423 protein-coding genes, 5 tRNA genes and 1 riboswitch (2 of these 429 only partly in view) are annotated in these 461,373 nt (G+C 55.7%); of the genes, 165 read left to right on the top strand and 263 right to left on the bottom strand.

Going from position 1 to position 461,373, the window contains the following annotated elements:
• Both mobH and D0C27_RS03185 read right to left on the bottom strand, forming a co-directional pair.
• Positions 1-1,439, bottom strand: the 5' portion of a protein-coding gene (gene mobH, locus D0C27_RS03190) for a MobH family relaxase (protein WP_137430402.1). The gene continues 889 nt to the left of window position 1, outside the view; the window shows 1,439 of its 2,328 coding nt (coding positions 1-1,439); its start codon is at positions 1,437-1,439; its stop codon lies beyond the left edge, outside the window.
• A gap of 159 nt (positions 1,440-1,598) precedes the next feature.
• A complete protein-coding gene (locus tag D0C27_RS03185) occupies positions 1,599-2,138 on the bottom strand; it encodes a hypothetical protein (protein WP_137430401.1) in 540 nt (179 codons plus the stop codon).
• A 530-nt stretch (positions 2,139-2,668) separates the two neighbouring features.
• Here D0C27_RS03185 and D0C27_RS03180 point away from each other — a divergent pair.
• From D0C27_RS03180 to D0C27_RS03075, 22 genes are all read left to right on the top strand, one after another.
• Positions 2,669-3,223: a hypothetical protein gene (locus D0C27_RS03180; RefSeq protein ID WP_045931322.1), complete on the top strand. Its 555-nt coding sequence runs from the start codon at positions 2,669-2,671 to the stop codon at positions 3,221-3,223.
• On the top strand, positions 3,220-4,452 hold the full coding sequence (locus D0C27_RS03175; protein ID WP_137430400.1) for a hypothetical protein: 1,233 nt from the start codon (positions 3,220-3,222) through the stop codon (positions 4,450-4,452). The genes D0C27_RS03180 and D0C27_RS03175 overlap by 4 nt, the downstream gene beginning before the upstream one ends.
• Positions 4,453-4,463: 11 nt before the next feature.
• A complete protein-coding gene (locus D0C27_RS03170; RefSeq protein ID WP_234354295.1) occupies positions 4,464-5,024 on the top strand; it encodes a hypothetical protein in 561 nt (186 codons plus the stop codon).
• An 11-nt stretch (positions 5,025-5,035) separates the two neighbouring features.
• Positions 5,036-5,827, top strand: coding sequence for a transglycosylase SLT domain-containing protein (locus D0C27_RS03165; RefSeq protein WP_021446581.1), 792 nt, complete (start codon positions 5,036-5,038; stop codon positions 5,825-5,827).
• Positions 5,817-6,368, top strand: a complete 552-nt coding sequence (locus D0C27_RS03160; RefSeq protein ID WP_045931319.1) for a PFL_4695 family integrating conjugative element protein — start codon at positions 5,817-5,819, stop codon at positions 6,366-6,368. Before D0C27_RS03165 ends, D0C27_RS03160 begins: the two co-directional genes overlap by 11 nt.
• A complete protein-coding gene (gene traD / locus D0C27_RS03155) occupies positions 6,358-8,622 on the top strand; it encodes a type IV conjugative transfer system coupling protein TraD (RefSeq protein ID WP_021446580.1) in 2,265 nt (754 codons plus the stop codon). The genes D0C27_RS03160 and traD overlap by 11 nt, the downstream gene beginning before the upstream one ends.
• On the top strand, positions 8,619-9,401 hold the full coding sequence (locus D0C27_RS03150; RefSeq protein ID WP_003799956.1) for a TIGR03747 family integrating conjugative element membrane protein: 783 nt from the start codon (positions 8,619-8,621) through the stop codon (positions 9,399-9,401). Before traD ends, D0C27_RS03150 begins: the two co-directional genes overlap by 4 nt.
• Before the next feature lie 40 nt (positions 9,402-9,441).
• Entirely contained in the window at positions 9,442-9,768 is a 327-nt protein-coding gene (locus D0C27_RS03145) for an RAQPRD family integrative conjugative element protein (RefSeq protein ID WP_094196721.1), read from the top strand.
• A 22-nt stretch (positions 9,769-9,790) separates the two neighbouring features.
• A complete protein-coding gene (locus tag D0C27_RS03140; RefSeq protein ID WP_021446579.1) occupies positions 9,791-10,042 on the top strand; it encodes a DUF3262 family protein in 252 nt (83 codons plus the stop codon).
• A 45-nt stretch (positions 10,043-10,087) separates the two neighbouring features.
• Positions 10,088-10,498 carry a DUF2976 domain-containing protein gene (locus tag D0C27_RS03135; protein WP_081045521.1) on the top strand — a complete coding sequence of 137 codons (411 nt, stop codon included), beginning with the start codon at positions 10,088-10,090 and terminating at the stop codon, positions 10,496-10,498.
• 15 nt (positions 10,499-10,513) lie between these two features.
• The gene (locus D0C27_RS03130) at positions 10,514-11,053 is read left to right on the top strand and encodes a TIGR03750 family conjugal transfer protein (RefSeq protein WP_137430399.1); all 540 of its coding nucleotides are present in this window, start codon (positions 10,514-10,516) and stop codon (positions 11,051-11,053) included.
• The gene (locus D0C27_RS03125) at positions 11,050-11,850 is read left to right on the top strand and encodes a PFL_4703 family integrating conjugative element protein (protein WP_080584946.1); all 801 of its coding nucleotides are present in this window, start codon (positions 11,050-11,052) and stop codon (positions 11,848-11,850) included. Before D0C27_RS03130 ends, D0C27_RS03125 begins: the two co-directional genes overlap by 4 nt.
• A gap of 11 nt (positions 11,851-11,861) precedes the next feature.
• The gene (locus tag D0C27_RS03120; RefSeq protein ID WP_137430398.1) at positions 11,862-13,022 is read left to right on the top strand and encodes a TIGR03749 family integrating conjugative element protein; all 1,161 of its coding nucleotides are present in this window, start codon (positions 11,862-11,864) and stop codon (positions 13,020-13,022) included.
• Between the two features lie 15 nt (positions 13,023-13,037).
• Entirely contained in the window at positions 13,038-14,612 is a 1,575-nt protein-coding gene (locus tag D0C27_RS03115) for a TIGR03752 family integrating conjugative element protein (RefSeq protein ID WP_137430397.1), read from the top strand.
• Complete coding sequence (locus tag D0C27_RS03110; protein WP_137430396.1) at positions 14,599-15,108, top strand: TIGR03751 family conjugal transfer lipoprotein; 510 nt, start codon at positions 14,599-14,601, stop codon at positions 15,106-15,108. The genes D0C27_RS03115 and D0C27_RS03110 overlap by 14 nt, the downstream gene beginning before the upstream one ends.
• Entirely contained in the window at positions 15,098-18,019 is a 2,922-nt protein-coding gene (locus tag D0C27_RS03105) for a conjugative transfer ATPase (protein ID WP_137430395.1), read from the top strand. The genes D0C27_RS03110 and D0C27_RS03105 overlap by 11 nt, the downstream gene beginning before the upstream one ends.
• A complete protein-coding gene (locus D0C27_RS03100) occupies positions 18,016-18,495 on the top strand; it encodes a TIGR03757 family integrating conjugative element protein (protein WP_137430394.1) in 480 nt (159 codons plus the stop codon). Before D0C27_RS03105 ends, D0C27_RS03100 begins: the two co-directional genes overlap by 4 nt.
• 9 nt (positions 18,496-18,504) lie before the next feature.
• Complete coding sequence (locus D0C27_RS03095) at positions 18,505-19,851, top strand: TraU family protein (protein WP_240688301.1); 1,347 nt, start codon at positions 18,505-18,507, stop codon at positions 19,849-19,851.
• A 19-nt stretch (positions 19,852-19,870) separates the two neighbouring features.
• The gene (locus tag D0C27_RS03090) at positions 19,871-21,262 is read left to right on the top strand and encodes an integrating conjugative element protein (RefSeq protein WP_137430393.1); all 1,392 of its coding nucleotides are present in this window, start codon (positions 19,871-19,873) and stop codon (positions 21,260-21,262) included.
• Complete coding sequence (locus D0C27_RS03085; RefSeq protein ID WP_137430392.1) at positions 21,259-21,660, top strand: hypothetical protein; 402 nt, start codon at positions 21,259-21,261, stop codon at positions 21,658-21,660. The genes D0C27_RS03090 and D0C27_RS03085 overlap by 4 nt, the downstream gene beginning before the upstream one ends.
• 15 nt (positions 21,661-21,675) lie before the next feature.
• Positions 21,676-23,304, top strand: a complete 1,629-nt coding sequence (locus D0C27_RS03080) for a conjugal transfer protein TraG N-terminal domain-containing protein (RefSeq protein WP_137430391.1) — start codon at positions 21,676-21,678, stop codon at positions 23,302-23,304.
• A gap of 222 nt (positions 23,305-23,526) precedes the next feature.
• On the top strand, positions 23,527-24,444 hold the full coding sequence (locus D0C27_RS03075) for an STM4504/CBY_0614 family protein (protein ID WP_137430390.1): 918 nt from the start codon (positions 23,527-23,529) through the stop codon (positions 24,442-24,444).
• Between the two features lie 119 nt (positions 24,445-24,563).
• On the opposite strand, the gene D0C27_RS03070 is transcribed toward D0C27_RS03075, so the two are convergent.
• From D0C27_RS03070 to D0C27_RS03050, 5 genes are all read right to left on the bottom strand, one after another.
• Positions 24,564-25,331: a class I SAM-dependent methyltransferase gene (locus D0C27_RS03070; RefSeq protein WP_137430389.1), complete on the bottom strand. Its 768-nt coding sequence runs from the start codon at positions 25,329-25,331 to the stop codon at positions 24,564-24,566.
• A complete protein-coding gene (locus D0C27_RS03065) occupies positions 25,328-26,050 on the bottom strand; it encodes a hypothetical protein (RefSeq protein ID WP_137430388.1) in 723 nt (240 codons plus the stop codon). Before D0C27_RS03065 ends, D0C27_RS03070 begins: the two co-directional genes overlap by 4 nt.
• Before the next feature lie 711 nt (positions 26,051-26,761).
• A complete protein-coding gene (locus D0C27_RS03060) occupies positions 26,762-27,088 on the bottom strand; it encodes a type II toxin-antitoxin system PemK/MazF family toxin (protein WP_022983158.1) in 327 nt (108 codons plus the stop codon).
• Entirely contained in the window at positions 27,085-27,303 is a 219-nt protein-coding gene (locus tag D0C27_RS03055; protein WP_137430387.1) for an antitoxin MazE family protein, read from the bottom strand. The genes D0C27_RS03060 and D0C27_RS03055 overlap by 4 nt, the downstream gene beginning before the upstream one ends.
• A gap of 164 nt (positions 27,304-27,467) precedes the next feature.
• Positions 27,468-27,839 (bottom strand): hypothetical protein, encoded by a 372-nt coding sequence (locus tag D0C27_RS03050; RefSeq protein WP_109088531.1) that lies wholly within the window; start codon positions 27,837-27,839, stop codon positions 27,468-27,470.
• Positions 27,840-27,991: 152 nt separating this feature from the next.
• Between D0C27_RS03050 and D0C27_RS03045 the strand changes: the two genes are divergently transcribed.
• From D0C27_RS03045 to D0C27_RS03005, 9 genes are all read left to right on the top strand, one after another.
• Positions 27,992-28,798: a SprT-like domain-containing protein gene (locus tag D0C27_RS03045; protein ID WP_094196742.1), complete on the top strand. Its 807-nt coding sequence runs from the start codon at positions 27,992-27,994 to the stop codon at positions 28,796-28,798.
• A 92-nt stretch (positions 28,799-28,890) separates the two neighbouring features.
• The gene (locus D0C27_RS03040; RefSeq protein WP_222668007.1) at positions 28,891-29,379 is read left to right on the top strand and encodes a PH domain-containing protein; all 489 of its coding nucleotides are present in this window, start codon (positions 28,891-28,893) and stop codon (positions 29,377-29,379) included.
• A 21-nt stretch (positions 29,380-29,400) separates the two neighbouring features.
• Positions 29,401-30,159 carry a DsbC family protein gene (locus tag D0C27_RS03035; protein ID WP_137430386.1) on the top strand — a complete coding sequence of 253 codons (759 nt, stop codon included), beginning with the start codon at positions 29,401-29,403 and terminating at the stop codon, positions 30,157-30,159.
• 12 nt (positions 30,160-30,171) lie between these two features.
• A complete protein-coding gene (locus D0C27_RS03030; RefSeq protein WP_137430385.1) occupies positions 30,172-30,771 on the top strand; it encodes a hypothetical protein in 600 nt (199 codons plus the stop codon).
• A gap of 98 nt (positions 30,772-30,869) precedes the next feature.
• A complete protein-coding gene (locus tag D0C27_RS03025; protein ID WP_240688300.1) occupies positions 30,870-31,673 on the top strand; it encodes a hypothetical protein in 804 nt (267 codons plus the stop codon).
• 83 nt (positions 31,674-31,756) lie between these two features.
• On the top strand, positions 31,757-32,077 hold the full coding sequence (locus tag D0C27_RS03020; RefSeq protein ID WP_137430383.1) for an H-NS family nucleoid-associated regulatory protein: 321 nt from the start codon (positions 31,757-31,759) through the stop codon (positions 32,075-32,077).
• Between the two features lie 431 nt (positions 32,078-32,508).
• Complete coding sequence (locus D0C27_RS03015; protein WP_205717084.1) at positions 32,509-35,163, top strand: PD-(D/E)XK nuclease family protein; 2,655 nt, start codon at positions 32,509-32,511, stop codon at positions 35,161-35,163.
• Entirely contained in the window at positions 35,160-38,387 is a 3,228-nt protein-coding gene (locus D0C27_RS03010) for a UvrD-helicase domain-containing protein (protein ID WP_137430382.1), read from the top strand. The genes D0C27_RS03015 and D0C27_RS03010 overlap by 4 nt, the downstream gene beginning before the upstream one ends.
• A 2-nt stretch (positions 38,388-38,389) precedes the next feature.
• The gene (locus tag D0C27_RS03005) at positions 38,390-39,601 is read left to right on the top strand and encodes a phospholipase D family protein (protein WP_137430381.1); all 1,212 of its coding nucleotides are present in this window, start codon (positions 38,390-38,392) and stop codon (positions 39,599-39,601) included.
• Between the two features lie 616 nt (positions 39,602-40,217).
• On the opposite strand, the gene D0C27_RS03000 is transcribed toward D0C27_RS03005, so the two are convergent.
• From D0C27_RS03000 to D0C27_RS02930, 14 genes are all read right to left on the bottom strand, one after another.
• A complete protein-coding gene (locus D0C27_RS03000) occupies positions 40,218-41,120 on the bottom strand; it encodes a hypothetical protein (RefSeq protein WP_137430380.1) in 903 nt (300 codons plus the stop codon).
• Positions 41,107-42,186: an AAA family ATPase gene (locus tag D0C27_RS02995; RefSeq protein ID WP_137430379.1), complete on the bottom strand. Its 1,080-nt coding sequence runs from the start codon at positions 42,184-42,186 to the stop codon at positions 41,107-41,109. Before D0C27_RS02995 ends, D0C27_RS03000 begins: the two co-directional genes overlap by 14 nt.
• Positions 42,179-43,372 (bottom strand): DUF262 domain-containing protein, encoded by a 1,194-nt coding sequence (locus D0C27_RS02990; RefSeq protein ID WP_137430378.1) that lies wholly within the window; start codon positions 43,370-43,372, stop codon positions 42,179-42,181. The genes D0C27_RS02995 and D0C27_RS02990 overlap by 8 nt, the downstream gene beginning before the upstream one ends.
• A gap of 419 nt (positions 43,373-43,791) precedes the next feature.
• Positions 43,792-44,658: a hypothetical protein gene (locus tag D0C27_RS02985; protein WP_240688299.1), complete on the bottom strand. Its 867-nt coding sequence runs from the start codon at positions 44,656-44,658 to the stop codon at positions 43,792-43,794.
• Positions 44,659-44,817: 159 nt separating this feature from the next.
• Positions 44,818-47,115: a DEAD/DEAH box helicase gene (locus D0C27_RS02980; RefSeq protein WP_137430377.1), complete on the bottom strand. Its 2,298-nt coding sequence runs from the start codon at positions 47,113-47,115 to the stop codon at positions 44,818-44,820.
• Positions 47,116-47,225: 110 nt separating this feature from the next.
• Positions 47,226-47,852, bottom strand: coding sequence for a hypothetical protein (locus D0C27_RS02975; protein ID WP_137430376.1), 627 nt, complete (start codon positions 47,850-47,852; stop codon positions 47,226-47,228).
• A gap of 81 nt (positions 47,853-47,933) precedes the next feature.
• A complete protein-coding gene (locus D0C27_RS02970; RefSeq protein WP_094196754.1) occupies positions 47,934-48,275 on the bottom strand; it encodes a hypothetical protein in 342 nt (113 codons plus the stop codon).
• Positions 48,276-48,384: 109 nt separating this feature from the next.
• Positions 48,385-48,942, bottom strand: coding sequence for a RadC family protein (radC, locus tag D0C27_RS02965; RefSeq protein ID WP_137430375.1), 558 nt, complete (start codon positions 48,940-48,942; stop codon positions 48,385-48,387).
• A gap of 278 nt (positions 48,943-49,220) precedes the next feature.
• Entirely contained in the window at positions 49,221-50,336 is a 1,116-nt protein-coding gene (locus D0C27_RS02960; RefSeq protein WP_240688298.1) for a DUF6094 domain-containing protein, read from the bottom strand.
• A gap of 1 nt (position 50,337) precedes the next feature.
• A complete protein-coding gene (locus D0C27_RS02955) occupies positions 50,338-50,643 on the bottom strand; it encodes a hypothetical protein (RefSeq protein ID WP_137430373.1) in 306 nt (101 codons plus the stop codon).
• Between the two features lie 633 nt (positions 50,644-51,276).
• The gene (locus D0C27_RS02945) at positions 51,277-51,585 is read right to left on the bottom strand and encodes a hypothetical protein (protein WP_137430372.1); all 309 of its coding nucleotides are present in this window, start codon (positions 51,583-51,585) and stop codon (positions 51,277-51,279) included.
• A gap of 78 nt (positions 51,586-51,663) precedes the next feature.
• Positions 51,664-51,939 (bottom strand): hypothetical protein, encoded by a 276-nt coding sequence (locus D0C27_RS02940; RefSeq protein WP_137430371.1) that lies wholly within the window; start codon positions 51,937-51,939, stop codon positions 51,664-51,666.
• A 530-nt stretch (positions 51,940-52,469) separates the two neighbouring features.
• Positions 52,470-53,069 (bottom strand): DUF3275 family protein, encoded by a 600-nt coding sequence (locus tag D0C27_RS02935; RefSeq protein WP_137430370.1) that lies wholly within the window; start codon positions 53,067-53,069, stop codon positions 52,470-52,472.
• Between the two features lie 411 nt (positions 53,070-53,480).
• The gene (locus tag D0C27_RS02930) at positions 53,481-54,179 is read right to left on the bottom strand and encodes a DUF3577 domain-containing protein (protein ID WP_086060031.1); all 699 of its coding nucleotides are present in this window, start codon (positions 54,177-54,179) and stop codon (positions 53,481-53,483) included.
• A gap of 502 nt (positions 54,180-54,681) precedes the next feature.
• Between D0C27_RS02930 and D0C27_RS02925 the strand changes: the two genes are divergently transcribed.
• On the top strand, positions 54,682-55,041 hold the full coding sequence (locus D0C27_RS02925; protein WP_137430369.1) for a hypothetical protein: 360 nt from the start codon (positions 54,682-54,684) through the stop codon (positions 55,039-55,041).
• 260 nt (positions 55,042-55,301) lie between these two features.
• Here D0C27_RS02925 and D0C27_RS02920 read toward each other — a convergent pair whose 3' ends face one another.
• The 4 genes from D0C27_RS02920 to D0C27_RS02905 all read right to left on the bottom strand — a co-directional run bounded on the left by D0C27_RS02920 (position 55,302) and on the right by D0C27_RS02905 (position 61,369).
• Entirely contained in the window at positions 55,302-56,825 is a 1,524-nt protein-coding gene (locus tag D0C27_RS02920) for an SIR2 family protein (RefSeq protein ID WP_137430368.1), read from the bottom strand.
• 349 nt (positions 56,826-57,174) lie between these two features.
• Entirely contained in the window at positions 57,175-57,882 is a 708-nt protein-coding gene (locus D0C27_RS02915; RefSeq protein WP_137430367.1) for a hypothetical protein, read from the bottom strand.
• A gap of 259 nt (positions 57,883-58,141) precedes the next feature.
• Positions 58,142-60,568 (bottom strand): AAA family ATPase, encoded by a 2,427-nt coding sequence (locus D0C27_RS02910; protein ID WP_137430366.1) that lies wholly within the window; start codon positions 60,566-60,568, stop codon positions 58,142-58,144.
• A gap of 327 nt (positions 60,569-60,895) precedes the next feature.
• Entirely contained in the window at positions 60,896-61,369 is a 474-nt protein-coding gene (locus tag D0C27_RS02905; RefSeq protein WP_346763500.1) for a C-terminal helicase domain-containing protein, read from the bottom strand.
• A gap of 258 nt (positions 61,370-61,627) precedes the next feature.
• Here D0C27_RS02905 and D0C27_RS02900 point away from each other — a divergent pair, with 258 nt between their 5' ends.
• A complete protein-coding gene (locus tag D0C27_RS02900) occupies positions 61,628-62,836 on the top strand; it encodes a tyrosine-type recombinase/integrase (RefSeq protein ID WP_137430365.1) in 1,209 nt (402 codons plus the stop codon).
• A 65-nt stretch (positions 62,837-62,901) separates the two neighbouring features.
• Positions 62,902-63,279: a tyrosine-type recombinase/integrase gene (locus D0C27_RS19460; protein ID WP_240688296.1), complete on the top strand. Its 378-nt coding sequence runs from the start codon at positions 62,902-62,904 to the stop codon at positions 63,277-63,279.
• On the opposite strand, the gene mcrC is transcribed toward D0C27_RS19460, so the two are convergent.
• The 6 genes from mcrC to D0C27_RS02865 all read right to left on the bottom strand — a co-directional run bounded on the left by mcrC (position 63,242) and on the right by D0C27_RS02865 (position 81,897).
• The gene (gene mcrC / locus D0C27_RS02890) at positions 63,242-64,408 is read right to left on the bottom strand and encodes a 5-methylcytosine-specific restriction endonuclease system specificity protein McrC (protein WP_137430364.1); all 1,167 of its coding nucleotides are present in this window, start codon (positions 64,406-64,408) and stop codon (positions 63,242-63,244) included. The two genes, D0C27_RS19460 and mcrC, sit on opposite strands and share 38 nt — an antisense overlap.
• A complete protein-coding gene (locus D0C27_RS02885) occupies positions 64,408-66,615 on the bottom strand; it encodes an McrB family protein (RefSeq protein WP_137430363.1) in 2,208 nt (735 codons plus the stop codon). Before D0C27_RS02885 ends, mcrC begins: the two co-directional genes overlap by 1 nt.
• A complete protein-coding gene (locus tag D0C27_RS02880; protein WP_137430362.1) occupies positions 66,612-72,566 on the bottom strand; it encodes a DEAD/DEAH box helicase in 5,955 nt (1,984 codons plus the stop codon). The genes D0C27_RS02885 and D0C27_RS02880 overlap by 4 nt, the downstream gene beginning before the upstream one ends.
• The gene (locus D0C27_RS02875) at positions 72,566-77,653 is read right to left on the bottom strand and encodes an Eco57I restriction-modification methylase domain-containing protein (RefSeq protein ID WP_170978535.1); all 5,088 of its coding nucleotides are present in this window, start codon (positions 77,651-77,653) and stop codon (positions 72,566-72,568) included. The genes D0C27_RS02880 and D0C27_RS02875 overlap by 1 nt, the downstream gene beginning before the upstream one ends.
• Positions 77,650-80,928 carry a DISARM system SNF2-like helicase DrmD gene (gene drmD, locus D0C27_RS02870; protein ID WP_205717083.1) on the bottom strand — a complete coding sequence of 1,093 codons (3,279 nt, stop codon included), beginning with the start codon at positions 80,926-80,928 and terminating at the stop codon, positions 77,650-77,652. Before drmD ends, D0C27_RS02875 begins: the two co-directional genes overlap by 4 nt.
• A 63-nt stretch (positions 80,929-80,991) precedes the next feature.
• Complete coding sequence (locus tag D0C27_RS02865) at positions 80,992-81,897, bottom strand: WYL domain-containing protein (RefSeq protein WP_137430361.1); 906 nt, start codon at positions 81,895-81,897, stop codon at positions 80,992-80,994.
• Positions 81,898-82,193: 296 nt separating this feature from the next.
• Here D0C27_RS02865 and D0C27_RS02860 point away from each other — a divergent pair, with 296 nt between their 5' ends.
• The 6 genes from D0C27_RS02860 to D0C27_RS19240 all read left to right on the top strand — a co-directional run bounded on the left by D0C27_RS02860 (position 82,194) and on the right by D0C27_RS19240 (position 86,408).
• A complete protein-coding gene (locus D0C27_RS02860; protein ID WP_137430360.1) occupies positions 82,194-82,580 on the top strand; it encodes a hypothetical protein in 387 nt (128 codons plus the stop codon).
• A gap of 21 nt (positions 82,581-82,601) precedes the next feature.
• A complete protein-coding gene (locus tag D0C27_RS02855; protein WP_137430359.1) occupies positions 82,602-83,561 on the top strand; it encodes a DUF932 domain-containing protein in 960 nt (319 codons plus the stop codon).
• Between the two features lie 80 nt (positions 83,562-83,641).
• Positions 83,642-84,637, top strand: a complete 996-nt coding sequence (locus D0C27_RS02850; protein ID WP_137430358.1) for a YqaJ viral recombinase family protein — start codon at positions 83,642-83,644, stop codon at positions 84,635-84,637.
• Between the two features lie 93 nt (positions 84,638-84,730).
• Positions 84,731-85,231, top strand: a complete 501-nt coding sequence (gene radC / locus D0C27_RS02845; protein WP_137430357.1) for a RadC family protein — start codon at positions 84,731-84,733, stop codon at positions 85,229-85,231.
• Positions 85,232-85,316: 85 nt separating this feature from the next.
• A complete protein-coding gene (locus D0C27_RS02840) occupies positions 85,317-86,210 on the top strand; it encodes a hydrolase or metal-binding protein (protein ID WP_137430356.1) in 894 nt (297 codons plus the stop codon).
• Positions 86,211-86,261: 51 nt separating this feature from the next.
• A complete protein-coding gene (locus D0C27_RS19240; protein WP_170978534.1) occupies positions 86,262-86,408 on the top strand; it encodes a hypothetical protein in 147 nt (48 codons plus the stop codon).
• Between the two features lie 39 nt (positions 86,409-86,447).
• On the opposite strand, the gene D0C27_RS19595 is transcribed toward D0C27_RS19240, so the two are convergent.
• From D0C27_RS19595 to D0C27_RS02830, 3 genes are all read right to left on the bottom strand, one after another.
• Positions 86,448-86,534 carry a hypothetical protein gene (locus tag D0C27_RS19595; RefSeq protein ID WP_276607172.1) on the bottom strand — a complete coding sequence of 29 codons (87 nt, stop codon included), beginning with the start codon at positions 86,532-86,534 and terminating at the stop codon, positions 86,448-86,450.
• A complete protein-coding gene (locus tag D0C27_RS19455) occupies positions 86,531-86,692 on the bottom strand; it encodes a hypothetical protein (RefSeq protein WP_240688295.1) in 162 nt (53 codons plus the stop codon). Before D0C27_RS19455 ends, D0C27_RS19595 begins: the two co-directional genes overlap by 4 nt.
• 86 nt (positions 86,693-86,778) lie before the next feature.
• The gene (locus D0C27_RS02830; RefSeq protein WP_137430355.1) at positions 86,779-87,357 is read right to left on the bottom strand and encodes an inovirus Gp2 family protein; all 579 of its coding nucleotides are present in this window, start codon (positions 87,355-87,357) and stop codon (positions 86,779-86,781) included.
• A gap of 488 nt (positions 87,358-87,845) precedes the next feature.
• Between D0C27_RS02830 and D0C27_RS02825 the strand changes: the two genes are divergently transcribed.
• Entirely contained in the window at positions 87,846-88,661 is an 816-nt protein-coding gene (locus tag D0C27_RS02825) for a CopG family transcriptional regulator (protein WP_137430354.1), read from the top strand.
• A gap of 96 nt (positions 88,662-88,757) precedes the next feature.
• Here D0C27_RS02825 and D0C27_RS02820 read toward each other — a convergent pair whose 3' ends face one another.
• From D0C27_RS02820 to D0C27_RS19440, 14 genes are all read right to left on the bottom strand, one after another.
• The gene (locus D0C27_RS02820) at positions 88,758-89,084 is read right to left on the bottom strand and encodes a type II toxin-antitoxin system RelE family toxin (protein WP_137430353.1); all 327 of its coding nucleotides are present in this window, start codon (positions 89,082-89,084) and stop codon (positions 88,758-88,760) included.
• Positions 89,071-89,322, bottom strand: coding sequence for a type II toxin-antitoxin system prevent-host-death family antitoxin (locus tag D0C27_RS02815; protein WP_137430352.1), 252 nt, complete (start codon positions 89,320-89,322; stop codon positions 89,071-89,073). The genes D0C27_RS02820 and D0C27_RS02815 overlap by 14 nt, the downstream gene beginning before the upstream one ends.
• 185 nt (positions 89,323-89,507) lie before the next feature.
• Positions 89,508-90,818 (bottom strand): SNF2-related protein, encoded by a 1,311-nt coding sequence (locus D0C27_RS02810; protein WP_240688294.1) that lies wholly within the window; start codon positions 90,816-90,818, stop codon positions 89,508-89,510.
• 211 nt (positions 90,819-91,029) lie between these two features.
• Positions 91,030-91,467 (bottom strand): single-stranded DNA-binding protein, encoded by a 438-nt coding sequence (locus tag D0C27_RS02805; protein ID WP_137430351.1) that lies wholly within the window; start codon positions 91,465-91,467, stop codon positions 91,030-91,032.
• 592 nt (positions 91,468-92,059) lie between these two features.
• Positions 92,060-93,178 carry a PFL_4669 family integrating conjugative element protein gene (locus tag D0C27_RS02795; protein WP_137430349.1) on the bottom strand — a complete coding sequence of 373 codons (1,119 nt, stop codon included), beginning with the start codon at positions 93,176-93,178 and terminating at the stop codon, positions 92,060-92,062.
• A 47-nt stretch (positions 93,179-93,225) separates the two neighbouring features.
• Positions 93,226-93,615 (bottom strand): hypothetical protein, encoded by a 390-nt coding sequence (locus D0C27_RS02790; RefSeq protein ID WP_137430348.1) that lies wholly within the window; start codon positions 93,613-93,615, stop codon positions 93,226-93,228.
• 256 nt (positions 93,616-93,871) lie between these two features.
• Positions 93,872-95,506: a hypothetical protein gene (locus D0C27_RS19450; protein WP_240688293.1), complete on the bottom strand. Its 1,635-nt coding sequence runs from the start codon at positions 95,504-95,506 to the stop codon at positions 93,872-93,874.
• A 7-nt stretch (positions 95,507-95,513) separates the two neighbouring features.
• Positions 95,514-96,110 carry a hypothetical protein gene (locus tag D0C27_RS02780; RefSeq protein WP_137430347.1) on the bottom strand — a complete coding sequence of 199 codons (597 nt, stop codon included), beginning with the start codon at positions 96,108-96,110 and terminating at the stop codon, positions 95,514-95,516.
• 6 nt (positions 96,111-96,116) lie between these two features.
• A complete protein-coding gene (locus D0C27_RS02775) occupies positions 96,117-96,722 on the bottom strand; it encodes an STY4526/YPO1902 family pathogenicity island replication protein (protein ID WP_137430346.1) in 606 nt (201 codons plus the stop codon).
• Positions 96,719-98,458, bottom strand: coding sequence for a ParB family protein (locus D0C27_RS02770; protein WP_137430345.1), 1,740 nt, complete (start codon positions 98,456-98,458; stop codon positions 96,719-96,721). The genes D0C27_RS02775 and D0C27_RS02770 overlap by 4 nt, the downstream gene beginning before the upstream one ends.
• A gap of 8 nt (positions 98,459-98,466) precedes the next feature.
• Positions 98,467-99,411 (bottom strand): ParA family protein, encoded by a 945-nt coding sequence (locus tag D0C27_RS02765; RefSeq protein ID WP_137430344.1) that lies wholly within the window; start codon positions 99,409-99,411, stop codon positions 98,467-98,469.
• 159 nt (positions 99,412-99,570) lie between these two features.
• Positions 99,571-100,332, bottom strand: coding sequence for a glucose 1-dehydrogenase (locus D0C27_RS02760; RefSeq protein ID WP_137430343.1), 762 nt, complete (start codon positions 100,330-100,332; stop codon positions 99,571-99,573).
• A 290-nt stretch (positions 100,333-100,622) separates the two neighbouring features.
• Positions 100,623-100,802, bottom strand: a complete 180-nt coding sequence (locus tag D0C27_RS19445) for a hypothetical protein (protein ID WP_240688292.1) — start codon at positions 100,800-100,802, stop codon at positions 100,623-100,625.
• A gap of 23 nt (positions 100,803-100,825) precedes the next feature.
• Entirely contained in the window at positions 100,826-100,975 is a 150-nt protein-coding gene (locus D0C27_RS19440; RefSeq protein ID WP_170978525.1) for a hypothetical protein, read from the bottom strand.
• 317 nt (positions 100,976-101,292) lie between these two features.
• Here D0C27_RS19440 and D0C27_RS02750 point away from each other — a divergent pair, with 317 nt between their 5' ends.
• Both D0C27_RS02750 and D0C27_RS02745 read left to right on the top strand, forming a co-directional pair.
• Positions 101,293-101,733, top strand: a complete 441-nt coding sequence (locus D0C27_RS02750) for an aegerolysin family protein (RefSeq protein ID WP_137430342.1) — start codon at positions 101,293-101,295, stop codon at positions 101,731-101,733.
• Between the two features lie 11 nt (positions 101,734-101,744).
• On the top strand, positions 101,745-103,856 hold the full coding sequence (locus D0C27_RS02745; RefSeq protein WP_137430341.1) for a hypothetical protein: 2,112 nt from the start codon (positions 101,745-101,747) through the stop codon (positions 103,854-103,856).
• A 154-nt stretch (positions 103,857-104,010) separates the two neighbouring features.
• Here D0C27_RS02745 and D0C27_RS02740 read toward each other — a convergent pair whose 3' ends face one another.
• Positions 104,011-104,472, bottom strand: a complete 462-nt coding sequence (locus D0C27_RS02740) for a GNAT family N-acetyltransferase (RefSeq protein WP_035271679.1) — start codon at positions 104,470-104,472, stop codon at positions 104,011-104,013.
• Positions 104,473-104,545: 73 nt separating this feature from the next.
• On the bottom strand, positions 104,546-105,670 hold the full coding sequence (locus D0C27_RS02735) for a site-specific integrase (protein ID WP_137430340.1): 1,125 nt from the start codon (positions 105,668-105,670) through the stop codon (positions 104,546-104,548).
• 180 nt (positions 105,671-105,850) lie between these two features.
• Here D0C27_RS02735 and D0C27_RS19590 point away from each other — a divergent pair, with 180 nt between their 5' ends.
• Positions 105,851-106,216, top strand: a complete 366-nt coding sequence (locus D0C27_RS19590) for an SH3 domain-containing protein (protein WP_060185091.1) — start codon at positions 105,851-105,853, stop codon at positions 106,214-106,216.
• 156 nt (positions 106,217-106,372) lie between these two features.
• Here the strand turns inward: D0C27_RS19590 and D0C27_RS02725 are convergent, their stop codons facing one another.
• Positions 106,373-106,957, bottom strand: a complete 585-nt coding sequence (locus D0C27_RS02725) for a hypothetical protein (protein ID WP_137430339.1) — start codon at positions 106,955-106,957, stop codon at positions 106,373-106,375.
• Between the two features lie 214 nt (positions 106,958-107,171).
• Here D0C27_RS02725 and D0C27_RS02720 point away from each other — a divergent pair, with 214 nt between their 5' ends.
• Genes D0C27_RS02720 through D0C27_RS02710 form a run of 3 tightly spaced genes read left to right on the top strand, consistent with a single transcriptional unit; the run spans position 107,172 to position 108,926 of the window.
• Entirely contained in the window at positions 107,172-107,741 is a 570-nt protein-coding gene (locus D0C27_RS02720) for a cytochrome b (protein ID WP_060185093.1), read from the top strand.
• Positions 107,738-108,301, top strand: a complete 564-nt coding sequence (locus tag D0C27_RS02715) for a YceI family protein (protein WP_137430338.1) — start codon at positions 107,738-107,740, stop codon at positions 108,299-108,301. Before D0C27_RS02720 ends, D0C27_RS02715 begins: the two co-directional genes overlap by 4 nt.
• 52 nt (positions 108,302-108,353) lie before the next feature.
• Entirely contained in the window at positions 108,354-108,926 is a 573-nt protein-coding gene (locus D0C27_RS02710) for a YceI family protein (RefSeq protein ID WP_137430337.1), read from the top strand.
• 31 nt (positions 108,927-108,957) lie between these two features.
• Here the strand turns inward: D0C27_RS02710 and arsC are convergent, their stop codons facing one another.
• On the bottom strand, positions 108,958-109,302 hold the full coding sequence (gene arsC, locus D0C27_RS02705) for an arsenate reductase (glutaredoxin) (RefSeq protein ID WP_035271689.1): 345 nt from the start codon (positions 109,300-109,302) through the stop codon (positions 108,958-108,960).
• Between the two features lie 122 nt (positions 109,303-109,424).
• Between arsC and D0C27_RS02700 the strand changes: the two genes are divergently transcribed.
• The 3 genes from D0C27_RS02700 to D0C27_RS02690 all read left to right on the top strand — a co-directional run bounded on the left by D0C27_RS02700 (position 109,425) and on the right by D0C27_RS02690 (position 111,934).
• Entirely contained in the window at positions 109,425-110,123 is a 699-nt protein-coding gene (locus D0C27_RS02700) for a glutathione binding-like protein (RefSeq protein ID WP_137430336.1), read from the top strand.
• 12 nt (positions 110,124-110,135) lie between these two features.
• Positions 110,136-110,927: an RsiV family protein gene (locus tag D0C27_RS02695; protein ID WP_060185095.1), complete on the top strand. Its 792-nt coding sequence runs from the start codon at positions 110,136-110,138 to the stop codon at positions 110,925-110,927.
• A 167-nt stretch (positions 110,928-111,094) separates the two neighbouring features.
• On the top strand, positions 111,095-111,934 hold the full coding sequence (locus D0C27_RS02690) for a DUF2789 family protein (protein ID WP_137430335.1): 840 nt from the start codon (positions 111,095-111,097) through the stop codon (positions 111,932-111,934).
• Positions 111,935-112,097: 163 nt separating this feature from the next.
• On the opposite strand, the gene D0C27_RS02685 is transcribed toward D0C27_RS02690, so the two are convergent.
• From D0C27_RS02685 to holB, 3 genes are all read right to left on the bottom strand, one after another.
• Positions 112,098-112,994 (bottom strand): ankyrin repeat domain-containing protein, encoded by an 897-nt coding sequence (locus tag D0C27_RS02685; RefSeq protein ID WP_137430334.1) that lies wholly within the window; start codon positions 112,992-112,994, stop codon positions 112,098-112,100.
• Positions 112,995-113,342: 348 nt separating this feature from the next.
• Complete coding sequence (locus D0C27_RS02680) at positions 113,343-114,113, bottom strand: TatD family hydrolase (protein ID WP_060185097.1); 771 nt, start codon at positions 114,111-114,113, stop codon at positions 113,343-113,345.
• 17 nt (positions 114,114-114,130) lie between these two features.
• Positions 114,131-115,168 (bottom strand): DNA polymerase III subunit delta', encoded by a 1,038-nt coding sequence (holB, locus tag D0C27_RS02675; protein ID WP_080748055.1) that lies wholly within the window; start codon positions 115,166-115,168, stop codon positions 114,131-114,133.
• A gap of 148 nt (positions 115,169-115,316) precedes the next feature.
• Between holB and D0C27_RS02670 the strand changes: the two genes are divergently transcribed.
• Entirely contained in the window at positions 115,317-116,126 is an 810-nt protein-coding gene (locus tag D0C27_RS02670) for a deoxynucleotide monophosphate kinase (protein ID WP_137430333.1), read from the top strand.
• 88 nt (positions 116,127-116,214) lie between these two features.
• Here D0C27_RS02670 and mltG read toward each other — a convergent pair whose 3' ends face one another.
• The gene (mltG, locus tag D0C27_RS02665; RefSeq protein WP_060185099.1) at positions 116,215-117,222 is read right to left on the bottom strand and encodes an endolytic transglycosylase MltG; all 1,008 of its coding nucleotides are present in this window, start codon (positions 117,220-117,222) and stop codon (positions 116,215-116,217) included.
• A gap of 269 nt (positions 117,223-117,491) precedes the next feature.
• Between mltG and D0C27_RS02660 the strand changes: the two genes are divergently transcribed.
• Entirely contained in the window at positions 117,492-118,343 is an 852-nt protein-coding gene (locus D0C27_RS02660) for a YgfZ/GcvT domain-containing protein (protein WP_240688291.1), read from the top strand.
• Here the strand turns inward: D0C27_RS02660 and mmsB are convergent.
• From mmsB to D0C27_RS02635, 5 genes are all read right to left on the bottom strand, one after another.
• A complete protein-coding gene (gene mmsB / locus D0C27_RS02655) occupies positions 118,318-119,214 on the bottom strand; it encodes a 3-hydroxyisobutyrate dehydrogenase (protein WP_137430332.1) in 897 nt (298 codons plus the stop codon). The two genes, D0C27_RS02660 and mmsB, sit on opposite strands and share 26 nt — an antisense overlap.
• 58 nt (positions 119,215-119,272) lie before the next feature.
• Positions 119,273-120,400 carry an enoyl-CoA hydratase/isomerase family protein gene (locus tag D0C27_RS02650; RefSeq protein WP_035271706.1) on the bottom strand — a complete coding sequence of 376 codons (1,128 nt, stop codon included), beginning with the start codon at positions 120,398-120,400 and terminating at the stop codon, positions 119,273-119,275.
• Positions 120,397-121,545, bottom strand: coding sequence for an acyl-CoA dehydrogenase family protein (locus D0C27_RS02645; RefSeq protein WP_021446562.1), 1,149 nt, complete (start codon positions 121,543-121,545; stop codon positions 120,397-120,399). The genes D0C27_RS02650 and D0C27_RS02645 overlap by 4 nt, the downstream gene beginning before the upstream one ends.
• Before the next feature lie 149 nt (positions 121,546-121,694).
• Positions 121,695-122,048 carry an RnfH family protein gene (locus tag D0C27_RS02640; protein ID WP_137430331.1) on the bottom strand — a complete coding sequence of 118 codons (354 nt, stop codon included), beginning with the start codon at positions 122,046-122,048 and terminating at the stop codon, positions 121,695-121,697.
• On the bottom strand, positions 122,041-122,475 hold the full coding sequence (locus D0C27_RS02635) for a type II toxin-antitoxin system RatA family toxin (RefSeq protein WP_009454121.1): 435 nt from the start codon (positions 122,473-122,475) through the stop codon (positions 122,041-122,043). Before D0C27_RS02635 ends, D0C27_RS02640 begins: the two co-directional genes overlap by 8 nt.
• 59 nt (positions 122,476-122,534) lie before the next feature.
• Here D0C27_RS02635 and smpB point away from each other — a divergent pair, with 59 nt between their 5' ends.
• A complete protein-coding gene (gene smpB / locus D0C27_RS02630) occupies positions 122,535-122,999 on the top strand; it encodes an SsrA-binding protein SmpB (RefSeq protein WP_003799781.1) in 465 nt (154 codons plus the stop codon).
• Positions 123,000-123,031: 32 nt separating this feature from the next.
• Here smpB and D0C27_RS02625 read toward each other — a convergent pair whose 3' ends face one another.
• Positions 123,032-124,342 (bottom strand): NAD(P)/FAD-dependent oxidoreductase, encoded by a 1,311-nt coding sequence (locus tag D0C27_RS02625; protein WP_009454122.1) that lies wholly within the window; start codon positions 124,340-124,342, stop codon positions 123,032-123,034.
• Positions 124,343-124,683: 341 nt separating this feature from the next.
• Between D0C27_RS02625 and D0C27_RS02620 the strand changes: the two genes are divergently transcribed.
• Positions 124,684-125,325, top strand: coding sequence for a TetR/AcrR family transcriptional regulator (locus tag D0C27_RS02620; protein ID WP_226349376.1), 642 nt, complete (start codon positions 124,684-124,686; stop codon positions 125,323-125,325).
• 490 nt (positions 125,326-125,815) lie between these two features.
• Here D0C27_RS02620 and ppsA read toward each other — a convergent pair whose 3' ends face one another.
• Entirely contained in the window at positions 125,816-128,182 is a 2,367-nt protein-coding gene (gene ppsA, locus D0C27_RS02615; RefSeq protein WP_021446560.1) for a phosphoenolpyruvate synthase, read from the bottom strand.
• A gap of 169 nt (positions 128,183-128,351) precedes the next feature.
• On the opposite strand from ppsA, the gene ppsR reads away from it, so the two are divergent.
• A complete protein-coding gene (gene ppsR / locus D0C27_RS02610; RefSeq protein ID WP_035271714.1) occupies positions 128,352-129,185 on the top strand; it encodes a posphoenolpyruvate synthetase regulatory kinase/phosphorylase PpsR in 834 nt (277 codons plus the stop codon).
• Positions 129,186-129,373: 188 nt separating this feature from the next.
• Here the strand turns inward: ppsR and D0C27_RS02605 are convergent, their stop codons facing one another.
• From D0C27_RS02605 to rpsB, 17 genes are all read right to left on the bottom strand, one after another.
• A complete protein-coding gene (locus tag D0C27_RS02605) occupies positions 129,374-130,822 on the bottom strand; it encodes an amidase (protein ID WP_137430330.1) in 1,449 nt (482 codons plus the stop codon).
• A gap of 258 nt (positions 130,823-131,080) precedes the next feature.
• Positions 131,081-131,863 carry a TrmH family RNA methyltransferase gene (locus D0C27_RS02600; RefSeq protein WP_137430329.1) on the bottom strand — a complete coding sequence of 261 codons (783 nt, stop codon included), beginning with the start codon at positions 131,861-131,863 and terminating at the stop codon, positions 131,081-131,083.
• 10 nt (positions 131,864-131,873) lie between these two features.
• Positions 131,874-132,479 (bottom strand): ribonuclease HII, encoded by a 606-nt coding sequence (gene rnhB, locus D0C27_RS02595; RefSeq protein ID WP_137430328.1) that lies wholly within the window; start codon positions 132,477-132,479, stop codon positions 131,874-131,876.
• Entirely contained in the window at positions 132,476-133,657 is a 1,182-nt protein-coding gene (gene lpxB, locus D0C27_RS02590; protein WP_226349383.1) for a lipid-A-disaccharide synthase, read from the bottom strand. The genes rnhB and lpxB overlap by 4 nt, the downstream gene beginning before the upstream one ends.
• 77 nt (positions 133,658-133,734) lie before the next feature.
• A complete protein-coding gene (gene lpxA, locus D0C27_RS02585) occupies positions 133,735-134,523 on the bottom strand; it encodes an acyl-ACP--UDP-N-acetylglucosamine O-acyltransferase (protein ID WP_021446558.1) in 789 nt (262 codons plus the stop codon).
• A gap of 3 nt (positions 134,524-134,526) precedes the next feature.
• A complete protein-coding gene (fabZ, locus tag D0C27_RS02580; protein WP_003799758.1) occupies positions 134,527-134,982 on the bottom strand; it encodes a 3-hydroxyacyl-ACP dehydratase FabZ in 456 nt (151 codons plus the stop codon).
• 12 nt (positions 134,983-134,994) lie between these two features.
• Positions 134,995-136,128, bottom strand: a complete 1,134-nt coding sequence (lpxD, locus tag D0C27_RS02575) for a UDP-3-O-(3-hydroxymyristoyl)glucosamine N-acyltransferase (protein WP_137430326.1) — start codon at positions 136,126-136,128, stop codon at positions 134,995-134,997.
• 6 nt (positions 136,129-136,134) lie between these two features.
• Positions 136,135-136,689: an OmpH family outer membrane protein gene (locus D0C27_RS02570; RefSeq protein WP_003799754.1), complete on the bottom strand. Its 555-nt coding sequence runs from the start codon at positions 136,687-136,689 to the stop codon at positions 136,135-136,137.
• 61 nt (positions 136,690-136,750) lie between these two features.
• Positions 136,751-139,093 carry an outer membrane protein assembly factor BamA gene (gene bamA / locus D0C27_RS02565; RefSeq protein WP_137430325.1) on the bottom strand — a complete coding sequence of 781 codons (2,343 nt, stop codon included), beginning with the start codon at positions 139,091-139,093 and terminating at the stop codon, positions 136,751-136,753.
• A 52-nt stretch (positions 139,094-139,145) separates the two neighbouring features.
• The gene (gene rseP / locus D0C27_RS02560; RefSeq protein ID WP_137430324.1) at positions 139,146-140,468 is read right to left on the bottom strand and encodes an RIP metalloprotease RseP; all 1,323 of its coding nucleotides are present in this window, start codon (positions 140,466-140,468) and stop codon (positions 139,146-139,148) included.
• Positions 140,469-140,479: 11 nt separating this feature from the next.
• Complete coding sequence (locus D0C27_RS02555; RefSeq protein ID WP_137430323.1) at positions 140,480-141,682, bottom strand: 1-deoxy-D-xylulose-5-phosphate reductoisomerase; 1,203 nt, start codon at positions 141,680-141,682, stop codon at positions 140,480-140,482.
• A gap of 40 nt (positions 141,683-141,722) precedes the next feature.
• Positions 141,723-142,577, bottom strand: coding sequence for a phosphatidate cytidylyltransferase (locus D0C27_RS02550; RefSeq protein WP_035271728.1), 855 nt, complete (start codon positions 142,575-142,577; stop codon positions 141,723-141,725).
• A gap of 13 nt (positions 142,578-142,590) precedes the next feature.
• A complete protein-coding gene (uppS, locus tag D0C27_RS02545) occupies positions 142,591-143,355 on the bottom strand; it encodes a polyprenyl diphosphate synthase (protein WP_035271876.1) in 765 nt (254 codons plus the stop codon).
• 25 nt (positions 143,356-143,380) lie between these two features.
• A complete protein-coding gene (gene frr, locus D0C27_RS02540) occupies positions 143,381-143,941 on the bottom strand; it encodes a ribosome recycling factor (RefSeq protein WP_009457015.1) in 561 nt (186 codons plus the stop codon).
• Positions 143,942-143,960: 19 nt separating this feature from the next.
• Positions 143,961-144,677, bottom strand: a complete 717-nt coding sequence (gene pyrH / locus D0C27_RS02535) for a UMP kinase (protein WP_003799741.1) — start codon at positions 144,675-144,677, stop codon at positions 143,961-143,963.
• 93 nt (positions 144,678-144,770) lie between these two features.
• Positions 144,771-145,649, bottom strand: coding sequence for a translation elongation factor Ts (gene tsf, locus D0C27_RS02530; RefSeq protein WP_009457016.1), 879 nt, complete (start codon positions 145,647-145,649; stop codon positions 144,771-144,773).
• Positions 145,650-145,760: 111 nt separating this feature from the next.
• Complete coding sequence (gene rpsB / locus D0C27_RS02525) at positions 145,761-146,510, bottom strand: 30S ribosomal protein S2 (RefSeq protein ID WP_115633733.1); 750 nt, start codon at positions 146,508-146,510, stop codon at positions 145,761-145,763.
• Positions 146,511-147,119: 609 nt separating this feature from the next.
• Here rpsB and map point away from each other — a divergent pair.
• From map to D0C27_RS02505, 4 genes are read left to right on the top strand one after another with little or no spacing between them, the layout of a single operon-like run.
• Positions 147,120-147,923: a type I methionyl aminopeptidase gene (map, locus tag D0C27_RS02520; protein ID WP_009457018.1), complete on the top strand. Its 804-nt coding sequence runs from the start codon at positions 147,120-147,122 to the stop codon at positions 147,921-147,923.
• A gap of 3 nt (positions 147,924-147,926) precedes the next feature.
• On the top strand, positions 147,927-150,506 hold the full coding sequence (locus tag D0C27_RS02515; RefSeq protein ID WP_060185113.1) for a [protein-PII] uridylyltransferase: 2,580 nt from the start codon (positions 147,927-147,929) through the stop codon (positions 150,504-150,506).
• Entirely contained in the window at positions 150,506-151,219 is a 714-nt protein-coding gene (locus D0C27_RS02510; RefSeq protein ID WP_035271732.1) for a MarC family protein, read from the top strand. The genes D0C27_RS02515 and D0C27_RS02510 overlap by 1 nt, the downstream gene beginning before the upstream one ends.
• Positions 151,220-151,223: 4 nt before the next feature.
• Positions 151,224-151,724, top strand: a complete 501-nt coding sequence (locus D0C27_RS02505; RefSeq protein ID WP_021446550.1) for a disulfide bond formation protein B — start codon at positions 151,224-151,226, stop codon at positions 151,722-151,724.
• 66 nt (positions 151,725-151,790) lie between these two features.
• Here D0C27_RS02505 and D0C27_RS02500 read toward each other — a convergent pair whose 3' ends face one another.
• From D0C27_RS02500 to aceE, 8 genes are all read right to left on the bottom strand, one after another.
• Positions 151,791-153,008 carry a serine hydrolase domain-containing protein gene (locus D0C27_RS02500; RefSeq protein ID WP_060185114.1) on the bottom strand — a complete coding sequence of 406 codons (1,218 nt, stop codon included), beginning with the start codon at positions 153,006-153,008 and terminating at the stop codon, positions 151,791-151,793.
• A 261-nt stretch (positions 153,009-153,269) separates the two neighbouring features.
• Entirely contained in the window at positions 153,270-154,754 is a 1,485-nt protein-coding gene (purF, locus tag D0C27_RS02495; RefSeq protein WP_009457026.1) for an amidophosphoribosyltransferase, read from the bottom strand.
• Between the two features lie 23 nt (positions 154,755-154,777).
• Positions 154,778-155,266, bottom strand: coding sequence for a CvpA family protein (locus D0C27_RS02490; protein ID WP_009457028.1), 489 nt, complete (start codon positions 155,264-155,266; stop codon positions 154,778-154,780).
• Positions 155,263-156,108: an SPOR domain-containing protein gene (locus D0C27_RS02485; RefSeq protein WP_035271734.1), complete on the bottom strand. Its 846-nt coding sequence runs from the start codon at positions 156,106-156,108 to the stop codon at positions 155,263-155,265. The genes D0C27_RS02490 and D0C27_RS02485 overlap by 4 nt, the downstream gene beginning before the upstream one ends.
• A gap of 38 nt (positions 156,109-156,146) precedes the next feature.
• The gene (folC, locus tag D0C27_RS02480; RefSeq protein WP_088450091.1) at positions 156,147-157,538 is read right to left on the bottom strand and encodes a bifunctional tetrahydrofolate synthase/dihydrofolate synthase; all 1,392 of its coding nucleotides are present in this window, start codon (positions 157,536-157,538) and stop codon (positions 156,147-156,149) included.
• A 92-nt stretch (positions 157,539-157,630) separates the two neighbouring features.
• Positions 157,631-159,409: a dihydrolipoyl dehydrogenase gene (gene lpdA, locus D0C27_RS02475; protein ID WP_137430322.1), complete on the bottom strand. Its 1,779-nt coding sequence runs from the start codon at positions 159,407-159,409 to the stop codon at positions 157,631-157,633.
• Positions 159,410-159,418: 9 nt separating this feature from the next.
• Positions 159,419-161,119, bottom strand: a complete 1,701-nt coding sequence (gene aceF / locus D0C27_RS02470; protein WP_137430321.1) for a dihydrolipoyllysine-residue acetyltransferase — start codon at positions 161,117-161,119, stop codon at positions 159,419-159,421.
• An 11-nt stretch (positions 161,120-161,130) separates the two neighbouring features.
• Complete coding sequence (gene aceE, locus D0C27_RS02465) at positions 161,131-163,839, bottom strand: pyruvate dehydrogenase (acetyl-transferring), homodimeric type (protein ID WP_137430320.1); 2,709 nt, start codon at positions 163,837-163,839, stop codon at positions 161,131-161,133.
• A 267-nt stretch (positions 163,840-164,106) separates the two neighbouring features.
• Between aceE and D0C27_RS02460 the strand changes: the two genes are divergently transcribed.
• Genes D0C27_RS02460 through D0C27_RS02440 form a run of 5 tightly spaced genes read left to right on the top strand, consistent with a single transcriptional unit; the run spans position 164,107 to position 170,063 of the window.
• A complete protein-coding gene (locus D0C27_RS02460; protein ID WP_035271741.1) occupies positions 164,107-165,864 on the top strand; it encodes a PAS domain-containing sensor histidine kinase in 1,758 nt (585 codons plus the stop codon).
• Complete coding sequence (locus D0C27_RS02455; protein ID WP_042480818.1) at positions 165,861-166,484, top strand: response regulator transcription factor; 624 nt, start codon at positions 165,861-165,863, stop codon at positions 166,482-166,484. The genes D0C27_RS02460 and D0C27_RS02455 overlap by 4 nt, the downstream gene beginning before the upstream one ends.
• Positions 166,485-167,348: a bifunctional methylenetetrahydrofolate dehydrogenase/methenyltetrahydrofolate cyclohydrolase FolD gene (gene folD / locus D0C27_RS02450; RefSeq protein ID WP_137430319.1), complete on the top strand. Its 864-nt coding sequence runs from the start codon at positions 166,485-166,487 to the stop codon at positions 167,346-167,348.
• Between the two features lie 15 nt (positions 167,349-167,363).
• Positions 167,364-169,436, top strand: coding sequence for a M3 family metallopeptidase (locus D0C27_RS02445; protein ID WP_137430318.1), 2,073 nt, complete (start codon positions 167,364-167,366; stop codon positions 169,434-169,436).
• A gap of 15 nt (positions 169,437-169,451) precedes the next feature.
• Positions 169,452-170,063, top strand: coding sequence for an SCO family protein (locus tag D0C27_RS02440; protein ID WP_137430317.1), 612 nt, complete (start codon positions 169,452-169,454; stop codon positions 170,061-170,063).
• Between the two features lie 129 nt (positions 170,064-170,192).
• On the opposite strand, the gene fusA is transcribed toward D0C27_RS02440, so the two are convergent.
• Positions 170,193-172,310, bottom strand: coding sequence for an elongation factor G (fusA, locus tag D0C27_RS02435; RefSeq protein WP_137430316.1), 2,118 nt, complete (start codon positions 172,308-172,310; stop codon positions 170,193-170,195).
• Positions 172,311-172,514: 204 nt separating this feature from the next.
• Here fusA and D0C27_RS02430 point away from each other — a divergent pair, with 204 nt between their 5' ends.
• Positions 172,515-172,868, top strand: a complete 354-nt coding sequence (locus tag D0C27_RS02430) for an ArsR/SmtB family transcription factor (protein WP_035271750.1) — start codon at positions 172,515-172,517, stop codon at positions 172,866-172,868.
• A 133-nt stretch (positions 172,869-173,001) separates the two neighbouring features.
• Here D0C27_RS02430 and D0C27_RS02425 read toward each other — a convergent pair whose 3' ends face one another.
• Positions 173,002-174,387 (bottom strand): dihydrolipoyl dehydrogenase, encoded by a 1,386-nt coding sequence (locus tag D0C27_RS02425; RefSeq protein WP_137430315.1) that lies wholly within the window; start codon positions 174,385-174,387, stop codon positions 173,002-173,004.
• A gap of 128 nt (positions 174,388-174,515) precedes the next feature.
• On the opposite strand from D0C27_RS02425, the gene D0C27_RS02420 reads away from it, so the two are divergent.
• Positions 174,516-174,932: a MerR family transcriptional regulator gene (locus tag D0C27_RS02420; RefSeq protein WP_042480834.1), complete on the top strand. Its 417-nt coding sequence runs from the start codon at positions 174,516-174,518 to the stop codon at positions 174,930-174,932.
• A gap of 139 nt (positions 174,933-175,071) precedes the next feature.
• Here D0C27_RS02420 and D0C27_RS02415 read toward each other — a convergent pair whose 3' ends face one another.
• From D0C27_RS02415 to D0C27_RS02305, 23 genes are all read right to left on the bottom strand, one after another.
• Positions 175,072-176,358 (bottom strand): TRAP transporter large permease, encoded by a 1,287-nt coding sequence (locus D0C27_RS02415; RefSeq protein ID WP_137430314.1) that lies wholly within the window; start codon positions 176,356-176,358, stop codon positions 175,072-175,074.
• 18 nt (positions 176,359-176,376) lie between these two features.
• Entirely contained in the window at positions 176,377-176,907 is a 531-nt protein-coding gene (locus D0C27_RS02410; protein ID WP_045929918.1) for a TRAP transporter small permease, read from the bottom strand.
• 54 nt (positions 176,908-176,961) lie between these two features.
• Entirely contained in the window at positions 176,962-177,939 is a 978-nt protein-coding gene (locus D0C27_RS02405; protein ID WP_109088477.1) for a TRAP transporter substrate-binding protein, read from the bottom strand.
• A 39-nt stretch (positions 177,940-177,978) separates the two neighbouring features.
• Positions 177,979-178,512: a type II 3-dehydroquinate dehydratase gene (locus D0C27_RS02400; RefSeq protein WP_042480843.1), complete on the bottom strand. Its 534-nt coding sequence runs from the start codon at positions 178,510-178,512 to the stop codon at positions 177,979-177,981.
• A 26-nt stretch (positions 178,513-178,538) separates the two neighbouring features.
• Positions 178,539-179,294 carry an SDR family NAD(P)-dependent oxidoreductase gene (locus tag D0C27_RS02395; RefSeq protein WP_042480846.1) on the bottom strand — a complete coding sequence of 252 codons (756 nt, stop codon included), beginning with the start codon at positions 179,292-179,294 and terminating at the stop codon, positions 178,539-178,541.
• 38 nt (positions 179,295-179,332) lie between these two features.
• On the bottom strand, positions 179,333-180,079 hold the full coding sequence (locus D0C27_RS02390) for an SDR family NAD(P)-dependent oxidoreductase (RefSeq protein WP_042480850.1): 747 nt from the start codon (positions 180,077-180,079) through the stop codon (positions 179,333-179,335).
• 8 nt (positions 180,080-180,087) lie between these two features.
• Entirely contained in the window at positions 180,088-180,921 is an 834-nt protein-coding gene (locus D0C27_RS02385; RefSeq protein ID WP_137430313.1) for an alpha/beta fold hydrolase, read from the bottom strand.
• Positions 180,918-182,144, bottom strand: a complete 1,227-nt coding sequence (locus tag D0C27_RS02380; protein ID WP_137430312.1) for a CaiB/BaiF CoA transferase family protein — start codon at positions 182,142-182,144, stop codon at positions 180,918-180,920. The genes D0C27_RS02385 and D0C27_RS02380 overlap by 4 nt, the downstream gene beginning before the upstream one ends.
• The gene (locus tag D0C27_RS02375; RefSeq protein WP_080723684.1) at positions 182,141-182,947 is read right to left on the bottom strand and encodes an IclR family transcriptional regulator; all 807 of its coding nucleotides are present in this window, start codon (positions 182,945-182,947) and stop codon (positions 182,141-182,143) included. Before D0C27_RS02375 ends, D0C27_RS02380 begins: the two co-directional genes overlap by 4 nt.
• Complete coding sequence (locus D0C27_RS02370; RefSeq protein ID WP_060185128.1) at positions 182,944-184,089, bottom strand: thiolase family protein; 1,146 nt, start codon at positions 184,087-184,089, stop codon at positions 182,944-182,946. Before D0C27_RS02370 ends, D0C27_RS02375 begins: the two co-directional genes overlap by 4 nt.
• 1 nt (position 184,090) lies before the next feature.
• The gene (locus D0C27_RS02365; protein ID WP_060185129.1) at positions 184,091-184,528 is read right to left on the bottom strand and encodes a Zn-ribbon domain-containing OB-fold protein; all 438 of its coding nucleotides are present in this window, start codon (positions 184,526-184,528) and stop codon (positions 184,091-184,093) included.
• An 18-nt stretch (positions 184,529-184,546) separates the two neighbouring features.
• Entirely contained in the window at positions 184,547-185,377 is an 831-nt protein-coding gene (locus tag D0C27_RS02360) for an alpha/beta fold hydrolase (protein WP_137430311.1), read from the bottom strand.
• Between the two features lie 219 nt (positions 185,378-185,596).
• Entirely contained in the window at positions 185,597-186,166 is a 570-nt protein-coding gene (locus D0C27_RS02355; protein ID WP_137430310.1) for a nitroreductase family protein, read from the bottom strand.
• Between the two features lie 50 nt (positions 186,167-186,216).
• The gene (pdxJ, locus tag D0C27_RS02350) at positions 186,217-186,954 is read right to left on the bottom strand and encodes a pyridoxine 5'-phosphate synthase (protein WP_009457072.1); all 738 of its coding nucleotides are present in this window, start codon (positions 186,952-186,954) and stop codon (positions 186,217-186,219) included.
• A 55-nt stretch (positions 186,955-187,009) separates the two neighbouring features.
• Positions 187,010-188,473: an efflux transporter outer membrane subunit gene (locus D0C27_RS02345; RefSeq protein ID WP_060185131.1), complete on the bottom strand. Its 1,464-nt coding sequence runs from the start codon at positions 188,471-188,473 to the stop codon at positions 187,010-187,012.
• Entirely contained in the window at positions 188,473-191,667 is a 3,195-nt protein-coding gene (locus D0C27_RS02340; RefSeq protein WP_137430309.1) for an efflux RND transporter permease subunit, read from the bottom strand. The genes D0C27_RS02345 and D0C27_RS02340 overlap by 1 nt, the downstream gene beginning before the upstream one ends.
• A gap of 5 nt (positions 191,668-191,672) precedes the next feature.
• Complete coding sequence (locus tag D0C27_RS02335) at positions 191,673-192,911, bottom strand: efflux RND transporter periplasmic adaptor subunit (protein ID WP_060185133.1); 1,239 nt, start codon at positions 192,909-192,911, stop codon at positions 191,673-191,675.
• 307 nt (positions 192,912-193,218) lie between these two features.
• Positions 193,219-194,013, bottom strand: a complete 795-nt coding sequence (locus D0C27_RS02330; RefSeq protein ID WP_009457077.1) for an ABC transporter ATP-binding protein — start codon at positions 194,011-194,013, stop codon at positions 193,219-193,221.
• On the bottom strand, positions 194,013-194,909 hold the full coding sequence (locus D0C27_RS02325; RefSeq protein ID WP_009457079.1) for an ABC transporter permease: 897 nt from the start codon (positions 194,907-194,909) through the stop codon (positions 194,013-194,015). Before D0C27_RS02325 ends, D0C27_RS02330 begins: the two co-directional genes overlap by 1 nt.
• 79 nt (positions 194,910-194,988) lie before the next feature.
• Entirely contained in the window at positions 194,989-195,957 is a 969-nt protein-coding gene (locus D0C27_RS02320; RefSeq protein WP_009457081.1) for an ABC transporter substrate-binding protein, read from the bottom strand.
• 98 nt (positions 195,958-196,055) lie between these two features.
• Positions 196,056-196,817: a spermidine synthase gene (locus tag D0C27_RS02315; protein WP_137430308.1), complete on the bottom strand. Its 762-nt coding sequence runs from the start codon at positions 196,815-196,817 to the stop codon at positions 196,056-196,058.
• 186 nt (positions 196,818-197,003) lie between these two features.
• Positions 197,004-198,176 (bottom strand): beta-ketothiolase BktB, encoded by a 1,173-nt coding sequence (gene bktB / locus D0C27_RS02310; protein ID WP_060185135.1) that lies wholly within the window; start codon positions 198,174-198,176, stop codon positions 197,004-197,006.
• Positions 198,177-198,434: 258 nt separating this feature from the next.
• Positions 198,435-199,616: an acetyl-CoA C-acyltransferase family protein gene (locus D0C27_RS02305; protein WP_060185136.1), complete on the bottom strand. Its 1,182-nt coding sequence runs from the start codon at positions 199,614-199,616 to the stop codon at positions 198,435-198,437.
• A 193-nt stretch (positions 199,617-199,809) separates the two neighbouring features.
• On the opposite strand from D0C27_RS02305, the gene D0C27_RS02300 reads away from it, so the two are divergent.
• Together D0C27_RS02300 and D0C27_RS02295 are read left to right on the top strand one after the other, a co-directional pair.
• On the top strand, positions 199,810-200,271 hold the full coding sequence (locus tag D0C27_RS02300) for a universal stress protein (RefSeq protein WP_009457090.1): 462 nt from the start codon (positions 199,810-199,812) through the stop codon (positions 200,269-200,271).
• A gap of 61 nt (positions 200,272-200,332) precedes the next feature.
• A complete protein-coding gene (locus D0C27_RS02295; RefSeq protein WP_137430307.1) occupies positions 200,333-201,118 on the top strand; it encodes an isocitrate lyase/PEP mutase family protein in 786 nt (261 codons plus the stop codon).
• Between the two features lie 69 nt (positions 201,119-201,187).
• Here the strand turns inward: D0C27_RS02295 and D0C27_RS19225 are convergent, their stop codons facing one another.
• Positions 201,188-201,328: a hypothetical protein gene (locus D0C27_RS19225; protein WP_021446543.1), complete on the bottom strand. Its 141-nt coding sequence runs from the start codon at positions 201,326-201,328 to the stop codon at positions 201,188-201,190.
• A 285-nt stretch (positions 201,329-201,613) separates the two neighbouring features.
• Here D0C27_RS19225 and D0C27_RS02290 point away from each other — a divergent pair, with 285 nt between their 5' ends.
• Positions 201,614-202,507 carry a LysR family transcriptional regulator gene (locus D0C27_RS02290; RefSeq protein ID WP_083053461.1) on the top strand — a complete coding sequence of 298 codons (894 nt, stop codon included), beginning with the start codon at positions 201,614-201,616 and terminating at the stop codon, positions 202,505-202,507.
• Positions 202,508-202,699: 192 nt separating this feature from the next.
• Here D0C27_RS02290 and D0C27_RS02285 read toward each other — a convergent pair whose 3' ends face one another.
• Entirely contained in the window at positions 202,700-204,967 is a 2,268-nt protein-coding gene (locus D0C27_RS02285; protein WP_021446542.1) for an arginine/lysine/ornithine decarboxylase, read from the bottom strand.
• Positions 204,968-205,132: 165 nt separating this feature from the next.
• Between D0C27_RS02285 and D0C27_RS02280 the strand changes: the two genes are divergently transcribed.
• From D0C27_RS02280 to D0C27_RS02255, 6 genes are all read left to right on the top strand, one after another.
• Positions 205,133-205,206 (top strand) — tRNA-Cys (locus D0C27_RS02280).
• A 564-nt stretch (positions 205,207-205,770) separates the two neighbouring features.
• Entirely contained in the window at positions 205,771-206,553 is a 783-nt protein-coding gene (xth, locus tag D0C27_RS02275; protein ID WP_137430306.1) for an exodeoxyribonuclease III, read from the top strand.
• A 15-nt stretch (positions 206,554-206,568) separates the two neighbouring features.
• A complete protein-coding gene (locus D0C27_RS02270) occupies positions 206,569-206,898 on the top strand; it encodes a hypothetical protein (RefSeq protein ID WP_009457104.1) in 330 nt (109 codons plus the stop codon).
• A 37-nt stretch (positions 206,899-206,935) separates the two neighbouring features.
• Positions 206,936-207,580 carry a guanylate kinase gene (gene gmk / locus D0C27_RS02265; protein WP_021446541.1) on the top strand — a complete coding sequence of 215 codons (645 nt, stop codon included), beginning with the start codon at positions 206,936-206,938 and terminating at the stop codon, positions 207,578-207,580.
• 35 nt (positions 207,581-207,615) lie between these two features.
• On the top strand, positions 207,616-207,819 hold the full coding sequence (gene rpoZ / locus D0C27_RS02260; protein WP_003799665.1) for a DNA-directed RNA polymerase subunit omega: 204 nt from the start codon (positions 207,616-207,618) through the stop codon (positions 207,817-207,819).
• A gap of 21 nt (positions 207,820-207,840) precedes the next feature.
• On the top strand, positions 207,841-210,120 hold the full coding sequence (locus D0C27_RS02255; protein WP_009457108.1) for a RelA/SpoT family protein: 2,280 nt from the start codon (positions 207,841-207,843) through the stop codon (positions 210,118-210,120).
• A 90-nt stretch (positions 210,121-210,210) separates the two neighbouring features.
• Here D0C27_RS02255 and D0C27_RS02250 read toward each other — a convergent pair whose 3' ends face one another.
• On the bottom strand, positions 210,211-211,164 hold the full coding sequence (locus D0C27_RS02250; protein WP_170978533.1) for a LysR substrate-binding domain-containing protein: 954 nt from the start codon (positions 211,162-211,164) through the stop codon (positions 210,211-210,213).
• A gap of 4 nt (positions 211,165-211,168) precedes the next feature.
• A complete protein-coding gene (locus D0C27_RS02245) occupies positions 211,169-212,176 on the bottom strand; it encodes a LysR family transcriptional regulator (RefSeq protein ID WP_080748049.1) in 1,008 nt (335 codons plus the stop codon).
• Positions 212,177-212,215: 39 nt separating this feature from the next.
• Between D0C27_RS02245 and D0C27_RS02240 the strand changes: the two genes are divergently transcribed.
• From D0C27_RS02240 to D0C27_RS02230, 3 genes are read left to right on the top strand one after another with little or no spacing between them, the layout of a single operon-like run.
• Positions 212,216-213,112 (top strand): fumarylacetoacetate hydrolase family protein, encoded by an 897-nt coding sequence (locus tag D0C27_RS02240; protein ID WP_035271883.1) that lies wholly within the window; start codon positions 212,216-212,218, stop codon positions 213,110-213,112.
• 29 nt (positions 213,113-213,141) lie between these two features.
• The gene (locus D0C27_RS02235) at positions 213,142-213,489 is read left to right on the top strand and encodes a RidA family protein (RefSeq protein ID WP_035271782.1); all 348 of its coding nucleotides are present in this window, start codon (positions 213,142-213,144) and stop codon (positions 213,487-213,489) included.
• Between the two features lie 32 nt (positions 213,490-213,521).
• The gene (locus D0C27_RS02230; RefSeq protein WP_060185140.1) at positions 213,522-214,502 is read left to right on the top strand and encodes a tripartite tricarboxylate transporter substrate-binding protein; all 981 of its coding nucleotides are present in this window, start codon (positions 213,522-213,524) and stop codon (positions 214,500-214,502) included.
• A 112-nt stretch (positions 214,503-214,614) separates the two neighbouring features.
• On the opposite strand, the gene D0C27_RS02225 is transcribed toward D0C27_RS02230, so the two are convergent.
• The 4 genes from D0C27_RS02225 to D0C27_RS02210 form a co-directional block, all read right to left on the bottom strand.
• Complete coding sequence (locus D0C27_RS02225; RefSeq protein ID WP_060185141.1) at positions 214,615-214,959, bottom strand: AzlD domain-containing protein; 345 nt, start codon at positions 214,957-214,959, stop codon at positions 214,615-214,617.
• A gap of 9 nt (positions 214,960-214,968) precedes the next feature.
• Positions 214,969-215,652 carry an AzlC family ABC transporter permease gene (locus D0C27_RS02220; protein ID WP_009457111.1) on the bottom strand — a complete coding sequence of 228 codons (684 nt, stop codon included), beginning with the start codon at positions 215,650-215,652 and terminating at the stop codon, positions 214,969-214,971.
• Positions 215,653-215,673: 21 nt separating this feature from the next.
• Positions 215,674-216,546: a M23 family metallopeptidase gene (locus D0C27_RS02215; RefSeq protein WP_170978532.1), complete on the bottom strand. Its 873-nt coding sequence runs from the start codon at positions 216,544-216,546 to the stop codon at positions 215,674-215,676.
• 70 nt (positions 216,547-216,616) lie between these two features.
• Entirely contained in the window at positions 216,617-218,575 is a 1,959-nt protein-coding gene (locus D0C27_RS02210) for a SurA N-terminal domain-containing protein (protein WP_137430304.1), read from the bottom strand.
• 170 nt (positions 218,576-218,745) lie between these two features.
• On the opposite strand from D0C27_RS02210, the gene ugpQ reads away from it, so the two are divergent.
• Positions 218,746-219,492, top strand: coding sequence for a glycerophosphodiester phosphodiesterase (gene ugpQ, locus D0C27_RS02205; protein WP_137431505.1), 747 nt, complete (start codon positions 218,746-218,748; stop codon positions 219,490-219,492).
• Between the two features lie 25 nt (positions 219,493-219,517).
• Entirely contained in the window at positions 219,518-220,372 is an 855-nt protein-coding gene (locus D0C27_RS02200; RefSeq protein WP_009457117.1) for a 23S rRNA (adenine(2030)-N(6))-methyltransferase RlmJ, read from the top strand.
• A 15-nt stretch (positions 220,373-220,387) separates the two neighbouring features.
• Here the strand turns inward: D0C27_RS02200 and D0C27_RS02195 are convergent, their stop codons facing one another.
• A complete protein-coding gene (locus tag D0C27_RS02195) occupies positions 220,388-221,122 on the bottom strand; it encodes a pseudouridine synthase (RefSeq protein ID WP_009457119.1) in 735 nt (244 codons plus the stop codon).
• Between the two features lie 36 nt (positions 221,123-221,158).
• On the opposite strand from D0C27_RS02195, the gene D0C27_RS02190 reads away from it, so the two are divergent.
• Both D0C27_RS02190 and D0C27_RS02185 read left to right on the top strand, forming a co-directional pair.
• Positions 221,159-221,734, top strand: coding sequence for a chorismate--pyruvate lyase family protein (locus D0C27_RS02190; protein ID WP_060185146.1), 576 nt, complete (start codon positions 221,159-221,161; stop codon positions 221,732-221,734).
• Positions 221,735-221,784: 50 nt separating this feature from the next.
• Complete coding sequence (locus D0C27_RS02185; RefSeq protein ID WP_035271794.1) at positions 221,785-222,993, top strand: MFS transporter; 1,209 nt, start codon at positions 221,785-221,787, stop codon at positions 222,991-222,993.
• Between the two features lie 88 nt (positions 222,994-223,081).
• On the opposite strand, the gene D0C27_RS02180 is transcribed toward D0C27_RS02185, so the two are convergent.
• From D0C27_RS02180 to D0C27_RS02170, 3 genes are read right to left on the bottom strand one after another with little or no spacing between them, the layout of a single operon-like run.
• Positions 223,082-223,924: an aldo/keto reductase gene (locus tag D0C27_RS02180; RefSeq protein ID WP_137430303.1), complete on the bottom strand. Its 843-nt coding sequence runs from the start codon at positions 223,922-223,924 to the stop codon at positions 223,082-223,084.
• A gap of 50 nt (positions 223,925-223,974) precedes the next feature.
• Entirely contained in the window at positions 223,975-224,313 is a 339-nt protein-coding gene (locus D0C27_RS02175; RefSeq protein WP_003799650.1) for a P-II family nitrogen regulator, read from the bottom strand.
• A 19-nt stretch (positions 224,314-224,332) separates the two neighbouring features.
• A complete protein-coding gene (locus tag D0C27_RS02170; protein WP_060185150.1) occupies positions 224,333-225,643 on the bottom strand; it encodes a mechanosensitive ion channel family protein in 1,311 nt (436 codons plus the stop codon).
• Between the two features lie 145 nt (positions 225,644-225,788).
• Between D0C27_RS02170 and argH the strand changes: the two genes are divergently transcribed.
• The 5 genes from argH to D0C27_RS02150 all read left to right on the top strand — a co-directional run bounded on the left by argH (position 225,789) and on the right by D0C27_RS02150 (position 230,539).
• Positions 225,789-227,210, top strand: coding sequence for an argininosuccinate lyase (gene argH, locus D0C27_RS02165; protein WP_137430302.1), 1,422 nt, complete (start codon positions 225,789-225,791; stop codon positions 227,208-227,210).
• A 517-nt stretch (positions 227,211-227,727) separates the two neighbouring features.
• Complete coding sequence (locus D0C27_RS19585; RefSeq protein ID WP_276607169.1) at positions 227,728-227,862, top strand: hypothetical protein; 135 nt, start codon at positions 227,728-227,730, stop codon at positions 227,860-227,862.
• 115 nt (positions 227,863-227,977) lie between these two features.
• Complete coding sequence (locus D0C27_RS02160) at positions 227,978-228,976, top strand: MerR family transcriptional regulator (RefSeq protein WP_035271801.1); 999 nt, start codon at positions 227,978-227,980, stop codon at positions 228,974-228,976.
• Positions 228,977-229,038: 62 nt separating this feature from the next.
• Positions 229,039-229,899: a class I SAM-dependent methyltransferase gene (locus tag D0C27_RS02155; protein WP_035271803.1), complete on the top strand. Its 861-nt coding sequence runs from the start codon at positions 229,039-229,041 to the stop codon at positions 229,897-229,899.
• Between the two features lie 133 nt (positions 229,900-230,032).
• A complete protein-coding gene (locus D0C27_RS02150) occupies positions 230,033-230,539 on the top strand; it encodes a GNAT family N-acetyltransferase (protein WP_060185152.1) in 507 nt (168 codons plus the stop codon).
• A gap of 546 nt (positions 230,540-231,085) precedes the next feature.
• Here D0C27_RS02150 and D0C27_RS02145 read toward each other — a convergent pair.
• Positions 231,086-233,536: a penicillin G acylase gene (locus D0C27_RS02145; protein WP_137430301.1), complete on the bottom strand. Its 2,451-nt coding sequence runs from the start codon at positions 233,534-233,536 to the stop codon at positions 231,086-231,088.
• A 154-nt stretch (positions 233,537-233,690) separates the two neighbouring features.
• Positions 233,691-235,103, bottom strand: coding sequence for an NAD(P)/FAD-dependent oxidoreductase (locus D0C27_RS02140; RefSeq protein ID WP_240688290.1), 1,413 nt, complete (start codon positions 235,101-235,103; stop codon positions 233,691-233,693).
• A gap of 218 nt (positions 235,104-235,321) precedes the next feature.
• On the opposite strand from D0C27_RS02140, the gene D0C27_RS02135 reads away from it, so the two are divergent.
• Entirely contained in the window at positions 235,322-235,990 is a 669-nt protein-coding gene (locus tag D0C27_RS02135) for a TetR/AcrR family transcriptional regulator (RefSeq protein WP_137430300.1), read from the top strand.
• A 321-nt stretch (positions 235,991-236,311) separates the two neighbouring features.
• Here D0C27_RS02135 and rlmD read toward each other — a convergent pair whose 3' ends face one another.
• The 4 genes from rlmD to surE all read right to left on the bottom strand — a co-directional run bounded on the left by rlmD (position 236,312) and on the right by surE (position 240,328).
• Positions 236,312-237,622 (bottom strand): 23S rRNA (uracil(1939)-C(5))-methyltransferase RlmD, encoded by a 1,311-nt coding sequence (gene rlmD / locus D0C27_RS02130; RefSeq protein ID WP_240688289.1) that lies wholly within the window; start codon positions 237,620-237,622, stop codon positions 236,312-236,314.
• 296 nt (positions 237,623-237,918) lie between these two features.
• Positions 237,919-238,743, bottom strand: coding sequence for a peptidoglycan DD-metalloendopeptidase family protein (locus D0C27_RS02125; RefSeq protein ID WP_009462088.1), 825 nt, complete (start codon positions 238,741-238,743; stop codon positions 237,919-237,921).
• A 23-nt stretch (positions 238,744-238,766) separates the two neighbouring features.
• Positions 238,767-239,591 (bottom strand): protein-L-isoaspartate(D-aspartate) O-methyltransferase, encoded by an 825-nt coding sequence (locus tag D0C27_RS02120; protein WP_137430298.1) that lies wholly within the window; start codon positions 239,589-239,591, stop codon positions 238,767-238,769.
• Entirely contained in the window at positions 239,588-240,328 is a 741-nt protein-coding gene (gene surE, locus D0C27_RS02115; RefSeq protein ID WP_137430297.1) for a 5'/3'-nucleotidase SurE, read from the bottom strand. Before surE ends, D0C27_RS02120 begins: the two co-directional genes overlap by 4 nt.
• A gap of 115 nt (positions 240,329-240,443) precedes the next feature.
• Between surE and plsY the strand changes: the two genes are divergently transcribed.
• Entirely contained in the window at positions 240,444-241,085 is a 642-nt protein-coding gene (gene plsY / locus D0C27_RS02110) for a glycerol-3-phosphate 1-O-acyltransferase PlsY (RefSeq protein WP_026483344.1), read from the top strand.
• A gap of 3 nt (positions 241,086-241,088) precedes the next feature.
• Here the strand turns inward: plsY and tsaD are convergent, their stop codons facing one another.
• Positions 241,089-242,147 (bottom strand): tRNA (adenosine(37)-N6)-threonylcarbamoyltransferase complex transferase subunit TsaD, encoded by a 1,059-nt coding sequence (tsaD, locus tag D0C27_RS02105; protein ID WP_009462097.1) that lies wholly within the window; start codon positions 242,145-242,147, stop codon positions 241,089-241,091.
• Positions 242,148-242,335: 188 nt separating this feature from the next.
• Between tsaD and D0C27_RS02100 the strand changes: the two genes are divergently transcribed.
• Together D0C27_RS02100 and trxA are read left to right on the top strand one after the other, a co-directional pair.
• Positions 242,336-243,628, top strand: a complete 1,293-nt coding sequence (locus tag D0C27_RS02100; protein ID WP_021446536.1) for an NCS2 family permease — start codon at positions 242,336-242,338, stop codon at positions 243,626-243,628.
• Between the two features lie 120 nt (positions 243,629-243,748).
• Complete coding sequence (trxA, locus tag D0C27_RS02095; RefSeq protein WP_009462103.1) at positions 243,749-244,129, top strand: thioredoxin; 381 nt, start codon at positions 243,749-243,751, stop codon at positions 244,127-244,129.
• Positions 244,130-244,191: 62 nt separating this feature from the next.
• Here trxA and D0C27_RS02090 read toward each other — a convergent pair whose 3' ends face one another.
• From D0C27_RS02090 to tadA, 6 genes are all read right to left on the bottom strand, one after another.
• Positions 244,192-244,455 (bottom strand): DUF2024 family protein, encoded by a 264-nt coding sequence (locus D0C27_RS02090; protein WP_137430296.1) that lies wholly within the window; start codon positions 244,453-244,455, stop codon positions 244,192-244,194.
• A gap of 24 nt (positions 244,456-244,479) precedes the next feature.
• Entirely contained in the window at positions 244,480-245,010 is a 531-nt protein-coding gene (locus D0C27_RS02085; protein WP_137430295.1) for a peroxiredoxin family protein, read from the bottom strand.
• A 208-nt stretch (positions 245,011-245,218) separates the two neighbouring features.
• A complete protein-coding gene (locus D0C27_RS02080; protein ID WP_009462108.1) occupies positions 245,219-245,815 on the bottom strand; it encodes an IMPACT family protein in 597 nt (198 codons plus the stop codon).
• Positions 245,816-245,823: 8 nt separating this feature from the next.
• Positions 245,824-247,422: an ABC-F family ATPase gene (locus tag D0C27_RS02075; protein WP_035271819.1), complete on the bottom strand. Its 1,599-nt coding sequence runs from the start codon at positions 247,420-247,422 to the stop codon at positions 245,824-245,826.
• A 63-nt stretch (positions 247,423-247,485) separates the two neighbouring features.
• On the bottom strand, positions 247,486-248,448 hold the full coding sequence (locus tag D0C27_RS02070) for an LD-carboxypeptidase (protein ID WP_021446533.1): 963 nt from the start codon (positions 248,446-248,448) through the stop codon (positions 247,486-247,488).
• A 39-nt stretch (positions 248,449-248,487) separates the two neighbouring features.
• On the bottom strand, positions 248,488-249,036 hold the full coding sequence (tadA, locus tag D0C27_RS02065) for a tRNA adenosine(34) deaminase TadA (RefSeq protein WP_051316269.1): 549 nt from the start codon (positions 249,034-249,036) through the stop codon (positions 248,488-248,490).
• A gap of 61 nt (positions 249,037-249,097) precedes the next feature.
• On the opposite strand from tadA, the gene D0C27_RS02060 reads away from it, so the two are divergent.
• Together D0C27_RS02060 and D0C27_RS02055 are read left to right on the top strand one after the other, a co-directional pair.
• Positions 249,098-250,042, top strand: a complete 945-nt coding sequence (locus D0C27_RS02060; RefSeq protein ID WP_009462116.1) for an ABC transporter ATP-binding protein — start codon at positions 249,098-249,100, stop codon at positions 250,040-250,042.
• Positions 250,039-250,800, top strand: coding sequence for an ABC transporter permease (locus D0C27_RS02055; RefSeq protein ID WP_009462119.1), 762 nt, complete (start codon positions 250,039-250,041; stop codon positions 250,798-250,800). Before D0C27_RS02060 ends, D0C27_RS02055 begins: the two co-directional genes overlap by 4 nt.
• A gap of 91 nt (positions 250,801-250,891) precedes the next feature.
• Here the strand turns inward: D0C27_RS02055 and D0C27_RS02050 are convergent, their stop codons facing one another.
• The 3 genes from D0C27_RS02050 to D0C27_RS02040 all read right to left on the bottom strand — a co-directional run bounded on the left by D0C27_RS02050 (position 250,892) and on the right by D0C27_RS02040 (position 253,671).
• Positions 250,892-251,410, bottom strand: coding sequence for a GNAT family N-acetyltransferase (locus D0C27_RS02050; RefSeq protein WP_431188470.1), 519 nt, complete (start codon positions 251,408-251,410; stop codon positions 250,892-250,894).
• A 48-nt stretch (positions 251,411-251,458) separates the two neighbouring features.
• Complete coding sequence (locus tag D0C27_RS02045; RefSeq protein WP_026483353.1) at positions 251,459-251,944, bottom strand: YajQ family cyclic di-GMP-binding protein; 486 nt, start codon at positions 251,942-251,944, stop codon at positions 251,459-251,461.
• A gap of 74 nt (positions 251,945-252,018) precedes the next feature.
• The gene (locus tag D0C27_RS02040) at positions 252,019-253,671 is read right to left on the bottom strand and encodes an acyl-CoA synthetase (protein ID WP_009462125.1); all 1,653 of its coding nucleotides are present in this window, start codon (positions 253,669-253,671) and stop codon (positions 252,019-252,021) included.
• A gap of 199 nt (positions 253,672-253,870) precedes the next feature.
• On the opposite strand from D0C27_RS02040, the gene crcB reads away from it, so the two are divergent.
• Complete coding sequence (gene crcB / locus D0C27_RS02035; protein WP_137430294.1) at positions 253,871-254,257, top strand: fluoride efflux transporter CrcB; 387 nt, start codon at positions 253,871-253,873, stop codon at positions 254,255-254,257.
• The gene (locus tag D0C27_RS02030) at positions 254,254-255,006 is read left to right on the top strand and encodes a glutamine amidotransferase (protein WP_060185162.1); all 753 of its coding nucleotides are present in this window, start codon (positions 254,254-254,256) and stop codon (positions 255,004-255,006) included. The genes crcB and D0C27_RS02030 overlap by 4 nt, the downstream gene beginning before the upstream one ends.
• On the opposite strand, the gene D0C27_RS02025 is transcribed toward D0C27_RS02030, so the two are convergent.
• A complete protein-coding gene (locus tag D0C27_RS02025) occupies positions 254,955-255,782 on the bottom strand; it encodes an AraC family transcriptional regulator (RefSeq protein WP_115633768.1) in 828 nt (275 codons plus the stop codon). The genes D0C27_RS02030 and D0C27_RS02025 overlap by 52 nt on opposite strands.
• Positions 255,783-255,867: 85 nt before the next feature.
• Here D0C27_RS02025 and D0C27_RS02020 point away from each other — a divergent pair, with 85 nt between their 5' ends.
• Entirely contained in the window at positions 255,868-256,872 is a 1,005-nt protein-coding gene (locus tag D0C27_RS02020; RefSeq protein ID WP_060185163.1) for a bile acid:sodium symporter family protein, read from the top strand.
• Positions 256,873-256,963: 91 nt separating this feature from the next.
• On the opposite strand, the gene D0C27_RS02015 is transcribed toward D0C27_RS02020, so the two are convergent.
• From D0C27_RS02015 to D0C27_RS01960, 12 genes are all read right to left on the bottom strand, one after another.
• Complete coding sequence (locus tag D0C27_RS02015) at positions 256,964-257,446, bottom strand: hypothetical protein (protein ID WP_022983149.1); 483 nt, start codon at positions 257,444-257,446, stop codon at positions 256,964-256,966.
• Between the two features lie 227 nt (positions 257,447-257,673).
• On the bottom strand, positions 257,674-258,489 hold the full coding sequence (locus tag D0C27_RS02010; RefSeq protein ID WP_137430293.1) for a TlpA disulfide reductase family protein: 816 nt from the start codon (positions 258,487-258,489) through the stop codon (positions 257,674-257,676).
• A 97-nt stretch (positions 258,490-258,586) separates the two neighbouring features.
• Complete coding sequence (locus D0C27_RS02005) at positions 258,587-259,249, bottom strand: phosphoribosylanthranilate isomerase (protein ID WP_035272792.1); 663 nt, start codon at positions 259,247-259,249, stop codon at positions 258,587-258,589.
• A 59-nt stretch (positions 259,250-259,308) separates the two neighbouring features.
• On the bottom strand, positions 259,309-260,982 hold the full coding sequence (locus D0C27_RS02000) for a TRAP transporter large permease (protein ID WP_035272794.1): 1,674 nt from the start codon (positions 260,980-260,982) through the stop codon (positions 259,309-259,311).
• Between the two features lie 2 nt (positions 260,983-260,984).
• Entirely contained in the window at positions 260,985-261,602 is a 618-nt protein-coding gene (locus D0C27_RS01995; protein ID WP_035272797.1) for a TRAP transporter small permease subunit, read from the bottom strand.
• Positions 261,603-261,787: 185 nt separating this feature from the next.
• Positions 261,788-262,603 carry a tRNA pseudouridine(38-40) synthase TruA gene (gene truA, locus D0C27_RS01990; RefSeq protein ID WP_137430292.1) on the bottom strand — a complete coding sequence of 272 codons (816 nt, stop codon included), beginning with the start codon at positions 262,601-262,603 and terminating at the stop codon, positions 261,788-261,790.
• 12 nt (positions 262,604-262,615) lie between these two features.
• Positions 262,616-264,022 carry a type IV pilus assembly protein FimV gene (locus D0C27_RS01985; RefSeq protein ID WP_137430291.1) on the bottom strand — a complete coding sequence of 469 codons (1,407 nt, stop codon included), beginning with the start codon at positions 264,020-264,022 and terminating at the stop codon, positions 262,616-262,618.
• Positions 264,023-264,024: 2 nt separating this feature from the next.
• Positions 264,025-265,149, bottom strand: a complete 1,125-nt coding sequence (gene asd, locus D0C27_RS01980; RefSeq protein WP_026483365.1) for an aspartate-semialdehyde dehydrogenase — start codon at positions 265,147-265,149, stop codon at positions 264,025-264,027.
• A gap of 45 nt (positions 265,150-265,194) precedes the next feature.
• Positions 265,195-266,271 (bottom strand): 3-isopropylmalate dehydrogenase, encoded by a 1,077-nt coding sequence (gene leuB / locus D0C27_RS01975; protein ID WP_009462147.1) that lies wholly within the window; start codon positions 266,269-266,271, stop codon positions 265,195-265,197.
• A 120-nt stretch (positions 266,272-266,391) separates the two neighbouring features.
• A complete protein-coding gene (gene leuD / locus D0C27_RS01970; protein WP_009462149.1) occupies positions 266,392-267,036 on the bottom strand; it encodes a 3-isopropylmalate dehydratase small subunit in 645 nt (214 codons plus the stop codon).
• 13 nt (positions 267,037-267,049) lie between these two features.
• A complete protein-coding gene (gene leuC / locus D0C27_RS01965; RefSeq protein ID WP_009462151.1) occupies positions 267,050-268,453 on the bottom strand; it encodes a 3-isopropylmalate dehydratase large subunit in 1,404 nt (467 codons plus the stop codon).
• A gap of 234 nt (positions 268,454-268,687) precedes the next feature.
• Positions 268,688-270,115, bottom strand: coding sequence for a PLP-dependent aminotransferase family protein (locus D0C27_RS01960; protein WP_137430290.1), 1,428 nt, complete (start codon positions 270,113-270,115; stop codon positions 268,688-268,690).
• Between the two features lie 178 nt (positions 270,116-270,293).
• Between D0C27_RS01960 and D0C27_RS01955 the strand changes: the two genes are divergently transcribed.
• Positions 270,294-270,725: a carboxymuconolactone decarboxylase family protein gene (locus tag D0C27_RS01955; RefSeq protein ID WP_035272810.1), complete on the top strand. Its 432-nt coding sequence runs from the start codon at positions 270,294-270,296 to the stop codon at positions 270,723-270,725.
• Between the two features lie 76 nt (positions 270,726-270,801).
• Here the strand turns inward: D0C27_RS01955 and D0C27_RS01950 are convergent, their stop codons facing one another.
• On the bottom strand, positions 270,802-271,446 hold the full coding sequence (locus D0C27_RS01950) for a glutathione S-transferase family protein (RefSeq protein WP_137430289.1): 645 nt from the start codon (positions 271,444-271,446) through the stop codon (positions 270,802-270,804).
• A 103-nt stretch (positions 271,447-271,549) separates the two neighbouring features.
• Between D0C27_RS01950 and D0C27_RS01945 the strand changes: the two genes are divergently transcribed.
• Positions 271,550-272,662 (top strand): transketolase-like TK C-terminal-containing protein, encoded by a 1,113-nt coding sequence (locus tag D0C27_RS01945; protein ID WP_137430288.1) that lies wholly within the window; start codon positions 271,550-271,552, stop codon positions 272,660-272,662.
• A gap of 89 nt (positions 272,663-272,751) precedes the next feature.
• Positions 272,752-273,399: an SGNH/GDSL hydrolase family protein gene (locus D0C27_RS01940; RefSeq protein ID WP_137430287.1), complete on the top strand. Its 648-nt coding sequence runs from the start codon at positions 272,752-272,754 to the stop codon at positions 273,397-273,399.
• 117 nt (positions 273,400-273,516) lie between these two features.
• Here the strand turns inward: D0C27_RS01940 and D0C27_RS01935 are convergent, their stop codons facing one another.
• From D0C27_RS01935 to D0C27_RS01920, 4 genes are all read right to left on the bottom strand, one after another.
• Complete coding sequence (locus D0C27_RS01935; RefSeq protein ID WP_083053437.1) at positions 273,517-274,344, bottom strand: M48 family metallopeptidase; 828 nt, start codon at positions 274,342-274,344, stop codon at positions 273,517-273,519.
• 66 nt (positions 274,345-274,410) lie between these two features.
• On the bottom strand, positions 274,411-275,472 hold the full coding sequence (aroC, locus tag D0C27_RS01930; RefSeq protein WP_035272817.1) for a chorismate synthase: 1,062 nt from the start codon (positions 275,470-275,472) through the stop codon (positions 274,411-274,413).
• 98 nt (positions 275,473-275,570) lie between these two features.
• Positions 275,571-277,037 carry a protein adenylyltransferase SelO gene (locus D0C27_RS01925; RefSeq protein ID WP_137430286.1) on the bottom strand — a complete coding sequence of 489 codons (1,467 nt, stop codon included), beginning with the start codon at positions 277,035-277,037 and terminating at the stop codon, positions 275,571-275,573.
• A 10-nt stretch (positions 277,038-277,047) separates the two neighbouring features.
• Positions 277,048-277,458: a DUF2069 domain-containing protein gene (locus D0C27_RS01920; RefSeq protein WP_009462169.1), complete on the bottom strand. Its 411-nt coding sequence runs from the start codon at positions 277,456-277,458 to the stop codon at positions 277,048-277,050.
• Positions 277,459-277,538: 80 nt separating this feature from the next.
• On the opposite strand from D0C27_RS01920, the gene D0C27_RS01915 reads away from it, so the two are divergent.
• Both D0C27_RS01915 and D0C27_RS01910 read left to right on the top strand, forming a co-directional pair.
• Complete coding sequence (locus D0C27_RS01915; protein WP_240688288.1) at positions 277,539-278,894, top strand: YihY family inner membrane protein; 1,356 nt, start codon at positions 277,539-277,541, stop codon at positions 278,892-278,894.
• Positions 278,878-279,339 carry a CBS domain-containing protein gene (locus D0C27_RS01910; protein ID WP_009462173.1) on the top strand — a complete coding sequence of 154 codons (462 nt, stop codon included), beginning with the start codon at positions 278,878-278,880 and terminating at the stop codon, positions 279,337-279,339. Before D0C27_RS01915 ends, D0C27_RS01910 begins: the two co-directional genes overlap by 17 nt.
• Positions 279,340-279,359: 20 nt before the next feature.
• On the opposite strand, the gene dusA is transcribed toward D0C27_RS01910, so the two are convergent.
• Positions 279,360-280,352 (bottom strand): tRNA dihydrouridine(20/20a) synthase DusA, encoded by a 993-nt coding sequence (gene dusA, locus D0C27_RS01905; RefSeq protein ID WP_240688287.1) that lies wholly within the window; start codon positions 280,350-280,352, stop codon positions 279,360-279,362.
• Positions 280,345-280,533, bottom strand: coding sequence for a hypothetical protein (locus tag D0C27_RS01900; RefSeq protein WP_137430284.1), 189 nt, complete (start codon positions 280,531-280,533; stop codon positions 280,345-280,347). Before D0C27_RS01900 ends, dusA begins: the two co-directional genes overlap by 8 nt.
• 22 nt (positions 280,534-280,555) lie before the next feature.
• Between D0C27_RS01900 and D0C27_RS01895 the strand changes: the two genes are divergently transcribed.
• Positions 280,556-281,527: a homoserine kinase gene (locus tag D0C27_RS01895; RefSeq protein WP_021446523.1), complete on the top strand. Its 972-nt coding sequence runs from the start codon at positions 280,556-280,558 to the stop codon at positions 281,525-281,527.
• A gap of 14 nt (positions 281,528-281,541) precedes the next feature.
• On the top strand, positions 281,542-282,318 hold the full coding sequence (locus D0C27_RS01890) for a BPSS1780 family membrane protein (RefSeq protein WP_026483380.1): 777 nt from the start codon (positions 281,542-281,544) through the stop codon (positions 282,316-282,318).
• On the opposite strand, the gene D0C27_RS01885 is transcribed toward D0C27_RS01890, so the two are convergent.
• The 29 genes from D0C27_RS01885 to metE form a co-directional block, all read right to left on the bottom strand.
• Positions 282,315-282,713 (bottom strand): hypothetical protein, encoded by a 399-nt coding sequence (locus tag D0C27_RS01885; protein WP_035272824.1) that lies wholly within the window; start codon positions 282,711-282,713, stop codon positions 282,315-282,317. The two genes, D0C27_RS01890 and D0C27_RS01885, sit on opposite strands and share 4 nt — an antisense overlap.
• 4 nt (positions 282,714-282,717) lie before the next feature.
• Positions 282,718-283,578 carry a type II secretion system F family protein gene (locus tag D0C27_RS01880; RefSeq protein ID WP_240688286.1) on the bottom strand — a complete coding sequence of 287 codons (861 nt, stop codon included), beginning with the start codon at positions 283,576-283,578 and terminating at the stop codon, positions 282,718-282,720.
• Positions 283,579-283,580: 2 nt separating this feature from the next.
• Complete coding sequence (locus tag D0C27_RS01875; RefSeq protein WP_009462183.1) at positions 283,581-284,426, bottom strand: type II secretion system F family protein; 846 nt, start codon at positions 284,424-284,426, stop codon at positions 283,581-283,583.
• Positions 284,423-286,072 carry an ATPase, T2SS/T4P/T4SS family gene (locus D0C27_RS01870; protein ID WP_137430282.1) on the bottom strand — a complete coding sequence of 550 codons (1,650 nt, stop codon included), beginning with the start codon at positions 286,070-286,072 and terminating at the stop codon, positions 284,423-284,425. The genes D0C27_RS01875 and D0C27_RS01870 overlap by 4 nt, the downstream gene beginning before the upstream one ends.
• On the bottom strand, positions 286,062-287,360 hold the full coding sequence (locus D0C27_RS01865) for a type II and III secretion system protein family protein (protein ID WP_137431497.1): 1,299 nt from the start codon (positions 287,358-287,360) through the stop codon (positions 286,062-286,064). Before D0C27_RS01865 ends, D0C27_RS01870 begins: the two co-directional genes overlap by 11 nt.
• A gap of 68 nt (positions 287,361-287,428) precedes the next feature.
• Complete coding sequence (cpaB, locus tag D0C27_RS01860) at positions 287,429-288,310, bottom strand: Flp pilus assembly protein CpaB (protein ID WP_137430281.1); 882 nt, start codon at positions 288,308-288,310, stop codon at positions 287,429-287,431.
• Positions 288,307-288,927, bottom strand: a complete 621-nt coding sequence (locus D0C27_RS01855) for a hypothetical protein (protein ID WP_137430280.1) — start codon at positions 288,925-288,927, stop codon at positions 288,307-288,309. Before D0C27_RS01855 ends, cpaB begins: the two co-directional genes overlap by 4 nt.
• Positions 288,924-289,526 carry a pilus assembly protein TadE gene (locus D0C27_RS01850; RefSeq protein ID WP_137430279.1) on the bottom strand — a complete coding sequence of 201 codons (603 nt, stop codon included), beginning with the start codon at positions 289,524-289,526 and terminating at the stop codon, positions 288,924-288,926. The genes D0C27_RS01855 and D0C27_RS01850 overlap by 4 nt, the downstream gene beginning before the upstream one ends.
• Positions 289,523-290,785, bottom strand: coding sequence for a hypothetical protein (locus D0C27_RS01845; protein ID WP_137430278.1), 1,263 nt, complete (start codon positions 290,783-290,785; stop codon positions 289,523-289,525). The genes D0C27_RS01850 and D0C27_RS01845 overlap by 4 nt, the downstream gene beginning before the upstream one ends.
• Positions 290,782-291,039 (bottom strand): hypothetical protein, encoded by a 258-nt coding sequence (locus tag D0C27_RS01840; protein ID WP_009462197.1) that lies wholly within the window; start codon positions 291,037-291,039, stop codon positions 290,782-290,784. The genes D0C27_RS01845 and D0C27_RS01840 overlap by 4 nt, the downstream gene beginning before the upstream one ends.
• Positions 291,040-291,143: 104 nt before the next feature.
• Entirely contained in the window at positions 291,144-293,594 is a 2,451-nt protein-coding gene (locus tag D0C27_RS01835) for a TonB-dependent siderophore receptor (protein ID WP_137430277.1), read from the bottom strand.
• A gap of 170 nt (positions 293,595-293,764) precedes the next feature.
• Positions 293,765-294,754 (bottom strand): FecR family protein, encoded by a 990-nt coding sequence (locus D0C27_RS01830; RefSeq protein WP_137430276.1) that lies wholly within the window; start codon positions 294,752-294,754, stop codon positions 293,765-293,767.
• A gap of 81 nt (positions 294,755-294,835) precedes the next feature.
• Entirely contained in the window at positions 294,836-295,339 is a 504-nt protein-coding gene (locus D0C27_RS01825; protein WP_035272834.1) for a sigma-70 family RNA polymerase sigma factor, read from the bottom strand.
• A 240-nt stretch (positions 295,340-295,579) separates the two neighbouring features.
• Positions 295,580-296,734: a YncE family protein gene (locus D0C27_RS01820; protein WP_137430275.1), complete on the bottom strand. Its 1,155-nt coding sequence runs from the start codon at positions 296,732-296,734 to the stop codon at positions 295,580-295,582.
• A 40-nt stretch (positions 296,735-296,774) separates the two neighbouring features.
• A complete protein-coding gene (locus D0C27_RS01815; RefSeq protein ID WP_240688283.1) occupies positions 296,775-299,147 on the bottom strand; it encodes a TonB-dependent receptor in 2,373 nt (790 codons plus the stop codon).
• Between the two features lie 289 nt (positions 299,148-299,436).
• A complete protein-coding gene (locus D0C27_RS01810; protein ID WP_088450200.1) occupies positions 299,437-300,405 on the bottom strand; it encodes a FecR domain-containing protein in 969 nt (322 codons plus the stop codon).
• A gap of 7 nt (positions 300,406-300,412) precedes the next feature.
• The gene (locus tag D0C27_RS01805; protein WP_137430273.1) at positions 300,413-300,916 is read right to left on the bottom strand and encodes a sigma-70 family RNA polymerase sigma factor; all 504 of its coding nucleotides are present in this window, start codon (positions 300,914-300,916) and stop codon (positions 300,413-300,415) included.
• A gap of 234 nt (positions 300,917-301,150) precedes the next feature.
• Positions 301,151-301,846: a fumarylacetoacetate hydrolase family protein gene (locus tag D0C27_RS01800; protein ID WP_009462199.1), complete on the bottom strand. Its 696-nt coding sequence runs from the start codon at positions 301,844-301,846 to the stop codon at positions 301,151-301,153.
• A complete protein-coding gene (gene ppa / locus D0C27_RS01795; protein ID WP_009462201.1) occupies positions 301,843-302,379 on the bottom strand; it encodes an inorganic diphosphatase in 537 nt (178 codons plus the stop codon). The genes D0C27_RS01800 and ppa overlap by 4 nt, the downstream gene beginning before the upstream one ends.
• 28 nt (positions 302,380-302,407) lie before the next feature.
• A complete protein-coding gene (locus D0C27_RS01790) occupies positions 302,408-303,913 on the bottom strand; it encodes a heme biosynthesis HemY N-terminal domain-containing protein (RefSeq protein WP_137430272.1) in 1,506 nt (501 codons plus the stop codon).
• A 3-nt stretch (positions 303,914-303,916) separates the two neighbouring features.
• The gene (locus D0C27_RS01785) at positions 303,917-305,275 is read right to left on the bottom strand and encodes a uroporphyrinogen-III C-methyltransferase (protein WP_137430271.1); all 1,359 of its coding nucleotides are present in this window, start codon (positions 305,273-305,275) and stop codon (positions 303,917-303,919) included.
• A 24-nt stretch (positions 305,276-305,299) separates the two neighbouring features.
• Positions 305,300-306,100: a uroporphyrinogen-III synthase gene (locus D0C27_RS01780; protein ID WP_137430270.1), complete on the bottom strand. Its 801-nt coding sequence runs from the start codon at positions 306,098-306,100 to the stop codon at positions 305,300-305,302.
• 6 nt (positions 306,101-306,106) lie between these two features.
• Complete coding sequence (gene hemC / locus D0C27_RS01775) at positions 306,107-307,069, bottom strand: hydroxymethylbilane synthase (RefSeq protein WP_137430269.1); 963 nt, start codon at positions 307,067-307,069, stop codon at positions 306,107-306,109.
• Entirely contained in the window at positions 307,066-307,191 is a 126-nt protein-coding gene (locus tag D0C27_RS19580) for a hypothetical protein (RefSeq protein ID WP_003799533.1), read from the bottom strand. Before D0C27_RS19580 ends, hemC begins: the two co-directional genes overlap by 4 nt.
• A gap of 4 nt (positions 307,192-307,195) precedes the next feature.
• Complete coding sequence (locus D0C27_RS01770) at positions 307,196-307,900, bottom strand: TerC family protein (protein ID WP_035272842.1); 705 nt, start codon at positions 307,898-307,900, stop codon at positions 307,196-307,198.
• A gap of 301 nt (positions 307,901-308,201) precedes the next feature.
• Entirely contained in the window at positions 308,202-309,083 is an 882-nt protein-coding gene (gene sucD / locus D0C27_RS01765; protein ID WP_009461784.1) for a succinate--CoA ligase subunit alpha, read from the bottom strand.
• A 21-nt stretch (positions 309,084-309,104) separates the two neighbouring features.
• Positions 309,105-310,265 carry an ADP-forming succinate--CoA ligase subunit beta gene (gene sucC, locus D0C27_RS01760; RefSeq protein WP_009461782.1) on the bottom strand — a complete coding sequence of 387 codons (1,161 nt, stop codon included), beginning with the start codon at positions 310,263-310,265 and terminating at the stop codon, positions 309,105-309,107.
• 84 nt (positions 310,266-310,349) lie between these two features.
• Positions 310,350-310,928, bottom strand: a complete 579-nt coding sequence (locus D0C27_RS01755) for a DUF2889 domain-containing protein (protein ID WP_035272843.1) — start codon at positions 310,926-310,928, stop codon at positions 310,350-310,352.
• Positions 310,929-311,200: 272 nt separating this feature from the next.
• Positions 311,201-313,495, bottom strand: a complete 2,295-nt coding sequence (gene metE / locus D0C27_RS01750) for a 5-methyltetrahydropteroyltriglutamate--homocysteine S-methyltransferase (RefSeq protein ID WP_137430268.1) — start codon at positions 313,493-313,495, stop codon at positions 311,201-311,203.
• Positions 313,496-313,612: 117 nt separating this feature from the next.
• Between metE and D0C27_RS01745 the strand changes: the two genes are divergently transcribed.
• Positions 313,613-314,533 carry a LysR family transcriptional regulator gene (locus D0C27_RS01745; protein WP_026483398.1) on the top strand — a complete coding sequence of 307 codons (921 nt, stop codon included), beginning with the start codon at positions 313,613-313,615 and terminating at the stop codon, positions 314,531-314,533.
• A gap of 167 nt (positions 314,534-314,700) precedes the next feature.
• On the opposite strand, the gene recX is transcribed toward D0C27_RS01745, so the two are convergent.
• Together recX and recA are read right to left on the bottom strand one after the other, a co-directional pair.
• Positions 314,701-315,282: a recombination regulator RecX gene (gene recX, locus D0C27_RS01740; RefSeq protein ID WP_258866202.1), complete on the bottom strand. Its 582-nt coding sequence runs from the start codon at positions 315,280-315,282 to the stop codon at positions 314,701-314,703.
• A 50-nt stretch (positions 315,283-315,332) separates the two neighbouring features.
• Positions 315,333-316,415 carry a recombinase RecA gene (recA, locus tag D0C27_RS01735; RefSeq protein ID WP_137430267.1) on the bottom strand — a complete coding sequence of 361 codons (1,083 nt, stop codon included), beginning with the start codon at positions 316,413-316,415 and terminating at the stop codon, positions 315,333-315,335.
• Positions 316,416-316,621: 206 nt separating this feature from the next.
• Between recA and D0C27_RS01730 the strand changes: the two genes are divergently transcribed.
• The 4 genes from D0C27_RS01730 (at position 316,622) to D0C27_RS01715 (ending at position 321,521) form a co-directional block, all read left to right on the top strand.
• Positions 316,622-317,311 carry a response regulator transcription factor gene (locus tag D0C27_RS01730; RefSeq protein ID WP_003799515.1) on the top strand — a complete coding sequence of 230 codons (690 nt, stop codon included), beginning with the start codon at positions 316,622-316,624 and terminating at the stop codon, positions 317,309-317,311.
• A 10-nt stretch (positions 317,312-317,321) separates the two neighbouring features.
• Positions 317,322-318,779 carry a sensor histidine kinase gene (locus tag D0C27_RS01725; protein ID WP_137430266.1) on the top strand — a complete coding sequence of 486 codons (1,458 nt, stop codon included), beginning with the start codon at positions 317,322-317,324 and terminating at the stop codon, positions 318,777-318,779.
• A 4-nt stretch (positions 318,780-318,783) separates the two neighbouring features.
• A complete protein-coding gene (locus D0C27_RS01720) occupies positions 318,784-320,457 on the top strand; it encodes an MFS transporter (RefSeq protein WP_035272847.1) in 1,674 nt (557 codons plus the stop codon).
• A gap of 167 nt (positions 320,458-320,624) precedes the next feature.
• Entirely contained in the window at positions 320,625-321,521 is an 897-nt protein-coding gene (locus tag D0C27_RS01715) for a recombination-associated protein RdgC (RefSeq protein WP_009461768.1), read from the top strand.
• 36 nt (positions 321,522-321,557) lie between these two features.
• Here D0C27_RS01715 and D0C27_RS01710 read toward each other — a convergent pair whose 3' ends face one another.
• Positions 321,558-322,610, bottom strand: a complete 1,053-nt coding sequence (locus D0C27_RS01710) for a helix-turn-helix domain-containing protein (protein WP_080748095.1) — start codon at positions 322,608-322,610, stop codon at positions 321,558-321,560.
• 114 nt (positions 322,611-322,724) lie between these two features.
• Here D0C27_RS01710 and D0C27_RS01705 point away from each other — a divergent pair, with 114 nt between their 5' ends.
• The 5 genes from D0C27_RS01705 (at position 322,725) to D0C27_RS01685 (ending at position 328,705) form a co-directional block, all read left to right on the top strand.
• Entirely contained in the window at positions 322,725-324,332 is a 1,608-nt protein-coding gene (locus D0C27_RS01705; RefSeq protein ID WP_026483404.1) for a long-chain-fatty-acid--CoA ligase, read from the top strand.
• A 44-nt stretch (positions 324,333-324,376) separates the two neighbouring features.
• Positions 324,377-325,171 (top strand): crotonase/enoyl-CoA hydratase family protein, encoded by a 795-nt coding sequence (locus D0C27_RS01700; protein ID WP_009461766.1) that lies wholly within the window; start codon positions 324,377-324,379, stop codon positions 325,169-325,171.
• Between the two features lie 51 nt (positions 325,172-325,222).
• On the top strand, positions 325,223-325,540 hold the full coding sequence (locus D0C27_RS01695; protein WP_026483405.1) for a DUF485 domain-containing protein: 318 nt from the start codon (positions 325,223-325,225) through the stop codon (positions 325,538-325,540).
• On the top strand, positions 325,537-327,105 hold the full coding sequence (gene actP, locus D0C27_RS01690; RefSeq protein WP_137430265.1) for a cation/acetate symporter ActP: 1,569 nt from the start codon (positions 325,537-325,539) through the stop codon (positions 327,103-327,105). The genes D0C27_RS01695 and actP overlap by 4 nt, the downstream gene beginning before the upstream one ends.
• A gap of 79 nt (positions 327,106-327,184) precedes the next feature.
• The gene (locus D0C27_RS01685) at positions 327,185-328,705 is read left to right on the top strand and encodes a CoA-acylating methylmalonate-semialdehyde dehydrogenase (protein ID WP_060185191.1); all 1,521 of its coding nucleotides are present in this window, start codon (positions 327,185-327,187) and stop codon (positions 328,703-328,705) included.
• A 182-nt stretch (positions 328,706-328,887) separates the two neighbouring features.
• Here the strand turns inward: D0C27_RS01685 and D0C27_RS01680 are convergent, their stop codons facing one another.
• From D0C27_RS01680 to D0C27_RS01660, 5 genes are all read right to left on the bottom strand, one after another.
• A complete protein-coding gene (locus D0C27_RS01680; RefSeq protein ID WP_026483408.1) occupies positions 328,888-330,183 on the bottom strand; it encodes an aspartate carbamoyltransferase in 1,296 nt (431 codons plus the stop codon).
• 161 nt (positions 330,184-330,344) lie between these two features.
• Entirely contained in the window at positions 330,345-330,800 is a 456-nt protein-coding gene (locus D0C27_RS01675) for a hypothetical protein (RefSeq protein ID WP_196784025.1), read from the bottom strand.
• A gap of 113 nt (positions 330,801-330,913) precedes the next feature.
• On the bottom strand, positions 330,914-331,501 hold the full coding sequence (locus D0C27_RS01670; RefSeq protein ID WP_009461761.1) for a hypothetical protein: 588 nt from the start codon (positions 331,499-331,501) through the stop codon (positions 330,914-330,916).
• 74 nt (positions 331,502-331,575) lie between these two features.
• Positions 331,576-333,738, bottom strand: a complete 2,163-nt coding sequence (gene pbpC / locus D0C27_RS01665) for a penicillin-binding protein 1C (protein ID WP_137430264.1) — start codon at positions 333,736-333,738, stop codon at positions 331,576-331,578.
• Positions 333,722-339,631: an alpha-2-macroglobulin family protein gene (locus D0C27_RS01660; RefSeq protein WP_137430263.1), complete on the bottom strand. Its 5,910-nt coding sequence runs from the start codon at positions 339,629-339,631 to the stop codon at positions 333,722-333,724. Before D0C27_RS01660 ends, pbpC begins: the two co-directional genes overlap by 17 nt.
• Positions 339,632-339,974: 343 nt before the next feature.
• Here D0C27_RS01660 and D0C27_RS01655 point away from each other — a divergent pair, with 343 nt between their 5' ends.
• Complete coding sequence (locus D0C27_RS01655; RefSeq protein ID WP_009461759.1) at positions 339,975-340,511, top strand: hypothetical protein; 537 nt, start codon at positions 339,975-339,977, stop codon at positions 340,509-340,511.
• 14 nt (positions 340,512-340,525) lie between these two features.
• On the opposite strand, the gene D0C27_RS01650 is transcribed toward D0C27_RS01655, so the two are convergent.
• Together D0C27_RS01650 and hemN are read right to left on the bottom strand one after the other, a co-directional pair.
• Positions 340,526-341,674 (bottom strand): NAD(P)H-dependent flavin oxidoreductase, encoded by a 1,149-nt coding sequence (locus tag D0C27_RS01650; protein WP_021446508.1) that lies wholly within the window; start codon positions 341,672-341,674, stop codon positions 340,526-340,528.
• Positions 341,675-341,796: 122 nt separating this feature from the next.
• Positions 341,797-343,218, bottom strand: a complete 1,422-nt coding sequence (gene hemN, locus D0C27_RS01645; protein WP_021446507.1) for an oxygen-independent coproporphyrinogen III oxidase — start codon at positions 343,216-343,218, stop codon at positions 341,797-341,799.
• A 196-nt stretch (positions 343,219-343,414) separates the two neighbouring features.
• Here hemN and D0C27_RS01640 point away from each other — a divergent pair, with 196 nt between their 5' ends.
• The 7 genes from D0C27_RS01640 to D0C27_RS01610 all read left to right on the top strand — a co-directional run bounded on the left by D0C27_RS01640 (position 343,415) and on the right by D0C27_RS01610 (position 350,065).
• Entirely contained in the window at positions 343,415-346,342 is a 2,928-nt protein-coding gene (locus D0C27_RS01640) for a monovalent cation/H+ antiporter subunit A (protein ID WP_035272857.1), read from the top strand.
• Positions 346,342-346,683, top strand: a complete 342-nt coding sequence (locus D0C27_RS01635) for a Na+/H+ antiporter subunit C (RefSeq protein ID WP_035272858.1) — start codon at positions 346,342-346,344, stop codon at positions 346,681-346,683. The genes D0C27_RS01640 and D0C27_RS01635 overlap by 1 nt, the downstream gene beginning before the upstream one ends.
• Before the next feature lie 44 nt (positions 346,684-346,727).
• Positions 346,728-348,308: a monovalent cation/H+ antiporter subunit D gene (locus D0C27_RS01630; protein WP_235332520.1), complete on the top strand. Its 1,581-nt coding sequence runs from the start codon at positions 346,728-346,730 to the stop codon at positions 348,306-348,308.
• Between the two features lie 5 nt (positions 348,309-348,313).
• The gene (locus D0C27_RS01625) at positions 348,314-348,799 is read left to right on the top strand and encodes a Na+/H+ antiporter subunit E (protein ID WP_052159474.1); all 486 of its coding nucleotides are present in this window, start codon (positions 348,314-348,316) and stop codon (positions 348,797-348,799) included.
• Entirely contained in the window at positions 348,796-349,077 is a 282-nt protein-coding gene (locus D0C27_RS01620; RefSeq protein WP_009461751.1) for a K+/H+ antiporter subunit F, read from the top strand. Before D0C27_RS01625 ends, D0C27_RS01620 begins: the two co-directional genes overlap by 4 nt.
• Complete coding sequence (mnhG, locus tag D0C27_RS01615) at positions 349,074-349,490, top strand: monovalent cation/H(+) antiporter subunit G (protein WP_137430262.1); 417 nt, start codon at positions 349,074-349,076, stop codon at positions 349,488-349,490. Before D0C27_RS01620 ends, mnhG begins: the two co-directional genes overlap by 4 nt.
• A 197-nt stretch (positions 349,491-349,687) precedes the next feature.
• Entirely contained in the window at positions 349,688-350,065 is a 378-nt protein-coding gene (locus D0C27_RS01610; RefSeq protein ID WP_035272861.1) for a hypothetical protein, read from the top strand.
• A gap of 117 nt (positions 350,066-350,182) precedes the next feature.
• Here D0C27_RS01610 and D0C27_RS01605 read toward each other — a convergent pair whose 3' ends face one another.
• The 16 genes from D0C27_RS01605 to D0C27_RS01530 all read right to left on the bottom strand — a co-directional run bounded on the left by D0C27_RS01605 (position 350,183) and on the right by D0C27_RS01530 (position 363,900).
• Complete coding sequence (locus tag D0C27_RS01605) at positions 350,183-352,018, bottom strand: potassium transporter Kup (protein ID WP_035272888.1); 1,836 nt, start codon at positions 352,016-352,018, stop codon at positions 350,183-350,185.
• A gap of 54 nt (positions 352,019-352,072) precedes the next feature.
• A complete protein-coding gene (locus tag D0C27_RS01600; RefSeq protein WP_035272863.1) occupies positions 352,073-353,212 on the bottom strand; it encodes a sensor histidine kinase in 1,140 nt (379 codons plus the stop codon).
• A 39-nt stretch (positions 353,213-353,251) separates the two neighbouring features.
• Positions 353,252-353,932 carry a response regulator gene (locus D0C27_RS01595; protein WP_009461744.1) on the bottom strand — a complete coding sequence of 227 codons (681 nt, stop codon included), beginning with the start codon at positions 353,930-353,932 and terminating at the stop codon, positions 353,252-353,254.
• A gap of 87 nt (positions 353,933-354,019) precedes the next feature.
• The gene (locus D0C27_RS01590) at positions 354,020-354,520 is read right to left on the bottom strand and encodes an ExbD/TolR family protein (RefSeq protein ID WP_137430261.1); all 501 of its coding nucleotides are present in this window, start codon (positions 354,518-354,520) and stop codon (positions 354,020-354,022) included.
• A 2-nt stretch (positions 354,521-354,522) separates the two neighbouring features.
• A complete protein-coding gene (locus D0C27_RS01585; RefSeq protein WP_009461741.1) occupies positions 354,523-355,380 on the bottom strand; it encodes a MotA/TolQ/ExbB proton channel family protein in 858 nt (285 codons plus the stop codon).
• A gap of 9 nt (positions 355,381-355,389) precedes the next feature.
• Positions 355,390-356,193, bottom strand: coding sequence for an energy transducer TonB (locus D0C27_RS01580; protein ID WP_031231965.1), 804 nt, complete (start codon positions 356,191-356,193; stop codon positions 355,390-355,392).
• Between the two features lie 221 nt (positions 356,194-356,414).
• Complete coding sequence (locus tag D0C27_RS01575) at positions 356,415-357,512, bottom strand: sulfate/molybdate ABC transporter ATP-binding protein (RefSeq protein WP_009461727.1); 1,098 nt, start codon at positions 357,510-357,512, stop codon at positions 356,415-356,417.
• A gap of 18 nt (positions 357,513-357,530) precedes the next feature.
• On the bottom strand, positions 357,531-358,418 hold the full coding sequence (gene cysW / locus D0C27_RS01570; RefSeq protein ID WP_009461726.1) for a sulfate ABC transporter permease subunit CysW: 888 nt from the start codon (positions 358,416-358,418) through the stop codon (positions 357,531-357,533).
• The gene (gene cysT / locus D0C27_RS01565; RefSeq protein ID WP_137430260.1) at positions 358,415-359,329 is read right to left on the bottom strand and encodes a sulfate ABC transporter permease subunit CysT; all 915 of its coding nucleotides are present in this window, start codon (positions 359,327-359,329) and stop codon (positions 358,415-358,417) included. Before cysT ends, cysW begins: the two co-directional genes overlap by 4 nt.
• Before the next feature lie 25 nt (positions 359,330-359,354).
• Positions 359,355-360,374: a sulfate ABC transporter substrate-binding protein gene (locus D0C27_RS01560; protein ID WP_137430259.1), complete on the bottom strand. Its 1,020-nt coding sequence runs from the start codon at positions 360,372-360,374 to the stop codon at positions 359,355-359,357.
• 151 nt (positions 360,375-360,525) lie between these two features.
• Positions 360,526-361,113, bottom strand: coding sequence for a class I SAM-dependent methyltransferase (locus tag D0C27_RS01555; protein ID WP_137430258.1), 588 nt, complete (start codon positions 361,111-361,113; stop codon positions 360,526-360,528).
• A gap of 31 nt (positions 361,114-361,144) precedes the next feature.
• Entirely contained in the window at positions 361,145-361,417 is a 273-nt protein-coding gene (locus D0C27_RS01550) for a hypothetical protein (RefSeq protein WP_083053408.1), read from the bottom strand.
• A gap of 214 nt (positions 361,418-361,631) precedes the next feature.
• A complete protein-coding gene (locus D0C27_RS01545; RefSeq protein ID WP_205717082.1) occupies positions 361,632-362,543 on the bottom strand; it encodes an MBL fold metallo-hydrolase in 912 nt (303 codons plus the stop codon).
• Positions 362,544-362,854: 311 nt separating this feature from the next.
• Positions 362,855-363,064, bottom strand: coding sequence for a cold-shock protein (locus tag D0C27_RS01540; protein ID WP_009461560.1), 210 nt, complete (start codon positions 363,062-363,064; stop codon positions 362,855-362,857).
• Positions 363,065-363,460: 396 nt separating this feature from the next.
• Positions 363,461-363,536 (bottom strand) — tRNA-Val (locus D0C27_RS01535).
• A gap of 91 nt (positions 363,537-363,627) precedes the next feature.
• Complete coding sequence (locus tag D0C27_RS01530) at positions 363,628-363,900, bottom strand: HU family DNA-binding protein (protein ID WP_003799450.1); 273 nt, start codon at positions 363,898-363,900, stop codon at positions 363,628-363,630.
• A gap of 574 nt (positions 363,901-364,474) precedes the next feature.
• Here D0C27_RS01530 and cobA point away from each other — a divergent pair.
• The 7 genes from cobA to nirJ are packed head-to-tail and all read left to right on the top strand — an operon-like array spanning position 364,475 to position 369,877.
• On the top strand, positions 364,475-365,257 hold the full coding sequence (gene cobA / locus D0C27_RS01525; protein ID WP_137430256.1) for a uroporphyrinogen-III C-methyltransferase: 783 nt from the start codon (positions 364,475-364,477) through the stop codon (positions 365,255-365,257).
• A gap of 50 nt (positions 365,258-365,307) precedes the next feature.
• Entirely contained in the window at positions 365,308-365,631 is a 324-nt protein-coding gene (locus D0C27_RS01520; RefSeq protein WP_238441784.1) for a c-type cytochrome, read from the top strand.
• Positions 365,628-366,788 carry a cytochrome D1 domain-containing protein gene (locus D0C27_RS01515; RefSeq protein ID WP_137430254.1) on the top strand — a complete coding sequence of 387 codons (1,161 nt, stop codon included), beginning with the start codon at positions 365,628-365,630 and terminating at the stop codon, positions 366,786-366,788. Before D0C27_RS01520 ends, D0C27_RS01515 begins: the two co-directional genes overlap by 4 nt.
• Positions 366,778-367,764, top strand: a complete 987-nt coding sequence (locus tag D0C27_RS01510) for a siroheme decarboxylase subunit beta (RefSeq protein ID WP_137430253.1) — start codon at positions 366,778-366,780, stop codon at positions 367,762-367,764. Before D0C27_RS01515 ends, D0C27_RS01510 begins: the two co-directional genes overlap by 11 nt.
• Complete coding sequence (locus D0C27_RS01505) at positions 367,757-368,242, top strand: Lrp/AsnC family transcriptional regulator (RefSeq protein ID WP_137430252.1); 486 nt, start codon at positions 367,757-367,759, stop codon at positions 368,240-368,242. The genes D0C27_RS01510 and D0C27_RS01505 overlap by 8 nt, the downstream gene beginning before the upstream one ends.
• Position 368,243: 1 nt before the next feature.
• Positions 368,244-368,741, top strand: coding sequence for a siroheme decarboxylase subunit beta (locus D0C27_RS01500; RefSeq protein ID WP_137430251.1), 498 nt, complete (start codon positions 368,244-368,246; stop codon positions 368,739-368,741).
• A gap of 2 nt (positions 368,742-368,743) precedes the next feature.
• On the top strand, positions 368,744-369,877 hold the full coding sequence (nirJ, locus tag D0C27_RS01495) for a heme d1 biosynthesis radical SAM protein NirJ (RefSeq protein ID WP_137430250.1): 1,134 nt from the start codon (positions 368,744-368,746) through the stop codon (positions 369,875-369,877).
• A 297-nt stretch (positions 369,878-370,174) separates the two neighbouring features.
• On the opposite strand, the gene D0C27_RS01490 is transcribed toward nirJ, so the two are convergent.
• From D0C27_RS01490 to D0C27_RS01480, 3 genes are read right to left on the bottom strand one after another with little or no spacing between them, the layout of a single operon-like run.
• Positions 370,175-371,155, bottom strand: a complete 981-nt coding sequence (locus tag D0C27_RS01490) for a precorrin-2 dehydrogenase/sirohydrochlorin ferrochelatase family protein (protein WP_137430249.1) — start codon at positions 371,153-371,155, stop codon at positions 370,175-370,177.
• 48 nt (positions 371,156-371,203) lie between these two features.
• Complete coding sequence (locus tag D0C27_RS01485) at positions 371,204-371,548, bottom strand: c-type cytochrome (protein WP_026483439.1); 345 nt, start codon at positions 371,546-371,548, stop codon at positions 371,204-371,206.
• 13 nt (positions 371,549-371,561) lie between these two features.
• Positions 371,562-373,121: a nitrite reductase gene (locus D0C27_RS01480; RefSeq protein ID WP_235332508.1), complete on the bottom strand. Its 1,560-nt coding sequence runs from the start codon at positions 373,119-373,121 to the stop codon at positions 371,562-371,564.
• A gap of 319 nt (positions 373,122-373,440) precedes the next feature.
• Between D0C27_RS01480 and D0C27_RS01475 the strand changes: the two genes are divergently transcribed.
• A complete protein-coding gene (locus D0C27_RS01475) occupies positions 373,441-374,913 on the top strand; it encodes a PLP-dependent aminotransferase family protein (RefSeq protein WP_115633816.1) in 1,473 nt (490 codons plus the stop codon).
• 13 nt (positions 374,914-374,926) lie between these two features.
• On the opposite strand, the gene D0C27_RS01470 is transcribed toward D0C27_RS01475, so the two are convergent.
• The 3 genes from D0C27_RS01470 to rnr all read right to left on the bottom strand — a co-directional run bounded on the left by D0C27_RS01470 (position 374,927) and on the right by rnr (position 379,614).
• A complete protein-coding gene (locus D0C27_RS01470; protein ID WP_115633817.1) occupies positions 374,927-376,162 on the bottom strand; it encodes a cystathionine gamma-synthase family protein in 1,236 nt (411 codons plus the stop codon).
• A gap of 158 nt (positions 376,163-376,320) precedes the next feature.
• Positions 376,321-377,067 (bottom strand): 23S rRNA (guanosine(2251)-2'-O)-methyltransferase RlmB, encoded by a 747-nt coding sequence (rlmB, locus tag D0C27_RS01465; RefSeq protein ID WP_035272375.1) that lies wholly within the window; start codon positions 377,065-377,067, stop codon positions 376,321-376,323.
• Between the two features lie 69 nt (positions 377,068-377,136).
• Positions 377,137-379,614: a ribonuclease R gene (gene rnr / locus D0C27_RS01460; RefSeq protein WP_009458934.1), complete on the bottom strand. Its 2,478-nt coding sequence runs from the start codon at positions 379,612-379,614 to the stop codon at positions 377,137-377,139.
• Positions 379,615-379,722: 108 nt separating this feature from the next.
• Between rnr and D0C27_RS01455 the strand changes: the two genes are divergently transcribed.
• A tRNA-Leu gene (locus D0C27_RS01455) sits at positions 379,723-379,807 on the top strand.
• 497 nt (positions 379,808-380,304) lie between these two features.
• Here the strand turns inward: D0C27_RS01455 and D0C27_RS01450 are convergent.
• The 3 genes from D0C27_RS01450 to D0C27_RS01440 form a co-directional block, all read right to left on the bottom strand.
• A complete protein-coding gene (locus D0C27_RS01450; RefSeq protein WP_031231948.1) occupies positions 380,305-380,559 on the bottom strand; it encodes a heavy-metal-associated domain-containing protein in 255 nt (84 codons plus the stop codon).
• 241 nt (positions 380,560-380,800) lie between these two features.
• Positions 380,801-382,078: an MFS transporter gene (locus D0C27_RS01445; RefSeq protein ID WP_137430248.1), complete on the bottom strand. Its 1,278-nt coding sequence runs from the start codon at positions 382,076-382,078 to the stop codon at positions 380,801-380,803.
• A 71-nt stretch (positions 382,079-382,149) separates the two neighbouring features.
• Positions 382,150-383,532 (bottom strand): M20 family metallopeptidase, encoded by a 1,383-nt coding sequence (locus D0C27_RS01440; RefSeq protein WP_137430247.1) that lies wholly within the window; start codon positions 383,530-383,532, stop codon positions 382,150-382,152.
• 141 nt (positions 383,533-383,673) lie between these two features.
• Between D0C27_RS01440 and D0C27_RS01435 the strand changes: the two genes are divergently transcribed.
• Positions 383,674-384,552, top strand: a complete 879-nt coding sequence (locus tag D0C27_RS01435; RefSeq protein WP_137430246.1) for a LysR family transcriptional regulator — start codon at positions 383,674-383,676, stop codon at positions 384,550-384,552.
• A 2-nt stretch (positions 384,553-384,554) separates the two neighbouring features.
• Here the strand turns inward: D0C27_RS01435 and D0C27_RS01430 are convergent, their stop codons facing one another.
• A complete protein-coding gene (locus D0C27_RS01430; RefSeq protein ID WP_060185216.1) occupies positions 384,555-385,595 on the bottom strand; it encodes a LacI family DNA-binding transcriptional regulator in 1,041 nt (346 codons plus the stop codon).
• Positions 385,596-385,782: 187 nt separating this feature from the next.
• On the opposite strand from D0C27_RS01430, the gene D0C27_RS01425 reads away from it, so the two are divergent.
• From D0C27_RS01425 to D0C27_RS01395, 7 genes are all read left to right on the top strand, one after another.
• Complete coding sequence (locus D0C27_RS01425; RefSeq protein ID WP_035272365.1) at positions 385,783-386,466, top strand: amino acid ABC transporter permease; 684 nt, start codon at positions 385,783-385,785, stop codon at positions 386,464-386,466.
• A 3-nt stretch (positions 386,467-386,469) separates the two neighbouring features.
• Positions 386,470-387,138 carry an amino acid ABC transporter permease gene (locus tag D0C27_RS01420; RefSeq protein ID WP_137430245.1) on the top strand — a complete coding sequence of 223 codons (669 nt, stop codon included), beginning with the start codon at positions 386,470-386,472 and terminating at the stop codon, positions 387,136-387,138.
• Between the two features lie 23 nt (positions 387,139-387,161).
• Positions 387,162-387,890: an amino acid ABC transporter ATP-binding protein gene (locus tag D0C27_RS01415; RefSeq protein WP_035272361.1), complete on the top strand. Its 729-nt coding sequence runs from the start codon at positions 387,162-387,164 to the stop codon at positions 387,888-387,890.
• A 46-nt stretch (positions 387,891-387,936) separates the two neighbouring features.
• A complete protein-coding gene (locus D0C27_RS01410; protein WP_137430244.1) occupies positions 387,937-388,737 on the top strand; it encodes a transporter substrate-binding domain-containing protein in 801 nt (266 codons plus the stop codon).
• A gap of 124 nt (positions 388,738-388,861) precedes the next feature.
• Positions 388,862-389,401: a VOC family protein gene (locus D0C27_RS01405; RefSeq protein ID WP_060185219.1), complete on the top strand. Its 540-nt coding sequence runs from the start codon at positions 388,862-388,864 to the stop codon at positions 389,399-389,401.
• Between the two features lie 12 nt (positions 389,402-389,413).
• Positions 389,414-390,688, top strand: a complete 1,275-nt coding sequence (locus D0C27_RS01400) for a ribulose-bisphosphate carboxylase large subunit family protein (RefSeq protein WP_137430243.1) — start codon at positions 389,414-389,416, stop codon at positions 390,686-390,688.
• 13 nt (positions 390,689-390,701) lie between these two features.
• A complete protein-coding gene (locus D0C27_RS01395; RefSeq protein WP_170978531.1) occupies positions 390,702-392,033 on the top strand; it encodes a four-carbon acid sugar kinase family protein in 1,332 nt (443 codons plus the stop codon).
• A gap of 144 nt (positions 392,034-392,177) precedes the next feature.
• On the opposite strand, the gene D0C27_RS01390 is transcribed toward D0C27_RS01395, so the two are convergent.
• A tRNA-Leu gene (locus D0C27_RS01390) sits at positions 392,178-392,262 on the bottom strand.
• Between the two features lie 153 nt (positions 392,263-392,415).
• Positions 392,416-392,509: riboswitch (SAM-I-IV-variant riboswitch) on the top strand.
• A gap of 117 nt (positions 392,510-392,626) precedes the next feature.
• Between D0C27_RS01390 and D0C27_RS01385 the strand changes: the two genes are divergently transcribed.
• Complete coding sequence (locus D0C27_RS01385; RefSeq protein ID WP_035272353.1) at positions 392,627-392,971, top strand: hypothetical protein; 345 nt, start codon at positions 392,627-392,629, stop codon at positions 392,969-392,971.
• Here D0C27_RS01385 and D0C27_RS01380 read toward each other — a convergent pair.
• Complete coding sequence (locus D0C27_RS01380) at positions 392,968-393,768, bottom strand: siderophore-interacting protein (RefSeq protein ID WP_035272351.1); 801 nt, start codon at positions 393,766-393,768, stop codon at positions 392,968-392,970. The genes D0C27_RS01385 and D0C27_RS01380 overlap by 4 nt on opposite strands.
• A gap of 2 nt (positions 393,769-393,770) precedes the next feature.
• Positions 393,771-394,343 carry a PadR family transcriptional regulator gene (locus D0C27_RS01375; protein ID WP_022983141.1) on the bottom strand — a complete coding sequence of 191 codons (573 nt, stop codon included), beginning with the start codon at positions 394,341-394,343 and terminating at the stop codon, positions 393,771-393,773.
• Between the two features lie 162 nt (positions 394,344-394,505).
• Here D0C27_RS01375 and D0C27_RS01370 point away from each other — a divergent pair.
• Positions 394,506-394,590 (top strand) — tRNA-Leu (locus tag D0C27_RS01370).
• 330 nt (positions 394,591-394,920) lie between these two features.
• Here D0C27_RS01370 and D0C27_RS01365 read toward each other — a convergent pair.
• A complete protein-coding gene (locus D0C27_RS01365) occupies positions 394,921-395,994 on the bottom strand; it encodes an NAD(P)/FAD-dependent oxidoreductase (RefSeq protein WP_137430241.1) in 1,074 nt (357 codons plus the stop codon).
• A 211-nt stretch (positions 395,995-396,205) separates the two neighbouring features.
• Positions 396,206-396,886, bottom strand: coding sequence for a prepilin peptidase (locus tag D0C27_RS01360; protein ID WP_404840832.1), 681 nt, complete (start codon positions 396,884-396,886; stop codon positions 396,206-396,208).
• Between the two features lie 224 nt (positions 396,887-397,110).
• Between D0C27_RS01360 and D0C27_RS01355 the strand changes: the two genes are divergently transcribed.
• The gene (locus tag D0C27_RS01355) at positions 397,111-399,144 is read left to right on the top strand and encodes a DUF4139 domain-containing protein (protein WP_137430240.1); all 2,034 of its coding nucleotides are present in this window, start codon (positions 397,111-397,113) and stop codon (positions 399,142-399,144) included.
• Between the two features lie 8 nt (positions 399,145-399,152).
• Here the strand turns inward: D0C27_RS01355 and D0C27_RS01350 are convergent, their stop codons facing one another.
• Positions 399,153-400,028, bottom strand: coding sequence for a LysR substrate-binding domain-containing protein (locus D0C27_RS01350; protein ID WP_083053390.1), 876 nt, complete (start codon positions 400,026-400,028; stop codon positions 399,153-399,155).
• Between the two features lie 140 nt (positions 400,029-400,168).
• On the opposite strand from D0C27_RS01350, the gene D0C27_RS01345 reads away from it, so the two are divergent.
• The 6 genes from D0C27_RS01345 to D0C27_RS01320 all read left to right on the top strand — a co-directional run bounded on the left by D0C27_RS01345 (position 400,169) and on the right by D0C27_RS01320 (position 406,972).
• Positions 400,169-401,245 carry a putative 2-aminoethylphosphonate ABC transporter ATP-binding protein gene (locus tag D0C27_RS01345; RefSeq protein ID WP_137430239.1) on the top strand — a complete coding sequence of 359 codons (1,077 nt, stop codon included), beginning with the start codon at positions 400,169-400,171 and terminating at the stop codon, positions 401,243-401,245.
• Positions 401,232-403,040 carry a putative 2-aminoethylphosphonate ABC transporter permease subunit gene (locus tag D0C27_RS01340; protein ID WP_137430238.1) on the top strand — a complete coding sequence of 603 codons (1,809 nt, stop codon included), beginning with the start codon at positions 401,232-401,234 and terminating at the stop codon, positions 403,038-403,040. Before D0C27_RS01345 ends, D0C27_RS01340 begins: the two co-directional genes overlap by 14 nt.
• A gap of 46 nt (positions 403,041-403,086) precedes the next feature.
• A complete protein-coding gene (gene phnX, locus D0C27_RS01335; protein ID WP_137431496.1) occupies positions 403,087-403,917 on the top strand; it encodes a phosphonoacetaldehyde hydrolase in 831 nt (276 codons plus the stop codon).
• Between the two features lie 37 nt (positions 403,918-403,954).
• The gene (locus D0C27_RS01330; protein WP_035272329.1) at positions 403,955-404,974 is read left to right on the top strand and encodes a putative 2-aminoethylphosphonate ABC transporter substrate-binding protein; all 1,020 of its coding nucleotides are present in this window, start codon (positions 403,955-403,957) and stop codon (positions 404,972-404,974) included.
• On the top strand, positions 404,974-406,104 hold the full coding sequence (locus D0C27_RS01325; RefSeq protein ID WP_137430237.1) for a TIGR03364 family FAD-dependent oxidoreductase: 1,131 nt from the start codon (positions 404,974-404,976) through the stop codon (positions 406,102-406,104). The genes D0C27_RS01330 and D0C27_RS01325 overlap by 1 nt, the downstream gene beginning before the upstream one ends.
• Positions 406,105-406,429: 325 nt before the next feature.
• Positions 406,430-406,972 carry a GNAT family N-acetyltransferase gene (locus D0C27_RS01320; protein WP_137430236.1) on the top strand — a complete coding sequence of 181 codons (543 nt, stop codon included), beginning with the start codon at positions 406,430-406,432 and terminating at the stop codon, positions 406,970-406,972.
• 150 nt (positions 406,973-407,122) lie between these two features.
• Here the strand turns inward: D0C27_RS01320 and D0C27_RS01315 are convergent, their stop codons facing one another.
• Positions 407,123-407,365 (bottom strand): hypothetical protein, encoded by a 243-nt coding sequence (locus D0C27_RS01315; RefSeq protein ID WP_223254053.1) that lies wholly within the window; start codon positions 407,363-407,365, stop codon positions 407,123-407,125.
• Positions 407,366-407,511: 146 nt separating this feature from the next.
• On the opposite strand from D0C27_RS01315, the gene D0C27_RS01310 reads away from it, so the two are divergent.
• The 4 genes from D0C27_RS01310 (at position 407,512) to D0C27_RS01295 (ending at position 410,020) form a co-directional block, all read left to right on the top strand.
• Positions 407,512-408,174 carry a dienelactone hydrolase family protein gene (locus tag D0C27_RS01310; RefSeq protein ID WP_035272321.1) on the top strand — a complete coding sequence of 221 codons (663 nt, stop codon included), beginning with the start codon at positions 407,512-407,514 and terminating at the stop codon, positions 408,172-408,174.
• Positions 408,175-408,180: 6 nt separating this feature from the next.
• Positions 408,181-408,405, top strand: coding sequence for a DUF3820 family protein (locus tag D0C27_RS01305; RefSeq protein ID WP_137430235.1), 225 nt, complete (start codon positions 408,181-408,183; stop codon positions 408,403-408,405).
• A gap of 99 nt (positions 408,406-408,504) precedes the next feature.
• Entirely contained in the window at positions 408,505-409,212 is a 708-nt protein-coding gene (locus D0C27_RS01300; protein ID WP_009458889.1) for a glutathione binding-like protein, read from the top strand.
• 412 nt (positions 409,213-409,624) lie between these two features.
• Positions 409,625-410,020 (top strand): OsmC family protein, encoded by a 396-nt coding sequence (locus tag D0C27_RS01295; protein WP_346763494.1) that lies wholly within the window; start codon positions 409,625-409,627, stop codon positions 410,018-410,020.
• Positions 410,021-410,026: 6 nt separating this feature from the next.
• Here D0C27_RS01295 and D0C27_RS01290 read toward each other — a convergent pair whose 3' ends face one another.
• Entirely contained in the window at positions 410,027-410,893 is an 867-nt protein-coding gene (locus D0C27_RS01290; RefSeq protein ID WP_137430234.1) for a pirin family protein, read from the bottom strand.
• 79 nt (positions 410,894-410,972) lie between these two features.
• Here D0C27_RS01290 and alkB point away from each other — a divergent pair, with 79 nt between their 5' ends.
• A complete protein-coding gene (alkB, locus tag D0C27_RS01285; RefSeq protein WP_137430233.1) occupies positions 410,973-411,620 on the top strand; it encodes a DNA oxidative demethylase AlkB in 648 nt (215 codons plus the stop codon).
• Positions 411,621-411,631: 11 nt separating this feature from the next.
• Here alkB and D0C27_RS01280 read toward each other — a convergent pair whose 3' ends face one another.
• Positions 411,632-412,420 (bottom strand): deaminated glutathione amidase, encoded by a 789-nt coding sequence (locus D0C27_RS01280; protein WP_026483468.1) that lies wholly within the window; start codon positions 412,418-412,420, stop codon positions 411,632-411,634.
• Between the two features lie 1,189 nt (positions 412,421-413,609).
• Between D0C27_RS01280 and D0C27_RS01275 the strand changes: the two genes are divergently transcribed.
• Positions 413,610-414,782, top strand: coding sequence for an MFS transporter (locus tag D0C27_RS01275; RefSeq protein ID WP_009458878.1), 1,173 nt, complete (start codon positions 413,610-413,612; stop codon positions 414,780-414,782).
• Positions 414,783-414,994: 212 nt separating this feature from the next.
• Here D0C27_RS01275 and D0C27_RS01270 read toward each other — a convergent pair whose 3' ends face one another.
• Entirely contained in the window at positions 414,995-416,191 is a 1,197-nt protein-coding gene (locus tag D0C27_RS01270) for an MFS transporter (RefSeq protein ID WP_052159432.1), read from the bottom strand.
• A gap of 96 nt (positions 416,192-416,287) precedes the next feature.
• On the opposite strand from D0C27_RS01270, the gene D0C27_RS01265 reads away from it, so the two are divergent.
• The 3 genes from D0C27_RS01265 (at position 416,288) to D0C27_RS01255 (ending at position 418,592) form a co-directional block, all read left to right on the top strand.
• On the top strand, positions 416,288-417,052 hold the full coding sequence (locus D0C27_RS01265) for an AraC family transcriptional regulator (protein ID WP_009458871.1): 765 nt from the start codon (positions 416,288-416,290) through the stop codon (positions 417,050-417,052).
• A 28-nt stretch (positions 417,053-417,080) separates the two neighbouring features.
• Positions 417,081-418,283: a benzoate/H(+) symporter BenE family transporter gene (locus D0C27_RS01260; RefSeq protein WP_052159431.1), complete on the top strand. Its 1,203-nt coding sequence runs from the start codon at positions 417,081-417,083 to the stop codon at positions 418,281-418,283.
• Positions 418,284-418,403: 120 nt separating this feature from the next.
• Positions 418,404-418,592: a DUF3008 family protein gene (locus D0C27_RS01255; protein ID WP_009458869.1), complete on the top strand. Its 189-nt coding sequence runs from the start codon at positions 418,404-418,406 to the stop codon at positions 418,590-418,592.
• On the opposite strand, the gene D0C27_RS01250 is transcribed toward D0C27_RS01255, so the two are convergent.
• Together D0C27_RS01250 and D0C27_RS01245 are read right to left on the bottom strand one after the other, a co-directional pair.
• Entirely contained in the window at positions 418,593-419,351 is a 759-nt protein-coding gene (locus tag D0C27_RS01250; RefSeq protein WP_060185234.1) for a LamB/YcsF family protein, read from the bottom strand.
• The gene (locus tag D0C27_RS01245; protein ID WP_021446486.1) at positions 419,348-420,289 is read right to left on the bottom strand and encodes a LysR family transcriptional regulator; all 942 of its coding nucleotides are present in this window, start codon (positions 420,287-420,289) and stop codon (positions 419,348-419,350) included. Before D0C27_RS01245 ends, D0C27_RS01250 begins: the two co-directional genes overlap by 4 nt.
• Before the next feature lie 143 nt (positions 420,290-420,432).
• On the opposite strand from D0C27_RS01245, the gene xdhA reads away from it, so the two are divergent.
• From xdhA to D0C27_RS01210, 7 genes are all read left to right on the top strand, one after another.
• A complete protein-coding gene (gene xdhA / locus D0C27_RS01240; RefSeq protein ID WP_137430232.1) occupies positions 420,433-421,926 on the top strand; it encodes a xanthine dehydrogenase small subunit in 1,494 nt (497 codons plus the stop codon).
• Entirely contained in the window at positions 421,926-424,253 is a 2,328-nt protein-coding gene (gene xdhB / locus D0C27_RS01235) for a xanthine dehydrogenase molybdopterin binding subunit (protein ID WP_083053374.1), read from the top strand. The genes xdhA and xdhB overlap by 1 nt, the downstream gene beginning before the upstream one ends.
• Positions 424,250-425,218 (top strand): xanthine dehydrogenase accessory protein XdhC, encoded by a 969-nt coding sequence (xdhC, locus tag D0C27_RS01230; protein ID WP_052159430.1) that lies wholly within the window; start codon positions 424,250-424,252, stop codon positions 425,216-425,218. Before xdhB ends, xdhC begins: the two co-directional genes overlap by 4 nt.
• Before the next feature lie 24 nt (positions 425,219-425,242).
• Positions 425,243-426,568: a guanine deaminase gene (gene guaD / locus D0C27_RS01225; RefSeq protein WP_035272290.1), complete on the top strand. Its 1,326-nt coding sequence runs from the start codon at positions 425,243-425,245 to the stop codon at positions 426,566-426,568.
• A 192-nt stretch (positions 426,569-426,760) separates the two neighbouring features.
• Complete coding sequence (locus tag D0C27_RS01220) at positions 426,761-428,062, top strand: methyltransferase family protein (protein WP_137430231.1); 1,302 nt, start codon at positions 426,761-426,763, stop codon at positions 428,060-428,062.
• 59 nt (positions 428,063-428,121) lie between these two features.
• The gene (locus tag D0C27_RS01215) at positions 428,122-428,796 is read left to right on the top strand and encodes a response regulator transcription factor (protein ID WP_026483479.1); all 675 of its coding nucleotides are present in this window, start codon (positions 428,122-428,124) and stop codon (positions 428,794-428,796) included.
• 3 nt (positions 428,797-428,799) lie between these two features.
• Positions 428,800-430,104: a sensor histidine kinase gene (locus D0C27_RS01210; protein WP_137430230.1), complete on the top strand. Its 1,305-nt coding sequence runs from the start codon at positions 428,800-428,802 to the stop codon at positions 430,102-430,104.
• 214 nt (positions 430,105-430,318) lie between these two features.
• Here D0C27_RS01210 and rpoD read toward each other — a convergent pair whose 3' ends face one another.
• From rpoD to ndk, 19 genes are all read right to left on the bottom strand, one after another.
• The gene (rpoD, locus tag D0C27_RS01205) at positions 430,319-432,541 is read right to left on the bottom strand and encodes an RNA polymerase sigma factor RpoD (protein WP_021446482.1); all 2,223 of its coding nucleotides are present in this window, start codon (positions 432,539-432,541) and stop codon (positions 430,319-430,321) included.
• Positions 432,542-432,800: 259 nt separating this feature from the next.
• Positions 432,801-434,807 (bottom strand): DNA primase, encoded by a 2,007-nt coding sequence (gene dnaG / locus D0C27_RS01200; protein WP_035272287.1) that lies wholly within the window; start codon positions 434,805-434,807, stop codon positions 432,801-432,803.
• A complete protein-coding gene (gene rpsU, locus D0C27_RS01195) occupies positions 434,804-435,016 on the bottom strand; it encodes a 30S ribosomal protein S21 (protein WP_003799344.1) in 213 nt (70 codons plus the stop codon). Before rpsU ends, dnaG begins: the two co-directional genes overlap by 4 nt.
• A 122-nt stretch (positions 435,017-435,138) precedes the next feature.
• Entirely contained in the window at positions 435,139-435,684 is a 546-nt protein-coding gene (locus D0C27_RS01190) for a phosphoribosyltransferase (RefSeq protein ID WP_021446480.1), read from the bottom strand.
• A 154-nt stretch (positions 435,685-435,838) separates the two neighbouring features.
• Positions 435,839-437,134 carry an adenylosuccinate synthase gene (locus tag D0C27_RS01185; protein ID WP_009455867.1) on the bottom strand — a complete coding sequence of 432 codons (1,296 nt, stop codon included), beginning with the start codon at positions 437,132-437,134 and terminating at the stop codon, positions 435,839-435,841.
• Between the two features lie 74 nt (positions 437,135-437,208).
• The gene (locus tag D0C27_RS01180; RefSeq protein WP_009455869.1) at positions 437,209-438,366 is read right to left on the bottom strand and encodes an ATP phosphoribosyltransferase regulatory subunit; all 1,158 of its coding nucleotides are present in this window, start codon (positions 438,364-438,366) and stop codon (positions 437,209-437,211) included.
• A gap of 170 nt (positions 438,367-438,536) precedes the next feature.
• The gene (gene hflC, locus D0C27_RS01175; protein WP_021446479.1) at positions 438,537-439,424 is read right to left on the bottom strand and encodes a protease modulator HflC; all 888 of its coding nucleotides are present in this window, start codon (positions 439,422-439,424) and stop codon (positions 438,537-438,539) included.
• Positions 439,425-439,433: 9 nt separating this feature from the next.
• The gene (hflK, locus tag D0C27_RS01170) at positions 439,434-440,750 is read right to left on the bottom strand and encodes an FtsH protease activity modulator HflK (protein WP_026483484.1); all 1,317 of its coding nucleotides are present in this window, start codon (positions 440,748-440,750) and stop codon (positions 439,434-439,436) included.
• Entirely contained in the window at positions 440,734-441,822 is a 1,089-nt protein-coding gene (gene hflX / locus D0C27_RS01165) for a GTPase HflX (RefSeq protein ID WP_009455872.1), read from the bottom strand. The genes hflK and hflX overlap by 17 nt, the downstream gene beginning before the upstream one ends.
• Before the next feature lie 78 nt (positions 441,823-441,900).
• The gene (gene hfq, locus D0C27_RS01160) at positions 441,901-442,137 is read right to left on the bottom strand and encodes an RNA chaperone Hfq (RefSeq protein ID WP_003799329.1); all 237 of its coding nucleotides are present in this window, start codon (positions 442,135-442,137) and stop codon (positions 441,901-441,903) included.
• 116 nt (positions 442,138-442,253) lie between these two features.
• Positions 442,254-443,336 carry a histidinol-phosphate transaminase gene (gene hisC, locus D0C27_RS01155; RefSeq protein ID WP_009455874.1) on the bottom strand — a complete coding sequence of 361 codons (1,083 nt, stop codon included), beginning with the start codon at positions 443,334-443,336 and terminating at the stop codon, positions 442,254-442,256.
• Positions 443,336-444,694: a ribosome biogenesis GTPase Der gene (gene der, locus D0C27_RS01150; RefSeq protein WP_009455876.1), complete on the bottom strand. Its 1,359-nt coding sequence runs from the start codon at positions 444,692-444,694 to the stop codon at positions 443,336-443,338. Before der ends, hisC begins: the two co-directional genes overlap by 1 nt.
• Entirely contained in the window at positions 444,691-445,869 is a 1,179-nt protein-coding gene (gene bamB, locus D0C27_RS01145) for an outer membrane protein assembly factor BamB (protein WP_035272276.1), read from the bottom strand. Before bamB ends, der begins: the two co-directional genes overlap by 4 nt.
• A 3-nt stretch (positions 445,870-445,872) precedes the next feature.
• Positions 445,873-446,508 carry a YfgM family protein gene (locus tag D0C27_RS01140; RefSeq protein ID WP_009455880.1) on the bottom strand — a complete coding sequence of 212 codons (636 nt, stop codon included), beginning with the start codon at positions 446,506-446,508 and terminating at the stop codon, positions 445,873-445,875.
• 2 nt (positions 446,509-446,510) lie between these two features.
• Positions 446,511-447,794, bottom strand: coding sequence for a histidine--tRNA ligase (gene hisS, locus D0C27_RS01135; RefSeq protein ID WP_060185243.1), 1,284 nt, complete (start codon positions 447,792-447,794; stop codon positions 446,511-446,513).
• Between the two features lie 42 nt (positions 447,795-447,836).
• Positions 447,837-449,123 carry a flavodoxin-dependent (E)-4-hydroxy-3-methylbut-2-enyl-diphosphate synthase gene (gene ispG / locus D0C27_RS01130; protein ID WP_137430229.1) on the bottom strand — a complete coding sequence of 429 codons (1,287 nt, stop codon included), beginning with the start codon at positions 449,121-449,123 and terminating at the stop codon, positions 447,837-447,839.
• On the bottom strand, positions 449,120-449,614 hold the full coding sequence (locus D0C27_RS01125) for a helix-turn-helix domain-containing protein (protein ID WP_035272268.1): 495 nt from the start codon (positions 449,612-449,614) through the stop codon (positions 449,120-449,122). Before D0C27_RS01125 ends, ispG begins: the two co-directional genes overlap by 4 nt.
• A complete protein-coding gene (gene rlmN / locus D0C27_RS01120) occupies positions 449,611-450,759 on the bottom strand; it encodes a 23S rRNA (adenine(2503)-C(2))-methyltransferase RlmN (RefSeq protein WP_009455884.1) in 1,149 nt (382 codons plus the stop codon). Before rlmN ends, D0C27_RS01125 begins: the two co-directional genes overlap by 4 nt.
• Before the next feature lie 148 nt (positions 450,760-450,907).
• Positions 450,908-451,333, bottom strand: coding sequence for a nucleoside-diphosphate kinase (gene ndk / locus D0C27_RS01115; RefSeq protein ID WP_009455885.1), 426 nt, complete (start codon positions 451,331-451,333; stop codon positions 450,908-450,910).
• A gap of 253 nt (positions 451,334-451,586) precedes the next feature.
• On the opposite strand from ndk, the gene D0C27_RS01110 reads away from it, so the two are divergent.
• Positions 451,587-454,439 carry a valine--tRNA ligase gene (locus D0C27_RS01110; RefSeq protein WP_137430228.1) on the top strand — a complete coding sequence of 951 codons (2,853 nt, stop codon included), beginning with the start codon at positions 451,587-451,589 and terminating at the stop codon, positions 454,437-454,439.
• 226 nt (positions 454,440-454,665) lie between these two features.
• Here the strand turns inward: D0C27_RS01110 and D0C27_RS01105 are convergent, their stop codons facing one another.
• Positions 454,666-455,538 (bottom strand): LysR family transcriptional regulator, encoded by an 873-nt coding sequence (locus tag D0C27_RS01105; RefSeq protein ID WP_137430227.1) that lies wholly within the window; start codon positions 455,536-455,538, stop codon positions 454,666-454,668.
• Between the two features lie 76 nt (positions 455,539-455,614).
• Between D0C27_RS01105 and D0C27_RS01100 the strand changes: the two genes are divergently transcribed.
• Positions 455,615-456,583 (top strand): DMT family transporter, encoded by a 969-nt coding sequence (locus D0C27_RS01100; protein ID WP_240688282.1) that lies wholly within the window; start codon positions 455,615-455,617, stop codon positions 456,581-456,583.
• A 72-nt stretch (positions 456,584-456,655) separates the two neighbouring features.
• Here D0C27_RS01100 and trmD read toward each other — a convergent pair whose 3' ends face one another.
• The 5 genes from trmD to alaS form a co-directional block, all read right to left on the bottom strand.
• Positions 456,656-457,414, bottom strand: a complete 759-nt coding sequence (gene trmD, locus D0C27_RS01095) for a tRNA (guanosine(37)-N1)-methyltransferase TrmD (RefSeq protein WP_060185247.1) — start codon at positions 457,412-457,414, stop codon at positions 456,656-456,658.
• 88 nt (positions 457,415-457,502) lie between these two features.
• Positions 457,503-458,102, bottom strand: a complete 600-nt coding sequence (rimM, locus tag D0C27_RS01090; protein ID WP_035272255.1) for a ribosome maturation factor RimM — start codon at positions 458,100-458,102, stop codon at positions 457,503-457,505.
• A 33-nt stretch (positions 458,103-458,135) separates the two neighbouring features.
• Positions 458,136-458,396, bottom strand: coding sequence for a 30S ribosomal protein S16 (gene rpsP, locus D0C27_RS01085; protein WP_009455906.1), 261 nt, complete (start codon positions 458,394-458,396; stop codon positions 458,136-458,138).
• Positions 458,397-458,532: 136 nt separating this feature from the next.
• Entirely contained in the window at positions 458,533-458,787 is a 255-nt protein-coding gene (locus D0C27_RS01080) for a sulfurtransferase TusA family protein (protein ID WP_009455909.1), read from the bottom strand.
• A protein-coding gene (gene alaS, locus D0C27_RS01075; protein WP_137430226.1) for an alanine--tRNA ligase crosses the window boundary here: on the bottom strand, positions 458,787-461,373 show its 3' portion. It continues 41 nt past the right edge of the window; the window shows 2,587 of its 2,628 coding nt (coding positions 42-2,628); its start codon lies off the right edge, out of view; its stop codon occupies positions 458,787-458,789. Before alaS ends, D0C27_RS01080 begins: the two co-directional genes overlap by 1 nt.

Here is a 461,373-nt window from a genome sequence, read left to right as displayed (position 1 = left end):
CCGCTTTGCGTTGCGGCATTTTTCGGTGTTTGCCGCTTGGCTGCGCCAGTTGACGCATTTTTGGGCTTTCTAAACTCCATTGCTGGTACAAGATTACGCTTGGGTGCTGCAGTTTGGGAACGAGCTGAAGCAGTTTTGGCCGTTGTGGCCACCTTTTGCGTCAATGCTCCTTCATCGATGTGCTCTGGATCAGCTGTGGCATGAGTGACTGTTGTGTCAGGGCTATGTTCAGTGCCATCAACACCTGGGACAGTTTCCGTTTCAAACTCATCATCGCCACGTTTGGCCCGAACATGGATCTCTCCGGACATCGCCGGTGGGTATAAGTTTGGATCATCATAGAGCTTTGACAGTGGAAAGCGCAGCACACTTAGTCTGTGTCGATATTGATGGGCTTCTGCGCCCTCTTCTGTCGCTGGCGTTTGGCCGTTGATTTCAACGTGCCAAATCGCTTGGCCAGAATGAGGACTGACTTGCAAGATTCCATATTCCTGCCATGTGTCAAACAGCCTATCGTTCTTGGCCTCACCAGGTACAGACTCGTCAGGTTCATGCTTTTTAATCCAGGCCCGCGTGGCATCGGCCAAACGCTTAGCCACAAACCACACCGAGCCGTCATACACCCATCCGGCAGCTCCAGTGCGATTTAGCGGCAATTCCGTTCCAGACTGCAACATGCTTTTGAGCGCTTGCATGAGTAAATCCACCAGCGGTACTGCATTGGCTGTCGCAAAACGAGCCTTACTGCCCTTCATCAATGCGTTGCTGGTGGAGGCCTGGTCAGCGCGTTTGATAATGTCAGCCAATAATCCATCCTTGTGGCCAGACAAATAATGAGTCAGCGCATCAAAGGCGTGAGGCGTTTGAGACAAAAAAGTTAATGCAGATTTTGGGGCAATCTGATGAAGCAAGGTCAGTGCCAGGCGATTATGGGCCTGGTAGTCCCGGCTGGCTTTTGGCTCAAACTCGACCCGATACTCCAGATCCAGACGCCCCTGCCCCACTTCGAACAAGGAGCCAGCCAGAGGTTTCCATCGCAACGGTTCATCCATCGCCCCGCCTCGCCATAAGATCCGTAGGTCCGTCATCGGTTTGGCAATATCATGAAGCAGTGCCGCGTAGAAGACCACATAGGTCCACTGATCACGCTCGGCGTCAATCTGCTCAACGGGAGCATTCGTCGGTAAAAAATGCGCGTTTCGCCAGGTCATGGCTGCCAATACCATCTCCAGCGTATGGGCCAACAAACCACCAGCGTGGGCGTGATGGTGTGCTTCTGAGGCAGGCATGAGCTGGACGTATTCTGCATATCGTCGGATAGCTGGGATGAAATCTCGTCTAAAAACAGGATCTGCTACGCGAGACTGCAGGAACATTTGATGAACCGCTTTTTGAGCTTTCAGTAGACGGATCAAGTCATCAGACTCAAGAACACGCAACCACCCTTCCTCCCGCCCTGCTACACGTTGGGCAACTGGAACTGGTGGGGGGCTTGGAGGTGGCGGAACCGGTGCGGGCTTAGTCGTACTGGAGGCGCGTCGCGGAATAAAAGTGGAGAACTTCGAGATCCAAGGCGGGGTTCGGCGGTGAGTCATGCTCTAACGTTCAAGCAAATGGGCTCGCAACGTCTCCAGAGTCGGACGAGGATGTCGCAATGTGAGCAAAATATGCAGTGACTCAGTGGGATGTTGAGGGTCGCCCTGCTGCAGGAAATGGAACCAGCTCATCTGCAGTGGATTCCATTGAATTGAATCAGGATCAGGCAGCATGTTTTTGCCCCAGTGAGCCCGATAATGGACAAATGGCTGCTGCAAAATATCGTCAACAATGCTCTCTTTGCGCCCTGCGAGATCTACGGCCTGGCTGCTTTCTTGCGCCAGGTTCTGACAATGATTCTTCAAAATCTCTCTCACACACAGATGAGGATCATCTTCATCCTCGGCATAAATTTCTAATCCGTCATAGCGCGATAGCCAGGCTGAAAAATGGGGGACCCATTCAGCCAATCCGAGCTCAGTCAGGTGTTCGACAATGCGGTAAATCGCATGAGCACGGTCGTGCGCATCACGCCCAAAATGGGGGAACCCAGGATCGGGGTATGGATGCTCGTCTAGGTACGTGTGGGCGAGGATAGTCATAGCGGCCACTCTACAAAGCGGTTTGCTATCTCTCAACGCGATACCGGGTGCGACGTAACCTAGGGTTCTCGCTTGCGCGCAACGTTAAGTTCTGATAAGTCACAGCCCGCTATGCTGGCCGAGGCCATTTGCAGCGCTTCACCCAGCCCCTGGGTGAAGCGCTGCGTAACCCGTAAGCCCCCTTTTCCCCTACCTGTAAAGCCTTTCCCGACGGCCACCGGATTTTTAGGTGGACGGCGGCCCTTTGGATAAGGCCCTTGACCCGTAGCAACCTTTTCCCAGTAGCGGATTGACGCCCCGGCAGTCCGTCAACACATTCTTGTTCTAGTTGTATTGTGCAATGCAAAACATTTTAACTTGAATACCCTTTCTTCACTTACTCAAAAACGCATATAGCAGGCCGCGCGGATAACGCACATAACTGTTTTCGTCAAGCTGAAACCCCGTGTTACGTGACCTTGGGTTAACGAGCGACACCTTGGGGTGCCTTTGCAACACTGAACGCCATTCTCAATCGGATGGAGTACTTCATGAGCTGGACAGCTAGACTCGCTGTTGCCGCGCCACTGGCTGTTTTGGCGTTGCAGGCCCAAGCCCAGGTCGGGGATACCTACGACAACGGCACACAGGTGCGAATAGGACAATACAGCACACAAGCCAGCACACCAGGGCATAGCGTTTCTGATCCCCTGTCTGTGTTTGTGGCACTGACTTACCCACGTCAAGACGTAGCCACCATTGATGGTGCGATTGAGTACACCCTCAAACGGACTGGCTGGCAGCTTGATCGCTCCAAGCTGTCGCTAGAAGCCGCGCAGTTTCTTCGCTTACCCCTTCCAGAGTCCCAGCGGTCGCTGGGCACGTATCGAGTGCGTGATGTCCTAAATGCACTCGTAGGTGAGACCTGGCGCTGGGACGAGGACCCCATCCGTCGCAGACTGTGGATCAGTCTAGCGGCACAGCCGACTCTGTCAGGCGTCGAACTGACACAGAATTGGCTCCACGCCCAAACCTACCCCGTCACAGTTGACCCTAAAAAGCCGTGGTTGCCCCTGACCGAGCGCATCAGCGGGGTGCAGCCATGAACCAACAAGATCAACAATGGCAACAGCAGCAAGACGATCTTCGCCGCCGGGAGCAAGCCGAGCAGCTAGAGCGTGAACGGCTCGAGCGCTTGGAACATGAACGAATGGAGCAAGACCAGCAGCTTGAGCGTGAACGCCAAGAAAAGCTGGATCAACACGACTATGACTCCCGTCGTGAGTTGGAGGACGCTACCCCAAACAAGCCAGGTGTCTTGCGAACAGTCATGCAAATTTTGTTCTCTCGCAAAGAACCAACGGCAAGCGTTGAAAAACAGAACGTGGAGCCCGTGTTTTCGTCTGTAGTGGATCCCCTGACCGAGACGCAAAACAATGAAGCAGTCACCGATTTCTTTGCTGAACAAGAAAATCAACCGCAAGCAGCCAGCGTTACGCCATCCCCATTGGCATCCGCAGCGCTTACCGATGCTCCAACGCTCAAGAAAAAGACAGGCTATCCGTGGAAGCTAATCCTGGCGTTGGTGCTTTTTGCTGTCCTTTTCTTGAGCTGGAAATACCTGTTTAACCAACCTGTGGTTGAGCAAACAGCCGCCTTGTCGGCAGCCGAACCTTCACTGGCTGAAATCGAAGACCAGGTCGCCCCTGTTGAGGATGAGGAAAAGGGTTCTGAGCCCTCCCCTGCTCCCACCACCAGTGAACTAGGCAATGTAGAAAAAGCTTCTGACATGCCCATGGGAACAGATCCGATAGACACGGCAGAGTCAACGGAATTCCAAGAACTTTCCATTGATCTCGGAGAGTCGTTCCCATCGAACCTTGAAACATCGCAAGCCTCGTACGCCGTTCAAGAAACACCAACATTTGAGGTGCAAATCTCGTCCCTGCAACGTGATGTCAACGAAATCAGGCAGTTACTCAATGAGCTCTTACAACAAAACGAACAGTTGATTGCTCTGTCCACACCTGCACCTACACCTGAACCAGAACCAGAGGCGGTGCCAGTTGTTGAACCTGCCCCCGTGAAAAAGCCGGTCACTCGTCGAGCCAAGGCCGCACCGAAGCCAAGCGTTCGTCTGGTCTCAGTCGATATGTGGGATGGCAAACCCTCCGTTGTCGTCGCCAGTACACGCGCAAGCGACAACCAAACCTTAGTGATGCGACCAGGTGACACCGTCAACGGCGTCACGCTGCAAAGCGCAAGCGCATCCGAGCGCAGCGCCTCTTTTCTCGTAAACGGAAAAACCACCAAATTAACTGTGGAGGGCCAGTGATGCCGCGCCTTATGAAAATCAAAGCAGCAGCCATCAGCCTGCCCCTGTTTTTCCCTGCGATGGCGCATTCGCAAACCCAGGCCACCGCTCAGCAGCGTACCGAAGAAGTCGCCAATGCTACGCAGTCACAAGGACGTAATCCGATTGCGCTGGATGCCGTAGATCGCCTGCGCGCCAATATTTGGGGCTTAACCGACGAAGAAATGTTGCGCGCCAAAACCTTGCTGGAAGGCCCTCGCAAAGCATTCTCGGTGGAAAACCTCTCGCCTATCGAAGCGCTGGGCATTCACGCGACCTCGGAAGCAGAGCGCCGTAAGTATGCCGAAATGTTCGCCCGCGCCTTTCATGCCGACGTGGAGCGCTCATTGGCATGGAATCGTGCTTTCACCGAAGCGATGGCACGCCTTTACCCAAATGAGCCAGTTGTCAATTTCAGTCAAATCCCACCCGTTCCCGCCACGGTAGGTGCGGCTGACACATTGAACGTGCCGCGCACGGCCATCATCGAGACCCCCGCTCCGGGCTACACACCTCTGACTCAAAGTGTGCCGGCACAGGGCTCTGCGAAGTGATGGGTACCCCCATGCACCGCCGACAGTTTCTTGGCGCCCTCACGGCACTGACGGCCAGTGGCGTCATGACGCGCTCGTGGGCAATGGCTGCACCTGCGCAATCGGAGCTGGCGCAGCCTGAAGGCCTGGACCCGCAATGGTGGCCATATTGGTCAGATACGGCTGTGCGCATTGAGCCCAAGATCACACCCCAGGAGCAGACGACTATCCCCCACGGCTATGTTCGTCAGATGCCTCGCACACGCACCCGTCCTGGTGCGCCGATCGTGACGGCATCCTTGTTGCCACCCCGCGCTTATGACTGGGCGGGACAGCGCTGGAACATAGATCCGTGGCTGCTTTACGGCGTGGCACTGCAAGAGTCGCAAATGAAATTTGGTCGGCAGACGCTGCCCTACCCTTGGACTCTGTGCGTCAGAGGTGCTGCTAAGCGCTATGGCTCCTATGAGGCCACCCTCAAGGCCTTGCGCAAGTATGTGGATGTCAGAGGTATCCGCAATGTGGATTGCGGTGCGATGCAGGTGAACTGGGGCTACCACAACGACAAGCTCCAAAGCTTTGAACGTGCTCTGGATCCCTACCCCAATCTCGATGTAGGTGCACAAATTCTGCGTGAACACTTTGACCGCAACAGTTCCTGGCGTTTGGCGGTCGCTCTCTATCACACGGGCTCCAGAAATACGCAAGAACGAATCAGCCGCGGCAATCGCTATAGCCGTGGCGTTTTCAACAAATTAGCCAACCTGGGCTTAGATGCGTCGGAACTGGCCACTTCAACCGGTTGGAGGCGATATGCACCGTAATCTCGCCCTCGCCTTCTTTGCAGCGACCACACTGATCTCCAGCTCGGTCAACGCTCAGACTGCACCGGTCGTCCTGGACGATTCGGTTCCGGCTGTTTCCTATTATTCGGCCTTAATTTCAGGTGCAGACCAACCTGGTGTTGGTGCCGGCATCCAGTTTCCGCTGACGTCGAACTTGCTACAACCTGGCGTGCTTAAGCCATCGGCTGTTCCAGTATTTAACCCAAAATGGATGACCCAAACATTAGCCATTGTGGGTGACGACAAAGGCTCAGAAGAATGGCTCAAGCTCCATTTGGAACGCCTGCTTTCTCTGCAGGCCACTGTCATTGTGGTATCCGCAGCCAGTGAAAAACGCTTTAAAGACATCCAGCGACAAGCCAACGCATTGCCAATCGTCCCTGATCCCGGCCACTGGTTACAGAGCCGTCTTGCCGCAGCGCATGTGACTGTCTATCCCGTGCTGATTGGCTTGGACGGTCAAGCGCGACAGATCATCTTCTCAGAAGGTTTTGAACGAGGTGAAGCGCATGAAAAATAACGCCGTCTTGGAAGCGTTACTGCGTCCACCTGTCGAAATTTGGAGTGCGGCAACGGCCTGGTCCGTCACGGCCACGGCTGCCCTGGCGCCTTGGGCGCTGATGATGCCCCCTTCTTTGGGCTACGTTGCAGCAGCAGGATCGGGCTACTTTGGCGGGGTCCGCTTTAAGCAGGCGATGCGGATCAAGCGTTATCACCATCACCTGAAATACTACAAAGTCACGAAAATTGCTCCCGCCAAAATTCCCGTGGCACCGGGCGAGTTTTACCTGGGCGAAGGGTTCGAGTGGTCGCAAGCGCACACACAACGTAAACGTGAAGCCTTGCAACCGCAGGCCAAGCGTTTTGTGCGTCCATCGGGCAAAGAGCTGGCTCTACGCAGCCTGGGTTCAAAAGCCATCGAACAAGCGCAAGGCAAAGGCCCCGTCAAACCCATTGTGCGAGCCATTGCAGGAATTGCGGGCATTGATCATTGGCTCAACCCATTGCAGCCTCATCCAGACTTAGGTGGCTCACCCATCGTGCATGGCGTGGGCAGCATGGACGAAGCCCCCGTCAAGATTCGCCAATCTTCTCGCAATGGACACATGCTGGTCATGGGCACCACGCGCGTGGGCAAGACCAGGCTGCTGGAGTTATTTGCCACCCAGGACATTCATGCTGGGCACGTCACTATCGTGATCGATCCCAAGGGGGATGCCGATCTGATGCTGCGTATGTATGCCGAATGCGCTCGTGCAGGCCGCCTGGACCAGTTCTACATGTTCCATCTTGGCTACCCCGAGATCTCAGCCAGGTACAACGGCATCGGCAACTTCTCCCGTATCACCGAAGTCGCCACTCGTGCCACCAACGCCTTGCCCAGCAGCGGAAACTCCGCCGCTTTTAAAGAGTTCTCCTGGCGTTTTACCAATATTGTGGCTCAGGCCCAAGTTGCGCTGGGTCGTGTCCCGACCTATGAAGCCTTGCTCAAAGATGTGACCGGCATTGATGGTCTGTTCATGGACTATGCCCGCATGGTGTTTGGCCAACAAGCCCGCCAAGGCCGTCTGATCGACTGGGAAGTAAGACTGGCCAGCCTTGAGCTCGCGCTGCAGGATCGCAAAACCGCGCCGCCGGTGCCAAGAGCCTTGGCCGATCGACAGCCCGAATTTGTAGCAATGTTTTTGCTCATCAAAGAGGCCAAGATCAACGATACGGTCCTCGCAGGACTGGCAGCCGCCTTTAGCTATGAGCGTAGTTTCTACGAAAAGATCATCGCGTCCTTGGGGCCATTCCTGGAGAAGTTGACCACCGGCGCAGTAGGCAAACTGATCTCACCTGACTATTACGACCAAACCGATAAGCGTCCCATCTTCGACTGGATGAGCGTCATCCGGCAGGGAGGCGTGGTCTACGTAGGCTTAGATGCCCTCTCTGATTCCGTGGTCAGCTCTGCGGTCGGTAATTCCATGCTGGCCGACTTGGTCAGCGTGGGCGGCAAACTCTACAAGACCGGACTGGACCCTCATGCCCCAGACGGAAAAATCGTGTTGCCGACCATTTGTGCGCACTTTGACGAGGTCAATGAGATTGCAGGCCCTGAATTTGTGCCCATGGTGAACAAGCTGGGGGGCTCGGGCTTTCGGATCACCGCGTACACACAGTCAGCATTTGATATTGAGGCAAAAGTCGGAGATAAGGCCAAAGCGGGCCAGATCCTGGACAACTTTAACCACCTGGTCATGCTGCGCGTGCGTAGTGTCACTACGGCCAAGCTGCTGACGGACCAGGTTCCCGAAGTCGAGGTGGTCCATCTCACGCCAATGTCAGGCGTCACAGACACCGCCGCCCAAGGCACCGGCGTCGATTTCATCAGTCGCAACGATGATATCTGGACCAAAACCAAGGTCCCTATGATTGAGCCAGCCGATGTGCTGGAACTACCGCAAGGCCAAGCCTTTGCGCTACTTGAAGGCAATCGACGCTTCAAGATCCGAATTCCGTTGGCTGATGCAAGAAACGACGAATTTGTACCGCAGTCTTTGCAAAACGTCGCCGCGCAAATGAAGGCCCGCTACCGGACTTCCGAGCAATGGGCCAGTGAAACCGACTGGTTCACTGAAAACTGGCTCAATAGCCAGCCAATCGCCGATGGCACGGGCATGATCGCCACTGATCTGGCGGTGCAGGATCCTGACCCCGATGACGACACTCAAAGCAACAGCGCGATAAACACTGACACGATGGGCCTGATCACAAGGGGGCACGGATGAGTACCAACTCGACCAGCCGCCCTGTTAAGCCCACCACTCGCGGCCCCATTTTGATGACATTTGAGATGGTCATGGGTTTGCTTATGGTCTCTGTCTCAGCGTGTGTGCTGGGATTGTTCATAGAACTGGCCGGCATTCATACGATTTGGAAAGACCAAGGCACGGGCCATGCTCGCTCTATCGTGGAGCAGGACCTGAGCTATATCGAGGCTGCCCCGAAGAGCCTGATTATTCCCAATACAGTGGCCTTCTCAAACAAGATGCTCGGCTACATCTCATGGCCTTACGAGAAGTTCGGAATCTTGCAGTGGTATGCCAATAGCCATGACCCCGCCATGCAGCGTCAACAGGCCCTTCGTCGTGCACAAGAAATAAAGGCAAACGGCAACAGCCTCTCCTCCAGGCTGAAAACGATTGGCGCTGATGCCAGCCAATTTATCAGCACGGTACTCGTGCTTTCCATGTATGTCGCCATGGATGTAGCGCTTCGACTTTCGATTGCCCTTTATGCGCTGCCAGCCTTCGTTCTTGCGTGCCTAGTGGGTGCGGTCGATGGCCTGGTACGGCGTGACTTGCGCCGGTGGAGCGGCGGCCGTGAGTCCTCCTTTGTATATCACCACGCTAAGCGATACACCGCCTGGGCGCTGACTGGCGGATTCGGACTGTATTTGACTTGGCCCTTCGGTGGCTTCAACCCCGCTTACATGGTTCTGATTTTCACCGCGCTGGTTGCTGCAACGCTCAGCACCACAGTGGCTTCCCTCAAAAAATATATGTAGCGCCTCTCGCTCACATCACGACATTGGAGAAACGACAGAAATGAAACCACAGCAATCTGGCCCCTCAGAACGTAAGACTCATCGCGCCTGGGTAGCCGCGCTCATGCTCGTCGCGTGCGCCACCGTTCAGGCTGGGGATGCCGATAGTGAGCGCGAAAGTCTGGCACGGATTGAAAACGAGCTGGCCGTCGTGCAGCAGATGGTGGCCGCGGCCTCTCGTGATGCCCCTCCATCTCAACGGGTCAATTTTCGATATGAGTGGTTGATCAATGACCTGGACGTGATGCGTCGGGGAATTCAACAACACCTTAATGCCCCTATGCAGCCGCGTCCGGTCGAGCCACTGCGAGGCGACTACCGCCAATGACGCAGCATCAGGAGATCTCCTTATGGGCATGAACAATGCGCAGATGGGTTCGAGCATGAGAGAGGCGTTTGCAGCGGGCTCGGGTGTTGACCCAAACGCCATGAAGATCGTGCTGACGGTCATAACGGTAGCAGCTGTGGCTCTGTTCTTTGCGTGGTTGGTAATGGCCGCTCTAGAGAACTACCGGGAGAACCAACTCAAGCAAGAAGAGGTGGTCTGGGCCTGCGTCAAATTAGTTGTGCTGTTGTCCTTAATCCTGTGGGTGTTGGTTTGACGCTCACAGGACTTCTTAACACATCAAACCATACGGAGTTTAGCTATGACCACACTGAACGCTCTGTTGGCGGCACCCCGAGCGGGGTGGCAAAAAGCCAAGCGTCACTTCGCGCAAGCCGCTTTGATCCCTGCTGTAGCGTTACTTTCGTCACCTGCCAGGGCGGCTTTGCCCACAATGCCCACACCGGGTTCTGGCATTGACGGGGCTCAAGTTGCCGATGGCGATTGGCTTGGAGCGATGGGCGCTTACTGGAAACAGGGCATCACTATTCTGGCCATGATCTTTGTCGGCTACTTTTTCCTGAAAGTCGTCATGGGTGCGATCACGAAGTGGAACCAATACACCCGCGGTCAAGCTGATATCAGTGACCTGAAAGAGTACGTGATTACTGGTGGCGTGTTGGCCATTGCACTCGTTGCTATGGCAACGTATGCCATCGCCACGCTCGGGTAAAGGGGAAAAGTCGATATGGCTCGCAAGCCCTCTGCCCCACACCTTGAACAGCTAGATGAGCAAGTTACCCAGGGCATCGCTACGCCGATAACCGATCGCGTGAATGTTCAACCAGCCATTCTGAACGGTATGACGGTCGATGAAGCACAAATCATCGGTCTGATCTCCGTCGCGGTGTGTCTGCTGCTGGGCTTGGTACTGCTGGCCATAACCGGCTTCTGGCAAACACTTTTGGCCATCATGCTATTTGGACCATTAGTCATTTTGTGGTTTGCCTCTAAATACCTGGCGGGACTTAAGCGCAACCGTCCTGACGGCTATTACAACCAGGCTATGCACCACTGGATGGCCTCTCGTGGGTGGGTGAAAGCCAATTTCATCCGCCACAACGGTTATTGGAGCTTGGGCCGGACCTTGCCCTTTAGCCTGTCCACTTCATTCAACCCTAAACCGTCCCGTCAGAACCTTGTTTCTACGAGCGAAACGGCCATCCCCTCTTCTTGCGCTGCTCAAGGTGTGACACCGATAGCGGATAAAGCGAGCAACAACGTATGAGTTCAAAATATTTAAACGCCCTGGCCACTGTTCAGGCGACAAATAAAAGACTGGGCGCACTTGTTTTAGTTGTCGCCGCTCTTGGGGCTGTGGGTATGTACTTTGCTGCCCGCACACCGCATCGAATCGACGTCAATTTGCACCCCAACATTCAAGGCGGGGATGTCGTCACCGTGACCGACGGCCAGTCGCCGGTCCCTGACGTCAATGTGTATGGCTTTGCCTACTACATCTGGCAGCAGGTCAACCGCTGGCAAGCCGACGGGTACAAGGACTACGGCAAGCAAATCTACTACTACCAGGCCTACATCACCCCGTCTTGTCGCGCTCAGCTAGAGAACGACATGAACACACGGGATAGAGCCGGTGAGTTGCGCTCACGCACACGCATCATGACCGAGATTCCAGGGTTTGGGTTTTCACCCAGACGAGTCATTTCGCAAGGCACCAACACCTGGACAGTACTGCTCGACATGCAATTGCAAGAGACATTTCGTGGTCAACAAATCAAAGACATCTACATCCGGTATCCGATGCGTGTCGTGCGATATGACGTTGACCCCGAGAAAAACCCCTGGAAGCTGGCCATTGACTGCTACGGCAACAACCGCCCTGCCCGCCTGAATCCTGACGAAGTCGCCGCAGTCCAGAAGAACAACCAAAGTCCCGAGCTGCCAACTGAGTCAGAAATCGTGCCCGCCACATTGCCCGGCACGATCACCGACCCGGCAACCAACGTGACCGACCCCGCTCCGACACCTATCCAGGTGCGACCCGTCCAACCTCAAAGCGAGTGAGATTGTCATCCATGAAAGCCATTCTTAGCATTCGCAAAACAGCTCTGGCCTGCGCTCTTTTGGGGCTGGCCCAGTACGCACAGGCACAAGTGCGAGACTTGGGGCCAAACTTGGAGAGCGTACCAGCAGATCTTATTGCTCCAGCCCCTGACAGCGTCAACTCAAGTGTCAATGTGGGTTCTGCAACAAACGCAGCAGTGAATAACGCGCCCGATCTGGGAGAGATTCCCAATCTTGGCTCCTCACCCTCTAACGCTGAGTATCAAAACCCTAGCGTCAATGTGATGGGTGACCAAGCTATGGTGGTGAGCACTGTGGATGCGGCCATTCAACAGGCCAAGGATAATCAGGACGAAAGCGGCACGACCATCCGCAAACCACCACAAAACAAACCGCATGGCGTCGAGCGAGCCGTGTTTAATCGAGCTCCGGTACGTGCGCCACTGCCTGTGGGCATCGAACGCATGATTACCTTGCCTGCGCCTGCCGCCCTGCATGTGCCATCGGATATGTCCAAGATTGCCCGAATCGAAGTCATTGATCGCACGATGTACATCACGGCCCTCCAGCAGTTCACACCCGTGCGAATCATTGCTGAGCTCATTGACTCTGGGCAGCAAATTCCCTTCGATCTGGTTGCCGACAGCACAACAGCCAGTGCCCGTAGCGAACTTCAGGTTTTTGTCGTTGCTTCATCATCGCCTGGTACAGAGGGGATCGGAGGTGATGGTCCCGCCTCCCAAGCGGCAGCGCAAGCGACCAGCATAGCGAATGCACACACATTGAGCCAGCAAATGGCGGAATCGGCACCGACAGATATGGTCCAGCTCACCCGCTACGCCGCACGCCAGCTTTATGCCCCAAAGCGGCTTGCCACGCCATTCTCTGGTGTACAGCAGGTCGAAGTCACAGCTGAGCCAATTGCCAACCTAATACGCGGCGTCAATGTTGTATCCACCCCCGTCGGTCAATGGCGTTCTGGCCAGCTCTATGTGACAGCCGTTCTCATCAAGAACCGGTCACATAACCCCTTGGAGATTCCACTTGAGCAAGTGCGCGGCCAATGGATTGCAGCCACCGCGCAGCACGGTCGAATTGGCCCAGCCGGTTCCGAGACGGACACCACCGCCATTTATCTGGTGTGCCAGCGCCGATTTGAAGCCTGCCGGTAATAAAGGAACAACAGCATGAGCAGCACGTCCAGCAACAAACTGATCCCCATCCTCGGTGGTGTCGCAGTCTTAATAGTCAGCGTGGTGATATACAGGCAATTTACGGGTTCAGGAGAATCTACCAACTCGGTATTGACCTCCATTCCTACACCTGAAAGTGCCACACTGCCTACCGCGCAAGGAGCGGACAACGACAACGCCGCCGAAACCCTACGCACCGTCACCGCCAGCAATGAACAGTTGCGGCGTGATGTGGCACGCGTGATCGAGATGAACAATCAACTCATCGCCGAGAATAAGCGCGTGGGCGGTGCTAATGCCACGGTCTCGCGTCGCATCGAACAAGAGCAACGCGACACGCTCAATCTTGACGGACCCCGTACGGACTCGATCGACCCAACCGGCGACGAGACGGGCGCCAAAAACGCAGTCAACCTCACCTTGAAGCGTGGCTCCGAAGCAGTCGATACGTTTTCACGCGCCTTTCAACTGTCACCGGCCCGCTCTGAGACCGAAGCAGCCAATCGAGCTGCTCAGACGCGAACGACTCCCCTGGTCCCACAACAATCATTTTCCCTGGGAACAGAATCGCTCACTCCGACTGTTACCTCATCAGGGCCATACCGTGTTTTACCTCCTATGGGGTATAGCGCGGTAACGCAGTCCGAGCAGGGCCGCAATGGCAATGACGGACCAGCCATTACGCGCTATGTCCGCACCAGTGGCAATCAGGCCTATGCCAATAGCTCCATGGGCCCTGTGTCCAGGACCACCGCCACACAAACACGGTCAGCACCACAAGCCGCCAAGCCTGAACCGATTCCGTACTTTACTGTTCCCGAGAACTCGACACTGGTCGGCGCAGTATCGATGACCAGTCTCATCGGACGTGTGCCCATTGATGGCCGTGTCACTGACCCGATGCAGTTTAAAGCGATTGTCGGCCGCGACAACCTGGCAGCCAATGGCTTTGAATTACCAGCAGACATTGAGGGGATGATCGTCACCGGTGTGGCAATCGGCGATATGGCGCTGTCGTGCTCAGAAGGAAAAGTGCGCTCGGTCACCTTTGTCTTTAATGACGGCACGGTTCGCACCATTTCTGAGCGCTCCAAAGGCGGGGGGAATGCCAACGTCAATGGCGGCGGTAGCACCCAGGACCTGGGCTACATCTCTGACGTACACGGCAATCCCTGCATTCCCGGCAAATTCGTCACCAATGCCCCGGCCTATCTGGCCGACCTGGCCATGCTCAAGGGGCTGGATGTCGCCGCACAAGCTTACTCCGATGCCCAGCGCACCGTCTCCAACAATCTGGGCACGGGCAATACCACCTCTCAAATCACCGGCTCACGCAGTGGCTACGCCATGGGGCAAGCGGCCTCTGGCGCAACCAATGAGATCGTCGCATGGATGACCTCCCGTTTGAAGAATAGCTTCGACGCCGTTGTAACCCCGGCTGGCAAGCAAATAGTTATTCACCTGGATAAAGAACTGCAAATTGACAAGATGCCCAACGCCCGCAAGCTGGTGTACCGCCAGCAAGGGACGCAGCAGCTTTCTCGTGGAGCACATTATGGTCTGGAATAAAACTGCCCAACGCCTGGCGCTGACTCTAATCACCACCGCCATGTTCAGCGGTTGCACCGTCATGATGGATCGCGAATCCCCACTTAATGAGGTCACTAAGGATTCGCCAACGGTGCTGGACGTCTACCGGGGTACTGATTATCGAAACGAAGCGACTCGTCAGTCGCGCATTACCCCCCAGGAGCGGACGCGTGAGCGCACTCAGGCTAGACCGATTAATCCAGGTGATGAGTTAACCCAGCGATATTGGTCAGCTGTTGATTCCATGAACCAGCGATTCGCTCGGCTGCCCAACCCTGACCTGGTAATGGTGGTGTTTCCTCACTTGGCCAAGGGCCAGTATCCGGTTCCTGGCTACGTGACCGTCTTCCCGATGTATGACCAGACACAGTATGCGCTACCTGGTGAAGTCACCCAAGATCTGCTGCAGTGGCGAGGTGACTACTTTGAGGCTAAATCCAGCGCCAAGAAAAAGGGAGGCGCAGATGATCGCTAATGTGGCCAGCTTGCTCGGATTCACGCGTCAACGTGCAGCGCAACCAGGCAGTAAGCGCGCTCCTCAAGTCACCGCAAAGGCATCGTCTCCTGGCCAGACCGTTGCAGATCGTCGACGCATGGCCCTACGGCCACCGTCGTTTACCGACATGCTGCCCTATATCAGCTATGCCCCTGATGAGCGCATTTTCGTGTTGCGTGATGGCAATACGCTCGGTGCACTGTTTGAGCTCTCTCCGATTGCGACCGAGGCCATGCCTATCGAAATTCTGAATGAACACGCCCAGAAGATTCAGGAGGCCTTGCAAGCCATGCCATCGGTCAACGGCGCACCGTGGATCGCACAGTTTTTTGTCAATGATGACCGTAACCTGGATCATCTTAATGACACCTTTACCGACTATATCCTGGAGCAACACAAGGACGATGGCCTGGGCCAGGAGATCCTGAACTCGCCGTTTACCCAGGCGGTATTGGATGAGGTGCGCTCTCACCTGTCGAATGTCTCGCAACCCAATGGCCTGTTCACCGATACGCTTGTCACCGGTCAAGTCTGGCGCGGGCAAATCCGCCGTGTTCGTTGTTGCCTGTATCGTCGATTTGGCGGCGCAGCCGATGATCCACAAACGCCGGTGCAGCAAATCGAGTCGGTGGCCAACACCATCATGGCCACGTTTTCCGAGGCCGGTGTGGCCGTTCGCCGCTGTACCGGCAAAGACCTGTATGAGTGGCTACTGCCGTTTTTTAACCGTGATCTGCCTTGGGCGCCAGGCACGCAAATGATGCGTGAATTACCCTATCCCGGCGACACCCCGTTGACCGATGACGAGGATACGCCCATTTTTGGATGGGACTTGTCAGAGCTATTGAGCATCAATGAGCCCCGTTCGAACCTGGAACAGGGATTGTTTGAGTTTGATGGCGTACCCGTCAAGGCGTTGACCCTGCAAAATATGCGCAAGCAGCCTGAGATTGGTCATTTCACGGCGGAGCTGGCCAACGGTAAAGAGCGATTTGCACGGTTTGACCGTCTGCCTCCTGGCTCGATGCTCTCGGTCTCCATCACGATTGCGCCGCAACACATCGTCGAGTCACAAATTGAGCGCATCCGGGATGCCTCACGCGCTAAGACGGCGCAGGCCATCGAAACCTACCGGGAATGCACCAACGTTTTGAATGAAATAGTTCGGGGCAACCACCTGTTTCCAATGATGGTGACCCTGTACGCGACTGCCACCAGCACAGATGAACTCGATAGCAACATCAACACGATTAATGCGCTGTTGATCCCATCGGGCCTGAAGTTCATCAGTAATCAGCATGACCTGGTCCCGCTGGACACATTCATGCGGGCGCTGCCCTTTAACTATGACCCCGCCTTCGATAATCAGGTACTTCGTCGATCCCGCCTGACCTTCGCCTCCCATATTGCGCGTCTGTTGCCATTGTATGGCCGTGCCCGTGGCACACCTCACCCCGGCATGTGGTTCTGGAATCGCGGCGGGGAACCCTTGTTTGTGGATCCGCTCAACAAACGCGATCGTAAAAAGAACGCGCATATGCTGGTGCTGGGACCGACCGGAGCCGGTAAATCGGCCACCTTGAACTACATCGCCATGATGACGATGGCCATTCATCGGCCACGGCTGGTGATTGTCGATGCCGGGAACTCCTTCGGTCTTTTGGTGGATTTTTTTAAAGACCGAGGGCTATCGACCTACAAAGTTGAACTGAACAGTAGTGCAAAAGTGTCCTTGCCACCGTTCGTTCATGCGTACCAACTACTAGATGATAGTGAAGTGATGGAGAGTTTTGTGGCGGCCGAGCAGCAGGCACGAAGCAACGCAGGCCTGCCCGATGACGAACTGCTCAATGCCCTGCTTGGCCAAGATGATGAGCCGTCGACTGCCGACGTGTCTTTTCATGAAACGTTCCAGGCCAGGGAAGAGGACGAAGAGCAGGACGACGAGCTGGATAAAAGAGACTTGCTGGGCGAGATGCTGATTGCCGCGATCCTGATGATCACAGGCGGTGAAGCGGACGAAGTCGCACAGATGAGTCGAGCCGACCGGTACTTGGTATCACGCGCCATCATCATGGCCGCGATCAGTTGCAAAGAACGGGGAGCCAAGCACCCGTTGACACAAGATGTGGCCCTGCAGCTGATGCACATGAATAAGGACCAGACCATGTCACCGGCGCGGCGGTCCCGCGCCGAAGAAATGGGTCAGTCCATGATGACCTTCACCCAGGCGCTGCGAGGCAAATTATTCAATCGTGAGGGACAGGACTGGCCAGATGCAGACGTCACTCTGGTCGAGATGGGTACGCTCACTCAAGACGGCTATGAAGATGCCTTGGCAGTTGCGTACACAAGCCTCATCGACTCAGTACAGTCCCGTGCCGAGCTGAACCAACACTCTGGTCGCCCGATGGTGTTCCTTACGGACGAGGGCCACTTGATCACAACCAATGAGCTGCTTGGCCCCAAGATAGCCAAGGGCACCAAAATGTGGCGCAAATTCAATACCTGGTTCTGGCTTGCCACACAAAACCTGAAAGACTTCCCCGACTCCATGGAGCGCGTGCTCTCGATGTGTGAGTACTGGATGCTACTGACCATGGACAAAGCAGAGATTGAAGAAGTGGTGCGATTTCGGTCGCTCACCAACGAGCAGCGAGCCATGATGGAATCCGCCCAAAAAGAGCCGCCGAAATACACGGAAGGGGTTCTGATTTCCGCGACCGGCCAGATGCTCTTTCGCAACGTCCCTCCAGCTCTCCCGATTGCATTGGCCATGACTGAGGGCCATGAGAAAGCACACCGACGTCGCCTGATGGAAAAGCATGGAATCAACGAAATGGGGGCTGCTCAAATGGTGGCACAAGAGCTTGCGCGGTGTCGCGCATGATCAAGATACGCTCACTTAGCAAAGGAGTTTCTCGTCTCACGGCTTGCATCGCGGTTTCGACGGCACTGCTTGCCGTCGTCACACCAGCGACTGCGCAACAGCCTAACCAAGATCTGTACGCAGGCGTCATGACCGTAGAGGTGTTTGCCAACACTGCCATGCCGGTAACACCAAGCACTTCACCACACTATGCCTTGTCCATCTACCGCTTGGATGCAATGAATAATCTCGAAGCTCAGATGAATGAAGGTATGCCACAAGACGAAGCAGAAGCACGTCTATGGGTTGCCAACAATGAAGCCCGCTTACGACAAATGATCCAACCCATGGTCGCGAGTGCCGTTAACGGCCTGGCACGCGCGCAGCGTTATCAGATTGACCGATTACCAGCGGTGGTCATCAACCAACGCTATGTAGTCTTTGGCTATATCGACGTTGACCAGGCGCTTATGGCCTGGCGTGACAGCCAAAATTAAGGGGCACTCATGTCAATCACTACTATGCGCTTTCGGCACATGCTTGCGATTAGTTTGCTGGTGCTGGCAACCGCGCTGCGGCCTGTTCCAGCAACAGCTGCCACAACCACGGCGGGCGTCGTCACCAATACGGTTGCAGCACTCCCCAGTTGCACGTCCTATCAGGTCAAAGGCATTTGCGTCTGGCTGGTTTGCATCCCGCTCATTGGCTGCTTCATCCGGACGTCGGCTCGGATTGCACATTACGTGCCCGATGTCGTGATCAGCACCTACAACGATCCTCTGGCTCACCCTTGGGCTGAGGTGGGTAAGCCATTGGCGACAGCTATATCCTCAGTGGGATCAGCCGTAGTCGGCGCCCCGATCGACGCATCAGCAGGAACACAGCGCGAGGGCACAGAGGTGACTACATATAAAAGTGCGGACGCCATTGGCAACCCCGCAGGCTTGATTGCCAGCATCGCCAGCGGCTACATCCCCAGCTTTGGCAGTTCATTCCAGTTTCCGGGCTATAGCGAATTGTTGGCCTTCACTCGCACAGAACTGCCTCGTATCGCGCAGTCTTGGCGGCAAGTCCCCCAACAGCTAGGCAACGAATTCATCGAAGCAGCCCGTGCCATGGCCAATGCACCAGCAGACATTATTTCCTCCGTCTCTGCATTTCCGGCAAAACTTGGCGAGCTGAGCTCATCAATTGGAAATTTAGGCAATGTCTTTGGTGGAAGCGTCAGCACCCAAGCCATTGGCTTGTCCGGCGTCGATACGGTGGGTGCAGATCTTGGGCCAATCAGAGACATGGTGCAGATCGCTCAGCGCCTGGGTGCCTCCGGTGGGCTATCTGAAATGTTCTGCCCCGGCTCAGCGTCGGTGTTCAATCTGCATTTTCAGTCAGACATGGACGCGATGAGCTGGCGAGGGTTTTGGCCGCTGGAGATGCTCTACCCCCAATCATGGGTGCCTGGTACAGGGGAAGTAAGCACCTCGCCCCTTTCCACTACCTGGGGGCCTATATACCCACGTAACGGCGAGCTTGTGCAGTCACACCCAGTAAAGGCCTCCGCCGTGCTGGCCACGCGTGTCGGAAGCATCATCTCGCAATCTGCACAGCCCCACATTTACAAGCGTCTGCAACCCGGTAGTGGCTACAAGTACTTCCCCACCTCCAAGCCCACTACCTGGCAGATGATCTATCCGAGCGCTCAGCGGTCCTGCATGACCTTTGGTGCAGATGACTCAATGAGCCTGGCCAGCTTTGGCGATTACAAAACCGATGGTGCCGATGGCTATATGTGGAATATGTGGAACCACTATGACTGCTGCCGCATCCGTGGTGAGTTTTTATACAGCATCCCTTAAGCGAAGGACGAGAATATCTATGCAACAACCACAATGCCCGTTCACACTGCGCTTGAAACCAGCCGCCATGATGCTGGCTCTTGCGTTGACCTCCATGAGCGTGATACCCGACGCCTACGCGCAACCCGTACGCGGCTCTTCGCTGTATTACCGAATGGGAGGCGGCTCGCCCGGCGGCTCTGCAAATTATCGCGGCCAGGTCGCTCACAACTTAGGCTTTGGAGGAAATGCTCGACTGAACTATTCATGTGGCAAGTTTGATATAGGCCTATCTTGGGCCAACATCATGAACAACCTCAACAACCTGGGCCAGACGGTGACTGGGGCGATTCAATCTGGTATCGCTGCCCTCCCCTTGTACGTCTTGCAACGCGCACAGCCAGGCCTGTATCAGATTCTTCAAAACTATTCGCAAAAGGTGGATCTCCTGCTCGGGGCCAGCCTTAAATCCTGCGAAGAGATGGAGGCCATGGTCAAAGCGGGGCAGAACCCCTATGAGGATTGGATCAAGATGGCCAAAGGTGAAGGCTGGAAGATCAAGGCCTCCGCGCAAGGTGATATTTACCAGGCAAAAATCGACATTGAGAAGAATGAAGAGGCCAATAAAGCCGGGGTGCCATGGGTCTTTGGCCAAAATGCCGGGGGTGTAGGAGGCCGACCTATTGAGCCGGTGCGAGATCTCTCTGTGGCAGGCTATAACGCTACCCTCAACAAACCAATCACCGCATCAGAGACCACGGACTACAGTAACTCACCTGCCGAGAAAAACTCTCGCCTGGTTCGTGCGTTTAAATCACCGGCAGAACTTGCCCAATGGACAACCGAAGTCCTGGGGGATCAGAAGGTCTATACCTGCGGGCAACATCACTGCCCTGCCCCAACCACGGTCGTGACCTCCAGCGGCCTGGGGCCCAAATATGAAGCCGAAGTCGATTTCGTCCAGCCTAAGCTTGAGGCAATGGCCAACCCATCGAACTCAGCCACTTATGCCGACCTCGCAGAAATCTCAGCTCCTGGCTTTGCCGTGTCTCCTCAGTTGCTTGACTCCTTACGAGCAATGCCGCCTGACACCCGCAGCATCGCTGTGAACCGCATTGCTCAGGAAATGGCGATGCACCGGGTGATCAATAAAGCACTGGTGGCGCGTAGCGTGTTGATGACAGGTCTGACCTTACCGGAGGTTACGGCCGCAGGAGATGCCATCCAAAACACCCAGGCTTCGGTCGATCGCTTAAGTGGCTACATTGACGATTTGATGTATGAGGCTCGGATCCGCAAGGATCTGACGTCCCAGACGGCATTGTCGATCATCAACACCCAGTCCGCCATTGACACACAATCACTGAACGTACCGGGTGGCAACCCTGTTGATCCTGCCCCAGCAGTGGGTGGACGGGTACCTGGACTATGACACAAGTCTCTCTCACCAAAAAACGCAGCTGGCTGTGGCGAGCACTGATATGGCTCGCCATCGGTTTGACCGGATTTCTGCTGCTCATTGGGCTGCTCGGCGCACTAGCACAGTCATTTATCGGCCAGGAACATAAACTCCTGACCCTGCTTGAGGGAACGACGTCAGTGCGAGATATCGGTGCTATCGCTCAATGTATCGCAGCACTACTCATCATCGGGCGCTGGCCAGCCGTCGTTCGCTGGCTTCAAGCCAGACATATTGTTCAAGAATTCGAATATGACGCCGTGCTGGCCAGCCGCCGCAAGGTGGCCGCATTTATCGCACTGTACTTAATCTTGATCCCGATTGGCCTCGACCGTATCTGGCGCTTGGCAATAGCGCTCATTACGGCTTAGGTGGGGGAATAAGCCATGCAACTAGACAGTTACCTCGAACTCTTTACCACTTTCTACGGGTGGGCTTTTGCCAATATTTTTGGCGAGATAGTCACCGGTACGGGTTTGGTCGTCATCCCTTTTCTGGTGATAATTCTCAATGCCTGGCGCGAAGCTGGCCAGCGGGGAATGCAAGACATCGGTGTAATGGGTGTCATCAAAAGCGTACAAACACAGCTCATCGTCATGCTATTTGTGATGTCGGTCTGCTTTTTCACATCGCCCATCACAAGCCTAACGTATGCGCGCTTGTCGTACATGCCCCCTCCTTCAATTGACAACCCTAACCCTGTAGAGGCTACGCCTGGAGCCAGCGGTAGCACCTACGATACAGCACTGCGCGACGCTATTGATGGAAGTATGAGCCAGGCCAGTGGGCTGAGTAACGTGCCCCTATGGTGGTATTCCATCATGTCCATCAGCTCTGGGATAAACAATGCCTTTCGTAATGGCATGAATAACTCCGGCTCTGATATGCGGGTTCTGGAGGATATGGCCAAAAATGCCACAATCGAAGACCCCGCCTTGCTCGGTGATGTGCAACGCTTCTATAGCGAATGCTTTATCCCGGCACGGAGTCAGTATCTGCGCAGCGATCGCAGCAGAATCAGTGCATCAGGTGCCTCGATCTTGGCAGAATCTAATACCGACTATGGGCCAACTGATGTGGATTGGATGGGCAGCCAGTTTTTCAGAACTGAGCCTGGGTATTACGCCTCCATGCGCAGCCGTGCTCCGGTCACTGGTTTTGCGATCGATTACTCCCGCGATACGGAGTACTACGACCCATCGAGCGACGTGGACCCACAAGTCACCGGCGCAGTAAACCCAGAGTTTGGTCGCCCAACCTGCAAGCAATGGTGGGAGGATCAACTGCGAGAAAAGCTGATCGATGGCAGCCCTGGTGTTCGAGCGTTCGCATCCAGAGCGGCGAACGTCCTCACCTTTACGTCGTTCGATAAGCAAAAGGATGAAGTGGCTCGGCTAGCATCAACCGCAGCCAATCCCGTCTTTGTTGATTTTGACCAAATGATGGGGAACCCTTATGACGCTGCTACAGTCGCAGGTCGAACGATAACGGGCGCTGGGAGCACGCTCGGTGTTGGTGGGGCAGCTTTCATGGCCAGCATGGCATGGATGCCATTGGTGACCTCGTTACCCATGATCCAGGCATTGGTCCTCATGGGGATCTACGCCTTTCTTCCCTTGGCCACCCTAGTCAGCGGCTTCAGTCTTCGGGTGTTGTTCTTAGGTGCTATGGCCATTCTTACCATCAAGATGTGGGCGTCGATGTGGTACATCGCCACCTGGATCGATGGTCATCTCATCAACGCCATGTACCCTGGCGCTCTGGGCAATATATTTGTTCAAGAAGCCATGATGATCGGCAAAGGAGCGATTCCAGCAGGCTATAAACGAATGGTTCTGAACACGATTTTATTGTCGTTGTATGTCGGGCTACCTGTCATTTGGTCTTCAATGATGGCCTGGGCTGGTTTGAGAGTGGTAGGCGGCATAGATGAGCTAATGAACAGGAATGGGGGTTCTGCGGCAGCCTCCGGTAGACCTCCCTTATTGGGAAAATTATTTGGTGGAAAAAATTAACTATCCTTTGTACTAGCCCGGATTTTATCTGACAAATAGTGGTTTATCTATTCCCAATCTTTTTCCGGTTCCACCACCAACAAAGATCTTAAAGTCTTTAGGTGTTCTCAAAACCTATCTTGCGATTTTGCACTATCATTGTTACGCTTTTCATCGTGTTAAATAGGCGATAGCTGTTTGAGCGTTGTCTAAATTTAGTTAGGTGTAGATCCACTGAAAAATATGGGAATCATCGATCTTTTCTCCAAACGTCAGCGTAGGCTTCGAGGTGAGTTTCCTGATGTGTATAGCTATGATGATCTGCCGAACGCACTTCGGGTTCAGATCGTTCACATCATTCGCGATGCGCTTGGCCTGGACAGCGTCAGCAGCAACCACGCATCAAAAACATATGAGTTTATTAACAATACGCTATGCCGTGAGTATGGACTGTTCGAGTTAACTAAATACTCTCGTTCATTCGATGAGTCTGTTTTCAGTTTCTTCTTGGCTGAACAGTCTGTTGAAAGGGCCCTTGATGTAATAGAGCTTTCATTCAAAATTATTGACACTTATGTCAGAGATCAATATCCCAGCAACAGTAGGACGAAAATCGGGCCAAACGATGCCATTGAAGAGTTAAACGACAGATTTAAAGAGCATGGAATAGGGTTTCAGTTCGAGTCGTCTGAATTAATACGCATCGATTCGGACTACCTCCACTCTGAAGCTGTTAAGCCAACTCTGGCGATCCTCCGTGATGGTAAGTTCAAGGGAGCAAACGAAGAATTCCTAAAGGCCCATGAGCATTACCGTCATGGACGATACAAGGAATGTCTTGTCGACGCACTGAAATCATTTGAAAGCACACTAAAGGCAATTTGTTCAAAACGTAGATGGAATATAAAGTCTACAGATACAGCCAAAGCACTAATCAATACATGTTTGACTGAAGGGCTTCTTCCGTCATTTTTGGAGTCCCAAATGGGTGCCGTTCGGTCGTTACTAGAAAGTGGTGTGCCGACAATACGAAATAAGTTGGGAGGGCATGGCCAAGGCACAGATAGTATCGTCGTACCAGAATATTTTGCTCGTTATGCACTCAACCTTACTGCTAGCAGCATTCTTTTAGTAGCAGAAGCCGATGCAGCGAAGAAATAGAAACTGATTTCATCATTCTGCAGAACACGTAAAAAGGTCTTGGGTTTCTGTCGATCAGCCATTAGTTAGACACGGTCGTTGATGGAGTGACTACTTATTCGACCATCAGTAAATATGAGTCATCCTTTAACCCATTTAAAAGCCAAGAAACGAGGAAACTCCCATTTTTTAGGGTAATGAGATTGAATATTTTGATCAGGAACTGGTTCTGATAAAGCAAGTAACTGGAAGCCATACTTTGAAAAGGTCGATATATATTTCTCTATAGGCCGATGGATGTGTGTGGTTTTGAACTCTGAGTCAGATAAGGATATCTTGAAGGGAGCCTCAATCATAAGTTCTTTTTCGTATGAAAACCAAGGTTCTTTCTCATACCCCCAGTATCGAGGCCAAAAACATGGATGAGGGATGGTTGCAATAAACTCATCTCCTTTATGCGCAATTCTAGATAACACCTGGGAAAACTTATCAATCTGTGGGTTTGCCGATAGCATCATGGCTGCTAAGAAAATAACCTTCTTATGGGTAGCACGACGCAACTGATCTCCACAGTCTTCAAAGGCTGAATTAATAAAATGGATATTTGAGAAATCGGACAGGATAGACTTTGCAATTTCCAAGCTTTGAGTTGATGGCTCGATACATATAACCTTTTTGAAATGCATGGCGAGACGTTCTGTTAGCTCACCCGTACCTGATCCTATATCCACGAGCGTTGCGTCAAGATTCTGGCCAACAAGCGATTCAACTAAGGGCACCATTACATGCGTAAATGTGATATCTAAGCCAGTAGATATCTGATTATGCCTCTCAGACGCCAAACAGTCCCACTCATCAATGAGCTCCTGCGATGAGATACTCTCAACATGAGAGAACTTCGATATCATGGTTGGGCCCCTTCATTTTTCGAGGAAACATTCTTCGCAATTTGCACGAGCTCATAGGCCAAATGGAAAGCGGGATGGGAGCCAGAATTAAACTCCTCAACCACATGCTGATCTGCCTTAGCCCTACCAATAGCAACTTTGCTCCCATCTCTACCATAATAAGCAATAGTAAAGCGTGTACCTGGCTCACTGAGTAATTCTGTACCGTACGTATAGATTTGCGCTCCTTCTTTTTTCAGCTCCTTAGTGAAGGTAGTATGAGTTGGCAAACAGATAATCAGCTCATCATTTTTTGCCTTCTCTAGTAGAAGTTCTTTGGATTCATCGTCTTTAGCCCAGCTCATATCGCGAGTCCAGATAGCCACTCGGCCACCATAAGCTATCCAGTAAAGCATGTAATTACAAATTGATTCGGAGTCGGATTGCTTAAAAACTCTCTTTCCTTCCGCAGTATAAATTTCAAAAAAGATAAGCAGCCCATAAAGAACGACTAAGACGGTACCTACTATAGATATGACTGAGGCGGTGGCAGGGGTTATCTTCTCTAGATCTATGAGCGGGTAAAGTGTCGCTAGTAATGCAACCATACTCAAAAAAATGAGAACTAGTTTTACAGTAAGCGCCATTACATCGCGAGAGCGTTTTGGGCGGGGCCATTCTGATTTACTCATCAATTTCTCTGTTATTTGGTCTTTTATCTGCAGCAAAAGAGCTTTCATAGTCAACCAAGCTAGGCCTTATTCATTTTTATTGCATAACGCGTGGATATTACGATGAACATAGACTTGTTAGGCTAAAGCTTGTGTTGATCGGCGTTGTAGGCATAGGTACAAAGAAGGCTTGTGGGGAAAACGCACACTCACGCTCGAGCCACTCAGCACGCAGCCCAGGAGGAAAGTAGTATTCAGCACTTGTTTCCGTATCTCCTGAGGTCATGTCTAGTGTGTAGGAGTATGGGGAAAATTATAAAACCGCCCATCACATAAGAGATTCTCGAGGGGCATAATTGGCTATATTTGGGTATGAACCGTGCACTTATTTATATCAAAAAACTGCAATGGCACCACCCCAACGGACAGTTCTAACAGATGCTATGAGATCAGGTCTCGATTTATACAGCTAAAGCCGAGCTGACATAAATCAACCGTGATTTTAAGGGCTTGAACTATTCTTTAAATTCATCACTGATCTAAATCACTTCTCTGCTGATCCCAATAAAAACGCCAATTTGGATGCATCTGATCAAACGGATCGGGGATCTCTGTCTCTGCATTATGATCATCTCGTCTAGTACTTGAATTTATTAATAATAGAAAAAAATCAAACACGAGCATTAACCCGATCCACATCACCCTTGCAAGAAAAACACTCCCATGACGTGCTAACTTCAGAGCATGTTTCATCTGCCCTAATCCTCCCTAGACTCGGTATTACTTAGCGATCCCCAAGAAAACAGCAAGGCACCGTTCAATTTCTACCAGTGTATCAGCACTAACAGAACCAAACGCCTGGCCAATCTTATCCCGTTTAACGGTCAATGCCTTATCGATCATGATTTGTGATGGTTTTTGTAGACCATTTTCTGGGTCTGGCTGAATGCTAATGCGCAATAAGGGCGCATTCACAATTGTGCTGGTCACTGGAAGTACAGTGACCGAGGAATGGGCAGCAAATAAATCCGCCTGGATCACTAACGCAGGCCGAGGCTTTCCAAAATCCCCTTGCATTGCAACAGTAACTAGATCCCCACGCCTCATTCTGTCCAACCATCCAGGTCAGCCAGAGCCTCATCCATAAAATGTTCTGTATCCACGTCAGCCTTATCTGCCTTGGCTACCCGCAGCGCCTGACGACGGCATTCCGCCGCAAAATCAGGCTGACGGGTATCAGGCACCCAAAGCTGCACTGGGCGCAATCCTGCTTGCCGGAGCGAGTCCCGGTGCTTCTGAACTCTTGCATTTACATTTGCCATCTTGATCTCCATAACTATGCACTTATAGTACGGCCATCACCCGTTACATGCAACATCCAGTTCAGCAATTGTTGGATAATGCCAAGACAAGGCTCCTTGAGTTCGTGATCGATAGCCCAGCGTCACCCGCTCAGGCCGAAACAGCCATCAATTGCATCACCCCATCAACGGAGCTTGCTTCGTGCCTGGTGGTTCCGCTCTTGCATCACCTGCATTACTTCCTCATGGGTGTACAACCTGGCATTGGGATCACTGACTTCACCCAGAGCTTCTTCAACCTCGCGGGCCATCCGCTCGTATTCCTCCGGCCATAGCACCTGCTCCATGCACAGCGACGCCTGCCCCAGCAAGTGCAGCAGGCCGAACAACCGCATGTCGTTGGTCGCGACGATATGCTCCCGAATCCGCTCCTGTATTGCTACGCTGGCTTGGTGTGCCGCAGGCGTGGCCGTCCCTTCGTAGTCGGTCGGGAATTCCGTTTCCTCAGCAATCCGTGCCCAAATGCTGGCCAGGGCCTCAATGTTGGATGTACTCATTTCAATCCATATAGGCTTTAAAAAACTGCAGTTTCAAGAGCACGAGATCTCACGCAGTGACTAGTTTAACTATCTTCAGCCTCAAATTCGGCCAATGCTTTGACGACAAATGTAGTGTATTGTGCAATACAAATTCATACATTAAGACCACCATGAACAAGAAAACGGTACCGACCCATCAAACATATACCGAGCTGCAACAAGCCTACGATCATTTCAATCGCGCCCTATACGACGGTAGGTTGCCTAACTGCCTGATTACCTTGCAACGCGAGAAACGCTCAATGGGCTATTTCTCAAGCCAGCGATTTGTAGATGCTCAAGGCACCTATACAGACGAAATAGCGATGAACCCGGCCTACTTTGCTGTCGTGCCCTTGATCGAAACTATGCAAACTTTGGTACATGAAATGTGCCATCTCTGGCAATTCCATTTCGGCAAGCCTGGGCGTGGCAGGTATCACAATGAAGAGTGGGCCTCGAAGATGGAAGCGATTGGACTGATGCCCTCTTCGACTGGCCAACCTGGTGGCGCTCGCACTGGCCAACTCATGGCTGATTATGCGATTGAGGATGGCAAATTTGTGAAAGCATGCGCCGATCTGCTCACCCAGTCATTTTGTCTGACCTGGTACGATCGCTTCTCACATGCCGACGCACCTCGTAGCGCCGCTGAGCGCTTGGACATCTCAGTAGGAGGTGGAGCTCCTCCATACATCGCACTTCCAGCACTCACTCAAGCTTTGGCATCCAGTGCCACCTCCACAAGCAACGCCGCCCAGGGCGACGAGAGTATGCCAGTAAAACCCACCGGCAATTCAAACCGATGGAAGTACGTCTGCCCATGCGGCACAAGCGTCTGGGGTAAACCAAAGTTGAAGATTATCTGCGGATCCTGTGAAAGCCCATTCACATCGCCGGACGCAGCTCGACTAAGCACCAACAGCGAATCGGCCTAGAATTGATTTAAAGGCTTGTCAAGTCGAAACCCTTGGTTATGTGCCCAAGGGTTTGAACAGACACACACTTCATGCGGCCCTACAGTGGCCACATGGACCCATTCGACACTCCTACTCCACTATCACAGGCAGCTGCCAGCCACATTGCGCCTCCTGCATCCACGCGAGAGACAGAACTTATCTGGGTAGGCACAGAAGGCCAGCTCATCAATGCGGGCTGGTTCATTGTCGCTATCCTGTTCTGCTGGACAGTCATTCCTGTCCTGTGGGCGATCTACCGATACCTTAAGGTTGCCAATCATCGCTATGAACTGACGAACCAACGCCTACTGGAGTACAGCGGGATCCTCGTCAAACGTGTCGAAACCCTGGAGTTATACCGGGTAAAAGACATCGCCGTTTCCGGCACCCTCTTTCAAGCCCTGTTTGGCCGTGGCCGTGTCGTTTTGCAAACCACTGACGCCTCGACGCCGACCGTGCACATCAGCGCGATCGCTAGCCCTCAGCACGTCTCCCAACTTATTCGTGACGCGGTCGAACAATGCCGTGTCGCCCGAGGCGTTCGCGCCTTTGATTACTGACAACCAGGATTCTTCCGAACCATGCTTACCTCAACCTATTCCCCTTCTTCTTTGCTGATTCGCCTGGCAGTCAGTTCAAGCCTTAGCCTGGGACTGGCCACAGCGTCCTGGGCTCAAGGCGTACCGTCTGACGTGCAAGCAGCTATTGAGGAACACACTCAAGGCTCTGTCCCCATCGATAGCATCTCAACCACGCCTATTGCCGGCATCTACCAGGTCACCAGTGGCAACGAGATTTTCTACAGCGACTCGACCGGGCGGTACGCATTTGTCGGCGGCGCCCTCATGGACATGAAAGACCGCCGTGACGTGACCGCACCAGCCCTTGAAAAGCTCAACACGATCCCATGGGAATCACTACCGCTGAGTCAAGCCATTGTGCAAGTCCATGGCAACGGACAACGCAAGATGGCCGTCTTTGAGGATCCTCTTTGTCCCATCTGCCGCGTGTTCACAAAATTCGTCGATCAGCTTGAAAACGTAACGGTCTATCGATTTGTCTTTCCCGTTATTGACCCGCAATCAGCCCCCATCGCCCGCAAAGCCTGGTGCTCTCCAGATCGAAACGCTGCCTGGAACATGGTCATGAACGGACGGAATATCGATGGCCGTGAGGACTGCGACATTTCTGGTCTGGTGGGGATTTTAAAGTTTGGAGAAGCAAACAATATCGCTAACACACCTACAGTTATATTGGGCAACGGAAAGCGGTTAGTTGGCGCAACACCTCCAGAGCAATTTATTGCAGAATTAGATGCTTCAGAGTTATCAAAAAACTAAGGGAAGATAAAGATGAAGTTTAATAAATTAGCCAGCATCGCATTTTCATTCTCGCTAGTAATTTCTAACCTAGTACAGGCACAAGGCACTAACAGCCAAAGCAATCTACCGCCTGGGCTTAAGTGGGAGCCGATGACGGTGGTCGGTTTTAATACAGGATCTATGGAGCTTCCTCACGCTTCTCGTGCGGAAATGAGCCTTGCTAGAAATATTTGGGAAAAGGAAATTGAATCAACTGGATCTGGCTTAACGTCCGGATCGAAAATGGCGTCTTTCATCTTAATAAAACCGTATTCAGTAAACGGCAGCCAATTCGTTTTTTCTATCTTTAGCTCCGGTTTTTCCAATGGCTGCATTCCTCCCGCCAACGGTCGTGGAATTGAAGATATGTATTCCGTCTGCCCGATGCGCGTGACTCAAATGAATAGCAGCAAGTCCGTATCGAAGGATTTTCCTGAATACTGCCATCTCTATCCTGAGCCAGCTGATAAACCGGGAGAAATCAATCAATCTCAAATTGCTTTCGACCGAAACACGATGACTGCTTATTTTCGCATTATCCAACATGGCAAGCACGTGAAATCGTGCGATAGAACCCTACGAATCCAATAAAAGGCAAAACAGTGATACGCAAGCGATCGATCTCAGGGTGGCTTTTATATACAGCCTCAGCGGTAGCGTTCGCAGCAGCACTTGTTACGGCAGCACAAGTGGCGGATGCTGTCCGCAACTCACCCAACGCCAGCCCATGGCTCAAGGCAAATGCGGATGCCGTAGGCCGGTTGGCCATGTTTGAATCGAGTGGGCAGCTTGACATCTATAACGGGTCTTGTTGTACAGGCATCCTGCAGATGAACAAAACCAATATCCGTGAATATGCAAAAACAACCCCCGATGATTTTGCAACTTGGGACTTGCAACGCCAAGTCGATGCTTGGACAAAACTGACCACTGATGCCATGCAAGCACGGGCTCCCAAGACTCTTGCGGGACTGGGAACGTTCGATGGCCGAGAAGTCGATGGTGATATGGTACTGGCATGCGTCCAGCTCGGAATCGGGAATTGCCAGAAAATGATCAACTCAGGCAGTTGTAACGGCTTTGCGGATATCAATGGGACGACCATCTGCAAAATGGCTGACCGTATACGAAATGGCCCGCCTACGGGTAATAACGGCGATCCAGTAGACGACATCATTCGACCAAACCCTGATCAAGGTGGCACCTACCGACCACCCGTTGATCCGTGTATCCGTGAAGGTGAAGGCTGCCTGCCTTTAACCGAAAGCCTGGAGCAAGGATTTGCATCTGGATCTGGCGTCAGCATGGGTAACTTGCGACTCATCATTTTTGCGACATCCACTGCGTTTGTTATCCTTATCTTGATGTCGTTTATTACGGCGCTTTTTCGTAACTACTCAACGGGCTCAATCGAGAAGGTCGAACTTGTAAGTGGCGTACAGAGAACCATCATGATCGGAATGTCATTCATTGTTGTGATGTCGTTGTTCTAACTCGGTTGGCCAGGCCGTTGATGCCTGGCCAATGAAGGGCCACCTCTCCGTTTAGCCGGTTGAGAGACAATCAAGAGGAACGCATGAGAAAAAAACTTAACTCCATCACCGAAATCAGAAAAGAAATTACTCGTTTGAAACGTGATGCCGATAAATTAAAACAAAAAACAAGATCTAAGGTAATTAGCGATATTCTTCGTTCAATGAAAGAGCACGACCTAACACCTGAAGATATTGCCCAGGCGTTTCATCACAAACCTTCACGATCCAAAGCGGTATCAAAAGTCAGATATCAGCATCCAGATGGGCATGCCTGGAGTGGTAGAGGGCGCATACCCACGTGGATCAAGCAGATCGAATCGGAAGGTCATTCACGTGAAGATTTTGCGATCAACCATGACTGAACTATTTTAAAATAGAGACAAATTTTTTTAGTGATCAATATAAGACGGTTATTATTTAATGCTGCTCATTCTTTTAGTTATTGAATGTCGCTAAGATCCTGCTTCTAACTGAGTAGTGCTCAGTATTTCTAGCACAGCACACCAAAATAAGATCCAAAAACCCCCCATCAATGTAAAAAAAATAAGTTTAGCTACAGACATAGGCAAATTCCTGGTTACTCCATTATTCAAATTATCATCAGGCGATCCATAGAGGGCTAATAAATCAGAGTTATTACCGATTAGCATTGGCACTACGTTGGCTCAATCGTGAAAAACCGAAATAGCCAACAGGCAACGAGAAACAGATTACTATATGCCAATCTGCGTGAATAGTTACTATCGATTACACTCGTAGACATTAAGCAGGTGGGCAAGAAGCAATAGAACACTTGCATTCGATGGTTTTCAGGGAAATCAACCTCAGTATGCATATCACTTTTGGCCTGTTCCTGGACGCACGCCAGGGTCCATCACCAACAAACTTCTTCAACGCACCGGTCGTCGGCCGCCTCGGATTTTTGTCCCTACTTGAAACCTACCTTGGCCTAAGCGCACCGGAAGCGTCTAAGGCCAAACGTGTTGCGGTCTACTCCGGATTGCTTCGCAAACATGACAACGACTCACGTTTCTACAGTGAGTCTTTAAAAGCCGACAGCATCGGTACGGCTGCGCGCCTGCTAGCCTGGCGAGACGAATGGCGACTCGGTGGCTGGGATGGCAACGCAAAGCCAATGCACCCTGTACGACTCCAGGAACTTGCCGCTATCGAAAAGGCTGCGCTCGAAGTACTGCCGCACGGAGAAGCAGAACGCTTGCACCTTGTGGTACAAGCGTTACGCAAGTCCAGCTCTGGCCCCATCAAGTCAGTCACGCTAGTTGACATGCCAGAGGACTTCCCACTCCTCTGGCAAAACGTGCTTGACTGCCTACCTAATGTGAAACTCCGCCTTCCTGAACCTCAGGGCGAAGGCCAACTCCGTGAATTGCAAGACAGGGCCCTAACCGCGCTGGCTGGTGGCGCTGCAAGTAGTTTGGCCGCGCCAACTGATGGTAGCGTCTTGTTTGTGCACTCCCTCACAGCCACGACTGCCGAGAACTGGTTGAGGGCACAACACTCGTACGTACCAGGTGACCGGCTGATCCTAGCCGAAAACACTGGCGACTCCCTGGATGTATCTCTTGTCGCAGCAGGCGGGGTCAACTGTGGTTTCGAACGACCCAGTCCGCTTCGACCAGCGCTTCAGGCTTTACCGCTTGCCGTAGAAATGTGCTGGGATCCGCTCGACATTAATAGATTGCTAGATTTTTTGACCCATCCTGTCGGCCCATTCAGCCGTCGAGCAAGAAGCACACTCGCTCGCGCGCTCGCCAAGCAGCCTGGAATTGGCGGCGAAGCCTGGACTGCTGCCAAGATTAAACTAGCCGAGGGTGAGGACGCCAAAGAAATCGCAGAAAACATCAAATTCTGGCTGGAATCCGAACGTTGGACTCGCTCTAACGGAGTGCCCACGGATGAGCTCATCGCTCGGATCGAGCGGCTTAAGGAAGCGATGCGACGTCGCCTCACTGGAGATTCCGCCGTTGACGCGAACTTTTCGGCGGCATATCGCCAATGTACCGCCGTCTATGACGCACTGACCGAGCTAGCTCGACAAGGACTGGCGAGCGTGCTGCCACGGCAAATTGAACAGCTAATCTCCCACGCTACTCCTGCAGATGCAACCAACCCCGCTGCGATGCCACATGTGGGCTGCATGCGTTCAGCAAGGGTGGCAGCCGCATGCGTCGAAGCAGCCGACGAAGTTATCTGGTGGATACCATCTACGCCTGCCCTTCCCCCCCCACTTCCTTGGTCCCCCTCGGAATTGGAAGCCCTTACCCAACAGGGTGTCCAACTGCGAGACCCGGCACGTGAGTTAGTTTCCTTGACACAACAATGGCTAAGACCACTACTTGCCGCGAAGAAGAGATTCATCCTAGTCTGCCCACCCCCTAATGCAGAAGTGCATCCGGTTCGCCAGCTTCTGAAGAAGCTTGCACCTAACATCGAGTCTGGCGCAATCGATCTGGATACCGCACTTGGCTCCTCACTTCTCGGAACAATGGCCGAAGTGCTTCTGCCTCAGCCTCTTCCCGCAACACCGAGTAAAATCTGTCTACCTACCCCTGTACAGCTTGAAAACGTCGAACAGTCGTTTACTACGCTAAACGAACTCTTCAATAACCCCGCCCTATTTGCACTGAAACGTGTGGCCAATCTAGAACCCAGCTACGCCCTAGCAGTGGAGGAAGACAATCGCCTGCTGGGTATCCTTGCGCACCGAGTTTTCGAGAAACTCTTCGCCCACAATGACGCCTTGTCTTGGTCAAACAACGCTGCAACAGCCTGGTTTCGTACTGAAGCAGACAGGCTCCTGCTGACCGAAGGGGCTGTATTACTGATGCAAGGTGCAGGTGTAAGCCAACAGCACTTCCGCAAGATCTGCGAGGGAGCCATCTGCAGTCTCCTCGATCACCTGAAATCCGCTGGGGCAATACAGGTGCAAACCGAAGTTGAGTGCATCGGAACCTTAGGTGCAATCCCACTGATTGGCAAGATTGACCTTCTTATCACGTTTGGCGACAAACGAACTGCCGCCCTGGATATGAAGTGGCGAAGCGACAACTACTATGCCGGCTTGCTTCGCTCTGGCGACCACCTGCAACTGGCACTTTACTCAAGCCTCATCGAGCAAATGAAAGGTGTCGCACCCGCCGCGCTTGGCTACTTCATCCTGGAAAGCGGCGCATTGTATGTCACTGCCGCCGACATATTCCCAAAGGCTCAGGTTAGAAACCCTCCAGACGACGTGACTACCGCCACACTATTAGACCGCGCACGCATCACTTGGAATTGGCGCAAGCAACAACTGGACGCAGGGCGCATCGACGTCGTTCCGGAAAACCCATCCGACGAGTTCCAAGGCCCAGGTGGAACTCTTCAGGTTAATGGCCCAAGCAAATGGGACCGTGACCACCTCGTTTTGTTAGGAGGTTGGGAATGATACGTAACATCGAGTTCATCAGTGCAGGCGCTGGTAGCGGCAAGACTTACAAGCTGACTGAAACGCTCGCCCAAGCCCTCGAGTCCGGCACGGCTCGACCCCATGCCATCCTAGCCACAACCTTCACAGTGAAGGCCGCTACAGAGCTTCGCGAACGAGCCCGCTCCTGGCTTCTCGAGAAAGGGCAAATTGACCTAGCCACAGCCATTGGTCAGGCCCGTTTAGGTACCGTCAACAGCGTCTGTGGCCAGATGCTCAAACGCTTTTGCTTCGAGCTGGGTCTGTCCCCCGATCAGACTGTCCTGAACCAAGGCCAATCCAAGCGGCTGCTCAAAGCCACCCTGGCAGAGTCAATGGACACAGCCGAGCAAGCAGAGTTGGTTCGTCTCACCGAGCGATTTGGCATCGAGCAAGCAGACTGGTCGAAAACTTTAGAGGGTATCGTCAAGGCCGCACTTGACAACGATATAGCGCCAGAGGCACTTAGCACAATGGGTGCTCAGAATGCAGACTCTATGCTCGCAAACTGGCCAGTTCCAAGTACAGATCTAGGTCTAACTGAGGCATTGACAGCCGCGCTGAATGAAGCGCACCAGAAGGTGGTAACTTATGTCGAAGAGCAACAGGCTGCCGGTACTAAGGTTGCAGACAACCTTCGTAAAGGACTCGAAGGGCTGCAGAAGCTAAACCGCGTTTTCCGTGAGGACCGTTGGAATTGGCCTGACTGGATTGGCGCGGCTGGGATTGACGCTGGCGCCAAGGTCAGAGACATACTGGAACCTGTAAAAGCTGCTGCCCAGGCCCACGAAACTCACCCGACCTTTCATACCGAGGTCCGTCGTTATCTAGACCTGTTGTTTAAACTCGCAGCCGACGTTCTAGATGCTTATGAGCAGTCCAAAAAGGCCCTGGGTGCCGTTGACTTTAGCGACCAGGAGATCCTGCTGCTGCGTGCACTAAGAGCAAACGCTACCGTCCGCGAAGTCTTGGCAGCAGAGTTGGACCTCATCATGGTCGATGAGTTCCAGGACACAAGCCCCCTTCAACTGGCGCTCTTCGTAGAGTTGGCTAAACTCGCCAAGCGGTCGGTCTGGGTCGGTGACCCCAAACAGGCAATCTACGGATTCCGCGGAACGGACGCAAGCCTGATCACAGGTGTCCTCGGTGCAATCAAGGACTGGGGCGGGGCCGTAGGAAAGGCCTTAGACACGTCTAGGCGCTCCATCGAGAGCCTCGTCTCGCTAACTAACAGCGTATTTCAGTCGGCATTCGAACCTGATCTAACCCCTGCACAGGTTCATTTGCAGCCGTTCCGAAAGGACATCCCAAACCAGGCAGCGCTGATCAACTGGAACTTTGAGAGTAGCCGGAACGACACCGACTATCTGGGCCTTGGACAGGCCATTCGTGAATTACTGGAATCCGGAATCAAGGTAGAAGATAAAGAAACCAAGAAGCTCCGTCCGATCCAGCCCGGCGATATTGGAGTGCTGTGTCGCTACAACGAGCAAGTCGAGTCTGCCGTCACGTCGCTCACGCAATGGGGGATTCCATCCGCCAGCCCGCGTTCTGGCCTGCTGGAGACCGCAGAAGCCATTTACGTACTGGCTTGCCTCAGGCGCATGAACGACCCGACCGACACAATCGCGACAGCACTGATTCTCACCCTCTCCGAGGGCACTCCGGTCGAGACATGGCTCCAAGACCGATTGCAGTACCTCACCACGAATGGAGCAAGGTCCCACGAATGGAGGATAAAAGGCGACAGTGCTAATCCACTTTTAGCCCGATTGGAAGAACTGCGCCCAACGCTCAATTCATTGACACCACAGGAGGCACTGCGGCTTGCCGCTGCGGAGTCCCAAGTCGCCCGTCTGGTCGGCCAATGGTCTTCCTCCCCCCACGAAGCCCGCAATCGACTGGCCAATGTTGAAGCACTAGTAGAGCTCGGCAAAACATTCGAAGACGAGTCTGTTGCCGCAAAGCGTCCAGCTACCGTCAGCAGTATGCTGCGTTGGCTGGACGAACTCTCTAGTGAGGAGGACGACAATCGTGCTACGTCGTCAGACAACTCCGTCTCGATCCTCACTTATCACGGAGCCAAGGGCCTGGAATGGCCGGTCGCCATACTGACAAGCCTTGATGCGACGGCACGCAGTTCACTTTGGGGCGTCCGTGCTAGGACTGTTGGTGACTTTGATCCTCAGCAGCCACTTGCCAACCGCTTCGTCCACTGCTGGCTGAAAACTTGGGGTAAACGGTCCCAGCCCCAGGCTGCCCTCAACGCCGAGGCTAGTGTCACTGGTCAAGCCATGCAAGCTGAAGCTCTAGCGGAGAACAAACGCCTGTTGTATGTCGGCCTGACCCGCGCTCGCGATATAAATGTCGCGGTCTCGTTCATTCGTCCTCGCGGACCGGGGCGAGCTTGGGTTAACGAGATTCAAGACGCAGGCGCACTATTATTCGGCGACTCAGAAATCTTGGCGCTGCCAGATGGACAACAAATCTCCAGACAGTCACAGTCTTGGAACAAGAATGACTGTACAGTGGAGCCGCCTGCCAAGATATCTTCGGATTGCTACTGGTTCAGACCTAAACCACGCGTGCAGGCTGAGCCGTTGTGGCATCAACCGAGCTCTTCCTCAGGCGGTCTGTTCAAGGCCACCGAAACCGACACCATAGGCGTCAGACTGAGCTTAGCTGGCAAGCCCGATATGGCATCGTTGGGCACGGCACTTCATCTATGCATTGCACGCGCCGCAGTCCTTGGTGACGTTCCAAGCCCAGACATAGAGCGCATTCTGAGGGCATGGGCGGTAGCTGACTCTGTGGACAAGAATGCCGTTTGCGCCCAGGTCGAAGCGTTCCTGGCTTGGATAGCCCAGCGCTGGCCAAACTGTCCCGTTTATGTCGAGGTGCCCATAGAAGCAGATGGTCCAAACGGCACTCGCATCCGCGGCCGCATCGATCTGCTGATAGAAGAATCAAACGGCTGGATTCTACTGGACCACAAGTCGAACCCCGGCGGTGCCGACAGAGACGAAGATTTAGTAGCCGAGCATGGCCCACAAATCGAGTCCTATGCTTACGCTCTTCTCAATGCGACCGGGAAACCCGTGAAACAGCGATGGCTATACCTACCGGTCGCTGCACGAGCAGTTCGTCTATCCTGTTCTCCAAACAGTGCGCCACGCTCACCTCAACAGAAACACGAGGAAAAGTAGGAATGAATGTGAAATTCCTATCCGCCTCGCAGACACAGGCAACTCTCATAGCACTGGTCGAGAGTTGCGAAGCGATGCAATGGGCAGTAGCCTGGGGCACCGAGAACGCAGTCTTCGACGCAGCAATGACAAACGGCTCGAAGTTTGAGCACCTCGTCATCGGTACTCACATGTTCCAGACACAGCCCGAAGTTCTTGATCGAGCCGCAACGCTAAGGGCCGCGGCCTTTGTTCCACCCACTGGCGATCTGTTCCATCCAAAGGTCTACCTCTTTCGCAACGGCCGACGCATCCGCTGCGTAGTCGGTAGTCCAAATCTTACGAACGCCGCGATGAGCCACAACATAGAAGCAAGTGTCCTGCTGGATGGCTCTTCAGACGAGGAGGCGCTGGCAGAACTCAGTCACTTCATCGCAGAGGCTTGGAGGGGAGCGCAAGCTATCTCACACGAATTTCTCTATCAATACCGCCACCAGTACGCAGCCAAAGCGGCAGCACGAGAAGAGCTCACCAAGTTCGCTGCTGTTAAGCCACCGACTAAGCCAGATACTAAGCGAGCGCCACATGACATGAGCTGGGCAGATTACCTCGTGCAGGTCCGAAACTCATCACACCCATCTGCGCACTTGCTCGAGGAACGTTTTAGAGTATTAACAAAAGCACGCACCCTTTTCGCAACCGGCATACCTTACGCAGAGTGGAGCGAGGATGACCGCAAACTGGTCGCCGGAACTCTCGGGCCCAAGAAGTCCAAGCAGCCAGGCGTGAACTACGGGCTTTTCGGGAGAATGGGGGCAAGTGGAACGTTCGCAAATCGAGTCATCGAAGCACCAACAGGTCTCTCCGACGCCCTCGATTTCATCCCTTTGATAGGCGCCGTCACACAGGACGACTACGACCGCTACTGCGAAGCGTTCATAGCAGCCTTCGATCAGGAGGGGAGAATCGGCGGCCTACCGAGCGCGACTAGGCTCTTAGCGATGAAGAGACCTGATTCATTCGTGTGCATCGATTCCGCCAATAAAAAGGACCTATGCGAGAACTTCGGTGTCAGCCCAAGCACAACGACAATGGAGAACTACTGGCAGCGTATCATCGAGCCTATGCATGGAGATGCGTGGTGGCGGCATCCACAACCACGCAATGCGGCTGACGCCGAAATCTGGCTGGGGCGCGCAGCGCTACTGGACGCCATCTACTACACGCCCCGCTGAACATCTTGTTTTCGGTCGAATCAGCCAGCTTCCACCGCTGCAAAAACTAAAAAATTTCACGGTGCCTAAGGATATTCTTCGCTATGAGAAAATTCTAGGGTTTGTACAAGATATTGCCTAAAACCTGTCAATTCGCTGCTTGCAAACAACCTCCTAAATTCAACTGCTGGGATCCTAGTTCTAGTCTCAGATCGATTGAAATAAAAGTAGAGGCTTGTTTGAGGTTGATAGCTAATGGTGATGAATAGCAGCTATCGACCCGTTGGCGACGTTCACATTGTCTGTAGTGAAAAGCCAGGTAACAGGACAATGCAATCACCTGACTCAGCCTAGGGGTGCAGTAGATCGGCTTTACTGGCGTTCGACAAGGTCGCTCCCCACGTCAGCAGTACACAGGCTGTGAACGATGGCAAAACTGTGCAACTGGATGACTGGTTCCGACATCCGCTAACTCACAAGTTTAAAAGTGCAGCTGACTTATCTTCTAGCCCTGTGGTAGACAGGGGAAATCAATCCGGTTTGGTTTGTATCGAGCACAGCTCTCAGAGAGAGGCTATGTCTCTCAACGAGGCTGCTCTGAAAATAATATTTACAAGCCGAGTGCATATCGGATCTGTCAAATATTTAGATGGGCCGCCAAAACCCCAATAACAACCCTTGCACCAGTTTTTTCCTTTACCTTTTCAGGCCTTCCTTTTCGCGCATAAAAGTGAATCCTGCCACAAGTAGCAGTTATTTTTGCATGCCATTCACATCGTAATTTTCCACCATTGATTTCTATGTCACGCTCTGCCATGGCATCAGAATTTCTTCTAGTCTTCGGGCTCTCCGGCGAGATCGTCACTCCCATTGAACTTGCATTTGCGATAATAATATGATCCTCGTCCGAGTCAAAATGGTCCGACGCAAAATCATTGAGATATGAAAAATGGTCAATTATCAATCGTGCATGTTCCGTGTAGGAAACACCAAGATTTTTTAAATTATTAGATGAAACGTGAAAATAAAGGTTTGGGAACATTCCCTGGCAGAAAAAGGGAAAATACTTTTGCTCAATTCTTGATTCAATAAAATGCTTGCGTAACGCTAGGGGTAAGTCTTCGGGTACCGAAACCAGATGCATTTTGACGTCGTCCCACCAGCACGACGGATCAGGTCGTGTGCTCGCGAGTAGCGCCCCGTAACCGTCGGCTTTTAAAATAGAAACCCCGATACCTTTATCTTTATCCCCAACGCCCCTCTCCGGCAGCGAACTCCATTTCGATACAAGAATTTGTAAACGAACAACCAAATCGCGGAACTCTGTGTTTTCCTCAGAGAACAATTCTTCATTTACATTTTTTCCATCAGATTCAAGAGAGTAGAATTCCTCATCTTTGATTCCAAATATTTCGGTTATTTCAAGATTAGCCGATTCTGCTGCGGAAATTATGCACTCTAGTTCGCTTACGTTCTGACGTATATTAAAAATCAATCTGGAAAACGCAAGCTCATCGAGAATTAGCTTAGCCTTTTTCATTTTTTTGGGCCAGCTTACGAAGATTGATGGACATTTGGTCAAAAAAGCCGTTCGGCCATTTCGACAGTTTCCCATCTGGCAGCACCTCTATTTCTTCTATTTCCGTGACCTCATCAACGTTTTTTGCAAAATATTTTATTGCTATATCGCTATGCTCAACGAAGTCAGTGTGTTTCACTGCGATACGAATACCATCTATGAAATGATCGCTATGTGTCTCAACAATTACTTGAAGGCCGCAAGCAGATGCAAGGGCTGCCAACTGACCGAGACAAGTTTGGCCGCGCGGATGCAGATGGGCCTCGGGGTTCTCGATTAAAAGTAAACCACCTTGCTGTTGCAAAGAGGTGAACCAAGATCTAACGCGCCAGTCAGAGTCGTCTTCTCCCATCGTCCCTGACATTGTCAGAAGACAGAGTACTATTGGCATGACGTAGCTAATGCCGAATCCGGAATTTGTCGGTCTAGCGTCGTCCACTTGCAACTGAGACGCGTCATACTTTTTTAAAACATCAAAATCGAGCTTGATGCCAGGAGAAATTTCACTCATCCACCTCGTTAGCTGATGCTTGAGGGTGTTGGCTACGACGTCGGTATAGCGCAAAGGCTCGGCTACGATCATTCGTTCAAGGATTGACGCGTAATGGGCCGTGTATTCGCCGTGAACGCCCACGCTCATCGCGGCAATATCCTCCCTCATTGCTGGCAATTGGACGCGTGGCCCGTAACGATCCGCGCAAACAAACTGTGCGAGAGGTAGCATCTCAGAATGAACAATCTCATGCTTCGATTCAAATAAATTTAGAACAGTTTTATTTCCTTTAATCTCAAGCGAGATTGACATTACCTCATCAATTGCAGACGATCGGGATTTCAATTCACTATAGCCTCCATACCCATCAATATACGGATTACTAACATCCCGAGCGGCTAAACACATTCGAATCGCCTGTATCAGACTACTTTTCCCAGAATTATTCAATCCTGCTAGAACAGTTAATCGACCAAGATTGACCTTACACGATCTAAAGGATTTAAACGCGTTTATTTGAATGGAATCAATCATTACTCGGCCTAAACTCGTTCAACAATTCAATAACTTTGGTATATCTATTTTTCACACCGACAAGGTTCCCACCATGCCTTCCAATTGAATCGATAAAATCGTCATCATAATCAAGTAAATCATGATATTTAACCTGGAATTCTTTTTTTCGAAAAATAATATTTTCAAAAAACTCATCGGATATCCTTGAGAAGCAATACATCCAAATTTCAAAAAGAGATTTATTCACAGGTGTACGACGCTGATCACCTCGCGATCGTCGAAAAGCATGATCACCGAATAGCTTTTTATTTCGCGACAATGCCAACTGAAACTTAGAATCAACTAGCGCCCGATCATATGACTTTGCTTGGTCAATTTTAATATCTCCGTTTATAAAACGCATAGTATCCGAGATAAATGAATCCATATCGCCTTTAAAAGACCGCCAGCCCCTTAAATTAAAAGACAAATAACGTATAATTAACTCGCGCCCAGCCATTCGATTATCCTTCACCGTCTCACCTATAACTGATTTATATCCATTTGAATTAACGAGATATTTAAGCAAATCAGTTGCCTCACCTTGATAAAGCGCGTGACGGATTTCCTGAGCAGATAGGCGCATTCCGCCCGTGTTAATTCTTTTGAAAATATTCCTTTTGACCTTCTCGGGCGTCCCAGGATTTATTATGGTGAACGACAATTCGGACTCCATAATATTATTAATAATTCTTGGTACGTTCATTTTTTTTTCAATATCAAAAAATTTTTTGCCATCGAAAAGCTCCCCCCAAAACTCGAGCCCCTTCAACGCAAAGCCTTTTCCGTCGGCATCCTGCCCAAGAATAAAATCGCGAATCGTAGTTAGCCGCTGCAGACCATCCACGACCTCCCAGACGCCGTCCTTGCCCTCCGAAACATAGAACATTGGCAACGGAATTCGCAGCATCATAGACTCAATCAACAAACTCTTCCGCTGATCGTCCCAGACATAATTACGCTGAAAGTTCGGTGCGAGCTTGATAGTCGAGTTCCTGATACGACGCAGCACGGTATCCAATGCAACGATCTTAGACGAAATGGATATGGATGCTGGGTCGAAAGGCTCGTGCGTTGATAAATGTTCCGCCTCGTCCCTCTCGACACCGGCATTTACCCCTTCGTCAGCAAGTTCTTCTGAAGCAGCGTATGTTTGAGTCGTCACTTTACTATATCCATAGGCTCGCCTCCCCTAGTGGAGACGAGATGCCAAGCATCATTATGTGGGGGATTTTATCTGAACACCCTTGTATCGCAACTATCACTCGATAGAAACCCTAAGCAGGCGTGCGGTATCAGCATCTCATCACCTAACTCAGGCTCTCATCGTTCAAACGACCGCTTGCGAATTAGCCCCCCTCTCAAATGCCGTGGCTGCGCAGCCAACAAAGGTTTTTTCAGGCCGAAAAGGGTCATTTCCACTGCGATATCAGGTCAAGATCAAATCTAACAGGTGTCGTCAACTTAGGTCAGGTTTTCTACACATTAAGCGGGTATCCGTACCAGCGGAATGCCATCGGCTTTATTACCCCATGAATCGGCTACGTTCCTAGGCTGGGCCCGCAATGTTGGAAAGCTCTCCAGTCAACCGCCGTATATTGCCTTGGCCCAACTAGCACCAATAATCACTATCAGAACAAGCCCAACAAAGACTGATTTTGAATGCCTGAAATACAACTGTCCCAATGCCCAGCGGAGGGGTCGAGCTTCAGCCCGTTTCCGCTCAGCAATGAGGTTAGCGCATGCGCGATCACGAACATTCAGATCAGATAAAATGCGTTCATTTAAATCTAAGATCGAGCCCAAATAATCGTGCATATTGTGTTCAACAATATTTTTCTTCCATGTCTCAACCGTTTTCAGGTCCTTAACCAGCATAGGGCGAGACTGACCTGAACGGCGTTGTTCATCGTCGTAATCAAAGACTATTCCAAATTGCTCATAGAACCGATTACGCCGTTCCTTGTTGTCAGACTGTGCTTGGCCAGCATACAACCTAATACTAGCGACCGTGGCCTCTGGCCACTGCTGCGCCCACTGAACTATCTCATTCATCAGATATGTGCCTATCCGCTGCCCCGCAAGCCCAGGCAAATCAAGAAACACCGCTCCCTCCGACCACGCAATTGATGATGTAAGCGAAACAGTATTGATAGACTGTGTGAAACCGCCCAGGAAGTACCCCTGCCCACGACTTCCATAGGTGTATTTTCCTGCTACACGCTTAAATGAAAGACAAATACCAGCAGCCTCAAGTGGGCCGTCCGAATAGTGCTTATAGGACTCGTGGCGTTCAACAAGAACAAACCCTAAAGCTTCATCCGTTAAGCCGTCCTTATCTTTGATGTCCAACACAAGGATCTGAGGCTTAACGATCTCACCGTTACGCTTCCATTCTCCAAATGATGGCAGCACTGTTTCCATTGGCACAGGTTCTTGCTTAATCGACACCCTTTCCCTCCAAATATCCACACGTTAATCGGGTACCAGCACTCAAACTGCTCTCAGAAAAAGAGGTTTCTAAACTCTTTGACCTTTACAATATTCACACCGCCTTGCAGAAGAATAGCCCCTCAAAAAGAGGGGCTATTCTTCATGATGGTAGGTAGACTACGAATTAGCTAACAACTGCTTTGCCAACTGGACCTCGATGCTGTCACCGGCATCATTGAGAACATCCAAGCCGCAGTCAGGCATATCACCAGATGTTGACTGTGTAACAGCGATCTTCTTGGCCATCAGCCTTAAACACTCCACCTGGCTGGAACCTGAGTAGCCCAAGAACACGACCTTGACTGGATGCTTCTGGCCAATCCGCCATGACCGCCTGGCCGCCTGCATTAACGTGTAGACGTTAAAGCCAGACTGCATGAACACAATCGTAGGAAACTCCAGCAGATCCAGGCCAGTCTTAACCAGCTCTGGATTGGTGACAAGGACGTCAATACCCCGCTCCACCTGGTCAGCAACCCAATCTTCGCGTCGAGCTGCGTCAACAGAAGCACGCAACACAGCAACTTTGAAGCCGTTCATCTCAAGGTGGCTTTTGAGCCGAGCGGTGGTATCACGTGTACCCGAGTAAATCGAGTACACCAGCACCTTTCTTCCTTGGGCCTTCTCCTGTTTGCACAGATCCAAGAGCTGTTGCTCTTTGGGGGTAAGTTCAGCCTCCTGAAAAACAGGCCCTTGCGAAAACAAGACTGCCTTACTTCGAGGGTGCCGGACGGTTTCTGGGCGAAAGCAGCACTCTGGCCAAGCCAGTAGCGTATTCATCACAACCCCAAGCAAGCTATTGTCCTTTTGGGCCAACGCCTTCTTGAGCTCGTACACCAGGTGCTTTGCCATGCGCTGATAGGCCTCATCCTGCGCCTGGCTCATTGGTACGTTAATGAAGTGCTCGTCATAGTCAGGCAAGACGTTCTGGCCAATGTCGCGCAACTTCAGGAAAACGGTGATCGGCACTACATACCGCATAATGCCAACCGGACCAAAGCCAGGAGCTTTACTGGTCCGTACCGTCATCTGCTTACCTTTAGCGGTGCGATGCGATGGGCCAGTGCTTTCCTTGTACACGTCTTTGAGCACGCCATGCTCACGCATGAACGCCATAGCTGCGCTTCCCATTGACCCATTACGAGCAGGTTTGAAGCCATCTTGAATCATCTGTGTCGGATTTATTCTCCACAAAAGATGAAACAAGTCATCGGCATAGCCCCCCATCAGTGTCCCTGTGAGCAGCAGTGTTTTTTGGCATTGGCTGGCCAGCACGCCCATGGCCTGGCCTTGGGCTGAGCCCTCATTTTTGTATTCATGGCCTTCATCTACAACCAAAAGACCGAAATACCCACGAGGCAAGTAGCGTTTGATGAACTCAGTGGCTTGATAGCCCCCCTCCCCTATACTGAACTCAAAGGACGCGAGGGATCGCTCCATACGCATGGCCTGCCGATCGGAGAAAACAAGCTCGCCAGACTCATCCATGAGGTTGAGAAACTCATAGACGTTATCGTCGAGCATTCCCCCAAGCAGATCCTCCCCAAAGATCGAGAGCAACTTGCGAGCGGTTTTATCTCCGATCGTCGGCATTTGCTTCAAGGCACCCAATACTAGATCGTGCATGGAGTCGATACGCTTACCTGCACGAATCAACGTCCACAAGGTGCTATCGCAGTGGCCGCATTTACAACGTCTGTCTGCAAGCATGAGTGAGGCCGCCTCAGCCGAGAGCGGCATCATTTCACCATCCGCATTCTCACGTTCGATGGGTTCCATGCAATCAGGGCAGCAAGCAAACCTAAACCGTTGACCATCTTGCAATACCTGGCGAGTCAAAAATGCCGGTTTCCAGTGAAACCCCATGCGCATACGCACACGCCCAAGCACAAAGAACTCTGGCTTGCTTGTTTTCAAACCGAGGGCATTTCGTAGCGCCAACAGTTTGCGTAGCGTATCTGGCCCATTCAGAATCCAAACCTTAGCACCAGGGACGGTGGCCAGGATCTCACGTCGCCACTTATAGACCAGGTGAGGCGGCGAAACGATCAGGGTACGTGGATGCGTACTCTGCATTAAAGCCGCAACACATATGGCCATCATGGTTTTGCCCGTGCCCATATCCGCATTGAGTACCGCTGCCGGTTCATTGTGATCTAACAATAGCTTCACAACGGCGTGTACAGCATGGGCCTGGGCTTCAAATGGCTGACGGGTCAGATTGTCCAGAACGTGTTGCCGCGCACGCCAAACGGGAGTTTGAGTGTCCAGGTCCGGATCGTAAATAGGCGGGCTCTGGCGTCGGACCTGCTCTAACAAGCCCTCACCAAACTGATCAATAAAAGTGGCCAGAGGCATATGCCGATCATCGGCATCTTGCTCTGGGGTATCTAGCTGAGGATGTATAGCGCCCATACTGGCTCTCCACAAAAGGAATACGGGGAGCCAGCGAGGCTGCTCCCCGCATGGGTTGGAAAAAAATTAGGAAAGGCTGGATCCGGAAATCAGCCAATCAGCTTAGAAAATTACAACTGCAAACGTAGGCGCCCTTCCCTGACCCCATCAGAGATGAAATCAAGAAAATGCTCACTTAGGCTCACCCGAACTGCCTTGACAGGGCCAAGCGTGGGATACAAATCGCTGCCCATTATCTGCACAGCTTGCTTATCACGGCACCAAGCCAAAACCTCTGCACGCCAATGGTCCAGAAGGGTCACCGGCGACAAGCTTTTGATCAGTTGCCAGGCACGATCATCAAGATCATGCTCCTGAGCCTCGTTAATGCTGGCCAGGTCGCTCTCTGCTGAGTAGTGAAGAGCCCAACCGATTCGATTGGCACGGTCTGGCTCCTGTAGATTCTTGTCAAATACCCACAGTTGCCCCAGAGGACCAAACAGGTTTTGCTTAGGCAACCTGCCGGTGTGTTTGCCTAAGCGATCCACACCGCCAACCTCCACTAAGTGGCGTTGGCCATCATCGCCGCGCAAGTGAAAGCGTTGTATACCGCCTTCCTTATTGCCCAACTGCATCGCAGCCATGAATTGCATCAGCGATCCATCGCGTCCATACAGCGAAACGAACAAAAAGCGACCGTCCGACTCTCGGATGCAGGCATCTGCCCAGACTTCAGAAAACTCCTCTACTTGGTACATCACCGAGCTCCATAGTTATGCGACTGGCCCCTTCCTCGCAAAAAGGAGGAAGAGGCCAGGCCGCGCCGTTTAGAGAGATGGTCAAGCCGAGCGCACGGCAAATGAGCCGTCAGCTTGATGGGTGATGTCTCGATTCCCCACGTTGTTCCAGGAGTCGCGTTCGACCTCAGTGAACATATTTGCTGGCACAGTGATTTTGAGCCGGTGCAACACCGCTTTAAAATGCTCCAGGCTCAAACCAAATGGGTTGGACTCATAAAGATTGCTATACAGATACTGATCATCGAACCCGGTCACATCCGGATCCACAAAATCCACCTGCTTTTCGATGACCAAAAAATAATGCCCCAAAGCCCTATCCCAACCTAACAGCACGGTAACGGGATGATCTTTATAGGTGGTTTCAAAGTAATGACGACTCATGACAAACTCCAGAAAATGAGTCGCAACGCCCCATAAGGGCCGCAGCGACCCCATGGGTACAGGTTAAAAACGCCCAAAAGCGGGCTAAACAAACAAGAAATGACTCAAGTTACAGGTCGCCATGCTCAGCGAACGAATAGCTAGTGGTGTTGGCTGAAGGCCCGACGATCAAATGGTCCAGAACCCTTACATCGATCAGCTCCAATGCTTTTTTAAGCCGCTCAGTGACTTGGCGGTCTACCTGGCTAGGCTCTAACTTTCCGCTTGGATGGTTGTGAGCCAAAATGACTGCGCCAGCATTGCTCCTGAGCACCTCTTTAACGACCTCACGAGGATAGACAGCCGTTTGATTCAGGGTGCCTTGGAACAATTCCCGATACTGGATCAGGCGAAGCTGGCTGTCTAAAAAGAAGACAGCAAAAACCTCGTGTTCTAGGCCAGCCAAACGAGCGACGGCATAGCGTTCCGCAATGCTCGGCGTTGACATGGGAGTTCCCGAAGGCACTAAAGACACAATCGCCTCACGTGCGGCCTCCAATATCTGGCCTGGAGTCGCCAACACGTAGTGCCCATGCGCATCAGCAACATGCAGTTGCGCGGGTTCAGGCGCAGCCTGAGCGTATACAGGCGGCGCAATAGGTAAAATCGACGTATCAAAAGAAGACATGGGTATCTCCAAAAAGTGGAGACAGCCGGCCCCTTGAGGACGGATGTCCCCAAGGGATACGACGGGCTGCTGACATGCCATGCATGACTGCAGCAGATAAGAAAAACTACCCAGACAGTCAAAGACCACCTTGATGCGTTTACAGGGTTGAACGCACCTATAGAAACCTCTTTAGGCTTGATAAGAAGGTTTCCCCAAATGGCCTGGGCCAGGCCCCTTGAGGAACCCTTCTAACGAAGGGTGAATAGCGCCAACTATTGGCACCGAGGATTAAAGCATCAGCTGATCTTTACTATCTGACCAAGCCGATGATCGGCAGTAAATTCAATGGCATTGATCATAGGTACAAACTTATCCAGCATCGTGATGGTCTCTGAAACATTCCCCTTCTCATCCACCTCCAGGTTCTGGATGCGTTCTTTCTTCTTAAAGGTATCCCCCTTAATCAGAAAAATTCGCCCCTCTTTAGATTCAATGCAGCCAGTCACCTGTCCAGCTGCCAGCGCAAGCGCCAGGTGCCATTGAGTCATAGTACGAAGCGGCCTTCTGTGACTGGTCCGCACCTGAGAGAAATGAACATCAAAGCCTTGCCACAACAGGCTCGCTTTCCATGTATTGAGCTCGTCTTTCAATTGAGCGGCATCGATTCGCACCGCATGAAAGTCAAGTTCCGCATCAGCTGCTGGCACTTGGTAGGGCTCGTCATCCCAGACCTCTGGCAATACTTGATCTACGAACTCTCCGGCCTGAGCCTGCGCAAGCCAATCAAGAACGCTTTTACGTGGATGTGTGCTTCGGATTTTGGTCCCGAAGATCACACATTGTTTGAATTGCTGCTCGGGGGCCATAAAAAACCGCAAATTGTCGAAATTACGGGCCAAAAATGTCCGAATCTCAGCATCTAAGGCGTAATACGGAATGATGTAGATAAGCACCCCACCCTCAACCAGGAATGATGCCGTTTTCTTTAAGAACGTACGCTCCAGACGCTCGGCTTTGTCAGAGTCGGCGTTGGCCATGTTCGCCGCATCACTGATTCCAAACCCGTATGGAGGATTCAGAAACAGTAGGCCAATACTGCGAGCCTTAACCACGACATCATGAAGGTCCGCATGAATAACCCTATCCAAGAGGGTTTTCGCGTGCCAGGCACGTTCTTTATCAAACTCAACACCCAGAGCCTCAATGCTTACTGAAGCCTCACCAGCCCGCTCCTGTAGGCCAAGACGAATGTCAGCCAGCGCCGCACCTTCCCCGCAACATGGGTCAAGCAATCGCATAGGTCTTGATGCTGGCATGAGAAAGTGTTGAATCCGCTGCAAAGTCTCATCATCGGTCGGGTAGTACCCGGCTTTGACGAAGTTGCGAGCCAAGCGGGTGAACAAAAGCGCCATTTCACACCCCCTGACCATCAACGAGCGAGATCTCACGGCCAAACACCAGGCCTGCTGTTTCAGGCGAAGGCTCGCCATTCTGAGAAATCCACCAACTGGGTGGTTGAAGGGGGTAAACAAGCAGCCCAAGGTACGGACCTTGTGAGGCAAAGCAAACGATTCTGCATTCACCAATATTGTTGAACCTGACCATCACTGTTTCGCCCATGGCTGGAACAGGTTCTGGTCCGGTCCAGATCAGTCGATCATCGGTACGGTTTCTGTCAGTTGTGTAGAGCGGTAAGGTGAAATAACGGACAACGATCATATGGGTCTCCGAAAAATACACGACGAGAGACCCAGACGGATCGTCCCGCCGGGAAAGTGATAGAGATAATGCAAACCCATTCAGATGGGTTTGCATGGGTTAGAGGATCAGTACTCCGATGGCAATGTCAGCGTGGTGCAGGATCGATCCGATTCTGTAACGATCCAGATTTTGAGATGGTCATTGACGCGATACGACGACATCAGTCGCCCTCCACACGCTAGGGACCGCTGGTTAAATCGCCAATCTTCGTGGCACAGATCCCCCCAATCACCAACAGCGTGACGAGCCAGGTACTCACAAGCGTTGATCGTGCCTTCTTGATCCAGCTTGGTAACACCTGGCGTAGCCACAACCACACCGAGCTCAAAGCGCGGCAGCACATCGGCAAGAGGCGAGAGATCGAAGGAATCTCTGCACACTGGTTGAGTCTGTTCAGTCATAGTCGGCCTCACTAAAAAATGCGCAGGCCATACCCATGCGGGTCTGTGCCCGCAGGGGTGAAAATGGAAAAACAAAAGAAAAGCGAATGTCACCAAGCCTATGAAAGACCTGGTATACATTCGCTAATTTGGAGGAGCGCACTCCTCATCGCGCACACCGAGGTGTGCTGAAATGGTCGCGTGCTAAACGCTAGGGCATGAACATTTTCATGCCGCTTAAGATCAGACCGGCAAAACCAGCCAGCATCAAGCCAAGACGGATGGTCATATCCCGCTTGGTCACCTCGATGTCTTTTCTGGTCACCTCAATGTCGTGCTTCAGTTCAGTGCGAAGCGCGGCAATGTCGTGTTCAACCTTGGCTGTCCACTTCTCCAGCACTTGATCAAGTGTGAGTGCCATAGCACCCTCCATTGCGATGGCCACCTTTTCGGCAACCTCTTGCTTCATACCGGCATCAACCAGGCCCTGCCGCAGCAGGAACAAGTCAGATGAACTCATTGACATATAGTACCCCTTAAAAAATCAAGAGGGCTATCAACCCGCGAGGGTCAAAGCCCCCAAGGGTCAGTTAAAGAATCAAGCGGCTACCGCTGAAGCGCCGAATCGCAGCCAATGAAGTGCTTGCAGACGCTGCTTGAGATCACCTGGCAAGCGTTGGGCCAAATCTTGTCGAACAGAGCAACCTTGGACCAGACGTACGAACGAGCACACCTGTGCGGGTGCCAACTCATGTCGAACAGCCAGAAACTGCTCAAATCCCTCTTCATTGGCCTGGGAAAGCCAGTCATTAAAGAGGGAATGCAAACTCTTGCGCTGAGCCGTAGTGATAGGGAAAAAATGCAGTTGAGCCATGATCGTCTTCCAAAAAATGGGGACGACCAAGCCCCAGGGGACACGGTGTCCCCACGGGGTTAGTAAGAAGCGCAGGTTAAGTCTGCGTGAATGAATAAAGCGAGTTACCCAGGCAGCACTGACTGCCTTGGCGCGTTTACAGGGTTGAACGCACCTAATTGAAACCATCGTTGGTTTGCTTAGATGATTTCCCTTGCAGGCCTGGCCTGATTGTCCTGGCTCGCAAGGGAACCCATCTAGGTTCCGGGCTTACATAACAAATTAAAATTCATACCCCCTCACTCCCCTTGGTGGATCCAAGGTGTGCGTCACCGAAATGGAGGTCCTGGTGACAAATGAAACGGCGCGCAAGGTACGTAGCTGATTTTGCTATCACCAGCTCCGGCTTAGCGCAAAAGCTGCGGGCGCATGGGGACGCCGCCTCCCAGATTCAACGATGCACCAATGCACTGTGCGGTCTGGCTCATGGTCTCGATCGAACCAAGAACATAAGTCAAACCGCCACCTTTGGGCGGTTTAGAAATGAGGGTTTACTGGGCAAACCAGATTTGTTGCTTCGCATCGAAACGGTAGCCATGACGTTGGCCAAGTTCAGCTGCTTGCCGTCGTAGCAGCGCACGTTCTACAGTCGCATCAAGTTTGATGGGATCGCGATTGGCAATGGTATGGAGCATTTCTGCGTCAAGCAACCCATCGTGCTCTCCCTGCGTAGAATCCAGAGACCCTGACTGAGGCTTCCCACCCTTATTAAAGTGGCTGAAGTCTTTTGCGGTAGATGGCGGGGGTACTGACTTTTTAGAGGCTGCAACCCGTACAGGCCGTTGCTCGTCAATGGGGTCAGGCTCAGCTTGCTCATGAGCAGTCGATAATTCGGCCTGGCTCTCCACTTGTAAATCGTGCAAACGCGCACGAATCTCTGTCACACCTTTGCCAAACGCGATGTATTGCGACAGATAGATTTCACTAATCCACACAGTTGCCTGGTACTCACCTTCCTCAAACTGATCCAGGAGCGGGTCTTTGACCTTGAACTCACCAAAAGCAGTTGAAAGGTCTGCAACGCAGAACGCACCATTTCGACTTTGTCGAATCCGCTTTACGCGCAGCTGCGCTCCATCTATACGGATCATCGTGATCTCCTTCAGAAAGACAGGGAGACCACATCCAGCCGGAAGAGATCTCCCGGTGGGGTGTGAAATGAAAGTACCCGTTCAGCTTACGCCGGACGGGTACAGGGGGGCTTAAATGGTGGCTATCCAACTTGCGATCAGATAGTACTTTGGAGCACGTGAGGTTCCTGTTTGAACGTGCAATTCAACGGACGTACTCGTGTGAAATGTACCCCAACTCTATACAGAGCGTTCACGTTTCAGGGGTTGACGTGTCATGCCCGAAGGCGACCAGGTTATTCAAGTGACACCTGAAAACACTCGCAAAACCGAATTAGTTTAGTCGCTAATTTTCCCAGCATCAAGGAAAAGAAAACCCTCGCACAGCCCCTAGTGGGAACAGTAACGAGGGTTTGGATGAAGCATTAAAAGTTAAGCAACGCTCTGATGGGCATAGCTTGCAGCGTATTGAAGCGCACTACTTGCTCCATATCCTGCTTGATATGCCGCAGCGCCTTGGTTAACGGGCACCGGAGTGCTGTTGAACTTTGGCGTTGCTGTACCGTGAGCGTTTTCCTGTGGTGCTTTATTTTCAGACTGGCCTTGCTCAGGCACATCCTGAGAAGATTCATCATCGGTCGAGGAGTTCTGCAAAGGAGCATCCTCCTGAAAAGGAATGTTATCCATGCTGGACTCTTCTTGCAATTCACGTCGGAAAATATTAACGCCATCGACAGTGACACTGTTGATCAACAACAGACGTCCCTTGATAAGTGCGGCAGGCTCTTGCTCGCCAGTTGTACGTCCCTTCTCATCTCGAAGGTTGCGCATGTAAACGTGTGTGTAGATATCACCCACACGAAACGATACGAAAACCTTGCGTTTCGCCTCAACATCACCCATGAGCTTCTCCACCATTTCGATGGCTTCGCTCCCAGATACCCGAAGGTCAAAGTAGGTGTAGTCGGGCTCATCCTTATTTCCACGCACGGCGGAAATCGAGCAAGCAAGAAAGGGTTGTGCCTTGCGGCCAGAACCTTTGGTTTCAACCCAGCGCACACGGTTCAGATAACCGAGACCGTTAACGTGAAGATTGAAGTGGTTGGAAGTTTGAGTGGAAGCGGTAGTCATGATGGTGAACTCCAGAAAAATGGACTGGAGGAACACGCACCCACCCAAAAGCCGAATGGCCTGGACAGGGAAAGCGGGTTCCCTGTCCGGGTAGCAAAGAAGAAAATGTACTCTGGTACTGCCTTAGAGGATCAGTACGTGCGTCTTTCAAGAGTTGAGACGCCGCTGTGGGGTGCCTTATGGCGGTTCACGAGGCAAAGTTATCAATGCGTAGTGATAAAGTCAATAGCACGACTGATATACGCTAACTCAGGCTTGATTTAGAGGCGCCTACTGATTCGGACTCAACGGCCCAAGAGCGTCCGCTACCGGCCCAAAACAGCATATATTCGCCGGATGGGTTTCGCGTTTTAGCCATTAATTTAGCTTTGAACTCTTCAGACTAGCGCAAGCGATATGAAAGTACATTTACCCCAAATACTGTTTACTTTTAAGGTGTTAAGGGGAATAATAAAATATTACATACAGCCTCAAAATCAAGTGGTTACCGACTGAAAGAATTATGACAATTCGATCTGAGAAAGAGCTTGGAGAAGCACTAAAAAATGATCAAGACACTATTGAAATAGAAGGCGACCTGCAAAAGAAAGTTCTGAGAATCAAAGCAATGGGTTCGGTAGCCTGGCTCATCGCCATCGGTGCCATCGCTATTGCGGTAGCTGTCACTTTAGGGACTGATGGAGTTGGCGCGCCAGTCAGTGGGGTGGTTGGTGCAGGTGCCGTCACTGTGCTTGGGCTCCCTACCGCTTTGTCGGCAGTCAGTATCGCGGTAGCTGCTGGTGGTAGCGGCGCCCTAAACTCCTTGCGTAAGTACAAAATTGTTTCCAATTCTGGGGGAAAACTGGTTTTGTCTCGCAACTAAATTTGCACCCAAGCTGGCACGTCTTGGGCTGTTGGATTAACTTGGTCGTTAGTGGCCGTTTGCTCTGGCTCAACAGCAGTTGGACTGGGGGTTTTCTTCCAATCCAAGCGGTCGTTAAACTCTTTGAAACATAGAGGCGATTCAGGTACGCTCCGATTAGAAGACAACATTGTTCGCTTTTAACAAAACCGATAATTTATTAAAATTTCATACGCTAATTTTTTAAATAGATCTTCCTTTTTATGCAGTATAAACAATCATCATTTTGTAAGTTTCTCCAAGATCTCAGGAATCTCGTCATAGCCTTCGTACCAGATAACTGTGACGCCGAGTTCTCTCATTAAGGCTTCATTAAGTGCGTGGTGCGTTTCTAAAAATTTTTCTGCGCCAGCTATATTTCGTATTGCGGATTTTTGGCCTGACTCTGTTGTGTCATAACAAAATTCATCGATAGAGAGTCGCTTCATAAATGCAAAATGCTTGTTCTGCTCAAGACTACGCGCCGATATATCCATAAGTCGCCTGAGGTTTGGATCGGTCATCGACAAGCCAATCATTAGGCAATTGTTTTCTCTTAAGCAATTAAGCTGTACAAGATTTGACCAGTGATAAGCATTTGTATATATATGGTGATACCCTTCTTCTGAAAAAACAAGAGTAGAATTCGCTAGCGCACCGTATTTTGATCGATCCTCGGGAAGAAACCCATACACATGATACACAGGCAGTTCGTCCGGGTCGTAAACCTCCGTTTCGGTGTAAACGCTACGATACGCAATACCAGTCTTGGAAAGCTGTTTTTCTAATAAATCATCAAAGTTATAGTTAACAACGGAACGAACCCGGGCACCAGTTCGCTGAGGCATACAGGTTGCTGCAATTGCGCGAAGTAGTCGAGAGTCTATGTCGAAATCTTTGTTTCGCAGTTCATATAGGCTTTTAGTTATCGCATTTACGAAAGTGTTCGCTTCAGCAGAGTTTCCGACTAAACCTTTTCTTAGATATCTTGCTCCCATTAGTGCAGAAGACTCTGAAACTTTATTTAAGCGACCAACCAACTCACTTATATCAGAACTATCAATTGCTTTGACATTGTCGAACTCGCGAGACAGATATGCTACGAAGAGCGAGTTTAAAAGGTTGTCCCAGTTAGGCATCCCCGCACTGCTGGAAACACCAGCACCAAGAAATAGGGTAAATTGCCCTCGATCATAGCTCTCCTTCAGTTTCGCTACAATTTCCTCTCGCTCAGCGCTCCAATTTGACGGTGCTTTAGTTACCGCAGCCTCGATGCGAAGTGAAAATAGATTATTGACGATTTCAGATGTTTTTGCTCTGTGCTGGCTTACGATTCTATTAACATCCTCAGGGCCCCAATACGTTATTTTTAAATAATCATTAGCACCAGACCCCATGGAAATTGGCATTGTAGATCTGAATTTTTTAGATAAAGGTTTTGCGCTTATAAATATTAAATTTTTTGGTCTAGATTTAGAGTAATTTACTTTTTCATGGGTAAAAAAATAAGACAATAGGGCGTCTTTAATATTTTTCATGCCCCTTTCTAAGTTGAATTTAATTTCGAAAATTACTGGCCCTTCAAATTCATCCATTCCATCGGGGGCTACAGCATCGCCAATATAATTCTCCCCATCCAAAATTGTTAGGGATTTATTTTGAAGCTGCAGGTGATGTTTAAGTAAATTCAGAATGAAAACTTCAAAAGAATGATAACTGCTCATCCCCCCTTCTTCTATCTTTGCAACGATATCGTCAATTATCATTTTAGGTTATCCCGAGTTAGACAGCAAAACGATATCACAGTAAGCAGCAGCAGACATCACAGACTGCGATTCATATACACTAACAGGGAATTTTAATCGACTAAGTGACGAATCCTGCCGGCGCTTGTGGGCGGTTAATTACCTGAAGCAGCTCACCGTCATAGGCAGGATTTAGCGGATTGCAGCTCTCCGCGAAGGGCTGCTACAGGTCGTGCTCGACCAATGGGTTTTGGCTGTAATCGGCCAGAAGCAGTCGGTGGTGACTGGTGAAAGCGGTCTCTCAAATTAGAAGTGAGCGGCCTGCGGGCTTTTCGCGCAGGTCCACCCGACTGACAGGTTATGCATCAATTTAGCCAAGACCTAATGCCTTCAACTTTTCTAGATAAGGCAACATCAATGCTTCGTCTGGAACGGACACCCAATCTGGAGGAGTAATAGCCGCAGGAGCGAACACATAGAGGTTTAGGCAACCCTTCGCGCCACCAGCACGATAGCGATCGACTTCTGCGCAAATAACTGCATGGTAACCGAGCTCCTTCGCTGGTGTTATGACCTCGTTGATCCATAGGCGCGTAAAGTTCTGCACCTCCTGGTGCGCATGCGCTCTTTCTTTTATGGAAGTGGAACCATCATTCGCTATTTTTTGGAGATGGCCAAGGCGACTTCCTAGCTCCTGATTTTTTGTATGCAGGCGAAGAATTTCTCCCGTAGAACATGCGTCAATCCAGGTGCCAAAGCTCTGCACGAGGGCATGGTGTCTCGCAATATCTTTCTTAATGAGACGCGTCCAGTGCTCTTTAGTAACATCAGATTTCTGACGAAGATCGAGCACCTTTGCCGAGTCTACGAGCTTAGCTCTGCATAGGCCTCCGCAAATTTCGCCAGCGCCTCGAGCCAGTTTCACGTCCTTCGTTAATGAAATGAATGGATGCAGATGCAGTTCGGGCTTGTACTTGGGAGTTGTGGGCGGCGTAGCCCACTCCAAGAAATACTCTTCAGTTCCGTGATACCAATAATCGCTCTCTCCAGACATTTTCTTCCTCTTAGCTTCGCCCATAGCGGTCATCCGATTCATAAGATAATTTAGATCGCAAGGCCTGCGGGATAAACAGGACCGTGCGGGATATTCTGAAGACTGAATTCTCCTAGAGCCGGCGTAAATCATAGGCCCCCAAGGGAAGACCTGTTCAAAAAATCTAGGCATATAACGCCGCAAAACCCCGGTAACTAAGTCAGCTTTAGACCCGTTACGGCCATGCGGCATGGAATGATTTATTTGGCGCTCGCTCAGGCAATCAGATATTGGGAGCGATCCTTTAGCCTACTCGCTCAGGCTCGCCAATGCTCTTCAACAGAGCGTTGTATTGCACCTTGTCGGCAGTGTAAATCTTATCCAAGACATAGTTAGCTACCTTGGCGATCTCGGGAATCTCCACGGGCTTAAAACCTCTATCTGGGACTGCCTCCAGGTGGGAAAACTCGTTATTAAGCCGATTAACCAGTGCAACTGCTGCATCTTCCTCTTCCCCAAAGAATTTCTTAATCCGTTCAAAGGCGTCGTTTTTATCATCATGATAGGGGTACTTGAAGAACAGAAAGGCTTCGAGAAATTTCCGCAGGTTGTTGCCAAAGCCGAAAAATGGTTCATGGCTATCTGCTGCGGCAGCTTGATCTTTGCATTTGTAGATTTGATGAAAGAGGTAGTGAAACTCAGTTATGTAGTCTTTGAGATAAGACGGCATGAGTAAGATGTTGCTTGAAGCGCCGTTGCGCTCGATCATGAAATGCTCGTGGTCATCGACACTTTTCGTCCTGCCGTCACCAGCAGGGATTTTCTTCTTCGGAATGGACAGGCGCTTGAGGTACTTCAGGAAGTCCAGATTATGAGTGGAGATAAAAAGCTGCTTGTAGCGGTAGGCGTTTGAGCCGTCAGCATTCTTGATCGGCTTGGCAATCAAACTCTCAATTAAACTGAACATGAAGAAGATATGGTTCCCGTCTAGGCTAGAAATTGGATCATCAATGTAGATGATCAGTTCTTTGCCTTTGCTCTCAGGTTCTTCTAGCTTGGCAATGAAATAGCAGAAGGCAATCAGGCTGCACTCGCCTTCGCTGAGGTTGTACGCGGCTTTGCCGTTTCGCGTGATTTCAAACTTGACAGTGGCGTTGTCTGCGCCGTCGCGGGCCTCAAGCTTGATACCATCATGGCCGAAGAAGTTGTTGAGCAGAGAGTTGACTCGCTCGGCCCCCTTCCGCTCATCCTTTTGCTTGGCTCGGAAATTTTGGACTTCTGCTTCCGCGTCACGGATCTCTTTTTCCGCGTCCGTATAGGCCATGCCTGCCGTGTCGGCGCTGGTCTTGAGGGTAGCTATGCGGGCAATCTCCTTGCTATAGGTGATCGCATCAATAAACGCGAACACGTCGGTCAAGCGAAGCGCATCTCTGGCAGCAGTCTTGTCTTTTTCCAGGGTCCTTGTCTTGCCGTTGCTCGTGACGATCAGCGCATTAATGTCCTGAACATGCTTCTCGATCTCTTTGGCGTCGTGCGAAGGGGGCTTCAGAAGCACGAGCTGGAACAGATTGTTTTTTCGAGCCTCAAGCGACTTCTTCAGGAATTCCAAATCTTTTTTGTAGACATCAAGCGCTTCCGACAGTGCCTTGCTGCTCGCTTCAAACGTAGTACGCTCATCCGCATAAAACTGAGCACCTGTGAAGGTAATGAGCCCAGCAATGGATTTTATCTCGTCCATAACCGACGCTATAGCAGCATCCAAGGCAGTTTCTAAGTCGCCCGACTCTTTGCTGAAGTGCTCGTCCAGCACTTGCCAAATGTCGTGCGGCAAGTCTTGTTGGCAGAAAGCACAGGTATCCCGTTTGTCCCGGTGGTATCCGATACCTTGTTTGACCCATAGCTGCAAAGCGCTGTCCTTGAGCAGTTCTTCAATCGCTTTGGTAGGCGTTATCATCTTGGACAGAAGAGGTTCAGCAGTGGCCCTCAGCGACTCCAGCTTGAGGGTGATGGCCAGAGTGCCTTGAATGTCAGGTAAGGCTTCCTGCTTGAGCAAGATGAGTTTGCTTGCTTGCTCCTCAGGGGTCAGTGCGATGAAGCCGGGCTTACTGGTGGAAGCAATGTCGCGTTTGATGTGGTCGATGGTGTAGACGGGCACGCGGTACAGGGGGTTCTTCTTGATTTTCTCAGCAGCATGTGAGCGCAGCTTCTGTTCCAAGCCCTTCAAAGCCGTGCTGTGGGCCGTCTTGGTGCGATCGCGCTCTCTCTTCTTGGCCTCCAGATCAAAGCGCAGTCCAGCCTTGCCCTCCACACTACCAAGCTTGGCCTCGAGAGCAGCAATGGCGTCGTCAATCTCTTTGTTCTGCTCACCGACGATGGCGAAGGTCTTAATAACGCCTCCGATCTCCTGACTGACCAGGAAGCTCAGGTTGTCGGTCACGAAGTCGCGGTTGTAGACCCGCACGTCATAGTTGTGGGTCAGCAGTTCCGCATCGGTGACGGCACCTTGCTCACCAGTCACGATGAAGGATGAGTCAATATAGTTCAAGGGTAGTTTGCGCGTTTCCAGAGCACGAAAAACACGAGAGAGAGTCGTCTTGCCAGAGTAGTTGCGTCCGTAGAGGATGTTCAGACGCTGGAAGAACTTGACGTTTTTGCCGCTGTCCCGAACGGTCTGTTTCCACTCCAGACCTTGGAAGCTACCAAAGCTTGCTATGTCTATCTGATTAATCACCGGCCCAGTCCTCCTATAGCGCCCCTCAGGCTGTTCGACACTGAATGTTGCTGCAGTCTACAAGGCTCCCTTTGCCTAAGGCAATGCCTTACCGGCCAAGGAGCATTTCCCTTCGATAATCGAGTGACTGGTTAGATAGTGGGTCGACGCCTGGACGTTCACCGTAGCCACACTTAAACGTCGATTTGTGGCCGATTGCAGCCAAATCCTAGTAGCCGGAACCGCCCCAAATTGGAAGTACGATGTGAAAAGCCCGATAGCTGCTTTGCAGGAGTTGCTTTCAGATCCGTCGGCTATCACCCGACTTGAACCATTTGCCCTCCTTGATTATCGGAGCGATTCAATAAGCATGATCACTGCGGCATCACTCGTTTGCAGCGTCGTTACAGCTTCTACAACATCAATTTCTGTCTCACGCTTGCCCTCCAGAATCTTCCACACAGCCTCATCAATCGTGTCGGGTATAAGCGGGACGATAACCATCACATCCCGCTGCTGGCCCATTCGATACGCCCTATCCTCGGCTTGGCGCATAAGCGCCGGGGTCCAGGGCATAGAAGCAAAGGCCACGTAGTTAGCAGCAGTCAGAGTAATCCCAACACCCGCTGCCATCGTGGTGCCGATGAACACCCTGACCTCGGGGTCATCCTGGAACATATCGATTGCCTTCTGCCGCTTGGTCGCAGAGTCAGCCCCAACCAGACGCACGGCCTTAATGCCGGCCGCCGTGAAGGCGTCATGCATGGCGTTGACTGTGCTCATGTACTCGCAAAAGATGATGATCTTATCTTCAGCCTGCAGACCTTCAACCGTTTCAATCAGGAATGGTGTTTTGAGCGTTTCCAGGCACAGGCGCAGAACATTGAGTGATGGAAACCCGGGTCAACCAATCTCAATTTTTATTATAAAAATCAATTAGATAACGTATTTCCTAGTCAACCAAGGTCTACCTGCACTCACCAGAATCAAGCACCAAGTGGTGAGTACAATGGTGAGTACAATGCTCAATAAGCAGAAATTCTCTGCGGCCAGTGGTGAGTACATTTAGAGGAAGACGTTATGGCAGTACTTACAAGCAAGTCAGTTAGTGCAAAGCTCAAAGGACCACCCGGACATTTTGCTGATGGCAACGGCCTATACCTTGTAGTACCAGCCCGGGGACGCTCCTATTGGGCGCTGCGCTTCACGACCAACGCTAAGCGCAAGCAAATGACGCTGGGTAACGTGGATGACCTGTCTCTTGCTGATGCACGGCTAGCCGCTGCTTTACAGATGAAGCAGCTTCGTGAGGGTCTGGACCCTCTTGTTGAAAAGAAAAGAGCCAGCTATAGCGACATCAAATGTGTTGATGACCTGTTCAACGACTGGCACGAAGGCAACGTCAAGCGTCTGAAGCACCACCACATCCCCTTTCGGGTCTACACCAAAGAAATTTCACCTGTCATTGGGCAAATGAAGCCAGATACTGTCACGGGCCGCGACATCAGGCAGGTCTTGAGAAACATAGCGGAAAGCAATAGACCGAGCACCGCCAACGATGCGTTGATGTACTGCAAGCAACTGTTTAACCATGCCGTCAAGCTGGATTTGATTGCCAGCAACCCGGCCAGCGCCTTCGCCGTAGACGATGCGGGCGGCATAGAAAAAAGCAGAGACAGAGCGCTCACCACCGAAGAGCTGGCCTTCATCTTCAAGATATTCCGGGAAGAATCAGATAGCTTCACCCGGGACAACTACTTGGCCTGTGCGCTCTTGGTCTTGCTCGGAGTCAGAAAAGCCGAGCTAACTGAAGCAAGGTGGAGCGAGTTCGATCTGGAGGAAAAGGTTTGGTATCTGCCTCAGGAGCGCAGCAAATCCCGTGTAGCCATTGACATCCCCCTGCCAGACCTGGCTATCCAATGGCTGAACGAACTCAAGGTGCGCGCTTTTGGTTCCGCTTATGTCTTCCCTAACAGACGAGCAAGCAAAATGCCCCACATGGGCTCGGACACTTTAAATCGGGCGATATCCAAACTGTTTGGGAGAGAGCCAGGAAGAGCAGTACAGCCTGAGAACAAGATGGGTGATCTTGAACACTTCACCGTCCATGACCTGCGACGCACGTGCCGCAGCCTGTTGGCCTCATTAGGGGTGCCTGGCCATGTGGCCGAGCGATGCCTTAACCACACACTGAAGGGCGTGGAGGGTATCTACAACCGTCACGACTACTTCAATGAACGAAGGGAGGTGTTGGAACTACTGGCCAGAAAACTGGCGCCGTTGATGTGAGGCTTATGTACGCCAAGAAGTGCATGTCCCCTGCCGCCCCGTCGGGTATAAAAGCAATAATATTAATGAGACGCATTTATAATTGGTCGGGTGATAAAGAACTGATTTTTACGAGCGACAATAATTCCCAAACAGCCATGAGTGAGAACACCATCAACAAGGCGCTTCGGACCATGGTCTATGACACCAAGTCTGAGGTGTGCGGCTATGGTTTTCGAACCGTGGCATGTAGCGCTCTGATCGAATCGGGCTTGTGGTCGAGAGACGCAGTTGAACGGCAAATGAGCCACCAGGAACGGAACTCCGTCCGGGCTGCGTATATTCATAAGGCCGAGCACTTGGAGGAAAGGCGGCTGATGATGCAGTGGTGGGCGGATTTTCTGGATGCGAACAGGGAAAAGGCGGTTAGCCCGTACGAGTTTTCTCGAAGGGAAAATCCATGATCTGCATCGCGCGGTCTGGCGCGCAGAGTCGCAGCAGCTGCGCTCGAATGAGCGCAGGAGTTGCCGTCAAATCCACAGTGGCGAACCGAATGGCGTGCCCCTGGATCAGCACTGTCTCGTCCACCATCTGGCCGATCGCAGGATGCAACATTAATCCGCTCGCGCGATCTGCAAGCGCATCGCCGCACCCAACCTGGGAGCGCAGATAGGCATAGATCTGGTACACGTATCCGCTGCGCAGGGTTTCCTCACGGTACCAACCGCTCGTCACGATCGAGGTGAACTTGGTATCGATGACAATCCGCCGCCCGGTCGACGGGTTTTCGAGCACGATATCCGTTCGCATCGTCGGCAGAATCTTGTCGATTCCCGCCGTCTTCTGCTCGATCTGCCAGGACAGTGTCCCGCCGCAACGCACACGCCAGCCCTGCGGGCTCAATACGACTTCGTAGAAGCCGCCGACAGCTCGCTCGAATAAACGGCGCACCCAAGTTGCCTCGCGGTCTGGCAGAGAAAGCACATTCGCACCAGACGCCTCCGTAGGCAGCGCCAGATCGAACGCCAGCTTTGCGGCCGCAACCATGAAGCGGTCGTCCGCATCGTTACGGCCAAAACGATCGGTGCTCATTTGGGCACGGGTCGGAGCGTCGCCTGATACACCCATTGCCTTCATGCCACCCGCAAGTGCGCGGCACCGATGAGCAACGTCCTTCCTCTGAACGATTCTGGAGATGGATTCCAAAGCTGCTCGGACGAAACGATTGCGTGGGGTGTCGATGGTGAGTTCGTCAAACCGGCACGCCACCAGGCCTCTATCCATCAACTGATGGCGTTCGGTGGTCAAGACGTCGATCCGGCCACGCACGCGATTGATGACTGCGTCACGAGGTCGATATCCAAGACTCAAGCGGCGACGCTGCCGCACCTCAACCGCGTGGGCAAGGATCTCCGCAACTAGATCCGGTAGATCGTCCGGGCTGTCTTCCAAGCCGATCTTGCCGATGCCGCGAGTGCGGAACAGGTCAGAGGCGTAGAGCATCAGCAGCCAGAGGTTGCGCACCGGAATGCGTCCGATGAACCCCTCAGCGCTCATGGATGCACTTTCCACCTGTTCTGCGACGGCGGTCATCACCAGCCCTGCGTCAGCCGTGCAATCGCCTTTTGTGCTTCGTCGGGCGCATCGAACCAGTACTCATCCAGCAACGGGCCGACCTCCGTCTCCACGACCTGCTGGAACCACTTCTTCGTGTCTCCCGCCTCCAGTCGATGTGCAGGTGTCACATAGCTGTGACCAATTCGGAATTGCTTGCCAAGGCGCGCATCCGCCGCGATCTGGTCGTTCAGCTCGGTGATACGGCGCTCGATGTCCGCGACTAAGCCCGGATCGACAGCACACTCCTTGACCACCCACTCCCGCCAAACCTGGCCCAGTCTTGGCTCCAGCCCAACGAAAGCAAAGCGGCGACGCAATGCCAGATCGACCAGTGCAAGCGATCGGTCGGCGATATTCATGGTGCCGACCACATAGAGATTCTCGGGAATATGGACGGGACGTCGTTTGCCGTCCGCATCCGGATAACAGAGTTCCAGCGCTTCGTTGGGCGTCCGCTTGCCGGCCTCAAGCAGCGTCAGCAACTCGCCGAAGATCTGCGCTGGGTTTCCACGGTTGATCTCCTCGATCACCACGACAAACTTCGACGAAGGGTCCTTTGATGCGGCCTTAATGGCTTCCATGAAGACGCCGTCCGCCAGCGACAACTTGCCTTCGCCAGTGGGGCGCCATCCTCGAACAAAGTCCTCGTAGGACAGGTTGGGGTGGAACTGCACTGCGCGGACCTTGCTGTCGTCCTTCTGGCCCATGAGCGCGAACGCGAGCCGTTTGGCTAGCCAGGTCTTGCCCGTGCCCGGAGGCCCCTGAAGGATGAGGTTCTTTTTTGTGCGCAGACGATCGAGCAAGCGGTCAATCTCGGCCCGCTCCAGGAAACAGCCGTCCTTGAGGATGTCCTCCACCGAGTAGGGAACGATTGGCGCTGCCACCTGAAAGGCTTCGCGAACTTCACCTTCAGTTTCCTGTTCTGCTCCGGCATTGGTACCGATATCGCCAGCCGGCACAGGCTCGTCAACCGTGTCTTTGTACATCCAGGACGCAAGCGACAAGTCAGGGAAACTGTGGACCGGATAGCCGTCTTCGCCGAAGCGCGAACGCAAATCGTCCAGCAGCTTCAAATAGGCCTGACCATCACATGGGCCTTGCTGACCACTGATGGCGACATTCAGGCCGAGCCGCTTGTTGATGTAGTGGCGCGACTGGCTATCCAGGGTCAGGAATTCCCACGGATGCGCCCAGTAGAGACCTGTCGAAAGGTTCCATGCGACACCCCATACTTGGGTTGCCTCGTCATAAGCCCGGATGAAGGCATCGCGAGTGTCCAACTGGTCGCCATCGACCATCTTGCTCGCGGCAACGAATACCTTCCATAGCGCGTCGATGTCGCCCGCACCACGCTTGTCGGCATAGGCAAAAAACCAGGAACGTTGGTTGTTAAGAACGGGAATGCCTTCGAATGAAGGCGGGACCGGCACCGTCACACCCAGCAACTTGGCAAGTTCACCCGCGATGATCTTGCGGTTGGCATCGGTCATGGATCGGTTAAAGGTGCCCATCGTGGTGAATGGGCAAATGTCCCTCAGCGAACCACTGGTTCCATCGGGAAACTTATCCTGGAGATAGGTCAGCCCCGGCACCCGGGACGCGATCTCGTGGATGCCCTCGATGAGCGAAGTTCGATCGTCTGCGTGGGCCAGCAGCTTTTCGGCCACTGCCTCGTAGAAGTCCGTCCACTCGAAGCGCTGCTTTTCTGGCAACGTCGTGCCGTAACGCTCCCGCCAAAAGGGCTGGTTGCGAAAGCGATCCACATCCTGCGGCTGGCCGTCAAACGCAAATGCAATCAGCGCATCATTCATCCATTCGCCGGGAAGCACACGCCAGACGGTCCCTCGGTGAGTGTAGAAGTACCATTCTCGTACCGGCTCGACCTTGGCCCAGTCCACCTTCACCCTCTTCCCGTCGTTCAGATTTTCAGTGATGGTGCCGACCGCCTTGATGCCCATAACCGAAACCGCTCGACCTCGGCTATCGAAAGGCAGACCGTGTTTTCGCGTATAAGACGACTTGATGGCGATCCGCTCTCCCGGGCGCATGGAACGCACTACATCGAGGAGTTTGTCGTCATAGCCATTCTCCCAAATTCCATCTGCAAGAAATCGCGGCATCTGGTCATCAGTACCGCCGTAACTGGCCCCGACGAACCAGGTTGCACGGTGCTCCACACTCATCCCACCACCTTTACAAACTCAGCAATCACTCGAACAGACCCTTCATCTTTAGGCTCCAGGAACAGTGGCTGATAAACAGAATTCAAGGGTTTCAGCGTAATGCGGTCGTGCTGCCATTCTCCGTCAGCGTGGGCAACTTTTTCACTGCTATACACCTTCAACGTGTACTCGCCCCCAGTGTCGGCATCGGTTACCCCTGCGTGCCAAACCAATAACTTCCGCCCCTGCCGGCTGCCGGCGGGGACTGGCCGGAACAGGCAGTAGCTACCATCAGGTACCAGTGGCTCCATGGAACGCCCCACGACCTGAGCCAGGAACATCCCCGGCTCCAGCTTGTGGTTATCAATGCTCACCCACTCCTCAGCATAGTCAGCCAGTGCCACCAGGCTGTCCTGCTCATGACTCCAGGCGCCTGCGGCAGCCTGCAGCCCTACCAGAGGTACGCAATTCGCGTAGGGCTCGAAGGCAGAATCAGAGGGGCTGACCGTTCTGAAGGGCAGCACATTGCTTTTTACCGCATTAGGCACAGTAGCTCCCCTCCCGGCCTGATCAAACCATGCATCATCGTCAGCCAGCTCCTTGGCTTTCGCCCTGCCAACCACAGCTCGGGCAATCCGCCGCATATGCTCGCGCATCACCGTCTTGTCATACAGTTCCTGATACTGGATCTCGATGACTTCATACTCGGTATTCAGCAGCTCCTGACGGATCTGGCGGTCCTTGGCGGCTGTCTGGGCGTTGCCATGCAAGTGCTCACTCATACCATCCAGATAAATGCAGACACCTTCGTACTGGTCGTTGGGTTCATGGAAATACACATCCGGGCGGGTAGTAATACCCCCAGAAAGCGCTATCGGGCGCTCTGTTTCGAATGTCGGCATACCGGCGGCTTTGAGCAGCGCCACCAATTGCTGTTCAGGGGGATTACCCGGTTGCTGGGTCAGGGTTTCATCCGGCAAAACTGGCGCCAGCTCGTGGCTGAAACTCAGGGTATCGCCCCAGTCATTGAATGTTTCCAGTGCCGTATGGCGGTTCAGCTTGTCGTGATAGAAGGAGTTACGGAAATGCTGCAGACAATCCACACAGGATGCCTCGCAGGCCGATGGGCACTCTTCGGCCAGTCGGCGGGCTGCGGCCACCACATCTGGCCAGTGAGCCAGCAACTGCTCCAGTAGGCCAGAACCTCCCGGCATAGGGTCATACAGCAAGGCATCGACCGTTTCACTACCCGGCTTGCCAATCACCTGTACCTGCAGGTCGGAAATTTCCATATCCAGCACATCGGCCGCACCCTGTCGCAGCGACTCCATGACGCTGTAGGCTGTTTCCTGGGAGGCACAGTCCTGCAGCACCAGTGCATCAGCCACCACCTCAGCGTAAAAAGCAATGTTCTGAATCGGCCGCCCGCATCGTTCGACATGGTGCTCGTTAAACTTGTCGAGTTCCTGCTGACTGCTCATGGCCGAGCGGCTGGCGCCGCAGACCAGACATAAGGGATAGCCCAACAAGGTGCCAGAGCGTACCTGGGAGGCAGCGCCGACATTGACCAGACGCATGTGCATACCGTGTTTGAGTTGCAGCTGGGATTTACCCCACTCGTAAAGACTGCCGCCGGAATGCCGCCCCTGATCCTGGGCAAACACCGCCACCGACATCTGAAAGCGGTAGTCCTCATCATCGGAAATGTAGGAATGGTGCGGCGCGTCCACATCGCAGATGACGACGCCGGGAATCTGCGCTATCGACATCGAGCTGGCTTCGCTGCCCGACTTGGATGTCGGGCCTGTCTCCTGAACAGATTCACTGGCAACATCCACGGCAAAGGTCAACGGTTCTTCAGGAATCAGATGAAAATGCCGCGGCACAAACTTGTGAGCGTTGGCATAGATCAAGTTGCCGGGTACATACTCGCGCACAGCGAGCGCCGTATTGCGCCGCAGCTCCCAATCGCTGATGTCACTGCTGTGGCGGGGTGCCACATGGGTCAGGGTGACCGCGCCGGTATCTAGGCCGTAACCCGGCAGGAAGCCTTCAGCCGCCAGCACGCCGTAGGTGTTGGTATCGTCGATGCCTTCAGCCTGATTGCGGTTGCGGCGCGCCTCACCCTTGAGTTTTTTCACCAGACGCTCGCAACGGGCACGCAGCGCCTCTTCGTCCGCATCCAGCGCACCTTTGCCTGCGGCGACCTTACGCAGCCGCTCCAGCTGCGCGAGCGCCCACTGCAAGCGCTGGAACAGGCGATCGATCACTCCTTGCAACTGATCGGCAAAGCCGCCAATGACCGATTCTAGCTGTTCACGGCTGACCACTTCGCTATCGCCTACAGGCCAACCCTGCTGGAAGGCCTTCAATACCGCACTTAACAGGCTGGATTGGTGCGCAGCAATTTGTTGAGCCAGTGGCGTAACCGACAAAGGTGCCTCACGCACCATGCCTTCGGCAGTAAACAGATAAGGCCGGATCTGGCCTGGCAAACAAGTACCCAGCGCCTGCTCCAGATTCCTTGCCTGCGTGTCTGGCAAGCTGTTGGAGCGCAGCATCTGCAGCAGGGTGGTCAACACCGTGGCATTAACGTGTTTGGCGACCATCACCGGGTTGCGCAGGTTGAAGCTGGGTGGCTCCACCAACCCTTCGAGCATTTTCAATGGCTCGTTGAAGTAGGCGCGGTCATGGCTGGTGGTGCGGGCATAGGTCAGATCCAGCGCCATGCGGAACTGGCGCCCAGCCCGGCCGGCACGCTGCCAGTAGTTGGCCGGCAATGGCGGTACGTTGCGCATCAGCACCGCATCCAGCGCACCGATATTCACGCCCATTTCCAGCGTAGGTGTACACACCAGCGTATTGATGCGCTCACTTTCACCCTTGAAGGCATTCTCGATGCGCTCACGTTCAGGGCCGGGAATCTGTGCCGAATGCTCGCGGGCGCGCAGCATGGAAAATTCTTGATCCAGCAAGAGCAAGTCGTAGTTGTCCGGGTTTTCCTCCTCGAACACCAGCTTGCCGTTACAACGCCAGGCCATACAGGTCATCCCCGGGTTGACCCGGGCATGCAGCCGACGGCAGGTCTGGCAGCGGTACATGCCGGTGGAGGGCACCAACATCAGGTTGTCCACGTGCACCTGGGTGGAGCCGTGACAGCCCGGCAGGTTCTTGCCACGGGCACCCTTAAGCTGGACCTGGGTGAGCAGCTCAAGCTCATCGCTACACAGGCGCCATACGTCGTGCAAAAACGCCTGGATTTGGTCATGCGGCACGCCCCAAGCGCCAGCCGCCTGCTTGGCTGAGCTGTCGTAGTTGCTGAACCATTGCTTGATGCGGCCCTTGTCGTGCTGGCCATCCCGTTCGAATACCAGCGCCTCAGGCACACCGCGCATGATAGGCAGATAACCGCGCAACACCTCTTTCTCGCCATCCAGCCAGAACTTGGAAAACATACGGGTAATGGGATCGAACAGCATACGCCGGGAGCGGGCGGCATCCAGCAGCGAGGCAATGCCTTCACGCAGGTCCTGCGCCGTGCACCCCAGGCTTGCTGCCCACTTCTGAATCACCGGATGAGTCTCATCCAGCCCTCGGTAATGAATTTTCAGTCGGCCCAGAGGTTCCAAACCGGTGCTTTGTCGTGCACCCAATGTCAGCTCGCGTAGCACCTGGGCACGCAGGAACCATTTGCGTTCCTCGGCGTGCGCCAGACTGGTTTCCGACTTGCTCTCCACCCGCCAGACTTCAGGAATCAAGGCGCGCGACAACTCGTCGTCGGCATCCAGGTACTGATCCAGCCACAGCACCAGATCACTGACCGACACCGCACCGGCACTCAGTTTCTTGTAGATCAACTCCCGCAGACGATAGCGGCGCGAACGGTCCTGCATCCACCCGGCCTGAAAGGCCGCATCCTGTCGATTGTCTGCAAATACCAGCAGACGCTTGCGCTCGGCCCGGTGAATCATGCTTTGCGCTAGTACATGCACGTCGGCCACACCGGTGGCACGCACCGGACGCGCCGGCTCACGGTAACTGCCGGTCACCCGGCGGCCGTGGGCGCCACAGGACACACAGCGGGTCAGGCGACCAATGTGGTCTTCTTTTTGTTGCACAAAATGCAGCGCCTTCAGCACCTTGTTACGGCCGCAGCCGACGCACTCCGGCAACTGCCGGTCGTGGGTGGTGCCGCAGTAGCGGCAGACAAACAGCACTTCGGTGCGCGAAGGCTCCTCCTCCCCATCCGAACCCACCTGGTGGTCCAACGAAACCGCACGCACCCCACCCAGGGTAATGTCGGTTGCCCGCCAAGCGCGGTTCTTGCCTTCAGCGGAGCCGCCACCCGGTTCGCTGCCGGTGAAGTTGAAGTCTTCCAATCCGTGCTCGAAATAATGCTGGCCGCAGGTGGTGCAGCTGGATAGCGGGAAAGGCTTCAACTCTGTGTCACGGCCTGCATCGTCGCTGATGGCATCTTCGGCAGACAGCCACAACTTGGCAGGCTGACCTTGGCCTTCCTCGAAGGTCACCACCGCACCGCTAACCCCGCGCACAAAGCCGTGCACCACCGGGCGCAGCAAAGGGCGGTCGCCATTGCGTGCCGCAGCGCCCAGCGCCAGCCAGATCAAAATTTCCTCTTCGGTAATCGGGCGACCCAGAGCTGCGTTCAAATCTTCCAACAGACTGGCGACGGCCCGCGGCCGGCGCAGGGCCTCGGCAATCTGGTAGACCACCTCGTTGTGGCTGAGCCATTGGTTCAGCGCTTCACGCCAGTTATCGCCAGCCATGCGCATGCCGCTGGTGGTCTGGAACCAGATGCGAAAGGCTTGCAGGTCAGCAGCATCAACCTCGGCTTTGTCCAGGGTGCCAAGCATTTCCAGCACGGTTTTCAGCTGCATGGCCTGATCGCCATTGAACGGCGCACTCACGCTGCGCGGCTCGCCCCAGATGTCCTCTTCGTAGGCCTCTCCAATCAGCTCGACATTTTGGCCATCAATGCCAAAAAATCGGCTGGCAAACTCGCGACCAGCCTCGATGCCGCGACGCGGATCGGCAATGGTGGCCGAGGTGGCGATGCAGGTGGTGCTGTTTTCATCCTTGCCGCAATAGGCGCGCAGTCGGCGGATCAGGCAGGCGGTTTCGGCACCACCGGCGCCGGTAAAGGTGTGCGCCTCGTCGAATACCATAAACTCCAGACGGGCGTTATCGAACAGTTCCAGGTCCTGCTGGCGGGTCAGCAGCAGTTCCAGCTGTTTGACGTTGGTCAGCAGAATACGCGGCTGCTGGCCGTTGGTGCGCATAGCTTCACGGCTCACCCGCTCCTCAGCGGGATGCAAAGCGACATCAATCTTCTGCTGCTGCATCTGCTGCAACTTACTGCGGTAATCCGCCACCGTGCTGCCAGGAGCCAGGCGCACACCGTTAATGTCGGCCTCAGTGCGAGGTGTTTTGCCCACATACATACCGAAGGTGACACCCGTACCGACCAGCAGCTCGCGCATCCGCTGCAGCTGGTCTTCGGCCAGGGCGTTCATCGGGTAAACGATCACAGCCGTTACCCCTGCTTCGGCGCCCTCATCACGCAACTGCAGGCAACGACTGATGATCGGCAACAAGAAGGACTCGGTCTTGCCCGAACCGGTACCGGTCGCCACCAGCGTGGTCCGACCAGCTTTGATGGAGCGGAAGGCCTTTTCCTGGTGCAGATAAGCGCCGGGATAAGGTGACAGTTGGCGAATATGCGGATGCAGCACGCCTTCCTTGACCAGTTGCTCCAGGCTGGCGCCTTTCATAAAGGTGCGCGACAGCGAGATAAACGGCCCCTTCAGCAGCGGCGTATTGCGAGTGTGCTCCAGGTTGAGCAGCTCACGCATCTGCCGATACAGCCCCTCATCGGCAAAGGCATAGGTGCTGAGCTGGTAGCGCAGAAAATCGCTGACGACCTCTTCGGTGTAGGTAATGGGGTTCAGCATCAGAACAGTGCTCCCTGCGGTGATTCGTTTTTATTGGTGGCGCGCGCATCGGGAGCGCCATCTGCGGGTTCGGGCTCGGGCAGCGGCACGATACGCCGGATCAACTCGGCATGGGCGGCGCATTCCTGCCAGGAACGCTCCACATCCTCATTGAGTTGCCAATCGTAGAAGCGTGGGCCAAGGCGTGAGGCCACCGGCTGATATTCTTGGGCACGCTGGTCATGGCCCAGACCATAGTCGGCCAGGCGCAGCTGCTCGGGAATCATCCAGCCTTCGCCGTCATTCTGGGCGAGGAAGGCTTCGAGGCCCTTTTGCTGCAGATCGTGGAAGGCGACCAGCGACAGGACGGTATGGCGCAATTCCGGGTCTTTGTCCTTGTCGATACGCCAGAAGCCTTTGGGGTCAAGCAACCTGCTCAAGCTCGTGTCACTGAGTGACTGAAGGCTCAAATCGGAACCAGCAAGTATTACCAAGTAGTCATCCCATGAAAGACCAGCGCCAAAAGCTGTCAGCGCATCAATGAGCGATCTCAGCCTAATCTGTTCGTGAGTCGTAAGTGCCCAACATTTGTGCAACGAAGCATTATTTCTTGCAACATTTCTTGCAACGTTCACCCAATAGTCAGCATCGAAAAGATGGCTAACGAGATTAAGAGATGCAGCTAGCCTTCCTACCTCGGAGGCGATTAGGCCCTTTTCTATTACTGGCGTTTCCTCCAGCGCACCCCAAATCAGTGACTGGCCACCTTGCCTTAGCCTCAATGAATAGTCATATACAAAAGAGTTCAAAACACCAACAAGCGACATTACTTCGGCGGGTGATGTACCAATCTTTGTCAGAGTCGGAGTTTTGTGATTACATGGGAAAGCTCCCACAGCGGATGCAATCATTGTTCGCTTGTTGGTTGCTGAAGTCACATCCATAAACGAAACCTTAAAGCGATTTACACCTCCCCTGCTTCCCTCGTAGTAGTCAGTAAGAGCCATTAGATACTGCGGTTCAATGGTTTTCTCGGCAGCAGGAATATCGCGCCAAACGGCCGATCTAGCCTTACCGCTCACCCAACCCTTCTCACTGAAATCAAACTGCCCAATCATCCGCCCTTCATAGAGCGGCAACGCCACATCCTCAATCTCATCCACCCGCAGCGCCTGCTGCCCATCCCGCGACAGCACCAGCCCTGGCTCGCGCTCCAGAATATGCTGCGGGCCGGCGTAATCACGCCAGGGGCCTTTTAGCCAGTGGCCGTATTCGTCGGGGCGGTAGCCCTTTTCCTCCCATTTGGGCCGCGGCGGGAACAGCTTGGAGTCGTTCGTCATATCGAACTCGCGGGCGTACTTGATGCCCCAGCCGTTTTCACTCTGGTCGCCCAGTAGCACGCCGTTGGCGTAGATCTTCTGCAGCACGCGCAGATCCTGCTCGCTGCGGATTTCCAGAATGGCCTTGGAGTAAGGCGAGAACTCCTCCACCCGCGCCCGGGGATAGGCCAGCACATGGCGCTCGGCCTGTTCCCAGTCGTCTACGTTGCGGTGCATAAAGGCGGCGCGGATGGCCTGGGTTTGCCCGCCCTTCTGCACAATCAGCGGGCAGAATTTAAAAGAACGGTGAATATCAAAAATACCTTCACGGTTCTCGAAGCCAAACAGCCATTGCCAGTCGCACTGGGCCAGAAACAGCTCACGCAGGTCGGTGGTGCCCTTGTCGGTGTAGATGCCACTGGGCACGATCATGCCCAGCCGCCCCTGAGTGCGTAGCAAGGCGTGGCTGAGTTCCAGAAACAGCTTGTAAGTATTGAGGTCGGCCGAACCCTGATACAGGAAGGGGTGCACCGTATCGGCAAAGCCCTTGTTCTTTTTACGCTGCTGCTGCCATTTTTTGTGTGCGGCTGCGGAGGCTTCGAAACTGTTGCGGCCACTGCCCAGATTCAGGTCATGTTTCTTCTTACCGTTTTTGTCTTCGCTAACGCGATCACCAAAGGGCTTGCCCACGTACTTCGCCCAGTTGGACATGCCTTTAAGACCGGCGTTGTAGGCAATCCAGTCGTGCTCAAGTTGTGGCCAGTCGCGGAAATACTCCAGTTGTTTAGCCAAGGCATCCTGCTTGCCATAGGCGCGATAAAGAGGATCGTGGTTGGAGAAGAACTCTTTGGAGTTGGGCTTCTGGATTTCCCATGGCGGGTTGCCCAACAGCGCATCAAAACCGTCCTGGCTGGCGGTGAACACATCCGGAAATTCCAGCTCCCAGTGGAAGAAGCGCTGGCGGCGCGCCACCTCGGCGACAATGGCCAGTGCCTGCTCTGTGGGGTTGGCAAACTCGCGTGGCAAGGGCGCCAGCTCGATCTGCTCACCCGGCCAGAACCATAGTGCACACCACAGATCCATACGTGCTTTCAGAGCATGGTAATGCGGGTTGTTGAGTACTTCGCGCTGGTACATCTCGGCGCGTTTTTCACTTTCGTGCACCGGCAGGCGATGCAGCTTGCGGAACACCTTGAGCAGCTCGTCGTGCACATTGGCCGCGTCCAGCCCGCCTTCCAGTGTCAGCTGACCGCTGAGCAGCGCCTGTAATTGTTCAGGCACGGCTTTGGCTCGCGCCTTGATCGCATCGGTAAAGACATCGCCCTTGCGCTTGCTTTTGGCGTCCTCGTACCAGTGGTTGATTAGGTTGTCCGGCTTGTTCTTCTGGTAATCCTTGTCACCGCCCTCGCGCTGCCAGGCCATGGCCGGGTAATCACGGTAGGTATCAAACCAGGTACCGACCAGGGCGTTACCGACCTTGAGCTTGTGGTCGAGGAAGCCAAAGGGCAGGTCGCGATCCATGGTTTCGACCCACAGCGCCATACGCCCCAGTTCCACCGCCAGCGGATCAAGGTCCACACCGTACAGGCATCGCTCCACAATGTGACGCTTGAGCTGGGCGCGCAGGGCCTCTTCAAAACCATCATCCTTGGGGTTGAGCTTGGTCATCTCGTCGCTGAGCAGTTCAGCCAGCTTGCCGTCGGCCATGCGCGGCACACCGCCGTCTTCGCTGCGCTCGATCAGTTTGTGATGGAACAGCGACTGGGTGAGCGCTTCGGTGAGGTAGCGCAGGGCGCCAGCGAGGAAGGAGCCAGAGCCCATGGCCGGATCGCACACTTTCAGGGCCAGTATCTGTTCCGGGGTTTTCGGAGCCCACTCCACCACGCTGTCCAGGCCGGTGCGCGGGTCGGTCTCGGTTTGCACGGCGTCATAGGCCAGCGGCTGCAGGGTACGGCGCACGGTGGGTGCGGCCAGTTGCGGACGGGTATAGAAGGTGCCCGCGCCCTTGCGGGTGCCACCCCAGCGCACCAGAAAAAACTGGCCGGGCGCCACAATGCGGGCGCAGAGCTGCTTGGCGGCCTTTTCCAGCGCCTGCTGGGCTTCGTCGGCAGCGGTATTGGCTTTGCGGCCACGGGGCTTTTTCACCAGCCCGGCAATCTGCGCGGCATGCTGTAGCCAGGTGTTGGCGCGCAGCAGATGATCTTCGCTGAGGGTCAGCTCTTCGTTGTCGTCACTGGTGTTGGTGTCTTCCTCTGAGTCGTCTTCGATGGCGTCTGCCTCGTCATCGTTGTCGTCGAGGTCTGCGGATTCTACCGATTCATCCGCGTCCTCATCCGCTCCCTCGTCACTGTCGTCACCGGCTTTGTCCTTTTTCTTTAACGCCTCAAACAGTTGCTTGATCGCCTTGTCGTCCATGGCTTCCAGCTGCGACAGGGTCAGTGCCGGCTGGTTGCCGACCGCCAGGAAAATAACCGGGTCATTGTCGGCTGCTTGCTTGAGTTCAAAATCAAGCAGGCCTTCATAGAGAATGCCGATGTATTCGGAGGACAGGGTGGAGAAATCCACCGGCGCATCCACCCAGCGGCTGCTGCGGCCCTGCCGCACTTTCATCTTGGTACGGGTCAGCAGGCGCAGCAGCTTGTGTACCTGCAGGTCGCTGACCAGGTTCTGACTGCTTTCCAGTAGCGCTAGCGCGCGGGAAATGCCGTCGTCACTGGCAGGGTTGCCCGGCTCAAACAGCGCGCCGCCGTATTGCGGGACGCTAAGGCGTTCATGGGCCGAGCCTTCGTGGATCAGATTGAACAAGCCAATCAGGCGCGGCCAAGCACTACGGCCCTGACTCAAGCGCTCGTTGCCGCGGCCACCGGCACGCCGATCCAGCTGATGGCGCAGCCCTTCCAGGCTGTAGGCCTGCTGATAGATGGGATTGTCGACCGGCATCAGCCCACGGGCTTCGGCGAACAGGGTAATAATGCAGCGCATGATGATGCGCGAGCCAGCCACGTACAGATCCTTGTAGTCGTGAGCCTGCCCTTGCTGCTGGGCCTGCTCGATAGCGACGTGGGAGGCGGTAATCAGCTCCTCGACGCCCTGACGAACACGCTCGCCCAGCACATTGGACAGTTCCGCCTGGCCCTTGCGTGAGGCGCTGATGGCCTGCGCCAGCAGGCTCTGCCCATGCTCTGCCAGCAAGGTGCTGCGGTTGAGCAGGGTGCGCCAGATCAGGGTTTGCGCTGCTGGCTGGCCCTCACTGAACCACAGTTCGATATCCCATTCACACCAGGCCTCGTAATCGGCACCGGCGTGTACCAATCGCCACTGCCGGCCATTGGTAACCAGCGCCAATGCCTGCCCGGTACGACGCAGCCATTCCACCACCCGGCCAAGCAACTGCTTTGAGCGCCCGACACCCAGGCGGCTGACAAATTGCCGCGAACCGCTATCGTCGGGGGTAAACAGAGCCAGGGTTTCCCCGTTTGGCCCTAGCCACAGGCGGCGGGGTTTGATCTGAACACCAGTGAAGCTGCGTACCGCCCAGCGGCTGTCGACAGCCTGGGCTTTTTGCCACTCTTCGGCGGGTAGACCCGAAAGGTCCTGCAGGATGTAATCCAGCAGGTTGCCCAGGCTCTCGCTGCTGCCATCAAAGGCCGTGAGGGCGCGACGGAGCTTTTCAGCCTGGTAATCGGACATGGCCGCGGCCGGATCTGGAAAGAACTCATCCAGTTTGGCCGGAGATATCAACAGGCCGCCATGCCGCAGCTGTGCCCATCCTTCTGCATGCAGACTCATGCACCCACCTCCGGAAAGCGAATTTCAATGGTGACCGGGAATACCTGGGCTTCGCCACGCAGGGCAAAGCGGCGTGGCAGCACCTGTTCAAGAATGCGGGTTTTCTCTTGACTCAGGCGCTCCTGCAGGTCGCCAAACTGGTTCTGCCGACGTTTGAGTTCATCCTCCAGATCGCGCAGGCGCTTTTCCGCCAGGGCGTTGGCGTCGTCGAGCAGGCTGAACTGAATGTGGGTCTTGCGCTGCTCCTCGATTTCCCGCTTCAGCTTGTCGATGCTCTGCACCTTCTGCAGGGCTGCCACTTCACGAATGCGTTGCTCAAAGGCCTCTTTTTCATGGCTCTTGGCCTGGTCATAGGCAGATTTCAGCTGGGTGCGCAGGGTCTGAGTCAACTCGCGGCGATAGCCGGCCAGCAAGTTTCTGATGTCGTCTTCGACGTCATCCCAAAGATCACGGGCAGCGGCCATATCACCTGCGCTTTGGCTGCCAAGTGGGCCACAGTGAGGTCCGTTGTAGGGTAACGGCTGACCCAGTGAGCGGTTTTGCACCGGCAGTGCCAAAGTTCGCGTCCAGTGGTGAAAGGTTTCACGCAGATCGTTGACGGCCATTTCCTCAACCGTGAACAGCACCAGCGCCTGGGCGCCGGCGGGGACCTCTCCCCGACTCACCAACCAGCGGCTGGGCGGCTGGAAGTCAGTCTGGCCACCGGGGAAGCGCAGACGCGCAAAGGCATTGAGCGACTGGCGCAGCAACGGATGCCCCAGATGCAGCAATACCGTGTCGGGAGAGGGGCGAAATACCGGCCGGCCATTAACGTTGTGAATGAAAAAACGGTTATCGAACACCAGCCAAGGCATGGCGCCGCTGACACCCTTTTGTGAGGGCAGCCGCAGACTGTCATCGACCACGGCCTGCCAGCGGCTGGGTAGCGGCGTGCGAAGCCGCATCCGACCCAACGCATCCGGCCCCTCCAGTACCTCGCGGGTCGCACCCAGTCCCATGGCGATAGCCAGGGTTGCCTTGAGGGTGTCGGGGCTTAAATCCAGATCGTCCATCAGTTGTTGCAGACGCTGCTTTTCCTCTTCGCCACGCTCTTCGGTGTGCACCTGGGCATCTTCCGTGGCGCTGCGTCGGTTATTGATCTGCAGGTCCAGATCACCCAGCACATCCTGGTCTTCATTCATCTCCATCATGCGGCGCTGGAAGGCGGCATCAAAGAGTTCACCGACCGATCCCAGATCCTCGCGGATATCGTTGACCTTGCCCAGTACGCGGGCAACAAACTGCAGGTCGCTGTCGTCTTCGCTGGTGAAGTGGAAAATGGTGACGTCGCGTGACTGGCCGTGACGGTCGATACGACCATTACGCTGTTCAAGACGCGACGGGTTCCAGGGTATCTCGTAGTGCATCAGCAGGCGGGCAGTGTGCTGTAGGTTGAGACCTTCGGAGGCTGCATCGGTGGCCACCAGAATACGCACCGGGGAATCCGGGTCGTTAAAGGCGCGCTTGACGGCCTCGCGCTCATCCTCATGCATGCCACCGTAGAGCTGACAAATGCTGCCGGGCTCGGCGCTGTATTCGGCATTCAGGCGACTGACCAGGTAATCGAGGGTGGTTTTGTACTCGGTGAAGATGATCAGGCGCTCATCACCTTTCCACTGCTCGGCATTACGCAGTTCCTTGCCAATCAGTTCACGCAAACGCTCGAAGCGTGCATCCGATTTCGGCTTGGCTTTGATAACAGGCTGCTTGTCCAGCCCCAGTGACGTGAGTGCGGCATCAATCGCCTCAATTTCTGGCTGCAGTAGCTCGACATAGGGATGCATCCAGGCGCCGACCACCTGAGCGGCATGCCGGCTGCGGCTCTCGCGCTCCTGGTCATCGTCGATGTCTTCCTCACTGGCGCGGCGGGCTGCTGCGACTTCGGCGGCCTGCAGTGCCTCCTTCGTGGCCAAGCCCTCCTTGAAGCGCAGCCAGCTGTCGGCAAAGGCTACCGGGCACGACAGCAACCGTTTGCGCAGAATCTCAATGGCAAAATTGAGCACCATGCGCGCTTCCGGCGCTGTACGGATGATGCCTTTCAGCTGCGTACAGAACTTACGCACGGCAACCGCCAGCTCCTGCTCCGGCCTAAACATATACAGCGGCAGCGGTTCAAGGTAACGCTTGGCAAATCGCGGCGCGCGGCCTGCCTGACGGTCCTGATCGTTGATCTCACTTTTTAGTCGGCGGATCAGCACATCGCCGATCATCTTACGTTCTTTGTCGGTGAAGTCCGGGGTTTGGGTGAATCGTACCGGGTCCAGTTGTTCCAACAGCCCGGAGAAGCACCGGGTATGCCCGTTATGCGGGGTCGCTGTGAGGAACAGTCGGTGCTCGAAATACGGCGTCAGCAGCCGCAGCATCTTGGCCAGGTCGCTGTCTTCACCAAAGTTGGACGGCATCAGGTTGTGCGCTTCATCGACAATCAGCAAATCCCAGGGCAGCTGTGCCCCGCCCCGCTGCTTGATCGATTCACAGTTGGCAATGAATTGTTCCAGCACATCCGGCTGACGCAGATAGTGGTAGGACGTGATGATCCGCGGCAGTGCCCGCCAGGGGTTGGCGTCCAGCCCCATTTCCTTTTGCAGCTTGTGGGTGGCAGCCTTGTCGACAATGTCAAAGCCGACAGAGAACTTCTCTTCCATCTCCTGCTGCCACTGGGTGCGCAGCGATGCCGGGGTAATGATCAGCACGCGCCGAATGCGACGCTTGCGAATCAGCTCGGCAAGGATCAACCCGGCTTCAATGGTTTTACCCAAACCCACGTCATCAGCCAGTAACAGCGACACACGCGGCATACGCATGGCCCTAGCCAGCGGCACTAACTGGAAATCATCAACACTCACGGCACCGTAGACGGGAGCAGTCGGTACCGGGTCGGAGCGCTCAGCCGGATTGCTGGCTGACAAGAAGGGAGTGAGCGCACTCCAGCGAGCGGCGCGCTGCAGGGCCAGAAACTCGTCCTGCTGCATGGGCGCTTCGCGATCTAGTCTGGGCAGTGCATTGGGTTCCAGCACCACCGGAGAACGTTCACGCTCCCACAACAGCGACTCTTCGGCATCACCATCGGCATCACTGAACTCGATAGTGACCAAATGCAGAAGGGCTGAGCTTTTGCTGTCACTGAAAGGTTCGACGGCGGAGATAACGCCACGGCGGTTGCGAACGGTGGCGAGCATGCCGACACGGGGAAGACTGTCCTTATCCAAGCCTGGATTAGTTTTTTCTTTCTTCATGTTCATTCCTGCGCCAGACAAGGTACACCATTAGCATCGGCGCGTTTTGGGTCGTATGCCACGTTATTGCCCTCCCTCGTTTTGGTCGGGCGACCGGTAGCCCGGCGCCTGCACGGCACTGCGCACACCGTAGATGGCCAGGTGTTCCTTCAGCCACAGGCGGTACTCGTGCCCGCGCAAGCTATGGTCAGGCGAGCAGTCCACACTCCATTTGCGCAGGAAGTACCCGGCAGTGGCAGCGCGCAGCTTTATCCGCAGCACACCACCTTGCATGCCGTAATCCATCTCGGTGATCTCCGGCCGGGGCTGATCAGGGTGAGGCACCAGCTCCAGCTCGACGATTCGGGTCCACTGAATGTCCTGATCGCTCATCTCATGGGGCGCCACAGGCTGGCCCTTGAGCACGACAGGGTTCTTGATCCGGGTGATGACGAAATCCCGGAACTCCTGCGACTTCCGGTCAAAGGCACGGACGTGCCAACGCAGCCCGTTGTCGATCAGCGCGAACGGAACGAGCTGCCGCTCGGTGCGACCACTGGAGATGGAGTGGTAAACGATGCCGACCGAACACTCTTGGTGAATAGCCCGGGTCAAGCTTGCCAAAACATCCAGATCTGGTTGAGTGAGCCGTGACTGGCTTTCGCTCGCCACCCACGCCTTGAGTCTCGTCGGCTCGCCATCACCGAATCCCTTCGTAAGACACGACAGCACACGTTCGGGCGGAGAGTTAAATATCGGTCGGAATTCCGAACCCAACACATAGGACTTACCTCTGGGGTCGTAATCAAGGTTGCCAGGCGCCAAGTCCCGGTACAGCGCCAGATCTCGGGAGGCAGCAGCAGACTGAATCCCAAATCGCAGAACCACGTCCTGACGACGTATTTCCCCCATAAAGCGCACGCGCAACTCCACAAACGCGAGTCGGTCACGTTGTGGCTGGGTGAGGTCTGCAAGCTTTTCTAAAGACATTGTGACTAAATGGGTCCAGGTATTACTACGTAAATATCGACGACAGTATATTGGCCATATCAGCAGACGTCTATCGTATTTTTTTGATACTCACATGATCCTATTTTTATAACCACCGGTTTTTGGCCGCGATGGTTGTGGCGTCCCCTGGGTAAAGCCTGACTCAGCGAGCACACTACCGCTCGAGAGATGGCCTGACTGGGATCGCAGATTTTTTCACTCACATATCACCTTGATGAACGCAGACAGCGATTGCTGTCTGCTTATGCCCTCTTCCTCTTCGTCAAGGAGTTCCAATGTCTGAATCCTTCGCTACCCCGCCTCCGGGTGAACAGCAGGCTCCGCATCCCACTCGAGGCATCATCTTCTGCCCGCGCTGCGCCTCTCCCCAAACCCAGACTAAGAATCGCGCCAAGAAGCTCAGTGGCGCCTTCGGTACGTGCTTCGGTATCGCCAGTTCGTTCTCTGGCGCTGCCAAGGGTGCCGCCGCCGGTGCTGCCCTCGGCTTGAAGGCAACTGCTCCGACTTCCCCCCTGAACAGCGTCACCGCGGCCGTGCTCGGCGCTCTGGCCGGTGGAGCCATGGGCTGCGCCACCGGCGCGGCACTTGGCCAAGTCATCGATGAAACTGTGCTGAATAACCACCTGTGCCTGCGCTGCGGTCATTCCTTTCCCACGCCATAACCATTCTTCTGGAGGCCCCTAATGGCTCATCTCGTCGAGCAAATGGCCTATGTCGGCCAAACACCCTGGCATGGCTTGGGCAATCAACTCTCTGCCAACCAACCCATTGAAGTCTGGCAAAAACAAGCGGGCATGGACTGGGAGATCAAAGAAGGGCCCGTGCAGTTCACCGATGTGGTGGACGAGACGCAAAGCCGCCTCATCACCTTCCCACAGAGCAAGGTTCTGTACCGCTCCGACACCCATGCCCCTTTGTCTGTTGTCAGTCAGCGCTATCAGGTCGTGCAGCCTCGTCAGATTCTCGAGTTCTATCGCGATCTGACGGAAGTCTCCGGCTTTCAGCTGGAAACGGCCGGTGTCCTGAAGGGCGGCAAGAAGGTCTGGGCATTGGCACGTACAGGCCATTCGGCCACGATTCAGGCGACCGATGTTACTAACGCGTATGTGCTGCTTGCCACGGCGTGTGACGGCACCTTGGCAACCACCGCTCAGTTCACCGCCGTGCGGGTCGTCTGCAACAACACTTTGGCGGTCGCTATCGATGACAGTCGTAGCGCCGTGAAGGTGCCTCACAGCACCACCTTCGATGCAGAGGCCGTCAAGCGTCAATTAGGCATCTCGGTATCCAGTTGGGACACGTTCATGTACCGCATGAAGATGCTCAGTGAGCGCCCGGTCAAGAACTCCGAAGCGGAAGCGTTCTTCCGGCACCTGTTTACCGATCCACGTCAAGATGCCGCTGCACAGCCTAATGAACGCGCCATGTCCAAAGCCCTGGAGATCTATAACGGTCGGGGTCGGGGTGCAGAGCTGGGCTCTTCCAAAGGAACAGCGCTCGGTCTGCTCAATTCCGTGACGGAGTTCGTTGACCATGAGCGACGCGCGCGCAATACCGACTACCAACTGGATTCTGCGTGGTTCGGCCAAGGCGCAGCCTTGAAACAAAAAGCGCTGGATCGCACGCTTGCGATGCTGGCATGAAACATACCCTTTTCACGATCACGGCATAAGGCCCGGCGCTCTCCAGCTGCCGGGCCTTATGCTTTTTATGGAGTTCACTCATGAATACCGCTGTTCAAATTCAGCCGCAGCTTCGTCCTGCTCTACGTCTGGTCAAAACCAATACGCTCTCCCGCGATGAATGGCTGGAAGTGCGCAAACATGGCATCGGCAGTTCGGACGCTGCCGCCGCCGTCGGCCTGGACCCCTACAAGAGCCAGCTACAGCTCTGGATGGAGAAAACAGGTCGGGATGCTGATCTACCCCAACCCGATCCCGACGATACGACGTCTCCCGTCTATTGGGGTACGTTGCTGGAACCCATCGTCGCCGCGTCCTACACCAAGCAGACCGGTCGCCGGGTACGTAAGGTTAATGCGGTGCTACAGCATCCCGAGCGGCCTTGGATGCTTGCCAATATTGACCGTGAAGTGATCGCTGCGGGCGATGTGCAGATTCTGGAGTGCAAGACAGCCGGGGAATTCGGCGCACGTCTCTGGAAGGATGGCGTTCCCGAGTACGTTCAACTGCAGGTGCAGCATCAGTTAGCCGTGACGGGCAAACACGCAGCAGATGTCGCCGTATTGATTTGCGGACAACAGCTACAAGTCCACCGAATTCAGCGTGATGACGATCTGATCGCTAAGCTCATGATGCTTCAAGAGCGGTTTTGGCATTACGTAACCAGCGACACGCCGCCCCCTGTCGATGGTTCAGATTCAGCGGCCACTGCGTTGCAATGCCTCTATCCTCGCGATAACGGGGACCGCCTGGATTTCAGCCAGGACAGTCAAATGTCTGCACTCTTCACTGACCTCCAGGATGCGCGTTTCCAGTTGGATAAATACAAGAAGCTGGAGGAACGGTACAAACAGAAGATCCAGCAGGCCATGGGTAATGCCAGTCACGCCACGTTTGAAACTGGCTCAGTCAGCTGGAAGCGCAGTAAGGACAGTACTGCCTTGGACACCAAGCGCCTTCTGGCCGATTCGCCGGAACTCTTGGCGCAATACAGCTTCACCCGCGCTGGAAGTCGTCGTTTTCTGATCCACGCATGACGCATTGGCGCAGAAGCAAACTATCTACACCCCATCCCATTATCTTCATCTGTCCGTCCTTCGAGGCGGCCTTTTCGTTGTGAAGGACACAGCATGCGGTATCACAAACTGAAAGCAAGCTCAGAGCCGGGCAGCTACCTCATGGAGTCTGCCCTTGTCACGGAAGACGACATACTGACGATGGCCAAACAGCTCTCTCGCAAACGGTTAAGCAAAGGCCGGTCGTTGACGGCACCACACGTCGTCAAAGACCACGTTCGCGAGCTCATGCACGACTATCAGCATGAAGTCTTCGCGGTACTTCTGCTCGATTCCAGGTTCAGGATCATCGGGTTTCATGAGTTGTTCCGGGGCACTATCAGTACGGCCAGCGTTTACCCGCGGGAAGTCGTCAAACTGGCTTTGCAGCACAACGCAGCCGCGCTCATCATGGCTCATAACCATCCGTCAGGCGATCCCACTCCAAGCATTGCTGACGTCGCCCTCACCAAGACGCTGAGAGACGCCTTGGCACTGGTCGATGTAAAGGTGCTCGATCACATCGTTGTAGCGACTGAAGGGTGCGTGTCACTGGCTGAGCAAGGTGCCATATAAACGCCCGCCATCTTTTTCGCATCCTCGTTATCCATTTGCACATGCCCGTTGCTTGATCAGCGGGCATTCGTTTTTGGAGATCACCATGATCAAAGGACTATCCATCACGCCACCCGTACTGGGTCGGATTTCTATCGGTCGCGTCGTGGAACGCAACGGCAAACGCCTTCCCGAAAAGGACGACCAGTTCACCATCACCAGCCAGGTACAAACCAAAGACGGCTGGATTCTGCACCCCTTGGACGAAACCTTGCGAAAGAACAGCCCCAACGGAAAGCTACGCTCGATTCCCGTGACCCTGCTTTTCAGTGACCCGGATCTGAACCTGCGAGCAGAGTATTCACTGTTTGACCGCAGTAATGGACGCCCGATGTGTGTCGGGAACGGAGAAACATGCCGACGAGTTACCACGACTGGCATCCAAACCCTGCCATGCCCCGGCACCGATGGCTGCGACATGGCCAAAGGCGGTGCCTGCAAGCCTTACGGACGTCTCAATGTGAAGTTAGGTGACGACGATGAACTGGGCACCTTCATCTTTCGCACCACTGGCTACAACAGCATCCGTACCTTGGCGGCACGTCTGCATTACTTCAAAGCTATTTCTGGCGATCTCCTGGCCTGCCTGCCACTGGAATTACGTCTACGGGGAAAGAGTACCGCGCAGTCGCGTGGCACGCCAATCTACTACGTTGATCTGACCGTACGAGAAGGAATGACGCTGGACGAAGCGCTCACCCACGCGCAACAGACCTATGCGCAACGCCAAGCCCTTGCTTACGACCAGCAGGCCTTGGATGCCGTTGCTCGCGCTGGATTTGGCAATGGCGCGTTCGAGGATGATCCAGATGAGGCGCTGGATGTGATGGAGGAGTTCTATTCAGGCCGACCGGTAGAAGACTCCAAGCCCATACAAAAGCCGTCGTTGAACGCAAAGCTGGAAAGGATTGCTGCGGAAGCGGAAGCAGAGCCTGCGTGACGAGGAGGTATCAGGCGCCCCATTACTGCAGCAACAATAAGGAGCGAAACAATGATCAAGAATCTACTTGCCACCGTCGGCTTCGCGGTGATCGTGCATTACGGCTACCAACATTACCTGCATTTCCAACGGCTCAAGTCCGAGAACGAACACTTACGTCAGCGCTGGAAAGATTGCGTGGGCTCAAAACCCCCATAAAGACGACTGCCATCCCTTTGCGGGAAGGAAACGTATCGTTCACGCAGCTCTAGAAGCATGGATACGCTCCTGTATCCATGCTTCCAACTCACTCTTCAACCACCGGGAGCTGCGTCCGAACTTCACCGGCTTGGGGAACTTCCCCTCTTGAATGAGCTTGTAGAACCATTGTCGGTCAGGCCTGTGTACTTCGTCATGAAGGACATATCCACGAACTGATCGTCGATCAAAGGGAATGTGCTGCCGTTTTGAGAAGCGGCCGAAAAGACAATTTTCTCAGTCATGTTGTTCTCCTGTCGTGAAGGCAGAAGCCGATGTCGATCAAGGCGACCGACATCTCTTCCACAACATGACCTGCTGCGATAAAAAACTACAAACTGCTCCCGATTGACCGTTCGCCATCCCCATAACGCTTTGTGTGATTTTTCGCTAAATAACCTGCGCTCCTCACAACGTCTTGAATTTGGGAGCTAATATCAGCGCTATTTCTGTCAAGATAAAATTTTCGTCCGAACTGAACCAGTGAATAAAAATCTGGATGTTTCAAACGCGTAGCACTGAGCCAGGCCTGTCTAATCATGGCGGATAAATTTCCTTCTTCAGCCAGATAATCTCCTAACGAGTGATATACGTCTTTATTGAAAAACAACAAAACGTGATAGTGTTTTTTCCCATTCACATCGCCATACTCCCGAACCCAAACGTAATTCAGGAAACATGACAGCCTCCTACGCCATGCCTTCTCTTTTCGTTTCAGATCCGCATTGATCTTGGCTTTCAGCGATGCGAAAAATCGTGTGATAACACGTGAGTCTGTCGATAGCGTTTCCAATTCAGGAAACCGCAGATCACAGCGAACAACTAGAAGCCTCGGATGAGCCTCTAAGGCTTTAAGAATCGTATTAAAGTTGATTGCTTGGTATTCAGGGTTATAGCGCTGCGATTTCATTCTCATTACCTATGGCGTTTTTGTCATAGGTAATGGTTGTTCTATATTTTTTTATATCAATCACTCGTCATCGCTTTACAGGCATTCTGGATGCCTGTTCTCCCAAGTCACATCCAGCTCTATTACTAAACCAACAATATCTCGATGAGACAGAGGTCCGAAAGTCCATTGCTTGGCCACCACGCGGCTGACGGACTGGCATCCTATACGCTAAATAAAGCTCTGATGTTATCGAGCAGCAGTTGCTCTGCTGATCTGGGATGACTACGCTGAGAGCTCGACCAGCTACAGTAGGCCGACCTTGTGTGCACATACATTGCGGACTACGATGACCTTCTCACCCGTTATTCGTACGTAAGAGTGACAATTTTGTCTATGTAGTACCAATATAGTTCCCAGTATAGTTGCAATGCAGAACGGCCATAGCGCGTGGCTAGTTGCGGTCTAGTTTATAATTGATATAACTATCGATATCCGTGAAATTAGATATGGCCGTCACGATCAACGATGAGCTGCAAGGTTTGTTTTTCCCCTGGGTCCTAGGGCGTCGCGAAACCATTTGGCTATGGATGTATCTTCAATCGGTAGGGGCCCACTTTCACCCTGCCAGTTTTGATACACGCGATACGCGCACTCAAATAGCTGATTACATAAAGAGAAATGACCTTGTTGCCATAGTAAATAATCAGCGATACCACTCTCTCCTTCCAGAGCATGTATTCGACTGGATCGATAAACGTGGACGGCAACCGGGCTGGCTACTACAAACGGCGCAGAACAAATATGGAGGCACCTTGGTATGTCCTGACGCCCTAACACCAAGGGAATGCCTAGTCTCCTGGTTTGATTTTTCAAATGCCGAGAAGAGCAGAAAATTAGATGTCTTGGAACGGCTGAAAGAAGCCTGGGTCGAGCAGCAACTTCAAGACAAAGCCCTCTCTTGGTACGCAAGCGCGGGGAAAGAAAAGCAGAAATGTGAGATCGCTTGGATGTGGTACCAGGAACATCACAGGTCAGTAGCCGTTCAAGCCATAAAGTTCTCGCGGTTTGTAGAAATTCTGGAATTTCTAGATGGCACACCTTTCAGCCAAGAGGAAAAGCTTCATCACCTTGAGCAAATCAAGAAGAGATTCAAGGCCAAGCAAACCTACGCCAACCGCCGAGGCAAGCGACAAACTAACCTCTCTCTCTCTGATGCCGCCAGGATACAGCTCGACCAACTCGCCGAAAGAGAACGCATGAGCAAGACAGAAATTATCGAGCTCCTCATTCAACGCGCCCATGAGATAGGATCCTTGAACTAAATGAAGGCGATGCAAAAGCGGAACCTGTTCTCAGAAATCACGGAAGGCTTCGACTCCCTGGCGAACGTATGAGCAGGTAAGCAGGCCGTGCCTCTGCTAGCCCGAAAGCAAGCGATCAACTGATGCCCGGTAGACCTCCATGTCTTCGCGCTTGGACACCGCCAACACGAGGACGACCAGAACGTCATCCTCAACCAGATAAACCAACCGGTACCCCTGTTTGAGCAGCTTGATCTTGTAGCAATCGCGCAAGTCACCGCGCAGTTCAGCGCCTGGCGGACGTGGCTGTTCCAGGCGTTTCAACAGCAACTTTTTAAGGACTGCCTTGACACTGCCGTCCAGCGCGTTCCACTCGGCCAGTGCCTCGGGCAAGAACTTGAGACGGTAACGCGCCGGTGCCGGGGAGGCATCAGAGACTGTCAATGTCCACCTCGACCGCTGCGCCCTTGTTCGCCAGGCGCTGACGGGCCAGTTCCGCCAAGTCACGATCGGACAGCTCCTCGACCAGCGCTTCGAAGAGCTTGGGGGTGATCATGTAGAACGCCGGGCGGTTGTGGTTGAGTACCGCCACGGGCTTCTCACCCGCCGTGCGCAGGACCTGAGCGGGGTTCTTTTTGAACTCGGACATGCTGACCGAATAATCTGCGTAAATGGTGTCCATAGGTACCTCCCGTTAAATCAGCTACAAATATAGAGCTAAAAATAGCACCATGCAAGTGAGCCTATCTGTGCTAAAAACAGGCCTGACAGCTAAAGCCCCAACCCAAATGGTGAGTACACTGGTGGGTACAATTGAAAAATAGGCTGAAAAATACATTTAGCTGATTGATTTTTATTGTTTTTTATTTACCAATCAATGTTCAGGCGCAGCTTAGTGATTTTGGGCATGGCCATCAGGCTCATATCATCGTAGATCTCCTTATAGGCCGCCAGGCCTTCACTAGGCGAGATGTAACGGACTGAATGGGTCTTGGCGCCCAGGTCGAGTACATCCTTACGCCTGCGTAGCATCCACCCGCCCAAGGCGCGGGCTAAGGCCGCTCGACGATCACGGGAGCCGGTGAACTCTTTGCGGAACTCTTTCAGTTCCATACGGCCAAGCGGGTGGCCGGTAAGTCGCAAGAGCGTGTGCAGCTCAATTTCACGATTCAGAAGAGGTGTACCGGTTACCACATAGCGTTTCGGAATACGCGTGGCCATCACAAAAGCATTGCGCGTACGCCCGGATTTATGCTCCTTAAGATAATGCGCTTCATCAATAGCCATGGCCCCAAACTCAAGCTCGACCTCGCGCACCAGGCCACCCAATCGTTCGTAATTCGCAATGACCCACTGACAACCGTACAAGGTTGAGATCCGATCATCCCCGGCAAAGCCGACTACAGCATCGGGATACACTGCGTGGATCTCGCGTTCCCAGTTGATACGCAAAGAGGCGGGACAGACTATAAGCACTCTACCCTGCCCCGCAGCTAGACGAGCACCTACAACAGTCTGCCGTGTCTTACCCAAGCCCATATCGTCGCCCAAGCACGCTCCTGTCTGACCTGCTAGGTGACGGACGCCATCGACTTGATACTCCCGTAAACCTGCGCCCACAGCGATCGCAGCCAGCACTGCTTCATCGATGTCGACCGCGTTGCTTTGCTCCAGGTCGGCAGACAAAAAACCCGCTCCATCCACATCTTGGGCGGGGCCGCTTTCCCCTTGCTCAGGAGTCGCAGCAGGTACCTGGATGGGCGATTCATCCGCGCTTGATGAAACCAGTTCTTCGAGTACGACGGGCTGCTCATGCACGAACGTATACTCAGGCGCCACGCCTGCCAGGTCACGGAGCACGTGCTGGATGTGCGCCACTTCACCGCGTACTTGCCACGCCGCAGCGGGCTTATGAAATCTCCCCTGTAGCGCACGCATGGCACGCACGCACAGCCCATCGTAAGAAAAGCTGACGGCATGTTGGCCATGGTTGAGCTCGCCTCTGGCCAGCTCAAAAATTTGGACGTCGAGCAGTTGGGTAAAGTAATCAGGCTCGGGGGCCCTTATAGCCGCCTTTAATAGCACAGCAGCCCCGTCAAAATCAACATGCTCACGCAGATAGTGCGCCTGCAACCAAGCTAAGGCATGGTCAGCACTGCCCTGCTCCAATACCCACATCCGCCGTCCAGGACACCACCATGCCCCAGCTTTAGACAACCGGGCGGCCATTCCTGAAATATTGAACAGTTGTAGCCCAAGCCTGCGCCCATCAAAAACAGCTTGAATAAGTAACTCAGGGGCCTTAAGCGAGATTGGGACAATATTCAACGGCAGCACCTTACTTTCATAACACCTCCATATCTATGAACATTGCCCCCTATCTTGTTAATTACGCTGGAACATCCTCATCCGACGGCACATCTTGATCACGAGCTGCCGCAGGCCGGTTTGCTTGCTTGTAGGTGATCGATTCAATGCGTGTGAGCTGCAGGGCCACATCCTCAGCGACGATCTTGATCACCTGTACCTCGGCATTCGTGGTCTCATCTTTGGCAAAGAAATCCCGCTCCTCACCAATGACCAGCACGCGAGCTCCCTTGCGCAAAAACTGTGCGCACGCCTCGGCCTTGCTGCCGTAGATCTCAACCTCGCGCCAGAAGCCCCCAATCTGCCCAACTTCGCCGGTGGCCTGGTCCACCCCGTAACGCCCAAAGTACACACGCATACTGCACACACTAAACTCTTCGCCCGAATTGTTCTTACGAGGAATACGTTTCAAGGTGGGTGAGTCGCCCGGGTTGCCCTTACCAATAAACAAGTTCTGCATATCAACTCCTTTCGGTGAAAAACAAACGACTTGACCATATGGTCGGATTGCCCTGCATTAACTGGATCACGCCCCACTTCGACTCGGAATTGGCCTAGCAAAAGTGGGAACTTTGCGTTGCTGACTCAGTAACTTCAGCTCACGTACGAGTCCGCGCAATTTGAGATGTTGCGAATTGAATTCTTGTGCCTGAGCATTGGCCTGTTCGTACCACTGCCGCAGCACGGTCGGTAGGACCGCATATCTTGAGTGCGCCTCTTCCCATGACAGATGCTTTCTTGTGCCAATCTCTCGCCAACGCAGCGCCATATAGCCGTCCGCTTTACGACGGTGCTCGGCCAGATACATGGAATAGCCAGCCACTTTCTTTGTGGCAGCACAGAGAGCGACCATGTCTGCTTCAACCTGGTCAACTTGCATAAGATGGTGGCGCAACGACTGGGCGGTGCCCCTACCCGTAAAGGGCTTTGTGTCAATCACGCTCTGACACGTTTCGTTCTCCAAGGTCTTCCTTGCCCACTCAACCACATTGACACGTAGACTTCGAGTTCGCTTTGTCATCCTTTCGCCCTTTTCTCACAAATCCCTTTCTTCACACCAAACCCGAATTGGCATCCTGAAACTCGTCGGCTTCGCGCTGTGCTTCAGCTTCAGCCAGTTGCACACCTACTGACTGCAACAGGCTCCTTTCCTTCTCAGTTAATGTGTACCGGCGTCGAGAGTGACGTGGTTGCAGCTTGGCGGTGAACACATCGGCAGGCACCATGCCGAATACTTCGCGCACGAATTCCACCCGCCGCTTGCCCTCTTCTGAAGCATGCTCCGTAATGAAGTCCAGTCGGGACAGTGCATTGATGTCTGGCTGCATGAGCCAACGTGAAAACCTGGCGACCTCATTGAATACGCGACGGATAAAGCGAGTCATTTCTGTGATCGAGCGGCGCATTTGCTGATCGCTTAAGAGCGTCTTGCGACCCAGTGTTTTCTGCAAACGGATGAAGTAGTCATAATCAACAATCAAGCGGCTGATGCTGTATCCGTAGGGGGATCGGAATCCCAGCTGCAAAGACTGCGGTTGAGCAGACTTCAACACGGAATAACTCAACCCACGTTGCTGCTGGCTTGACAGCAAAGTCTCGGCAGCCTTGATCTCCTCTTGCAGCCGCTCATTCACTTCTTCCATGGATTGCTCATGACGCAGCAAAGACCAATCGGCATAGGGATTGTCATTGCCCGTCAATAGCCATAAGCTGCGCAACGAACTGGCAACACGGCGACCACCTACGATAGGGGCCACATCTGAGCCAGGCTCACGCACACGCCCCATAAACAGCCTAAATGCCTCCTTGGTATGCAGGGTCATCAGATCGTCTTCTGAATCGACCAGAGAGCCCAGGTCATCCATAGCGAAGAACTCAGCTGGTTTGACGTCAGGATCAGAACCCTTGCGCGTATGGAATTTGGCCTGCATACGAGCCAATTGATCTCTACGATCTTCCAATTCGATATACCGCTCATAAAGCGGATCATCTTCACTCATCGGGCCCGCCATATACGAGGCCAGCAAGGCTTCTTCGCCGGTAATCGAATACCCATCGGTGAAGGGGGAGTTCTCCTCCGTAGAGAACTCAATAAGAGACTTGGGTGCGGGAATGGTAGCGGGCTTGTCGCTGGACTTGAGTCGTGGCTGCTTATCAGTCGAAGTAGGCATAGGTAATCACTGAGAAGAGAAAAATGAATGGGTGGTGACGGACATCATCAGATCGTTGACCCCTTGAAATCTGCCAGCGGTGTTGCGTTGACAGCATCCAGAAACGGGAACGTATTGGCACGGAACCCAGGCAACATGCCGCTCAAAGGGTCTTGATTGAGAAATTCCAACAAGGCGTCACTGTTGACTGTGACCAAGGTGCGGTAATTGGGCTGAGGCATCACGTTAATAAGCCCCATGGATTCCAACCGCTCGAAGGCACGTTGAACTTGACGGCGGTTAATCTGACCTCGCAATGAGTCCAAAGCCATCTTGGTAGCGGACGTCCGGACTCGACGCTCATCTCCGTGGTCTTGTAGCAGTACATGAAGAACCAGGGCATCGCTGTATTTCTGTAGCCTATGCAGAAGATGAATAAACAATTGTTCGTTAGTCATTAATACGGTCTCCTAAGTCTGTTCTCTTGAGTAGCCCCAATCGGGCTACTTCCCAACCGTTGGGCGGTGGCCCCAAACGGGCTACTCCCCACCCGGTGGGAGGTGACCCGAAACGGGCTACCTCCCAACCGTTGGGCATTGAGACAAAACGTCTTACCTCCCACCCGGTGGGGATTGAGACAGAATGTCTTACCTCCCACCTGTTGGGGATTAAGACAAAATGTCCTACCGAATGGGGTACGGATGAGTCTGGCGGTCATGGCAGCTTCCTCATGGCCTGCACCTGCTGGCGCAACTGAGCAAAGGCCTCCTCTTTCGTCATTGGAGGCAGAGTTGTCGTCAGGTTTGTATTGAGAGCCTTGATGTGCTCTTGGACGGCATCTTGAGCATGTCGATTGTGTTCACGCTGGCTTGCAATGCTTTGCGCATATGCCAGTTGCACACGACCGGATTCCAAGCCGACACGCAGCGAATGCAAGTAGCCAGGAGGATTTGCGATGTGCTTGCCTGGATTGCGCAACTGGCCTTCCAACTCATCAAGCAAACTCTGACGATGCTCTGGCTTGGCAATGGATAGCACCTTGCGCACAGCCTCATGCCATTGCTTGCCAAGCACGCTGGGTAAAGTGACATCAACCTCGTCGTTTTGAAAATTCAAATCATCACGACGACAATCCGCTATCTCGGCCAGTGCCTTGGACTTATCCCCTGCAGACGCCGTGGTGACGGCGGGTCTTGTAGTTGTTTGAAGAGATATTGTTGTATTGTTGTTTCGCGGTTTGGGCAGCTTAGTTTCGCGGTTTGGGCAAGTTAGTTTTGCGGTTTGGGAATCAAGTTTCGCGTTTTGGGCAACTGGGCAAGTTGTGAGGTCGCTTGTTTTTGTGAGTTGTCCACAAGCTGCCTTGGGACTCACTGGGGTCTGAGCAAAGAGACGTCCAGGATTCATACTGGCAGGGTCACGCAGCGCGTGCTGGACGGTTGCGTTCGCCCGTGCTGCGCCAGCACTATCCAAATCAAACAGCGGCCGTTGTGACTGTGTGCCAACTCCAAATAATTTGCTTGATCGTGATGGCGCAGGCTTATGCCCATTCACAGGGACAGGTTTGGATACCGATGTCAGTTTCGGTGCATCAGCAATGGGGGGCTGATCGGTAGACTCAGACTTGAGCGGGTACTGCTCCTGACCGTGCAACAAAGGGCATAAGGCCAACAAGTTAATGCGTATGCGATTGCCGGCTTCCCGGAGTAAACCCATCTGTTTCAGGCGATCACGGGCATTGCGTTGTGTTTTGCTGGTCAAGCAGAGGGCGCTACGAATCGCCTGTTGAGACAGCGTAAATTCACCCTCGATGCTTCGGCTGTAAGTGAGAACATGACGTTGCTGAATCAGCAGATACGATAGGTACAAGCCAGAGGCCACATTGCCTGCAATATCCGCCAAGGGCCGGTAGAAGCTCACGTAGCGCTTCAGCAATGGTGCGAGCTGCGCCCAGCTTGCTTTCTGATCAACAACCGATATCCCCAGGCAAGAAGCGAGACGATCAAGGTTGATACGGTAATGGAGCTTGGCCGGTCCACCAGCCAGCTTTTCCTGAATCAGCGAATGTTGAACAAGTAAGAGACGAGCGCTCTCCTGCTCTCGGGTACTTAATCCCGTTGCTTGCGTACACTGTTTTGCCGTCAGAAAGAACCAGCCATCACGATTTTTATAGTGAACGGCAGTATGCCGAGCCCAATAGAGCGCGTGCCCCAAAAACAAAGCAGCTTTGAAATTGCCCAGCGTTTGAGCCAGGTTTGGGTAGTACTGCACAAACCCTTGGCTGGTGAGCAACTGCATAGCCTCATCAATTAGAGACGCCGTCGTTGTATCGGTGTTTAATGCGGCACCCATAGCCATCTCATCCGTAGCGCTTGGAAAGAACGGGTTGTGACGACGATGAGCCTTGTTGTTGATGAACCTCTTCGAGCGAGTTAGCTAATGAAGCGGATGCTTGGAGAATGGCATCCGCGACAACATTCAGATGCAAGCGGTATTCCGGTACACGGCCTGGCCCCGACTGTTCACTTAACATGCCCAATGCGATCAAATCTCGTCGGCATGTCCGCTGCTGAGAGGCAGTAATCCCGGTGACCTGATGACATTGAGTCGCTGATAGGCGAAAAACATAATCATCATCCTGAAACTCCTCGGGTTTGGCTTGAGCAACACGCTCCAGCACAGACGAAAGCCATAATCCCGTGATGACATTGCCTGTGATATCGACATATAGGCGATGGAAGCTGATTGGCGTTTGCCCCATCAAATTCAACAGCGCCGCTTGCGCTAAAAAGTCTTCCTTTGGCGCGTCTTTATTGTTCTGGGAGCCATCGGCATGAGAGGACGGCAAGGTCCACCCACCCTGTGTCTGGCCATCACAAGCACGCTCTGACGGAGGCAGAGTCGACGGATGCGGCGCAGTTGTAGAAGTAATTGGCATAGTCATAATTTCATCCATGTGGCTTTATCCTTGCAGTGGTGGTGTCGTCGGCTTTATTTCCAAACCAAGCTCATCATCTTCAGCAAACTCGACAATGGTTTGTTGGAGGACACTGATTCGCAGCTCAGGAAACTGTTGGTGTAAGGCGTAGATTCGGTCTCGGCAGGGTTGCTCAGACATCGATTGCTGAATATCGAACCACGCTCGATGGATGGCATCACGTACAACGACTGGAGGCAGGGCTGTACGACCGCCAGGCTCCCCTCCCGGTCTGAGCTGTGCGCGCAAGTCCCGATACTCCTCGTGGGACAGCTTGAAATACGTACACACCATCCGACGCGAAGCGCCATGAATCACAAAATATTCGCGTAACTTGGCGTGCTCACGCCGCATATCGAGCAGATGTAGCCCCTTGCTGATGAGCTGTTCAGACAGTGAGAACCACATTTCCTGCGGTGAGTTGGCCAGATTCGTGATGTCCCGAGTGGTTCGGTAACGCAAATCATCGAGAAACTCGGGTGAGTAGCCCGCACGCAGTAGAGAGTCCATGTGCCCGCCATCGATTTGCTCAATAATGTGGGCCAGCAACATGCGCCGTAGAACAGGACATTGAATGGGAATTTTGTTCATGAAATCTCCTCCGTCACATCCGGCATGAACAAGGGCACAAACCCGTCCAGTTGACGCTCTGGGTAACGGATCCGAACCCGTTCCATTTCTGAGAGCAGACGTGTGACCAACGGCCCCAATTGCTCATGTCGCAGTACCAGGCTCACGGTTTGGAGCGAGACATGGTCAAATGCCTCGCCCAGTAACTCCTGCGCTCCTTCCTGAAACTGCTCCTCGCCCTGCTCCCAAAGCTGTTTCCACGCAATGGTGAAGCCATCGGCTTCGTATGGGATGAGCTGCGTAAATCGACGATCAAGCTGACCGGTAAGACTGACTAGGATTTTCCACAGGGCTCTGCGGTAAATGACCAATTCTGGTTCCAGCTCAATCCCATCAACATACCCAATACCTTGTGAAGGAAAGTCCAGGTAAAAGCCAAAGATGTGGTAGGGCTGATCGCTTTTAAAAAGCACATCCGACATGTCGATCAGGCTCTGAAACTCGCCTAACACCGTAAATATCGGCTGTGGATCGAACCCCTCACCCTCCCCCTCTCCGCTCAAGACCACGTTCTGGGAGACCGATGGGGAAGCTGGCAAAAAGGCACCGCCAGAACTGTCGGGCTTACTCTTAGGCGTAGGCACACTGGCCAACATTCGACCGAGTGGAGGCTGAGTAGGTGGTTGAATTGCTAACGGCTTGGAGGCCACTGGCGCCGTAGGAGTGGCTTCGATCAGCCTCAGGGTCTCAACCTCCAGGCGCGGGTTCGCCTCTAGAGCCTGGGCCATGGCCAGCAGTTTCTCAGGGGCTACACCCAAGGTGTCAGCGATGGCTGCGTTGACCTCATCAAGCAACTGCGAGACGTCTAAAACCTGCTGAGCACTTTGATCTGCCGTGACAGATTGTTGGCTCATCACAGCGGCGTACTTGTGCAGGATTGTCTGTAGCGCTGTTTCAGCGACTGCTTGCTGGCTAAACTTGTCAGCTAGTTTTAGCCACTGCGAGATCTGCGGTTTCAATAGCAGGTTCACATCGCGTGTTTGTAGCCAGCGCCCGATCGGGGTCAGATACTCAACCGCAAAAAGGAAGTTTTGCAGCATGCTCATGCCGAAATTCAGGCCGCTGGCCTGGCGCAACTCCCTGTTCAGTTCCGTGGTTGAAAGCGATTTGCCCGATTCTTTCTCGAAATGCTCCTTAAACGACAGCACGCCCTGAGCTTTCTCCCAGAACGAAATCTCGCCACGCTGCTCGTTTTCAGCCAGGTGCGCCGCAATGGTCGGCGCGTCCCCTTTCCAGACCTTGACGATGACCGTCAGCCGCGCAAAGCGTTGGTCACCCTCTTCGTACAGCTCTTTCGCAATACGCAGCCGTGTATTCCCGCCACCGTAGACCATATAACGCAGCTGACCAGGACGCCTGGTAACGCTGATATGGTTCAGGATGCCGTTGGCCCGAATCGACGCCTTGATCTCGTCATAGAGTGGGTTTATTTCGGTACGCGGGTCAAATTCGTACCGATCAATATCAGTGACTGCCAAATTTGAAATACTGCCATCGACCACATCCATGGGCGTCATCGCACCCATGGCGTTCAGCGGTGGCGGCGTGCCCATCAGGGAACGTTTGGCGATGTCTTCGTAATTCGATTTTTTTGAGGACACGGGACTGGTATCTCTTAGTGTTGAGCTCAACTCAGCGTTCATGCGCAACTGCGCGGCACGCTGACTGGCGGTCAGCAATTCCGGAGTTTTAGACATGGCGCGCTCTACGAGTTAGTCGTGAGCGGGCTGTCTGGCTCGTCTGACGCGGAGATAGGGACATGCAATGCCGCTAGCGCGGGAGCTAACTCATTGCGGTGATTGGGAGTGAATTTATTGCTCAGATTGGGGATCAATTCCCACAGCAAACTGTGCATGTGATCGCCCGCTCTGACCGGATCAATCCAGTGAGCAGGGACTTGGGCGGTAGCGGCTTTTTTGTAGGCGACCGCTTGGGGAATCTGGGTGGCCAGCACGGTCACACGCCCGCTCATTTCAATGAACTGATTGCGGATTAGGCTGGACATGGTGCGACTGTCGACCGTGTTCTCGCTACGGTTAATCACGCACTGGATTGCGGGCACTTTGTAGCCCAGGTTGGAGGCAGATTCGTGGCGGGCGACCAGTTTGATCGTACCGTCAACAAACTCACGGGCCGACAGAACATCAGGGGCTACAGGAGCGAGAAGCACATCCGCAGCATTGACGGCGGCGTCTTGTAAGTGGCCCACTGCCCCTTGGGTATCGATGATGCAGACATCGTACTGAGCACGGATATCCGGGTTACTCAGGGCCATCCGAATACGCACCAGGCGATCAAGCTGATTGGACAACCAGATTTGAAGGGGGCTGTCATCTCGCTGAGTGTCAGAGCACACAATATGCAAGAAGCCGCCCTGCACGTTCAAACTTGAACGGTCACCCTCGAATTCGGCTGGAGGAAATTCGACGTGACTAATGCAGTCCGTGGTGAGTGCTCCCGACATCACCATTTGCGTTAAGCCGTAAGGGGCTTGATGAGTCAGTTTGTAATAGCGAGTCAGGGATGGCTGAATATCCGCATCAATTAAAAGAACGCGATATCCGAAATCAGCAAGCAATCCACCTAAATTAGCAGTTAATGTAGTTTTGCCAACACCACCTTTAGTGGCGACAGTTGTGAACGTAAGCATTTTAAAAACCTCGTTGAAAAAGCAACGAGTTTTCTGCTTAAATTACTGTATAAAAAATACTAATAAACAGGTGGACTTAACATAAAGCGACATTATGCGATTTTTATAATTATCCAGAACATCGTATTTCAAGGCCCAAAACCTCGTCACCCTCAATGGCTACTTGCCACCGCTCGCATCCAGGAATGTTCCCGTGATAAAGGACGCCTCAGAGCTGGCTAGCCATAAAATTGCACGCGCCACTTCCTCTGCTTGGCCACCACGGCCCATCGGGATGCTGTCCTTTAATCGGTCTACACGGTCTGGCTCGCCGCCACTGGCATGCATCTCGGTATAAATATGCCCAGGCCGAACACAATTAACACGAATCCCTTCTCGGGCAACCTCTTTAGCAAAACCTGTTGTGAAAGTCTCCACAGCTCCTTTCGAAGCGGCGTAATCCACATATTCGTTTGGACTGCCAAGCTTGGCCGCTATAGAGGAAACATTGATGACAGAACCGCCTTTCCCACCATGGCGATAAGCCATGCGTTTGGCCGCCTGTTGCGCACAAAGCATGGGACCAATCGTGTTGACCGCAAAAGTGTGTTGTATACGCTCGAAGCTGAGATCTTCCAGACGAGACTGCTGAAACAACACGCCTGCGTTATTTACCAAAACATCAATCCGCCCAAACCTTTGGTCAACCTGCTCAAAGAGTTGAGTAATCTGCTCCGGGTCCGCGCAATCCGCCTTGAAAGCAACAGCTTGACGACCTGTCGCCTCTACTTCAGCGACCACTGACAAGGCATCAGATTCACTGGCGACATAGCTAAGAACAACGTTATAGCCCTGCTTCGCCGCCAGACGCGCCGTCGCAGCACCTATCCCTCGACTCCCGCCGGTAATCAATATGACTGGATAATTTGACGCTACACCCATCTGCCTATCTCCAACATACAGTTTGAGAAAACATCATAAGGCTAAAAACCAAGCTCAGGGCTAGCTGTCCATTTTTCCAGACAGCATAAAGGACGAGGTAATCCCGACCTTTATGCTGCAAGATGCCAGGGGCAAAGCCGGTCTAGTCTTCATGAAAGTATTCGAGTTTGTGATTCCAAGCGCCGGATTCAGTACAGGGTTGCCTATCGGCAAATGCCCTTTGAGTTTGAAGGACGGCAAATTGACCAAAGAAATAGCCAGCTTGGCATTGATACGAGCCGTATCCGAGCTTAGCTGCACAAGGTGGCACTTGCGCGCACACGGCATTGTTCGATAGTCCACTGAATTATCAAACGGGCCAATCCCCTACTACGAGCTGCGCTAGCCATATGCACAGACTCAATCTCTCCACTCCACTCCTCCGGGTGCGACAAATCTGGCATATACGTGATCTGCAAAGCATCTGCCACCGCACCATCAAGCTCAACAACCGTCAGATACTGATTGTGGTTACCTCTATCGCCGCAAAGGCTTCCAGAGAGGACTGGGCCAAAAGCAGGCCGATGTTCACCAGCTTCTCGCCCAGATTATCGTCGGCCAGCATGGCTACGATGGCTTGCTCAGCTGCTTGGTCCGATCGCACCAATGCGTGACGTGCTCTTCACTACGTTGTCCCATTCCACCAGGTCGAACCTGCATTGGGCCAACGCCATGACTGAAGGGGCAGAAAACAGTTTTCGTACTAATCAAGAAAAATTCAGACACTTCATTCATATAAAAACATCGTAATTACGATATTAATTTAAGTTAGGTTGCGAATAATAAAGGAGATAGAAAAGCAGCTATTTTTTTATTTAAATTAAATTGTATTAAAACAATTCAACTGCTATTCTCTGCTTGCACATAAGTGCAAAACAATGTAGTTAGGCGCAACTTAATTAACAAGCTGAGGACTTAACCATGACTGCTAAAGATATTGCAACTGAAGAAAGCAAGGTTCGGGCTTATGCACAATGGATAGAAATTACCATCTTCGTTGTTAACTCAAACTTCAAAGTAGAAGGCGCTTATCTGAAGTGGGGAAAGTTTCATGTCCCTGGAAATAAGGATAAGGAAATAAGTCCTAGCCAAATCAATGGCACCATTATTAAAGACGAAGACTCATACACCATTGCCTCTTGCGGACGTGAAAATGCTTCATCTGGAACGGAAGGAGGCTTTTCTTTATACGATGGTGATAAATTAGTTTTCGAATATTACTGGGATTGCCCCTGGAGTGGGTCCAACAGCGATGAACTCACCGTAAAGGATAAAGAAAACTACACAGTGAGTAAAAAAGGTGGCGGTAGCCCAAGTGGCGCAACAGGCAATATCTTCATTACTGTCGTAAAAAAATCCTAAGGAAGAAAATCATGGGCATAGAAGCTAAATCCATCAACCCATTACTGGGAATCACAGTTGGATCTACTGTTCTTGGGAATGATTTCAAACCTTCAGTTCTGATAAATCCAATTACCAGAATGATTACCCAAAAAGAAATTGAAATGGGTATGAGTGGTAAAAGCCAATATGTCTATACTGACTCCTTGAACGAGGGAACCATTGGCTTTTCAGGAGCCTATGGCCCCTCGGGGATCGCCAAGTTTACGTCAGCAGTTGCTGTATCCGTCAGCAATGCGACTGCTTCGGAGTACAAGTCCATTAAAGTTTCCTACAACATTTCCATGATCTCGGGAATAGAATACATAGACTTTGACAACCTGACGGTAGAAGACGTATTAAATTCCTTAAGCGCAGGACCTAAAAATCTTTCGTTAAAGGTTTTAGAGAAATTTATTGCTGCCCGTGACTGCACTGGATCGTCTACAGAAAAAGACGAGCTCATGAAAGAATGGGTCAAATCTCTGCAGAACTTCATTTCATCCTACGGGGATGGCCTGGTCGTTGGAGCCATCTGGGGTGGAATGGGCTCTGTTTCTACGGAGATGACGAGCAAAAAATCAGAAGACAGCTGGAAGTATGGAGAAACGGCTGAATTCAGCTATTCAGGGATAGGAAGTTCCGTATCCATAGCGCAAACCTATAATGGATCTCAAAAAGATCAAAGCTCTGAAGTTGAGGTATCGTGCAAGGCTCTCGCCAGTGGAGGTTGCGTTGAAAGCCAGGTAAATTCCTGGTTTGATGTTGTTGCCAACAAATCCTTTGCCGAGATCTCAGGAATTAGCCTGCTCGATAAAGCGCCAATGCAAAGTTCGGTAAGCCCTCCTCCAAAAATCCCTGATTTTCTCAAACCGGAAAAAAATGAAGAAGTCACGGAAAAGCTGGATACCATTAAGAAACTGGGCGATTCTGAAGAATTCTCGCTCGCGTCCGGATATGAAGAAGCCAAAAAAACGAACCCGAATTTAACGTTTGAAGAATTCAAATCAACTGTTCGGGACAAGAACAATATTGATGGCTTAAACGACCTGGCCTCCAAAGTACAGGAAAACTCATTGGACGTGTTAGCAGAAGGAAGCGTCTCCAGAAGGAAGAAGAACATCTCGCTTCAAGGGGTCAGAGCAAGCAGTTTGGATTCAAGCTCAGACTACGCCGTTCTAGGCGCCTGGATAGCAAACTGGTCAGATATTTTCCCATGGATGTCGATGGGATACATGAACGAAATCAACGATGCTGAAGTGGCCGAGTACATCCTGAAAATTCGTTGCATGATGCAAGATTTGTCCACCTTGAACACTATTTACAATACCTTTAACGCTTGCAATATCAAGCTGGATTTCTGCCATCTTAATTCAGCGTCTCAAGTAGCCGATTCGTTCAAAATTGCACAGGGTGTATTGAGCGACAACGTAGAGAGTGACGATGCGGTGGAAATCGCATTCAACTCCTTAAGCGATGAAGCCAAGAAGATTTATACTGCCTGGAACGAAATTGGTTTCTTGCGTAATGCGGAGCTTGGTCTGGGCCTGCTCATTGGGGACCAGTCAGTAAGCAGTGAAATTATCGACGTTAAGCCGATACCGTATCCCGAGGTGACCTACAAGGCTGCTTATTGCAGCTATGGGAGCAACAATCCGACTGCGTTTAGCTCGTTCATAAAAATGCTCCCATTCATTGATACGAATGGTGATATTTATGCCTTCGGGCCGTCCCTGATGCTATTGCGAAAAGCCTTGCCTGAAAAAATGATTTTCACTAAAGGCGGCGAAATGGCAATGAAGCTAACGGCTGATAAAGACAAAGGGATTCTGACTAACGACAGTGTCAGGTTGATACCTATTCCATACTCTGCCGCCAAGGGAGTTCAATGGCGGGGTCAAGGCCAGGGCCGGAGTCTTGCGTCAAGCCAATCTCTACAAGATCAATTTGCCGCCTTGGAAAAAGAATTGGGCAATCTCAACATTTGCACCTTAAGCAGCGATTCCTGGTCTAAGGATTGGACTTATACCGTTCCCTACACTCTGAGAAAAATAAGCACTACCTATATCGGAACCGTTGAGAAAATCAACAGTATATTTGGATAACTTGGCCTGAAACTCAGGCAATTCCCTTAACAGTCTCCCCCATGAAAGGCTCTTCAGGCATCAATCATGTCTGGGGAGCTTTTCCATTAATGCGGTGCTTATAGTTCTTGTTCTATGACCGCTCTTGGCCCAGATCCATCCTGAAGCAAGAATCCTACAGCGTCATCTTGAAACCCTTGTGGCTGGCCGTGAAACCCAGTTGCTCATAAAACCGATGTGCATCGATACGAGCCATATCCGAGGTAAGCTGCACAAGGTGACAATTGCGTGCACGGCATTGTTCGATGGCCCACTGAATCATCAAGCGCCCCAAACCCGTACCACGGGCAGCGCTGGCAATACGTACAGACTCAATCTCCCCACGCCACGCGCCCTGGTGCGACAGGCCTGGCATATACGTGATCTGCAAAGTGCCCACAACCGTGCCATCCAGCTCTACAACGGCCAGATACTGATTGGGGTCCGCTTCTATCGCCTCAAAAGCGTCCAGATAGGACTGAGCCAAAGGCAGGCTGGTGTTTTCCCGTTTCTGGCCCAAAATATCGTCGGCCAACATGGCTACGATGGCCTCCAGATCCGCTGCCACAGCACGACGAAAAACAGGTGTCGACGTCACTTCAAACTCCTCAATAAAGCGAAATGGATCTGAAATTATGCCTCCCGGAGCTGACGAAACCGTGACTAGCCCTTCATTCCGATTGCGTATTCTCGGTAATTGCGGGATGGGCCGGAGTCTTTTGCGCTTCCAGCCATGCTAGCCAGGACGCCTGCAGGCGCCAGGCACTGGCTGCGCCGGGGGCATAACCCATAATTTCTTCGATCTCAGGCAAGGAAAAACCTCGTTCGATCAAACCCGCCCCAAAGGTATTGCGCAGACGCTGAGGCGTCATCACCAGATCCATCTGCTTGATGCCCCATTTGCTGACAATGCGAGCCAGCGTGGCCGGATTCATTTGTGCCTGGGGTCGGGCAGCGCTGACTTGACGAGAGCCGGGGAAAACGCGGCTGTCCTTGGCCCAAGCTGAAGCGTCCTCTGCACCACTGAAAATCAGCCAGCTACGCAATATGGCTTCGCACCAGATGGGGGCTACGACCTCGCGCTTGGCCGCTCCAGTCAATTTCAGCAGGATAGTTCCATCGCGCCATTGCGTGGTGTGCTCCTCATCTGCTTCGTCCGACTTCACCGGGTCGGCCCTGCGTTGGGCCACTCCGATAGCTGAAGGGTGCAACTGCCCCAACTCCACCGGCCGCAAGCCTGTGCCCAGCATCACAGCCACAATCGTCATATCTCGATATTCACGCCAACGGGCGGCAATGGTCATATCACTGGCCAACTCCAGGACACGCCGTCGATTTTGCAATGCCTTGATGGTGGCAGAGCATTGATCTACAGAAAGAAATTGGGTGGCCTGATTGTCAGGGGCCTGGCGCCAGCTTTCCTTGAAGGGGTCGTTGATGGCGGGGGCCAGTGCAGGATTTTCGGAGCGTCCATCCTGGCGGCATAGTTCTTCATAAGCACGGGCGATTACTTGTTGATAGCGTTCACGCTGCGGGCGGCGCACTTCGTCCAGATTGCTCAAAAAGTTCCGTATATCCACAGGCTTGATCTGGGTGTACTGCTTTTTATGATCCTGAAGTGCCTGCAAGAAGCGCCGCCACAAGGTGCGATACACCCGCTGCGTGCTGGGTGCCATGGGTGGGCGTTGATGCTGCAACCAGGTATCAAACAAGGCCTCCGCCGAAATGTCGGCGGCCTGCGAGCCTAAAATAGGCAGATCAAACTGCCCTTCTTCTCTTGTAGACCGTTTTTTCATTTCGCACCCATCTTTTCCGTTAATTGCATTTTATCGGGGAATCAGTCTGTATGGCAAGGGCTGACGCAGCGCTAAGGGGAAGCGAATAAAGGAGAAACTGGAAGGTTCTTGGAAAGCATGTTCGTCTCATGCTAATGCGTACAATGCTACAGCCTGACAACCTTTGCGAGCTACGCCACGATGAAGTACCTGGTCACCACCCCACATCGCTCTGAGTATCCAAATCCCTTAGTCCTGAAAAAAGGCGACTTTCTTGTAGTTGGGGAACGGTATCAAGGCCCGGAAGACTGGGATAACTGGATTTACTGCTCTACTCAGGAACACCCTGGAGGATGGGTGCCCGAACAAATTATCGAGCGCCTGCCCGATGCTGGGACCGGTCGCGCCCTGCAAGACTACAGCGCGCTGGAAATGAATGTGGATGAAGGCGATCGGGTTCAAGGAGAGAAAATCCTGAATGGCTGGTGCTGGTGCCAGCGCCCCCAGGATGGCGCCCTGGGCTGGGTGCCTGTCAGCCACCTCTCTCCCCTGCTTGCTGAAACCTGATTGCTGGCAGCGAGACTGGCAGCAACAGCAGCACCAGGGCAACGCTTGGCATCAATACAAGTGACAACGGCCGCATTGTTACGGCTACTTGCCAAGCACAGTTCGCTGCTTGCGTCCCAAGCTCTCAATCATGCAAAGCTGCACTATTGAACCGGGCTATCTGTACAGATTCTGATGAACCCAGCCCTTATTGGTCAGAATCATTCGTGCCTGCCCCTCGACTTCCTGGGCCGTCAACGCGCGCAGATCCTCGTAGGTATCCTGAACCGCGCTATCTTTGATCCAGCCCGCCGCATCGGCCAGATGATAGACATAACTCACCTGACTGACGGTAAACCCGCCTGCGCTGGCCGGTTCGGTAAAGTAGTCGATACGGTCCAGAACCAGGCGGCCCGTACAAAATGCATCATGCTCGCCCTGCGACTGTTCGGAGCTGGAACGACGCAAATAGGTGTCTGCATTGGCATCCAGCTCGTAGCGCGGTGCCTCTTCCTTTCCTACCTGACGCAACAAACCTACCTTGGCCAAGGCAGCCAGACGAGCTCGATCTTCCACAATCAAGGGGGAATCGTGCTCGGCCTGATAGGGATACACACGTCCAGGCACTCCTACACACAAGCCGTCTCGCGTATCCAGATAGCTCTGGATTGCCGTGCTGAAATTTTCCTCATTGGCCTTTTTCGAGTCCTGGCATCCTGCCAACAAACCGGCTACCACGACGACCAACGCTGTTTTCCACATAGAGACTTCCTTGCTTGCGAGCTGAAAAAAGGAGTTTAGCCCGCCCCCACCCCACCCTGAAAGCCTTGTCACACGCTGCAAGAAAATAGTCATCTTGCAAGAGATGCACGACCAATACCCCCAATATTGCATTACTGCATTGCAAAATCTGGTCTTTTACGATGCTTACAAACAGGTTAAAGTTTCTTGGCTTCGTAAATGAAAGGCATTATCAATGAGCATCACCCCTGTTCCAGTGAATCGCCAACGCTACACCCGAGTCGCACGCATCTTGCATTGGCTGATGGCACTGGCCCTGACCGCCTTGGTGACCGTGGGCTACACCATGAAAACCTTGCCCCTGTCCCCTTTGAAACTGCAAGTCTATTCCTGGCACAAATGGGCCGGTATTTCCCTGCTGGTACTGGTGATCCTGCGCCTGCTCTGGCGTTTGTTCAACCGCCCCCCTGCTCTACCCCCTGGCATGTCTGCTTTCAGCCGGGCTCTGGCCCACTGTGGTCATGCCGCTTTATACCTGCTGATGATTGGTATTCCCCTGACAGGCTGGCTGATGAGTTCTGCCAAAGGCTTTCAGACGGTGTGGTTTGGCGTGATCCCCCTGCCCGATCTGGTTTCCAAAGATAAACCTTTGGGCGAGCTACTGGTCCAAGTCCACATCTTTTTGAATTACGCCCTGATTGCCATGGTCAGCCTGCATGTTCTGGCGGCCTTGAAGCATCAGTTCATAGACCGTGACGGCTTGCTTGGCCGCATCACCTTTACTTTAGGCAAAGCCAAATCATGAAAAAATCTGTCTTCGTGTCCCTGCTGATCGGCTCTCTGGGCCTGGGCACCAGTCTGGCCGTCAACGCCAAGAACTACCAGGCTCTGGACACCCAAAATAGCGAAATCGGCTTTCAGTATTCCCAGATGGGTGTGAAGCTGGATGGTCAGTTCCGTAAATTTGAAGGCGAACTGAACTTCAACCCCGACGCCCTGGATCAGTCCAAGGTGGTCTTGAAGGTCGCCCTGGATAGCGTTGATACCGGCTCAGAAGAAGCCGATGATGAATTGCAAGACGTGCGCTGGTTCGATATTGACGCGCATCCCCAGGCCGTTTTCAGCTCCAGGAGTTTCCGCGCTGTCAGCGACCAGCAATATGAAGTGCAAGGCACGCTGCAGATCAAAGGCCGTGAGCAACCCGTCACTGTCATGGCGACCATGGCTCCCGAAGGCGACAAAGCCACTTTTAGCGGTGCCTTTGAAATCAAGCGTGGCGATTTTTCTATCGGTGAAGGCTCCTGGTCCAGCTACGACATCGTGGCCAACGAGATCACCGTCAACTTCAAGATTGATGCCAAGTAAGCAGACGCATCAGCGCCCCTCTCTCTCCCTGCATAACAAGGATTACACCCTCATGATCAAGCCAGTGATTGCCCTGTCCGCCAGTTTTCTATTTGCTTTTGCCGCTCAGGCAGCGCCGGCGACCTATCAGGTTGAACCCAGCCACACCTTCGTGCACTTCAGCTACAAGCACCTGGGCCTGAGCACGCAAAGCCAGCGCTTTGACAAGGCACAAGGCACCGTTACCCTGGACCAGGAAGCCAAGACCGGCAGCATCGACATGAAAGTCGACACCCGTTCGGTCAGCACCGGCTTTCCCCTGTTCAACGAACACATCCAGGGCAAGGATCACTTCGACACCGAGCAGTTCCCCGAAGCAACTTTTGTGTCCAAGGACATTCAGTTCGACGGTGACAAGCCTGTGTCCGCCAAGGGCGATCTGACCATCAAGGGCATTACCAAGCCCGTTACCATGACCATTGAGTCCTTCCTGACCATGCCCAAGCACCCCATGATGAACAAACCCGCCCTGGGCGCGGACGGCAAGATCGAGATCAAGCGTAGCGAGTTTGGCATGGCCGCCAACGTGCCTTACGTCGGTGATGAAGTCACTATCCGCATTGCGCTGGAAGCCATTGCCCAGTAATAGCGCTTTGAGCGCTACTCAGGAAGTCTGATTACAGAATTTCCTGAACCACTTCCAGGGGACGCGCCAGACGCGTCCCTTTTTCTGTCACCACGATAGGACGGTTCAACAAAACAGGATTAGCTTCAATCGCTGCCAGCAAGTCCTCGTCGCTCAGATCGGGATTGCCCAGGTTCAGCTCGCTGTAAACAGCCTCTTTGCTGCGCATGGCCTCGCGTACCGTCAAGCCCGTTGCCGCAATCAGAGTTTTGAGTTCGCTGCGCGACAAGGGTGTTTTCAGGTACTCGATGATCTCGGGTTCCAGACCTTTTTCACGCATCATGGCCAGGGCATTACGCGAAGTGCTGCAGCGCGGATTATGATAGATTTTGCTCATGACAGTCTTTGACTTCCTATAAACCGTATTCAGGCGAACAATAGTAGCCCAGCGCCGCCGGATACGTCATCTGGGTAGCTTGCTGCAGACAGGCCAGCGTCTTCACTTAGCCAGGAGAACACATGATCGACCTGTATTACTGGACCACTCCCAACGGACATAAAGTCACGATGTTTCTGGAAGAGTCCGGTCTGCCTTACACCGTCCACCCCATCAATATTGGCCAAGGCGATCAATTCAAACCTGAATTCCTGCGTATCGCCCCCAATAATCGCATTCCCGCCATTGTGGACCAGGCTCCGCAAGACGGTGGCGAACCTATCTCCCTGTTCGAGTCCGGCGCCATTCTGCAATATCTGGCAGAAAAAACCGGCCAGTTCCTGTCGACCGATTTGCGAGTGCGTACCGAAACCTTACAGTGGCTGTACTGGCAAATGGGTGGCCTGGGCCCCATGGCAGGCCAGAACCACCATTTCAATGTCTATGCCCCCGTCAAAATCGAGTACGCCATCGACCGCTATGTGCGTGAGACTGGCCGTCTCTACGGCGTGCTGAACAAACATCTGGAGCAGCGCGACTTTATTGCTGGGGACTACTCCATTGCCGATATGGCCAGCTACCCCTGGATTGTCTCCCACCAGCGCCAAAGCCAGAACCTGGACGACTTCCCGCATCTGAAGCGTTGGTTTGAGCGTATTAGTGCGCGTCCCGCAACTGAGCGTGCCTATGCCTTGGTCGAACAGATCAACCCCGGCTCGCCCGTCCATGACGACAAGGCCCGTCAAATCCTCTTTGGCCAAGATTCCAAAACCATCCGATAGGACTACGATCCCATGACCTTACAGCGCCCCTATCAGCTGCTGCTTATTGGCCTGACAGCCATGGCTCTGTCTGCGTGTTCCAGCACGCCCAGCAATATCTCCCTGATTCCAACGCAAACCCAGGATCAGACTGAAAAAGATGGCGTTTTTACCCAGCCCTTGGACTACAAGCACGTCAAGCCAGGCTGTACCGGTGAATGCCCGCGCCTGGAAGTGAAATCTCTGATTTTCCCCGGCAATGCCGAGCTGACCAAGCTGGTCGATGAAAGCCTGGCTCATATGACGGTTATCTCTGACCGCCATCCTGGCTATCGCGGTTTGAAGGAATTCGAGAACTACTACTGGGCTACCGCCAATAATCGTGACGAAGTGCATTTATCCGCCCGTACGCGCTACCGGAACCGGGACCTGACGGTCGTAGAGCTAAGCTCGGGTATCTACATGACAGGTGCGGCTCACGGCATTACAGCAACCCAGTTCATCAACTGGGACAATCGCCTGAAGACCGCTTTGCCTCTGGACCGCATTATTGCCCCCGGCAAGATCAAGCCTTTCCAGGAACTGGTACGCCAGGCGCACAACAACTGGGTTTCCAGCCTGAGTGAGGCACGTGAAGACCGAGCTGGTTGGGACAGAATGTGGCCCTTCCAGCCCGCCCAGAACATTGCTCTGACCGATCAGGGCTTGCTGGTGAAGTACAACCCGTACGAGGTCGCCCCGTATTCCTTCGGTCAGCCAGAGCTACTGCTGCCCTACTCGGAACTGCGTGGCATTCTGCGTCCTGACTACTTGCCCGCCAATTAAGCGTTTGGGTCACCGTAAATAGACAGGCAGCCTATATCAGGCTGCCTGTTAATAAAAACAGTATTTTTTTGTACGCTACTCAAAGCCCGGAACCTTTAGCCATACATGCTGGAGCCGCGCCCGCCCTTAGCGTCCGATCATCCCCTCTTCCAAGCTCCCCTACCACCATGTCTGATAACTTGTTCCGCTTTCACGACCTGTTTGCTCAACTGGGTCTGCCCAACACCCCCGAGGCGATTGCCAGCTTTCTGGAAAAACACCGCCCTTTGCCTAATGACGTGCTGCTGGCTGACGCTCCCTTCTGGAACGAGTCTCAAGCCGAGTTCATTCGGGAAAAACGACTCCAGGATTCCCCGGAATGGATCCAGATCATTGACCAGTTAAGCGAGGCCCTGCGTCAAACGACTGGCGTGGTGAATCTGTCCGGCCCTTGCCGCGTTCTGGCTTTATCAGGCAGCCTGCGCCAAAGCTCCTTCAACACCGCTTTGGCACACGCCGCTCAAGCCCTGGCCCCCCAAGGCATGGCGATTGAAGTCGCCACCCTACACGGCATCCCCCTGTATGACGGCGATCTCGAAAGCAAGGACGGCATTCCAGAAGCCGTACTGGCCTTGAAAGAAAAGATCCTGAACGCCGATGCTCTCTTGCTGGTTACCCCGGAATACAACAATGGCGTACCCGGCGTATTCAAGAACGGAATCGACTGGCTGTCTCGCACAGACATGAAAGCCATCTTCTCGGGCCGTATCACCGGGCTGATTGGCGCTTCCATGGGGGGCTTTGGCACGATCTCCTCCCAGGCAGCCTGGTTACCTACGCTGAAAATGCTGGGCGTGTCCCTGTACAGCGGCGGCTCGTTGCTGGTGTCTCGTGCGCAGAATTCCTTTGATGCGGAAGGCAAACTGCAAGATGAGAATATCCAGAAAATGCTCAGCAACTACCTGCAAGGTTTCCAGACCTTTGTGCATGCCTCCCATATGGCCAAGGCGCAAGGAAAGACCCATTAAGCGGCAATAGATAAAAAGGGTTTTGGTTTCCTGCCTATAGAGATACTGAGTCACCACAGCTGCGAACGCAGTGCAGGACGTCAGTATCACTACAACCATTCCCGATTATTGCCGTAACAAAAAAGGAGCCCTCAAGGCTCCTTTTTACATCCTGCCCCCAGACTTAAGGCTGTACAGGCTTGTCGAAACGATCCAGGTCAAAATAGCGACTGGTACTGCTGGACGAAGCAGGTTTCGAACTGGAGCTGTCTGCTGCAGGAGCTGGCTCGGGCTCTACCGTCACCGTGTGCACCCGATTCAGATCAGGCTGCTCTACCCGCTCTGGCACACCATAAGTCTGTACCGCTCCACCGGAGTAAGTCCCCGCTGCGGCTGGTGCAGCGGCCGCTTTACGAGCGACAGCTTGATCCAGATAACTGGCCAATTGTTCATGATTGGCTGAACGCGCCCAGTCTGCCGGACTCAAACCTTGGGCATTTTGCATACTCGGATCCGCTCCGGCAGCCAATAGCACATCCACCACCGCCCGTTTGCCCGACAAAGCCGCCATCATCAAGGGGCTGGTTCCGTCTGGTGCAGGTGCATTCACAATCGCTTTCTGAGACAGCAGATAGCGCACCGTCTCTTCATGTCCTTTGGAAGCGGCATAGTGCAAAGGTGACCAGCCCACCCGATTCACCTGCCCCCCTCGTGCTTGCAGATCACGCAAACGAGCGGTCTCCCCCATCAGGGCCAGATACATCATGGGAGTTTCGCGGGCCTCGTTCTCGATGTTCACATTGGTTTGACGGTTAGCCAGCAAAGTGTCCACCACTTTCCAGGACTTGTTGCGGATCGCCAGCATCAAGGAAGGATTGCCCTTGGAATCGACTGCGTTGGGGTTCGCCCCCTTGATGAACTCCTGCTCGATGATGTTGGGTCGGTCATTTTCCAGCGCCAAATACCAATTTCGGCTTTCAAGCTCCGGTTCCTGCGCCGACACAGGGACTGGCAGCAGAAAGGCCAAAGGAAGCACCACAGAAAGGATGGTTTTATTGGGTATTTTTCTTTTAAAATTCATGCTGTTAAATCCTTTTCATAAAGTGCTTTATCAGGTTATGAAAGTACAGATAGATGCCGCTTCAGGCGTTGCTTCTCTCTATCCAGGCGAGAAGCATTTAACTACAAACAGGTTTAAGAATGATCAATAAGCCATTGATTACTAACAAAAATTTAGATTTTTTAGTGAATCCGAACTAAACCCGAAAGGCAGAGAAAATAAAAAAATTTTAATTTTTACTATAAAAATCAATCAGTTAAACTATTTTCTTAAAGTTTTAAATCAACTTTAAGCCACCTCCGCTCAAGATCCTGTACCTTGGCTCAAGCAGTCACAAAAGCCTCATCAAAATCTCTAAACCAGATTAACTTAAATCTGTACCTTACTGAATAATTTGAAAAAATTCTCCGCACTAGCCTCTTCAACTTCCTTTACCGAGATCCCACGAAGCTCCGCAATCTTCTCAGCCACATGAATGACCAGAGAAGGATTATTGGTTTTGCCTCGATACGGCACAGGAGCCAAAAACGGCGAGTCCGTTTCGATCAACAAACGATCCAGCGGCACGCGTTGCGCCACATCCTGCAGCTGGGTAGCGTTCTTGAAGGTCACAATCCCGGAGAAGGAAATGTAGAAATTCAGATCCAAGGCCGCTTGTGCCACTTCCCAGGTTTCAGTGAAACAGTGCATCACGCCCCCGGCAATCTGCGCCTGCTCTTCACGCATGATGGCAATGGTGTCTTCACTGGCCGAGCGAGTATGGATGATCAAGGGCAGGCCCGATTCGCGACTGGCACGGATGTGGGTGCGGAAACGCTCACGCTGCCAATCCAGGGGCTCTTGCAAGCGGTAATAGTCCAGACCCGTTTCGCCAATAGCCACCACTTTGGGATCTTGAGCATGTTTGATCAGCTCCTGGACGGTAGGCTCGGTGACTTTCTCATAATCCGGATGCACGCCAACCGAGGCAAACAAATGGCCGTGGGGACGCACCAGCTCCATCAAACCGGGCCAGTCGTCCATATCCACGCTGACCACCAGCGCACAGCCCACCTGGTTCTGGCGCATCTTGTCCAGGATGTCGTCCAGATTTTCAGCAAGTTCAGGGAAATTAAGATGGCAATGCGAATCAACAAACATGATTAGACGGTACTTTTTTAAACACGACGACATGCCTGGTGCAAACGGTCCAGGGCATGATGAATAAACAATTTAGCATTGAGCGGATGATTCCCCAGCCGCTTTTGCTGCACCAGCCACTTCAGAGCTTCCGTCACCGCTGTGGTGTTGGATTGGGCTGCCAAGGCATCAATGCGCTTTTGCAGGGAAGGATAGTAACGCGCCGGTTGGGCAAAACCACCCAGCTGAATATCGACAAACAAGCGTTGCCAATGGTCAATCCACTCTTGAGCAGGCAGTTTTTCCAGCGTATCGGCCAAGGACAAATCCGCCTCACGGCCTGCTTTCAATACCCCATCCATCCAGACGCTTAACCAATCGGGGCACGGCGCATTCATATCCTGGCTGGCGCTTAACGCTTTTAGTGGGGCACCACCCCAGGCAGCCAACCAGTCCGAGGCTTGATCCACCCCTTGTTGCTCCAGCCATTGCACCGATTGCTGAGCATCCGGTGCGGGCAAAGGCAAACGGCGGCAACGCGATACCAGTGTAGGCAACAGCCGATCTGGCGCATCGGCTACCAGCAGAAAAACCGTGCGGTCCGCAGGTTCTTCCAGCACCTTCAGCAAGGCATTGGCCGATACCAGATTCAGAGCCTGAGCCGGATAAAGTACCGCCACTCGCCACCCGCCTCTATGAGTGGCCGTATTGAACCAGTGCTGCAACTGCCGTAATTGCTCCACCCGGATTTCCCGGGAAGGATTTTTGCGGGCAGCCGACTCTTTGGCCAAGTCCCCTTCCTGGGTGTCTGGCCCCTGCTCTTCCAGCGCAACCGCATCCGGGCGCAGCAGGCGCAAGTCCGGGTGATTTCCCCCCCGCACCCACTGACAGGCCTGACAGTGGCCACAAGCCAGACCCTGCACCGGCTGGTCGCACAGTAAACTGGCGGCGGCCGCACGGGCGAATTGCGTCTTGCCGATGCCCGGCAGACCGTGGATCAGCCAGGCATGGGCAAAACGCTCCTGATTGCCCAGCCAATTTTGGGCGGTCGCGATTTGCCAAGGTAGAAAAGTCAAACTATCAGACACCGTATTGCCTCAAGGTTGCACATCAAAAGGCCTGATTCACGCAGGAAAGACCTGGCAATCGCCCCCGCTTGAACAGCTCAGCGCACATTGTAATATGAACCGGTAAAATGCCTGCTCCACTACCAAGGATGATGAAGTGAGCTTATTGATCGGGCTGGCCGCCAAAGCGCGTTCAGGCAAAGATACCGTCGCCAATCTACTACTGGCACAAAACCCTTTATTGGCCGCTTATGCCTTGGCCGACCCCGTGAAAATGGGCTGTGAAGTGCTGTTTGGTCTAAGTCCAGCCCAAGCCTGGACAGACGATAGCCTGAAAGAAGTGCCTATTGCCCTGTGGCAGCGCTCCCCCAGACAGTGTTTCCAGCTACTGGGAACGGACTGGATGCGCCAGCGCGATCCCGATCATTGGCTACGCCGCGCCCAACATGTGCTGGAGTTTGGACCGGGCTCCCCCCTTGCCAGGAGCATTCAGGGCTACTCGGTCTGGGCGCTGGCTCTGGTCGCGATTTACGGCATGGTGCCTGAGCACCTGGATGATGAGCGGGCGGATCATGTGGATGCCTTTTGGGGTTTGAGTCCGCGTCAGGCGGCCGAACATCTACGCAATCAGGTTCTGGCCGAATACCCGGATTACGAGCAGCGTCGACAAACCTTGCCCCTGTTCCTGCCCAGCCACCAGCTTCCTGATATGAGTCAGGCCCGTTGTCTGCTGATTAAAGACATTCGTTACGAAAACGAGGCCAATTTCATCCGTGAACATGGTGGAGAGATCTGGCATATCGAACGCCCTGGCAATCCAGTGATCAGCCAGCACTCTTCCGAATGGGGTGTAGAACGCGCCGCCCAGGACTATCTGATTCGCAATGACGCAGGCCTGGAAGAACTGGCCAGCAAGGTCCATGATTTGTGGACGGGCTTCACGCAACGTCACGGCTTGAAGCTTTGACTCCCTGGCCTTGGATAGCGCTCAGCCATACAAGTGTCACCAAACCGCCCCCAAAAACCATTCAGGCCCCTGATAGGGCCTGAATGGTTTAGCGTTTCAGAATATATTTGGCGACGGCCCGGTTATGGGCAGCCAGATTCGTCGAGAACTCGCTGGTTCCATCGCCACGCGATACAAAATAATAGAAATTATGCTTTTCGGGATGCAAAGTCGCCATCAAGGAAGCCTTGCCAGGACTGGCTATCGGCGTGGGAGGCAATCCATTGCGCGTGTACGTGTTCCAAGGGGTATCCGTCGTCAAATCGCGCTTGCGAATACGGCCGTCATAGGCTGAACCCATGCCATAAATAACCGTTGGGTCTGTCTGCAATGGCATGCCTACGCGCAAACGGTTCATGAACACCCCGGCTACACGCGCTCGATCCTGACTGTGGCCCGTCTCACGCTCCACGATGGAAGCCATGATCAAGGCTTCATACGGGGTCTTCAAGGGCAAATCTGCATCCCGGTCCGCCCATAGCTGCTCCAGCAGTTCCTGCTGAGCCTGAAACCCGCGCCGCAGGATATCCACATCTGCCGTACCCGGTACAAAAACGTAGGTATCGGGATAGAACAGACCTTCAGGATGTACAGCGTCCAAGCCAAAACGCTGCAGCAAGTCTGCATCACTGATATCACTCAAGGTTTGGCGAACCTGGGGATTGCTCGCCAACGTCTCGCGAATGCGTTGATAGGTCCAGCCTTCAGGAATGGTCAGGCGGGTTTGCAGCATATTGCCGCTGGACATGCGCTCCATCACCATCCATGGCGTATCACCACGCACGGCCTCGTAGGCCCCCGCTTGCAAGGAGGTATCCAGGCCAGAGAGACGCGCCATCCAGACAAAAGCATCTTCCTGAATATCGATCCCGGCCTGCTGCATGCTGCGTGCAATCGCACGGGGGCCTGAGCCTGCAGGCACCACATAGTCGATGCGTTCAGCACTCATCGTCACGGGCTGCTTCTTGGCCCAATACCAGGCGCCACCCGCTATCACACAGGCGACGACCACCAGAAGGCCCAACAGGGCAGAGAAGATCTTGACAGTTTTTTTCATGCGAGCGCTATTGTAATCAGAATAAGGCGGCATATTCCTGAATATGTGTCACAGTCAAACACAGAAACCGGGACAGGCCCGCGCTACCGGATTGCGCTATCCAGCTCATGCCCTGATCCCAGCGGGGATATGCCCCTGAAACCGGCCTCACACACGGTATCATTGATGTTTAAATTTATTTTTTTCGCTCAGCCATGACCGGAATGCCAGCCCCCTCCTCTTTCGCCCTGCCTGATTTGTGCGTCCTCCAGTTTCAGGGAGCCGATGCCGTGTCCTTTCTCCATGCTCAAGTCAGCAATGATTTGGAGCATCTGGCAGCCGACCGCGCCTGCATCGCGGCCTATTGCACCGCCAAAGGTCGCAGTTTGGCGACCATGGTCTTGTGGCGCGAACAGGACGAGACCGTCTATGCCCTGGTGCGCCGTGACCTGAGCGAGGCCCTGATCAAGCGCCTGCGCATGTTCGTGCTGCGCAGCAAAGTGACGATCAGTCTGGCCGAGTTGCAGGTTTACGGTGTGGCAGATCAATCCGCTGCCCAAGCGGTCTGGAATTTGCAGCGCGATGGTGACGACACCTTAATCCAAGCCCCCGGCGAGCTGGACGGCTTGAATCGCTCCTGGCGGATTTCTCCCCAACAGGATACGAACGCTCAGGCTTCTGAGGGCCGTTGGGAAACGGCGGATATTTTGGCGGGCTTGCCCTGGATCAGCGCCGACACGCAGGATCTGTTCATTCCCCAGACTCTGAACCTGGACCTGATCGACGGCATCAACTTCAAGAAAGGCTGCTATCCCGGCCAGGAAGTGGTGGCACGCAGCCACTATCGAGGCACGATCAAGCGCCGCATGATGGCCGCCCGCAGCGCCATTCTGGACACGGCACCACAGGTGCAAGAAGCCGCCGATGTGTTCCTGGTCTCTCAAGGTGCAGAGCCGGTTGCGGCTGCGCGCATTATCAACCGCGCCTGGCAAGCCGAGCAGCAGCGCCTGTATGTCTTGATGGAAGTGGTACTGGCGGACCTGGAACAAGGCCAGTTTCAACTGGAGCAAGGACAGGCGCTGGAATTGCAGCCCCTGCCCTACGCTCTGCCAGAACTTAGCTCTTCTGACGGTACAAATTAAGAATGCTGGAGAAATCCAGCCCGGCATTCTGACCCTGTGCGGCATGCAAGGCGAACAGGTTACGTGCCAGTTCGCCTAACGGTGTCGCACTGTTTTGGCTCACGGCCGCATCGGCCGCCAAACCCAGATCTTTCAGCATCAAACCTGTTGCAAACCCACCCTGATAATCACGCGAAGCCGGTACATCCGGCATCACGCCAGGCCAGGGGTTGTACAGTTCGGTCGCCCAGTTACGGCCGGAGCTGCGCGCCATGATGGACGATAGCACTGCCGGGTCCAGACCGTGAGCAACGCCCAGAGCCAGGGCCTCGGCGGTACCCGCCATCAAAATCCCCAAGAGCATATTGTTGCAAATCTTGGCAACCTGGCCCGCACCGGCTTTACCAGCATGAAAAATGTTCTTGCCCATGGCTTCCAGGTAAGGACGCGCCTTTTCCAGCGCTGGATCCTCGCCCCCGACCATAAAGGTCAAGGTGCCGGCCATTGCGCCACCAGTACCACCGGAAACAGGCGCATCCAGCATCAACAGACCCAGCTTGGCCGCCTTGGCCGCCAGATCCTGGCTGGTTTGAGCATCAATCGTGCTGCAATCGACCAGCACTGTGCCAGGGGCCACGGCCTGCAACAAGCCGTTCTCGCCCTCGTAAACCTGACGAACGTGGCGGCCAGCAGGCAGCATGGTAAAGACCGTCTGCGCGTCTTTGACGATCTGCACCGCCGACTCGCCCACTTGCGCCCCCGCTGCCTGCAGCTCCTTCATGGCTTCTGCATTCAGGTCAAAGACCTTCAGGCTATGGCCGGCTTTGAGCAGATTTAGCGCCATGGGTTTGCCCATATGGCCCAGCCCGATAAATGCAATCGTGTTACTCATTTTGTCTCCTCGTCATTATGAAAACGGCGCCGTCAGGCGCCGCAGCGGTCTGCCTGGATCACAGGTCAGCCAAGGGATGAGTCGTTTCTGCGGGCCAGGCGGGAACAAAAAAGCGTTCCACCCAGCGGGCATCAGCCTGTTCCAGCGAGGCCGGATTCCAGCGTGGCTGTTTGTCTTTATCAATCAGCAGTGCGCGTATGCCTTCCTGGAAGTCACCCTGTACGCCACATTGCAGCGACACAATGTATTCCAGGCGGAAGACATCAGCCAAAGACAGGTGGTGGACACGCTCCAGCAGTTCAAAGGACAAACGAGCCGAACCTGGAGCACCTTTGGCGAAGGTCTGTGCGGCACGGGACAGCCAGGGGTCGGCACTGTCCTGCCACTGCTGCAAAGCCTGTGTAATGCGTTCAAACTCGCGACTGGCGCAGACATCACGCAGCATGGCGTAGTTTTGCTCCAACGGGCCGGTATCGGGGCGAGCGCCCTCTGCCAGACCACGCAGGACCTGATGCACGCTGCTATCACGAGCGTCACGTTCATCAGACCAGTTCGTGGCTTGCAAGGCCTTGAGCAAGGCATCGAAATGCACCCGTGGCAAGTAGGCATCGGCCAAGCCCAGGAACAAGCAATCCGAGGCGTTGATTTGCGCGCCGCTCAGTGCCAGGAAATGGCCGATACCCGCAGGCAGATGTGACAGCATCCAGGTGCCACCTACATCGGGGAACAGGCCAATGGAGATCTCGGGCATGGCAAAACGCGTGGTATCGGTCACCACACGATGGCTGGCGCCGTTGAACAAGCCCACGCCCCCACCCATTACAATCCCGTCACCCCAGCACAGGATAGGTTTTGGGAAGGTGTGGATCAGATAATCCAGGCGGTATTCCACATCGAAGAATTCGCGGGCGTACTCGTTATCCCAGGCCGAACCACCCTGGTTCTTTTGCATGGAGGCATACAGCGAATGCAGATCGCCCCCGGCACACAGGGCCTTTTCGCCGGCACCATGCAACACGATCATGGCAATACTGGAATCCTGCGCCCATTCCTGAAACTGCTTGAACAGCAGCTGGCACATCTCCAAATTAAGCCCATTCAGGGCTTGCGGGCGGTTCAGCGTAGCAACACCAATCGCCTTTCCGTTCTGGCCGGGCAGGCGATCAAACAAAACAGAATCCGTCATCGAATATCAGCTCCAAGATCTATGATTTGTCGTGCAATGATGACACGCATGATCTCGTTTGTGCCTTCCAGAATCTGGTGCACCCGAGTATCGCGCACCAGTCGCTCAACAGGATAATCCTTCAGGTAACCATAACCGCCAAAGAGCTGTTGTGCATCCACGCAGGCCTGAAAACCCAGATCCGTGGCCATACGCTTTGCCATGGCGCAGTAGGTGCTGGCCTGACTGCTACCGGCGTCCAGGTGCGAAGCGGCCAGGCGCACCATTTGGCGGGCGGCAACCACGCTGGTCAGAATGTCGGACAACTTGAATTGCAGAGCCTGGAACTGGTCCAGATGCTTGCCGAACTGGCGGCGCTCCTGCATATATTGACGGGCAGCATCATAAGCACCCTGGGCGGCTCCTACCGAGCAGCAGGCAATATTGATGCGCCCACCGTCCAGGCCCTTCATGGCCAGTTTGAAGCCCTCGCCCTCCTGGCCCAGCATGGCCGAGGCAGGAACGCGTACGCGCTCAAAGGTAATGCCCCGTGTGGACTGGCTATTCCAGCCCATCTTCAACTCTTTACGGCCGTAAGTGATACCGGCGGCATCGGCAGGTACGGCAAAAGCGGAAATCCCCTTTGCGCCATCCCCTCCGGTACGAGCCATAACCACCAACAAGTCCGTGTCTCCGGCACCGGAGATAAAGGCTTTGCTGCCGCTGATCAGGTAGTCGTCACCATCACGCTCGGCACGTGTCCGCAGCGAGGCGGCATCCGAGCCTGCGCCCGGTTCGGTCAAACAGTAAGAGCCTAGTTTCTGGCCGCTGCTCAGCAGCTCGCCCCATTGGGATTTGACTTCGTCCGTACCCCAGGTGCCGACCATCCAGGTAACCATATTGTGGATAGTCAAAAATGCGGTGGTCGAGGGATCAACTGCCGCCATTTCTTCGAACACCAGGCTGGACTCCAGACGCCCCAGGCCCAGGCCGCCGATGGATTCCGGGGCATACAAGCCGCAAAAACCCAACTCGCCGGCTTTACGGAACGCCTCGATCGGGAAAATCTGTTCCTCATCCCAACGTGCCGCATGCGGTGCCAGTTCCCCTTGTGCAAACTCGCGAGCCGCTTGCGCAAAAGCGTTCTGATCGTCTGTCAGTATCATGTCTGTCTCCTTATTTTTACCCACCATAATGCGAGCCGCCCCCTTTAGTTGTCGTGCTGATGACAATCAGCCGTTTCATAGGGGGCAGTGCCAGGCAGGAGGCGACAGTCTAGCTGAAAGTAGCGGCCTGATGATCAGGCGCAGAAGAACTAGGCGCGGGCGGGTTTGCGGCGGGGTCTGGCGGCAGCGCGGGCGGCCAGCTTGTGCGCATAACGGCGACGGCGGGAATCCATGGGGTCAAAGACCAGCTCGCGATAGACTTCTACCCGGTCCTGATCCTGCAAGAGTTGGTCCAGCTGGCAGCGTTGGCCGTAGACACCGACGTGCAGCCCGTCCAGTCCCTGTTCATCGTCCAGCGGCGGCAAGCCGCATTCACGCAGGCCTTCGGCAATGCCAGCTTTTAACAGGGCATCACGTACACAACTGCCCGCAGGCAAACGCAGGGCGGCTTTCCAGACCTGCGCCTGGGTAGCGACAATCACGCTGACGGATAATTCAGTCACCGTAGACCTCTTGGGCACGGCGGGTGAAGGAATCGATAAAGCTGTTGGCAACGCGGTTAAAGATGGGACCGACCACCATTTCCAGCGCGCGGCTGGAGAACTCGTACTCCATGGTGAACACGATCTTGCAACCGTCTTCGCCCAAAGGAGTAAACTGCCAATCCCCCGTCAAGGCCGAGAAGGGCCCTTTGACCAGGCGCAAGACAATACGATTGGGATAATCGTGTTCGTTACGTGTGGTGAAGGTTTGACGAATACCCGCAATGCTGATGGTAACCGAGGCTTCCATCCCCTTTTCGTCACGCTGGTTGACACTGGCGCCACCACACCACGGCATGAATTCAGGGTATTTTTCCACCTCTGCAACCAGGTCAAACATCTGTTCGCAGCTATAAGGAAGGAGGACGGAGCGTTTTACTGTATGCATCAGGTCTGGTTAATAGATAGAATGTTCTGATTTTACAATCTATGGTTGGCAATTAATTCATGAGTATTGTTGATAATCGCAAGGCTACCCACGAATATTTTATCGAAGAGCGCTTTGAGGCCGGTCTGGTCTTGGAGGGCTGGGAGGTCAAGGCGATCCGAGCTGGGCATGTTCAGCTCAAAGAAAGCTATGTCATCGTACGCGAGGGCGAGCTGTTTATTTTAGGGATGCACGTCAGCGCTTTGCCGACAGCGTCCACTCATATCCGGCCCGATGCCACTCGTACACGTAAACTGCTGCTCAAAGCCGAAGAAATCAGCAAGCTGATCGGCAAGGTTGAACAACGTGGTTACGCCCTGGTTCCCCTGAACCTCCACTACAAGAAAGGTCGTATCAAGCTGGACTTCGGTCTGGGACGCGGTAAAAAACTGCACGATAAACGTGATGTTTCCCGCGACAAAGACTGGAAGCGCGAACAAGAACGCTTGATGAAACACGACACCCGCCGTAAGACGAATGAATAAAACGGGCTAAAAAGCCCGTTTTGTTCCAAATCTCAATGTAATTTAACACGAGGGGCGGCCCGTTTGCTGAGCAAGCGGCCCAAAGCCAAGGTTGCCGTTCGCGCAACCCCTAAAATCGCCATGTGGTGCATCAGGTGCAGACTCATGTACATGATGCGAGCCAGCAAACCTTCCACAAACCAGCTCTTGCCGGACAAGACCCCCATCAGGCTCCCTACCCCACGGCTGTGGCCCACGGAAACCAGCGAGCCGTAATCCTTATAGACAAAGGGTGCTTCATCCACAGGCTTGCCCTGGATGCGAGCGGCCAGACGTTTGCGCAAGTAACTGGCTTGCTGGTGCGCGACCTGGGCACGTGCAGGCAAGAACTGACCTTCCTTGTCCCAGGGCACTTGTGCGCAGTCGCCCAAGGCCCAGATATAGGGATCGGGTGTGGACAGACAGGAATCCAGCACCAGCTGATTGATGCGGTTGACGGGCAAACCCAACTGGCCCAAAAAGGCAGGGGCTTCAATCCCCGCCGCCCAAACGCACAAATCGTTGGGATATTGACCACCGTTCGCATCCTCGATGTGGTCCGCCGCCAGACGGCTGACCCGCACCGAGGTCCGTACCGCTACGCCACGCTGCTCCAGCAGACTTTGAGCGGTGGCGGACAGCTTGGGCGGCAGAGCAGACAGAATGCGATCGGCGCCTTCCAGCAAGGTAATGCGCACTTCGCGGTCCGAACTGCTGCCCGGAATGCTGTAAATGCTTAAATCAGCACGGGCTTCCAGCAACTCGGCAGCCAGTTCCACCCCCGTTGCCCCGCCCCCGACAATATTGATGTACAGCGGTGCCCCCGGTTCACGCTGCGCGCGGCGTGTCACACTGATCAGTTCATTGAGCAATTTCAAACGAAAACGCTCTGCCTGATGGGTCGAGTCCAAGGCCAGCGCGTGTTCATGGGTGCCAGGCGTATTGAAAAAATTGGATTTGCTACCCACGGCCATCACCAGGGTGCCATAGGACAGGCTGCGTTCCGGAAAGACTTCTTCATGATCGGGCCCCAGGACAGGAGCCAGCGTAATGCTGCGCTGCTCGCGGTCTATACCGGTCATTTCACCTTGAATAAAGGTGAAACCACAGTCTCGTGCCAGCATGAAATATGACAGCCCTTCGCGGTGAATATCCAAGGTGCCGGCGGCCACCTCGTGCAAGGACGGTTTCCAGATATGGTCACTGTCTTTGTCGACCAGAAAGATATGCTGACGCCCGAACTGACGTCCTAACTTGGCAGCCAGCTCCAGGCCACCTGCCCCGCCCCCCACGATCACCACTTGATACGACTGCGTAGTAGACATCCAGAACTCCTTGGGACTTGTCTTGAGCAAAGAGAGTATCAGAACCGCCGCCTTATACTTTAAATCAAAACAGATAAGGACTATAGCGATCTGTAGACGCCGCCAGGCGCGACCAGAAGCGCCGGCCTGTGCTACCACCCGAAGTTGTGGCTCTTTTGCGCTTTAATAGGCCTTAGATCAAAGACCGACGCAAACAAATAGGTCCAGCAGCAGTGCATGTCGTAAAATCAAGGGGTTTGGTCTTGCTTCCCCTTAACGATCGAAATAGAGCAGCAGCACAGCAGCTATTGATACGGTATGATGCTGACTTTGTCCTATTCACTTATTTTTTGCCTGCCATTATGCACGACGATGTTCCCCGAAAATCCCAACGCGCGACTCGAAAAGGGCGCGAACGCCGCGACAAAATCCTGGAAGTGGCTTCCGAGGTTTTTCGCGAGAATGGTTTTGAGGCCACATCCATGTCCCAAATCGCTGCATTGGCAGGCGGCTCCAAGGGCACACTCTACAACTACTTCCCCTCCAAAGAAGACCTCTTGCTGGCTGTCCTGCTGACAGGCGCCCAGGAATTTACCGAACAGGTCTTGACCAAGCTGGACTGCGAAGGCGATATTCGCGAAGAACTGAAGCGCTTCTTGCTGCCCATGCTGCGCAATCTTTACTCCAAGCAAACCGCCCAGTTGTTACGTATCGTCGTCTCTGTAGGTGGCCACAGCGATATCGGCAAGCGTTTCATGGAGATGCTGGATGACCAGATCTGGGACGGCGTCAAGTGCTTTTTTGCCCGCCACATCGAACGCGGGACCTTGCGCAAGCTGGACCCGGCATTGATGGTGGAACACTTCCGCTGCCTGAGCGAAGGCGAAATTATTCTCCTGCTAATGGGTGCTATGGAACCCTGGAGCGAAGAACACATTCAAAGCGAAACCGAACATATTCTGGATATGTTCTTGCACGTTTATCAAAACGACACCGCAAACTAAGGCTGTATCAATCGGCGGCAACCACTGATTGCCATCTCCCTACGGTTCCCGGCTTTTATGCTCTACAGCTGACAGCGAACCTTTCAAGACAATCTGAATCCATGCCGCCCGATCCAGGGCGGTGACGGCGATTCCCTTTTCCCCATCACTACCTTTCACCAGCGCCCTGCCCCTGATCGGTGCCGGTCGTCAGGATTGAACCTGTGCTTCTCCCTGTCCTACACCACGAGCACTCGGCGATACCTGTACAAGCTCGCACACCGACTCCAGCCTGCCAATACGGCAACATAGACGCACTATCAGGCTAAAAGAACCACAAAACGAAATCGCCTGAGCACGGGCAAGAGCAAGAACAGAAGCGCAGGCAAAAGATGCGCCCGAAAACGACAACACCCCGACATGGAAGCTCCATGTCGGGGTGTTGAGTCTTGACTGGCTTGACCAGCGTACTGCCAGAGACGTTTCCCTGGCAGTGGCTTAGGTCTTGGTCTTAGGCCTTGGCCAGACGCTGCCAGGTGTCCACAACCGTGTCAGGGTTCAGCGACAGCGAAATAATGCCTTCTTCGCTCAGCCACTTGGCCAGATCGGGGTGGTCGCTAGGGCCTTGGCCACAAATACCGACGTATTTGTTTTGTGCCAGACATGCCTTGATGGCACGGCTCAACATGAACTTCACGGCTTCGTCGCGCTCGTCGAAGTCAGCAGCCAACAGTTCCATACCGGAGTCACGATCCAGACCCAAGGTCAACTGAGTCATGTCGTTGGAACCGATGGAGAAGCCGTCAAAGTACTGCAGGAACTTCTCGGCCAAAATAGCGTTGGAAGGCACTTCGCACATCATGATCAGGCGCAGGCCGTTTTCGCCACGAGCCAGACCGTGGGAAGCCAGCAGCTCAACCACACGCTCTGCCTGACCCAGGGTACGCACGAATGGCACCATGATTTCGACGTTGGTCAGACCCATTTCGTCGCGCACTTTCTTCAGGGCTTCGCATTCCATCTTGAAGCATTCTGCGAAGTCTTCGGACAGGTAGCGAGCCACACCGCGGAAGCCCAGCATTGGGTTCTCTTCCTCGGGCTCGTAACGCGAACCACCCACCAGTTTGCGGTATTCGTTGGACTTGAAGTCCGACAAACGCACAATGACGGGCTTGGGGTAGAAGGAAGCGGCCAGAGTCGCAATACCTTCAGCCAGTTTTTCCACGAAGAAAGCACGTGGGCTGGCGTAGCCACGAGCCGCCGATTCCACCGCCTTTTTCAGGTCGCTATCCACATTGGGGTAGTCCAGAACGGCTTTGGGGTGAATCGCGATGTTGTTGTTGATGATGAATTCCAGACGGGCCAGACCCACACCATCGTTCGGGATTTGCGAGAAGTCGAAAGCCAGTTGCGGGTTACCCACGTTCATCATGACTTTCAGGCCGATCTCGGGCATTTGGCCCCAGCTGACTTCTTCGATCTCGGTTTCCAGCAGACCGTCGTAAATACGGCCTTCGTCGCCTTCAGCACACGATACCGTCACTTCCTGGCCTTCTTTCAGCACGTCTGTGGCGTTGTTGCAACCGACCACGGCAGGGATGCCCAGTTCGCGAGCAATAATCGCCGCGTGGCAGGTACGGCCGCCACGGTTAGTGACAATAGCCGAAGCCAGCTTCATGATGGGTTCCCAGTTAGGGTCCGTCATGTCGGTCACCAGCACGTCACCGGGTTTGACCAGATCCATCTCGGAGGCATCCGCCACAATACGGACTTTGCCCGAACCGATCTTCTGGCCAATGGCGCGGCCTGTAACCAACACGTCGCCGGTGGCTTTCAGGCGGTAACGCTCTTGTACGTCGTTGCTGCCTTGCTGGGACTTAACCGTCTCTGGACGAGCTTGCAGGATGTAGATCTTGCCGTCGATACCATCACGACCCCACTCAATGTCCATAGGACGCTGGTAGTGTTTTTCAATGATGGTGGCGTAGCGGGCCAGCTCGATCACTTCTTCGTCGCTCAGGGAGTAACGGTTGCGCTCGGACACCGGCACGTCCACGGTACGCACAGCGTGATCGGTGGTACGACCTTCGTCAAATTCCATCTTGATCAGCTTGGAGCCGATACGGCGGCTGATGATGGGGTAGTGACCAGAAGCCAGCGTTGGCTTGTAAACGTAGAACTCGTCCGGATTGACCGAACCTTGCACCACGGTTTCGCCCAGGCCGTAGGAGGAGGTCAGGAAAACCACGTCCTTGAAGCCCGATTCGGTGTCCAAGGTGAACATCACGCCGGCGCTGCCCTTGTCGGAGCGCACCATACGCTGGATACCAGCGGACAGAGCCACTTCAGCGTGGGCGTAGCCCTTGTGCACGCGGTAGGAAATAGCGCGGTCGTTGTACAGGGAAGCAAACACGTGGTGAATCTTGCTCAGCACCTCGTCAATGCCCACCACGTTCAGGTAGGTTTCTTGCTGACCGGCAAAGGAAGCGTCAGGCAAGTCTTCAGCGGTTGCGGAAGAACGCACGGCAAAGGAACCTTTGCCATCGGCGTCCAGCTCAGCAAACGCGTCACGTACGGCTTGTTCAAACTCGGCTGGGAACGGAGTGTCGATGATCCACTGACGGATTTCGGCACCGGCAGCAGCCAGTTCACGCACGTCGTCGGCATCCAGCGCGTCCAGACGCTGCTGAATGCGCTTGTCCAGATCCTTGTTTTTCAGGAAAACGCGGAATGCTTCGGCTGTTGTGGCAAAACCACCTGGCACGCGCACACCGGCATCAGCCAGCTGGCTGATCATTTCACCCAGCGAAGCGTTTTTACCGCCCACTGTGTCGACGTCCGTCATGCGGAGCTTGTCGAAACCAATTACGTAAGACATAAGTCACCTTGAATAGAAAAAAAAGCGTGTTTGCTTAAGGCAGTGATCCCAGCAGCGCTGTCTGTGTGATCTGTCCTAAGCAAACCTGCCTTTCCATCCCCCGATTCGAGCGGTAAATGGTAATCTTGCAAATTGTACCGTTTCCCGAGCATTGTGCACGACTTATTCCATGTCTTCTTCTCCTATTGAGCGTACCGTCTTTGTCGTTTCCGACAGCACGGGCATTACCGCCGAAACTTTCAGCAACTCCGTCCTGTCGCAATTCGCTCAATTCGAATTTCAGGCCATCCGGATCCCCTTCATCGATACCATCGAGAAAGCCCAGTCTGTCGCTGATCGCATCAACCAATGCGCGCAGGAACAGGGCCAGCAGCCTCTGGTCTTCAGCACCCTGGTTGACCCCAAGATGGCGCACATCATTGGCGCAGCCAATTGCACCTTCCTGGACTTGTTTGGTGCCTTTGTACGACACATTGAACGCGCCCTGGGGGTGAAATCCAGCCGTTCCGTGGGCCGTTCGCACTCCGGTGGCATGTCCAAGCGCTACAACAGCCGCATCGAGGCCATCAACTTCAGTCTGGCGCACGACGATGGTCAGTACGTGAATGGTCTGGAACAAGCCGACGTGATTCTGGTGGGTGTGTCCCGCTGCGGAAAAACGCCTACCAGCTTGTACTTGGCAATGCAGTATGCCGTCAAGGCCGCCAACTACCCCATCATTCCCGAAGACTTCCAGCGCGGTACCCTGCCCGCCACGCTGGCTCCTTACCGGAAAAAGATTTTTGGCCTGTCCATTCATCCAGACCGTCTGTCCGAAGTGCGTAATGAACGCCGTCCGGGTAGCAAATACGCCACCATCGAACAGTGCCGCATGGAAGTGGCCGAAGCCGAGCGTCTGATGCGTATGGAAGGGATTCCTTGGCTGTCCACCACCACCAAATCCATCGAGGAAATCTCCACCAAGATTCTGGATGATGTCGGTTTGGACCGCCGCTCCTACTAAGGATTGAACCCCTACCCCTTCGGGCGTATTCGGACAGCCTCAACATCAAGGCCTGAACCCGGTGTGATACCTGGCGCAGGCCTTTTTGTTTGCTGCGGGTACGGTATCAGGTCTGCTACGCATCCGCTTGCGCCTCTACGGGTGTCGGTTTGCCTATACCGGCTTGCATCCACTATTGTTGCCCCCTCTTAGTCCAGCTTGCCCACCCAAACCTGCGGGTGCTGATCGGCCCAAGGCAAGGCTTGCTCCAATTGCCCAGCCAGCCCGAACAATAGGCATTCCTGGCCATAGCCGGCTGTAAACATCATCCCTATGGGTAAAGAGGTGGCCACATCCTGCCCAGCAGGCACGGACATGGAGGGCGAACCGCTGATATTGGCCAAAGCAGCAAAAGGCGCTTGCCGGAAGACGTGGGCAATCCAGCCCAGGCCATCCACCTGATCCTGTACCTTGTTGTACTCGCCCACCTTCATGGGCAGCGTAGGCACGGTGGGTGTCATCAGCACATCGTACTTCTGGAAATACACCCCTAAATTCCGTGAGACTGTATTGCGCACGGCAATCGCCCCCAGAATATCAATCCCGCTAATCTTCTTGCCGTAGACGTAGGCCGCCAGCGTGGCCTGTTCCAGATACTCCTCGTTCACCGGGCGTCCTGTCGCCGCTGCAATGCTGTCTATCCATGCAGCCGTATTCACGTTCCAGAACTGAGCATTGGCGTGCACAAAAGCCTCCCAACTGACGCCGGAATCAAACACCAGGGGCTCCACCTGATGGCCCAAGGACTCCAACACCGAGGCCATATCAATCGCCTTGGCCGCTATGGCAGAGTGGGTTTTATCGCCGCTGGGCGGGTCCATCATCAAGCCGATACGCAAGGAACCCGGATTCTTCTTGACGGCCGATAAAAAGCTCTGCGGGGGCGCCGCGGTGTAATAGGGCTCGCCGATACCGGGACGACTAATCGCATCCAGCAAGGCCGCACTGTCTCGCACACTGCGGCTGACACCCAGGTGGGCCAGCAAACCACTCCACACTTCATCTTGCTGAGGACCGCTGGAGACGCGCCCCCGAGTGGGCTTCAAACCAAACAGGCCGTTCACTGCTGCAGGAACACGAATAGAACCGCCGCCGTCGGTTGCATGCGCCACCGGCACCATCCCTGCCGCCACTGCAGCGGCCGACCCGCCTGTAGAGCCGCCAGCATTAAAAGCCGGGTTCCAAGGGTTCAGCGTAGGGCCTACGCAGCGCGCCTCCGTCGTGGTACTGATAGCGAACTCCGAGGTGGTCGTGCGCCCCAGCGTAACCAGTCCCGCCTCCTTGTAGAGGCTCATCAAGGTGCTGTCTGCATCCATCACCATATCTTGCGCCAGCTTGCTGCCCAACTCGTAGCGCTTGCCCTTCATGGTGATCGCCAAATCTTTAATCAAAAACGGGACGCCGTAGAGTACGGAGTCCCGGTCGGCATGGGGATCAACTTCCCCGTCCCAGCTCTCTACAACCGCATTAATTTTACTGTTCAGGGTGTCGACAGCTTTTTTGCCAACTTGGCTTAATTCTTGAACACTGATTTGTTTCTTGGCGACCAGCTCAGCCAGAGCCAGGGCATCATAGGTCGCGTATTCGCTAAGTTTCATTGTTGACCTCATCTGAAAAAGATTAGGAATCCAGCCGGATACAACGATGCAGCGATAAAGGGAGGGAAAGACGACTCTGCACGAGCCGCTAACAGACAAGCGCCTACTGCGCCAGGCACTCCGTGTTAGCGTACCGATAAGCAGGCGCCTTACTAGATGATTTACTTGATTTTACAAATAGAGACAAGTGCTAGATCAAGACAAAATTAGCGCATACAGGCTAACTCTGCGTGATGCTGTGCAATAAAGCCACTGGAACTAGCGGCTATGCTGACGACGTTGCTCGTACAGGCAAAGTGCGGTGGCAATGGCCACGTTCAAGGACTCAACACCGGGCGCCTGGGGAATGAACAAGCGTTGATTCGCCTTGGCCAGCAAGGCCGGGCAGACACCTTGGCCCTCATTACCAAAAACCCAAATCCCTTGGTCTGGCAGGCTGGACTCGTACAGATCCTGGGTATTCGGGCCCAGAGAGGTCACCAGCACCGGCAAGGCCGCTTGTTCAAGCAGTGCTACGCCATCGACCTGCTCATGGATTTGAATGGAGAAATGAGCGCCCTGCGCACTACGCAGCACTTTCTGCGACCACACGCTGGCGCAGCCCGGTGTCAGATACACCGCTTCCAGGCCCACCGCCACGGCGGTGCGCAGCACCGTGCCTACATTGCCCGGATCTTGAACCTGATCCAGCAAGATGGCGCGTTTCGTGGGAGCCGTCCAGGTCTGTCCACGAGGCACGCGGACAATAAAGCCTATGCCCTGCCCCTGGCCGACCTGGGAGACTGCATTCATCAAAGTGGCATTGAAGGTGACGCTGCTATGGCCTGGCAAGAAACGCGCCAGCTCCAGCAACTCGTCGGAGTGGCGGTCCATCTCGAAAACAGCCAGTTCCGGCAAACCACGGCGTTCCAGCCACATTTGGCACAGATGAATGCCTTCCAACCAAATCAGTTGATCGCCCCCGTCCAGCTCGCGTTTATCGTGAGCCAAGCGCTGTACTCGTTTGAACAGCGCATTATCTTTGGATTCAATCAGCCTCATTGTCTTGAACTTACCTAACTAAAGATGCGCGTACCGGCGCGAAACTTCGACGATGCTCGGGACAAGGCCCGTGCTGGGACAAACGATCCAAATGCAAGGCCGTCCCGTAGCCTTTATGCTGGTCGAAACCGTATTCGGGATAGTCTCGGTGCAATTCCAGGCAGACCGCATCCCGCGCTGTTTTGGCCAAAATCGATGCGGCCGCAATGGCGGCATGGCTGGCGTCACCCTTGATGATGGCTTCTGCGGGGCAACACAGGCCGCCTGGAATGCGATTGCCATCCACCAAGGCTTGTTCGGGTTTGACGCTCAGGCCATTACAGGCTCGTTGCATCGCCAACATGGCCGCGTGCAAGATATTGATGTCATCAATTTCTGCCACGCTCGCACTGGCAATTTCCCAGGCTAAGGCTCTTTCCTTGATCAACACAGCCAGGGCTTCACGTCGCTTGGCGGTCAGCTTCTTGGAGTCGTTCAGGCCTTCAATGGGATTGTTCGGGTCCAGAATAACGGCAGCGGCAAAAACGGGACCGGCCAAGGGACCACGCCCTGCTTCATCCAGCCCCGCCACCAAACCTGCCGAGACCTCACTGACTAATAAATCCAGCTGCTTCATGCACGCGCCATATTCAAAATGACCTCGGCCGCCAAGGCGGGGGTATCCCGACGCAAGGTTAAATGCATCTCGGTAAAGACCTGCTCGATATGAGCCACATACTCCTGATCGCTCAAGGCTTTCCAGCACTCCTGCGCCAGCTTCTGAGGTTCGGCATCTTCTTGCAGCAGCTCGGGCACGACAAAATCGCGAGCCAGCACATTAGGCAAGCCCACCCAAGGCACATACGGCCTGTCCTGGCCGGACTTCCAACGTATGATGCGCTCCATCATGGGGCTGAGCACATACGAAATAACCATAGGACGCTTGTACAAGGCCGTTTCCAGGCTGGCGGTACCGCTGGCCACCAGCACCGCGTCACTGGCCTCCATCACCGTCCAGGCGGGTGGACGGACCACTCCTTCCGAATCCGGCTGACGAATACCCGATGTATTGGCATCAATAATGTGCAAGTTACGGATAGGATGCTGAACCAGAGCCTCTTCAAATTCCTGACGGCGCTTGGGATTGACCATGGGCACCAGAATCATCAGATCCGGGTCCTGGTCCTGCAAAATCTGTACGGCCTGCAAGAAGCGCGGCGACAGCATCTTGACCTCGGAGGAGCGGCTGCCAGGCAACACGCCCAGAATACGACCCGTCTCGGGCAAACCCAGGCGACGACGAGCGTCGGCCTTGTCCGGCTGCAAAGGGATATTCGCTGCCAAGGGATGGCCCACATAGGTCACCGGAATGCCTTCCTTTTCATAGATCTCCGTCTCGAAAGGAAACAGCACCAGCATATGGGAAACCGCTTCGCGGATTTTGTGGATACGCTCGTAACGCCAGGCCCAGATCGAGGGCCCCACAAAGTGCACCGTAGGCACACCAGCCTGACGCAAACGATGCTCCAGGCGCAGATTGAAGTCCGGGGCGTCAATGCCCACAAACACATCGGGACGTTGCCGCAACCATTGATTGCGCATACCCAAATAGGTGGAGACCAGACCCGGAATACGTTTGAGCGCCTCGACGTAACCAAATACCGTCAGGGCGTCCATGGGATAGTATTGGTGGAATTGCTGGGCGGCCATCTCGGGGCCACCTATGCCCTCTACCTGCACGCCAGGATTGCCCTGGCGCAGCCCTTGAATGATGCGAGCCGCCAGCAAATCGCCAGACGGCTCCCCGGCCACCATTCCTATACGCAGATCCCGCTTGGCCCCTGTTTGCCCCGACCCGTCTGAACGTGCCGCTAATGGGCTGGAGGCGCTGCTCATGGTCGGCAAATACCCCGGCTGGAGTCATTCAAGAAGTCGATCATGACCTGAACCGCGGCACGGCAGTCAGGCTGCGTTTCCTGCAAGGCTTGCATTTGCTCTACCGCCTGCTCCACCGTCAGCTTGCGACGATACAGCAGCTTGTAACTTTCCTTCACCGCCGAAATCGCTTCAGCCGAAAAGTTGCGACGGCCCAAGCCTTCACTATTGACACCGACAGGACGGAAAGGATCGCCTGCACCGATGACATAAGGAGGAATATCCTGACGCACCGAACTGGTACCACCAATCATGCTGTGCGCACCGATACGACCGAACTGGTGCACGGCAGTCAAACCGCCCAGAATGGCCCAATCGCCAATATGTACGTGGCCGCCCAACTGGACGCTATTGGCAATAATGGTGTGATTGCCAATCTGGCAATCGTGAGCAATGTGGGTGTAAGCCATGATCCAGTTGTCATTGCCAACACGGGTCACGCCCACATCCTGCACCGTGCCGGTGTTGATGGTGACGTATTCACGAACCATATTGCCATCGCCGATTTCCAGGCGAGTCGGTTCTCCAGCGTACTTCTTGTCCTGCGGCATGCCCCCGATGGAGCAGAAACGGTAGAAATGGTTGTTGCGACCAATCGTGGTCACGCCATCTATCACGCAGTGAGGGCCCACTTTGGTGCCCGCCCCTATCGTGACATTGGGCCCGATAATGCTGTAAGGCCCGACCTCGACATCATCTGCAAGCTGAGCGCCTGCTTCGATGATGGCCGTTTCATGAATACGCATAAACTATTCTTCCAATTGACGGATAGCACACATAATTTTGGCTTCGGCAACCACTTGGCCATCGACCAGGGCGCGGCCTGTGTACTTGCACAAAGCGCGGCTGATGCGGTCAGCCGTCACTTCCAGACGCAACTGATCGCCTGGCATCACGGGCTTGCGGAAACGCGCGCCATCCACACCGACCAGGTAATAGGCCAGTTTGTTGTCCACTTTGGCGTACGGATCCTCGGGATCGGTAAAAGAGAACAGTGCGGCTGCCTGAGCCATGGCTTCAATGATCAAGACCCCAGGCATCACCGGCATATGCGGAAAGTGACCTGTAAAAAAGGGTTCATTCATCGACACGTTTTTAATGGCGACGATGCTCTTGCCGGGCACCAGTTCCAAGACGCGATCGACCAGCAGCATCGGGTAACGATGAGGGAGGCGATCCATAATTTGTCGAATGTCGAGTTCCATGTCCTGTCCTGCTTATTTTTGTTTATTGATATGTTCAGATGATTCATTTGCCCCATCCGCCTGCTGACGTTCCAAAGAACGCAGGCGACGGCGCAAACCGCTCAATTGTCCCAATACGGCAGCATTTTTCTGCCAGTCCTGGTGTCCTGCAAAGGGATAAACCCCGGTATAACGTCCGGGCTGGCTGATGTTGGAGGTAACAGCCGTACCGCCAGAGACGTGTACGTCGTCCCCCAGAACCAGGTGTCCCGAGAGCATCGCTGCCCCAGCAATCGTACAACGTGCCCCAATCTGGGTAGAGCCGGCCACCCCCACACACGCCGCCATGGCGGTATGTTCACCGACCCGCACGTTATGACCGATCATGATCTGGTTATCCAGCTTGACGCCGTTGGCCAGCACCGTGTCGTCCAATGCGCCACGGTCCACCGTCGTATTGGCACCGATTTCAACATCGTCACCAATACGTACATGACCGATCTGCGCGATCTTGGCCCACGCCCCCTTCCCTTTCACGGGATCCGGTGCGAAGCCAAAACCATCCGCGCCCAGCACCACACCCGAATGCAGAATGGCGCGTGCACCAATATGCACCTGATGGTAAAGAGTGACACGTGCGTGCAGCAAGCAGTCCTGACCCAAGGTGGAGCCTGCGCCAATTACGCAATGCGCGCCCAAACGGGTGCCCCGTCCGATCTTGACACCGGCCTCGATCACACAGAATGGCCCGACCGACACACCTTCGCCCAACTCAGCGCTGGCATCAATCACCGCACTGGGATGAATACCCTGGGGCAAATCCGCCATGCGTACCTGATCAAAACGTTGCGCCAGCAGCGCGTACATCAGATAAGGTTGCGAGCACAAAACCGGGATAAAAGACGGTGCAAAGCCCAGACCTTCATAGACTTGTGGTGTCAGAATCACCACCGCAGCAGAGGTCTGCTCCAGCAGATCCTGCATCTTGGGATTGGACAGAAAGCTGATTTCCTCCGGGCCCGCAGAAAGCAAAGAGCCTAGGCCCCGAATCCGGGGCATAGGCTCTTTAATGCCTTCTGGCAGCTTGCAATCCAGTCCGGTCTTGTTGATGGCGTCTATGAGTTCAGACAGCTGTACAGCCTGATCAACGTTCAGCAATACCGGCATAGTGCATCAACCGCCCAGTGCTTTCAGAACTTCCTCGGTGATGTCCACACGTGGGCTAACCGTAACGGCGTCCTGAATGATCAGGTCGTAGCCTTGGGAGTCAGCAATACGCTTGATGGCGGCATCAGCCTGCTCAACAATGGCCGAGAACTCTTCGTTGCGGCGACGGTTGAAGTCTTCCTGGAATTCGCGACGCTTGCGCTGCAAATCGGAATCCAGATCAGCCAGCTGACGCTGACGCTTCACACGGTCGGACTCGGACAGCACAGGAGCGTCCTTGTCGAACTTCTGAGCTTGCGAACGCAGGTTGTTGGCCATGCGCTCCAGTTCTTCGTCGCGACGCTTGAATTCTGCTTCGATTTTGGTCTGGGCAGCTTTGGCGGGCTTGGAATCACGCAAGATACGCTCTGTGCTGACAAAACCGATTTTGGTCTGTGCCTGAACAACAGGTGCAGCGGTCATGGCGCCGACACCCAGCGCGGCAGCCAGAACGAGCGCTTTATTGCCACGCGACAAGCTGCGGGCGATGTTTGTAAGTTTTAATGCGATGTTTGACTTCATGAAAAATCTACCTTGCTAATTAGGCTGCAGAATAGTGCAATTGTGCCACTAAACACGAACATCAGAAAGCGGTACCAATCTGGAACTGGAAGGCTTGTTTGTCGTCACCTTCCTTGGCGCGCAAGGCGCGACCGTAGGACAACTGCAGAGGACCGAGTGGGGATTCCCACGACAAGCCCAGACCAGCAGCGTACTTCCAACCGCATGGGTCTTCCGACGGACGATCAGGGCGACCCATTGCACAACCACCGCTAGTGTTGTCGACCTTACCGGCATCGGCAAAGACGAACCAACGTAACGTGCGGTCACGTGACGCGCCCGGGAAAGGCAGGTACAACTGGGCGTTGGCGATCATTCGACGCGAACCACCCAGGTAGTCACCCGTCAAGGTATCGCGACCACCCAAGGATGCGCCTTCATAGCCACGTACCGAACCGATACCACCGGCGTATACGTTCTTGATGACCGGGAAGGTCTTGCCACCAATGCTGCGACCATAGTCAATGGCACCATTCAAAGCCAGCGTGTAAGCACGGCCCAAGGGAATGTAATGCTGGTGGCTGGCGCGCAGCATGTAGTAGCGCAGGTCCATCGTACCCATATCCGCCGACAGGCTGGTCAAGCTGCCCTTGTTGGGAGCAATTGCGCTGTCACGGGTATCCTTAGACCAACCCAGGTTGAAAATAAAGGTGTTTGTGTTTTCACCGTACTCATTCACGTAATCCTGGTAGGCACGCGGCGTGTACTGGGGGCTGAGGCGAGAGAGCTTGTTGTGCTCGAAGTTCAGGCCCATGAACACACGGTCGTACTCGGAGATTGGCACACCGAAGTTCAAGCCGGCACCGATGGCGGTGTTCTGGTAATCACCCCAACCATCATTGGACTGGTAAGGCGTGGTACGACGGTAGTAAATCGAGGTGGTTTTGCTGATGCCGTCGCCAGTCCAGAAAGGATTGGTGTGGCTGATCACCGCCGCACGGTTCACCTTACTGGTATTGACCTGCAAGGACAGACTATTACCACTACCGAAGATGTTGTCCTGGCTGATACCTGCCGACAACATCAACTTGTCAGTGGAGCCGTAACCAATACCCAGGTTAACCAAGCCGGTGGGCTTTTCTTTCACGTCCACGTTTACGTCGACCTGGTCAGGCGAACCGGGCACAGGTTTGGTGTTCACGTCCACTTCATTGAAGTAGCCCAGACGGTCAATACGGTCGCGCGAGAACTTGATGGCGTCCGAGTCATACCAGGCCGCTTCTTGCTGACGCATTTCACGGCGTACCACTTCATCACGAGTACGGACGTTTCCGCCTACCTCGATACGACGCACATACACGCGACGACCGGGATCGACGTAGAAGGTCAAGTCAGCTGTGTGATTTTCGCGATCCAGAACCGGATTCGGATTGGCATTGGCAAACGCATAACCCAGGCCGCCCAAGTACTCGGTAATCGATTTCACAGTGGCGCTGGTTTTGTCCGAGGAGAAGACCTCGCCTTCTTTCTGCTGGACCAGAGGCTGGATCTTGTCCTCCAGACCCAGCAGATCACCCGCCAGCTTGACACTGCTCAGCTTGTAAGGCTGGCCTTCGTGGATGGTCAAGGTGATGAAAATATCTTTGCGGTCCGGGGAAATCGAAACCTGAGGTGCCTCGGCGGAGTACTCCAGAAAGCCGCGGTTCAGGTAGTAGGAGCGGATGCGCTCCATATCGCCTTCCAGCTTCTCGCGGGAGTATTTATCGGTACCGGTGTACCAGGTCATCATGCCCGAGGTCGTCAGTTCCATCTGATCGAGCAAGTCACCTTGCGAGACGGCTTCCGTACCGACGATGCGGATTTCCTTGATCTTGGCCAGACCGCCTTCAAAAATGTCAAAGCTGACACCGACGCGGTTACGTGGCAAAGGCGTGATGATAGGTGTGATTTCCACACCGTACTTGCCCTTGGACAAGTATTGTTGTTTCAGCTCGAATTCGGCCCGTTCCAGCATGGAACGGTCAAAAACCCGGCCTTCTCCAAAGCCTACCTGAGCCAGGGAGTTGGTAATATTCTTCGCATCGAACTCGCGCATGCCATTAAAGGACACCGACGCGATGGTTGGACGCTCTTTGACATTGACGATCAGCACATTGGTGCTGGTGTCAATTTGCACGTCGCTGAAAAAGCCCGTGGCGTACAAACGCTGAATCGCGTCTGCGGCCTGCTCTTCCGAGAAGGACTCACCGACCTTGACAGGCAGGGACGAGAACACGGCGCCGGGGTCGACCCGCTGGATGCCGTTGACTTGAATATCGCGCACGACAAACGGTGCAAATGCATTCGCCAAGGCGGGAGCAAGCAGACTTGCCACCAATACGGGCAGAACACGCAACGCAAAAGTAGGTTTCCGGCTAAACGACATCCTGGACAATCCTTGGTCGGTCAAATGGTTGGAAATTGTATGCCACCCGCCCTCAACTGAAAAGGCGGGTGATGTCATTAAAAAAAGCAATACTCATCAGCAGGGCCAACAAGGCCAGGCCCAGGCGCTGACCGACAAGCATCATACGCTCCGAAGCGGGCTTGCCGCGCACAGCTTCGATGGCATAGTACAGTAGATGCCCCCCGTCCAACATAGGTACGGGTAACAAATTCAGTAAACCGATGCTAATACTGATCAGGGCCAGGAAATTCAGGTAGGCGATCAAGCCAATACGTGCTGTCTGGCCCGCATAATCCGCAATAGTAACCGGCCCGCTGACATTACGTACAGAGACTTCCCCCGTAATCATGCGCCCGATCATCTTCAAAGAGAACCAGAAGGTCTGCCCAGTACGGGTAAATCCGCGTTCCACGCTCTCGATCGGCCCATAACGCACCAGTGTCATGGGCATATCCATAGCCACTTTTGCACCGATACGCCCCTGCGCATTGGCATCACCTTCAGGAGTGAGGAGCAGGCGTTGAATTTCGCCGCCCCGCAGCACGTCAAGCTCCAGTGTCTTGCCTGCGGATTGTTGCACCTTTTGAACGAAAGCCGTGATCCCGGGCTCGATCAAATCATCCAACCGGACAATAAGGTCATCCTCCCGCAGGCCTGCCTGTTCGGCTGCCGTATCTTTAAACACCTCTTGGACGATGGATCGCGCCGGACGCAGTACCAATCCTGCCTGGGCCATCAAGTCCTGCCCGTCTGGCAAAATCTCGCCCGCCGGTAATCTCAAGTAACGATTTTGTTCCTGTCCAAGCGTGTCCTTGACACCCACTTCCAGCTCGCCGCCCGAGGACAAGGCGTCCATAAAGGCCCAACGCGCCTGCAACCAGGAGTCCACCGGCTTGCCATCGACAGAGATCAGGCGATCTCCAGCCTCGAAACCAGCTTGTGCGGCGGGTGTCCCTTCTGGAACGGGGCCAATTTGCGCAATAGGTTCTTGAGTACCCAGCAAACCCACAAAGGCATAGATCACCACGGCCAGAATCAGGTTGGCCATCGGGCCGGCCAGCACAATCGCGGCGCGTTGTCGCAGGGGTTTGTGGTTGAAAGATTCGTCGATCTGGGCCTGCGTGGCATGAGCAGGCGGATCATTTTGCATGGCGACGTAGCCGCCCAAGGGCAAGGCCGAGACGGCCCATTCGGTACCATTCTTGTCAAAACGGCGGTACAGCACCTTGCCAAAACCAATCGAAAACCGCTCTACCCGCACCCCGCAACGACGGGCCACCCAGTAGTGGCCCAGCTCGTGAAAGGTCACCAGCACGCCCAACGCTACCAAGAAAGCCAGCACGGTAAAGAGCATGTTAATTCCTGTTAAATACGCGCAGAGCTTCGGCAGTAATCCAGCGCCAGCGAACGGGTTTCGCTATCGAGCTCCAAAACCCCGTCCAGAGCATCCAAGGCCTGGCTGGCACGGCCATTGAGCTTGTCCAGACAATGCTCGATCACAGCCGGAATCTGAGTATAGCCAATCTGCCGTTCCAGGAAGCGGTCTACGGCGATTTCATTGGCGGCGTTCAAGGTCACGCAGGCGGCCTGACTGCTGCGCAAGGCATCATAGGCCAGCCGCAGACAGGGGAAACGCAGAAAATCGGGCTGCTCAAAATCCAGACGTCCCATTGTGGCCAGATCCAGCAAGCCTACGCCGCTATACAAACGCTCCGGAAAGCCCAGACCGTAGGCAATCGCCGTACGCATGTCAGGCTGACCCAATTGCGCCATGACGGAACCGTCTATGTACTCGACCATGGAGTGAATCACGCTTTGCGGATGCACCACCACATCAATCTGGTCAACAGGCACTGAAAACAGCCAATGCGCCTCGATGACTTCCAGACCTTTATTCAGCATGGTGGCCGAGTCCACCGAAATTTTGCGGCCCATGCTCCAGTTAGGATGCGCGCAGGCCTGCTCGGGTGTCACTCCATCCAGCTCGGACAGGCTGCGCGAGCGGAAAGGTCCGCCAGAAGCGGTTACCAAAAGACGGCGCAGAGCCGCAACTGGCTGACCAGGTTCTGGAGGTAGCTCACCCGCCAGACATTGGTAGATGGCGCTGTGTTCAGAGTCGATAGGCATCAACTGCGCCCCACCCTCTTGCACGGCTTGCATGAAGATACGACCCGCGGCAACCAGGGCTTCTTTATTGGCCAGCAGCACACGCTTGCCAGCACGCGCGGCGGCCAGGGCCGAGGGCAAACCTGCGGCGCCGATAATCGCGGCCATGACGGTAGTGACTTGCGGATCGGCAGCCGTGTCGGCCAGCGCCTGAGCACCTACCCGAATCTCCGGCAAGGCACCGCCCTGCCACGCGGCCAGAAAGCGGCTACGCGCGGCTTCATCCGGCACGAGGACAACACGGGCTGCGCTGTCACGAGCTTGCTCGGCCAACAGCTCCATACGAGTGTGGCCGCTCACGGCATAAACCGCCATCCGATCGGGATGACGAGCAATCACATCCAGTGTGCTGATACCAATAGAGCCAGTGGCTCCTAACACACAAACATGCTGGAAACTCATGAGTTCTTCCTTGACGCAAACACTTTGAATCCACGCAGGACTAAAAGAGCCACGCCCCACTTAGCAGCAAGGCCACGGGAGCAACCGGCAGCAAGGCGTCGATACGGTCGTACACCCCACCATGACCGGGCAATAATTGACTGGAATCTTTAACAGCGGCACGACGCTTGAGCAGGGACTCGAACAAGTCACCCACGATAGACAGAGCCGCCAGAGCAACACCCAAAGCAGCCGTGGCCACCCAGCCCCAGCGCTGCAGCACGTCGGCGCCGAAACTGCCGGCCCAATTTGCGCTGATCAACATCCATGCAGCAGCGGCAACCATACCACCGAGCGCTCCAGCCCAGGTCTTGCCCGGACTGACACGCGGGGCCAGTTTGGCTTTACCGAAGGCACGTCCAGCGAAGTAAGCAGCGATGTCTGCCACCCAGATCAGGACCAGCAAGGAGAGCACGTAAACAATGCCCTGTGTATGCAGAAACAGATACAGGCTGGCCCAGGCGACCAAAGGAGCGAGCACACCCATCACGCTAAGCAAGACGCCTTGTGCACGCTGTGTGGCCTGACCTTGCAGTACCAGCCCGGTAGCGCCTACGACCCACAAGGCCGCCATCAGGGGCACCAGACCACGGTAGACCAAATCAGCCGCCTGCCCTTGCGGGCCGGTGTGATACCAGTGCACGCTTAGCCACAGCATCAAGGCACCGTTGAGCAAGGCCAGGGGCCAGGCCCAACGCTGCTGCTCCTGGGACAGGCTCAGGCGCTCCCATTCCCAGCAAGCCAGCGTACTCATCAGGACAAAAATAGCCAGCAATGGCCAGCGCACGGGGGCAAGCATGGCCGCGCCCAGAATGACCAGCAGGATCAGGGCGGTGATGACTCGTTGTTTCAACATAGATAAGGCTCCGTCAAGGCGCGGGGCTACCCTGCACCTGGGCACTGGTGCGCCCAAAGCGCCGCTCGCGCCCACGATACCACTCGAAGGCCTGCTCCAGCTGCGCCCGGTCAAAATCCGGCCAGTACGCGTCTGTAAAGTACAGTTCGGTATAGGCCATCTGCCAGATCAGAAAATTGGAAATGCGGCGCTCTCCGCCCGTGCGGATGAACAGATCCGGTTCGGGGGCGTAAGACATCGCCAAATAGGGACTGAACATGGCCTCATCCAGTTGTTCGGGATGATCGACCAAATGGGGATTGGCAGCCAAGGCCTTTCGGGTTGCCTGCAAAATATCCCAACGACCACCGTAATTGGCGGCAATCGTCAAATGCAAGGTGTCGTTATCACGCGTTTGTTCTTCTGCGTCGGCAATCAGCCCGCGCAATTCTTCGCTAAATGCGGATAGCTCACCAATAATATGAAGTCGGACGCCGTTTTTTTTCAGTGTTGCCACTTCTTTTTGCAGCATCTTGACGAACAGGCCCATCAACAGAGACACCTCTTCAGGAGGGCGCCGCCAGTTCTCGGAGCTGAACGCAAACAGGGTCAAATAACGCACGCCGAGCTCACCACAAGCCTCGACAATACGCCGGACGGTTTGCACACCACGCAAGTGCCCTGCCGTGCGTGGCAAAAGACGACGGGTTGCCCATCGTCCATTGCCGTCCATGACAATCGCCAGGTGGCCAGGAACCTGACCGTGTTCCGGAATAGTTTGGGTAGAACTGAAAGAAATCACCTAGCCACCTGTGCAAAAGCCGTTAGACCGTCATGATCTCGGCTTCTTTCTGGGCGATCAGCTTGTCGACTTCAGCCACATACTTGTCGGTCAGCTTCTGGATTTCGTCCTGGGCGCGACGCTCGTCGTCCTCGGAGATTTCCTTGTCCTTGACCTGCTTTTTGAGCGTGTCATTGGCGTCACGACGCAGGTTGCGAATGGCGACCTTGGCATCTTCACCTTCGCCACGCACCACTTTGGCCAGATCGCGACGGCGCTCTTCGGTCAGCGCAGGCATGGGCACACGAATGCTCTCGCCCATCGAGATGGGGTTCAGACCCAGCTCGTTATCACGAATGGCTTTTTCAATCGGGCCAGCCATATGCTTTTCCCACACTTGCACGTTCAGCGTGCGAGCATCCACCACCGTGATGTTGCCCACCTGGCTGACCGGCACCATGGAGCCGTAGTACTCAACCTGAATGTGATCGAGCAAGCCTGCAGTAGCACGGCCAGTGCGAATTTTGGCCAGGCCTGTCTTGAGAGACTCGAGGGACTTACCCATCCGGCTGTCGGTCGATGCTTTAATCTCGGAAAGACTCATGGACTAAATTCCTATAACTTTAAACGTGAACCAGGGTGCCTTCATCTTCACCAGAGACCGCGCGCGTCAAGGCGCCGGGCTTGTTGATGGAGAACACTTTGATCGGCAGTTTCTGATCGCGACACAAGGCAAAGGCGGTCGCGTCCATCACTTCCAGACGGCGTACGATAGCCTCATCAAAGCTGATACGCGAGTAACGTGTCGCACCTGGATCTTTATTGGGATCGGCACTGTAGATGCCGTCGACTTTGGTCGCTTTCAGTACGATTTCCGCACCCACTTCGGCGCCGCGCAAGGCTGCTGCCGTATCGGTAGTAAAGAACGGGTTGCCCGTACCGGCTGCAAAAATAACAACTTTGTTTTCTTCCAGGTAACGCAGTGCCTTGGGACGAATGTAAGGCTCTACGACCTGCTCAATATTCAGGGCAGATTGCACACGGGCATCCAGGCCACGGTGCTTCAAGGCATCTTGCAAGGCCAGCGCATTCATGACGGTAGCCATCATGCCCATGTAGTCGGCTGTCGCACGATCCATGCCCTGGGCACCTGGAGCGATGCCGCGAAAGATATTGCCCCCGCCAATCACGATAGCCAGCTGTACCCCCAACTGGGCAACCTGGGCGATCTCCTCCGTCATGCGAATGATTGTGCTGCGATTAATACCGAACGAGTCCTCGCCCATCAGCGCTTCGCCGGAGAGCTTCAACAGAACACGTTTGTAATGAGGGGTAGTCATGGGTGGGATTCCAAGTGACGAAGACAGAAGAGAGTGTAAAGCAGCAGGGCAGGCACCGCCACTACGGTGCCTGCCCTGAAAAAACAAGCTAGATTAGGCTTGGCCGGCAGCAGCAGCTACCTCAGCGGCGAAATCTTCAACACGCTTCTCAATGCCTTCACCCACAACGTACAGGGTAAAGCCAGCGATCGATGCTTTTTTCTCGTCCAGCATTTGCTGCACGCTTTGCTTGTCGTTCTTGACGAAAGGCTGGCTCAGCAGAGTCACTTCTTTCAGGAACTTGGCAACAGCGCCGTCAACCATTTTGGTGACGATGTCAGCAGGTTTACCGGATTCAGCGGCTTTCTGAGCAGCCACGGAGCGCTCGGCTTCGATCTCGGCAGCGTCAACACCCGAAGCGTCCATTGCTTTAGGACGCGTTGCGGCGATGTGCATGGCCAGATCTTTACCCACTTCTTCGTCGCCACCGGCGAAATCAACCAATACGCCGATCTTGCCACCGTGAACGTAGCTGGCCAGTTGGCCGGCTGTTTCGTAGCGCTGGAAGCGACGGATCGAGATATTTTCACCAATTTTGCCAACCAGAGCAGCGCGCACGGTCTCGACATTGCTGTCGGCCAGTGGCAATTCAGCCAAAGCGGCCAGATCTGCCGGGTTGTTCTTGGCGACCAGTTGGGCGACGTCGTTGATAAAGCCGATGAAGTCATCGTTCTTGGCAACAAAGTCGGTTTCGCAGTTAACTTCAACTACGGAGCCGGTCTTGGCATCGTCAGCGATGTAAACAGAAACCAGGCCTTCAGCGGTAACGCGGGTAGCTGCTTTGCTAGCCTTGCTGCCCAGCTTCACGCGCAAGATTTCTTCAGCACGTGCCATATCGCCGTCGGCTTCGGTCAGTGCTTTTTTGCATTCCATCATGGGCGCGTCGGTTTTCTCGCGCAATTCTTTAACCATCGATGCGGTGATTTGAGCCACGGTTTTCTCCAATTCTGTAGAACATGCCCCGGCAAGCCGGGGCGATACGAAAGGTCACTGTAGCTGTCTGCCATGACAACTGATGGTGTCTGGCAGACAGCGGTGAGCCTGTTACTCCTGGGCGTCAGCCTGAACTTCGACGAACTCTTCGTCAGCGGCGATTTCTTCAACCAGACCGTTCAGGTTCTGTTCGCGGCCAGCCAGCACGGCGTCAGCCATGCCACGGGCGTACAGAGCGATAGCCTTGGCCGAGTCATCGTTACCAGGGATCACGTAATCCAGACCTTCTGGCGAGTGGTTGGTATCAACCACGGCCACCACGGGGATACCCAGAGTGCGGGCTTCAGCCACGGCAATCTTGTGGTAGCCAACGTCGATCACGAACAGGGCGTCAGGCAGGTTGTTCATGTCCTTGATACCGCCGATGGCCTTGTTCAGCTTTTCCAGTTCGCGTTCGAACATCAAGGCTTCTTTCTTGCTCATGGTTTCCAGACGGCCTTCAGCCATCTGAGCTTCCATTTCCTTCAGACGCTTGATGGAAGTCTTGACCGTTTTGAAGTTGGTCATCATGCCACCCAACCAGCGGCTGTCGACGTAAGGCATGCCGCAACGTTCGGCCTCAGCAGCCACCAGTTCGCGAGCAGCGCGCTTGGTGCCTACAAACAGCACGTTGCCACCACGGGCAGCCAGTTGACGCACGAATTTGGTTGCTTCTTCGTACTGAACAACCGTTTTTTCCAGGTTGATGATGTGGATGTTGTTACGCTGGCCGAAGATGAACGGAGCCATCTTGGGGTTCCAGTAACGGGTTTGGTGGCCAAAGTGCACACCAGCTTCCAGCATTTCACGCATTAAAGACATAAAGTTCTCCAAGGGTTTGGTCTTGTAACTGCCCGGTATCCGGTAAGGGCCGCAGCCTGTGCTGCATTCCAGACACCCCGAGACGGACAGTCACGCGATTTACAACTTAAAACATAAAAACGTTGCCCAACATGAGCGAACGCCTGCACTGCAACGGACTCACGCCTGCAGGCAGACAAGATATCTGCCATCCGGGCCCGAGCCTGAAACTTTTCTGGCTACCGCCTGCATACAGGGTAATGTTCGCAGGTGTATCCTAGAGGATTGCTTGGTCAGCATCACTTGAACAAGAACCGGGCTGCTGCCCTGTTGCTTTCGCAACGCTTGTCATCGTGCTGACCCTGTATGTGTTGTGAATTCTGCTTGTTTTGGCTGGCTGGCCATGGCCCGAGGCTGCTTCCAATCTTGGGACACGATTTCCTGATACCTGGCTTGGCTCGTCCAGCCTGAAAATTCAGGCGGCCCAAGAAAAGCCGGTCAAACCAGGAAAGCCCAGATTTGGCGCGGTGTTTCGCGACACGTGATCGCCCCAAACGGGACGGCACGTAACTGCAAAATTCACAAAAGCCTATAATTCTACTATTTTTCAATAGACCTGTTCAAGTTGCTATGAGTATTCTCGTCACAGACCCCACTGATCTCGAAAAAATGCGCGCTGCTTGCCAGACCGCGGCATCCATCCTTGATTACCTGACTCCCTTTGTCAAAGCAGGTGTCACGACCGGCGAACTGGATCGCCTGTGCATGGAGCGCATCAATGAACTGGGGGTCAAATCTGCCACCGTAGGCTACGCGCCTCCTGGCTACCCACCCTTTCCAGGCTCTATTTGTACCTCCGTCAACCACGTTATCTGTCACGGCATCCCCGGCGACAAAGTGTTGAAAAATGGCGACATTCTGAATATGGACGTCACCATTATTCAAGACGGCTGGTTTGGCGACACCAGCCGTATGTACTACGTGGGCGAGCCCAGCATCCTGGCCCGCCGCCTGACTGAAACCACCTACGAATGCATGTGGCTGGGTATTGATCAAGTCAAACCCGGCGCCACCCTGGGTGATGTCGGCCACGCCATTCAGCAACACGCTGAAAAACAAGGTTTTTCCGTTGTGCGCGAATACTGCGGCCATGGCGTGGGCCAGAAGTTTCACCAGGATCCGCAAGTGCTGCACTACGGCAAACCCGGCACCGGCGTAAAACTGGAACCCGGCATGATTTTCACCATCGAGCCCATGATCAACGCCGGTCGTCGCGAACTGCGCACGCTGGCTGACCAATGGACCGTGGTGACCCGCGACCACAGCCTGTCGGCCCAATGGGAGCACGCGGTGCTGGTAACCGATACCGGCTACGAAGTGCTGACCGTCTCGCCCGGCATGCCTGCCCCTCCAGCCATCATCAACAAGGCCTGAACCATGTCTTTCCTGGCCCAGCTTCGCGACAGAATTGCTTGCCGCCGGGCTAGGGCCTACGAGCGCTTCAGGCAAGACCTGCATTGCGATCGCCTGCTCAAAAGCCTGTGCCAGATTTGCGACCAAGGTCTGCGTGAACTTCTGGTCCGTTACCCCCTGCCCCGCCAAGCCAGCCTGGCGGCCTTGGGGGGGTATGGTCGCGGGGAGCTGTATCCGCATTCGGATGTGGACTTGCTGATCCTGTTGCAGCGCGAGCCCAATGCAGAGGATATAGACCGGATTCAGGCACTGGTCGCCGCCTTGTGGGATATAGGTCTGGCTCCCAGCCATAATGTGGCCACGCCCGCCCAATGCCTGGAACAAGCCAGCCAGGACATCACCACCGAAACCGCCTTGCTGGAAAGCCGCTGGCTGGCGGGTTCCCGATTGCTGCTACGCCATGCCCAACAGCAACTGCAAAGCCAGTTGGACCCGCAGGCTTTCTTCCTGGCCAAACAGGCCGAACAGCAGCAGCGTCATGCGCATCTGCAAGACACCCCCTACTCCCTGGAACCCAATTGCAAAGAGTCTCCTGGCGCCTTGCGCGACCTGCAGGTGCTGCTCTGGATGGCACGGGCAGCCGGTTTGGGACGCAGCTGGGTGGATGTCGCGCAATCCGAACTACTGACGCAATCCGAGCTGAAAGCTCTGCAACGCGTGGAAGAAGCTTTCAAGCGTCTGCGTATTGAGCTTCATCTACTGACCGGCCGCGCCGAAGACAGACTGCTGTTTGACCTGCAACCACGTCTGGCTGACATTTACGGTTTTCAACCCACGGCCACCCGACGCGCCAGCGAACTGCTGATGCAGCGTTACTACTGGGCCGCCAAGATTGTCAGCCAGCTCAATCTGATCCTGATGCGCAGCATCGAGGAACACCTGTTCCCGCAAACCGATCAGGAACCGTTGATTCTGGACAGCCACTTCCAGATTCATCATGGACAGCTGGAACTACGCCAACCTGATGGCTTCGAGCAAGACCCCTCTTTGATTTTTGTGGCCATGCTGCATCTGCAGCAACAGCCCAATCTGCGTGGCCTGAAAGCCGATACCTTGCGAGCCCTCTGGCATGCCCGCCGCCTGATCGATGCCAAGTTCCGAGCCGAGCCCCGGAATCGACGTCTGTTTCTGGAAATCCTGCAGCAGAACAAAGGCATCGTGCATACCTTGCGGCTGATGAATCTGCTGAATCTGCTGCCGCGCTATCTGCCAGTCTTTCGACGCGTCGTCGGACAAATGCAGCACGACCTGTTCCACGCTTACACCGTGGACGAGCACACGCTAAAGGTCATACGCAACCTACGCCGCTTCACCATGGCCGAGCACAGCGAAGAGCTGTCCATGGCCAATCAGCTGATGAGCGGTTTTGATCGCCACTGGCTGCTGTATATCGCCGCCCTCTTTCACGACATTGCCAAAGGACGTGGCGGCAATCACTCCGAGCTGGGTGCGCAGGACGCCTTGGCATTCTGTCAGGATCACGGCTTGATGCCGGTGGACGCAGAGCTGGTGGTGTTTTTGGTGCGCGAGCACCTGACCATGTCGCAAGTGGCTCAGAAACGCGATTTGAGCGACCCGAATGTCATTTTCCAGTTCCTGCAAACCGTAGGTACGGAACGCCGCCTGACTGCCCTGTACCTGCTGACTGTCGCCGACATTCGGGCCACCAGCCCAACGGTATGGAACTCCTGGAAAGGCAAGCTGCTGGAAGACCTGTACAAGCTGTCACTGGCAGCTTTAGGACGGCAGGCCAAGGATGGCGTGTCCGTACTGGATCAACGCAAGCGTGACGCCGCTGGCGAAATTCGTCTGGCTGGTCTACTGGATGAAGCCCGCGAGGACTTCTGGCAATGGCTGGACAAGCCCTATTTCCTGCGCCACGACGCCAGTGAAATCGCCTGGCATACCATCCAGCTCTACCACCAGTCCCACAGCCTGACACCCATCGTACGCATACGCCCTGCCGGCCAAACCGACGCCCTGCAGGTGCTGGTCTACACCCAGGACGCCAGCGGCCTGTTCTTACGTATCTGCCGCTACTTTGACAGCCAGGCCGTCAGCATTCAGGACGCTCGCATTTACACGACTCGCCACGGCTGGGCGCTGGACAGTTTCATCGTCATGCTGCCCGCCTATGACCACGCCCTACGGCGCGACCCTTTGCTGATCGAAACCGAGTTATGCCAGGCACTCCAGCAAGACCTGCCCCCTAGCGAGCCCCCGCACGACCACTACCGCGACATCCGCTCCCGCCGGGCTCGAGTCTTTCCCATTCAGCCCACCGTGGATCTGCGTCAGGAAGAGCAAGGGCAGGACTGGATTTTGACACTAAGTGCTACAGACCGGCGCGGTTTGTTGTACAGTCTCGCCCAAGTATTCGAGCACCACGACGTGCGACTGCGCTCGGCCAAAGTCATGACCCTGGGCGATCGCGTGGAAGACGTCTTCATCCTGAGCGGTGCCGCACTGGAACAGAACCGTAATCAATTGCGCCTGGAGCGCGATGTACGTTTAGCCCTCTCTCAACAAGTCACCCCGTCTTAATGGAACTCTCCTCCGTATTTGCTGATGTCAGCCGCAGCTTCCTGTTTGCGTTGGCAACACTCTTGCCCATGCTGAACCCGCCTGCGGCCGCTCCCATCTTTCTGACCCTCACCGAAGGCGCCAGCGTGCCTGATCGCGCTCGCCTGGCCAAGAAAGTTGCCATCAATATTTTCATCATGCTGGCCATTGCCATGGTCGCGGGCAATATCGTGCTGAATTTCTTTGGCATTTCCCTGCCCATCATCCGAATTGGCGGAGGCCTGCTGGTGATTGCCACAGCCTGGCGCCTGATCAACGCCTCGGACTTTGATGCGGCGCACGCCCAGAACATGGCCGAGTCCTACTCCTGGGAACAGATTCGCTCCAAAGCCTTCTACCCCCTGACCTTCCCCATGCTCTGCGGCCCCGGCTCCTTGTCTGCAGCACTGACGGTAGGGGCGACCTTGCATGACAACTCGGTCACCGGCACCATGAGCAAGCTGGCTGGCGCGCTGCCAGCTATTGCTGCGGCCAGTTTTATCGTGTTTCTGGCCTTACGTTTTGCATCGCAATTCCTGTACAAACTGGGTAAAAATGGCACGGCTGTCGTGATGCGCCTGTCCGCTTTTATTCTCTTATGCCTGGGCGTGCAGATTACCTGGGCCGGTTTCCATGAACTTTTCCTGGGTTTGCTGCACGAAGCATCTACCTTTCATTCTTTAAGTTCCTCTTGATACCATGGCCGCATCCTCCCGCCAGTCCGCTGCACCCTACTATCTGATCGCCCTGCTCGCCTTTTCCGGCGTAGGCATTGCACTGCTTTCCCAGCATGTATTCAGCATCCCGCCTTGCGCCTGGTGCGTCCTGCAACGCCTGATTTTCATTGTGTTGGGCGTGTTCAGCCTGGTTGCTGGTGTGTTGCGCCAACTGGGGCATCAGCGCAGCTCTACCGTCGCCAGCTTGCTGGGTCTGGCTACCTCTGTAGGTGGCATTCTGGCTGCCTGGTACCAGGTATCGGTCGCGCAGCACCTGTTCAGCTGCGACCAGACCTTCGCCGATCGCTTCATTACCCAGTCCGGCCTGGAAAGCGGCTTGCCTTGGCTATTTGGTATTTATGCCTCCTGCATGGATGCACGCCAACCTTTGCTGGGGATTGAATACGCTTACTGGAGCTTGGCGCTATTTGTGATCCTGGGCCTGGGTTTGTTGCTGACGCTGTTCAAGCGACGAGGGGCCTAAACGCCTGGGCAGCCACTACAGCCATAAAGCCCTGCCTTCCAGCAGGGCTTTTTTGTTCCACCCTGCTCAATCAGGCATCAAACCCAAATCGGTATAAACAGCGTCACGAACCTGATCCGGAAATGCACCAAACAGGCCCTCTGGAGCGGTATTGGTCATGCTGACAATGATGAGGTCCTGCTGTCGATCAAACATCCACTTCTGCCCGAATGCACCGACCCACTGCAAGCTCCCAGCAGACATCGGCATGGTCCGCTCAGGCAGCTGTCGTGAAATGGCGGCCCCGTAGGTATAGCCCCAATTTGGCCACATGCATTTGGCAGAATATGGCACATGATCGGTAAACAGCGCTTCGCAATACGGCTTGGAAAGCAAACTCCCATTTCGCAAAGCCAGAAGTATGCGCATCAAATCTGCCCCGGACCCAAGCATGGATGCCCCCGCATAGATCGGCCTGGAGCGCTGTGACAGGCTCTGCTCATCAAACCGCAGCACGCCGATACCTAGATCCAACGCACCATCCACCCGCGTCAAGCAAGCCTCATGATTTCGATATGGCACGGCCATCTGAAAATCATCGCGCTTGTAAAAGGAACAATGTCTCAAGCCCAAGGGACGACTAATGCTGTCCTCCAGTAACTCCGACAAGCCCCGTCCCGAAGCAATTTGCAAAGCCTGCCCCACTACATCCACTCCCAAGGAGTAACGCCAGCCTGTACCCGGTGCAAAACGTAGTGGTACGGAACAAATACGTCGAAAATTCTCTTGCCAGCTCAGTTCTGGATCATCCAGTCCATCACTGACCTGAGCCTGAGCGTAGGCACTCTCCTCACCATCAATAAAACGATAACTAAGCCCCGATGTGTGAGTCAGCAATTGATGAATGGAAATAGGCGGGCAAATAGAATTAAAACTGGGGCCGAAATGGGGAAGATAGCGCGTGATTCTATCTTTCAAAGAAAGCAGTCCCCGCTCAATCAAACGCAAGGCCAGCCAGGAACTGATTGTCTTGCTCAAGGACCCCAAACTGAAGACCGTATCTTCATGCATGGCTTGGGCCCGCTCCTTATTCGCCCAGCCACCACTAAAACGAAATATCAGTTCACCTTGGTAAGCGACCAGCACCACGGCACCCATCACCCGGTTTTGCTCCAGGGCCTGCTCCAGCAAATGATGCAAGGCAGGAAAGTCGATACCAGATTGAATACTGACAGGAATCTGCTCTGTGGGATCAGGATCAGTTAATACCTGATCAGACTCCATATCTTTGCTTGGGTTTTTCATCTTTGATTCCAGATAGAATGCGCACTAAGGCGCATGATTTATCAAAAGAAACAAAGAAAAATATAAGCTGATTATTAAATAATATGAAATTAATCCGTAGATTATAAAATCATCAAAAATTAAAAAATAATAGGTTTAATTTATATAAGAGACTAATAATTAAAGCCTGAAAATAAAATATCCAAAACCACCCAACAATCATAAATTCAAAAAAACCCGCTATAAAAGCGGGTTTTTCCAATCGAGCACAAGATCAAGCTATCAGTCCGTTACGTCAGGCACTTCACGACCATTTTTGCGGCCTTCTGCCAACAGATTCAGATAAGCCTCGTCCACATCACCTGTCACGTACTCGCCGCTAAAGCAGGAGGACTCAAAGCCGGCAAAGCGTGGGTTCAAGTCACGCAGGGATTGTTCCAGATCGTGCAGGTCTTGATAAACCAGACCGTCCACACCAATTTCCTTGGCTACCTGATCTACATCACGACCTGTTGCGATCAGCTCGGAAACCGTAGGCATGTCGATGCCGTACACGTTCGGAAAGCGGACCGGTGGTGCTGCCGAAGCAAAGAACACCTTGTTCGCACCCGCGGCACGGGCCATATCCACAATCTGGCGGCTCGTTGTACCACGCACGATAGAGTCATCCACCAGCAGCACGTTCTTGCCACGGAACTCCATGGGAATAGCACTCAGTTTCTGACGCACCGACTTCTTGCGCACTTCCTGACCGGGCATGATAAAGGTGCGGCCCACGTAGCGGTTCTTGATGAAACCTTCGCGGTAGTTCAGGTTCAAATGTGCTGCCAACTGCATGGCCGATGGACGGGCCGAGTCGGGGATAGGCATGACCACATCGATATCGGCCAGACGCAGGTTCTTGGCGACGTTCTCGGCCAAGTACTCACCCATTAGCAAACGGGCGTCGTAAACCGACACACCATCAACGGTGGAATCGGGGCGGGCGAAGTACACGTACTCAAAGACACAGGGATTCAGGCGCGGGTTCTCGGCGCACTGGCGGCTGCTGAGATTACCGTCCAGATCCACAATGATGGCCTCGCCGGGCTCAACGTCGCGGACCAGCTCGAAGCCGCAACCGGTCAAGGCAACGGACTCGGAAGCAATCATCCATTCTTCACCCTTGGGCGTCACATTACGACCCAGGCACAAAGGACGAATCCCGTTCGGATCACGGAAAGCTACCAGACCGAAATTGGCGATTTGCGAGACTACCGCATAAGCCCCACGCGCACGGCGGTGCACAGCAGCGACGGCTTCAAACACTTCGTCCTGAGTCAACTCAGGACCCGTGGCAGCGCGTTGCAGCTCGTGGGCATACACATTCAGCAGAACCTCGGAATCCGAGTTGGTGTTGATGTGGCGACGATCAATGGTGAACAGTTCTTCACGCAGCTCACGCCAATTGGTCAGATTGCCGTTGTGCACAAAGCTCAGACCAAAGGGGGCGTTGACGTAAAACGGCTGCGCCTCCTCCACGCTCTGGCTGGAGCCTGCCGTGGGGTAACGCACGTGGCCAATACCGCTATTGCCCGGCAAGGAGCGCATGTTGCGGGTACGGAATACGTCCCGCACCAGGCCAAATGCCTTGTGCATGCTGAAGAACTGGTCGTGCCAGGTCGCCAGCCCCGCAGCATCCTGCCCGCGGTGCTGCAGCAAGAGCAAACTGTCATAGATCAACTGATTTACAGGGCTGCGCGCAACAACCCCTACAACTCCACACATGATTGGTTCCCGTTAGTGTGTTCTCAATAAGGCAGCCATTCTGCCAGAGACGGCGGCAGCATGGCCTTAATCGACTGCACCGCGCGGATCGCAGGCTCGGCCAGCTTGGCCTGCTCCCACCACGGTTCCTTAGGTAAATCGGTATGCCCGGCCAGGATGACCAGAATCAGCACGAGCAGCACCCCGCGAGCCAGCCCGAACAGGCCGCCCAAGCCATGATCGGCGGGCGTCAAACCCGTTTGCTCGATCAAGCTGGCCAACAGCATGTTCAACAGGCCCACCAGTAGCAAGACCATAAAAAAAACGGCTCCGTAGGCCAAAGCCGTACGTAATAAGCCGTTTTCTACCCAGACTTGTATCCAGCCTGATGTGCGTGGCCCCCACCAGATTGCGGCCATGAAGGCCAACAAATAGGCGCTGAGCGAAAGAACTTCCTTGATCAATCCGCGTATCAGGCCCAGAAGGCCTGACACACCCACAATTCCAAGGACGATATAGTCGAAGCTGCTCACTTAGCCGAGATAAAACTGTTCTCGTAACCGAGCGAGCGCAAGCGGGCCTGGGCTGCCTGAGCCGCTTCACGGGTGGGGAATGGCCCCACGCGCAAACGATAGGTTGGCTTGCCACCACTTTGTGCCGTCTCTACATAGGCATTGGTCACACCGGCCGATACCAGCTGATCACGACGCGACTGGGCATCGTTCTGGTTGGAATAGGCGACAATCTGCAAAATGAAGTTGCCTTGTTGCGTAGCCGGTTTAGCGGCAGCAGCAGGGGCTGGTTTACTCGGGACACGGCCTTCCAGCAGGGCCAGCGCGTAGGAGCCGTCATCGGTACGGCCATTTTGTGCAGGCGCTGGGCTTGGCTTGGGTTTTTCGACTGGCTTGGGCTTCTCAACCGGCTTGGGCGTCTCTGGACGTGTGGTCACAGGCGGCGGCGCAGCGGGAGTGCTAGGTGTCGTGACAGGAGCAGGATCGGTTTCCAGACCGGGATTGACCACGGCCAGACCACCGTCGGTACTGGTGGAAGGATCAGTGACCAGCGGCTCGTCAGGTTGTTCGATGACAGGAGCAGGCGTGCCTTCTTGCACCACCAGCTCGCCGGGACGAGTCTGCACTGTGCCCTGCCCCGTTGTCTGACCGATGGGACCCAGGGCCAAAGACTGCTCGGGCTCAGGTGGGGTCTTGTCGGCGGTCAGCATGGGCACCAGCACGACGACGGCCAGAACCAGAGCCAGCGCACCGATCAGACGGCGGCGAGCCCGTCCACGCAGTTCCGATAATTGTGAATCGCTGGAAGCACTGCCGCGGCGACCCGACGATGAGGAAGTATCGTTACGTGAAAATAAACCCATGAGCCCTAGACCTATGAAATAAGCAGTCTTACTGATATTCAGGAAGATGAACGGTCGTTTGCGGCTTCAAGTATTGGTCCTACTGTCGCAAACGAGCCAAACACGACAATTCTATCATTGTCACTGGCCTCTTTTAACGCCGCCTCGTAAGCGAGCTGAGGACTGTTGTAACTGGATACGACCGCTGACGCTTTACTGACCGAAGCGCGGGCAACCGGCCGAACACCTGGGCGATGCGAGCCAGATTCGGCCTCGGGTGCCAACACATCATCAGGCGTCTGACCACTGGCCAGAACCGCGCGTACATGATTGGCCAATTCTTCACCCGACATGCTGCGTGGACCTTCCAGACTGGCACACATCCAGTGGTCGATACGGGTAGCCATGCGGGCGATCACGCCGTCCACATCCTTGTCCTTGTACATACCCACGACGGCAATCGTCTTGGGGTAAGGCGGCATATTGTCCAGGTTCTGCGCCAAGGCAGCCGCCGCATGGGGGTTGTGAGCCACGTCAAAAATCACACAAGGCTGGCCAGGTTGAATCTGGAAGCGGCCCGGCATGTGAGCGCGCAATAAACCGGCACGTACGGCCTGCGCAGGCACAGCCAAACGTGGGTGCAGCGACTCCAGCGCAGCTAATGCCGCAGAAGCATTCAGCAGCTGATTCGCTCCACGCAAGGCCGGGTAAGCCAGGGCAGCGCGGCGCTGATTGCGGCCACCGTAAGCCCATTGCTGACGGTCGCCGGAATAGTTGAAATCTTTGCCAAACAGCCACAATTGGGCACCAATTTCCTGGGCGTAATCCAGCATGGTCTGTGGCGGCACGGGATCGGCACAGATCGCAGGACGATCGGCACGGAAAATATGGGCTTTCTCCCAGGCCACCTGTTCACGGGTATTGCCCAGGTACTCAGCATGGTCGATATCAATGCTGGTAATGATGGAACAGTCCGCATCAATGATGTTGACGGCATCGAGGCGACCACCCAGGCCCACTTCCAGCACCGCGACATCAACACGCTGCTCCTGGAACAGCAACAAGGCAGCCAGCGTGGAAAATTCAAAATAAGTCAGCGTTAGATCGCCACGAGCTTCGTTGATACGGGCAAATTGCGCCGTGATCTGTGCATCTTCGGCCATCTCGCCATTCAAGCGAATGCGTTCGTTATAGCGCACCAGATGCGGAGAGGCGTACACGCCTACCTTGTACGCGGCGGCCAGCAAAATCGCTTCCAGCATGGCGCAGGTCGAGCCTTTGCCGTTGGTGCCCCCCACCGTAATGACGACAGAATCCAGTTTGATGTTCAGACGTTGGGCAACCTCGCGAATCCGGCCCAGGCCCAGATCAATGGCCGAAGGATGCAAAGTTTCCAGATAGGACAGCCAGTCACTCAGCGAGGAGTCGGCTTTCAGAACAGGATGAGTCATGGACAACACCAATTACAAAATAAAAACGGCAGGCGCTGATGATAGCACCTGCCGTGATCCAATACGCCTTAACTATCAGGCGAATACTGGTATTACTTGCGACGCGTTGGAGGCAAGTCCGTGCACGTCCCTTCTGCGACGGCAGCAGCCTTGCTGACCGACTCGCACAAGGTGGGGTGCGGGTGGATGGATTTAGCCAGATCGACCGGGTCCACACCCATTTCGATAGCCAGAACCAGCTCACCAATCAGCTCGCCCGCATTGGTACCGACGATACCGCCACCCACGATACGGTGGGTTTCAGCATCGAACAGAACCTTGGTAAAGCCTTCGTCGCGGTTGTTCGCAATCGCGCGACCGGACGCAGCCCAGGGGAACACGCCCTTCTCGACCTTGATGCCGTCTTTCTTGGCCTGATCTTCTGTCAGACCCACCCAGGCGATTTCCGGATCGGTGTAAGCCACCGAAGGAATCACGCGAGCGTCAAAGAAGGATTTTTCACCGGCGATGACTTCAGCAGCCACGTGCGCTTCGTGCTCGGCCTTATGTGCCAGCATGGGCTGACCCACGATGTCGCCAATCGCATAGATGTGCGGCACGTTGGTGCGCTGTTGCTTGTCAACCGGGATGAAGCCACGATCTGTCACCTGCACACCGGCCTTCTCGGCACCGATCTTCTTGCCATTGGGCGAACGGCCCACGGCTTGCAGAACCAGGTCGTAACGCTGCGGCTCGGCCGGAGCATTCTTGCCTTCGAAAGTCACCCAGATGCCATCTTCGCGCGCTTCGGCGGCCACAGTGCTGGTTTCCAGCATCATGTGATCAAAGCGGTGCTTGTTCATCTTCTCCCACACCTTGACCACGTCGCGGTCTGCTCCTGGCATCAAGCCAGTTTGCATTTCCACCACGTCCAGGCGTGCACCCAGAGCCGAGTACACCGTACCCATTTCCAGACCGATGATGCCACCACCCACGATCAGCATGCGCTTGGGCACAGACTTCAGTTCCAGCGCGCCGGTGGAGTCCACCACGCGTGGATCGTCAGGCAGGAATGGCAGTTTTACCGACTGGCTACCGGCCGCAATAATGGCCGAGCCGAACTTGATCACTTTCTTGGTGCCGTCGTTGGCGGTCACTTCGATGTGGTTGGGGTCCAGGAACTGGCCGTTACCAACCACAACCTGCACCTTGCGGCCCTTGGCCATACCGGCCAGGCCACCGGTCAGCTTGCCGATCACCTTGTTCTTGTAATCGCGCAGCGCGTCGATATCGATTTGCGCTTCACCGAACTTGATGCCGTGTGTTGCCAGGGACTTGGCTTCCTCGTAGACCGCTACGGTGTGCAGCAAGGCCTTGGAAGGAATACAACCCACGTTCAAACACACGCCACCCAAGGTGCTGTAGCGCTCGACCAGAGCCACTTTCAGGCCCAGGTCAGCCGCACGGAAGGCCGCGTTGTAACCGCCTGGGCCCGCGCCCAGAACGACCACATCCACGGAATCATCCGCGCCGCCCTGATGGCTGGCCGCCTGCGGAGCAGGTGCCGCAGCCGGAGCGGCAGCGGCCGGAGCCGCCGCTGCTTTAGGCGCTTCTTCTTGTTTAGCGGGTGCTGCAGCGGGAGCGGCTTGGCTCTCCGACGCTTCAATCTTGGCAATGGCCGAACCCTGGGAGACTTTGTCACCCACTTTGACCAGCAACTCCTTGATCACGCCTGCCTGAGCGGCAGGGATTTCCATGGAGGCCTTGTCGGACTCCACGGTGATCAGGCTTTGCTCGACCTCGACCGTATCGCCGACTTGCACCAGCACTTCGATGACATCTACTTCACCGGAGTCGCCGATATCCGGGACCGTCATATCAATCAGACTCATGACAACTCCTTACAGTGCGATGCGACGGAAGTCGGCCAGCATCGTTGCCAGGAAGGCATTGAAACGGGCGGCGGCGGCACCATCGATAACGCGGTGGTCGTAGGACAGGGACAGAGGCAGCATCAGACGTGGCTCGAATTCCTTGCCATTCCAGACTGGCTGCATGGAGGAACGCGACAGACCCAGAATGGCCACTTCTGGCGCATTGATAATGGGTGTGAAGTCCGTACCGCCAATACCGCCCAGCGAGGAAATGGTGAAGCAACCGCCTTGCATCTGAGCAGCGCTCAGCTTGCCATCACGGGCAGCCGCAGCCAGTTCGCCCGTTTCGCGAGCGATGTCCAGAATGCCTTTCTTGTCGGCATCACGGATAACCGGCACAACCAGACCGTTAGGCGTATCCGCTGCAAAACCAATATGGTAGTACTGCTTGAGCACCAGATTGTCGCCGTCCAGCGAAGCGTTGAACTCGGGGAATTTCTTCAGGGCAGCCACGGCAGCCTTGATGACGAAAGCCAGCATGGTGACGCGAGCGCCGGACTTCTTGTATTCCTCGTTCAGCTCTTTACGCAGGGCTTCCAAAGAGGTGATGTCAGCCACATCGTTATTCGTGACATGAGGAATCATGACCCAGTTGCGATGCAGGTTGGCACCGGAAATCTTCTTGATGCGCGACAGGGCCTGAGTTTCGACTGGGCCAAACTTGGCAAAATCGACCTTGGGCCAGGCCAACACATCCAGACCACCGACTTGAGCAGCGGTACCGGCAGCAATAACCGGAGCAGCGCCGCCCGCCATGACCTGCTTCACAAAGCCACGCACGTCGTCAGCCGTAATACGACCTTTATCGCCCGAGCCATGAACCTTGGTCAGATCCACACCCAGCTCGCGAGCAAACTTGCGTACGCTAGGCGAGGCATGCGGCAGATTGCGCAAGGAGCCTTCGGTTTCCGCAAAAGCGGCAGTGGGCGAAACACGCTCTGGAGCCGGCGCACCAGCACCGACCACCACCGAGGAGCTGGCAGCAGGAGCGGCCGCTGCTGCAGGAGCAGGTTCGGCTTTAGGGGCGGAAGCGGCCTCGGCCTTGGCGGGTGCAGGGGCTGCAGCAGCTCCTTGCACTGTCAGTTCCAGAATGTCGCTACCCTGGCTGACCTTGTCACCCAGTTTCACTTTGATGGCCGTCACCACACCGGCGTGGGAGGACGGCACTTCCATGGAAGCCTTGTCCGACTCCACGGTGATCAGGCTTTGATCCACTTCAATGGTGTCACCCACTTGCACCATGATTTCGATAACGTCCACATCGCGGGCGTCGCCAATATCAGGCACTTGGACGGTAACTTGCTGTTCACCACCGGCCGGGGCTGCCGCGGCGGCGGCAGGAGCCGCTGCGGGCGCAGCTTCAGCTTTAGGAGCGGGAGCAGCTTCGGCCTTGGCAGGCTCAGCGGCAGGCGCGGCCTGCGCGCCTTCGGCGGCTTCCAGTTCCAGAACCAGACTGCCTTCCTTAACCTTGTCGCCCAGCTTGACCTTGATCGACTTGACCACGCCAGCATCGGACGAGGGGATTTCCATGGAGGCCTTGTCGGACTCCACAGTAATCAGACTTTGCTCGACCTCAATGGTCTCGCCTTCCTTGACCAGGATTTCGATCACTTCGACAGCGTCGTCAGCACCGATATCCGGGATTTTGACTTGAATGATATTGCTCATGGTTCAGTCCCTTATGCGTGCTGCGGGTTGGCCTTGGAAGGATTGATGCCGTATTTGGCAATCGCCTCGGACGCTTTGCTGAACGGAATCTTGCCGTCTTCAGCCAGCGCGCGCAGAGCAGCCAGCACCACGAAGTGACGATCAACCTCAAAGTGCTCGCGCAGCTTGAAGCGGTAGTCGGAGCGGCCAAAACCATCGGTGCCCAACACTTTGAAGGTGCGATCCTTAGGCACGAACGGACGAATCTGGTCGCCAAAGGCCTTGACGTAGTCGGTGGAGACCACGATAGGACCGTCCGTTTTAGCCAGTTGAGTCGTCACGTAAGGCACGGGCAGATCCTTGCCTTCAGGATTCAGCAGCGCAGCGCGTTCGCAATCCAGACCATCACGACGCAGTTCGGTAAAGCTGGTCACGCTCCAAACGTCGGAGCCAATGCCCCAGTCTTTTTCCAGCAGTTCTTGTGCTGCGATCACTTCGCGCAAAATCGTGCCCGAACCCATCAGCTGAACGCGCAGCTTGCTGTCCTTGGCCACGGACTTGAACTTGTACATACCGCGCAGGATGCCTTCTTCGTCGCCTTCGACCAGACCGGGCTGAGCGTAGTTCTCGTTCATCAGGGTGACGTAGTAGTACACGTCTTCCTGGTCCTGAACCATGCGCTTCAAACCATGCTGCATGATGACAGCCACTTCGTGAGCGAAGGTGGGGTCGTAGGATACGCAGTTAGGAATCAGCGAGGACTGAATATGGCTGTGGCCATCTTCGTGCTGCAAACCTTCACCGTTCAAGGTGGTGCGACCGGCAGTGCCGCCCAGCACGAAACCGCGTGCCTTCATGTCACCCGCTGCCCAGGCCAGATCGCCAAAGCGCTGGAAGCCGAACATGGAGTAGTAAATGAAGAACGGAATCATGATGCGGTTGCTGTTGGAGTACGACGTGGCCGCCGCAATCCAGGAGCTGAAAGCACCCTGTTCGTTAATACCTTCCTGCAACAACTGACCATTGGCCGTTTCGCGGTAGTACATGACCTGGTCTTTATCGACCGGGGTGTACTTCTGGCCTTCCGGTGCGTAAATACCGATCTGACGGAACAGACCTTCCATACCAAAGGTACGGGATTCGTCTGCCAGGATAGGTACGGCACGAGGGCCCACTTGCTTGTCGCGCAGCAAGGTGTTGAAAAAGCGCACAAACGCTTGCGTCGTGGAAATCTCACGGCCTTCGGCAGTAGCTTCCAGCATGGGCTTGAATGCGTCCAGGGTCGGCACGGTCAGCTGTTCATCGGCCTTGGTGCGACGCTTGGGCAAGTAGCCGCCCAATGCCTGACGGCGGGCGTGCAGGTATTGCATTTCTGGAGAGTCATCAGCTGGCTTGAAGTAAGGCAGCTCTTCCAGTTTGTCATCAGGAACCGGGATGTTGAAACGGTCGCGGAATTCGCGCACGGCGTCCAGATCCAGGCTCTTTTGTTGGTGCGATGGGTTCTTGGCCTGGCCCACGTGGCCCATGCCGTAGCCCTTGATGGTCTTGGCCAGAATAACGGTAGGCTGACCTTCGTGCTTGGTGGCAGCGTCAAACGCAGCGTACACCTTGTGAGGATCGTGACCGCCACGGTTCAGACGCCAGATGTCCTCGTCGCTCATGCGGCTGACCATTTCCAGCAGCTTGGGGTGCTTGCCAAAGAAGTGCTCGCGAACGTAGGCACCGTCGTTGGCCTTGTAGGCCTGGTATTCGCCGTCCACGGTTTCTTCCATGACCTTGCGCAGGATGCCTTCCTTGTCACGGGCCAACAATGGATCCCAGTAACCGCCCCAGATCAGTTTCAGCACGTTCCAGCCTGCACCACGGAAGGTACCTTCCAGTTCCTGGATGATTTTGCCGTTACCGCGCACAGGACCGTCCAGACGCTGCAAGTTACAGTTCACGATGAAAATCAGGTTGTCCAGTTTTTCACGTGCAGCCAGACCGATGGCGCCCAGGGATTCGGGTTCGTCCATCTCGCCGTCGCCCAGGAATACCCAGACTTTACGGCCGCTGGTATCAGCAATGCCACGGGCATGCAGGTACTTCAGGAAACGAGCCTGGTAGATCGCCATCAATGGGCCCAGACCCATGGATACGGTGGGGAACTGCCAGAATTCGGGCATCAACTTGGGATGCGGGTAGGATGGCAGGCCTTTGCCATCAACTTCCTGACGGAAGTTATTCAGTTGATCTTCGGAGATACGGCCTTCCATAAAGGCGCGGGCGTAAATACCGGGCGAGGAGTGACCTTGGAAAAACACCATGTCGCCGCCGTGATCTTCGGTTTCAGCGTGCCAGAAGTGGTTCTGACCGCAGCCAATCATGGTGGCCAGCGAAGCAAAGGAGGCAATGTGACCGCCCAGACCACCGCCATCAGGAGGGGTTTCGCGGTTGGCGCGCACCACCATGGCCATGGCGTTCCAGCGAATGTAGGAACGGATACGCTCTTCGAGCATCAGATTGCCAGGGTGGGCAGGTTCCAGACCGGGAGGAATCGTGTTCTCGTAAGCCGTGTTGGGCGAGAACGGGATGTGAGCACCGGAGCGACGGGCCAGATCGATCAGCTTTTCGATCAGATCATGAGCACGGGCCGGGCCTTCACGGTCCACCACCGCTTCCAGGGCGTCAAGCCACTCTTTTGTTTCTAGGGCTTGGTCTTGACTGACCTGAGCCGAACTATTGTCTTGGGTTGAGGACATATAGTGTCTCCATATATGTGGTAGTAGTCCGGTCTTGCTCGACGCTGAGCCGCCCATCTAATAAGAAGTAAAGCGATCCTGACCGAAGCGGGTTTTGCGGACTGTGAGCGTTCAAGGCGGGGTACGCCTGCACCAAACCATTCTAGGAAAGAACACAGAAACGCTCAAGCAAAATTTCATTTTATGGTATGTGTTTTCATAATACGAAATATCACTAAAAAAAATAGCCCTACATTACAATCCAGCCATACTTCTTTTCTTGCTGTTATGGCTACTCATCCCAAAAAGTCTCTGATCCCTTCAACCTTCTATGATCAGGCCAAGCAGAATCGGCGTGGATTCTATTGGCTGACACCGGTTGTCGTGCTGTTTCTCTACCTGTGTGTCATGGGGGTATTCCTGTGGCTGCAGCGTTTGCAAAACGATAGCGTCATGTTTGTGACCATCGACCAGGAAACGCGCCAGCAACGCCTGATGATGGTAATTCTGGCCCTGTCCCTGGTGATTGTGGTCAGTTTGCTGGCCCTGTGGCGCTATACCCGCTTCCGCACCCATGCCGAGGCAGCACAAACCGCCGAGACGGGTTTCCGGCGTGCCATGGAAAACTCCATGTCCACGGGGATGCGCGTGTTTGACATGCAGGGCCGCATCGCTTATGTGAATCCGGCTTTTTGCAGAATGATTGGCTGGAATGAGGCCGATCTGGTCGGTCGCACCGCCCCTTTCCCTTACTGGTTACCCGGTCGTCATCAACAGCACCAGGAAACCCTGGATCTTTTGCTGTCCGGCCGCACGCCCAGCAGTGGTCTGGAAGTGGAGGCTCAGCGCCGCGATGGCTCACGCTTTACAGCCCGTATGTATGTCTCGCCCCTGCGTGCCCCCAATGGAGAGCAGATCGGCTGGATGACTTCCATGACGGACATTACCGAACCCAAGCGTATTCGCGAAGCCCTGACCGCCGCGCATGAACGCTTCATGACGGTGCTGGAAGGTCTGGATGATGCCATTTCCGTGGTGGCCGATACATCGGACGGTCTAGAACTGCTGTTTGCCAACCGCACCTATCGTCGCTTCTTTGGCGCCCAATCCAATGGTCACGCTGAATTGCTGGGTGGCCGCCTGGGTCGCTTTACGGATGAAACCGTAGAGATTTACTCCGAATCGGCGGCCCGCTGGTTTGAAGTCCATCACCGCATGCTGGCCTGGACGGATGGCCGTCGTGTGCGTCTGCAAGTGGCGCGCGATATTACCGACCGCCGCAAGCACGAAGAAGCCTCGCGCATTCAGCAGGAAAAGGTGCAGTTGACCAGCCGCCTGACCACCATGGGCGAAATGGCTTCCTCGCTGGCGCACGAATTGAACCAGCCGCTGACGGCCATCAATAACTACAGCATGGGCGCAGTTGCCATGCTGAAATCTGGTCGCTACCAGCCTGAAACCCTGCTGGCCGCGCTGGAAAAAGCGGCCCAGCAAGCCGAGCGCGCGGGCAAGATCATCAGCCGCATTCGTGAATTTGTGAAGCGTAGCGAACCGCGCCGCGTCCGCGTCAAGGTCATGCGTATTGTGGAAAATGCCGTCGGCTTTGCCGAAATCGACGCCCGCAAGCGCCAGATCGAAATTGAATTGAGCATTCCTGATCCGGTTCCTGACGTCATTGCCGACCCCATTCTCATAGAACAGGTATTATTGAATCTGCTCAAAAATGGGATCGAAGCCATGGAACACAGCGAGCATCATGTGCTTCAATTGGTGATTACCCAACAAGAATCGCTTTTGGAGATGGCCGTCATCGATCGCGGTCATGGCTTGAAAGACCCCGAGCGCCTCTTTGAACCGTTTTACAGTACCAAGTCCGAAGGCCTTGGGATGGGCCTGAATATCTGTCGCACAATTATTGAATCGCATCACGGCCGCCTGTGGGCTGTCGGCAATCCAGAGGGTGGAACGATTTTCCGTTTCAGTCTACCTTGTGCGGCACCGGATGTAACGGACACCCTTGATAACAAACTGGAGATACCCGAATGACCAGCCCGCAAATGCCATGCACCATTTACGTAGTCGATGACGACGAAGCCGTACGGGACTCCTTGCGCTGGCTCCTGGAAGCCAACGGCTATCGGGTCCGCTGCTTTGCATCGGGCGAAGAGTTTCTGGGCGCCTACGACCCGGCCCAGGTGGCTGTCCTGATTGTGGACGTGCGCATGCCCGGCATGAGCGGCCTGGAGCTGCAAGAAGCCCTGATCGCTCGCAAGTCGAACATCCCGATTGTGTTCATTACCGGCCACGGTGACGTGCCCATGGCTGTGAGCACCATGAAGAAAGGCGCTATCGACTTTCTGGAAAAACCCTTTAACGAAGCCGATCTGCGCACCATTGTCAGCCGCATGATCGAACAGGCTACGGCTCGTGCCTCGCAAGCGCAGGCGCAAAAAGATCAACAAGAAGTCCTGGGCCGCCTGACAGCGCGCGAACAGCAAGTGCTGGAACGCATTGTTGCCGGTCGCCTGAACAAGCAGATTGCTGGGGACTTGAACATCAGCATTAAAACTGTCGAAGCGCATCGCGCCAATATCATGGAAAAACTGGAAGTCACTACGGTTGCCGACCTCATGAAAATCGCCCTCACCAAGTCCGAGGATGCGTAAATGAGTGCTCGCATTATTGATGGAAAAAAGCTGTCCACCGCCATCAAGGCGGACGTTGCAGAACGCGTTGCCAAGCTGAAACAAACCCACGGCATTCAAGCCGGTTTGACCGTGGTGCTGGTCGGTGAAGATCCGGCCTCCCAGGTTTATGTACGCAACAAGGGCCTGGCATGCGAAGCCGCCGGCCTGAAGTCCGAAATCATCCGCCTGCCGGCTGACACCACCGAAACCAAGCTGCTGGCCCTGATCACCCGCTTGAATCAGGACAACTCGGTGCACGGCATTCTGGTTCAGTTGCCCCTGCCCGCCCATCTGGACGAGCACAAGGTGATTGAAACCATTGCACCGCACAAGGACGTGGATGGTTTCCACGTCAGCAATGCCGGCATGCTCATGACGGGCAAGCCGCTATTTGCACCTTGCACGCCCTACGGCGTCATGAAAATGCTGGAATCCGAAAGCGTGGCACTGCGCGGTGCAGAAGCCGTAGTCGTGGGCGCCAGCAATATCGTGGGCAAACCCATGGCCATGCTCTTGCTGGCTGCGGGCGCTACCGTCACCCTCTGTAACTCCAAAACGCGCGATCTGGCCGCCCAGACACGCCGTGCCGATGTGCTGGTCGCTGCCGTAGGCCGCCCTGGCATCATTACCGGCGATATGGTCAAGCCCGGTGCCGTCGTGATCGACGTGGGTATCAACCGCGGTGCAGACGGCAAGCTGTGCGGCGACGTGGACTTTGCCAGTGCCAGCGAAGTGGCCTCGGCCATTACGCCCGTACCCGGCGGTGTCGGCCCCATGACCATTGCCATGCTGCTGGTCAACACCTTGGAAGCGGCCGAACGTTCGGCCAACATCAGTCTTTAATTTAATCAACGGTTTATGACGACAAATCCCTTACTGGTTCCTATCGACAGCCTTATTGACTATCCCGCCATCCAGCCCGAGCACATCGAGCAGGCGGTGGACCAACTGCTGGCCTTGGCCCGCCAAGCCGTAGACACAGTCTCCAACGACGATAGCGAACCCAGTTGGGACAACATCGTCGAGCCCATCACCGACGCCACCGAAACCTTGTATCGCGCCTGGTCGGTGGCCGGTCACCTGAACTCGGTCATCAATACGCCCGAACTGCGCACGGTGTACAACCAGTGCCTGCCGCGCATGAGCGAGTTCTCGACCTGGGTGGGCTTGAACCGTCCTTTGTTCCTGCGTTATCAGGCGCTAGCCGACAGCCCGGCCTTTGCCACCCTGACGCCCCAGCGCCAACGCATCATTACCATGGCCCTGCGCGATTTCCGCCTGAGCGGCGTGCAACTGGAGGGTCAGGCACGTGAAGACTACGCCCGTATTTCCGAAGAGCTGGCGCAAACCTCGCAGCAATTCTCCGAGCATGTACTGGATGCCATTGATCAGTGGCATTACCTGGTCACTGACCAGGCCGAGCTGGACGGTATCCCGGACGATGTGCTGGCCGCTGCCCAACGCGCTGCTCAGGAAAACGATCAGCAAGGCTGGCGTCTGACGCTGAAAATGCCTTGCTACCTGCCCGTCATGCAATACGCACGCAACCAGACCTTGCGTGAGTTGATGTACCGGGCCTACACCACCATTGCCTCCGATCAGGGCGATGCCCAGTTTGATAATTCCCAAGCGATTGAAACGCTGCTGGATCTGCGTGCCCAGGAAGCCAGCCTGCTCGGTTTTGCCAGCTACGCCCATATGCGTCTGGAAACCCGCATGGCCGACACCCCGGAACAGGTGATGAGCTTCTTGCGCGATCTGGCTGCCAAGGCTCGCCCTTACGCCCGCCAGGACCTGGACGAGCTGCAAGCCTTCGCCAAAAAGGAGCTGGGCCTGGACACCCTGCAAGCCTGGGATGTGCCGTTCAGCGCTGAACGCCTGCGTGAACAGCGCTACGCCTACTCGGAAGACGAGGTCAAACAGTACTTCACGGAACCCGCCGTTCTGAACGGCCTGTTCAAAGTCATTCAGCGCTTGTTTGACGTGACACTGCGCGCCGCCGACGTGCCTGCCTGGCATCCTGCCGTACGCCCCTTTGAAGTCATGGCTTCCGACGGCAAAGTTCTGGGTTATCTGTACATGGACCTGCACGCCCGCCAAGGCAAGCAAGGCGGTGCCTGGGTCGATAGCGAACGCAGCCGTCGCCGTCTCGGTGAAGAACTGTGCCTGCCTATTGCCTACCTGGTATGCAACTTTGCCGAACCCCAGCCTGGTCGCCCCGCCCTGCTCACGCATGACGATGTGATCACCCTGTTCCACGAGTCCGGCCACGCCCTGCACACTCTGCTCTCGCGTGTGGATGATCCAGCCGCCTCGGCCTTCTCCGCCGTGGAATGGGACGCCATCGAATTGCCTTCGCAATTCATGGAAAATTTCTGCTGGGAATGGCCTGTCGTGCAAATGCTGACTGCCCACGTGGAAACCGGCGAGCACCTGCCCCGTGCGCTCTACAACAAGCTGAACCTGGCCCGCAACTTCCAGAGCGGCATGCAAATGGTGCGCCAGCTGGAGTTTTCCCTGTTCGACATGCTGATCCACTCGCGTGACAGCGGCCTGAGCATTGATGCCGTCATGGAGATTCTGGATCAGGTTCGCCAGGAAGTCGCCGTGCTGTTCCCGCCTGAGTGGCACCGTTTCCCGCATCAGTTCTCGCACTTGTTTGCGGGTGGCTACGGCGCAGGTTACTACAGCTACAAATGGGCTGAAGTCCTGTCCGCCGACGCTTACTCGGCCTTTGAGGAAAAAGCCTATACCCACTCGGATGGGGCACGTGATACCCTCGACAGCAATACGGGTCATCGCTTCTGGCGCGAGATTCTGTCCGTAGGGGGCGAACGCCCGGCTGCCGACTCCTTCCGTGCATTCCGTGGCCGCGATCCTTCCATTACCGCCCTGCTCCGTCACAGCGGGCTCACTCCAGAGCCTGCTTAAACTCAGAGGACGTCCATGACACCCAGCCCAGTAAAGTCCATTCTTGTCTTATTTAAACAGTTTGGCCTGACACTGGCGCTGGGCTTGTTCCTGCTGGGCAACGCTGCCGCTGCCAATCTGCATCCCGTACGTGGCTTCCTGCCCGATCTGCGCTTTTCCCTTCAAGCCGCTGGCCCCAAAACCGTCACCCAGGATGACTTCAAAGATAAAGTCGTCATGATGTTTTTTGGCTATGCCAGTTGTCCGGATATTTGCCCTACCACCTTGGCCCAGCTGGGCCTGGTCATGGAAGAGCTGGGGAACGATGCCGAGCAGGTGCGCATCCTCTTTGTCAGTGTGGACCCCCACCGCGATACGCCCGACTCCCTGGCCCGTTATGTGGCCGCTTTTGATGGCAAGCACACCACCGGCCTGACAGGCTCTGAAAAGCAGATCGCGAATCTGGCCCGTCGTTACCGAGTGGCCTTCCAGATTGAAAAACCCGATCCCAAAGCACCCGAAAACTACGAGGTCTCGCACAGCCGTGGCGTGTATATCTTCGATCAGCAAGGCAGAGCGCGATATCTGGCACCGGACACCGAGTCAGTGCAGGTTCTGGCGGATGGGGTACGCAGTCTGCTGAACTAAGCGGGCTTGGGCCTGAATCAAACCTCAGATCAGACTGGCCAACAGCGCCCTCAGCACAACAACAAGCAAAGCATCGGGGCGGGTGTTCCCGTGCCTGGTTAGACACAAGAATACCCGCCCCCTTTAGTATCAGCCTCCGTGTCGTGCGCTCTGACGTTCAGCCACCAGATCCTGCACCATGGACTTGGGCACCTCCGCGTAGCGTTTGAACTCCATGGAGTACGTCGCACGGCCCTGGGACATGGAACGCAGCGTAGTGGCATAGCCAAACATCTCGGACAAAGGCACTTCCGCCTTGATCAGCTTGCCCGCCCCCACCATGTCATCCATACCCTGCACCATGCCCCGACGGCTGGACAGATCGCCCATCACATTGCCGGCATAGTCTTCAGGCGTTTCCACTTCCACCGCCATCATGGGCTCCAGGATCACGGGTGATGCCTGCTTGGCCGCTTCCTTGAAACCAAAGATCGCCGCCATCTTGAAGGCTTGCTCGGACGAGTCCACGTCATGATAGGAACCGAAGGTCAAGGTGACTTTCACATCCACCACGGGATAGCCCGCCAGCACACCACTGTTCAGGGCCTCCAGCACACCTTTTTCCACTGCCGGAATGTACTCACGCGGAACCACCCCGCCCTTGATGGCGTCGACAAACTCCAAGCCCTTGCCCGCCTCTTGCGGCTCCAGGGTGAAGACCACATGGCCGTACTGTCCTTTACCACCGGACTGACGCACAAACTTGCCTTCGACATCGCGCACGGTCTTGCTGATGGTTTCGCGGTAGGCCACTTGTGGTTTGCCCACATTCGCTTCCACGCCAAACTCGCGCTTCATGCGATCCACAATGATCTCCAGATGCAGCTCGCCCATACCGCCAATAATCGTCTGGCCCGACTCCTCGTCCGTGCTGACACGGAAGGACGGATCTTCAGAAGCCAGGCGCGAGAGCGCAATCCCCATCTTTTCCTGATCGGATTTGGTCTTGGGCTCCACAGCCTGACGAATCACCGGCTCGGGAAACTCCATGCGCTCCAGGGTGATAATGGCCGAAGGATCACACAAGGTTTCCCCTGTGCTGACCTCTTTCAGACCAACGCAAGCGGCAATATCACCCGCATGCAGCTCATCGACCTCATGCCTGTCATTGGCATGCATCTGCACAATCCGGCCAATACGCTCTTTCTTGCCACGGCCGGGAATATAGACGCTATCGCCCTTGGCCAGCACACCGGAATACACACGCACAAAGGTTAACTGGCCGACATACGGGTCCGTCATCAGCTTGAAGGCCAATGCCGAGAACTTCTCATTGTCGTCAGATTGGCGAGTCACGATTTCGCCAGCCTCGTCCACGCCTTGCACTGCAGGCACATCTACGGGAGAAGGTAGCAGCTCCACCACCGCATCCAGCATGCGTTGCACACCCTTGTTCTTGAAGGCCGAGCCACACAGCATGGGCTGAATCTCTCCGGCAATAGTACGCAAGCGCAGGCCCAACGTAATCTGGTCCACGCTCAGATCACCCGTTTCCAGGTACTGATTCATCAGCTCTTCATTGGCTTCGGCCGCCGCTTCCAGCATGCGCTCGCGCCATTGCTTGGCCGTAGCGAGCAAATCCGCAGGGATGTCCTCAAAACTGAACTTCATGCCCTGAGAGGCCTCGTCCCACACAATCGCTTTCATCAAACGTAGGTCAATCACGCCCTTGAAGCCATCTTCAGCCCCCATAGGAATCACCACAGGCACGGGATTGGCCTTGAGGCGGTCCACCATCATCTGACGTACGCGAAAGAAATCCGCCCCGACGCGGTCCATCTTGTTGACGAAGGCCAGGCGCGGAACCTTGTACTTGTTGGCCTGACGCCAAACCGTTTCAGATTGTGGCTGTACCCCACCGACCGCGTCATACACCATGACCGCGCCGTCCAGCACGCGCATGGAGCGTTCAACCTCGATGGTGAAATCCACGTGGCCGGGGGTGTCGATGATATTGATGCGGTGCTCGGGCAGCGAGCCATCCATGCCTCGCCAAAAGCAGGTGGTGGCCGCCGAGGTAATGGTGATGCCACGCTCCTGCTCCTGGCTCATCCAGTCCATAGTGGCCGCCCCGTCATGCACTTCCCCCAGCTTGTGACTGACGCCGGTGTAAAAAAGAATGCGCTCGGTCGTGGTGGTTTTGCCAGCGTCAATATGCGCCGAGATACCAATGTTCCGATAGCGAGTGATGGGTGTATGGCGAGCCATGATGATTGTCCTTGGAGTCGTCCTGCCTTGCGGTGCAAGGCACCTGGGCTCCTGTTGTTTCAGTGGTTGATAACAATCAGATAGTACGCCTACAATCGTACTATTAACAAGATTTTTTCCACGCGCCGTGCATCCACACCACAGCGCGAAAACGGTACGTGGACACGGGTACAATCACCGCGACGAATAATGACAGGACCCGATATGCTTCCCAATCATCCCGAGCGCGCACAGATTCGCTTGGAAAATGTACTGACTGCCCTGGGCAATCCCTTGCGTCTGGCCGTTGTGCGTGCTTTGGCCTCTGAAGGCGAACGCGCCTGTGGCTCGCTACTGCAAGGCCAAACCAAATCCACCATGACGCATCACTGGCGTGTCTTGCGCGATAGCGGCGTAATCTGGCAACGCCCCTCTGGACGAGAGAACCTGCTGTCGCTGCGCAAGGACGATCTGGAGGACCGCTTTCCCGGCCTGCTGCATTCCTTGCTGGGCGCATTGGAAAATGACCCGGTAACCGAGGCGACCACCGCGCAGCATCTACAAAACGCCGCCAAATAATAAAAGCACCCTGAAAATCAAACTGCCCGCCAAAGGTCGGATCAATGTCCAACTTTTGGCGGGCAACTCACATACAGGGTCAAGACTCTCGGGGCCAGAGCCCGAAAACGGGATCAAACCCGTGCAGGCTGACTTATTTGCCTCGCAAAGCAGATTGCGCACCGCGCAAGGCCGTACGCAAGCCCTCTTCCAATACGGGATGGTAGAACGGCATGGCCAGCATCTGATCCAGCGTCAGTCCCATCTGCAAGGACCAGGCCAGCAAGTGAGCAATATGTTCAGCTTGAGGCCCCACCATCTCGGCCCCCAGAAACTTGCCCGCCTTGTCCGCATAAACGTGCAACAAGCCACGGTTGACCAGCATCACGCGAGCACGGCCCTGATTGCCGAAGTTCACACTCCCTGTCACCGCGCCTTCTGGCAGGGATTTAAAGGGCGTGCCAACCACGGCCACCTGTGGATCCGTGAACATCACCGCCATGCGCGCACGACGCGCCATGGGCTCGTCCTGGCCATTGCTGACGGCCTGCAAAGCGGCCAGACGACCATCATCCGCTGCCTCGTGCAAGATCGGCGCACGCTGGTTCACATCACCGGCCAGATAAATGGAAGTGCCTTTCAACTGCAGGCTGGCAGGGTCATACACTACTCGTCCTTTGCTATCCCACTGTGCAGGAGTATTGTCCAGCCCCAAATTATCCAACTGTGGTCTGCGGCCTGCGGCGCCGAGAACGTAGTCGTAATCCTCGACCAGTTCCTTGCCATCCACCTGCAAGCGCACGCGCGCCTTGCCATTGACGACTTCGCTGCCCAATACGGTTACGTCAGCGCGAATGTTCAGTTCCTGATTGAAAATCGCCCGTCCGGCTTCTCGCACTTCGGGATCCGAAAGCCCAGCCAGGCTCTGGCTGCGGTTGATAATGGACACCTTCACGCCCACACGCGCCAGCGCCTGACCCAACTCCAGGCCAATCACGCCCGTACCGACAACCAGCACGCTGTCCGGTAAATCCGTCCAGTCGAAAACATCCTCGTTATTAATCAGCAAGGCACCCAGCGGCTCCAGCTCCTTGGGGCGCACGGGCGTGGAGCCGGTGGCGATAATCACGTGCCCTGCGGTGATACGGGTATGGTCATCCACTTCCAGCACATGCTCGGACACAAAACGGGCATGGCCACGCACTTTGTCTTCGGCATCAAAGCCTTCCACATCGTCCACCACAAACTGCACAAAGCGATCCCGCTCGCGACGTACGCGGTCCATGACCTCTTTGCCTTCAATGCGGATATTGCCATCCACGTGAACACCAAAAGGAGCGGTATGACGGGCATGATGGGCAGCATCGGCAGCTGCGATCAGCAATTTGGATGGCATGCAGCCAACACGCGCACACATGGTGCCATAAGGGCCTGATTCAATCATCAACGTTCGTTTGCCGGCTCGTTTGGCCGTACGATACGCTGTCATGCCTGCTGTCCCTGCTCCAATTACGGCAATATCACACTGAATTTCTTTCATAACCGCTCCTTGAGTCCATACCAAGGCAATCAGGGGCCAGATGACCTGCCCGACCGCCCGCTCTACAATGTGCAGAATTGACTCTTTCAATCATAACGCAGTCCCCTTGTACTGCCCGAGGAAAGCCCATGCTGATTAGTGAAGCGGCCCGCATCACCGGCCTGACACCCAAGATGATTCGGCACTATGAAGATCTGGGACTCTTGAATAGTGACCGTGCCCCCAATGGCTACCGCGTCTACCAGGATCAGGACCTGGATACCTTGCACTTTATTGTTCGTGCCAAGGACCTGGGTTTCAATCTGGCGGACATTCAACAGTTGACCAGCCTGTGGCGCGACCAGCAGCGCCCCAGCAGCGAGGTCAAGCAGTTGGCTCAGGCACATATCAAAGCGCTGGAAAGCCGCGCTGCCCTCTTACTGGACATGGCGGCCAAGCTGCGTGTGCTGGCTGAACAATGCCAGGGGGACCAGCATCCTGATTGCCCCATCCTGGATGGTTTGGAAGGCGGCCATTGCTCCGGGTCGGTAAAGACCACAGCCTGAGCGCGGGCTCATCCAGACACATGCCCCGCTCGTCGGCATACTTCCCCGAATCTCTTACAACAAAGCGATTAAAAAAATGCCTCTCAAACCTTCCACAAGGCTTGAGAGGCAGCGGCATCGTGCCAAATCTCCCAATAGACTAGGAACCAGCCACCAAATTAGGCAGCCACACCGACACTTGCGGGAACAGGGTCAAGATAATGAGTACCAGCAAGGCCGTGACCAGGAAGGGAGCAATCCCCACCACACCCCGCTCCAACGAGATGCGGGCCAGCAAGGACGAAATATTCAGGCACAAACCGGCTGGTGGTGTAATCAGACCAATACACAGGTTCACGACGGCAACCACGGTAAAGTGAGTCGGATCAATCCCCAGCTTCATCGCAATGGGATAGAGCACAGGAATCAACATCACCAGGGCGGCGTTGGTTTCCAGGAACATACCCACGATCAGCAACAGCACATTGACGAACAGCAGGAACACAAGCGGGTTGCTGATGTTTTCCAAAACGAAAGCTGAAATGGCTTCGGGAATACTGACGTACGCCAACAGCCAGCTAAAGACACGCGCTGCGGCAACGATGATCATGATTACAGCAGTGGTATGGGCGGCGCCAACCAGGCTATCTACAAAAATTTTCCAGGTAATCTGACGGTAAACCAGCGTCCCGACGATCAAGGCATAAATAACCGCCATGATGGCCGCTTCGGTAATATTGAAAATACCGCTGCGAATGCCACCCAGAATAAAGACTGGCAGCAACAAGGCGAAGGCCGAGTTCTTAAAGGTAATCCAGATTTCCCGACCTGAGGCTTTGCCTTGCGTTGGGAAATTATTACGCTTGCTGATCCACCAGCTCATCACCAGCATGGACAGCATATACAGAATGCCTGGCACCACGCCGGCCAAGAACAAGGTCGTGATGGACTGGCCTGTCAGTACGGCCACCACAATAAACGGGATGGAAGGCGGAATGATGGGAGCCACCACGTTCGCGGCTGCAATGACGCCGCCTGCAAAACCGGGGGGATAGCCAGAGCGAATCATGGCGGGAATCATGATACGACCCAAGGCACTAGTGTCTGCCACAGCCGAACCGGAGATACCGGCAAACATGCCCGAGGCCAGCACGCCACTCATGGCCAGGCCTCCTTTGAAGCGGCCCAACAAGGCGTTGGCAAAATCCAGCAAGCGACTGGTCAGGCCACCGGAAGTCATCAGGCTACCGGCCAGGACAAAGAACGGGATGGCCAGCAAGGAAAAACTGTCCAGCCCGCTGAACAATTGCTGGGGAACCGCCATCAAGCTGATATCACCCAGTGCTACCAAAGCAGCCAGAACGCCCGCCGTGATGGCAAAGCCGATCGGCATGCCAATCAGCATGAGAATGAGCGTCAGAAGGGTAATTAAGGTTACGGTGATCATAAAAAGTGTTTTCCGTACTTAGGGATGCTCGTCGATGCTGCCGGATGTCCAATCAGGCTGACTGCCCAAGCGGATTAACAGCAAAATCACCACGCACAAGCCCATTCCCAGCCACAGGGACGCATAGACCCAGGACATGGGGATATCCATCGCTGCCGAGAGCTGAACCGCGTTGATTTGCGCAAACTCCCAACCGTAATAGGTGATGCTGAGCAAGGTCGCCAGCATCAGCAGGTCGCGAATAATCAAGACGCGTCGTTTGAGCTTGCTTGAGATGTGGTCCAGAAAGATCGTGACTGTCACGTGACCACTGCGGCGCAATACCGCTGCACTGCCCAGCAAGGAAATCCAGACCATCAAGAAGCGAGCAACTTCCTCACTCCAGGAGGACATATCTTTCAGGACGTAGCGAGAGAAGATCTGCCATGCAATAACCGCACACATCACAAACATCATGCTGCCGATAATCCAATCCAGCGCCTTTTCAATAACAGACGCGCTTTTATCGGCCCAATTTTCTGTTTTGGTCGGTACGTTGTTAGTTGTCATAACTTTTACCTGTGGGGTCGGGACATGAGGGTGACGCATGTCCCGATCTTTTCATTATTGAACGGCGCGGATTTTATCCAGCCAAACCTGCAGCTCGGGGAACTCTGCATCCATGGCTTTAATCTTGGTCGCAAAGGCTTCGCGGTCGACCGCGTTAAATACCATGCCTTTTCCGATCAGGAACTGCTTCATGTTTTCTTCTTCCACGATCATGCGATCCGTGGCTTCCTTCATGACACGCTCGCCCTCTTCCTGCAGAATCTGGCGTGTTTCTTCAGGCAGTTTCTTGAAGTAGGCGTCCGAGTAGATCAAGGTCATGGCGCCAATGGTGTGCTGAGTTTCAGCCACGTTCTTTTGCACCTCGAACAGATTGACGTTCTTGATCACTTCCAGGGGGTTTTCCTGGCCATCAATCATGCCGTGCTGCAGGGAAGTGAACAGCTCAGCCATGCCCATAGGCACCGGGCTGGCACCCAGCGTGGTCCAGGTGCTGCGATACATGCGCAGTGGCGGGACACGCATTTTCAGGCCATGCAAATCGTCCGGGTTTTGAATCACCCGGTTCGAAGTCAGATAACGAGCGCCACGATAGGCCGCCCCCACCAGCTTGAACCCGCTTTCCTTGGCGATCTGGTCATACAGTTCCTGGCCGACAGGACCGGTATAAACCGCACGGTAGTGATCCATATCGCGAATCAGGTAGGGGTAGGCTTCGACACCGGCCGATTTCGCGTAGCGGTCCAGTGCTCCCACACTTTGCAGCACAATGTGGTTGGTACCCATGCGCAAACCTTCGATGGACTGGGGCCAGTCACCGGTCAAGCCATTGGCGTCGATATTGATCTTGATTTTCCCGCCCGAACGCTCTTCAACAGCAGCCTTGAAGCGCTCTGCGGTTTGCCCCCAGTGATCCTGGGCAGCATAGATATGCGCAAACTTCAGCGTAACGGGTTTGATTTCTGCCTGAGCGGCAACGCTGCTGAACAAGCCAACAGCGGCAAAAACGGTAGCGAGTAGAGAAAACTTTTTCATGTCTTCCTCCGTATTAATCGTTATATGAAAAGAGGTGGACTACTGACCGGAAGGACGGCCCAGGAAGCTTTGATCATCCAGAGCCAGGGTCATGGCGGTCAAGGCAGCCAGATAGCTGTAATGACGCATGCCCATGCAAATGCCAGTAGCGGTATGAGTGAAGCTGGACTGAATGCTGCCACCGCCCAAACCACGGGCCGCGCCTGCACTTGCAGCAATATTCGAAAAGTGAACTTCCATCACAGGCAGCTCAGTGTCTTCCAGGGCATGACGCACGCCTTCCCCAATTGTGGTCAGGCCAGCGGGATTGATCAGGTAGCCATCTACCCGATGAGCGGACTCGTGGATGTATTCCAAAATATCGCCCATGTGGTTGGACGAAAAATTTTCGACCTCTACACCCAACTGCTCACCAAAGTTGCGCACACACGCCTTGAGCTCGTCCAGGGACTGAATGTTTCCATAGACTTTTTTGCTGCGCTTACCCAGGCTCGACATGTTCGGGCCATCAATCACAGCGATAAGGTGTTTGCGGTTGGAAGAACGGGTGATGGTGAAGTTATGTGCACTCATGCTTGGAAGCCTCTTGCCAAGTGGGATTAGTTAAAACGCAGACCAGCATCCACATTCAGTGTCTGACCCGTGATGTATTTGCTTTCATCGGAAGCCAGGAACATGGTGGCGCCGATCATGTCGCTGACATCCCCTTTGCGTTTCAGGGTTTGGGCAGCGATGATGGCGTCCCATTGCTCTGGACGAATGGTGTCGCGTGGCACTTCGGTCACAATGCCGTGCGGGCTGATGGCATTGACGTTGATGCAGTATTCACCCAGCTCGGTGGCCAGGGCGCGGGTCAAGGCGACAACCGCCCCTTTGGAGGCCACGTAGTGCGCGTAATTCGCGCGGCCCGTAACCACAACACTGGAAGAAATATTGATGATCTTGCCGCTTTGTTGCTGCTTCATGAAGGGCGATACCGCCTTGATGCAGTTAAAGACACCACGGGCATTCACGCCCATCACAAAGTCCCACTCGTCGGCGTCGATTTCTTCAAATGGCTTCATTTTCAGAGTCGAGAAAACGGCCGCATTGTTAATCAGCACGTCTACTGTGCCGAAGGCTTTGACTGCCTGTGCAACCATCTCGGCCGTACTCTTGTCGTCCGACACATCGACCTTGACGGCCAGTGCCTGACCATTTTCTGCCTGAATTTCTGCGGCAACAGCCTGTGCTTTTTCGATGTTCAAATCAGCAACCACCACTGCAGCACCGGCCTTGGCAAATTCTTGCGCGTAGGCACGACCAATCCCTTGGCCCGCTCCGGTGATAATCACTGTTTTATTTTCAAATCTCACGATAGTTCCTTCTTTGATTGGTATGGGTATGAATGTGTTCAGGCAGGCATACGCAAGGTAGCCATACCACCATCAATATTGATGATGGTGCCGGTGTAGGACAGCGCACCCGGATGGGCAACGTGGGCAACCAGGCGAGCAACCTCCTCGGGCTGTACCATTTGCCCGGTGGGTTGGCGACGGTGAAACTCATTGCGCTTGGCCACCGGATCACTAGTGCGATTGGCCAGCTCGGTCATGAAGGGGGTGTCTACGGTCGCGGGGGCGATACCCACTACGCGAATCTGCTCGGCAATCAAATCGGCGGACATGGCCAGTGTCATGGACTGGATCGCCCCTTTGCTGGCTGAATACAGCGCACGCTCGGGTAAACCATTGATCGCGGTGCAGGAAGACATATTGACGATCACGGCATTTTTCGACTGACGCAAATACGGCAAACACGCACGCGTACTACGCATATAGCCCAGCACGTTGATGTTAAAAATGCGTAGCCAGTCTTCGTCACTGCCATCTTCTATCGTGCCCACAAAGCTCACACCGGCGTTGTTGACCAAGACATCAATACGACCCTGTTCCTGGGCAAACCCGGCCAGCGCCCGATTCAAGGATGCCTGATCGGTCACATCGGCAATCAAAGCCGTGGCCCCTTCCGGAATGCCCTCCGGCTGACGGTCAATACCGCCAACAATGGCGCCCAGTTCCAGCAGGTGCTGGCATACAGCCTGGCCTATGCCTGCTGCGGCACCTGTGACAACAACAATTCGGCCTGTAAAGTCTGACATAAGCGTTCCTAGCGAAAATGTGTGGTGCCAGACGCCTTGAAATGCGCCAATAGCAAGTCCATCAAGGTATCGGGCGGGGTCAGCGGCAACATGTGCCCTCCCCCATCAATAATGTGCAGGGCTGTCTGTGTCTTGCCCGCCTTGTGCAAGGCATCCAGGATGATCTGCATGGCACTGGCGGGCGTAGACAGATCCTGACTGCCCGTCAGCAGCAAAGTGGCCGGCAAGTGCGCCGCCAGCTCACCGTACCCGGAAAACTGGGCAAGACTTTGCCAACTGCTCAGCAATGTCTGCACCGGAACCAGGCTGAGCTGTTGCTCTGCGTATTGCATGGCCTGGGCTAGCTCAGGGCTGGTCTCCAGGCCACCAAACCAGCGCTGCATGGTGGTCTCTACAATGGTTTGACGACTTTCATGCTGCATGGCCTGGGCACGTTCACCAAATACCGCCAAGCCCATCGGCGGGCTGGCGACAATGCTCAGGCTTTGCACCTTTTTAGAGGGACGATCGGCCAGCCTGGCCGCTGCCAACGCCGCAATCACCCCACCAATCGAATGCCCCAGCAAATGAACCTTGTCAAAACGGCAGGACTCCACCACCTTGACGGCATCATCCACCAAGGTGTCCAGGTCGAACTGCGACAATGCAGCGGCCGAGCCATGGCCTCGCAGGTCGTAACTCAGACACGGATAATCGGCAGCCAAGTGGCTGAACAGTGCGTCAAAGGAACGCGCATCGACCCCGATGGAGTGCAAGGCAATGACACATTCATCGCCGCTCGTGCCCTTCTGCGCAACGAGCAAGGACCCGGGGTAAGGAAGCCTGGCCAATGGGGTCGTCATGCTTGGCTGCACGTACTGTTCAACAACACGCCTTTACTTTGTAAAGACGACACGACTTCAGCAGACAGGCTTAACCACTCACCCAACACGCGCGCATCATCCTCGCCCTTCCTGGGAGGGAAACGAGATGGAGTGGCTTCGGCGCCCACAAATTTGATGGGGTTTCCAACGACCTCAATACTGTGATCTTCATTTTGAAGGGCCAGAATCATGCTGCGTTCTGAATCGCGTGCATGTGCCAATGCCTCTGGCACGGACTGGATCAGCGCAACCGGGACACTGTGCTCTTCCAATAATGGAATCCAATAAGCAGCCGCCTGTGTCGCGAAAGCGCTTTCAAGCTGCTCCCACAAGGCATGTTTGTTTTTCAGGCGACTGGCACCAGTCTGGAAGCGTTCATCATCAAGGAGCGACTCCAGGCCCAGTACACGACACAAGCCTTGCCACATTCTCTCGGTATTGGCCGTCACCACAAACTCGCGGCCATCACCACCCCGGAAAGAGCGGTAGGTAGGAATAGAGTCATGCTTGGCCCCCTGGGGAGCGGGCGTCACTCCCGCAATCAAGGCATAGGCACTTTGATAAGACAGCATGGCCAACTGGCAATCCAGCATCGCCACATCCACAATCCGGCCTTTACCGGTACGTTCCCTGTCGGCCAGGGCGGCATTGATGGCGATAGTCGCGTACAAGCCAGCGACCGTATCACCGGCTGGAATGCCCAAACGTACGGCTGGTCTGCCTTCTTCGCCGGTCAGGCTCATGACGCCTGACAAGGCTTGCACAATCATGTCGTAAGCAGGTTTGTCACGGTCCGGGCCGGTTTGCCCAAAACCACTAATGGACGCCCAGACCAGACCGGGGTGTTCTTCACACAAGGCTTGTGGGTCCAGGCCCAGACGGGCCGCCACGCCCGGGCGGTAATTTTCCACAACCACATCCGCTTTCAGGATCAGTTGTCGAACCAGGTCCAGCCCTTCAGCGGTTTTCAGATTCACCGCCAAACTGCTTTTATTGCGATTAATACTCAGATAGTAAGCACTATCCTCACCCACAAAATGGGGGGGAATACTGCGACTGGAGTCACCTTCCGGTGCCTCGATCTTGACCACTTCAGCCCCCAGGTCCCCCAGCACTTGTGTGCAGAAGGGGCCGGACAAAAAGGTAGTGAGGTCGATGACCTTATAGCCTGCCAGGGGCTGAGCGGTAGCGGTATGACTCATAATTTGGTTTTTCTATGTCGGTATCCGAACATCTCGGACAGTTTTTCGGCATGATGAATAACGGCAGCGGTAATGGCACTCAAACCTGCACTGGGCACACGGGTGGTGGGCATGGTCAAACAAATACAGCCCACAATGCCGTGGTTATCAAAAACAGGGGCAGCAACCCCGCGTGCATCAGGCAACTTCTCGCTCATGCTGTGGGCATAGCCGTTCTGGCGCACTTCGCTCAGCTCTGCCAGGAGCGACTCCAAAGCAGGCAAAGGTGCATCTTGCGCCGGAGAGGTCTCGGCCTTGGCATACACACGCTCTATCGTGTCCTGATCCAGATACGCCAAAATAGCCTTGCCGGAAGCCCCCCAGACCAGGGACATGGGCTTGTGCAAATCAATCTGATATTGCAGCTTGTGCTCGCCTCGTGCGATGGCGGCAAAACTCATGGCAGACTCGCTGACGGCATACGTGCCAAACAGGACCGTCTCGTTGAACTCGGAAGCAATCTCGTCCAGCGATTTTTGTGCCAATGCAGGCTTGGATTCAGCGCTCATCACTTGCGCCGCTACTCGATAAAATTCAGGCCCGATGCTGTACAAACCACTTCCACCACTGACCACCGCAACAAAATCATCTTTACGCAGCAGATTCAGCAAGCGGTGAGCTGTTGAAGGGGCCAGGCCCATTTGCTCGGACACTTGCTTGACGGTTACCGGGCCGTTGGACTCTGCCAAGACAGCCAATAGCTGAAGCGCACGGCTTACGGTTCCGGTTGAACTAGTAGAGGTGGACGTGTTTTGTGTGGTCATATCTGGGCTTCAAAAATATGGATTGCACAAGCACCATGATCAAGGCCCGCAATACCGCCACCCGTGACGTGAGTCATGGCGTAGCGAGCATCAGGAACCTGACGTTCTCCGGCTTGGTGTGTCAGTTGCCAGTACATTTCCACGGCTTGGGCCACACCGCTTGCTCCCACTGGGTGACCCTTGGCCAGCAAACCGCCACTGGGGTTCACCACCACATCACCGCCGTAGGTACTACGGCCATCCAGCAGAAACTGAGCAGACTGCCCGACCTCACACAAACCTAGTGCTTCGTAATAAATAAGTTCGGCGATTGTAAACGCGTCATGCAGCTCAACCGCATCCAGATCCTTGGCTGTAATCCCCGCCATCTTGTAGGCGTCGCGGGCGGATTCCGCCGAAATCTCGGGACGAGTCATGTCGCGAAAACCGCTGGTCGCCTGACCGGAATGCAGCACCGACGCAGCGACCCGCATGGCAGGTTTCTGCAAACGTTTCAGGGCGCGCTCGGACACCATGATCAAGGCCGCCGCGCCGTCACCCGTAGGGCAACATTGCAGCAAGGTCAGCGGGTCACAAATAGGACGAGATGCCAGCACCTGTTCCACCGTCAGCGGATCACGATACTGTGCATAGGGATTATGTTGACTGTGTGTGCGAGCCTTGATGGAGACTTGCGCCAGAACTTCTGGCCCCAGATTGCGTTCATGCAGGTAACGACGAGCACGCATGCCATACACTGCAGGCATCACCAAGCCCTGCTGGACCTCGGGATCCTCCTGCACCAAAGGCAAGGTGCCTCCGCCAAACTGCGTCAGCTTGTCCACACCGATCACCAGCACGATATCGTGTCGACCAGCCTGGATATCTTTCCAGGCCAAGTGAATGGCCGTGGCCCCACCCGAGCAGGCGTTATCGCAATTGACGACAGGCACTGTACCAATACCGATTTCCTTGACCAGACGCTGTCCCGTCAACATGCCACCAAAGGCGTGGCCGCAAACAACAGCATCAATATCCTGAGCCTGTACACCGGCACTGGCCATCGCGTTAAGGATTGCGGGCAAGGCCAAACCGGTATAGCTGGATTCTTTATGACGAGCCATGGGAATCATGGCCGCGCCGACTACATATGCTTCACTCACCTTACTTCTCCGCCGACATAGGAGTTACAAACCAGTCATTGCCATCGGTGGCAGTACTGACAGGCATATCGCAATACAAGGCGCTCAGGTCTTCACAACGTACGTGTGCCAAAACACGAACTCCGTTAGGAAAATCTACATATCCCAAGGTGTAAGGCGTGGGACGCGACGCGGAAACATAAATGGTGGAAAAACTGTAGAGCTTTCCAAATGGGCCAAAAAACATGTCTTGCATGTCTCGAGCACCCGTTTCCATACACACTTCACGGACAGGAAAAGCCTTGCTGCCGCTGGAACGGCTCTGGCTGCCACGCAACAAGACCGCTCCATCTTCAATAACAAACTGGCTAGCCTGGTCTGACGCAATATCTCGTATCGGCTGTGCATTTGCACCGAAAGCCATCGCCGTCGGCAGCTCAGTAGATTCAGTAACTGGCATGAATTAATCCTTGCAGCATTAATTAACTTGATTCCAAAAATTCTCAATTTGCAGTGCGAAGGCTTCGGGCACTTCAACCGGCGCCGTGTGACCGGACTGCTCAAATACCGTATGTGTGCTGTGTGGAAGCAAGCTGTGCATATGCTCCATATCAGCGGGCTTTTTAGCTCTGTCCAAAGCACCGCTGATCAACAAATGAGGGGTGCTATTGCCTGCCAAAAGAGACTGATAGTCAGGACGGGCAAACACGCCATTGACTGAGTTGGCAATGCTGGGAGGCAAATGTGTGAAGTAGTCGCGCCACTGCTCCTGCTGAGCCTGAGCAGCAAGGTCTGTGCTTGCCAGAAAGGCGTCTCCAAACATGGTTTGCAGCAAGGCCGAGACATAGGGTGCACCGCCATCCCGACGCAGTTGCGCTTCCAGTTGGTCAAAGCGCTCTTTCTGCTGTTCTGCCATCGAGGTGCAGCAAGACAGGACAGCAGAACGGACCAACTGAGGTGCGCGCTGCATCAGCTCCTGAGCCACGTAACCTCCCATCGAGCTACCCACTACATGCAAGGAAGAAATCCGCAGTGCTTGGGCCAGGAACGCGTAGTCCTGTGCCAACTGATGCATGGTGGCGGGCTTCTGGCCTGCGGTGCTCAAGCCCTGATTACGATGATCCGGGCAAATAATGTGCCATTCGTTTTGCAACGCCTGAATCACGGGCAGGAACATGCCTCCATTGAAAAACAGGGAGTGCAGCATGAGCACGGATGGACGAGATGCGCTGGGCTGCCCAATTTCTGCGTAATGCAGTTCGGCCCCATCGGGAAGCATCAAGTGCTGTGTGCTGACTTGTTTCATCATTTTCCTGTTTATATTCCGTTTAACGGAATGTCATTCTAATGTATGGAATAATGATAAAAGCGTGGTTAGCTTCATGCCTATCAGTACAAACCCTAGGGCACAAAAAAAGCCCGAATCCAGAAAGGATTCAGGCTATTTAAAACGTTCCAAAGCAATCACCACTCCGGGTGATGCCATGGAAACAGCGCTATTTTAGAACCGGTTCATCATCAGCTGGACTCAAGCAGCTTGCCACTCCGTCACAAACTTTTGTGGCTCGGGACGCTGGGCAGGACCCAGATTGTGAATAGGCGTACCCACCGACACAAAGCCCAGGAACTGGTAATCCAGGGAATCAAAACCCAAGGCTTCAGGAACTTCTTCACCATAGGTGCCCAGGCCGGTGCTCCAGAAAGCGCCAAAGCCCAGTTGATGAGCCGCATGCAGCATATTGCTGACAGCTGCGCCCGTTGCCAGAACACGTTCCAGTTCAGGGATTTTCTCTTCGCCATGATCGATGTGACTGGCCACGGCGATCAGCATGGGCACTTTGGCCAGCCAGGTGCGGACGCTGGCAGCTTTCTGCTCGGTCAATGGATTACCGGCGCGCTCATTGGCGGCAATGGCCAGTTCGCCCAGAGCCTGCACGTTTTCACCGCGGATCAGGCAAAAGCGCCAAGGCTGCAAACGACCATGGTCAGGAGCGACCATGGCAGCGCGCAAAATCAGGTCCAGCTCCTGCTCGTTCGGGCCGGGGCCTTGCACCAGCTTGATGGAGCGGCGGGACAATAGGGAATCAATGGTACTCATAGTGCTTCCAGAATCAGTTAAGAGTGCCCTGCCCAGATGGCAGGGCTCAGTCAGGCTTGAGCAGGAGCGCCCGCTTGCACCAGCAGGGCTTTCATGTCGCGCACGGCTTTTTCCCAACCGTCAAAGACAGCCTGGGCAACAATGGCGTGACCAATATTAAGCTCCGTCAGCCCCGGCAAGGCGGCAATCGCTTGTACGTTGCCGTAGTGCAGGCCATGACCCGCATTCACACGCAGACCTTGCGACACACCTTGAGCAATACCGGCACGGATACGTTCCAGTTCGCTGGCGGCCTGCTCGGGCGTTTGAGCATCCGCATAGGTGCCAGTGTGCAGTTCGATCACGGTGGCACCCACGTCGCTGGCGGCTCGGATTTGCGCCGGGTCGGCATCAATGAACAGCGAGACGCGAATACCGGCAGCCTGCAATTGCTGCACAGCAGCCTTGACCTGGTCCAGATGACCGACCACATCCAGACCACCTTCGGTCGTCAGTTCAGCACGGTGTTCGGGAACCAAGCAGACATCGTCCGGTTTGATACGGCAGGCAATGTCCAGCATTTCGGTGGTGATGGCGCATTCCAGATTCATCCGGGTACGCAGTACGGGGCGCAGGGCCTCGACGTCGGCATCCTGAATATGACGCCGGTCTTCACGCAGATGTAAGGTGATCAGGTCCGCTCCGGCTTCTTCTGCTCGCAAAGCGGCCTGAATTGGATCAGGGTATGTGGTCAGACGCTGCTGGCGCAGCGTCGCCACATGATCGATATTGACGCCCAGTTCTAACATTCCCCAAGGACCTCCGTAGTTTCAGGGATGAATGACCAGACGTATTATCGCCTGTTTACTCCGGTGCTGTCCCAGTGGCCTGGGTCTTTGTTTCAGGCTTGACGGTTTCAGCTGTCCAGCCGCCACCCAAAGCCTTGTACAACTCGACCCGGTTCATCAGGGATGCCAAGCCAGTCTGAATATAGGCTTGACGCGTACCGTACAGGCTGACTTCCGCCGTTTGCACCTGCAGGAAGCTGTCTATACCCACTTCGTAACGCAGCTTGGCCAGACGCAAGCTTTCGCTGGCAGCCTGATCAACCTCTTGCAAGGCGTCGATCTGCTGACCGTAGGTGGCTTCGCCCGCCAAAGCATCAGCCACTTCGCGGAAGGCTTCCTGAATGGTTTTTTCATACTGGCTGATCGCAATGTCACGACGAGCCTCGGCCAGATCCAAATTGGCCCAGGTACTGCCCGAGAGCAGCGGCATGGTAATTTGCGGCTGGAACTGCCAGTAACGGTTACCCGAACTGAACAGACCACCCAGCTCGGGGCTCATGAAGCCCAGCAGACCGGTCAGGCTCAGACGCGGGAAAAAAGCAGCGCGTGCTGCACCGATGCTGTAGTTGGAACCACGCAAGACGTGCTCGGCGGCCAGGATGTCAGGACGACGCTCCAGCAACTCGGCCGACAACCCTACAGGCAAGCTAGGCATCAGCTGAGCACGGGTAAAGGGCAAGCCTGCTGGTAAGTCAGCCGGTATTTCACCGCCCAACAAGACCTGCAAGGCATTGAGTGCACGCTGACGATCACGCTCGACAGCCTGCATATCGGAACGCACGGTGTTGTATTGCACCTTGGCCTGGTTCAGGTCCAGCGCCGACACCGTACCGGCATCGTAAGAAGACTGCACCAGGCGCAATGTCTCTTGACGGCTGCGCAAGGTATTGCTCATCAAAGCATGCAGTTCTTCGGCAGTACGTACCTTGAAGTAGGCTTCGGCGGTGCCCGCCACCAGGGCGATATGGGCGGTACGCTGAGCCTGCTCGGTGGCAAAGTACTGTTCTTGAGCAGCACGGGCCAGATCACGCACTCGACCAAAGAAGTCCAGCTCGAAAGCAGTGATACCGACACCGGCCTGGAACGTACGGGTTACGGGGGCCGAATTTGGGCCACCAGGACGCAGTTCAGCCGGTGTGTGGGTGGCCTGCTCGGCCGCCTGCACACCAATGCTGGGCAACTGGTCACTGCGTGCCACGCCGTATTGCGCGCGAGCTTCCTCGATGCGCTGGGTGGCAATACGCAGATCGCGGTTATTCTCCAGAGCCTGCTCGATCAGGGCATGCAGACGCGGATCCGTAAAGAATTCACGCCAGCCCAGATCAGCAGCCTGTGCCGCATCCGCCTGGCCCTGCTGGGCCAGAGGGAATTGTGCGGGCACGGGAGAATCAGGACGCTCGTACTTCGGTGCCAAGGAGCAAGCCGACAAGGCAAACGCCACGGCCAGCACCAAGGGGCTACGTAAAAACATGCTAGACATCAGTGCTGTCCTCCTTGCGAACCGGCCGGCTGTGCAGCTTGTTTGGCCTGTTCTTCCTCGTGCAATTTAGCGGCTTCGCCAAACAGACGGGGTTTAGTTTTAAAGAGCTTGAGGATCACGACAAAGAAGGTCGGCACCATCAAGACAGCCAAAGGCGTTGCGGCCAACATACCACCCAGCACACCCAGACCCACGGCGTTCTGGCTGGCAGCACCCGCACCAGTGGAGGTAGCCAGAGGCACCACACCCAGCACAAAGGCGAAAGAGGTCATCAAGATAGGACGGAAACGCAAGCGAGCGGCTTCCAGAGTGGCGTCGATCAAGGTAGCACCACGTGCGTAGGCATCCTTGGCAAACTCCACAATCAGAATCGCGTTCTTCGCTGACAGACCGATCACCGTCACGATACCCACCTGGAAGTACACGTCGTTAGGCATACCCAGACCGGAGACCAGCAAGACCGAACCCAGCATACCCAGCGGTACGGCCAGCATCACGGACAGCGGGATCGCCCAGCTTTCGTACAAGGCAGCCAGCAGCATGAACACCACCAGAACGGCCAAGCCCATCAAGATACCCGACTGACCGGCAGCCTGACGCTCCTGGTAGGACAGACCGGTCCAGTCCACGCCAAAACCGCTAGGCAATTGCTTCATCAGGTTTTCCATCTCGATCATGGCTTCACCCGAGGTGTAGCCTGGAGCGGGACCACCACTGATACGAACGGACTCGTAGCTGTTGTAGCGCACGATCTGTACCGGACCTTGTTCCGTTGTCTGGTTCACAAAGGCGGACAGCGGAACCATCTTGCCTTCACTGTTGCGAGCATTCAGCTTGAGCACATCATCAATGGTCATGCGGTATGGCGCATCAGCTTGTACCCAGACACTTTGCACACGGCCCTGGTTGGTAAATTTACCCACGAAGGACGAGCCCAGAGCGCCGCCAATCAAGGCAGAGGCTTCGCTGAAGTTCACACCCAAGGCCGCCGCCTTGTCACGGTCAATTTCCAGACGAATCTGTTTGCCAGGTCCCAAGCCAGTGATACGCACGCTCTGTGGATCAAACACAGGGCTTTGCTTGGCCAGGTTCAGCAGTTGATCAGCAGCGGCCATCAGGGCATCGTGGCCCATGCCACCGCGATCCTCCAGACGCATATCAATACCCGAGGAGTTACCCAGAGCAGAAATAGCGGGCGGCACAATCGCGATCACCATGGAATCGGGCAAACCGAACAGCAACTGACCCATGGCCTTGCCGGAAATGGCTTGAGCCGAGTTTTCCTTGCCTTTACGTTCGTTGAAGTCCTTCAAGGGCACAAAGGCAATAGCCGAGTTCAAACCACTACCGTTAAAGCTGAAGCCCTGCACGGCAATGATGTTTTCGACCTGAGGCTGCTCTTTGAAGTAGTCCTCGACCTTGGAAATCGTTTCAATCGTACGGTTGGCTGTCGAACCGGCAGGCAGCTCGATGTTGGCAATCACGTAGCCCTGATCTTCCTCAGGCAAGAACGCGGTTGGCATGCGCATGTACAGAAAGCCCAGAACCAGCACCATGATCAGATAGATGAACATCATCCGACCGCCACGACGCAAGGTCTTGCCAATAAAGCTTTCGTAACCATTGGTGGTACGCGTAAAGACACGGTTGAACCAGCCAAAGAAGCCACGCTTGGTTTCGTGATGGCCCTTGGGGATAGGTTTCAACAAAGTCGCGCACAAGGCAGGTGTAAAGGTCAGTGCCAAAAAGCCGGAGAAGGCAATCGACACGGCCATGGCCACCGAGAACTGACGGTAAATCACCCCCACCGAACCGGCCATGAATGCCAGGGGCAAGAACACGGCCGACAGCACCAGCGTAATACCCACAATAGCGCCACTAATTTGCGGCATGGCTTTCTTGGTCGCTTCCTTAGGCGAGAGCCCGTCTTCCACCATGATACGTTCGACGTTCTCCACCACCACGATCGCGTCGTCCACCAAAATACCAATGGCCAGCACCATCGCGAACATGGTCAGCACGTTCACTGACATACCCAGCACCTGCATCACCGCGAACGCCCCCAAGATAGCCACCGGCACCACCAGTGCGGGGATCAGGGTGTAGCGCACGTTTTGCAGGAACACGTACATCACGATGAACACCAGCACCATGGCTTCCAGCAAGGTGTAAACCACCTGGGTGATGGACTTGTCCACGTAGGGCGAGGTGTCATAAGGAATGTCGTAGCGGATGTTTTCCGGGAAGAACTCGGCCAACTTCTCCATTTCGACTTTAATTGCCGCGGCAGTATCCAGCGCGTTCGCCTCAGGCAACAAGGAGATAGCAAAAGCCGCTGTCGGCTTGCTGTTCAGACGGGCACCAAACTGGTAGTTGTCCGCCCCCACTTCCACACGAGCGACGTCTTTAATACGCACGGTCGAGCCATCAGGCTGCGAGCGCAGAATGATGTTTTCAAACTCTTCCACGGTTGCCAACTGACCGTTCACCGTAATGGGTGCGGCCACACGCTGACTGTCCTGATTGGGTGGGCCACCCAGAATACCGGCAGACACCAGCATGTTTTGCTGACGAATGGCGTTGGTCACGTCCGCTGGGCTCATCTGGTAACCGACCAGCTTGGCAGGGTCCAGCCACACACGCATGGCGCGACCGGCTGCAAACAGCTGGAAGCGAGCCACACCAGGAACACGAGAAATCGTGTTCTTGATATTGCGTTCGATGTAGTCAGCCAGAGCTGTCTGATCCAGACTGCCGTCCGTGGAGGACAAGGTCACCACTTGCAGAAAGCCGGTACTGGACTGCTCCACGTGCAGGCCCTGCTCCATCACCGCTGTCGGCAAGGACGCGGTAATGTTGCTGACCCGGTTCTGGACGTCCACCTGAGCCATGTCAGGATTGGTACCAGGACGGAACGTGGCGGTGATTTCGGTCGAGCCGTAGGAGTCACTGACGGACTCGTAGTACAGCAGGCCTTTGGCACCGTTCAACTGATCTTCGATCACACTGGCTACCGTACTGGCAACGTCTTCCGCCGTTGCACCTGGGTAGGTCGCCCTGATGGTGACCGAAGGGGGTGCCACATCGGGATACTGCGCTACAGGCATATTGGGCAAAGCCAATAAGCCAAATAGCGTGATCGCCAAGGCAACGACCCATGCAAAAATGGGCCTTTCAATAAAAAACTGAGGCATGTCGCTTACTCGCTAGACTTGGCTTCGTTTGGCTCAGCAGCGGCGGCCGGTTCCTGTGCGGGGGCCGCATCAGGAGCAGGTGCAGCGGCTGACTTGTTGCCCTTCCAAGGCATCGTCTGGACAGGGGCACCGGGACGAATCTTCTGGAAGCCTTCGACAATGATCTGGTCGCCGGCTTGCAGGCCTTTGTCCACTACATACTGACCATCGCTTTCGGGTCCCAACACGACAGGTACGGACTGGGCTTTCTCTTCACGAACCACGTAAATATTAGAAGCGCCATCCGAGGTGTACTGAACAGCCTGCGCGGGCACCAGCAAGGCATCCGGAATCACACCTTGTTCCAGACGAACGCGTACGTACATACCGGGCAAGAGAATTTCATCAGGGTTCGGGAACACGGCACGCAAGGTTACTTGCGAAGTGGAAGGATCCACGCTGACACCGCTAAACAGCAAAACGCCATCTTGATCGTAAAGGGAGCCATCTTCCAGCACGGCCTTGGCTTTGGCCTGGCCTTCACCAGCCGACTTCAACGTACCAGCAGCCATGGCACGACGCAGTTGCGTCAGCTCAGCGGTGGAACGCGTCACATCAATATAGACACGGTCCAGTTGCTGCACGGTGGCCATATGGGTGGCGTTGGCGGCAGAAACCAGAGCACCTTCGGTAACCAGGGACTTGCCGATACGGCCCGACACGGGCGACACAATCTTGGTGTAGCCCAGATCAATATTGGCGCTGTCCAGGGTCGCCTGTGCAGCGGCAATGGCGGCATCGGCCTGCATGGCGCGGGCCTTGGCGTTGTCGTAATCCTGGCGGGAAACCGCATTTTCCTTGATCAGACGCTCGTAACGCTGCGCCAATTGCTTGGCACTTTGTGCGTCAGCCTGGGCGTTTTTCAGCTGGGCTGCAGCTTGATTACGAACTGCACGGTACGGAGCCGGGTCAATGGTAAACAAGAGCTGGTCTTGTTTGACATCAGCGCCCTGCTCAAAGTTGATCTCTTCCACAATCCCGGAAACACGGGCGCGGATTTGTGCATCTTTAATTGCTTCGACTCGTCCAGGCAGCTCGGAGAACAACTCGGTAGAAGTCGGTTGGACGGTAATCACACTGACCGGGACCTTCATCCCGCCGGCCGGAGCTTGAGGCTCTTTGTTGCCGCAAGCGGCGAGCAGAACCAAGGAAGAGAAGGCAGCAATACGAAAAGTCTGCCGACCCAACAAGCTTTGAAATGACATGAAGAACTCCTGAGCTAAGCGTTGCATGGGAGTTTAACGCTTAAACTGACTGGATTGTATGGTTTGGACAAGCAGCAAGTATATGTCGAAAAAGCGCAAATCAAACAGGAAAATTTGCGATGAGACTCATTTCGATCCTGCCATTATTTGGCGACTACGATTAGCCAGCTACCCCCTTGCACCCGCTCCGCTGTCTGCCTATGCCAAAAGAACACGTATTATCATATACCTAGGGTTTTTTGAATATAAAAAAACCGCGTTTAACCCCTAGAGTTCACGCGGTTTTCCAAATCCGGGATAGTGCTTTCTAACCTAGCAATAAACTATCGTCGGCTAAAGTCTCACCCCGAACCCGCTCGAACATCTCCAGCAGATCTCGCACATCCAGGCCTTGACGCTGTTCACCACTGACATCCAGCACCACCTTGCCCTGGTGCAACATGACCGTGCGATCACCCACATCCAGAGCCTGACGCATACTGTGCGTGACCATCATGGTGGTCAGGCCACCTTCACGCACAATACGATTGGTCAGTTGCAAAACAAAGTCAGCCGTACGCGGGTCCAGCGCAGCCGTATGCTCGTCCAGCAGCAAGATCTTGGAAGGACGCAAGGCCGCCATCAACAGGCTGACGGCCTGACGTTGGCCACCGGACAACAAACCGATGCGGTCTGTCAGACGGTTTTCCAGACCCAGACCCAAGGTTTCCAGACGCTCTGCAAATTCAGCACGCATGGAGTGACGCACGGCACGGCTCAGCCCACGGCGACTGCCACGGCAGGTGGCCAGCGCCATATTTTCTTCAATGGTCAGATCTTCACAGGTCCCGGCCATCGGATCCTGAAACACACGTGCTACCCAATTGGCTCGCTCCCAGACCGGGCGGCGAGTCACGTCTACCTTGTCGATCATGATTTGGCCATCATCAACAGACTGGTCGCCCGAGATCGCATTCAGAAAAGTAGACTTGCCCGCACCGTTGGAACCGATCACGGTCACGAACTGCCCTTCGGGAATGGTCAGGGACAAACCGCGCAAGGCACGGGTTTCAATGGGCGTACCTGGATTAAATGTCAGGGACAGATCTTTTGCTTCTAACATTACTGGGCCCCCTTCTGTTTACGAGCACGCTTTTTCTTGAGCAATGGAATCACCAGTGCCACGGTAACCAGCAAAGCGGTGACCAGGTTCAAGTCCTGCGCTTTCAGGCCGATCACATCGGCATTCAGAGCCAAAGCAATAAAGAAGCGGTACAGAATCGCACCCAGCACCACGGCCAAGGTGGCGTAGAACAGTTTGCGTGCGGGCAAGATGCTTTCACCCACAATCACGGCAGCCAGACCAATCACGATGGTCCCGATGCCCATGGAGATATCCGCCCCACCCTGCGATTGTGCAAACAAGGCACCGGCCAAGGCGACCAGGGCATTGGAAATAGCCATGCCCAGCAAAAGCATATTGCCAGTTGCCACGCCTTGAGCACGGGCCATACGGGCATTGGCGCCGGTAGCGCGCATGGCCAGGCCAGTTTGCGTACCGAAGAACCAATCCAGCGCCAGTTTGGCAATGATTACCAACCCAATCAGCATCAAGGGACGAGCAATATAGTCAGCGATGGATTCGGGCTGCAGAATCGTGAAGACCGTCGGCTCCATGATCAGGGGCACATTGGGACGGCCCATGATGCGCAGGTTAATGGAATACAAGGCGATCATCATCAGGATACTGGCCAGCAGATCCATGATTTTCAGGCGTACGTTCAACCAGCCAGTAATCGTGCCGGCAATGGCACCAGCAAAAGTGGCCACTACCGTCGCCAGGAAAGGATCATTGCCCTGGCTGATCAGGATGGCGGCAACAGCCCCACCCAAAGGAAAACTACCATCGACCGTCAGGTCAGGAAATCGCAGGATGCGAAAAGAAATCAGAACACCCAGAGCAACCAGTCCGAAAATCAGACCAATCTCCAGGGCCCCCCACATTGAATAAATAGACATATTGTTGGACGTCTAGGATACAAAAGAAACAGGCGGGCAGCTTGTGGCAACCCACCTGCAAGAAGCAGTCAAATCAGGCTTATTCGACGATTTTTGTTGCGGACTTCACGAAGTCCTCGTTAAGCGAAACGCCTTGGCGCTTGGCAGCGCCCGGATTGACATACAGTTCCAGATTGCTGCTGGTTTCAGAAGCCATATCACCGGGTTTTTCACCCTTCAGAATACGGATGACCTGTTGACCGGTCTGCAGACCCAGGTTGTAGTAGTTCACGCCCAAAGCCGCGATAGCACCACGGGCCACACTGTCGGTGTCCGAAGCGATCAAAGGCACTTTGGCGTCCACGCCTACTTTTACCAGGGACTCGTAGGCCGACACCACGTTATTGTCGGTATTGGTGTAGATCACATCGACCTTGCCCACCAGGCTACGAGCAGCCGCCCCCACGTCCACGGTACGAGGCGCGGTGGCTTCCACCAGCGTCATGCCGTGCTTGGGCAGCAATTCTTTCATTTCTTTAACGACCACGGCGGAGTTGGCTTCGCCAGGGTTGTAAACCATACCCACGCGCTTGGCATCAGGCACGACTTTCTTGATCAGATCAACCTGGGCTTCCAGTGCCAGCGCATCGGACACGCCTGTCACGTTGGTGCCCGACGGTGCCATGCTGGGCACCAGGTGTGCCACCACAGGATCGGTCACGGCCGAATACACCACAGGGATAGTCTTGGTTGCCGACACCACGGCCTGCGCCGAAGGAGTGGAAATGGCCACAATCACGTCAGCCTTGTCACCGACGAATTTACGAGCGATCTGAGCGGCAATCGCCGGATTGCCCTGGGCGGTCTGAAACTGCCATTTGAAGCCGGAGGCTTCGTTATAACCAGCATCGGTCAGCGCTTTGTGTACTCCATCCTTAATGGCGTCCAGAGCCGGATGTTCCACAATCGACGATACCGATACAGATTGCGCATGAACTGCAGCGCCCGACATCAATCCTACACAAGCCAAAGCGGCCGCCACCTGATGCACCGATCTGATCAGTTTCATCCAATACTCCTTAGATGCAAAAAAACGAAAATTTTAGGTGTTTAGTCTAACGCGAACGACAGGACTTTGACCCTTCAGGTAATCCCTGCCCCGCTCCCCTACTGGTCCTGCATCTGGCGACGGAACGAGAGCAGTTCCCTGGCCCAACGTGTAGCCGGCAAACCATAATCGGCCTGCACTTTTTCGGCCCGACTCAGCAGCTCTCCGGCCGTCATCTCCAGCGTGCTGCCTTTGAAGGCCAGAACCACCTGATTGCCCTCGTCCATTTCAGGCAAGAGCAATACTTTGCCATTAAAGGCTTCACGAATGTTGTCAATATTATGTTTGAAGCTGGGATGGGCACCAAAAAGATTCACCGTCATGATGCCTTCATCATCCAGAACCGCGCGGCAATCCTGATAGAACTCCAGACTGTCACGTACTGGGCCTTCGGCATGCGCGTCGTACAAGTCCACCATCAAGGCGCGATACTGACTGTGCTGATCGCTATCCTGTACCCAGACACCGGCGTCAGCCTGATCAATCAGAGACCGTGGGCTGCGCGGCAGCCGGAAGAAAGCATTGCACATGCCAATCACCGACGGATTCCACTCCACCGTCTGTACCTGACTGCTGGTCTGCTTCAGGCAGAAACGCAGCAGGGAACCCGCCCCCAGCCCCAGAATAGCCAGCTTGTGCTCGGGTTTGGGGTCTTCCATAAATAGCAGCCAGGCCATCATTTGTTGTGTGTAGGCCAAGACCAATTCAGCGGGCTTGCGAATACGCATTGCACCTTGAATCCACTCCGTTCCAAAGTGCAGATAACGGATCCCTTCGCTTTCCGACAACGTAGGACTATCGTCCCCCTGCTCACCAGCCATGAAACTCTTCCTTGCAAAGCAGTCAGGCGGCCCGGCTCACACGGGAGCAACGTGGCACCCCACATAATCCTGAACCTGGATATGGCCTGACGACAGAGAAAACAGCGCCGGAAGGCGGCATTGCGCCACTTCCGGCGTTTTTTAGCAAGGCGCCATCATAACAGCGATCACTTGATGGGGAACGGCTCACTGACGTTCGATAATCATGGCTACTCCCTCGCTACCGCCATGACACATGGTGACCAGAGCATACCGCCCCTGGATGCGCTGCAACTCATGCAAGGCCTTGACTACCAGTGCCGCTCCTGTCGCCCCCAAAGGATGCCCCATGCTAATGCTGCCGCCATTTGGATTGACTCGCTCCGGATCAAAATCCAATTCTTTGGCAACGGCGCACACCTGTGCTGCAAAGGCCTCATTGGACTCGATCACATCAATATCGGCTACCGTCAGTCCCGCCCGCTTGAGCGCCAAGCGAGTCGATGGCACCGGCCCCATTCCCGCAAATTGAGGATCCACGCCCGCATGCGCCCATGAGCGCAGCTTGCCCAAAGGCTTCAAGCCTTGACGGCGTGCCTGCCCCTCTTCCATCATCAGCACCACCGCCGCCGCATCCGCCAGGCCCAAGATATTACCGGCCGTCACCGTCCCCCCGTCGCTCTGGAAAATAGGCTTCAAGGCGGCAAGCTGCTCCAGACTGCCATCATGCCGAACATGCTCATCCTGCTCGAAGATGCTCCCATCGTGGGCCGCCAGCGGGACGATCTGCTCCTTAAAGTACCCATTTTCAATGGCACGAGCCGCTCTACGGTGCGACTCCAGGGCCAACTGATCTTGCTCACAGCGGGACACACCGTATTTTCTGGCGACATTCTCCCCCGTCACCCCCACATGCTCCCGAGTCAAAGGACTGATGAAAATCTCCGACAAGACATCTACCAAGGCCACACTACCCATGCGACTCCCCCAGCGCTGGCTTGGCGCCAGATAAGGCATTCGACTGGTACTTTCAACACCGCCGGCCAAGGCCACCCGAGCCTCACCCAATACAATCGCTTGCGCTGCCGAAATAATGGCCTGCAAACCGGATGCACATAAGCGGTTCACATTCATGGCAACCGCCTCATGAGCCACTCCTGCTTTCATGGAGGCTGCACGCGCCACATAGACATCCTGGGGCTCGGTCAGCACCACCTGCCCCATCACTACCTGCTCCACCTCCGAGGCAGATACTCCACTTCTGCCCAACACTTCCTGCATGACCGCCGCCCCCATCTCAATGGGGGGCACATTCCGTAACGAGCCACCAAAATTACCAAAAGCGGTTCGACAAGCCTGAACCAGAACGACTTCTTGCATATGAATCTCCTTTTATTCCGTTTTATTCCGATGAGAAAAAACAAGGGCTTCATGCTCAGTCACCCAAGCCATGCATTACTTTTAAAACAATTCAATGCAATTGGCTGGATACGAAGGTCCACTACAAAAACAAATAATCAAGTCGGCGTTTTTATAAGATTTACTTGTATATGCCGAAAAAAAGCCGGAAAGTGACTCGTAGCACTTCCGGCTTTCCTGCTCTCTAAACGAAGCTTAAAGAGAAATAATCAGCAAGGTTCAAGGGCGCTCGAAAATCGCCGCAATCCCCTGCCCACCACCAATACACATGGTGACCAGCGCGTAACGACCTTGGACACGCTGCAGTTCATGCAAGGCCTTGACTGTAATAGCGGCGCCGGTCGCGCCAATAGGGTGGCCCAGGCTGATACCACTACCATTGGGGTTCACACGTGCCGGATCCAGACCCAGTTCACGCACGACTGCGCACGCTTGGGCGGCAAAAGCTTCGTTGGACTCGATCACATCCAGATCCGACACGCTCAAACCGGCGCGCTCCAGTGCCAGACGGCTGGCTGGCACAGGCCCAATACCCATAATGCTGGGATCCACCCCGGCATGCCCCCAGGACACCAGCTTGGCCAAAGGCTTCAGCCCACGCTGGCGAGCTTCTTCCGCGCACATCAGCAAGACAGCGGCTGCACCGTCATTCAGGCCCGAGGCATTACCTGCCGTAACACTGCCGCCTTCAGGCATGAACACAGGTTTCAGGCCGGTAAAGTTTTCCATCGTGGCGTCCAGACGTACGTGCTCGTCCTGATCAAACACGATCTCGCCCTTACGGCTTTTCTGGATAATGGGCACGATCTGCTCTTTAAAATAGCCCTGCTCGATCGCGCGACGGGCACGCTGGTGCGATTCCAATGCCAGCTCGTCCTGATCGGCTCGAGTCACGCCGTATTGGCGGGCCACATTTTCGGCCGTAATGCCCATATGAACGCGATCAAAAGGATCCGTCAGTGCGCCAGTCATCATATCCATCATGACCGAGTCCCCCATGCGAGCGCCCCAGCGATGAGCACTGGACATATAGGGCGCACGGCTCATGCTTTCTGCTCCGCCTGCCAAAGCCACCTTGGCATCACCGACCAGAATGCCCTGCGCGGCCGACACAATGGCTTGCAGACCAGAACCGCACAAACGGTTGACGTTCATGGCCGGTGTTCCGTGGCCCACGCCCGCCTGCACCGAAGCCACACGCGACAAGTACATATCGCGCGGCTCGGTTTGAATAACCTGCCCCATCACTACATGCTGAACGTCTGCCGCCGATACGCCACTTCTGTCCAGTACCGCGCGCAATACCGTGGCTCCCATTTCGATTGGCGACACATTCTTCAGTCCCCCACCAAAATCACCAATCGCGGTACGGCATGCCTGGACTACAACCACTTCTTTCATATGAATCTCCCTCAATCCCATTGGGATATGATGACCAGCATAAAAAAGCCAAGCTGACAAAAACGTCCACTCGAATATACACGGCTGTCATGGAAAACCATAAAGCAGACACAAAGACCGTAATTCGCAGTATGGTTTGATACCTTACCCACAAGACACGTTCTTGATAACCCTTTTTATAGGATTCCCCCTCATGTACGAGCGTATCCTGGTATGTACCGACGGCTCAGAACTGTCCGCCCACGCTGTCACCCATGCCCTGAATCTGGCCAAGACCAGCGGCGCCAAATTGCTGGCCCTGCGCGTCATTCCGCGCTATCGCCAAAGCTACCTGGAGGGCGGCCCCATTATCGACCAGAAGCTCGATAGCCGTATCGAAGCCTCCTGGGTAGAGCACGCCCAATCCGAGCTGGCCGCCGTCAAGCAGGCCGGTAAAGACATTGGTGTCTCGGTCAAGGGCCTGGTGGTGAAGTCCGAACTGGTGGCCGATGCCATTATTTCTACCGCTGAAAAGCAGAAAGCTGACCTGATCGTCATGTCCTCGCATGGCCGCAAGGGCTACAAGCGCCTGCTCTTGGGCAGCGAAACCCAGCACGTTCTGACCTACTCTGAAATCCCCGTTCTGGTGATCCGCAAGAAAGCCAAGAAAAAATAAAACGCGGCCAGGCATCAAAACGCAAACTCCGGTTTGCGTTTTTTATTCTCAGGAGTCCCGCATGAACGTCAGCACACAGGAAAAACGACGCCGTTTTCGAGCCTTGCATGAAAGTGGCTTACTGATTTTGCCCAACCCCTGGGACATAGGCGGAGCCAAGCGTCTGGAACGACTGGGCGCACAGGCGATTGCCAGCAGCAGCGCTGCGTTTGCCTGGTCAAAGGGATTGGAAGATTTTGAGGTGGGCCGGGATGCCCTGTTGGCGCATTTGCGAGAACTGGCGGCCAGCACGAATCTGCCACTGAACGCCGACTTTGAAAATGGCTTTGCCGATGAGCCGGAACAGGTCGCCGAAAACGTCCGCCTGGCCATTGAAACCGGCATTGCAGGATTATCCATTGAAGATCGCCATGGCGACGAACTGTATGAGCTTAAGTTGGCTGTGGCCCGCATACGGGCTGCCAAGCAAGCGATTCTCAACAGTGGCGAGGACGTTCTGTTAATAGGACGCAGCGAAGGCCTGCTGATTGACGCGCTGGATCTGGGACAAACCATAACCCGGCTAAAAGCCTTTGCCCAGGCTGGCGCCGATGTGGTCTACGCCCCCGGATTACGCGATCTGGACGATATTGCCCAGGTTGTCCAGGCACTGGCACCTACGCCCGTCAATGTGCTGCTGATTCATCCGGGGCTGAACGTGCCCGATTTGGCCGCCATCGGTGTACGCCGTGTCAGCACAGGGTCACAACTGGCTCTGGCCACCTGGAACCGCTTTGAAGAGGCCAGCCTGCAACTGCTGGAGCAAGGGCATCTGCCGGCCACCCAAGCCCATCGCCGCTGGTCCTGATACAAGACAGGCAGGCATAAAAAAAGCGCAAGCTGCAAGGCTTGCGCTTTTTAACCCTTCAGTCAGAACTTAGCTGTCCTGAGCCTGGTCGCTGGACGCGTCCACTTTGGCTTCCTGATCGGTTTCTACGACTGCTTTCTTGGGAGCCACCCAATTCAGGGGCTCAACCTCAAAGGCCTGTTTACGACGTACTGGTTTCGATTTGCTCACGAATAACTCCTGCTCAATATCGACAGGGGGCGCTGCCCTTAGCGCCCCGATTTCTTTATTATATCAATGATTAGACCACAAATCAATTTTGGCCATAATATGGGCGCATTATGGATGCAAATTAGGCGACGTTAGAACAAAATAAAGGCAATTCAAAACAAGACTTTTCATAGACAATTCAAGCCAAAATAACTGCCCTGAATATCTTACGGCTCGCCTAGACCCCAGGCACCCTTGAAAACTCATTTTTCACCCATTTGAGTACAACAATAAAGAGACAATGGCATGCACGATTCCCGCCCCACCGATCATCTGGATCGCTCCTTGCGCTGTTTTTTACGCATTGCACAATTAGGCTCGGTCAGCAAAGCGGCTGATGATTTGGGACAAAGCCAATCCAGCCTGAGCAAACAATTAAGCTCGCTGGAACAAAGCCTGGGCCAAACCCTGTTTACCCGTACCGGGCGCGGAGTCAGCCTGAATGATGCGGGCGAGCTGCTGCGCCAAGCAATCGAACCGGCCTATAGCCGTATTGACAGCGCTATCCATGCCGTGCGTCAGGAGCACGGCGTCAATTCAGGTACTGTGCGGCTGGCCACCGTCCATACCCTGAGCTACTACTTCATGTCCGATGTCGCTGCCGCGTTCATGAGTGCCCACCCTGGCGTGAATTTGTCCTTATTGGGACGCAGCTCGCCCGAGGTAGTGGCTTTGGTGGAAAGCGGCAAAGCCGATGTGGGTTTTGTATACGACTCGGCGGTGGACTGTGGCGGCTTGATCTCGCACACCCTGTTTGACGACCAAATGTGCCGCATCTCTGGCAAGCTGGAGCCTTTTCCCAGTGCAGATTTAAGCCACCAGGCCTTGCGACTGATCGGTTTTCCGCCCCATTACGCCCTGCGCCGCATGATTCACAGCAGTGGCCTGCACCCCGAATTTGTGGCGGAGGTCGAAACCATAGATGCCATGTTGCGACTGGTGGCGTCAGGATTGGGGGACTGTATCTTGCCGAGCCGCATTCCTGACAATCTGCTGCACGAGCACAATCTGCATAAATACCCGATTGAGCAACCTGCCCTGCAACGCCGGGTTGTGGCGATTTTGCGGGCAGACCGTGATCCCCAAGCACTGACTTCACGGCTGCTGGAATGTGCCTTGCGCACAGCGCAAAGTCTGTAACAAGCCTCTGCAACACGAACCTGTCGCAAGGATTCGTGGCAGATAGACAGCCCATAAAAAAAACGGGCCTGATGACAGACACTTCAAGTCTGGAAGTCTTCCAGAACCCTGAACATCCCTCATCAGGCCCGCTTGCTTCACTGCTCTACCCAAAGGCCGATGCCCTGCCCCAGCCCTGGATAGCAAACTGCTTTACTGTGCCACGCAGTCCACGTAGTAACGCTTCTGGCCGGAGGCATCCACCTCTTCCACAAAACCGTGGATATCCGTACCAAAGCCCGGACACTGGCGATGCAGTTCACGCGAGAACTTCAGGAAATCCACAATCGTCTTGTTAAAGGCTTCGCCAGGAATCAGGAGCGGGATACCGGGGGGATAAGGAGTGATCAAGTTGGTAGTCACGCGACCTTCCAGCTGATCAATCTCGACCCGTTCCGTACGACGCTGCGCAATGCAGGCAAAAGCATCAGCCGGACGCATGACAGGCACCACATCCGACAGGTACATATCGGTCATCAAACGGGCAATGTCGTGCTTGGCGTACAACTGGTGCACATGCTGGCACAAATCGCGCAAGCCCATTTCCTCGTAACAAGGATACTGGCGCGCAAACTGCGGCAGAACACGCCAGACAGGCAAGTTGCGGTCGTAATCGTCCTTGAACTGCTGCAGCGCAGTCACCAGGGAGTTCCAGCGGCCTTTGGTAATGCCGATGGTGAACATGATGAAGAAGCTGTACAGGCCAATCTTCTCCACAATCACGCCACGTTGCGCCAGAAACTTGGTCACGATAGAAGCCGGAATGCCGGTTTCACCAAATGTGCCTGTCAGATCCAGGCCGGGGGTAACAATCGTGGCCTTGATCGGATCCAGCATATTGAAGCCATCAGCCAGCGGGCCGAAACCGTGCCACTCGCTATGCTCCGCATCGTCCGTAATGATCCAGTCCTCAGGCTTGCCCACACCGTCTTCTGCCAGTGTTGGCGGGCCCCAGACCTTGAACCACCAATCGTCTTCGTCAAACTGCGATTCGACCTTGCGCATGGCACGGCGGAAATCCAGAGCTTCAATAATGCTTTCCTCAACCAGCACACGACCACCGGGTGGCTCCATCATGGCAGCGGCCACGTCGCAAGACGCAATAATCGCGTACTGCGGGCTGGTGCTGGTGTGCATCAGATAGGCTTCATTGAACAAATGACGATCCAGGCTACGAGTGACCGAGTCCTGTGCCAGCACGTGGCTGGCCTGGCTCAAACCGGCTAGCAGCTTGTGCGTGGACTGGGTGGAGAACACCATGGTTTCTTGCGGACGCGGACGGTTCTTGCCCATGGCGTGAAACTGACCATAGAAGGGATGGAAAGCCGCGTGCGGAATCCAGGCTTCATCAAAATGCAGCACTTCCACGTAACCATCCACGGCATTCTTGATCACCTGGGTGTCGTAAATAATGCCGTCGTAGGTGGACTGGGTCAGCGTCAGCACACGGGGTTTGACCGTATCGGCATCCAGATGCGAGAGCAAGGGGTGCTTGCGGATCTTCTCGCGAATGGTCTCGATATCAAATTCGCTGCGCGCAATCGGGCCAATAATCCCGAAGTGGTTACGCGTAGGACGCAGAAACACGGGGATAGCCCCCGTCATCACAATGCTGTGCAGGATGGATTTGTGGCAGTTGCGGTCCACGACCACCACATCACCCGGAGCCACGGCATGGTGCCAGACAATCTTGTTGCTGGTACTGGTGCCGTTGGTCACGAAAAAGCAGTGATCAGCGTTGAAAATACGCGCGGCATTGCGTTCGCTGGCGCCAATGGCCCCGTTGTGATCCAGCAGTTGGCCCAGTTCTTCAACGGCATTGCAGACGTCGGCACGCAGCATGTTCTCGCCAAAAAACTGGTGAAAAATCTGCCCGACCGGGCTTTTCAGAAAGGCTACGCCGCCGGAATGACCGGGGCAATGCCATGAATACGAGCCATCCTCGGCGTAATCGAGCAAGGCTTTCAGAAATGGAGGCTTGACGCCTTCCACATAACTGCGCGCTTCACGCACGATATGACGCGCCACGAACTCGGGCGTATCCTCGAACATGTGAATGACGCCTTGCAGCTCGCGCAAGATATCGTTTGGCATATGACGAGCCGTTTTGGTCTCGCCATACACATAGATAGGCACATCGGTATTGCGACGACGCACAGCCCGAATAAAGGCACGTAGATTGACCAGCGCCGGGGCGCTGTCTCCATCTTGCGTGAACTCCTCATCATCGATGGACAAAATAAACGCGCTGGCACGACTTTGCTGCTGGGCAAATTGACTCAAATCGCCATAACTGGTGGTTCCCAACACCTCGAAGCCTTCGGCCTCGATCGCATCTGCTAATACACGAATGCTCAGACCAGACGCATTTTCAGAACGAAAATCCTCATCGATGATCACAATGGGGAATTGATATTGCATGCCATGTCCTTAATACAGGGGAGTGCCGCAGGGGCGGCAAAAAAAGGGAGGGACGTCAGTCGCTTTTGCGCAGCAGATCGTACCGTGTTTCACGTCCCGTCATGTGACACTTGCTTTTCCCTACGTCCTTGGGCATAATTCTACATGTCCCAGGACAAAACAAAAGGCGTGGTGACAGATTGGCTATGTGACGGACTGCAAATCCGTTCAGGTTGGTTCGATTCCAGCACACGCCTCCATCTTGCTTGCATTCAAGACAGACAAAACTGGCCTTCTTTCCGGTTTTGATCACACAGAAAAAGTCGCTATTATGGCGATTTTTTTATTCCCTTTTCCTGCATATCAAATCCTTGTACTACGCGCTGCGGCCAAGCCCTTCCATCGGTTTTGGCCCACCGTTCCAACTTGGCCTGCAATTTAACACAAGCAGGCGCGTGATCTGCGCAAAAAACCCTCTTTTTCGTGCCCTAAAAACATCAATCTGCCCCAAGCGCGCTTTGGGTCTTGCCGCCTGACTTTATGGCTGTTACATGCAGATAGTTTGAGGACAAATTTATTGTCTGAAAATGTCTGTTTTTCACTACGACCTAGAACAAAGCCCAGGCTCATCGGCCATTTCCATCCTGTCGGTGGCGCTGGCTTTAAAACCAGTCCCTGGCTAGCGCTGATATGATGGCGGCATTCGCGCACGCTAAGCGCCATCCTGCCCGTTTCCAACACGCTGATGGCCGCCTCTGCACTACCTTTATCGACAAAGCCCTGTACAAGCGGCTTTCTCTGATTTACCGAGATTGTCTGACACCATGAAACTCACCACCTGGAACGTGAACTCCCTGAACGTCCGTCTTCCCCAAGTTCTGGACTGGCTCAAGGCCAACCCCGTAGACGTGCTGTGTCTGCAAGAGCTCAAACTGCCCGACGAGCGTTTTCCCTTGGAGGCTTTTCAGGAAATGGGTTATCACGCTCACTGGGCGGGTCAGAAAACCTATAACGGCGTGGCCCTGATTTCGCGTGAGCCTGGCACGGATGTGCAACGCAATCTACCCAACTACGAAGACCCACAACAGCGTTTGCTGGCCGCCACGTACCCCTCGCCTGACGGCCCGGTGCGTGTGATCTGTGCCTACTGCCCCAACGGGCAATCGCTGGAAAGCGAAAAGTACACCTACAAGCTGGAATGGTTTGCCGCCTTGCACGACTGGCTGGAAAAAGAATTGCAGCAGTATCCCCGTCTAGCCATTCTGGGCGACTATAATATTGCCCCAGCCGACCAGGACGTTTACGACCCGGTCAAATGGGGAGTCGATGTTCTGGTATCCCCGCCCGAGCGCGCCGCGTTCGAGCGTTTGCTGTCACTGGGCCTGCACGATGCCTACCGTCTGTTTGAGCAAAGCGGTAGTCCCTTTACCTGGTGGGACTATCGTCGTTTTGCCTTCCGCCGCGATGCCGGGCTGCGTATTGACCACGCCCTGCTGTCCGACGCGCTCAAGGCCCGTTGCGCAGCCTGCGATATTGACCGCGAACCGCGCGCCAATGAACAGCCCTCGGATCACGCACCCGTTACCGCTACCTTGTCTTTTAGCTGACACACTCATTTCATTATGCAAATTCAAAGCCAAATCATCGAGCAGACTGACTCGGCCTATGTGCTTGAGATCACCTTGGAAGAGGAGCACAAGGTCTGGGCTTATCTGGCCATCAGCGAGCCTGATCTGGATGCGGTCGCCCATATTGTCCCGCCCGAGCAATTCGAAGCCGGTGGCGATGTGCACGTGATGGCCATTGCCCAGCCCGAAGATGCCCCGCAGGAAGTGGAAGACGTTTTGTTCTCCATGAACCCCAATGACACGGTGGTCTTTCTGTGCGCGGACCAGGCCAGCATCCTGGCCGTTTTGAATGAGTTTGGGCAAACCGACCCAAGCAGCAATTAATTCTTTTATAAAAATCTACTTCTAGAGTCTGCTCTCCATGTCCACGAGCTATCCTGGCACCGTCTTTATGGTTGTCGCCCCCAGCGGGGCGGGTAAATCCAGTCTGGTCAACGCCCTTCTGGCCAACGATTCCAACATCATGCTGTCCATCTCGGCCACCACACGCGCCCCCCGCCCCGGCGAGAGCGACGGCCAGCACTACTTCTTTGTGGACAAAGCGCGTTTTGAAAACATGGTCGCAGAAAACGCCATGCTGGAATGGGCCAAGGTGCATGACAACTACTACGGCACGCCCCGCGAACCCATTCAGAAAGCCCTGAATGCAGGCCGCGATGTGTTGCTGGAGATTGACTGGCAAGGCGCCCGCCTGGCGCGTGAACATTTCCCCGAAGCCGTCGGCATTTTCATTCTGCCGCCCTCCTTGCCCACCTTGCAGGCCCGTTTGCGCAAACGTGGACAAGATAGCGAAGAGATCATCGCCCGCCGCCTCGAGGCTGCCGAGCACGAAATCGCCCATGTTCATGACTGTCAATATGCTATTATCAATGAGGATTTTGATACGGCATTACAGCAGCTATTGAGTATTGTGCAGGCCAGTCGTTTGCGCACTGCCACTCAGTCAGTACGGCATCGCCAACTCTTTCAACAATTAGGCGCAGATGCCCTGCTGAATCAGGGCTGATCTCCTTCTTATTACTTTTTGATAACAGGTCTACTATGGCTCGCATCACTATCGAGGACTGCCTGGAGCAAGTCCCCAATCGCTTTAAGCTCACCTTAGCAGCCGCCTACCGTGCGCGCGAACTGGCTCAAGGCCACGAACCACGCCTGGAAAGCAAGAACAAGCCTACGGTTACCGCCCTGCGAGAAATCGCCTCCGGCGCGACCGGTCTGGAAATGCTGCGCAAAGTTCCTACCTGATAGGCACAGGCGGAGCACGGTATGGCATTTTCTGGTTTACGGGGCGCATCGTCTGGGCTGTTGGCCGTCCTTAAAAAAGGTTCACGGCTAGGTCGTCGCAAGCCTAAAGACAAGAACACCCCGGCACTGGCACAAGCTGCCCAGGAAAGTGCCAGTCCTCCTATTGCCTCACTGGCTCCGCTACACAAGATCATCTCGCAGTACCTGGACCCGAAAGATGTGGAACGGGTACGGGAGGCCTATCGTTTCTCCGATCAGGCCCATCTGGGGCAGTTTCGCGCCAGTGGCGAGCCCTATATCTCGCACCCCATTGCCGTCACGGAAATCTGTGCGGGCTGGAAGCTGGATACCGATGCCTTGATGTCGGCCCTGCTGCATGACGTGATCGAAGATCAGGACGTCACCAAGCAGGAACTGGCTGAGAAGTTCGGGACCGATGTGGCCGAGATTGTGGACGGCCTGTCCAAGCTGGAACGCCTGGAGTTTGCTACCAAGACACAGCAACAGGCCGACAGCTTCCGCAAGATGCTGCTGGCCATGTCGCGTGACGTGCGCGTGATTCTGATCAAGCTGGCCGACCGCTTGCACAATATGCGCACCCTGGATGCGGTCAAGCCGGAAAAACGCCGCCGCGTCGCCCAGGAAACGCTGGATATTTACGCTCCGATCGCGCATCGCCTGGGCCTGAACGCCCTGTTCCGCGAGCTGCAGGATCGCTGCTTCAAGGCGATCTACCCCAATCGCTACAAGGTGCTGCACAAGGCCTTGCTGGCAGCGCGTGGCAATCGCCGTGAAGTGCTGGGCAAGATCACCGAAGCCGTCAAGATCGCCCTGCCTGCTGCCGGAATTGATGCCGAAATTTCCGGCCGTGAAAAGTCGCTCTACAGTATTTTCTGCAAGATGGTCGAGCAGAAAAAGTCCTTTTCGGACGTGCTGGATATTTATGGCTTTCGCGTCATTGTGCATACCCTGCCCGAGTGCTATTTGTCCTTGGGTACGCTGCACCAGCTGTATCGCCCCGTACCGGGCAAATTCAAGGACTACATTGCCATCCCCAAAGTGAATGGCTACCAGTCCCTGCACACTACCTTGATTGGCCCCTACGGCACCCCTGTCGAGTTCCAGTTCCGCACCCGCGAAATGGACCACGTGGCAGAAGAAGGCGTGGCCTCTCATTGGCTGTACAAAGAAGACGACGTCACCCTGAACGATCTGCAAAAGCGCACACACCGCTGGCTGCAATCCTTGCTGGATATCCAAAGCCAGACAGGCGACTCCACAGAATTCCTGGAACACGTCAAAGTTGACCTGTTCCCCGATGCCGTTTACGTCCATACGCCCAAAGGCAAGATTATTTCCCTGCCTCGTGGTGCGACTCCGGTGGACTTTGCCTACAGCATCCACACCGATATCGGCAATCACGCTGTTGCTTCCAAAATCAATGGCGAGTTTGCCCCGCTGCGCACCGAGCTGAAAAGTGGTGACTCGGTAGAGATCATTACCTCCCCCGCCGCTCGCCCAAGCGCTCAGTGGCTGAACTACGTCCGTTCGGGCCGCGCCCGTTCGGAAATCCGCCATTACCTGCGCACGGTTAAATACGAAGAATCCGTGGCTTTTGGCCGCCGTCTGCTGGATCAAGCCTTTGACCAGCTAAGCCTGCCACATGCCACCGACGACGATCCCAACTGGGACAAACTGGCCAAGGGTTCGGGCGCCGCATCCCGTGAAGAAATTCTGGCCGATATTGGCTTGGGCAAACGTTTGGCCGCCGTCGTGGCGCGCCGCTTTGCTCCGGAAAACCCCTTGCTGGAAACCACTGCGGCCGAGTTTGACGAAATTAACGCCAACACTTCTGCACCGATTCTGATTCACGGTAACGAAGGTCAGGCTGTACAGCTGGCACCGTGCTGTGGCCCCCTGCCTGGTGACGCCATTATTGGCGGCATCCGTCTGGGTCACGGTTTGGTTGTTCATATGGCTGAGTGTGCGGTGGCACAACGCGCCCAGGCCAAAGAGCCTGAGCGTTGGGTTCCTGTCATGTGGGACAGCAATACCGCCCGCCACCTGTCCACCCGTCTGGATGTCACTGCGATCAACGAGCGTGGTGTTCTTGGCCGTCTGGCTGCTGAAATTACCGATGCCGACTCCAATATCCTGCATATTTCCATGCCGGACGAATCGGCTGCGACCTCGGTACTGCACCTGACCGTTCAGGTTGATAGCCGTACTCACCTGGCGCGCGTGATTCGCGCCATCCGTCACGTACCGCAGGTTCAGAAGATTGTGCGTGTGAAGGGCTAAACCCGCTTGCAAACCAGCTTTCAGCCGTACAAAAAACGCCTGCTCAATAGCAGGCGTTTTTTATGGTTCAAATACGATCAAAGTCGACTACTAGGTCAAGGTCTCGCGCACATGTTGTTCCAAGGCCCGAATAAAAATATCCACTGGCTCATGCGCATAGTCGTCCTGCGGCAAGAATAGAGAGACAGACGGCAATGCAATTCCATCGAAAGGCAAAGGGACTACTCGCACGACGCCCTGTTCGCTGAATTGTCGGGCTGAAATAGAACCCAGCAAAACCAATGCCTGGTTCTCGCGTAGCACCGCCAGGTTCGCCAAGGTCAAGGTCGACTCCAGCAGACAGCGAGGCTCCTGAAAGCCCTGACGGGCCAACCAGAAAGCCAAAGTACGACGCAAAGGAGCACCTTGAGGGGGCAGGACCCATTCATAGCTCAGGGCATCTTCCCAATCCACCGTTGATTTGGAAAAAATAGGGTGCTGCGGCTCGGCCACCATCACAATAGATTCGTTATACAAATGCAGAGTGTCAAAGTCTTCCAGGTCCTGGCTATCCAGCACCCGACCCAAGACACAATCCAGGCGCCCATCCCGCAAACGCTCCAATAAACTGGCGCTGCTACCCTCCTCGATACGCAAAACCACATCCTGAGCAGCCGCCCGCATGGCGGCCAAGGCTCCCGGAATCACCGCCCCGCAGGCTGGCGACACCCCCACACGAACCCGTCCCTTTGCACCTTGCTGGGCGACCTGAACCTCTTCGCCCAAACCATCAACTAGCCCCAGAAAGCGCTGAGCACGCTGCACCAAGGCCGCACCGGCTGCAGTGGGTAGTACCCCACGATTACTGCGTTCATACAAAGTGGCACCGACCAAGGACTCGGCCTCCAACAAAAGTTTACTGGCCGCCGGCTGGCTCATGCCCATCATTTCTGCCGCGTGCTTCAGGCTGCCATGTTCCCCCAATGCTGCCAGCAACTCCAGATGTCGCAAACGAATACGACGCGACAAGGGAGGAAGTTGGGGGGAAATACTTCTATCCGCCATATCTTTACTCTCCGTAAGCAGCTTCTCTGCTCCCCAGAAACTGAGCAAATTGAACCAAGGTTTGATGCAGCGCCGGGTCACCCCGAACATGGGGGCCCGGCACCAAGAATGCAGGGGCATCAATGCCTGAGTCACCCGCTAGTTCAATCGGCCTCACCACTCCAGCCTGCTGCATAAAAGACGCCTGAGCCGCTGGCAAGCAGGCCACGGCATCTGATTGGGCCACTACTGTACTCAGACCGTGCCCGGCGGGGATCTTCCAAATGCGCGCAGGCGCTTCCATGCCGACCTTGGCCGTCCAGTCCTGGAACGCCCGGTGCCAAGAAACCGCTAACGTTGGCAAAATCCAATCCAAAGCCTGTACATCCTTGGGACTCAAAGACTTACCCGCCTTCAACAAGGGATGATGCGTTCTTAAAACAGGCACCACGCGACTGCTGATCCGTAACTGTCCAGTCCATTCATCATTCATAGGCTCGTCCAACAAAACAGCATCGAGGTCCGCCTGAAGCAAAAGCGGCAACACCTGTTCAAACTCCAGATCCAGCAAACGCAGCTTCAAGGATTGGGACTGACGCCAGCGCACAAAAGCATTGCCAAGCGCCATGCCGTGTAAATCCGATATATAGCCAATCTTGAGAACAGGGGCTTGTTTCTCGTGATGCCCAGCACCCCGATCAAGTACATCCAGCAAATGCCCCACACGTCGTAAAACCAATTTGCCTAGTGCTGTTGGCTCGATGCCTTGCCGACTGCGTGTAAACAAAGTCGCAGCCATCTGCGCCTCGATCTCGGCCAAGGCCTTACTGACTGCAGATTGGGTCAAGGACAAATCGCGCGCAGCACTATGGATACTGGAATTCCGCCCTAAGGCGGCCAAAACCAAGAGCTGACGCGGTTCAAGCCGCTTCATCAGGCAGGGAAAAACACAAAGAAAAATTCGTTTCTGGTATTCATCATAGTTATAACAAGACGTGAATTTTTCATTAACTGGGAATGGATGGCCGAGCATACCATGAACTTCATGTTCAACAGTTACCCGGATTTATCTATGTTTTCCCTTAAAACCCTGCTGATCGACCAAGCCCCTGTGGCCTGTTTATCGATAGACGGAAAGGACTACTCCATTACCGCCTTGTGCCAGCGTGTGAACTCCCCTGCCTTGCCTGACAGCGTGCTTGATCTGCTGACACAGTGGGAGACGAATCTGCCCAAACTAAAGAAATTGGCTGAGCAAGCGACAGCTCATACGGACCTGATTCTGAGCGAAGCAAACGCCACCCTGCCGCCCGTGCTGTATCCCGGCAAGATTCTATGTGCCGGTGCCAACTACTATGACCATCTGCAAGAAATGGGTGTGCCCGCAGAGAAAAAAGACCAGCGCCTGTTCTTCTTTTTCAAGCCCGCACGCCAGGCTGCCATTGGCGACGGCCAGTGCGCCGCCATCCCCAAGAACTGCCAAAAATACGATTGGGAAATTGAACTGGCCATGGTGATCGGCAAAACCGCCAAGGACCTGACACTGGAAAATGCGATGGAGCACGTGGCGGGCTACACCATTGCCATTGACCTCTCGGCCCGGGACTTTGCCCGCGCCCCCGAGCAGTTCTACAAATTTGACTGGGTCGCCGCCAAAGCCAATGACGCCAGTTGCCCCATCGGCCCTGCCCTGATACCCGCCTGCTTTGTCAGCGACCCGCAAGATCTGGATCTGAAGCTGGAACTGAACGGCCAGATCAAACAGGAGGCCAACACCTCCGGCATGATTTTTGACCTGCGCGAGCAACTGGTGCGCCTGACAGAAATCATGACGCTGGAACCTGGCGACATCGTCCTGACAGGAACCCCAGCGGGTGTCGGTGCAGCACGAGGCGAGTTCCTGGCCCCCGGCGACCAACTGCACGCTCACATCAGCGGTCTGGGCACCCTGAACACCACGATTGCCTAATCCTTTCTTTTAATCATCAGGAGATCAACATGAGCATTGAACGCTTTCACCAAAACAAGAACATGAGCAAGTACGTCATTCACGACAAAATTGTATATATGTCGGGGCAAGTCGCCATGGACCCATCCGGCTCGTTTGAAGAACAGCTGCACCAGATTCTGAGTCAGATTGACGAGCAATTTCAGGAAATCGGCATAGACCGCAGTCACATTCTGCGTGCCATGATCTGGATCGACGACTACAAGAAATGGCCCTTATTGAACGAGATCTGGAATGCCTGGATTCCCGCTGACAAAAAACCAGCCCGTTCCTGCGTTGAATCCAAACTCGCCTTTCCACAATACCAAGTCGAAGTTGAAATAACCGCCGCACTCTGATTTCAAGGCAGAGCGCGACATCGGGAGACATTATGAAAAAAATCAAAATAAATGTGGGCGCAGCAATCATTACTTCCTTTCTCTGCGCTGGGGGCGTGGGGACGGCTCAGGCTGACTCGGCGGCAAGCGCCAGGATTCTGGTTGGCTTTCCAGCCGGGGGAAATGTGGATCTGGTCGCAAGACTGATTGCCCCTGATCTGTCCAAAGCATTGGGACGACCGGTGATCGTGGACAACCGACCGGGAGCCTCCGGGCGACTGGCAATCAATTTGGCCACCACCTCGGCACCTGATGGCTCAACCTTTATTTTGACTCCCGGAGTGGCGCTCACCCTCTATCCGCATACCTTCACCGAGCTACGCTACGAGCCCTTCAAGGATCTGGCTCCTGTCAGCAATGCGGTGAACTGGAACCTGGGGCTGGCTGTGCCCAGCAGTTCGGGCATCAAGAACTTTGCGGACTATGTGCAAAGCATCAAAGCCGACCCGAATCAAACCTTTTTTGCCAGTTCCTCTACCGGCAGCGGTCAGCATCTGGCTGGACTGTACTTGGGACAGACTCTGGGCGTAGCACTGGAACATGTAGGCTACAAAGGAGCCAGCGAAGCCATCGTGGCTCTGGTTGGCGCACAAGTCCCGGCAGCGGTACTGAATATTGGAGAGCTGATCCAGCAATCCGAAGCAGGCAAGATCAAGGTACTGGCGCTATTTGACAGCAAGCGGGACCCCTTGTTGCCGGACACCCCTTCCATTGCCGAGCTGGGTTATCCGCAATTGGAAATCAATGGCTGGCTGGCCTTCTATGCGCCTGCAGGCACCCAGCCTGAGCTTGTACAAGCAGCACAAGCGTCCATTGCCACGACCTTGAACAATGCCGCGGTAAAAGAAAAGTTGCGTTTGGCGGGCATGCAAAGTGCCAGCAGCACCCCCGAGGAGCTGGACGCCAAAGGCAAGAAAGAGTTCGAGCATTGGCAGACAGTCATCCAAAGCCTGCCAAACTTCAGCAAGTTTTAAACAGGAATCAAACCGCCCTCGAAAAGGCCCAGGCAGGCAGCGGCAAGCTCAGCAATCCACTTCCGACCTGCCTTCAGCCTGCAACCTGCTTCAAGGGCAAAATAAGGCCTAGCTAAACGCCAACGTAAGCCACGCACAGGCCGTAGGCCAGCACGCCAGTCAGTGTTGAACCCGCAATGCCACCTGGCCAGCGCCGGCCCAGCAGCACCCCTGCCAGACCTGCCAGCAAAGGCGGCAAGTCCAGGGACATATGTTCAGGGCGCAGCAAGGAGATCAGGGACACAACCAGCAAGGACACCACACCTGCCGGGCCAATGGCTCCAAACAGGCGTGGCCAGATCGAAACGCGGCTGGGGTCCGCCTTGCCTTGTCGTCCACCCAGACGCAAGGGCAAGTAACGAATCAAAAATGTGCCCAGGCCCGCCAGCACAATCATGAGCAGAAAACTCCAATCCATCTCCACTCCTTAAGCGCGGCGCAGGGCCATCAAACCACCGGCCAGCATGCCGACAATAATCGCCAGATATGATGGCAAGAAAGCCATGGCCAGAACAGCCCCTACAGCGGCAGCCACCAACACCGGCAAAGGTGCAGATCGGCGGATTTCCAGCAACAGGGCAAAGAACAAGGCGGGCAAGACAAAACCCAGCGTCTTTTCCAGCACGGGAGATTGACCCAGCAAATCGCTGGCGAAGAAGGCCCCCACGGCGGTGCCCAGCACCCAGGACAGGTAAGAGCCCAGTTGCAAGCCGCAGTACCAGGACTCCTGCTCCTGGGCCGGTTGGCGGGCTACTCCGGCTGCAGAAGCGGCAAAGACCTCATCGGTCAGGCCAGGAGCCATGAACAGACTGGAGACAGTTCTTGGGCCGGTAAAAAAGCCCATCAAGGTTGGGCCATAGAACACATGGCGCAGGTTCATGAGCAGCACAATACCCAAAATGCTGGGATAGGCGGCACCTGCCACCAGCAGACTGATCAAAATGAACTGACTGGCCCCCGCGTACACGATCAGGGACACCATCACTGCCAGCCAGGGTGACAAGCCCGCGTGCACAGCGGTCAAACCAAAAGAAATCGCGACGGGGACATAGCCCAGGGCGATAGAGGCGCTGTCTCGCAAGCCCCGTCGATATGCCGAACCGATGATCATGAAAAACCTTGCAGGCCTTGCCTAGGCCTGGAATGCACCAATAAAGATGGCGGGGTCCACCCGTGCGTTATTCAGACTGACATTCCAGTGCAAATGAGGGCCAGTCGCACGGCCCGTTGCGCCGGAACGCGCCACCACATCGCCCCTGCTGACACGATCACCCACGCGCACATCAAAAGCCGACAAGTGACAGAACATGGTGATCAGGCCCTGACCATGATCCACAAATACGGTTTTACCGTTAAAGAAGTAATCCGCCACGATGGTGACAATCCCGTCAGCAGGCACTTTGACCGCCGTGCCGGTAGGTGCGGCGAAATCCAGACCCGAATGCGGGTTACGCTCTTCACCATTGAAAAAACGGCGTAGACCAAACGGACTGGTCAGGCGACCCGGTACCGGCTTTTCAAAGACCACATTGCTGGGGCCTTCTGTGCGGAAGCTGGCATATGCCTGCATCTGCTCCTCGTATTCGCGCTCAAAACGGGCTTGCTGTTGCGGGTCCGGATTCACATGCGACTTGTTTTTCAGGGTGATGCGCTGCTCGCGGTAACGCTTGCTGCCAACCTGAAACGCCACGCCCGACTGTCCTTGCATGGATATGCTGTGCTGGCCTGGTTGGGTTTTCAAGTCCAGTCCGACTATCGCTTTCCAACGCTGATCAGCATCCTGAATCACCAGCACACGGTTGCCATTGAAGTGCACCACCGGCGCTGAGCCACCCGCTCCCAGGTCCAGCACTGCCACCCCGCCTGGCACAGGGCGATGCAAGGTGCGCTCGATAAAGGTGCCCTGCCCAGGCGCAGCATAGGCCAAGTACGGTGCCGTCAGGCCCCAAACAGTTGCGGCGCCTAAAAGGCGCCGCCGTACCAGGGAAATATCAGTGTGATTCATCAGAATGCTCTTTGAAAAACACCCCTGGAGCCAGCAGGCTCCAGGGTTACAGGCTCTGATTCAAGCCGTTTTATTCATTTTCACCTGTGGAGGTCAACTCTTTTTCTGCTTCTGGCAGAATCTGAACCTTCTCTTCCACACGCATGGCTTGCAGAACGGCTTGAGTCTCCGTGCGGGCCATGGCTTGGGTCAACTGTGCTGTCAGCATGTCCAGCCCAGGGTTGCCGGACTTGCCGGGCTCATGGCTCAGAATCTGCACCACGGTGTAGCCCTGGGGCTGGCGATCACCCACATAGGCAGGCAGCTTGTCCACAGGGTTGGCCAGAACCTTGTTCAGCAAGGCTTCGTCCATCTCGGGGAATTCCGCACGGCTCACGGCAAACTGGGCCGAGAAGTTCTCAGGTTCGGTACCCGCTTGCAACTGCTTCAGGTAGTCCTCACCGGCCTGAACCGCCAAGGCAGCCGCTTTTTCACGGCGCAGGTTTTCCTCAGCAATAGTGCGTACTTTATCCAGTGCAGGCACATGAGCCTGGGTAACGTCGGTTACGCGCAGGGCAATCAAGGTGTCAGGCGATACTTCTACAACGCCTGCATTCTTGCGCGAAGCCAGAGTTTCGGCATTGAACAAGGCTTGGCGAACACGGCTGTCATCCAGCACGGCTGCATCAGGGCTCTTGGCGGCAGCCAGATCACCTTCAACTTGCGAAGCAGGAATCAAACCTTGGCGGCTGATGCCTTCAGCCTGCTTCAGAGTCAGGCCCAAGGCATTGGCGGCGGCTTCCAGATTGTCTTCGTTGTCGTAAACCAGATTAGTCAGCTTGCTGGCCATATCAGCAAAGCGCTCGGAAGCCAGTTGCTTGCGCACTTCGTCCTGCACCTTGCTGCGAGCTTGCTCGAAGGACTCGCCTTGTTCGGGCTGAACTTCGTTACTCTTGAAAATGTGGAAACCGTTGGGGCCTTCAATCACGCCCGACACATCACCTTTTTTCAAGGCAAATACAGCGCTTTCCAGCACGGACGGCCAGGAGCCTTTGCTGATCCAGCCCAGTTCGCCACCTTCACGGGCGCTACCCTCGTCCTGGGAGTTGGCACGGGCCAGGTCGGCAAAGCCTTCTTTATTGGCCTGGGCTTTTTCAGCCAGTTCGCGAGCCTTGGTCTGGGCCGCTTCACGTTCGGTATCGGAGGCACCGGCAGGCAATGTCACCAGAATGTGACTGATGTTCACACGGCCAGCTTGAACGTAACGAGCCTTGTTTTGCTCGTAGTATTGCTTGAGCTGATCGTCGGTAGGTGTCGCCAGATCTTTGGAGGCCGCTGCTTCATTCAGCAGCAGGTATTCCACTTTGACTTGCTGGGGCAGTTCCAGCGATTGCTTGTTGGCGTCATACCAGGCTTGCAGATCGGCATCGCTGATCTGAACCTTGGATTCGAAATCACGGGTCAGGAAGCTGCGTGTGCGTACACCACGCTCTTCGGTCAGGGCGATTTCCAGCTTGTTCATCACGCTGGGCAGCATGGAGGAGCTGGCAGCCACGGGACCGAGCACGCGTTGCAGGGCCATCTGACCGCGCTGGCTTTGCTCGAAATCACGGGTATTGATACCTGCCGAAGCCAGAACCTGGCTGTAAAGGGCGGGGGAGAAAGAACCGTTTTCCTGAAATTCCGGCATAGTGGCGATGTAGTCGCGCAGCGCAATGTCGGAGACGTTGAAGCGAGCGGCAGTAGCCACTTCAATTTGTACACGCTGATCAATCAAGGATTCCAGCAATGCACGACGGCTTTCCAGGCTGTCAGCCTGGGCCAGATCAAAACCGGAAGGATTGTTGCGCTGCATATCGTCCAGCTGCATGCGGCGCGCACGATCAAATTCCTGGGACGTAATGGCGCTATCGCCAACTTTGACAATATCGCTATCGCCCGAAACGTAGCTGGAGTAGCCGCTGACGCCGATCAGTACAAAAGACGGCAGAATCAGCACTAACAGGACCAGCTGCATAACGCGTTGGTTCTTACGGATAATCTCGAACATTAATCATCACCTACTTTCGCTTGCAGCAGGGCGCTGCGGGTGGCGCATCAGGCCGGTGAGCCGGCTCGGCCTGAAAATATACCGTATATGAAAACCGTACAGTGTACAGCCCCGGTTAAAATAGTACATTGGCTTTTTATCACGCCTCTTGCGAGTCCGCCATGTCTTCAATGAATCATCACTGGCCCTACCCCGCTTTGATCGCCCACCGTGGCGCCGGCAAGATTGCCCCGGAGAACACCCTGGCCGCCATTCGGGTCGGTGCCCAGAACGGTTTTCGCATGATGGAGTACGACGTCAAACTAAGCCGTGATGCGGTTCCCGTGCTGCTGCACGATGACGAGCTGGACCGTACTTCCAATGGTCAGGGTATTGCTTCCAGGCTAACCTTGGCCGAGCTCTCTGCCCTGGACTTCGGTGCCTGGCATTCCTCGGCCTACGCCGGGGAGCCCATGCCCACATTAAGTTCGATAGCCGCCTTCACCCTGGCCAATCAGGTTCACAGCAATATTGAAATCAAGCCGACTACCGGGGACGAAGCCGAAACGGGCCGACTGGTCGCCCTGGCCGCCCAAGCCTTGTGGGCGCAGGCCAGCTTGCCGCCGCTGCTGTCGTCCTTTTCTGCAGAGGCTCTGGAAGCAGCCCAACAAGCCGCCCCCACCCTGCCCCGTGCCCTGCTGATTGAAGAAGAGGTTCCGGCCGACTGGCCCGAACGTCTGGAGCGTCTGGGCTGCATGGGTCTGAATTTGAATGACCGCTTTGTCACTCAGGCTTTGGTTCAGGCAATTCGACAAAAAGGCTATACCGTGGCTGTCTGGACCGTGAACGATGCCGAGCGGGTGCGCGAACTGCTGGATTGGGGGTGCAATGGCATTTTCACTGATAAAGTCACCACCATTCGCCCCGACACTCTTTAATTAAACCGCAACACCAGGATTTCTCTTGTTCAGTTACCGTCACGCCTTTCATGCTGGCAATCATGCAGACGTGCTCAAGCACGCCACCTTGCTGCATATCTTTAATTACTACGCTCAAAAAGACAGCGCTTTCAGCATCATCGATACCCACTGTGGTGCCGGTATCTATGATCTGGAGCACGACTGGGCGCAAACCAAGGGCGAGTTCTACGACGGCCTGGACCGGGTCTTGCAGCAGGACGACTACCCGGAGCTGGTGGAACACTATATTGATGCCATTGCCGACCTGAACCCGGACGGTACCGCGCGCTACTATCCCGGTTCGCCCTGGCTGGCGCTGGAGCGCTTGCGCACGCAGGACAGCTTCCACGGCTTTGAACTGCACCCATCTGAATTCGAAGTCTTGAGCGACAACGTGGCGCAACTATTTCCCCAGGGAAACCGTCGGGTGCGCCTGTATCCGGAAAATGGGTTTGAACAGTTGGGACGCCTGCTACCGCCGCCCTCGCGACGTGCCATCGTGGTAATGGACCCCTCGTACGAGGCCAAATCCGACTACCAGCAGGTCTTGAACAGTGTCAAAAACGCGCTCAAGCGTTTTGCTCAAGCCTGTATTGTCGTGTGGTATCCCATTGTGCAGCGGCCCGAAGTACAGGCCTTGCAACGCAAGCTGGAGCAACTGGATACGCCCTGGCTGCATGTCAGCCTGTCGGTTCGTGCTCCGGCCAAAAATGGTTTGGGTTTGCATGGCAGTGGCCTGTTCATCAGCAATCCTCCCTGGACGCTGCTCAAAGCTCTGGAACAAAGCATGCCGTGGTTAACAAAAACGCTGGCCCAGGATGACAAGGCCAGCTTTCAACTTCGTCACTCGGGGCTGTAAGCCGCCCCTTTGCCTTTAGGCCAGGCTCTCGGATTCTTTCATGTAGCGCCACTGGCCCATAGGCAGGTCGCCCAGCACCAGATCGCCAATACGCACGCGCTTCAAACCCACCACTTTCAGACCGACCAGTTCACACATGCGGCGAATCTGGCGTTTCTTGCCTTCGCGCAAAATGAAACGCAGCTGGTCATCGTTCTGCCAGGACACCTGGGCGGGCAGCAAGGGCTTGCCATCCAGGCTCAAACCAAAGTTCAGCAGTTCCAGACCACGCTCGCTCAACTTGCCGGTTACACGCACCAGATATTCCTTGTCGATGACCGAGTCTTCACCAATAATCTGCCGCGCAATACGACCATCCTGAGTCAGAATCAGCAATCCGGTGGAGTCGATATCCAGACGACCAGCCGGCGCCAGACCGCGCAAATGCGCCGGATCAAAGCGCTGGCTACCGCGACCACCCTTGTACTGCGTGGAAGCGCCGATCAGGGAAACCGCATTGCGATAACCAGCTTCGGCTTGCCCCGACACATAGCCCACGGGCTTGTGCAGCAAGATAGTGGCACGTTGGGTCTGACGCTGACGCGCTTGTTTTTCCAGTGTGATTTTCTGATTGGGGTAGGCTTTGCTCCCCAGTTCAGAGACGATTTGACCGTCCACACGAACCCAGCCGCGCTCGATGAAAGCATCCGCCTCACGGCGTGAACACATGCCGCGCTGGGCCATTAATTTTGAGATACGTTCTTTTTCCATGAGCGCTATTTTATGGCTTTGGCGATAATACAGGACATGAAATTTCCCTCCAGCACAAAAAAACCCTGGCATGAGCACGTTCACCCCTCTGCCACCCCCGCTCAAAAGTACTGGCTACACCGTCCCGGCGCCCTGACTGGCGGTCTGCGCCGCTTGGGCAAGGTCGATCTGGAAGTGGTCAGCGAATACGCTTGCCGCTTGAACCCGCAAGAAGCCGCTTTGATTCAAAAGCCGCCAGGCACGCTGGCCTGGATACGCGAGGTATCCATGGCAGTGGACGGAATCCGCTGCGTGATTGCCCGCAGTTTCACCCCCCTGCCCGCCTCACACAGCGTCTGGCAAGGCATACGGCGGCTGCGCAGCCGTCCGCTGGCCGACATGCTTTATAACGATGCCCAGATACAACGTTCCGCCTTTTTAAGCTGCCGTTTGAATCGTGGCATGAGCTTTTTTCGCACGATTGAGCGCGCCCTGAATCCCTGTGGCGAGCCGGTTCCGCAGGCTCAGCAGATTCTGTCGCGCTGCTCCGTCTTCTGGCGGCACGGTCAACCCCTCCTGGTGGCCGAATCCTTTATGCCAGCCTTCTGGGCACGCGGTGCTACACTGGTTTAGCTCAAATTCAGCATTAACTAATAAAACAAAGTTATATACAGAACCTGACCATGTCCACGCAAGCCGATCCAAGCCGACGCAACGCCTTTATTCTTTCCGGGATGCAAGCATTAGGCGGGGCAAACCCGGCCTTGGTGGTCGCACTCAGCAGTCTGGTGGGCCAAAAAATGGCCAGCAGCCCGGATCTGGCAACCTTGCCGGTAGGCATTTTCAACCTGGGTCTGGCTGTGGGCATTTTGCCAGCGGCCTACCTGATGCGCCGCTTGGGACGCCAGGGTGGCTATATCATCGGTGCCTTGCTGGGCATAGGGGCGGGCCTGCTGGCCGCCGCCGGGATCTACAGCCTGTCCTTTGTCATGTTCTGTGTGGGCACTCTGCTAGCCGGGCTGTATGCCTCTTACGTGCAAAGCTATCGTTTTGCCGCGGCCGATGACGCCAGTGATGCCTTCCGTCCCAAAGCCATTTCCTGGGTCATGGCCGGAGGGCTGCTGGGCGCGATTATCGCCACGCAGACGATTATCCATACACAGGATATCTGGCCGGAGCACCCTTTTGCTGCCGCCTTCCTAGCACAAGCTGCCCTGGCAGCCCTGGTCCTGCCCTTCGCCTTTGGCCTGCGCCTGGCACCGGGCACACGGAATCAGCAAGAGAAAATCCCCTACACCGGACGCCCGTTACGCGAGATTGCCTCCAATAGCTACTTCATCATTGCGCTCCTGGCCGGAGTCGCTTCCTATGTGCTGATGAACTTTCTGATGACGGCTTCGCCCTTGGCCATGGTCATGCACGGCCATAGCCTGAAAGAGTCCACCTTGGGGATTCAGTGGCATATTCTGGCCATGTTCGGCCCCAGCTTCTTTACCGGCAATCTGATCAAGCGCTTTGGCAAGATCCCCGTCACCTTTGCGGGCGTGCTCTTGCTGGGACTGGCCAGCATTGTGGCGCTGCTGGGCATGACGGTGCCGCATTTCTGGGTGAGCCTGATTTTGCTGGGTCTGGGCTGGAACTTCGGGTTTATTGGTGCCACCAATATGGTGGTGGACTGCTACCGCCCGGAAGAGCGGGGCCGTGTGCAGGCTTTGAATGACTTCATCATCTTTACCTGTGTGGCCTTGTCTTCCTTCACCTCGGGCCGCGTGCTGGCCGTGTATGGCTGGTATGGGGTCAATACCTGGACGCTGCCGATCTCGGCCGTAGTCATGCTGGCTTTGGCCTGGTTGTACTTCAAGAATAAGCGTCAGCCCTACTTCGCCAGTTAAACAAAGCGACAGCCGCAAAGCAACGGCTCATGAAAACGGCCCCCAAGCCTGGATGAAATCCAAGGCTTGGGGGCCGTTCCTCTTGCGTTCAAATCATCGGTAAATAAGCAGGCTTGGGGCCGCGTGGAAACTGAGCGTCCAATGCCTGAATATGCTCGGGCTGCAGCACCAGATCCCCGGCAGCGGCATTTTGCTGGGCATGAATCGCGCGCGAGGCCTTGGGAATCACAAACACATTGGGGTCACGCAGCAAAAAAGCCAAAGCCACTTGCCGCGCAGTAGCCTGATAATGGCTGGCAATCTCGGCCAACAAGGCCCCGCCTTCTGAATTCGGCTCGGGAAAATCATCGTGACCGAAGGGGCTGTAAGCCACCACGCTGACTTGACGCTCCTGACACCAGGGCATGACCGCGTGTTCAATCGCGCGCTCGTTCAGGTGATACAAGACCTGATTGCAGGCAATTTCACCCGGCCCCACGATGTCGTACAGCTCTTCCAGATCCGGCACATCAAAATTGCTGACGCCCCATTGCTTGATCTTGCCTTGCTGAACTAACCTGTCAAAGGCTGCGCAGGTTTCTTCCAAAGGAACCTGACCGGGCCAGTGCAATAAATACAGATCCAGGTAGTCCGTACCCAGACGCTTCAGGCTGGCCTCGCAAGCGCGGATTACACCCTGACGGCTCGCATTGAAGGGCAAGACCTTGGACACCAGAAACGCCTCGTGCCGACGACCTTGCAGGGCCTGACCGATCAAGGTTTCTGCTTGCCCGTCACCATACATCTCGGCGGTGTCGATATGGTTCATGCCAGCGTCCAGCCCGGCCTGAAACGCGGCCACGCTCTGCGCCCAATCGGCCTGCTCCACATACCAACTGCCTTGGCCCACCCGCGAAACACGTGGTGCCGACCCTAGTTTTTCATATCGCATCAGCTTGTCCTTCCATAACTACTGTCCAAACCAGCCCAACTGCGCCCCCCTTACAAGGCGTCGCGACCGCTCTCCGAAGTACGGATACGGATAGCCTGCTCGACCGGCGTCACAAAAATCTTGCCGTCGCCAATCTTGCCCGTATGGGCGGCTTTGATAATGGCTTCGATAATCGCGTCACAGCGATCAGCTGCCACCACGATGTCCACACGAATCTTGGGCAGAAAATCCACCACATATTCGGCACCGCGGTACAGCTCGGTATGCCCCTTTTGGCGACCAAAGCCTTTCACTTCAGTCACGGTCAAGCCGTTAACATCCAGCTCTGCCAGGGCTTCGCGAACTTCATCCAGCTTGAAGGGTTTGATGATGGCCGTAATTTGTTTCATGGTTACTCGCACGTCAAATTTAAAGAGGATCTTTGGCAGCGCCCGGCAAGGACGGACGATGACTTTCTGCTGCCAGACTCAAGCCCAGGCTTAAGTCGCGACCGGTAGGCGACTGGAACAGACGCAAGCCAAGCTCAGGCAGCACAGCCAGAATGTGGTCAAAAATATCGCCCTGGATGCGCTCGTGGTCCACCCAGGCGGTTTTATTGGTAAAGCAATACACCTCGATAGGAATACCGTCCGCCGTGGGCTCCATCATGCGCACCATCTGAATCATGTCCTGATGGATTTCAGGATGGCGCTTGATATACGCCATGCAATAGGCACGGAAGGTACCCAGATTGGTCAGGCGGCGGTAATTGACCGCATCCAGACCGGCACGGCTCAGCTCCTGGTTGGAGCGCTCCAGATCTTCTTTTTTCTCGTTCAGGTAATCGCGCAACAAGGCAAAGCGCGACAGGCTATCGACTTCAGTTGGAGTCAAAAACCGAACGCTGGAGGCATCAACGCTCAACGTGCGCTTGATACGGCGGCCGCCTGACTCAAACATCTGACGCCAGTTGCGATAGCTCTCGGAGAACAGCTTGTAAGTGGGAATGGTGGTGACCGTCTTGTCCCAGTTCTGGACCTTGACCGTGTGCAGCGCCATGTCAATAACAAAACCATCCGCCCCGGCCTGCTTCATTTCGATCCAGTCGCCGATGCGCAACATGTCATTGGTGCTCATCTGCGTGCTGGCCACCAGCGACAGCAAGGTGTCTTTAAAGACCAACAAAAGCACCGCCGACAAGGCGCCCAGACCGGAAAGCAGCAGAACAGGCGATTGATCCAGAATGATGGAGATCATGACAATAATGCCAATCGCCCACACCGCTATCTTGGCCACTTCCACATAGCCCTTGATGGACTTGGTGCGCCCTTTGCTGGAATTGGCGTAGACCTCTTGCCAGGCCCCCAACAGGCTGACAATCGCCATGATGAGAAAGACCAGAAAGCCCAGCAAGGCCACCCGCTCTATGATTTCCAGCAAGGTCTTGGCCAGGGGCAGCAAGGTCAGATTGGAACTGACCACCAGCAAGGGCACGGCATAGCCCACATTGCGCACAAAGCGCTTCTTGACCAGGGCACGCGCCCAATCGTCCTTGCCCGCCACTTTCAGCAAGCGCCGCACCAGACGTGAGAGTACGGAACTGGTCAACCAGCTGACAATCCAGACCAGCACCGTCAGCATGGCCAAACCGGCCAAAATCTGTACCCAGCGATCCTGCGGTAAATACGCTTCGATCCATTGCCATCCCAACAAATCGGCAAAGGTGCGTTCTTGCTCCATGTATTCTTCCTTGTCCAGCCAGCCCCAAAAAGGACCCGCATGGTTTCCTAGAGTCTGAAAACTATCTAATATACTGCACAGCGTCTGTTTCCTGCGGGACTGGATGACCTGCGTCAGCCCGTCCGATCCACTATAATTGCCCTCTATGTCATCAAACACCCCCTCCTCTTCCCAAGACCAGTTCGCCAATAAGGCCATGGCCTGGTCGGCTCGCTTTTCCGAGCCCGTCTCTGACCTCGTCAAACGCTACACAGCGTCGGTGGACTTTGACAAGCGCATGGCCCGCTTTGATATTCAGGGCTCCTTGGCCCACGCCAGCATGCTGGCTGCCGTCGGTGTGATCACCGAGCAGGACAAGGCCGACATTGAACGTGGCATGAGCCAGATTCTGGACGAAATCGCCCAAGGCCAGTTCCAGTGGTTGCTAGATCTGGAAGACGTGCACCTGAACATTGAAAAACGTCTGGTCGAGCTGATTGGCGATGCGGGCAAGCGCCTGCACACTGGCCGCTCGCGCAATGACCAGGTCGCCACCGATATCCGCCTGTGGCTGCGCAACGAAATCGACATTGCCCTGGACCTGCTGGCCCAGATGCAGCGCAAGCTGGCTGAATTGGCACTGGCTCAGGCAGACACTATTTTGCCCGGTTTCACCCACCTGCAAGTGGCACAGCCCGTTACTTTTGGCCACCATTTGCTGGCCTATGCTGAAATGTTCCAGCGCGATGCCGAGCGTCTGCAAGACTGCCGCAAGCGCGTTAACCGCCTGCCATTGGGCGCGGCCGCTCTGGCCGGCACCAGCTACCCGATCGACCGTGAAATGGTTGCCAAGCTGCTGAACTTTGACGATGTGTGCCGCAACTCGCTGGACGCCGTGTCGGACCGCGATTTCGCCATCGAATTCTGCGCCGCTGCCGCCCTGATCATGACGCACATTTCCCGCTTCTCCGAGGAGCTGGTGCTGTGGATGAGCCCACGCGTGGGCTTTATTGATCTGGCTGACCGTTTTTGCACCGGCAGCTCCATCATGCCGCAAAAGAAAAACCCCGACGTCCCCGAGCTGGCCCGTGGCAAGACCGGTCGCGTCAATGGCCACCTGATTGCCCTGCTGACTTTGATGAAAGGCCAACCGCTGGCCTACAACAAGGACAACCAGGAAGACAAGGAAGGTCTGTTCGATTCGGCTGATACCATTCGCGACACCCTGACCATTTTTGTAGACCTGATCTCCGGCATCAAGGTCAAGCCAGAAGCCATGCGAGCTGCTGCGCTGCAAGGTTTTGCGACTGCTACTGATCTGGCCGACTACCTGGTCAAGAAAGGCCTGCCTTTCCGTGATGCCCACGAAACCGTGGCCTTGGCCGTGCGTGAGTGTGAACAGTTGGGTTGCGATCTGGCTGATCTGAACCTGGAACAGCTGCAGAAATTCGACAGCCGTATCGAGTCGGATATTTTTGGCGTGCTGACGCTGGAAGGCTCGGTCGCTTCGCGCAAACACATCGGTGGCACCGCCCCCGAACGTGTCCGTATCGAAGCACAGCGTATTCTGGATCGTATTCCAGGCTAATAAGCAGCGACTGCTGAAAGCAGAAAAAGCCGCTCCTGTTCTAGGAGCGGCTTTTTTTTAGGCATTGACTCAGATTTGATCTGACGTGTTTTGTCAGTTGCGTTAGGGTTAGGACTGGAACTGCTGCTTTCGGCCATGACCCGACATTCGCTCCACGGGCACAATGGAGCCAACAGCGGTCCTTCGTCAATCTGAATAGGCTTCACTAATGGTTCATCTCGAACGGTCTGTGGCAACGTTGCGCATCATGGGTGACGAACTAGTGCCTGAGGAAATTTCGAGGCTACTCAGTGCAATGCCGACGTCAGCTCATGTGAAAGGGCCGCAGATTCCTTAGAGCCCATCGGGCCGCATTGGCACGAAGAACTCTGGCATGTGGCGTCTAAGGGCGAAGGAGACCGAGCCAGAAGACTTGGATGGTCAGGTCTCGGAGTTGCTTGGTCAAGTCACGTCGGACCTAGCGGTTTAGGGTGACATCGTGACTCGGTTTCGTGTTGACCTGTTCTGCGGATGGTTCATGGACAATAATAGCAAGGGCATGGAGCTTTCACCCGAGAGCATGCTTACACCAGCGCAGCGCGGCATCAAGTTGTCGTTTGGCACCTACGGGCCGGAAGCTTCGGATGGCCTTGAGCGTGTGTCGCAGACTTAGGTTAACCCGCCATGCCGGCAATTGAAAGAACGCTAAGCCCGCTTTAGGGCGGTTACCCCCTACAGGCTCGACCTTTACCAGACAATCGTGGTAAATCTGACAAACCGTGTAAACCGTGGACGCCATTCATCTCACCATAGGAGCAGTCGCCAAGCGTGCGGGTATCACTGTACGTACTCTGCATCATTACGACCATATCGGATTGGTATGCCCCAGTGCTCGAAGCGAGTCGGGGTATCGCCTCTACAGTGCCAACGACATCGAGCGATTGCATGCCGTTCAGTCCCTCAAACAACTAGGACTCAGCCTCGAAGCGATTGCGGCAACATTGACTGGAGGTGAAGTCACACCTCAAGTGTTACTGCGTCGCCAGGTAGAAGATGCTACGCGCAAGCTGGTGGAAATCCAGGAGCTCAAAGAAAAGCTGCTGTTTCTGGAGCACGCTGTCTCTCGCCAAAACGCATCGGCCGGTGATTTGCTCGACGGCATTCGCCTCCTTGAGACTCATCAGTTGTACCTTCCCTCAGAGGACGTACGGCGGCTGCTTGCGCGCTGGCGTCGCGCCAAGGCCCGATGGCAGCCAGTTGCCGGAAAATTGCTTGCATGCCGAAGCGGCGATGTTCCGGTCGATGCAGCGCAAACACAGTTGCTCGCACAACGGTGGATGAACATCGCAATGTCTGTTTTCGGAGGACGGCTGGGCGCCATCCTTGATTGGGCGCGAATGCATCGGGAAGCGCCTGAGACGGCGCGGCACGCTGGACTTGAGCCAGAGCTCATGCAATACCTTGAACAAGCCATCGAGTTGCGCCTGGAAGCATTGCGCCGTCATCTCTCGCCAGACGAACTTAACAGACTGGATGGCTCTACAGGGCCTGAGTGGGAGACATTTGCGGCTCAAGGAGAGAGGCTGCTCGCCAATAGAGTCTCTCCAAAGACAAAGGCTGCGCGCGAGTTGGTGGCGCGATATCGCGAACTCTCGCTTAGAACCGTAGCGCAGGATATGTCGCTTGCGGTCAAGCTGAAGCAGGCCTATACCTCGGAGCCCATATTGGCGCTCGGTCACTTTGTTGGTCCACAGCTGAGGGCATACCTCGAAGCTGCTGCTTCTTGACCCTGACGTTACGTCAGGCCTGAAAGTGCTCCTTTCGTTGAACTAACAACAGGAGTATTCCAATGAAATTCACTGGCTGTCCAAGCCCCTCGGCCATGCGTGTCGCCACTTCACGAGCAGCGCACCAGATTCTCGAAGGCGACCTGGTATTCAAGGACCCCTTCGCCATAGCGTCTTTGGGAAGCGCCAATGCTGCATCACTGATGCGCGAACCAATGGTGCAAAACGATGTCCCGTCACGCTCCATGCGGGCGGGCATCGTAGCCCGCTCACGATTCGCGGAAGACCATTTACTGAAAGCCATTGCCAACGGGACTGTGCAATACGGCGTAGTCGGGGCAGGTCTGGATACATGGGCACTGCGCAGTGCGTCCACGCTTCCTGCCGTCACCACGTTTGAACTGGACCAGCCTTCAATGCAGAAATGGAAGACAGACCTTTATACAGACAACGGATGGGCTCAGCCCGCAAGCCTGCGCTATGTAGCCACCGATTTGCGGGAGATGACCAGTGTTGATGGTCTTCTCGCAGGTGGAGCAGACCTTGCCAAGCCTGTCAGCCTGTCTGTGCTGGGGGTGCTCGTCTACCTTTGCAACGATGTGGTTGAGCGCGAGATTGCTGCGTTACAGCAACTTGCTCCAGGCTCCACCGTTACGCTGGACTACCGCCTGGATGAGGCCCAACTGCATCCTGTGGAGCGAGTCATGATGCAGTTCACGGCCAGCATGATGGCTGCGGGAGGCGAGCCGTGGCAATCATCTTGCACGCCGGAGCGCATGCGTGAACTGCTGTCATTTGCGGGCTTTGAAGTCGATGAAGACTTGGGGCCGGCAGAACTCAACGCCCGCTATTTCGCGGGCCGCAGAGATGGCTTGCAGATTGCAGGCGGCGGCTTCCGTTATCTGAGTGCGGTCAAGCGATAGACTGACCAAGAGCATCTGTACAGTTTGCGTGCAGATGCTACCCCACAATCGTTGTGGAGGACTGCACCTCACTAAAGTGCCTGGTTCACTGGCGCGGGTGCAGCCTTCCAATTGACCGGTCATTTCCGCCCACATGTTCATTCGTGTTGCCACCCTTGAGGACGCGGCATATTTGCCGCGAATCGAAAAGTCCGCCAGCGAGCTCTATCGAGCTATCCCCCATTTGGATTGGCTGGCAGCTGGCCAGGTCATCGCGCGGGCTGAACATGAGCGGCTCATTCTCAAGAGAAGCGTTTGGGTCGCTGAGACATCGCAGGACAACCTGGTCGGATTTTTGAATGCCGAAGTTTTGAATCATGAGCTTCACATTTGGGAGCTTTCTGTTCATGGCGATTGGCAACGACAAGGTGTTGGCACGGGACTGCTTCGCAGCGCTTACCAATATGCGGTGGAGACCGGCTTGGCTGCGCTGACGCTGACGACTTTTAAAGATGTTCCGTGGTGTGCGCCGGCGTATGCAAAATTCGGGTTCAAACCCGTGATGAACCCCGTCCTGCATCTTCGAGATGCGCTGAATGCCGGAGGCGGCTTAGTTCACCATGAGTGCCCACAGTGGTACAGACTTAAAGCATTAACGTGACAGCGGCTGTGGAGGTTCCTGCAACTCCCACACCGGTGCCGCTGTTTGGCGAACTGGGGGAGCGGCTGCTGTTGTCGGTGATGGTGCTGGGCTTTGCAGCGCTCGGCCTGTACATGCGCCGCTAGTGATGGCGTGACGATTGCAATGCAGCGAAAGCTGCGCCTATAGCTGGCGGTAATTGATGGCCGCTGGCTTTTTAGAGCACTAGGGAGTCATGTCCTTGGTGCTTTTTTGTGGGCGCCGGGTACGGGCTGAATGACCGCTTTGGTGCAAGACGAACTTCCGGTTTGGGTCGTTTTCTGCCCGATAGATCTGCCAGCTTCTGTTAGATCAACCAGAGTCAATAGATTTATACCGCTTCGACCTACTTCCAATCCTGCCTGCCCGGACTGGCAACTTAGACTTCGTACTCAGCTTCGCTGCTGATACTGGCAAGCTACCTTTGCGAATTCCCTCTGAGGGGTGCATCTCCAGGCCTGCTAACCCCCCCCAGCAGCGATCGAAGAAACGGCACCGCCCCAAAAAGTGCAGGTGCCGCACTCAACGTTAAGGCTGCGGCTGAATCAAAAGCATCGTGCTGCTTTGCGCATTACGACGAATGTCCGTATGCGTCACATCCATCGTCTTGCACTCGAAGTTCTCGTACAACTTCAGCTGATCCTCATAATGCGGGCTGCGGACACCATTACGGTCGGTGAAACCGCTTTGGCCGGGCGGCATGGCATCGCAGAACTCCACGCCCTTGGCATCAAACACCACACGGTTGTTTTCCGTGCCTCGGTTTTGATAGCCGGTAAAAGCAAAGGTATTGCCCGACGTCGTTTGCGGCGTTCCCGTGAAGTTCTTGTCACTGAAGCGGTGCACCGAGGTCGGCATGGTCCAGCGCTCCATCTGGGCACCCTGCTCTTGGCTCAAGCGGGCCTGCGCATTTTGCAAAGCTGTGTACATGATTTCCTGAGACGAACGCTCACCAAAGACATTCACACGCTTGGGATCAGGATGGGCTTCCAGGGCCAAGGCACGCAACAGTACCTTGGTGCCCATGCTCAAGTTGATCGAACCAGGGTTGGGACCTTGCTGCGTGGCAAAACCCGTCTGGCTATACATGGCGCGATGCGATTCAGGCACCACCGGCATCAGGACTTGCTTGTACATTTCTTCCAGCCAGGTTTTGAATAGCACCCGAGCCGGTCCGGCATTTTCTCCAGCTTTATCGCGTTCCATACCATCCCAGGCCAGCAAGGCCGTCAACGCCGCCTGACCAGCGTCATTGGCAGGTAGACTTTGCGCCAGCTTTTCCAGATGCGGACGGAAGTAGCGCCAGTTCACATCGCTGTAGGACGCCTTCTTGTTGAACGCCCAGATCTCCTGCACGCTGAACACATCTTTCTGCTGATACTGGCTGGTCAACTCGTTCATTCGGTCGCCATAGGTCCAGTAGTAAGTATCCGTATTGGTCTTATTCGGCGCAGGCTTGTTGTTCCAATTGACCAGATAGCCCTGGGGCGGATTGTAGGCTTTGGGAATCGCGTCGAAACTCTTGATGCCCTGCCACTCCATGCTGCCATCCCCTTTGGCTGGCACGCGGATATCCTGATCGACAGGACGGTGGGGCAAGAAAGCAGGAGAGACATAGCCGATATTGCCGTGCTTGTCGGCGTAGTACCAGTTGATCGAAATCGCCATCTTGCTGGCCTGATCCAGAAACTCCGTCCAGTTGCGCGCCTTGGCTACATTTAGCCAAGCCAGCAAGGACTGCACCTCATAACCATCCCAGCTGCGCTTCTTGCTGTAAGCCGTGCCCTGTTCGTAATCAAACTGCATCACGGGGCCGTGTACGGTGCGCCATATCGTCATTTCACGATCAGCCTGACCGCGTACCTGGATACGCTCCTTGCGCTGCTCCATCGTGCGCCAGGCATTGTTGAACCAGTACTGATCGGCACGCGCCGGGTTGAGTTTCTCCTGATACATATCCACCACGTCCTGGGGACCAGCAGTCGCCCCCCAGGCAATCTCGCTATTGGTGCCGAACAGCACAATGGGATACGCAAAGGGAGTATTGCCCACCACATCAAAACCTGCACCATGTAGGCCGATACCGTAGGTGTAGGCCGGGTTGTACCAGCCAAACTGCGGGCCATTGATCAAGACCGTAGACCCATCCTGAACGCGCTCGGGACGAGTGCTCCACAGATTGCTGGCCTTGGGCGCGAAGTCGGGACCACGGCCACCCCAGCGCTGGTCCTGACGCTCCAGCTCGGCAGCCAGCACTTGTGAAGAAACATGAGCCAGATTCTGCGTCCCTGCTTGCGCCTGTGGCTTGCGCTCGGCAGCGGGTGCCGGAACGGTGGTGGGGGCTGTTGTGTCATTGATCCACAGCAGTTCATCAAACAAGGCACGGCCACGTTCCGGGCCGTGCTGTTTTTCCAGAGACTGGCGCATGGCCAGCGCGGTGACTTCCAGATTCGTGTCGGAGAAGCGATTGGCCATGGAGCCCACCCAGATCATGACCACATCAAAGTCGGTCAGCGGCTCGGGCTGGAAATCAAAGTCTATGTATTCTTTAGGCAGCAGTTCAGGACGACGGCGCACCTGCTCCAGATAAGCGTTATAGCCATCGGCGTAGCCACGGAAAATATCGCGCTCATCTTTGGACAAGGCTGCAATCTGCCGCTGAATAGAGGCAGGGGTGAAGTTCTGTCGCACCTGCATGTCGTACTTGACGTAGACATCCTGCTCGCCAGGACCCAGAACGGCGGCTGTTGTGCCTACAAAGGAGCGGCGCGCCATATCCATCTGGAACAGACGGTCTTGGGCGACCGCATAACCATAGCCGTAATACAAGCCATAGTGGCTGTCGGCAAAGACGTGCGGCACACCATAGCTGTCACGCATCACCTCTACCGACTGCACCTGCGCATGGGCCGGTGCCCCCGCCAAACCCAAAATCAAACCAGTGGCCGCAACCCCTGTACGAACAAGCCCTTTCTGCATATCTGTCCCTTGTTTTTATGATACTGAAAATTCTTATGAACCTAAAATATTGAAGCCAATACAAATAGGAAATCACAATGTAAAACAATCAGGATCGAAAACAAGTAAGGGCTTGCCCTAGTCAGCGCTGCTAAGCAGGGGCTTGAAAACGTATTTAGAAAGACACCAGACGACCGGGATTCACCGCACTCATCATGCCAATGGCGGCCTTGACCACTGGGATCGCCAGGCCGGACAACTGATGGCCCAGAGGAATGCTGCGATGGGTGATATCCGTCAGCATGGCAAAGTCCTCGTTGCGACCCATGACGTCGTCACTAATGGCTTTACCAATACGCACGGTTTGCGCCACGCCGTGACCACTCCAGCCATGCACCATGTACACAGGTACCGCATCCTCGGTCTTGCGCGAGTCAGTTGCCCCGTTCAGAGTAAAGTCACTGATCCCGCTCCAGGAAAAGTCCAGCTGTACCTGTTCCAGCTGCGGGAAAACGGTCTGAATACGATCCAGCAGGTAGTCATTGATACGTTCGGGGGACCAACTGGTGCCGGTGCCCTGCCCGCCAAACAACAGGCGGTTTTGACGCACGGCGCGGTAATAGTCGATCTGGAATTGCGTGTCATACACCGCACGGTCTGTAGGCAGCAACTCGCTGACTGGACACTCCAAAGGTTCAGTCACACCTACGTAGGTATAGAACGGAACAGTGGTATTGGATTGCGTCGGCAAAAACTGCGAAGTCGTGTCATGCACGGCCAGCACCAAGGCCTGACGGGCCAGAATCGTGCCACCGGGGGTGATAGCCAAAGCGCCCTTTTCCGTCTGCTCGATTTCTTCGACCGGGCTGCCTTCATAAACTCGACCGCAATGCTGAACCAAGCCATACACCAGACCACGCAGTAGTGCCAAGGGATGCAACTGACCGCCCAGAGTATCCACCACAGCACCGTGATACAAGGGCGAGCGGATTTCCTGCTCCAGCTCGTAGCTACCCACAACTTCCACGCTGGTATCGCCTAGATAGCGTCGGGCATCCGCCCCCTCTACCAATGCGCCCATATGGCCTGCGTGAATGGCAGCCGTTAAATGGCCACGACGACGATCAAAATCCAGCTCGTAATCCTGAGCAATCTGATCGAGCAGATCCATGGCTTCATGCGACGCGAAGCGCCATAAACGACGGGCCTCATCCAAAGGCAGATGCGCAATCATGTCTGCGGCTTCCCAACGGGCCAGACCGGGAGTCAGCTGACCACCGTTTCGACCTGAAGCGGCAGAGCCAATACTGTCTTTTTCTACCAGCACCACGTCCAGGCCGGAGCGGGCCAGGTGCAAGGCGGTAGAGGCCCCCAGCAAGCCACCACCCACTACCAGCACATCACATTGCGTGTCGGCTTGCAGAGGATCAAAGCGGGTCCAGGGGGCTAGCGATGCTTCGTAATACGTCGCGGGCGCGACGGCTTCGTTCAGATGGCCTTGTCGCCAGTTCCACAATCGGGGATTACTGACCAGCAAGCTCTCTGCGCTGGAAACATCGTTTAAAAGAGTCGGTTTAGAAATAAGCATAAATGTCCTGTGTCTGTTACGGCCTTTTGGCCGCCTGGATCACAGAGCGGAATGCTCCGGTGACGCCCCGTCAACGCGGCGTTCCGTTCTGTCTCGTTATCAACACCCCGTTATAAAAACGGGGTGGAACGATCTTCTTCTACGCTGTAGAATTAATTTATTCTACTCTGTAGAGTTAAACTTGGCAAATCTGCCCTTTCCCTATCAAAGGAACTCTATTGGCCCAAGCACCCGCCTCGCGCACACGCAAACTGAATAAGGACGAGCTGGTCATCGCCGCCGTCACCTTAATGGAGGAAGCCGGAGACAGCGGCTTTTCTTTACGCAAGCTGGGAGAGCGAGTCGGTTGCGATCCAATGGCCGTGCTCTATCACTTCAAGTCCAAGGACGGCTTGCTGCGTGCGATGGCAGATTATTTGACAGGCCGCATTCAGGCCGTGGATACAGGTCTGTCGTGGACAGAGCGTTTGTATGAATTGGCCCGACAGTACCGTGAGCTGGCCTTGGGCCACCCACAGACTTTTCAGCAAATGCAGCGTTTTCTGAATACCGGCAAAGCCGACTATCTGGTTCTTGAGCAGGTATACAGGGCCTTGCGCGATGGCGGTTTGAGCGATGCCGAAATCCCCGCCGCCTGTGTGGGCTGGTATGCCGCTTTATATGGATTGATTCAGGGCGAGTTAGGTGGACTTATCCGCCCGGTGACTGAGGAAGAGCTAAACGAACTGGAACAATGGCCCGCCGAGGATGTGCCTATGCTGCGCCAGATTCTGCCGCGCTTTGTGCATCTGCAATCCGAGCAGGTATTCAAGATGATGATGGAGCTGATACACGATGGCTTGATTGCCCATGCTGGTAAAGCGGCGACACCTGCCACCAAGCAGTAAAACCAGCAACGGACCGAATCAAACACACAAAACCGATCAGCCAGCCTAGCCTTCAAACGTGGTGATAAAAAGCATATAGCTGCCGGCCACCTTGGCAAGGACACGGGCTGGCTCATGCCCACATCTCGAGAAAAGCACCTGAACGCGACTGATCTTTCCGCCAGCCTTCAAAACGCGATACCACCCAACTGGTCGGGATTGAAGGCAACAGCACCTTGGGCGAACGAGCTGACAAAGCCCCCAAGAAAAAACAAAATGCCCCGCAAACTGGAGCTCTGTCCAATTTGTGGGGCGTTTTAGTTCAAGCCTGCTTATGTGTACTTAGCGTGTAAAGACGGCAATTGATTCCACGTGTGCCGTATGCGGGAACATATTCACCACCCCGGCCGATTCCAGCGTATAACCACCGTGGTGAACCAATACACCGGCGTCCCGAGCTAGAGTACCTGGGCTACAGGACACATAAACCAGACGCTCGGGGCGTTCGTGCTTTTCCAGCTGCGCCAAAGCAGTGGCGACCGCAAAGGCACCATCACGCGGTGGGTCAATCAACATGCGATCAAAATGACCCAGGTCACGCAGCCATTGCACGTCCACCTCAAACAGATTTAGCGTTGTGAATGTTGCCTTGTCCTGCAGGTCGTGGGCCAAGGCTGCTTCACCGGCACGTTCAGTCAAGGTGCTGCTGCCTTCAATGCCAACCACCTCGGCGGCACGGCGTGCCAGCGGCAGGCTGAAGTTACCCAGACCACAGAACAAGTCCGCCACACGATGCTCGGGCTTGACGTCCAGCAGGGTCAAGGCACGCGAGATCAGGCTGCGGTTAATGTCGTGGTTCACCTGCGTAAAGTCCGTAGGGCGATACGGCATACGCAAATCAAATTCGGGCAGTGCGTAGGCCAGCTTGTCCGCATCTTCGCGCAGCAAAGGATGGGCCGTTTCCGGGCCCTTGGGCTGCAGCCACCAGCTGATGTCGTGCTCCTGACCGAAGCTCTGCAAACGCTGGATATCTTCGCTAGTCAGCGGCTCCATGTGACGCAGGGTCAAGGTGGTAATCTTGTCGCCCATGGCCAGCTCGATCTGAGGCAAACGATCCGGGCGAGACAAACCAGCCAAACAGGAACGCAAGGGTTCCAGCAAGGCAGAAACCTTGGCAGGCAGTACCCGACATTCCGTCATGTCCACCACATAGCGGCCATTCTTTTCACGAAAGCCAACCAGCACCCCACCCTTTTTAGGCACGTAGCGCATGGAGAAACGGGCGCGATAACGGTAGCCCCAGTAAGGGCCGTGCAAGGGCGCCAGCACACGGCCCGGCTGCACCTTGCCGATATGGCCCAGGGAATCTTCCAGAACGCGCTGCTTGACCGCAACCTGGGCCGAGGGCTCCAGATGCTGCATGGCACAGCCACCACAGACACCAAAGTTGGGACAGGGAGGTTCAGCACGCTGCGACGAGGCTTTCAACAAGGCCGTCATGCGGGCTTTATCGTAGGAGTCCTTGGAGCGCACCGTCTCGGCCAGTACTTCCTCGCCGGGCAAGGCACCTTCCACAAACACCACTTTGCCCTCTTTGTGGGCGACGCCGCGTCCTTCCAGATCCAGCGATTCAATTAACAATACGTCAGACATTCGATAAAAACCTAAATAAGCGTCCTGCCAAGCAGAATGGCGCAGTTGCATTGCTGCAAACGATGGCGAATCGCTGATTTTACAATGAGCATTCGGCACAACGGGTAAAAACAAGCAGAACGCGGCACTAGCGGTTCCGCAACGCTACTAAATTCTAAATGCCCCGCCGGCCGACAGGCATAGCCTTCAAGTTGGAAGAGCAATCTGCACTCAAAAAGTCATTCAATTGAGCACCCTCGAACAGGGCGCACAAAAAAAGCGGCCAGAAGCCGCTTTTTTCAGTCCAGATACCGAGCTTATCGCGTAGGCAGGTACGAGATCGGGTTGACCGGCGTACCGGAGCGACGAATCTCGAAGTGCAGTCGTGGCGAGGTGGTGTCAGACTGACCCAGATCGGCAATACGCTGCCCCTTCTTCACCTGCTGACCCGTTTTAACGTGCAAGACACTGTTATGAGCGTAAGCAGTGATAAAGCCATTGCTGTGACCGACCAGCACCATGGAGCCTAAACCGCGCACACCGTTACCGGCGTACATGATCTTGCCATCCGCTGCGGCAACCACGGGGTCGCCCACCTTGCCTTCGATATCAATACCCTTGGTCGAGGCATTGAAACCCTGGATGATCTTGCCACTGGCAGGCCAGCCCCAGGCGATCAGAGCCGCGTCGCTGGCGCGAGGCGCAGACACGGGCGTTTCAGTCTTGACCGGGGTGGCCGGGCTGACTGGCGAGGTCTGTGTGCTACCGCTACCGGCTGGGCGAGTCGTCACTGCCGCCATCGAGGTATTGCCGTCCAGACGCAAGGTTTGACCCACGCGCAACATGGAAGGATCCGTAATCTGGTTCAACTGGATCAGCGAATTCACGTCCATGCCGTGCGCTTGTGCAATCTTGTAGAGCGTATCGCCGGGGCGTACCACATAGGTACCCGAGGCACTGCTGACGCTGCCTGCCGCCGAAGAGGAACTCAGGTCAGTGACTGGAGCGCGCTCATTACGGCTTGCACAACCAGCCAGCAGGGTACTGGTGACCACAGCCGCCACCAGGCACTGACGGGGCGTCAAGAACCACTGTGTACCGGTGGAAGCAGCGGTTAACGGTAACCTGACTGCATGCTGCATATAAATCTCCTGAGAATATCTGACTAAATCTGGGTTCCGGCTCGCATCGGCACGAAGCGAACCGCATCAAGTTCTTCACGACGCCAAGTAGCCTGTCCGGTGCGTTCCACCAAAACCAGGCGCTGTTGTGTCGTACCTTCAGGGGCGATCAGTCTCCCCCCCAATGTTAATTGTTCCAATAAGGTTCTGGGAATGACCGGACCGGCTGCCGCCACAACAATAGCATCATATGGTGCCGCGGCAGGGTAACCTTGCATTCCGTCACCAAACATTATTCGAGCCCGTTGCGACAGCCCTAATTGGCGCATGTGATCGCGGGCCATATCACACAAGCCTTTGATACGTTCTACCGCATACACTTCTTTGACCAATTGTGCCAAAACAGCAGCCTGATAACCACATCCGGCCCCCACTTCCAGCACCTTAGTCGGTATTTTCTGGTCACACACCAGGCTGATCATATGGGCCACAACCCAAGGCTGGGAGATGGTCTGCGCAAAGCCGATAGGCAAGGCATCATCTTCATAGGCCCGACTGGCCAAACCCTGATCAACAAACTGATGGCGCGGTACTGCCTGCATGGCCGCCAGCACTCGTTCGTCGGTAATTCCTTGACGGCGCAAGCGCTCGATCATCATGCCACGCGAGCGTTCCGAGTTCAAACCCAGATTGACACTTGTTGACACTTGCGGTGACAAAATGGCCGACGGTGTCGGTTGTAACTGGCCCCGTTGCACAATACGGGTATTGCTGTTGCTGGCAGACAGGCCACTGCCCAGGCTGGACTTGCCGAACCGGTTCCGAGTGCCGTCTGCAAAAGGATAGCGCTTGCCTAGTTTACTTGTCATTGCATCCAGTCCCGCAATCCGGCCAGTTGCTCGTGGTGAGTCAGGTCCGCGCGCAAGGGGGTAATGGATACTGCACCTTGTTCGACGGCCCCGAAATCTGTGCCCTTCTCGCTATCGGACACACCACCAACACGGCCAATCCAGTACACGGGCTCGCCATAAGGCGTCTGGCTTTTTACAACCGGCTCCGCGGGATGACGCTTGCCCAGGCGGGTGACTTGCGTGCCCTTCAAGGCTTCGTAGGGCAAACACGGAATATTCACGTTCAGCAAGGTATTGGCCGCCAACGGCTTCTTCTGACAGCGCTGTACCAGATCTCGTGCCACGCGCGCTGCGCTGTCCAGGTTCTTCCAGCCGCGTTCAATCAGGGAAAACGCAATTGCGGGAATACCAAACAAATGGCCTTCCATCGCGGCCGCTACCGTGCCCGAATACAAAGTGTCGTCGCCCATATTGGCGCCATTATTAATACCGGACACAATCAGATCGGGACGAAAATCCAGCAGGCCTGTCAGGGCCACGTGCACACAATCGGACGGTGTACCATTAACAAAATAAAAACCATTGCTGGCCTGGCGCAGCGACAGGGGACGATTCAAGGTTAGGGAATTGCTGGCACCGCTGCAATTGGTCTCGGGTGCAATGACAGTCAGCTCACCCAGTCCTTGCAAGGCTTCATACAAAGCCTCGATACCGGCTGCTGTATAGCCATCATCGTTGGAGACCAGAATACGCATGCTTTACTTTTCCGTTAAAAATCTAACAGGGGCAGCAAATTGTACCCGCTGCCTTTGGTATTTTGCTGCAAGGCCGGTAGAATCCGCGCAACAATAATTGTGGAGCTCAATCCTCATGAACGCCGTTTCTTTTGCTGTGGCCGCCCCGCTTGTCGCCCTCTTGTCCTATTTGCTGGGATCCTTGCCGTTTGCCGTAATCGTCAGCAAGATCATGGGCTTGCAAGACCCTCGCACCTTTGGTTCGAAAAATCCGGGAGCCACTAATGTACTACGTAGCGGCAATAAAAAAGCAGCTGTCCTGACCTTGTTGGGCGATGCCTTCAAAGGCTGGCTGGCTGTCTTTCTGACCCAACAGGCCATCAGCAACTGGGGCTGGGCACCGACTTTACTGGGTGTCAGCGCCTTTTTTGCCTTTTTGGGTCACTTGTACCCGGTCTTTCTGGGCTTTAAAGGCGGTAAAGGCGTGGCAACCGCACTGGGTGTCATCCTGGCCCTGCTGCCCTGGCTGGCTCTGGCTACCGCGGCCACCTGGCTGATTATCGCTTATGTCAGCCGTTACTCCTCGCTGGCAGCCATCATCAGTGCCGTGTTTGCCCCCTTGTTTTACCTGCTCGGTGCCAAGGTGGTCTGGCCCATGAATGCCTCTATTGCCACGGCCCTGGTCCTGATCAGTGCCTTCTTGCTCTGGCGTCACCAGGAAAACATTCGTCGTCTGATGACGGGCAAAGAAAGCAAGATCGGTTCCAAGAAAAAATAAGCACTAACGCTCTTGCTGGGAGACAGGCTGGTTCACACAAGCCAGATCCCAGCGAGGCCGGATGGCAAAGCCATGCTGGCTATCATCCAAAGTCACCAAACCATGCTTGACCCGCATGGCCGCCGCAAAAGCAATCATGGCACCGTTATCGGTACAGAATTCCAGCGGCGGAAAGAACACCTCGCCCTTCAAACGCGCCACGGCTTTCTGTAAATAAGCCCGCAAGTGGCGGTTGGCGCCCACACCACCGGCAACCACCAGACGTTTCAAGCCCGTTTGCTTCAAGGCCTTGATCGCCTTGGCGGCCAGCACGTCCACAATGGCGGCCTCGGTCGCAGCAGCCAGATCAGCGCGTTGCTGTTCGGTAATCCCGCCCTCTTCCGCTTCCAGCTTGCGCAAGCGCGTCAGCACGGCAGTTTTTAAACCACTAAAGCTGAAATCCAGATCCTTGCTGTGCATCATGGGACGCGGCAGCTCGTACACGCTGGGGTCACCCTGTTCAGCCAGACGCGACAAGGCCGGGCCGCCGGGATAACCCAGGCCCATCAGCTTGGCGCTTTTATCAAAGGCTTCGCCTGCTGCATCGTCCAGCGTTTCACCCAGCAATTCATACTGACCCACACCATCTACACGCATCAGCTGAGTGTGGCCACCCGAGACCAGCAAGGCCACAAAGGGAAAGTCGGGACGCGGCTCGGCCAATAAGGGCGAGAGCAAATGACCTTCCAGGTGATGGATAGCAATCGTCGGTTTTTTCAGCGACCAGGCAATCGACTGCGCCACACTAGCTCCCACCAGCAAGGCACCGGCCAGACCGGGGCCGGCGGTATAGGCAATGGCATCGACCTGATCGAGCTGCATATGGCAAGAAGCCAACACCTGCCGTGTCAAAGGCAGGACGCGACGGATATGATCGCGAGAGGCCAGTTCAGGCACCACCCCACCATATTCACGGTGCATGGCGATCTGGCTGTGCAAGGCATGGGCCAGCAGGCCCTGTTCCGTGCTGACCAGCGCCACGCCAGTTTCATCGCAGGAACTTTCAAATCCAAGAATATTCATGGCGCTTATTTTAGCCTGCTGTATTGGGGAAAATAGGAATTTATCCCCTCAAGACAATCAGCGGATAGTGTCTGGGTTGTGCCGATACATCGCGACAAAGGGGGGCGACGCAGTGGCACACTCGTGGTTAAAATCCCGCATCGATAATTTCACGCTCCGATCGCCTAATAATCACAAGGAGGCTGCCCATGTTTGAACGTCTCTTCAAACTCACTGAGCATGGCACCAACGTCCGTACCGAGGTCCTGGCAGGTATCACTACCTTCCTGACCATGTCCTACATTATTTTTGTGAATCCAGACATCCTGTCGTCCACAGGGATGGATCGCAATGCCATTTTTGTAGCCACCTGCCTGGCTGCTGCTCTGGGCACGTTCATCATGGCCTTTGTGGCCAACTGGCCTATCGGCATGGCACCGGGCATGGGCCTGAACGCCTTTTTTGCCTTCACCGTGGTCGCCACCCTGGGCTATACCTGGCAACAGGCGCTGGGCGCGGTCTTTATTTCCGGCGTGATCTTCCTGATTCTAACGGTGACTGGCATCCGGTCCTGGCTGATTCGGGGCATTCCCAAATCCCTGCAAAGCGCCATTGCCGCCGGTATCGGCATGTTCCTGGGCCTGATCGCCCTGATGAACTCGGGTATTGTGGTGGCCCACCCTGCCACCAAGATTGGTCTGGGCGACCTGACCCAGCCCGCAGCCCTGTACGCAATTCTGGGCTTCTTTATTATTGCCGCCCTGGACGCACTGAAGGTGCGCGGTGCAATCCTGATCGGCATTCTGGCCGTGACCATTCTGTCCATGCTGACCGGTCACAGCGAATTTGGTGGTGTCGTCTCCACCCCACCCTCGCTGATGCCCACCTTCATGCAGCTGGACATCATGGGTGCCCTGCACACCGGCTTTGTGCACGTGATTCTGGTGCTGGTGCTGGTTGAAGTGTTTGATGCCACCGGCACCATGATCGGGGTTGCCAAGCGTGCCCGCCTGATTGAAGAAGGCAAGCCCAATCGCCTGGGCCGCGCCCTGCTGGCTGACAGTACCGCCATTGTGGCCGGTTCCATGCTGGGTACCAGCAGCACCACCGCCTACGTGGAAAGCGCCTCGGGTGTGCAAGCCGGTGGCCGTACCGGTCTGACAGCGCTGACCATTGGTGTCCTGTTCCTGCTGGCCCTGTTTTTCTCGCCACTGGCCGCGACCGTTCCCGGTTACGCCACCGCCCCCGCCTTGCTGTACGTGGCGTGCTTGATGATGCGCGAAATCACTGAAGTGAAATGGGACGACATGACCGAGGCCGTGCCTGCGGCCCTGGCTGCCTTCACCATGCCCTTCACCTACTCGATTGCCAACGGTCTGGCCTTTGGTTTTATCAGCTACGTGATCCTGAAGCTGACAACCGGCCGCTGGCGCAGTATCCACCTGGCCACACTGATTGTCGCCATCTTGTTTGTGATCAAGTACGCAATCGCTACGGAATGAAAAACCCTTTAGCAAACTCGTTTGGCGCTTTAGGGCTGCCTGGAAAACGAGTACACTGATTGCATGTTTAACGAAGCGGCTGAACACCATCAGCCGCTTTTTTATTGCGGAGGCTCCCCCATGAGCATCGTCGAACTGAACGAAGAAACATTCCAGGCAGCAGTAGAAGACGGCAAACCCCTGATCATCGACTTCTGGGCTCCTTGGTGCGGTCCATGTCGCCAATTCGCCCCTGTCTTTGACGCAGCAGCGGCCAAGCACCCCGGCGTGACGTTTGGCAAGGTGAACACGGAAGAAGAGCAGGAACTGGCCGCTGGCCTGCGTATTCGCTCCATCCCTACCCTGATGGTTTTCCGTGAAAACGTCTTGCTGTTCTCGCAAGCCGGTGCCCTTTCCGCTGCCCAGCTGGACGATCTGATCGAACAGGTCCAGGCTGTGGACATGGAAAAAGTCCATGCTGAAATTGCTGCCCAGCAAAACCAGCAGCCTGACCAGGCCTGATTTGCCCGGCCCCAGAAAAAACGCCAGACAAATCGTCTGGCGTTTTTTTGCATAAATGCGATTTAGTCGCAGTTTTCCAGCTCGATAATCGCGAAGCCACTGCGTTTGATTTCATTTTCGACCGGCGCAGAAGCCATTTCCGTATGGCAAAAGCGGCACTCGCGCGAGGTGAAGTTTTCCACATTCACCCCTTTGGCCGCCAAATAACGCTGACCATAACTCAAGACCTTGTCCATATCCTTGGCATCGTCGCTGACCAAGATATCAAAGTGCATACGAAGCCCGTCAGGACGCACAACGTAGGTATCAAACACCGCAATCTTCATGACAAACCCTTTTCAGCAAAAAACCTAGTAGGTACAGGTCGGCCCGCAAGAGGAAGAATCCTGCTTGTCCGCCACCCCCTCTTTCTTGTCTGCTTGCGCCGGGCGGCGAGCAATCAGCTGGCCGACAAACGCACCCAGACGCAGATCGTCCAGATGGCCCAATTCCTTCATGGCCAGATTGCCATCACGGTCAAAAATAATGGTAGATGGTGTCCCGCCCAGGCCCCACTCCTTCATGGTGCGTGGCAAGGGGCCGCTGTCTGAAGGCTGATCAATGGCGATGGGGAAATTCAAGCGGTACTCATGGGCAAACGCCTGCAAAGCTGCAGGGCCCATCACGTCGTGATGCTCGAACACGCTATGCAGGCCTATGATGCGCAATTCATCGCGCGAGAACAGCGTATCCAGTTTCTTGGCTTGCGGCAGGCTGTTGATGACACAACCAGGGCAAAGCATCTGAAAGGCCGTGACCACCACCACGCGGCCACGCAAGGACGCCAAGCTTAATGGAGCGGTCGTATTGAGCCACTGGCTGGCATGGATCTCGTAGGACATGGCTTACACTCACAATGCTGACTAAACCCGATCATACCCGCAGGCTGGATACAGACTTAGAAGGAATCAGAGGTATTTAGTATGGCCACTGCCTGGACGGTGCAGAGGGATAATCGTCTGGAAAAGATACCTTTTCGTCCAGAAAACTCCATCAAGGAAGATGGCGACCAGAGGTCCATTGCAGACCTTGGGCAGAACCGAGGGTGACTTAGGCTTGGTCCAGGGGTTCACATTCCCCCTGGCCACGCGTCATATTGATAAAGGACTGTTGAAAATCAGCTTTATGCTCGAGCGGCAGATTCAACAGCCACTGCACACCTTCAGCATCGAATTGCTCGTCCTGAACCTGAACGCCAAAGCTGTCGAAACGGGATTGAACCAAAGCCAGATCGGCAAAGGAGCAACGGCAGCGCAAAGCTGCCATGGGAATCAGCTCCTGCTTGTCAGCAAGACGCAAACATTGAGCGGCCACGCCGCCATAGGCGCGCACCAGGCCACCCGTACCCAGCTTGACGCCCCCAAACCAACGTATCACCAGTACCGCAACACGGTCGCAATCCTGGCCTTCTATGGCTTGCAAAATGGGACGCCCGGCCGTGCCGCCGGGTTCGCCATCATCGTTAAAGCGGTATTCCGACCCGATCTTGTAGGCCCAGCAATTATGCGTGGCATCGGGCACACCCTTGGCCTGGAAAAAAGCCAAAGCCTGGCTGGCACTGTCTACAGGCGCAGCCAGTGCCAGAAAGCGGCTTTTTTTGATGTCCTGCTCGAAGCTGGTGGGCTCACGCAGGGTAAAGACCGCCACCCCTAGCCTCAGTCCTGCTCGCGGCTGGCCAGATAGTCTTCGTAGCCACCGCGGTAATCCACCAGACGGCCTTCTGGCATCACTTCGATAATGCGGGTTGCCACGCCGGAGACGAACTCGCGGTCATGGGACACGAAGATCAGAGTGCCTTCAAACTTTTCCATGGCCATCTGCAAGGACTCGATCGATTCCATATCCAGGTGGTTGGTCGGTTCGTCCAGGAGCATGACGTTGTGACGACCCAGCATCAGACGCGAGAAAGTCATGCGGTTTTTCTCGCCACCCGACAGCACTTTCACGGGCTTGATGATGTCATCGGCCGAGAACAACATGCGGCCCAGCACCGAGCGCAAAGACTGATCGTCGTCGCCGGCCTGACGGAACTGGCTGATCCAGTCAAACACATTGTCTTCGGTATCGAACTCGTCCGAGACGTCCTGAGCCATATAGCCGATATCAGCGTTCTCGGACCAGACCACCGAGCCGCTGTCAGGAGTCAGATCACCGGCCAGCAAACGCAGCAAAGTCGTCTTACCCACACCGTTCGCACCCACAATCGCGATTTTCTCGCCCGCTTCAATCATGGCCGAGAAGTTCTTGATGATGGGATGATCGTAGGACTTGCTCAAGCCCTCGACCGTCACGGCCAGGCGGTGCAGAACTTTTTTCTGTTCAAAACGAATAAACGGGTTCTGACGCGAAGAAGGCTTCACTTCGATGGTCTCTGCCTTCAGGCGACCAATCTGTTTCAGTCGCGAGGTAGCCTGGCGGGACTTGGACTTGTTGGCGGCAAAACGGCGCACAAAGTCCTGCAGCTCGCCAATACGCTCTTTGGCCTTGGAGTTGGCCGCCAGCACACGTTCGCGCGACTGCACCGACGCCAGCATGTAATCGTCGTAGTTGCCGGGGTAGACACGCAGCTCGCCGTAATCCAGGTCAGCCATGTGAGTGCAGACCTGATTCAGGAAGTGACGATCGTGACTGATGATGATCATGGTGCTCTGGTAGCTGTTGAGCACATCTTCCAGCCAACGGATGGTGTTGATATCCAGGTTGTTGGTCGGCTCGTCCAGCAGCAGCACATCCGGGTTGGAGAACAGGGCCTGTGCCAGCAGCACACGCAGTTTCCAGCCCGGAGCCACTTCGCTCATGGGCAACTGATGCTGTTCGACCGGAATTTCCAGACCCATCAGCAATTCACCGGCACGGCTCTCGGCGGTATAACCGTCGTACTCGGCAAAACGGGCCTCCAGTTCGGCGGCCTTCATATAGTCTTCTTCGGTGGCCTCTGGATTGTCGTAGATGGCATCACGCTCTTGCATGGTGCTCCACATTTCTGTGTGGCCCATCAGCACCACGTCCAGCACACGTTTGTCTTCGTAGGCAAACTGGTCCTGACGCAGCTTGCCCAGGCGCACGCCCGGATCCAGCGATACATTACCCCCGCTTGGCTCCAGGTCGCCGCCAATGATTTTCATGAAGGTAGACTTGCCCGACCCGTTGGCACCAATCAGGCCATAGCGGTTGCCTCCGCCCAGTTTGACACTGACGTTTTCAAATAAAGGCTTGGCACCAAACTGGATCGTTAAATTAGCGGTGGAGATCACGTAAACGTACTTTGAAAAAGGTTGAGTTCAACCCAGTAGTGTATCAAGCAGGCGCGAAATCCGTTAGTGTTCGTGCTCATCCAGAACCAGATAAGCCATGCCGTCCTCGGTAGCCAGGCCCACTTCCTTGCCAATAGGCAGGCTGACCTTGACGTCCACATGTCCATAAGGCAGGCCCGTTACGACCGGGACTTTGACGGTTTCACGCAACCAGCGCACCACCGAATCCATATCAAAGCCATTATCCGAAGCGCCTGTCTTGTAAGCCGTAAAACGGCCCAATACCACCGCCATCTGACGATTGAGCACGCCGGCATGCCAGAGCTGCGTCAACATGCGCTCGACTCGGTACGGTGCTTCACCCACGTCTTCCAGGAACAGGATACCGCCGTTGATATTGGGGAAGTACGGCGTGCCCAGCAAGGAGCAAACCAGGGCCAGATTGCCGCCCCACAGAACACCGTGACCATCGACGGCATCCGAACCCTCGGACTCAAAGCTGAACAGCTCCAGCTCGCCACGCATCAATTCGCCAAACAGTTCGGTCGTCAATTCATCGGTTTCATCGCCACCAAAGTCCGCAATGGCGGTGGGGCCGGTGTAGCTGATGGCGCCAGTTTGCGCCAGCAAGGCCAGATTGAAGGCCGTGAAATCCGACATGCCGACAAAACGCTTGCCACTGTCGGCTACCGCGCGCCAGTCGATCTGGCCCAGAATGCGGCTTAAACCGTAGCCACCGCGTGTCGCCATCACAATGGGCTGAGGCTGTTGCAAGGAACGCTGTACCGCGGCCAGACGCTGAGCGTCCGTACCGGCAAAGCGTTCATCCACCGCCAGGGCGTCCGGGTCTATGTCCACGGCAAAGCCCAGCTGGTTCAGGCGCTGGCTTGCCAGCTCCAGGCGCTTGGGTTCAAGGATCTGGCCAGAGGGCGAAAACAGGTAAATGCCCGAACTGTCCTGCTGCCCACAATGGCACTGGCCATGTTCGTGGTGATGGTGATGATGGTCGTGCTCGGGGCTGCTCATGATTAACCTTGAAAATAAAGTGCTGACATTTTAGCGAGACTACTGGGCGCCATCCAGCGGCGATTGGACTGTTTGAGCCTGCTTTTGCAACTTCTTCTGTTCGCGTCGTTCGCGGAAAAAATCCCGCAAGGCCTGGGCCGCCTCTTCGGACATCAAACCACCCGAGACTCGGGTGTGGTGATTCAGAGTGGAATGCAAATGCAAGGACTCCACACTGCCACACACTCCGGTCTTCGGATCGGCTGCGGCCCACACCACCCGCGACAGACGCGCATGCAACAAGGCCCCCAAGCACATCATGCAAGGCTCCAGCGTCACGAACAGGCTGGCTCCGGGCAAACGGTAATTGCCAACTTTACGCGTCGCGGCGCGCAAGGCCACGATCTCGGCATGCTGGGTGGGATCGTGATCACAAACCGTGCGATTGGAGCCCACAGACAGCAACCTGCCGTCCGCATCCAATAGTACGGCACCTACGGGCACCTCGCCGATGCTGGCCGCCAGTTGAGCCTGCTCCAAGGCTAAAGCCATAGCCTGAGCATCACTCAAAACGTCACTCTCTGTTGGCGGTGGTAAGCTAGTTGGCATCGTCAAATCCATTGCGTTATTCAAACCCTGTCGGCACAGCAAAAGGGTCATTTTACTGTCTATGCAGAACACTCCTGATTCTCACGCTATTTTGCGTGTTCGAGGCCTGAGCAAACAATACGCAAACGGGCATCAAGCCCTGCACGCTTTGGACCTGGATATTTGGCGGGGCGAGATTTTTGCCCTGCTCGGCTCCAACGGCGCAGGCAAAACCACCTTGATCAGTATTATCTGCGGGCTGGTCAATCGCAGCAGCGGCACCGTTCTGGTAGATGGCGCAGACAATGTCGCCGACTACAAGCGCGCCCGCCAGAAAATTGGCCTGGTGCCGCAAGAGCTAAGCGCCGATTCCTTCGAGACAGTCTGGAATACCGTCAGCTTCAGCCGTGGCCTGTTTGGCAAAGCCCCCAATCCGGCCCTGATCGAACAGATTCTGAAGGACTTGTCGCTATGGGACAAGAAAGACAGCCCCTTGATTACGCTCTCGGGCGGCATGAAACGCCGCGTCCTGATCGCCAAGGCGCTTTCCCATGAACCGGAAATCCTGTTTCTGGATGAACCTACCGCCGGTGTGGACGTGGCCTTGCGCCAAGGCATGTGGGCCTTGGTGAAACGGCTGCGCAGCCAGGGGGTCACCATTATTCTGACCACCCACTACATCGAAGAAGCCCAGGAGATGGCCGACCGCATCGGCTTCATCAATAAAGGTTCACTGCAGCTGGTGGAAACCAAAGACAATCTGATGCGCCGTCTGGGCGGTAAAACCCTGAGCCTGAATCTGGCCGAGCCGATCAGCGCCCTGCCCGCTGCGCTGGAAACGCTGGGACTGCAAAGCACTGCCGACGGCATGAGCCTGCTCTACCCCTTGACCAACCGCGAACAAGGTCATGACTTGAGCAATTTGCTGGCGGCAGTTGGGCAAGCGGGGCTGACCATTACCGACATCCATACCCGCGAGCGCAGTCTGGAAGATATTTACGTTGAGTTTGTAGGGGCACAGTCATGAACTGGTACGCCATCCTGGCCATTTATCGCTACGAAATGTCACGCACCCGACGCACCCTGCTGCAAAGCATCGTAGCCCCCGTGATTTCCACCGCCTTGTATTTTGTGGTGTTTGGCGCTGCCATTGGCCATCGCATCAATGAAATCGGCGGCGTGCCCTATGGCGCGTTTATCGTGCCTGGGCTGACCATGTTGTCGGTGTTGACCCATAGCGTCTCCAACGCCGCCTTCGGAATTTACTTTCCGCGCTTTACGCGCAATATCTACGAGATTCTGTCTGCCCCCATTTCACACTTCGAGGTGACCTTGGCTTTTGTGGGCGCAGCAGCCACCAAGTCACTGTTTCTGGCGGCTATCATCCTGATCACGGCGCGGCTATTTGTGCCTTACGAAATTGCCCACCCTATCTGGATGCTGTGCTTTCTGGCCTTAACCGCCCTGACCTTCAGTCTATTGGGTTTCATTATCGGTATCTGGGCCGACAACTTTGAAAAGCTGCAATTCGTGCCCATGCTGATTCTGACGCCACTGACCTTTTTGGGCGGCACCTTCTATTCCATCGACATGCTGCCCGAGTTCTGGCAAAAACTGACCTTGCTGAACCCGGTGCTGTACCTGATCAGCGGCTTTCGCTGGAGTTTCTTTGATCTGGCCGATGTGAATGTGTGGCTGAGCCTGGGCATGACACTGCTGTTTTTAAGTGTGTTTCTTGCCGTGGCGGGCTGGATTTTCAAAACGGGCTATCGATTGCGCCCGTAAATAAAAAAGGCCGGGAATATTTCCCGGCCTTTTTTTAAGAACTCGAACAGGGCACGCAGCCGCTAGATACTGAACGTCTCCTCAGAACAGTTCAATCGGGATGCACAGCGCAATCCATAAAACTGGCTTGCTCTCCATACTGACGCAGCTTTGCTTCCAGCACGGGTGCAGGCACCCCTTCAATCGGCTTGTAGCCCAGACGCTGCCAATAGCCCACGGCCGGTCCCAAAGACACCAGACTGCAACGACGCAAGCCACGCTGCCAGGCATAGCGGCGACCGGCTTGCAACAAAGCTCCGGCCACCCCACGGCCTTGCGCGCGACGCATCACGGCGCAGTCGTGAATAAACCATTGGTCTGCGGGCGAAGGCAGGCTATTCAACGCATCGCCCAGGGACGGCGGCAAAAGGCCCGACCAAGGGTAGGACACCAAATAACCCTGCAGTTGATTGTCGGTATCACGTGCCACCCAGCAGCTATCCGGAGCCAGATCCAGACGGTTCTGATAGAAGCTGCGGTCTTCCAGAATATCCGCGTCGTACACATCCGCCTGGACTTCCAGCACCTGGCTCAGATCGTGCACACGCATTAATTCAATTCGTACATTCATAGCTGATACACGGCGGCATCACGTCACCACCGTGCCGTTTCACTCGGTTTAGTCGCGGAAATTATCGTACTGCAAAGGCAATTCCACATCGGTCTGTTTCAACAGAGCGATGGCAGCCTGCAAGTCGTCCCGTTTCTTGCCGGTTACACGCAGTTTTTCACCTTGAATCTGCGTCTCCACTTTCAGCTTGGCGTTCTTGATGGCAGCGATCAGTTTCTTGGACGTAGGCTGGTCCAGACCCTGACGCACTTTCACTTTCTGACGCGCGCCGGCCACGTTTTCCAGAACCTTCTCGGTGTCCAGGCAGCGCACATCAATACCGCGGGCAGCAATACGGCCACGCAGAATCTGCATCATTTGCTCGAGCTGAAACACGCTGGGAGCCGATTGCAAAATCGTGTTCTCGTCTTCGAGTTCAAATTTGGCATCCGTACCTTTGAAGTCAAAACGGGTAGCCAGTTCGCGGCTGGCTTGTTCCACTGCATTACGCAGTTCGTGGGTGTTGACCTCGGATACAACGTCAAAAGATGGCATTCCTAACCGTCCTGTTCCTTAAGTGCAGACAGGCCGCATGAAGCGACCTGTGTGCTTTTTAGAAAACGCTGGTCTTAGTCCGAAGCGGCTTGCTTGGCCTGCTGACGCAGCGCGAATTTCTGTATTTTACCTGTTGCCGTTTTGGGCAACTCCATAAAACTGAAATGTCGCGGTATTTTAAAGCCAGCCAAGTACTGACGGCAATGCGCGCGCAGTTCTTCCACCGTCACTTCCGCACCGGGGCGCAGCTCCACATAAACGTGAGGCGCTTCACCCCAACGCTCGTCCGGCTGGGCTACAACGGCCGCCGCCTGCACGGCTGGATGGCGATACATGACGTCTTCAATCTCAATGGAAGAAATGTTCTCGCCCCCGGAAATGATGATGTCCTTGCTGCGATCCTTGATACGTACGTAGCCGTCCGGCTCGCACACGGCCAGGTCGCCGGTATGGAACCAGCCACCGCCCAGGGATTCCTGGGTGGCCTGCGCGTTCTTCAAATACCCCTTCATGGTGATATTGCCGCGGAACATGATCTCGCCCATAGTCTCGCCATCGGCAGGAACGGGCTCCATGGTTTGCGGATTCAAAACCTGTACGCCCCCTTGCAGGTGATAACGCACACCTTGACGGGCATTGCGCTGCGCACGTTCCTGGATATCCAGCTCACTCCAGGGTGCATGCTGCGCACAGACCGAGGCGGGGCCATAAGTTTCGGTCAGGCCGTAAACGTGGGTCAGCGCAAAGCCCATGCGCTCCATCCCTTCAATCATGGTGGCCGGAGGTGCAGCGCCTGCCACCATGGCCGACACGCCCTTGGGCAGGCGGGACTTCAGCGCTTCGTCGGAGTTGACCAGCAGGGAGTGCACAATCGGCGCACCACAATAGTGGGTGACGCCGTAATCGACCATATTGTCGACCATAGCCTGGGCTTCCACCTTGCGCAAACAGACGTTCACACCAGCACGGGCTGCAATCACCCAGGGGAAAGTCCAACCATTACAATGGAACATGGGCAGGGTCCACAGATAGACCGCGTGCTTGGGCATGTCCCATTCCAAGACATTGGACAAGGCCCCCAGATACGCGCCACGGTGGTGGTAGACCACGCCTTTGGGCTTGCCGGTGGTACCGCTGGTGTAGTTCAGGGCAATCGCATCCCACTCGTTGGCGGGCAATTGCCAGTCGTAATCCGGGTCGCCTCCGTCCACGAACTCTTCGTAAGTTTGCGAGCCGATACGTTCTGCGCCAGTGTCAAAATAATTGTCCACGACGTCGATGACCAGAATGGGCTCTTTGCTTTCGCGCAGGCTCAAGGCTTCTTTCATGACGGCGGCAAATTCGCTGTCCACCAGCACCGCACGCGCTTCGCCGTGATCCAGCATATAAGCGATAGTGCTGGCATCCAGACGGGTATTCAAGGTATTCAGTACGGCACCACACATGGGCACACCAAAGTGTGCCTGAACCATGGGCGGAGTATTGGGCAACATCACGGCCACGGTATCGCCTTTGCCAACCCCAGCCTTGGACAGCGCACTGCCCAGCTGACGAGTACGGGCATACAGCTGCGACCAGCTCATCTTGATGCCGTTTTGGGCGGGCCCGTAAACCAGAGCCGGGTAGTCAGGGTAGACAAAAGCACTGCGCTCGATGAAATCCAGCGGCGACAAAACACGATAATTGGCGTCTGTCTGGGGCAAATCCTGATCGTAAATACTCACCACAAAGTCTCCAAAAAAGGGCGGGCTAACCGAAATTCACGGCGGTCCGTCTGATAATTGCGCTCTTACATTAGCTGGCTACGCGCCTTTGGGCAAGGTCGCCTTTTCAGTCATAGAGGCGCATAATGACACGCTATCCTAGGTATATATCGCGACCGGCTGACTGCTCGCTGACAGTTTGCCCCCTACCTGAAGGCCCTTCATGCCCGTAGCCATGCTGTATATTGCCGCCGGTGGTGCCCTGGGCGCATTGGCGCGTTGGTTCTTGAGTCAGGCTTTGAATGCCCTGTTCCCCACCCTGCCCCCCGGTACTTTGCTGGCTAACTTGATTGGCGGCTATTTGATGGGTATCGCAATGGCCTATTTCAGCGGCTTGGGCCTGGGTCACGAAGGCTGGCGCATGTTCGTCATGACGGGCTTTCTGGGTGGCCTGACCACTTTTTCCACCTTTTCCGCCGAGATCATGACCTTGATGATGCAGCAGCGTTATCTGTGGGCCATGGGCGGCATTGCCCTCCACGTTGCCGGTTCCCTGCTCATGCTGGGTCTGGGCATGGCCACGTGGAGCCTGTTTCGGGGGCAAGCATGATAGACGTCCATTTTCTTCAGGCCGGCTCCCCTCCTCCTGATGTCGAGCAACGTTTTGGCAACCAGAATGCCTGGTTCAAACGCGCTTTGCAGCCCCTGGATGTCAATGTCCACACCTGGCGAGTCCATCAGGATGATGCCCTGCCTGCGCCGGACTGCCCCGACCCGGTGGTGATCAGCGGTTCCTGGAGCATGGTCACCGACAAGCTGGACTGGAGCGAAAACCTGGCCGCCTGGATTCGGGAACGCTATCAGACACACATGCCCTTGCTGGGGATTTGCTATGGCCATCAATTAATGGCCCACGCCTTGGGCGGGCGCGTGGATTACCACCCCAAGGGGGCCGAGGTCGGCTACCTGCCCATTCACTTGTCCGAGCAGGCCCACGAGCATGAACTGCTGGCCAATCTGCCCATGCAATTTCCTGCCCTGCTGACGCACCAACAAAGCGTATTGAGCTTGCCCGAGCATGTGGAAATACTGGGCAGCTCTGCGCATGATCCGCATCAAATACTGCGTTATGGCCCCGCGCAGTGGTCGATTCAGTTTCACCCTGAATTTTTTGCCGGCCTGCTACGTTACTGCGTGCTGCGCAAGGCCGAATCCTGGCGAGCCCAAGGCATAGATCCCCAAACACTGGCAGACCCTATTCAGGACACGCCCGACGCCCATCGTCTGCTGTGCAATTTTGTACAGGCTTACTCGTCCAGCGGCCCTAATGGCCGACGGAAAAACTCGCCGGGCGTTTGACCCATCAAATCCCGAAAAGCTGCCACAAAGGCCGACATGCTTTCATAGCCACAAGCTAACGCGACATCAGTGACACGCTCGTGCCGCTCCAGCAAAGGCAAGGCACTCATGACGCGCAGTCGCTGACGCCAGACCCGGAACGTCAGCCCGGTCTGCTGACGAAACAGACGGCTCAGGGTTTTTTCTGACAAACCCTGTTGCTCTGCCAAGTCCTGCAAACTCCAATCGCCCGAAGGCTGGGCCTGCAATTGTTCGCAGACCTGCAAAAGACGCGGGTCCGAAGGCCAAGGCAGAATCAGGCCACTTTCAGGCGCCGCCAGCAAACGATCCAGCAGGACCTGCACCAGACGCCCCTGCGCCCCCTCGCGCTCGTACAGCACAGGCAAAAGGCTGAACTCGCGTATCAGTTCACGCAGCAAGCGGTCTACCACAACCACTCGACACACCGTAGGGGCCTCTGGCAAGGCGCTGACATCAATATAAAGACTACGAATCTGCGCATCAGGCGAGCTACGCACCCCATGTTCCACACCCGCAGGCACCCACACCGCCTGCTGAGGCGGCGCCATGAAGCGCCCGCTGGCAGTACGCACTTCGATCACCCCCGTCAGCGCATAGGAAAACTGCACCCAGGGATGCCGATGTGGGCGGGCAATGGCCTGATTGGGCAAGGTACGCTCCTGACCATATAAAGGCCTGGGTAGATAGCGCAACTGCTGCAAACTCTCCGGAATTCGCTCCGCAGGCATCAGAATGTCCGTTTGTCGATAATCCATATCCGTTTAGCGATAAACCCCCAAAAAGGTCTACGGTAAAGTGAGGCCTTTCATAACGCAAGCCTTTCAAGCCTCTAACAAACCCATGTTCTCTCAACTGCGACTGCTTTTTGACAACTTCACCCTGATCCTGATCGGCGTAGTGGCACTGGCAAGTTTCTTTCCCGCCTACGGCCAAGGTGCGGTGTTCTTTGACGTGATCACTGGTCTGGCGATTGCCCTGCTGTTTTTCATGCACGGGGCCAAGCTATCCCGCGAAGCCATCATTGCTGGGGCCACCCACTGGCGTTTGCACCTGCTGGTCTTTGGCTGCACCTTTGTCATGTTCCCCCTGCTGGGCCTGCTGTCCAAGCCCATCTTGCTGCCATTGCTGGGCATGCCCTTGTTTGTGGGCATTCTGTACATGTGTGCCCTGCCCGGCACCGTGCAATCGGCCATTGCCTTTACCTCGATTGCTCGTGGTAACGTGCCTGCCGCGATTTGCAGCGCCTCGGCCTCCAGCCTGATCGGTATTGTGCTCACCCCCGTCTTGTTGAAACTGCTGCTTGATGCAGACGGTGGTTCGGCCACTTCGACCCTGGACGCCATCAAGAAGATCAGTCTGCAATTGTTGTTGCCTTTTGTGGTCGGCCACTTGATGCGCCCCCTGATTGGCAAATGGATGGATCGCAACCGTAAATGGCTGCGCAGCGTGGACCAGTCCTCCATCTTGCTGGTGGTCTACACCGCTTTCAGCGCCTCGGTGATTGGTGGCCTGTGGCAAGCCGTACCGCCCAAGTCCCTGGCTATCCTGGCCGTAGTCTGCCTGGTCTTGCTGGCCATCATCCTGTTCCTGACCACCTGGCTGGCCCGCAAGCTGGGCTTCAATAAAGAAGACGAAATCACGATTGTCTTCGGTGGCTCCAAGAAAAGTCTGGCCACTGGCGTACCTATGGCCCAAGTGCTGTTTACTGGCGCCGCCATTGGCCCGGCCCTGCTGCCCATCATGATCTTCCACCAGATCCAGTTGATGGCTTGTGCATTCATTGCGAATAAGTATGCGCAACGACCTGAGACTCCTGAGGAAGCGATCAGCTTGCAAAAGGCCTGATAGCACTCCATCGTCAGCAGCCCCCGACGCGTGGGGCTTGCTTTGGAGACAGCGGCACAAAAAGAAACCGGCTTGATGCCGGTTTCTTTATTTATAGATTCGAGATGTAGACAAAGATATCGGTGCCGTCGTACTTGAACGAGCCATCGGGATTTTTTTGAGTGAGCACCTTGCGCAAATCGACCGGATGTAGCCAGCCTGCTCCCAGCAAACCGCCATTGATCGCCCGAATTTCGGTCCCTCCAACCGCGACGGCAGCATGGAAGAACTCCATGCCCTTGACTCGACAAAAGCCAATGGCCTTGCCGCCAGGCAAGGAATTCCGACCATCCCACATTCTGCCTTCAGCAAACTTGAATACCGGCAGCCAGTTCTGCGCCGAAATGGAAGTCAGCTGATCAAAACTGATTTTCGCATTATATAAATAACGCATATAGGCAGCGGCGTCATAACACACCCCTTTCATATAAGCCGTAATATCATCTGGCCCATGGATCAGGTGATTATCTGCATAGATAATTCTATCGGACGCTGAAAGCTTCGCCGTCTTCGTTCCTTTCTCTGTCAAATTCATGGCTAAACCCTTGTAAACAGATAAAAAACAAGGGCCTATAGTAGCAGTCGAATTCTGTTAAAAACCTGAAACCAAGCTTGATTATCGATTGAATTAACTAATTGAAAACAAGGCGACAGCCTAATTAGCATCTTTATATTATTTGAATAAAAACTTGTTTATTAAAATAAATAAAACCAGTTAAAAAACACAAAATAAAAACCGGAATCAATCTCAGCAAAATATTTCTATTTCAGCTTATTGATCTTGTCGTTCAAGGTTGCAGCAGACAACTCCCCGGCTCGGACATCAACCAAACGTCCCTGCTCGTCCAAAAACAAGGTTGTAGGCAAGCCACGACTGCGCACGGCCTGGCCCAGCTGCATTTGCGGGTCGCGCCACATATTATCCAGCTCCAGATTCTCGTCCATCAGGTACTTCTGGATCTCGGACAGTTCCTCGCCCTGGTTCGCAAACACGATATTCACGTCGGACCGGGTGGATTGCACTTGCTTGAAGGCAGGCATTTCGCGGCGGCACGGAGGACACCAGCTGGCCCACAAGTTAACGACCGTGACCTTGCCTTTATACAAATCCAGATTTTCCGGAGCACTGACATCAAGCTGCATAGGGATCAAGTCTATCTCGGGCAATGGCATGGCGGTTTCCACTCCCCCTCGTCCTGTCGCGACCATGATTAGCGAAAATGCCGCCACACCAACGGCCAACCCTCCCGATACAGCAGGCAAAACGGCCTTGTCACGCAGCACGCGCCACAGCACATAGAACCAGCCTGCCGTCACGGCTGCCGGGATCATCAGACCGCCGTCGCGCAAATCCAGCCAGCTCAAGGGTTCGCTTTGATAAAACGGCCATTGCTGGATCAGAAAACCCAAACGACCGACCAGCACACCCAGAATCATCGCGCGCCACAGCACCGATTCAGCTCGGGTCTGCTTGCGTCTATCCAGCCAGGCGGCCAGAAACAGCCCCAGCAATGCCGCGACCATAAAAGCAAATAGAGACGTGGCAAAGGTAAAGGGACCGAGCTGTATGCTTTGCATAAACATAAATCCTGACAAGACCAAATAAAAATCGACCCGCCATAAGCGGGTCGGGGCAATAAGTACAGACAGCGTCGCTGCTAAAAGATTCCCTCAATCAGGAGGCGCTACTCAAAATCTGCATGAATTGGCCCATTTTCGTTTTGCATTTGATGCCGGGTTCCAGCTCGACTCCACTGCTGACATCAATCGCATAGGGACGATGCAAGGCGACTCGTTCGGCCACATTGTCGATACGCATGCCTCCGGCAAGAACCAGCGGCGGCAGTCCGTCCTGGCCGTCCAGACGCGCCTGCAGCCCCTGAATCAGCTCCGGATCAAAAGCCGTACCGGTGCCGCCATAGGCATCGTGATAACCATCCATCAGCCAGGCTCGGGCATCCTGATACTTCAAGCACTGTTCCAGCAGGCCATCCACCGTATCCAGACCAGGCGCACCGACTCGGAAAGCCTTGATATACGGATGCGCGTAGCGACGGCATTCTTCCGGGCTTTCTTCACCGTGAAATTGCAGCAAGTCCGGTTGCACCTGTTCCAGAATTTCCCGAACAAAGCTCTCGGACGCATTCACAAACAGGCTGACTGCCTGCACAAACGCCGGCACACGGGCGCGCAGGGCAACAGCCTGCTCCGTACTCAGCATACGGGCACTTTTCGGGTAAAAGACAAACCCCACCGCATCCGCGCCCAACTGCACGGCAGCATCAATATCCTGCGCTCGGGTAAAGCCACAAATCTTGACTCGGGTACGGCTGAACATCACACATCCTTGAATAAAAAACGGGGGCCAGATGCCCCCGTGTGAATCATGAAATAAGCTTATTGGAAACTGCTGGCCGCGTCATCCATTCCAAATCCGTAGCTGTCAGAACCGTAAGTCGATTCCGTACCAAACTGGATTTGCGAATCCTCCAGCAGAACTTCGCCGTGCTTATAGTGCGTAACCAGTCCGGGGAAGACCAGTACCGTTGCCACCATCAACAACTGAATGATAATAAACGGTACCGAGCCCCAGTAAATATCCGTTGTGGCCACACGCTTGATGCGCTCGCCCGTGACCTTGTCGGTGTAGTCCTCTTTCGGGGCGACGGAACGCAGGAAGAACAGCGCAAAACCAAAGGGCGGGTGCATGAAGGAGGTCTGCATATTGACCGCCAGCAAGACACCGAACCAGATCAGGTCAATGCCCATCTTGTCGGCAATCGGCCCGAGCAGCGGCACAATAATAAAGGCCAGCTCAAAAAAGTCCAGGAAGAAAGCCAGCAGGAAGGTCAGGATACTGACGATAATCAGGAAGCCCCACTCACCGCCAGGCATGTCGATCAAGAGGTGTTCCACCCACAAATCGCCATTGATGCCACGGAAGCTCAGGCTAAAGACCGTCGAACCCACCAGAATGAAGACCACGAAGCAAGACAGGCGGGTCGTCGATTCCATGGCCTGACGCAGCAGCTTCCAGGACAGACGGCCACGAGATACCGCCATGATGATGGCACCGACCGCCCCCATCGCCCCACCCTCTGTGGGCGTTGCCACCCCAATAAAGATCGTACCCAGCACCAGAAAGATCAGGAACAGCGGGGGCACCATCACAAAGACCACGCGCTCGGCGATCTTGGACAGCATTTTCAGCTTGAGCAGCTTGTTGATCAGCGCGATCACCCAAGCCGTAATACCCCACAACAGCAGCACCACAACCACGTGCTCGTCCATCGGGATATTAGGGTGCGTGGCAAAGTAGTGCTGCGAACCGAAGTACGCCACCGCGGTTGCGACCAGCGTCAGCACAATCAGGGAGGTCAGGCCGCGGCTACCGTTATCTTCAACATAGATACGCGCTTCGGGCGGCAAGGCCGGGGCCGATTTGGGCTTGATGTAGGACATCACCACGATGTAGAGGATGTAGACCGCCGTCAGCAGCAAACCGGGGAGCATGGCGCCACGGTACATATCACCAATAGAGCGGCCCAGTTGGTCAGCCAGAATGATCAGTACGATGGAGGGCGGAATGATCTGCGACAAGGTCCCGGAGGCGGCAATCACCCCCGTTGCCAGCCTGCGGTCATATCCGTAACGCAGCATGATGGGCAAGGAGATCAGGCCCATGGAAATCACGGAAGCCGACACCACACCTGTTGTGGCGGCCAGCATGGCACCAACTAGCACGACAGCAATTGCCAAGCCACCCCGCAGAGGGCCGAACAACTGACCAATGGTCTCCAGCAAGTCCTCCGCCATCCCTGATCGCTCAAGAATAAGCCCCATCAGGGTAAAGAACGGAACGGCCAGCAAGGTATCGTTTTCAACAATGCCAAAGACCCGTTGCGGCAAGGCCTGGAACAAGGCCGGCTGCATCATGCCCAGCTCGATGGCGACCAGACCGTACAGGACACCAATCGCAGACAGCGTGAAGGTAACCGGGAAGCCCAACAGCAAAAACACGATCAAGTTGATGAACATGATCGGGGCCAGATTATCAGTCAAGAATTCCATTGTTACTGGCCCTTGGAAACAGAGATTGTTGCTTCATTTGCCTGGGCAATCTCGCGGATTTCCTGGGCAAGTTCTTCTTCGGCACTCAGCCCCCCATTTCTTAACAAGGGGTTGGGACAAGCACCACGCAAAAAGCCTATGCATTTGATCAGATGCGATACACCGGCCAGGGCTAACAAAAAGAAGCCAACGGGAATCAATAGCTTGACCGGCCAACGTATCATCCCCCCGGTATTGGAGGAGAGTTCGTTCAGCACATAGGATTGCTGGAAAAAGGGAATCGAGAGCCAGAAAATAAGCAGTGTGGCGGGCAAAAGGAAAAAGATCACGCCGATAACATCGATCCAGACCTGAACCCGGGGCGGGAATCGTTCCGCCAGAGCATCCACCCGTACATGCTCGTTGACAAAGAAGGTGTAACCGGCTGCCAGCAAGAAAATTGCACCAAACAAATACCACTGCAATTCAAGCCAGTAGTTCGAACTGACGCCGAACACTTTACGCACGATGGCGTTAATCGCACTGACCAACACCACGATCAGGGTCAGCCAAGTCACGGACTTACCAACGACCGTATTCAGACGGTCGATCAAACTAGACAATCGTAAGAAGAATTTCATGGCCTTGCTCAGGATATGGTCGCCTTCAGGATTCGCTTGTGGCTAATGCTCGAAGGTGGTCGGCCTTATACAGATAAGAATGTAAGAGAAGAAAATGGCTTCACATTTTATACGATTGAAGCATGTGAAGCCGGTTCGAATACCGGGGATAAACCCTTTAGAAACGGACTAAATCATGATTTTTTTCAGGCCGTTTCACCAAAACGCAATCCACTTAACTCATAGAGCAAATCGTAGGGATTGCTGGCGGGAATATCGAACTGCTTGGGGTAATCCACCCCGGCCAGATACAGGCCACTGGCATCGAAAGTCGGGGCTGACAAGCGGCGATCGCGCTGTGCCAATAAATGCAGCACCCAATCAGGCGGCTGACGGCCTTGGCCGATATAAATCAGCATGCCCATCAGATTGCGGATCATGTGATGTAAAAAGGCATTGGCGCTGAAACGGAACAGGAAAAAGTCGCCCTGCTGTTCAATCCGGATCTGCGACATGGTGCGCACCGGACTGGCCGCCTGGCATTGCGAGGAACGAAATGCGCTGAAATCATGTTCGCCCACCAGGTGCTGGGCGGCCTCTTGCATCAGAGCCAGGTCCAAAGGACGAAACACCCAGGCCACTCGACCATGCAACAAGGGGGAACGCACCCGGTGCTGGCGCAGCAGATAAACGTAATGACGGCCTTGGGCCGAGAAGCGGGCATGAAAATCATCCGGCACTTCGCGTGCCCATTGCACGGATACAGAGTCCGGCAGCAAGGCATTCAAACCGCGTACCCACGACTCCAGGCTGCGCTCGGCAGCCGTGTCCAGATGAACCACTTGATTGAGGGCATGAACGCCAGTGTCGGTGCGACCGGCGCAGATCGTAGAAACAGGCTGGGCCGTAAAACGGCCCAGTGCCTGCTCCAGAACATCTTGAACGGTGTTGCCACCTGCCTGACTTTGCCAACCCAGCCAGGATGTCCCTTCATAGCAGACACCCAGTGCGATACGTCTCATGGTGGCTTTGCCTTACTGACGTACAGGAGGTTCGTCCGAAGGCGGCTGATCCAGATCCAGATTGATCTTTTCCAGCTTTTCCCGAACCATCGCTTCACTGACAGGCGCAGGGGAATCATCGCCATGGCGATTTTCAGTATTGGCACGACGCAAAACCCAGGTCACCAGGACCACAATCAACGCCAGTACCACGGCCATCACGGCCAACATATGTTCTTGAATCCAGGACACGGTCTTTTTTGCCTTGTTAACTGCACCGGCCATCTTGCCCTGTTCGGGCTCGGACGGCACGGAAATCGCTCCTGCCACGGCGGCAGAAGAAGCGGCGCCTGAGGCGCCAGAAGAAGTATTAGCAGTAGCAGCATCGCTGCCGGAGTCACCCAGACCCAGCTCCTGCGCTGAATCCAGGATCAGATCTTTAGCGGCCTCGCCTTGGGACTGCAAGGCACGGCCCAGGGTGGAGACATTCTCTTCCAGCTGCGAGACACGATCACCAGTCTCGCGCAGCTCGTGCTGCAATTGCTGTTTAGCGTCACGGGCATCCGCCCCTGCCGACAACAGCAAACGATCCTGGCCTTGCGCCTGAGCACCTGGCTCGCCGGAGCCTGTTTGTGCCACACCTTGAGACGCATCCGCCTGATCCTGCCCTGCTTGCGCGGCGGAGCGCAAGGCCTGAGCCTGGTCAACATAGAAGCGGCGGGCTTGGGCATCGTCAATGGACAACATGGCCGCCGCATCAGGAATCTGTAGCGTTTGGCCCGCCTTCAGGCGATGCATATTCTGGTCGATGAAGGCATTCGGGTTCTGCTTTTGAACCGCCATCATCCACTGATAAGAGCTGACACCATCCACCGCATGGCGGCGCGCCAGGGCATGCAAGGTATCACCCGATTTCACGCGTACCGCACTTTGGGTCTGCACACTGGATGCAGAGCTCGAAGCAGAAGCCTGCACTGATACCGGTGCCCGATACGCTGCCTGTGGCTGAGCCACTGCCTTCACGGCCACCGGGGCCGGAGCCAGTACACTGACCTGATGCAGGAACTGCCCGCTATCACTTTGAATCTGCAAGAGCACATCGGCCACCGAGCCCGAGAACATCTGCTCGGAGGACAACCGAATGCGTCGTACTTGCCCCTGCCCATCCCGCTCGATCACGGCCTTCAAGGAGTCCAGATCAACCGGAGGGGTCAAGCCCGCCTGTTGCCAGGCGGACAAGGGGGCAGGTGTCACCTTCAAGGACAGGCTTTCTTCAGGGCTGATCTGTCGAATGCCCACATCCAGCTTGAAAACCTGATTAGGAGCCGACACAAAACGACTATGACCGATTTCCAAGGCGGAAACCGGCGCAGCCGCCAGCATCCCGGCCAATAGCAGGGCCGAACCCAGCGTACGTACAGGATGCAGGCGGCCAGCCATGATTAGAGCTCGCCCAAAGCGATGCGCAACATGCGGCGCAGCGGTTCAGCCGCACCCCACAGCAACTGGTCGCCAACCGTGAAGGCGCTCAGGTACTCGGGGCCCATGTTCAGCTTGCGCAGACGGCCCACAGGGATATCCAGCGTGCCGGTGACGGCAACCGGAGTCAGCGCTTCGACCGTGGCTTGACGCTCGTTAGGCACAACCTTGGCCCACTTGGAACCTTCAGCCAGGATGTCGGTGATCTCGTCCAGCGGAACATCGCGGGTCAGCTTGATGGTCAGTGCCTGGCTGTGGCAGCGCATGGCACCGATACGCACGCACAGACCGTCGATAGGAATGTGCTTGTCCTGTGCACCACGGCCCAGGATTTTGTTGGTTTCCACACCGCCTTTCCACTCTTCACGCGTCATGCCGTTACCCAGATCGGAGTCGATCCAGGGGATCAAGCTACCGCCCAGGGGTACGCCAAAGTTTTTCTGAGGCAGATTGGGGTCGCGTTGTGTCTGCAAGACACCGCGGTCAATATCCAGAATGGCCGATGCGGGATCGTCCAGCAGGCTGGAGACGGACTGGTTGATCAGACCGAACTGAGTCAGCAGTTCGCGCATATGCTGTGCGCCACCGCCGGAAGCAGCCTGGTAAGTCATGCTGGTCATCCACTCAACCAGATTCTGGTTGAACAGACCGCCCAGACCCATCAGCATGCAGCTAACCGTACAGTTGCCACCGATGAACTGCTTGCCACCTTTGGCCAGTGCAGCATCGATAACAGGACGGTTGATCGGGTCCAGCACGATCACGGAGTTTTCATCCATGCGCAGCGTGCTGGCCGCGTCAATCCACAAACCATTCCAGCCAGCAGCACGCAGCTTGGGGTAGATCTGGCTTGTGTAATCTCCACCCTGGGCGGTCACAATAATTGGCAACTTTTTCAAGGCATCAATATCGTGGGCGTCCTGCAATGGGCCAGCACCGTCAGCCCACGAAGGAGCTGCGCCGCCAGCATTGCTAGTCGAGAAAAACACCGGCTGAAAAAGGGAAAAATCGCCTTCGTCGCGCATGCGCTGCATGAGCACGGAGCCCACCATCCCACGCCAGCCGACCAAACCTACCGCTTGAGTCATGGTAATACCACCTGGATATATAAAAAAATAAAACGATAAAAGATACTATCGCAAAGCCTTGAGCACTGCATCCCCCATAGCACTGGTGCTCAGCAATTGGCAACCGTCTTCGTAGATGTCACCGGTGCGCAGACCTTGTTCGAGCACGCTGGCAACCGCCGCTTCGATACGCTTGGCCTGGTCTTCTGCATTGAGCGAGTAGCGCAGCAACATGGCAGCGGACAAAATGGTGGCCAAAGGATTGGCCTTGTCCTGACCGGCGATATCGGGTGCCGAGCCGTGGCTGGGTTCGTACAAACCTTGCTGGGATGCGTTCAGAGATGCCGAAGGCAACATGCCAATGGAGCCTGTCAACATGGCCGCTTCATCCGATAGGATATCGCCAAACAGGTTACCTGTGACGATCACGTCGAATTCTTTTGGTGCGCGCACCAATTGCATGGCGGCGTTGTCCACATACATGTGGCTCAATTCCACGTCCGGATATTCGCGGGCCACATCAATCATGATGTCACGCCAGAACTGGGATGTTTCCAGCACATTGGACTTGTCCACGCTGCACAAGCGCTTTTGACGTTTTTGTGCGGCCTGGAAACCCACGTGAGCGATACGGCGCACTTCGCTTTCAGCATAGTGCATGGTGTCAAAGCCCTGACGCTCACCCGCGAAGTTGCCCTCTTCCACCGTACGCACGCCACGAGGCTGACCGAAGTAAATATCACCTGTCAATTCGCGCACGATCAGGATATCCAGACCGGACACAACTTCTGGTTTCAAGGTAGAAGCGTTAGCCAGTTGCGGGTACAGGATGGCGGGACGCAGGTTGGCGAACAGGCCCATGGCACGACGCAAACCCAAAATGGCTTGCTCGGGACGCAGGTGACGCTCCAGCGAGTCGTATTTCCAGTCACCCACGGCGCCGAACAGCACAGCGTCGGAGTTTTGAGCCAGGCTCAGCGTTTCAGGTGGCAGGGGGTGGCCGTGCAAATCGTAAGCGGCGCCGCCCACGGGAGCCACGGTCATTTCCAGATCCATGCCCAGAGCACCCAGTACGCGCTGCGCCTGTTCGGTAATCTCGGGACCGATGCCATCACCGGGCAATACTGCAATTTTATGAGTCATGATGAGTAGGACGTAAAAATTAGGGAATAAGTGTGAAGAACTCCGGCCTGATGGCCGGAGCATCTTGGCTGCCCCAGAAAGGCAGCAACAGCGAAGCTTCTACAAAACCTGCACCCAGGCTCAAGGCTGGCCGACCAGCCAGGGGTGGCGGGCCAGACGCTCGGCTTCGTACTGACGGATCATGTCCGCTTTCTGCAAGGTCAGGCCAATTTCATCCAGACCATTCAAGAGGCTGTGCTTGCGCGACGCATCGATAGTGAACGGCAATTCACGGCCTTCAGGCGTGATCACGCGCTGTTCGGCCAGATCAATACGCAGCTTGTAGCCGGGGAAAGCTTTGACTTCATCGAACAGGCGGGCAATATCCAGCTCGTTCAGGACGATGGGCAGCAAGCCGTTCTTGAAGCTGTTGTTGAAGAAAATATCGGCAAAAGACGGCGCGATAATGGCGCGAAAACCATATTGCATCAAGGCCCAGGGAGCGTGCTCACGGCTGGAGCCACAACCAAAGTTCTTGCGCGCCAGCAGCACGGAAGCGCCCTGGTAGCGGTCCTGGTTCAGCACAAAGTCCGGGTTCAGCGGGCGGCGGGAATTGTCCATGCCGGGCTCGCCGTGATCCAGATAACGCAACTCATCAAACAAGTTGGGGCCAAAGCCGGTGCGCTTGATGGATTTGAGGAACTGCTTGGGGATGATCAAGTCCGTATCCACGTTCTCCCGATCCAAGGGAGCGACCAGACCTTCATGAGTAGTAAATGCTTGCATGGTGTGGATTTCCTCAGTTGAACGAACGCACGTCGACAAAATGGCCGGCAATGGCGGCAGCCGCTGCCATGGCTGGGCTGACCAGGTGGGTACGACCACCCTGCCCCTGACGTCCTTCAAAGTTACGGTTGGAGGTCGAAGCGCAACGCTCGCCCGGTTCCAGACGGTCAGCGTTCATGGCCAGACACATGGAGCAACCAGGCTCACGCCATTCAAAACCGGCGTTCAGGAAAATCTTGTCCAGACCTTCTTGCTCGGCCTGACGTTTCACCAGACCGGAGCCGGGAACAATCATGGCCTGCTTGACGTTGGAAGCGACTTTGCGACCCTTGGCCACGCTGGCAGCCGCACGCAAGTCCTCGATACGGGCATTGGTACAGGAGCCAATGAACACGCGGTCGATACGGATGTCGGTCAACGGCATATTGGGCGTCAGGCCCATGTACTCCAATGCACGCTCCATGCCATTGCGGGTGACTTCGTCTTTTTCTTTCTCTGGATCGGGTACGCGGCTGTCAATAGGCAACACCATTTCAGGCGAGGTGCCCCAAGTCAACTGAGGGGTGATCTGACTGGCATCGATGCGAATCACGCGATCAAACTCGGCACCTTCGTCAGTGTGCAAGGTGTTCCAGTAAGCCACAGCCTGATCCCACAACACGCCTTTGGGCGAGTAAGGACGGCCACGCAGATACTGAATGGTTTGCTCGTCCACAGCCACCATGCCTGAACGTGCACCGGCTTCAATCGCCATATTGCACACGGTCATGCGGCCTTCCATAGACAAGGCGCGAATTGCCGAGCCGCCGAACTCAATGGCGTAGCCGGTACCACCAGCAGTACCGATCTGACCGATCACGTACAGGATCAGGTCCTTGGCAGTACAGCCAAAAGGCAGCTTGCCGTCCACCTGGATCAGCATGCTCTTGCTTTTCTTCATCAGCAAGGTCTGAGTGGCCAGCGTGTGCTCGACCTCCGAGGTACCAATACCAAAGGCCAAAGCGCCCACGGCACCGTGCGTGCTGGTGTGGGAGTCACCACAAACCACGGTCATGCCAGGCAAGGTCGCGCCCTGCTCAGGGCCGACAATGTGCACAATGCCCTGACGCACGTCGTTCATGCGGAATTCGGTAATGCCGAATTCTTCGCAGTTGGCGTCCAGGGTATCGACCTGCAGGCGCGAGATCGGGTCTTCAATGCCGTTCTGGCGGGAGGTGGTGGGGACGTTGTGGTCCGCCACAGCCAGGTTGGCACTGATGCGCCAAGGCTTGCGGCCGGCCAGAGTCAAGCCTTCAAAGGCCTGGGGGCTGGTCACTTCATGCAGCAAGTGGCGATCAATGTAGATCAAACAGGTGCCATCCGTGTCCTGATGCACGACGTGTTCGTCGAACAACTTATCGTATAAGGTTTTTGCCATTGCGCTCTCGCGATTCAGTTGAAATTACAGTCCGCACAAAGCGGGCTGCACATTAATTTTTTCTTATTATGACAGGCGCAGTAACTGGGACAAGACCAGTTTCCATACTAGTATTGGGACTACCACCCTAAATAGAAACATGCCCCTGAAAAAGGTCTCCCGGAGCCTTGTCAAAGAAGGCTCCGGGAGACCAACGTCGTCAGCCATGGCGATTGCTGCAGGCCGGACTCTTGTTCAAGAAGGTTCAGCAATGGCCAAGCTCAAACGTTCTACCCATTCATCGGCCATGCCCTGATCGCTGATATTGGCAAAGCCCATCAACAGCCCCTTATGCACAGCAGGCGATATTTGCCAATCGCTCAAGGCCTGAACGGCCAGGCCATGTTCCTGGGCAGCCTTGGCCAAAGGCCGGTCATCTTCTGCCCTCCTCAAATTGGCAAGCACATGAATCCCCCCTGCCTGGCTTTGCACCTGCAAGCGCTCCCCCAGTATCTGTTGCAGAGCCTGCACCAAATAAGCCCGACGTTGTGCATACAAAGCCCGCATCTTGCGCAAGTGCCGCGCAAAGTAGCCCTGCTCCATGAAGTCCGCCACGGTAGCCTGCGTCAGGATGGAACCCGGCCCGCCTGAATAGTGAGCCGCCTGCTGGAAACGCTCCACCTGGGACAGGGGTGCGACCAAGTACGCCAGCCGCAAACCGGGATTCAGAACCTTGCTGAAGGTGCCGGTATAGATCACCCTGTCGTCCCTATCCAGACTTTTCAGGGCAGGCAAAGGACGTCCGTGATAGCGAAACTCGCTGTCGTAATCGTCCTCCACAATCCAGGCCTGCTGCTGTCTGGCCCACTCCAGCAATTGCAAACGCCTGGGTAGGGACATGGCCATGCCCATAGGGCTTTGATGAGTGGGGGTCACGATGGCAAAGCGTGCCTGTGGGCAATGCTGCTGTCCGGCTATAAGGTTCAGGCCGTCTTCATCCAGCGGCACCGCATGCACTTGCATGCCGGCCTGCTTCAAGAACTGGCGGGCAAAAATATAGCCAGGATTTTCGTACCAGCCCGCGTCACCCGGATTCAGAACGCTACGACACACGAGCTCCAGCGCCCCCCAATACCCGGCCGTCACAAAGATCTGCTCCGGCAGACAAGCTATGCCGCGCGATACGCCCAAATAAGCCGCAATAGCCCGCCGCAACGGCGCATAGCCCACCGGATCGGGGTAACGCATTGCCACGCCCCCCAAAGAGCGCTGATTCTGGTTGGCCAGTCGTGCCCAGGTCTTGCGCGGAAAGGCATCCAAAGCCGGCAGGCCCAGTTGAAATGGCAAAGGGGGTGAGTCTTCTGCTGGTACATATGGCGAGGCACGCAGGGATGAGGCAGGGACACTGGCATATCTTTTCGCAGCCAGACTGGCCAACTGCGGTGACACCACCGTTCCTGCCGGCCCTCGTGCCTGAAAGTAGCCTTCACCCAGCAGGATTTGATAGGCCTGCTCCACCGTACCCTTGGCCACATTCAGCTCACTGGCCAGACTGCGTATGGATGGCACCCGGTCGCCGGGGCGCAATTGGCCTGCAGCAATCGCATCCCGAAAGCGCTCGTACAACTGCTGATAAACAGGAATGCCTGGTTCCCGGCTGGGTTTCCAGTGGCGTAGATCCATACCCATGTCCTAGTCAATTATTGTTTTCTTGTCACTGATGACCAGGACACTACTCATGGATAATCAACAAGTAAAGCGGATAGCTCGGCTTGATACTCAGACTGACGCAAACAGTTAATCCCGCCCCATACAGCTCCGGCCTGCTCCGCCCCCTGTCTTACTTTCGATTGGATACGCCATGAGTGCACTTCGCCTTCCCTACGACACCCTGTCTCCCAAAGCCTATCAAGGCCTCCTGCAAACGAAGCTGGCTTTGGACAAAAGCAGCCTGGGCAAAGAATTGATTGAGCTGGTTAATTTGCGCATTTCGCAAATCAACGGCTGCTCCTTTTGCCTGGAGATGCACGCTGCCTCCTTGCGCAGCTCGGGCGTGCTCAATGCCAAGATAGACAGTCTGGCAGGCTGGCGTGTCAGCGCGCACTTTGACGAACGCGAACGTGCGGCTCTGGAATGGGCAGAATCCGTGGTGGATGTTGCTCACACTCATGCACCCGACGAGCACTTCGAGCCTTTGAAAGCCCATTTCAGCGATACGGAAATTTCGGATCTGAGTTTTGCGATTGCCTTGATGAGCGCATTCAATCGCTTGGCCATCAGCATGCGCAAGTAACCACAAGAGATGATCCTGCAGCACAAGCAGTAGAAGTCCCACGCAACAAGCCAGGCGTCAGGCGGAATCAGACCGTTCAGCGGCAAGACGGAGCGGTCGGTTTATTGGCCAGCAACCCCGCCTGCACCGCAGGCCTTGCAGCAATCACCTCCAGCCACCGTTGCACATGCGTATACGGGGTGATATCCAGGCTCAGCTCGCCCCAGGTTCTTAGCCAGGTAAATGCGGCAATATCGGCAATGCTGTAATTTTCCGAAGCGATAAAAGCGGATTCACTCAGTCTGCTGTCCACAACCTGGTAAAGCCGAAGCGACTGTGTTTGGTATCGCTGTATCGCTTCGGCATTTCCTGTTTTCGAGCCATGCAAAAACCACCACAGTTGCCCCAGCATCGGACTAATGCTGCCAATCTGGAAATGCAACCATTGCTGCACAGCGACGTTTTCAGCTTCCGTCGCGGGCAATAGGCATCCCGTCCTGGATGACAAATAAGAAAGAATCGCGCCAGACTCGAAAACAGTCAGGCCGCTTTTCCGATCAACGATGGCGGGAATCTTGCCGTTTGGATTGATCTTGAGGAAATCCGTTTGATGCTGATCTCCCCTATCAAGATTAAGGTCAAACTGCTCATAAACCAGTCCAGCCTCCTTGAGAAAAATGCTGACCTTCTGCCCATTGGGTGTGTCCGCCGTATAGAACACGAGATCGCTGGCTTGTGTCATGACTATCCTTGCTGGTGAATATAGTTGCAATTACAATAGTTGTAAATGCAATCGTAAATCATGACACCCAGTCATGCAAGAAACCCATCAGCAGAGGTAAACCATGAATTTGGAGCGTCTTCGTCCGCCCACCGCTACGCCGCAAACCCGGATGGCGGCGGCGGCGTGCCTTGAAAAACTGGCAACGCAAGACATGGAGCGAGCCTGTCTTACTGCCTCTCCTTACCGTGCGCTTCAAGTCATCGCCCAGGACTTGGCACAAGACGATAAAACCCATAGCAAAATGTGGATCGTGCGGGCTTCTCCAGGTCAGGCATCCGGGCCAGCCTCAGATAAGACTGACATGGACGCAGGCAATATCAGCGCATGGCCGCTCTGGTTTCGAGATGGGCCTGAACACTTCGAGATCCCATTGCTCTATCTGCTGCGTTCCGAATCCGTCGCCGGACTGCGCGCTGCGATATACGAAGCCGCCGAGCGCGGCATTGTGTGCAACGCCGCTGAGATCACCACCTCGCGGTGGCCCAAAAGCGTACAGCCCGCCGTTCCGCTTTGGCTGGCCAACAGCTTGAACGGCATCCCCTACGACCCTGCTTCTGGGCAGGAAACGCTCGCTATTTTGCGTTCCGCCCTGCAAGCCATGTACGTAGACGACGAGCCCGGTTTTCTCTATATGACACTGCACGATGACACTGGAAAGGTGCCAGCCTCACGGCAAGCCGATGTACAGGAAGCGTACAAAGGCATGTACCAACTTCTTGCTGCGCCCGACTCGGCGATCCGTTTACTGGGAGCCGGTCAGGCATTGGGAAACGTGGTCGAGGCGGCCAGACTCCTGCGCGAGGACTGGAATATCAGCAGCGAGGTCTGGAGTTGCCCCAGCTATACCCGTCTGACACGAGAAGCTCAGGAGGTGGAGCGCTGGAACATGCTCCATCCGCTCTCCAAGAAAAAAACAGCGCATCTTCAGAACTGCCTTGGATCGACGCCATCGCCCGTGTTAGCCGTCACCGGATATGGGCAATACATTGCCGAGCAGATCGGCGGCTTTGTTTCTGCCCGCTTTGTCGCCCTGGGGGCCGACTCTCTCCCAGAAGCAAGTAGATTTCCCAGCGCGCCATGGATTGTGGCCGCCGCGCTCAAGGCGCTTGGTGATGAAGGCCTCTTGCCCATGCGACAGGCAACAGAGGCATTGAAGCGATATGCACTGGTCTGACACCTGGCAAAGCAATCAAGCGGCCTGGTCATCAATAAACTCGATCCTGCTACGGTATAAAGTATCTGGAAAAACGCTATGGAGCAGTCATGAAACACATTCTTGTCTACTCTGATTCCTTGTCATGGGGAATTATTCCTGCAAGCAGAAAGCGCCTGCTTTTCGAGCAACGCTGGCCAGGTGTCATGGAGATTGTGCTGTGCGCCGCAGGCCAGAAAGTCCGGGTTATTGAAGACTGCTTGAATGGACGACGAACCGTATGGGACGACCCTTTCAAGCCTGGACGCAATGGATTAACAGGCTTGGCACAGCGGATTGAAATCCATTCCCCTCTTGATCTGGTCATCCTGATGCTGGGGACGAATGACTTTCAGTCCATGCACGAACACAATGCATGGCATTCATCACAAGGCATCCTGGCGCTGGTATCCACCATCCGCTGCGCAGCGATTGAGCCGGGCATGCCCATACCCCCGATACTGGTCGTGGCGCCACCTGCCATTCAAACCCCGAAAGGACCTATCGCACCGAAGTTCCAGGGCGGCGAACACAAATGTGTCGGGTTGGCGCTCGCCTATCGTCAGGTGTGCGAGGAAGTGAACTGCCATTTCTTTGATGCTGGCAGTGTCATTAGCTCCAGCAAGGTCGATGGCGTTCACCTTGATCCTGAACAGCATTTGATTCTTGGGAAAGCGGTGGCCGAAATATCGAGTTCACTGATTACCAGGCGGGCATGAATAAGGCTCGGCTTGAGCACAACTTAGCAAAACCAAGTGCCAGAACCATGGCACAAAAACGTCCTCAATATTAAGGACGTTCTTCGTTTCGAATGTAGTACCTCTAACGCCGGTCTTTCACGGTTTGGCCGCCTGCTGATACAAAGGCATGACCCGTTCCGAGATCGCCTGCAAATCCGCAATACGGGTTGAGGAAGCCGGGTGAGTAGACAGGAACTCCGGCTGACTTCTGCCCTGCTCCAGGGCCCCCATCTTCTGCCACAAGGTAACCGCAGCACGCGGGTCGTAGCCTGCACGCGCAGCCAGCTCAACACCAATCAGATCGGCCTCGGATTCGTGAGTGCGGCTGTTAGGCAGTTCAAACATGACTTCGCTGAGCGTACCGCCCAAATCGTTCACAGCCTGCACACCAGTCAGGGCGGAGAGCACCGTCAAACCGAAAGAAGTCGCCATTTTCTGGGATACCTGCTCACGCGAATGCTCGCGCAAGGCGTGAGCAATCTCATGCCCAATGACAGCAGCCAGTTCCGCGTCCGTTGGCTGAATCCGTTTGATCAAGCCGCTGTAAACCGCCATCTTGCCGCCCGGCATGCACCAGGCATTAACTTCGTCCTCATTGATGACGTGGACTTCCCAATTCCAGGAGCGGGCGTCCGCACGGAAAACACCGACTTGATCGATCAGGCGTTGGGCAATGGACTTGACCCGACGAGTCTGGGCCGCATCGGTATCCAGCGCCTTTTGCTGCCGAGCCTGGGACAAGACCTGAGCATAATTCTGGGCCGCCGCCTGATTGAGCTCGGCCTCGGACACCAGATTGGAGATGAATTGTTTGCGCTCGACACCTACCGTCCCGCTTTCCGTCGTCTGCACCGTGGCACAGCCCGTCATGGCCAGTATCAAACCCGCCGCCAAAAGGCGTTTTCCTTTCGCAATACCTTTCATGCTCAGCTCCAAAAAACAAACCTGACAAGAAAATGAAGTGCTAGGGTCCTGCGCAAACCCTCAGTTTCAGACGCCGCACTGCGAACGATGACGCAGACAATGATCCATCAACACAATGGCCAGCAAGGCTTCGGCAATCGGCGTGGCACGAATACCCACACAAGGATCGTGACGGCCCAGTGTCTGCACCTCAACCGCTTCACCGGCTCGATTCACGGAAGGACGCATGGTACGGATGCTGGCAGTAGGCTTGATCGCCAGGGAAACCGTCACGGCCTGCCCGGAGGAAATACCACCCAATACGCCACCGGCCTGGTTGGTCTTGAAACCATCGGGGTACAGCGCATCACCGTGCTCCGAGCCTTTTTGCGTAATGCAATCAAAGCCAGCGCCAATGGACACGCCTTTTACCGCGTTCAATCCCATCATGGCATGGGCGATATCAGCATCCAGACGGTCATATATAGGTTCACCCCAACCTGCAGGCACGCCTTCGGCCACGACTTCAATGCGGGCACCAATGGATTCGCCTTCTTTACGCAGCTCGTCCATATAGGCTTCCAGCTGCGGCACCACGTCCAGGTCTGGCGCGTAAAAGGGATTCTGCTCGACCACATCCCAGCTTTTGAAAGGAATAGAGATAGGACCCAGTTGGCTCATATAGCCGCGAATCTTCACGCCGAAGTGCTCGGCCAGCCATTTCTTGGCAATTGCACCGGCCGCCACGGTAGGCGCAGTCAGGCGAGCTGAAGAGCGACCACCACCACGCGGGTCGCGGTTCTCGAACTTCTTCCAGTAGGTGTAATCCGCATGACCGGGACGGAAGGTATCCAGCAGATTGCCGTAATCCTTGCTGCGCGCATCGGAGTTGCGAATCAGCAGGCTAATGGGGGTGCCAGTTGTACGACCTTCGTAAATACCGGACAGAATTTCCACCTGATCCGGCTCACGGCGCTGAGTCACGTGGCGCGAGGTGCCAGGACGGCGGCGATCCAGTTCAAACTGAATATCCTGTTCAGACAGCTCCAGGCCCGGAGGGCAGCCGTCGATCACTGCGCCAATCGCTGGACCATGAGATTCGCCGTAATTCGTGACGCGGAAGCTTTTACCTAGAGTATTGCCGGACATAGAGAAAGTGAACGCAAAGAAATGAGGAAAAATAAAAGACAGGCACGATTATGGCATTGTTCCCGAATCCGGACATGCCCTGCACCGCGCCCGGTCTTTCAGGAAGAGCAACTGACGGCCAGCTCCGCACTGCCTTCTGGCGGCGGCATGGCATAGGCCTCAAAACCGGCCCGCTCGGTGTATGGGTCGCGCAGCAGCTTCAGCAAGGTGTCAATTTCGCTGGCGTCATCCTTGGCAGCAGCCTGGATGGCCTGCTCGGCCAAATGGTTACGCAGCACATACAAAGGATTGACGCGATTCATGGACTCGCGCTGCTCTGGCGTGTCGGAACCGTCCAGCTTCAGACGCTGGCTATAGGCTTGCCACCATGCCTGGGCCTGATCTTCGGAACCCTCAAACAGGCTCAGGAAAGCCTCGGGTGCCTTGCTGGCCTGTGCCAGAGCACGGAAGGACAAGGTGAAATCCGCCCCGCTGTTGTGCAGCAAGCGCCACCAATCATCGACCAGTTGCGCATCATCTGCTTGCCAGGTACGCAGGCCGAACTTGGCCTGCAAGTTGGCGTGATAGCGCTTCAGAAAACTGGCTTCAAAGGTTTGTAAACGCTCTTTCACCGCATCCACATCTGGATCCAGCACCATCAAGGCACTGGCCAGGCGATACAAGTTCCAATGCACAATCGCTGGCTGTGCATTCCAAGCATAACGGCCTTGATTATCGCTGTGATTGCAGACGTGATTCACACGGAATCGGTCCATGAAGCCGTACGGACCGTAGTCAATGGTCAGGCCCAGAATGGACATATTGTCAGTATTCATGACGCCGTGGCAAAAGCCGACAGTCTGCCAGTCGGCCACCATTTCTGCGCTGCGATGCGTCACTTCCTGCAAGAAGCGGCAGACGCGCTCCTGCTCCGAATCGCCTTCGACCAGCAGTTCCGGATAGAACTCGCGCAGCACATAGTCCAACAATTCACGCACACGGCTTGCGTCGTTGGCCCAATGTTCAAACGAGCCAAAACGCACAAAACTGGGGGCAACACGTGTCACAATCGCGCCCGTTTCCACGGTTTCCCGGTACACAGGCGTATCCGAAGTGACCAGGGCCAAGGCCCGGCTGGTGGCAATGCCCAAACCGGCCATGGCCTCACTGGCCAGATATTCGCGCACACTGGATCTCAGCACGGCACGGCCATCGCCCATACGGGAATACGGGGTTTTGCCGGCGCCCTTCAACTGCAATTCCTGCGGGCCCGTGGGGGTATCGATTTGCCCCAGCAAATGCGCACGGCCATCGCCCAACTGTCCTGCCCAGACACCGAACTGGTGACCACTGTATACAGCCGAGACCGTCAGGCCACCCGGCAAGGGGGCTTGGCCGCTGACTACATCCAGAAATTCCTGTTCCCCCAGACGGGAGACATCCAGGCCCAATTGCGCCGCCAATTCCTTATTGACGTGCAGCAGGCGGGAATTGGCCAGGGGTTGCGGAGGAACCGCCGTATGGAAAGCCGAGGGCAAATCCGCAAAATGGTGACTGATGGCCAGGCCATCGAACAAGCTGGACATACAGACCCCCTTAGGCCGATTTGGCGGCTTTGGCAGCCTCGGCTTTTTCGGCCTTGCTGCGCTGCTTGGCTGCTTTCTTGGCAGGCCAGAGATAAAAAATGGCGCAGAAATAATAAATCAGGGACAGAACAATCTCTGCAATCGCCCAGGGCATGACTTCAGCCACCGGGTCCGACCAGGCACGCATGACCCCTTCCGCGAAGTACAGCAGAATCATCATGGACGTCCATTGCAGGGTATATAAATTGCCCTTGAGCACGCTGCGCAGCGGCAGCACCAAAGGAATCACTTTCAGCACCAGCCAGGAGCCGCCGGGTTTCAGGGGCGCAAAATGAAGCTCCCAGGCCAGGCACAAAGCAATCAAGGCGACCAAAGCCAGGGCCGCCACTCGATGAAGTATGGGGTTTAAAGGTTCATGCATGCTGTTATTATCACCTGAACCCTGTCGAAAAGCAGCGTCCGCCGCATCAAACCGCTATGAAAAACGACGAGAACTTCCCTATGCCCTCTGAGCAAGCTGAACAAACAGACTTGAACCCAGATAACACCGATCCTGTATCCCGGCAGGAGCCCTCGCCCGCCCCCACTGCCAAACATCACTTTTTAAGTGTGGCGCGCTTTGCCATCAAGCGGGTGGCCGAAAAAGATCTGATGAAGGTAGCCTCCAGCCTGACCTACACCACGATCCTGGCCATTGTCCCCATGCTGACGGTGGTGCTGGCGCTGTTCACGGCCTTTCCACTGTTTCAGGAATTTGAAAGTGCCCTGGAAGGGTTTTTGACCCGTAACCTGATGCCCGAAGTGGTGTCAGAAAACATCATGTTGTATCTGAACCAGTTTGCCTCCAAAGCGTCAGGCCTGACGGCGGTAGGCAGCTTGTTCCTGATTGTCACGTCCATCATGCTGATCATGACCATTGACGAGACCTTCAACAATATTTTCCAGGTACACGTGCAACGCCCACTGGGACAACGCCTGCTGGTGTACTGGGCCATTATTTCGCTGGGCCCGATTCTGACCGGTGCCAGCCTGTGGGCTACGACCATTCTGGCCAGGGAGTCCTTGGGTTATATCGGCGACTTGTCCGGCATAGTGACCTTTGCCCTGTCTTACGTCCCCTTCCTGTTTACGGCCCTGGGGCTGACAGCGCTGTTCATGTACGTGCCCAACCGCCGCGTATGGTGGCGCGACGCCCTGATTGGCGGGGTAGTCACCGCCGCCTTGCTGGAGCTGATGAAAGCCGGTTTCGCCTTTTACCTGACCCGCTTTCCCACCTACACGATTATCTACGGCGCCTTTGCCATCCTGCCGATCTTCCTGCTGTGGATCTACATTTCCTGGCTGATCGTCCTGTTGGGCGCTTCCATGGTGGCCATTTTGCCCGATTGGCGTGGCCGCAACTGGGTCAAGACCAATGTGCCCGGCATCGCCTTTACCGATGCCGTGAACCTGCTCTACCAGCTGTGGCTGAACCGTCAGAGCCAGCAGGGACTTAGCGTACGTGAACTCAGCCACAAGCTGGAACGCGACCCGGACGAGCTCTACGGCATTTTATGCAAGCTCAAGTCCATGGGACTGATTGCTGATACCCAGCAAGACAATGACGAACAGTGGGTACTGAGTTGCGATCTGCGTCAGGTCAGCCTGAAACAACTTACCAAGGCATTTCTGCTGGACCGCGCCCATACCCACGAGGGTCCGCTAGAATATGTATTCAATTATCTTTCTCAGTTTTTCGATCAGCGACTATCCAATCTGGAAGAACTGTTTGAGTCGCCACAAGGCATTCTGACAGGACAACCAGCCATACTAAACGCCGATCCCGGTCAGGAGACCCAGTATGCTAAAAGTCAGTGAAATCCTGCGTGTCAAGGGAGACACGCTTTATACAGGCACCCCCGAAATGACCGTTGAAAAAGCGGTACAGAGCATGAGCGAGCTGGATATTGGTTCGCTGGTGATCATGGAGCATGGTCAGTTGGTGGGTATGTTGACCTTTCGCGAGATCATTCGCCACTGGCACGCTCAGGGCGACAAGGCCCAGGGCTTTACGGTGCGCAGCATCATGGATGACGCCCCTGTCAGCGTCACCCCCAACACCAGCGCCGACGAGGTACAGCGCCTGATGCTGAACAACCACGCACGCTATATGCCCGTGATGGACGGTCCCGTGCTGATGGGAGTTATTTCCTTCTTTGATATGGCCCGCGCCATTGTTCACGCCCAGCAGTTCGAGAACAATATGCTCAAAGCCTACATCCGCGACTGGCCTACCGATTCCGAGCAAGCCAGCGCATCCTGATCCCCTGGATCTGGCCGCCTTTACTGACGGCGTTGCAATTCTTCCCAGGCCTGCGCAAGCAGGCCTGGATCGTTCTTGGCCAACCAATGGTGATCTGACAAGGTACGACGCCACTGACGTGCGCCCTTCTTGCCGTGCGGCCAGCCCAACATGCTCTTGATCACAATGCGTAACGGCACACCCGCCTGAACATGGTGCCGGGCATAAGCAATCATCTGCTCCACCACAGCGTCCTCGTCCATCAAGGGATGCTCGGGCCAGAGGCGACGATGAATCTCGCTTAATACCGCTGGCGTATGCCAGGCTGCCCGGCCCAGCATCACGCCATCGAACTGTTCTTCCAGCGCTAGCGCCTGATCCGGCTCCTGAATGCCACCGTTCAAGATGAACAGTGCTTCAGGAAAGTCCTTTTTCAACTGCATGGCCATGTCATAGCGCAAAGGCGGAATCTCCCGATTGTCCTTGGGCGACAAGCCTTTCAAGACCGCATTGCGGGCATGAACCGTAAAGACTCGACACCCGGACTCGAACAAAATCCCCACAAAGTCCCGCACAAAGTCGTAGGACTCGTTGTAATCCAGCCCCAGCCTGTGCTTGACCGTCACGGGCACAGAGACCGCGTCCTGCATGGCTTTGACGCAGTCTGCCACCAATTGCGGCTCGTTCATCAAACAGGCACCGAAAGCGCCTTTTTGAACCCGCTCCGAGGGGCAGCCACAGTTCAGATTAATTTCGTCGTAGCCCCACTTTTCACCTGCCAGAGCGCTGGTCACCAAGGCGTCCCGGTCGCTGCCCCCCAGTTGCAAGGCAACTGGATGCTCCGCCTGATCAAAATCCAGATGACGTGCCTGATCGCCGTGCGTCAGTGCACCCGTGGTGATCATTTCAGTAAACAGCAAAGCGCGCGGCGCCAGCAGACGATGAAAAAAGCGGCTGTGGCGGTCAGTCACATCAATCATGGGCGCCACACTCAAACGCCACATCTGGCTGTCCGGCATCACAAAATTAGTCATAAACAGGGAGCAAATAGCCTGATTTCAGGCTTGGTGAAAAAGGGAAAACACCCATTTTAATGGTTTCAGCCGACCACAGGATGAAGATAAAGCGCGGTAAATCGCCGCAAGGCTCCAAAAAGCGGGCGCACTGGTCTAAAATCGGCCGTTTGACATACTTGCGCGCCTGATAGTGCGCCAACAACCGGACCCTCACTGAAAGCATGGCTGTTTTTACTTCTGTCAGCGAACTTGACGCCCGCGAACTGCTGGAACAATACACAATTGGCGAATTTGTTTCCTTACGTGGCATTACCGCCGGCATTGAAAACACCAATTACTTTCTGAGCACCACCCAGGGCGAGTACGTTCTGACCTTGTTTGAAGTCCTGACGCTGGAACAACTGCCTTTCTATATCGAGCTGATGCACCACCTGGCCGCCAAAGGTGTCCCAGTGCCCGAGCCCATGACCCGCCGCGATGGCAAACGCATCTGTGTCATGCACGGCAAGCCGTGCTCGATTGTGACGCGCCTGCGTGGTGGTTACGAGCCCGAGCCCACGGTTGAACATTGTCGCCAGATCGCCCGTACACAAGCTCAGGCCCACCTGGCTGCGCAGGACTTCCCTCTGGAACAACCCAATCTGCGCGGCCTGAGCTGGTGGCAAGCCACCGTTCCCCAGGTTCTGCCCTTTCTGGACGAGAGCCAGTCCGAGCTTATCCAGACCGTCTTGCAAGAGCAAAGCCGTTTTGCCGACAGCGACACCTATCGCGCCTTGCCACAAGGCCCGGCTCACTGCGACCTGTTCCGCGACAACGTGCTGTTTGCCGGCACCTCGGAAGCGCCCCAGATGGGCGGCATTATCGACTTTTACTTTGCCGGTTGCGACACCTGGCTGTTTGATGTGGCCGTTGCCGTAAACGACTGGTGTATCGACCGCCTGAGCGGTGCCCTGAACCTGGAAAAAGCCCAGGCTTGGCTGGAGTCCTACGCCCAGGTGCGCCCCTTTACCGAAGCCGAGCACAGCGCCTGGCCTATACTGATTCAGGCCGCCGCGCTGCGCTTCTGGATCTCGCGCCTGTACGACTTTTATCTGCCCCGCCCCGCTCAAACCCTCAAGCCGCATGACCCGCGGCACTTTGAGCGTGTGCTGCGCCAGCGTCGCGACCATGCTGTACCGGCGCTCCCTCGATAAACACGGATACTGATATGCAAGCTGCCAAGCTCCCCTTTCTTTACGGGTGGTACTGGATTCAGGAAGGATTGCGCTTGTTCAAGCTGCAACCGGCTGCTCTGTTCTTCTGGAGCTTGATCACCTCCATCCTGATCAATCTGAGCAATATTTTCCCCATCATCGGCCAGATGGTACTGATCGTACTGGTCCCGACCATGACCTTTATCATTCAGAATGCCTGTCGCCGCATTCATGAGGGCGAGGTCATTCGCCTGGGCATGTGGACCGAGCCCTTGAAGCCCGCCCCGGTACGCAACCGCCTGATCAAACTGGGCATCATTTACTTGTTGGCCTGCCTGGTCGTCGGCTTTGTGGCGACTTTCCCTTTTGTGAATGAGCTGTCCCAGTTGATGGACAACAGCAATGCCACTCCACAGGAAGTCATGGCGGCCTTTCGCAAGCCCATCATTTTGTTCTTCGTGCTGTACCTGGGCCTGTCCGCCCTGTTCTGGCACGCTCCCGCCCTGGTAGGCTGGCATGCCATCCCGGTCAAGCAAGCCCTGTTCTTTTCCATGGTGGCTTGCTGGCGCAACAAGGCCGCCTTCCTGCTGTACGGCCTATGCTGGGCGGCTGCCTTCTTCGCCATCCAGACTCTGGGCGAATTGCTGCTGGGAGCGGGTTTAAGTCCAGGCACGGCCACCATGGTGCTGACACCTATCAATCTGGCGATGGCTGCCATCCTGTACGCCAGCTTCTACCCGGCTTACCGCAGCGTGTTTGGTGATCCGATGCGCGACGCCGCACAAGGCTAAGCCCGGTCCAGCCATACCCCGCCCCCTGTTTGACGTATTTCCTGCAGGGCGGCGGCCCAGGGCGAAAACTGCTCCGGCCCCGACAGAGAAGTGACCGGCGCCTCCAGTACCGATCTGGCTTTTCTGTGCCAACGTATCGCTCCCGCAGGTACAGCCGGACAAAACCTCAAGGGCTGATCACCCTCATCCAGAAAGCAGATATCCAGAGCCTGCCGCATTCCCCATAGGTGCACCGCCCTACAAGGCCGCAGCCACACCGCAACTGCGAAACTCTTGTTCTGTGGCAATGCCTTCCAGCCACGCCAACGGGCCCAGAAAGTATTGGCGTCGAACAGATACAAGGGCTGCTGTGGCACCTGTTGCAGCGGCTGTTTGATCAGTACTGAGATAGACATCGCCCTAGCCTCCCCCTGCCAGCCAAGGGCCTAGCAGGCTCATCGCAATCACCAGAAACGTGCAAGGGAAAATGCACACGACCAAAGGGGCCAGCAAATAAACAGGCAGCTTGAGGGCTCTTTGCTCGGCTTCCAAGTGCAAATGACTACGCAATTTTTCTGCTTGAGCGCGTAGCAACAAAGCCAAGGACAAACCCGTGTCCTGTGCCAGTTCCAAAGACAAAGCCAATTCCTCCAGCTCTGCCTGCCTGAAACTCAAAGCGACATTGCGCATGGCTTGCGGCAAACGTCGTCCCGCCCGAACCTCGCCCTGTACCTTGTTCAAGCTGATCAGCAGACTGCCTTGCGGTAGGGCCTGCGTTGCACGCGCCCAGGCTTGCTGCAAGCCCAGTCCGGACTCGACAGCCAGCACCAGCAGATCCAGAAAAAATGGCAAGTCCCGGCGGCAACGGAAATGATGCTGACGCTGCAGTTTTCTTCCTCGTGAGATAGCTTGCAGTACGCTCAGGAAGAAGCCAGTCACAGCCAGCCCTGCAAGCTCCATCAATGAGGCTCCCTGAGTCAACAAGAAAGCACTGACAAGACTTGTGAGCAATCCAGTCAAGGCCACACGTTTGCTTAAAAACCCCCGTACTTCCTTGGCATACGAACCCCACAAACGCTCAGGCCACTCATGCATAAAAGGCAAGGACAGGCAGAGATTCAGAGCTCTGGAAAACGGGGCTTCCCAAGCCTGCCAGGCCGCCTGCCCCAAACTGCTGCCGCCTTGCAGCAAAAGCAGATAACGACCGCGCCAAGCCCACAGGAATGCCATCAGGAACAAGGCTGCACTCAAGGCAGAGAGCATCCAGATCAGTGTGATCATGATCACCCCTCCCCTCGCAGGATCACTTGCATCCACCACAGCCCCATCAGCAGCATGGCCACTAGCGCCCCCGCCACCCAAACACCCAATGTGTTGAACCAGGCCTGCTCAAATGCCGTGGCATCCAGAAGGTACAAAGCTCCCGCCACAAAACCCGGCAAGCAGAACATGATGCGCGCCTGCAAACGCGCCTGCGCGGTCAAGGCAACAATCTTGTCCTCGATGGTCAGTCGCGCCCGAATGGTTTGCGCCAGTATCTTCAAGCGTTCCCCTAGCCCCGCCCCCGTGCTCTGGCCCATCTGCAAGGCACTGAACAACATGGCCAGTTCTGACACCGGCACTCGATCCAGAAGGTCTTGATACGAGTCCTTGGCACTCACCCCCAAGCGCTGCTGACGCAATAGCAAACGCAGCTCTTGCCCCAAGGGCGCAGGCAAAGATTGAGACAGCTGCTGCAAAGCCGCTTGCAAGGCCAAACCTGCTTGCAGGCTCAAGGCCAAAGACAGAACAAAGTCAGGCAACTGTCGTCGTAAGCTTGCCAAGCGCCGCTGTCCCATCCAGCGCAGAACCAGTAAAGGCGTGACTGCAGCCAGCAGAGCTACCATCGCTGCCAGCCAGAACGACTGCATCAGCCACCAAGCCGTCAAAAAGATCAGGGGCAATAAAGCCCAGGCCCCAAAAGCCAAATATTGACTGCGCACAAATACAAAATGCGATTGCAAACTCTGCTCGGACTGCCTGAGCAGTTGCTGCCTATAACGCTTGGCAAGACGCTGCCCTGAACGTAGCAATACATAGGCCAACGCAGTGGTACCCAAGACAATCAGCAAAATACTGAGAAATCTCATGCTTGCCTCTCTGCAGGCGAAACATGCTCGGAACGCAAGCCACTGGCAGCAAAGCCAAACTCCGGGCGATAACTGTACAAGGTTTGCAGTTGAATACGCTGCGCCTCGATGCCGGTCACCTCCACAATCTCGTGCACCAAACGCTTGCCATCAGGTAAGCGGCTCAATTGCACAATAATGTGCAAGGCCCGCGCGATATGCTCTCGCACAACCAGCAAAGGCAAATCCAGACCTGCCATCAACACCATCCCTTCCAGGCGGGACAAAGCATCGCGAGGCGTATTCGCATGCAAGGTCCCCATCGAGCCTTCGTGGCCGGTGTTCATGGCCGACAACATATCGAAAGCTTCTGCGCCCCGGCACTCCCCCACCACAATCCGGTCTGGCCTCATTCGCAAGGCTTGTCGTAACAGGCTCCGTATATCGACCTGCCCCTGACCTTCTGCATTCGCGGGTCGGGACTCCAAAGCCACCCAATTACTGTGCTGCAACTGCAGCTCGGCCGCGTCTTCCAGGGTCACGATTCGTTCACCTGAATCAATGCAGGTGCTAAGCACGTTCAGCAAAGTCGTTTTGCCTGTCCCGGTTCCACCCGAAACCAGAATATTGCAGCGTCGCTGCACCGCCTGTTGCAGGAATGCGGCCATCTCCGGCGACAAACTGCCCGTCTGCAACAGATCCTCCAGCCCGAGGCGTCGTTTGGGAAACTTGCGTATGGTCACGCAGGTTCCCTTGACCGCAATGGGCGACAGTACCGCATGAAAACGCGAGCCATCGGCCAAGCGCCCATCCACTGCGGGCGAGCTGATATCCAGCCGTCTACCCAAGGGAGCCAGGATGCGATCAATAATCGCACGCAAGGCCGACTCGCTGCTGAACACCAGAGGATGGGCCTGGAGCCGCCCCGCCTGCTCAACAAACACCCGGTCATAATGATTGACCATAATTTCCGAGACCGAGGCATCAGCCAGTAAAGGCTCCAGAGGGCCCAAACCCACCGCTTCGGCACAAACACTGGCTTGCAGTCTGGCTTGCTCATGCTTGGGGACAGCACATTGGGCCTGGATCAAACGACCCAAGCAATCAAAGGCTTCCTGCTCCAACTGTTTGTCTGTGACGCGGGAGAGGTCTCGACGCTCCAATTCCAACGCACTCAACAAGGCTTGATGCAGGCGTTGCTGTTCCTGTCTGAACAGATCACTATCGGATACCGGAAGATCAGCTTGCCCAGGAGGGAAAAAACCTTGCTCACCTTGTGGTGTCTGACGCGGTTCTTCCATCGTAAAGGACTGCGGTATTGAGGTTTCCGGTGGGTTTCCCAAGTCCGAAACGGCCATATCAACTCTGGGCTGAACCTTCTGCCCAAAACCGGCAATCCGCAACTTGAACCCTCCCAGCACCAGCACATCGCCCAAGCGCAAAGGCCCATCGTCATAAACCCGTTTGCCGTTAAGCTGTACGCCCGTCAAAGAGCCGTGATCCTGGATGTACACCGCCCCCGCCCGCTTCAGAAAACTGGCATGCTGGCGCGCGATACGCCAGGACGGCAGAACCACATCACAGGCCGGGTCACGCCCTATCAAGGCCGGCAAACTGACCGTGCAGGGGCGCGTCGTCCCCAGCTCCGACTCAAGCTCAAGGTTCAACACGAAATACCTCACTATCAGGTTCTACCCATTGCGACCAGGTGCCTCGCCCTGCTCCCTTGGGGATGGCACGCACAGGTGTATTCAAGCGCGGAGCATCAGGAAAGCTTTGATCCAACCACTGGGCAGCATTCGCCTGCCGAGCCAGCAAATCAGGATGCTGTGCCGCCACCAAAGTCGGCGTCACAAATACCGCCAGTTCCGTTTCCTGTCGGGCAAAGCGTTCGGAACGAAACAAGGCGCCCAGCACTGGCAAACTGGCCAATCCCGGTAGACGATCCACATGCCGGGACTCTTCACGCGAGATAAACCCTGCCAGCACCAGCGTTTGTCCTGAACGGACATTGAACTCGGTCGAAGCTCGTCGGGTTTTCAAAGACGGCCCGGCGGGTTGGGACAGGCTGGCATCAACGGAGCTAACCTCCACCTCGATCTGCGAACGCACCAGCCCGCCACGCTCGACTCGCGGCACAATGCGCAGCGACACACCGTAAGGCTTGAAGCTGGTCTTGCTGTTTCCCTTGTCGTCCGTGGTGGTGTAAGGCAGCTCGCCCCCGGCCAGAAACTCGGCTTGAGAACCACTGCGTGCCAATAGCTGCGGTTGCGCCAGTACAACCGCATGTCCTTCCTGTGCCATGGCCTGAACGCGAGCAGACATCAAGGCGCCAACACCAAAGAACGCTGCCCCCTGCTTGGCAGGAAACGCCAAAGGCAAAACAGCTTCACCTGGCCTGTCCAAAAACTGATGAGTAGACGCATCCCAGGCACCGCCCATACTCAAACCACCCTGAGAGCTCCCATCCCAACGCACTCCCAGCTCTCGCAGACTGTTGCGCGGCACCTCCACTACCTGCACATCCAGCAAGACCATCGGTTCCCAACCGTCCTGCTGCGTGAAATCCAGCAATTGAGGATGCTCCTGACTTAATGCCTGAATGCGTTGCTTGTCCTGATCACTTAAACCTTCTCCTTCCAACACCAGCTTGCCACCCAGTTCGCTGATGCGTAACTCGGGAATGCGTTCCAGCAAACTTCGTAGCTCCGCCAAGGTTTGCCTATGATTTTCTGGCGACACCTCAATTTGGTAGGACTGGCTTTGCCCGGAATGGGACCAGACTTGTACCACCGTGCTGCCCGTCTTGCGTGCAAACAGAATCAACTCGCCCGATTCCGTGGTGACAGCGTGAACAATATCACCGTCGCCGACCGCCACCCGCTCCACCTGCGTGTCAGGCAGAACCATCAACTCACCGACTTGTAGCCCCAAGCCCTGGGCCTGGCTTTGCAAAGTTGCACTACACAGGGCAACAGACAGCAAACTCACAGCGGCCCGCCTACACCAATAGCGATTTTTGCTCATGGCTGCTGCCCCACAGAAAGGCCGTCCGGCATATCCAGCCAACCCAGACGCTCCACTTCTGTCTGGCCAAGTTGCCCTGCCGGTCTGTTGCCGTACAAAACTTGTACAGGCTGTTTGGGCCTTGCACCCGGCCCCAGACCCAGAATGTCAGCCAGCTCACCCCGCACGGCAGCCTGATGGGGTGTATGGTCATCCGGATTGCGCAGCAAAGCACTGATGCGACCATGTTGCCTGGCTGCCAGCAACTTCAAGGCATCGTCCGGGCCTACATCCAGGGTCAAGGTGTTGTAGACGTCCTGATCCAATCTGGCCGTGGTCGAGCCTTCACCCGATCTTTGTCCGGTCGCCAGAACCAGAACAGACTGCAGCAAGGGGGCCGTTACCCGCCGCTGCCGATCATCAAAACTGACATAGATATCGATCAGATCTCCTGGCCGGATCAACCCCGACACCGAACTGATCGCATCCACCGGCACAGTCAGGGCACGCCTGCCAGAGAGCAATTGCTGTGAAAATGGACTGCTGACCTCCTGCACATGCGCCTTGCTGATCAAATCCCCTGCCCGCAAAGGCTGGCTGAGCACTTGCCCCAGCAGACTCTCAAACTGCGCCACATCCCAACTGTCACTAGGCACCAGTTCGGCAGGAAAGGCGCGGGCGGCCAAATGCTCCGCCTGCAACACCGTCCCCGCTGTCAGACTGGAGGCGGCTACCACCCTATCCAATTGCACACGATGCGCCGCTTGCCGCAGAGCCTCTTCCTGCCGGTCCAAGTAACGGCTGCTGGTCCCGGCTGCCATCAAACCAGCCACCAAGGCCAGCAGGCCAAACCCTGCGCTGGGATGACGGCATAGCCACAAGAATTTCGCCCGAATCATGAGGCCTCCTTTCCACAGGCACGGCAGATCAAGAGCAAGTAGCGCTGCTGCTCATGCTCCAGCTCCATGACATCCAGCTCGGCCGGGCCTTTGCGCCAATAACGCTCGCCCGCCTCGCCTCCCCAGTCCTTGCGACGCAAATCGGCTTGCCACCCAGGCTCGGCCTTCAACAGCCAACTTTGCACTTGCCCTGGCTGTTCGTGTTGCCACAGGACGGCACCAGCAACGGGTGGCGCTGACCAAACCGATGAGGGGGAAACAGGCTGACTGTGTTCGGAAACACTTAACAAACCCGACAAGGTCGAGGCCTGTAAATCCTCCAACCACAAAACGCAATTCCTGCCATCTTTGGCACGCAGAAATACCCATTGCCCTTCCAATCTGATTGCGCCGTAATGAGCTCCACAGAATGGCTCCAAACGAGAAGCCAAGGTCTGCGCATCCAGGTCTGTGCTCAGTCCCCAGCTATACACAGGTCCAACATCGGTCTGTGCCATTTGCCCTTGATCCCACTGAACTTGGGAATCCTGCAAAGGTAGGAGCAAGGGCTGCGTTCTAGCCGGCACAGGGCTGAACATCAAGAAAAACAGCAAGAGCAAGGCAAGCAGCTGTCTCATGGCCGCTCCTTGGATCCATGATCCGGCACGTAATCCTGCCACCGGCTCAGCCAATCCAAATCGGCTCGTGTCCGCCCCCAGGCCGCGTCCATAGGCCCTGCCTGCCGTATCGTTTCTCTGGCAGCGGGCCGGCTTGAGGCCATGGCCTCACCCCAAGCAGTCGTACTGTTTTCCAAACGCTGACGTGTTTGTTGTGTACTGTTAGCCTGCCCCGCAGCCGCCCACAGCCGGGATTGGCGCTGCAACTGTGTTTTGATGGACAGAGTTGCCAGCCAACGCGGCCACGGAATGGAAACACGCGACTGTGCCGTCCAGAATCCACTGCGCAAGCTCAAAAGCTCCCATTGCAAGGGCTGGGTTGTCGCTATCGGCGACTCCGAAAAACGGGTCGGTACTGCTTCTTGAACGGGGCTGCTCGCTGCTGGAACTGGCTTGCCATGGGCATCGTGCGTGAACAGGCTCAAGTGTGTACTCTGCTGCATTTGCTGCAAGCGATACTGCTGCTGCATCAGCCAACGTCCCGCCATCACCATCAGGCCCAACACCATACCCAGCAAACAGGCCTCGACCAGTGCGATCCCTTTTTGTCGCGTGTTCATAATTGGCGGCCTCCTGCATCCATCAGCCGTGCCTGCCAAAAGGGCAAAAACAGGCTGGGCTTGGCATCCACACCGGAATCTGCCCTATCCGGTGGCAGGGAGAAAAATGATTGCGCCGCCGCCCGTGTATGAACGGTTTGTCCCAAATGGCCTTGGGCCTGTAATGTCAGCACCAGATCGGGGCCTGCGCTCTTTTCAGAATCAGCCAAGGCATACCCGTCTACCCATGACCTTTGACTCCAGGGTCTGGCATCTCGCCGCGCCCAGGATTGCGCCACTGTATTGCCTTGAGCCGATAGCAAAGAGCTATTGCCCTGCTCCAGCGCCCACTTCCAGAAGCTCTGCCCTGAAAAGTCGTCTGGCGCATCAATTCCGGACGCATGAGTTGGCGTTTGCAAGGCCCACGCCATGGCATATTCACGGAAATAACAGCCTATCCAACGGTTGGAGCGAACCATATGCATGGACTGCGTATCGTTGGAATGCCAGCGGCCCGAACGGTCAAACTCGGTACGACCAGCACGACGCAAACGATGCTGCCACAAAGGGCAACGCCGATCGACACCGGGATAAGAGCGAGCCTCGTAATCCCGTGGGGCCAGAAACCCGTATAAAGACACCAGATGCGCCAAGCCCGACTGCCACTGGGCTTGTCCGGACTGTAGCAACAGAAACTGCGGCCAGTCGTCCTGCTCAAACTGCCAGCGGATGGCTTGAGCCGGCCAATCCGACAAACTGCCATCCAAGGTCGCCTGAATAATGGTTTGTCGCCGTTGCGGTAACCCCTCTACCAATTGCTCTTGGGCCTGCGCCAGCACGTCATGAATCAAACGCTGATGGGCCTGGAAAGCCTGCTCCAAAGCCTGCTGATTGTCTCCAGCCGATCGCGCCTGGGTATACGCCAGTCCATGTGCAGGACCAAACATCATGGCGACCAAGTGCACAGGCGGATTCGCCCTACGCGCTTGCCCGGACTGGGTTTGCGCTGCCCTGTCCCATGTTGCCAAGGTCAATAAATGACCCAAAGCCAGTTGATGCCCCAACTGCGCCCGATTGATATAAGCCAGCAAGTTCAAGGTACGTGCCTGCTCGGTGGCCGCACCATAGGCAGCCGCATCCAGCGCCAGGGACAAACGCCCTTGCTGCTCGGCAATCTGGTTCACATGAAAGTAGCCGCCCCAGGCGACAGACAGAAGTGCCAGCGCGATCAGGCCCCAGGCCAATGCCGCCCCCTCTTGTGGTCGGTTGGGCGGCCTCATTGCGCATTGCCCGTAAAGGATTTCAGGCTCTTGGCACTGCCTTGAGCGGCCGCAGCAGAAGCGGCAGATTGCGCTTGCTGAGTCTGCTCGGAGCCATCCTCCCCCGCCAGTTCCTTGGCCATGGCCGCGGTCTGATTGCGAATCACCTGACCAAAGGACTGGTACACCGCAATGGCCGCCACCGCGACCAAAGCCACAATAATTAAATACTCGACCATGCCCTGGCCGCGCTGCCGCCTGATGAACTGTCTCATTGGAATCTCCCAAAAGTCAGTTCACAGTCTGCCCCTTGGCAGCGGGCCAGAATATTCGCAAAAGCCGAGCTGGATGGGCTTGTCCGGCTGCCGGCTCTGTTGCCTTAAATTCGATATTGCACGGTCAGATAAACAGTGCGTGGGGTGCCATAGTAATTATGGTCATAACTGATCGACTGGAAATAATGGCGGTCAAACAAGTTATTGATATTGACGGCAGCACTGAGCTGATCGCTAAACTGATAGGCGACGCGGGCATCCGCAACGGCATAGCCACCTTGCTTGCGTCCGTAGTAGCCGAAGCTGGACGAAGCACTTTGCAGATTCAATCCCGCGCCCATGCTCCATTTATGCCATTGCCCTGGCAAACGGTAATTGGCCCAGACTCGTGCCATATGACGTGGCACACCCGTATTGGCGGAAATATCGTAACCCACAGACGGGACATCATTGCCCCGGTTACGCGTCTGGGTGTAGGTATACGAGGCAGCCACCTGCAAGCCACGCAAGATTTCACCGTTGATTTCCGCCTCAAAACCCTGACTACGAACCTGCGCAGAGGGCCGGTAGCACGTACCGCCGCAATTCAAGTTGGCCACGCTCTCAGGCACCGTACCATCCTCGAAAGCCACGCCCTTTTGATCAGTGCGGAAAACCGCCAACAAGGTATTGACGCGTCCATCCATCAACTCGCCTTTCAAGCCCAACTCGTAATTACGACCTGTGACAGGACTCAGAAAAGCACCGGAGCGGTCGCGCTGGCTTTGTGGCCGAAAAATATCGGCGTAACTGGCATAGACGGACCATTGATTATCCAGATCCACCACCAACCCCATAAAGGGGGTGAACTTGCTGTTTTCCTTGGCATTGGTTTCGGATTTCCCCCAAACACCGTCAGACAGGTAGGTCTGCTCATACCAGGAGAGACGGCCACCTACTAACACGGAAAAGGGCTCGGCGAGCTGATAGCGTGCCGTGGCATACACGCCTTTCTTGTCCGAACGATAGCCGTCATCCATACGATTGGCAGCAATAATATCTTCACTGGCCAATTCGGGAGCGGTGACACGCTGCTGGTACGACGCATTCAGGTTCTCTACATTTCGCATCCAGCCCCACAAGTCATGGCTGCGCAAACGAGAAAAATTAGCGCCCAGGATGACATCCAGCTGCCGGTCAAACAAACGAGTACGTCCGTTCAAATAGGCATCGCCACCCCATTGGCGCGACACCATATCAAAGGCGTAGGCGTCTCCCCGAAAGGTATTAGGAGGGCCCAAACGCCCTGTCCGGAGCAGATACTTCACATCGTTGGACTCACGCACACGCACTAAGCTGGCCTTGAATTTCCAGTCCTCGTTAAAGCGATGCGCAAAATCTGCAAACCAGGTGTCCTGAGTCTTGGACGTATGGTTCCAGGGTGCGCTCAAGTTCGTATGCCGCGGGTAGTCTGGCATAGAGCCATCACCATAATTGGGCAAAGCCGACCAATCGATGACACCATAGGGTTTCTCGCGGCTATAACCCAAACCTACTGTGGTGGCCGGCCCCAGATCAAAGTCGAGAGCCCCGTAAAACGTGCGATCCACCGAGCCCACATAATCGCGGAAGGAGTCTTGCTTGTCATAATTCAACACCACCCGTCCGCGGACAGTGGCCGAGTCGTTCAGTGCGCCGGACAAATCCGCCTGAGCACCGTAGCGGTCCCACGATCCAGTTGTGCCAGTAAATACAAACTGTCGCTCGTTGGTGGGACGTTTACGCACCATATTCACCGACCCTGAAGGATCCCCCGCGCCTTCAAATAGACCTTGCGGACCACGCATGATTTCAACGCGATCATAAATCGAAGTATCTGAATTAAAGGCAGAGCCACGCGCATACAACTGGCGCTCCAAAGGCACACCGTCAAACTGATAGCTCTGGATAAAGAAGCCACGCGAATAGAACTGACCACCGGGATCATTGGCCACCATAGTGACACCCGGCGCCTTGTTCAAGGCATCCCGAATATCGGTCACACCCTGATCATCCAGCTGCTGACGGGTGATGACCGAGACGGCCTGGGGAATCTCCCGCAAGGACTGCTCACCCTTGCTGATACTGACTCTGGGGGTGACATAGGATCCACTCCCTTCCGTCGCCAGGCTCGTATTGGCCATAACCGTGATCGGAGCCAATTGCGTAGTGTCATCACGGCTTGCTAGGGTTAAAGAAACCGTTCGCCCTTTCCAGCTGGCTTGCACGCCCGTCCCCCTCAACAAGCTTTGCATAGCCTGCTGCGGCGTCATGCGCCCCCTGACTGGCGCTGCCTGAAAGCCACTGACGGTATCGGGCAAATAATAGATTTGAATGTCTGCCTGCTGCCCCAACTCAAGTAAAGCCCGGTTCAGGGATTGAGCCGGAATAGAGATTGACAGCGCAGGCGCGTCCTGCGCAATCGCCTGCCCCAAGGGACTGAACGACAAGGCCAGTGCCAATACGCTGAGCCCTACACCCTGCACCGGGCGCAAGGCAAAAAGAGGCCATCGTTTATTTGTGTTCTGTGGATACACCGTAGTACTCGTTATAAGGAAAGCGACGCACAAAGCGACAAGCCCTTTGGCCAAAGGCAATCAGGGACGCAAAACTGTCCCTTCCCTCATAAGAGTCAATCAGGAGCAAACTCCGTAACGATTCTCGTTCCTAAATTGAAAGCAATTGTATCTTTCAAGGAATATGTGGTCTAACGAGCCGCAATACCCAACCGGCCATCGGGTCCTTGGACAATCACCACGGGTGCCAATGAGGGCAGGACGCCCAGAAAAGCCTGGGGATCATTCACATCGAAAACACCGGTCACTCGCAGCCCGCGCAAGGATGGGCTATGCAGCACAATGCCTGGCTCCTTGTAGCGATTGAGCTCGGCTACGATGTGCTCCAGTGGCTCAGCATCGAAAATGGCTCGACCCTGACGCCAGGCCAAAGCCTGCACCATATTTCGTGACTGCACGGAGGCCTGTTGACCGCCGCCCAGACGCACACCCTGCTCCCCTACGAGGTTGTAATTGGTGCTGTTCCACCAGGGTCCGCTCTCTACACGTACCGAACCGGAATCAACCGCCACATCAACCGTGTCCGTCTCGCGTCGCACATTAAAACGAGTGCCCGTCACCCGTATCACGGCCTGGCCGGCATCGACATTAAAAGGCCGATCTGGCTCGGAGCGCACCTGGAAAAAAGCCTCCCCTTTTTCCAACACGACGCGGCGCTCGGACTGATAAAAGGACACGTGCACCACGCTATCGGTATTCAGACTGATCAGCGATCCGTCCGGCAAGGTCTGCTCAAGCCGTTCGCCCTTGCGGCTGACATAGCGCTGGGTATATTGCTCACTTTCCAGCCAACGCTGCGGCCCCAGAACAGCGACACCCGCTATCGCCGCACAGGCACTTCCCAACCCTGCGATAAACGCTCTACGTCCCCATTGCGGTGCCCGAGGGCGAGTGTTTTGTGCCAAGCGTGCCTTGAAAGCGGCATCCGGTGTTGCCTGCGCAATCAACCACATGGCTTCCATGTCCTGATAAGCCTGCGCATGACGCGGGTCCTGTTCACGCCATTGCTTGAGCAGCGTCTGATCCCCCTCCTGCATCAGGCCACCTCGCACGCGCGCAAACCAGAACGCGGCAGCGTCGTGTGGATCATCAGGAATGGGAAGTGAATGGGATAAGCTCATAGTCGCTACGATAGCTCGCCGGTTAATCCCTGTACCAATACGGGTGAAGACAGAAAAGTGCTCATGGCGTGCATCGTTATATTAAGAGGAAAACTGCTGCAACTTAAGCTGCAAATGACGCATGCTGCGGGTCAGGTACTTTTCTACCGAACTGACAGACAAACCCAGATGACTGGCGATTTCAGGCACGGTCCAGCCTTCCAGCCTGTGGCAGGAAAAAACCTGCTGACAGACGGGTGGCAGCTCATCCAGGGCCGCCAGCAAGGCTTCCGACAACTGCCCGCAATAGGCTGCCTCCTCGGCGCCCGACACCACGGGATGATCCTGTTCGCTCAGATCCTGCAAGGGAATCGTTAAAGCAGGCTGCTCCCGCTTTTGTCGCTGTATCAGACTGTTGGCCGCACTGCGATGCAAATAGGCTCTGGGATTGCTGATTCGGGCTACGTCTTGTTCCAGCATTCCGGCAATAGCATCGTGGGCCACATCTTCCCCATCACAGCTGTTTGATGAACGTCGCGTCCACGTCTTAACCAGCTCGTGGTAATGCACGAGCCAAGTTTTACGTGAGGACGAAAAACGCGACATAGAACGGCATGGGGTAAATAGATCAAGGGGACATAATAATAACAACGATTCTCATTATTGTTATTGTGTTTTGATCCGAACAGGAAAAAGCCTTGAAACAAAAGGATCATCTCCTGAGATCTTTGTCTCCTTTATCAGGCAAACGAACAAAAAAAACCGCCAACTGATCTGCCCCCAAAGCTTGGATGGTTGTCCAATATTTGGGGTGCAGTTCAAATGGCGGGCGTTCTTGAAACAAGCTTAACGAGGCGCTAACCGGGCCACGCCTTCCCTTGCTGTTCTGTTCTCTTCCTTGATGGACACGTAGACATTTCCCGAAGCTGCATCCAAGGCCAAACTATTAGGGTGCGGCGCCAAAGGCACCGTCGCCAAAAGCGTGTAGTCCTCTGCATCCAGCACGCTGATCGTGCCGCTATCCCGGTTGGAAACATAAACACGGTCCCGGCCTTCATCCAGCATCGGTGCAATGGGAGCCTTGCCCGTCGGTACGCTGGCCAACAGGGCACCGTTTCTGGCATCAATCGCCACCATCCTATGTCCGGTTCCGCGCTTTTCATACTCCGTCAGCCCGGCTTTCTCCTTGCGCAAGGTATCCATACGCTCCGAGCCCAGATCACTTGCCAGCAGACGATGGCGTTTGTGGTCATAAGCCAGGTTCAGCAATTGATCCGCCTTGACCTCCCATTGAGTTTTGATGGTCAAGGTCTTTGTATCAATGCCAAATACCTGTCCCTGCAAGTTGGACACATAGAGCCTGTTGCCCTCTTTATCCAGAGCAATGCCCGCTGCGCCTGCTCCCAGGCCAGAGACAACCCGATCCAGTTTCAGATTGGCCGTATCGACGACATACAGCACACTGCCTTGGGCACTCAGACCCGGAGCATAGAGGCGTTGCCGCTTCTGATCCACGACCAGCTCGCGCAGCAGATGCGGATAGATCGCTTTATCACCGTCATAACGAATGGGCTTGGCTAATTGCACGACGCCAAGAACGCGATTTTGTGTTGTATCAACAACCGTCACCGAGGCCGTCAGCGCATTGCCCACATACAGACGGTTGGCGGCATCATCCAGTGCAACTCCGAACCCACCCCGCTCCAGCGGAATTTCTACGGTCACCGACAAATCAGCTGGATTCAGACGCAAGATTCTGGAAGGTTCACTGACAGGATCCGCGCCCCCGGCTGATGCCACAAAAACCGCCTGCTGACGCGCCGAATAAGCGAGTTCATACAAGCGCGGCGCAATCATTTTGCGCGTCACCTGTATCGTTTCCTGCGCTATTTGCTCCTGGGTCGCGGGACTTACCGCTGCCCGCTTGTCCGCACCCAATTGTGCGCAAGCAGTTGTCACGCTGACGCAGGCCAGCAATCCATATCGCTGCCATTTATTCATAGTCCACCTCGTGCTTGGTAATAAGTGAAATTCGTCTGGATTAGAAATCCATGCTGGCGGACAACATGAATGTTCGAGGAGCGCCCTGCCAGAGCTTGCCGCTACCGCCAGCCGACCAATAGGCTTTGTTGGCGATATTCAGTACATCGGCACGCAAAGTCAGTGCATGACCGCTGATGGAAGTTTGATAACGCAAGCCGGCATCAAAGATAGTTCTACCCGCCGCACGCATCGAGTTATCGCTGCTGTAATACTGTCCCTGGATCGCCTGCATATTTCCTGTCGCCGTCAGACCTGTCACACCAGGCACATCCCACTCCACGCCCAACTTGCCTTGCCACTTGGGTCTGGCCATGACGAACCGCCCTTGATTGACACCACCGGCTGTCTTGCTCAACTCGGCATCCAGATAGGCAATGCCCCCCATCAGACGCAAGCCCTCTACAGGCTCTCCAAAGAAATTCAGTTCCAGGCCACGATTACGCTGCTCACCATCGAAGGAGAAGATATTGCTTGTGGGGTCGATATAGCTGTTGGGCAGGCGGATTTGATAGGCACTCAATGTCGCGGCAAAATCACCCAGATCCAGCTTCACACCCACTTCATGTTGTCTGGTTTTATGCGGTGCGAAAATTTCACCGGCGTTATTGGTGCCCACTGGAGCAATCGCCCCCTCGCGCAAGCCTTCGATGTAGTTGCCGTAGACGGAAACCTCATCGCTGAGCTTGACCAACAAGGCCGCCGATGGAGAGGTGGCCGACTCCTTGTAGCGCGCCGTACTGACACCACTGACAGGGTGGAAGGACTCGCTCAGGACGTTCTGATGCCGGATTCCCAGTGTCAACATGATGCTATCGTCCGCAAAGGACAGGGTGTCAGCGATGCCTACGCTGCTCAGGCGAGACAAGGCGGTTTTGGGCACGTCCGATTTGCCGATGACTGTTGCGGGAGCTGGCCCCCAAGTAGGAGCATAGATATTCGTGTACCAGTCCGTGGGCAATAGTCCGACAACCGTTTTGGAACGCACTTCTTGCTCATAGTATGAAACGCTCAGGGCCAGTTCATGCCGCACGCTGCCCGTGCTCAGGCGGGCCATGATGCCCACATCACCTGCCTTGCGATCCAGCACTTGGCGCTGCTGTCCAAAATTGTTTCGATAGCGGCCCTGCGGATCGGTGACCGCAAACACCACCCCGAGCAAGCCGTCATAATCCGTGCTGCCTTGGCCGTAGTTACCGTAAACCGTCACATCCTTGCTCAGATCAGCTTCGCCACGCAGCACAAACGCGGTGTCCTCGGCACGGGAGTATGTCCAGTCTGGTGCCAAAGCCTGCCCTGGTTTAGGTACATCGGGCGTATCCAATCCGCGACCCACCGTAATGCCACGCGTGACACCTTTCACATTGTCTTTACTAACGTAAAAGTCAGCCGCCAGCCGTACGGTATCCGTACGCCAATCCAGCCCCAATGCCGCCAGAGTTGCCCGTTTCGACTGCTTATCGGTAGCCGTACTTCCATCCTGATACAAGCCGTTGAAACGAATACCAAACTGCTGCTTGTCACCAAAGCGGCGCCCTACATCGACATGGCTACCATATTGGCCATCGGAGACGAACATGCCGGTTAAACGCGCCAACGGCGTTTCAGTCGCACGTTTGGGGACCAGGTTCACACTCCCGCCCACTGAACCGCCGGGCGGCATGCCATTGAGCATGGCAGACGGGCCTTTCAGTACCTCAACCCGTTCCACTAACTCCAAAGGGACACGGTTATAAGGCAGTAAACCGTACAAGCCACCAAAGGCAATATCGCCCGAACCCACGTCAAAACCGCGAATCACAAAAGCTTCGCGCACAGTGCCACGCATGCCCAGGTCGTACACCGCAGCGTCAGTAGAGCCAATTACCCGCGCCAAATCCTGCGCCTGCCGTACCGCTTCTTCCGTATAGCTGATGGTGCTGAACGGCGTCTCCATGAAATCCTTGTAGCCCAACAACCCTACCCGACTGCCCGTGGCCACCTTGCCGCCTGCATACACCGGCGTCAAATCCCCACGATACAAACCGGTGACAATCACAGGACTGAGCTGCGTGACGCCACCCGCCTGGATATCGACAGAGGACGACATGGCCGTTTCAGGCAAGGAACGCAGCACATAGCGGCCGCCGCTTGTAGCGACCGCTTCATAAGTCGTGTCGGCAAGCAAACGAGCGAAGCCGTCCTGAACACTGTACTGCCCTTGCAGGGGGCGGCTTTGCAAGCCCGCCAATTGTTGCGGCTCAAACACCAGCTGTACACCAGAAAGCGCGGCAAACTCGGCCAAAGCGTCACTGAGCTTGCCCGCCGGCAGAGCGTAAGTTCGTTTGGCGCTGGTATCCATTACGTCAGCAGCCAGGGCGGGAGAGCTGGCCATCAAGGAGGTTGCCGTCAACGCGCAAAGCGTGGAACTGAGAAACAGAGCGAGAACATCTGCTCTAAGCCGGAACACAGTGCGATGGGGGTGTGAAGTCTGCGCGTCAGCCGTTTTGCGGGCCAGTCTGGACAGACATGCGTGAGAAGCCATGCTAGGAACCTTTCGTCAATGGAGGTGAAAACCTGCGACGTCATGCGTCATAAGAGGTACACCGGACGAGACGAAAAAAGTGCTCACTTTATGGAAGATTTTTTTCAAACCTTGAGCAAACGCACGGAGTTGCGCCTCTTTAAAGCTGCGGAACCAGCTCCACCCAATATGATGAGTAAGTCACGATGCGCAATGGCAAAGACTCCGCCAGGCTGGCCAAGGCGGCATCAGTATCCTTCAAGGACAAGGCCCCCGATACGCGCAACTGCGACAAGGTCGGATCACAACGCAGCACACCCGAGCGATACCGCCCCAGCTCGGCCAGCACATCCTCAAGCCGCATGTCTTTGGCCAACAGGATGCCCTGCTCCCAAAACACATCCGCGTTTTGTAATGGGCGAGGCGTGCTGACACCCCTGATATCAAAGTCCGCCTGCTCACCCGCTTGTACGCGACGAGACGACCCCGCCAAAGGCCGAACCTCGACGGCATGCTCCAGCACCGCCACGCGGAACGTATCACCATCCAGCTGGCGCACACTGAAACGTGTCCCCAAGGCACGCACCAGTCCGGCGGAGGTATCGACCAGAAAAGGTCTGGGAACGGCAAAAGAGTCCGGCTGGGTCGTAATCAGAATCTCGCCAGCCAGCAAATGGAGTCGGCGCTCGGTCTGGCTTTGTGCAATATTCACGGCGCTGCGCGTATTGAGCACCAGCTGGGAACCATCAGGCAGAACCAGAGGTTTACGCTCCCCCGTTCCTGTGGCCACATCAGCGGTCAAGCGACGCCAGGGAGCCTGACTGACGGCCAGCATCCCCAAGGGCGCAGCAAACAGCAACGTCCCCAGCATGCGCAAGGTGTGACGACGTTTGTGGCGACGATCCAGCTTCTCCACCACCTCTTTGCCTATCTCCGCTGGCAACTGATCGAAAACATGAAATACAGCCTGTGTTCGCGTCCAGGCATCTTCATGAGCCGGGCTTTTTCTGCGCCATTGTTCGAAAGCCTGACGCTCGCTGTCTGAAGGCGTGTCGTACTGGAAGGTCATGGCCCAGTTGGCCGCCTCTTTCAGCAGATCGTGCTGGATGGTGCCCGTGGATGAAGACATGCTAGCCCTATGCAACCGCCGCGCAGGCAACCAGCGCTTTCTGGATGTAGCGACGCACCGTAATCAAGGGCATCTTCATATGCTCGGCAATCTGAGCCAGCGTCATGCCATGCAGTTGCGCCAGCAAAAACACCTCCCGAGTGCGCGGTGTCAAGCTGGCCAGCATGGCGTCTATCCGCATCAAGGCCTCGATGATGATCAGTCTGGTTTCCGGGGATGGCATATGCACAGCGGGAAGATGGACAATGGCTTCCAGATAAGCCTCTTCCACCGACTTTCTGCGCCAGTGATCGACCAGCAAGCCTTTCGCGACATGCGTCAGCAAGGCACGCGGTTCACTGCCAAGACCTGGGGAAAATGTGCGTGCTGTCAGAATGCGCTCAAAGGTGTCCTGCGCAATATCAGCGGCATCATTGCTATTGCCCAGCTTACGGCGCAGCCAGCCCTGCAGCCAGCCATGATGAAGGCAATAGAGCGTTTCAACCGTCATCACGGATAGCTTGTCAGACATGGGTGTATTCATTGAAAGCCTGGAGTCAGGCAGGGAGACAAATAAGAATAAGTCTCAATTATCAATAAATTACTTCTGACAGGCAAGATATACCGTCATCTACACACGCCTGACCGTCAGACGGCAGACATGCAAATGACGACGCGCCCCCGCCTTGCATCAGAAGACCCAATGAATAAACCCGTCTGGAGACTGCTCTCCAGACGGGTTCATGACCAGCTATTCAGACCTGGATCAGACCAGACGCACCTCTATGCTACCCAGACCATCGATCGCCCCGTGCATCACATCGCCACGTTCCACCGAGCCGACACCGGCTGGGGTTCCCGTGAAAATGATGTCACCTGGGAACAACTCGAACAGGCCCGACAGGTAAGCGATGGATTCAGCCACATTCCAGATCAGCTGATTCAAATCGCCAGTCTGGCGACGCTCGCCGTTGACGTCCAGGGTGATAGCACCTTGGGACAGCTCGCCAATACGGCTGCGTGGGACCAGAGGGCCGGTCGGCGCGGAGTGGTCAAAGGCTTTGCCCACTTCCCAGGGACGACCAGCTTTTTTAGCTTGCGTCTGCAAATCCCGGCGGGTCATGTCCAGACCCACCGCGTATCCCCACACACATTCAGCAGCCTGCTCCACAGTCAGATCACGCCCGCCCTTGGACAAAGCCACGACGAGTTCGATCTCGTGATGCAGATCCTGGGTGCGAGAGGGATAAGGCATGTCGCAGACCTGGCCGGGCAGCACGTTCAAGATGGAGTCCGCCGGTTTGCAGAAGAAAAAAGGATCTTCGCGACCGGTAAAGCCCATTTCCTGTGCATGCTCGACGTAATTGCGGCCGACGCAGTAAATGCGGCGTACAGGAAAAACCTGCTCACTGCCCTGTACGTTCAGGGCCGCAACGGCGGGTGCGGGAATGACGGTACTCATTTTGCCTGGCCGTCAGCAAAGCGCTTGGCACCGTCTACCAGCTCTTTCTTGGCAGCTTCGATACCGTCCCAGCCCTTGACCTTGACCCATTTACCTTTTTCGATGTCTTTGTAGTGCTCGAAAAAGTGCTTGATGCGCTCCAGCTCTTCAGGTTGCAGATCTTCAGGCGACTTCACGTTGCGGTACAGGGGGTACAGCTTGTCGGTAGGCACGGCCAGCAGTTTGGCATCACCACCGCCTTCGTCGTCCATATGCAGCACGCCGATAGGACGGCAAGGAATCACGGCACCGATCTGGATTGGGAAAGGAGCAATCACCAGCACGTCAACCGGGTCGCCATCGTCCGAAATGGTTTGTGGAACGTAGCCGTAGTTGCAAGGGTAGTGCATGGCGGTCAGCATGAAACGGTCCACAAAAACCACGCCGTTCTCGTCAACTTCGTATTTGACGGGGTCCGAGTTCATGGGGATTTCGATGACTACGTTGATCTCGTCGGGCAGTTTTTTGCCAGCAGGTACTTGGGCGAGGCTCATTCGTGCAAACCTTTAAAAATAAAAGAAATTAATCGTTGGAGCGTCGAGGACGATCCGAAGTTTGAGAGAGATCGACCCCAGGGATGGGAGCCGTATCAAAGTAATCATCCAGATCCGAAGAGGAGCTCAAGCTGTCTTGCGAAGGCGTGGCAGCAGGAGGCACTGGCTCGGCCACCACAGGCAATGGACGGCCCTGATCCGGCAGGTCCTCGGCCACGACGCTGGCGGCATAGGTGTAATGCGGCAGATCGTCGTCATCCTGCGATGGCAGGCTGTCTGCATCGGTATGGCTAGGGTCATGACGAGTATCGGCTGCTGGCAAAGCCGTGCTGACCGCCAGAATCGGTAAGGTGCCGGCCATGGAGGCGGCCTTGCGCCAGTAAGAGACGGCTTCGTCGTGGCGACCCAGGCTGTCGTACAGATTACCCAACAAAGCATGATTACGCAGATCGCCCTGGATTTTCAGGCTACGCAACAGGTAATGCTCGCCCTGCCCCCACAATTGGCTGGTCAGGCACAGATGGCCCAAGGTGGACAGCAAGACCGGATTGTTGGGCTGACTGCGCAGCCACTCTTCGGCCTTGGCCAAGCGGCGGCCCACATATTCAGGTGGGCACTGGGCGTAGGCTTCCAGCAAGCGGCTGTCGAAACTGGCTGCAATCGCAGGCTCCAGGATACGACCGGCTTCTTCATAATTGCCTTCATGTTCTTGAATCAGGGCAGCTTCCAGCGCGACGCCGGGCAGGATCTTTTCTTCGGACTTCAGATCCGACCATAAGGCCTTGAACTGTTCAGCACCACCCACACGCAAACGAGCAGCAGCGGCAAATTCGATGTGGTTCAGTGCCTCTTGACGTTCGATGCCGCTGCGGCGCACCAGCAAACGGGTCAACTCGTAAACACGTTCGGCATTACCTTGCTGGCGATAGGCGCGCAACAACAAACGAGTGGCGTGCAAGTGGCGCGAACTGGCATCCTGCAAATCCTGCAGCAGCTCGATGGCTTCTTCGGTACGATTCTGATCCAGGTACAGCTCGGCCGAAGCCACGGCACTAGCCTCTTTCAAACGGGCATCATCGCCAGCGGCAGCACGAGCGGCGGCCAAGGCTTCGTCACGGTGAGCAATCTGACCTTGGTAATGCGCAGCACGCGCTGCTGCCAAGCCTGCCACGACTTTGCTGGACTGCGAGCGGGTTTTGCTCATCAGCTTCATCAAGTCTTTTTCAGCTTGCTCGTAACGACCTTCCAGAATGCTGATCCAGCCAGTTTCCAGCAAAGCCTGGTCACGGCGTTGAGCGCGACGACCACGCCACAGGCGGAAACGCTCCGGACCATCGCTGAACCAGGCCAACAGACGCAGCAGTACGTACAGCACGATGAACAGCCCCAGCGTGCACAGGACCACGTAAGTCAGCGAAGCACGTGCCAGATAATGCGGCGTGACCAAATAGACATTACCGGCGTGTTCACGCAAGACCAGAGCCAGCGCGACCGCAGCGATAAATAAGATGAGAGTCCAAAACCAAGTACGCATACCTTACCCCTGCGCCTGAGCCGGCTGTTCCGTCTCGGATTGAGCGGGAGTCGCAGACTCAGTCTGTTCGGCAGCAGGAGCAGCGGGCTCCTCCTGGCTGGCAGGTTCTGTGGATTGAGGAGGGTCGGACAAAATAGGGTCCGTATCGCCCTGCTCGGTCGTGGTGTCGTCGGCATTGTCCTGACTACGGCCGGCCTGAGCCTGACGCAGGCTCTCAATGGCCGCCAAGGTGTTATTCACGGTAGGCAAACGAGCACCGATGCGGGTGTCCTGCAATTGGCGGGTCAGACGCAAGGCCTGCTGAACCTGACCGGATTGCGTATCAAAGCGTTTTTCCAGCGCCGTCGCGACTGCGTTCAGCTCGGTCTGCCAGACGGCGGACTGGTTCATCATCATGGCCAGTTGGGCGGCCATAATGCGCAGACGCAGGTTCTCTCGCAGACGGGCAGCCTGATCCGGCGACATCAGCAAGGCGGCGGCATCGTCGACACGACGGATGGAGACAAACTGCCCCAGATCGTGGCTGACCGAGCGCCAGGCGCTGCTACCCCACTGTTCCACCGTATTCCAGCTGCGCTCCCACCAAGGGGCATCAGCGGCCAGTTCCGTAGGTTCCTGAACGTCGGACTGCAAGTCCAGCGCTTCAGTATTCGCACCACCGGCAACGTCATCCGGCACCAGCAAAGGCGCTTCCGAGACGTAGCGCGACAAGATATCCAGTTGACGCGACAAGGAGGCCACATCCACCGTGGCAGCGGCGCGCAGGCGTTCCAGATCGCCATTCAGTGTTTGTTGCAAGGAAGCCAGACCGACGCGATTGGCACGAGCCAATTGCGCCTGAGCAGCTTCCAGAGAAACGATGGCATTGGCCACATTGCCACCCAGCATCAGCTGTTGCTGCGCAATCGTGGCCAGGTGATCAATATCATTCAGCAAAACCAGTTCCGACCCGCTGTCTGTCATGGTCTGGAAGGCTTGGCTCAGATCATGAAACTGTTCGGTGGAATCGTTAAAGGATTTTTCCAACTGGGCAAGCTTGTCGGATTGACGCTGCGCCAAGGCCAGGGCCTGCTGCGCGGTTTGGCGCGCCTGCTCTGTCGTGTTGATATTGGTCGCCAGCTGGGCTTGCAGCTCGGCCTTATGCTTTTCCAGCAATGAATTCTGGTACCAAAGACCGGCAGCGGCCAGCACCACCACAACAGCCGTCAAAGCATAAGCCGGACCCGCGCCACTTTTACGCTTTTGCGGCGCAGTGGTGCTGTCTTTGGGTTCGGAATACGGACGAGGAGCCGCTGTATTGGCTGGGCTGGAAATGGGAGTCTCCGGTTCGCTTGCGGATGCGTTCTCTGTTTTATCGTTCATGGCAAGATTGTAATCCGTGTGAGGCTAATCGCGCGAGAGCACCGCCATCAAGGCAGCGACAATGTCATCATCGTCTGGCGTACACCTTTTTACCATTGGTGGCGCTGCGATTCCAGCCTGCAACAATAAGGACTGTAAATGTTCTTCAATACGCGGATGTATGACCACATAGGCACATTGCGCCCAAACATCCAGTAAACCCAGGCTTTGTACATTGGCGAAAACCGCATCGGCGCTTTGAGAGCTGCTAAGCAACACGGCCAGACGGCCCGCCTGCAAACTGTCACGAATTTGGCGGCCTTGCTCTGTACTCCACTGGGCGGGGCTACGCTGGTAAATGGCCAGGCGCTGGACCTGAATACCGTGATTTTCCAGTTGCTGGCCCAACCACTCACGACCAGTATGGCCGCGCACAATCAGAACCCGTTCAAATTGCGCCAGTCGGGGCTCCAGCACCGCCCACAGAGCCTCTGAGTCCTGCAAGGAATCCGTATTTTCAGGGTGAAGTACGGCCTCTGGAGAAACGCCCGGCTGGGCGCGCAAACAGGCAGCGGTCGCAAAACCAACTGCAGCCAGCAATACCTTGTCAGGCCAGCGTTGACCGCGCGCTTGCAAAGCCGCAAAGTAAAAATTGACCGCACTGCTGCTTACAAAGAGCACCAGGTCAAAATCCTTGGGATCTTGCCATTGTTCTTCGGACAGGTTTTGCGCTTCCAGGCTCAAAGCGGGCATAAGCAAGGAAGAAAAACCCTGCGCGGCCAAGGCAGCCGACAGGGTTTCGTTCCGTCCCGCGGGGCGGGTCAGTAATACACAGGGCAGGTTCATGCCGCTTTACTCGCCTTCTGCGGGCTGTTCCGTAAGCAAGCGATCCAGAATGGCTTGAGCACCTTGCTGCTTCAGATCTTCCGCCAGCGACAGGCCCAAGGCTTCCGCATCTTTGGACGCACCCGTGATCTGAGCGCGGTACACCGTGGACCCATCAGGTTCGGCAACCAGGCCGCTAAGGCTCAGCTCCTCGCCATTCAGGGTGGCATAAGCCGCCAATGGCACCTGACAGGAACCACCCAAGGCACGCGATACGGCGCGCTCGGCCAAGGCACATACGTGGCTGGTGGAATGCGCCAAAGGCGCCAACCATTGAGCCACATCGGTACGAGTTTTCAGGATCTCGATACCCAAGGCCCCCTGCCCGGCGGCAGGCAAGCTGTCTTCGGTCGAGATGTAATCGCGAATACGCTCGGCCAATTCCAGACGACGCAAACCAGCCGAAGCCAGAATAATGGCGTCGTAATCACCACGATCCAGCTTGGACAAACGGGTCTGGACATTGCCACGCAGGGGACGGATGTCCAGGTGCGGGTAGCGCTCTCGAATCTGAGACTCGCGGCGCAAACTGGAAGTGCCTACGATGGCACCAGCAGGTAAAGCCGCAAGATTGGGATAAGTATTGGAAACAAAAGCATCGCGTGGGTCGTCCCGCTCCATGATGATGGGCAGGTCAAAGGACTCGGGCAACACCACCGGCACGTCTTTCAGGGAGTGCACCGCCAGATGGGCGCGGCCATCCAGCAAGGCGGTTTCCAGCTCTTTGACAAACAGGCCCTTGCCACCCACTTTGGACAGCGTACGATCCAGAATCTGGTCACCACGGGTTGTCATTTCCAGCAAGGATACCTTGCACTGCGGGTACAGCTGCTGCAAAAGGTCGCGAACATGCTTGGCTTGCCACAAGGCCAGTTGACTGGCACGAGTGGCAATAACCAATTCCTGAGGAGTAGAAGCCACAGCGGTCATGCAGCAAAATAGCGCACGATGGCGGCAGCAACAATACCGATAATGGCCAGGATCCCTAAGCCTTGCAGCAGGGACAAACCGCTTTCCTGACCTTTGGCGTCGGAGGATTTAAAAATTGCCATAGAACTAAGCTTCCTTGGTAGAACCTTTACGGTGCGCCAGCCATTTGCCCAGCGCCACCACTAATAAGGCACAAACAATCTCGACCCCGAGTTTAACAGGCTGGGGCTGCACGCCAAATTGATTTTCCACAATCTTGTCCGTGACCAGCATGCCGCCTGCAATCCAGCCCAGCAAGGCACCGCCCAGGGTGACGACAATAGGGAAACGGTCGATCAGTTTCAAAACCAGGGTGCTGCCCCAGACAATAATGGGGACACTTAGCAATAAACCAAAGATCACGTAGCCCAGTTGATGATCCAGGTGCGCGTTTTGTGCTGCACCGGCAATGGCAATCACGTTATCCAGGCTCATCACGAAATCCGCGATGATAATGGTTTTGACGGCAGCCCAGATGGTTCCGCCCCCTTGAATATTGCCGTGTGCGTCGTCGTCCGGCATCAGCAGCTTGATACCGATCCACATGAGCAAAAGACCACCCACCACTTTCAAAAATGGCAGATCCAATAAGGTCAGAGCAAAGAAAATCAGGACTACACGCAGGATAATTGCGCCTGCGGTCCCCCACAAAATGCCTTGCATGCGCTGCTGCTTGGGCAAGTTGCGACAGGCAAGTGCGATCACGACGGCATTGTCGCCACCGAGCAAAATATCAATCAGTACAATTTGAAACAGTGAACCCCAATGCAGGGTTTGGAGGAATTCAATCATTTCGTTCCCGTATAGCTAAACGTGAGTTCTCTTCCCAGCCGCGGGACAAACGTTCTTTTTCTGTCGCCAGGCTGTCCCAAGACAACAATGCCCCTTAAAGCAGCAAACTAATCCTAGCCTGCGCAACATCGGGGCTTCTTTTTCTTACTTGATTCGTTTGAGCATGATCAGGCTGGCCAGATTCGGGAAGGAATGCGCCGGGTTGTGGTGTTTTTCTTGACGAAACCGGCTGGCCAATTTTGCCCGGCTGCACAGGGCAGCCAGACAAAGAGCCCGCCAAAGCGGGCCCCGGTACTACTATTTACAGCACTTCTTTGAGCAGCTTGCCCATTTCGGACGGGTTGCGAGTGGTACGAATACCGCAAGCTTCCATCACTTCCAGCTTGGCGTCGGCCGTGTCGGCACCACCGGAGATCAGGGCACCGGCGTGACCCATGCGTTTTCCGGGAGGCGCTGTCACACCAGCGATAAAGCCAACAACAGGCTTGGTCATATTGTCTTTAGCCCACAAAGCCGCGTTGACTTCGTCTGGACCGCCGATCTCGCCAATCATGATAACGGCATCGGTATCAGGATCGTCGTTGAACATCTTGAGCACGTCGATGTGCTTCAGACCGTTGATTGGGTCGCCACCGATACCGACAGCCGAGGATTGACCCAGACCCAGTTCGGTTACTTGAGCAACGGCTTCGTATGTCAGCGTGCCGGAGCGGCTGACCACACCGATGCGGCCCTTGCGGTGAATGTGGCCGGGCATGATACCGATCTTCAGCTCGTCAGGAGTGATCAGACCGGGGCAGTTCGGGCCCAACAACAGGGTTTTGCGGTTTTCTGCGCGCATGCGGTTGCGAACTTCCAGCATGTCGCGAACAGGGATGCCTTCGGTAATGCAGATAACCAGGTCCAGGTCAGCTTCAACAGCTTCCCAGATGGCAGCCGCAGCACCTGCGGGGGGGACGTAGATAACCGACACAGTTGCGCCAGTTTCAGCCTTGGCGTCGGACACGGAGGCGTAAATAGGTACACCTTCGAAATCCTCACCAGCACGCTTGGGGTTCACGCCAGCCACAAAGGCTTCCATGCCGTTACCGTATTCACGGCACATGCGGGTGTGGAACTGGCCGGTCTTGCCGGTGATCCCTTGCGTGATGACTTTGGTGTCTTTATTGATCAGAATCGACATTTGCTAATCCTCAACCTTTTCTTACTTGGCGGCAGCGACAACAGCAGTCGCCGCTTCGGCCATGGTGTCAGCACTGATGATGGGCAGACCGGAATCGGCCAGCATTTTCTTGCCCAGCTCTTCGTTGGTACCCTTCATGCGTACCACCAGAGGCACGTTCAGGTTGACGGCCTTGCACGCAGCGATCACGCCTTCAGCGATCACGTCGCAGCGCATGATGCCGCCGAAGATGTTAACCAGAATGGCTTTGACGCCCTTGTTGGCCAACATGATCTTGAAGGCTTCAGTAACTTTTTCGGCCGTAGCGCCACCGCCCACGTCCAGGAAGTTGGCAGGCTCGCCGCCAAACAGCTTGATGGTGTCCATGGTCGCCATGGCCAGACCGGCACCGTTCACCAGGCAGCCAATGTTGCCGTCCAGCTGGATGTAGGCCAGGTCGTACTTGCTGGCTTCAACTTCAGCAGGATCTTCTTCAGCCAGGTCACGGAAAGCCACGATATCGGGGTGACGGAACAAAGCGTTGCCGTCGAAGTTGAACTTGGCGTCCAGAGCGATGATGTCGCCCGAGCCGGTCAGGATCAGAGGGTTGATCTCGGCCAGTTCAGCGTCGGTTTCGGTGTAGCACTTGTACAGCTTCTGGAATTCAGCAACGGCTTTTTCGATCGAAGCGTCAGGAACGCCGATACCGCGAGCCAGCTTGGTGGCTTGCTCGTTGGTCAGGCCAACAGCAGGGTCCACGAATTCTTTCAGAATGGCGTCGGGGTCGCGCTCGGCCACTTCTTCAATTTCCATGCCGCCTTCGCTGGAAGCCATCACGGCCACGCGCTGGGTAGCACGGTCGGTAACGATACCGACGTAGTATTCCTTCTTGATGTCCGCGCCTTCCTCGATCAGCAGGCGACCCACTTTCTGGCCTTCAGGGCCAGTTTGGTGAGTGATCAGCTGCATGCCCAGGATTTCCGAGGCCAGTTGACGCACTTCGTCCATCGAGCGAGCCAGCTTGACGCCACCGCCCTTGCCACGGCCACCGGCGTGAATCTGGGCTTTGACAACCCACACAGAGCCACCCAGCTCCTGCGCAGCTGCAACCGCTTCATCGACGGAGAAGGCAGGAATTCCGCGTGGCACGGCAACGCCAAACTGCTTAAGCAGTGCTTTGCCCTGATATTCGTGAATTTTCATGTGATACCTGTCAGTCTAAAAACACAATAAAAAAAGAAGGCAGGAACTCCAGGCCTGAGCCCGAGACCTGACTAAAACAAAAAACTAATCCACCCCGTCTGTGACTTTAGGTCGATACCAGACGGGATAAAACTCCTCAACCACGGGACCGCTCAAACGCAAGGCATGACAGCCATCCAGATGGAAAGGCTGCTTGTCGGTGCGATAAATCTCTGATTCCCCGCTGCTGCGACGTCGCCCGGCCATGGTTTGTACGGCGGCGGTTGGCAACACTTGTGCCAGCTCGCTCATGTGCGTACAGCCAGCCGAACGCCCAAAGCGCTCTTTGACACCCTGACGAAACTGCTTGAGCAAATTCAGGCCCACCAACTTCTGGTAGGCGTCCGCAATGGACGAACAGTTGTCCTGGTAAGGGGCTGCATCGTAGACCGCCACGGCATCCACAATGGCAAAGCTGCTATCGATAGTGATACGCAGATGCATCAGGTGGACAGGATCACCTGCCTTATGGGTTTGGCCGTTGCGTATGGGAAAGTCGTAGGACTTCACATCCAGCAGCGAGGCCTCCAGGTCCCAGAGGCCATCTTCCCGTGCAAACGACTCTACCGTGATGGTACGCGTATGCAATGGTTCACGGGCGACGGACGGCGGGGGCAAAGGCATTGATATGAACGGGGCGGCAAGATTGAAACTGATCAAGTATAACGCACCTCGTATGTTCCGTATCAGCCACTTACATAATCTGTAAGCGCATCCCAAGCGGGCCAAACACAGGATCTACGCGGCGTCGATCCTACGGTATACCAAATTTGCATGAAAAAAACGACCACCTGACGGGCGGTCGTTTTCATCCAGCCTGGGAAATCAGGCAGCAGGACGAAAAGCGCCCTGCCCTGTCAATCTATTCAAGCGGCTTATTTTAAGCCTGCACCAAATCAGGCTGCCGCCCGCAATGCTTTGGCCGCATCCACCATAGCCAGCAAGGCAGCCTCAGTTTCAGACCAAGCCCGCGTCTTCAAACCGCAGTCGGGATTCACCCACAAACGGTCGGCGGGCAAGCGCTTGGCCGCCTCCCCCATCAAGCGCACCATCCAATCCTTATCAGGCACATTGGGCGAGTGAATGTCATAAACGCCAGGGCCAATATGATTGGGATACTCAAAATTCTCGAAAGCATCCAGCAAGAGCATATTGGAGCGCGAGGTTTCAATCGTGATCACATCCGCGTCCATATCGGCAATGGACTGCATGATGTCGTTGAACTCCGAGTAGCACATATGCGTGTGAATCTGGGTTTCATCGGACACCGCGCTGGTGGACAGGCGAAAGCAATCCACCGCCCAATCCAGGTAAGCCTGCCAATCACCCTGACGGAGCGGCAAGCCTTCACGAAAAGCGGGTTCATCCAGCTGGATGACACGAATGCCGGCCTGTTCCAGATCAGAAACTTCATCCCGCAAGGCCAAAGCCAGCTGGCGGCAAGTATCGGCACGGGGCTGGTCGTCACGAACAAAAGACCACTGCAACATCGTCACTGGCCCCGTCAACATGCCTTTGACGGGCCGATCAGTCAGTGATTGGGCGTAGGAGGACCAGGCCACACTCATTGGCGTGATGCGCAACACATCCCCAAAGATAATAGGCGGCTTTACGCAACGCGACCCGTAGCTTTGTACCCAACCGTTTTGCGTAAAGGCGAAACCACCCAGCAGTTCACCAAAGTATTCCACCATATCGTTGCGCTCGGCCTCACCATGCACCAGCACGTCCAGACCGATCCGCTCCTGAAAACGAATAACTTGCTCGATTTCTGCCTGCATCGCTTTTTCATAAGCCGCATCACTCAGGGCTCCCCCACGCCAGTCGCGGCGAGCAGTACGAATTTCCGTGGTCTGAGGAAACGAACCGATCGTGGTGGTGGGATAGGCGGGTAACTTCAGCTTGTTGCGCTGGGCCTGGATACGCTGCGCGAAGGGCGTACGTTGACGCTTGAGCTGGTCAATCTTGGCCATCTGGGCTTGTACGGCAGGATTATGCGTGCGCTTGGACTCACGGCGCGTTTGCAAAGCAGCTTGCTGAGCTTGAACCGCTTGCTGACCCGCTTCGTCCAAAGTGCCATCCAGCAATCCTTGCAACAGTTTCAGCTCATCCAGTTTTTGCACCGCAAAGGACAGCCAGCTCTTTAATTCAGCGTCCAGGCCGGTTTCACTTTGCACATCCACAGGGACATGCAGCAGCGAGCAGGATGGCGCAATCCACAGGCGCTCGCCCAAAGCCGCTTTCAAGGGCTTCAAGGCTTGAACCGTTTTTTGCAGATCGATGCGCCAAATATCCCGACCCGAAATCACACCGGCAGACAGCACCTGGTCTTGCCCCAATACCGCTTGTACGGCCTGCAAAGCAGCCGGAGCACGCACCGCATCCACATGCACACCCGCCACGGGCAAATCCTTCAATACCGCGACGTTCTCATGCAGATCATCAAAATAAGTCGCCAGCAGCAGCTTCAAGCCGGATTGATTCAGACCTTGATAGACGCGACGGAAGGCGTCTTGCCACGCTTGAGGCAAATCCAGAACCAGAACAGGCTCGTCAATCTGTACCCATTCCACACCCTGAGCTTTGAAACGGGCCAGCACTTGTTCATACACAGGCAGCAAAGTATCCAGCAAGGCCAGCTTGCCCGCATCTGCCAAGCCCTCATAGGCATCGCCCTTGCCCAGCCACAACCAGGTCAAGGGTCCGGGAATCACGGGCTTGACCTTGTGCCCCAGAGCCTTGGCCTCTTCAATCTGCTCAAACAAGAATTCACGGGCAATCCGGAAGCTTTGACCTGGTGTGAATTCGGGCACGATGTAGTGGTAGTTTGTATCGAACCACTTGGTCATTTCACAAGCAGCGGCAGGGGTACCGCTGGGCGCACGGCCACGCGCCATGCGAAACAAGGTATCCAATGACACGGGTGCATTTTCGGCCTGGCCGAAACGGGCAGGAACCGCTCCCAGCAAGGTGCTCCACTCCAGAATCTGGTCATACCAGGCAAAATCGCCCACAGGTACCGTATCCAGCCCAGCCTTGCCTTGCAAACCCCAATGCTGGGCGCGCAAGGCTTTGCCTGTTTCCAAAAGCTCTTGCTGGCTTACCTGACCGGCCCAATAGGCTTCCAAAGAGCGCTTCAATTCGCGCTGCGTGCCCATGCGAGGAAAACCCAGATTATGAATAATAGTCATAGTAAGCCCATAAATTAGAAATAAAAGGCCCGTATCAGGCGCTTGAAATCTATTGTGCCTGTATACTTATTTGAAAAAAAATCAAATACACCATGCTAATCATGAGTTTTCCTCAACATGCTTGAAATCCGCCATCTCGAAACCCTGAGCGCCATCCGCGACAGCGGCAGCTTGCAAGAAGCCGCCGAGCGCCTGCATGTTACGCAGTCCGCCCTCTCGCACCAGCTCCGCGACCTGGAAGTGCGGCTTCAAGTGCAATTGCTGAACCGCCGCACCCGCCCTGCCCGCCTGACCACCGCCGCTCTGCGTATCCTGACGCTGGCCGATGACATCCTTCCGCGTGTACGCGCCACCGAGCGCGATTTGCAAAGACTGGCCGCCGGACGCACGGGACGCCTGCATGTGGCCATTGATTGCCACTCCTGCTTTCAATGGCTGATGCCAGCACTGGACGCATTCAGGCAGCAATGGCCTGACGTCACGCTGGACTTGAGCGCGGCTTTTTCCTTTGCGCCCTTGCCCGCCTTGATGCGTGGGGATCTGGATGTGGTGATCACCTCGGACCCGCAGGACAATCCGGCTGTCCATTACGAACCCCTGTTTCGCTACGAGCTGGTGCTGGCTGTCTCCAACCAGCACCCCTTGTCGCAGTACCGCTATGTGGAACCTTTTCAATTGACCGATCAGGTTCTGATTACCTACCCGGTAGAACGCAATCGTCTGGATATTTTTACGCAGTTCCTGACGCCAGCCGATGTGGAGCCCGCTGCGATTCGGCAGGCCGAGCTAACGCCCATGATCGTGCAACTGGTTGCCAGCCAGCGTGGTGTGACGGCGTTGCCAAACTGGGCCTTGACGGAGTTCTTGAACCCGGCCTCGATTCGCACTTGCCGTTTGGGAGAGCACGGTATCTGGCGCACGCTATACGCCACGGTACGTAGTGAAGATTTACAAGCGGACTATGTGCAGGCCTTTTTGGCACAGGCACGAGAGACCTGCTTCAAAAGCCTGCAAGGAATCGTGGCGGCGCAGTCTTGAGCCATTTAGCAATGGCATGGCAAAACTCTGTTGCAAGCACTATATAGATAGAGGAAAAGTACAGGCGGGCGGGCTCATGCCACCTTGAACGAGAGAGACCACGTTTTTTGATAGCGGCAGCAGACAAGCAAGAAACACAGCAAAACGAAGCATTGCAGATAGCTTATTCAAGCCGGATCGTCTTCCCAATCACCCAGAATCTGCTGCAAGATACGGCCCGAGAAGCCTCGGCTGGCCATGAAGCGATATTGTTTGGCGTAACTGCGGGGATCATCGGGCGGCGCACTGAATTTCTTGCTCCACACGTGCTTGGCCCGTTCCAGTTCGGTCGCCATCAATTCTTCTTTGATGATTTCGGTCTGTTCCACATCCACGCCATGCTGGCGCAGTTCTTGCAGAATGACTCGGGTGCCCACACGCGAGGCACGGCGATTGACGACACTATGTGCGAAGCGCTCGTTGGACAGCCATTTCTGTTCGACCAGGGCGTCGAGCAAAGCTTCCACTTCTTCAGCGGTTTCTGCATGGGGTGCCAGACGGCGGCCCAACTCCAGGCGCGAGTATTCGCGTCGGGATAAAAAATTCAACGCTCTGGCTTTAAGAGACAGCCCCGGCCGTTTGGACGGAGCTTTCTTTTCCGCAGCCGGAGCATCATCACCCGAGCTTTCTTCTACGTTTCTGCCCGCCCGAGTGGGCCGGGCAGAAAGCGCAGCAACGCGCTCCCTTTGAGCTTGTTTACGTTCCCGGATTTCCTCCGGGTCTGTCTCAAAGGGTTCGTCATCGAACTCTGGGGGAAAAATCAGACTTCTCCCTCGGCCGGATCAACCACAGAAGCAGCGGCTGGACGGCTGACAGCAGCGCTCATCAGGGCAACGCCCAGCTTTTCACGCACTTTGTTTTCGATTTCGCGGGCCAACTCGGGGCGCTCTTTCAGGAATTCGCGCACATTGTCCTTACCCTGACCAATGCGGTTGCCGTCGTAGCTATACCAGGCACCTGCCTTGTCGACCACGCCAGTTTGTACGCCCAGATCGATAATCTCGCCTTCGCGGGAAATACCGCTGCCATACATAATGTCGAATTCGGTTTGCTTGAAAGGAGGCGCAACCTTGTTCTTGACCACTTTAACGCGGGTCTCGTTACCCACCATTTCGTCGCCACGCTTGATGGAACCGATACGGCGAATATCCAGACGCACGGAGGAGTAAAACTTCAGCGCGTTACCACCCGTGGTGGTTTCAGGGTTGCCGAACATGACGCCAATCTTCATACGGATCTGGTTAATGAAGATGACCATGCAGTTAGCGCGTTTGATGGTGGCCGTCAATTTACGCAGGGCCTGGCTCATCAGACGGGCCTGCAGACCAGGCAAGGAATCGCCCATATCGCCTTCGATTTCAGCCTTGGGAGTCAAGGCGGCCACCGAGTCGATAACGATCAGGTCTACCGAACCCGAACGCACCAGGGCTTCGGTAATTTCCAGAGCCTGCTCGCCGGTATCAGGCTGGGAGATCAACAGATCGCCCAGGTTCACGCCCAGTTTTTGAGCATATTGCACGTCCAGCGCGTGTTCGGCGTCAATAAAGGCACATGTGCCTTTGAGCTTTTGCATCTCTGCAATCACTTGCAGGGTCAGCGTGGTTTTACCCGAAGATTCCGGGCCGTAAATTTCAATAACGCGACCACGTGGCAGACCACCGACGCCCAAAGCAATGTCCAGACCCAAGGAACCCGTGGAGACCACCTGGATGTCATGCTCGACGTTGTCGTCGCCATAACGCATGATCGAACCCTTGCCGAACTGCTTTTCGATTTGCGACAGAGCGGCGGCCAGCGCTTTGGAACGTTCCGAGGCCACTGCTTTGCTGTTTTTATCGTCCATGAAAAATCCTTGACTGTGGAATGGCGCCCCAACGGACGGGCACGGCAATTAAAAATCAAACCTAATTATTGCATCAAATTATACTGTATATATACACAGATATTCAAATAAATTAACTAGCCGCCATCGTTATCCCCTACTGACCAGCCTTACAGCCTTGTGCAACAATGCCGAACAGCCATTCAATCATCTGTTTGTGTAGGGTCATGCGCATACTCATAGCTGAAGACGACAGTATTCTCGCGGATGGACTTTCTCGCTCCTTACGCTACGAAGGCTATGCGGTTGACGTCGTGCACGATGGCGATAGCGCCGACTCGGCCTTGCAGCTGCAAAGCTTTGACCTTCTGATCCTGGATCTGGACCTGCCCAAAAAGCCCGGCCTGTCGGTGCTGCAGTCTATCCGACAGCGTCAGGACACGCTCCCCGTACTGATTCTGACAGCCAGCGACACCGTAGAACAGCGCGTGCGCGGTCTGGACCTGGGCGCGGACGACTATATGTCCAAACCCTTTGCCCTGACCGAGCTGGAAGCCCGTGTACGCGCCCTGACGCGTCGCAGTACCGGCACCAGCAGCGCCTTGCTGCATCACAAGCGCTTGAGCTTCGACCTGAAAGGTCGCATGGCTTATATAGACAATCAGCCCCTGGAGCTGTCGGCGCGTGAAACCAGCTTGCTGGAGATTTTCCTGTCGCGCAGCGGTCGCATGATCAGCAAGAACCAGTTTGTGGATCTGCTCTGTGAGTGGGGTGAGGAAGTCACCCCTAACGCCATCGAGGTCTATATCCACCGCCTGCGCAAAAAACTGGAGCCTAGCGGCGTACGCATCCTGACCGTGCGTGGTCTGGGATACTGTCTGGAACCGGAAAAACTGCGAGAAGACGCTCCAGCCTAAAGGATCGTCCATGCAGCACGCTACGCCCCCATCCCACAACACGGCTGCGCCTGCCAAAAGCAAGCGTGTCGCACCGCGCCCGCTCATCCACAAGATCATGATCTGGATTTTCGGGCCTTTGTTTCTGCTGTGGACGGTAGGCATTGTCATTACCTACTTCATCGCCCAGCACATTGCGAACTCCCCCTACGACCGCACCTTGCGCGATCACCTGGACTTGTTGCGGGTGGAAATCAGCCATCAGGATCTGAGCCAGCCCATCCATTTATCGCACGGGGCACAGACAATTTTGCGTCAGGAAAGCCCGACCCCTACGCTATGGCAAATCCGCGATGCCAATGGCGAGCCACTGGCTGGCAACGCGAATTTGCCGGTTCCCGACAGTTGGGGATATGACACCGACCTACTGCGCTACCGGGACGTTATTCTGGATGATCAAAGCCTGCGGCTGGCCTATGTCTGGGGGGGCAAGGACAAAAACGACACGCCCTTTCTGGCGGTTGCTGCCGAAACCAATGAACATAGAGCGGTGCTACACAGAGAAATTCTGATCGGGATGCTGACACCGCAATTCATTCTGGTACCGTTGGCGGCCATGCTGGCGGGCCTGGGGCTGACACATGGCCTGGAGCCGCTGAACCTGCTGCAAGCGCGCTTGCGCGCTCGTGCGCCCGGTGATTTATCGCCGGTAGATCAAGAGCAGGCGCCTGCCGAAATTGTGCCGCTGATTGATGCCATGAATGGACTCCTGGCCCAGCAGGCACAATTTTCAGCCACTCAAAGGCAGTTTGTGGCCAATGCGGCCCACCAGTTGAAAACGCCGCTGGCGGGGATACGCACCCAAGCCGAACTGGCCCTGCGCGAGCGCGACCCCAGGCAGACCGAAGCCAGCTTGCAACAACTGGTACGCGGCACCGACCGGGCCACGCGCCTGGTCACCCAAATGTTGGCCTTGGCCCGTGCCGAAAGCAGCGATGCCCTGTACGCCCCTACCAAGCAAACCCTGGACCTGAATACCCTGACTGAATTGCATGTAGGCCAGCGTGTGCCCGATGCCTTGAAGCTGGGGCTGGATCTGGGGCTGGAAAACACGGCAAAAGCCATCCTCTTGCAAGCGGATCCGGTCCTGCTCGATGAGCTGATCAACAATTTGCTGGATAACGCCCTGATTTACACCCCTGCTGGCGGCTGGATCACCATGCGTACCGGCCAGACGCAAGGCCAGGGCTGGTTGGAAATCGAGGACAACGGCCCCGGCATTCCCACGGAACATAAAGCACGAATTTTTGATCGTTTTTATCGCATCATGGGCAACCAGGCAGACGGTAGTGGCCTGGGGCTGGCCATTGTGCGGGAGATTGCCGACATTCACGGCGCCTCCATCGACTTCATGCCACTGACTGGGGGCCAGGAAAGCGGCCTGCGCTTGCGCGTCAGTTTCCCACTGTCTTTGCCTTGGAGAGCCTGAGTACATGCCCCAGACAATCACCAGTGCAACCTTCCCGAAAGCCAAGAACAAGCTGGACACCCAAGGCCGCAAAGTTATTTTTGCCTCCGCCCTGGGCACCATGTTCGAGTGGTACGACTTCTACCTGTACGGCTCCATGGCCGCCATTCTGGCGCAACACTTCTTTTCCGCTGTTAACCCGACAGCCGGCTTTATCTTTGCCTTGTTGGCCTTTGCCGCCGGTTTTGCCGTACGCCCCTTTGGAGCCTTGCTCTTTGGTCGTATTGGCGACCGCGTGGGCCGCAAGTACACCTTTCTGATCACCATCCTGCTGATGGGACTGTCCACCTTTTTGGTCGGCGTACTACCCAGTTATGAAGCCATCGGGATTGCCGCCCCCATCATGCTGATCGTCCTGCGTCTGCTGCAAGGCCTGGCCATGGGTGGCGAATACGGCGGTGCCGCCACCTATGTGGCTGAGTACGCACCCCAGCACCGTCGCGGTTTTTACACCAGCTGGATTCAGACCACGGCATCTGTGGGTTTGCTGCTGTCCCTGCTGGTCATCATGGGCATACGCAGTCTGGTCGGGGAAGAAGCATTTGTGGTTTGGGGCTGGCGCATTCCCTTTCTGATTTCCGTGCTGCTGCTGGCGATTTCCGTCTGGATACGGATGAACCTGAAAGAGTCACCTGCCTTCCAGCACATCAAGGAAGAAGGCACGCTGTCGACCTCGCCCATTACCGAATCCTTCGGGCGCTGGGCGAATCTGCGCATCGCCTTGCTGGCGCTGTTCGGCCTGACGGCCGGCCAAGGCGTGGTCTGGTACACGGGACAGTTTTACGCCTTGTTCTTCATTACCCAAATGCTGGGTTTGCATGCCACCTTGGCGCAAACCTTGATGGTAATTTCACTGCTACTGGCCACCCCGCTATTTATCTTTTTTGGCTGGCTGTCGGATCAAATCGGGCGCAAGCCCATCATCCTGACGGGCTGTTTGCTGGCCGCCCTGACCTACTACCCGGTCTTCCAGGGCCTGGCCTATTTTGCCAACCCTGCTTTGGTCCAGGCGCAGCGCAACGCGCCCGTCACTGTCATTACCGACCCGGCCAGTTGTTCCTTCCAGTTCAATCCGGTGGGCAGCCACACCTTCACCAGCTCTTGCGATATCGTGAAATCCTACATGGCCAGCCACGCGGTCAGCTACAACAACGTCAAGGGTTCGCCCGGTCAGGTGGCCCAGGTACGCATTGGCGATCATGTGATCGATGGTTTTGAAGGCGGACATCTGAGCCGCGCCGATTTTGCCCGTCACTCGCAAGAGCTGCGCAATGAGCTGACTCAGACCATGCGCCAGTACGGCTACCCGGACGGCGCAGACCCGGAGCAGATCAATAAAGTGATGCTGGTGGTCCTGCTGACCTATCTGGTGGGGCTGGTAACCGCGGTCTACGGCCCCATTGCGGCCATGCTGGTGGAGATGTTCCCGATCCGCATCCGCTACACCTCCATGAGCCTGCCCTATCACATTGGCAATGGCTGGTTCGGGGGCTTTTTGCCCACCCTGTCCTTTGCCATGATTGCCGTCACTGGCAATATTTACGATGGTTTGTGGTACCCGATTCTGATCTGTCTGGTGACGGTTGCGATTGGTGCGCCCTTTGTGCGCGAAACCCGCCATAACGACATCAATCGTTAGCCAGTCCAGGCAAAAAACGCGTTGCACCGGCCATTTCCCGCGCTCTGTCAAGCAAATGCAAGGGTCCGTAAATGGCGGGGCGACACAGGAAGATCTGCGCGTACAATCGAACATTGCCTCGGGCTTTACGCCCGCCCTTTTTCTTCTGTTTATTTATCTTCGTATCCATGTGGTTTAAGAATCTACGCATCTATCGCCTCTCCCCCGACTGGGTATGTTCCGCCGAAGAGCTGGAAGAAGCTCTTTCCAAACACAGCTTCACCCCTGGTTCCAGCCAGGAACCGCTAAGCCTGGGCTGGGTCAGCCCACGCGAGAACAGTGCTCTGGTGCACGAAGTTAACGGTCAGTACCTGATCGCTCTGCGCGCCGAAAAGAAGCTGCTGCCCACCACAGTGATCAACCAAGTCGCTCGTGAAAAGGCTCGTGATATCGAAGAGCAGCAAGGCTACAAACCTGGCCGCAAGCAAATGAAGGAAATCAAGGAACAAGTCATTGTGGACTTGATGCCTCGTGCCTTCGCCGTCTCGCGCGACACCCGCGTCTGGCTGGATACCCGCAACCACTGGCTGGCTATTGATGCCGCGGCTACCGCCAAGAGCGACGAAGTTCTGGGCCTGCTGGCCAAGAGCGTGGAACCTTTCCCCGTGCAGCCTCTGTATACCGAGCAATCACCCGGTGCCGCCATGACCTCCTGGCTGGTGGACGAAGAGCAACTGGCCAACTTTACTGTGGACCAGGACACGGAACTGCGCTCCACCGGCGATAGCGGTGCTGCCGTACGCTACGTGAAGCAAAGCGCCGACATTGACGAAGTGCGCAAGCACGTTGAAGCCGGCAAGCAATGCACCCGTTTGGCCATGACCTGGGCAGATCGCATCAGCTTTGTGCTGACCGATGCGCTGGACGTCAAACGCGTGGCCCCGCTGGACATCCTGACTGAAAAACAAGATGTGACGGCCGTCAACGATGACGAAATCTTTGACGCTGACATGACCTTGATGACCTCCGAGCTGGCCAAGATGATCAGCGATCTGGTCGAAGTCCTGGGCGGCGAACGCAAGTAAGCCCGGACCACACAGCCTGCTTGGCTGAACCGCCCTTCAGGCCAGTTCCTGCTGGGCGGCGCGATACACACCGGGCGTCATGCCCGTCCAATGGCGGAAAGCCCGGTGAAATGTCGCTGGCGAACTGAACTTCAAGGCGTAAGCAATTTCAGCCAGCGACATATCTTTGCGCAGCAATTTGAAAATCGCCAAATCTCGGCGCAGCTCATCCTTGATCCCCTGAAACGACAGGCCTTCTTCTTGCAGCCTGCGTATCAGCGTGCGCGCCGACATATGCAATTTGCCGGACACATCCTGCAAGGTGTAGCCCAGATCGGTATGCAAGATTTCCCGTACTTTCAGGCGCAAGGCATGCTCGTGATAGGAAGTAAAAATCCAGTCACGCGGCGCACGCTCCAGAAAGGCTCTGGCCTCAACCTGAGTGCGTTGTGGCCGTACCTGCCCCAACTCCACGCCGAACAAGATATGCGAGCACGGCGCATCAAAACTGACTGAAGCGGGAAACAGCACCGAATAGTCCGCCGCAAAAGCCGGTCTGGGAAATGCAAAGGCCACTTGCTGCACCGGCACCTCGCGCCCCATCAGCCAGGACACAATTCCGTGCGTCAGCTTCAGCATCAGTGCATGGCCGAAACGATGCACATAGGCGGTGGGATAGCGCGGCACCAGCTCAATGCCCAACTCTTTATCCGTGCGTATCAGATTCAGGCTGAAATCATCCAGCAGCAGATTCCAGAACTGGGTGAAACGGTACAAGGCCACATTGATGGATGGCGCATCCCGCACGGTGCGCACAATGTATTTCAAGGCCCCGGCCCGTATCGGCCGAGTCCAGAACCCCATCATCTCATCGCCCGTTTTCCTGGCGCTTTCCTGATACAGGCGCACCAGTTGATCCCGCGTCAAACGAGCGCCGGGCCGATCAATAAAGTCTTTCACGATGCCCGACTGCTTCAGGCAGTGATCCAGCACCTCTTCGGAGTAGCTGGTGCGCAGGCTGTGAAACCAGTCCTGAACCAGATCCAGCGCCACGGTGGCGGTATGGGCTGCATCAACGGGCACCGGGAGCGTGCCGGGCAAAGCATTCATTTCCTATGACCTCTCAAAGATTGTCACTTTTTGCATATTCGACGTCAGTATTCGCTATTGGGTAAGGTGCTAAACCATCCTATGCTGACACACATAATACAAGGAGACATCACCATGTTAGGCACTGGAAATATGATGCATATGCCCTTGCTCATCAGTTCAATTCTCACCCACGCCGTAGAGAATAACCCTGAGCAGGAGATTGTTACCGCTTTGGATAATGGCGAGCTTCATCGCTACAGCTATCTTGAATTTGCCCACCGGGTTCAGGATCTGGCCTTGGGACTGCGCCGCGAAGGCCTGCAGCCCGGCGAGCGCGTGGCAACTTTGGCATGGAACACCTACCGCCATCTGGAAATTTACTACGCCACCTCGGGCATCGGTCTGATCTGTCACACCGTGAACCCGCGTCTGACGCGCGAGCAAATTGCCTTCATCATCAATGATGCTCAAGACACGGTGATGTTCTACGACGAACATTTTGAAGAAATGGTCAGCTATCTGCGCGGCCAGTGCCCCACCGTCAAGCAGTGGGTACGCATGGGCAGCCAGGCCCAGGGCCCCTTGGCCGATGAATACGAAAGCTGGCTGGGCAATGACAGCACGGGCTTTGAGTGGCCTGTGTTTGATGAAAATACCGCCAGCGGCCTGTGCTACACCTCCGGCACCACGGGCGATCCCAAAGGTGCCCTGTACACCCATCGCTCCACCCTCTTGCATGCCTACGCTTCGGCCCACCCGAACGCACTGTGCATTGCCAGCGCTGACGCCGTCATGCCTTTGGTCCCCATGTTTCACGTTAATGCCTGGGGCCTGCCTTACTCCGGCCTGATGTCCGGAGCCAAAATTGTTCTGCCCGGTGCAAATTTGCAGGGAGAGCGCATTTACTCCCTATGCGAACGCGCTGGCGTCACCTTGTCCGCCGGTGTACCCACCATCTGGAAAACCGTGCTGGACTATGCCAAAGCCAATGGCAAGCAGTTCACCACCCTGAGCCGCATCCTGATCGGCGGTTCCGCTTGCCCACCCAATATGATTGCCGCCTGGGCGGGCTACGGCATTACCGTGCGCCACGCCTGGGGCATGACTGAAACCTCGCCGCTGGGCACGGTGTGCCAATTGCTGCCCAAACACAGCGATCTGCCCGAAGCCCAGAAGCAGCACGTGCTGGCCTCGCAAGGCCGTGCCCTGTTCGGCGCACGCCTGAAAACTGTTGACGACGAAGGCAACACCTTGCCACGCGACGGCAAGAGCAGCGGCCACCTGCTGATCCAGGGCAACTGGATCATGGACCGCTATTACGGCAAACCCGATCTGGCCAGTGAAAACGGCTGGTTCCGCACAGGCGACGTGGGCTCCATCGACGCCGATGGCTACGTCTACATTACTGACCGCAGCAAGGATGTGATCAAGTCCGGTGGCGAATGGATCTCCTCGATCGAGATCGAGAACATCGCCATGGAAGAGCCTTTGGTTGAGCTGGCTGCCTGCATCGCCCAGGCCGACGACAAATGGGGCGAACGCCCCGTGCTGTTCGTGGTGCCACGCGAAGGCGCTGAGCTGGATGAGGCCCACATGCTGGAGCGCTATCAGGATCGCGTCACCCGCTGGTCCGTACCCGACAAAGTAATTTTCATCGACCAGATGCCGATGACGGCAACTGGAAAGATTCAAAAAATGGCACTGCGCAAAATGCTGGCGGATCAAACCGACCCCAGCTGATTTGCACCACTGCCCTCGCATTTACGTAACACAAGGAGTTTTTTATGGCCGCCCCTTTCCTGCTCACCACCGAGTTGGACAACATCGGAATTGTCACGCTGAACAAGGCGCACAAGCGCAACGCCCTGGATGAAGATGCCATTGCTGAAATTGATGCGTACTTCTCCAATATTCCCGAGCACATCCGGGTCATTCTGATGAAGGCAGAAGGCGACCATTTCTGCGCGGGCCTGGATCTGAAAGAACACCATGACAAGGAACGCGGCGCCGTGGATTTTCTGCGCGTCTGCCAAAGCTGGCACCGTGCTTTTGACAAGATCGAACACGGCGGCATCCCCGTCATTGCCTGCCTGCAAGGCGCGGTCGTGGGTGGGGGCCTGGAACTGGCCAGCGCAGCGCACATTCGCGTGGCCGACAGCAGCACCTTCTTTGCCCTGCCTGAAGGCACACGCGGCATCTTCACCGGCGGTGGCGCAACCGTTCGCACCGCAAAAATCATTTCTCCCAACCGCATGATCGAACTGATGCTGACAGGCCGCGTGCTCGATGCCGTGGAAGGAGAGCGACTGGGGCTGGCGCACTACGTGTGCAACAACGAAGCCAACCCCAAAACAGCCTATGAGCTGAGCCTGGAACTGGCCCAGCGCATTGCAGGCAATGCCATCTTGTCGAACTACGCCATTGTCAGCTCGATCAGCCGCATTGCCGATATGTCTGCCACCGATGGCCTCTTTGCCGAGGGCTTGATGGCAGCAGTAGTTCAAACCGGGCGGGACGTGCAGGAACGCTTGGGGGAGTTTGTTAATAAGAAAGCTCATAAAGTGAAGCCGACCAAATAATATCGGCCAGGCGGACATGGGCAGTAATCACAACAATACGGAGACAAAACCATGCTGTCGCATCAAGAGTTAAGCCGGCAACTAGCCGGACTACAGGAATATGAGCAACTCAAGTCGCAGCGTCGGCGTCTGGCATTTGCCTGCGCCGGCATCTGCCTGGGGCTGACCGGCCTGTTTATCGTGACGGCCATTTTTTGGCCCGGCGTTCTAACCCATGATCTGGGCAGTGGAGGAGCTGTCAACAGTGGCATGGTGTACGGGGTAGGACTGATTTTTGTGTCCTGGTTATTAACAGGCGTGTATATCCACGTCGCCAACACGCGCTTTGATCCGCTTTGCGAACGTGTACTGGCAAAGGTGCGCCCATGAATACACAAGCGATTCTGATTTTTGCCGCCTTTGTGGTCGTGACCCTGGGCATTACTTACTGGGCCTCGTCACGCACTCGTTCCAGCTCGGACTTTTACACCGCCGGGGGTGGCATTACCGGCACGCAAAATGGGCTGGCCATTGTGGGTGACTACATGTCCGCCGCCACCTTGCTGGGTATTTCGTCCCTGGCCTTTACCAACGGCTTTGACTCGCTGTTGTATGCGGTCTGCGCCTTCATGGGCTGGCCGGTCATCATGTTTCTGATTGCCGAGCGCTTGCGCAATCTGGGTCGCTACACCCTGAGCGACATCGTCTCATACCGCCTGGATGAACGCAGCACTCGCATCTTTACCGCGATCAGCTCGCTGACCGTGGTGCTGTTCTACCTGATCGTGCAAATGGTCGGCGCAGGACAACTGGTGCAACTGCTGTTTGGCATCGACTACACCTATGCCGTGGTGGCCGTGGGCTTGCTCATGATGGTGTACGTCGTGGTGGGTGGCATGGTGGCAACCACCTGGGTACAAATCATCAAGGCTATCTTGATGATGGGTAATGGCTTCTTGATGGCTGGCCTGGCCCTGTACTACTTCAACTTCGACTTTTCCGCCCTGGTCAGTGCGGCGGTCGAACATCACCAGGCTGGCGCGGCTATGAAGGGTCCCTGGAAGCTGATGGCTGATCCATTCTCGGGCCTGTCTCTGGCAGTGTCACTGGTGTTTGGTATTGCCGGTCTGCCTCACATCATGATGCGTTTCTTCACGGTGCCTGATGCACGCGCTGCCCGTAAATCGGTCTTCGTGGCAACGGGTTTGATGGGCGTCTTCTTTGTGGTGATCTGCTTTCTGGGTCTGGCTGCCATGGCCATCCTGCCCAACTACCCCGAGTTCTATGTGGACGGCAAGGTAGGCGGCATGGTGCTGGGCGGCTCGAACATGCCCATCATGCACCTGGCAACGGCTTTGGGTGGCAACCTGCTGTTTGGTTTGCTGGCCGCCGTATCCTTTGCCACGATTCTGGCCGTGGTCAGTGGTTTGACCCTGGCCGGTGCCTCGGCAGTTGCACATGATCTGTACGCCAAAGTCATCCGCCGCGACGATGTCACACCCTCGCAAGCCATGCGCGTCAACCGTCTGGCTTCGATCGGCATTGGCATTGTCGCCATTTTCCTGGGCCTGCTGTTCCGTGACCAGAACGTGGCGTTCCTGGTTGCCCTGGCCTTCAGTATTGCCGCCTCGGCCAACTTCCCGGTCTTGCTGATGTCCATGTACTGGCGCGGCATGACCACTCGTGGTGCCATTTATGGCGGTTTGAGCGGCCTGCTTGTGGCCCTGGGCCTGGTGATTCTGTCGCCAGCCGTCTGGGTCCGCATTCTGGGCTTTTCCGAAGCCGTATTCCCTTACGACTTCCCCACCCTGATTTCCATGCCTTTGGCATTCTTCATGATTTACTTTGTATCGAAACTGGACAGCAGCCGCCGCGCCAGCGAAGACCGGGATGGCTTTGACGCCCAACAGGTCCGCGCTGAAACTGCAGTCGGTATTGCTGCTGTCTCTCACTAGATACTTGGTACTCTGGCGGTAGCCCAGCCCGACCGGGTTACCGCCCCTTGTTTTAATTCATCCCAGCAGGAGCATCACCATGACAGAGTTAAACACCCCCGAAATTGCTCACTACATCGGAGGTGGCCAGCAGGCTGGCGCCGGTACACGTACTCAACCGGTGTACAACCCGGCCACCGGCCAGGTCAGCGCCAAAGTCAAACTGGGTAGCCAGCAAGATATTGACGCCGCTGTGGCCAGCGCCCAGGCCGCTTTCCCCGCCTGGGCCGACACCCCACCGCTACGCCGCGCCCGTGTGCTGTTCAACTTTTTGTCCTTGCTCAACGAGAACAAGGAAAAGCTGGCAGCCATGATTACGGCCGAGCATGGCAAGGTTCTGTCCGATGCAATGGGCGAAGTCACCCGCGGTATTGAAATTGTGGAATTTGCTTGCGGCATTCCTCAACTGCTCAAAGGCGATTTCACCGAACAGGTCAGCACCAATATCGACAACTGGACCATGCGCCAGCCCTTGGGTGTGGTGGCCGGTATCACCCCGTTCAACTTCCCTGTCATGGTGCCCATGTGGATGTTCCCTGTCGCCATCGCGGCGGGTAACACCTTTGTGCTCAAGCCCAGCCCTATCGACCCCAGCCCCAGCCTGTTCATTGCCGAACTGCTGAAAAAAGCCGGGCTGCCCGATGGCGTGTTCAACGTGGTGCAAGGTGATAAAGACGCGGTTGAGGCGCTGGTCAATCACCAGGACGTGCAAGCCGTCTCCTTCGTGGGCTCCACCCCGATTGCCAACCGTATTTATGAAATGGGCGCCATCGGCGGCAAACGCGTGCAAGCCCTGGGCGGTGCCAAGAACCATCTGGTCGTCATGCCGGATGCCGACATCGACCTGACCGTGGACGCCCTGATCGGTGCCGCCTACGGCTCGGCTGGCGAGCGTTGCATGGCCATCTCGGTAGCCGTGCTGGTGGGTGACTCTGCCGAGCGTATCCTGCCCAAGCTGGAAGAACGTACTCGCAGCCTGAAGATTCTGAATGGCACCAATGCCGCCGCCGAAATGGGCCCCATCGTGACACAGCAAGCGCGCGAGCGCATCAGCAGCTGCATCGACAAAGGTGTACAGGAAGGCGCCAAACTGTTGGTCGACGGTCGCGAATTTGACGGCGCCAAAGCCGGTGAAGGTTGCGAGAACGGCTTCTGGATGGGCGGCACCCTGTTCGATCACGTCACCCCTGACATGAGTGTGTATCAGGAAGAAATTTTTGGCCCTGTGCTGTGCTGCGTACGCGTACCGGATCTGGCCAGTGCCATTGAACTGATCAACAAGCACCAGTTCGGCAACGGCGTAGCGTGCTTTACCAGCGACGGTAACGTGGCCCGTGAATTTGGCCGCCGCATCCACGTGGGTATGGTTGGCATCAACGTGCCAATTCCAGTGCCAATGGCCTGGCACGGTTTTGGTGGCTGGAAGAAGAGCCTGTTTGGCGATATGCACGCTTACGGTGAAGAAGGTGTCCGCTTTTACACCCGCCAGAAATCCATCATGCAGCGCTGGCCTGAAAGCATCTCCAAGGGTGCGGAATTCGCCATGCCTACGTCCAAGTAAAAGTAGATTTGCCGGGCTGAATCGTCACTTTCAAAAAACGGCTCAGCTTGGCATATCGGTATAAGTCTGCTCACCCAGCAGGCTTATAAAACACGTTTCAAGAACAAAAAAACCGGGGCTCTAATTCAGAGCCCCGGTTTTTTTTAATGCTTGCGTGTACTTAGCGCTGACACCTGCTCAACTTAGTACATGCCGTGGAAAACCGCATCATCAGGACCGATGTGCGAAGGAGGATTCCAGGTCACATCGCGCATGGAATGCTGCACCAGCGTTTCCACACCCAGCAGCACAGCAAAAATCGCCATACGCACGGGAATACCATTGTCAGCCTGGCGGAAGATAGCCAGACGCGGATCGTGGTTCAGATCCACGCTCAAATCATGGGCACCTTCGCGGCTATCGCGTGGCAGTGGGTGCATCACGATTACATCGGGGCCGCAGCAACGGTCAATAATGGCTTTATTGACCTGGAAGTCGGCCGTGAAGCTGCCGTCCTGCCCTTCTTCGAAGCGCTCTTTCTGCACACGCGTAGCGTAAATAACATCCACACCAGGCAAGCCCTTTTCCAGGGACGTCGTCTGCTCGATGACGTGCTTACCTTGCTTGGCCACCTGCTCCACAATGTGCTCGGGCATTTCCAGGCCGGGGGGCGAGATCAGGGTGAACTTCAGGCCACGGTACATACCCAGCAACTTGATCAGGGAGTGCACAGTACGGCCATACTTCAAGTCACCCACCAGAGCGATATGTGCACCATCCAGCAATTTGCCCAGACGGGAAAATTCAGTGCTGATAGTGTACAAATCCAGCAGCGCCTGGCTGGGGTGTTCACCCGCACCGTCACCACCGTTCACCACAGGAATGTTGGTGGCACGCGCAAATTCCGCGACTGAACCTTGCTCAGGGTGACGAATCACCATGGCATCCACATAGCCGCTCATGACGCGGCTGGTGTCGTAAATGGATTCGCCTTTGGCCATGGAGGAAAAGGTAAAGCCAGTGGTATCGCACACCGAACCACCCAGGCGGCAGAAGGCCGAGCCGAAGCTGACGCGAGTACGGGTGGAGGCTTCGAAAAACAGGTTACCCAGCACTGCCCCTTCCAGCACGCGCGACACTTTTTGACGGCGAGCGATGGGCTGCATGATGTCGGCCAGACTGCACAGTTCTTCCACGGTTTCGCGGGTGAACTGGTCTACGGACAAGAGCTGATGCTTGCCGCCGGTAGCGATACGGTCACGCAAAGGACCGGACTGTGCGCTTTGCGCATACTTGCTCAGCAAGGCTTCGTTTTCCACGATTTCCGTGACAAAACGCTGCACCACTTCGGGCATGGCCCGCGACTCCAAAGAGCCTTCAGGCAGCAGCCAGGTATCCAGTGCACGACGCTTCACCCCAATACGTGCCGCAAAAACGTCACGAGTCAGGTTCAGGCGACGCATTGCATCACGCAAAAAAACTTGTTGGGAGACGGCCATATCAGCTCTCGCTTATGAAATATACGCAATGCGCACATTTTAAGACTGCGACTGATAAAAAAGCGAGCAAGAATTGAGACTATTGCAGAAAATACAACGACACTCTACGCAGCAGGCTGGAATCGCTGCTGTCTGAGCGTAGCGTTCAAGTAGAAGGCAAGCTAAGGATGCTGCCGATAAGGCGTGGTGTAGGGCTGGGCTTCGTCATTATTGGGAACGACAAAACCGTCATAATCTTGCTGGCCGGAGGTAAGCCAATCGCTATGCTGGTAGGCAAAATCGGCCAGGCCCAAGGTACCCCATACGCCAATTACAAAAAGAGCCAGACTCAAGGCCAGAAAGAAGGCCGAACAGAAACCGGGTATCCAGGCCCAGCGTCGCCCTACTTTAGAGCTGTGCCACGCCAAGGTCCAGTGACTCCAGCACAAGGCCAGAAACGCCGAAACCAGCCCCATCAGAAAAACGAACAAGGGCAGGCGCAAAAAAGCGGGGACGAAAACGGATCCAATTGCTCCGGTGCCCATCAACATGACGAACAGCAGCGCGGCCCCATGCAGGCCGACCAGAACCCGAAAAGAAAGAATATAAAAAGCGAGACTGCCTGGCGGGGTCACCATACCGACTTTCCTGTTAGTAACAAGAGCGGCGGGTTCGCACCCACCGCGTTTTTCAAAAAGCCGGGCATGGGTGAACCCAGGACCAGGACAGCATTCAGACGAACAAGCAGTGCTTACTTCTTACCGTTGGTCTGGGTAGCCTGTGGACCGGCAATCGCGCGGGCAGCAGCCAAAGCGTTAGCTTCCGTACCAACCATGAAAATCAGACGGCCATCTTTAACGGGCGAACCGTAAGCAGGGGCAGCCAGCATGGTGTCACCCACGACCAAAGCCAGACGCTTTTTGGGGAACTGAGTGGTAACTTGCAGCAGACGCTGAGCAGCCTCTGGAGTCAGATCCAAAGCCAGCAAACCTTCTTTGCTGTCGTTGGTGCCGGCTTGCACGCCAACCAGATCCTCACGCACCACCACGGCACGCGGATTCACAAACAAGACACCATTAGGTTGCACGTCGACACGTGCCCAACCCGCTTGTTCCTGAGTATCAGCCAGGAAGATCTGTACAGGCGCAGCTTGCTGCTCGGCACCAGCTTGAGCCTGAGGCTGCTGAGCACCCGTCGCAGGCGTGGAGGGAGTGGTTTGCGTTGCGGCGCTGGAGGTGCCAGCTTTGTCGCTCGGCTTTTCTTGAACGGTTTGACAAGCGGCCAATGCGACCAGGCCAACAGGAGCCAAAATTCGAGCGAGTGTGCGTAAAGTCATCATAGTGAAGTTCCCCCCTCTCTTTACGAAGAATCAATAAGGATAGCAGTGTATCAGTCATGTAAAAGCGCAAGCGGTTAATCTTTGTTAAAGCTTGTCATTTGCGCACCCCTAATTTGTACGCTGACTTGATCCATTAGGCGACCTTGTTCGGTTTTCAATTCAATGCGCAGCGTTCCGGGTACCAATGGAATTCGCAGCTGCGCCCCCTTCCCTGCTTCTACTCCCTGCACCCACCATACCAAGGGCTCGGTAATCTGCCCTTGGGCCGACAAACGCAATTGTTGGTTTTGCGGTGGAATATCCGGGTCCAACGCAAAAATGGTGCCATTGACCGGCTCGCGGATACGGGCCGGGCCGGCATAGGCCAGATTCACATCACTTAATTCCACACGATCGGTCTGCGTGCCCTCAACAAAAAACTCTTCCCGGCCAGGCTCCATGGCGGGTACAAACTCAATCTGACGCACCTGCACCTGTGCAGGCATGGCCGTTTGACGACCGGGGCGACGCTGGTTCAAGAGCGAAATCACCTCGTGCCAGATCGGGGCTGCCCCGCTGACACCTGATACATCTTGCATACTTTGACCAGCACTATTTCCCACCCAAACGCCAACGGTATAGTGCTCTGTCCAACCCAGGGCCCAGTTGTCACGCATGTCTTTACTGGTCCCGGTTTTAACCGCACTCCAAAATGGTGTACTCAAAGCACTGTCCAATCCAAAGGTCAGCACCCGAGCCTGACGGTCCGACAACATATCACCCACAATCCAGCTGGCCCCCTCATCCATCACAGAATGAAAGGGAGCGGCTTGCTGATCCATACGTGTTTGCACGGCTTGCGTCTGGCCCAAATTGGCCAGTGCACGGTAAGCATTGGTCAGTTCCAGCAAGGTGACATCGGCGCTGCCCAAAGCCAGGCTATACCCATAGAAATCGCCATCCTGGCGCAGATTCAGGCCCAGTGCACGCAGGCGATCCACCAAGTTGGCAGGCCCCAGCATGGTCAGCACACGCACAGCAGGAATGTTCAGGGAAGAAGCCAGAGCATTGCGCGCACTGACCCAGCCCACAAACTGCTTGTCGTAGTTTTGCGGGATATACAGACCATTGCCGGTGGACAGATTCAGCGGCGAATCCTCCAGCAAGGATGCGGCGGTCAACAGACGCTTTTCAATCGCCATCTCATACAAAAAAGGCTTGAGCGTGGAACCGGCTTGCCGCAAGGAACGGGCATGGTCTACCTCGGCCGCCTCGGACAGATCGCCACTGGACCCCACATAGGCCAGGACCTGTCCGCTATGGTTATCCAGCACCACCACCGCAGAATCCTGAACACGTGCGGTGCGCAGATCCAGCAAGTGGCGCCGCATACTGGCTTGCACTTGAGTTTGCAGGCGCGTATCCAAGGTCGTACGAATACTGTCACCGGCCTTGATTTCAGGATTCTGATCCAGAACCCAACGGGCAAAATGAGGGGCCAGTTGGGCTTGCCCCAAAGGGGCCTGTCCGGCCCGGCGCAAAGCCACCGGCACCAGATTACTTAATTCTCGACATAGTTCGGCGCGTCCCATCTCTTGCAGGGTCGTACACGCCCGGCGCTCGACCATCAAGGCCGAGGCATTGGGGCCGCGCAGCAAAACTGCGGCAATGGCAGATTCGCGTGCATCCAGCGCAGCGGCCTGCTTTTGAAACAAGGTACGCGCCATCGCGTCCACCCCAACCAGCTCACCCCGAAAAGCCACCTGATTCAGATACGCTTCCAGAATTTCCGGCTTGGTCCAGGTGTCTTCCAGCGACTGGGCGGCCACCACCTGATCCAGCTTTTGCCAGACCGAGCGCCCACCTCGACCACCGATCAGATCCTGATCCATCAGGCCGGCCAGCTGCATAGTAATCGTAGAAGCACCGCGACTGCGTCCGGCAAACAGGCCATCCCACGCGGCGGAGCCCACTGATAACCAGTCCACCCCACCGTGAGATTCAAAACGGCGGTCTTCAGACACCAAGACCGCCATTTGCAAGGCCGGAGAAATTTGCTCCAGCGCGACCCAATCGCCGCGCCGTTGACGAAAGTCCAGACGGACTCGCTGGACAAGCTGGCCCTGACGATCCAGGACCTGCACATCGGACGATCGGTAAGCTTGCCGAACTTCCTTATAGCTGGGCATGGCCTGCCCGGGACTGGCCCACAGGGCCAGTCCCAACACCAGCAGTCCTGCTTTAATTTGCTGGTGCATCCACAACTTCCAGAACTTGCTCGTTAGGCCAGACAGCAAACACGTCGGGCTCGTACAGGGCTTCAGCACGGCTGGCTGGCAGCACGAACTGACCCACTGTATTCAGACGCACCGTGTAGCTGACTTCGGTCGTGCCTTCTTCAAAGCGCTCGTAGTAAGCACGGTAGCCATCAAAGCGGCGTTCGACAAAGCTGGGCCAATGACCGGACTGCTCTTCACCGGCCGTTGCCATGGCAGAGTCGCGACCCAGGCCGCTGCCCAGGATAGTGGCACCGGCAGGAATCGGGTCCGACACCACCACCCAGCTTGCCTGACCTTGAGCCTTGACCTTGATCTTCACGCGCATGATGTCGCCACGACTCCATACACCGGGTTTGGCCTGCTCCACAGCTTCGATATGACGCTCCATGCTCAAACCAGCAGCGATAGGCTTGGTCACGGGCACCGCTGCCAGGGAGCGAACTTCGATCCAGGCCTTGCCCTCACCCATTTGCTCAACGCTCAGGTTATCGGCCTGATCGCCGCGCCACGGCACATCAATTTTGAAAGAGCGCACACCCTGACCGTCAGGTTTGAGCATGTCCCAATCCACCACCTGGGCACTTTCCGAGCCCAGAATCACCATGGACTGACCGCTAGGGTTCTGTTCGTGATGACGGCTGAACTGTTCAATAGCCAAACTACCCAAGAGGTTTTCAGTGGTCATGCGCCATGCACCACGTTGCTGCTCCGCCAACAGACCTTGGGCCAGACGAGGCATGTCCTCGGTCCAGTCCGACATTTCATTGGCCAGCAGCATCAGGCGAGCCTGGTTGGTCACGCGGCTGGTCATGGCCCATGGGCTGCCGTTAAGCGCGTCCTCACCAAAGACCAGACGGGTACCACGGCTGACCAGACGTGCCTGAATCAGATTCATGGCTTCTTTACGTGTCTGCTCGGCTTTCTTGATGCCCTGCAAACGCTGAGTCAGATCCACCCAGGCCAGCAGGATTTCAGTAGGCCAGCTTTGCAGGTTCAGTTCCACCGAATCCAGCATGTTGACGCGAGCACGACCGTACTTGGCCAGCACGGCCGTCGCACGAATCACTTCGAGATCCCGCTCCTGGCGAGAGACCGTTTGCATGCTCGGGATACGACCATTCACCACGTTTTCCAGCGCTTGCAGCATCTCGTTGCGGAAGCCGTCCGGGATGGGATAGTTCAAGCCCATGGATTCCGCAATGTAGCTGATATCCAGGATGTAGCTGGTCAACACGCGGCTACCCCACCCATAGCTACTGGGGAAGTAACGCAACAAACCATTCTCGTCCATATAAGACGGCATGCGCTGCATCAGGCCAGCCCACGCCTCTTCGGAACGCAGGCCCATGTAACGTGAGGCTTGCTGTTCAAAGCAGCTGTAAGGATAGCGTTCAAACCAGGCACGCACCCCTTCCATACCGCCACCCAAGGAAGAACGGAACAACATTTGCAGACCACCTTGAACCACGCCTTGTTCGTTCTTCAAGGCACCGGCCGGTGCCTGCACCGACATGTTCAATGGCTCATCCATTCCTACAGCAACCAGTGTTCCCTGCTGAACCGTAACGGGGGTCGCGGTAAAGACTTCCTGCTTGATTGCAAGGCTGTCTTTGGCAGCCTTGCCCGTGGCACCGGACTGCTGAACTTCCTGTGCGTCCACCGTCCACTCCATCTGGTGCGAATCAGCCGAACCGCTGGACAGCGGAACCGACATGGGCCAGGAAACCACTTTAGCCGAGCCCGAAGCCAGCTCAACGGTTTGCTCTGGCAAGGCCGCCGAGGGCAAGCCTTTACCACGGTACTGCGCCTGCACCTTCACGGTCATGGCACGTGGGCTGCTGTTACGCAGCGTCACTTGGGCCTGGTAATCATCACCCTCACGAGCAATGGCTGGCAAACCGGAAATGATTTGCAGGTCTTGCGTTGTGACGATCTGAGCCGAACCACTACCAAAGCGGTCGCCCGCCAGATCGGCGACGGCCACAATCCGGTATTGGGTCAGGGAGTCTTTCAGCGGCACGGTCACCGTTGCGCGACCTTGTGCGTCCAGCTCCACATTGCCTTTCCACAGCAGCAAAGTATCCAGCAATTCACGAGTGGGGCTCTTGCCACCGCCACCACCCGCTGCGACAGCCTTGCGACCATAGTGACGACGACCCACGATTTCAGATTGCGCCGTGGCGGTCTGCACGTTGTAGCCGCGCAAGGCACGCATGGCGTTGAGCAGGTTCCAGCTATTGTTCGGGCTCAGTTCCAGCAAGGCCTGATCCACAGCCGCCAAGGCCACGGACGCACCGGCTGCCGGTGTGCCATCGGACTTGAGGACCTGAATATCAACCTTGGCCTGCTCACGAATCGCGTACTGGCTGCGATCCGTCGTTACCTTCACATCCAGCGCATCTTGCTGGCTGCTGACTTCAATGCTGGCCAGACCAAAACGATAGCTAGGCTTGGACAAGTCCACGGTAGTTGTCGGGGCAACAAATTCACCACCGCCTTCCGAGTAGGCTTTGTACCAAGTCAGAGGCTGACTCCAGCCCCAGCTAAAGAAAGAGTACCAAGGCACTTCACGCAGACGGCCACGCAGAACCAGCACGGACACGTAAACGTTCGGCCCCCATTCGGGCTTGATCTCCACGCTGACGTTAGGGCTGTCGCCTTCCAGCTGAACCACTTGAGCCTGCAAGACACCTTCACGCTCCACCGACACCAGGGCCGTGGCCTCGCGGAACGGCATGCGCACCTGGAACTCGGCTGTCTCGCCAGGAGCCCAAACTTTCTTCGCAGGAATCACGTCGATACGGTCATCGTTCTGACCACCGAACCACAGGTAACCGGAGCCACTGACCCAGACGGTGCTGGCAGCAACGGACTCGCGGCCTTCGCCATCACGTGCAATGGCACGCAGCTCGACCTGACCGCCCTTCTCCAGTTTCACATCACACTGCACCAGACCCTGATCGTCGCTGCGACCTTCGCAGATCGTGCCCAGGTCTTCGCGCTGCTCCTGATTGTCGTAGCTGTAGAAGCCACCCACCATACGCTTGCGGATCGAGAAACGCTGCACATTGGCCGCCTCAATACGCACAGGCACGTTTTTCAGTGGCTTGCCGTCCGGGCTCACCGCGATAGCCGAGAGCTTGGTGGACGAACCGGCTGCCAACCAGCTACCTGCACGCAGACCCACCACTACATCGGCCGGCCATACGGACACGGTTTGGGTCAAGGTTTGAATTTCACCGTTCGGATCGGCAAAAGTGGCTTCTACCAGAAATTCGGAAGGACGATCCACCGCAGGCAACTCATCCAGCGTGGCACGCAAACCACCCTGTGCATCCAGCTGAAAGCGCTTCTTGTTCAGGAAAACACGGGAGTCCGAGACATCAGACTGTTCAACCTTCTCGGGAGGGACAAAGCTGAAATCGTCATAGGCGCTGAAGGACGTTCCTGCCGAGCGGACAACCGCCGACAACTGAACCGGCAAGTAATCAGCCGGGCCACCAGACAGATACTGCAACTGCAGGTCGGCCTGCAGTTCTTTGGGTTTGACCAGATAAGGACGATCCTGACCGTCACCCAGCTTGATACTGCCGCCCAACACAGGCAACTTGAACTGCTCTACGCGGAACTCGCCGAAGTTGAAGTACTGATCCTCGCCTTCGGTTCGCAAGCGATACACACCCAGCTCGGCGTCCTTGGGGATTTTCCAGTCGGTCAGAGCAAATACGCTGCCTGCCGCTGTCTTTTGCCACTTCAAGGGCAGCTCAATTCGCTTGCCGCTGCCATCGTGCTCGACAATCATGGTGTCGGGATAGCGAGCTGGAGCCTTGAAACCGTCACGTACGCGTTCGCGTACATAGTGTTTCATATGGGCCACTTCACCCGCACGGAACAGATTGCGATCCATCACAGTGTGAGCAATGGCCTCATCGCGACCGCCCCAGTTGTAAGGCACATTGAAGCGCCAAGGCTCGATACCCGAATTCCACTCGCTCAAGGCAAAGCTGAAATCATCTTTACCACGAGCCATGGGGTTGTTCTTGTCGATTCGCGCCGTCACGAACAAACCGGACAAGCTGGTTTCCTGGCAGTAATCCGGGCTGGACACCGCCTGCGGGTGATGGAACATCCCATTCTCGTCTGTTTCACCTTGCAGCAGCTCTTCACCACGGCAGTTCATCACGCGAATTTTCGCGCCGGGCACGACTTTGGCATCATCCAGTGTCGTGACCCAGACCAGCAAATCGTCACCACCTTTCTTGATATGCACACCCAGGTTGGTCACCAGCACAGAGCTACGCACGTACATGGTACCGGCCGCCTCCAGCAAGGAAGCTCCCAGACGTGGAGAAGCGACTTCCAGAACATGGAAACCAGGCTCTTTCAGCGGCACGCCAATCAATTCAAAAGGACGCTCGCCTTTTTGATCCATGCCGGGCAAGTCCAGCTTCTTCAGATCCTTGCCTTGCAACAGGGGCTGGGCACGCAGATCCAGGTAGCCGTTCTCATTCAAAGGAGCGGTGACATGGAAGTCACTGCCCATCATGGTCTTCAGATAGTCGGGGGTGACCGACCAGGAATAGTTCAGCTGACGCAGACGGGAGAACCAGGTCAGAACTTCCTTGTCGTCCTTCACGGCAAGAGCCCCCACCTGACCGGCGGACACCAGCATTTGCTGAGTTGTCAGATTGGCTTCGACATTACGCAGGCTCAAGCCAATGGCTGGCGGATCGGAATCGTCCGATCCGTCACGATCCGCATGGCCGAAACGCTCCACAATCCCGAAAGGCTCCACCGCAAACTTCACCAGCGGCGGATAGGTCGTGGTGCTCATGCCGTTGCTCAGCACTTGCGGGTTCTTCAGGCGGCGACCTGCGTCGTCCGTCAGGCTGTCCGGAATCTTGACTGTCAGCTTGGCGTTTTCAGGGAAAGGACCCTCGAAACGCACGTACTGGCCAGGCCCACGATCCTGCCATGCCTCGTCACTATCAGACTTGGGTTCCCAAACCTGCTTGCCGGCTTCCAAACGAATCTGGCTCAAGTACTCGTAAGCGACGGGCGCAGAGAACTGAACACCGAAGCTGCCAACCGGCGTGCAAGGCGCTTCTGCGCGCTCACGCATGCAAGTGAGCGAGGCGGTAAACTCGGGGCGCACGTTGTAATCGTAGGTATAGCGGTCCGTATTAGGGACGCCCTTGCGATTTTCAATCTGCGTCATGATGCCCGGCTCCAGCACCACCGACACGCTGGCATCCGCTGGCAGGGGACGCGCACACTGGACGGCCTGGTATCGGTCGTCTACCTCGTCCACATAGAACTCGGCGCGAACCATGGCGTCGCGCTCGGCACCCTCAATGGCTTTCAAGCCAATACGCTCGCCAATACCCTCTACCCGGCAATAGCCGTTCTTGACTAAAGAGGCGCTATTAACCGGCGCATTGAAGCTGAATAGAAAGACCTGGTCTTCATCAATAATGTTGTAATACGGGCGGTTGCTTTCCAGAATGGCGCCGCCTGAATTAAAACGATATTGAGCCGGTCCGCTAATCGCTTCATTATTGATGCTGCGAAAACTTTTGGACACGACGGCCGTACAACTCAAGCCTGGTCCTGGACGCTCGTCGAATTCATAAATCCAGCGGCGCGAATCAAGCCAACGGCCCTGACCGACTACCAAAGGATCATCACACTGCACCTGAACGGGTGCAGGCAATTGCGAATCCCCAAAATGAACTGCGGGTGTGGCAAAGGTGACTTTGACATCCCGCAAATCCGATGTCGCCCCTTGGGGCGAGAAACTGCTTATCGTAATGGCTTGGGCGCTACTGACACCCAGCAAGAACATCAAACCCAGCAAAGACTGGCGATGCATCGTTCTTCCCCTATGGAATGTGCTATTTTCGGCGCCAGTTTAATAGAAATCAGACCCTCTGAGCGTGTCTGAATAGCCCCGAAAGCGCATAAAGAATGCCACCAAGTGCAACAGAAAAAGACACCGGGCTTCAATTGTTCACGACACCCGTTTGTAGAAGCATTCATGGCATTTGAAAGAAAAAATTTCAAATGCGACCAATACCCTGCTTTTTTCCCCAAACTGGCGGCATCCACTACGATAAGAAACATAATTGCCCAGGCAGTCACTGGAAAAGCACGGTACTCGCCCCATATGCGTTAAGGCTTGCACGATCAATCCGCTTAGATTTCAGGACAGACACATGAGCACGATGACACTGCAGGAACTGGATAAAACCCGCGAGGAATGTCGCAAACTAATCAGTCGGCGCGCTCTGCTGTCAGCAGCGGCAGCCGTGGTGCCCATCCCTGGTGTGGATGTGGGTACGGATGTGGCGATTCTGATGAAAGTCATCCCCATCATCAATGCGCGCTTCGGCTTGACAGCCAACGATGTGGACGCCCTGAGCCCGGAGCTGAAAAAGCTGGTGGTCGTGGGGGGAACCAGTATGGGCCTGGGCATGGTGGGACGCGTGCTGACTACAGATCGCGTGGTCAATATTCTGGTGCGTCTGGGAGCAAAGAAACTGGCCGGGAAATACGGCGCCAAATATGTGCCTTTGATAGGCAGCGCCATTTCCGCTTCCATCAGCTTTGTAGTGCTGCGCAAAGTCGGCAACCAGCATATTGAAGAATGCTATGAAATTGCCCGTCGCCTGGCACTGGAGACACAAAGGAAGGAAGCCGTCCACACCATTGATGGCGGTGAGGAAGGCTTGATACGCGAAATCAAGGGCTAAGCCCTTGATCCCGTTTAGGCCGCAGGAACCACGCCCGGCGTTTTGCTGCGGCCATTCAACATATAGTCCATCAGCTCGCGCACCGATTTCATGGCTTTGCCAAAAGGCAAGGCTTCGGAACTACGGAAGAACAGACCGCGCTGTACATCACCTTTCAGGGCATAGGCCAGCTGACGGTCAATGCAAAACTGACCATGGCGTTGCACGCCATCGCGCAAGCCGCAATGCGCCAGGCAGTCAAAACCTTCCGTGCAAGCACGCTCGCGTGCCACCGATTGCAGCTTTTGCTCTTTATGCAGGTAAGCATCCAGCCAGGGCGTACGCACGGCACGGGCAGGCAGTCCGGCCACGCTCATAAAGGTCACGATGTCCTTGGGCTCGGCATCCAGCAACACGCGCTTGAAGTTCTCATGCGCATCACCTTCTTCAGTGACGGCAAAGGCAGTGCCCATTTGCACACCATCTGCACCCCAATCCATTAATTGACGCAGTTGTTCAGGACGGTGAATCCCGCCTGCAGCGATCAAGGGAATACGCTCGGCCTCCAGGCCCAACTCGCGAAACAAGGCACGGCAGCCTTCCAGAACGCGTTGGAAAGCATATTCAGGTTTGTTCAAGGATTGGTCGTCGGCGGCCCCCAGGTGGCCTGCGGCAAAACGGGGATTTTCCAGAACGACTGCATCCGGCAAACGCTTGCGGCGCAGCCATTTCTTCACCAGTAAAGTGACGCCGCGCACATCCGACAAGATTGGAATCAAGGCAACTTTCGGATGATCCTGAACCAGCTCAGGCAAATCCAGCGGCAGGCCAGCGCCCACCACCACGGCATCTGCCCCGCTTTCGCAAGATTGACGCACATACTCGGGATACTGCGAGACAGCCTTCATGATATTGACGGCGATGCCACCGTTGCCACCAGAACGCTCTCGGGCACGATTGATTTCGCGGTCCAGGGCCTGCAAATTGGCTGCATCGACCACGCCTTTTTCGACATCACCCTGGGTGCTGTCCATCAGGTCTTCGTGATGACGCCGTAAATCCACGCTGGAGATCGTCCCCAGCCCGCCCAATGCGGCCACAGTACCGGCCAGCCGGGACGCCGAAATACCGACTCCCATGCCGCCTTGAACAATAGGCAAAAGCAGTTTTCCCTTCAGGGACATGAGACGTAAATCCGTCTTTAGCACGATGTTGATACCTTAGGTTGATGCAAGAACCTGCCGGCCACGTCGGGACCAGAAACAGGGCAATAGAATCGTGGCCGTCTGCAAGGACGGCCACTGTGTTAAATCAGACGGGAATAGCGCGCACCGCTTTCCTGGCTCAAGTACTTGTCGAACACCATGCTGTAGGCGCGCACAAACAAACGACCTTTGGGCAGAACCTGGATGGATTGGGCATCGACTGTCAGCAAGCCAGCGTCGGCATAGCTGTTGAGCTCTTGCAGCTCGGCAGAGAAGTAGCTGGCAAAATCAATGCCGTAACGCGCTTCCAGACGCAAGATAGGCACTGGCATGCTGCACATCAAATGCATGATGACTTCCGCCCGCAGGCGATCATCCTGCTGCATCACAATACCCCGCTCGATAGGCAAACGCCCCCGGTCTATATCGGCGTAGTAATTGCGCAGGCTGCGGGCATTTTGCACATGCATGGTGCCCACCTGACCAATGGACGACACGCCAAAAGAGACCAGATCACAGGCTGCGCGGGTGGTATAGCCCTGGAAGTTGCGGTGCAGACTGCCGTCCAGACGGGCCAGATTCAGCTCGTCAGTCGGCAAGGCAAAGTGGTCCAGACCGATATAGACATAACCTGCATCCAGCAGACGCTGCGAAGACATCAAGAACAGTTGCAGACGCTGATCGGCATCGGGCAACTCTTCTTCATTGATTAAACGCTGAGCCTTGAAGCGTGTTGGCAAGTGCGCGTAGTTATACAGAGCGATGCGATCTGGTCGCAGTTGCACCAAGGAGTCAATGGTGATGGCAAAGCTTTCCAGGGTCTGCAAAGGCAGACCGTAGATCAGGTCCGTGTTGATGGACTGGAAACCGGCAGCCCGGCTTTCTTCAATGGCGCGTTTGACCATTTCGAAGGGCTGAATACGGTTGATCGCTTTTTGCACATTGGGGTCAAAATCCTGCACCCCGAAGCTGGTACGGTTAAAACCCAGAGCCGCCAAGTTCTGGAGCGTGCCTTCCGCCAAGGTACGCGGGTCGATCTCGATGCCCAGTTCGGCATCGTCCGTGAACGCGAACTGCTCCTTGAGCTTGGCCATCAAGCGGGCCAACTGTTCATTGTCCAGGAAAGTGGGCGAGCCGCCGCCCAAATGCAGTTGTTCGGTGCGCCGGTCTTCACCCATATATTGGGTGACCATATCAATTTCGCGCAGCAGGTAATCCAGGTACTGCTCGCTCTTGCTACGATCCTGAGTGATGATCTTGTTGCAGGCACAGAAGTAGCAAAGCGACTGACAAAACGGAATATGCAGGTAAACCGACAGAGGCGGATTACTGCTGCTCAAGGCGCGCCGCGATAATTCGTGAATATAAGGCTGAGCAGGAAAGTCCTGAAAAAAACGATCTGCAGTGGGATAGGAGGTATAGCGAGGCCCGGAACGATCAAAACGCCGGATCAGGGCTTCAGAGATTTCGATATCCGGCGCGGTGGGGGCGCTGGCATCCGATGCTTCCAGTGTTTGCGGCATAAAGGGTCCTCCTGCACGAGACCTGTTTCTTCTAGTCAAGCATTCATTGTGAGAGAAAACCTCAAGCATGCGCTTGACCTGCATCAAGGCCGCAATAACTAAAAAAACGCTTTTTTTATCGCTGTTGGGCTGAATTTAGCTTCATATATCGTATTATTAAGCGCTAGCCGCCTAAATTACCGCCTGTTGGAGTCAGATGTATTTGCTCGTGATCCTAGCTCTACCGTTTATCGGTAGCTTGCTATCTTCCCTGATGCCCGCGAACTCTCGCAAACTCCAGGCATCTCTTGCAGGCGCTGTCGCCGTTACGTGCGCCTTACTCACTCTCTACGCCTATCCGGACATTGCTCGCGGAGAGGTGCTGGAGTCGTCACGCTCCTGGATACCCGCCCATGGCTTGACCTTCAAGCTGCGCATGGACGGCTATGCCTGGCTTTTCAGTATCATCATTACCGCCATGGGGGCCTTGATCGCCCTTTATGCGCACTATTACCTGTCCGCCCAGGATCCGGTCCGACGTTTTTTCTCCTTTCTGCAAGCCTTTATGGGCTCGATGCTGGGGGTGGTGCTGTCGGGCAATCTGATCCAGCTGGTCGTGTTCTGGGAGCTGACCAGTCTGTCCTCCTTCATGCTGATTGCCTACTGGTATCACCGCATGGATGCGCGACGGGGTGCGCGTATGTCGCTGATCATTACGGGAACCGGCGGTTTCTGCTTGCTGGCGGGCGTGCTCATGCTGGGCCAGGCTGCCGGCAGTTACGACCTGAGTGTGGTACTGGAGTCGGGCGAGCAGATTCGCAATCACCCCTGGTATACCGGGATGCTGATCCTGATTGCCTTGGGTGCACTCACTAAAAGCGCGCAGTTTCCCTTCCATATCTGGCTGCCTCACGCCATGGCTGCCCCCACACCTGTGTCCGCCTATTTGCACTCGGCCACCATGGTCAAGGCCGGGGTATTCCTGCTGGCGCGCCTGTGGCCTGCCCTGTCGGGCACCACGGAATGGGCTGTCATTATTGGCGGCGCTGGTCTGTGTTCCCTGACGCTGGGGGCTTATGTGGCCATGTTCCAGCGCGACATGAAGGGCGTACTGGCCTATTCCACCATCAGCCACCTGGGTCTGATTACCTTGCTGTTGGGCCTGAACAGCCCACTGGCTCTGGTCGCGGCGCTGTTTCACATGATGAATCACGCGACGTTCAAGGCCTCCCTGTTCATGGCTGCCGGTATCGTGGACCACGAGACCGGTACCCGTAACCTGAACCGGCTTTCCGGTTTGCGCCACGCCATGCCCTTGACTGCCACCTTGGCTACCGTTGCGGCGGCTGCCATGGCCGGTGTGCCCCTATTGAATGGCTTCATCTCCAAAGAAATGTTCTTTGCCGAGACCATTCTGGCCAGCAATGGCAACACCTGGGAATATGCTCTGCCCGTGGTGGCCGTAATTGCGGGCTCCTTCAGCGTGGCCTACTCCTTGCGCTTTATTGCACAGGTGTTTTTTGGCCCCGTCGCCAAGGACTTGCCCCGCGAGCCACACGAGCCGCCTCGCCGCATGTTGATCCCCAGCGCGATTCTGGTACTGACCTGTCTCTTGGTCGGCATTATTCCCAGCCTGACTTTTGGCCCCTTCTTGCATACTGCAGCTAGCGCCATCTTGGGTGCAGAAATGCCCCAGTACGACCTGGCCGTCTGGCATGGTTTCAACCTGCCCCTGATCATGAGTCTGGTCGCAACAGGCATGGGTGTGATCTTCGTTCTGATCATCAACCGCTTCTACAGGAACCGCCAAGGCCGTACGCCTTTGCTGACCCGTGCTGATGGCCGACGCTTCTTTGAGCTGGCCATGGAGTATCTGGAAGTGGCAGCCAACTGGGCCGTGGGCAAGCTTTACTCGCCACGCTTGCAGCGTCAGACCTTGCTGATTATTGTGGCCACAATCTGTGTTGCTGCCCTGCCTCTGGTTCGCGGCAACTGGTTCAAGTCCACTATTTCCACCCCCATCGACCCCTTCTTTGCCCTGATGTGGGCCGTCGGAATTGCCTGCGCGATTGGTGCGGCTCGTCAAGCCAAGTTCCACCGCCCGGCCTCCCTGCTGCTATCTGGTGGCGCTGGACTGGTTACCAGCCTGACCTTTGCCTGGCTTTCCGCCCCTGACCTGGCGCTGACCCAGTTGGCGGTGGAAGTGGTCACCGTTGTGCTGATTTTGCTGGGCCTGCGCTGGTTGCCGCAACGCGTCAGTGATATGCCTGGCGGCCAGGACAATAGTGGTCGTGCCCTGTTCCGCCGTAGCCGCGACTTGATTATTGCCATTCTGGCCGGTTGCGGTATTGCCGCTCTGGCCTACGCCATGATGACACGCCCTCACCCCAGCGGCATCTCGCCCTTCTTTGTCGAGAAGGCCCTGCCCCTGGGCGGTGGCGCGAACGTGGTGAACGTGATTCTGGTGGACTTCCGCGGCTTCGATACCTTTGGCGAAATCGTGGTGCTGGGCATTGTGGCCCTGACGGTCTTTGCGCTGCTGCGACGCTTCCGTCCACCCATCGAAGCCATCGCCCAGCCTCTGGCCCGTCGCCAGAACGTCAAGGACAGCCGCGAAGCCGTCTTTGTGGAGCCGGACCCCAAGACACCGTTACCAGAAGGCATCATGCAGATTCCAGCTGTCTTGCTGCGCCTGCTGCTGCCTATCTCCACGCTGATCGCCCTGTACTTCCTGCTGCGTGGGCACAACCTGCCCGGTGGCGGTTTTGTGGGCGGCCTGATCATGGCAACCGGCATTATCCTGCAATACATGGTTAGCGGCGTGGTGTGGATGGAGTCCCGCCCTCTGATTCAGCCTCAAACCTGGATTGGCTTGGGTCTGCTGACAGCCGGAGTGGCTGCCATGCTGGTCTGGGCCTTCAACAAGCCCTTCCTGTCTGCCCAAAGCTGGGATCTGCACCTGCCCCTGGTGGGCGACGTCCATACCTCCAGTGCGCTGATCTTTGACATTGGCGTATTCATGCTGGTGATTGGTTCCACCATCCTGATTCTGGTCGCGCTGGCCCACCAGTCCCTACGTTTTTATCGCAAACTGCCGTCGTTGCAATCCGCCTCGAACGCTGCATCCGGGATGGAGAATAAATAATGGAAATCGTGCTTTCAATTGCGATTGGTGTGCTGGCGGGCTCGGGCGTCTGGCTCCTGCTGCGCCCGCGTACCTTTCAGGTCATCATGGGACTGGCCCTGGTCTCCTATGCCGTGAACCTGTTCATCTTTAGTATGGGGCGACTCAAAATCAGTGCTGCACCCGTGATCAATAGCAGCGAGCTGGGCGCCAGCTACGCCGATCCTTTGCCACAAGCACTGGTACTGACCGCAATTGTGATTGGTTTTGCCACTACCGCCTTGTTTCTGGTCGTCATTCTGGCCAACCGCGGCCTGAGCGGCACCGACCACGTTGATGGCCGCGAGGAAGACGATCTGTGAGTCTACTCAACCAACACTTGCCCGTATTGCCCGTTGCCATCCCCATGATGGCCGCGGCCCTGATGGTGATGCTGCGCGACAAGCGCCGTCACTACAAGCTGCTGATCGCTTTCAGCTCCTTATTGGCTCAACTGTTCTGCGCGGTCTACCTGCTGTTGCTGGCCGATGGCACACTGGATCCGATCTGGCCGCAGTCCGTCGGTGTGTACCTGCTCGGTGACTGGCCCGCTCCCTTCGGGATTGTGCTGGTCGTGGACCGGCTGGCCGCCTTCTTGCTGGTGCTGACCAATGTGCTGGCCTTTTGCTGCTGGTTCTATTCGCTAGCACGCTGGGATCGCGTGGGGGTGCATTTCCACTCCTTGTTCCAGCTGCTCTTGATGGGCCTGAACGGCGCGTTCCTGACCGGCGACCTGTTCAACCTGTTTGTGTTCTTTGAGGTTCTGTTGGCAGCATCCTATGGTCTGATGCTGCACGGTTCGGGCGCGGCCCGCGTCAGTGCCGGCCTGCATTACATTGCCGTCAACCTGATCTCCTCCTTCTTGCTGCTGATTGCCATCGCCTTGGTCTACGGTGTCACCGGCACCCTGAACATGGCTGATCTGGCTCTGCGTGCTGGCTCCATGCCGGATTCGGATCGTCTGGTATTTGAATCAGCCATGGCCATTCTGGGGATTGCCTTCCTGATCAAGGCCGCTGCCTGGCCCTTGAACTTGTGGCTGCCCAATGCCTATGGCAATGCCAGTGCGCCGGTCGCAGCCATGTTTGCGATCATGACCAAAGTGGGTATTTACGCACTGCTGCGTATCGGCTCCTTGCTACTGCCTACGGGGGCACCTGCCGCCTTTGGCGTGGCCTGGATGTTCCCCGCCGGGATCGCCACGCTGGCCTTCGGCGCTATTGGTGTCATGGCCGCACAGCAACCCGAACGACTGGCCAGTTATTGCATCATCGTGTCTTCCGGCACCTTGCTGGCCGCCTTGGGCATGCCCGGCGTCATCCTGACCGGCCCTGCCCTGTACTACATGCTCAGCAGCGTTCTGGCCTTGGGTGCTTTCTTCCTGCTGCTGGAACTGGTTAGCCGTACCAAACCTTTTGGTGCCGACCTGCTGGCCGTCAGTCAGGAGGTCTTTGACCTGGACGACCCGGAGTCCGAAGACAATAGCGATGACGTGGTAGGTGTGGCTATCCCTGGCGTGATGGTGTTCCTGGGCATGTCCTTTATTGCCTGCGCCTTGCTGATTGTGGGTCTGCCACCGCTGTCCGGTTTTGTGGCCAAGCTGTCCTTGCTGACAGCCGCGCTGAAAGCCTCGGGCCAATCGCCAGAACCTCTAAACGCCTGGATTCTGACCGCTGCCGTGCTGATTTCCGGCGTAGCCGGTTTGATCGCCATGGTACGTGTGGGCATTCGTCTGTTCTGGAGCAATAGTTCCCTGACGATTCCCCGCCTGAAGCTGATCGAAGCTGCTCCCATTGCCAGCATTATTGTGGCTTGCGGGATCTTGAGCTGGTATGCCGGCCCGATCACCACCTACCTGGAACAAACAGCCCAGCAACTGGACGAACCCCGTATTTATATAGGGTCCGTCCTGCGGCAGAACCCGCTACGTTCTGTTCAAGCGGAGTGATTCTGATGCGACGCTATACCAAACATCTTTTCCTGCCCTTGCTGCTGCTTGGCCTGTGGCTGCTGCTGAACGACTCGCTCTCGGCCGGTTACGTGGTGCTGGGCCTGTTCCTGGCTATCGCCCTGAGCTTGGCAGCCATTCCATTTCGTCCGGTTAAGGCCAGCATCCGCCACCCATTTCTGGCCTTGAAACTGATTTGCCAAGTGGCCTGGGACATTGTGCTGTCCAATATTGCCGTTGGCCATCTGGTTCTGAAAGGCAGCAAAGCACCTCGTCCGGGCTTTCTGGCCATTCCGTTGCAACTGACTGACCCACATGGTCTGGCAGCCTTGGCGTGCATCATTACCTACACCCCAGGTACTGTCTGGTCCGGCTTCGATTACGAGACCCGTGTCCTGACTTTGCACATTCTGGATCTGCAAGACGAACAGGTCTGGTTAGACACTATTCAGAAGCGCTACCAAGGACCGCTACTGGAGATTTTCCAATGATAGACATTGTTTACTGGGCCTGTCAGTTTGCCCTGGGCTGCTTTGTCCTGGGCATGGGCTGCGCCGTCATCCGCCTGCTTAAAGGCCCCTCTGCCGCCGACCGCGTGCTGGCGCTGGACACCATGTACATCAACGGTATGCTGGCCTTGCTGGCCCTGGGCATCCGTTTTGACTCTACCCTGTACTTTGATATCGCCTTGCTGATTGCCCTGTTTGGTTTTGTAGGCTCGGCAGCCATGGCGAAATTCCTGCTGCGTGCCGAGGTGATCGAGCCATGAATACGCCTTTACTACCTTGGTGGCTGGCTGTCCCGGTTGCCCTTTTGCTGGTTCTTAGCGGCATCGTGGCCCTGGTGGGTTCGGCTGGCTTGCTGCGCTTCAAACACTTTTATTCACGCATCCATGCCCCCACCATGGGGAACACGCTGGGTACGTTTTTCATGGTGCTGGCCGTCGCCATCAGCGCCAGCCACCTGATGAGCCGCCCTATCCTGCATCCGCTCATCCTGAGTATGCTCTTGATCATTACCTCGCCGGTCACCGCCATCTTTCTGATGCGCGCTGCCATCAAACGCGAGCATCGCCAACGTCTGGCCGAATATGGCCCGGACGAGCCAGGCTATCTGGACATGCCACATAAAGCGCCTCTGCCCAAAGATTTGGCTCAACCACCAGCCGGCGACAAGACCTAAGTCAAGCCGTGAGGGTTTAGACAAGTTTTATTACCCTCACTTGCAACTGCTCCACTTATACTAGTAAGTGTTTACTGCGTATCGGGAATTGCCCCATACGCAGTCGCTTTTGGGGCTTTGCGGCCTGCTACTCATACCTGCTCGTAACAGTGCTCGCCAAGCCGGTGATTCCCTTAGCAAGTAAAGGAGTGAGATCGATGAGTCTACTTACACGCCCATCCCGAATTCTGAGTGCCGGCCTGCTCAGCCTGGGTTTGCTGTCCTCTGCTGCCTGGGCTCAAACCCCGTCCCAAGACTACCGACACGACATCCAGCGCTGTGAGCAATTCAAAGGAGACCAGCGCACCACTTGCCGTCGCGAAGCCGGTGCCGCGCTGCAAGCCGAGCGCCATCACAAACTGGACAAACGCGATCACAATCTGGATGCCAACCGGCAAGCGCGCTGCCATCGCTTACCCGCTGACCGCCAGCAAGACTGCCTGAAATCCATGACCGGCCAGGACACAACGGTACGCGGTAGCGTGGAAGGCGGCGGTATCCTTCGCGAAACCACGACTGTGGTGCCTGCTCAGTAAACGCAGAAAACACGGCTATTCATAATAGGTAGCCAGATAAAAAGAATGGGCCTTGAAAAGGCCCATTCTTTGTTTCTACTGGCTGCAATAGCTAGTTGCAGCTGCAAATGTCTCCACCTACAACTCCACCTGTATCCCCATCTCCACCACGCGATTAGGCGGGATCTTGAAAAAGCGCGTGCTACGGCTGGCATTACGCGCCATGAATGCAAACAAGCGACGACGCCAGCCCAAGTACCAGGGCTGACGGGATTGAATCATCACCGTCTGACGCGACAGGAAGTAGGATGTCTGCATAGGCTCCAGATTCAGCTCCGGGTGCTCCAGGGCAATCTGCTCCAGCAATTGCGGCACATTGGGCTCTTGCTTGAAGCCCCAGGAAGCCACCGCCTGCCAGCTGCCTCGGCTTAAACGTTGCAGGCTATAGCGCTCCCCAAAAGGAACGTAAGGCACACCGGCACTGGTTACGGTCAAGAACAGGACCTGTTCATGCAGGACTTTATTGTGTTTCAGGTTATGCAATAAGGCCGGAGGGACCGAGTCGGGAATGGTGCTCATGAACACCGCCGTCCCTGGTACACGGGTGGGAGCGTACTCCTCCAGGCTCAGCAAAAACTCTTTTAGCGGCTGCTTGTTTTCCAGCAGACGTTCGTGCAAAGCGGCTCGTCCCTGGCGCCAGGTCAGCATCAAGCCCAACAGCACAGCCCCCACCAGCAATGGCAGCCAGCCGCCTTCCAGAATCTTGAGCGCATTGGCCGAGAACAACAATATGTCCAGAATCAGGAAAACACCCAGGAGCCCCAGCCAGGCCCAGCGCTTGATTCCGCTAGCGCGGCGCGGCAGCAGTACCAGAGCCAGCAAACTGGTCATCAGCATGGTACCCGTGACTGCAAAGCCATAAGCATGGGCCAGGCGATCCGAGGAGCCAAAGCTCAGGACCAGAATCATCACCGCCACGCATAGCAACAAGTTCACACGCGGCAAGTAGATCTGTCCTTCTTCTTTAGCCGAAGTATGTTGAATCACCATACGCGGCCAGAAGCCAAGCTGCACCGCCTGGCGAGTTACAGAAAACGCCCCGGATATCACGGACTGGGAGGCAATCACCGTTGCAACCGTTGCCAGCATCACCATGGGCACCAAGGCCCAGTTGGGAGCCAGGAAGAAGAACGGATTACGAATGGCGGCCGGATCGGAAATCAACAATGCCCCTTGGCCGAAATAACACAGGACCAGGCAGGGCATGACAATCATGAACCAGGCTTTGCGAATTAAAGGACGGCCAAAATGGCCCATATCGGCGTACAAGGCCTCGGCCCCCGTCAAGGCCAGGACCAAGGCCCCCAAAAGCAAAAAGGTTTGCCAGGGAGCTTCAGCAATAAAAGCCACGGCCCACCGTGGGTCCAGGGCCATCAAAACTTGGGGATGCTCAATAACACGCCATAGACCCAAGCCACCCAGCACCAGAAACCAGGTCAACATAATGGGGCCGAACAACTTACCCATGGTACCCGTGCCATGGGACTGGATCAGAAACAAGGCCAGCAAGACGCCCAGGGCCAAAGGTACAACCCAAGGGTCCAGCACGTGAGACACCATCCCTATGCCTTCCAACGCCGACATCACGGAGATGGCCGGGGTAATGATGCTGTCCCCATAAAACAAGGCAGCACCAATCAGCCCCAGCACCACAATAATCTGCCGACGTGGTCCCTGAATGCCGCGTGCCGCCAATTCCATCAGGGCCAGCGTGCCTCCCTCACCTTTATTGTCCAGACGCAACACCACTGTGACGTACTTGATGGAGACCACCAGAGTCAGCAGCCAGAACAGCAAGGACAAGACTCCATAGACCTGTTCGGCACCGGGCTGTCCGTAGGCGCTCAAGGCCACTTTCATGGTGTAGAGCGGGCTGGTTCCAATATCGCCATACACCACGCCTAAAGCGCCCATTAGCAAGGCGGCCTGAGCCGCTTTTTTGGGGTTTTCTGTTGCTGTGTTCAAGGCTTAGTTTCCAATCAAAGTGTCGTGCCGGGTCAGACGCGCACCAATACGCGGACCGGGAAAAACAATGGTGATGCGAGTGCCTGGAAAATCAGGACGGCTCATCAAGCTCCACCAGGCGCCATGCGCACGGGCAATTTCCTGCACAATGGCCAAACCCAAGCCGGAGCCTCCTGCTTGTGTGCCGGGGGAGCGATAAAACGCTTCAAATACCCGCTGCTGCTCGCTGGATTCAATGCCCGGCCCGTGATCTTCCACCGACAAGGAGGGTGGATTACTGGCCACCCGCAAGACGATGCGATCTGTTCCTTGTCCGTAGCGCAAGGCGTTATCCATCAGATTGGACAATAACTCCCGTAGGAGCACGGGGGCAGCATCAATCCAGACCGGCTTTTCAGGTGCCAGCAAATGGATTTCCACACCATGCTGACGCGCCTGCAAGAACCAGTCACCGCCCTCCTCGCGCGCCCATTCACACAAGTCCAGACGCACAAAGCTGTCTTTAATATTGGTGTCCGCATCAGTACGTGCCAGCACCAACAACTGCTGGCCCAGACGAATCATGCGGTCCGAGACACTTTTGATGCGCTCGGCCCGTTGGCGGATATCTTCTGGCAAAGGCCTTGCCAGCATCAGCTCGGACTCCAACTGCAAGCCCGTCAAGGGTGTGCGCAACTGATGCGCAGCGTGACCAATAAAACGCTTTTGCGCCTGCAGCGTATCACGCTGACGTTCCAGCAATTCGTTAAAGTGCTCCACCAGCGGCACTATTTCAGCAGGCAAGGCGCTGGCATCCAGGCGCTCGAAGTCGTCATCGGAGCGGTTGCGGATTTGTTGTGACAAATCATCAATGGACGCCAGCTGCGAGCGAATCCCCGACAGCAGCACCCAGGCAATCAGACTGACCAGCAAGACCTGACTGAGCGCCATGGTCCAGAAAATATCGCGCAGCAGCCAGTCTTCCAGGCTCATGCGGCGCGTCAGTATCCAGGTAACGCTCAAGTCGAGCACCACCAGAATGGAAATCGGGGGAAACAGACGGCCCATCAGTTTGCGGGCCAAAGAACCGGGAGCAAGAAAGCGCTCCAGCCAGCCTCGCAACAAGGAGGTTTTTACCGCTGGAGAAAGATGCTGATCGGGCATGGTTGACCTAAGGTTTCAGGCAGCGGGCACGGGCTGCCGTTATGCTCCGGCCACGCTCTCCACATCGAGCAAATAGCCAAAGCCGCGCACAGTCTGTATGACAGCCCCGGTGCCTTCCAGGCGCTTGCGCAAACGATACACGTAGACTTCGACCGCATTGTCGCTGAAATCGGCATCCCAGGCAGACAAGGAATTGATAATTTGCTGCTTGGTGACCACGCGGCCCGCACGCATCATCAACATTTCCAGTACGGACAGCTCGCGCACCGACAAGGTCACACGTTGACCGGCACAGCGCAGCTCGCGGCCAATGGTATCAAAGCTCAAGGGACCCACATCAATAATGGGCTGTACCTGACCACTGCGGCGGCGGCCAAAAACACGCACGCGGGCGGCCAGCTCGGACAGGTCAAAAGGTTTGATCAGGTAGTCGTCAGCACCGGCATCCAGGCCGCCGACGCGATCATCCACACCATCACGCGCAGTCAGAATCAGAACGGGAATGGCGTTGCCCTGCTGGCGCAATTGGCGCAGCACATCCAGGCCACTGATGCCGGGCAAGTTCAAGTCCAGGAGCAGAAGATCGTAGACCTGGGCGGCCAACTCCTTCAAGGCACTTTCGCCTTCCTGGAGCCAGTCAACAGCGTAGCCCTGATCGTTGAGAAATTCCTGCAGTGCGGCGCCCAGTATGGCGTCGTCTTCGATAACTAGTACACGCATTCGGGGGATTTTATTACGAAACTGGCCCCTCGCGTTGCAGATGCAAAGCGAGGGGCCAGAAAAAACAACACGAAGAAGAACCTGGAATTACAGAGCAGGTTTAGGCTCGGCGGCCTTCTGGTCGGCGACGGCGCCTTCCTTGGCTTCGCCCTCGTCACCCGCTGCCTTGGTCGTCGGACCTGGGCGGGTGATGAAACCCAGACGGGTCAGGCCGGAAGCCTTGGAACGGCTCATGACCTGGGCCAGGGTTTCGTAGCGAGTATCGGTATCGGCACGGATACGCAATTCAGGCTGAGGCTGATCCTTGGAATAAGGGGCCAGCGTGGCGGTCAGGTCTTCCAGCGCCACCGGCTGCTCGTTCACGAAGATCTGCCCTTCTGCGTCAATCGCCAGATCAATCGTCTTGGGATCTTGCTGGACTGGTTCAGACGTCGCCTGGGGCAGCTGAATCTTGATGGAGTGCGACAGCAGCGGAGCAGTGATCAGAAAGATCACCAGCAACACCAGCATGACGTCGATCAGCGGCACCATATTGATTTCGGACAGCGCGGAGCCCGAGTTGCGATTATCAAAGCTGCCAAAAGCCATGATTAGTGCTCCCGCTTGGCAGCCGCTGCCGAGCTCGATGCTGCACCACCGCCCGAGCTAGGGACACGACGCAGAACAGGTTGGTTATCTTGCACAGGCTGGCCTGTGGTCAGGAAAGTGAACAGGTCGTGAGCAAACGCGTCCAGCTGGGACAGGTAAACGCGGTTGGTACGCACAAACGCGTTGTAAGCCAACACGGCAGGAATAGCCACGGCCAGACCCAGACCGGTCATCACCAGGGCTTCACCCACAGGACCGGCGATCTTGTTCAGGGTTACGCCATCGGACAGACCGATATTGATCAGTGCGTGGTACACACCCCAAACCGTACCGAACAGACCCACAAACGGAGCGGTAGAACCCACCGAAGCCAGCAGCGTCAGGCCGTTTTCCAGCTTGGCGGTTTCTTCATCCATGACTTTACGCATGATGCGCGAGACAAAGGCATCGGTGGAGCCTTTCTCTTCCAGACGCATGGCGCCGTATTTCACATGGTGTTTTTGAGCGTGAATAGCGTGGCTGGCCAAGTGACTGAAGGGATCGCGGGCACCGTGGGTGGCGATTTCATTTTCAACTTGCTCCAGAGAACTGGCGGACCAGAATTCACGCATGAAACCTTGCGAGCGACGCTTCAGGCGGAAGGACAGCACGCCCTTGACGATGATCAGGTACCAACTGGCAACCGACATCAAGGCCAGAATGACGAACAAGGTCTTGCCGACCACATCACTTTGCTGGATAAAGTGCAGCACCCCGGTCGCTTCCTCAGCGGCAGCAACACTGGCGGCAGCCTGATCTGCAACAGGCCCTGCAACTTGTGCCAGGCTTACCCATACGCTTTGAAATAGTTCCTGCATCATTGATATATCCTAGTAAACAAAGTCGAAAGGAATATCGGCCATGGCACGATAGGCCACACCATTTTCCGTATACGGTTTGAAACGCGCTGTGCGTACTGCTTTCAGTGCCGACTCATCCAGACGTTCATAGCCTGAGGAGCTTTGCACTTTGGCTTCCAGCACGGTTCCTTGGGTTGAAATCACTACACGAACCACCACGCGGCCCTGCTCACGACGGCGCTCGGAAGCCCGGGGGTACACCGGCACAGGACGACGTCCCAAATAATCTACACGACCAATCAGCTTGGGCCGATCACCATCCGTAGAACGGGCGGCAGTTTGGGAGGACGTATTGTCCGTAGCTGGACCTGCTTGAGCGGCAGGAGCGGCTGGTTGAGCAGGCTGCGGTGTTTCTGCCGGTGGGACCTCGGGCTTGGGCTGTGGCTTGGGCTTGGGTTTCGGCTTGGGTTTTGGTTTGGGCTTGGGCGGCTCGGGAATCGGAGGTTTTTCCACGATAGGCTCTGGCTCGGGTTCCGGCTCAACAACCGGTTCTGGCTCAGGCTCGGGGTCCGGTTCCACCTCGGGTTCGGGCTCAGGTTCCGGCTCGGCCACCACCTCTTCAGGAGGGGCACTGACCTGCTCTTGCTGAACCGGGGACTCCGACACTTCCACCAAAGTCACCCCAACAACATCCATGGGGGCGGGTTCACCCACAATCTTGGGGGTTTCCGTCCACAAGATGGTAGCCACGACACCCACGTGCAATCCCAGTGCCAATGCCAAACCAGTTGCCTTCAAGGCCAGCATCGAGCGATTATTCTTTTGAGAAGCAATTCCGGTCATAATCCGTTCTACACATTCTGCAACCCGCATGGACCATGACGGGACCGGACAGGATGCCCAGTGAAGTATCGAATCTTAACAGAAACAGGAATGATTCTCAATACTAAATTCCTGTAATATTTCCTGCTCCAATCCGCCCTGCAAAAAACCTCCAGATACTAACGCAGACAGGCTGACCTAGGGTCAGCCTGTTGCGAATAATTTGCAAAAAATCAGGACAATCGCGCTTCGGTTTGAGACTCGATAGGGAAAGCGCTGAACTTGCGTGGCAAGGCCAAAGCCCGCTCACCCGGCCGCAAGCCCAGCTGCGACCAACGCTGATGATCGAACTCGGCTTCCCAAGCACGCTCGCCCTCGTTCAAGGCCAGTTCAACCCGTACTGTCGCCCCCAAGGGAATAATGCGCTGCACGGCCACGACGATGCCCTGGCCATCCAATTGACGCTGTAAATCCAGGTCATGCGGGCGCACATAGCCTACTGCTTCCCCCTGACCCGCATCCTGAGCATTCAAGGCCTGATTGGACTCGAATTGTCCCAACTGAGGATCAGCCACAAAGCGTCCGTGCTGGAACTGACCCGGCAAGCGATTCGCCGCCCCCAGGAACTCATACACAAAAGGACTGGCAGGGTGGTTATAGACATCCTGCGGGGCGCCTTCCTGCTCAACCCGGCCTTTATTGAGCACCACAATACGATCAGCCACTTCAATGGCCTCTTCCTGGTCGTGCGTCACAAACAAGGTACTGATATGGAGGTCATCATGCAGACGACGCAGCCAGGAACGCAGTTCCTTGCGCACCTTGGCATCCAAGGCACCAAAAGGCTCGTCCAACAGCAAGACACCCGGTTCCACCGCCAAGGCACGTGCCAGAGCAATACGCTGCCGCTGGCCACCCGACAAGGCCGCCGGGTAGCGATCGGCCAGCCAATCCAGCTGCACCAGCTCCAACAGCTCGTGCACACGCTGACGAATCTGGGCTTCGGGCAAGCGCTGCTTGCGTGGCTTGATGCGCAGACCAAAGGCGACGTTTTCAAACACCGTCATATGGCGGAACAAGGCATAGTGCTGGAACACAAAACCCACCTGGCGATCACGCGTGCCCACAGCAGCCACATCCTTGCCGTTGATCAGCACCTGACCCGCATCCGCATGTTCCAGGCCAGCCACGATACGCAGCAAGGTCGTCTTGCCGCAGCCCGACGGCCCCAGCAAAGCCACCAGCTCGCCCGCTGGGAAATCCAATGTCACATCACCCAGTGCCGTAAACGCACCAAACTGTTTAGATAGATGACGAACTTCGATACTCATAATGAACTCCGAATGCGATCATCCACGATGACCGTCTTGAACCATTTTGCGCTCGGCCCACAATTTAAGCGCCAACGTCAGTAAAGCCAAGACCGCCAGCACCGAAGCCGCCGCAAAAGCGCCCACCGTGTGATAGTCGTTGTACTCAATCTCTACATGCAAAGGCAAGGTGTTGGTCTGGCCTCGTATATGGCCCGAGAGCACCGACACCGCCCCAAATTCGCCCATGGCACGGGCATTGCACAGAATCACGCCATACAGCAGGCCCCACTTGATCTTGGGCAGAGTCACCCGCCAGAACATCTGCCTGCCATTTGCCCCCAGCACCCGCGCAGCCTGCTCTTCCTCGCTGCCCTGCATTTGCATCAGCGGAATCAGCTCACGCGCCACAAAGGGGAAAGTGACAAACAAAGTCGCCAAAACCAAACCGGGCAAGGCAAATACGATACGAATGTTATTAGCGTCCAGCCAATCCCAAAATGGGCCTTGGCGACCAAAAATCAGTAAAAACATCAAACCGGCAATGACAGGTGATACCGAGAACGGCAGGTCGATCAGCGTCGTCAGAATGCTTTTTCCACGAAACTCAAAACGCGCAATCGCCCAGGAGGCGGCCAGACCAAACGCGATATTCAAAGGCACAGCAATCACGGCAACCAGAACTGTCAGGCTGGCGGCATGCAAGGTATCACTCTCGCTCAAGGCGGACAGATACGGCATGATGCCCCGGCTAAAAGCCGTCATGAAGACCAGGATCAAAGGCAGGAGCAAGAACAGCACAAAGAACAGCAAGGCAATGCCAATCAATAGGGCTTTGACGGCCGGACCTTCATCCTGCGCCGCCCGCAAGCGCGCAGTATGTACCGGCACCGCCTGCACAGAGGAATCCATCGTCAGGCTGCTCATCGTGCGCCCTCCAAAGTCAAAGGCGCTGCCACCTTGGCTGCCTTGCCACTAGCTTGGCCCGAATGACGCGACTGCAAGTACCACTGCAAGCGATTGATCGCCAGCAAGATAATGAAGGACAGCACCATCATCAAAACGGCCAGCGCCGAGGCTCCGGCATAGTCAAACTGCTCCAGCTTGATCACGATCAGCAAGGGTGTAATTTCCGAAACCATAGGGACATTACCGGCAATGAAAATCACGGAACCGTACTCACCCACCGCACGGGCAAAAGCCAGCGCTACGCCCGTCAAGCAGGCGGGCAAGATAGCGGGGAGAATCACCTTGGTGACCGTCTGGAAGCGATCGGCCCCCAGGCAAGCACTGACCTCCTCCTGCTCCTGTTCCAGCTCTTCCAGAACCGGCTGCACGGTACGCACAACAAAGGGCAGTCCAATAAAAACCAGGGCGATCAGCACACCCCAAGGGGTAAAGGCAATCTGCCCAACATAAGGTTCAGCCCAGGAACCGATCCAGCCCGTGGGCGCATAAATCGCCGCCAAGGAAATGCCGGCCACCGACGTTGGCAAGGCAAAGGGCAGATCAATCAAGGCATCCACAATGCGACGACCGGGAAAGCGGTAACGCACCAAAACCCAGGCCAGAATCAAGCCAAATACACCATTGATCAACGCCGCCAAAGCGGCCATCCCAAAGGTTAATTTCAAGGAAGCCAAGACGCGCGCAGCACTGACGGTTTCCCAAAAGGCCGACCAACCCATGGAGGTGGTCTTGAGCAAAACAGCAGACAAGGGGATCAGAACAATCAGGCTCAAATAGCTGATGGACAAACCCATGGTCAAGCCAAAGCCTGGCAAAGCCCGCTGCTTGAGAGCAGCGGGCAGAAATCCCCAAAGACGAGCCTGTGACATCGAACGGTCCTCGGTGATAGTGGGGTTACTTGCTCAAGTAGATGCTGTCGAACACGCCACCATCCGCAAAGTGCTTGGCCTGAACCTGAGTCCAACCGCCCAGCTCATCGTCAACCTTGTACAGTTTCAACGCCGGGAACTGATCGCGGTACTTGGCGGCCACCGACTCCAGGCGAGGACGGTAAAAATGACGGGCGGCAATTTCCTGACCTTCCGGGCTATACAGATATTCCAGATAGGCCTGAGCCACTTTTTCCGTGCCATGCTTGGCGGCATTGGCATCTACCAGCGCCACGGGCGGCTCGGCCAGAATGCTGCTGGAAGGCACCACAATATCGAAGCGATCGGGCCCCAGATCCTTGACGGACAAGAGCGCCTCGTTCTCCCAAGCAATCAATACATCGCCAATGCCCCGCTCCACAAAGGTTGTGGTCGATCCACGCGCACCGGAATCCAGCACGCTGACGTTGCGATACAGCTTGGCCACAAAGTCACGGGCCTGCGCTTCATCCCCATTGCCTTGCTTCAAGGCGTACAACCAGGCCGCCAGATAGTTCCAACGTGCCCCCGCCGAAGTTTTAGGATTGGGCGTAACCACCTTTACATCAGAGCGAATCAAGTCGCTCCAGTCGTGAATCCCCTTGGGATTACCCTTGCGCACCAGCAAGACAATCGTGGAGGTGTAAGGCGTACTGTTGTCCGGCAGGCGAGCCTGCCAGCCCTTGTCCAGCAAACCGGACTGAGCGATCTGATCAATATCGGATGAAATACCCAGCGTCACCACATCAGCGGGCACGCCATCAATCACGGTACGGGCCTGCTTGCTGGAACCACCGTGGGAACTACGGATGACTACACTGTCACCCGTTTGCTCTTTGTAATGCGCCTGGAAAGCCTTGTTGAATTCAGCGTACAGTTCACGCGTTGGGTCATACGAAACATTCAGAATGCTGACCTCGGCTGCAACAGCCGTTGCCGCCGCCAGCACCAACGCCAGCAAAGCCCCTGCCCGAACGCCCTTCCACTTCTGTTGAATCCGCTTCATTTCCCATCCCCTAGAAACCATTTCCAAGCAATGAGAACGAGTCTAGCAAGGGTGTTACACCCGGCTAAATACCGATTCTTTGGTTAGATATAGCGGGGAGATGGAGGGGACCGAAACGGCTGCCAGATCCAGGATGCTCAGAGTACGGGAATCAGCCTGGCAACTGCCCTTTTTCCAACACCAGCTCCCACATCGCTTTTTGCTTTATATATTTGTGCGACGTCATGTGCTGGACAGAAATCCGGCGCCATTCGGCCCCAAATAACTGCGCTACGCTGGCCTGATCAAAGAAACGTTTGCAATTGCCTTGGTCACGATAGAAGTTGGCTTCAATCAACTCGCCCTGCCCGGCACCGAAATTCACATCCTCGGTGGAGTTCAGACGACATAAAAACAAGGCACCAGGCCGCAAGCTATTCCAGATTCTGCGCACAATGGCCTGGGTTTCATCCCATGGAAAATAATGCAGGGACAAGCTGGCTAGGACCAGCTCAAGATTATTCGCCGCCTCCGGCCAGGGACCTCGCGTATCCCTGCACTCAATCAAAGCCTCGGGAGCGCGCTGCTGCGCGATTGCCACACATTCGGATGAGAGGTCAAAAGCCATCACCTTCAATCCTGCCTGGGTCAAGGTCAACGTATCGTCACCAAAACCACAGCCTATCTCCAGTACCGGCGAAGAAATTTCACGTTGAGCGATCAAGGGTAACCAGCGATCAAGCCAAGGGTCCGAATACATAAACACGTTTCTCGTACAACAAGGGGAAAAATCAGGTCGCTGGGACGTCAAGGTCACGGACCAGTAAAGTCAGGACAATCGCCGCCAACAGGCACTCGCCTACATTGAACCAAAGGTGCCAAGGCTTGGACTTGTCACTATTGCCCAATGCGTAACGTATCCCTCTGTAATTGATCCAGCCCAGGCACACGACCAGCACAGGCCACAAGATCCATAGCGGCGGGAAAAACAAAAGAAACATAAAGGCCAGCCATGCCAGAATCAAAGTGGCAAGAGGAGACAGGCAAGAGAGTAGTTTGCTCATGAAGACCCGAGGACCGCATATCGACAAGGTGTAGTGTTACCTGAATAGCCACTACGCTCAAGACGGGGCCGCTGTTGCTATTATCGCTGCCTTGCCTGTGCTTTGCCTTTGCCTGGCAGCAGTTCAAACGGGAGAGGCATGACAAATTGCAGGAATAAGCCTGTGTCGCCACTCCCCGTATTTCAGCTTCTCACGCGGAACGCTCGAATCAAGATTATCGGCGTGGCACCTGCATCAGTTCCTTGCCCGCCTCGTCATAGACAAGGACCGCCTTGTCTTCAACCGTAAACTCCATCAAGTCACGACCAGCCACAACCGGACCTTGATAAGTAGTGCGTGTACGCTCCAGCAGGACTTGCTCGGGGATAGTGGCACCACCCTCAGGCGAATAAAACACGATGTGCGTATAGACTCCCAGCCTTGGCTTGCTCTCTGAAAAGACCTGCCCAACCTGCTCCGGCGTCGCAAAATGCTTGAGCGTTTCATTCAAGATGGGACGGACTTTCAAAAAGGCCGGATCAATCAAGGCCACGGAATGTACAAACACATCTGCATTGGCGGCAGCAGCAATCAAGCGCTTGTCATACATCGCATCCCCGGAGATCGCTACCTTCTTGTCGTCGTACTCCACAATAAAGCCGAAAGCGGGAATTAGCTCACCACCGTGATCAACCTCCACCGCCGTCACGGTCACCCCATTCTTGCTGTAGACCACCCCGCCCTTTTCAAACTCCTGGGTCACAAAGGTCACACCCTCCATCGGCAGACCCTGATCCTCAACACGGATACGAATATCTTCGTCATAGGCTTTGGGCAGGTAATCCGTCATGGTCTTGCTTCCCTTGGGGCCATAGATCTGCAAAGGCAATGTCCGGCCTGGCCAGGGTCGGCCAAACCAGCCCGTCAGCCATAAGTCCGGCAAACCTACGGTGTGATCCGAGTGCAAGTGCGTGAAGAAATGTGCAGTAATGGAATTGGGCGCAACGCCTTTCTGAAACAGCCGCGTCGCCACCCCGCGACCCGTATCAAACAATAGGGTTTCTTCGCCCGCCTGCACCAACGTTGCCGGGCCTGCTCGATCTGCATAGGGCGCAGGTGTACCCGTTCCCAATAGAGTCACCTTCATACTGCCAGCCTGACTTACCGACGCGGCCCCCAGCAAAAGACCGACGCACAACGTCTTTATCAGCATTCTCATTTCCCCTCTCCTTATTATTGAAGCCTAAACTACTTAGGCATTCATATGTTATTACATGCAATTTCCTATGCAGCTAGGTATTTCCCTAGGGCACCTTCATACCATACATGCGAGCAGTGGACAGAAGCACAATATGTCCACCTGGAGGGGATACATAAATGAAAAAGCCGAACCCAATATTTCAAAGGGTTCGGCTTTATCGACCGACGCTACACTTGCCTAGACAGGCAAGCAGGGGGTCAAACGATTTGGATCTGGGTAGCGCAAGGGCCTTTTTGACCAACGCCAGCAACGAAGGAAACGCGTTGGTTCTCCTCCAGAGATTTAAACCCAGAACCCTGAATTTCACTGTGGTGCGCGAAGAGGTCTTTACCGCCACTCTCCGGCATGATGAAGCCGAAGCCTTTTTCGTTATTGAACCACTTCACAATACCAATTTCTGTTTTCAATGTATGTCCTAATTAATCAGGGGAAAAATGTCCCTGGACACACTATGGACGCTATCCGCATATATAGATAGCACCGTTACAAACTAAGCTGCTGCTCACTGACATTCATGCAGCAACCGCCTCTGCACCTTAAGGTCAACACGCCAAGTTCCACGCTGGTTCGCCTGCCTCATCTGATGGACGCTTGCAGCGCCTCACGAGCAGGGATTACGTGGCTACGCCGTTCCGGCAAGCGACTTACCAATGCTTACATGGTTTCAGTATGCTTATATCGCAGCACAAGGGCCCGAACCTGATAGAGCAGCGTTAGTATGGATTGACCTGAAACACAAACCAAACAGACACAAAAAAAGCACTTAGTTTTACCTAAGTGCTTGATTCGACTAGCAAAAGAAATGGTGGGTGCTGAGGGGTTCGAACCCCCGACCTACGCCTTGTAAGGGCGCCGCTCTACCAGCTGAGCTAAGCACCCATTTCTGTGATGCCGTTCTTCTTGTGAAGAAAAAGAATTATAGGACCAAAGAATTCTTTTTGCAAGTCTTTTGCGTAAATTAATTTAAAAATTAATTCACAGCGTCTTTCAGAGCCTTACCCGGACGGAACTTGGGCACGTTTGCGCCTTCGATCTCGATGGTTTCACCGGTACGTGGGTTACGACCCGAACGGGCAGCGCGTTCCGACACAGCGAAGGTGCCAAAACCAACCAGAGTAACCGTATCTTTTTCTTTCAGCGTGGTGGTCACGGCATCGATAAACGCATCCAGTGCACGACCAGCGTCAGCTTTGGACAGATCGGCTTTGGTGGAAATGAATTCGATAAGCTCGGTTTTATTCATTGAGAAAATACCCCTGAAAATTATTTTACGGGCCCCCAGCGGGAACCAGTTTGTGGCGGTCAGACTTAATAGTGACAAACGACAGGGCAAGCAAGCACTACCGTCTGTCATCGCTACCGGGCGCACAAGTGCCCCGGTTGGCTACCGCGTATTAAGCCTTCGTTTAATACCCGTGTCAAGCAAAAAAACCCCTGTAACCCGCATCATTGCTCACTGTTGATACAAGTTGCAGGACTTTCCCTATTTTGCATCGAGAAACTTAACAGGCTGCCTCAAATATGTTATTTGGGCTTTGAAACCCCAAAAAATTAGCTGGCTGATACTGCGTTTTTGAACATTTCTTCAAGCACTTACGCACGTCCATCAGCGACTCTGCGGGCCGTCGCTCGCATAAATTTCCTTATATGCCTCGCACTTAGCCCCACCCTACCTTCTTGTCTGAGAGCCAGAAGCTTCCTTTCTGCACCCCTCTCCTGAACACCAACCATGCCCATATCGAAGCGGCCTGCCCTCCTACAATTTTCTGCATTGTTTGACTGTCTTTCGGTACTTGCTACCGTCAAGGAGCGCAGCGATGCACGGCAAGGTTTATTTGGTTGGGGCGGGACCTGGCGACCCTGAACTTCTCACACTACGCGCTTTATACCTGCTGCAACATGCAGATGCGGTGGTCTATGACCGTCTGGTCAGCCGCGCCATCATGAGCTGCATCAATCCTGAGGCCACCTTGCATGACGTCGGTAAAGTTGCCGCGTGCAAGCCCAGCATGCAGGACGATATCAACAACACGCTCTTGTCGCTGAGCCGAACCCATCAACACGTTGTCCGCTTGAAAGGCGGTGATCCCTTTATTTTTGGCCGTGGAGGCGAAGAGCAGCTGTATCTGCAACAACATGGAGTCCAGGTTGAAGTCGTGCCCGGGATTACAGCGGCTACAGGCTGTGCAGCTTCTCTAGGCATTCCCTTGACCCATCGCGGGCTGGCCAGCAGTGTGCGCTTTATCACCGGGCACCTGCGCGACAACCAAGGACTGGAATTGAACTGGGCCTCCTTGTCTGATCCCACCTGTACGCTGGTGTTCTACATGGCCATGGCCAATTGCAGCCATATTGCCCAGGCCTTGATTCAACATGGGCGCAGCCCGCATACGCCTATCGCCTTGGCACAAGATGCCACGCTTAAAAGCCAGCGCTGGGGCTTAGGTACTTTGCAAACACTTCCACAGCTTGCGCAAACCTTCAGTCCCCCAGCCTTGTTGATTATCGGCCAGGTGGTGCAGTTGCATCCGGATTACCCGCAACCCGCCTCAAACACGCAAAATGCCCTCGCCTGCGAACCCTCCTGGGCCGTGATGTGAAAGGTTTGCACTTCCCTTTGAAGCCCAGTGGCAGGCAGTTTCTGGCCAACATGTGGCTAGCTGTGCTGCTCTCCCTTCTTTGGCCACAACAAGCCGCTGCTGATGAAACCGCTTTGACACCGGAGCGGCAAGCCTCTTTACGAACGCTGCTTCATCAAGAATGCGGCTCATGTCATGGCTTGCTCCTGAAAGGAGGCTTGGGGCCTGCTTTAACAGCTAACGCCTTGCGAGACCAAAGCGCACAGCAGATCGCCCTGACGATCATGCAGGGGCGTCCCGGAACAGCCATGCCTGCCTGGAACCGCTTCTTGCAGCCAGCAGAAAGTCTCTGGCTGGCTCATTTTCTTCTCCATGAATCGGATGCAGCACCATGAAAGCACTGATGACTTTAGGCCTGCTTGTCGCTTTAAGCGGCTGTGCCAACCCACTACGCGGCACGAATGACCTGGGGCTGGTTGTAGAGCGTGTGACAGGCAGTGTGGCTGTCGTTGAAACCAGTCATCGTAGCCGCTTGGCGCGAATTGAAGGTTTGGGTGATCTGTCCCACGCCCATATCACCTACTCACGTGACGGGCGTTATGGCTATGTCTTTGGGCGGGACGGTGGCCTGAGCAAAGTGGACCTGCTTCAACAAGTTCTAGTCCATCGCATCATTCAGTCCGGCAATGCCATAGGTGGCGCCATCTCCCAGGATGGCAAGCTGATTGTGGTGCAAAACTACGAACCGGGTGGCATCAAGGTTTTTGATGCGGACACCCTGGCCCTGATCAGTGAAGTTCCGTCTTACTACGCCCCCAACAAACGCGCCAAAGTGGTTGGTCTGGCTGACTTACCCAATCAGCAATTCGCCTACTCCTTGTTCGAGGCAGGCGAAATCTGGCTAACCGATTTATCCGACCCCTCACGCCCCACAACACGGCGTTTTGCAGCGGGTCGTCAGCCCTACGATGCCATGGTCACCCCAGATGGGAGGTACTACATTGCCGGACTGTTTGGCGAGGATGCCCTGGCCATGCTGGATTTGTGGAATCCTGAAAATGGAGTCCAAAAAATCTTGCAAGGCTATGGCCGGGGAGAGACCGCCCTGCCCGTCTACAAAATGCCGCATCTACGGGGCTGGTCCTTGGCTGGCCAGGACTTGTTTTTACCGGCCATTGGACGCCATGAGGTTCTGGTCGCCAGCACCGTGAACTGGCAAGAGAAAACTCGCATTCCGGTTCATGGACAACCCGTTTTTGTCATGGCTCAGCCCGATGGCCGTCAGGTCTGGGTGAACTTCGCTTTTCCAGACAACGACAAGGTACAGGTAATTGATGTCGCCACCCTGGAAGTGGTTCAAACCTTGGACGTAGGCAAAGCCGTTCTCCACATGGAATTCACCCCTAGGGGTGAGGCTGTCTGGATTTCAGCGCGAGACGACAACAAGGTCAGTGTGTACGACACCCACAATTTCAAGCGTCTGGACAGCCTGGATATTCAGCACCCGAGTGGAGTGTTTTTTACGCATCGGAGTGGTCGCATTGGTTTCTGATCTTTCCCCTTCTGCCTTTCAACTATTGAACGCCTGGCAACATGGCTTCCCCTTGGAACCCCGACCATTCCGCAAGCTGGGACTGCTTTTGGGGCTTAGCGAACAAGCCGTGATGGACTACCTGCAACGCTGGCAAGACCAAGGCATCATCAGCCGTATCGGGCCAGTACTGAACCCTGCCTGTATGAGCAGCACTTTGGTGGGCATGCATGTGCCCGCCAAGGATCTGAACACGGTTGCAGACTGGATCAGTGCCCTGCCCGCCGTGAACCACAACTACGAGCGCGAACACACCATTAATCTCTGGTTTGTGCTGACCTGTGCGAATGAACAAGAACGGCAGGCAGCCTTGGAGCACATCGCTGAACATACTGGCTTGTTGCCCTTGTCCTTGCCCATGATCCGGGCCTATCACATTGACCTGGGGTTTAGCCTTGTCCCACATACCAAGAGCACCAGCCCCTTGTCGCCCAGCAAGGGGCTGCCCGCATTAGGCAGTACTGAACGCAAACTGCTGGAGTGTTCTTTGCAAGGTTTGAAGATTCAAGCCGACCCCTTCAAGCCTTGGGCAGAGCAAGTACAGATCAGCGAGAAACAAGTGCTGCAACAGCTACGCGGCTTTCTGGAACAAGGCATATTCCGGCGATTTGGCGTGGTCCTGCGCCATCGAAAACTGGGCTACCAAGCCAATGCCATGTGTGTCTGGACGGTAGACAAGCATCGCATTGATGCCCTAGGCGAGGAGCTGGCCAGGCAAGACGGCATCACGCTGTGCTATCAGCGGCAGCCCTGCCCGCCACATTGGAATCACAATCTGTTTTGCATGATTCATGGCAAAAACCGTCAGGACGTACTGACACACCATGCGGAGTTGAATAATCGTTTTGACTTGGGTCAGCTCCCGCAGGAAGTGTTGTTCTCCACTCGCTGCTTCAAACAACGAGGCGCACTACTTAGCCCGTCTCATCATGACTGATCATCACACCCCACCATTGCATGCGCCGGTTGAACTGGACAACACCGATCGCCACATTCTGAATCGCCTGCAAGATGGTTTCCCCATCTGCTCCCGCCCCTTTGCACAGTTGGCACCTGATTTTGCCTTGAGCGAGTCTGCCTTGATTGCTCGTGTCCAGCACTTGCGCCAATCCGGGATATTGACCCGCTTTGGGCCCCTCTTTCAGATCGAGGCTTTAGGCGGTGCTTATTGCCTGGTCGCTATGGCCGTACCGGAAAAACGCTGGGACAGTACCGTCATAGCCGTCAACCGCCATCCTGAAGTCGCTCACAACTACCGGCGCGCCCATGCCTTGAATATGTGGTTTGTACTGGCTACGGCGACACCGCAAGACATCGAATCCTGCCTGAAGACAATCGAAGCTGAAACCGGCCTACCCGTCTTTGCTTTTCCCAAAGAGCAGGAATACGCCCTAAGCCTGAAACTGGAACTTTGATATGGTGCATTTGAATCCTGCCTATACCGCACTGATCCATGCCTCGCAGCGGGGTTTGGCGATAGAGCCACAGCCCTACCTAAAACTGGCGCAAGAGTTGGGCGTATCCGAAGCTTATGTCATGAAGCAGTTTCAAACCATGCTGGACCAAGGCTTGATACGGCGCATTGCAGCCATCCCCAATCACTATGCTCTGGGCTACGTGGCCAATGGCATGTGCGTCTGGAATATCACGGACGACAAGCTGGACCTAGTCGGTACATGGCTAGGCTCGCAAGCCGGAGTCAGCCACTGCTATCGTCGTCCGCGTTGTCTACCCCAGTGGCCGTACAACCTGTTCGCCATGCTGCATGGCAAGGACCATGACACGGTACGTGCCCAGGCACAGAGCATCAGCCTGCAAATATCGCAGCGCTTTCCTGGCGTCCTGCACGATCACGATATTTTGTTTTCCACGGCCATTCTTAAAAAGACCGGCCTGCGTCTACGGAGGCCTTGAGCATGTTCCGGATATCCCGTTTTGTTGCTGCCCTGCACTCTCCTGTTGCGCCGACACGCGTCAGCAAGGCCCCTGTGGTGATCTGGAATCTGATACGTCGTTGCAATCTGCATTGCAGCCACTGCTACTCTGCCTCTACCAACAAGGACTTCCCTGGCGAGCTGAGCTACGAACAAGTCTGCACTGTCATGGATGACCTGCATCAATTCGGTGTACGCGCCCTGATCCTGTCCGGCGGCGAACCCTTGCTGCGCCCAGATATTTACGACTTGGGCCGACGCGCGAAAGCATTGGGCATGTACGTAGGACTATCGTCCAACGGCACCTTGATAACTGAGCAAAATATTGATCAGATTGCCGACTGCGGCTTTGACTACGTAGGCATCTCCCTGGACGGTTTGCAGGCCCGCCATGACCGAATTCGTGGAGAGGACGGAGCCTACGCGGCCTCCTTGCACGGCTTGAGACTATGCCGTGAAAAACAGTTGAAAGTAGGCCTGCGCTTTACCCTGACTCAAGAAAATGCAGTTGATCTAAATGGCCTGCTGGCTGTGATGGAGCAGGAACAAATCGACCGCTTTTATCTCTCTCATTTGAACTATGCAGGTCGGGGTTTGGGCAACCGCGCCCTGGCCAGTCACCACGCCGTCACCCGGCAGGCTATGGAGCAGCTTTTCACAACCTGCATGACCTATCAAAAAGCCGGCAAACCCAAAGAGTTCACCTCGGGCAACAACGATGCTGACGGTGTTTTCTTTCTGCACTGGGTGCGACGGCATTACCCCGACCAAGCTCCCAAAATTCTGACTATGTTGCGCCAATGGGGAGGCAATTCCTCCGGCCAAGGAATTGCGAACATCGATAACCGTGGCAATGTTCATCCCGACACCATGTGGTGGCATTACAGCCTTGGAAACGTGTTGCAACGGCCTTTCTCGGAGATTTGGTCCAACCATCAAGATCCCTTGCTGACAGGGCTGCGGCAACGACCCAGGCCTGTACAGGGACGCTGTGCTAGCTGTGCCTACCTGGATATCTGCAATGGCAATACGCGCACTCGGGCAGAAAAAAGCACAGGCAATGTGTGGGCAGAAGATCCGGGATGCTATCTCAACGATCAGGAAATCACTGTCTGAAGACTTTCCAAACGATTAGCTAGAGCTTTTTTACTCAGCCACAGTTCTGGAACTACGGCTCCCCCCCCCTGCCTTCTAAAGCCTCAACACAACACTCAGCGCCCCAATAGAATCAGGTGAACTGCTGTGGGGAAACACGTACAGAATCAAGACACCACAGGCGGCAAGCACCAGACTAAACAGACCTGAATCGAAAGGCCAAAAAAAGTGAGGCAAGCGATCTTGCCTCACTCAAGCACAACAACACTTCACTTAGTTCTTCATCACACAGTTCACCTAAGCAAGCTGATAGCGCACCTAGGCCAGCTCACAGATCAAGCCTTGCTGCTGCAACAGCTCAACCAAAGGCTGTACATCCCACGATGACTTCCAGGCAATCACGATGCGCTCGCCTGGCACCCAGGACTGGCACAGGGGTGCCCAGAAATCACGATTCAACAAGGTGTCTTGCAAGACCACCCCCGCCTGATCCAAGGCCATCAAACGGGCATCACGACGTGCCTTCTCCAAAATCGCAGGCAAAATCAGTGGCAGGTACAAGACCCAATCTGCCTGGTTCAATTTGCGCAAGGCGCGCAGCGTCAGCAAGTCCACTGCCTCCAAGTCGGCGATAGGCAAAATGGTGACCTGAATATGCTGCTGAGGGGTTTCTGTCCTCAAGGCAGCATCAAAGGCTGCCAGCGCTTCCGTAGCCTTGCCTTGCGCCAGGAGATCGGGGATAGGACTATCTAGTACGTAATCAAAGAAATGACGACGGGTATGTACCTCGGGGAAAGCCTGTTTGATATCGGCTCGGCGGCGAGCCAGCAAACCGGCCAAGTCCCCTACTGACTCAGGCAGCTCGCTTTCTATCCACTCCCGAACACGCCGCGCCAGTACAGGAGCTGAACCTGCAGAGGAGACCGCAATCATCAAGGGCGAACGGTCGACCATGGCAGGGACTTGTACGGTAGACAGATGCCCATCGTCGACCACATTACAGGGCAGACGCAAGGCGTCGGCTGCCTGAGCCACGATGCGATTTATCTCGCGCCGTCCAGTTGCTGCAATAACCAGCCAGGCCTCGTGGATATGCTCGGCAACAAAGGAGGTAAACAAGCTGCTTAAAGCACCCGCCTGAGCACTGGCCCTCAACCAGGAGGTTTGCTCCGGTGCGACGACGGTGACTCGCGCGCCAGCACGCAGCAAGAGCCGAACTTTACGCTCCGCAACCGTCCCGCCACCTACGACGACAACCGCCTTACCGGTCAGATTGAAGAACAAGGGAAACACATTCATTGCACGACATCCTTAAGGCGCCAGCAGACACTGGCGCCCGGTTCACACTTACTTCAGGCTGGAAAAGTAGGCAGCCAGTTCATTCACCATTTCCGGGCTGAGAGGCTCGGCCATGGGGCTCATGATGGGATCGTTGCGCTCTCGCGATTTGAACTGCTGTAGCTGCTTGACCAGATACTCCACCTTCTGCCCTGCCAGGTTGGGATACATACCTTCCGTGCTGACACCTTCCAGCCCATGGCAGGACGCGCACAAAGGCAGCATGGACGATGCCTGGGCCGATAGTTGCGACTGCCCATGCGAGCCTTGTAAACCCACTGGTTTGTCCGCTGCCAAAGCGACACTGGAACCCAAGAGGCCCACAAGAGCCATACCCATAAAAAGCTTTTTCATGACGTTCCTTTGCTTAGAATTTTTGGGTTTCAGGCTGACCAATGGTGAGCCAACGGGTACGGGCACGCGAGAAAATGCCCGATGGGCTTTCCATCTTGTGTTCAGCTACCAGCTCCAGACTGCGGCTGTCGTAAATCTTCAAGCGATCCCCCCAGTAACCCGAACTGACGTAGAGGTAATCGCCCGTGCGGTTGTAGTTGGGGAAGAAGGCATGACCACCCACGTCCAAAGTCTTCACCACGGACAAGGTGTTTTTATCGATCAGCTGAATCCAGGAAGCGCGCTTGTCCTTGTCGATAATGTCCACCGCCACATACGGGGCATTAGGATGGGCGGCGGGGGATTCGGTGGCTCCGGCAACGGGAATCTGCTTCACCACAGAGAAGTCTTTGACATCCCAGGCAGTAACCACGGAGCCTAACTTGCAGGTGCCCATATTGGTGCCGAAGGCCAGCATGCGGCCGTTCACTTCCGTGACAGCACCCGAGCCTGCGTGGGGCTGACAGCCAGCCGGAATGTCACGTACCACCTTGTCGTCCTTCAGGTCGATGGCCACGTACTTGTTGTCGTCGTAAGAAGCCACCATGGAATAGCGACCATCCGGCGTCAGGAAGGTGTCGTGCAACATGCGGCCGACCTTGGCCAGTTTGGTGACCGGCATATCCGGCTTGTCTGGATCAATAATCCAGATCTGCCCGGCTTGGCGCAGTGTCAATGCAAACTTGTTATTGATACGACTACCAATAATCGGACCACCGGCGGATTTGATGAAATTGCCGTCCGGGTCCTCGCCCTCCAGAGCGATATATTTCACTGGTTCCAGGGTGTCGGCCTTCAGGATAACCATGCTGTTGGGTACGAAGGAACTCAGTGCCAGCCACTTGCCATCTTTGGATAAGGCAATACCCGTACCAGTCAGCCCCACCTTGGCCTGACGAACAATCTGCAAGGTGTACAAGTCGATTTTGTAGACGTGGCCATCATCACTTTTCAGGTATCCCCAGCGCTCGTGGCTAGGGCTGAATTCCATGATGTGTGGCGCGCCAACCGTGGCAATTTCACCCACCTTCTGGTTGTTCTTGCCATTGATGAAAACAGCACGAGCCTGATTGGAACCATCGCCCCGCCCATAACGCCCGCGGGCCATGATGACCATCAAGTCGTAGACGGAATCGATCTCGTAATTGGGTTTGCCGGGCAAGGTGGATTCGTCTACCAGCACTTTCACGCTGGCACGTATCTGATCCATATCCCAAGTGCGTTCCACCACGGGCTCGTTCTTGATCATCTTGGCCAATGCGCGAATATCCTCGTCGGGCAAGCGTCCGACAAAAGGTGGCATCAAGGTATCCGGAATCCCGGTCATGATGGTGCCGCGCAAGGCAATCTCACTTTGAACCAGGCGATCACTGTGCAGGCCCGGAGCGATATACCCTCCCCGGTCGGCTGCGTGACACACCGCACAGTTTTGCTGAAACAAGTTGTCTACCCGAACTTGCTCTTCCGTCGGGGCCGCCAAAGCCGCGCTGACGGTGGTAGACAGGAAGGCCAGGGTCATCATTTTTCTATACATTCCATTACCTCCAACAATTGCCTTGCTAAAGGGCAAGACCAAACAAACTATAACGATTGTTATTTTTTACTGAGAAGGTATGGATACGGATTAAATAATGGGGATGGTTTTTTTATATCGTAATTACGAGATATTAAATACTCTTACCTAGATAAAAACATCCATGACAAGGAGCCAGTTGGCAGATCAAGAAGCCGGATAAATTTATCACGAACGAATATTCATTTTGACCTAACTCAAGTTAAAACTAGAGGCTGCTGCCTATAGTGGCCCGGCCTGGCTCGCCCTTGATGGTTTTGATTATTTTTCCGGTCCCGCCATGTTTTCTTTACCGATTACGCTTTCCCATACTCATAGCCCACCGTATAAACGACAAATTGCACGTCAAATCGAAACCCTGATCTGTTCGGGACGTTTGCAAGAAGGCAATCGCCTGCCTTCAATCAACCGAATGGCGTCTCTGCTGCAGGTTTCCAAAAATACGATCATGGGTGCCTATGATTTGCTGATCGACTCCAATCTGATTCATAGCGAACCTAGCCGGGGATTCTTTGTGGCTACACCTACCCGCAATGGTCGCAGTCGCCTGGCACCGGATTTTGTGCTGGAGACGGCCCACTGTTCACGCAGCCCACGTACCAGCACGGCACAGGCCAGCGGCGTGCATGTGCCTGCTGCCAGCGTGCCCGTTCGTTTTGATTTCAAGATTGGACGCCCCTCGGTCCATGCTTTTCCGCTGCGACAGTTCATTTATTTGTCCAACCAGTTGCTGCGTTACGCAGGCTCTGCCATGGCAGACTATCCACCGCCTGAAGGTCTATGGGGTTTGCGGCTGCAAATTGCGGATTATCTGGCGGCCAGCAAGGGCATATTGGCTGACCCGGAGCACATCATCATCACTGCAGGAACACAAGAGTCCTTGAGTCTGATCGCAGCTCATTTCCTGGACGAAAAAAGCTCTGCAGTGCATGAGTCGCCCGGCTACAACGGCTTCAGACATTTGCTGGCGCGGCACCGCGCACAAAGTATTCCCGTGCCTGTGGACCAGCACGGCTTGCGCACAGACAAACTGCCCGACAAGGCTGTTCAGTTGGCTTTCGTCACGCCCTCCCATCAGTACCCTTTGGGGCACACCTTGACGGTAAGTCGCAGACAGGAGCTACTGGCTTGGGCCAGTACCAGTGGCGCTTTGATTATTGAGGACGATTACGACGGGGACTTCTGTTATGGCCCGGCCTTGCCCGCGCCACTCAAGGCCATGAGCCCCGGGCAGGTGATTTATCTGGGTTCGTTTTCCAAAACCTTGGGCCCTGGTTTGCGCTTGGGCTATATGGTCTGTCCTCCCCACCTGAGCCAGGATTTTATTGCTCGCAAGGCCTTGCTCAACAACGGGTCACCCTGGCTAACACAAGCCGTGTTGGCACGTTTTTTTGATGAGTATGACTATCCACGGCACCTGCAATACTTGCGCCGCCGCTATCTGGAGCAACGCAATACGCTGCTGCAGGGACTGAAAAAAGTGTGGGGGAATACGGGCGTAGTCAGCGGACACAATGCTGGCATGCATCTGGCTTTTTGCCTGCCACAACAAAGCCCAAATGCCCACCACGTTGCCGCTGCGGCACTGCGCCATGGCATACGGCTCTACCCTTTGGCCCAGGCCGCCAGCCAGGAAACAGACAGCACGAATCCACGCCATCTGCTGTTTGGCTATGCGAATCTGGAATGCAGGGAATTGCAACAAGCAATGCAGCATCTAGCCCTGATACAGCCCAGGATGAACCATGGCTAGATGTGCGAAGAGCTTAGGACTGGGCCAGCGCCTGATCAAAGTCCGAGGTCAGATCGATAATCTCTTCAATACCTACGGAGATACGCAACTGATTGTCGGCAATGCCCATCAGAGCGCGCTGCTCAGCGCCCATCTCGTAGTAGATGGTGTGGGCCACGGGCAGCACCAGACTGCGGTTGTCACCCAAGTGCGTAGCCAGTACAAAGACCTTCAGGCGATTCAGGAAGTCGAAGATTTCAATGCCCTCTTCCAGCACTACGCTCATCAGGCCACCGAAGCGATTGCCGAACAATTGAGCCGTACGCTCGTGCTGCGGGTGATCTTCCAGGCCGGGATACTGCACGTGCTTGACCTTGGGATGCGCTTTCAAATGGCGCGCCAAGGCCAGGGCGTTGGAACAGATACGCTCCATACGCAAAGGCAAGGTTTCCGAACCGACAGCCAGGCGGTGAGCCACGTCAGACGACAAGGTGCCGCCCATATCGCGCAAGCCCTTTTTCCGAATCTGTACCAAACCCCAATTCTGCGTATTGCCCGTGCGGTAGACCTCGGCAATATTGGGGTAGGTCGTCCAGTCAAACAGGCCGGTATCCGTCACCATGCCACCCAAGGCATTACCGTGACCACCAATGTGTTTGGACAGGGAATTGACCACCAGAGAGGCCTTGAACTCACGGCCGGGCGACAGGTAAGGCGAGGACAAGGTGGCATCGACCACATACAACAGCCCCTCGTCCTGACACCATTGCCCCACCCCTTGCAGATCAGCTACCTGTGTACCGGGATTGGCAATGGTCTCAACAAAGACCATGCGGGTATTGGGCTGCCGTGCGGCTTGCACTTGGGCCAGATCGGTTGCATCCACCAGCGTGGTTTGTACACCCAGGTCGCGCAAAGTCCCCAGCAAGCTATTGGTATTACCGAACAGGAATTTGCTGGCAATCAGATGATCGCCCTGGCGCAGCAAGGTAAACAAGGTTGCTGTCAGCGCCGCCATACCTGTGGCAAAACTGACGCTGCCTATGCCTTTTTCCATGCGTGTAATCTTGGCTTCCAACGCCGCCGTGGTGGGCGTACCTTGACGGGAATAGGTAAAGCCGGACTTGCCCTGAAAGACCGCAGCCAGCTCACGCGCATCCTGAAAACCGAACTCGGTCGATGGGTGCAATGGCTGATGGATAGCGCCATGCTGCGTGCCCAAGCGACGGTCAGAGTGCAAGGTAGAGGTAATAAAGCCGTTTTCTTCCATGATCGTTTCCAAGCCCATAATGCGTGTACACACCGTCAGCGCCGATTGGGTTTTGCCCGGCTGACGGCCAATTACCTATTATCTGGTGAAGCGGCGGATGAAACCCGCCGTTTTTTATACAAATAAGTAATTAAGCAAGTAACAAGACTTAAAAGAAATTAAGACTGGCTACGTTGGCGCAAGGTTTCGTACAAGCAAACCGCACTGGCGACGCTAACGTTCAGGCTTTCTACTGCGCCCATCATGGGGATGGAAACCAGCTCGTCGCAGGTTTCACGAGTCAGACGGCGCATGCCCTCGCCCTCGGCACCCATTACCCAGGCCATGGGACGGCGGGCATCGACCTGGTGGAAGGTATGCGTGGCCTGGTCGCTGGTGCCAACCAACCAGACATCACGCTCGCGCAGCATACGCATGGTACGGGCCAGGTTCGTTACCGTAATGTAAGGCGTAGACTCTGCACCGCCGCAAGCCACGCGTGATACGGTGGCATTCAGACCCACAGCGCGGTCACGAGGCGCAATTACGGCGTGGGCACCTGCCGCATTGGCGCTACGCAAGCAGGCTCCCAGATTATGGGGGTCTGTCACTCCATCCAGAATCAACAGAAAAGGAACCTGCCCGGCCTCTTCCAGATCGTCCAGCAATTCATTGACATCGACAGCCAGTTCTTGCTCCAGAGCCAGTGCCACCACGCCCTGATGGCGCGTGCCTTTGGCCAGACCATCCAGACGTTCGACCGGCACAGCCATGACTTTCAAGCCAGCCTGTTCTACCTGTTCGATAAAAGCCAGCATCCGTTTATCGCGCCGGGTCTGATCCACATAGACCTCGCGCACCGAAGCGGCGCTAAAACGAACTCGGGCAATAACGGCATGAAAACCGGCCAAAACCTGCTGAGGCATAACAATCCTTGAGGGAAATAAGAGCAAATAAAGAAAGCCGGGCAAAAAGCCCGGCTTGGCATTGTACGCCTATCGACGGCGTCCTCTAGGGCTACGCGTGGATTTCGCAGACTTGGCTGCCTTCTCCGCACTGCGCTTTTCATCCCGCTCAGCCTGCTTTTGCGAAGCACGTCGTTGGGATGCCGTGGTGCCCTTCAAGGCCAGCGGTTTGGTTGGAGCCGCTTTCTTGATGGGACGCTCGGATGGATCAACCCCTTCAGCCGCCGCCTTCACCGCCTTGTAGCCCACGCCTTTAACCAGACGGAACTCAATACGGCGCGCTTCCAGATCAACACGAGCAACCTGGACTTGCACCGCGTCGGTCAGGCGATAACGCAGACCGGTGCGCTCACCACGCAGCTCGTTCGAAGTTTCGTTGTACTGGAAATAATCCGCACCCAGCTCGGAAACATGGACCAGACCTTCCACATACAAGGTATCCAGCGTCACAAACAGACCGAAGCTGGTCACGCCGCTGATCTTGCCGGAGTACTCCTCACCCACGTGCTCTTTAACAAACCAGCACTTGAGCCAGGCTTCCACATCTTTGGAAGCCTCATCAGCACGACGCTCGCGCGCTGACAACAAGGCACCCAATTTTTCCCAACGTGCAAAGTCACGCTTGCTGGCTGGCAAGGCGGCATCGCCCGGATCCTCGTCGATAGCCGGAATGTAGCGCTCGCCCTTCAAAATACCCTTGATGACACGGTGCACCAGCAAATCCGGGTAACGTCTAATCGGCGAGGTGAAGTGCGCGTATTGCGAATAGGCCAGACCGAAGTGCCCCGTTTTTTCCGGACTGTAGATAGCCTGCTGCATGGAACGCAAACACATGGTCTGAATGACGGCGAAGTCAGAACGGCCACGGGCTGCAGCCACGACTTTGGCGTAATCAGCAGAAGTAGGCTCGTCGCCTCCTTCCAGGGTCAGACCCAAGCTACGCAAATACTCACGCAAGGCTTCCAGCTTGGGCGGCGTTGGGCCTTCGTGTACACGGTACAAACCGTTGCGACGGCTGCGGGCAATAAAGTCGGCAGCACAGGTATTGGCTGCCAACATGCACTCTTCAATCAGCTTGTGCGCGTCGTTACGGACCAAGGGCTCAATACGTTCGATACGACCCAAGGGGTTGCACACAATCTTGGTTTCAACCGTATCGAAATCAATCGCACCACGGGCGGTACGGCGCTCGGCCAGCAAGCGGTACAGAGAGTACAGGTTCTGCACAGGCTCCAGCACATGCTGAATCTGGGTGGCCGCCGGGCCAGTGGGCTGCTGCAAGGCGCTCCAGATATCGGAATACGTCGTGCGTGCATGTGAATGAATGACCGCTTCATAAAACTGGTAGGCCGACACGGTGCCGGATTTGGCACCATCGGCCAACACGACCATATCGCACACCATGACCAGACGGTCTACCGACGGGTTCAGAGAACAAATCCCGTTGGACAGGCTTTCTGGCAGCATGGGGATCACGCGGCGCGGGAAATACACACTGGTGCCACGCTCCAGAGCGTCTTCATCCAGAGCATCGCCAGAGCGCACGTAATGGCTGACGTCGGCAATCGCAACCAGCAAACGCCATGCCCAGCGCGAGCGCTTGCCCGTGCCGATATCAACGCGTTCGCAGTACACCGCGTCATCAAAGTCTCGTGCGTCTTCACCGTCAATCGTGATGAAAGGCACATCGCGCAAATCTACGCGGCCTTTGTATTCCGATGGTTTGACCTTGGCGGGAATGCGCGCAGCCTGCTTGAGCGCCTTCTCGGAAAAATCGACCGGCACTTCAAACTTGCGCACGGCAATCTCGATTTCCATGCCGGGATCGTCAATTTCCCCCAGCACTTCAATCACACGCCCCAAAGGCTGACGATGGCGCTCGGGCTGCTGAGTAATCTCTACCGTCACAACCTGACCGGGCTCGGCCTCGCCCTGGTCTCCGTTGGGAATCAGGATGTCGTGCTTGATACGTTGATCTTCGGGCACCACGATGAACGTGCCACGCTCCCGCAGGAAACGACCCACCAGCTTGCTGGTGTGGCGCGCAGTAACTTCTACAATCGAGGCATCTGGCTTGCCGCGGTATTCACCGACGATACGCACCATAACGTGGTCGCCGTGCAACACTTTGGCCATTTCTCGAGGCGACAAGAACAGATCGGGCTGCCCATCGTCGCGCTGCAAGAAACCAAAGCCGTCGCGATGGCCCAACACTTTGCCGGCGATAAAACCAGTTTGGTTATTTTTGCGAATTTTGCCTTCGGGGGAGATCAGCAGCTGACCATCGCGCTCCATTGCGCGCACACGCCGCTCGAAACCCACCGTAATTTCTTTGCCCAGGCCCAGCTTTTTCGCCAGAGCCTGCATGGTCAGGCCGTCTGCATCTTCGCGCAGCCCCGCCAGGATCACTTCCCGCGTCGGGGTATCCGGGTCGAAGTCAGGCGGCAACTCATAACGGCCCGTTGATTGAATACGGTCCTCAGTACTGTCTTGATGTTTTTTATTCAAAAGGACACTTCCATTATTAATAAAGTATGCCTATAATCCTTTTTCTTTGCTGCTCACGCAGTAAAGTCGTTAAAGGCTTTTGGCACAGCCATAAGCATACAACGATATGCCCAGGTGGCGGAATTGGTAGACGCGCATGGTTCAGGTCCATGTGCCTTCGGGTGTGGAGGTTCGAGTCCTCTTCTGGGCACCAAATTCCAAAAAAGCCGATCATCGCAAGATGGTCGGCTTTTTGCTTTCCAGCCCAGAAAGTCAGGTGCTTGAGCACCTGACGTGGGGGCGAGAAAGGTCGGGCATGCAAGCCCGACCGGGGTCGCGCCCGTGTGACCGAGTCCTCTTCTGGGCACCAAAATTCCGAAAGGCCGATCATTTCTCAATGGTCGGCCTTTTTTATTTTGTTGCTCCATAAATTTATTATCCTTCAGCATCAATCCGATGACGTCTGACTGTGGCAGAAAACGAGCAGCAATACGACCCCCTTCTTTTTTAAACACAGCCATTTCCACATAAAGAATCACTACCGCATGATCGGCTGCTTTCTTTACAGGCCTGTGAATACCCCTTGAAGCAAGCACCTGGGGAGCCAAGGCAACACACTCAAAGCAAAACACCGCCTGCCCTGCTTTGTACAACCATAAAAAAACCGACTGTGTTTCTACAGTCGGTTTTCAGTCTCAGGATGCAGTAGGTTTAACCGCCGCAGCCACCGCAACATGCACCATCTTCACCATGCGCAGGTTTGGCGATTTGATAGCCGGCCCGCTCGACGGCAGCATGCAGATCTTCCAGCGAGACCTGGGTTTCATCAAAACGAACCGACGCCTTTGCGTTTTCGAACGAGGCATCTGCCGCTTGTACGCCTTCAATAGCCGCCAAGGCAATAGCCACTTTATCGGCGCATTCAGGGTGTCGCAAACCCGCCAGTTTCAGCATTCCAACTTGCATTTTTTATCCCTTTAACATGAGGTGAGGCAGTTGATGAAATCGCCACCGCCCATAAAGATATATATTAAATAGATCTTATAGATACGGCAAGGTGCCAGGACAAGAACGATGCGCCAGCCTGGAGGCAGACACAAAAAAACCGGCTTGCCCGCTGACCACAGGCAAACCGGTCTGAAAACGGTTTTCTGAACACGCTCCTTTGCTTGTTAGCAGTGCCCGCCCTCCCTTGAACGACCCTGACTTACCTCATACCCAGCTTGCGACTGGCTGCCAGCAAGGCCACGATACTCAACGCCGCGGCCAGAATCAGGTAGTAACTGGGCGCCACCGGAGAGCCGGTCAATGAAATCAGACCCGTGGCAATCACAGGTGCAAAACCACCAAAGACAGTGACGCCGATGTTGTAGCTCAAGGACATGCCTGTAACACGGGTACGCACTGGAAAGACATCAGCCATCAATCCGGCCAAGGGGGCGAAGTACACGGCTTTGAGCAAAGCCATCAAACCTACAACCAGAATCAGCGCCGTTTGGGTCGCCTCGCGGTTCAACCACATGAAAGACGGGAAGATCGCAATCGCATACAGCACGGCAGCGGTGAGCATGATCTTGATCCGACCAACTTTACCCGCGACATAACCTACCAACGGCGTAGCAATAGTCAGAATCAAGCCTGCGGTGAGTGTTGCCAAAAATCCGGCCGATTGCGGAACACGCAGGGTAGTCGCTGCATACGATGGCATATAAGTAATCAGGTAGTTGGAGGCGGTAGACAAAATCAAGGTGCCCAAAGCAATCAACAGCAAAACCTTTTGTGAACTCAGCACCTCTCGCACTGGCTGACCGCCAGGTTCACTTTCTTTGAAATCCGGGGACTCATCCACCGTTTTGCGGATCCAGTATCCTACCGGCCCCAGCAACAAGCCGAAGAAAAAGGGAACACGCCACCCCCAATCCAGCATTTGCTGTTCGCTTAAGGTAGAAGTCAACACATAACCGAACAAAGAAGCCAGCACGACACCAAAGCCCTGACTGGCAAACTGCAGACTGGCCACAAATGCGCGAGAGCGTTCTGGAGCATGCTCCATCATGAATGCAGTAGAACTGCCAAATTCGCCCCCCGCCGAAAAGCCCTGAATAAAACGGGCAATCAAAATACCGATAGGCGCAATGAGTCCGAGCGTTTCATAACCAGGCATGACCGCAATCATGAACGTGCCCAATAACATCAAGAGGATGGACAGGGACAAGGCTTTCTTGCGTCCGTGTCTGTCCGCATAGGAGCCAATAACCGCGGCTCCAATGGGCCGAATCAGAAATGAAATCCCGAATGTGGCAAAAGCCAGAATCAAAGAGACGGTAGGGTCTGAGCTCGGAAAAAAAACACGACCAATGGTCAGTGCAAAGTAGGCATATACAGCAAGATCAAACCACTCCAAGGTATTCCCCACCACGGACGCGGCGACCGGCTTCCAAAACGAACGCGGTAAAGGCCCCACCGCTTTTTTGGTCTGCTCCATCTTTTATCTCCTCCTGCCCCCGGTGTTTCCGAAGGCAATGCGCCGTTACTTCTGAACGGCGTCTGTTTTTTTTAAGTGTTCTTGTTCAATTCGCCCAGTTCCCAGAAAACGCTGGTCATGATGTCCAGTCCCTCTTGGATAATGGGAGTCAGCATGTGCTCATTGGGAGCGTGCTGAGAGCAGCCGGGGTAGGAGTGTGGCACCCAGATCGTGGGCAGACCCAGTACATCGGCAAAAATATCGTTGGGTACAGTTCCTGCCAAATTCGGGATCACGGCAATTTTCTGATCCGTCACTTTGCTGATCGCATCCTTGATCAAGGCGATCCACTTATTGCCCAGATCCAGCCTGGTGGCAGGCATGATCTGGCCCATATGAATACGCACCTGCTCGAAGCCATGCGCATCAAGGTGCTGGCGCAAGGTGCTTTCCAAGTCCTCTGTCTGCGTTCCCAGCACAAAACGCAAATTGCAAAAAGCCTGAGCACGAGGCGGGATAGCATTGATTGGTTTTTGCGGATTCCCGGCATCCAGTGCCAGCACTTCCAAAGTGTTCCAGCCGAACAGACGTTCGCCGTAGCTAAGGCCCGGTTCGCCCCAATGCTCATTTAAGGCCAGCCCCAAGGTATGCTGACCAATCTCCAAATCTGCAATGGCAGTCAGCACGTCCTCCGGTATGGGGCCTGGCGTCAGTTCGCGGCACAGCAGTTGTCCTTGAGGCCCCACCAGACAGGCCAGAGCATTGGCCAGCACCACCGCGGGGTTTTCCATCACCCCGCCCCAATTGCCCGAGTGCAGCCCCCCTTCACGCGAAATCACCTCCAGCGAGAACAGCACAGTGCCACGCGAGCCCAAGAACAAGGTCGGCTGATTGGCGTTCAAGCGCGGGCCGTCCGAGGCCAGAAACAGATCAGCCGACAAGCTCTGTGCATGTTGCTCGCAAAACTCGCGCAAACCGATCGAGCCTCGCTCTTCACCCGTCTCAAAGATGGCTTTGAGGTTGAAACCCAAACGCCCATCGCGAGCTTGAATGACCTGTTCCAGCGCGGCCAGATTAATGCTGTGTTGGCCTTTATTGTCCGCCGTCCCCCGGCCGTACCAACGCTCCCCTTCGATCTTCAATTCCCAAGGCGCCAGGCCTTCACGCCATTGATGGTCATGTCCGGGCACCACGTCGCCATGCCCATAGGTCAGAATCGTGGGTAGTTCATCGGATTCATGTCGGTGAGCCAGAAGGATGGGGCCTGCCCCTTTGGGATTGGCCAGGATACGGACCTCAAACCCCAGTTTCACCAAGGAAGGGCCCAGCTCCTGATCCAGGTAGAGCTGCAATTGATCCGCTTTCTCCGCAGTCTGGCTGTCACTTTGAATCGCCACACGACGGCGCAAGTCCTGCTCGAAACCGCCCTCCTCAAAATAGGCGCGCACCCTGGACAAGGCTTTACTTTTTCCCATTTTTGTCTCGTTGTCTTATTGATAGGAAAGAGGACTATAGAATCCGTCTTACCTTCTGTATATTTCTATCTTTAGAATAGAATGAGCTAATTTTTAGAATTCAAAACACAAAGCCCAGACCCGAGACAAACAAGCAAAGCCATGGATTACAAATACTTTCTGGCCGTGATGAAAACAGGCTCACTGGCGGCAGCCAGCGCAAGGCTGCATATTGCCCCTAGTGCAATCAGCCGCCAAATCAGCTTGCTGGAGGAGTCCATTGGGGTGGCGCTGTTTGAGCGCAGGCGACGAGGAATGGTACTGACTGCAGCAGGTCAGGCCCTGGCCGAACACGCCTTGCGCGTGCGGCTGGAAGAAGAAGCCATCGTGCAAAGTCTGCGTCAAAACGACTATGTCCAGGCCCATTTAATTCGGGTGGCAGCCACCGAGGGGTTAGCCCGCTACTTTTTACCCATGGTCATGGCAGAGTTTTCCAACCGAACGCCATTGGCACGGTTTGTATTGAAAGTGAGCTCGCCCAATGATTGTGTGGATATGGTTCGAAACGGAGAGGTTGATATAGGGGCTATTTTCAGCACCGCCCCGGTACCCGATGTGGAAGTGAACTACTCCTGCCGCTCACCCATTTTTGCCGTCATGCAAACACAACACCCTTTAGCCACGGCAAGCAAGCTGTCCTTGAACGAACTACAACCCTATCCCATCGTGATGCCCGGCGAGGAGCTTACCCAAAAGCAACTCTTTAACCACGTTTGCCAGATGGAAAAGCTGGTCTTTAACGAAGTCTTTACCTGCAACTACTCGGGGGTGTTACACGAGTTCGTCAGACGCACCAATGCCATCGCCTTGGGAGCGTCAATCAGCCATCGCAGCAGCCTGGACCATGGATTGAAAATTGTTCCTGTGCGGGACTCCCGACTGGATCGAGACTTGCAGATTTTAAGCATGGCCAAGCGGGTCTTGCCACAAAGCGTCAGTGACTTTTTAAAGGCCTTGATTCAGGATCTGAAGGCCGCTTGAAATCAAGGCAAATTCTCCCTGAACACCACAATGCTGTTCATGGGCTTGAGCTTCAAGCCCGACTCTCCCCCCTCCGCCATGTGCCGGGCTGCCGTCAACATGCGCACACAGTTCAGGATCGACTGCTGCGGGTCCTGCATGATGATGGCATCCAAGGTGCCATCGATCAGCAAGGCACGCACATCAGAGGTCAGCCCATGGCCGACAAAGATAATTTTCTTGTCTCGTCGTGCCTCTTTCAACGCCCGCGCCACTCCTTCAGGGGCGCCGCCAATATTGTAGATACCCAGCAAATCCGCATGCTGCTCAAGCAACAGCCGCGTCTGCCGGTAATTGCTTTCTGCATCGTCATGCCCTTCGCGCAAGCCAATCACCCGATCTGCCCAGCCTTTTTCCTGCATTAGCTGCAAGAAACCGGACTCACGATCACAGTGGGCGCGGTAGCACAGACTGCCTGCAATCAAGGCGAAGCTGCCCGACTGCCCGCCCCCAAGACGGCTAAGTAGATAGGCTGCCAGACGGCCGGTTGCCACATTGTCCAAGCCTACGTAGCCAAAGCGCGTCGAGGCCGACAAATCGGAAATCAAAGTCACTACCGGAATACCATCGTGAACCAAGGTATCGACCGCTTCGCGCACCACCGGATGCTCCAGCGCCATAAATACCACGCCATCGGTGCGGCCGCGCAAGCCCAGCAGCGCCTGGGCCAGGGACTCGTGATCAAAGCCGTTAAAGACTTCGGTATGGCAATCCACATTGAAAGGCTGCAACTGCGTCTGTGAGTAGTCGATGGCATCCCCAAACATATGGATCACGCGATTGCTGCCGGCAGGCAATAAAAACGTGATGCGCATGGGCTTGAGGCAACGGTCTGCGCTGAACTCGGCATCGCTGATGTAGTTCAGTTTGCGGGCCGCTTTAAGCACATGCTGGACCGTGCCGGGACGCACGCCGGGACGCCGGTTCAAGACCCGGTCCACCGTCGCGGTAGAGACGCCCGCCAAACGGGCAATATCGCTGATTTTAGGGATTTTATTAGTCAATCAAAAACCATCATTGGATTGGCTGGACAGGCTTTAAGTGGCTTCTATACCATACAAAAAGGCTAGTGCAACAGCACAGCAAAAAACATCATAAAAACATGTAAACCATAGGGAGACAAGGCCTGCACCATTCGGGAGTCAGCACGCTCTGATTCTGTTTGATGACGTAGGTTCCACCCGTCCAGCCATGACTTATACCTTTGACTTTTCCAGCGTGCTGCTTCAGTGGCCGCAACTGCTGCAAGGGGCCTGGATGACAATCAAATTGTCCGTTCCGGCTACCGTGCTCGGTTTTATCGCCGGCACTTTTCTGGCCATTGGTCGTCGCAGTTCATCCCGCCTGATTGCCCGCCTTTGCGGTTTCTACGTGGAGATCATTCGCAATACGCCGCTGCTGGTACAGATCTTCCTGGTCTTTTTCGGTTTGGCCACCCTGGGCTGGAAAGTCAGTGCCTTTGGCGCAGCTCTGGCCGCTTTGGTCATCAATGTGGCGGCATATACCTGCGAGATCATGCGCGCCGGCATGGACTCCATTCACAAAGGACAGCTGGAAGCCGCCGAATGCCTGGGTCTGACTCGAGCCCAAACCTATTGGCATGTCATTTTGCTGCCTGCGCTGGAGCGTGTGTACCCGTCCTTGTGCAGCCAGTATGTGTTGCTGATGCTGGCATCCTCGGTGACCTCGCAGATTTCAGTGGAGGAGCTGACGGCCATGGCCAACCATATTCAGGCCGAGACCTTCCGCCCTTTCGAGGCCTACATTCTGGTTGCCGTCCTGTACCTGGCCCTGTCCTTGCTGATGCGACTGGTCCTGTGGCTAAGCGGACAGCTGGTTTTTTCTCGTCAGCGTGCGCTGCGCGGCAGGAGTTAAGCCATGCTCACAAGCGGATTCAATGCCAATCACCTGAACTTCCTGTTGGAAGGCGCTTTGTGGACGGTCGTACTGTCGCTGATTTCCTTTATTGGAGGTGGGTTAGGCGGTGCCCTGGTAGCCCTGGCCCGTATCAGCGCATGGCGCCCCCTGCGCTATCTGGCCATTGCTTACATTCAGATCATTCAAGGCACTCCCTTGCTGGTGATTCTGTTCCTGTCTTATTTCGGGCTCAGCATCATGGGACTGACCCTGCCGCCACTGGTAGCAGCCGGGCTGTCCATGACGATTTACGTCAGTGCCTACCTGGGTGAAATCTGGCGCGGGAGCATCCAGTCCGTGGCCCGAACCCAATGGGAAGCCGCTGAATGTCTGGCCCTATCCCGCTGGCAACGACTGTATCTGGTGATTCTGCCCCAGGCTGTGCGCATCGCCACGCCGCCTACCGTCGGTTTCATGGTGCAAATTATCAAGAACACTTCGCTGGCATCCATTGTGGGCTTTGTGGAGTTGGTACGAGCCGGCCAATTGATCAATAACTCGATCTTCCAGCCCTTCCTGATCTACGTGCTGATTGCAGCCCTGTATTTCGCCCTGTGCTATCCCTTGTCGGCCTGGAGCCGCCGCCTGGAGATGCGCCTGCATTTTGCTCATGGCCCGGTGCAGAAATAAGTTCGGATCGCCAAGGAGTTTTTATGTCTATCGTTGTTGAACTCAAAGACGTCTACAAAAGTTTTGGCAGCAATGCCGTCCTGAATGGCGTGTCCTTTGCCATTCCCAAAGGTCAGGTAACCGCCATTATCGGACGCAGCGGGTCAGGCAAAAGTACCGCCCTGCGCTGCATAGACCGGCTGGAGATCATTGATCGCGGCCAGATCGAAGTGTGCGGCCATCAAGTCCACGACCCGGATGTCTGCCTGCGCTCGCTGCGGACCGATGTTGGCATCGTCTTCCAGAGCTACAACCTGTTCCCGCATTTAACAGTAGAACGCAACATCATGCTGGCTCCGCAAGTCGTTCGTGGCCGCAGCCGTGAAGAGGCTCGCGCCATTTGCCGACGCACCCTGGAGCAAGTGGGGCTGTCCGACAAGGCCCAGGCCTATCCGGAACAGTTATCAGGTGGTCAGCAACAGCGCGTTGCCATCGCCCGCTCCCTAGCCATGGAACCTAAAGTCATGCTGTTTGACGAGGTGACCTCTGCGCTGGACCCGCAACTGACCGGCGAAGTTTTGCGTGTCATTGAAAGTCTGGCGGCCGATGGCATGACCATGGTCCTGGTCACCCACGAAATGGAGTTTGCTGCCCGCGTAGCCGATGTGGTGATTTTCATGCACCAGGGGCGCGTCTGGGAAACCGGCCCCGGCGACATGCTGCGCAATCCCCAAACCCCGGAGCTGCAAGCCTTTCTGGCTCACGGTCTGTAAAGATTCTTCCCTAGCACCATAACAATATCCTGACGGAGACTGCACCATGACACTCTCGACCCTCCTGCGTGCCACCATCCTGGCCCTGGGCCTGACTGGCTTGTCCGCCGCTGCCAGCGCCAATGCGCTGGACGACATCAAGGCCGCCAAAAAGATCCGCGTCGGTATCGACCTGGGCGCACCCTTTTATGGCTATATCGACGACAAAATGCAGGCTGTAGGCTCGGATGTGGAAGCCGCCCGCTTGCTGGCCCAGGATCTGGGCGTAGAACTGGAAATCGTGCAGACCACCAACTCCGCCCGCATTCCCAATCTGCTGTCCAACAAGGCCGATTTGATTATCTCTTCACTGTCGATTACGCCTGAACGTGCCAAGGCCGTGGACTTTTCCATTCCCTACGGTGCTATTCAAGCAGCCGTTGGCGCTCCCAAAGATGTGGACATCAAGGGCATGGAAGATCTGGTAGGCAAGCGTGTCGCCGTAACCCGTGGCGGCCCTCAGGACAAGCTCATCAGTGAGCGGGCACCACAAGCCAATCTGGTGCGCTTTGATGATGAGGCTGCCTCGATTACCGCCGCTGCCAGCGGTCAGACCGACATTGTGGCGATCACGCCACCCATTATCAAAGCCATTGCCGACCGCAATCCCTCGCGCCCCTTCGAGGTCAAGTTCGTGATCGAGTCCTACAAGCTGGGCATTGCCATGCGCCAGAACGAGCCTGAACTGAAAGGCTGGGTGGACGAATGGATCAAGACCAATCTGCAGAACGGCAAACTTAATGAAATCCACCTGAAGTATGCCGGTGTGCCTATCCCCGACGAAATCGTCCAGGGCGCTGGCCAGTAATTCTTAGCCGGGCCACAAGCCCGGCCTCTCTCCCTATTGATAACCCTCCGACGGCAGCGCTCCAAGCCTGCCGCGGGACTGGCTGCGCCTTCGCTCAGCTGATTTACCCCTTCAGGAATTATGTATGAGTACCTTATTTGGTGAAATCCGCCAGCTTGGCTATGTGGTGCGGGATATCGAAGCCGCCATGGACTACTGGAGTCGCCAACTGGGTGTAGGCCCCTGGTACTACAACCCCAAAGTCGGCATCAAGAATTACCAGTACCGAGGCGAATCCTACGAACCGCATAACTCGGTCGCCCTGGCCAATTCCGGTTTTGTGCAAGTGGAACTGATTCAATGCCGCAACGATGTTCCTTCGATGTACCGGGACTTTCTGCAAGCCGGCCAGCTGGGTTTGCAACACGTCGCCTACTGGACAGAAAACTACGATGCGGACCTGCAACGCGCGCTGGACCATGGCTTGAACGTTGTCATGAGCGGCGAGGTTGGCGAGCGCGGCCGTTTTTGCTATTTCGATACCGAGTTTCATCCCGGTGCCGTCATTGAGCTATCCGAGGTGGCGGGCCCCAAAGGCAAGATGTTCTCCATGATCCGTGCCGCCTCCGAGAACTGGGACGGCCAGGACCCCGTACGTCCCTTCCCTGATCTGAGCACGCTATAGGTCGTACACAGCATGAGCACTGACACTTTTCTGGCCCGTTACCTGATCGAAACTCCCCTGCCGCCCGAGCAGGTTGCCGAGGTAATCGCTGGCGAACAGTCCTGCGGCACATTTACCCGTGTTGCAGGGGAAACCGAAGAGCTGCGCAAGCGTGCACGAGCGACAGTCGAACGCGTGCAACGGCTGGAGAGCGTCGCGCAGCCCAGCTTATCCAATGCCTTGCTGGAACGAAGGGGCATCTCTGGCCCCTATCAGCGAGCCTTGGTCGATATACGGTTTCCTATCGCCAACATCGGCGCCAACCTACCCACACTGGCTGCATGCGTTACAGGCAACCTGTTTGATCTGGGCGAGGTAACGGGCCTGCGGTTGGAAGCGCTGGAGTTGCCTGCTTCCTATCGCCGCCAGTTCGAGATGCCTGCTGTTGGTATCGACGGCACCCGCTCCCGTACCGGCGTTGTCCGCAACGCCATGGTTGGCACCATCATCAAACCCAGCGTGGGCTTGCGTACTGACGACGTGGTACAGCTGGTGCGAACCTTGTGCAATGCCGGAGTAGATTTCATCAAGGACGATGAAGTCTGCGCTGACCCGACCCACTCGCCTTTGCATGAGCGCATTCCCGCTGTCATGGAAGTGATCCGCGCTCATGAAGAGCGCAGCGGCAAGCATGTAATGTTTGCTTTCAACATTACCGACGAAACCGATGCCATGAAACGCCACGCCGATCTGGTCGAGCGCGAAGGCGGCAGTTGCGTCATGGTCAGCCAGAACTGGGTAGGCTATTCCGCGCTGCAAACTCTGCGCCGTCATACCGGCCTGGCCTTGCATGCACATCGCAATGGCTACGGAGCCTTGTCGCGTCACCCTTTGCTGGGAATTTCTGTCAGTGCCTATCAAACCCTGTGGCGTCTGGCCGGAGCAGACCATATTCACGTACACGGACTGCAGGGGAAATTTGCACAAGCCGATCAGGAAGTGCGTGAAGCCATTAGGCATTGTCTGCATCGTCTGGACGACCAGCACGATGATCGCGTCCTTCCCGTGGTGTCTTCCGGACAATGGGCGGGAACTGTGGAAGCAACTTGGCAGGCCGCAAACAGTACTGATGTGCTGTTCATGGCAGGTGGCGGCATTCTGGCTCACCCGGCCGGAGCGCATGCAGGAGTGCTGAGTCTGCAACAGGCTTGGCAAGCAGCAGATCAGGGAATCAGCGTGCAAGAACAGGCCAGAACCTGCAATGAGCTGGCCCAGGCGCTGGAGTTTTTTGGCCCGAAAATGGCCTGACCGGAAATACCTCATGACTGTATTACGCCCCGAATATGTCTGGTATGGCGACGACTTCACCGGAGCCAGCGATACCTTGGCGACCTTAAGCCAGAGCGGAGTACGTGCCATCCTGCTCTTGCAAGCCCCCAGCCCCCATCACCTGAAAAGGCTGCAAGGACTGGAAGCCATAGGGCTGGCGGGGGCGACCCGCTCGCTGGATTGCGAGCAAATCCGCAACAGCTTGAAGGGCGTCACCCCTTTTCTGGCCTCCATGCAGCCCAAGCTATTGCATTACAAGATTTGCTCAACCTTCGATAGCAGTCCTGAAATCGGCAATATTGCGATCGCTTTGGAGTGCCTACGCCCGCTGGCTCAGGTCGCTGTCAGCCCTGTACTGGGGGGACAAATCAATCTGGGACGCTACTGCGTTTTTGCCACCCTGTTCGCGCAGGCTGGACAAGACGGACAGGTCTACCGAATTGATCGACACCCTACGATGGGATCACACCCTGTCACGCCCATGCACGAAGCAGATTTACTGCTTCATCTGCAAGCACAGGGGTTAAAAAACGTGTCCTCTTTGCCGTGGACCGAATATCAGAAGACGGACTACGAAGCGAACAAGCAAAGCAAACAATGGCAAGGGCAAGCTGCAGAACACGGGCATCAGCATCCTCTGCTGGACATTGCTTGTGAGGCCGATATTGCACAGGCTGGTGCGCTGCTTAAAGCGCTCAGCCAAAACGGAACCGTGTTAACTGCCGGCTCCAGCAGCGTGGCACAAGCTTATTTAAGCCAACGGCCTGATACTTTCACCCAACCCGTTACGGGACTACACGCCAGTACACAGCCGGTGCTGATTCTGGTGGGAAGTCAGTCGCCCATCACTGCACAGCAGGTCGCCCATTGCCAGCAAGCAGACATCTTTGAGCTTGACCCGTACGAGCTGCATCACAGCCCAAGCTATGTCACCAAGCTGCACGCAACGGTCATTAACAATGTGCGCAAAGGACGTCATACCTTGCTGCAAACAAAGCCTGCAAACCAGGGCCCAAGCCGCCCCACCCTGCCTACACAACTCGTGGCAGAAGACAGCGCGCAGTTTTTACGTCATCTGGTCAAACAGTTGCGACTAGAGCACCGTTTGTCACGCCTCTGTATCGCGGGCGGCGACACGTCCAGCTTGAGCACCCAGGCATTGGGTATTTGGGGCCTGAGTTATCTGGACTTAGTCAGCCCAGGCGTAGCCGCCTGCATCTGCCATGGGGACGATGAGATTGATGGGCTGGAGCTGGTGCTTAAAGGTGGGCAAATGGGGCCAGCGGATTTCTTCGATCGGGTGATTGAAGGCACATCGTACTGAGACGGATCGCAACAGCGTATACAGCCCCCGTCAGATCGGTATACCCGACCTTTCTCATCCTCAAAAAGGCGGCTCCCCCAGTTTTTTGGACACACAAAACAAAAAGCCGATCATCTTGCGATGATCGGCTTTTTGAGGAATTTGTGGTGCCCAGGAGAGGACTCGAACCTCCACACCCGAAGGCACATGGACCTGAACCATGCGCGTCTACCAATTCCGCCACCTGGGCTCTGACTGCTGGATTTGTTTTTCAACTCGTCTCTGCAAGACAGAAGATAACTATAACATGATTTTGAAAGAGTGCAAACTATTTCTGCTTTTTTTCATGCCTGACAGAAATAAGCGCAGCCCTTGCACTTCATAAGAATCGCTTTTATGCTTATTGCTATATCAAGAGTTGGGGCAACCCATGCCAACCTGTGTACCCGCACAAGGTGGATTCAAGATATGGCCATCTGGCAATCAATGGGATCATCAAGACACGAACCCGCTGCCAGCGGGTTTTTTTATGCTTGGTCGTTTCCAGGCAAAGGGTCCTTTAATCCAACTTGCTCACCCGGAAGTCCCTTCCAAGAGCTAAACAGGAGTGTTTCATGTCTGCACCGTTTTGCTATCACCTGACTTTAGAGCAGCACCACTACCGCATTGTCCTGCACCCCGGTTGTTCCCGGCTGGCCGTCGTGTGCGAAGTGCATGCTGACAAGGTCGGAGATTACGAGCCGCGCTGGCTGGGTTCCAGTTGTCGCGGTGGCTACTGGGCCCGCTTCCAGCACGATATTGACAGCACCTTGTTGCTGAACATGGATGCCATTGCCCGCCTGATTGACGAACACCGTCTGGCTCATCCCAATACGGTGCTGGATACAGATTTACAGCCCGTGTTGAACGTGGGCGGACGCTTGCGCGCCCAGCCCTACCCTCAGCAAAAAGCCGCTTAGTCCAGACGTGGGGCATCCTCGCCCTGATCGCCTTGACGCCAGTAGCTGCTGGCCCGAATCGCGCCTTTATCCAGGCCGCGTTCTTGCACCCAGTACTCACGCAAGCTTTGAGCGATGGAATATTCTGCGGCGACCCACACATAGCCGGTGCCGCTCAACTCGGGTGCGGCACGCAATGCGTCCAGAATGCCATTCAAACCGGCCAGCGAAGGAATCCAGTTCACCGTGACATGGTCCGGTGCCTCCATCGCACCGACTGTCAGCAGATTACGTGCCAATACGTAAACCTGCACCTTCACATTGGAAGGCAGTTCTTTCACTCGTCGCGCCATGGCAGGCACAGCGGTTTCGTCGCCAATCAGGATTTGCCAATCCAGGTCCTTGCTGACCAGGAAGGAGCCACGCGGGCCGGCCACACCCAGCTTGTCGCCCTCTTTAGCTTGCATGGCCCATTGGCATGCAGGGCCTTCACCGTGGACCACAAAATCAATATCCATCTCCTTTTCCTGCTCGCGGAACTCGCGAGGAGTGTAGTCGCGGATAGGTGGCTTTTCCTGACCGGCGGCAAAGACCATGCCACGCTCGCCCATTTGAGGCAGTCGCAATTCTTTAGTGACAGGGTCCGGGAAAATCAGTTTGACGTGGTCATCAAAGCCAGGGGTATAAAAACCTTCCAGATCCGAGCCTTCCAGGGTGATGCGCACCATATCAGGCCCCAGTTCGCGCCGCTTTTTAACGGTCAGCAAACGCAACTTCAAGGTATGAGCAACTTTCTGCGTTAATTGTTCAGACTGCATTCTTAAGACTCCTTGGGCAAGTTCCGTATGTCAGCGATGGCTTTTTCCAAAATGGCCACCACCTCTGCCTGTCGTTCCAGACTGGCTGTCGATTGTTCAAACATGGCCTGCTTCAGGCTGTGGCGTACCTGGACGAACTCCGGCAACCAACCTGTTTGTTCCTGCGCGGCCTTCAAATCCTCGTCGCTATTGTGTTCGGCCAGCATCTGCCGTATCCACACCAGCTTGCGCCCGCGATAGGTCAGGGACTGCATCAGGTAATCGCACTTTTCTTTTTGCTCTTCCAGATACGTGTGCCCTTCCTTGGTCAGGCTGTACATCTTGCGACGGCCTTCTTCTTCAATCAGCACCCAGCCTTGCGTGGCGCAATACGCCAGGGCGGGATAGACCGCACCAGCGCTGGGTACATAGCTGTTCTGGCTAAGCTGCGCGAAACGGCGTATCAACTGATACCCGTGAGTACTGCCCTCTTTGAGCAGAGCCATCAGCATGAGTTGCATGGCCCGAGCAGAGTATTTTCGGCCTTGGCCCATATCCAGCAGCATCCGCTCGACATCCATCGTGTTGAATTTCATGTCCATACTCTTATGCTATATCACATGACACACTATAATGATAATGAGAATGCCAATCAACTAGAAATTAAAATTAAATTTATTGAGTGAAAAATGCTTGCTTTCCCAAGGAAACTCACTCTATAATTGAATGCTTGAGACGGGCAGCAGCCTTGATCAAAAGCCCAGGTGGCGGAATTGGTAGACGCGCATGGTTCAGGTCCATGTGCCTTCGGGTGTGGAGGTTCGAGTCCTCTCCTGGGCACCATAAATTCCTCAAAAAGCCGATCATCGCAAGATGATCGGCTTTTTGTTTTTTCTGTCTGAAAGCAAGCAGCTTGAACCCCTGTTTGAAGACGAGGAAGTCAGATACGTAGATCCAATCAGTGTTGATATGACCGGGGCTCTCTTCCAGCGGTACGACCTTCCGAAAAATCAAACTCCTTTTGGACTGAAGGCAGACGTATTCAAAACACCTCCCTGACTTACCGAAGAACAATCAGCCAAAAAAAAGCCGAAACAACCTGAGCACTGTTTCGGTTTTTTTGATTCTGGCGGTCTTACAGCAAGCTATTTCGTTGCTCCGCCCTCTTTACCATCACTCCAAGGCGCGATGACGACGCTGCCAGAAAGGCTGCGCCGCGTAGCGTTGCTCCATGCCATACAAAGCATGCTGCGAATTCAGGTGACGCACCAAACCTAACAAATAGTCCTTTTCGTAAGCACGCGCCGGCTCGGGATTGCCTTTTGTCAGAGCTACAGCAGCCTGTGCCGATTGTGATCCGCTCCACAAGGCCGTTGCCAGGCCATTGGCGGCCAGGGGGTCCATGGCCGCGCCTGCATCACCGGCACGCAAGATGCGGCCTTCCACGAAGTAAGACACGGTGCAGCTAGCGGCAGCGCTGACTTTAGGAGCGTGATCAGCCATCTGACTATCCAAGCCCAGGCTTTCCATGCGCACTCGTGCCGCATCGGCACAGCCCAGCAAACCGGCCCAGACCGAACCATCTCGACTCAAACCATCGGGCAAAAGATCCGAGTCCGAAAACAAGGCCACCATCAAGCGATGACCCGGCATGGGGGACAAGTACCACCACCCCAACTCGACGGCTTCTACCAGGGAAGCAGCCAAGGGTTCTGCCCCTTCAGGCAGGTCAAAGACGTGCCAGGCAGCGACCAGTCTATCCAGACGATGACGCTGGGCGGCCGCTCCGGCGGACAAGGCGGCACGACCAGTACAGTCGATTAAAGCAGCAGCTTCCAGGCTGGTACCGTCTGCCAGCCTGGCAACCACACCTTCAGGCTGGTGCTCCAGGCCCAGAACTCGTGTCTGGCGAATACTGACCTTCGCTTCTTTTTGCACGCGCTCAAACAACGCCTGCTCCAGACGGGCCTTGTCCAGCAGGTAGCCCTGCCCGTCTTCATCCTGCACGGTGCGCAGTCCTGCGCTACCCCATACCGAAAAACGCCCTTGTGAACGCAAGGCTACCGTCTCATCCAGACAGCCTGCCCAGCCCAGGCTGGTCAAGACCACGGCCCCGCGTTCGGACAAGGTCTCACCAAACGAGGGCTGGGGCTCCTGAGGAGCCACCAGCGTTACTTCCTGACCTTGCATACTCAGGCGACGCGCCGCCGCTAAGCCCGCCACACCGGCGCCAACAACAATAATCATGCCTTCATCCTCAGGTTCCCGTCTGCTTTGCCAGCGGGACAATGTCCATGGAACCGCGTTGTACTTCCACATACAGCTCGGGCGGAACTCCCGCCAGCCCGACTGGCCCCGGACGTTTTACCACGACTCCCATACGAGTCCAAACTTTTGCTGTGGCAGCGCGGACAAGGCCTGCACAGCCTGTTTAATTGTGGAAAAAACGAATCATGTTTTACAAAATGCGCGGCAAGGAAAACAGCATGACCCAGCCTCCCAGGACCAGATACGGACCAAAGTGAATGGCCTGCCCGGCTTGCAAACGCCCACCAAGGCGCAAGACCAGAGCCGCCAGCAAGCCCAATACCGATGCCGCCAGAAGAATTCCCGGCAAGGCGGTGACCCCCAGCCACGCTCCCAACGCGGCCAGTAATTTGAAGTCGCCATAGCCCATGCCCGCACGCCCGGTCAGCAACAAGAACACATGGTTTAACAACCACAGCAAGCTGTAGCCCAATGCCGCGCCAATCACCGCCAAGGGCAAGCTGCTAAAGGTGTAATCCAGATTGACCAGCAAGCCCAGCCACAGCAAGGGCAAAGTGAGACGATCAGGTAGATAGCCGGTTTCCGCGTCAATCCAGGCCAAGAGAGCAGTACCGGCGATAAACACACAGGCCGCCACTGCTGCAGGCGTCAACTGCCAGCGCCAACCGGCCCACAACATCAGGACCAGGGCCAGACTCTGGCATACCCATCCCCATTGACGATGAGCACGCGGCGAACGCCCGTCCAACTCAGGCTCCAGCTCTACAGGCAGGCTCCAGGACAGGTGTCGGGCTGGCCAGAAAAAACAGACCGCCAAGATCAGAGCAACTCCCATCCCCGCCCAGGCATTGCCCCACGACGTCCACATCATATTGATCCTTCACCAGATTGATAAACGCGCGCTGGCACAAGCTACGCTGCCCAAATCCTAGCAGAGCCTTGCATGCTTTTGATGACGTAAGTATTTTTTGCTCCAGGTAGAGAAAGCCGGACGGTGGCATTTTTTTGTTACCCGAATGACAGACAGAGCCCCACAAGGCTAGGCATAATGCGCTTCAACCCTTTATTTCGCTTACGGATGAATAAGGAAGCGCTATGAACCACTTTGTGCCCCACGCTGCGCGTACGCCTCGCCTGCGCTTTTTGACCGGCGCCTTGCTCCTGGTCTGGATGGGCTCGGCAGCCAGCACCGCCTGGGCCCAGCAGATCGAGTCCATTACCTTATCCAGTGCCGGTATGGCCGAGATCGAGCGACAAATCCCCGTCTCTGACACCGGTACCGCTCAGTTGCGTGTGCCCCTGACCCAGGTCGATGACATTCTAAAAACCCTGATGGCCGTCGATGGCAAGAACCGCATCGACTCCCTGACCTTGTCGGGTCTGGCCCCACTGAAAGAAAGCTTTGACAGCCTGCCATTCTCGGCCAAAGACCTGCGCTCGCCCGCCACCCTGGCACAAGCGCTGCGCGGCCAGCAAGTCAGCGCCAGCTCGCAAGGCCGCCTGGTACGGGGTGCCGTCCTGGGGGTGCAAGCTACTGCGGCCACCAAGGAACATCCCGCCCAGGCCATCTTGAGCGTGCTGACAGAACAGGGCCAGATCCAGACCCTGGAATTGGGCCCGGACACCAGCCTGGAAGTACTGGACAAGACCTTGCAACAGCAATTGCAGCAGGCCACCGAAGTGCTGGCCGGTCAAAGCAATCAGCAGTCGCGTGATATTCAACTGGTCTTGAACAAGACCGACGCCAAGACAGCCCGCCTGTCCTACCTGATTCCTGCACCGGTATGGAAAAGCTCCTATCGCCTGATGATGCAGGACGGCAAAGCCCGCCTGCAGGCCTGGGCCATTTTTGAGAACACCAGCGGTGAGGACTGGAAAGATGTGAAGGTCACGCTAAGCTCGGGCTCGCCTGTGATGCTGCGCCAGCGTCTGCTGGAACGTTACTGGAACGAGCGCCCTGAACTGCCGGTGGCGGTAGGCAGCTCCATCGCGCCGCAAGCTGACACCCAGGCTACTGTCAGCGCAAATCACGCCCGCAAAGCAGCAGGTGAGGCCATGCGTGCTCGCATGGCTCCAGCCGCACCCGCTCCCATCATGATGGAAAGCGCCGCCTATGCGGCCGATGGCAACATGGCCAAACAGTGGGCTTCGGGCGGCGCTGGCGCCAGCACCCAGGCACAGGAAGGTCAGACTCAAGTGCGCTTTAGCCTGCCACAAACGCTAAGCGTACCCACCGGCCAGACGGTTTCGGTGCCCTTTATCGACACATCGCTGCAGGCCGAGTCCCTCTCGGTTTACCGCAGCGGCCAAGCTGGCGACTATCCCACAGCCGCCATTTGGGTGAAGAACGAACAGGCCAATAGCCTGCCGCCCGGCATTATTACCGTCTTTAATGAACAGGACGGTCACGTGGGTGATGCAGAGCTGGCCGGTCTGCCTGCTGGCGAGCAGCGTTTGATCTACTTTGCCCAAGACAGTAAAGTTCAAATCCGCGAAGAGCAAACGGATGAATACCGCCTGAGCAAAACCCGTGTGACTGATGGCGTTGCCCGTTCGGAATGGACGCGCTTGCAGAACTTCCGCTACGAGATCAAGGCTCCGGCCGATGAAGATCGCACGGTGCTGATCCAGTTGCCTCGTCAGGATGGCTGGACCTTCAAGTCCGACGCCCATGATAGCGACACCGCCCAGGAGCACCGCCTGAAAGTGAAAGTTGCCAAGGGCAAGACGGTCACCGTCACGGCCCAGCTGAGCCTGCAAGACCATATGGAATTGCGCCTGGAAGAAATCGACGAGAACATGCTGCTGCAGTGGCGTGGAAACGGCCAGGACAGCGCGCAACAAGCCAGGATGGACAAGCTGATCGAGCTGCGTCGTCAGCTGAGTCAGGCCCAGCAAGCGCAAAATCAGGCCGTTGAGACCCTGAACGAAACCGTGGCTGAACAGGAGCGCATCCGCGCCAACCTGGCTGCCGTCAGTGCACAAAGCACCTTGGGTCAGCGTTTCAGCGAGCAACTGGCCCAGCAGGAAGACCTGATTGCCAGCCAGCGCAAAGCCGTTCAGGAACAGCGCGACGCTGTCCAGAAGGCCCGTCAGGCTTTTGAGAAAGGTCTGGCCGAACTGGCTTGATCCTGGCCTTATGCCGGTGCAGGCAGCTCGGCCTGCACCTGCTCCAGAAACGCGCGTATGGCATGGCCCTGCGCGCGTTCTTTCAAGCAATACACAAACTCGCTCAAATGAGCCGAGACATCACTGAGTGGCACACTGATAATGTCCGGATGCGCAGGCACTTCACGCAAGGGCAGCAAACTGGCCCCCATGCCGCACACCACTCCCCACCCTATCGCCTCCCGGCTCCCTATCTCCAGCAACTGCGTCGGCTCCTGCCCCGCCTGCCGGAACACTTGATAGCATAGCTCCCGTGTCATGGACCCGGGCTCACGCATCAGAATGGGATGGCGGCACAGGTCCACAATACGCACACGCTGCCGGTTAGCCAAAGGATGATCCACTCGCAGCACGGCCACCAAGGGATCAGAAGCCAGCAGCAGACGCACCAGACGCGGATCATCAACCAGCGCCGAGGACGCAATCACATCAAGTTGATAGTCATGCAAGGCACTCAAGACCCGTTGCGAATTATCAATGCTCAAACGCATCTTCACGCCGGGATAAGCCTGATGGAAATTCCGTAATACAGCCATGATGTAATACGGCCCGGTCGCGCCCACTCGCAACATGCCACTTTTCAGATCGCGCAGATCACGCAAACTGAAATCGATCTGGGCAGCTTGCTGCATCAGTTGCTCGACTTGGGGCAAGAGGCGTTCCCCTTGCTGGCTTAAGTACACCCCCTTGCCTTGCCTATAGAACAGCTCCACGCCATAGCGGGTTTCCAGCTGTCGCAGATGCGAGGTCACGGTGGGCTGGCTGATCCCCAATTGCTGGGCAGCCTTGGTAATGGAGCCACAATGAGCCGTGGCGTGAAAGGACTTCAGTTCCAGAGCCAGCATGCTGCCGCTCTCCTCGGGGAAGAATCAAAGCCCAAATTATCCGATGCTCGTATTACAGAAATTAGTTGTACTGTCATAGTGCCGCCATATCCGACTCCCATACTGACGTTCATGACATTCATGACAAGTCGGAACCCAGGATGAGCGCCAAGCCCGCATTTTTAACCATACAAGGACTGCACAAGCAGTTCGGCTCCTTTGCCGCCCTGGACCAGGTCAGCCTGGATATACAAGCCGGTGAACTGGTGTGTTTGCTGGGCCCCTCGGGCTGTGGCAAAACCACCTTGCTGCGATGCATTGCCGGGCTGCAACAAGCCGATCAAGGCATCATAGTGATGGCGGGCCGTGACATTACTCACCTGCCCCCTCAACAGCGTGATTACGGCATCCTGTTTCAGTCCTACGCCCTGTTCCCCAACCTGACCGTGGCCCAGAATATTGCCTACGGCCTGTCGCCCCGCAAAAACCTGGCCACCCAAGTGCGTCAACGCGTCTCCGAGATGCTGGATCTGGTCGGCCTGTCCGGTTCGGAAAACAAGTACCCGGCACAACTGTCGGGCGGTCAGCAGCAGCGTGTGGCCCTGGCTCGTGCACTGGCCCCCTCACCCTCCTTACTCTTGCTGGACGAACCCATGTCGGCGCTGGATGCCCAGGTGCGCGAGCGGCTGCGTATCGAGCTGCGTGCGCTGCAAAAGCAACTGTCCATCACCACCTTGATGGTGACGCACGATCAGGAAGAAGCCATGGTCATGGCGGACCGTATCGCCGTGATGGAAAAAGGCCGACTGGTGCAATTTGATCGCCCCCAGGCTTTGTACCGAGCCCCCTCTGATCCCTTTGTGGCGGGCTTTATCGGTGAAGCCAACTGGCTGCCCTTTACGCCCTTGCACGATTGCTCGGTGCTGGTCGAGCGCGTTCGTCTGGACTTGGGTCAGGAAGCGCCTACTGCAGCAGGACGTCTTTTCATCCGCCCTGAAAACATTCGGGTACTGGATAACAGCAGCCCGGCCACCACGACCAATACCTTTTTGGCCGACATCGTGGACGGCGTGTTTTTGGGCCGTCACTACAAGCTGATTCTGCGCCCCGAAGGCATGGACGGGCTCACTGTCCAGGCCATCGTCAACCCCGAACAAGGGGATCGCTTGCTTGACCCCTTGGCCGCACGTCGCTGCCGCATTCAGCTTCCCAGCGAGGCGCTGCATGCCCACCATTGATTCCACACCACAGCCTGGCGCGGCGTCCCTGCGCTCCACCAGCCTGTATGGCCTGCCCGTTGCTGAAACTAGCGTGAAGAACCATCCCCTGACCCGTCCCGTTTTGCCTGTCTGGATAGGCTCGGCGGCACGACGCGCCTTATTGATTGCCCTGTTTGCCCTGCTGGTCCTGTTCCTGGCCCTGCCCATGCTGTTCATCTTGCTGCGCGCCATTCAAGACGGCGACGGGCAACTGGTGGGTTTGGGTCAGTTCTGGTCGGTGATCAGCGCCCCGGGCTTCATGCCCATGGTGGGCCGCAGCATTCTGGTGGGCGTGACCACCTTGCTGATCGTGATCCCCGTTGCCTACGCGTTCGCCTTTGCCCTGCAACGCTGCTGCATACGCGGTGCCGGACTATTTCGTGCGCTGGGCCTTTTGCCGTTGCTGGCCCCATCGCTGATGCCAGGCCTATCCCTGATCTACCTGTTTGGCAACCAAGGTTTGCTGCGTCACTGGTTGGGCGGTGAAACGATTTATGGTTTCTGGGGCATTGTGCTGGGCGAAGCCTTCTACACCTTCCCCCACGCCCTGATGATTCTCAGTACCGGTCTTGCCCTGGCCGATGCTCGTCTGTATGACGCTGCCCGCGCCATGGGTGCCAACTCCTGGCGTCGCTTCCTGACGGTAACCCTGCCCGCCAGCCGCTATGCCGTTTTTTCCGCCGCATGCCTGGTCTTTACTCTGACCGTCACCGACTTTGGTGTGCCCAAAGTGGTGGGCGGTTCCTACAACGTGCTGGCCATGGAAGCCTATAAAGCCGTTGTCGGTCAGTTGCAGTTTTCCAAAGGCGCGGCCATTGGCGTGCTGCTGCTGATTCCCGCTGTGCTGACCTTCTTTCTGGACCGTCATCTGCGTGCTCGTGCCAGCGGTCAGGCTCAAGGCTCGCTCAGTGCCTACTCGCCTCTGCCACACCGTCAGCGCGACCGTTACTTCACTCTCGTTCTGGTACTGGTATCCCTGGCCATTCTGAGCATTGTGGGCATGGCGGTCTGGGCGTCCCTGATCAAGTTCTGGCCTTACAACCTGAGCCTGTCCCTGAAGTCCTACGACTTCAACAATATGGACGGTGGCGGCTGGCTGGCCTGGCGCAACAGCCTGACCATGGCCTTGTTTACCGCCATTCTGGGTTCGGCCCTGATCTTTCTGGGCGCCTGGGTGCTGGAGAAACTGCCTGCCCGTGGTCAGTCCGAAAAAGGCTTGTACGGCGTGCTGCAAATGCTGGCGCTGGCCCCCATGGCCATTCCTGGTCTGGTGCTGGGTCTGGGCTACATCTTCTTTTTCAACCACCCCAACAATCCCTTGTCCGGCCTGTACGGCTCCATGAGCTTGCTGGTCCTGTGTACGGTAATTCACCTGTACACCAGTGCCCATCTGAACTTTGTGACGGCCCTGAAAGCCATTCCTGGCGAGCTGGAAGCCGCTGCCGCCTCCCTGAAGGCTCCGCGTCTGTCCACCTTGATGGGTGTCACCGTGCCGCTGTGCCTGCCTGCCTTGCTGTCGGTGGCGCGCTACCTGTTCGTCTCGGCCATGACCACCGTGTCTGCCGTCGTGTTTCTGTACAGCCCGCAAACCGTGCTGGCCTCGGTAGCGGTCATGAATATGGACGACGCCGGCTTTATCGGCCCGGCCGCCGCCATGTGCACGGTCATCATGCTCAGCTCCGGCTTTGTCTGCGTCCTGGTTCATGCTCTGAGCCGCGCTTCCTTGCGCCGCAGCCAGGCCTGGCGCTCCCCTTCTTCTCTTTCTCCAACCTGACAGGACCGCAATGTCATCCCCAACTTGCGCGAATACATCGCTTGATATGCCAAATCACCAGACTCCACGCCTTGAAGCCCTGATTTTTGACTGGGCCGGCACACTGGTGGATTTTGGATCCTTTGCTCCCACCCAGATTCTGGTTGAAGCCTTCAAGTGCTTTGATCTGAATCTGAACCTGGACCAGGCCCGCAGCGCGATGGGCATCGGTAAATGGGATCACATCAAGGCCATGCTGGAGTTGCCTGAAGTGCACGCCCAGTTTGTGGCCCTGCATGAGCGCGAACCCGATGACAGCGATATAGACCGTATCTACAACACCTTCCTGCCCATGCAGAACGAACGCGTGGGCGAGTTCTCCGCCGCCATTCCCGGTGCCCGCGAAACCTTGTCCTGGGCGCGCCGCCAAGGCCTGAAAATCGGCTCCTGCTCCGGCTACCCGCGTCTGGTTCTGGACAACCTGCTGCAACACGCTCACCGCCAACAAGTACTGGTGGACTACCACGTCGCCTTTGACGAAGTCCCGCAAGCACGCCCCTGGCCTGCCATGGCCCTGGAAAACGTCATTCGTCTGGAAATCAAGAATGTCGGTGCCTGCGTGAAGATTGACGACACCCCGGTCGGCATTGAAGAAGGCCGCAATGCCGGTATGTGGACGGTAGGTTTGCTGCTGTCAGGCAATGCCGCCGGACTGACCGAACTGGAATTTCTGGCTCTGGACGAAGAAAGCCGCCAAACCCTGCGTGATCGCGCCGCAGCCACCTTCGCCGACGCCCAACCGCATTACCTGATCGACACCGTTGCCCAACTGCCTGCCGTGGTTGAACAAATCACCGAGCGGATGGCCCAGGGCGAATGCCCTGGCGACTCTCTCTAACCCCACCCCCCTTTTGCTGTCACAAGGACACTTCTCCATGAAAACCATTGTTCTGAGCTCCTTGGCTGCCGCTTTGATGGGCGCCGCTTCCCTGGCTCAAGCCGCTACGACCCTGACCGTCTACACCGCGCTGGAAGCCGATCAGCTCAAGGCTTACCAGGCTGCTTTCGAGAAAAAGAACCCCGATATCAAGATCCAGTGGGTACGTGACTCCACGGGCATCATTACCGCCAAACTGCTGGCTGAAAAGAACAATCCCAAGGCTGACGCTGTCTGGGGTCTGGCCGGCTCCTCGCTGGGCTTGATGGCCAGCCAGAACATGCTGCAGCCTTACGCCCCGCAGGGTCTGGACAAGATCGACGCCAAAATGCGCGATCAAAACAACCCACCCAGCTGGGTGGGCATGGACGGTTTTGCCGCCGCCCTGTGCGTGAACACCGTTGAGCTGGAAAAGAACAAGTTGCCCATGCCCACGTCCTGGGAAGATCTGACCAAGCCCGAATACGCTGGCAAGATCGTCATGCCGAATCCCGCTTCTTCGGGCACCGGCTTTCTGGACGTAAGCGCCTGGCTGCAACTGTTTGGTGAAGAAAAAGGCTGGACCTTCATGGACGGTCTGCACAAGAACATCGGTGCCTACACCCACTCCGGCTCCAAGCCTTGCAATATGGCTGCCGCTGGCGAATACACGATTGGCGTGTCCTTTGACTACCGTGGCGCTCGCCTGAAAGAAGAAGGCGCTCCGCTGGAACTGGTGTTCCCCAAAGAAGGCCTGGGCTGGGAAATTGAAGCCGCTGCCATCATGAAAGGCACCAAGAACCTGGAAGCCGCGCAGAAACTGGCTGACTTCTCCGCCAGCGAAGAAGCCAACCACTTGTACAAGACCAACTTTGCCGTGCTGGCCATCCCTTCTATCGCCACGGCCAACCCGCACCTGCCAGCAGACCTGAACCAGCGTCTGATTGACAACAACTTCGTCTGGGCCGCTGAAAACCGCGAGCGCATCATCGAAGAGTGGACCAAACGTTACGACGGTAAATCGGAAGCCAAGAAGTAATGAGCACACAACACTACGATGTCATCGTGGTGGGGGGCGGCATCCTGGGCATGGCACATGCCTGGGCGGCTGCCCGCCGCAAGCTTAGCGTGGCTGTGCTCGAGCGCAGCCACCAGGCCCAAGGCGCCACCATACGTAATTTTGGTCAGGTACTGGTGACCGGTCAGGCGCCGGGCATCATGATGGAACTGGCACGCCAAAGCCGAGGTCTGTGGCTGGATCTGGCGGCACAAGCGGGCTTTCATGTGCGCAGCAATGGCTCGCTGGTCCTGGCACGCAATCACCTGGAACTGGAACTGCTGGAAGACTTTGCCCAAGGCCGTGCCAAGGACGAAGGCGTGGCCTGCCAGATGCTCAGCGGCAAGGAACTGGCGACACTCTTTGAAGGCCGTCTGGGGCATCACCACGGCGCGCTGCAAGGTCTGGATGATTTGCAGATCTACTCGCGCGACGCCCTGCCCGCCATTACCAGCAGCCTGCAAGCCATGGGCGTGGATGTGTATACCCAAGCGCATGTGCACTATGCTCAAGAGGGGCAGGTACACAGCAGCGTGGGCAACTTCACCGCCAACAGCATTTTTGTGTGCCCCGGTCACGACTACAGCAGCCTGCATCGCGAACTGCTCGATACCGTCAAGCCGTCGGTGACACGTCTGCAAATGCTGAAAGTGCGTGCACAGGACGCAGGCTGGGCATTGGACCGACCTTTGCTGACAGGTTTGTCCTGCCTGCACTATGGTGCCTTTAGCGATCTGCCTTTGGCAGACACACTGCGCAAGCAAGTACAGCAACGTCATGGCGTCCTGCTGGATCAAGGCATTCATTTGCTGATTAGCCCCACCCCGGACGGGGATCTGATTATTGGTGACTCGCACGACTACGGCCAGCAAGCCAGCCCCTTCAACCAGGAAGAAACAGACCAGTACTTGCTGGCTCTGGCAGAAACCGTGCTGGGTTGCCCGGTGCAGGTGCTGCAACGCTGGCAAGGGGTATACGGTGCAAAGGGCCCGGCTCCATTTTCTGTCTTGCAGGCCGATGGCAGTACGCAAGTGACGGTTATGCACACGGGTTTGGGGATGACCACGGGTCTGGCCATTGGTGAACGCAATATCGCCGCTCGCTACGATTGATTGCTGGACATGGGTGCGTAGGCAAGCAGATCAGCCTTGACCTAGGCAGCAAGAGTGCAAAAAACGCGCAGCCCAGGCTGCGCGTTTTTCTTTTCCTGAGGCGTAGGTCTGGATGCCAGAATCCAGGGCTTCAAACCAGGGGAAATCACGACATTTTCTTAATGGGAATTTCCCATGAGAAACCCAATAGAGTGGAATAAAATACGCCACACGATAGGCCAGAGCGAGCGCTCTTGAGCTGTAGCCATCCATACACCCGGACCGCCAAGTTCCTCGTCGCGATTGGCGACGAAGCCCTGGTCTTCCCCCTGACAGGAAAGGATCAATGAAAGACAGCGAAAGCGGCTTGCGTTTTATAGACTGCAATGAAGAGCAGCATGCAGCCGCTATTTTGGCGATTCTGAACGACGCCATCGTGAACTCCACCGCGCTATACGACTATGTGCCACGCCCGCCCGAAGCCATGGTGAGCTGGTTTGCCACCAAACGCGCCAACGGCTTTCCCGTGGTCGGCGTCATTAACGATGCAGGAACGTTGATGGGCTTTGCCAGTTGGGGCACCTTCCGCGCCTTTCCCGCCTACAAATACACCATGGAACACAGTGTCTATGTGCACCCGGAGCACCGCGGCAAAGGGCTGGGCAAGATTCTGATGCAAGAGCTGATCACGCGTGCCCGTCTGGCCAATGTGCATACCCTGGTAGGCTGTATTGATGCCAGCAATGCGGGCAGTATCCATCTGCATCAAAGCCTGGGCTTCACCCATGCGGGCACCTTCAAGGAAGTGGGGTTCAAATTTGGCCGCTGGCTGGATGTCGCCTTCTACTTGCTGACGCTGGATACGCCTGCCGAGCCAGTCGACGGCTGAAGCCCCCCTCCACGCTACGCCTTCGGCTTGCGCTCCACCTCGAGGGGGAGGTTTCGCCGGGGGCGCCGAGCCTTGGGGCGGCCCGGCGACAAAAAAACCATCGCAGGCAGCACGCCGCGATGGTTTTTCATCAAACCGTTTGCTCCTGACTCAGGCGCTGGCTTTCGGCTTTTCGTAGCACACGGCAAAGGCGATCAGGCCCAGCACGATGCTGAAAATGCCCACACCGACTGCCACCCCAGCCACCAGACCCAAACCTACTGCAATAAACACGCCGGGAAAGGCGTAGTTTCGCAACCAGGAAGGTTTCTTGGGAACAAGAAATAGCCCTAAAAACAAGAACCAGGGCATCACAATCGTCCAGAACAGACTGTCCATTAGCACGTCACGCATCATTATTCCATTGAAGTAGGAGGGGCTTGGGCGAGAGCTAGACACCCCCGCCGTTCTGGGTGGATTGTAAACGTCCTGAGGCTGGCCTCCCAGTATGGGCGACTGTTATAAGAGAGAATTATTGTTTTACAGCTAAAGGACACGCCATGAGTACGCTTAGCTTGACCAGCGCAGACCAGCACCGTTTCGAAGCCTATGTCGCAGGCGATGAACAGGCCGAACGCGGCTTGATCGTGTTGCAGGAAATTTTTGGTGTCAATCAACACATACGCAACACCTGCGAACGCTTTGCCGAGCAAGGCTACCGTGTCCTGTCTCCCGCCCTGTTCGACCGGCAAGAGAAAAATGTAGAGCTGGGCTATACCGCCGAGGACGTGCAAGCAGGTCTGGCACTGCGCAACGGCATTGCGCTTGATAAGACCCTGCTGGATATTCAGGCCTGCGTGGACGCCTTGGGTTCGCGCAAGATTGGTATTGTCGGCTATTGCTGGGGTGGCTCCTTGAGCTGGCTGGCCGCCTGCCGCTTGCAAGGCCTGAAAGCCGCCAGTTGCTGGTATGGTTCGCAAATTGCCCAGAACGCCCAGGAACAGCCCAGGATTCCAGTTCAAATGCATTTTGGTGCCCAGGATCACTCCATCCCTGCCAGCGCCATTCAGACCATTAAAGACGCGCAAAAGGATGTGACCATTTACGTGTACGAACCTGCCGGGCATGGTTTTGGCTGCGATCATCGCCCCGATTTTCACGAAGCGTCCTACAAACTGGCTCAGGAACGTACACTAGCTTTCTTTGCCGACCATCTACGTTAAGCCCCCATGCTTGAATCCAGCGACGACCTGCTTGCCCTGTTAAATACCACCATGCCTTACGGCAAATACAAAGGTCGCTTGCTGGCCGACCTGCCGGGACATTATCTGAACTGGTTTGCCCGTGAAGGCTTTCCTTCCGGGCGGCTAGGGCAGCTACTGACCCTGATGCACGAGCTGGATCACAATGGCCTGAAATCCTTGCTGGACCCCTTGCGCCCGCGCAGCCGCTAAGAGGAACAAATACCTTACTGAGGAGCGGGCTGCGACGGTATGTCACCGTACAGCTTGCTACTATCAAGACTTCCTCTACACCCCATTGTGAAGGACGTCATGACAATCGATCTCTCCGCATTCCCCATCACCGGCAAATGGCCGGCTCAACACCCCGAGCGCCTGCAACTGTATTCCTTGCCCACTCCCAATGGGGTCAAGGTATCCATCATGCTGGAAGAAATTGGCCTGCCTTACGAGCCGCATCTGGTCAGCTTTGAACGCAACGATCAGCTCAGCCCGGAATTTATTTCGCTCAGCAGCAACAACAAGATCCCGGCAATTCTGGACCCCAATGGCCCCGGCAATAAACCGCTGGCCTTGTTCGAGTCCGGTGCCATCCTGATCTACCTGGCAGAAAAAACCGGCCAGTTGCTCTCTGCAGACCCGGCCCAACGCTATGAAACCCTGCAATGGCTGATGTTCCAGATGGGTGGCGTAGGCCCCATGTTTGGTCAGTTGGGTTTCTTCCACAAATTTGCTGGCAAGGACTTTGAAGACAAGCGCCCCCGCGACCGCTATGTCAACGAATCCAAGCGCCTGCTGGGCGTGATCGACAAGCATCTGGACGGCAAGGACTGGATGGTGGGCAACAGCTACTCCATCGCCGATATTGCCCTGTTCCCCTGGATTGCCAACCTGATCGGTTTTTACGGCGCAGGCGAGCTGGTGGAGTACGAGCAGTTCAAGAATGTGGCCCGTGTTCTGGCCCAGTTTCAGGCCCGCCCGGCAGTACAACGCGGCTTGAACATTCCTGCCCGTGATTGATGGATAAGCAGCGCCAATCAATGCTTATAAGCCAATTTGCAATAGCCCTGCTATCAAACTGGTCTTTTTTGTTTCGCTTGACGCCAGTCCGTACAATTGGCCTCCTAAACAAGCTGCGCAAGCGGTACTATTCCGTTTGCCCGGCTTGCTCGTCAATCAAAAAACCAGTCTGCTCATAGAGCGGATACAGGCAAATCCACCAGCCTGATGAGCAAGCCTTCAAAGCCCTGGATTCTTTCCAGGGCTTTTTTTTGTATGTACGATAGCCCCCCGCTGCTACTCTTTTTGCTCCTTGTCACTTTGCCTGAGCAGAGCTATGAAAACGCACCACTATGAACTGTTGATCAGTTGAACCGGCAACACCGGAAGCGGCACCCGCACCCTTCGCTCCTACTCACGTAACCACGACGTGATGGCAGTTGGCCTGGAGACCATTGCTGCCTCCTCAGACTCTGCCTTTCGAGGCGACCCAGCCCGCTGGAACCCAGAGCAGCTTTTCCTGGCATCGATTGCTCAGTGTCATATGCTTTGGTACCTGGGAATAGCGGCAGAAGCCGGCATTGTGGTCACGGCCTATGAAGACCACCCTACCGGCATCATGATTGAAGAGGCTAACGGGGCTGGGCAATTCGAGAGTGTTACCTTGCGCCCCTTCGTCACGATCACACCGGACAGTGACCTTGCCTTGTCCAAATCGCTTCACGATCGCGTAGGTGAATACTGCTTTATTGCCCGCTCCATCAACACTCCGATTCACCATGAGGTCACGGTCCACGTACAAGGTCAAACACCTCCACCATCGACGTAAAGAGCATTACACCGCAGGTAAAGGGATGAACTGCTCATCGTCCAGTGGGGGCAGGCTGATGCGACCATTGAGCCAATCGTCCTTGGCCTGCTCGATACGGTCCTTGCGCGAGGACACAAAGTTCCACCAGATATGGCGTGGTCCCAGGGGCTCGCCGCCCAGCAGCATCAAATGGCTGTTTTGCTCGGCCCGGATGCGAGGGCTGTCGCCTTTGGCAAAGACCAGCATCTGACCGGCGCAATAGCGTTGAGCGCCTACCTCCAGCGCGCCCGTACAGATATAAATGGCGCGCTCTTCATGGCCGGTTGGCAAGGGGACAGACTGGCCCGCTTGTACGCGTAGTTCCATATAGAACAAGGGTGAGGCCACACTGGCAGGGCTGCACAGACCCAGCGCCGATCCGGCTATCAGGCGACCTTCCAGGCCCGTGTCCTGAATCAAAGGCAGTTGTTCGGCCTCGTAATGCACAAAATCCGGGTTTTGCTCTTCTTTATGTTCCGGCAAAGCCACCCAGGCCTGAATGCCATCCATACGGCCACCTTGGGTACGCATGGGCTCAAAGCGCTCGGAATGGCTGATGCCTGAACCAGCGGTCATCCAGTTCAAGGCGCCGGGCGTAATCTCTTGTTCCACGCCCAGGCTGTCACGGTGTGTCATGGCACCTTCAAATAAATAGGTGACGGTAGACAGGCCAATATGCGGGTGTGGCAGCACATCGTTTTCTGTCCCTACAGGTGCCGTCAGCTCTTGTGGCCCCATACGATCAAAGAAGATAAAAGGCCCCACCATACGCCGTTGGCGAAAGGGCAGAACGCGCCCCACTTCAAATGCACCAATGCTGTGTTGACGTTGTGGAATCAGCAGCTCGACCATAGACACCTCTACTGGGAAGTCGCAAAAATACAATCCCGATTACTATACTCTGGTCACTGCTTTATTCGCCCTATCGCGCATGTCCACGCTCTCCCTGTTTGATCCCGTTCCCGGCAACGTCCTGACTCTGGATACCGGCCTGATCGCCCTTCCGGGGCTGGCCCTGCCCTATGCCGCCAGCTTGGCACAGGCGGTTCAAGAACTGGTGCACAGCGCTCCTTGGCGGCATATGCAGGTTCCCTCAGGGCATCGTATGTCGGCCGCACAAAGCAGTTGTGGCGACCTGGGATGGATATCGGACGAACACGGCTACCGTTACAGCCCCACGGACCCGCAAAGCGGTTTGGCCTGGCCCGCCATGCCTGCCATATTCAAGGAACTATTAACGCGCATTGCCCAGGAGTCGGGCCAGGGCCCTTTTCAACCCGATACCTGTCTGATCAATTACTACGACGAGCAGGCGCATATGTCCTTGCATCAGGATAGAAACGAGCGCGACTTGCAGCATCCGATTGTCTCGGTCTCCCTGGGGCGTGAGGCCTTGTTTTTATGGGGCGGTGCAAAACGCAGCGACCCGGTGCGTACCCTGCGACTGCGCGATGGTGATGTGCTGGTCTGGTGGGGGCCATCCAGATTGAATTTCCATGGGGTACGCAGACTGGAGGGCCCGGCCCATCCGGTCTGGGGCACAGGCCGGGTCAATCTGACATTCAGAAAAGCAGGCTGAATCCCGCTAGATCAGCCCAGTTCGGGCGGAGCAAAGCGACGGTTTTCCAGTACGGGCAAAATGCGACGGGCATAAGCCAAACGCTCCCGATCCAGATCAACCAAAAGCAATGTGGGAGTTTCTGCCGCCTGGGCCACGATCACACCCAAGGGATCCACCACCAGACTTTGGCCAATATTGCGTTCACCACACTCGCCGACGGCCACCATATAGGCCGTATTTTCCAAAGCGCGAGCCGTCGTCAGCACACGCCAGTGGTGTTCCTTCAAGGGACCTTTCAGCCAGGCCGACGGCGCCAGCAAGACTTGCGCCCCGTCCACGCACAAGCGTCGGGCCAGCTCAGGAAAGCGCAGGTCGTAGCAAGTCATCAAACCTACTTTGAAACCGGCCACATCAATCAAGGCGGGGATTTCTGTACCTGGCTGTACATAGCGTGATTCTTGTACCGAGAAGGCATCGTACAAATGAAGCTTGTTGTAATGCGCCAGAACCTGGCCATCGCGCAGCACCACCAAGGTGTTCCAAACCTTGCCTTCTCCGGCCGGGGTATGAATGCAGAACACCACGGTTAAATCAGTATCACGGGTGGCAGCGCTCAGTCGGCTGACAAACTCCCCATCCAGGGCTTGTGCGGATTTCAGGACCACTTCAGGGTCGGCCACATTTCTGGCCAGCACGCCTTCAGGCAAAACCAGTAACTGCGCGCCGGAGCGCAAGGCTTGTTCGATCAAACCCAGGCAAGCGCTCAGGTTTTCCTGCGAATCTTTGGATACGGCCATCTGGCCCAATGCAACTTTCATGACCACCTCCTTTGCGGTGCTGCCTAAGTGATTCTAACGCAGCCGCCCGCCCAGACCAGCCAGCGAACAAGGGAGAAAAACTGAACACCAGATAGTCAAATTTCAAACCATCCCCGTCGTTCAGCCCCAACAGATCAGCGTCATATTTCTCCACTTCCCATCATGTAAAAATTCGGACACAAACTGCAATTAAAAATAAATTTTTATCAGGTCAATACCCTGAATGCGTTTAACCACACTAAACATTCGGGTCATATCAAAGAATATTTCTACTCAGCTAGCAGGTCAATTAAGCGAACAGGCTCTGAAACAAAGTGCCGCGCGCATAGCGACAAACCCAAACAACAACACGATCAATTTGAACGCTCTATTTCGTCCGTACAGTTCAATTCCATTTATCTTCATAAGCGTGAAACTCAATTGAGTTCAGTTCTCAAGATCGGCTTTAATCAGCAGATATATGATAATGAGATATAAATAACTCTTATATTTGCAATACCATAAACATTATGCAAATCGGCAAAATTGATTCTTTTATTAAGCCGGACAAAATCTCATCGACGGCACAAAAAGACGTTCTTAACTCTGGCAAGGATCTCTGCACCCATCCAGAATTTTCGAGTGCAAATCTCCAACCCAAATATGACCGGACATAATTAGAATCGATAAAACGCGATTAAATAAAAATGAATCAAATCCGGATAAAATCGAGCTAAAAATAATGGGCCAAGTGCAAACCAGCACTGGCCCATTCATGAATTATCCTTGCGACGCCACTTCGTCCGACATGCCCGCCTGTCAAGCTGACAAGCCGCTTTGGCATTGGACTTTCAATGCACTAATGATTGAAATCCAAAATAATCAGAATAAAAAAAACCCCCGATTTCTTGCAAAATCAGGGGAAAGCTACCACAGGAAAATGATTGGATACAAAACACCCAATACCGTGATTCTATATAAAAAACTAAAAAAAATCTGCATACGTTGTTTAGGGCTGACGCTATAGCTTGATAAATTAATTTGTGCTAGGACGTAATAAGAATTAAAAACTTAAAAAGATCTTCAATTCCCTACAGTTACATGACCCTATTCCGTCCTTAGAAATCTTGAGCCTTGCCCCATGACTGCGCGACAATAAGGCCTCTTACGGGTTGGACACACTGCCCTTCTTGATTCTCAGGCGTTTATCTTGTCTTCTTCGCACTCTTCCTTATCCCCCCGCCAGGTTTTACTGGCCATTCTGGCCTTGGCTGTGGGTGGTTTTTCCATCGGCACCGGCGAATTTGTCATCATGGGTTTGCTACCCGATGTGGCCCAGGATCTGGGTATCGATATTCCCACCGCGGGCCACTTGATCAGCGCTTACGCTTTAGGCGTGGTGATCGGCGCTCCGGTACTGGCCGTACTGGGCGCACGCTGGCCCTGGCGCCGTCTGTTAATAGCCTTGATGGGCGCTTATGCCGTGGGCAATTTCCTGACCGTGATCGCCCCCAGCTATGAAACCGTGTTGATCACCCGCTTTCTGGCCGGCTTTCCGCATGGCACCTACTTTGGTGTTGCCGCCCTGGTAGCCGCTCGCCTGGTGCCGCCGCATCGCCGCGCACAGGCCGTGGCCTACGTCATGCTGGGTCTGACAGTCGCTACCTTATTGGGTGTGCCCATTGCCACCACCTTGGGACAATGGCTGAGCTGGCAGGCGGCCTTTACCTTCGTCAGCCTGATCGCCTTGCTGACCATGGGGCTGGTACTGCGCTTTGTGCCTTTCATTCCCGCCAACACGCTGGCCAGCCCTTTGCGCGAACTGGGGGCCCTGAAGCGCAAGCAAGTCTGGTTGACGCTGGGCATAGGCGCAATTGGTTTTGGTGGCATGTTCTCGGTGTTCAGCTACGTAAAATCCACCTTGATGGAACTGGCGGGCCTGTCGGTCAGCGCCATCCCTGTCGTGCTGGCCTTGTTTGGCGTTGGCATGGTGCTGGGCAATTTACTGGGCGCCCGCTATGCGGACCGCTACCTGGATCGCAGCATTCGCCTGGTTCTGATCTGGGCTACCGGCGTGCTCTTGCTGTTCATGATCACGGCCCACCATCCAATCCTTGGCCCCTTGAACATCATGCTGATTGGCACCCTGGTGGCCTTGGGCCCCGCTTTGCAGATTCGCCTGATGGACGTGGCAGGTGATGCCCAAACACTGGCGGCTGCGCTGAATCACTCGGCTTTCAATATGGCCAATGCGCTAGGTGCATGGTTGGGTGGTTTGACGATTGCCGCTGGCTGGGGCTGGACTTCGACCGCCTGGGTAGGTGCCTTGCTGGCCTTGGGTGGCCTGGCCTTGCACACCATTTCGCTGCGCATTAAAGAATAGTCAGACCTCAGAGCGGGTGACTCGGAGCAGGCAATTTTGTCGTAGGCGACAGAAGCTGAACACAGGAATAGCCTTTGCAAAACTGAACTCTGCCAGTAACCCAAAAAACAAAACGGCCTGTAATTGGATGCCCCTAAGGGTATTTCAATTACAGGCCGCTTTTGTTTGGCCCTCTCTCGGAGGTCCGACTACCTGGCTTTCAGCAATTCAGCTCAGGCTTTGCTTGCAGCTGCGGGGCGAGCCGCCAACCAACCGGCGTAGCCCATTCCAAAGCTGACCAGAATGCACAAGCCCAAGGCCCAGCCCCAGCTATTGAACAGGTCATGCAAACCGCCCATGGCGGGAGGCCCAAACGCGGCCAGCAAATAACCCATGCACTGCGCCATACCCGACAGGGACGCCGCCTGCGAAGTAGACGTAGAACGTACCCCAATCAAGGCCAAGGCAATCAGGAATACGCTGCCACTACCAAAGCCAAACAGCACCGCCCACAGCAAGGACCAGGACGGCAAGACCAGAAAGCCCACAAAGGTCAGGGTCTGCAACAAGGCACCCGCCAAGGCCACCGCACGCTGGTCGTGCACACGGCTCAACACGGGCATCAGCAGCAAGGCCGGTACGGCGGTAGCCAACTGCATCAAACCATGAATCTGGCCCGCATGATCCGGCTCAAAGCCATAGTTCACCAGCATCACAGGCAACCAGCTGGCAATCATGTAGTAAGCCACCGAGTTCAAACCCATGTACAGGGTGATATGCCAGGCCAGGGGCAAACGCCACACCGAAGAACTGGTTGCCGCGCCAGCGGGCGTATTCTGTGCCGCACGTCGATCCGCGCCCAACTGGGTAGCCCAGACAACTACGCTAGCCAATGCCATCACACCGACCACCATCAGGGACGACCAGCGCCAGCTTTGGCCTGTCCACTCCGCCATAGGGACCGCCATCGCGGAGTTGAACGCCGCGACCAGACCCATGAACAAAACGTACAGCGACGTCACAAAACTGATGCGCATGGGGAAATGACGTTTCACCAGAGAAGGCAACAGCACATTACCCAAGGCAATCCCGATAGCCAGCAAACCGATACCGGCAAACAACTCTATCGTGCCGCCCAGGATACGTACCACCACACCTACCGCAATCAGTACGGAAGCAATAAACAAGGAACGGGACAAGCCCACCACCCGCGCCATGGAGGCGGCCAGCAAGGAGACCACCGCAAAGATGAACAAGGGCATGGCGGTCAGCAGACCGGCCTGCGTGGACGACAGGGAGAGGTCTGCCTGGATCAGCTCCAGCAAGGGGGCGATACCCGTGATCGGGGCTCGCAGATTGCCGGCAATCAGCAAGACGCCAATCAACACCAGCAAGGGGTGGGAGAGCCAGGAGAGTCGAGAGAGGGACATGAAATGTAGCCAGTAGGTGAAAACCCTACTCTATCCTGTTTCGATGCCGACGCAAACAGGATATTATGACAACTTATACCTCAAACCAGACAAAGCATGAGTTTTAGCTCCAATCCGCAAGGCGGGCCTATTTTCAGCATCAAGATGGCGATGGGCAGCAATACTGAAAATCCATTGCATACCCATCCCAATGGACAGCTGATCATGACGCAATATGGCTCCGTCACCCTGCAAACCGACCAGGGCTACTGGATGGTGCCGCCGCTGTGCGCCGTCTGGGTGCCGGTGGGTATCCGTCACCGTGCCCGCGCCGACGATCAGGCCCTGATTCATTTCCTGTACATACAGCCCGGTCTGGATGAACTGCCCGATCACTGCAGCACCCTGGACCTGAGCCCCATGGTGCGCGAGATGATCATTCATTTAAGTGATCTGAATCCCCATTACGAGCCGGGCAGCCAGACGCACCGTCTGGCACTGGTGCTGCTGGAAACCTTGAATCAAATGCCTACCCGGCAGCTGCATGTACCGGTGCCCGAGGACAAAGTTTTGCAGACGATTGCGCAACATATGCTGCAACAGCCCGACTCGCGCCCTACGATGGCCGACTGGGCAAAAGAACTGGCCATGAGTGAGCGCACCCTGGCCCGACATATGCTAAAACACACAGGGATGAGCTTCGGGCGCTGGCGGCAACAATTCATGATTATGCTGGCCCTGCAAAAACTGGGTTCGGGAATGTCCGTAAAGAGCACGGCCAGGGAATTGGGTTACACCTCTATCAGTGCCTTTATTACCGTTTTCAAATCTATTTTGGGCGAAACCCCCAGCCGTTACTTGAGCCAAACCCATTCTTCTTAAGTCCCTACTACCCTCACCACACGCATCCATGTCTTCCACACACCTGTCCCGCCCCGGATATCTGCAGCGCTTATTAAGTTGGTTCCAGATTTCTCACATGTCGGCGGGGCTGATTGCCGTGCTGGTGGGCTACACAAGTTCTGCTGCCATTGTTTTTCAGGCCGCTCAAGCGGCCGGTGCCAACACCGCCGAGCTGGGCTCCTGGATGTGGTCTTTGGGTATTGGTCTGGGCCTGCTGTCGGCAGGTCTGTCGCTGCGCTACAAGATTCCAATTCTGACTGCCTGGTCCACCCCCGGCGCTGCGCTGCTGGCCACAGGTCTGGTGGGCCTGCCCATGTCCCAGGCCGTGGGCATTTTCCTGTTTTCGTCCCTGCTGACCACCATTTGCGGTCTTAGCGGCAGCTTTCAGAAGTTGATGCAGTACATGCCGCGCAGCATTGCCGGCGCCATGCTGGGCGGCATCTTGCTGCGCTTTGGCCTGGATCTGTTCGGTGCCATGCAGACCCAATGGCTGCTGTGCCTGAGCATGTTCATTGTGTTTCTGGTGGTGCGCCAATGGTCGCCCCGCTACGCCGTGCCGCTGGCACTGGTGGCCGGTGTCACGATTGCTGCCATGCAAGGTTTGCTGAAAATGGAAATTCTGAGCTGGACACCCGCCACGCCGGTGCTGGTCTGGCCCGAGTTTTCCTGGACGGCGCTCATTGGTGTGGGCATTCCCTTTTTCATCGTCACCATGAGCTCGCAGAACATTCCGGGCGTGGCTGTATTGAAGGCGCATAACTACGATGCGCCCAACTCCACTGTCATTAGCTGGACCGGGATTGTGGGCCTGATCTTTGGCCCCTTCGGTGGCTACGCCTACAATCTGGCCGCCATTAGCGCCGCCCTGTGCATGACTCCCGAAGTGGATGCGGACCCGCGTCAGCGTTATCGCGCCAGTGTCTGGGCCGGGATTTTCTATTTTGCCGCCGGTATCTTTGGTGCCACCGTGGTCAGCCTGTTTGCCGCCTTCCCAACCGAACTGATTGCGGCCATTGCCGGTCTGGCCTTGCTGGGTACCATAGGCAATAGCATCCACATGGCGCTGGAAGCCCCAGACACCCGTGACGCCGCCCTGGTCACCTTTCTGACCACCGCGTCAGGCATGAGCCTGCTCAATATCGGCAGTGCCTTCTGGGGTCTGGTTTTTGGTATGGCTATGTACTTGATTCAGAAACGAAAAGTGTCCTGATCCGGCCATCCCCCCGGCGTCTGTTCAAGACGGCAAACAAGCCTCACATTTGCTTGCTTTGCCGTCTTTTTCATTTGGCACACTAAAGGCATGACCACTTTTCTTTAACGGAGGTGCTTCATGCCTGCTTTATCTCAAGCCCAACAAAAAGCTGCCGGTGCAGCCTTGTCCGCCAAACGCGGGGAAACTCCGGTAGCCAGTCTGAAAGGGGCATCGCTGGAAATGTACAACACCATGAGTACCAAGGAGCTGGAAGAACTGGCCAGCACCGATACCGCGCGCCGCAACCTGCCTGAACACAAGGAGTAATCAGACAGCCTGAACGCGCACGCCGCTTTGCTCGAAGGCTTGATGCAAACGCTGCGCAAATTCGGCCGCCCCCGCCTGATCCCCATGCAGACACAGGGTATCGGCTGACAAAGGCACCGTTTTACCTGACAGGCTGGTAACGGTGCCTTGCTCTATCATCTGCATCACTTGCTGCACGGACTGATCGGCGTCGGTAATCATGGCGCCGGCTTGCTGACGGGGTGTCAGACTGCCATCGTCCTGATAGCTACGGTCGGCAAACACCTCTTGTGCTACCGTCAGGCCCGCATCACGCCCGGCCTGCACCTGCACACTGCCTGCCAGCGCATACAGAATCAGGCTGCGATCAATATCGGCCACCGCTTGGGAAATGGCTTTTGCCAGTGCCGCATCGCGGGCGGCCATATTGTAAAGAGCGCCATGTGCCTTGACGTGATGCAGGGCGGCGCCCTGGGTGCGGGCAACGGCCGCCAAGGCCCCCACCTGAACCACTACCATGTCATAGACCTGCTCGGGGGTGACCGCCATCACCCGGCGGCCAAAGCCGGCCAGATCCGGCAGGCCGGGATGTGCGCCCAGCTTCACGCCATGCTTTAGGGCCAGGGCCACCGTCTGACGCATGGTGCCCGGATCTCCGGCATGAAAGCCACAGGCGATATTTACCGACGTCACCCACGGAATAACCTGCTCGTCATGGCCCATGACCCAGGGGCCAAAGCTCTCGCCCATGTCGCAATTCAAATCAATACTCAAGCTCATGGAGTTCCCTCTGATAATCCATCCAACCTGCCTGCGGCCTGGGCAATGCAACGCCTGAACCACAGCAGTTCTGCCGCATTATGCGTGCGCGGGTGCCACAGCTGATAAAAGCGCATCAGTGGAAAATGAACCGGACAAGGCAAAACCGTAATCGGCAGAATGCGGGCATAGTACTCGGCAAACTGGCGGTTCGTGGTGAACACCATGTCCGTGCGACTCAAAATCCCCGGAACCAGGCCGAAATACGGCACGACCATCTGTACGTGACGGCTGATGCCCTGCTCGGCCAGGCAACCGTCAATAAAGCCGCGCTTGTCCGTCACGTGGGCCGAAGGGGCCAGATGCGGCATGTCCAGATAGTGCTGCAAGGACAGGCCACGCTGCGCCAAGGGATGATGGCGGCCCAGCATACAGACCACCTCGTCATCAAACAGACGCGCCAGGTGCAGCTTTTCCGGAGGCTCCAGCCAGTTGCCGATCACCACGTCCAGTTCGCCCTCTTCCAGGGCCTGTACGTAATCCAGGTCCGGATTGATGGTATGGACCACCAGTCGGGCCTGCGGCGCCTGACGACGCACCCGCTCCGCAATATCCGGGATAAAAGCACCATCCAGATAGTCCGGTGCGCCCAGATTGAAAACGCGGGTAGACTGACTGGGATCCATGGGCTCTGCCGCGGCAGAAATTCGCTCGATAGCTTGCAAGGCTTCCGTGGCATGTGCCAGCAAAAAAGGACCGCGCTCGGTAGGCACCATTCCCTTTTTACCGCGCAGCAAAATCGGATCGCCCGTGATTTCGCGCAAGCGCCGCAAGGCATTGCTAACGGCTGGCTGGGACATGCCCAAGCGGATAGCCGTACGCGAGACGCTATGCTCCTTGAGCAGCGACTGCAATACCCGCAGCAAATGTAGATCTAGTTGTTCTCGTAATTTTGGCATGGTTTAAATAATACAAGCGCTGGCCCGCCTCGTTGATCGGTGTAGACACTCATACGCCTATATAGTGAACATCATTCCAAGCAAATGTTCGCATCCTAAGCAAATGCTATCTTCGATCCGTAAAAAACCAGTCGAGTGAGATCATGGAGACAAGACCAATTCGTTTTATTTATCGCGGCGAAGTACAGGAAGTGGCTCAGGCCCCAACCACGCGAACCGTTTTACAGTATATCCGTGAGGATCTGCACTGCACCGGCACCAAAGAAGGCTGTGCCGAGGGTGACTGCGGCGCCTGCACGGTCATGATTGGCGAACTGGACCAGAACAATCAACTGCAATTGCGTGCCGTAAACGCCTGTATCCAGCTGCTACCTACGCTGGACGGCAAGGTGCTCTACACCATTGAGGATCTGCGCCAGGACGATGGCACCCTGCACCCCGTGCAACAGGCCATGGTGGACTGGCACGGTGCCCAGTGCGGCTTTTGTACGCCTGGCTTCATCATGTCGCTGTGGGGCCTGTACATGACGCACTCGCCCGAAGACGGCCCGGTTTCCCGGGAACAGATCGACGATGTGCTCTCGGGCAATCTGTGCCGCTGTACCGGCTACCGCCCCATTATTGATGCGGCCAAGGCCATGCACAGCTATCCGGCTGTCAGCATGGATCGCCAATCCATTGAGGACAAGCTGCGTGCCATTCGTCAGGACGGCATGCTGGCCTATGAATACCAGGGCCAGACCTTCCACGCCCCCCGCACGCTGGACCAGTTGGCCCAGCTGCGTGAGCAATATCCGCAAGCCCGCATTCTGGCTGGCAGCACCGATATCGGCCTATGGGTGACCAAGCAATTCCGCGATTTGCCGCATCTGATCTATATCGGTCAGGTGGCCGAGCTGCGCGAACTGAAAACCACCGGGGACGATCTTTACATTGGTGCAGGCGTGCTGTTGAACGACGCTTTTGACGCCCTGATCAAAGACCACCCCGAATTGACAGAACTGCGCCAACGCTTTGCCTCCTTCCCTATCCGCAACGCCGGTACCCTGGGCGGCAACGTGGCCAACGGCTCGCCCATTGGCGACTCCATGCCCGCCCTGATTGCCATGCGTACCCGTGTGGTGCTGCGCAAAGGCGCAGTCGAGCGCGTGCTGCCTTTGGAAGATCTGTATCTGGCCTACCAGAAAACCGCCATGGAACCGGGCGAGTTCGTGCAAGGCCTGCTGGTCCCACGCAACAAGGGACAATGGCAATTCCGTACCTACAAGCTGTCCAAGCGTTTCGACCAGGACATTTCTGCCGTGTGCGCCGCCTTTGCGGTGGAACTGGACGGCAAGATCGTCAAACAGGCTCGCATCGCCTTTGGCGGTATGGCTGCCACCCCTAAACGCGCCAGCCACGCCGAGCAAGTGCTGCAAGGTCAGGAATGGAACGAGGAAAACGTACAAGCTGCCATGCAAGCGCTGCAACAGGACTACCAGGCCCTGAGCGATATGCGTGCTAGCAGCGAATACCGCAATCAAAGTGCGGCCAATTTGCTGTACCGCTTCTTCCTGGAAACCCACCCTGAAAACGCTTTGAGTCCCGCCCAGCTGAATGTCTTTCACCGAGCTCAAGCCAGCCTGGAGACTTTGTGATGAAAATTGACAATATCGACCACCTGAACACCGCCACGGCTCAACGAGTCGGCGTGTCCTTTCTGCACGAGTCGGCAGACCTGCACGTGAGCGGCACGGCCACATATACCGATGATTTGCCTGAATTGCAGGGCACGGCCCATATTGCGCTGGGCCTGTCGGAAAAAGCCCATGCCCGTTTGCTGGACGTGGATCTGGAAGCTGTGCGTCAAGCGCCCGGTGTCATTGCCGTCCTGACGGTTGCCGACATTCCCGCCGCAAATAATTGTGGCCCTATTCTGCATGACGACCCCATTCTGGCCGATGGCGTGGTGCATTACTTTGGCCAGCCCATTTTTGCGGTTATTGCGAAATCCCACGACCAGGCACGCCGTGCAGCGCGTCTGGGCAAGATCACCTATGAAGAGCTGCCTGCCATCTTGACTCCACAAGAAGCCAAGGCCGCGAATGCCGGTGTTCTGCCCCTGATGAGCCTGAAACAAGGCGACGCCAAAAAAGCACTGGAATCGGCTCCACACCGCCTGCAAGGCACCTTCCAGTGCAATGGTCAGGAGCAGTTTTATCTGGAAGGCCAGATTTCCTACGCCGTGCCCAAGGAATACGGCGCCGTGCATATCTGGTGCTCCACCCAGCACCCTTCGGAGATGCAGCAGCTGGTTGCTCACTGTCTGGGCGTTGGTGCACACAAGGTACACGTGGAATGCCGTCGCATGGGTGGTGGTTTCGGTGGCAAGGAATCTCAATCGGCCCTGTACGCCTGCGTGGCCAGTGTGGCCGCCGTCAAGCTGCAACGCCCGATCAAACTGCGCCTGGACCGCGACGACGACTTCATGATTACCGGCAAGCGTCACGGTTTCTACTATGAATACGATATTGGCTACGACGACGAAGGCCGCCTGCTGGGTGCCCGTCTGGACATGACGGCCAACTCGGGGTTTTCCGCCGACTTGTCCGGCCCCGTGGCAACCCGCGCCATCTGTCACTTTGACAATGCCTACTACCTGTCCGATGTAGACATGAGCGCCTTGTGTGGCCGCACCAATACCCAATCCAATACGGCCTTTCGAGGCTTTGGTGGTCCGCAAGGGGCCTTGGTCATGGAAGTGGCGCTGGACACGATTGCTCGCCGTCTGGGCAAAGATCCGCTGGATGTGCGCCGCATCAACTTCTACGGCAAAGAAGACCGTAATGTGACGCCTTACGACCAGACCGTGGTCGATAACGTCATTCACGAACTGGTGGCCGAGCTGGAGGAAACCAGCGAATACCGTCAGCGCCGTGAACACATCCGTGAATTCAATGCCAGCAGCCCGGTACTGAAAAAGGGTCTGGCACTGACCCCGGTGAAATTCGGTATTTCCTTTAACGTACCCGCCTTCAACCAGGCTGGTGCTCTGGTCCACGTCTACCGTGACGGCACGGTTTTGGTGAACCACGGTGGCACGGAAATGGGCCAGGGTTTGAACACCAAGGTCGCCCAGGTCGTTGCCCACGAGCTGGGCCTGAATCTGGAGCACATCCGGGTCACGGCCACCGATACCACCAAAGTGGCCAATACCTCGGCCACGGCGGCATCCACAGGTACGGACTTGAACGGTAAAGCCGCCCAGGATGCGGCCTACCAGATTCGCCAGCGTCTGACGACGGTAGCTGCCCAGCTCTTCTCGGTGGAAGAGTCCAGCGTGAAATTCGAGCGGGGTCAGGTCGAGATCGGCGGCCAGACCATGCCCTTCTTTCAACTGGTTGAGCACGCCTACCAGGCCCGCGTCCAGCTGTGGTCCGACGGCTTTTACGCCACCCCCGGCCTGCACTGGGACTCCAAAGTCATGAAGGGGAATCCCTTCTATTACTTCTCCTACGGGGCTGCCGTCGCTGAAGTGCTGATCGACACGCTGACCGGGGAATCTCGTCTTCTGCGTGCTGACGTGCTGCACGATGTGGGCAAATCCATCAATCCGGCCCTGGATATTGGCCAGGTTGAAGGCGCCTTTATTCAAGGCATGGGTTGGCTGACAACAGAAGAACTGGTGTGGAACGCTCAAGGCAAGCTCACCACGCATGCGCCGTCAACCTACAAGATCCCGGCCATCAGCGACTGCCCCATGGACTTCCGCGTCAATCTGTTCGATGGCCGCAACGCCATGGATTCGATTCACCGCTCCAAAGCCGTGGGCGAACCCCCTTTGCTGTTGCCATTCTGCGTCTTTAACGCGATTCGTGATGCCGTTGCCAGTGTAGGCAACTACCAGATCGAACCCGTGCTGAACGCACCTGCGACTGCGGAAGCCGTCATGCGGGCTGTTGCGGCTATTCGCAAAGCGAAATGAGTAGCTGGCCATCTCTTGCCCTCGCCCGTGTAAAAGCGGGCGAGCGGCTGGTTTTGTGCTCGGTGGCGCTGGCCAAAGGCTCCACCCCGCGCACCACGGGCACAGCCATGCTGTTCAGCCAAACTGAGCAGTGGTTAACCATTGGTGGCGGGCACCTGGAATGGGTAGCGGCAGAACAGGCCCGTGTCATGCTCAGCCAATCCTCCGGTCCCGGCTGGAGCATGAGCCGCCTGCCACTGGGTCCCAGCCTGGGTCAATGTTGCGGCGGGGTCGTGACCTTGCTGTACGAGACCTTGGGTACCGAGGATCTGAGCTGGCTGGAAGAGCTCGATAGCGCCGTGCGGGCCGGTCAGGCGACCAGCCGCCGTTCACAATTGCTGTCGGATGGCAGCAAGCAGGTTGATATCCACAGCCCTTCAATTGTGGACGAATCCCGGCTGGACTACGACGGCTCGCAAGGCGTCTGGATGGAGGACCTGCCGCCCCCGCCCCTGACCATTCTGCTATTTGGGGCCGGTCATGTGGGCGAGGCACTGGTGCAGATTCTGGGCACCCTGCCATGCCGGGTTCTGTGGATTGACGAACGCCCTGAACTGTTTCCCGCTCAGGTACCCAGCAATGTCAGCCTGGAAATTACCGACATCCCCGATGCGCTGATCGAACAAGCCCCGACCAATAGCTATTTTCTGGTGATGACGCATAATCACGGCCTCGATCTGGCTCTGTGCCAGAAGATCTTGCGCCGGCCCGATACGGCCTATGTGGGCCTGATCGGCTCCATGACCAAACGTCGTCAATTCGAGCGCCGCTTGCAACAACGCGGCATGCCCGAATCCCGTATTCAGGAACTGGTCTGCCCCATTGGCGTGCCAGGTATCAAGGGCAAGGCCCCCTCGATTATTGCCGTGGCTGTCGCCGCTGAATTGCTGGCCCACGCCTATGAAATGGGGCAACTCAGTCGCTGATGCGACCTCGACTTCAAGGACACTATGACTACCTCTTTACACTCCGCCTGCGCCTACCGTGCCCAACTGCTGTACTTTGTCGCGGACCCTGCCACATTGGAAGATCCTTCCGAAGCCGTGCGCTATCACAGTGACGGCCTGCTGCTGGTCAACGAACAAGGCCAGATTCAGGCCTGTGGCGACTGGGCCGAACTGTCGCAGAGCCTGCCTGCCGATACAAAGACCATGGATTTGAGCGGGAAAATCATCATGCCAGGCATGATCGACACCCACCTGCACTTCCCGCAAACCGACATTATTGCCTCCCCCTCCAGCGGCCTGTTGCCCTGGCTGGAAACCTATACCTTCCCAACTGAAGGGCGTTTTGGCGATAGCGAACACGCCCGCGAAGTGGCTGGCGTGTTTCTGGACGAACTGCTGCGCAACGGCACCACCACCGCCCTGGTCTACGGCAGTGTGCACCGTCAATCCGTGGATGCCTTCTTTGAGGAAAGCCACGAACGCAATCTGCGCATGATTGCGGGCAAGGTGATGATGGACCGCAACTGCCCAGACTATCTGCAAGATACTGCCGAGTCAGGCGCACGCGATTCGGAAGACCTCATCAAGCGCTGGCACGGCAAGGGCCGCCAACTGTACGCTCTGACACCCCGTTTTGCGCCCACCTCCACCCCGGAGCAATTAGCCGCCTGTGGTGAACTGGCCCGCGCCTATCCCGATGTGTTTCTGCAAACCCACGTGGCAGAAAACAAGGACGAAATCAAATGGGTAAGCGAGCTGTTCCCCAAGAACCGCAGCTATCTGGACGTGTACGACAGCTTTGGTCTGCTACGCCCCCGCGCCATCTACGGCCACAGTATCTGGCTGGACGAACAGGACCGCGCTCGCATGCACGATACCGGCAGTATCGCCGCCCACTGCCCCACCTCCAACCTGTTCCTGGCCTCTGGCTTGTTCGATTTCCAGTCCATTCGCCAAAGCAAGGTGCTGCACACCCTGGCCACCGATGTGGGCGGCGGGACGTCGTTCTCCATGCTGCGCACCATGAACGAGGCCCACAAAGTGGCCCGTCTGAACAACTACCATCTGACCGCCGCATCCATGTTCTACATGGCCACCGAAGGAGCCGCGCGGGCACTGGACATGCAGGGTCAAATCGGCACGTTGGCTCCTGGTGCCGAGGCGGACTTTATTGTGATGGACCCCAAGGCCACCCCCTTGATGGCCCGCCGCAGCACCATGCTGAACTCGCTGGAAGAGCAATTGTTCATGCTGGCCCTGCTGGGTGACGATCGCTGCATTCAAGCCAGCTACAGCGCAGGCCGCTGCGTGCATCAGCGCGATCACTAAACACAACTGAAGCCGGTTCCTGGCGGGCAACTCCAATCATTACAACCGCCGCCAGGGACTCTTTTCCGTCTACCCAAAAAATATCTGCACACGTTTTTTCGATTTAACGCGGATTTTACGGTGCCAACGATACATTGATCCCGTCAGTAGGAAGCCAGCCCCGGCTCCCCCTCTTCTTGGCGAGATTTGATTATGTCCGGCACATCAACCCTGGTGCAACGCAACTCCCTGTTCTACCTGCTGACGCAGGTTGTGGGAGTGACCTTTTTGTTTCTCTGGCTGGCCAGCCTGACCCAGGACTGGTCTCCGCTCAATCCCTTGTTGGCCTCCAGCCAGCAACCTGGCCATATGGCCCATGAAATGAAAGAGGCTCAAGGTCTGCTGACCGGCCTGATTGCCACCGCGGGTTTGTCCCTGGCTGCCTGGAAACTGCGCCAGCTGCGCGGACAAGAGGCCTTGCCAGGCAAACGCATCCTGTTGCTGGGCACCAGCCTGTTCCTGGCCGTGCCTTTGCTGATGCTGCTTCTGCAATACTCCGCCGCCTCCCCAAACCTGGAATCGCTGTATCACCAGATACCCGAGATCAAACCCTTGCTGGAAGTGGGCGCCATCGTCGCCGTGGGCGCTGGCTTGCTACACCTGTACTTTGCCGGTTGGGCCTTGAACCAGACCCGCCTGCGCTGGGGGGGCCTGCTGGCCGGTTTGATCTGCGCCTTTTTGTTGGGCTTGCTGGAAGCGGATCAAGAGCGTATCAATCTGACTCAAGTGTTTGCCTCACTGGCGCTTGTCTGGCTGCTGGGCAGCATCGCCTTTTACCCCTTGATTGTGAATCCCAAACGCTGGTCAGCTTCCCATAGCGAACGCGCCACGGTTGCAGAGGCCTGGGAACATCTGGCCAGCATTCAGGTACAACGTCGCCGCAGCCTGGGGGTGTTTGGTGGCCTGATGGTCGTGATTCTGCCTTTCTTCGCCTCCACCTGGGCGGTCGACTCGCTGGTCTTTCAATTCACCCGCATGGCCGGTCTGGGGCTGGTCCTGATTGCCGTCCTGGGCCGCTGCTGGTGCATGTTGTACCTGGGTGGTCATAAAGGCTCCAGCCTGATCAGCCAAGGCCCCTACTCCATCAGCCGCAACCCGCTGTATCTGTTTTCCCTGTGTGCCGTCACCGGCATGGGTGCACTGTCCGGCAGCCTGCTGCTTGGCCCCATACTCGCCTTGTTTGTCTACGCCGTCTTCAACAATGTGATCGACGAAGAACAGGTTCTGCTGCACAAAGTCTTTGGTCAGGATTATCAGGACTACTGCCAGCGCGTGCCCCGCCTGATCCCACGCCTGAGCCTCTGGAACAGCCCGAACGAACTGCAAGTGTCCCTGACAGGATTGGCCCGCACCTTACGCGATGCCTTGCCCTACTTCCTGATCTGGCCCGTCTTTGCCCTGGCACAGTGGTTGCAAATCAATGGCTGGGTACCCGTACTTCTGCGTCTACCCTGATCGTCCCCAAGTGCAGTAAGCTGCACAAGAACTGTCCCAACCCTGTGGAACAAGCTGTCATGCGTGTCCTGATTGTTGAAAACGATACGACCATTGCCGAAAATCTTTATACCTATCTGGAACTGAAAGGCTTTGCTGTGGATGCCGCCTACGACGGCAATGGTGCACTGACACTGCTGCAAGAACAGGATTTTGATGCATTGGTACTGGATCTGGGCTTGCCCGGTCTGGATGGTTTTGGTGTACTTCAGGCCCTGCGCCAGTCCAGTCAAACCCCCATCCCGACCTTGGTACTGACAGCCCGCAGCCAGCTGGAAAGCAAGCTCACGGCCTTTGACCTAGGGGCGGACGACTATCTGATCAAACCTTTTGCCCTGGCTGAAGTCGAAGCCCGGCTACGCGCTCTGATGCGTCGTGGCCCACCACAAGTGCAGCACGGCTCACTGCATTGGGGCCGTCTGGAATACAACCTGGATACGGCACTGGTCAGCGTCAGCGGTCAGGAACTGCACCTGAGCTTCAAAGCCCGCCAGTTACTGGAGGCCCTGTTACGCGACCCGCAAGCCATTCTGACACGCCGCTCCCTGGAAAAAACCCTGTGGCCCCAAGGCGCTCCGTCGCCAGAAGCCTTGCGCAGTCAAATCCATATCTTGCGCCGCGCCTTGTCCGAGGCTGGCGCAGGCACCATTGAAACCTTGCCCGGCATGGGCTGGCGTTTGCAACAGGAGAGCTAAGGGATGGCCAAAGCCCCGCGCCGCAGCCGCTTCATGAGCACCCTTACCCAGCGTGTATCCTGGGCCCTGACCCTGATTGCCGCCTTGCTGGTCATCATTATGGGGGGACTGGCCTATGTCGCCTTTGCGCGCATGGAAGACGAGATGGTCAACGCCATGCTGGTCTCCTACGCTCGCAACCCCACTCTTTTACCCGACAGCGCCTACGACCGCAGTGAAGCCCTGGGCGCAGAGCTGGACAGCTATTGGTTTTTGCCGGGCCAAACTCTGGACAACTTGCCCGAATTTGCCCGTGTTCCCGAACCGGGCATTTACGAATTTCATCTGGGTAGTGACACCTGGCACGTGCTGCGCCAGGACAAAGAGCAAGGCCAGCTGTATCTGGTGTATCGCGCCACCCCTCACGAAGACCGAGTACGCGAGTTTGGCCTGATTCTGCTCCTGATCGGTTCGGCCACGATTTTGCTGGTGTTTTTACTCGGGCGTCGAGTAGCCCGCCACGCTGTGGCTCCCATGCTGACCCTGTCCCGCCATCTGGAAAACTGGGCACCCGGCCGCTCCGGCCTGCCCGAACACCAGGATGATGAAGCTGGCCGGCTGATCCGAGCCTTTAATCGCATGCAGGAGCAAGTTGAGGAACTACTGACGCATGAACGCGAGTTCGCCGCCAATCTGGGCCACGAGCTGCGTACAGGGCTAACTGCCATACGCAGCGATTGCGAGCTTTTGCTGCTGCAACTGCCCGAAGGCCCGCAACAACAGCGCCTGCAACGCATGATGGTCCACGCCGATGCCGTCACCGCCAGCCTGGATGCCGCAGAAAGCCTGGCTTACACCGCAGAGCGCCATGTGCGCGAAGTCGAGGTCCACGAGCTGGCTCAACAGACCTGGCAGGCCGTCGCCCTGCTGGATGCGGATAGCCAGCAAGTACGTTGGAGCAATTTGGTGCCTGACCACTTGCTCTACACCTTGGACCCCTATGCCCTGTCCATGTTGCTGCGCATCCTGATGCGCAATGCCATCGACCACGCCGCTCCCTGCAAGCTGCAACTGAGCTGGATTGCCCCCTCAGTCCTGGCTTTGCAAGACGACGGCCCCGGCATTGCCAAACAAGATCAAATCCTGATCTTTGAGCGCCACTTCAGCCAGGGGAGACAACTGACGACAGGACTGCGTGAAGAAGGCCACAGAGGCATAGGCCTGGCACTGGCACGCCAACTGGCGCTGGCTCAAGGCTGGAGCTTGAGCGTGCAAAGTGGCCCAAATGGCCAAGGCTGTGTGTTCAAGCTGGATCTGGATCCATCCTGATATCCTGAAACGGCAAACTTATCTGCACGAACGGTGTCGCCAAGAGCACCAAAAACTCATTGCGACAGGCAAGACCAAAGACCTAGTAAGCTTTTCTCAACTGCAGCGCCTAACCCTTGAAAAGAGATTTTAAAAGGCTGGGCAATGAGCACAAAAAAACCCGGTCTTATTCAGACCGGGTTTTTTATCTTGCTCAAGCAGACTTGCTAAAGACTTACTGGCTTTCCAGGAAGCTCTTCAGTTTGTCGGCACGGCTAGGATGACGCAGCTTGCGCAAAGCCTTGGCTTCTATTTGACGAATACGCTCACGCGTAACGTCAAACTGCTTACCCACTTCTTCCAGAGTCTGGTCAGTGCTCATCTCGATACCAAAACGCATGCGCAGCACTTTGGCTTCGCGTGGCGTCAAGGAATCCAGGACATCTTTCACCACATCGCGCATGGAGCCGTGCAAAGCGGAATCCGATGGCGAAACGGTGTTGTTGTCCTCGATGAAATCGCCCAGGTGGGAATCGTCATCGTCACCGATAGGAGTTTCCATGGAGATAGGCTCTTTGGCGATCTTCAAGATCTTGCGAACCTTGTCTTCGGGCATGTCCATCTTCTGGGCCAGGGTTGCGGGATCGGGCTCAACGCCGGTTTCCTGCAGGATCTGACGATTGATACGGTTCATCTTGTTGATCGTCTCGATCATGTGAACCGGAATACGAATCGTGCGGGCCTGGTCAGCAATCGAACGCGTAATGGCCTGACGAATCCACCACGTGGCGTACGTGGAGAATTTGTAGCCGCGACGGTATTCGAACTTGTCCACTGCCTTCATCAAACCGATATTGCCTTCCTGAATCAGATCCAGGAACTGCAAGCCACGGTTGGTGTACTTCTTGGCAATGGAGATCACCAGACGCAAGTTGGCCTCGGTCATTTCGCGCTTGGCTTTACGTGCCTTGGCTTCGCCCGTGGTCATGCGTTTGTTGACTTCTTTCAAGTCCTTCAAAGGCAGCACAACGCTGGTTTGCAGGTCGATCAGCTTTTGCTGAACTTCCTGAATGGCAGGGATGTGGCGCTCCAGAATCGAGCTGTAAGGATGGCCTGCAGCCACCTCCTGCACCACCCAATCCAGATTGGTTTCGTTGCCGGGGAAAGCCTTGATGAAGTGTGCACGTGGCATATCAGCACGATCCACACAGATGTTCAGGATTTCACGCTCGTGCTGACGCACGATGGCAACCTGCTCACGCATGGTATCGGCCAGCTTCTCCACCATCTTGGCGGTAAAGCGAATGCCCATGAATTCATTCAGGATGGTTTCCTGAGCTTGCACATAGCCTGCGCTCTTGTAACCTTCGGACTCGAAGGAAACGCGCATCTTGTCAAACCATTCGCCAATAATGTCGAATTTCTTGAGCGACTTGTTGCGCAGGTATTCAATCTGCTTGCTGCTCATGCCGCCGGCTGGACCTTCGTCCTCGTCGTCAGCGGTGACACCGGAACCGGCGTATTCTTCACCATCATCGTCCACCAGACCGTCAACCACTTCGTCGATCTGCATGACGCCTTCGCGTACACGCTGAACGTAGGCCAGGATCTCGTTAACCGTGGTTGGGCACGCGGCAATCGCCATCACCATGTGCTTCAAGCCATCTTCGATACGCTTGGCGATTTCAATTTCGCCTTCGCGGGTCAGCAGTTCCACCGAACCCATTTCGCGCATGTACATACGCACAGGGTCAGTCGTGCGACCGAAGTCGGAGTCCACCGTGGTCAGAGCAGCTTCAGCTTCGTCCTCGACGTCGTCGTCGCTGGATGCCATGGGCGCGTTATCGCTCATGAGCAAGGTGTCAGCGTCGGGAGCCTGGTCGTAAACCGAAATACCCATGTCACTGAAGGTGCCGATAATGCCATCAATGGCTTCGACATCCACCAGATCATCGGGCAGGTGATCGTTGATTTCACTGTAGGTCAGGTAACCGCGGTCCTTACCCAGCTTGATCAGGGCTTTGAGACGATTGCGGCGGGCTTCCTGTTCTTCAGGGCTCAGTTGGCCACGGACACCGAATACATCTTTTTCGGCTTTGGCGCGCTTGGCACCACGCTTGGCCACCGGCTTGAGATCAGGAATGACCTCTTCTTCGCCCATTTCGTCGTCATCGACAAAGTCGATACCGTCGTTATTGGCATTCTTTGCAGGACGTCCACGGCGACCGCCGGTAGCGGCTTTAGCCGCTGTTTTCTTGGCAGCCGCTTTTTTGGCTACCGTTTTTTTAGCAGCCGCCTTTTTAGCTGCCTTTTTGGCAGGCGCTGCGCCTGGCTCTCCACTTTCGTGAAGCTCATCGAGCTCTACCGAGCTTGATGCCCCTGATTTTGCTGTCGCGGCCAAGGTTTTCTTAGCAGACCGAGAGACCGTCGTCGAGGTTTTACCAGTCGTTTGAGTCATATTTTCTTCCATAGACGCCATTTACCCCTGTGGCACTAAATATGTAGCCACCGAGTCGTACAGGCAAGAGCCTGATAATGAGCGTGTTCACAACCGGCTTGCTCCTGGGCGTGTTGCGCGAGCGAACCCTAAGTCATTTAATCCCTGGCTCATGGGCTCAAGGCATAAGGTGGTTCACAATCCGCTAACCCGCCGCATTTGCTCGCGTACCAGTTTTAACCCCCTGGCCGGCCACAAACACAACACATAACCCAATATTTTACTTCACTTGCCGAGTATAAGCAGCATTCAACAAAGCAATACGGCGTGTCAATTCTTGATAACGCTGACGCTGTTCGGGCTCTTGCAAGCCCGTGGCCACCAATGCCGACTGCTCTGCCTTGATCGCATCCAGTTCGATGCGATGCAGCGCATCACGCCATTCACCCTGCGGATCGGGCAATTCTTCTTCGCCCAAGAGCTCCGTGGCCAGCGCTTCGAGCACGGGGGCCAGGTCGGACTCGGGGTCCACGGCCTCCAGCAACGCACCTGCGTGACGCGCCGAGCTGATATTGCTTAAGGCAATCAGCTCTTGCACTAAACGTAAGTGGGGACTTTGCGCCAAAATTTCAAGTTGTTGATCGCCCAACCCTCCCACCAGGGTTGGATGCCCAATGAGCAAGCGCAGCAATCGCTTGGCCATCGGAGTCACGGCGCGGCTGCCACCCAGGACAGCGCGCTCTTGCCGTTGACGATTATTCTTGCCACCCTTGCCGCGACCTGATGCTGGCCGCTCCTGATATTGCTCCTGAGGCTGCCAATCGGGCTCGTCCTGCCAGCCATCCATAGGCAGGCTGTCAGCAAAGGAACCGTCAAAACCGTCTTCAAACGGTTCCATGCCATCTGAAGATGGTGCTGGCTGTGCCGGAACCGGTGGTCTGGCTACCAGACCATCCTGAGCCGGCGGCGTATCCACGGCAGGCCGGCGAACCGGCTCTACGGTACTCAGGCGCTGCGCCAGCTCGTCTGGCGTCAGCAGCACCATGCGAGCAAATTCATGCTGAATCTGCACCTTCAAGGTACTGTCAGCCAGTTCCAGCAACAAAGGCAAAGCCTCGTGCACGCAAGCCGCGCGGCCTTCGGCCTCGTCCATGCGATGGCGGGCTGCCAGCTCGTCCAGGAAGAAGCGCGACAAAGCTGCTGCTTCCTGGGCCTGCTCGCGAAACGCGGCAGCACCGTGCTCACGAACAAAAGAATCGGGGTCGTGGTTATCCGCCAGGAACATGAAGCGGATGGACACATCGTCACGTACCAGTGGCAAGCAGGTATTCAAAGCACGCCAGGCGGCCTTGCGCCCTGCCCCGTCACCATCAAAGCAAAACACCAGCCTGTCGCTGGCGCGCATCAATTTGGTGATGTGGTATTCGGTTGTCGCGGTGCCCAAGGTCGCTACGGCATTGTGCAAGCCATGTTGCGACAGCGCCACCACGTCCATATAACCTTCAACAATCAGGACAAAGCCTTCTTTGCGTATGCCCTGACGTCCTTCCCACAAGCCGTATAGCTCGTGTCCTTTGGAAAACAGCGTGGTTTCCGGCGAATTCAGGTACTTGGGTTCACCTTTTTCGATCAGACGGCCACCAAAGCCAATGATATGGCCCTTGGTACTGCGGATCGGAAACATGATGCGTGAACGGAAACGGTCGTAGCGACGACCATCTTCGGACTCGATCACCAAGCCGGACTCAACCAGCTGCTTGTCTTCGTACTGCGGAAATACAGCCGATAAGCCGCGTCGCTCCGTACCTGTCCAGCCCAAACCGAAACGGGCAGCCGTCTCCCCATCCAGGCCACGACGTTTTAGATAATCGATAGCAATGGGTGACTGTTTTAGCTGACGTAGGTAGTGCCCCTGTGCCGTTTCAAGAATATGATGCTGACGCGACAACTCGTCTTTACGACGCGCATCGGCAGCACGTTGGCGTGGGGTGCGATCTGCTTCGGGCACAGTCATTCCGACGGAACCAGCTAAGCTGCGTACCGCCTCGGGGAATGAAGCCCCTGTATGTTCCATCAGGAACGAGATAGCCGATCCGTGAGCGCCACAACCGAAGCAATGGTAAAACTGCTTGGTGGGACTGACTGTAAATGAAGGGGATTTTTCGTTGTGAAAAGGGCACAGGCCAAGCAAGTTGGCCCCGCCTTTACGCAACTGCACGTACCGCCCGACGACATCTACGACATCGACACGGGCGAGCAGTTCCTGAACAAAAGATTCAGGGATCAATACAAGCGTGGAGGCAGTTGCTGGCTGCGGATGCGTTTGTAGTGACGCTTCACGGCGGCAGCGTGCTTGCGCTTGCGCTCAGCCGTTGGCTTTTCGTAGAATTCGCGCGAACGCAGCTCGGTCAACAGACCGGTTTTTTCAATAGTGCGTTTGAAGCGGCGCAGAGCAACTTCAAAGGGTTCGTTTTCTTTCAGGCGAACAATGGACATGTAATCCCTGACCTTTGTAAAAAGAGTTAGCGTAACAGATAGCCCAATATGGTAGCACGATTGCTGGCATACACCAAGCAAGGCGCAATTAGGCTATCCACCAATTATCTGAATGCCAGCGATCAAGCCTGGCCGGTACCCTTACGGATCCAGGCGTCCAGCTGATGAGGGCGAATGCTATCGTAGTCCTCAAAAGGCTGATGAATCCAGGGATTTGTGGGCAACTTGGACACGTAGTAGTCTGGGTCGACCTGGGCGTGGCCTTTCCACCACAAAACGGCGGTTTTCAGCTCGGTGATCGCGGGAAACTGTGCACGCAGGTGATCACGTACACGCATAAAAGTCTTGCCCGTATCGACCATATCATCGACCAGCAGCACATTGCCATCCAGGGTGCCACGGGTAATGGTGATGTATTGCGCAATATCCAGATCACCCTGTTCGGTACCGGCGGCTTCGCGATAGCTGCTGGTGGCCAAAATACCCAGGGGTACATCATAGATGCGCGAAATAACGTCTCCCACTCTCATACCGCCTCGGGCCAGGCAAACAATTTTGTCGAATTTCCAGCCTGATTCGTGAATGCTCAGGGCCAATTGTTCAATCAGGCGATTGTATTGTTCCCAGGAAACCCATTCATCAGTATCGCTATTTGGGGGCAGACTCATATGTATTCCAGATATAAATGCACTAGCTGCGCTTTGGTACCTGCAAAACAAGAGTCTGGTAGGCCAACGCAGCGTCCAGAACGACAAAGCGGCCCTTCAGGCCGCTCTGTACGCACCGTACAACGGTGCAAGGCATTATACCGCGATAAATCGCTTATTTGGTAAACGGATCGCGCAATACGATGGTTTCGTTGCGATCTGGCCCTGTGGAAACCATGTCGATAGGTACATCGCACAGTTCAGCAATGCGTTCCAGGTAACGACGAGCGTTGATAGGCAACTTGTCGTAGTCGGTCACGCCCACAGTGGACTCGGTCCAGCCGGGCATTTCTTCCAGAACGGGCTCGGCTTCGGCAACCGCGTGTGCGCCGTAGGGCAGGACGTCCAGGAACTCGCCCTTGTAGCGGTAACCCACACCAATCTTGATTTGCTCAACGCCGTCCAGCACGTCCAGCTTGGTAATGCACAGACCGGAAATACCGTTAATCATGACCGAACGCTTCATGGCCGCCGCATCAAACCAGCCGCAACGACGTGGACGACCGGTAACGGAACCGAATTCCTTGCCAACCGTAGCCAGACGCATGCCGGTGTCATCCAGCAACTCGGTCGGGAATGGACCCGAACCCACGCGAGTGGTGTAGGACTTGGCGATACCGAGCACGTAGCTCAATTCCTGAGGACCCACACCCGAACCTGCGGAAGCGGCACCGGACAAGCAGTTGCTGCTGGTCACGAAGGGGTATGTACCGTGGTCAATATCCAACAATGCACCCTGGGCACCTTCAAACAGGAGTTTCTGCCCTGCTTTCTTGGCCTGGTACAGGTTGTTGGATACATCAGCGACCATAGGAGCCAGCTGTTCAGCGTGCTTCATGGCCAGGTCGCGAACCTGTTCAGCGGAAACAGCTTCAGCGCCCAGGTACTGGGTCAGCACGAAGTTGTGGTAATCCAACGCTTCGGACAATTTTTCGTCAAAGATTTCGGGATCGTACAGGTCCTGAACACGCAGGGCACGGCGTGCCACCTTGTCTTCGTAAGCAGGGCCGATACCGCGACCGGTCGTACCGATCTTGCCGTCGCCTTTACGCTTTTCACGAGCCTGGTCCACGGCGATGTGGTAGGGCAAAATCAGCGGGCAAGCGGGCGAGATCTGCAGGCGCGAACGCACGTCCAGACCGGCAGCTTCCAGCTCGGCGATTTCAGTCAAGAGGGCCTCAGGCGACAGCACCACGCCATTGCCAATGTAGCAAGTGACGTGCTCGTGCATGATGCCCGACGGAATCAAACGCAGAATGGTTTTCTTGCCATTAATCCACAATGTATGGCCAGCGTTATGCCCACCCTGGAAACGAACCACGCCATGCGCGGACTCGGCCAGCCAGTCGACGATCTTGCCTTTGCCTTCGTCACCCCACTGGGTGCCAATCACCACAAGGTTTTTGCTCATGTCTAGTATCAGAATAAAGGAGGCCGGCACGGTGCCGGACCAATAACAATCACCAACGCTACAAGCCGCCTGGCTTACAGCGCCCTAACTTGCCACTGACCGTCCAACGAGACCAGCTCGCGATCGATCACGAATTCATCCAGATTCAGCTCCTGACCGGGCAGCATCTGAATCACAATTTCACCGTTTTGACGCAGCTGCTTGACCGCTGCCGTCAGGGCCGCATCACTCCCCCAGGGAGCACGTACTGCACGGGCTGCCTGAGCCGGTGCCAAGCCAGCCGAGAGCTTGCGCAAATCCAGGCTGAAGCCGGTTGCAGGACGAGCACGACCATACATGCGGCCAATACCGTCAAAGCGTCCGCCCTTGACCAAGGCATCGTGCCAGCCTTCGGCGTACACCGAAAAGATCAGGCCCGAATGGTAGGCATAACCGCTGCCGATGTCGGCCAGGTCCACCGTAATTTCGTGGCCAGGCAAGGCATCAATGAAGCTGCGCAGGCTACCCAGAGCTTCGCGCACTTCCGGTTCGTCCGGCAGAACACTGCGGGCACGCTCCAGTACGCTGCCATCGCCATACAGCGAGGTCAAAGCCAGCAGATAGCGGGTGGTTTCAGGCAGACAGCCCGACTCACGACCCAGGGCGCGCAGGCCCGACACATCTTTGGCGTTCAGAAGCTCACACACTTCTGCCACGCGGGTTTTCAAAATAGGATCGCGCTCGATCAGGAAGCGCCCCAGATCGGGGTAGTTCAAGTCCAGGCGAGGATGATGAACCCCTGCCCGACCCACGCTTTCCAGCGCCAGTTGCACCACTTCCAGATCGGACTCAATACCGGCATGGCCGAAAATTTCCGCGCCAATCTGCAGCAATTCACGATCCGACAACAAACCAGCCGGACGGGCATGCAAGACCGAACCACAGTAGCAAAGCCGAGTGACGCCTTCGCGGTTAAGCAAGTGAGCGTCGATACGTGCCACCTGGGGGGTCATGTCGGCGCGTACGCCCATGGTACGACCCGAGATTTGATCGACGACTTTGCTGGTACGCAGATTCAGATCTGTGCCAGAAACCGCTTGCAGGGATTCCAGATACTCCACCAAAGGTGGAGCTACCAGTTCGAACCCGTAAGTACGATACAAGTCTAGCAAATCGCGGCGCAGTTCTTCGATGCGGCGCGCCTCTGCAGGCAAGATATCAGCCAGGCTCTCTGGCAACAACCAATTGGACATACTCGTGCCTCGGACTACTTATAAACGAAAGTTCCAGCCAAACAAAAAGCGACTTGGGGCCTGTAAGCCGCCCAAGTCGCATGCGAAGTGGTGTTAGTAACTTACACGCTAGTATAAACGATCAGGGCCGCGGGTGGAACACCCAGCGGCCCTAAGTTCTCTAGCGGGGATCAGTTCGCAGGTGCTGCGGGTGATCCTTGCTTGCCCCAATACTTGAAGAAATCAGAGTCAGGGCTGATGACCAGTGTGTCGGTCTGTTTGCTGAAAGCACTGCGGTAGGCTTCCAGGCTGCGGTAGAAACGATAGAACTCGGGGTTCTTGCCATAACTATCGGAGTAAATGGCAGCGGCTTCACCATCACCCTGACCACGGATGGCCTGAGCTTGGGCATACGCGTCGGCCAGCAACTCTTCACGCTGACGTTCGGCTTCGGCACGGATACGCTCACTTTCAGCAGCACCGGTTGCACGCAAACGGTTGGCTTCTTGTGTACGTTCGGCTTCCATACGACGGTATACCGATTCCGAAATCTCGGGAGCGAAATCAATACGACGCAAACGCACGTCAATCACTTCCACACCCAAAGGACGGGCACGGGCCTCAACGGCCGTCAGCACTTCACGCATGATGGCATCACGCTCGGTGGAAACCACTTCTTTCACCGTGCGCACGTTCACCGAAGCGTTCAGGGCGTCACGAATCTGGGCTTGCAAACGCTCGACAGCACCACGATCCGTTGCACCAAACGTCACGTAAAACAGGCGTGGATCGGAAATGCGCCATTTGACGTAGGAGTCGATCAGCAGGTTTTTCTTTTCAGCCGTCTGAATACGCTCGGGATCCTTGGTTTCAATCGTCTGCAGACGCTTGTCCAGGAACACCACATTTTCAAAGGGTGGCGGCAGTTTGAAGTACAGGCCGGGGGTAGTGATGGTACCGCGCACTTCACCCAGGGCAAAAACCAGAGCCGCATCGCGCTCACGCACGATAAATACGGAAGACAGCAGCAAACCGACAATTACCGCCAGGGCCACCAGAGCAGGAAATAAACGTTGCATCAAGCTCTCCTAGCGTGCGTATGGGGAATAAGGACTGACCAAAGAGCCCAGCGAGGTATCCAGACCGGCTGGATTGGCTGGCGCAGGCGCTTTGGGTGCCGCAGCCGGAGCTGGACGGCTGACCTGTCCTTGCGAAGCGGCCGAAGCGACAGGAGCGGACGGCTCCATATCCGTACGGCTACCCACCTGACGCACGATCTTGTCCAAAGGCAGATAGATCATGTTGTTATCACTACGGGTATCAACCAGTACCTTGCTGGTGCTCTCCAGGATTTCCTGAATTGTGGACAGGTACAGACGATCCCGCGTTACACCCGGAGCCTTCACGTACTCGGCCTCGACGCTACCAAAACGGGCGGTATCACCCTTGGCATCACCGATCACACGAGCCTTGTAACCCTCAGACTCCTGCATCATGCGAGCCACTTGACCAGCGGCTTCGGGCAACACCTTGTTGGCGTAGGCCTGACCTTCGTTGATCTGACGCTCGCGGTCCTGACCGGCCTTGACGGCATCGTCAAAGGCGGCCTGAACCTGCTCGGGCGGCTGCACGTTCTGGATAGCTACGGTGCTGATCTGAATGCCGGTACGGTAGCGGTCCAGAATGGACTGGGCCAACTGCTGCACGTCCGATGCAATCTGGGTACGGCCGGAGTACAGCACGGAGTCCATGGGCTGCTTGCCCACGACTTCACGCATGGCGGTTTCAGCCGCCTGACGTACCGACTCATCCGGATTATTGGTGTTGAACAGGTAGTCCGGTGCGCCTGTAGGCAGCAAACGGTACTGAACCACATACTGCATGTCGACGATGTTCTCGTCGGTTGTCAGCATCAACGATTCAGGCAGGACTTTATTGCGTGCACTGCCGCGGTAGCCCACTTCAAAGGTACGCAACTGCGAAATATTCACAGTCTGGTGATCTTCGATGGGAGCGGGCCAACGCCACTGCAAACCGGGATTCAGAGTTTTCGTGTACTCGCCAAAACGGGTAACCACGGCAACCTGACCTTCCTGCACGATGGTAAAGCCACTGGCCATCCACAGGCCGACCGCGACCACACCGCCGATGATCAGCAGCTTGGGCGAGCCTTTGGGGATGGATGGGCCATTACCGCTACCCGGAGGCATGCCACCGGGAGGGGAGCGACGTCCCTTTTTGCCGAATAAAGATCCCAAGCGACTGTTGAAGTCACGCCATACCTCGTCGAGGTCAGGCGGGCCATCTTGTTTCTCGGGGCGGCGAGGTGGCTCGGAACCGTTTTTGCCACTGTCTCGTCCCCAACCGGGATCATTGAGATTGAATATTTTATTGTTCAGACGCATTGTTTTCCGCGAAATGACCTGATTCGACGATTGCTGTACGCAAGCCATCCAATCCGATGCGCTCTAAAGCGCTAACAAAGACTCGGGCAATAGTACCATGTTCATCCCGCTCTACCCGTGGCTCATAGCCGGCTTGGTCAATTTTGTTATAGACCAGAATGCGAGGTATTTCATGGGCCCCGATGTCCTCCAGAACCTTATGAACTTCAGCGATTTGTTCATCGCGTTGAGGGTTGGCCGCATCGACCACATGCAGCAATACGTCTGCATGGACGGTCTCTTCCAAAGTGGCCCGGAAAGCGGCAATCAAGGTCGGTGGCAATTCACGAATGAAGCCCACCGTATCCGAAATTACGACCTGCCCTGCCCCTTCAATCCAGATACGACGCGTGGTGGTATCCAAGGTAGCAAATAACTGGTCAGCTGCGTAGGCGTCCGCTCGGGTCAAGGCGTTAAATAGCGTGGATTTTCCCGTGTTGGTGTAGCCCACCAGAGACACCGACAAGGTGCCGCTACGAGAACGAGCACGGCGTTGGGTGCTGCGCTGGCGTTGCACCTTGGCCAGGCGCTCACGCAAGGTACGGACCTTGTCGCCAATCATCCGGCGATCCATTTCCAGCTGCGATTCACCTGGACCGCGCATACCGATACCGCCCTTTTGGCGCTCCAAGTGCGTCCACATCCGGGTCAATCGGGAAGTCAGGTGCTGCAGCTGGGCCAGTTCCACCTGTAATTTACCTTCGTGACTTTGCGCACGCAGGGCAAAAATATCCAGAATCAGGGCAACCCGGTCAACCACACGCAGCTCCAGCTTGCGCTCCAGATTACGCTGCTGGGCCGGGCTCAAGGCATGATCAAACAGCACGACTTCGGCGCCAGTTGCCTTGGCCAGGGCGACGGCCTCTTCCAGCTTGCCCGTACCGATGTAGTAGGCAGAATCTGGACGGGACCGACGCACGACCATCAATTCCATAATCTGGGCGCCCGCCCCTTCAGCCAGCATGACGAATTCTTCAGCATGGGCCTTGTAGTCCAGCTCGCCCATATCCACACTAATTACCAGTGCCTTCAACGCTTGCTCCAGAAACAAAGACCCGCCCGCGGGCACCGCGAGACGGGTCTTTCAGAGTACAAAGAACTGGGTGAGGATTTATTCAGCCTGCTCATCCGCAGCCAAAGTAACGGGGCGTGCAGGAACGACGGTAGAGATCGCGTGCTTATACACCATTTGAGTGACTGTATTGCGCAGCAGTACGACATACTGATCGAAGGACTCGATCTGACCTTGCAGCTTGATGCCGTTGACCAGGTAGATCGACACAGGGATATGCTCCTTGCGCAGCGCGTTCAAAAACGGGTCTTGTAGAATTTGCCCTTTATTGCTCATTGGTGAGGCTCCGGTTATGTTGTTTTTCCAGAAATGGAAGCGAATCCCACTACTTTACCGGGTTTTCCCTGAATTCGCACGTTCCAAACTGGAGATTTTTATCTAATAGGTGTATATCAGGCGCCTTGCCCTAAAATCTGCCGCAAACTGTTGCACAGTCGGGCACATTGCTCGGGCGATCCTACCGTAATACGTAAATACTGCTCAATGCGTGGCTGACGGAAATGGCGAACCAAAATCCCCTGTTCACGCAAGGCCTGCTGAATACCAGCTGCCGAATGCTTAGGGTGAGTTGCCATCAAAAAGTTCGCTTTCGAAGGCAAAATCTCGAAACCCAGCTGCTCCAGATCAGCGCGCAACTGCTCGCGTGCATCAATCACAGCCTGGCATTGGCGGGCAAAATACTCCGTATCCTTCAAGGAAGCCACGGCACCCACCTGGGCAATCGTGTCCATGGGGTAGGAGTTGAAACTGTCTTTCACCCGCTCCAGAGCCTGGATGATATCGGCGCTGGCCAGGGCATAACCCACACGCAAGCCAGCCAGAGCGCGCGACTTGGACATGGTCTGGATGACCACCAGATTGTCGTATTTTTCCAGCAAACCAACCGAAGATGTACCGCCGAAATCGACGTACGCCTCGTCCACCACCACAGTGGTGTCCGGGTTGGCAGCCAGAATGGCTTCAATATCCGTCAAGGACAAAGGAATGCCAGTAGGCGCATTGGGGTTGGCAAAAATGATGCCGGCAGGTGGCAGACTGCGCTTGCGCACATAGTCCTGCACATTCAACGTGAAGTCCTCGCGCAGCGGCACGATATCAGCAGGCACACCGAAGTACGAACAGTAAGTGGTGTAGAAGCTGTAAGTGATATCGGGCAGCAGGACCGGGCGCACGCCACGCAGGAACAAGGCGCTGAACACATGGGCCAGCACTTCGTCCGAGCCATTGCCCAAAAAGACGTTGTTAGCTTTCACGCCGTGGTTGTGCGCCACGGCGTCACGCAATTCCTGCGCGCTGTAGGAGGGGTAAAGACGCAAATCATCGGTCGCCGCCTGGCGGATCGCTTCCAGCGCTTTGGGCGACGGACCGAAAGGATGTTCGTTTGTGTTCAGCTTCAAGAGGTTATCCAGCTTGACCTGCTCACCCGGTACATAGGGTGAAAGCCCCGCTACATGATCACTCCACAAACGGCTCATTACGCGTCCTTCAGATAAGGGTTTTTAGATGATTTGAATTCGATGCGCAAAGGCGTGCCTTCCAGCTTGAAGGCCTCGCGAAAACGCGTCTCCAGATAACGGCGGTAACTGTCCGAAATGGCATCCAGGGCGTTGCCGTGAATCACCACGATCGGCGGGTTCATGCCACCTTGGTGAGCATACCGCAACTTGGGACGGAAAATGCCCTTGCGCGGTGGCTGTTGCTGTTCCACCGCTTCTTGCATGACGCGAGTGAGCTTGGGCGTGGACAGCTTGGAGAAGGCAGCCGCATGCGCGGCATTGACCGACTTGAGCAAGGGATTGATCCCCTGCCCTTTCAGCGCCGACAAGGTGTGCATCTTGGCAAAGTTCAGGAAGCGCAATTTGCGATCGAACTCGCGCTTGATCCACTCGCGCTGGTACTCGTCCAGGCCATCCCACTTGTTGATGCCCACCACCAGTGCACGACCGGTTTCCACCACGAAGCCCGCAATGCTGGCGTCCTGGTCGGAAATTTCGGTGTGAGCGTCAATCATCAGCAAGACCACGTTACACGCTTCAATCGCCTGCAAGGTCTTGATAACGGAGAACTTTTCAACCGCTTCAAATACCTTGCCGCGCTTGCGCAAACCGGCCGTGTCGATCAGGGTGTATTCCACCCCGTTGCGCTCGAACTCGATCTCAATGGCATCACGCGTCGTACCGGGCTGGTCAAACGCAATCACGCGATCTTCACCCACCAGGGTATTGATCAAGGTGGATTTACCCACATTGGGGCGGCCCACAATCGCCAGCTTGATACGGTGCTGAAATTCATCGTCATCCTGGCCATCCTCTTCAGGCTCAGGATTGGGCACTTGCTCCAGTGCCAGGTTGATCAGCTCTTCCACGCCATCGCCGTGGGAAGCGGAGATCAGGTACGGCTGACCCAGGCCCAGTTCGTGGAATTCCACGCCACCGGCCTCGTAACGCATGCCTTCGGCCTTGTTGACGGCCAGCAGCACTTTCTGACCCAGCTTGCGCAGCAACTGCGCAATTTCCAGATCCAGTGCATTGACGCCCTCACGGGCATCGACCAGAAAGACGACCACGTCAGCTTCGGCAATCGCCTGCTGGGTCTGACGAGCCATCTCCAGCAACATGCCAGTTTTGGCCACAGGCTCGAAACCACCCGTATCGACCACGATATAGGGGCGGCTGCCAACCCGGCCTTCGCCATAATGACGGTCGCGGGTCAGGCCTGGGAAGTTCGCCACCAGCGCCGCGCGCGAGCGCGTCAGGCGGTTGAACAAAGTGGACTTGCCGACGTTGGCCCGACCGACCAAAGCCACTACGGGCTTAAAAGAAACGCTTTTCAATTGATTCCAACCAAGACCAAATTACCATTGCCGGTCTGAACCAGGACCCCACGCGGGGTTCCGATCAAAGGCGACACAATGGCACCACCGCCGACACTGACCCGACCCAACAAGGTGCCGTCCAGTCGCGATAGAAAGTGAACATAGCCTTCCATGTCACCGGCGGCGAGCGCCTGGGGCATGACGGCCAAAGGAGCCAGACCACGGTTACGCAAAGCATTCTGCGTCCAGATGGTTTGCCCGTCTGTCATGGCAAACGCTTCAATCTGGTCGCGGCTATTGGCGGCATACAACATATGGTTGTCCGCTGCGATACCGGTACCGGCCGAAAATTCCCTATCCCACACCAGTCGTCCACCTTGGGAGACGTCAAAGCAGGCAACACGACCTTGGTAGGTTGCACCGCACAGCAGGGGATCGACGACCTGGGGAGCACCCACGACGTCATTAATGCGCTCCAAATCCGTCGCGCCACGGGAGACAGAAATACTGCCTTCCCACACCAGATGACCTTGAGCCGCGTCAATGGCCATCAAACGGCCGTTGGGCATTCCTGCCAACAACAAACCATCAATAATGCGCATTTGCATGCTGGTTTTCAGCGACAAGGCGGGGCCAGGACGCTGCAGACTCCAGCGCAGATCGCCTGTGCTGGCATCAAATGCCTGCAAGCGGTAGTCGCTGGTACGCACCACAACCACACCGGCACCCACAGCAGGCGGCACATTCACAGCGCTGCTGCTACGACTGCGCCACAACTCCTTGCCCGAGTCGTCAAACGCAATGACGTTGCCGTCCACCGAAGCGACCGCGGTCACCACACCGTCCGAACCTGCACCGGCGGTCAACTTCTTGCCGGCATTGGCCGACCACTGCACGCGACCCGTATCCAGATCCACCTTGCTGACCTGACCCGAGACCGTCGCGGCGTAGACCGAGGAGCCACTGACTTGCGGTGCAAAGCCGGAGTCTGCGCCGCTACCAATCGAGGTGCTCCAGCTGATCTTGGCGGCCACACCAGGGGTGTATTCCGTCAGGGGCGTAGGCTCGAAACGAGGATCCTTGCTGGAGAACATGGAGCAACCGGCCAAAGCGGTCAGGCTCAGGGCCAGAGCGCTCAAGCGCAGGACACGCATGGCAGAGGATGGCGATTTGCGAATAGTAGGAAGAGACATGAATTAAGCTCCTGCCAGGGCATCAAGTTTGATCTGTACCAACTGCGAAATAGGGTCTTGCTTGAGCAACTCCACGGCCTGCGTCCAGGCTTCGCGTGCTGCATCGTTCTGCCCTTGGGCGGCCAGAATATCGCCTTTGCGATCCGCAAACAGACCGGCAAAGCTGGCAGGAGGATTTGTCAGCTGAGCCAGGGCATCATCGTAATTCTTCTGTTCCAGCAAGATACCAGCCAGACGCAAACGCGCCAGCGGAGTCAGCGCCGGGTCGTGATTGGTTTTGACCATCCACTCCAATTGCTCACGAGCAGGCGTCAGATTGCCGCGTTGCTGCAAAGCCTGGGCAGCCAGCAAGACACCGCGGGAGGTATAGCCAGACTTGGGGAAATCGTTACGCAAGGTCGTGCTGGCAGCCAGCACGCGGGCATCGGCCTCTTCGCCGGTCTGGGCAGCCGCACTTTCCAGCGCCTCAAAGTAACCCATGGCCTGACCGGCCTGATGCCCCTGATACCACTGCCAACCGCGCCAGCCGGCTACTGCTGCCAAGGCAGCAAAAGCCAGCACGATGCACAAGGTGCCCCAGCGGTCCCACCATGCTCGCATGGCATCTAGTTTTTCCTGTTCTTCAAGATCGTAGGCCATGCTCAAATCCTTGCTGACAAAACACTGGCGAGTTCAGAAAATTCAACAGACTGTTGCTGCTCGGCGCCATCCGCAGCACGCAACCATTTCACACTGGCCTGTTCTTTTTGGAGTTCGTCGTCACCCAAAATAACGGCGGCCTGCGCACCACTGGCATCAGCCCGTTTGAACTGGGACTTGAAGCCGCTGGAGCCTGCATGGACTATCACCTGCAAACCGGCATCACGCAATTGCTCGGCCAACAGCGAGGCCTTGCGCTGGGCTGCCTCACCCTGGTGAACCATATACACCTGACATTCGGGAATGGCTGGCTGCTCGCCATCTTGCGAGCACAGGTCCAGCAAGCGCTCCACACCAATAGCAAAACCCACGGCGGGCGAAGGCTTGCCACCCATCAATTCGATCAGGCCGTCGTAACGGCCACCGCCGCACACCGTCCCTTGAGCACCCAGGCGATCCGTTACCCACTCGAACACGGTCAGATTGTAATAATCCAGACCACGCACCAAGCGCGGGTTCAATGTGTAGGCAATACCGGCATCATCCAGACGATCGCAGACCCCCTGGAAGTGAGCACGAGACTCTTCACCCAGAAAGTCGAACAAACGTGGGGCCGCATTGGCCATTTCCTGCATGGCCGGATTTTTGGTGTCCAGCACGCGCAAGGGGTTGGTATACATGCGACGCTGGGCTTCTTCGTCCAGCACATCCTTGTGCGCTTCCAGGTGCTCGATCAAGGCCGCACGGTGGGCGGCACGCTCTTCAGCCTGACCCAGGGAGTTCAGTTCCAGACGGATGTCCGTCAGACCCAGCTTCTTCCACAAACGAGCCAGCATGACGATCAGCTCGGCATCAACGTCTGGCCCTGGCAGACCCAACGCTTCCACGTCGATCTGGTGGAACTGACGGTAGCGGCCACGCTGCGGGCGCTCGTGACGGAACACCGGTCCCATCGCATAAACGCGATGAGGGCGATCGTACAAGAGATTATGTTCGATAGTGGCGCGCACCATGCCCGCCGTAAATTCGGGACGCATGGTGAGCTTGTCGCCGTTGAGCGAATCGGTAAAGGAATACATTTCCTTTTCGACAATGTCGGTGACTTCGCCAATACCACGAGCAAACAGCTGGGTATGTTCCAGCACGGGGGTACGCATATTGCGATAGCCATAGCTGGCCAACCATTCCCGCACCAGGGCCTCCAGGGCTTCCCACTGTGCGCTTTCACCCGGTAAGGTGTCTTTCATGCCCGTCAGGGCGCGGAGCTTTTGAAACTGCTGCGTCATAATTCTAATGGTTTGCTCGCCATAGACTGACAAGCGTGTTGATCAAACCGTTGATGTTTTGCCGTAGCGGCGCTCAACGTAATTCTGGACAATGGTCTGAAATTCCTGAGCGATAGTATCACCCTTCAGGGTCACCACCCGCTCGCCATCCACATAGACGGGTGCCGAAGGGACTTCCCCGGTTCCCGGCAAGCTGATGCCGATATCGGCGTGGCGGCTTTCCCCCGGACCATTGACCACACAGCCCATCACCGCGACGTTCATGGTTTCCACGCCGGGATACAGATCCTTCCAGACGGGCATCTGGTCACGCAAATAGCTTTGAATATCGTTGGCCAGCTCCTGGAACACCGTACTGCTGGTGCGACCACAACCCGGACACGCCACCACCATAGGGGTGAAAGCACGCAAACCCATGGTCTGCAAGATTTCCTGAGCCACCACCACTTCACGAGCACGATCGCCACCGGGTTCAGGAGTCAGGGAAATACGAATGGTGTCACCAATGCCTTGCTGCAACAAGACAGCCAAGGCGGCGGTGGAAGCCACAATCCCCTTGCTGCCCATCCCCGCTTCGGTCAGACCCAGGTGCAAGGCGTAGTCACAACGAGCCGACAAATCCTGGTAGACCGTGATCAGGTCCTGCACATGGCTGACCTTGCAGGACAGAACAATACGGTTGCCCGACAGCCCCAGTTCCTCGGCACGCTGGGCGTTGCTGGTGGCAGAGATAACCAGAGCATCGCGCATCACCGCCTGAGCCGTCCAGGGATGAGCACGCTCGTTATTTTCATCCATCATGCGGGCCATCAGCTCGTGATCCAGGCTGCCCCAGTTCACGCCAATTCGCACGGCCTTGTCGTAACGGCAGGCGATTTCGATCATCTTGGCGAAATTATCGTCCCGGCGCTTGCCACCGCCCATATTGCCCGGATTGATCCGGTACTTGGACAGGGCCTGAGCACACTCTGGGTAATCTGCCAGCAATTTATGGCCGTTGTAATGGAAGTCCCCCACCAAAGGGACATTTACGCCCATGCGGTCCAGTTGCTCGCGAATGGCAGGCACTTCACGGGCCGCTTCGGGGGTATTGACCGTAATACGCACCATTTCAGAACCGGCACGCGCCAGTTCCTTGACCTGGATAGCCGTTGCAATGGCATCGACCGTATCCGTATTGGTCATGGACTGCACCACGACCGGCGCCGAGCCCCCCAGTTTCACAACATGATCACCCCAGCGCACATCAACCGTACGCGTCACCCGCTTGGGTTGAGCGCCTACCGGCAGAGGTTGGCAAGCAGAGGGAGTTTCGGGACCCTGCGTCATTTCTTCAAGTCCTTGAGCCAATCGAACACCAGCCACTCTTCGGGAACCCAGCCCCGATCAATGGCGTAAAAACCAGCGACCAACAGCAAAACAATAATGATAAGAATCCAGATCCAGCCAAACCCGCCGCGCGAGTCCGAATACAGGCTCAAGTCCGCACTGGACAAGCCCGCACCCGAATGATTGCGCGGCACGGGCTTGGGCGCAGCGGTATCGCTGACCTGAGCTTCCAGCATGACCAGCACAGCCGATACGTCGGCCTCCAGAAAGCGCGCGTAATTGCGTACCATGCCCCGCAACGGCTGCCCACCGGGCAACTGGTCCCACTCCTGGGCCTCCAGGGCCTCTAGCTGGCGAACCGAAAACTTCAGGCGAGTGGAGGCTTCGTTCAGCGTACAGGATCGCGCCAGACGCAGTTCACGCAATGTTGGGCCTACACCTGAGTCCGTTTCCGGAGCCGATTGGTTGGAGGGGACCAGAGTCTCGCTCATGCACGTTCCTGTTTGATTTGAATGACAGCACGATCAGGCAAACGTTGTTCGATACGGGTGCGATCACGAATATCGCCCGCCAACTGTCCACAAGCGGCAGCAATATCATCGCCGCGCGTCTTGCGCACTGTGGTTACCACCCCACCATCCATCAGCCGTTGGGCAAACTGTTTGACCCGTGCAGCTGAAGAGCGTTTCAGACCGGACTGCGGAAAAGGATTGAAAGGAATCAAATTAAATTTACAGCGCACAATGCGTGCGATGTCCAACAGTTCCTGCGCATGCTGGTCAGTATCGTTGATGCCGTCCAGCATGATGTATTCAAACGTGATGAAGTCACGCGGCGCGTGCTCCAGATAGCGATTACAGGCATCCAGAAGCTCGGCCAGCGGGTACTTCTTGTTCAGGGGCACCAGGCGATCCCGCAACGCATCATTGGGCGCGTGCAGCGATACGGCCAATGCGACCGGGCAATCTTTGGCCAGACGATCCATCATGGGCACCACCCCGGAGGTGGAGACCGTCACGCGGCGGCGCGACAGACCGTAGGCATTGTCATCGAGCATCAGGCGCAAGGCACCGAGCACCTGATCGTAATTGAGCAAGGGTTCGCCCATGCCCATCATGACCACATTGCTGATAACACGTGTGCTGGTCTGCTCGGCATCGCCAATACGGGCGGTTTCCGGCGCATTCAGCAAAGCACGGCGAGCAAACCACAACTGACCAATGATTTCAGAGGTCGTCAGGTTGCGGTTGAAGCCTTGATAGCCCGTGGAACAGAATGGACAGGCCACGGTGCAACCAGCCTGGCTGGAAATACACAGGGTGCCCCGGTCGTCCTCGGGAATGAAAACCGCTTCGACGGCGTTATTGCTGCCTACATCAAACAGCCATTTACGAGTGCCGTCGGTAGAAATATGTTCGTGCGACATGCTGGGCGCGGTGACAACGCAATTAGCGGTCAGCTGCTCGCGGAACTCGCGCGCCAGATCCGTCATCTGCCCAAAATCGTCTTGTTGACGCTGGTGTATCCAGCGCTGCAATTGGCGCGCGCGGAAAGGCTTGCCACCCCATTGGGCGACCAGTTCAACAAGTTGCTCCGGGCCCAGGCCCAGAAGGTTAGTAGGTTCGAGCGATGACATAAAAAAATAATACCTTCACGCGGTCTGGCTATTACTTTCTTGCAGGAGGGCAAAAAAGCCTCTTTTTGCGGATTTGCCCGGCACACCCATTCCGGTGTGCCGGGCAAGTCTTGCTCAGAGTGCCGCCAGTACTGCGCGGTTTAACGAATTAACGGCTGTAAACGTTGCACTCTGGGAAGAAGAAAGCGATTTCGACAGCAGCGGTTTCAGGAGCGTCGGAACCGTGAACAGCGTTAGCGTCGATGCTTTCAGCGAAGTCAGCACGGATGGTGCCGGCGTCAGCTTTCTTGGGGTCGGTAGCGCCCATCAGTTCGCGGTTCTTGGCAATGGCGCCTTCGCCTTCCAGAACTTGTACGAATACAGGACCGGAAACCATGAAGTCGACCAGATCCTTGAAGAAAGGACGCTCGGCGTGCACGCCGTAGAAGCGCTCGGCTTCGCCACGGGACAGGTGAACCAGGCGACCAGCGATCACTTTCAGGCCAGCGCCTTCAAAGCGGGAAATAATCTGACCGATCACGTTTTTAGCAACAGCGTCGGGCTTGATAATGGACAGAGTGCGTTCAATAGCCATGTGAAAATCCAAATAAGAACAATATAGTGTAGTCTTTGCTGCGTAAAGCAAAATGCAGATCCGACGGTTCGCGCTAAATTTTTTAATGAAAACAAGCACTTTCATCAGATTTACGGCAACCCGGCATTTTACCACGCCAAAGACGCACGGCCACATCTTAAAATAGTGCATCTTAAATTCGTTTTTTACCCAGGATTAGTCCCGCCCTATCTGGCACTGAACGTGCAATAAGGGGCAGGCAGACCGCATCACCATGACCAACTCATCCGCTACGACCTCCGACGAGCAATTATCCAAGAGCTTTGAACCCCAGGAAATCGAAACGCGCTGGTACGCGCGCTGGGAGCAAGCCGACCTTTTCAAGGGTGGCCAACATGTCCAGCCCTTGGGTGATCATCAGTCCGAACCCTTTGTGATCCAGTCCCCACCACCAAACGTCACCGGGACTTTGCACATGGGCCACGCCTTTAATCAGACCATCATGGATGGCCTGACGCGCTACCACCGCATGAAAGGCGACGATACGGTCTATATTCCCGGTACCGACCACGCCGGGATTGCGACCCAGATCATCGTGGAACGCCAGCTTGATGCCCAGAACATCAGCCGCCACGACCTGGGCCGCGAGAAATTCCTGGAAAAAGTCTGGGAGTGGAAAGAGAAGTCGGGCAATACCATTACCGGCCAGTTCCGCCGCCTGGGCGCGTCCTGTGACTGGAGCCGCGAATACTTCACCATGGACGACAACCTGTCCCGTGGCGTGCTGGAAACTTTTGTCCGTCTGTACGAGCAAGGCCTGATTTACCGCGGCAAGCGCCTGGTGAACTGGGACCCCGTGCTGGGCACCGCCGTGTCTGATCTGGAAGTGGTCAGCGAGGAAGAAGACGGCCATCTGTGGGAAATCAGCTATCCGCTGACCACACCTCAAGGCGGTCTGACCCACCTGACGGTGGCCACCACCCGTCCGGAAACCATGCTGGGCGACGTTGCCCTGATGGTGCATCCTGAAGACGAGCGCTATATCGGCCTGATCGGTCAAACCGTTACCCTGCCCCTGGTTGGCCGCTCCATCCCGATCATTGCAGACGACTACGTAGACCCGGCCTTTGGTACCGGCGTGGTGAAGGTTACTCCTGCCCACGACTTCAATGACTACGCCGTTGGCCAGCGCCACGGCCTGGAAATGATCAGCATCCTGACGCTGGATGCCCATATTGCCGACACCGCCCCGGAAGCCTACCAAGGCCTGGAGCGCTTTGCTGCACGCAAGCAAATCGTGACCGACCTGGAAGCCCAGGGCCTGCTCAAGGCCGTCAAACCACACAAGCTGATGGTGCCACGCGGCGACCGTACCAATACGGTTATCGAACCCATGCTGACCGACCAGTGGTTTGTCGCCATGAGCAAGCCTGCGCCAGAAGACTCCCTGCACCCTGGCAAGAGCATCACCCAGGTTGCCCTGGATGTGGTGGCCGATGGCCGTGTGCGCTTCTACCCCGACAACTGGTCCAACACCTACAACCAGTGGCTGAACAATATTCAGGACTGGTGTATTTCCCGTCAGCTGTGGTGGGGTCACCAAATTCCCGCCTGGTACGCCGAAGACGGCAGCCTGTTTGTCGCCCGCTCCGAAGAAGACGCTCTGGAACAAGCCCGTGCCGCTGGCGTGACCGGCCCGCTGCGCCGCGACGAGGACGTACTGGACACCTGGTTCTCCTCTGCCCTGGTGCCCTTCACCGATCTGGGCTGGCCTGAAGAAACCCCGGATCTGGCTCGTTACCTGCCCTCCAGCGTGCTGGTAACTGGCTTCGACATTATTTTCTTCTGGGTGGCCCGCATGGTCATGATGAGCATGCACCTGACCGGCCGCGTTCCGTTCAACACCGTCTATGTTCACGGACTGGTGTGCGATATGGAAGGCAAGAAGATGAGCAAATCCAAGGGCAACACGATTGACCCGGTGGATTTGATCGACGGCATCGACCTGGAAAGCCTGATACACAAGCGCACGTTTGGCCTGATGAATCCCAAGCAGGCTCAAAGCATTAGCAAGCGCACCAAGAAGGACTATCCCGATGGCATCCCCGCCTTCGGTACGGACGCGCTGCGCTTTACCATGGCCGCTTACGCCACCCTGGGTCGCAACATCAACTTCGACATGAAGCGCTGTGAAGGCTATCGCAACTTCTGCAACAAGCTGTGGAACGCCACCCGCTTTGTGCTGATGAACACCGAAGGCCATGAACTGCACACCGACGCTGCTGCCGAACTGAGCTTTGCAGACCGCTGGATCATCAGCCTGCTGCAAGGCCTGGAACAGGATGCCGAGCGCGGTTTTGCCGACTATCGTTTCGACAACGTCGCCAACGCCATCTACCACTTTGTCTGGGACGAGTACTGCGACTGGTATCTGGAACTGGCCAAGACCCAGATCCAGAACGGCACGCCCGAGCAGCAGCTGGGCACCCGCCGCACCCTGATCCGTGTACTGGAAGTGGTGTTGCGCGTGGCACACCCCATCATCCCGTTCATTACGGAAGAGCTGTGGCAGAAAGTCTCGGTGGTAGCTGGCAAACGTGCTGCCAATGAAACCACCAGTATTTCGGTCCAGCCCTACCCTATCGCCAATCCGGCCGCCATTGATGAACAGGCCATGGCACAGGTTGCAGAACTGAAAGCCCAAGTGGACGCGATTCGCGCCTTGCGCGGGGAGATGAACCTCTCGCCCGCTCAGCGCGTGCCACTGGTTGCCCAAGGTGACGCTGCAATCCTGAGCGCCAACAGCCCCTATCTGGCCAGCTTGTGCAAACTGGAAAGCGTAGACATCGTGGATCAACTGCCCACCGACGCCGGCGCCCCAGTACAAGTGGTCGACACCACTCAGCTGATGCTGCACGTAGAGATTGACGTGGAAGCGGAGCGCATCCGCCTGTCCAAGGAAATCGAACGTCTGCAAGGCGAGATCAACAAGGCCGAAGCCAAACTGGGCAACGCCAGCTTTGTAGAACGTGCACCTGCCGCCGTAGTTGAACAGGAGCGCCTGCGCGTGGCTCAATTCGGTGAGACACTGGCCAAGGTGAAACAGCAGTTTGATCGTCTGGGCTAATCGCCTGAATCAGGTCTCGGTGACGAGAAAAGGCCCTGCACGAGTGCAGGGCCTTTTTGCATCTATGGTCCCTCAATCCAGCGACACTATTCCGATTACTCGTAACACACCCTCCCTGTTCATACGAAACAGAAGAACACAGGAGCATCACACCAGCGCAGACCGGTCGCACACAGAAGCTATCCCGCACTGACACAACAAAAAAAGCGAAGCCATCCTGAGCGCATCACCTCTTGTGATGTATTTTCCGGGCTATCCGCAAAAACGCCTGAGCAGCAGGAGAAAGCCGCTCGAAATTCAGAGCCGCCAGAGCAATTTCACGAGGCCTACACGGCTCCAGGCTGCGATAAATCACCCCTTCTGGCGGCTCCGGCAAGGCCAGCCTGCCCGCAATGGTCACAGCCACTCCTTGCGCGACAAAGCCCAACATGGAGGACAACTGCTCGAAACGGAACAAGGTCCTGGGGACCGCCCCTGCTGCCGCCAGAAACCGATCTACATGCGGGCCAGAGCCTGCCGCAGTCCGAATAAACGGCAAGTCATGGAAGTCACTGGCAGAAACACGGGCGCAAACGGCCAAATGATGCTCTGCCGGCAGCACGGCCACCAGCTCATCCTGGGCCAAGGGCAAGCAGTCAAAGCGATCATCTGGCAAGATCACAAAGCCCAGCTCCACACGCCGCTCCAGCAGCCACCGCGCCACTTCACTATCAATACCCTCGTCAATCTGCACCTCCACTTCGGGATGCGTCTGCCTGTAGCAAGCCAATAAATGCGGCAGCAAATGCAAGGACGAGGAAGCCCCAAAAGAAGCAATACGCAAGGTGCCACGGGCAATTCCCTGCTCGTAGCAGGCCTCCTGATGCAAAGCCTCCTTCTGCTGCAGGATATCGTTGGCACGTTGCAGCAACTTAGCCCCCACTTCTGTCAGCTCCACTGAGGTCGGACCACGAGAAAACAGGCAGACACCCAAATCGGCCTCCAGCTGCTTGAGCGCATGACTGACCGCACTTTGCGTCACCCCCAAGGCACTGGCTGCCCGAGAGAAGCTGCCTATCCTGGCCAGCACGGAAAAGATTTCTAGTTGAGTGAAGGTCATGAGCGTTTACTCATTCGACTATGAAGCAATAAAAGTAAATAGTACCCCTGCTGAAATCTTCTCCATAGTGGCTTTAATGAAATCCCCCAACTACTCCGTACACCTAAGTCTGATTGGCATGGCCGCTCTGTGGGGGGCCTCCTGGCCCTGGGGCCGAGTCGTGGCGCAAGCCATGCCGCCTTTGGCGGCAGCCAGTCTGCGCTTCCTGATTGCCAGCGTCGCACTGCTGCTTTGGATGAGCTGGAACGGCCGACTGAAAGCCCTATTCACACTTGACTCCCGAGAATGGCTAGGTCTGCTTAACGCCTCGGCTTTTGGGGTATTTGGCTATTCAATTTTCTTTCTTCTGGCCCTGAAACTGGTGCCAGCAGGCAAGGCCAGCATGGTCGTTGCTCTGAACCCGGTCCTGATCCTGATTCTGGCCTCTTTGTTGTTTCGCGAGCCAGTCAACAAAAAGATGAGCCTGGGGGTGATCCTGGCCGTATCAGGGGCTCTCTATGCCCTGAGTGCCGGCTCTATCAGCAGCCTCATGCTGGGTCAGAGCGGAATAGGCGAATGGCTATTACTGGGCTGTGCTCTGTGCTGGGTCAGCTACACCTTGATTGGCCGCACCGTACTGACCACTGTAGATTCTCTGACCGCCACTAGCATGACCACATTGATTGGCGCAGTGCTGCTGTCCATCAGCAGCTTGGGGGTGGAGGGTCTTTCGGCCTGGGGCAGCCTGATCCATGCGCCAAGCCAAGCCTGGTACAGCGTGTTGGCCTTGGGCCTGGGTTCAACGGCTCTGGCCTTCGCCTGGTATATGCACGGCGTGAAAAGCCTGGGCGCCACATCCGCAGGCGCCTATCTGGCCCTGGTACCGTTGTTTGGCGTTTTACTGTCCAGCCTGTGGCTTAAGGAGACCCTGAACCCATCCTTGATCGGCGGAGGTTTACTGGCGATTAGCGGGATGGCCCTGATGAGCTGGGGACGGCAGACACTGAATACCAAGGACAACACCCCTGCGGAAAATTCGCAACTGCAGCTTGGCCAGTACGACTAACAAAGTCACCCAGATACAAAACGGCCCGCATAAAAACGGACCGTTAAGGTTTGGCGAACGCTTTAAACAAAGCTATTCGCTCAAGGAAGCCAAAGATGCCAAAAAGCGCTCGTCTGCCTTGCTAAGTTCGCCACGCTGACGGGCCTGCTCAATCAACTCGGGCCGCCGCAAGGCTGTCAAACGCAGGGATTGCTCACGCCGCCATGCCTGGATACGACCATGATGACCAGACATCAACACGTCGGGCACCGCCTGATCGCGGTATACCTCGGGACGCGTGTAATGCGGGCTATCCAGCAAGCCGCTATTGTCGGCATGGAAAGAGTCCTGACGAGCCGAGTCAGCGTCATTCAACACGCCGGGCAAAAGCCGAATCACGCTATCAATAATCGCCAGCGAGGCAATTTCGCCGCCAGACAGCACAAAGTCCCCCAAAGACAGTTCCTGGGTGACGCGCGCATCAATAAAGCGTTGATCGATACCTTCATAGCGACCGCAAACCAGAACCGCACCGGGACCTTGAGCCAGTTCCTGAGCCACAGCCTGGTCAAAGCGTCGCCCTGTAGGGCTCAGCAAAATCACTTCCGGGCTATCACCACGATCAGCCAAAGCCTGATCCAGGGCGTCATTCAGAGGATCAGCCAGCATTACCATGCCTGGGCCACCGCCGTAAGGACGATCGTCTACAGTACGGTGCACATCGGTGGTGTAGTCGCGCGGGTTCCAGGTCCGCATCTGCCAGATACCCTGCTTGTGCGCACGGCCGGTGACACCAGCCTCGCTGACCACATCAAACATGTCCGGGAACAGGGTCAGGGCATCAAATCGCATGAGGACTCGGCAAGAGAAAAAAGCGGATACGCTTTACAAGACTCGACCAGTCAGGCCAGAGCCATGCAGGTGCGCAGGATTGAAACGATCAAATCGCCCAGTGGCTGTGCAGTTCGCGGGCGGACATATCCACCGTATGCACAATGGCTTGCACAAAGGGAACCAGCTCTTCCAGCGGCTTGCCCTGTTCGTCCTTTGCAGGCGTAAAGACGCCTTCAGCATCCCAGGAGCCACGATGCACAACCAAAATGGAGTGCGCGCCGTTATCCAGCACTTCCACCACCTCGCCCAGGCTTTCAGCCTGGCCGTCCTGCTCGCCAAAGAAGCGGCAGCCGATCAGATCGACCCAATAAAATTCGTCTTCGTCCGCTTTGGGGAAAGCGGCACGGGATACCCAAACGGTATGCCCCTTGAGAGCTTGAGCCAGCTCTCGATTATCCAGACCCTCAAACTGCGCCACGATGGTTGCACCATGCTGCTTTGCGGTTTGTATCTGTCTGGGTGACACAGACGCAAAAACGCCCGCCTGAGATTCAGGCCGGGGCGTTTTTAACCACCATGTCTTTGCATTCAGCAGCGCCTTGGTTTGCATGGAATGCGGCTGGATCTTGACCCAACCACGCACACCATAAGCGGAAACAATACGACCGAGCTCAACAAGGTCAGCAGGAATCGCAGATTGCTTCACACTAAACGCTACTAAAAAAACAGGTGAATCAACTTAGGCAGCCGAAGCAACCTTAGCCGAGTATTCTTTCAACAGGCGAGCCACAGCAGGCGAAACCTGAGCACCGTTGTCGGTGAAGTGCTTAACGCGGTCCATTTGCAGACGCAGGTTTTCATGACCTTCGCCAGCAACGGGGTTGTAGAAACCCAGACGTTCGATGAAGCGACCATCACGGCGTTGGCTCGCCTCGGCGGCTACTACGTTGTAAAAAGGACGCTTTTTGGAGCCACCACGGGCCAAGCGAATTACCACCATTGATAATCCCTTTATTGTGTAAGGTAAACAAAAAATTCTAGCACTATTCTGGCAAGCATGCCAAAAGTAACACGCTAAGATAGCAGATTCAGTGCTAGATACGCAACAGACAAAGCAGTATTCTACCGCCGTCGGCTCAACGACGGCGTAAAAAATGCAGAGTTTTTTCGGCTTGCTGGTCTTGAGCCAACAGTTCGTTGCCAGTTTGGCGACAAAAAGCCTGAAAATCTTGAATGGCGTGCTGATCGGTCGTGATGACCTGCAACACTTGCCCGGATTCCAGCTGTGCCAAGGCTTTCTTGGCACGCAAGATAGGCAAGGGGCATTTCAGCCCACTTGCATCAACCTGCAGATCGCTGTTGGGCAATGCGCCGGTCTCGGACATCGTCATTACGCACCCAATTTACTTTGAACCCAGGCCTGCACCGAAGCATTGGCCTGCGGCAGAACGCTGGCATCGGTACCGCCGCCCATGGCCATGTCAGGACGACCACCGCCCTTCCCGCCCATTTGCGAGGCCACAAAGCCCACCAGATCACCCGCCTTGACCTTGGAGGTCAGGTCAGGCGTCACGCCAGCCACCAGGCTGACTTTGCCGTCTGCCACGATAGACAGCAGGATCACGGCAGACTGCAGCTTGTTCTTCAACTGATCCGCCATTTCGCGCAAGGCTTTGGCCTCCACGCCTTGCAACGTGGCAACCAGCAAGCGGCTGCTGTCATTCAACGGGACAGCCTGAGCCAGCAGATCCTGGCCTGCCGAAGCAGCCAGCTTGGATTGCATTTGTTCGCGCTCGCGCTCCAGATCCTTGATCTGACCTTGCAAGGCGCTGATACGGGCAACCAGACCCTCTGGCTGCGTACGCAGACTGGCAGAAGCGTCGTTCAACAAGCGTTCCTGCGCTTGTACCCAATGCAGGCTGTTGGTGCCGGTGATGGCCTCGACACGGCGCACGCCAGCGGCTACACCGCCTTCCGAGACAATCTTGAACAGGCCAATATCGCCCGTACGTTGAACGTGAGTACCGCCGCACAGCTCGCGCGAGAAACCGATATCCAGTACGCGCACTTCATCGCCGTACTTTTCGCCAAACAAAGCCATGGCACCACCGTTAACAGCGTCATCAAAGGACATCAGTTGGGCTTGCACGGCCTGGTTAGCCAGAACCTGCTCATTCACAATGGCTTCGACCTGAGCGATTTGCTCGGCCGTCATGGCGGCATCGTGAGCAAAGTCAAAACGGGTCTTTTCGGCGTCCACCAGGGAACCACGTTGCTGCACGTGACCGCCCAGCACCTGACGCAAGGCCTTGTGCATCAAGTGCGTGGCCGAGTGATTACGGATCACGCGCTCACGGCGCTCGGTATCCACCTGGGCTTGAACAGTCTGGCCCACTGTCAGCGTGCCTGCGTTCAGCACCCCTTGGTGGCCGAAAACCTGATTGGAAATCTTTTGAGTATCTTGCACTTCAAAGGACAGGCCCTTGGCATCGCTCAAGATACCGGCATCCCCCACCTGACCACCGGATTCGGCGTAGAAAGGGGTGGCATCCAGAACCACCACCGCTTGCTGACCCTGAGCCACGGACTGCACCGAGGTGCCATCCACATACAAGGCGGTAACGGTGCCGCTGCCTTCCAGGGTGGTGTAGCCATCAAAACGGGTCTGCACACCGGAATAGCTCAAGCCTTCGGCTGTTTTGAACTTGCCCGAAGCGCGTGCCATCTGACGCTGGTTTTCCATGGCAACTTCAAAACCGTCCAGATCGACCTCAATGCCACGCTCGCGGCAGATGTCGGCGGTCAAGTCCACGGGGAAACCGTAGGTATCGTACAAGGTGAACAGCGTCTGGCCGTCCAGCTTGGCATTCTCCGGCAGGTTGGCCAAAGCGCCTTCCAGAATGCGCATGCCATTTTCCAGCGTTTCGCTGAAACGCTCTTCTTCCTGGCGCAGCACTTGTTCGATACGCTCGCGCTGGCTAATCAGCTCGGGGTAGGCTTCGCCCATGGTCAGGCCCAAGTCCTGTACCAAACGGTAAAAGAACAAGCCCTTCTGACCCAGTTTGTGACCGTGACGCAAGGCACGGCGAATAATACGGCGCAGCACATAGCCACGGCCTTCATTGCTGGGGATGACCCCGTCAATAATCAGAAAGCTGCAAGCACGGATGTGGTCAGCAATCACCTTGAGCGAGTTATTGCTCAAGTCGCTGGTCTTGGTTTCGCGTGCGGCGGCCTGAATCAGAGACTGGAACAGGTCGATCTCGTAATTGGAATGCACGTGCTGCAGCACAGCCGAAATACGCTCCAGGCCCATACCGGTGTCCACACAAGGCTTGGGCAGCGGCGTCATGGTGCCGTCGGCGGAACGCTCGAACTGCATGAACACCAGGTTCCATACTTCGATATAGCGGTCGCCGTCTTCTTCAGGCGATCCGGGAGGACCACCCCAAACGTCAGCGCCGTGATCGTAGAAGATTTCCGAACAAGGACCACAGGGGCCGGTATCGGCCATCTGCCAGAAGTTGTCCGAGTTGTAGCGTACGCCACCCTTATCGCCGATGCGGATGATGCGCTCTTTGGGCACACCAATTTCCGAAGCCCAGATATCGTAGGCCTCATCGTCTTCTTGATAGACGGTGACCCAGAGTTTCTCTGCAGGCAGCTTGTAAACCGTCGTCAGCAGCTCCCAGGCATAGCGAATGGCGTCTTGCTTGAAGTAGTCGCCAAAGCTGAAGTTGCCCAGCATTTCAAAAAAGGTGTGGTGGCGGGCGGTGTAGCCCACGTTTTCCAGGTCATTATGCTTGCCACCGGCACGAACACAGCGCTGAGAGCTGGTTGCACGGTTGTAGGGACGGGTTTCCTTGCCCGTGAACACATCTTTGAACTGCACCATCCCTGCGTTAGTGAACAGCAAGGTAGGGTCATTGCCTGGTACCAGCGAAGCCGAGGAGACGATGTGATGTCCCTTGGATTCA

Source organism: Alcaligenes faecalis, assembly GCF_005311025.1.
Lineage (GTDB): Bacteria > Pseudomonadota > Gammaproteobacteria > Burkholderiales > Burkholderiaceae_B > Alcaligenes > Alcaligenes phenolicus.
The sequence above is the reverse complement of the archived record's forward strand: the minus strand, read 5'-3'. Positions and strand labels throughout refer to the sequence as shown.

Coding starts and splice junctions, on each gene's coding strand:
- D0C27_RS03185 (WP_137430401.1), bottom strand. CDS start 2,138: ATGACTATCCTCGCCCACACGTACCTAGACGAGCATCCATACCCCGAT.
- D0C27_RS03180 (WP_045931322.1), top strand. CDS start 2,669: ATGAGCTGGACAGCTAGACTCGCTGTTGCCGCGCCACTGGCTGTTTTG.
- D0C27_RS03175 (WP_137430400.1), top strand. CDS start 3,220: ATGAACCAACAAGATCAACAATGGCAACAGCAGCAAGACGATCTTCGC.
- D0C27_RS03170 (WP_234354295.1), top strand. CDS start 4,464: ATGAAAATCAAAGCAGCAGCCATCAGCCTGCCCCTGTTTTTCCCTGCG.
- D0C27_RS03165 (WP_021446581.1), top strand. CDS start 5,036: ATGCACCGCCGACAGTTTCTTGGCGCCCTCACGGCACTGACGGCCAGT.
- D0C27_RS03160 (WP_045931319.1), top strand. CDS start 5,817: ATGCACCGTAATCTCGCCCTCGCCTTCTTTGCAGCGACCACACTGATC.
- traD (WP_021446580.1), top strand. CDS start 6,358: ATGAAAAATAACGCCGTCTTGGAAGCGTTACTGCGTCCACCTGTCGAA.
- D0C27_RS03150 (WP_003799956.1), top strand. CDS start 8,619: ATGAGTACCAACTCGACCAGCCGCCCTGTTAAGCCCACCACTCGCGGC.
- D0C27_RS03145 (WP_094196721.1), top strand. CDS start 9,442: ATGAAACCACAGCAATCTGGCCCCTCAGAACGTAAGACTCATCGCGCC.
- D0C27_RS03140 (WP_021446579.1), top strand. CDS start 9,791: ATGGGCATGAACAATGCGCAGATGGGTTCGAGCATGAGAGAGGCGTTT.
- D0C27_RS03135 (WP_081045521.1), top strand. CDS start 10,088: ATGACCACACTGAACGCTCTGTTGGCGGCACCCCGAGCGGGGTGGCAA.
- D0C27_RS03130 (WP_137430399.1), top strand. CDS start 10,514: ATGGCTCGCAAGCCCTCTGCCCCACACCTTGAACAGCTAGATGAGCAA.
- D0C27_RS03125 (WP_080584946.1), top strand. CDS start 11,050: ATGAGTTCAAAATATTTAAACGCCCTGGCCACTGTTCAGGCGACAAAT.
- D0C27_RS03120 (WP_137430398.1), top strand. CDS start 11,862: ATGAAAGCCATTCTTAGCATTCGCAAAACAGCTCTGGCCTGCGCTCTT.
- D0C27_RS03115 (WP_137430397.1), top strand. CDS start 13,038: ATGAGCAGCACGTCCAGCAACAAACTGATCCCCATCCTCGGTGGTGTC.
- D0C27_RS03110 (WP_137430396.1), top strand. CDS start 14,599: ATGGTCTGGAATAAAACTGCCCAACGCCTGGCGCTGACTCTAATCACC.
- D0C27_RS03105 (WP_137430395.1), top strand. CDS start 15,098: ATGATCGCTAATGTGGCCAGCTTGCTCGGATTCACGCGTCAACGTGCA.
- D0C27_RS03100 (WP_137430394.1), top strand. CDS start 18,016: ATGATCAAGATACGCTCACTTAGCAAAGGAGTTTCTCGTCTCACGGCT.
- D0C27_RS03095 (WP_240688301.1), top strand. CDS start 18,505: ATGTCAATCACTACTATGCGCTTTCGGCACATGCTTGCGATTAGTTTG.
- D0C27_RS03090 (WP_137430393.1), top strand. CDS start 19,871: ATGCAACAACCACAATGCCCGTTCACACTGCGCTTGAAACCAGCCGCC.
- D0C27_RS03085 (WP_137430392.1), top strand. CDS start 21,259: ATGACACAAGTCTCTCTCACCAAAAAACGCAGCTGGCTGTGGCGAGCA.
- D0C27_RS03080 (WP_137430391.1), top strand. CDS start 21,676: ATGCAACTAGACAGTTACCTCGAACTCTTTACCACTTTCTACGGGTGG.
- D0C27_RS03075 (WP_137430390.1), top strand. CDS start 23,527: ATGGGAATCATCGATCTTTTCTCCAAACGTCAGCGTAGGCTTCGAGGT.
- D0C27_RS03070 (WP_137430389.1), bottom strand. CDS start 25,331: ATGATATCGAAGTTCTCTCATGTTGAGAGTATCTCATCGCAGGAGCTC.
- D0C27_RS03065 (WP_137430388.1), bottom strand. CDS start 26,050: ATGAAAGCTCTTTTGCTGCAGATAAAAGACCAAATAACAGAGAAATTG.
- D0C27_RS03060 (WP_022983158.1), bottom strand. CDS start 27,088: ATGAGGCGTGGGGATCTAGTTACTGTTGCAATGCAAGGGGATTTTGGA.
- D0C27_RS03055 (WP_137430387.1), bottom strand. CDS start 27,303: ATGGCAAATGTAAATGCAAGAGTTCAGAAGCACCGGGACTCGCTCCGG.
- D0C27_RS03050 (WP_109088531.1), bottom strand. CDS start 27,839: ATGAGTACATCCAACATTGAGGCCCTGGCCAGCATTTGGGCACGGATT.
- D0C27_RS03045 (WP_094196742.1), top strand. CDS start 27,992: ATGAACAAGAAAACGGTACCGACCCATCAAACATATACCGAGCTGCAA.
- D0C27_RS03040 (WP_222668007.1), top strand. CDS start 28,891: ATGGACCCATTCGACACTCCTACTCCACTATCACAGGCAGCTGCCAGC.
- D0C27_RS03035 (WP_137430386.1), top strand. CDS start 29,401: ATGCTTACCTCAACCTATTCCCCTTCTTCTTTGCTGATTCGCCTGGCA.
- D0C27_RS03030 (WP_137430385.1), top strand. CDS start 30,172: ATGAAGTTTAATAAATTAGCCAGCATCGCATTTTCATTCTCGCTAGTA.
- D0C27_RS03020 (WP_137430383.1), top strand. CDS start 31,757: ATGAGAAAAAAACTTAACTCCATCACCGAAATCAGAAAAGAAATTACT.
- D0C27_RS03010 (WP_137430382.1), top strand. CDS start 35,160: ATGATACGTAACATCGAGTTCATCAGTGCAGGCGCTGGTAGCGGCAAG.
- D0C27_RS03005 (WP_137430381.1), top strand. CDS start 38,390: ATGAATGTGAAATTCCTATCCGCCTCGCAGACACAGGCAACTCTCATA.
- D0C27_RS03000 (WP_137430380.1), bottom strand. CDS start 41,120: ATGAAAAAGGCTAAGCTAATTCTCGATGAGCTTGCGTTTTCCAGATTG.
- D0C27_RS02995 (WP_137430379.1), bottom strand. CDS start 42,186: ATGATTGATTCCATTCAAATAAACGCGTTTAAATCCTTTAGATCGTGT.
- D0C27_RS02980 (WP_137430377.1), bottom strand. CDS start 47,115: ATGGGCGCTATACATCCTCAGCTAGATACCCCAGAGCAAGATGCCGAT.
- D0C27_RS02975 (WP_137430376.1), bottom strand. CDS start 47,852: ATGTACCAAGTAGAGGAGTTTTCTGAAGTCTGGGCAGATGCCTGCATC.
- D0C27_RS02970 (WP_094196754.1), bottom strand. CDS start 48,275: ATGAGTCGTCATTACTTTGAAACCACCTATAAAGATCATCCCGTTACC.
- radC (WP_137430375.1), bottom strand. CDS start 48,942: ATGTCTTCTTTTGATACGTCGATTTTACCTATTGCGCCGCCTGTATAC.
- D0C27_RS02960 (WP_240688298.1), bottom strand. CDS start 50,336: ATGGCGCTTTTGTTCACCCGCTTGGCTCGCAACTTCGTCAAAGCCGGG.
- D0C27_RS02955 (WP_137430373.1), bottom strand. CDS start 50,643: ATGATCGTTGTCCGTTATTTCACCTTACCGCTCTACACAACTGACAGA.
- D0C27_RS02945 (WP_137430372.1), bottom strand. CDS start 51,585: ATGAGTTCATCTGACTTGTTCCTGCTGCGGCAGGGCCTGGTTGATGCC.
- D0C27_RS02940 (WP_137430371.1), bottom strand. CDS start 51,939: ATGGCTCAACTGCATTTTTTCCCTATCACTACGGCTCAGCGCAAGAGT.
- D0C27_RS02935 (WP_137430370.1), bottom strand. CDS start 53,069: ATGATCCGTATAGATGGAGCGCAGCTGCGCGTAAAGCGGATTCGACAA.
- D0C27_RS02930 (WP_086060031.1), bottom strand. CDS start 54,179: ATGACTACCGCTTCCACTCAAACTTCCAACCACTTCAATCTTCACGTT.
- D0C27_RS02925 (WP_137430369.1), top strand. CDS start 54,682: ATGACAATTCGATCTGAGAAAGAGCTTGGAGAAGCACTAAAAAATGAT.
- D0C27_RS02920 (WP_137430368.1), bottom strand. CDS start 56,825: ATGATAATTGACGATATCGTTGCAAAGATAGAAGAAGGGGGGATGAGC.
- D0C27_RS02915 (WP_137430367.1), bottom strand. CDS start 57,882: ATGGGCGAAGCTAAGAGGAAGAAAATGTCTGGAGAGAGCGATTATTGG.
- D0C27_RS02900 (WP_137430365.1), top strand. CDS start 61,628: ATGGCAGTACTTACAAGCAAGTCAGTTAGTGCAAAGCTCAAAGGACCA.
- D0C27_RS19460 (WP_240688296.1), top strand. CDS start 62,902: ATGAGACGCATTTATAATTGGTCGGGTGATAAAGAACTGATTTTTACG.
- mcrC (WP_137430364.1), bottom strand. CDS start 64,408: ATGACCGCCGTCGCAGAACAGGTGGAAAGTGCATCCATGAGCGCTGAG.
- D0C27_RS02885 (WP_137430363.1), bottom strand. CDS start 66,615: ATGAGTGTGGAGCACCGTGCAACCTGGTTCGTCGGGGCCAGTTACGGC.
- D0C27_RS02880 (WP_137430362.1), bottom strand. CDS start 72,566: ATGCTGAACCCCATTACCTACACCGAAGAGGTCGTCAGCGATTTTCTG.
- D0C27_RS02875 (WP_170978535.1), bottom strand. CDS start 77,653: ATGAGTCTGCATGCAGAAGGATGGGCACAGCTGCGGCATGGCGGCCTG.
- drmD (WP_205717083.1), bottom strand. CDS start 80,928: ATGAAGAAAGAAAAAACTAATCCAGGCTTGGATAAGGACAGTCTTCCC.
- D0C27_RS02865 (WP_137430361.1), bottom strand. CDS start 81,897: ATGTCTTTAGAAAAGCTTGCAGACCTCACCCAGCCACAACGTGACCGA.
- D0C27_RS02860 (WP_137430360.1), top strand. CDS start 82,194: ATGTCTGAATCCTTCGCTACCCCGCCTCCGGGTGAACAGCAGGCTCCG.
- D0C27_RS02855 (WP_137430359.1), top strand. CDS start 82,602: ATGGCTCATCTCGTCGAGCAAATGGCCTATGTCGGCCAAACACCCTGG.
- D0C27_RS02850 (WP_137430358.1), top strand. CDS start 83,642: ATGAATACCGCTGTTCAAATTCAGCCGCAGCTTCGTCCTGCTCTACGT.
- radC (WP_137430357.1), top strand. CDS start 84,731: ATGCGGTATCACAAACTGAAAGCAAGCTCAGAGCCGGGCAGCTACCTC.
- D0C27_RS02840 (WP_137430356.1), top strand. CDS start 85,317: ATGATCAAAGGACTATCCATCACGCCACCCGTACTGGGTCGGATTTCT.
- D0C27_RS19240 (WP_170978534.1), top strand. CDS start 86,262: ATGATCAAGAATCTACTTGCCACCGTCGGCTTCGCGGTGATCGTGCAT.
- D0C27_RS19455 (WP_240688295.1), bottom strand. CDS start 86,692: ATGACTGAGAAAATTGTCTTTTCGGCCGCTTCTCAAAACGGCAGCACA.
- D0C27_RS02830 (WP_137430355.1), bottom strand. CDS start 87,357: ATGAAATCGCAGCGCTATAACCCTGAATACCAAGCAATCAACTTTAAT.
- D0C27_RS02825 (WP_137430354.1), top strand. CDS start 87,846: ATGGCCGTCACGATCAACGATGAGCTGCAAGGTTTGTTTTTCCCCTGG.
- D0C27_RS02815 (WP_137430352.1), bottom strand. CDS start 89,322: ATGGACACCATTTACGCAGATTATTCGGTCAGCATGTCCGAGTTCAAA.
- D0C27_RS02810 (WP_240688294.1), bottom strand. CDS start 90,818: ATGTGGGTATTGGAGCAGGGCAGTGCTGACCATGCCTTAGCTTGGTTG.
- D0C27_RS02805 (WP_137430351.1), bottom strand. CDS start 91,467: ATGCAGAACTTGTTTATTGGTAAGGGCAACCCGGGCGACTCACCCACC.
- D0C27_RS02795 (WP_137430349.1), bottom strand. CDS start 93,178: ATGCCTACTTCGACTGATAAGCAGCCACGACTCAAGTCCAGCGACAAG.
- D0C27_RS02790 (WP_137430348.1), bottom strand. CDS start 93,615: ATGACTAACGAACAATTGTTTATTCATCTTCTGCATAGGCTACAGAAA.
- D0C27_RS19450 (WP_240688293.1), bottom strand. CDS start 95,506: ATGGGTGCCGCATTAAACACCGATACAACGACGGCGTCTCTAATTGAT.
- D0C27_RS02780 (WP_137430347.1), bottom strand. CDS start 96,110: ATGGATGAAATTATGACTATGCCAATTACTTCTACAACTGCGCCGCAT.
- D0C27_RS02775 (WP_137430346.1), bottom strand. CDS start 96,722: ATGAACAAAATTCCCATTCAATGTCCTGTTCTACGGCGCATGTTGCTG.
- D0C27_RS02770 (WP_137430345.1), bottom strand. CDS start 98,458: ATGTCTAAAACTCCGGAATTGCTGACCGCCAGTCAGCGTGCCGCGCAG.
- D0C27_RS02765 (WP_137430344.1), bottom strand. CDS start 99,411: ATGCTTACGTTCACAACTGTCGCCACTAAAGGTGGTGTTGGCAAAACT.
- D0C27_RS02760 (WP_137430343.1), bottom strand. CDS start 100,332: ATGGGTGTAGCGTCAAATTATCCAGTCATATTGATTACCGGCGGGAGT.
- D0C27_RS02750 (WP_137430342.1), top strand. CDS start 101,293: ATGACTGCTAAAGATATTGCAACTGAAGAAAGCAAGGTTCGGGCTTAT.
- D0C27_RS02745 (WP_137430341.1), top strand. CDS start 101,745: ATGGGCATAGAAGCTAAATCCATCAACCCATTACTGGGAATCACAGTT.
- D0C27_RS02735 (WP_137430340.1), bottom strand. CDS start 105,670: ATGAAAAAACGGTCTACAAGAGAAGAAGGGCAGTTTGATCTGCCTATT.
- D0C27_RS19590 (WP_060185091.1), top strand. CDS start 105,851: ATGAAGTACCTGGTCACCACCCCACATCGCTCTGAGTATCCAAATCCC.
- D0C27_RS02725 (WP_137430339.1), bottom strand. CDS start 106,957: ATGTGGAAAACAGCGTTGGTCGTCGTGGTAGCCGGTTTGTTGGCAGGA.
- D0C27_RS02720 (WP_060185093.1), top strand. CDS start 107,172: ATGAGCATCACCCCTGTTCCAGTGAATCGCCAACGCTACACCCGAGTC.
- D0C27_RS02715 (WP_137430338.1), top strand. CDS start 107,738: ATGAAAAAATCTGTCTTCGTGTCCCTGCTGATCGGCTCTCTGGGCCTG.
- D0C27_RS02710 (WP_137430337.1), top strand. CDS start 108,354: ATGATCAAGCCAGTGATTGCCCTGTCCGCCAGTTTTCTATTTGCTTTT.
- arsC (WP_035271689.1), bottom strand. CDS start 109,302: ATGAGCAAAATCTATCATAATCCGCGCTGCAGCACTTCGCGTAATGCC.
- D0C27_RS02700 (WP_137430336.1), top strand. CDS start 109,425: ATGATCGACCTGTATTACTGGACCACTCCCAACGGACATAAAGTCACG.
- D0C27_RS02695 (WP_060185095.1), top strand. CDS start 110,136: ATGACCTTACAGCGCCCCTATCAGCTGCTGCTTATTGGCCTGACAGCC.
- D0C27_RS02690 (WP_137430335.1), top strand. CDS start 111,095: ATGTCTGATAACTTGTTCCGCTTTCACGACCTGTTTGCTCAACTGGGT.
- D0C27_RS02685 (WP_137430334.1), bottom strand. CDS start 112,994: ATGAATTTTAAAAGAAAAATACCCAATAAAACCATCCTTTCTGTGGTG.
- D0C27_RS02680 (WP_060185097.1), bottom strand. CDS start 114,113: ATGTTTGTTGATTCGCATTGCCATCTTAATTTCCCTGAACTTGCTGAA.
- mltG (WP_060185099.1), bottom strand. CDS start 117,222: ATGAAAAAAACTGTCAAGATCTTCTCTGCCCTGTTGGGCCTTCTGGTG.
- mmsB (WP_137430332.1), bottom strand. CDS start 119,214: ATGAGTAACACGATTGCATTTATCGGGCTGGGCCATATGGGCAAACCC.
- D0C27_RS02650 (WP_035271706.1), bottom strand. CDS start 120,400: ATGACGGATTCTGTTTTGTTTGATCGCCTGCCCGGCCAGAACGGAAAG.
- D0C27_RS02645 (WP_021446562.1), bottom strand. CDS start 121,545: ATGATACTGACAGACGATCAGAACGCTTTTGCGCAAGCGGCTCGCGAG.
- D0C27_RS02635 (WP_009454121.1), bottom strand. CDS start 122,475: ATGCATACAGTAAAACGCTCCGTCCTCCTTCCTTATAGCTGCGAACAG.
- smpB (WP_003799781.1), top strand. CDS start 122,535: ATGAGTATTGTTGATAATCGCAAGGCTACCCACGAATATTTTATCGAA.
- D0C27_RS02625 (WP_009454122.1), bottom strand. CDS start 124,342: ATGTCTACTACGCAGTCGTATCAAGTGGTGATCGTGGGGGGCGGGGCA.
- D0C27_RS02620 (WP_226349376.1), top strand. CDS start 124,684: ATGCACGACGATGTTCCCCGAAAATCCCAACGCGCGACTCGAAAAGGG.
- ppsA (WP_021446560.1), bottom strand. CDS start 128,182: ATGTCTTACGTAATTGGTTTCGACAAGCTCCGCATGACGGACGTCGAC.
- ppsR (WP_035271714.1), top strand. CDS start 128,352: ATGTCTTCTTCTCCTATTGAGCGTACCGTCTTTGTCGTTTCCGACAGC.
- D0C27_RS02605 (WP_137430330.1), bottom strand. CDS start 130,822: ATGAAACTTAGCGAATACGCGACCTATGATGCCCTGGCTCTGGCTGAG.
- D0C27_RS02600 (WP_137430329.1), bottom strand. CDS start 131,863: ATGAGGCTGATTGAATCCAAAGATAATGCGCTGTTCAAACGAGTACAG.
- rnhB (WP_137430328.1), bottom strand. CDS start 132,479: ATGAAGCAGCTGGATTTATTAGTCAGTGAGGTCTCGGCAGGTTTGGTG.
- lpxB (WP_226349383.1), bottom strand. CDS start 133,657: ATGGTGGCCGGGGAGCCGTCTGGCGATTTGCTGGCGGCTCGCATCATT.
- lpxA (WP_021446558.1), bottom strand. CDS start 134,523: ATGCGTATTCATGAAACGGCCATCATCGAAGCAGGCGCTCAGCTTGCA.
- fabZ (WP_003799758.1), bottom strand. CDS start 134,982: ATGGAACTCGACATTCGACAAATTATGGATCGCCTCCCTCATCGTTAC.
- lpxD (WP_137430326.1), bottom strand. CDS start 136,128: ATGCCGGTATTGCTGAACGTTGATCAGGCTGTACAGCTGTCTGAACTC.
- D0C27_RS02570 (WP_003799754.1), bottom strand. CDS start 136,689: ATGAAGTCAAACATCGCATTAAAACTTACAAACATCGCCCGCAGCTTG.
- bamA (WP_137430325.1), bottom strand. CDS start 139,093: ATGTCGTTTAGCCGGAAACCTACTTTTGCGTTGCGTGTTCTGCCCGTA.
- rseP (WP_137430324.1), bottom strand. CDS start 140,468: ATGCTCTTTACCGTGCTGGCTTTCTTGGTAGCGTTGGGCGTGCTGGTG.
- D0C27_RS02555 (WP_137430323.1), bottom strand. CDS start 141,682: ATGAGTTTCCAGCATGTTTGTGTGTTAGGAGCCACTGGCTCTATTGGT.
- D0C27_RS02550 (WP_035271728.1), bottom strand. CDS start 142,577: ATGTTGAAACAACGAGTCATCACCGCCCTGATCCTGCTGGTCATTCTG.
- frr (WP_009457015.1), bottom strand. CDS start 143,941: ATGAGTCTTTCCGAGATTAAAGCATCGACCGACAGCCGGATGGGTAAG.
- pyrH (WP_003799741.1), bottom strand. CDS start 144,677: ATGACTACCCCTCATTACAAACGTGTTCTGTTGAAGCTCTCCGGCGAA.
- rpsB (WP_115633733.1), bottom strand. CDS start 146,510: ATGTCTTTAATGCGTGAAATGCTGGAAGCTGGTGTGCACTTTGGCCAC.
- map (WP_009457018.1), top strand. CDS start 147,120: ATGAGTATTCTCGTCACAGACCCCACTGATCTCGAAAAAATGCGCGCT.
- D0C27_RS02515 (WP_060185113.1), top strand. CDS start 147,927: ATGTCTTTCCTGGCCCAGCTTCGCGACAGAATTGCTTGCCGCCGGGCT.
- D0C27_RS02510 (WP_035271732.1), top strand. CDS start 150,506: ATGGAACTCTCCTCCGTATTTGCTGATGTCAGCCGCAGCTTCCTGTTT.
- D0C27_RS02505 (WP_021446550.1), top strand. CDS start 151,224: ATGGCCGCATCCTCCCGCCAGTCCGCTGCACCCTACTATCTGATCGCC.
- D0C27_RS02500 (WP_060185114.1), bottom strand. CDS start 153,008: ATGAAAAACCCAAGCAAAGATATGGAGTCTGATCAGGTATTAACTGAT.
- purF (WP_009457026.1), bottom strand. CDS start 154,754: ATGTGTGGAGTTGTAGGGGTTGTTGCGCGCAGCCCTGTAAATCAGTTG.
- D0C27_RS02485 (WP_035271734.1), bottom strand. CDS start 156,108: ATGGGTTTATTTTCACGTAACGATACTTCCTCATCGTCGGGTCGCCGC.
- folC (WP_088450091.1), bottom strand. CDS start 157,538: ATGACTCATCCTGTTCTGAAAGCCGACTCCTCGCTGAGTGACTGGCTG.
- lpdA (WP_137430322.1), bottom strand. CDS start 159,409: ATGAGTCTGATTGATATGACGGTCCCGGATATCGGCGACTCCGGTGAA.
- aceF (WP_137430321.1), bottom strand. CDS start 161,119: ATGAGCAATATCATTCAAGTCAAAATCCCGGATATCGGTGCTGACGAC.
- aceE (WP_137430320.1), bottom strand. CDS start 163,839: ATGTCCTCAACCCAAGACAATAGTTCGGCTCAGGTCAGTCAAGACCAA.
- D0C27_RS02460 (WP_035271741.1), top strand. CDS start 164,107: ATGGCTACTCATCCCAAAAAGTCTCTGATCCCTTCAACCTTCTATGAT.
- D0C27_RS02455 (WP_042480818.1), top strand. CDS start 165,861: ATGACCAGCCCGCAAATGCCATGCACCATTTACGTAGTCGATGACGAC.
- folD (WP_137430319.1), top strand. CDS start 166,485: ATGAGTGCTCGCATTATTGATGGAAAAAAGCTGTCCACCGCCATCAAG.
- D0C27_RS02445 (WP_137430318.1), top strand. CDS start 167,364: ATGACGACAAATCCCTTACTGGTTCCTATCGACAGCCTTATTGACTAT.
- D0C27_RS02440 (WP_137430317.1), top strand. CDS start 169,452: ATGACACCCAGCCCAGTAAAGTCCATTCTTGTCTTATTTAAACAGTTT.
- fusA (WP_137430316.1), bottom strand. CDS start 172,310: ATGGCTCGCCATACACCCATCACTCGCTATCGGAACATTGGTATCTCG.
- D0C27_RS02430 (WP_035271750.1), top strand. CDS start 172,515: ATGCTTCCCAATCATCCCGAGCGCGCACAGATTCGCTTGGAAAATGTA.
- D0C27_RS02425 (WP_137430315.1), bottom strand. CDS start 174,387: ATGAAAGAAATTCAGTGTGATATTGCCGTAATTGGAGCAGGGACAGCA.
- D0C27_RS02420 (WP_042480834.1), top strand. CDS start 174,516: ATGCTGATTAGTGAAGCGGCCCGCATCACCGGCCTGACACCCAAGATG.
- D0C27_RS02415 (WP_137430314.1), bottom strand. CDS start 176,358: ATGATCACCGTAACCTTAATTACCCTTCTGACGCTCATTCTCATGCTG.
- D0C27_RS02410 (WP_045929918.1), bottom strand. CDS start 176,907: ATGACAACTAACAACGTACCGACCAAAACAGAAAATTGGGCCGATAAA.
- D0C27_RS02405 (WP_109088477.1), bottom strand. CDS start 177,939: ATGAAAAAGTTTTCTCTACTCGCTACCGTTTTTGCCGCTGTTGGCTTG.
- D0C27_RS02400 (WP_042480843.1), bottom strand. CDS start 178,512: ATGAGTGCACATAACTTCACCATCACCCGTTCTTCCAACCGCAAACAC.
- D0C27_RS02390 (WP_042480850.1), bottom strand. CDS start 180,079: ATGTCAGACTTTACAGGCCGAATTGTTGTTGTCACAGGTGCCGCAGCA.
- D0C27_RS02385 (WP_137430313.1), bottom strand. CDS start 180,921: ATGACGACCCCATTGGCCAGGCTTCCTTACCCCGGGTCCTTGCTCGTT.
- D0C27_RS02380 (WP_137430312.1), bottom strand. CDS start 182,144: ATGAGTCATACCGCTACCGCTCAGCCCCTGGCAGGCTATAAGGTCATC.
- D0C27_RS02375 (WP_080723684.1), bottom strand. CDS start 182,947: ATGACCACACAAAACACGTCCACCTCTACTAGTTCAACCGGAACCGTA.
- D0C27_RS02365 (WP_060185129.1), bottom strand. CDS start 184,528: ATGCCAGTTACTGAATCTACTGAGCTGCCGACGGCGATGGCTTTCGGT.
- D0C27_RS02360 (WP_137430311.1), bottom strand. CDS start 185,377: ATGATGAAACAAGTCAGCACACAGCACTTGATGCTTCCCGATGGGGCC.
- D0C27_RS02355 (WP_137430310.1), bottom strand. CDS start 186,166: ATGAGTACCATTGATTCCCTATTGTCCCGCCGCTCCATCAAGCTGGTG.
- pdxJ (WP_009457072.1), bottom strand. CDS start 186,954: ATGTTAGAACTGGGCGTCAATATCGATCATGTGGCGACGCTGCGCCAG.
- D0C27_RS02345 (WP_060185131.1), bottom strand. CDS start 188,473: ATGTCTAGCATGTTTTTACGTAGCCCCTTGGTGCTGGCCGTGGCGTTT.
- D0C27_RS02340 (WP_137430309.1), bottom strand. CDS start 191,667: ATGCCTCAGTTTTTTATTGAAAGGCCCATTTTTGCATGGGTCGTTGCC.
- D0C27_RS02335 (WP_060185133.1), bottom strand. CDS start 192,911: ATGTCATTTCAAAGCTTGTTGGGTCGGCAGACTTTTCGTATTGCTGCC.
- D0C27_RS02330 (WP_009457077.1), bottom strand. CDS start 194,013: ATGTTAGAAGCAAAAGATCTGTCCCTGACATTTAATCCAGGTACGCCC.
- D0C27_RS02325 (WP_009457079.1), bottom strand. CDS start 194,909: ATGTCTATTTATTCAATGTGGGGGGCCCTGGAGATTGGTCTGATTTTC.
- D0C27_RS02320 (WP_009457081.1), bottom strand. CDS start 195,957: ATGAAACTGATCAGATCGGTGCATCAGGTGGCGGCCGCTTTGGCTTGT.
- D0C27_RS02315 (WP_137430308.1), bottom strand. CDS start 196,817: ATGGCTGGTGAGCAGGGGGACGATAGTCCTACGTTGTCGGAAAGCGAA.
- bktB (WP_060185135.1), bottom strand. CDS start 198,176: ATGCAAGAAGTCGTTCTGGTTCAGGCTTGTCGAACCGCTTTTGGTAAT.
- D0C27_RS02305 (WP_060185136.1), bottom strand. CDS start 199,616: ATGAAAGAAGTGGTTGTAGTCCAGGCATGCCGTACCGCGATTGGTGAT.
- D0C27_RS02300 (WP_009457090.1), top strand. CDS start 199,810: ATGTACGAGCGTATCCTGGTATGTACCGACGGCTCAGAACTGTCCGCC.
- D0C27_RS02295 (WP_137430307.1), top strand. CDS start 200,333: ATGAACGTCAGCACACAGGAAAAACGACGCCGTTTTCGAGCCTTGCAT.
- D0C27_RS02290 (WP_083053461.1), top strand. CDS start 201,614: ATGCACGATTCCCGCCCCACCGATCATCTGGATCGCTCCTTGCGCTGT.
- D0C27_RS02285 (WP_021446542.1), bottom strand. CDS start 204,967: ATGCAATATCAATTCCCCATTGTGATCATCGATGAGGATTTTCGTTCT.
- xth (WP_137430306.1), top strand. CDS start 205,771: ATGAAACTCACCACCTGGAACGTGAACTCCCTGAACGTCCGTCTTCCC.
- D0C27_RS02270 (WP_009457104.1), top strand. CDS start 206,569: ATGCAAATTCAAAGCCAAATCATCGAGCAGACTGACTCGGCCTATGTG.
- gmk (WP_021446541.1), top strand. CDS start 206,936: ATGTCCACGAGCTATCCTGGCACCGTCTTTATGGTTGTCGCCCCCAGC.
- rpoZ (WP_003799665.1), top strand. CDS start 207,616: ATGGCTCGCATCACTATCGAGGACTGCCTGGAGCAAGTCCCCAATCGC.
- D0C27_RS02255 (WP_009457108.1), top strand. CDS start 207,841: ATGGCATTTTCTGGTTTACGGGGCGCATCGTCTGGGCTGTTGGCCGTC.
- D0C27_RS02250 (WP_170978533.1), bottom strand. CDS start 211,164: ATGGCGGATAGAAGTATTTCCCCCCAACTTCCTCCCTTGTCGCGTCGT.
- D0C27_RS02245 (WP_080748049.1), bottom strand. CDS start 212,176: ATGCTCGGCCATCCATTCCCAGTTAATGAAAAATTCACGTCTTGTTAT.
- D0C27_RS02240 (WP_035271883.1), top strand. CDS start 212,216: ATGTTTTCCCTTAAAACCCTGCTGATCGACCAAGCCCCTGTGGCCTGT.
- D0C27_RS02235 (WP_035271782.1), top strand. CDS start 213,142: ATGAGCATTGAACGCTTTCACCAAAACAAGAACATGAGCAAGTACGTC.
- D0C27_RS02230 (WP_060185140.1), top strand. CDS start 213,522: ATGAAAAAAATCAAAATAAATGTGGGCGCAGCAATCATTACTTCCTTT.
- D0C27_RS02225 (WP_060185141.1), bottom strand. CDS start 214,959: ATGGATTGGAGTTTTCTGCTCATGATTGTGCTGGCGGGCCTGGGCACA.
- D0C27_RS02220 (WP_009457111.1), bottom strand. CDS start 215,652: ATGATCATCGGTTCGGCATATCGACGGGGCTTGCGAGACAGCGCCTCT.
- D0C27_RS02215 (WP_170978532.1), bottom strand. CDS start 216,546: ATGAATCACACTGATATTTCCCTGGTACGGCGGCGCCTTTTAGGCGCC.
- D0C27_RS02210 (WP_137430304.1), bottom strand. CDS start 218,575: ATGTTCGAGATTATCCGTAAGAACCAACGCGTTATGCAGCTGGTCCTG.
- ugpQ (WP_137431505.1), top strand. CDS start 218,746: ATGAATCATCACTGGCCCTACCCCGCTTTGATCGCCCACCGTGGCGCC.
- D0C27_RS02195 (WP_009457119.1), bottom strand. CDS start 221,122: ATGGAAAAAGAACGTATCTCAAAATTAATGGCCCAGCGCGGCATGTGT.
- D0C27_RS02190 (WP_060185146.1), top strand. CDS start 221,159: ATGAAATTTCCCTCCAGCACAAAAAAACCCTGGCATGAGCACGTTCAC.
- D0C27_RS02185 (WP_035271794.1), top strand. CDS start 221,785: ATGTCCACGCAAGCCGATCCAAGCCGACGCAACGCCTTTATTCTTTCC.
- D0C27_RS02180 (WP_137430303.1), bottom strand. CDS start 223,924: ATGCGATATGAAAAACTAGGGTCGGCACCACGTGTTTCGCGGGTGGGC.
- D0C27_RS02175 (WP_003799650.1), bottom strand. CDS start 224,313: ATGAAACAAATTACGGCCATCATCAAACCCTTCAAGCTGGATGAAGTT.
- D0C27_RS02170 (WP_060185150.1), bottom strand. CDS start 225,643: ATGGAGCAAGAACGCACCTTTGCCGATTTGTTGGGATGGCAATGGATC.
- argH (WP_137430302.1), top strand. CDS start 225,789: ATGTCATCAAACACCCCCTCCTCTTCCCAAGACCAGTTCGCCAATAAG.
- D0C27_RS19585 (WP_276607169.1), top strand. CDS start 227,728: ATGGACAATAATAGCAAGGGCATGGAGCTTTCACCCGAGAGCATGCTT.
- D0C27_RS02155 (WP_035271803.1), top strand. CDS start 229,039: ATGAAATTCACTGGCTGTCCAAGCCCCTCGGCCATGCGTGTCGCCACT.
- D0C27_RS02150 (WP_060185152.1), top strand. CDS start 230,033: ATGTTCATTCGTGTTGCCACCCTTGAGGACGCGGCATATTTGCCGCGA.
- D0C27_RS02145 (WP_137430301.1), bottom strand. CDS start 233,536: ATGCAGAAAGGGCTTGTTCGTACAGGGGTTGCGGCCACTGGTTTGATT.
- D0C27_RS02140 (WP_240688290.1), bottom strand. CDS start 235,103: ATGCTTATTTCTAAACCGACTCTTTTAAACGATGTTTCCAGCGCAGAG.
- rlmD (WP_240688289.1), bottom strand. CDS start 237,622: ATGTCTGACGTATTGTTAATTGAATCGCTGGATCTGGAAGGACGCGGC.
- D0C27_RS02125 (WP_009462088.1), bottom strand. CDS start 238,743: ATGCAGCATGCAGTCAGGTTACCGTTAACCGCTGCTTCCACCGGTACA.
- D0C27_RS02120 (WP_137430298.1), bottom strand. CDS start 239,591: ATGACAAGTAAACTAGGCAAGCGCTATCCTTTTGCAGACGGCACTCGG.
- surE (WP_137430297.1), bottom strand. CDS start 240,328: ATGCGTATTCTGGTCTCCAACGATGATGGCTATACAGCAGCCGGTATC.
- plsY (WP_026483344.1), top strand. CDS start 240,444: ATGAACGCCGTTTCTTTTGCTGTGGCCGCCCCGCTTGTCGCCCTCTTG.
- tsaD (WP_009462097.1), bottom strand. CDS start 242,147: ATGAATATTCTTGGATTTGAAAGTTCCTGCGATGAAACTGGCGTGGCG.
- D0C27_RS02100 (WP_021446536.1), top strand. CDS start 242,336: ATGTTTGAACGTCTCTTCAAACTCACTGAGCATGGCACCAACGTCCGT.
- trxA (WP_009462103.1), top strand. CDS start 243,749: ATGAGCATCGTCGAACTGAACGAAGAAACATTCCAGGCAGCAGTAGAA.
- D0C27_RS02090 (WP_137430296.1), bottom strand. CDS start 244,455: ATGAAGATTGCGGTGTTTGATACCTACGTTGTGCGTCCTGACGGGCTT.
- D0C27_RS02085 (WP_137430295.1), bottom strand. CDS start 245,010: ATGTCCTACGAGATCCATGCCAGCCAGTGGCTCAATACGACCGCTCCA.
- D0C27_RS02070 (WP_021446533.1), bottom strand. CDS start 248,448: ATGAGCAGCCCCGAGCACGACCATCATCACCATCACCACGAACATGGC.
- tadA (WP_051316269.1), bottom strand. CDS start 249,036: ATGCCAACTAGCTTACCACCGCCAACAGAGAGTGACGTTTTGAGTGAT.
- D0C27_RS02060 (WP_009462116.1), top strand. CDS start 249,098: ATGCAGAACACTCCTGATTCTCACGCTATTTTGCGTGTTCGAGGCCTG.
- D0C27_RS02055 (WP_009462119.1), top strand. CDS start 250,039: ATGAACTGGTACGCCATCCTGGCCATTTATCGCTACGAAATGTCACGC.
- D0C27_RS02050 (WP_431188470.1), bottom strand. CDS start 251,410: ATGAATGTACGAATTGAATTAATGCGTGTGCACGATCTGAGCCAGGTG.
- D0C27_RS02045 (WP_026483353.1), bottom strand. CDS start 251,944: ATGCCATCTTTTGACGTTGTATCCGAGGTCAACACCCACGAACTGCGT.
- crcB (WP_137430294.1), top strand. CDS start 253,871: ATGCCCGTAGCCATGCTGTATATTGCCGCCGGTGGTGCCCTGGGCGCA.
- D0C27_RS02030 (WP_060185162.1), top strand. CDS start 254,254: ATGATAGACGTCCATTTTCTTCAGGCCGGCTCCCCTCCTCCTGATGTC.
- D0C27_RS02025 (WP_115633768.1), bottom strand. CDS start 255,782: ATGGATTATCGACAAACGGACATTCTGATGCCTGCGGAGCGAATTCCG.
- D0C27_RS02020 (WP_060185163.1), top strand. CDS start 255,868: ATGTTCTCTCAACTGCGACTGCTTTTTGACAACTTCACCCTGATCCTG.
- D0C27_RS02015 (WP_022983149.1), bottom strand. CDS start 257,446: ATGAATTTGACAGAGAAAGGAACGAAGACGGCGAAGCTTTCAGCGTCC.
- D0C27_RS02010 (WP_137430293.1), bottom strand. CDS start 258,489: ATGCAAAGCATACAGCTCGGTCCCTTTACCTTTGCCACGTCTCTATTT.
- D0C27_RS02005 (WP_035272792.1), bottom strand. CDS start 259,249: ATGTTCAGCCGTACCCGAGTCAAGATTTGTGGCTTTACCCGAGCGCAG.
- D0C27_RS02000 (WP_035272794.1), bottom strand. CDS start 260,982: ATGGAATTCTTGACTGATAATCTGGCCCCGATCATGTTCATCAACTTG.
- D0C27_RS01995 (WP_035272797.1), bottom strand. CDS start 261,602: ATGAAATTCTTCTTACGATTGTCTAGTTTGATCGACCGTCTGAATACG.
- truA (WP_137430292.1), bottom strand. CDS start 262,603: ATGAGACGTATCGCACTGGGTGTCTGCTATGAAGGGACATCCTGGCTG.
- D0C27_RS01985 (WP_137430291.1), bottom strand. CDS start 264,022: ATGGCTGGCCGCCTGCATCCTGTACGTACGCTGGGTTCGGCCCTGCTA.
- asd (WP_026483365.1), bottom strand. CDS start 265,149: ATGACTCAAGCGGTAGGTTTGGTCGGCTGGCGTGGGATGGTGGGCTCC.
- leuB (WP_009462147.1), bottom strand. CDS start 266,271: ATGACTCATAAAATTGCAGTATTGCCCGGTGATGGCATCGGTCCCGAG.
- leuD (WP_009462149.1), bottom strand. CDS start 267,036: ATGCAAGCATTTACTACTCATGAAGGTCTGGTCGCTCCCTTGGATCGG.
- leuC (WP_009462151.1), bottom strand. CDS start 268,453: ATGGCAAAAACCTTATACGATAAGTTGTTCGACGAACACGTCGTGCAT.
- D0C27_RS01960 (WP_137430290.1), bottom strand. CDS start 270,115: ATGGATCTACGCCACTGGAAACCCAGCCGGGAACCAGGCATTCCTGTT.
- D0C27_RS01955 (WP_035272810.1), top strand. CDS start 270,294: ATGAGTGCACTTCGCCTTCCCTACGACACCCTGTCTCCCAAAGCCTAT.
- D0C27_RS01950 (WP_137430289.1), bottom strand. CDS start 271,446: ATGACACAAGCCAGCGATCTCGTGTTCTATACGGCGGACACACCCAAT.
- D0C27_RS01945 (WP_137430288.1), top strand. CDS start 271,550: ATGAATTTGGAGCGTCTTCGTCCGCCCACCGCTACGCCGCAAACCCGG.
- D0C27_RS01940 (WP_137430287.1), top strand. CDS start 272,752: ATGAAACACATTCTTGTCTACTCTGATTCCTTGTCATGGGGAATTATT.
- D0C27_RS01935 (WP_083053437.1), bottom strand. CDS start 274,344: ATGAAAGGTATTGCGAAAGGAAAACGCCTTTTGGCGGCGGGTTTGATA.
- aroC (WP_035272817.1), bottom strand. CDS start 275,472: ATGTCCGGCAATACTCTAGGTAAAAGCTTCCGCGTCACGAATTACGGC.
- D0C27_RS01925 (WP_137430286.1), bottom strand. CDS start 277,037: ATGTCCAGCTTGTTCGATGGCCTGGCCATCAGTCACCATTTTGCGGAT.
- D0C27_RS01920 (WP_009462169.1), bottom strand. CDS start 277,458: ATGCATGAACCTTTAAACCCCATACTTCATCGAGTGGCGGCCCTGGCT.
- D0C27_RS01915 (WP_240688288.1), top strand. CDS start 277,539: ATGCCCTCTGAGCAAGCTGAACAAACAGACTTGAACCCAGATAACACC.
- D0C27_RS01910 (WP_009462173.1), top strand. CDS start 278,878: ATGCTAAAAGTCAGTGAAATCCTGCGTGTCAAGGGAGACACGCTTTAT.
- dusA (WP_240688287.1), bottom strand. CDS start 280,352: ATGACTAATTTTGTGATGCCGGACAGCCAGATGTGGCGTTTGAGTGTG.
- D0C27_RS01895 (WP_021446523.1), top strand. CDS start 280,556: ATGGCTGTTTTTACTTCTGTCAGCGAACTTGACGCCCGCGAACTGCTG.
- D0C27_RS01890 (WP_026483380.1), top strand. CDS start 281,542: ATGCAAGCTGCCAAGCTCCCCTTTCTTTACGGGTGGTACTGGATTCAG.
- D0C27_RS01885 (WP_035272824.1), bottom strand. CDS start 282,713: ATGTCTATCTCAGTACTGATCAAACAGCCGCTGCAACAGGTGCCACAG.
- D0C27_RS01880 (WP_240688286.1), bottom strand. CDS start 283,578: ATGATCACACTGATCTGGATGCTCTCTGCCTTGAGTGCAGCCTTGTTC.
- D0C27_RS01875 (WP_009462183.1), bottom strand. CDS start 284,426: ATGAGATTTCTCAGTATTTTGCTGATTGTCTTGGGTACCACTGCGTTG.
- cpaB (WP_137430281.1), bottom strand. CDS start 288,310: ATGATTCGGGCGAAATTCTTGTGGCTATGCCGTCATCCCAGCGCAGGG.
- D0C27_RS01855 (WP_137430280.1), bottom strand. CDS start 288,927: ATGAGACAGCTGCTTGCCTTGCTCTTGCTGTTTTTCTTGATGTTCAGC.
- D0C27_RS01850 (WP_137430279.1), bottom strand. CDS start 289,526: ATGAACACGCGACAAAAAGGGATCGCACTGGTCGAGGCCTGTTTGCTG.
- D0C27_RS01845 (WP_137430278.1), bottom strand. CDS start 290,785: ATGAGGCCGCCCAACCGACCACAAGAGGGGGCGGCATTGGCCTGGGGC.
- D0C27_RS01840 (WP_009462197.1), bottom strand. CDS start 291,039: ATGAGACAGTTCATCAGGCGGCAGCGCGGCCAGGGCATGGTCGAGTAT.
- D0C27_RS01830 (WP_137430276.1), bottom strand. CDS start 294,754: ATGAGCTTATCCCATTCACTTCCCATTCCTGATGATCCACACGACGCT.
- D0C27_RS01825 (WP_035272834.1), bottom strand. CDS start 295,339: ATGTCGCGTTTTTCGTCCTCACGTAAAACTTGGCTCGTGCATTACCAC.
- D0C27_RS01820 (WP_137430275.1), bottom strand. CDS start 296,734: ATGAATAAATGGCAGCGATATGGATTGCTGGCCTGCGTCAGCGTGACA.
- D0C27_RS01815 (WP_240688283.1), bottom strand. CDS start 299,147: ATGGCCAGCTCTCCCGCCCTGGCTGCTGACGTAATGGATACCAGCGCC.
- D0C27_RS01810 (WP_088450200.1), bottom strand. CDS start 300,405: ATGTCTTCATCCACGGGCACCATCCAGCACGATCTGCTGAAAGAGGCG.
- D0C27_RS01805 (WP_137430273.1), bottom strand. CDS start 300,916: ATGTCTGACAAGCTATCCGTGATGACGGTTGAAACGCTCTATTGCCTT.
- D0C27_RS01800 (WP_009462199.1), bottom strand. CDS start 301,846: ATGAGTACCGTCATTCCCGCACCCGCCGTTGCGGCCCTGAACGTACAG.
- ppa (WP_009462201.1), bottom strand. CDS start 302,379: ATGAGCCTCGCCCAAGTACCTGCTGGCAAAAAACTGCCCGACGAGATC.
- D0C27_RS01790 (WP_137430272.1), bottom strand. CDS start 303,913: ATGCGTACTTGGTTTTGGACTCTCATCTTATTTATCGCTGCGGTCGCG.
- D0C27_RS01785 (WP_137430271.1), bottom strand. CDS start 305,275: ATGAACGATAAAACAGAGAACGCATCCGCAAGCGAACCGGAGACTCCC.
- D0C27_RS01780 (WP_137430270.1), bottom strand. CDS start 306,100: ATGAACCTGCCCTGTGTATTACTGACCCGCCCCGCGGGACGGAACGAA.
- hemC (WP_137430269.1), bottom strand. CDS start 307,069: ATGACCGCTGTGGCTTCTACTCCTCAGGAATTGGTTATTGCCACTCGT.
- D0C27_RS19580 (WP_003799533.1), bottom strand. CDS start 307,191: ATGGCAATTTTTAAATCCTCCGACGCCAAAGGTCAGGAAAGCGGTTTG.
- D0C27_RS01770 (WP_035272842.1), bottom strand. CDS start 307,900: ATGATTGAATTCCTCCAAACCCTGCATTGGGGTTCACTGTTTCAAATT.
- sucD (WP_009461784.1), bottom strand. CDS start 309,083: ATGTCGATTCTGATCAATAAAGACACCAAAGTCATCACGCAAGGGATC.
- sucC (WP_009461782.1), bottom strand. CDS start 310,265: ATGAAAATTCACGAATATCAGGGCAAAGCACTGCTTAAGCAGTTTGGC.
- D0C27_RS01755 (WP_035272843.1), bottom strand. CDS start 310,928: ATGCCTTTGCCCCCGCCGTCCGTCGCCCGTGAACCATTGCATACGCGT.
- metE (WP_137430268.1), bottom strand. CDS start 313,495: ATGACTATTATTCATAATCTGGGTTTTCCTCGCATGGGCACGCAGCGC.
- D0C27_RS01745 (WP_026483398.1), top strand. CDS start 313,613: ATGCTTGAAATCCGCCATCTCGAAACCCTGAGCGCCATCCGCGACAGC.
- recA (WP_137430267.1), bottom strand. CDS start 316,415: ATGGACGATAAAAACAGCAAAGCAGTGGCCTCGGAACGTTCCAAAGCG.
- D0C27_RS01730 (WP_003799515.1), top strand. CDS start 316,622: ATGCGCATACTCATAGCTGAAGACGACAGTATTCTCGCGGATGGACTT.
- D0C27_RS01725 (WP_137430266.1), top strand. CDS start 317,322: ATGCAGCACGCTACGCCCCCATCCCACAACACGGCTGCGCCTGCCAAA.
- D0C27_RS01720 (WP_035272847.1), top strand. CDS start 318,784: ATGCCCCAGACAATCACCAGTGCAACCTTCCCGAAAGCCAAGAACAAG.
- D0C27_RS01715 (WP_009461768.1), top strand. CDS start 320,625: ATGTGGTTTAAGAATCTACGCATCTATCGCCTCTCCCCCGACTGGGTA.
- D0C27_RS01710 (WP_080748095.1), bottom strand. CDS start 322,610: ATGAATGCTTTGCCCGGCACGCTCCCGGTGCCCGTTGATGCAGCCCAT.
- D0C27_RS01705 (WP_026483404.1), top strand. CDS start 322,725: ATGTTAGGCACTGGAAATATGATGCATATGCCCTTGCTCATCAGTTCA.
- D0C27_RS01700 (WP_009461766.1), top strand. CDS start 324,377: ATGGCCGCCCCTTTCCTGCTCACCACCGAGTTGGACAACATCGGAATT.
- D0C27_RS01695 (WP_026483405.1), top strand. CDS start 325,223: ATGCTGTCGCATCAAGAGTTAAGCCGGCAACTAGCCGGACTACAGGAA.
- actP (WP_137430265.1), top strand. CDS start 325,537: ATGAATACACAAGCGATTCTGATTTTTGCCGCCTTTGTGGTCGTGACC.
- D0C27_RS01685 (WP_060185191.1), top strand. CDS start 327,185: ATGACAGAGTTAAACACCCCCGAAATTGCTCACTACATCGGAGGTGGC.
- D0C27_RS01680 (WP_026483408.1), bottom strand. CDS start 330,183: ATGGCCGTCTCCCAACAAGTTTTTTTGCGTGATGCAATGCGTCGCCTG.
- D0C27_RS01675 (WP_196784025.1), bottom strand. CDS start 330,800: ATGGTGACCCCGCCAGGCAGTCTCGCTTTTTATATTCTTTCTTTTCGG.
- D0C27_RS01670 (WP_009461761.1), bottom strand. CDS start 331,501: ATGATGACTTTACGCACACTCGCTCGAATTTTGGCTCCTGTTGGCCTG.
- pbpC (WP_137430264.1), bottom strand. CDS start 333,738: ATGCACCAGCAAATTAAAGCAGGACTGCTGGTGTTGGGACTGGCCCTG.
- D0C27_RS01660 (WP_137430263.1), bottom strand. CDS start 339,631: ATGCATCGCCAGTCTTTGCTGGGTTTGATGTTCTTGCTGGGTGTCAGT.
- D0C27_RS01655 (WP_009461759.1), top strand. CDS start 339,975: ATGAGCACGATGACACTGCAGGAACTGGATAAAACCCGCGAGGAATGT.
- D0C27_RS01650 (WP_021446508.1), bottom strand. CDS start 341,674: ATGTCCCTGAAGGGAAAACTGCTTTTGCCTATTGTTCAAGGCGGCATG.
- hemN (WP_021446507.1), bottom strand. CDS start 343,218: ATGCCGCAAACACTGGAAGCATCGGATGCCAGCGCCCCCACCGCGCCG.
- D0C27_RS01640 (WP_035272857.1), top strand. CDS start 343,415: ATGTATTTGCTCGTGATCCTAGCTCTACCGTTTATCGGTAGCTTGCTA.
- D0C27_RS01635 (WP_035272858.1), top strand. CDS start 346,342: ATGGAAATCGTGCTTTCAATTGCGATTGGTGTGCTGGCGGGCTCGGGC.
- D0C27_RS01630 (WP_235332520.1), top strand. CDS start 346,728: ATGATGGCCGCGGCCCTGATGGTGATGCTGCGCGACAAGCGCCGTCAC.
- D0C27_RS01625 (WP_052159474.1), top strand. CDS start 348,314: ATGCGACGCTATACCAAACATCTTTTCCTGCCCTTGCTGCTGCTTGGC.
- D0C27_RS01620 (WP_009461751.1), top strand. CDS start 348,796: ATGATAGACATTGTTTACTGGGCCTGTCAGTTTGCCCTGGGCTGCTTT.
- mnhG (WP_137430262.1), top strand. CDS start 349,074: ATGAATACGCCTTTACTACCTTGGTGGCTGGCTGTCCCGGTTGCCCTT.
- D0C27_RS01610 (WP_035272861.1), top strand. CDS start 349,688: ATGAGTCTACTTACACGCCCATCCCGAATTCTGAGTGCCGGCCTGCTC.
- D0C27_RS01605 (WP_035272888.1), bottom strand. CDS start 352,018: ATGGGCGCTTTAGGCGTGGTGTATGGCGATATTGGAACCAGCCCGCTC.
- D0C27_RS01600 (WP_035272863.1), bottom strand. CDS start 353,212: ATGCCCGATCAGCATCTTTCTCCAGCGGTAAAAACCTCCTTGTTGCGA.
- D0C27_RS01595 (WP_009461744.1), bottom strand. CDS start 353,932: ATGCGTGTACTAGTTATCGAAGACGACGCCATACTGGGCGCCGCACTG.
- D0C27_RS01590 (WP_137430261.1), bottom strand. CDS start 354,520: ATGGCTTTTGGCAGCTTTGATAATCGCAACTCGGGCTCCGCGCTGTCC.
- D0C27_RS01585 (WP_009461741.1), bottom strand. CDS start 355,380: ATGATGCAGGAACTATTTCAAAGCGTATGGGTAAGCCTGGCACAAGTT.
- D0C27_RS01575 (WP_009461727.1), bottom strand. CDS start 357,512: ATGAGTATCGAAGTTCGTCATCTATCTAAACAGTTTGGTGCGTTTACG.
- cysW (WP_009461726.1), bottom strand. CDS start 358,418: ATGAGCAGCCTGACGATGGATTCCTCTGTGCAGGCGGTGCCGGTACAT.
- cysT (WP_137430260.1), bottom strand. CDS start 359,329: ATGTCACAGGCTCGTCTTTGGGGATTTCTGCCCGCTGCTCTCAAGCAG.
- D0C27_RS01560 (WP_137430259.1), bottom strand. CDS start 360,374: ATGAAGCGGATTCAACAGAAGTGGAAGGGCGTTCGGGCAGGGGCTTTG.
- D0C27_RS01555 (WP_137430258.1), bottom strand. CDS start 361,113: ATGTATTCGGACCCTTGGCTTGATCGCTGGTTACCCTTGATCGCTCAA.
- D0C27_RS01550 (WP_083053408.1), bottom strand. CDS start 361,417: ATGAGCAAACTACTCTCTTGCCTGTCTCCTCTTGCCACTTTGATTCTG.
- D0C27_RS01545 (WP_205717082.1), bottom strand. CDS start 362,543: ATGAAGGTGACTCTATTGGGAACGGGTACACCTGCGCCCTATGCAGAT.
- D0C27_RS01530 (WP_003799450.1), bottom strand. CDS start 363,900: ATGAATAAAACCGAGCTTATCGAATTCATTTCCACCAAAGCCGATCTG.
- cobA (WP_137430256.1), top strand. CDS start 364,475: ATGCACGGCAAGGTTTATTTGGTTGGGGCGGGACCTGGCGACCCTGAA.
- D0C27_RS01520 (WP_238441784.1), top strand. CDS start 365,308: ATGTGGCTAGCTGTGCTGCTCTCCCTTCTTTGGCCACAACAAGCCGCT.
- D0C27_RS01515 (WP_137430254.1), top strand. CDS start 365,628: ATGAAAGCACTGATGACTTTAGGCCTGCTTGTCGCTTTAAGCGGCTGT.
- D0C27_RS01505 (WP_137430252.1), top strand. CDS start 367,757: ATGACTGATCATCACACCCCACCATTGCATGCGCCGGTTGAACTGGAC.
- D0C27_RS01500 (WP_137430251.1), top strand. CDS start 368,244: ATGGTGCATTTGAATCCTGCCTATACCGCACTGATCCATGCCTCGCAG.
- nirJ (WP_137430250.1), top strand. CDS start 368,744: ATGTTCCGGATATCCCGTTTTGTTGCTGCCCTGCACTCTCCTGTTGCG.
- D0C27_RS01490 (WP_137430249.1), bottom strand. CDS start 371,155: ATGAATGTGTTTCCCTTGTTCTTCAATCTGACCGGTAAGGCGGTTGTC.
- D0C27_RS01485 (WP_026483439.1), bottom strand. CDS start 371,548: ATGAAAAAGCTTTTTATGGGTATGGCTCTTGTGGGCCTCTTGGGTTCC.
- D0C27_RS01480 (WP_235332508.1), bottom strand. CDS start 373,121: ATGTATAGAAAAATGATGACCCTGGCCTTCCTGTCTACCACCGTCAGC.
- D0C27_RS01475 (WP_115633816.1), top strand. CDS start 373,441: ATGTTTTCTTTACCGATTACGCTTTCCCATACTCATAGCCCACCGTAT.
- D0C27_RS01470 (WP_115633817.1), bottom strand. CDS start 376,162: ATGGAAGAAAACGGCTTTATTACCTCTACCTTGCACTCTGACCGTCGC.
- rlmB (WP_035272375.1), bottom strand. CDS start 377,067: ATGCCTCAGCAGGTTTTGGCCGGTTTTCATGCCGTTATTGCCCGAGTT.
- D0C27_RS01450 (WP_031231948.1), bottom strand. CDS start 380,559: ATGCAAGTTGGAATGCTGAAACTGGCGGGTTTGCGACACCCTGAATGC.
- D0C27_RS01445 (WP_137430248.1), bottom strand. CDS start 382,078: ATGGAGCAGACCAAAAAAGCGGTGGGGCCTTTACCGCGTTCGTTTTGG.
- D0C27_RS01440 (WP_137430247.1), bottom strand. CDS start 383,532: ATGGGAAAAAGTAAAGCCTTGTCCAGGGTGCGCGCCTATTTTGAGGAG.
- D0C27_RS01435 (WP_137430246.1), top strand. CDS start 383,674: ATGGATTACAAATACTTTCTGGCCGTGATGAAAACAGGCTCACTGGCG.
- D0C27_RS01425 (WP_035272365.1), top strand. CDS start 385,783: ATGACTTATACCTTTGACTTTTCCAGCGTGCTGCTTCAGTGGCCGCAA.
- D0C27_RS01420 (WP_137430245.1), top strand. CDS start 386,470: ATGCTCACAAGCGGATTCAATGCCAATCACCTGAACTTCCTGTTGGAA.
- D0C27_RS01415 (WP_035272361.1), top strand. CDS start 387,162: ATGTCTATCGTTGTTGAACTCAAAGACGTCTACAAAAGTTTTGGCAGC.
- D0C27_RS01410 (WP_137430244.1), top strand. CDS start 387,937: ATGACACTCTCGACCCTCCTGCGTGCCACCATCCTGGCCCTGGGCCTG.
- D0C27_RS01405 (WP_060185219.1), top strand. CDS start 388,862: ATGAGTACCTTATTTGGTGAAATCCGCCAGCTTGGCTATGTGGTGCGG.
- D0C27_RS01400 (WP_137430243.1), top strand. CDS start 389,414: ATGAGCACTGACACTTTTCTGGCCCGTTACCTGATCGAAACTCCCCTG.
- D0C27_RS01395 (WP_170978531.1), top strand. CDS start 390,702: ATGACTGTATTACGCCCCGAATATGTCTGGTATGGCGACGACTTCACC.
- D0C27_RS01385 (WP_035272353.1), top strand. CDS start 392,627: ATGTCTGCACCGTTTTGCTATCACCTGACTTTAGAGCAGCACCACTAC.
- D0C27_RS01380 (WP_035272351.1), bottom strand. CDS start 393,768: ATGCAGTCTGAACAATTAACGCAGAAAGTTGCTCATACCTTGAAGTTG.
- D0C27_RS01375 (WP_022983141.1), bottom strand. CDS start 394,343: ATGAAATTCAACACGATGGATGTCGAGCGGATGCTGCTGGATATGGGC.
- D0C27_RS01365 (WP_137430241.1), bottom strand. CDS start 395,994: ATGATTATTGTTGTTGGCGCCGGTGTGGCGGGCTTAGCGGCGGCGCGT.
- D0C27_RS01360 (WP_404840832.1), bottom strand. CDS start 396,886: ATGATGTGGACGTCGTGGGGCAATGCCTGGGCGGGGATGGGAGTTGCT.
- D0C27_RS01355 (WP_137430240.1), top strand. CDS start 397,111: ATGAACCACTTTGTGCCCCACGCTGCGCGTACGCCTCGCCTGCGCTTT.
- D0C27_RS01350 (WP_083053390.1), bottom strand. CDS start 400,028: ATGCTGGCTCTGGAACTGAAGTCCTTTCACGCCACGGCTCATTGTGGC.
- D0C27_RS01345 (WP_137430239.1), top strand. CDS start 400,169: ATGAGCGCCAAGCCCGCATTTTTAACCATACAAGGACTGCACAAGCAG.
- D0C27_RS01340 (WP_137430238.1), top strand. CDS start 401,232: ATGCCCACCATTGATTCCACACCACAGCCTGGCGCGGCGTCCCTGCGC.
- phnX (WP_137431496.1), top strand. CDS start 403,087: ATGCCAAATCACCAGACTCCACGCCTTGAAGCCCTGATTTTTGACTGG.
- D0C27_RS01330 (WP_035272329.1), top strand. CDS start 403,955: ATGAAAACCATTGTTCTGAGCTCCTTGGCTGCCGCTTTGATGGGCGCC.
- D0C27_RS01325 (WP_137430237.1), top strand. CDS start 404,974: ATGAGCACACAACACTACGATGTCATCGTGGTGGGGGGCGGCATCCTG.
- D0C27_RS01320 (WP_137430236.1), top strand. CDS start 406,430: ATGAAAGACAGCGAAAGCGGCTTGCGTTTTATAGACTGCAATGAAGAG.
- D0C27_RS01315 (WP_223254053.1), bottom strand. CDS start 407,365: ATGCGTGACGTGCTAATGGACAGTCTGTTCTGGACGATTGTGATGCCC.
- D0C27_RS01310 (WP_035272321.1), top strand. CDS start 407,512: ATGAGTACGCTTAGCTTGACCAGCGCAGACCAGCACCGTTTCGAAGCC.
- D0C27_RS01305 (WP_137430235.1), top strand. CDS start 408,181: ATGCTTGAATCCAGCGACGACCTGCTTGCCCTGTTAAATACCACCATG.
- D0C27_RS01300 (WP_009458889.1), top strand. CDS start 408,505: ATGACAATCGATCTCTCCGCATTCCCCATCACCGGCAAATGGCCGGCT.
- D0C27_RS01295 (WP_346763494.1), top strand. CDS start 409,625: ATGGCAGTTGGCCTGGAGACCATTGCTGCCTCCTCAGACTCTGCCTTT.
- D0C27_RS01290 (WP_137430234.1), bottom strand. CDS start 410,893: ATGGTCGAGCTGCTGATTCCACAACGTCAACACAGCATTGGTGCATTT.
- alkB (WP_137430233.1), top strand. CDS start 410,973: ATGTCCACGCTCTCCCTGTTTGATCCCGTTCCCGGCAACGTCCTGACT.
- D0C27_RS01280 (WP_026483468.1), bottom strand. CDS start 412,420: ATGAAAGTTGCATTGGGCCAGATGGCCGTATCCAAAGATTCGCAGGAA.
- D0C27_RS01270 (WP_052159432.1), bottom strand. CDS start 416,191: ATGTCCCTCTCTCGACTCTCCTGGCTCTCCCACCCCTTGCTGGTGTTG.
- D0C27_RS01265 (WP_009458871.1), top strand. CDS start 416,288: ATGAGTTTTAGCTCCAATCCGCAAGGCGGGCCTATTTTCAGCATCAAG.
- D0C27_RS01260 (WP_052159431.1), top strand. CDS start 417,081: ATGTCTTCCACACACCTGTCCCGCCCCGGATATCTGCAGCGCTTATTA.
- D0C27_RS01255 (WP_009458869.1), top strand. CDS start 418,404: ATGCCTGCTTTATCTCAAGCCCAACAAAAAGCTGCCGGTGCAGCCTTG.
- D0C27_RS01250 (WP_060185234.1), bottom strand. CDS start 419,351: ATGAGCTTGAGTATTGATTTGAATTGCGACATGGGCGAGAGCTTTGGC.
- D0C27_RS01245 (WP_021446486.1), bottom strand. CDS start 420,289: ATGCCAAAATTACGAGAACAACTAGATCTACATTTGCTGCGGGTATTG.
- xdhA (WP_137430232.1), top strand. CDS start 420,433: ATGGAGACAAGACCAATTCGTTTTATTTATCGCGGCGAAGTACAGGAA.
- xdhB (WP_083053374.1), top strand. CDS start 421,926: ATGAAAATTGACAATATCGACCACCTGAACACCGCCACGGCTCAACGA.
- xdhC (WP_052159430.1), top strand. CDS start 424,250: ATGAGTAGCTGGCCATCTCTTGCCCTCGCCCGTGTAAAAGCGGGCGAG.
- guaD (WP_035272290.1), top strand. CDS start 425,243: ATGACTACCTCTTTACACTCCGCCTGCGCCTACCGTGCCCAACTGCTG.
- D0C27_RS01220 (WP_137430231.1), top strand. CDS start 426,761: ATGTCCGGCACATCAACCCTGGTGCAACGCAACTCCCTGTTCTACCTG.
- D0C27_RS01215 (WP_026483479.1), top strand. CDS start 428,122: ATGCGTGTCCTGATTGTTGAAAACGATACGACCATTGCCGAAAATCTT.
- D0C27_RS01210 (WP_137430230.1), top strand. CDS start 428,800: ATGGCCAAAGCCCCGCGCCGCAGCCGCTTCATGAGCACCCTTACCCAG.
- rpoD (WP_021446482.1), bottom strand. CDS start 432,541: ATGACTCAAACGACTGGTAAAACCTCGACGACGGTCTCTCGGTCTGCT.
- rpsU (WP_003799344.1), bottom strand. CDS start 435,016: ATGTCCATTGTTCGCCTGAAAGAAAACGAACCCTTTGAAGTTGCTCTG.
- D0C27_RS01190 (WP_021446480.1), bottom strand. CDS start 435,684: ATGAGTCTGCCCCCAAATAGCGATACTGATGAATGGGTTTCCTGGGAA.
- D0C27_RS01185 (WP_009455867.1), bottom strand. CDS start 437,134: ATGAGCAAAAACCTTGTGGTGATTGGCACCCAGTGGGGTGACGAAGGC.
- D0C27_RS01180 (WP_009455869.1), bottom strand. CDS start 438,366: ATGTCCAATTGGTTGTTGCCAGAGAGCCTGGCTGATATCTTGCCTGCA.
- hflC (WP_021446479.1), bottom strand. CDS start 439,424: ATGCAACGTTTATTTCCTGCTCTGGTGGCCCTGGCGGTAATTGTCGGT.
- hflK (WP_026483484.1), bottom strand. CDS start 440,750: ATGCGTCTGAACAATAAAATATTCAATCTCAATGATCCCGGTTGGGGA.
- hfq (WP_003799329.1), bottom strand. CDS start 442,137: ATGAGCAATAAAGGGCAAATTCTACAAGACCCGTTTTTGAACGCGCTG.
- hisC (WP_009455874.1), bottom strand. CDS start 443,336: ATGAGCCGTTTGTGGAGTGATCATGTAGCGGGGCTTTCACCCTATGTA.
- bamB (WP_035272276.1), bottom strand. CDS start 445,869: ATGTCTCTTCCTACTATTCGCAAATCGCCATCCTCTGCCATGCGTGTC.
- D0C27_RS01140 (WP_009455880.1), bottom strand. CDS start 446,508: ATGGCCTACGATCTTGAAGAACAGGAAAAACTAGATGCCATGCGAGCA.
- hisS (WP_060185243.1), bottom strand. CDS start 447,794: ATGACGCAGCAGTTTCAAAAGCTCCGCGCCCTGACGGGCATGAAAGAC.
- ispG (WP_137430229.1), bottom strand. CDS start 449,123: ATGACGCAGGGTCCCGAAACTCCCTCTGCTTGCCAACCTCTGCCGGTA.
- D0C27_RS01125 (WP_035272268.1), bottom strand. CDS start 449,614: ATGAGCGAGACTCTGGTCCCCTCCAACCAATCGGCTCCGGAAACGGAC.
- rlmN (WP_009455884.1), bottom strand. CDS start 450,759: ATGTCATCGCTCGAACCTACTAACCTTCTGGGCCTGGGCCCGGAGCAA.
- ndk (WP_009455885.1), bottom strand. CDS start 451,333: ATGGCTATTGAACGCACTCTGTCCATTATCAAGCCCGACGCTGTTGCT.
- D0C27_RS01110 (WP_137430228.1), top strand. CDS start 451,587: ATGACCAACTCATCCGCTACGACCTCCGACGAGCAATTATCCAAGAGC.
- D0C27_RS01105 (WP_137430227.1), bottom strand. CDS start 455,538: ATGACCTTCACTCAACTAGAAATCTTTTCCGTGCTGGCCAGGATAGGC.
- D0C27_RS01100 (WP_240688282.1), top strand. CDS start 455,615: ATGAAATCCCCCAACTACTCCGTACACCTAAGTCTGATTGGCATGGCC.
- trmD (WP_060185247.1), bottom strand. CDS start 457,414: ATGCGATTTGATGCCCTGACCCTGTTCCCGGACATGTTTGATGTGGTC.
- rpsP (WP_009455906.1), bottom strand. CDS start 458,396: ATGGTGGTAATTCGCTTGGCCCGTGGTGGCTCCAAAAAGCGTCCTTTT.
- D0C27_RS01080 (WP_009455909.1), bottom strand. CDS start 458,787: ATGACGATGTCCGAGACCGGCGCATTGCCCAACAGCGATCTGCAGGTT.